Below are 337,324 nucleotides of genomic sequence, written 5' to 3'. Positions count from 1 at the left end.
ACCTAGATGTTGCACCACCCGCACGTCATCCTCGAATGCTTTAATCGGGGATCCAGGTGTTGCTTAGATTTTAGAACCCAGAATCCCAGTACCCCAGAACCTAGATGTTGCACCACCCGCACGTCATCCTCGAATGCTTTAATCGGGGATCCAGGTGTTGCTTAGATTTTAGAACACAGAACCTAGCACCTAGTACCTAGATTTTCGCTTGGCACAGTAAATGCATTCAGCTAATCAAATGTTATTATTTTGACGGAGCGACCATGTATTTAACACGAGCGTTAACACATACCGATCATTCAGATTATGAGTTATCTGCGTCAGCTTCGTCTATCACTACAACTGATATAGAGGCGAAATCGCCAGCTGTTGCGGCGAATTCAGTTCAGCAGCGTAATGTGAACTCAGCTACTAGCTCAACTACTAACTCAGCCATTAACGTAACCACTGCGGTTATCAGTTCTTATTCTAGTAAGGCCGCCAATATGTCTAATCAAATGGCGCATATTCTTCAAGCTATGCCATCTGGCGTAGTTATCCTAGATGGTGACGGCGTAGTGACACTCGCCAACCCGGTTGCCACCGAATTACTTGGTCGACCGCTGCAAGGTTCGCGTTGGTTTGATATTATCCATCGTGCATTTGCGCCACAAGATGATGATGGCCATGAAGTGTCACTTAAAAATGGTCGACGAGTAAAGTTGGCTATTACACCATTAGCACCAGAACCTGGACAGTTGATTGTGTTAACCGATCTTACCGAAACCCGTTTATTGCAAAAAAACCAGTCTCATTTACAGCGTTTATCGGCGTTAGGCAAAATGGTGGCGACATTGGCCCATCAAGTGCGTACTCCGTTATCTGCGGCTTTGTTATATGCCTCGAATCTTGCGAGCCCCAAATTATCTGACTCAGCGCGGTCTAAGTTCCAATCTAAATTGGTTGACAGGCTTAATGAGCTTGAGCGTCAAGTTAATGACATGTTGCTAATGGCAAGAGGACGTCAAGACGGGATGGCTGAATCGGTTTCTATGGATGAGATTATTAGCCAAGTAATGGCCAGTTGCGAACCGATTGCAGATAAAAAACACTGCCAGTTGGTTGTTGAAGACACTTCACATTCGTTGATGCTTGCTAACGCCAATGCTCTCAGTTCTGCGGTAAATAATTTGGTAATGAATAGCCTTGAAGCGGGCGCCACAAAAATAAAAGTCAGTGCCAGTGAAACCCCTGATGGATTGATGCTTGATGTTATCGACAATGGCAAAGGGTTGGAGCCGTCGATGCAACAACAAATACTTGAACCGTTTTTTACCACTAAAAGCCAGGGTACCGGTTTGGGCTTAGCGGTGGTGCAGTCGGTAGTGCGTAACCATGGCGGACAAATTCAATTGTCGTGTAAGCCTGGAATGGGTTGCCATATTAGGTTGAGCTTTCCACACATGAACAAAGCAAGTGATCAGGAGGTGAAGCGTGGCTGAAGCAAATATTCTATTAGTTGAAGATGATGCCGATTTACGTGAGGCATTGCTTGATACCCTAATGCTTGCCCATTACGACTGTGTTGATGTGGGTAGTGCTGAAGAAGCCATTTTAGCCTTGAAAGCCAACCAATTTGATATGGTGATTAGCGATGTGCAGATGGACGGCATTGGTGGTATGGGCTTGCTAAGCTATTTACAACAACACCAACCTAAATTGCCGATATTGCTAATGACCGCTTATGCCACTATTAACAGTGCGGTGAGTGCGATGAAGTTAGGCGCGGTGGATTACCTTGCTAAGCCTTTTGCACCAGAAGTGTTATTAAATCAAGTGTCACGTTATTTACCCTTAAAGCTAAACCACGATAAACCTGTGGTTGCCGATGAAAAAAGTTTAGCCTTGTTGGCGCTGGCGCAGCGCGTTGCGGTGTCTGAAGCCTCAGTAATGATTATGGGCCCAAGTGGCTCAGGTAAAGAGGTATTGGCGCGCTATATTCACCAACATAGCCAACGCCATGACCAGCCGTTTATTGCAATTAACTGCGCGGCGATACCAGAAAACATGCTAGAAGCGACCTTATTTGGTTACGAAAAAGGCGCATTTACTGGCGCTTATCAAGCCTGCCCTGGTAAATTTGAACAAGCCCAAGGCGGCACAATATTACTGGATGAAATATCTGAGATGGAACTTGGTTTACAAGCTAAGTTATTGCGGGTATTACAAGAGCGTGAAGTTGAGCGTTTAGGTGGGCGTAAAACCATTAAACTGGATGTACGCGTACTAGCTACCTCAAATCGCGATTTAAAAGCCATGGCAACGGCGGGGGAGTTTAGAGAAGATTTATATTATCGTATTAACGTATTTCCGTTAACGTGGCCAGCGCTGAACCAACGCCCAGCAGATATTTTACCGTTAGCGCGCCATTTATTAGTTAAGCATGCCAAAGCATTGAATATGACGTGGGTACCTAAATTGGATGATGCCGCCACTCGACGATTATTGACTTATCGCTGGCCGGGTAATGTGCGGGAACTTGATAACGTGATTCAGCGTGCATTGATTTTACGGGTAAACGACGATATTGGCGTTAATGATATTATTATCGATTCTGCTGATGTGAACTTATTGCCAACAGATCACTTTGAGGTTGATAAACCGGCCGAAGTCGAAGGCTTGGGTGACGAATTAAAAGCCCAGGAGCATGTGATTATTTTAGAAACCCTTAATCAATGTCAGGGTAGTCGCAAATTGGTTGCTGAAAAATTGGGGATCAGTGCCCGGACATTACGTTATAAAATGGCTAAAATGCGAGATATGGGCATTCAACTTCCGGCTTAGCATAACTAATTACCACAAGGTAATTAGTTAACCTTAGATTTTATACTCTAATTAAGCCTGTTTTTTATTGCCAACCCCCGTAAATAGGTAAAAAGTAACCTGCTCACTTACTGAAAAGGTTACTTTTCACCTGGATTATTCTGGCCTTTCACTTACTCATCACTTACTCATCACTTACTCATCACTTACTCATTACTTACTCATTACTTACTAATATCCGGCCAATGGTAATACTGGCACCTAAATTGCTTTAACTCCTTATCAGTTATTGTTGTCGTCAAAAAGTCGACGAAAGGGAGTTACACCATGCAGATTAGCGCAAATCCATTAATGCAAGAAATGCAATCGCTTCGCGGCGAGATAGCCCCTTCTATTGGTTCATCTATTCGACCTAACCTTACCCAGCAAGTGAATAACACCACTGGTGCTGATTTCAGTCAGCTATTGTCTCAGGCTGTAGGTAGCGTCAATGAACTGCAACAATCATCATCAAGCTTAGCCACTCGTTTAGACATGGGCGACACCACGGTGACCCTGTCTGATACCGTTATTGCGCGTGAGAAAGCCGGCGTTGCCTTTGAAGCAACAGTGCAGGTGCGTAATAAATTGGTCGACGCTTATAAAGAAATTATGAGTATGCCTGTTTAGTTGCCAAAAGCATTAAGCACTAAATAACATAACCACATCAGATATAGCAGGTACGCATTGTGAGCACAGACATTATGGTAGGTTCGGATTCAACAGCCGATGGCGGTGTCCAACAAGAGAACAAATCTGGACTTCTTGGTGGCGTTGGTGGTGCAGATATGATGCGTCAAGTGATCATGATTCTGGCATTAGCAATATGCCTTGCTATGGCTGTTTTTGTGATGATGTGGGCGCAAGAGCCTGATTATCGTCCACTAGGAAAGATGGAAACCGCAGAGATGATCCAGGTACTCGATGTGCTGGATAAAAATCAGATTGATTATCAAATCAACGTTGATGTGGTCAAAGTACCTGAAGATAAATATCAAGAAGTAAAGTTACTGCTTAGCCGTGCGGGTATTCAAAGTAGCACTCAGGCCAATGATTATTTAAACCAAGACAGTGGTTTTGGTGTTAGCCAACGTATGGAGCAAGCGCGCTTAAAACAAAGCCAAGAACAAAATCTCGCTCGAGCTATCGAAGAGTTGAAAAGTATTAGTCGTGCAAAAGTCATTTTAGCATTACCAAAAGAAAATGTTTTTGCCCGTAATGCCTCTAAGCCAAGTGCGACCGTTGTGGTGAGTGTGCGTCGTGGCGGGCTAGGCCAAGAAGAGATTGATGCCATTGTTGATATCGTTGGTTCAGCGGTGCAGGGATTGGTGCCTTCTCGCGTGACAGTAACCGATTCAAATGGGCGTTTACTTAATTCTGGTAGCCAAGATGGCACCTCGGCTCGAGCCCGTCGTGAGCAAGAGATCGTACAGCAACAAGAAGCTGAATATCGTAAGAAAATCGAATCAATCTTGATGCCAATTTTAGGGCCTGAAAATTTTACCTCGCAAGTTGATGTGAATATGAACTTTACTGCAGTGGAGCAAACGGCAAAGCGTTTCTCTCCTGATTTACCGGCTATTCGCAGTGAGATGATTATAGAACGTAACTCATCTGGTCAAAGTTCTGGCGGTATTCCTGGTGCGTTAAGCAATCAACCGCCGATGGAGTCTGACATTCCGCAAGTGGCGGGGGAAGCAACTGCCTCAGCCGCATCTGGTGATTCTTCAAAAGAAGCTACGCGTAATTATGAATTAGACACTACGATAAGCCATACTCGTCAGCAAATTGGCGTAGTACGTCGTGTGAGTGTGTCAGTAGCGATTAACTTTAAACCAGGGCAAGTAGACGAAAATGGCCAGGTAACTCGCGTGGCACGAACTGAGCAAGAGTTAACTAATATTCGTCGTTTATTAGAAGGCGCAGTAGGTTTTAGCACTCAACGTGGTGATGCGCTTGAAGTGGTTACGGTTCCTTTTATGGATCAGCTTATTGAAGCGTTACCAGAGCCCGATATGTGGGAGCAACCATGGTTTTGGCGTGCAATTAAACTGGCTTTAGGTGCAATTGTTATTTTAGTGCTTATATTAGCGGTTGTTAGACCGATGCTTAAAAAGCTAACTAACCCTAACGGGGTTAACATGCCAGATGATGTTCGCCCTGGACATGAGTTAGCCGAAATTGAAGATCAGTATGCTGCAGATACCTTAGGTATGCTAAATACCAAAGAAGCGGAATACAGTTATGCTGATGATGGATCAATTCATATACCTAATTTACATAAAGATGATGATATGATTAAAGCCATTAGAGCGTTAGTGGCTAACGAGCCTGAACTTTCCACTCAAGTAGTTAAAAACTGGTTACAAGACAATGGCTAATGAAAAAAAAGATAAAGTAGAAAAATCAACAGCATTTGACCCAGATCTAGTAACTGGTGTTGAGAAAACGGCCATTTTACTGCTTAGCTTGAGTGAAGCCGATGCTGCGTCAATTTTAAAACACTTAGAACCTAAGCAGGTGCAAAAAGTGGGTATGGCAATGGCGGCGATGGATGACTTTGGTCAAGAAAAAGTCATTGGTGTTCATAAATTATTTTTAGACGATATTCAAAAGTTTTCATCTATTGGTTTTAACAGTGAAGAGTTCGTCCGTAAAGCGTTAACCGCGGCATTGGGTGAAGACAAAGCTGGTAACCTGATTGAACAGATTATTATGGGCAGCGGTGCTAAAGGCCTTGATTCATTAAAATGGATGGACGCACGCCAAGTTGCTACCATTATTCAAAATGAACATCCGCAAATTCAAACCATTGTATTGTCGTATTTAGAACCAGATCAAGCGGCTGAAATTTTTAGTCAGTTCCCTGAAAATACTCGCCTAGATTTAATGATGCGTATTGCTAATCTTGAAGAGGTTCAGCCGGCGGCATTGCAAGAATTAAACGACATTATGGAAAAACAATTTGCGGGTCAAGGTGGTGCGCAGGCAGCTAAAATGGGCGGCCTAAAAGCGGCAGCCAATATTATGAACTATCTCGATACAGGTATTGAGAGTCAGATAATGGAAACCATGCGTGAGTCTGACGAAGAAATGGCGCAACAAATACAAGATATGATGTTTGTGTTTGAGAACTTAATTGACGTGGATGATCGTGGTATTCAGGCCTTGTTGCGCGAAGTTCAGCAAGATGTGCTGATGAAAGCGCTCAAAGGTGCTGATGAAGGATTGAAAGAGAAAATTTTAGGCAATATGTCTAAACGTGCAGCAGAATTACTGCGCGACGACTTAGAGGCCATGGGGCCAATTCGTATTAGTGAAGTAGAAGTGGCACAAAAAGAAATTCTGTCTATTGCCCGTCGACTCAGTGATAGTGGCGAAATTATGCTAGGCGGCGGTGGTGGCGACGAGTTCTTATAACATCATCACTTTTATTAAGGCGTTGTGGTTGGCCGTTTATGTATAGAGACTCTTTGTACTGGCGATGTTAACGAGTTATCTCTATTGGGCATTTTTATAGGGATAACGCTCGCCTAATGATATTGACGGTTATTACTAATATGGTTGATGCCAGTACGGTTATTGTTAGTACGGTTAATACCAGTACGATTATTACTAATATGGTTGACGCCAGTACGGTTATTGTTAATACGGTTATTGTTAATACGGTTAATACCAGTACGATTAATCCCATGTTCGACGATTATCATTTTGCTTTGCGCCAATGTTTTCTACTATACAAGTGATCAATTATGCCAGAATCAAAATCACCTAAAGATGGACTCAATGCCGATAATGAGCATGAATTTAGTCATTGGCAATTACCTGATATTACAAAAGATAACAGTTTAGAACCTTCAAATTTATTTGGTAAATTTTCTGAAGCTCATATTCCTGATCCCGTTACTGGGGCCGAAAAATCTATGGCGCCACCAACTATGGCGCAAATAGAAGATATCCGTGCAGCGGCAGAGCAAGAAGGTTTTGAGCAAGGTCAACAAGAAGGCCATCAACAAGGATTAGAGCAAGGGCGCTTAGAAGGGCTAGAGCAAGGCCATCAGCAAGGTTTTTCGCAAGGTGAACAACAAGGTTTAGAAGCGGGCCAAATTAAGGCCAATGAGCTTATTGAACAACTTAATCAAATTATTTCCCAATTTGAACTGCCATTATCAATATTAGATAACGAAATTGAAGCTGAACTGTTAGCCATGACAATAAGCTTAGCAAAGTCGGTAATTGGTCATGAATTAAAGACTCACCCTGAGCATATATTATCAGCGTTACGCCAGGGTGTTGACGCGTTACCACTCAAAGAACAACGGGTTAAATTACGTTTTAGTCCAGACGATGCAGAACTTGTTAATCAATTTTACAGTACTGAACAGTTGCAAAAAAATCAGTGGAAAATTGATATTGATCCAACGTTATCAAATGGTGACTGTATGATTGAAAGTGTGCGTTCCTCTGTTGATTTACGTGTCGAACAACGTATTAACCAGGTATTTAGTGAACTGGACGCTCAGTCAAATCAGTTAGCCAAAACGGTACAACAGCAAAAAACCACAGATTCACAATATCAAACCACATCAGTCGATAATTTAAATGATTTTCAAAACGTTAATCAAGCGACTGACGGTATCGACACTATCGACAATAAAGACGCGATCGATAATAAAGACAATATCGACAATATCGACACTATCGATAATAAAGACAATAGCAACAGTACAGATACCATTGATAGTACGAGCAATAGTACTAGCAATAGCGAGTCTCTCTCAGCAGATGTTGCCCCTCAGGTCGCAGATATTAGCGCGAACCCAGATGTTGCCAATGCGGCTGATACTGATGCATCTGTTAATACAAGCTCACAAGTTAATACCGCGGTAGCTGATACTGCTGATGATATTAAACAACAGACGAAAGACTTATCTCAAGGAAGCAGTGATGAGCACTCGTCAACATAAGCTCCTCAATAAATTTGCGGTGCATCATAAACACGTGCTGCCGCTGCGACCTGTTGCCAGCGGCCAGTTAGTTAGGGTTGTTGGTTTAACGCTTGAGGCAACAGGCTGTCGTGCTCCTGTTGGCAGTTTATGCTCTATTGAAACCATGGTTGGTGAGTTGGTTGCCGAGGTTGTGGGGTTTGATGATTCATTACTGTATTTAATGCCTATTGAAGAGCTTAGAGGCGTATTACCCGGCGCACGTGTTAAACCGTTAGGTGAACAATCGGGTTTAAATGTCGGCTTGTCATTATTAGGCCGTGTATTAGACGGTAGTGGCGTGCCATTAGATGGTTTAGGTCCACTTAATACCGATCAACATGCTGCTCGGCATGGTCCTTACATTAATCCATTATCACGACGAGCGATTACTGAACCGCTGGATGTTGGCGTGCGCGCAATAAACTCTATGTTAACAGTAGGCAAAGGTCAGCGAATGGGCTTGTTTGCCGGTTCTGGTGTGGGTAAAAGTGTGCTGCTTGGCATGATGACACGAGGCTCTAAAGCCGACATTATTGTGGTGGGTTTAGTGGGTGAACGTGGTCGTGAAGTTAAAGAGTTTATTGAAGAAATTTTGGGTAAAGAAGGTCGCGCGCGTTCAGTTGTGGTGGCTGCGCCGGCAGATACGTCGCCGTTAATGCGTTTACGAGCCTGTGAAACGTCCACTCGTATCGCTGAGTATTTTCGTGATTTAGGTTACGATGTTTTATTGTTAATGGACAGTTTGACACGTTATGCCCAAGCACAACGAGAAGTGGCTCTTGCCGTTGGAGAGCCTCCGGCGACTAAAGGCTATCCGCCATCGGTATTTGCTAAGTTACCACGTTTGGTCGAACGAGCCGGTAATGGCGGTGCTGGCCAGGGGTCTATTACTGCTTTTTATACCGTACTAACAGAAGGCGATGATCAACAAGACCCGATTGCCGATGCGTCGCGAGCCATTTTAGATGGCCACATTGTATTATCTCGTCAGCTTGCCGATTCTGGCCATTATCCTGCTATTGATGTGGAAGCATCTATTAGCCGTGTCGCACCTATGGTGATCAGTGTTGAACATCTAGAAGCGATGCGTAAAGTTAAACAAATGTATTCTTTGTATCAACAAAACCGAGACCTTATTTCTATTGGTGCATATGCCCAAGGCAGCGATCCTCGAATTGATAATGCAATACGTTTACAACCGGCAATGAATGCTTTTTTACGCCAGGGATTTAAAGAGCCTGTGAGTTTTGAAGAAAGTCGAGTGATGTTGACTCAAATAGCCGCACAATGTCAGGGATAACCTAAATGAATCGAACTGACCCCTTATTAACGGTATTGAAGTTAGCCACGGCGGCTGAAGATCAAGCGGCATTACAGCTTAAATCTGCGCAATTTGAAAGACAAAAGCGTCAAGGTCAACTCGATGCTCTAAACAACTATCGCTTAGATTATATGAAACAGATGGAAGGGCATACTGGGACGACATTACGCGCTAACCAATATCATCAATTTCATCAGTTTATCCGCCAAGTGGATAGCGCTATTATTCAGCAAGTTGGTGCGGTTAAAGATGCCGAAAAACAAGTGGGTTATCGTCAAGTTCATTGGCAAGAAAAACAGCAAAAACGCAAAGCTGTTGAAATGTTGTTAGCCCAAAAAGCCACCAAAGCAAGGGTAATAGAAGCCAAACGTGAGCAAAAAATGTCAGATGAGTTTGCGATGCAACAATATATTCGTCGGAAACTCAAATAGTCCTTCAAGTGGTAATGTCCTTTAACACTAATATCGTATCACACACACTTATTGGCTAATCCCTTTGATTGTTGTCATCTAAAGAGGATCCAACCAATACGTGTTGGCATTTAAATTGCTTAATATTATTCATTGAAATATAAATCGTCAGCTAAGCGACAGTGAAACCTTCATTATGAGCTTTTTAAGATGATGTTATGTATGTAGTGAAATAGACCTACATATAACCCATAGCGTTAGATTGCAGAGTTGTTTTTTAGACGATAAATTACCTAACCTTGTTTGATTGAGTGGAGCAGATTATGCAGCAGATGAGCAATATCTTACTTGGCAATAGCGGTAAACCTGCTGATGTAGGTGTAAAAGGGAACATGCAAGATGTTGACAATACATCGTTCTTATCTGCTTTTAATCAAGCTAGTGAAGCCGAACTGGCTACAACGAACCGCGCGAGTAATGTGCCTGTATTGTTAGATGCGGAAGCAGAAAACATAGAGGCAAGCAATGCTCTTGAGCTATCTAGCGACGAAAATGCTGATGCTGAAATGATTTTTGCTCAGCTGAATATGGCAGATGCTATCAATAAACGTCATTCCTCTGGCGGAAATGAATTGCCGCATATCGATCAATCTGAGGTTTATGTTGACGAAACTTTTTCAACAGACCCCACAAACCGCAGCATTGTTGATAATGATGTTATTGAGTTGCCTGCAGACTTTGTGACGGTCAAAGAGGCTTTATCCCAGCTGAGTTCTGAAGAACTCGACAATTTAATGGCTTTTGCTGATTTATCAGTAAAAGATTTACAAGCACTAGATAAGCAAGCGTTAAGTGAGTTACTCAGTGACTTTACTCTACAAACCGCTGCTGTCGCTAACAGTGATGAATCTGCAGAAGGCAAACTTAACAGTACAGAACAACGCCAAATTGATGGTTCAGTTGTTACCAGTGCGGCCATTCAAAGCCAAGCCAATACTGCAAATCTTAATACAGCCAATCTTAATGCAGTTAATATTAGTACAGCCAATCTTAATACCGTCAATATTAATGCTGCAGCTGCTAATTCTGATGTAGATCGCTCTTTTAGCTCTGCGGCTTCAGTGGGTTCTGCCCAAGGGATGACTGTCGATCCCAAGACTATTTTAGGTAATAGCACGGGTATTGATGGCAATATCCAATCAGAGACCGATACTACCAAAGTATTGGCAAAAGCTGATTTTTCTGTGGTACTCGATACCTTAGCGACAAAACGCGCCTCTGGAGATGCTTCAGCTAATGTCAATCCGGCTAATTTTGGATTAGATACTGTGACCGATATGAGCGACACTGACACCAAGGTGTTACAAAATCAGAGTAGCTTTACTCCTATACACAAAAGTGACGTGCCGCAATTCCAGTTATCGCTAAGACCACAAGGAGAGCCAGGCGCTCAAATGCAAGAGATGATCCAGCGTTTTTCTCCGGTAATGAAACAACAGTTAATAACCATGGTAAGTAATGGTATCCAACAAGCTGAAATTCGTCTTGATCCGCCAGAGCTCGGTCATTTAACGGTTAAGATTCAAATCCAAGGCGATCAAACTCAGGTGCAGTTTCATGTTGCTCATTCGCAGACCCGCGATATTGTAGAACAGGCCATGCCACGATTACGCGATATGCTTGCTCAAGAAGGGTTACAACTGACCGATAGTCATGTGTCTCAAGGTGGTGGCGGTAGTGAACAACAGCAAGAACAATCAGGACATCAAGCTGCAGGAGATGGCCAGCTGGACGAAATTTCAGCACAAGAGGTTAGCTTGATGACAAATCCATCAAGGAGTTTACATTCAGCTATAGATTATTATGCTTAAGCAGGTAACCTATAGCAATAATGTGACTTTTGAAGAATAGCGAGTTATATCGCTACGTTTTAATGTTAATCACAATGTTGATTAGGAACCATAATGGCTGAACAAGAATTAGAGTTAAATGAAACCCCTGAAGGCGGCAAGAAAAGCAACAAGCTGATTATATTTGGCGCTATTGGTTTGGTGCTGGCACTACTCATTGGCGGTGGATTGTGGTTTTTTATGGGGTCAGACGAGCCTGCACCTACTGCAACAAACAGCGATGCCACTGCTGAAGCTGCTGCGCCAATAGTTAGTGCTGAGGCTGAATATGTTGGCATGCCAAGACCTTTTCTATTTAACTTACCCGGTGTTGATCGCGCTAGGCTGGTTGAAATAAAAGTTCAGTTAATGGTACGCGGCACTGATGATAGTGTGCTTATACAAAAGCATATTCCGTTGATTGAGGATGCATTATTAACAACTTTTAGTGCAGCTGATGTGCAAAAGTTGAGTACTCAAGTCGGAAAAGATGAGCTACGTCAGCTAGCGTTACTCAATGTTCAAAATACGCTGCAACCAATAACAGGCAAGAAAGTCGTTGAAAAAGTCCTGTTTACTGGCTTTGTAATGCAATAACCAAAAGCATTTACTGCTAAGGCAACGATGTGAGTGATTTATTAAGCCAAGATGAAATTGATGCGCTGTTGCATGGTGTTGATGATGTCGATGATGATGAGATTGAAGAGGACAGTGCCGATGCGCGTTCTTACGATTTCTCGTCTCAAGACCGAATTGTACGTGGACGTATGCCTACGCTTGAAATCGTTAATGAACGATTTGCTCGGCATTTACGCATCAGTATGTTTAACATGATGCGTCGTGCTGCTGAAGTGTCGATTAATGGCGTGCAAATGCTTAAGTTTGGCGAGTATGTGCATACTTTATTTGTGCCAACCAGTTTAAATATGGTGCGTTTTAGTCCTCTTAAGGGTACGGCGTTAATTACCATGGAAGCCCGTTTAGTCTTTATTCTGGTGGATAATTTCTTTGGTGGTGATGGCCGTTTTCATGCCAAAATTGAAGGCCGTGAATTTACCCCAACAGAACGCCGCATTGTACAGTTATTGCTTAAAATTATTTTTGAAGATTACAAAGAAGCATGGTCACCAGTAATGGATGTGGAGTTTGAGTATCTCGACTCTGAAGTGAATCCGGCAATGGCGAATATTGTTAGTCCAACAGAAGTTGTGGTCATTAATTCGTTCCATATTGAAGTTGATGGTGGTGGCGGTGATTTCCATATCACTATGCCGTATTCAATGATAGAACCCATCCGTGAGTTACTCGATGCCGGTGTTCAAAGTGATAAACAAGATACCGATATGCGCTGGTCGCAAGCATTACGTGATGAAATTATGGATGTGCAGGTCGGTTTTGATGTCAATGTTGTTGAGCATGAAGTGACATTACGTGATGTAATGGGCTTTAAAGCGGGCGATATTATTCCTATTGATTTACCTGAACATATTATGATGCGTATTGAAGGCTTACCGACTTATCGTTGTAAAATGGGTAAATCACGTGATAATTTAGCGTTAAAAATTAGTGAAAAAATCCCGCGGCCAGAAACAGTTAAAACAGAGCTGCAATTAGTGACTCGCAAAGGCAAGTCGCGTGATATTTCAGAGTTATAAGGTGAAGTAAATGAGCACAGAAGATACAGGTGATGACTGGGCTGCAGCCATGGCTGAGCAGGCTTTAGATGAAGCGGAACATGTTGAACTTGATGAGTTAGTCGATGACTCTAGGCCGATTACTAAAGAAGAAGCGGCTAAGTTAGATGGTATTTTAGATATTCCGGTCACTATTTCTATGGAAGTGGGACGCAGTTTTATCAGTATCCGTAATCTACTTCAGTTGAATCAAGGCTCGGTAGTCGAGCTTGATCGTGTTGCGGGTGAACCTTTGGATGTTATGGTTAATGGCACCTTGATTGCTCATGGTGAAGTTGTGGTAGTCAATGACAAATTTGGTATTCGTTTGACAGATGTCATTAGTCAAACAGAGCGAATTAAAAAGCTTAAATAATTTAAATTGTATTATAAACAATAATATAGCAAATATTAGCACGTGCTGAAGTTTGCTTGATTGGTTGCACAAACAAGGAATAGCAGTGGCGAATATAATACTAATGCTGAGCATTATGAGTGAGGCGTTAAGCGTCCCTGAAGTGTCTAGCACTCTAGCTAAAAATACCTCTGCTCACCCTGTTGAAGTGTCTAATGTGGCAACTTTGGCCAACATGGTTGGTGGATTAATTGTCGTATTAGCGCTTATTTTTTTGTTAGCTTATATTGTAAAACGCCTTAAGTTAGTGCCATCAAGTGGCGGTGTGATTAAAACGATTGCAGTGACTTCCATCGGCCAACGTGAAAAAGTGGTACTGGTGGAGGTTAATGGTCAGCAATATCTTCTAGGTGTTACTTCGCAACAAATAAATCTCATTGATAAATTAGCCACTCCCGTTGATGTTCCCGTATCTTCGTTTGCTAGTCGCCTAAAACTCGCTAAGGAACAGCAATAATGAATAAGTGCACTACTGTATTGATATTGGCAATGGTGGCGATAATTGCCATGGTAATATCCCCTTTAGCACTGGCTCAAGATGGGGTGTTACCCGCCTTAACGGTTACAACTGCTGCAGACGGAACCACTGAATATTCGGTAACTATGCAAATCTTATTGCTGATGACAGCAATGAGCTTTATCCCTGCTATGGTTATTATGCTTACTTCGTTTACTCGCATCATTGTGGTGTTATCGATATTAAGACAAGCGTTAGGCTTGCAACAAACACCTTCTAATCAGGTACTGATTGGCATCAGTTTGTTTATGACATTTTTTATTATGGCGCCTGTTTTTGACAAAATTTATGCTGAAGCTGTCGAGCCTTATATCAATGAAACCATGACGTTAACGCAAGCTTATGATGTTGGCAAAGAGCCCATTAAAACATTTATGTTGTCGCAAGTTAGAACCACCGACTTACAAACATTCATTGAAATTTCCGGCTATAAAGATATTCAATCGCCAGAACAAACGCCTATGAGTGTGGTAATACCTGCATTTATTACCAGTGAATTGAAAACCGCTTTCCAAATTGGCTTTATGTTATTTGTACCTTTTTTAGTACTGGATTTAGTGGTCGCCAGTATTTTAATGGCTATGGGTATGATGATGTTGTCACCGATGATTGTGTCACTGCCCTTTAAAATCATGTTGTTTGTACTGGTTGATGGTTGGGGCTTAGTCATGGGCACGTTAGCGAATAGTTTCGGAATATAAGGCCACGTATTTATGTCTCCAGAATCGCTCATTGATATTTTTCGAGAAGCATTGTCAGTTATCGTACTGATTGTGTCAGCGATTATTTTACCCGGCTTGTTCATTGGTTTAATTGTCGCGGTATTTCAGGCTGCTACCTCAATTAATGAGCAAACCTTAAGTTTTTTACCACGTTTACTTGTGACGTTATTTGCGTTGATGTTTTTAGGCCATTGGCTAGTACAAACCATGATGGATTTCTTCTACGAGATGGTTAATCTCATTCCACAGGTTATAGGTTAAGTCATGGATATTTTGTTTGATGAAATCAGTCAAACAATTGCTGCTTATCTTTTGCCATTCTTTCGTATCTCTTCCATGCTTATGGTGATGGTGGTATTTGGCGCTAATACTACTCCCGCTCGAGTTCGGCTGATGTTATCCGTGGCGATAACAATGGCAGTTGCGCCTATTTTACCTCCGATTGAAAATGTCGAGTTAATGGCATTAAGCTCAGTTTTTGTGATTGCTCAGCAAATCTTAATTGGCGTCACTATGGGGTTTGTGACCCTAATGGTGATGCAAACCTTTGTGCTAACTGGGCAAATTATTGGTATGCAAACCAGTTTAGGTTTTGCCTCTATGGTCGACCCTGGCTCTGGTGAGCAAACACCAGTAGTGAGTAACTTTTTTCTATTATTAGCCACGTTAATCTTTTTGGCTGTAGATGGTCATTTACTCATGTTGCGGATGCTGGTGGCCAGTTTTGAAACCATTCCTATTTCAAATCAAGGCATTTCAATTGCCAATTACCGGGCCCTTGCTGATTGGGGCAGCTTCATGTTTGGTTCTGCATTAACGATGTCAATTTCGGCTATTGTTGCGTTGTTATTAATCAATTTGTCCTTTGGTGTGATGACTCGCGCCTCGCCTCAACTGAATATTTTCTCTATTGGTTTTCCGGTCACAATGGTCAGTGGTTTGTTGATTTTGTGGTTAACATTAGCACCTATCATGGCCCATTTTGATGAAGTGTGGATGGCTGCGCAGTTACTTATGTGTGATGTTCTGCAACTTCAATGTCAGCTTGATGGCTCAGTAGTATTCTAAGGGGCATGTATGGCAGAAAGTGACAGCGGTCAAGAACGCACAGAAGACCCCACATCCAAACGACTTGAGCAATCTCGAGAAAAAGGTCAAGTCGCTCGCTCTAAAGAGCTAGGCACGGCAGCGGTACTGCTTGCTGCGTCGGTTGGGTTTTCGATGACAGGACCGGCAATTGCCAAAAGCCTCTATAATATTATGAAGCAAATTTTCTCGATGGAGCGAGATCAAATTTTTGATACTAATTCCATGTTTCGGGTATGGGGAGTGGTGGGGGATGAGCTTGCCTGGCCGTTAATTAGCTTTATTGCTTTGCTAGCATTTGTGTCTTTTCTGGGTAACATTGTGTTGGGTGGCATATCTTTTTCTGTCAAAGCGTTTATGCCTAAAGGCAGTAAAATGAACCCGATGAACGGCTTTAAACGCATGTTTGGCACACAGGCATTAGTTGAGTTAACAAAAGGCATCGCCAAGTTTTCAGTGGTAGCATTGTCGGCGTATTTTCTGCTCAGTTTTTACTTCTATGATATTTTGACCCTCTCTAGCGATCATCTTCCTGGTAATGTTTACCATGCTTTAGATTTGCTCGTTTGGATGTTTATTTTACTCTGCAGCTCGATGTTATTGATTGTGATTATTGATGTGCCATTTCAAATTTGGAATCACAATAAACAACTTAAAATGACTAAGCAGGAAGTCAAAGACGAATATAAAGACACTGAAGGTAAACCTGAAGTTAAAGGCCGGATAAGACAAATGCAGCAGGAGATGGCACAACGGCGCATGATGACTGAAGTGCCTAATGCTGATGTGATTGTGGTTAACCCAGAGCATTATGCTGTGGCAGTTAAATACGATGTTAGTCGCTCATCTGCTCCTTATTTAATTGCTAAAGGTGTCGATGATGTTGCCTTTAGAATACGTGAAATTGCTCGGGAACATAACGTTGCTATTGTGTCGGCCCCGCCATTGGCTCGTGCTATTTACCATACCACTAAGATTGATCAACAAGTGCCAGAAGGTCTATTTACTGCTGTTGCGCAGGTATTGGCTTACGTATTCCAACTTAGGCAATATCAAAAAGGTAAAGGTCGTAGGCCAAAACCTATCCCGCTGAAACAACCCATACCAGATGATTTAAAGCATTAAAAAAATAGTCTATCTTAGATAAATAATATTTATGGCTTAATTTTTGCTTTGTATGTTTGTTCGCGTCAAATAACAGTCCATTGACGCCGTGATCTGACATAAAGGGTTCATCTTAATATGGATGCAAAAGCAGCTTTTGGCCAAATGAAACAAATAAAAGTATCTACTTTTAAAGGGATCGGAACGCCTTTATTAGTACTTGCTGCGTTAGGTATGGTGGTTTTACCCATTCCTGCTTTTTTGCTAGATATTCTGTTTTCATTCAATATTGCGTTGGCTTTAGTGGTGCTTTTAGTTGCTATTTATGCTGACAGACCACTCGATTTTGCCGCTTTTCCTACCGTATTATTAATCGCAACGCTGCTCAGACTCGCGCTAAACGTCGCCTCTACCCGTATTGTACTGCTTGAAGGTCATAATGGTGGTGCCGCTGCGGGTAAAGTGATTGAGGCCTTTGGTTCTGTGGTCATTGGCGGCAATTATGCTGTTGGTTTAGTCGTGTTCATTATTTTGATTATTATTAACTTTGCTGTGGTAACTAAAGGTGCAGGGCGTATTGCTGAGGTGAGTGCTCGTTTTACTTTGGATGCTATGCCGGGTAAGCAAATGGCCATTGATGCTGATTTAAATGCTGGCACATTAACCCAAGATCAGGCGCGGATCCGCCGTGCTGAAGTGACTCGTGAGGCCGATTTCTACGGTGCGATGGATGGTGCTTCAAAGTTTGTTAAAGGTGATGCCATTGCAGGGATAATGATCTTAGTCATCAATATGATTGGTGGATTTGTGATTGGGATGATCCAGCATGGATTAGACTTTTCTAGTGCAGTTGAAATTTATACCTTACTGACCATCGGTGATGGTTTGGTAGCGCAAATTCCCGGTTTGTTGTTGTCTATTGCTGCGGCCTTAATGGTCACTCGTCAAAATGAGTCTGGCGATATGGGTCAAATGATGTTTAGTCAGATGTTTGACAGTCATAAATCATTAGCCATTGCAGCTGGGTTACTCTTTATCATGGGTATTGTGCCTGGAATGCCTCATGTGGCATTTTTGACCTTTGCCTTTATTACTGCTGGTGCCGCGTATTTTATCTACAAGCGTAATGTTGATAAAAAACAAACTGCACTGACATTGGCAACTAAAGGGCCAGTAGAAACTAAAGATAAAGAACCTAAAGATTTAAGCTGGGACGATGTGCGTCATGTTGATACGATTGGTCTTGAAGTGGGTTATCGCTTAATTCCATTGGTTGATAAGTCTCAAGGTGGTGAGTTATTAGGCCGAATCAAGGGTGTGCGTAAAAAGTTATCCCAAGAGTTAGGTTTTTTAGTGCCAGCGGTGCATATTCGTGACAATCTAGACTTATCACCTAATGCGTATCGTATTTCCTTGATGGGAGTAGTGGTAGGCGAGGCTGAAGTTAGACATGACTGTGAGTTAGCGATTAACCCTGGCCAAGTTTACGGTAAACTTGATGGTATTGAAACTCGTGATCCCGCTTTTGGTTTAGAAGCGGTTTGGATAGCGCCAGAGCAACGTGAACATGCACAAACATTAGGCTATACCGTCGTCGATACCGCAACGGTTGTAGCCACTCACATAAGCCAGTTACTTACTAATAATGCGGCAAAACTATTAGGTTATGAAGAAGTGCAGCAGTTAATTGATATGCTTGCCAAGAACTCGCCTAAATTAGTTGATGGTTTTGTACCTGATGTGATGCAGCTAGGAACGGTCGTTAAAGTGATGCAAAACTTACTCAACGAAGGTGTTTCAGTTCGTGATCTACGCACCATAGTGCAGACATTGTTAGAATATGGTACCAAGAGTAATGACACTGAAGTATTAACTGCAGCAGTGCGTATAGCGCTAAAACGCATGATAGTACAAGAAATCTCGGGTCCAGAACTTGAAATCCCTGTCATTACATTGGCGCCAGAGTTGGAACAGATGTTGCATAAGTCTATGCAGGCTACCGGCGGCGAAGGACCTAATATTGAACCGGGCCTTGCAGAACGTATGCAGCAGTCTTTATTGGACGCTGCACAGAAGCAAGAAATGGTAGGGCAACCAGCCATTTTATTGACATCTGGTATGCTAAGGTCAACGCTGTCACGATTTGTTAAATACACTATTCCAAATTTACGAGTGATTTCTTATCAAGAAATACCAGACGAGAAACAGATTAGAATTGTTTCTGCTGTGGGCCAATAGTGATAACGTCAGTTTATAGAGGTGCGTAAGTGAAAATTAAACGATTTTTTGCCAAAGATATGCGCGCGGCATTGGCTCAGGTAAAAGAAACCTTAGGTTCTGACGCTGTCATTATGTCAAATAAAAAAGTCACCGGCGGAATCGAAATTGTCGCTGCTGTAGATTATGATGAACCTAAAGCCGCCATCGCATCACAAGCGCCGACTACCGGTTTTATGGATGTTAGTGACGATAGGGTGTCTTTAGGCGCTAAGCCTGTGATGAAAGCTCAATCAAAGGTGAATCCACCTCCGGCGGCTGATTCTTTACAGGCATTGCTTGAAAAGCAACATAACCGCATGAAGCAACAAATGTCTGTGCGTCAAGACGAACCTGAGTTACCAGAATGGGCCCGCCAATTACAAGGTGCTAAATCGGCCAAACCAGCATCAACTTCTCAATCGCAAATGGCTCCTGAACAAGCTAAAAAAACTAATAAAAACCAATCTGCCGATATGGATGCATTGCGTGAAGAGATGGCTTCACTACGAAGCTTATTGACTCATCAAGTATCATCTTTGATGAAGGACCAGAAAAAACGTACCGATCCTGTTGGTGCAATGCTTGAAAGTAAATTGATTGCGGCAGAGTTTTCTCCGGTAGTAGCTGCTAAACTGGCTGGATTAAGCCAGCACTATACGCCTGCAGATTTGGTGCGTGCATTACCGCAAAGTTTAGCTAACTTACTTGACAATCAAGGTGATGATATTGTTAAACGTGGTGGTGTTGTGGCATTTGTGGGACCTACTGGTGTAGGTAAAACAACGTCTTTAGCCAAAATTGCCGCCCGATTTGCTGCCCATCACGGCCCAGAGCAGGTCGCGTTGATTACCACAGATCATTACCGTATTGGTGCCTATGAGCAATTAGCCACTTACGGTAAAATAATGGGTTGTCCGGTCAAGCAAGCACATGATTTAACCGAATTAGAACAAATTCTCTATCAATTTAGAAATCGTAAGTTAGTATTAATTGATACCGCGGGTATGGGACAACGTGATATGCGTCTATATCAGCAACTTGATAATTTAACAGCAAATAGTAGGATCCCTATTCGGAGTTACTTAGTCTTATCTGCGACCGGCCAACGTCGCGTATTACAAGATGCTGTAGAACACTTTAAACGCATTCCATTATCAGGTGCAATTTTAACAAAGTTAGATGAATCAATATCAATTGCAGGTGCATTGAGCGTATTGATTCAAAATGAGTTACCATTAAGTTATGTTACTGACGGCCAACGTGTTCCTGAGGACATGAAAGTGGCTGATACGCTAGAGTTGGCTAAGCAGGCACTCTCGGCGTTAAATGAAACAGAACAACAATCGTCACAAGACACAGTGTGGTCTAATGACACAGCCTATGCATTTGAGTAAAGATATGACTCGGGATCAAGCAAGTGGTTTACGTATGATGAATCAACCAAATAACGATAAAGTTAAAGTCATTGCCGTATCCGGTGGTAAAGGCGGAGTGGGTAAAACGAGTGTGTCAATTAATACTGCCGTTGCATTAGCTGAAAAAGGCAAACGTGTATTAGTACTTGATGCTGATTTAGGTTTAGCCAACGTCGATGTCATGCTCGGGATCCGTGCTGAGAAAAATTTATCTCATGTTTTGTCCGGAGATGCCGAATTAGATGACATCATAGTACGCGGACCTAAAGGTATTGGCATTGTTCCAGCGACATCAGGTTCGCAAGCGATGGTTGAGTTGTCGCCAGCACAGCATGCAGGGTTAATACGTGCATTCAGTGAAATGCGTACTCAGTTCGATATTTTAATTGTCGATACTGCAGCCGGTATATCTGACATGGTGCTGAGTTTTTCTCGTGCATCACAAGATGTATTAATTGTTGTATGCGATGAACCGACATCGATTACCGATGCTTATGCATTGATTAAAATCCTAAGTCGTGAGCATGGCGTGTTCCACTTCAAAATTGTGGCAAATATGGTGCGTAGTTTACGAGAAGGTATGGAATTATTTGCTAAACTCAGTAAAGTGACGGATAGATTTCTAGATGTTGCTTTAGAACTAGTGGCAACAATACCGTTTGATGAGAATTTACGTAAAGCTGTTCGTAAGCAAAAGCTAGTTGTTGAGGCGTTTCCTAAATCACCTTCTGCTATTGCTTTCCATGGATTAGCCAATAAAATTATGACTTGGCCGGTTCCACAACAACCAGGCGGTCATTTAGAGTTCTTTGTTGAACGTCTTGTACAACGTAAGCCGATACAAGAAGGAAGAACGGGTGAATAAAGCCGCAGCGTATACTCAATTCGATAACAAAACGTCTATTGTTGAACAGTATGCACCGTTGGTAAAAAGAATTGCTCATCATATGCTGGCAAGATTACCTGCATCGGTGCAACTTGATGATTTATTACAAGCTGGAATGATGGGGCTACTTGAGGCTTCATCTAAATTTGATAACAGCAAAGGGGCTAAGTTTGAAACCTTTGCTGGTATTAGGATCCGTGGTGCTATGATCGACGAAATTCGACGTGGTGATTGGGTTCCTCGTTCTGTTCATCGCAATAATCGTCGTGTCGCACAAGTGATTGATGAATTAGGGCAGCAATTTGGGCGTGATGCTAATGATACAGAAATTGCTGAAAAGCTTGATATGTCACTCGATGAGTACCATCATATATTAAATGATGTTTCTGTGGGTAAAATCATAGGCATAGAAGATCTTGGTGTTTCGCAAGATGTGTTAATCACAAATAATGAAACACCAGATGAGGCCTTTGACTCACTTGCTGAAATTCAATTCCAATCTGCATTGGTTGAAGCAATTAAGACATTGCCAGAAAGAGATGCGCTAGTGTTGTCGTTATATTACGATGAGGCGCTAAATTTAAAAGAAATCGGTGCCATCCTTGAAGTTAGTGAATCGCGAGTTAGCCAGATATTAAGTCAGGCAATGCTCAGATTAAAAGCGAAACTCAAGCATTGGACACAAGAATAATAACTTATCTAGAGCAAACGAGTGTCAGCTCACCGGAGGAAACCTTGGACAAGAATATGAAGATTCTTATTGTTGACGATTTTTCAACAATGAGGCGTATCATTAAGAACTTGTTGCGAGATTTGGGATTTAATAATACCCAAGAAGCAGATGATGGCTCAACAGCCCTACCTATGTTGCAAAAAGGCGATTTTGATTTTGTGGTAACAGACTGGAATATGCCTGGAATGCAAGGTATTGATTTACTTAGAGCAATCCGTGCAGATGATTCGTTAAAGCATTTACCTGTGCTAATGGTAACTGCAGAAGCTAAGCGTGAACAGATTATTGCTGCAGCGCAAGCCGGTGTAAATGGTTATGTCGTAAAACCTTTTACCGCAGCTACGTTAAAAGAAAAGTTAGACAAAATCTTTGAACGACTCGCATAAGCAAGGATAAGTCATGCAGGCATCAATATCGGGGTTAATCACTCTCGAACAGGCCCAAGAACTTGTTGAATTGCTTACCTTGGGTCAACAAGATAAAGCCGATGAAATGATCAGAGAGCTTGCAACGCCATTGCAGCGTGAGCTTTTTGAAGAAGTCGGTAAGCTAACTCGACAACTCCATAGTGCACTAAAAGATTTTCAAGTTGATAACCGTTTATCTGAATTAGCCAATACCGAAATACCAGATGCTAAAGAAAGATTGAACTATGTTATCGACATGACAGAACAAGCTGCAAATAAAACCATGGATGCAGTTGAAGAATGTCTACCTTTGGCCGATACCATCATTAGCAATATACAATCAGTGACGCCAATGTGGGATAAATTGATGCGTCGTGACATAGAAATGGGTGAGTTTAAGTCACTTTGTCATGATGTTCAGCAGTTTATGTTACATAGTGAAAATGATTCTAATCGTCTTCGCGAGTTATTAAATGAAATTTTGATGGCGCAAGACTTCCAAGATTTGACGGGGCAAATGATCCGTCGAGTGATTGATTTAGTTCGTGAAGTAGAAAGTAATCTGGTCTCAATGCTAACGGTATTCGGAGATCATACTACCGAATCATTGCCAACTATAAACGAAAATAAAATAGAAGCAGAAGGTCCCATCATGCATGCTGAACTGCGTGAAGATGTGGTGACAGGTCAAGATGAAGTAGACGATCTGCTATCAAGTCTGGGTTTCTAATTAGGAGTCAATTTAATGTCTTTTGATGTTGATGAAGAGATACTCCAGGACTTTTTAATTGAAGCTGGCGAGATTTTAGAGCTTCTACAGGAGCAGCTAGTTGCTCTTGAAAATAATCCTGATGACAGTGATTTACTCAATGCTATTTTCCGTGGATTCCATACTGTTAAAGGTGGGGCTGGTTTTTTAAGTCTAAAACCGATGGTTGACGTGTGTCATGAAGCTGAAAACACGTTCGATTTATTACGCACCGGTAAACGTGGCGTAAATGCAGAATTAATGGATATTATTTTGCAAGCGGTCGACGCGATTAATTCCATGTTTGCTCAAACTCAACAGGGAGAATCACAAGACCCTGCTGATTCTGCATTACTTGCAAAACTCAAATTACTAAGTTCAGGTGCGCCATTACCTTCAGAAATGTCGGCAGATGAGCCAGAACCAATTGAAAATATTGTTGAATTCAGTGATCCTGAATATGTCGAAGATATTAGCATTCCCTCAGCGGAAGTATCTGACACTGGTAGTATTGATGACATTGATGAGTCAGAATTTGAGGCGTTGCTTGATGCCTTACATGGTCCGGGTAAAAGTCCTGTTGCAGCTAAACCTTCTGAAGTAAAAAAAGACAATATTGATTCAAAGCCTGCCGCAAGTAGTAGCGATGAAATCACTGATGATGAGTTTGAAGCATTATTAGATGAATTACATGGCTCAGGTTCATTTGAAGCTAAAACCAAACCTGCAGCTCCAACTAAGCCTGCTGCAACGCCTATTGTTGAACCCCTTGTTGATTCTGATGAAATAACTGACGATGAATTTGAGCGTCTTTTAGATGAATTACACGGAAAAGGTACTGCGCCAGTTGCTAAATCGCAAACGCCTCCTCCAGCTCAACCTACTAAAGCCGTTGCCCCTCCGCAAGCAGCAAAAGTTAGCCCAGCTCCTGTTGTTAAACCAGTAGCGACATCAGTCCCTGTAGTTGCTCCAAAGGTTGAACCTGTAAAAGACAAAACACCTGCTAAAGCGGCGTCTGTCCCACAAGGTGAAACAACGGTTCGTGTTGATACTGCTCGTTTAGATCAAATCATGAATATGGTTGGTGAGTTAGTGTTAGTGCGTAACCGATTGGTTAGTTTAGGCATTAATCGTGAAGACGAGGAGATGTCCAAAGCGCTAGCAAACCTGGATTTGGTTACGGCTGATTTACAAGGTGCGGTGATGAAAACCCGCATGCAACCGATTAAGAAAGTTTTTGGTCGCTTCCCGCGTGTTGTTCGTGATTTAGCACGTACCTTAAATAAAGAAATTGATTTAATCATGATTGGTGAAGAAACCGATCTTGACAAAAACTTAGTCGAAGCGTTAGCCGATCCTTTAGTCCATTTGGTTCGAAACTCAGTCGATCACGGTATCGAAATGCCGATAACTCGTGAAGCTAGCGGTAAATCTCGAACCGGTACCATTACCTTATCGGCTAGCCAAGAAGGTGACCACATCCTGCTTAAAATTGAGGATGATGGCGCGGGAATGGACCCTGAGAAGCTAAAACAAATTGCGATAAGTCGTGGTGTGCTTGATGAAGATACCGCCTCGAGAATGACCGATAACGAAGCTTACAATTTGATTTTTGCCCCAGGGTTTTCAACCAAAGTTGAAATTTCAGATATTTCAGGCCGTGGAGTGGGCATGGATGTGGTGAAAACCCGCATCAACCAACTTAACGGTACTGTTTATATTGACTCAATGAAAGGTAAGGGTACTGTTCTCGAAATTAAAGTGCCATTAACTTTGGCTATTATGCCAACATTGATGGTTGATGTGTCTAATCAAGTTTTTGCACTACCATTATCAAGTGTGAATGAAATCTTTAATTTAGATTTAACAAAAACCAATATAGTCGATGGTCAATTGACGGTGATTTTCCGTAATAAGGCCGTGCCATTATTTTACCTAGAACATTGGCTGCACAGTAAAAAATCAACATTTAAACATGGTGATAAGAAGCATGGTCATGTGGTTATTGTTCAGCTTGGCACTATGCAAATTGGTTTTGTTGTAGATGCATTGATTGGACAAGAAGAAGTGGTCATTAAACCGCTTGGCAGTATGTTACAAGGTACTCCAGGTATGGCGGGTGCGACAATTACATCCGATGGTGGTATTGCACTGATTTTAGATGTGCCAGGACTGCTAAAACATTACGCTAAAAGCAAAAAAATAAAATAAAAATAAAAGTTCCATTATTTAAGGAATTAAATGGCCATAAAAGTACTAGTTGTAGATGATTCTAGCTTTTTTCGACGTCGAGTCAGTGAGATTGTCAATCAAGATCCTGATCTCGAAGTCGTTGCCGTTGCTGTTAATGGCAAAGAAGCTGTTGATATGGCTGCAAAGTTAAAGCCTCAAGTCATTACGATGGATATTGAAATGCCTGTGATGGACGGTATAACTGCTGTCCGTGAAATTATGGCTAATAATCCTACTCCCATTTTAATGTTTTCATCGTTAACTCATGATGGTGCTAAAGCGACACTTGATGCGTTAGAAGCAGGTGCATTAGATTTTTTGCCAAAACGTTTTGAAGATATAGCAACCAATAAAGACGATGCGATTCTTTTGTTACAGCAACGAATTAAAGCATTAGGTCGACGTAGGATATATCGGCCAAGTTCGTTAACACCTACTTCATTACCAGAATCTCGTCGTTCAACGATTGCGGCTCCAGATATCAACACGCCTCGTCGTCCGCTAAGCAGTCGTTTAGCTTCCACAACAACGCCTGTAGCGACTCGTTCCAGTTTATCCACAACCTTAGCAGATCGTCAGAGCGCTAATCCGACAACGTCTACAATATCGTCTATTCGGGCCAGTGGTAAGCAATATAAATTGTTACTCATCGGGACTTCAACCGGTGGGCCAGTAGCATTACAGAAAGTATTAACTGCATTTCCTGCAAATTATCCTCATCCCATAGTGTTGATACAGCATATGCCTGCGGCGTTTACTCCAGCCTTTGCAGCTCGTTTAAATACCTTGTGTAAAATTGAGGTAAAAGAAGCCGAAAATGGTGATGCCATGCGCCCTGGTTGTGCTTATTTAGCGCCTGGAGGCATGCAGCTCATGATTGAGCGAAGCGGTATTTCTGGAAGACTTAAAGTCATTTCCGGAACCCAAGAAATGAACTATAAACCGTGTGTTGATATTACTTTTGCATCAGCATCCAAAGCTTTTGGCGGTGATGTTTTAGCGGTTGTATTAACGGGAATGGGCGCAGACGGTAGAGAAGGTGCCAGAATGTTAAAGTCTGTCGGTGCCACTATTTGGGCGCAGGATGAAGCAAGCTGCGTGGTATATGGTATGCCTCAAGCTGTAGCATCAACCGGTATCGCAACTCACTCTATTTCATTAGATAATATGGCTGAAGCTATTTTAAAAGAGTCTAGTCGTGGCTAAGCCAGAATACTCATTGCAGACGAAGCAAAAACTGGGATTTTTTTTGTCCTTTATTGCCATAGTAGTATTAGCGGGTTTGTATATTGACGCTGATCAAAAAGTGACGTTATTAGAGCAGGATGTAGCACGATTAACGGCGTCTCAAGTGTTATTGATGGTACCCGATGATCAGGCCGCTAATATTGCTAATTGGTTAACTCAACATCCTGAACAAACTCAAGCAATCATAGCGTCAGCAGGAAAAAAACAAGCACAAAGTGTGCTGTTTGGTCCGGGTTCTTTAGATGATGCATCGCTTACTGATATTGATAAGGTAGAGCACGATACTGATGTTTCTGCTGAACAAAATGATCAAGAAGTCATAGTGTCAGAAGATGCTCAGGGGGTTAAAGTGATCCGTTTACCTAATGGTGGCATCCGTGTAACAACCCGCGATGATAAACAACACAAGTAGTAGTCAATTTACCATAACAATATCATTATAATGAGTTGAGAGGCTTCTTTGAAAGTATGGACGGTAGCTAACCAAAAAGGTGGGGTAGGTAAAACCACCACAGTAGCCAGTTTAGCCGGAGCATTGGTTAAACGTGGCCAACGAGTGTTGATAATCGATACCGATCCTCATGCTTCATTGGGCTATTACTTAGGTATTGATTCAGACGAAGTGCCTTGCTCGCTTTATGATGTTTTTTTGAATCATCAAACACTGACCCAAGATTTTATTTTACAAAATGTGCTTCCAACTCAAATTGAAGGGCTTGATATCATTCCGGCTAATATGGCGTTAGCGACACTTGATAGGTCACTAGGTCATCAAGAAGGAATGGGGTTGGTGTTACGTAACTTATTGTCATTGCTTGAAGATAAATATGATGTTGCTATTATCGATTGTCCGCCAGTATTAGGGGTGTTAATGGTTAATGCATTAGCAGCAAGTCATCACATTATTATTCCTGTTCAGACTGAGTTTTTGGCGATAAAAGGACTCGAACGTATGGTGAAAACCATGGAAATAATGGGGCGTTCTAAGAAAACCCGTTACAGCTATACCGTATTACCTACAATGTATGACAAGCGCACTAAAGCGTCCCCAATAGCGTTACAATTTTTGCAGGATAAATATGCTTCAACACTGTGGCCCAATGATGTAATACCTGTAGATACAAAATTTAGAGATGCAAGTTTGGCTCATTTACCCGCATCACATTATTCAGCCAGTAGCCGAGGTGTAAAAGCATATAATCGTTTGCTGGATTTTTTATTTTCTCAGGAGTTTACTCATGTCAAAATCGGTTGATGAAACTGTTTTTGATTATTTCAGTCTTTTATTACAGGAATCGCCTAAACCGATTACTGAGCAAAGCCTTGAGGTAAAACCAAGTCTTTCTGTTAATTCCGTTAATGACATCACCGATAAAGTGTCCATTATTAACGACGACAAACCGACTCGTATGTCGGCTGAAATGACGTTATCGGCACATTATTCACAACTAACATCATCTAAAGCCTCTCCTGTCATTGCTAGGCAATATGCAGAGCCAACTACCAGTGTCGATAAACAGGCACTTGAAAAATTATTATCTGCTGTGTCTAAACCCAGAGTAGAAACCGATTTAACGCAACAGATTAAAGCCAGTGCAGAACGAGTTCGTCAGGCTATCACTCATATTGAGCCTGAAGTTGGCATTAGTCGTGCAAAAATACAACAAACAGAATTAACGAATAAAGAAATCAAGCCGTTAGTCGATATAAACAATAACGAAAGTTCACATGCTGATATAAAAGACGCTATTATTAAGCATGAACAGTTGGTAGAGAATTCGCCGACGCAAGAGCACAATGCGCCACAGACTCAGGTTGGACACCAACCGCCCAGTATTACTCATGATTTGCAAGAGTTACTTGAAGATGAATTTCAGGTGTTATTCTTCAATGTAGCAGGGTTAACACTCGCTGTGCCATTGGTGAGTTTGGGTGGGATTATAAAAATAGAGAAGATAAGCCATCTTATCGGTAGGCCATCTTGGTTTAAAGGGGTGCAAACCCACCGAGATACTAAAATAAATGTGGTTGATACGTGCGCGTGGGTGATGCCTGAAAAATATACTCCAGAATTAGCACAGACAGTAAATTATCAATATCTTGTTATGCTTGAAGATAGTCAGTGGGGATTAACGTGCGAATCGTTAGTTAACGCCGTTAAAATAGATAAATCACACGTCAATTGGCGTGAGAAACCGGGTAAGCGTCCTTGGCTTGCTGGGGTAGTAAAACAACAAATGTGTGGCATTTTACATGTTCAAGCATTAATCAAAATGCTTGATGCAGGTTTAGGTTGTCAGGATTCGATTGACCGAGGTTAACTATGAGCAATTCTAGAAGTGTAGCAGCGGCTACTGCAGCTAAAGACGATTTAGTATTACAATGGGTTATATTTAAGCTAGATAATGAAACCTACGGTATTAACGTAATGCAAGTTCAAGAAATATTACGTTACACCGAAATTGCTCCTGTACCAGGTGCACCAGATTATGTGTTAGGTATTATTAACTTACGCGGAAACGTGGTAACGGTTATTGATACTCGTTCACGTTTTGGTTTGCCATCAGCCGAACTGGATGATTCTACTCGAGTGGTTATTATTGAAGCTGAAAAACAAGTGATCGGGATTTTAGTTGATAGTGTCGCTGAAGTGGTTTATTTACGTCGCTCAGAAATTGATAACGCGCCGAATGTGGGCACTGAAGAAAGCGCTAAATATATTCAAGGCGTGAGCAACCGCGATAACGAATTATTGATTCTTGTCGACTTGGATAAATTATTATCTGATGATGAGTGGGTAGAGTTAACACAAATTTAATCGTAATCTGATGAAAAAAGCCAACCGAATTACTGTTGGCTTTTTGTTTTGGCTTTAATTTTGTTTTTTTTGGTTGAAGCAACAAAGGTATGTTAATGGGTGATGAATTTCTAATTGCAGCTTTAGTGTACGTTATTGCATGTCTTGGTTTGGTACTTTACTTACAAAAACAGTCGAGTAAATTAAAAACTAAAGTTAATGCCCTAACAGTGCTAGTAAAAGAAAGCGACCGTCAGCGGGAAGCTGTTAAACGTGAACTACACGAATTGCGCAGTGGTACTATTGGTGTAGGAAGGCGCGTTGTCGAATTAGAGAAAAAACTCTCCAAGCAATTTGATATGCTGGAAGAAGCTAGCCAGCAAGACCCTCAAGCCAAATTATATTCTAGGGCAGTAAAAATGGTGGGTTTGGGGGCCGGTATTGAAGAGTTAATGCAAGAGTGTGAGTTACCTAAAGCAGAAGCTGAATTAATATTACGCCTACATCGAAAATAGCCCGTTAACCATTAGCTCGCAATAATAAAAGCCATCGACTTGATGGCTTTTTAGTGGGAAATTTTAAATCTCTTACGGCTAGGCGTACTATTTGCGGCGCATTTTTGCGACAAACATGCCATCACTATTGGCTTGCTGAGGCCAAATTGTCAGCATATTACACGGTTGCCCAGTAAAAGGATGGATGACCGGTTCAAGTTCAAACTCGGCTGTTTCTGATAAAAAGTCTTTTACAATTTGTTCATTTTCACTAGGTGATAAAGAGCACGTAGCATAAACCAATTTACCGCCTACTTTTACAGCCACTGCGCTACGTCGTAAAATGGCTAGTTGTAGCATCGGTTTATCTGTTACTGCACTGGCATCATCAAGCCATCGCATATCTGGATTTCTACGCCAAGTACCTGTGCAGCTACAGGGTGCATCGACTAACACTCCGTCAAAGGTATTCGCATCTACAGGCAATACGTCGCCTTTCCAAGGTGCAACACTAATATTATCAAAACCTGCACGTTTGGCACGCTTGCGTAGCTCTTCCAACGGTTTAGTTCGAATATCAGATGCAATAATACTGCCCGTTAAGGCAGAGCCTTGCTGCAACATTAATGAATATAATTGCAGTGTTTTGCCGCCAGCACCACTACAAGCATCCCACCATTTTTCATGGTTACTTGGTTGACAAATTTGACCAATTACTTGCGAGGCTAAATCTTGGATTTCAAGATAACCTTGTTTATAAACATTTATTTCATTTAGATTAATACTTTTATTACCTAAATTTATGGCATCAGAAAAGTAACTATTCGCTTTTGCTTCAACGCCCGCTTGTCGAAGAGATTCGATCACTTTTTCTGTTGATAATGTTTGTGCACGAGCCCAGATCGGAGGTCGACTGCTCATTGCATTCACAACAGCATATTGATTAACATCATCAATAGGGCAAACTTGCCAAAACCATTGTGGTAACAACTGGGTTAGTTGACAGGTATCAATGCCACTTACATTAATAAAGGCGGTTAATTTGTCATTCAATGAAGGGGTATTTATCAGTTCAACCTGGTCCGGGCGGGTTTGAGGCCAACTTGCGAAGTCATTCCAGGCAGTAGTAACGTCATTCCATTCATGTTGTTCCAACATCGCGCATGTGCTTAGCTGTTGAAACCATGTAGTGTGTTTTTGGCTTGAATTTAATTGCTTTAACCAGCCCCACCAGCGAAATAGACCAAACAAACTTTCGCGGATCACTCGCCTATCTTTTGACCCATGTTTTTTATGTTCACGAAAATATTGGCCAATGATTCGATCGGCAGGCATGTTGGTACTCATAACCTGATTAAACAGTGTCTCAATAGTGGTTGAATAACTTAGGGCTCGCTTTTGTGCTGGTGTCGTCGCAGCTATTTCTTGCGCATGTGTCTCGTCCGATGTGGTTGCGTTAGACATGGCGGGAATATTATGACTCATGAATTGACCTGATATTGCCGCACAGCACATAACCGATGCTGTACAGGGGACTATTTCTTGCTAGTTTAACACGGCTTATCTAAATGATGAGCTAAAACTATGTTGGCCAAAATGACATCATACCTTAGCGACAATCTTGTAATAATAAATAATTCTCAAAGGTTATCACCCGCGTTCTGTGTTAAATAACCTGAGCTCGGGATAATAAACGCCTTTCAAACAGCCCTTTGTCCTGCTAACTGTGTTGAATCGACTTACTATAGGCTAGCTATTGACGCGTCAATTCGCCTTGCTAGCATAACAAATGACAAGCTTGAAAGTGAGCTTGGTTAACATGCTGATTTTAAATAGCTAAGTTCATTCCTTATCCCGAGTTCAGGTTAAATACGCTTATTCACGTCGTCGAAACGACGCTTCTATGATGATGTTATGATTCACTCTCACTAAAAGTCTAAATCTAATGCAAAACATAGATAGGCCATTAGCGCGCGGGTATGTTGATATTCTCGTGCACAAAATTCAACAAAATCAGCCTGACATACTTGTTCTGAACTAATTGGTTTGATGGCAATAAAGTCTTTTCGCCTGAGCTCGGCAATCATTGGGTGATGTTTATCAAACCCTCGTGGAGGTCTAATTAAACTATCTCCCGTTAATTCAAATCCTGCTTGTGATAGTTGAGTTAATGCTTTTTGATAAGCATTAGGGTTTTCATCAATACAATGACGAATGGCATTGAGATCTTTTGATTCTGGGTGCCAAATACCCGCGGCAATGAAGCATTCATCATTAGCGATGTGAACATAAAACCCCGGAGCATGGACATCTTTGGCTTGAAAGTGTTTAAACTGAATGCCGACATTGGTTTTATAAGGCGTTTTATCTTTGCTAAAGCGACTGTCGCGTTGTGGGCGCATTAGACTGCCGCCAACTTTTTTAGCCACGGCGATGAATCGTGGCGACAAACCTAAAATAGGCCCTTGCATGGCTTCTATAAACTGTAAAGCTGGCGTTCTCACTTGATCTTCGTATTGCTGTTGGTTGGCTTTAAACCATTCTCTATCGTTGTTAACTGCTAGACTGTTTAAAAAATCGAAACTATGCTGACTGAACATGACGGTACCTTTTTTTTACAATAGCGATGCAGATATTAATGTTATAATTTGGCTATCATGTTAAACAATGTCTACTCTGAGTGAAATAGCTAGGGTTGATTTAAGCCATTAATATTGTGCACGTTATTTGAACATTTAAATGTTAACTCTGTATTTTTTGTATTAAAAAACAAGGTAAACGTTAGTTTTTGGCGCTTTAGGTATGGTCGTGTTGTTGTTGTAACTTACTGACATAGAAATTTTTTTTAAATATGTTGTTAATGTTAGTTTGATATAAATAAAGTGTTGGTGTTAAAATTGTTTTGAAGGCTATATTTTTGACAAAAACCTTGTCGGTTAACGTTTGGTTAACAAAGCGTATACGTTGAGCAGTGCAATCAAAAACTTAATTGTGGCGTCTGCTCAAATATTGAATTTATAGAAAGATAACACTTTGGAATGAATAATTCCTCTACAAGAAAGGATTGACCATGACTGAACATTCCCTCGGTATTGTGGGTTGGCGTGAATGGGGCACTTTTCCTGATATTGGCAACGAAAGAGTCAAAATCAAAGTGGATACTGGCGCAAAAACATCTTGTTTACATGCGTTCAAAATAAAACCGTTTCAAAAAGAAAACCAAAAATGGGTTCGAGTCTGGCTTCATCCTGACCAAGGTTCAGATCGTGAAGTCGTATGTGAATTTCATGTATTTGATCGCCGAGATGTTAGTGACTCAGGTGGTCATGTAACGAAACGCTACGTGATAAAAACGCCGATCTTAATCGGTGATCAACTTTTTGACATCGAACTGACGTTAACCAATAGAGATCACATGAAATTTAGAATGTTATTGGGACGCCGCGCATTAGAAGGGCGTTTTTTGGTTAATTCAGCAGAATCATTTCTAGCAGGAGAATAACAAATGCATATTGCAATAATGTCGAGAAATAAGAATTTATACTCGACAAGTCGGTTAAAAGAAGCTGCTGAAGCTCGTGGTCATATTGTCAATATTGTTGACCCATTAAAGTGTTATATGAACATCAACATGAATGCGCCTAGCATCCATGTTCGCGGTGAAGAACTGCCAAAATTTGATGCGGTTATTCCGCGTATTGGCGCATCTGTCACCTTTTATGGCACCGCGGTATTGCGCCAGTTTGAGATGATGGGAACACATCCATTAAATGAGTCGGTCGCGATTACTCGCTCACGTGACAAGTTACGTTCATTGCAACTATTATCACGTAAAAATATTGGTTTACCAGTAACAGGTTTTGCCAATAAACCGGCAGACATCCCCGATTTATTAGACATGGTCGGTGGCGCCCCTTGTGTGATTAAGCTACTTGAAGGAACCCAAGGTATTGGTGTTGTCTTAGCTGAAACTCGCAAAGCGGCTGAATCTGTTATTGAAGCCTTTATGGGCCTAAAAGCTAATATCATGGTGCAAGAATATATCGCAGAAGCCGGTGGTGCAGATATTCGTTGTTTTGTTATTGGTGACAAAGTGATTGCCGCGATGAAACGCCAAGCATTACCTGGCGAGTTCCGTTCTAATTTACACCGTGGTGGTTCTGCTAGCATTGTTAAATTAACGCCTGAAGAGCGCTCAACCGCGTTACGTGCCGCTAAAACAATGGGTTTAAATGTTGCTGGCGTAGATATTTTACGTTCTAAACACGGTCCATTAGTGATGGAAGTTAACTCATCTCCTGGTCTTGAAGGTATCGAAAAAGCTACCGGCATTGATGTTGCTGAAAAAATCATTCAGTTTATTGAGAAAAACGTTAAATCCACAAGTTCAAAAACGAAAGGTGTTGGTTAATGGTAAAAAAGCATGAACCGTTTGTTATCGGTGATGTTAGCGTAGCGGCAGGCACTCAACAAAGTGTCAAATTGCCCGCAGCAAAACTGTATAACGATACACCGATGGATTTGCACGTTGAAGTGTTTCACGGCACTAAAGCGGGACCTGTTTTATTGGTTTGCGCAGCAATCCATGGTGATGAGTTAAATGGCATTGAAATATGTCGACGTTTGCTCGGTCGTGTTAATGCTAAAACCTTAAGGGGAACCCTATTAATTGTTCCCATCGTTAACGTGTTTGGTTTTATTCAACAATCTCGTTATTTACCGGATCGTCGCGATTTAAATCGATGTTTTCCGGGCTCTGCTAAAGGTGCGCTAGCGAGTCGTTTAGCCCATTTATTCAGCAGTATTTTAGTGAAACGTGCAACCCATATTGTCGATTTGCATACCGGTGCTATCCATCGCGATAATTTACCGCAGATCCGTTGTGACACCGACGATGAAGTGATGCTCGACATGGCAAATGCCTTTGGTGCTCCGGTGATAATGTCATCAAAAGCACGTGAGGGTTCAATGCGTGGTTATGCCAACAGCCTGAATATTCCTTGTATTTTATATGAAGCAGGTGAAGCATTGCGCTTTAGTGATATGTCGATTAAATCTGGCGTTAATGGTGTTATCAATGTGATGCGCTGTTTAAGTATGACTAAAGGCAAAATTAAAACTAAAAGTACCAGCGTCAATGCCAGCCGCAGTTATTGGGTCCGCAGTGAGTCTGATGGATTAGTAAATATTAAGCTTAAATTGGGTGAGCGCGTCTCTAAAGGGCAGGTGTTAGCCAATATCGTTAACCCTTTGGGTGGTGAACCATTGCCATTGCTAGCGCCGACAGACGGAATTATTATTGGCAACAGTAATATTCCCGTGACCAATGAAGGCGAAGCCTTGTTTCATATTGCGCAATTTAGCGGTGACGAGATAGAAATCATCAACGATAACCTTGACGATTTTATGCAAGAATACGCTTAATACATTTGTACATTGATGTTTGTTTTGTGTAAATGGCCCTGTTGCTGCTCAAATTGAATATTGTTAGCTGATTGAGAGCACGACTTGGATCATTTGAGCGTCAAATTAATATGTGGGGCAATACATTGCCTCACATATTAAGCCTTCACCACTATATCCCCTTAAGAAATAACTCACTTTTGCAGTTAACCTGTTAAGCTCTGCCCTGGGTAGTCGCTTGGGTAAATCGATAAATACGCCTTAGCAGAATTTATCTATATCATCGTGTATATTGTAAGTATTAGGGTGAAATTAATTATTTAATTGACAATTTTCAAATACATATCAAACTATAATGACTTATAATAAATAGGGATATGGCACACTCACAATAGTGATGACATTTCTCCACCACCTTATTAAATGGAAGTTCTGTCTATGCACCTTTGGTGTAACAGATAGCATTAATGAGTTTTCTTATTCACTATACCGAGACAAGGATGTCAGTGCCTATGCGCAATAATCAACCCATTACCCTTAATCAGTACCACTTCGATGATGATGTTCGTTTAATTTCAGGAACCGATCTGCGCGGTCATATTATCTACTGCAATGATGCTTTTGTTGACGTCAGCGGCTTCGACAAAAATGAATTGATTGGTAAGCCACATAATCTTGTGCGTCATCCTGATATGCCAAGTGAAGTATTTAAGGATATGTGGGCATGTATCTCTAGTGGTAAAGTGTGGATGGGGCTGGTTAAGAATCGCCGTAAAAATGGTGATTATTATTGGGTTAGTGCATTTGTTACGCCAGTATTTGATAATAATAAAGTCGCCGGTTACGAGTCCGTTAGGGTGACTGCATTACCAAGCGAAATTGCCCGTGCTGAAGCGGCTTATGCCAGAATAAAAGCTAAAAAGTCACCAAGACCACTTCATGCAAAAATAAAACATCAAGTCATTAAATTATTACCGGCTTGGTTACCCATGTTTATTTTGTCCCTTGTATTAACTGAATTTTGGGGCGTTCTCCCTGGTGCAATAGGGTTATTCACGCTTGTAGTATCAACGGCATGGTTGGGCTATAAACAGCAACAAGATTGGTATGAAGTGGTCCAACTTAATCCTAATTCGTTTACAGATCTCATTGTTGCAGAAACCTATTTTGCTGACTTTGGCGCCAAAGCGCAGGCAAAATTAGCGTTGGGTTGCGAAGTTGCCCGTTGTCGTACTGCGATGACGCGGATTGAAGATGCTGCAAAATCATTAGATGGCATTGTCGAACACACCCAAATAGAGGCTGAGTCAACGGCTAAAGCGGTGAGCTTACAAAGTGGAGCAACACAACAAATTGCCTCGGCAATTACCCAGATGTCCACTGCTATCCAAGAAGTGTCCGCGAACGTTGAACGTAATGCTTATAGTGCAAAAGAAGCGTTAGACAATGTTAATGCAGGGGCTCAACTGGCTAATGAAGCTAAGCAATCTATTGATGAGTTAAATCTCTCTGTCGCGGATATCGCCAAAACAGTACGCGAGTTATCTGAATCTACAAGTGAGATAGGTCAAGCCGCCAGCCTGATTTCGAGTATTGCCGATCAAACTAATTTGTTGGCCTTAAATGCTGCTATTGAAGCTGCTAGGGCGGGGGAACAGGGTCGTGGCTTTAGCGTTGTTGCAGATGAAGTGCGCTCCCTAGCACTGAAAACCCGCGAATCCACCGACAGAATTCACAGCATTGTGAGCGTATTAACGAAGCGAGCCAGTAATGCCGTTCAAGTGTCGGTTAGTGGTGAACAAGCGGCCAGTAAAGGTGTTGAAATTGTTGATAAAACACGTAATGCATTAGCGTCGATTAACCAATCCGTTGAACAAATCACCCAACTTACTTTAGATATGTCCGCGGCGGTAGAGCAGCAGAGTGCAGTAGCTGAGCATATTAATCAGCAAATTATTGATATTGCTGATTCTGCAGAAATTACTAAAGCTTCATCAGAAAAATCGCTACATAACAGTAGTGAATTGGGCCAGTCAGTGTTAATGGTTCGATCTATTATCAGGCGCTTTGCTGTAGGGACCTTAGGTAAGAAATAGACGATATACCACAGCATCTTTTACAGCGTCAAAATAGGCCAGAAATCATTGCGATTACTGGCCTATTTTATTGTGTCTCTTATTAAAGATTTTATTACGCTACTGATTAGAGTTTAAAGCGTTCAACAGAGGTGGTAAGTGAGTGAGCTAATTGATTTAATTGCTGGCTTTGCTGTGTCATTGAAGCTGACTCATGGGCATTTTTTTCTGCTGAATCGGCTGTTTGAGTCATCGTTTGCTCTATTTGTTGGCTATGGCTTACTTGTTCATTGGCTGCATGAGTAATGCTTTGGCTCATGCCATTAATGGTGCTAAGCGCCGCCTCTATTTGCTCGATTGCATCATGCAACGACTGGCTTTGTTCTACACATTCACTGGCTCGTATTTGCCCTTGTGAGATGGCTGTCACGGCATAGGTTGTTTCTTGTTGTAAGGCACTAATCATGGTTTGAATTTCGGCGGTTGCTAATTGCGTTCTAGAGGCTAATGAACGCACCTCATCAGCAACAACGGCAAATCCACGCCCATGCTCACCGGCCCTAGCGGCTTCAATCGCGGCATTTAAGGCCAACAAATTAGTTTGATCGGCAATCGCACTGATGGTGGTTAAAATCCCACCAATATTATCACTGTGTTGACTGAGCTTTGCCATGGTCTCGACTGAGTCGCGCAAGCTGGTTGATAAGGCTTCAATACGGAAACGGTTATCATTAGCAATGGTTTTTATTTGTACTCCTTGCGAAGAGGCTAATTTAACATGTTGCTCTGATTCTGAAGCTTGCTCATTGACTTGATTTGAACTGTGATGTATTTGCTCTGCAAGCTGCTTAGCTTGATTAATATTGTTAATTTGTCCGGCGGCCGAATGGGATATTGTCTCGCTTTGCGCTTGCGAGCGAAGAGCGGATTCATCTAGCAAGTGTGCATCACGGCTAATGGCTTGCAATAAATTAGTTAGATCGTCAGACAGTTTATTGATGTTATCCATCAGCTCGCCAAATTCATCATTATTTCGTTTGGTTAATCTCCGAGATAAATCACCGCTGGCAATGCGCGATAATGCACTGTTAATGGCTTGTAGAGGGCCTAACATGGCTTTTGAGGTAAAGTAATAGATAAACATCGCCATTAACACAAACACCACTGCCATCGTAATAGCAAAAGTTTGTGCGGTACTTACTTCATCAATCGCAACCATTTGTAATTGATGGAACCTTTCGTTCGCAAGCTTTACTAATTGATCTAACTGATTGTTAGTGGCATCAAAAAAGGTGTTGGCTTGCAAGTTACTATTCTCAGCTAAGCGCTGCTGATTGACGACATTTTGTTGCGCGAGATACAAGCTACCGGGGTTATCGGTGAAGTTTTTAATTGTTTGCAAGTTAGTGTCAAAATCTACAAATAGCTCAGTAGCACCCAAAGGCTCTGCTTGTTGGGTTAAGTAGTTGCCATTAACCGTAATATTACCTAATAACATGGCCACATCTTGTTTATGAATATTAACGGCATCAACAGAGGTTAATCGGCCAAGTTCTGTCATGGTATTGCCCAGAGTAAACAGCATGTCGTCGATGCGTACTCCGCCGCCAATGACTTCGTTTAATAACTGCTGCTCGCCTGAAGGGGCGTCTATCAGTTCTAAATCAATCATATTATTACTGGCATTAATTCGAACATCATCAAATTGTTGTTTTAACGCGCTGAAGCTGTCGCGGTTTTGTCCTATTTCAAGTTTAGCGCCGAACATGATGTGCGATTGCTGTTCGTACTGCTGGTATGATTTTTGAGCTTGCGTTAATGACTGAAGCATTGTGGGTTGATCAGCAACTTTTGCAGATAATGTCTTTAATACCTCTCTGAACTCTAGTTGTAATTGCTTGAACTGCTTATAACTGAGGTCAATATTGTCATTATCGATTTGTGAATAAGCTAAACTGCCGGTTTTAGCCATTTTTAATAAGGTAATTTGTAAGGCATTTGACTGGTTTTGTACCGGTACTGCTAACGTTTCGATATTAATATTGGCTGTTTGAATTTTACTCAAGGAATGATAAAAAAAACTACTTCCAGCAAGCAGTAATAAGCCAATTGAGGCAAATCCTAATGCTATTTTTTGTTTGATTGTCAATTCGAATATTGTCATTTAGTCTCTCATATTGTTATTTTTCTGACGTCATTCTTACTGTATTAATAATTAATCAAGCATGATTTTTGTCCAATAGTGACAAACTCTAGAGTAGTTGGTTGTTAAAATAATGTAAATGGCATTGTGTAAAAATAGAAATATACCTTTGTTTTTATAGTTATATTTTACTTTTTCAATCCAAATAGATATTGAGCATGTGTGCCAATTGATTATGATTAATGAGCAATATCATTGAACCATTCACAATCTAATAGGCAAGCGATAATGCTTTGGGTATGATTTAAAAAGAGTCGTTGTTCTATTTTGAAATAATTCGCTTTATTGTTAGAAGGATTACTCTTATCACTATTTCAATTATTCGAGGTTAATGTGAGTTTACAATCCGTTTCGCTAACGCAATCAGATGGGCAAGTACGCCTCGTCTCGCCATCAAAAATCATTTGTATTGGGCGTAATTATGCTGAGCATATTGACGAACTCGGTAATGAAATTCCTGATGATATGGTGGTGTTCCTTAAACCAAACTCAGCCATTACCACTACTTTGTGTAGTCACTTAGGTGAGCCTTTACATTATGAAGCCGAACTATGCTTTATGGTGAATAATGGTCAGTTTAGTGCGGTTGGTGTTGGGCTTGATATGACTAAGCGTGAGCTGCAAACCAATTTAAAAACCAAAGGCTTACCGTGGGAGCGTTCTAAAGCTTTTGATGGTTCGGCGTTATTCAGCGAATTTATTGCTATAACCGCAGAGATAAAAGATTGGTGCTTTCAATTAACCATTGATAATGCCGTGACGCAATTAGGTCATCAGCAATTAATGATGTACCAGCCACACGCTATTTATAACGCTGTCAGTGAGTTTATGAGCTTAAATGATGGTGACATTGTGATGACAGGCACACCTAAAGGCGTAGGCGTGGTGACAGAAAATACTACCTTTGAGTTGAGCTTATGGGCAAATGTACCATTTACTGCATTTGAGGCTGCGCTGTCGGGGGATAAACCGGTTGAACAGCTTTGTGGTAACCCAGAAATCGTTAAGCAATGGCTGGCTAAATAACGCTAGGTTTTGAAATAAACAATGCTCGAAAAAAATGACCCTCTTATTAAAGAGGGTCTTTTTTTATGAAGACATTAAATGGGTATTAATGCTATTGCATTAACGCTACGGCTTCCATGTCTAGCTCGATATCAGTGCAACCTTTAGCGCAATAAATCCCTGGGGCTTTAGCGTTTTTTGGTGCCTTTTTTGTATTAGGCGGTAATTGCAGTGTCAGTGGTTTATTACAGTCGCTGCAAGTTGCGCTGTTGCCTTTGAGCATGCGTTTTATCAGATTTTTTTGTTGATTAAACGATGCCAATGTCGGGTCATTAATCGCTGAAAAATCGAGTTTCTGGGTATCGCTCATGTCGGTTCCTATCTTTCTAGCTGAGCTCGCAATAAAGCGAGATCAATCTATTCACTTGGTCGATCACTTTACTTGATCAACTGGGCGCCAGCGTTGTAATGCTACCGGAAGGCTAACACCTTGTGCTGTTAATAAATTAACTCGGGCCAAATAAGCTGCGCCATGCATTAAGTGTTTGGCTAAGTCTACTGCATGACGCTGGGTGTAGTCATCTAAATAACTGCCTTTAGCCCATGCGTTAAATGCGCCGAGTGCCGGACCAGCCCAGATTTGATAATCCATCTCGCGACCAAGCTCACCAGTGTTTGACCAACGGCTAGACAGACCTAAGTACCAACGGAAAATCAGCGCCATTTTACGTTTAGGATTATCTTTAGCACGCTCGATTTGCTTTGGATCGCGCTCATTAAAATGCGCTACCGTGCCAGCCCAAATATCATCCAGGCTTGAGCGGAATACTTGTTTTTCAAGTTTTTCACGCTCGTCGCTTGGAATGGCTTCAATAGAGTCATAGCGGGTATAAATTTCGTATAACTTGTTGGCGCGCATTGGAAATAAGGTGCCACGTTTTACGACTTGCAGCTTAACGCCCATTTCGAACATATCGGCAGCAGGTGCCATCGTCACATCGGCCATTTCGGTGGTGGCCAGTAATTTACGAGTATGCTCGCTGGCTCCCGCTTCTACACAAGCCTGGTTGATTGAACCGGTAACAATGTAGGCTGCGCCCATATGAAAAGTCGCCAGTGCTGCGTCAGGCGTGCCAACACCACCACCGGCACCAACCCGAATAGGGGTTTTATACTTGTACTGTGCTTGTACTTCATCTTTTAATGCCAAAATAGTCGGCAGTAAAGTGACTAATGGTCGATTGTCTGTATGACCGCCAGAGTCTGCTTCAGCAGTAATATCATCAGCCATAGGCACTAATTGAGCCAGTTCCATTTGTTCTGCGCTAATAAGACCTTCATCCACCAACTGTTGCAGTATTTTAACTGGCGCAGGTTGCATAAACTTAATCGCCACTTCAGTACGGCTAATTTTCGCAATTACTTTATTGTCTATTTGCACATCACCGTGTGCGTCACGGCTTAAGCCTGCTGCGCGGTAATAGACAATTTGTGGGGTTAAGCCTAAAAAGGCAGATGCCTCAACAGTACGCACTTTGTGTTTTAAAAATAGCTCGACACTGCCACGTTCAAGTGCGGGTTCACTTGGGCTGTGGATTAAATTAAACGCATAAGGCCCGTTTGGCAGCGCGGCTTGAATGCGGTGAATCGCTTGCTCAACTCGAGATGGAATTAACCCTGCTGCGCCAAATGAACATAAAATACCAGCCTGACCTAACGCAATAACCAGTTCTTCAGAAGAAATACCATTGGCCATTGCGCCAGCATGATAGGCGAATTTTACCCCATGCACGCGGCGGAAATGACTGTCACCTAAGCTTTGGGTGCCAAGGGCAGGGGCAAATGCACTGACTGGCAGTGCACTTGCTGCAGTAATAGCATCGGTTACGACTTGGGCTTGCTGAGCAACCCCTAAGCCTTGTTGTGTGTCGTTAACCACATAACACGCTTGTGATAAATCTTTAAGCTTCTTATCCATGCCTACAGGGTCAAAACTGACGTGTTGCTGGCTAACTTGCCATGGCCAAGGAGAAAGCTTTTCGTTATGCACTTGAGTTGTCATTATTATTCCTTTTTGGCCTAAGCTTCTTCAATACAGATGGCGATATCTTTGACTTCATAAATACGCAGACCATCTTTACTGAGGTTTGCGTCGCCTATTATGATGCGTTTACCGTCTTCATCTTTTACTGCACTGATATGTACATCAAGTGACATTTGTTTGTTAAGTGGGTTAATTTGACCGCGATATTTCCATTTAATATCCGACAAAATTTGGCCAAATTTTGGATTAGTAAAACCTTTACCTAGGTCTGTACTGATGGCGTAAGTTTGCATCAACTCGATCACGGCTTCAACACCTAATGAGCCGGGCATAACCGGATCTTGATGGAAGTGGAATTGGAAGAACCAATCACTTGGGTCAATAGTGCGTGACGCAGCAAGATAACCTTTACCGTATTTGCCGCCTGCTTCAACAATTTCGGCTTGGTCGATAAAGTTAAGCTGGCCGCCCGCTAAACAATAATGCGGTTGGCTAGTTGGCGGATTAAACACCCGTGACTGTTTATCCAATAAATTAACGCTGATGTCTGCCGCGACGTTATTATCAACATGCCATGGCTGAGTGATTTTGCCATTATCTATGCCGAGCTGGTTTTTGAGCGCATCACCTTTAAAGTAACCAAATACCGCACTACCCGTGTAAAACGGCTCGTTATCGACACTTAACTCAAAGGTGAAGCTTTGAATAATGTTACTGCCGGCAATGACGGTTGATAATAGCTTTGAGTCATTGACGATAGTTTTGCCGCGTAAATCCACATGGCGCAATAATTTGCCGCCACCGTCTAAGTTACGGAAAAACAGCTCTTGCCCAGGAAAACCTAGGGTGGTGCCCATGTAGCCAGAAATAAAGCCATTGGGTTGTAATGAAATTTCCATTAACACCGAATAAGGCATTACCGCTTGGTGGCTGTTTTTAGCAAAGTACCAAGCATCTGCCGGCACTTCGTATTCAGCGATACACGATGATGGCTTTTTCAATTCGCCGCGTTTACCATTAATTTCAACCACGCGGGTGGTTAACTGTAAATCGCCACAAGGTGTCCGCGGTGGGATAAGTCCGCGGTAAATACTAAAGTCAGGACCAAAGCATTTTTCGATATCGCCAGTAGCAAACTCAAACATATGGTATGGGGTAAATGGCACGGTATCAGGCACGCGATTAGCGTACTTTGAATCGGCACTGACTATGGGCGCTTCAACGTGTTTTAGTGGAATAACGCCCTTGTTACTCGGGGCGTTTAAATCTGGAACTTGCGCCATTAACGGCGCTTTGTTGGTAATCACTTTACCGCTAGCGTTTGAATCAACGGCAGGGCTAGTGTTGGCTGTGTTTAACGAGATAAGCGGATAACGAGCACATTCGGCATCTTCTTTAATCATCACACCCAAGTTTTGGAAATCGACCACGACTTTACCATTGAGTAAAATATCAATATTGGCTTTAGCGTAAGGGCGGGGATGAATACCGATTTCAGTCACTTCCATGCGATAAGTCAGCTCAGCCGTTTGTGGTAACACTTGGCCACGACAGCGAACTTTTTGCGAAGCATTTTCCAATGGTTGGAATCGACCATTTTCTACTAGAGTATGCATGCCGATGTGGATCATAAAGAACTGTAATAGCTGGCCACAACCTTCTGCCATTAGCGAGCCTGCCATCACTTGGTCGCCTTGAAAATGACAAGGGAAATACCAATGGTCTGGCGCAATGTGTTTATGACCTTCGAGTAAGCCTAAGCCCCACGTACCACCTTGTGTTTGTAATTGACTCACTCGCTCAATCATTAAGAACTTTTCAGAGGCAAAACAAAGCGATTTTTGCAGCCCAGTTTTTAGCTGATGCGCGACATGGTCGCCACCAAAACAGCTGCCAATATCACCGGTCAGTAAATGATGAATTTGACCATAATCAAATGCCGTTTGGTTACAATGTAGTAATGGTGTAAAGGTTGGTTTATTCGGATTGTTGAGCACTTGTTGACGATGTTTTATTTCATCTTCAGTTTGAATAACCCCTTTACCATCGGCCAGTTCTTGGTCGGTAAAGAAGCCTGCACAACCGCCATCCATTTTTAGGATCATCTTGTCGCCTACGAAACATTCGTAAGAGAAAAAGAATAATAACGTGTCGCCATTGCTGGCAAAGTTATTGATTTTAATGTCGTAACGCAGAGTGTCGCCGCCACGGGGTAAATCTTCTAAGAAGGTTAAAGTACAATCTAATAAGCGATAAACCCGCTCGCCTTTGTTTTCAAAATCGATACCTAAATAACTGATCAACATTAAATCGCACTGGCCCGATTCTACCGCGACAGCCCAAGGGATTTGACCATCCACTAAATACGGCGCATCGACGGGGATGTCGTATTCTGTAGTCATTGAACACGGTTTGTATTGATTCATGGTGGCATCGAGTTTAGTGACGCGTGACACCAATAAATAATCTGTTGTCGGTAAGCGAACTCGGCGCGAGTAACTGTCGATAATGGCGTAATCTGAGCCAAATACTTTAGCGATATCGCCTTCGGCATATTCAACTAAATCAGCGTAATTCCAAATACACGGTTTATTCGCTGGAATAGGTGCAGTGTAAGCGGGCACACAAGCATGATTAGGTTGGATTAACTTGGCAGGGCTAATGGTTTCACTCTTAACCGCGGTTTGTACTGCAGCATTAACGGCATAAGTATTAGCCGCCGGAGACGCGACTTGAGTCGCAGTTGTCTGATGGCTAAAACCAGCCAATTGAGATCGTAATAAACTGTCGGCTACTTTCAAGCCTGCATCTCGGCTGGCTAAATAAGCTAAATGCGCTTGTTGTGCTAACCACTGATTTTGTTGAAATGCCGTTAAATGTGCAGGTGGAATAGCATGATTTGTCATACTGGCAACCCTTGGTTGCTTTGGAATTGTTTTATCGGGGATATTTTCTGACATAAGAGGCTCGGCGATATTCTCGCTATTATTGACGCTAAGAGGGCTATTATCACGAATAGTTGGTTGCTTACTTTCAATGGTGTTGACCACCGTTGGGGCGATATCAGCACATTGATTGATAATACTGTCGAGCGCATCAAGTGGGCTGTCGATAATGTGTTGGTAAATATCGCGACCACCTAAACTGACTTGTTTAATTAAGCTTAACTTACTGCCCGTAGCCAGTTGTTGAGTTAAATTATTGCCCAGTCTAGCGTGCAATGCGTGTTGTTGCGCCGCAGAAACAGACAGATTAACTTGTGAGTATTGATTGTCGCTGCTGGTGAATACACTGGCATTGATAGACGGTTTATCGATGTGACGAGTTTGCACTAAACCGTGCAGCAAACTGGCCATGCCAGAAGCAGCAAATGTATGACCGAGAATATCATGAGCTTTACTCAATAACGGCGCTGAGCTGACCGCGATTGCAGCATCAGTTAATCCTTGGGCAAACTGTTGACCTTGAGTCGATAATATACATTCAGGTGATTGGTTTAACTCAACAACATCTGCTGATAATTCGGCTGGTAATTGTGACAATGGCGTAAAGTTGACGCTATCGATACTGGCATAGCTATCAAGCTGAGTGTGTGCTGCATTGGTTTGTTGCAGCACGAGTGCGCCAGCCCCTTCACCCACTAACCAATCTGTTGAACTTAATCCTTTGGCGTTAAGTTTTGCGGTATTGAACAACATATTTTCAATGCTGCCAGACAGGTCTACAGCGGCAATAATAATTGCATCTAATGGCTCTTGTAACGAGCCTAACGCAAATAAGTTTTGCGCCACATCGATACAGCGGTTAACTGATTGCTCGCCTGCAGAAATGGTAAATGACGGGCCGTTGAAATCCCATAATGAGGCTATCCGCGACGCCATAATATTACCAATAAAACTGGTGTATTGGTTAAGCTTAGCGGCGTCGAGCACACTGTCCATCGCAATGGTTTCAAGGCTGTCATATTCCGCTGTAGATAATTGAATACCTTGAGCGTTAAGGCTTTGCGCTATTTGGCTGTGTAAGTTAACTCGACCACGGAATTGATGCAGTTCAAGTTCGGTTTCCATGGCGACTAATACCGCAACTTTACTGCCTGGCGTTAGCTTGGCATCGGCGATAGCTTCATCGGCGACTTTAATCAACAGTAGTTGTTGTGAGATCAGGCGATCATCTTCATTGGGTGGCACTTTAAAACGCAAGAAATCAAAATCGAATTGATCGATATACGCGCCTTGCGGCACTTGGGTGATGCCATATTGGGCTAATAGCTCAGGGTGTTTGTCTAAGCCTTTCCAGCGCTGAGAGGGTAGCGGGCTAAAGATGGCTTGTTTGGTGATGATTTTTTTCGCCAGTGCATCAATACTGCTGCATTGACCAAAATGCGCCGCCATGCCGGTAATGTGCATTGGCGTTTCTGCATCAACTAACACTGTGCTGCGAGTTTGAGCGTTTTTGTTCTGAGTATTATTACTTAGAGAATTATTATTTTGAGAATGATTGTTCAGCGTCTTGTCAGCAACGGCTTTAGCTTGATATGACTCAAGTAATAAATGGGCGTTACACCCGCCAAAACCAAATACTGATACGCCAGCATGGCGGGCTTTATTGCCAACTTTATCGGGCCAAGGTAGCACTGCATTTGGCAAGGTCGCTTGGCCAAATAAGCCATTAGGTGAGGCGATAGGCGAGCTAATATTAATACTCGGTGGCAACACGCCTTGGCGCATCGCAAAAATCATTTTCATGATCCCTGGCATGCCTGCTGCGGTGAGTAAATGGCCTAAATTGGATTTTGCTGAACCTATTAATGGCGTGGCGCTACCTTGAAGTTTATCTTCAAAAAAACGCTCCATCGAGGTTAATTCAACTTTGTCGCCTAATGGTGTTCCCGTAGCATGACATTCAATCACTTCAATACTGGCAGGGGTGATACTTGGATCGATTGCTGCTGCATCGCGATAAGCGCGCTCGAATGCTTGCACCTGGCCTTTGCTGTTTGGGCTTAACACAAACTGGCCTTTACCATCGTTCGACAAGCCAATGCCACTGACTAAAGCGTAAATATGGTCGCCATCACGCTCGGCATCTTCAAGGCGTTTGAGCACTAATACCCCAGCACCTTCACCAGCGAACAAACCTTTACTGTTACTATCAAATGGGGCGGAAATACCGTGGTCGGGATAGGCATGAAATATCGAAAAGCCCATATTGATAAAGAACGGATCGGCTCCAGATACCGCGCCAGCCAGCATCATGTCTGCTTTGCCGGTATGCAAGTAGTCGCAGGCTAATTTTAATGCGTAAACCGAACTTGCACAGGCGGCATCTAAACTCAGTTGCGTACCACCCAAACCTAAAGCATCGGCAACGATTTTTGAGGCATTATGGGCAACAGCACCATTACGAAGGTTGACCGTTTTAGGTGCTACATTATTATTATTGTTATTGGCATTTTCTGCGGTATTGCTTTGCGATGCTTGATTAAACGATTGCAGATTAAAGTTTGGCTGTTGGAGTTTAGTCTGTAAGGCTTTTTCGACCGCGCTGTGATAAAGCGGCACAAATAGCTCGTTAGACTTGGCAGTAGGGAACGATAAGGTGCCCATGACAATACCAGTGCGTTGCAGCACGTTATGACTAAGGTCAATACCTGCGTCGGTTAACGCATTTCGCGCGGTGTCGGTTGCCCACAAGAAACTGTCATCCAAACCAGTAAATGCCTCGGGCTCAATACGATAACCTTGAGGGTTAAATTGAAAGTCTTGAATGTAGCCGCCTTTATCACAATAAAAACGGTCCGATTCGCCTTGTACACCCAAGTAATCACTCGGTGAAGCATTGAGTTTGCTAGCACTGATTTGGCTGCGCGAATCTTTTTTGTCTAATAAGTTTTGCCAAAATTTAGCGGGAGTATCCGCGTCGGGATACTGATTGGCTAAACCGACAATGGCTATTTTAGGGGTGGCTTGAGAACTCAATGAGGTTCTCCTTCTAATGATGTTTCACTGCAACGAGACAGTGGTGAGCCGTCGGCTATTGCCGTCTGCTGAGATAATGAGTTAATTGCATCGTCAAGGCTGCGAATAAAGGGGGTTAATGACATCGGCACGCGATGAGCCATTAATTGTCCCAAACACTTGAGTAAACTGCTGACATCGTCGCCGCCTTTGGCATTAACGGCAACGGCCATTGCTGGGGACGTGTTGTTACTTTGAGCATTGATTTTGTCAATTAAGGTGGTGGTTTGTCTATCGGCTCCGACTTCAACAAATAATCGGCAGCCTTGATCTCGAGCGTTGTGGATTAATTGAGTAAAATCCAACTGATGACAAAAAGTATCGGCAATCGATTGTGCAATAGCGTGTGAGTCTAACGTGACAGGCGCTGTTTGAGCCGCCGAGATAAACTGTAAATGTTCGGGTAAGTTTGCCAACAGCGGTTGCAGATAAAACTGACGTACATGGTCGGTAATATTTAGTGCGGCTGGTGTATGCATTGCCGTAATTCGATTGGCTGCAATACCGCGTTTACCTGCTTGTTTTAACAATGCTTTACAACTGGATTCACAACCTGCGATAACACATGTATCGCCTTGGATGATGGCAATATAAGCACGCGGGTAATCCGCTAAATGGGGCGTGAGTTCGTCAATGCTGGCTCGAGTCACAAAGCTGTTCCACACAATGGGTTCGTCATCGGCTAATTGCCATTGTTGACGAACGCAGCGAAGCTCGCCTGAAATATCTTGGGTAAAGATACTGCTGTTTTGGGTTGCCTCAATCATAGTGTGTGGTGCTTGCCAAACATCTAGACTCGCCCACATGGCCGCTTCGCCCATGGAGTAACCCAAGGCAAACTTAGGTTCAATGGCAAATTCTTGCTGCAACAGTTTGGTTAACACATAACTGGCGCCCACACCGGCAATGGCTAATTGGCTCAAACTCATTTGTGCGGCATGGTTTTCATCTGCCGCGTAAATAAACTCGGTTTGTAACATCGATTGCATGTCACCTTGGTTTTCGAGTTTTGCATACACATTGGGGAAAACCAAGCCCATTTGACTGAGCATGTTTGGATACACAGTACCGACGCCAGGATAGACAAAACTCAAACCATGATCACCCAGCGGCGCGGAATAAAAACAACTGCCAGCAGGGGTTTTATATTCTATCGATGGCTTATCGTTAACGTCTGGCTGAAGGTGAGTCGATATTATTGCCAACATCGCATTAATTTCTGTGATTAATCCGTTACGATCCTGCGCCATTAACACTAAAGCTAGGGGTGCATCCGTTTGATAATCGGCCAATGTACTTTTGATAAGTTTTAGTAAGCTGACATCGTCTGTCGCCGAATTGACCTGCGCAGAGAAAGCCATCAGTTTAGTGTGCAGTTGCACCAATGAAGTGGCACACAGTGGTAGCCATAAACGTTGGGGATTAACCAATTGCTTTGAGGCGACTAATGCACGACCTTGGGTCAAGATCATTGCCTGAACACCGTTGGCACTTGGGTAACATAAGGCTGCAACCCGACTTTGGTGAAGTGGGCTAAACCAATATTGGCTGTTGACCTTGTCCTGTGTTGGTATACAACGACTGGCGATAGACTCTACTAGGGCGGTCATTGCGGTTAATGCAGTTTGTGCATTATTGGCAGTATTGGATTTTACGCTGCCATCTAACGCGACAATCTGCGGTTGAGTATGTAGACGTTTTGCATGATTCAGCGCCAGTATGATTGCTTCAGCCTGATTGCTACCAAGTGCAACACCATTGAGATAAGCATGCGCATGAACGCCATGTTTCGCGGCAAGTAACCCCGGCATTATCCACAACCGATCGGCAATATTGATCATTTCATCTGTAGTGGATGATAGCCGCTCTATGCTGTGTAATAACGCCAGTTCAAAACCGTCGCTATGCTGAGTATCAATCGCAACCTTGTGCTCATTAACCGAGTCGATATTGGGTTTGCTCAGCAACAAAGCCAAGCGCATTGGCTTGGTTTGTTGCTGCAAAATACGCTCACTAATGGATTTTAGCGCCATGTTATCTGTGGCTGTCACACTGTGTCCTTGTGTGATAGTTCAGCAGAAGCTTGATGTGGAATAAATGCCCCATTCAAACTCTTACTAATGGTCACTTTAGCATTGAGCATTTGGCAACTCAGGCGGCCGTCTTGATGATATAAACTCACGTTAGCCACCAGCATTCTGCCACTGTGTTTAACCACATCAAGTTGAATATAACCTTTATCACCATTTGCAAATGGCCAAGCGGTAACACACTCACCGGTTGATGACGGTAAACTTGCGGCATCGTATTTCAATCTTGCCCATACCAGCATGGCTTGTAGTAGCAAATCTTCCGCGAAAATTTGGCTACCACCTAATACCGATGACGGGATAAAACCTTGGCAGTCTGCGGCATTAATCTGCGGCAATTGCACTCGGCACAGTAGCTGAGCATCATCAAATGCCAACACTTGCTTAATACCTTGCAAACGTGGGCCATGAAATAAGGTTCCGTTTTGGTACAGTTCAGCGCCTGAATATAATGGCGTCATGTTGGCCCATTGAGCCAAACTGTTGTCGCCAATAATCGGTTTAGCAATTTCAGCTGCCAATATCGTCTTATTGATCACCAATTGAGCTTGGTATTGCGGTTTCATGACTGCGCTTGGATCGTTTAACAAACGAGAGGAGATCTGCGCGCTGATCCCTGCGTCAGTTTGCGTTAGTTCCAGTTGCAACAAATGTGGCTCATTGGTGTCAAAAATAACCCCTTTAAGCAATTTGTATTCAGCAATACTGACAGGCACATGACATAACGTTTCTGCTGCATCACGCATCCATTGCATGGCGCATACCGTCGGTAATACCGGATTACCAGCAATGCAATGGTCGCTAACAAAAGGCATTTCAGCCGGGGTTAATACTCGAGTCAGCGTCTGACTGATAATATCAGTAGCTGATGACTTAGTCGTAACTGCCTTAGTCGTAACTGCGTTAGCCGTAAATGCTTTAGTCACAAGTGTATTAGTAGCAAATGTCAGCGAACCCTTGGCCATAAGCAAAGCGTCCGCATTAAGCTTTTTTACAGCGTTGTCCTGCTCTGATGAACCTTGCATATCAGAGCCAATAAGCAGTTGTGCCCCTTGTTGGCTTAATAAACTGTGAGCAAATAGCTCGGCACCCGCTTGTAGCGGAATAACGTAAACGCCACGTTCAACAAACATTTTCTTTAATGCTGAGCTGACCATACCACCATCCCAAGGACCCCAATTAAAACTCATCACTTTAGCTTGCGGTAAAGTGTGCGCCAGTTTCAGCGCAGTTTTATTGAGGATTTCATTCGACATTGCGTAATCACTTTGACCGGTATTACCGTAAAAACCGGCCGCCGATGAAAACAGTGCAATCAGCTTAATCTGCTGTGGGTCGAGTGCATTAATAATGCTAGCAAGCCCAGTCACTTTGGTGTTGTATACGCGGTTAAGTTCATCCAAGGTTTTATCTTGAATGTGCTTATCGGCTAACACGCCCGCACCGTGAATAACCCCATTAATGGTTAATGAGCCACCCTTGGCATTAGTCAGAATTTTAAGACTGGCAGCTACTGCTTTGGCGTCGCTGACATCCATCGAGACATACTGAGCACTGGCACCAACTTTACTGAAAGCGCTTAACGCAGCATCGATTTCTAGGCTACTGCTTATTGGCCACACTAGAGCATCAATCTGTTTTGGCGTTGGTTTATTGCCTTGAGATTGAATATAAGCGATGGCTGCGGCTTTTAATTCTGAAGCTTGTTTGCCTTGCGCCCAAACCGGTAAGTTGCTACCAAAATGTTGGCTACGACCTGCTAACACAAAATGTGATTGGCATTGTTTAGCTAAGGTGAGGGCGCATTCAAACGTTACGCCTTTTGCACCGCCGGTGACCAAAATAGTGTCATTTTTGTTTAGGCTTGCTGGTGCAAACTGTTCGCTAGCGTTGCCGGCAACTAAGGTTACTCGACCTTGGTTACTAATCCCCACTTCATTAATGCGATCCGCGCTAGCATTGGCACCATCGATATCAAATAACTCAGCAACGATGGCATCGGCAAAGCTTGTAGTATCAATATTGTTGGCAATGTCTAACGCGCGGCAAAACACCTGTGGCCATTCATGGCTTAGGGTTTTGCTCAGGCCAGATAAGGCTGCTTGGTTAAGCTCTGCTGTTGCGAGCTGAGTATTATCAAGATAACCAAACCCGCCGTCTAAACGGCTCACGGTAAAGTAGCATAAGCGCGAAGCTTGAGCTGGTTTAGCAAATTCAGCGTGAAGATGCTTAGCCCATAAAAACGCGTTGTCGACAGCGGCTTTTGCTGCAACAGTGCACGACATTAATTCGCTGCTGTTAGCGGTAGCTTGAGGCTGTAAATGAATAAAGCCTGCAATGGCATGTTCAGCGCCCAAATCGGCTTTAATATCGGCAATGACTTGTGCAATTTGGGCATCATCAATGCTGCTCAACGTATAGCTTTTAATATTGCTGCTTAAGGATGAATGTGCCACGCTAATGGTTTGTGGGTTACGAATAACGGCGACGGTTAATCCCTTTGCATTTAGCTTTTCAGCCAGTAAACCTGCATTGTGGCCATCGTCTGTGATGACAATACAAGAGTCTGTTGAAAAGCAATCTACGAGTTTATCCGCCGCTGGTAACTTTTTTAGCGCTACCTCGCTGTGTGGCGGTAATGCCGCGGTGTTAACGTCAGCCTTGTTTGCAGTTGATGCTGGTGCGACCGACGCAATAGCGGTTGCTGCAGGCAATTTGGTTTGCATGTAGCTGACGATTTCACCTAAGGTGCGACATTCGGCTAAATCTTCTGGGTTCAGCTCAGGTAAGCCTGGTAGTTCGTCTTGCACTGTACCTAGAATTTCAACGCGTTTGATTGAGTCGATACCTAAATCGGCTTCCATGTCCATGCTCAGTTCAAGCATTTCAGCAGGGTAACCGGTTTTGTTGGCTACCACTGACATCATGGTGCTTAATACGGTATCAGCACTTAAGCCAGTTGTTGCAGGTGCAGATACTGGAGCCTCAGTGTTAGTTGCAGGCAATTTTGTTTGCATATAACTGACGATTTCGCCCAAGGTACGACACTCGGCTAAATCTTCTGGGTTCAGTTCAGGCAAACCGGGTAGTTCGTCTTGCACTGTGCCTAGAATTTCAACCCGTTTGATTGAGTCGATACCAAGGTCTGCTTCCATGTCCATGCTCAGTTCAAGCATTTCTGCAGGGTAACCGGTTTTGTCGGCTACTACTGACATCATGGTGCTTAAAACGGTATCAGCACTCAAGCCCGTTGTTGGCGTTGCTGTTGCTGTTGCAGATGAAGATGAAGATACCGTTGCTACTGGAGCCAATGTGCTGACAGCAGGTAATTTAGTCTGCATGTAGCTGACGATTTCGCCTAAGGTGCGACACTCGGCTAAATCTTCTGGGTTGAGTTCAGGTAAACCTGGTAGCTCGTCTTGCACTGTGCCTAGAATTTCAACACGTTTGATTGAGTCGATACCAAGGTCTGCTTCCATGTCCATGCCCAGTTCAAGCATTTCCGTTGGGTAACCAGTTTTATCGGCAACTACAGCTAACATGGTGCGTTGGACGTTTTCAGCGGTTAAGCCCGTTGCTGCCGGTGCAGCAGCATTTGCCGATGTTGATCCCGTTGACGCTACAGCAACCGAGTTGGCCGCTGGTAATTTGGTTTGCATGTAGCTAACGATTTCGCCCAAGGTGCGACACTCAGCTAAATCTTCAGGGCTCAGTTCAGGTAAGCCTGGAAGCTCATCTTGTACTGTGCCTAAAATTTCTACACGTTTGATTGAGTCAATACCAAGGTCTGCTTCCATGTCCATGCCAAGTTCAAGCATTTCAGTTGGGTAACCGGTTTTGTCGGCAACCACAGCTAACATGGTGCGCTGAACGTTTTCAGCGGTTAAGCCCGTTGATGCTGGTGCTGCAGTAACTACCGATGTTGATCCTGTTGACGCTACAGTAGTTGTGTTTGCCGCAGGCAGTTTAGTTTGCATGTAGCTAACGATTTCGCCCAAGGTGCGACACTCGGCTAAATCTTCTGGGCTCAGTTCTGGTAAGCCTGGAAGCTCATCTTGTACTGTGCCGAGAATTTCTACCCGCTTGATTGAGTCAATACCAAGGTCTGCTTCCATGTCCATGCCAAGTTCAAGCATTTCTGTTGGGTAACCGGTTTTGTCTGCGACCACATTGAGCATAGTGTCTAACACTTGTTGCTGTGTTAGTCCGGCTGTTGGTGCAGAAACCGCTGCTGAGCTAACTTGCTGAGCCACAGGAGCTTGAACAGGTATACTGGCTGTCGGTTGAGGTTGAACCGCTTGAGCGGTTTGAACCTGAGCTGGAGCAACGGGTGCTACCACTGGCGAAGGTATTGCTGCTTGAGTTATGTGGTTTGACTGCACAAAAGCAGGCTGTACTGATGCAGCAGGTAGCGATACAGGTGCAGAAGCCGCCATTGGCATTGGTGTTTGCCCTTGCAACATGGCTAACGCAGCTTGGCTTGCTTGTGCTTGCAACGTTAAGAATTGAGTATGACTTTGCAATGTTTGTGCTTGATGCTGGTGGAACATCTCCATCGAACGTTGCAAGCTTTCTGGAATGGCTAATCCCGATGACGCCATTTGCGCTTGGGCTGTCATCAGGTGAGCAAAGGTGTCGCCATATTGCTGTGGTATGGCTAAAAACTGCTGATGTAATTCAGCGGTTTGTTGCTGCGCAGCAAAAAATGCACCGATACTATCGGTCGACGCTGACACACTTGAGCTAACTGGTTGAGCTTTAGCGATAGGAGCTGTTGCCGTTAAAGGTGCCGCTGTTGCAGATGCTGGCGCTTGAGCTGGTGCGGATGTTGCTGGCACTTCAATATATTCAGTTTTAATGACTTCTTTTTCCACAATTCTTTCCACAACTTTCTCGACAGGCACTTCCACTGTCTGGCTGGTAACGGTGCCGGTTTGCAATGACTTTTGCATTTTGGCTTGAGTGGCCGGACTAATATAATTACTCGCGGTTAACTTAACGTTCATCGGTGACACTTTTGCAAGCTCAGCGATTGGCGCTTGATACGGATCAACCTCGGTTAATGCCACCCCTAATACCGCAAGCTGACACGCTGCTTGGCGCAGTTGAGTGTCACTATTGCCTTTAGGATTTGGGTTCAAGCTCACTACACTGACTGATTCTGCTTTATTGCCTAGGGTAGCCTCCACCAATTTTTGGAGGATGTTTTTAGGGCCAAACTCAACAAATACTCGAGCACCCGCATCATACATGGCGTTTAGTTGCTCGCTAAAACGAACCGATTGCAACATATGTTCACTAAATGCTGCTTGGATTGCTTTTGGATCATTAGGATGTGCTTTACCTGTGCCATTGGCATAAAGGCTTAGTTTTGGCTTAGCAAATTTAATCTTATTGATTGCCGCAGCAAAAGGTTGTTGAGCATGGGCTACTAATGGAGTGTGGAACGCGCCAGAAACCGGCAGGGCGATTGCTTTAAAACCAAGTTCAGTAGTGATTGCTTGTGCCGCTAAGGTACATGACGCTGTTGGCCCTGCAATAACCAATTGGGTTGGTGCATTGTAATTAGCCACCTTGACGCCTTCAAATGCACTAATGCACTGTTCAAGCTTTTCAACACCGTTGTCAACAGATTGAGCGGGGACAATAATGGCGTACATTACCCCAGCGTCTTGATCTTTAGGTGTAGCCGCCATTGCTTGGCCACGAGCAAAGGCCAATTGATAATAATCAGCTTGGCTAATAACGCCTGCAGCACATAATGCTGACAGTTCACCAAAACTATGGCCGGCAACCATATCAGCTTTAAAACCTGCTTGAGTCAATAATGCATATTGGCCCATGCTCACCGCACCAATAGCACTTTGGGCATTGGCGGTATTGGTTAATGCAGCCTGTTGCGCGGCAATATCTTCGGCTTCAAAAGCAGGATTTGGGTACATAATTTGCGATAGTGGTGTTTGTTTATGTTGGGCAAACACCTTATCTGCTTGCATCAGTTGCTGACGCATTTCTGGATACAAACAGGCTAAATCGGCGCCCATGTTCAGATATTGTGCCCCTTGTCCGGCAAATAGTGCTGCCACTTTATGGCTTGCCGCTTCAGGATGAATCAATGCTGCTGCGCGATAACTGGTACCAGAAGGCAATTGCCAGCAGTCGGCAGTATTTGAGCTTAACTGCGCCAGCGCCTGAGTCAGTTGAATGGTTAAGTCTGCTAATGAAGCAACCACTAAGCCTATGCGTGCCGCGTTAGGGGCAATAGTATTTAATGCAAAACGTTTACCAAAATCGGCTAACACAATTTCTTGGCGATTTTGCTGTGTGGTATCAACAGCCTTAATTTCAGTTTGCAGTGCGGTTAATTGAGCCTGTAATGCGGCTTTGTTTTCAGCATGGATCAACAGGCTTTGTGGCACTGAACGTTGACGATATTTATCGCCTCGAACATGTTCTTGACGATATTCTTCCAACACAATGTGGAAGTTGGTGCCACCAAAACCAAAGGCACTAATACCCGCGCGGCGCGGGGTATTGTCTGCCCGAGGCAGCCATGGACGGGTTTCGGTGTTTAAATAAAATGGCGAGTCCTGAATGTTTAATTTAGGATTCGGCTTACTGACGTTAATGGTCGGTGGCAACACTTTATGATGCAAAGCCAGCGCTGCTTTAATCACACCAGCGGTTCCTGCTGTTGATTTAGTGTGGCCAACTTGTGATTTAACTGACCCAAGAGCAATGTGCTGTTGAGTGTCATTACCGTCGGCAAACACTGATTTTAAACCATTGAACTCTGCGACATCACCAGCTGCAGTACCAGTACCATGGGCTTCAATTAAGCCAACAGTGTGCGGCGCAAAACCTGCGTCGTCATAAGCGCGTCTTAATGCTTTTGCCTGGCCTTCTGGGCGCGGTGCGTAGATACTTTTAAACTTACCGTCTGATGATGAGCCAATACCTTTGATAACAGCATAAATTCGGTCACCATCACGCTCAGCATCATCAAGACGTTTAAGCGCCATCATGCCAATACCTTCACCAATCATCATACCTTTAGAATCGATATCGAAAGGTTGAATGGTGTCATTAGTGGTAAATGCCGGTGTTTTTGAAAAGCTCATGTACATGGAAGGCGAGTTATCGGTACACACACCACCAGTGAGCATCATGTCACTGCGGCCTTCAACTAACTCTGTAATCGCCATGCGCATTGCCGCTAAAGAACCTGCACAAGCTGCGTCAACCACGCAATTCATGCCGCCTAGATCAAAGCGGTTAGCTATACGCCCAGCAATCACATTGCCGAGAGAACCTGGAAATGAGTTCTCTTCCCAGTGAATATATTGATCCTGAAACTTTTTGATCAACATCTCAGTGTCTTCATCACTTAGCCCACTATTTTTAAATACTTTTTTGAGTATTGGGTACTGTAAGCGACCACTGAGACTGTGATTAATTTTTTGACCACCGCCGACGCCTAGTGTAATACCGATGCGATCGGTATCGTACTGTGCATCAATACCTGCATCAGCTAGCACTTCTTTGGCGACCACTAACGATAAAAGTTGTGAGGTGTCTGTTAGTTCGAGGATATTAGGGGGCAAGCCAAATTCCATTGGATTGAAATCGACTTCAGGTAAAAAACCACCACGTTTACAGTAACTTTTGTCGGCCATTGATTTATCGGCATTGTAGTAATCTTCAGCATTCCAATGGCTTTCTGGAACGTCGATAATCGCATCAATTTTTTCGCTGATTAAATCCCAAAACTTGTTTAGGTAACGTGAGTTAGCAAAAATACTCGCCATGCCGACAATCGCGACAGGCATGTCTTTTAAGCGTTTGTTTAAACGCTTATCTTTATTACTGGATTGGCTCATATGAGTCTCCGTTTGATAACTGAGGTTCAGTTATCTGGTGTTGGGATCCAGCTGCATCAATGGTGCTAGTGGATACTGCGGCTGGTTGACTTGCTCCAGGAAAACGAGCAAGAAAAGTGTGATAATTGCGAACCAATAACTTACGTAAATGAAATGGTCCGTGCTTTAAGACATGCGTTATATAGCGATTACTCGCTTGGGTATGGCTGTCTTGATAAATATCGAGGTAAACCCAGTCAGACTTAAAATCGACTCCAAGCAAAACAGAATAGGCTTGCTGCTTCGTTAATTGAGGCGGAATACTTAACGACACTACTTGCACTACGTTGTCTGGATCTGGACTCGGCAGGGCTAAAGTGTCGGCTAATGTCTGCGGGTTAACGGTATAGGTTTGAATATCGGCGCCTTGAGTAATAGGCAGCTGATTGAAGAATTTTTCTGGCACAAAAGGGCTGTCAAATTCGTCTAGTTTAGAGACCCCAAAACGCTTTAAGCAGCGGGCAAGACCGGAGCGAGAGACATTGGGGTTGATAAATTCTTGGGTGACTTTTAATAGCCTATCTAAAGGCATTTTTAATTGATAACGCAAACCCAGCATCACGTACTCTTCCATCGGAGATAGTGTCGTGTTGAGTTTGTGCGGGGTATTTGGGGTGTTATCGATTGAGTCACGTTTACGCCACTTACGTACTGTAGCTTCGCTGATATTGAGGATTTTGGATAATTGACTGACGCTGTAATCGGATTGCTGAATAAATTGACGCATTTCAGGTGTTGTCGTCGCATTACGGTGTTGGACCGTTTTTGGGCGAGGCTTACCCTTAAATAGACCAGATTCTAAATGTGTGGTTATCTTTTTTGTCATCTAGACAGGAATTCCAAATAATCTATTGGGACTTTAGCGCATTTAAACTTACCGATACTTACTTAAGTCATACTTAAAGAAGATAAAAAATTAGTCTAAATATCCATTTATGCTTTTTTTAACACAAAGCAGATTACCTGAGGTTTCACTCCGATACAATCACCCGAGACTAAAAAACGTGAGCAGTGTAATTAAAGAGGGTTATAACGCGATGTTGCTATGTGTGATGATGTGACGTTTTTTTATGTTAGTTACGTTAATGTGAATAATTTAAATAGAGAATAAAGCATAACAAGGAATGTTAAAAAAGTAATTTAATTCAATGGTATGTTGAGGTTTCGTTAAAAATGCTTGTTTTCTACACTGTTATTGCACAGTTGTTTAGTAGAGTTATAACCAGTATTTATAAACATAAAAAATTGGGGTGTAGCACAATGCAAATAAAGTCAATTATCGGCTTAATGGTCTCTTGTTCATTGTTTTTAGCAGGTTGTGATGACAGCACAGACAGTATAGCTGACGCGGTTATTGATACGGTAGAAACTGAAGTTGAAGATGTTATAGATAATATTGTTGCTGTCGACCCTTCTCTGTTTGCTCTAAATTCTCTTGAATCTATTGAAATGGTTGAGTGTACTTTGTCTAATGGTGATGCAAGTACTTGTTACTCGGTTACCGTAAATGGTTTTCCAGCAGATCGAAATGAACTAGGTCCTTTTTGTCCAGAAAGCACTGAAACAACCGCAGAAGATGCTGGTAAATGGTTTGATGGTGGCGTGTTATATGATTTAACGGGCTCGTTCGTGTCAAATCTGAGTGTATTTTATGGTGACAGCAAATGGCAGTTATACGACAAAGATACCGGTTTGGTTAATATTACTGACACCCAACTTGCTTGTGAGGCAGCAGCAAGACCTGATGTAGCTGCTGAATACAATAACTTTTGTGTGCAATGTGATATCAGCTATTACAACGAGGCTGCAGGTGAGGGCGTTTCTAGCACTTACTTAATTCCGGTAACGCCGGTGCTTCGAGATACCCCTGAAGATATTGAACATACCGATGTTGGGGTAGCATTTAACGGTGTCAATCTTGCCGCAGCAGCGCCAACACAAGCTATTTTAAGTGCATACACTATCGCTGCATTTGACGACTGCATTGGCCATGTTAATCCAGTTGCTGGTTATCATTATCATGGTGCCAATCATGGTGATGGTACTTGCCCTGCGATTGATTATGAAAACGATGGTCATGGCGGTGCTTTTGCTTATGCAATGGACGGTTTTGCAATTCATAGCATGCTTAACCAAAGTGGCGAAGAAGAAACTGATTTAGATGAATGCCGTGGGCATAGTGATGATAATCGTGGTTATCACTACCATGCAGCAGGTGCAGGCGAAAATACCTTTATTGGCTGCTTTGCCGGTGAGGTTGCAAGATGATAAAAGCTCACTTGAAATTACTCAATACGATGGCCATTTTAGTAACATTGTGCTTAACTTGCTTGCCTGCATTGGCACATGAAGAACATGTTTTCAAAGCGCCTTGGAATGCCTGCGCTGATGCGGTTAAAACGCAACAATGTTCATACACCAATGTTAATGGTGATTTGTTGAAAGGTACTTGCAGAGTGTTTAACGAGGCATTGATGTGTGTGAGAAATCAACCCATCATTGCCGCTGAAAATGTAACACTTAAAGATGTTACAGAAATAACGGTATCAGCAAGTCTCGATAAGCATGGCGGTCATTAGTTAGTTTATACAGTTATGTCCGCAGGATAGATAAAAAGCAGGTAATGAGTTTTCTCATTACCTGCTTTTTTGATCTTTCTTCATTTAACTTGCAAAGTAAATCAACTCGGGAAGAAGTCTATGGCCCAGATGGTGGTCATTAGCGCGACTTTTTCTGCTGGGAAGCTGATTGAACGTAATACCAAGGTTAATTGACGCTCTAACTTGGGGTTATTGAGTTCGCTTGATTTAATCGTTACCTTGCTGATATTGCCATTGGGTTGTATGACAATTTCAAACATCACTTTGCCTTTTAAAAACGGATCTTTTCGAAGTGCACGATTGTACAACGAATAAAGCCGCGATTTATTGGCCTCTAATGTTCGTCTTAATGCTGCTTCAGAACGTTGCCCACCTTGGCTAGCTTGACTGGCTTTTTCTGCAGAGGCACCTTGGCTTGCTAATACTTCCTCTTTTGCTAAGCGAATTTGTTGGGTTTGGTTGCCTGTTAACGACCCAGCAGCAACAGTTTTACTGATAGTTGATTTTGCCAAGCTGTCAGTTTGTTTATTGGCCGCACCAGCTAATAAATCACGTTTTACTTTGACTTCTTGAGACGTGGTTTGGTCAAGTTTGCGTTGCGCTGTAGGTTTAATATCAAATGCTTCGCGCATCGAAAAAAGCTCATCTTTCATCGCCGCTAAGCCTGATGTGCTGGCTTTCTCTTTTGCAGCGTCACGTGTTACTGGTTGAACAACTTGAGGTTTTACAGCTTGTTCAACAGACTTTTCTGGTACTTTTTCATCTGGTGGTGCAGGCTCAGGCTTTGGCAGCGGTTCTGGCTCAGGCGGTTTCACCTCTGGCCTCTCTTCTGCTTTGGCCGGTGGCGGTAATTGCTTTTCTTGCAAGATGATTTTTGCTAATTGCGGTGGTACTTGCTCTTTTACTTCACGTGGAAGTTCAATTTGTTCAAGCATGGGTACTACGACCGCAAAGACAACATAAATTAACAGCAACAACCACAAAATCTGTTTAAACAGTTTGTCTTGTTTACTGGGTTTAAATAAGTCGCCTAAATCATTAAAGCTCTGATTGGTTTGGTGATGGTGTAAGGTTGCTGTTGTCATATTAGCCCTCACCATTAGCTTGTTTTGCTTGTTGTTCAACCGCCAACGAAATATCTCGGTAACCGGTTGCAGCACAAGCAGCCATAATTTGCTTAAGAACAACATAAGGCGTGGATGCATCGCCAATAATGGTTACTGCCCGGCCATTTTGTTGCTCGGTTTCGCTAAGCTCGCTGCGTTTACTGGCTTGATAGGTCAATTCGTTGGTTAAGGCATTAATAAACTCAGGATTTTGTTGTTCGGTTAAGCCTATTTCATCAGTACCTTTTTGCCATATAGGGCGCTCTTGCACTAATACGGTGTCGGTAAACACTGTAATCACCAGGTTTTCAACTGGCAGTACATCTGCAACAGACACGGGCAAACTGATTTTTTCGATATTTTGCAGTACTCGCACTTCAGATTGATTCACAATTAAGAAAAACACCAAAATGGTAAAAATATCCATTAATGCAACAAGGTTGAGCTTACTGCCAGCTTTTAAGCGTTTGTGGTGTTTAGCTAATCTGCGGCTTCTTGCCGATTGCTTCATCATGGCTTAGCTCCTACTGGTTTTCCAATAGTGGCTTGTATCGGCTGAGCAGCATCGGCGTCATTAGTGGCCGGAGCATCACCTAATGAGATCATCGGAAACAGTTCCGCATCTACCAAATTGGCTGCCACTACCGCTTTAAATGATCGTACCGTGTCCATGGCGGACACGATGGTTTGATAGTCAACCGCAGGATCAAGTAACAATACGATGTCATTTTTTTCTATGCCTTGTTGCTGAAACGTCAGTTTCAAGTCTTGTAGATACACAGACAATGCGGCGAAATCATAACCTTTATCAGTCAGTTCAAACTGTTTAAGTGACATGCCTGCTGGGTAGTTTAGTGCTAAGCGCGCAGGGGTAATCACTAGTTCGAGTATTTTGGGCTCTTGATCATCTTGTGCTTGTTCTGCTTCAGACAATACTGGCAATTGCAGATTTAAAATACGCACTTGTGAGAACACCAAACTCAACAGGAGTACTGGCACTAACACAATCATCAAATTCATGAATGAGGTGATATCCAGTTCTGCGTCTTGGGTATTAGGGCGACGACGGCGTCTCATACTCATTAGCCTCGGTTGTTATCCGTTTGCTTGTTAAATGACAATGAATTGAGCAGTTTGATGCCTGCCATTTCAATTGAGTCAACGATGGTTGCCGTTTTAGTCTGTAGGCTTGAGTGAAATAAAATCAGCGGAATGGCGGTAATCAAACCAAATGCGGTGGTGTTCATCGCAACCGAAATACTAGAAGACAATAAGTTGGCTTTTTCAGCTGGATCGGCGCTAGCCACTGCCGAGAATGCTGCGATTAAGCCCATAATGGTACCTAATAGACCCAATAAGGTGGCGATGTTAGCGAGCGTTGCTATAAATGGCGTACGCTTTTCAAGGCGTAACATGTATTCCATCACGGTTTCTTCCATGGCGTATTCTACGTCTTCACGGCGACTTGCACTTGATATACGGGCAATACCAGACTGCAACACGTCAAACACAGGCGCTTTATGGTTTTGTGCATGCTGACTAATGGTATTGATGTCACCTGTTTTTAAGGCATTTTTAATCAGCGCAAAAGCTTGCTGGTTACTACGATGTGCAGAGCTTAAATATAACCAGCGCTCAATGGTAATGGCCAAACCGACCACTAACACTAAGGCGATAGGGTAGATAAATGGGCCGCCATTTTGTAAAAACGCAATGATATGGTCGGTAAAACTCATGTGATGTTCCTTCTCTTATTGTCGTATTGAACACTGGCGTTAATGGCTACAGGTGTTCAATTGTTTTTGTTAGGTATTACTCAGTTTTTGGCTAGCATGTTGTTTATTTAATGGCTTATTTAATGGCTTATTTAAAAGCTTATTACAGGGTGTTTATTGATTATTTTCTGGTGTGCCGTTGGCAAAATCCCTGACTTGTTGTCGAAATACTTTTGGATTGATAGGCCTAAACTCAGGCAGCGTCAGTCGCATGCCTTCGTTGTTAATGTCTATCGGATTATTGATCCCTTGCCATGGCATAATATAAAGCACTTTGGGTTGCTCTTGTGAGCCCGTCACTTGGCTTTGAATGACGACAGGTTTGTTGCTCGCAGGTTTCGCCGCTTGTTGCTTTTCAGTGTCATCATTGGCCGTAGCCTGAGCTGAGACACTCAGTAAACAAGTGGCTAAAAACAGCGGCAATATGCCAAGACAACGCGTTGTTTGAAACACTTTTAGCATGGTCATCTTAGCCTGCTCCATTAGCATTGTCGGGTGGTAATGTTAATCCTGCGCGTTGAATTTTTATTTCTACGCCAGCGAGCCAACGTTTGGCTTGTTCATCATTTGGCTGGTTAGCCAAATACGCCAGGTAATATTGGTGGGCTTGCAACAACTTACCGCGATATAACTCTAATAATATCGCCAAATTTAATTGCGCTTGTGGGTATTGAGGCCACAGAGTTAGCGCCGTTAAATAACCTTGCTCAGCCTGAGCATACTGGCCTTGTACCCTTGCTATATTAGCTTTAATTTGGTGCGCATAAGGATTGCTGTTATTAACCGCAATCGCTTTTGCGAGCAGTGCATCGGCTTGATCTAATTGCTGCTGATTTATCGCTATGATGGCTTTATTGACATAGGCGCCCGACAATTGAGGCTCTGCAACAATCACTTTATCAAACAAACTATTCGCCGCTTGCCATTGCTGGTTTTTCATTTGGCTAATGGCTTGCTGATATTGACTCAATACCGATGTGGGCACATCGGCTAACCGCTGTGAGGCTTGTTCAAGATACACATTACGGTTATCTGTTGAGCCAGCACTGATACTGGTGCTGTTATTGACACTTTTTGTATTGAGGCTAACTAAGTCGACAATGTCTTTGTCCATGCCCTTTAGGCTTGGGTCCGTAGTGGTTTGCTTGTTGGCGTAAGTGCCGCTAGGTGACGTACTACAACCGGGTAACAGCATAAGGCTTACTAGCGCGAATAGTGCCAGTTTCGGTGTCGATGAGGTAAATAATGACTTAATGGATAGCATCGATAACCTCATGCGTTAACTCTTGTTTTTGATAAAGGGCAGGGGACATTTGTGCCAAGCGTTCAAAGCTTTTTTCAATCCATTGATCAACAATATCATCCCATGCTCTTTGGGTATTGCTGATGTGAATTTCGATGGCTTTCTCTTCAAACGGGTAAGCCAGCTCTTCGAGTAAAATCTCGTACTCTTCCAAGGCTAATTCATCTAAGTCGCCAGGGCGTTGTGAGCTCATCATGTCGGCTGCAAGTTGGCGATACATTTCAGCGAGGTTATATGTTGCATGAGGAACGTATTTGGCTAATTGAAAGTCGAGCACTTGTTGATAATAACCAATGGCTTTTTTCATCGTATCTTGTTTGCGCTTCAAGCTTTTTTGCAACGGTGCGTTGAGTTTAATTGCCGCAAAACTGCGTTGTTCAGCTTCACCCAAGGAAAATGCTGCGATAGAGGCAAGTTCAATTTGACGAGCTTGAATGGCATTCGCATCTTGCTGCAATTGTTTGCGATCAAAGCTTAGGATTTGTCTAAACCAGTAATATTGCTTATTAGCTTCACCGCTTTGGCGGTAAAACTCACTCATTTTAAAGCGAACCTCTTGTGCTACATCAAACGGTTGTGGGTAGGTTTTAGCATAAGTTCTAAAGGTGCTGAGTGCGCTACTGTTATCGCCTGCTTTTAAATAATACTCCGCCGCAGTGTATTGAGCTTCACGCTTTAATGCGCCGGGCTTTTCATTGGCGACAATGATCAAAAGCTGCTCGGCGGCTAAATCCCATTGGGCTAGTGCTTCATAGGATTGAGCTAATTTAGCTGGAATGACCGCGCTAAACTCATGGTGTGGATAACGTTGCTGAAACGGTTTTAATACGTCGACCGCTTCTTGCCAGCGTTGTTGTTCAAGCAATAAGTTTGCTGCATCGAGTTCGGCATTAACCGCATATTTTGATTCGGGCACTGCCTGAGCAACGCGTAATAACTGGCTTACGGCTAATTCTGGTTGTGTTTGTTTAACCGCTTGAGCCTGGAAGTAAATGCTAGAAGCTAACAGGTTACGCATTTCTGACCACGAGTCAGTGCTCTTGTCTGTGTATTGCAGCGCTAAAATGTAACCCTCTTCAGCTTGCGCGTATTGCTCTTGCTGATACAAGCTATTGGCATAAAGCTGGCTGACAAACTGCACTTGCTTACGGGCGGCGTCTGACAACGGCGTGGCATTTTGCACTGAGCTTACCGCATTATTGATCGTGTTAATGCCGTGGGCTTGTAATACAAAATCAGTAAAGTATTTAAGGTCGGTGTAGTTTTTAGCATCAAACGAATATTGGGCGGCGTTACTGGCGAGCTGTAAGGCACGTTCGTCAGATGGATACTGATTGATAAAGTCTTTATCTAGCTGATTACGTTGTGAAATGAGTGTAGTGTATTCATCAGTATTACTTTGACCACTTTGTTTTTGTTGGTTCTGACCTTGTTGGCTTTGATCATGTTGCGAAATGATTTCGCGTATGGTGACGGTTGTTGCGTAAGCCGATTGCTGTTGTATCTTACGTAAGGCTGCCGACGTTGCTGTGGTGTCATAGGCAATGGCGTAATAACTGGCAAGTGCTTGCTGATATTGTTTGGCTTCAAAATTGGCGTCAGCAAACAAGTACTCGTCATTAAGAATATCTTTAGTGAGTAACGTGCTGGCTTGAGGTAATTTGGCCAATTGTAAATAGGTGTTTAATGCGCTGGCAGCCTGTGCGAAAGCGCTAATTCGTTGTGCACCTTGCTGAGTTTGTGCATCGGCATACAAACGGCGGCTATGCTCGTCACTAAAGCTAAGCAGTTGTGGTAATAACTCTGCTTGCTGCGCTGTGCTGGCATTTACCCAAAAAGTGCTGCTAAGACCATATTGATTAACATAGTCATTTTTCAGCTGATGCATTGCTGCAAACTTGCCCTGACGCTGATAAAGGTCGAGCAAATTTAGCGAATAGCGAGCTGCCCAGATATTATCTGGCGCCAAATCGATGTATGCCTGATAAGTTAGTTCTGCATCGTAGTCGAGTTTTTTGTCGAGTAAAAATTGGGCCAAATTGGCAAATAATACATGCTGATATAAGTTGATATTCGGCAAGGATTGATTCGCGTTAACTAAGGAAACTAACGACTGAGATTGCAGTTGTTGGCTTAAAGAAATGCTCAATACTCTTTGGGTATCAATCGCCAAATTTTGCGCGCGACTGCCGAGCTTTTCAAAAGCAAAGTTGTCGGAGGTTAAGTTTGCAATATCACGATTACTTTGCTGGCCGGCCACTAAGGCTTCAAACACTTGCAAGAATGCTTTGTCGGCATTGGCAAGTCGATTGAGTTTAAATTCAGACCAGCCGAGCATATATAAACTGTTCAGTTGGTATTTTTGATTATCATTAGCGGTTAATACTTGCTGATATGCTGTAATGGCTGCAGAGTAATTCTGTAAGTTGTAATAGATTTCACCGCGTCTAAAGTTAAGCTCGGCAAGATACATTGTCTGCGGATAGTATCGCAGTAATGATTCAACTTCAGCCAAACTCGCATCCAATTTACCCTGTAAATCGAGCGCTTTAGCTAATTGATATTGTATGTGTTCGTTTTCAGGTCGTTGCGGATAACGCTGCAATAATTGTTGATATTCGTTAACTAATTTTTGCAGTGCCGCATCGTTTTGAGTCAACTGAGCTAGCACTTGACTGTCTGGTTGCGACTCATCATCGAGGTCTGCATAAGACTGGGCTTCAAATGATTCGGTATTGATTTGCGCTAAGCGATATTCAACGTGCGTCCGGATTTCAGGATCGGGCTCAAGTGTCAGCAATTGTTGATAAATATTAGCCAACTTGGCACTGCGTTGAGTTTGGCTCATTTCAACACTCGCCACCGTTTCGCTGCTGCGTTTGTTGGCCAAATCGCCTAAGCTAGTGCGTTTAGCTTGTTGAGCATAATCAGCCTGCCCACTGCTAAAGCACCCCGATAATGCAATACCACTGATTAAGATTAATACGCCTGATAAATAAGCCGATACTGACATTAGCGCGCTCCTTGTGCAGCTGACTCAACTACAGTGGAATCACTTTCAGTCGATTTGTTTACCGCCGATTCGTTTGCTGAGAAGGGATTGATTGGCGCAGTGTCTGCTTGTGACATTTGTTCTAATACATTGGCCATTTGGTGGCGAGTGGTGAGCAGTAGTTGCTTTAACGTATATTGTTGTTGCTGGGTAAAAATGCTCATTTTGCCACGAATATCTCGGTCGGTTTTGTCACGCAGTCCGGTAATATTAACGTTCGTGCTGTTAATGTCGGTTTGGGTTTGTTGTTGACGTAACTCAAAGTCAGATAACAAGCGGGTGTTACTCGACAATGCACTAAATCGATTGGCTTGTCGTTCAAGCTGTTCAAGTTGTGTTGTTAATTGCTTCAGGCTTTTTTTATGCTGCCAAAGTCGTTGTGGCAATGTTTGCTGTAATTGCCACTGCAACACCCCTTTAATCCTATCAAGTCTTTGTTGTTCGTCGTCGATATTACGTTGAGTCGCCAATGTCGTTAACCTGGCTTGGCTGGCATCAATACGGTCTATCCATTGTTGCTTACTTGGGTCGGCAAACACTTGGGCATTTTGTTCAACTTCTGCTTGATCAATAATCTTGGCAATACGTTGTTTTTGCTCTGTGAGAGCGTTAATCATCTCTGTGTAGGCGAGCTGTTTTTGTTGTTCAATGACGCGGGCTTGGCGCTGGGTGTTGAGGGCTAAGGTGTCCTTTAACCATTGACTGTTAATCTGTTGTTTTTGCACATTGTCGCTAAGTAAATCAAGGCTTAATAAGGTGTGATAATCGGTCGCTAATTGCGGGTCATTTAAGGCTTTTTTTAGCCAAGGCGAATCAGTGCTAAAACGCTCGGTAAGGACAAGCTCTAACGCGTCAGACTTGGTTGCCAAGGAAGGTGTTTGTTGATCTACTGTCTTACTGGCAAAGTCGGTGACATTGCTAATGGTGCTAACTGTTTCTGCAAACCCTTTTATCTCGACAATTTTTTGTAAATACAGCTGTTCAGCTTGCTGATACAAGGTTAATCCTTGTGCTAAAGATTGCTGCTCACTGACTTGTTTTGCCGTTAACAACGCGGCTTGCCAGGCTAAATTTGAGTAGGGGTATTGCTGCTGCAATAGCGATAGCAACTTAAACGACATGTCATAGTGCTGTTGTTGCTGGGCCGAGTAGGCAAATAAAAACAAAGCGGATTCAGCATAAGGACTTTGCTCAGGAAAATCGCTCAGTTCGTTATAGGCTAAATCGTATTGTTTATTGGCGACATACAACTGTGCCAACAGTAACTTTGCATAATCATTGATGGCCTGTTGTTGCAACAAGGCGTCTTTAACTTCTGGCAATAACTCATCGTTATCGTCAAAAATGTCGGGCTCTACAAAAGGGTTAAACACTTGCTGCCAAAAATTAATTTTGGGTGGCTGCCATTGTTGGCTTTTAAGCTCGATCAATATAGGTTGTGCTGCACTGTATTGCTGCTGCTTCATGTGCAACAACGCCTGGTTTAAGGCGATGTAAGCGACAGATGAACTCGCTGGTGGCTGCTCATCTTCTGATGTTGATTGTTGCTGTATTTGCGCGGTTAGCGGCGGCGCATCTGGCCAATAAGCTAATTGATTTAACACATGATATTGCTCGACATAATCGGGCAGTAATGTGGTGATTCTGCCTAGTGTGAGTTTGGCCGCATCAATGTCGCCTTGTTCAATTTGTTGTTCGCTGAGCTGCAACAAAGCGATTAATAATAATTCAGTTGGCGATGTGGCTGACTTCGTTTTGCTGCTATTGGTATTAGTACTGTTATTCGCTGTGGTTTGGGTCGAAGTATTTGCTTGTTGTTGTTCAAATTGTGCCAAGGTTTGGGTGGCTTGCTCGTGCAAGCCAATCGACACTTGTAGTCCGGCTTCGAACAATTGGCTGCGATCAGAATAGATCTCTTTGCGTTGACGGTTGAGGCTAATTTGCCTTAATGCTGCGCCATAATCGCCAGCAAAATAAAAGTACAATGCTTGGCGGTAAAATTTATCTTCTAGATCGGTTTTAGGCGCAGTTGCACTTACAGAGTTTTTTATTGATTTTTCTGCCGCTTGAAGCTCGGTAGTGTGCAAGAGGGTTAAGCAACTGCATAGCATGGCTGCACAGCCCAAAACTCGTGTGAGTGGGTTACCGATGTGAGCTAGCATAAGGCTAAATGATTGAGTGTTAACGGCCATTGTTGTTTACAATACCCACTGTTCGACTTTGATATCAGCCCGATAGCTTGATTCACTGTCTTCGACTTTGAGTTCTATCATTACTGTTTCATCGGTTTTATCAAAATTATGGCTAATGGCCCGTTGCACTGTACGACCTTCGGCATCATTGCCAGTAAATATTGCGGTTAGCAGGTGAGGGCCCATTTTAAGATTACCCAGGTAAATACGCTGAATTCCACCTTGCTCTAATGCTTTGCGTTGACGTTCGGTATATAAAAAGCCGCTAACATTATTGTCGTCAATTTTTAACTCAACACTGTCGAGTTTGAGAAATCGGCCCACATCAACCGACACAAAAACCGCGATTTGGGTGCTGGCAGGAAACAATAAATCTTCTTCTAAAATAAATAGATCGCGATTGAGTTTTAGTACTTGGCTTTTAATGTCTTCAAGCTCGCTGGCTAATGCACCATTGCCTTGTTTGGTATCTTCAGCTTGGGCTGGTAATGCAAATAAACCAGCAATCAGTAACGTTGCTGCGAATAACCGCGTTAAAAAAGCACCCCATTTACGGTCGGTAGTCATAGTTATGGCCTTGGCAATTACGTTGTTAAAAGTATCAATATTTAGGGCGAGCAATTAAAAATACACGCTGACAAAAGCACGGATTACATTGGCAGAGAACCCATAAAACGGTTCGTTGCCCACTCCGCCATCTGCAGTAGGGTCTCTAAAGTTATTGTATTGAAAGTCAATATAATCCCATTGCAGCGATGCTTCTGAACGAGTGTCGCCAAACGATACCGAGGCGGGTAATTGATAGGTAATGCCTATCCCGTAAGTGATGTCGCTAAAGTCACTGAGTTCTTTGTCGCGTGCAAGGTAGTTTTGCGCGTCGCGATAAGGAAACAAGTCACTGTAAAATTCAGCTTGAGTTTGCTGGTAATAACGCACTTTAAATTCTAATTCGATACTGTCGCCTAGTGGATGTCGATATCCAAGCTCTACATCACTGGCGCTGATTTCCCAGCTGTCGTTAAAGTGGCGGTAATGAAAAAACAAGGCTGCGCGATAAGGTAAAAAGTAACTGGCCGAGAACTTTGCTGCAAACGAGTTGCGGGTTTCTGGGTACACTTCTGCCTGATAAGCCACACCAGATGGAACGCTGTTGTCTATGTATCTCACTGTGCGGTATGGGTTATTTAAATAGCCGCTGTCTGCTATAGCTTCAACGTTAAAGCTTGCGGTAAGGTTGCGGGTTAATACTTGATTGATGCCAGCGCGAATCCGATATTGCTCGCTTTGCTCTTCAAACTGGTCGTCACCATTGCGGCGAATCTCATTGTCGCCATAAGACAAACCCAGATTTAAATTGGTTAAATCGCCAAAGGTGTCTTGTGACACATTGATGCTAAATGATTGGGCTAAATAATCGTCTTCATCACTTTGACGCAGGTTAAACGACATCAAGGTTTTGTCATGCAGGTATTCAACCCCAAATTGTCCTTCGTTACGCTTTTCTGTGTACGCACTGGCAGTGCTGATAACGTCCACAGATGCGGATGAAATACTGTCTAAATAATAATATGCGGTAAATGCGACCGATTCAGAGGTCTTTTTTCTGAGTAACACTGACGGGCCATCAATGGTCATGCCGCCGCCTTCGTAGCTGTGATACAACACGTCAGCGCGATCAGGATCGAGCACTGCAGCTTGGGCAGACAAGCACGTCATACTGACAAGTAATGCCGTGAATAGCTTAATGCTTTTATTGAGCAAATTAGTTACAGCCACAACCACCACCTCCGGTTCCTTCAGCGCCACGGGCCGATTCACGACCTTCAAGTACGTGAGCCATATGCATGCTGGCACTTGGATGGCGATTTAAGCGCATGATGGGGTCGGCTAAATTTTGACGCTCGTAAGGTTTAACCCAAGGCTCAATGCCCATACTCGTGCAGCCACTCAAAGTAATTAAGCTTAATAGCGCAATGCAATTAAGCGATAAAGCAGTGATACGAGGAGATAAGGTTTTTTTCATCAATTTACTCCCTAATCAGCTGTTTAATAGCGGCAGCATACTTTTTATCAAAGCCGTCTTTATAGCCTTGAAATACAAAGCGCACATTACCATCGCGATCAATAATCACTGTGGTTGGCATGGCTTCAACTTGATAGGTCTTAGACAAAGAATTGGTTTGGTCGAAAAATATTGGGAAACGTAAATCAAGATCGGCTAGAAAGTCTTTGCCTGCTTGGTTTTCTTGTTCAACATTAATGCCCCAGACTTGAACGCCGAGGTCTTGATACTTGTCTTGTAATTTTTGCAAAATCGGCATTTCTTTACGGCATGGTCCACACCAAGATGCCCAAAAGTTGATCAAGATAATCTCGCCACGTTGCTCGGCTAAATTGAGGTTAGTCCCTTGCTGGTTTTTTAAGGTGAAGTCGGGTGCAGCTTGGCCAAGCGTGAGCGCCTGTACCTGCATCGACAACAATATTGCACCTAATGCAATAAGACATTTACCACTAAATCGACTGAACAACATTGTATTTCCTTATTGGTTTTTCACTTTTGCTACTCGAATATTCTATGGTCTCTTTTAACGACCACTATCGAGGTGGATTAAAAATAGAACGACACACCCGTAGCAAAATTCAGATTATGGGTTGTTTTAGACGCGCCAGTAACCTCGGTATTAAACAGGTAATCACTCATGCTTAAATCCCATGCTATCCAGTCGGTTAAAAATACCCGGTAGTTTGCTGTGAGGTTGACGGTAAATTGCTCGTCACCGGCAAACTCGGTACTGCCGCCACCTAATTCAATCGAAAACACACTGTTAAACACTGTGTCTTTGCTGAAAAAGATCTCACCAGGCAGTAGGTTATAACCAATGTTTAAGCCGTAGTAAGTTAACTCGCGCTCAGCATCAGTTAACAATGGCGCCGCATTAGACAATTTTTCAAAACTGGTTTCACCCGCTTTGGCTTGGGCATAACGCGCTTTGACATAAAAATGTTCGCTGATGTGATAACCCACATGCGCACTTATCCAAGGGTTTGATTCAAAATCTTCAATCGACAAAATACCGCCTTGAATACCCACTTCAACGTTTTCAGTATCGATAACATCATCAAGCACAGTGCGACGTTCTACATCGGCTTTGACGGTATTAGGGGTATCGTCTGCGGCAAATGCTGCTGAGCTTGGCATTAATGCGGTCAACGCTAAAGTACTAGCAGTGAACAAAGGCACTAAAAAAATACGCTGAATCCTATTTTCCATGTTTGGATCTCTTCATTTTCATCTCGGTCGGTTAAGGCTAACGAGAGTTTATATTCGGCCCGTAATAAAAAGTTACGTGCAAGGTGATATTTAATGCCAGCTGCCGCACTCATTATGGTGCTGCGGCGCGCTTCGGTGTCGGCTAACACACTATGGGGTTCGGTATTAATGATCCCCGCGCCAACGCCAATGTATGGCACGACAATTAACTCGGGTAAAAGTTGGCTAAACAGCATGACTTCAAATACATCACTGTCTGAAATACTCCCCAGTGCTTTACCTGCTGATATTTCAGCGCTAAATACTGGGGTAAATGCATAGCCCGCATAAATATTGTAGAAGTTGGCCCCTTCTAAATCGCCGTACATTACACCGGCTTCAATTTGGCGATTGATGACGTCTTGTTCTGTTATCAAGTTAGCATTTATAGCTTGGCCATCTTGGGATAAACCCTTTAGGTTATCTTCATGAAACCAGCCTTCAACGCCACGTTTGTTTAGTACTTTTAACCAAGACGTTCGCTTAAGCAACACCGTTACCATTTCGTTTTGCTCGATAACTGAAACCACCGGATAGCCATCACTTGGCCCTGAATGCAGCTCAATAAAGGGCACATCAATCCGCAAGCTTGGGTTGTCGTCGGCCTGTAATACGGGGCTTAAACACAGTATTGTCAGTAGCAAAAAGGTGTTTCGTAAATATGTTTGCATAATTCCCTATCGCAAAGTCATGAAGCAAACCTATGGTTTTGCTTGTGGCATGCTTTGTTAGTCCTGTGAGTAAAATGGCGTGTTGTAATATTGCGCGCCAATGTCTAACCATTCGTTAAGTAATTTGAGCTCATCGGCCGACAGCATATTTTGATGGGTGGTGTTATTCATCACCTCAAAAAATGTGTTACTTGAACGCGCGCCATTAGTCGATAAAATTGCCGGCACATTGACTGTGGTTAACACCGGGATAGGGTTACCGTCAGCGTCAAGAATAAGCTCACCATTACTGTCTACTTGATAAACTACGTTGCCATCGGCATCAAGCACTTCAACTAATTTGTCGATTAAAATACCATCGACTTCTTCTTGCTCAACATCGTTAAAAAACAGTTCACGGTATGAGGTTAAGTGTGCAGCTTGATCGCTCGAAGGTGAATTGATTAACGACAACTGTCCCGCAGGCACTTGCGCCGCGCCATCGGCATCGACGATATTATGGCAATTGGTACAAGTGTTATCGGCAACGATTATTTGAGTTGTTGCGTCTATAACGGGTCGAGCTAAGTCCCACAGCGGTTGAATATGTTCAACATAATTGATTTGAATGCGGCAATAGGGCGTCCAATTGTCAAAGCATTCGCTGCCATTAGGCGCCGGTGTGGCCAAATTACTGTAACTGTATTCAACATTTGGATTAACGGCAGACAATACTGGGTTAGTCCAAATATCTTGATATTTAATACTGTCGCTAAGCTCGGCAAGGCCATTGACCATTTCATTGGCTTCGGCCATGGTTTGTCCTTGCGCAGGAATGATATTGCTTGTGGCATTAGGGTAGGCAGAACCACCCGCGGCTCCGGTATTAATGCTAGGGGCTTGGGCGTCGAGTCGGCCATGAGGCAGTTGACTGTTAGCAGTATGACAGCCGGTGCATTCTAGGGTTTCACCCGGCGTTAACGTGATCCATTGATTGTGGCGTCCGCCAATACGCTGACCATTGATATCTAACACACTGATGGCCAATGGGACATTAGCAGGCACTTTTATTTTGACTGAACCATCGGGTTGAATTGGGCTATAACCGACAATTTCGCGCATGAGTTGGTTATTACTGCGGCCAAAATCGGTATTGGCAATGTCTCTAACATCGTCGGGTGGCATGGGAACACCACGCACAATCCGTAAAAAGCGAGCCGGTAAGTTGGCTGCGGGTGTTTGCGATGGGTCACTTAAACGGCTAATACCACCTACGTTGGCAGTGGTGTCGATACCATCAAAGTCATATACGCTGCGAATGTGGATAGAACCAGCCAATTCTTGACTTAGCTGTGAATCAAGTTCGTTGCCGACGACCTTGTCCGCGATAAAGGTTTTTGGTTGTGCGCTAGGTTGCATCACCACCGATTCGGTTAGCACCGTCCCTTGAGCTGTTGTGGCCACCAATTGTTGGGTGTTGTTGGCATTGTTGAGTAGCCATAGCTCGTATAAGGGATCGGCTTGAATCAGATTATCGTCAGCGAGTTGCTCCGCGGTGAGTTGACCGCAGGCGCGGACGATGTCATTTACAACAACACGACACAAATCCCAACTCATTAAAAAGCGCTGGCTGTTATCGGGTAGTGGGTATAAATGATTGATTCTACCTGTTTCTGATAATGCGGCAGAAAATGAGAAGTTAAATTCTGATAACGTGGCGTCTGTAATCGCTTCGCCTTGCGCGCCAGAATTGGCAGTGGCTTGCTGGGCATCAATGTAGTCGTCAATATTAATCAGCACCGGACGTTTTTGAATCCTGGTGTCGTCCTGTGATGAAAGCAACATCAATATTTCGCCGCTAGCTAATTGTTGTGGCTTGATAAAATCAATCGCTTCGGTTTGGCCGTCAAGGGTCAATTGATGCGAATGCCAGCCAAATACTAATTCGTTTTCTGTTCCGTCTGGATTCATACGGTACAGGTTAATTCCGTGGTCGCCGCCCATTCGATCCCAGCGGCTGTATAAAATCTTTCCGCTTTGCAGAACCAATGGGTAAAAGTCATGGCTTAAGTTAAAGGTTAACTGCTTAATGGCGCTGCCGTCTGGGTCCATTACATGGATGTTAAAGGTTTCATTAGCACGGCTTTCATCTAATGCTGTGTATTGTGGTTTACCTTCATCAAGCAAAATTGCCCGAGATAAACGCTGCCTGCTTGAGGCAAATATAATTCTGCCATCGGGCAAAAACGCCGGCATTAAATCATCGCCTTGCTCTGCCGTTATGTCACTGCTGATGATTCGTTCTAAGATTTGGCTTGCTACCGTATAACGCCAGATGTTCCATTTAGGTTGTTCATCGTCGTCAACACCGTCGATTTCAGGTGCGCGAATGGCCATAAGCAGTTGTTGACCATCATCTGACACCGACAAATCGCGAATATCAATAAGCTGATCAGTGCCAAACAATGTTGTCGTTAAATTGGTTGCTGGAGAGTCTGCAAATGCATTTCTTTTAATTAGCAGTTGCGCGCCAGGATTAAAATGGCCTGGATTAAGATCTTCAAATTGTGCAGGATTTTGATCGACCGCAGTTAAATTACGCTCAATATAAGCCACAGGATATTCAACAAGAACGGGATCAGGCTGTTGATCTTTAATTGCTGTTTCGGTGTTACATCCCAATAACAATGTAATTACCGTAAACATCATAATGTTATAGCCCAAAGTCGGCCTCATTTGTTTTCCTTAACGATTTATTATTTTTGTGAGTATCATAGCAAAACCCTATTGCGGCTGACATTATTGCTTTCTAGGCCCAGTGTTTCAACATTTTTTATTAAATATTTGAATACTTTATTTTGACACGGCAAGACGCTTTTTTGGCGCCAAGTTATTGGCTGCAAGTGTCAAAAAAATTAACAAAATAAAAACTTTTAATGTGAGCCGTTGAATGATTTAATCAGCACCATTCGATTTTTATCATGTCCAAATATCAATTTCAGTTCAATACCAGGCAGTCAAGTGCTAACAAGGAGACAGTATGAAGCAACGACTTCGTACGGTAAAAAGCTTCAGCTTATTATCTTATTATGGAAAAACGATGCATTTTAAGCCGTTTATGAGTGTATTAGCACTTGGTGTATTGAGCCTTTTGTCGGCCAATGTGGTTGCTGCCAGCTTAGAGCAAGCAAAACAATTGCATGACCGCATAGCTGGGGTTCCAGCTTCCGAAACCACATTGCAAAATATGGCAGCATTACTTGATGACGGCAAACCCATCGAAGCGGCATACCTCGCAATGGAAACACCGGCATTTTATTCTACGACGTTGAAATTATTCGCCACACCGTGGACCAATATTGATCAAGACATTTTTGCGCCGTTAAATGACTATTCAGCCACTGTGATTGGTGCGGTTAGAGACGATGTTGATTTTAGAGATATTCTGCAAGCCGACATGGTATATGTGGGTAAGAATAGTTTAAATTTACCCGGCTACAATCGCAACAATAATGACCATTATCAGGCATTAGAAGACCAATTTATTGATTTAAAAGATGGTTTAGAGCGCACCACTCAATCGAGTGTGAATGGATTACCTGCTGATGCAACGGCAGGGGTATTAACTAGCCGCGCCGCTGCGAAAGAGTTTTTCTATTTAGGCACTAACCGCGCGATGTTTCGTTTTACCTTAATGAATCATTTGTGTACCGATTTAGAGCCATTAAAAGACAACACCCGCCCAACCGATCGTATTCGACAAGATGTGAGCCGCAGCCCTGGTGGAGACAGCCGTTTATTTATCAATAACTGCTCAAGTTGTCACAGTGGTATGGATCCACTGGCGCAAGCGTTTGCTTTTTATGAATATGAGTTTAACCGTGACCAAGACCCAACGGGTGAAGCTGGAGCAATAGCTTACAACACCAGCGGTCAAACCGACCCCGCCACCGGCACACGAGTGCAAGGTAAGTATCATATCAATTCAACCAGTTTTCCTTTTGGCTATGCCACACCAAACGATAGATGGAACAATTACTGGCGCGAAGGCCCTAATCAAAAATTGGGTTGGGATAACAGTTTGTCTGGTCAAGGTAGTGGGGCTAAATCCTTAGGCCAAGAGCTGGCAAACAGTAATGCCTTCGCCCAATGCCAAGTTAAAAAGGTGTTTAAAACTGTGTGTTTACGAGACGCAGAAAGCCAAGCTGATATTGCACAAATTAGTGCTACTACGGCTTCTTTTAAACAGAACTCTTACCAACTTAAGCGCGTTTTTGCTGAAGTTGGCAACTACTGTATGGGAGAATAACCGTGAAATATTTAATGGCTAAAGGCCTTGTTATTGCCTCATTAATCATCGGGCTTTCTGCTTGTGGTGGCGGGGATGTTGAAAAGAATCCGCCTGCGCAACAAACGCCACAATCTGACGTGTATACCGGCCCTGCAGCAGCAACGGCTGATATCCAAAAATACAAAGCATCGTTGTGGGATAACATCTCTACCCAAGACAAATGCGGTGCGTGCCATACAGAAGGTAATCAAGCGCCTTATTTTGCCAGTCGAAATAACGTTAACGATGCTTATGCTGCCACGAATCCATTGGTTGACTTAATCGACCCTAAAGCTTCACGTTTGGTCAGTAAAGTCGCTGGTGGACACAATTGTTGGCTCGCCAGTGATTCAGCTTGTGGTGAAACCATGACCCAATGGATCAAGTTATGGGCCGATGAGCGTGTTAGTACGGTCAATACTATTGAGCTGACTGCACCGGTTATTCGTGATCCAGGCTCAAGTAAAAACTTCCCTGATGACAGCAGTTTATTCAGTCAGCACGTTTATCCCATCGTGAATCAATATTGTGTGTCTTGCCATAATGAAGCAGCACAATCTCCCCAGTCGCCATTTTTTGCCAGCACCGATGTGAGCCAAGCTTATGAAGCCGCCAAAGGAGTGATTAACTTAGACGACCCAGCGCAATCAAGGCTTGTGGTGCGTTTAGGTTCGGAGTTTCATAACTGCTGGAGCAATTGTGTAGACGATAGCATTGAAATGCGCGATGCGATTATGGCGCTCAGTGATGGCATTGAACTTGATGAGATTTCACCAGACATGGTGGTGTCAAAGTCATTACGTTTAACCGATGGCATTACCGCCTCAAGTGGTGGCCGTTTTGAAACTGACGTAATTGCTTTATATCAATTTAAAACAGGTGAGGGCAGCATTGCTTATGACACCTCAGGCATATCTCCAGCCGCTAATTTGACCTTAACCGGTGATGTAGATTGGTTGGGCAGTTGGGGCTTGTCGTTTACTAACGGTAAAGCGCAGGCGAGTACCGCTAACAGCAAAAAACTGCATGATTTAATTACCGCAACAGGTGAGTTTTCTGTTGAGGCTTGGGTGACACCTAATAATGTCACTCAAGAAGGTCCAGCCAGAATAGTGACCTATTCTGCGGGAGACAGCGCACGTAATTTTACCTTAGGCCAAACTCAATATAACTATGACTTTATGCTGCGCACTCAAGCATCTAGTACCAATGGCGAGCCAGCATTAAGTACACCAGACGCGGATGAGGTATTACAAGCCACATTGCAGCATGTAGTGATGACTTACAATGCCACCACTGGCCGCAGTATTTACGTTAATGGTCAATTGATTGATGTGGTCGATGAAGACATTGCGCCACTTGCCAATTGGGACGACAGCTTCGCGCTTATTTTGGGTAGAGAAGCGTCAAACCAGCATGCATGGCAAGGCGATATTCGCTTATTAGCCATTTATAATCGGGTACTCGCACCTGAGCAAGTACAGCAAAATTATAATGTTGGAGTGGGTGAAAAGTTCTTTTTACTTTTCTCGATTAGTCATTTAATTGATCTTCCCAATACCTACGTCATGTTTGAAGTCAGTCAGTTTGATAACTACAGCTATTTGTTTAGTAATGCTGCTATTGTCAACATTGACGGTACGCCAGTAGCAGACAGCTTTGCGTTAAAAGGCTTACGTATCGGTATTAACGGTAAAGAAAGTGCTCAAGGCCAGTCATACGCGAATCTCGATTTATCAGTATCGGCAGGGCAAGCGATTGCAGAGCCGTTTTCTATCTCAGCATTGGGTACTATTATCGCCCTTGAAAAAGGCGCTAATCTGGATGAGTTTTTCTTAACTTTTGAACAATTAGGCGAACACACCAATGTAGTGTTACCTGGGGTATTTGTTACCCCTGCCGAGGTGCCAGCAACCACTCAATCGGCTCAAGTCGGTGTGCGTAACTTTGCTGAAATCAATCACAGTATGAGTATGCTCACGGGCGTTGACCAACAATCGACTAAAGTATTTAACACCTATCAGTTAGTTAAACGTCAATTACCGAGTCTTGAAAATATCGAAACCTTTATCTCTGCGCAGCAAATGGGCATCACCCAGCTTGCCATTGCCTATTGTGATACTGCGATTGAAGACAACACGATTCGCAGTAATTGGTTCCCAGATGTGGACTTTACTGCCGTACCTAGTGTGGCGTTAAATACCACTGAGCGCGCCAATTTATTGAATCCGTTAATTAACCAACTTATGCCGTTATCGTTAGCCAGTCAGCCAAGTCAAAGTTCGGTTTACAATGAACTTGATAGCTTAGTGAGCGGTCTGTCGGTTTGTAGTGGCACCTGTACTGCAGAGCGCACCCGTACTATCGCTAAGTCTAGTTGTGCTGCCGTATTGGCCAGTGCCGTGATGCTAGTGCAATAGGGGCGACAGTATGAAACGATATTTACAGCGATTGATAGCATCAACCGTACAGCAGTCAAGGCAAACGGTTGCTGGATTGACGTTTTCACGATTAACCCATGCAACTGATATAGCCGTAATACGGGCACAAAAGGGATTCAACAATGACTAGACCTAAGCACCTTCATCCAGACAGTCCATTGTTGTTTGCTGACCATAGTAAGCCGATGACTCGACGAGATTTTATTTCGACAGGCTTGTACAAAGGCGGCGCTGCAGTTGCCGGTTTATCGTTATTTAGCCTGTTTGCTAACCCTAACAATGCTCATGCGGCGCTATCACCCGATCTTGAAGCACTAAGAGACTCTTGCGGCATAAGCGTACAAGGGGCGGGCAAAATTCCGTTTATTAGTTTCGATTTAGCCGGTGGTGCCAATATAGCGGGTTCTAATGTGTTGGTTGGCGGCGCAGGTGGCCAGCAAGATTTCTTATCCACGGCCGGTTATAACAAGCTGGGTTTACCTGGTGATATGGCTCCGTCAATTGCGAACCCCAATGCGGGAATGTCTGATTTTATTAATACTGATTTAGGGCTGGCGTTTCACTCTGACTCGGCTTTTTTACGCGGGATTTTAGAGAAAGTATCGTCAGATACCGCATCACGCATCAACGGTGCTGTGATCCCAAATCGCTCAGATAATGACACGGGTAATAATCCACACAATCCTATGTATGCCATTGCGGCAGCAGGGGCGAACGGTTCGTTAATGCCGTTAGTGGGCTCACGTAACTCAGATTCCGGCGGCAATTCAATGGCGCCCACCAACTTTATCGATTTAAGCAAACGGCCCACTAAAATTGATCGCCCTTTAGACGTAACGGGTTTAGTGGATGTAGGTGATTTATTCAGTTTATTGTCGCAACGTGATGCTGTGGCCGTAATGGAAAGTATTCAACGTATTAGCGCGCAAAAAATGGCGGCAGTGAACACGCAAGTTACCCGCGGTGATGTGATTAAAGATTTGGTTAATTGTGGTTATGTTAAAAGTGCCGATCTTGCCGACCGTTTTGGCGATCCATCAACATTAAACCCATTGTTAGACCCTGATATTGTCGGTCCTGGTGGCATTTTTGGGATTAATGAATTTGATTCAGAGTCTGAGTTCCAAAAAACCGCGTCAATCATGAAGTTAGTGGTTAATGGCTTTTCTGGTGCGGGCACGGTCACCATGGGGGGGTTTGACTATCACACTGGCGAGCGCGCCACAGGTGAGTTAAGAGATTTACGAGCTGGTCGCTGCATGGGCGCGTGTTTAGAATATGCTTCACGTCGCAATATGCCGTTAATGTTATACGTGTTTAGCGATGGCTCAGTTGCTAGCAATGGCCGCATCGATGACTCAATGGAAGGGCGCGGTAAAGGCGAATGGACTGGCGATAATTCATCAACAGGTGCGTCTTTCTTTTTGGTTTACAATCCGTCTGGCAAACCACAATTAATGGGTGGCAGCGCCGACCAAATGGCCAGAAAACAACAAATTGGTTTTATGCGCAGCGATGCATCCGTTGATACCGCGTCAGCCCCGTCGGCCAATAACGTTAACTTGTTGGTAGAAACCGTATTGCTAAATTATATGGCTCTACATGGCGAACAAAGCCAATTTACCTCAGTTGCCCCAGGACAAGGATTAGGCAATGCAACCATGCTTGATTCGTTAACTGCGTTTCAACCAATAGTGTAGATCTTGTTGTTGCTAGCGTTGATAATTAGGTTTTCTTGTTGCTTACGAGAAAACCTAATTGCTTTAAAGGGGGGAATCTATTTGCAAACAACTGCCTAGACTAATAAATGATTACTCAGGGTAGTGCGAGTAATGTTTTATAGCAGACTCTGCAGTTGACCAACATGCTTTTTCAGATACAAAAATATTGGCTTCAAGCGCCATCGTTATGCTTGTATCTAATGAGCCTGCGGGCACAATCAATGACGTTTTGCTTTTATTAATAAATGGCACTGCTGCGCCGCAAGATTTGCAAAATGCTTTAGAGAATGATCTTTGAGGATGTTCGTAAGTCGAAATAAAATCGAGCCCTGTAATCCATTTTATATTTACAGTATCGGTAATTAAGTTTGACGCAAAAGTAGTCCCTGTTAGTTTTTGACATTGATGGCAATGGCATTGATAAAAGGCTTTAAAACTATCAACAACTTCGAATGTAACTTCACCACAAAAACAGCTGCCTATTAGTTTATCTTTCATCCGTTAACATCCTATTTTTGTATCAAAAAATTCATGATTCATAACAGTATATATTTTATAAATGCTGAAGCGTAAAGACTTTTTAAGCTCTCTAAGTCTCGCAGCTAATAATCCAATAACCAATAACCAATAACCAAGAACCAATAACCAATAACCAATAACCAAGAACCAATAAATTTAGTCTTGCTGTAATCCCGTCGATACATGTAACGTTTGTTGATTGTCTATTATGATCGCTTCGTACTCTGGTAACTCATTGATTAACGACATGCCTTTTTGTAACCCCATGACAAAGATGGCGGTGGATAGGGCATCCACATAAGTTGGATTTTTACCGATAATTGACACGCTGACAACATTGCGTGCTGAGTCGCCGGTTTTGGGATTAATAATGTGATGATAGCGCACGCCGTCTTCGATAAAGTAACGCTCGTAATCGCCAGAGGTTGAAATCGACTCGTCACTTAATGGTAATTGCACCGCGGTTTTGTCGTCTGCCCTAGGGTGTTTTATACCAACAAACCAAGGGCGTCCGATGCGATCGCCGAGTAATGTGGTGTCGCCGCCAGCGCTGATAAGAGCATGTTCTATGCCTGCGTCTTTTAATATCGAAATACAATTTTTAACCGCATGCCCTTTGGCTATGCCGCCTAAATCAATTTTGACATCAGCATTAGCAAAACGAACTGAAGAGGTGGACTTATCGAGTATTACTGCTTGGTAGTTTATTGCTTTTAATGCGGTGTTAATGGCTGCTTGGTCGGGCTTTTGATGCTTACGATAATCGTATTGGTAACCTACTGAGGCGTAGGTGATATCAAACATGCCATTGGTTAATTTGGCAATGTCTTGCGCGTCGGTGAGTAAATCAAACAGCTCAGCGTTTATGGTCACAGCTTTTGTGGCGGCATCACGATTAATGATACTGAGTTCGCTGGTGGCGATATAAGGACTCATGGTTTGATCAATGCGCTGCATTTCTTGCTCTACCGCGGCAATTAAGCCATCTGCCGTTGATGCTTCGGCATTGTCAGGTAGCCAAAACTCAACATGTGCCAGCGTTCCCATGACATCAAAACTCTTTTGGTGCCATTGAGCAAACGCAGCATTTGAACTGAGTACCGATAACAATAATATGATGACTAGGCTGACTGTGCGCATGAATGTATAAGCTTTCTATGTTGTGGTGATAGCGGTGATTGTTGATGAATTAGTGCCAATCATCAACAGTAAAAGCGAAAATAACTTTTTTGATGCAGAAAATGCTTATTTGCACTACTCGCTATATGAGTGATATTTGACAAAATTCTCGCGGCATCGGGTTTATTGAGGTAGTTTAGCCGTATTATCGTTTAACAGAGTGTTATGTGTTTTTTATGTCGGTCATGTCTTCAATAACTCAACTCACTAATCATTCAGCCACTCGACCAGCCACTCGATCAACTGGGCTTTCTCAGCCTTATGTTTATTTTGTGCCACTTAATGGGGCGTTATCACCTGCTGATTATGAAGTGGGTTTAGCCTTAGGTTGGTTAAGTGATGATGAACTGGCCAAGGTTGGTCGTTATAAAAGCGTGTCGGCGCGTCATAATGCGTTGCAAGTTCGTATTGCGCTTCGGGCTGTATTATCGCTGCACAGTGCATTAACGCCTCAACAATGGCGTTTTAGTTACGGCGCTAAAGGTAAGCCTGCACTGACACAAGATTTGTTGGCGCAAACTGGGCTGCATTTCAATTTAAGCCACAGTGGTCAATGGCTAATGATTGGAGTATTGATTGCACCCAATGCTGAAGAAAAAACTGAGCCAACGATTGATGGAGCGAGTAACGAGTGGGTATACAATCCTGAGCAAGATATTTGCTTTGGTGTCGATATTGAACGACAGCGTAGCAGTACCGACATAGTGCCCATTTTGAATCACTATTTTACTCAAACAGAAACCAACACCTTATTGCAATTGCCCGAGGCATTACAACGACAACGATTTTTTGATTTATGGGCTGTAAAAGAATCCTACATAAAAGCACGCGGACTGGGATTAGCGTTATCACTTAAGTCATTTAGTGTTGATTTTAGCCTGGCAGAGCAGTGCAATATCCCGTTGCAACGGGCTGATAATCACAGTCAGTCAATTGAGTTACTTAAACCGGTAAAACTGAATTTTACCGATAGCAAACAGCCTGTCGCAACCGATTTTAGTTGGCAAACGGTGATGGGAAGACTCGATAATGAATACCGTTTTTCGGTGACTTTGGGGTTGGCTAACTCAGCTGTTTCTAACGTGGTAATTGAGCCTTACTCCATTTACAACACCTTATCGTGTGCCCAATTAAGCTTTGATTATTTGTTGGGTTGATGGAACCGTTGATGACTTAGCCGAAGCAATGCTTCGGCTAAGACTAAAGCCAAGATCAAGACCAAGAAGATGGTACGATCTGGTAATTATTTTAACGGTACAATTTCAAATTTGTCATTGAATTGTACTAAGGTCGAGGCAATTTTCCCAAAGGCTTGTTTGTCGCCAGTCATACTGGCATCACCTTGTTCAATTAATTGCGTTAACGTGGTTTGACCTAATAAAATACTGACAACATCCGCTTTGGCAATGGTTAACGTTGCATCAGCTTTTTGAAGTTTATTAACAACAATATTGTTCAAATTACCATGACTAAGCTCTACAAATATGGTGCTTTCAACTTCCGTCTTATCGGCTTTAGTCACCACATTTAAACTAATATCGCCCAGTTTATCTGCGGCAATGCTATCTATTTTTACGGCTAAAAAGTCAAATAAAGTCGGCATATCCATTTCGCTCAATACATCTGCAGAGGCTGATTTAGGTGTGCCTGGCTGAATTCCTATTCTTAACTCTTGAGTACCGGTTAAATAGATGTTTCTCCAACCAGCCCCTTCAGCTTGATAACCTAGTTGCTCGTAGGTGTCGGCTAGTAGATCTCGAGCACTTTGGTTACTTGGATCTGCCATAACCACTTTGTTAAGCGCTGTAGCTACAAAACGGTATTCACCTTGGCTAAAGTCTGCTTTGGCCTTTGCGACAACGTTGTTGGCGCCGCCCATGTACTCGACAAATTTTGTCGCTTCTTGTTGCGTTGGCAATGGGTTTAAGTTAGCGGGGTTCATGTCAAAGTAGCCTAAATACATGTTATAAACAGCTTTAGCATTATGACTGTAAGTGCCATGATAACCATTGGTGTACCATTGATCTTTTACCTGCTGTGGAATGGTGTCCATGATGGCGTCACCAATATCTTGTAATACTACGCCTTGATTAGCTAATCGCAGTGATTGGTTATGAACTAAACCATAATTGTCGCGTTGCATTTTAAGGTATTGATTTACTTCATTGTTACCCCATACTGGTGCTGAATGCGATGCGAATAGCACTTCAACATCTTGACCAAATGAATTGATCATCTGGTTAATGTCTTTTGACCATTTTAATGCATCGCGTACTTTTGCGCCGCGTAAAGTATAGATATTGTGCATACCATCGTAGGTTAATTCCCCGCTCCATAAGGCTTTCATTGAAGGAATATAAGTGACCATTTCGCTGGCTGCTTCTGTTCCTGAGGCATCCATAAACACCATTTCAAGTCCATCGACAGTTAAGGTTTCCCATTTATCTTTTTGATTAAGTTCGTAGTCGGGTTTTACGTAGGTAATTTCACCTTTGGATAAACCTTTAGCAAGCGCAGCGTCAACAATACCATGATCATGTTTGCCCAAAGTTGCTCCATATTGGTAGCTGGCTCGACGGCTCATAGCGTTGCCTGCGAGTACGTTTTCGGCAACCACTTCGGTTGTAATATTGTTTGACCCGTACACTTTTACATCAGGATATAGCTCTTGAATCCCCCGGGCTCCGCCAAAGTGGTCAGCATGGCTATGTGAATAAATCATTGCAACAATCGGTAATGTATTCCCTTCAGGAAGGTGTTCAAAAGCAAATTTGATAGATTGCTGCGCCGCTTCTTTGGTTAATAACACATCATAAACAATCCAACCGGTTTTACCGCGAATTAAGGTCATATTTGACAAGTCAGTACCACGAATTTGATATATGCCATCGGTGACTTTATATAATCCGTTCGAGACCATATTAAGCTGTGCTTGGCGGTATAGCGACGGGTTAACTGAGTCAGGATATTTATCACTGATAAAGCTAAATTCTGCACGCAGAATATCTGCGGTGGCTTGATCAAACTCGGCAATTCTATTTTGGTTGAAACGGGTGAACGCATTTTTGTCATTAAAGTTAAGCGTTTTGGCTACCTCGGTATTGTGGGCTGCCGTTGCTGGAGTCGCTTCTTTTCCCTGGTAATCGACACTTAAGTGGTCATGTTCATGCTGAGCGGCTAAAGCATTGAGTGACAGGGTCGAAATCATTGATAGTGCGATGATAGATTTTTTCATGGTAAGTCCTCATATAGTTAAAGATAAATGTTTTAACGTTGATGAAACTATCTTAGTGGTTAAATACCAAAAAATAACTATAGTGAAATGGTGATAAAACATTTTTTATATGAATGTATTTGGCCTAAAAAGGAATGAGTATGAGCGATGCGTTTGCCAATAAATTGCCAGCATTGGATTTAAATTTACTGCGAGTTTTTTGTACTGTATGCCAGCAATCATCAATCACCCGCGCAGCAGAACAGTTAGGGTTGACGCAGTCGTCTGTGAGCAATGCGATTAGCCGTCTTAAAAACACACTGGGTTGTGAATTATTTATTCGTGTTGGTCGTGGTATTGAACCTACAGCAACAGGGTTACATATATTTAATACTGTTCAGCCAATGCTAGATACCATTGAACAAACTTTGATGGGAGTTAAAGCGTTCGATCCCAGTACCTCTAGAAGAGTTTTTACCATTTATGCCAATGAAGCTGTTATCGATTTATTACAACCGCAATTAGATAGAGCATTAGCTAATTTGTCTGTCAGGGTGGTGCTACGTAATTCACCAGTATTAGAGGCGGAACAGTTTCAAGACTTACAAATGCAAAAAGTAGATTTGGTAGTGGATATTATGCCGCCAAAACTAAAAATGTTTAGTTTTAAAAAGGTCGCCCAAGAGCGGATTATTTGTGTGGTACGTCAACATCATCCAGTGATAAAAAACCATGTCAGCAGCGATGATTTTTTTGCCGCCGAGCACGTTATGTATCGTCTACATCGCGATAATATGCGTGTTGCAGATATCATTTCTAATGATCCATTACCGCAGCGCACTTTATACAGTGAGCAGTCGTCTATTTTGAGTATGTTGTCGTTAATCAGTAAGTCGAATGCCATAGGCATAGCGCCATATACTTTTACCCAAAGCTATGCGCAATTGTTTAAACTAACCTTGCTTGAATTACCTTTTAAGACTCGGCCAATAAATTTATACAGCATTTGGCCGACAAAACATGCATTAGATAAGTCATGTATTTGGTTAAGGGAAATAATTGAAAAACTGATGCATGATGCATATGGCTCTTCATAATGCAGACAGCATTAATCAAAAAGCCAATCTTAGAGAGATTGGCTTTTTGTTAATATCGCTATATGTGATGGCGATTATTGTCTCGCGAGTCGATTTGATTCAGGTGGGTTTTCAAAGTCGCTGCGGTACGGGTTGATGTCTAAGCCACCACGACGCGTATAACGTGCGTAAACGGTTAACTTAGTGCACTGGCAGTATTTTTTTAAGTCGACAAAAATACGCTCAACGCACTGTTCGTGAAACTCGTTATGCTGGCGGAATGAGATTAAATAGCGCAGCAGTTTTTCACGATCAATTTTAGGGCCTTGATAACGGATCATCACGCTGCCCCAGTCAGGTTGCGAGGTGATTAAACAATTAGACTTCAATAAATTTGAATTCAGTGTTTCAGCCACGTTTTTGTCAGGATCTGTACCACCGATTAAATGATCGGGATTAAATGCGTATTCGTCGACTTCAATATCCAAGTCATCAATACAAGTACCCGGTAAATCAATAATACGTTCAAGATTAAAATGCTTTGGTTCGATGACTTTGACGGTCAGGTCACCTTGGGCACAAGCGATTAAATCGAGGCTTAACGTTTCTTGTAAGGCTTCGACACTGTCAAACTTAGTTTGGTTAAAACTATTTAAGTACAGTTTAAAAGATTTAGATTCAATCAAATTGACACTGTTGATATCTAACTGAACTTCCAAAATGGCAACAACAGGCTTGCCTTTAGCATTAAGCCAAGACAATTCATATCCGGTCCAAATATCGGTACCGTGAAAAGGGAGTTGACCACTTAATTCAATAGCATCTCGGTTAAGTTTACGTGGAACCCCTTGCAGCAGTGACGCGTCATACTCAGCTTGATAAGCAGTTGCTTGGCCTAATGTTAGGCCTTTTAATGCTGCTGCATCACTATAAGGGTCGTGATTGTGTGTCATCTAATCGGTTTCCGTGTCAAAATATGGTTTTATTATAAACTACGAGTGGCTTAAGTGTCTTGTTCATCTGCATTAGATTGCTTTATAAAAAACTATCTTAAATCTTATCAAGATACGCTATCTGAATTTCCGCGCTATTATCCTTTGGGCGAAGACTCAATATGTATTCAAGGCACCTTTAATGCGGACACTGATGATACTGTGTTCTGGCAGCCCATTAAACGTGACAATGTCGCTGACTTTAGTAACGTGGAGCATGCATTAAATATTCAATTACACCAAGATATTCATGCATTTTATGGCCAGTATTTTTCCGCGCCATTACCGTTTACTGCATCATTTGGCGACGGTGAATTACTCCAAGCATGGAATCAAGATGACTTCGAAAATTTGCAACAAAATGTAATTGGTCATTTGATCATGAAGAAAAAGCTCAAACAACCAGCAACTTGGTTTATCGGTGTGCTAGGTGATGACGACGAAATGCTAACGGTAAACAATGATGATGGCAGCGTGTGGATTGAAATTCCAGGTGAAAAACAGCGCACTAAATTAGCCGAATCATTAACGGCGTTTTTAGAGCAAATATCGCCGATGATCAAACCGCCATCAAAACCCGTCGAGGAATTACCTCATACGGTAGATCATCCAGGTATTTGGCAACGCATTAAAACCATGTGGGATTATTTGTTACGCAAAAAGTAACCGCATCAAGCATTGAAGTGCCATTTTATGGTGCTTTAATGCGTTCATTGCATGCAAACACGAGCATGCAAACACGAGCATTCAAACACGAGCATTCAAACACGAGCATTCAAACACGAGCATTCAAACACTCATCTTCCTTTATGCTTCGCTTAGGTTATTTTCTCCACACTTTAGTGTCTGAGTTATTTTGTCTATGCACGCTTGTTTATCAACAATCCACAATCCGTAGCTTATGGGCAATACTTCAACGCCAGCCCGTTTAAATAATTTGTAGGTTGTTAGCTCAAAAAAGTTAGCCCAAGGCCCAGGAAAACCAATAAGATCAACAGCAAGGTATTTGTCTGCATAACGACACAATAGGTCTATTTCGGTACCGGCAATGGTATACCCAGGCCAAGTATCAATATTGTACTGTGTTAACGCCTCAATAAGCTCTTGCTGAAATGTGTCTATCTCTGAGGTCACGCAGTGTTTGGCATTAAAGGTTGTTATAGAAGTAACATATTGGCGTAACAGGTTGTGTTCTGGTAATAACGAGTCGTCCATAGACAAATATATCAACTGCTTTTGACGTGCCCTGGTAATGGTGACGTTAAACACATCCGCTTTATTTAAATAAGCAGCCGCACGTTTACTGTCGTTATCAATCGCAAACGAAATCAGCATGATATCCCGCTCTTCGCCTTGAAACCCAAACGGCGTGGCTGCACGTATGCTGTGTTTAATGACATCTGTTTGAGGGATCTTCTGCTCAATCAATGTGGCGATATATTCAGCCTGTGCGCTAAAAGGCGAGATAATCCCAATACTATGAGTGATGCCTGTTTGGACATCTTGTGTTATTTGATGTTGGATCTCTGCTAATAGACTTAGGGCTTCTTGCTGGTTAATGCCCGATGTATCACGAGTACCGGCGACACGATGAAGGTGCAAATGGCCTGCACTGGTGCAGGGTCGGTGTTGCATGATTTTTAATTTAGATTGATAAAAAGACTGGTTACTAAAATGAATCAGCTCAGGCTTACTTCTAAAGTGTTCATCTAAAAAGGCCAATTCTTGCCCGCTAGCTAATGTTTTTAACGCTAAATCTAAGATGGAGTTATCTCGATAACTGATGGCTCCTGGGCTGTTTTCGGGCACATTATTTTTGGCAAGCAATTGAGTTTGTTTGCTTCTGGCTAAAAAGGAATAATGTTTTAATTGCTTTGTGTCGCCAACAATCAATACACGTTTTGCACGGTATAGCGCAGGTAAGCAACTGCTAATGTTACATTGTGTTGCCTCGTCAATAATCACTAAATCAAACATTTCACGATTAAGTGGCAATACCCTGTGTAGGCTGTTTAAGCTTGCTAGCCAGATGGGAAATGCGGCAAATAATGTGGCGTATTCTATTTTTTCAAATAGCGCGAGTTGTTTACTGGACGTTCTACTGCGAATCGCTTGGTTAAAAGCCTGTAGCGATTTACGGTGCTGATTAACTAATGTGTTTAAGTTATTCTTTTTTAGTGCATTAAGATATTCAGCTGCCAGTGTTTCCCGCGTAACAGTGTGTTTATTAATGGTGTTTAACGCATCCCATTGATGATGCCATTGGTTTATTGACCCTTGGGTAAAAAACAAATAAACCCGTTTTAGCCATGTTGATTGTTGTGCTTGAAGTTTATGTAGGTGCAAACCACGGCGAATAGACCTGCGACTGAACGCCAGGAAACGTTTTTCAAGTTTTATCAGTAATCGTTGCAGCTTATTCAGTTCGTCTTCACATGCTTGCGGGTTTTGGCTTAAGTCATCGCTAAAGTATCCTGCGAGTAAGTCCGCGGTATAGTCTTTTAATTGTTTTAAAAATGCTTTTTGTCCTGCGCGAATAGACACGTCGCCTAAGTTAAAATTACTCGCCAATTTAGCTGCAATCACATCAAGGGCTACGTCATTATTGGCCACAATAAGCACCGACTCACCGCGCGCCATATGTTCGGCAGCAACAGCAGATATGGTGTAGCTCTTTCCCGTTCCTGGCGGACCAGATACGCAGCCTAAATCGGCATTGGCAGCGATATGAATAACTTTCTTTTGTGGCGTAGATAATAACCCCGGTAAAAAGTCATATTTAAGTGTTGGGGCTCTGAGTCTTACAGCACGTTTTTCAAACGTTTGGTTAAACAGTTTACAAATAGGAGCTGATTGCTCGTTAGCGCTAATGATACTTTCTAATTCGTGAAGTACACCGCGACTGCTCGATGACCTCTCGACAAAAAGTAGCATCGAAATAGGTAATAAGCGGGGAGTGTCTTGGGTTAATGCTTTTTTAATGTCTTGGTGCCCAGCAAGCCTGGGATATTGCAATAACTCTAGTGAGTTTATGTCAATTTGATTACTGCTAAAATATGAGGTCCAAAAAGATGGTGAATGTATATCTTCATTGATGAGATCTTCTGAAAGCTCATTATCTTCTGGTAGCAATTGTTGCAGCAGGGCTTCATTGATTTCAGTGTCTTCTGTTTGGGCTGAAAAATAGAAATTATTGTTTTGTTGTTCAATGGTGGCTTCATTAAACAGCAGCGGTGAGACAACCGTTTTGAGCTCACCTTTTATAGTGACTTTACCGACAAATAGAAATCGTGCGTACAGCAGTATTCTTTCTCTTTGGTACATTGCCACTCGCTTAAGCATTGGCTCAGCAAATTCTTGCGGGATAGGCAAACGAGGTAAAAAACCTGTCCCTAGCTCATCTTGCCCTTCAAGAATGAGACGATCTTCTTGTTTAAACTTGTTCACATTCCAAAGATTGATGGAGGCGCTATCTTCCTTATAACAATCTTTGTAGTAGGAAATAATCTGCTGATAACTCAATGGCACAATTCCATTTATTGATGATCCCAAGACAAATTAGACACAATACGGCAAGGCTCGCAGCGAAAATGAAACATGTCTAAAAGTGGCTCATCTAGCTTCCAATCTTTAGATCCACAGCGTGGGCAGGGGCGAGCTAGCTCTGCTTGCAATGATTCGCCGCCCACACGGTATAAGTAATAATAGGTGGGGATATTAGTTAAATATTCTATCCGGCCACGTAAATCCCAACCGCGTCTAAATAAGTCACTATCCGCTCGAGTGATCTCATCCAAAGCTGCAAACTCTGCTTTAGTGGCTGCGGCCATTTGCAGTTCATCGCATGCTTGCCACTCTGTTTGCCATTTTATGATGCGTTTGTGATCGCCATTAAAAGTAGCAGGCAGCTGATAAAGAGGTATTGGTAACAGGTTATCGCCATTACGCAGTGGCGAACACATGTGCACATAACTGGTATACAGCAGTTGCCATGAAGGCGTATCGGTATTGCTGGCTTCGGAGTTAATGTCTTGGCCGATGAATTTCTCTCTAGGGGCCAATAGCTTAGCTGCAGTTAGGCCTGCTAAGGCCACTTTTACCCATGGGCTACTGTGGCGGTTAGCTAAGCTGGTTTTTTCAGGTAACAGCAAACGAACTCTAAATTCACCGTCATTAAAGGCGACCGCAAATTCACGTCCTAAAATTTGTCCATTAGCTCGTAAGGCTTCAAGAAAAGCGTTAATGGCTTTCTCTACCGTATCAATTGTCGTATCGGCAAAACATTCAAAGCGTAGTTCGGTGACAAACATCTACTGCTCAGCCTTATTATTGATTATGTAGCTTTGAGTCATATTATTTTGTAATTGGTTTTCTAACTCAGTAACTCGTTGGGTTAGCTGACTAATGTGTTGTTGTAGGGTCATAACCTGTTGGATCACTTGAGTAAGATCGGGTTGATCATGTGATGAGACATCGGCTATTGATGGAATGTCTGCTAATTCCGGTAAATGTTGCCACTCAGATTTAGGCAGCGCCTTAAATTGTTGTAAACCTTGGATAAGGGTAGGCATCGGAATGCTATTGCCTAAACGACTTTTTATCAGGGCCAAGCTGGGCGTATGCCCATTGTTAGCAATTGATTTTGCTGCGGCAAGTACTTGTTCAATTGGACTCATTGTTGGTTTAATTCCATATAGTGAGATTAACTAATTCTTGTTGAGTTAAAACATAAAGCTATATAAATCAGTATATTATTTTATGGCACGATTTTGGCTTAAAGGATCTGTAAATACAATGCGGATTTTATTTTAACAAAAAGGATGCAACATGAAATTAAAACTTATCGCAGCGGCATTAATTGGCGCTACATCACTAGCATTAAGTGGTTGTGTTATTAGTGTCGGAGACCATGAATCGGGTAAAAGTGCTGATTATTGGCAAGTGCAACAAGATAAAAATCGTGATCTGTTGAGCAAATTGTCTATGGGAATGAGCAGTGATCAAGTCACAACCTTAATGGGAACGGCTGATTTTAGTGAAGCTTATACCAAGTCGGCTCAAAATAATGCAGAGCAATCCATCAAAGTGTTGTTTTATCGTACCCAATGGGCAGAAGGCGATGGTAAAACAACCAAAGATGAATGCACGCCAATTGTGTTCAAAGATGACGTTTTAGTGGGCTGGGGTGATACCGCCTACAGACAGCACTAATTGCCGAGTGAGGTTATCCGACATTAAGTGTTAATTACAATTTAGCTCGCATCATCACGTCCAATTGGTCAATCACTTCTGACCATTGGGCGTCTTGTAATAATGCCTCTTTTAAAAATGCTTTTTGACCTGAATTCCAGCAATCGGCATCAGTAATTAATGTGTGTTTATCCAGTTTGTTTTGGATAACAAAGTCGTCGATTCCCTCTTGATCGTGAGGCAAACCTAATTGCTTAAATAAGTGACTTAAATCATTTGATGTAGTGTCCATTTGGCGCATTCCTTATGATGGTTAGATAAACAATTTTAGTATCCGTCTTGATGAGATAAATTGCAAACAACTGACACTCACAATCGCTAACAGGTAAAATGGGTAAACAAAACTTGTACAATGTTTCAAACTTGTTAAGTTAAGTTTAGCGAGTTAACCAACAAGGAATAATAATGGACAATAACACCTTGGAAACTTTACGTGCAGTATATTTGACGGCAGAAGACTTACGAGTCGCAGCTTCTATTCTTTATAACGCTTATCATGATGATCCCTATTTTATCGAGGTACTTGGGCAAGATGACAATCAACAATACGAACAGAAACTTCGCGCGGCGATTCGTGAAGAGTTAAATGAACTGTGGCAACAAGAACAACCTTTAATTGGCTTATTTGACGGTGACCGTTTAATTGGAGTTGCCTGTGTGATTACGCAACAAGTACCTTTGGGTGAGGGGCGTTATTGGCATTGGCGTTTTAAAATGATGTTGGGTACAGGATGGAAATCAACTCAAGGGTTAATGCAAAAAGAGACCTGCATTTTAGAACATCTTCCTTCGCAAAAATGCGGGGTTTTGCAATTTATTGCCTTATCCCCCAATGAGCAGCAAAAAGGTTATGGTGCCAAGTTAATTCAAGCGGTATTGAGTTGGTGTGATGAGCAACCTGGGCTTGATGGCATTGGGGTATTTGTGAGTAACTCTTCGCACCATCAAGCATTCGTGAAACAAGAATTTGTCAGCATTGCCACTGTGAGTATTGGCAATATTGAAGGTGAAATATTGTTTTACAGTAAGGCATAGTGTCTAAAATGAAATAATCTAATACTAACAGAGCATACCATTAGCGAGTTGTTAATAAGGAGTGAGTAATGGAACCTAAGCGTTATTCTTCATTTGCAGAGTTTTACCCATTTTATCTGTCGCAACATCAAGATCCCGTTTGTCGAAGACTGCATTACATTGGCAGTAGCATTATTGTTGTGATTATTATTAACACTCTGATTAACCAACATTGGTGGCAGCTATTGTGGTTGCCGGTAGTCGGTTATGGTTTTGCATGGTTAGGGCATTTTATATTTGAAAAAAATCGCCCCGCAACATTCACTTATCCGCTATACAGTTTATGGGCAGATTGGGTCATGTTTGCTCAAATGATAAAGCGTTTATGGCGCAAATAACCCTGGAAGTATTAACTTGCTCACGCTTTTGTAAGCAATATCCTACAAGTGTGTAAGGGATCTTATCTAAAGTTGTCAGTGTTTAACGTTATAAATTATTATTAATCTTTTAAAATCAGGCAATTACATTTTTATAACGATTTACTGACATGTGAGATGTGTATTTAAATGGAGTAGAGTGACTTTTCTCGGCGTTTATTTTGGCTAGAATGTAGTTATCGAAAGCGGGTCATCAGTTGGTTTTCTTAGGATGAGAAATAAGACTAATGATGCTTAAGAATATTAGGGATGATACCAGGACACGCTCACGGATTTGAGCATAAGCTCGGCAAATGGATAGCCGAATCAAGGATGGGTGAAGACAGTAAATAGTCGACACAAGGAAAAAAAGGATAGGGCTGCAGGATGCAGCTGGGATAATTCAACGGATTGAATAGATTTACCGCTCAGCCAACGGATAGGCTGTTCAACGGAATGAAACTCATGCGTTTGTTTGTGTTACACAAATAGACAAGGAAATGAGAACAGGGAAAAGGACTGCAGGAAGCATGTTTACATGGATGGTGCAGGGAGCAAATTTCAGCCGGATTGCTGACAAAAGTGTTAACGGGCACAACCTTATAACTTAAGGTTGTGCCTTTTTGCTTTCTGGCGGAAATTATCCAGCCTTAGAATAATGTATTGGTTACGATGATGTATGCTTCGTTACCCTTAAAGCACAGTGCTTAAAGTTATGCAGATGCCAATTTATGATCATTTTTCTGTTTAGTTAGCATTAATGGCGAATATATATAGACCGTTTAAATCTTTGCAAACCTAGCCTTTATTATCTACATTTCATAATCAATCCAAAAGTATACAAAAATAAATCCCCCTATATTATTGTTTGTAAAGTAATAATTGTTAAATCTAATGATGTTTTTTCGGATATTCTTTTAGATGTTCTTATATTGCTAAGGATGTAACTACTCTATGAACAGTGAAATTGATATTAATCGGTTAATTGTTCGGTAAATAGTGAGTAAATTGTGTGACAATAGCCTCATTTTTGTCAGTCTTAACACTGCTCTGATGTATGCTTTGTATTTCGTTCTGCATGTTGTTGCTTAATGGTTTATTCATCTGTGCGAGTCGCTTGAAGAGGGATTTATTTGATGTGGTTACAACGAGAGATGACACTTAACTCTAAAAGACGAGGATTTCATTTAATTACTGATGAAGTGATAGCACGGCTGCCAGAGCTAGGAGGTATCAATGTTGGCTTATTGCATGTGTTTATTCAGCATACTTCAGCATCGCTGGCGATAAACGAAAATGCTGATCCTACTGTTCGTGGCGATTTGGAACGGCATTTTAATGTACTCGCACCAGAAGGTGCGCCATACTTCCAGCATACTTATGAAGGTGTCGATGATATGCCTGCGCATATCAAGTCGACCCTGATTGGTTCTAGTCAGTCTATTCCGATTACCCATGGGCGTTTGAACTTGGGTATTTGGCAAGGTTTATATTTATGTGAACATCGCGACCATGCTTCGGCGCGTACTATTATTATCACCTTGCAGGGTGAATGATTTAAAAAGGTTAAATTGCAATGCTAAGGTAACAAAATTGCCTATTTTACATTCATTTCTCACGTTAATAATTGACTTTGCTTGTGTCAGTAAATGTAAAGATGCTAAATTCAAGCAGATAAATGAGATATGTAAAATATGCAATGTTACCGGTGTTTTTTTACGATAAGATTTTACATATAAATGTTTTATATATAAAAACGGCCCTAAAATTCAAAAATGAATTACGCATAATAATAGGTGGGTTTACGTGATATCTGTATATTTGGTTGACGACCATGAACTCGTGAGAACGGGTATTCGTCGCATTTTGGAAGATGAACGCGGTATTAAAGTCATCGGTGAAGCACCTGATGGAGAAACAGCCGTACAGTGGTCTCGACAAAATGAAGCGGATGTCATTTTAATGGACATGAATATGCCTGGTATGGGGGGATTAGAAGCCACCCGTAAGATTTTACGCTATCAGCCAGACGCTAAAATTATTGTGTTAACCGTACAAACAGAAGACCCTTTTCCGACCAAAGTGATGCAGGCTGGTGCTTCTGGTTACTTAACCAAAGGTTCCACATCGCCAGAAGTATTGCGTGCCATTACTCAAGTGGCTCGTGGTCAACGTTATTTGTCGCCAGAAATTGCGCAACAGATGGCGCTAAGCCAATTCAACCACTCTGACGAGAATCCATTTAGCAGTTTGTCTGAGCGAGAATTGCAAATTATGATGATGATAACCAATGGTGAAAAGGTTAATGATATTTCTGAAAAATTAAATTTAAGCCCTAAAACTGTCAATAGCTATCGTTATCGACTATTTGCCAAACTGGGGATCGGCGGTGACGTTGAGTTGACCCGTTTAGCTATCCGTTACAAAATGCTCGATACAGGTTCATTCTAGTCAGGAATAATGTATTCCTCGCAACGCATTAAGTAGCTTTAATCATGCCAAGTGGTTTTAACGCCAAATCTTTTTTAAAACATGTCACCTCAGCGCCTGGTGTTTATCGAATGTACGATAAACACCAACAGGTTATTTATGTTGGTAAAGCCAAAGATCTCAAAAAACGCTTAAGCTCGTATTTTAGAGTCAATATCGCCAATGTTAAAACTCAGGCGCTGGTTTCGCATATCGATCATATTGATGTGACCGTTACGCACAGCGAAACTGATGCGTTATTGCTCGAAAACGATTACATCAAACAGTACATGCCCAAATACAACGTGCTGTTGCGTGATGATAAATCTTATCCGTATATTCTTTTGAGCGGCCATAAGCACCCTCGACTTGCTTATCATCGTGGTCCAAAACGTGAAAAAGGTCATTATTTTGGCCCATACCCTAATGGTGGTGCAGTCCGTGAGAGTTTGCATTTAATGCAAAAGCTGTTTCCAATCCGTCAATGCGATGACTTATATTATAAATCCAGATCTCGGCCTTGTTTACAGTATCAATTAGATCGTTGTAGTGCGCCTTGTGTGGGGATTGTCAGTGATGAGGAATACAGCGAACAGGTCAAATTAGCCGGTTTATTTTTACGCGGAAAAGACAAACAAGTCATATCGCAGCTGGTGGCCAAAATGGAGACTGCTGCAATTGATATGGAATATGAGCGTGCGGCACAGTATCGTGACCAAATTACCGCATTAAGGCGCGTGGCAGAACAGCAGGAAGTGTCAAATCATAAAGGCGATATGGATGTCATCGGCGTCGATTACGCCTCAGGTATTGCCTGTTTTCATCTATTGTTTATTCGCGATGGTAAAATTTTTGGTAGTCGCAGCTATTATCCTTCAGTACCCGCAGAAACTGAAATTGAAGAAGTGTTGTCATCATTCTTGGGCCAGTTTTACCTTAATGCCGATATTCAGCGCACTATTCCAAAAGAAGTCATTCTCAGCCATCACTTTGACGGTATAAAAGAATTAGAAGCGTCGATAGAACACGCATTAGATAAAAAGTTTGAGTTAAAAACGCAAGTAAGAGGCGACAGAGCTAATTTTCTACGTCTTGCCATGACTAACGCCAGTAATGCCGTCGCGACCAGACTGTCACATAAGAATACTGTTGAACAACGTTTTCAATTACTTGAAGAAGCACTTGAACTTAATGAACCGATTAAGCGGATGGAATGTTTTGATATCAGTCACACTATGGGCGAAAGCACTGTGGCATCGTGTGTGGTGTTTAATCGAGAAGGGCCGCATAAAGCCGATTATCGCCGTTACAATATTACCGGTATTACCGGTGGTGATGATTATGCCGCGATGGAACAGGCAATAAGCCGTCGATTTGATAAAATCGACAACAATGGCAAAGTGCCTGATTTAGTCTTCATTGATGGTGGTATTGGCCAGTTAAGAGTGGCGCAAACGATTGTCGATGAAAAGTGTGTCAATATTGATAATCCACCATTACTCATTTGCGTGACTAAAGGTGAGGGTCGCAAAGCAGGCCTTGAAACCTTTATTGTTGGTGGCAGTGAACAAGCTTTCGATATTGCCAGTGATTCGCCTGCATTTCACTTAATGTTGCACATTCGCGATGAGTCACATCGCTTTGCGATTACCGGACACCGTAATAAACGTCAGAAAACTCGCAATACTTCTACCTTAGAATCCATCGCAGGTGTGGGCCCTAAAAGACGTAAAGCTTTGTTGCAACATTTAGGCGGAATTCAAGAAGTGAAGGGCGCTAGCGTGGCTGAATTGACAAAAGTACCCGGAATTAGCTTAGAAATGGCACAAACAATTCATGATGCATTGCGAGGGGGCTAAAATTAAGGCAAGATTGGCGCTGCTTCTGACAAATTGGTCTTTTTATGCCGTTTAACTTACCTATTGCACTGACATTATTCCGTATTGCTTTGTTACCCGTATTTATAGCGGTATTTTATTTACCATATCCATGGGCACCATTTGTTTCGGCATTTATTTTTTGGTTGGCCGCTTTGACCGATTGGTTAGACGGTTATGCTGCGCGTAAACTTGGTCAACTAACCCGATTTGGCGCTTTTTTGGATCCAGTTGCAGATAAAGTCATGGTGTCGACCGCATTAGTGCTGTTGGTTCAACAAAATGACAATGTGTACTTAACCTTAGCAGCGTTATTTATGATTGGTCGCGAAATTGTTATTTCAGCCTTGCGTGAATGGATGGCCGAAATAGGCAAACGTGGCGTAGTTGCCGTGTCTTGGATTGGTAAATATAAAACTGCCACGCAAATGATCGCAATTATTGGATTGATTTGGAAACCCACACCTTGGCTAACTGATGTCGCTTACGGCTTGTTTTATATTGCCGCAGCACTGACGTTCTGGTCGATGATGAGTTACATTTCAGCAGCTTGGAAAGATTTAACGGCAGAATAGCGTAATAATAGTTCAATAAGATTATTTAGTGCGCAAACAGTCATAATTGCGTAAATCAATAATTGACACACGAGGTTAATTCGGTAGAATGCCTCCCCGTAGACAAGTGATGAGTCAACAACAAGCCTTAGGGTTTTATGTTAACTAACACGATTAATGCGACATTAGTTTAGTTTGATAGGCTGAAATATGAAATCTTTCTTACTAATATAATATAGCATTAAAATGATTGAATACGCGACATTAGCTCAGTTGGATAGGTTGAAAGACGATACCTTTCTTGCAGATATAATAAAGCATTGAAACGATTGAATAAGCGACATTAGCTCAGTTGGATAGGTTGAAAGACGATACCTTTCTCGCAGATTTAATAAAGCGTTGAAACGATTGAATAAGCGACATTAGCTCAGTTGGTAGAGCGATACCTTGCCAAGGTATAGGTCATCGGTTCGAACCCGATATGTCGCTCCAATTTCTTATCTTATCCGATGGATTCGAATTTGGTTAAAGATGGCGCGATGGCAGAATGGCTATGCTACGGATTGCAAATCCGTCTATCTCGGTTCGACTCCGGGTCGCGCCTCCACAAAATTGCGTTTAATGGTTACTTTAAGTAACGGTTAAAACAACACTTTGCCCGAGTGGTGGAATCGGTAGACACAAGGGATTTAAAATCCCTCGCTGAATAAGCGTGCCGGTTCAAGTCCGGCCTCGGGTACCATCATTTACATACGTAAGTATGGTGTAAAAAAGCCTCAACATTAGTTGGGGCTTTTTTATATCTGAAATTTAATGATAAAGAATAAAGATGAAATCCCTGACGCTGTTGTTGAACATCAGACGTGGCATTTTTGTGGATATGGCCTACGGCCATGAGTACAAAAGTACAAAGAAAACACCTAGATCCCGGCTTAAAAACACTGCCGGGATGACGAGAAGGTAGCTAACAAGCTATAAACATCGAAGTTATTGATGAGTCTGTGCTCTACAACGCCAACAGCTGCGGTAAATATTCGCTGTCTAACGCTGCAATTTCGACTTGTTCGGTGAGCACATCATGCAATATTTGATGACTGGTCAACGGATTGGCCAGTACCACACGAAATACTGTCGTTGGTTGGCGTAAGTATTTTGCCGGTTTAATACGTGTGCGTGACACAAACGATTTACCTTGTTCGCGTTGATGCTTTTGAATAAATTGTGTCAGTCCATCGAGTAGTTCATTGATTGATTCAACTAAAACGCTATCTTGGTTGGCTAGAGCTGTAGTGAGTATGGCTTGCACCGATTTTGGTACATAGCGATAGGTCAGTAAACATAACTCCGGTGCGGTGACTAACTCAAAGTCAGCATGTTGGTCGATGATTGATCCAAAGTAACGGGCTTTTTCTAGGCTGTTATTAATGAGGATTTCATAGCCATCACGGCCAATAATTTGAAGACAAGCATGCACGAGCATTGCCATCCCTGGGCGCGAACCTTCCAGCGTTTGACTGCCTAAGTCTTTTGAACCTACCCGTAGAATATATTCAGCATGGTGAACTATGGCTTTAGCCAGTTCAGGATCTTTAAATAGCACCATACCGGCGCCCATTGGAACATACATTTGCTTATGAGCATCGATAGTGACGGAGTCAGCTAATTCGATGCCTTTCAATAAGTGGCTATATTTTTTAGATAATAAACTCGCGCCGCCCCAGGCAGCGTCGACATGAAAATGGCAATTTAGCTCGCTGGCTAACGCTGCTAATTCAGTTAAGGGATCCACATTGCCTGTTTCAGTTGTGCCAGCGATACCGACAATGGCCATCACTTTAATATTTTGTTGTGCCAGCTTTTCTGCTGCATCTCGCATGGCGGCAACATCGACTTTATGATGTTCATCTGTTGGGATGCTAATGATGTTATCTCGGCCAATACCCAGCAAGTCGGCAGTTTTACCCAAAGAGTAATGACCGCGATCGGACACTAAAATAGCAAGGTCATCATAGCCATAAAAGCGCAATGCTCTCGTCATTCCTTCACGAGTGACGCCTTTAAAATCGCCGTGAGGTCGTAACAGTCGGTTTCGGGCAATCCACAGCGCGGTGATATTAGCAACGGTGCCGCCTGAGCAAAATGCCCCAAGTGAATGATTAGCGCTGTGCATCCATTGATGATAGAAATCATCAGATTGCTGATACACCAAATTATGCATCATGCCTAACACTTGGCGTTCTAATGGAGTAAAGGCTTTGGATGTTTCAATTTTGACTAAATTTTGGTTTAGCCCGACCATCATTTTTGACAGTGGTAACACAAAATAAGGCAAGGCCGAGGTCATGTGTCCAATAAAACTGGGTGCTGAAGTATGGACTGAATGAGCGACTAGGTTTTGCATGATTTCGTCGGCATAATCAGAAACGAACTTGGGATCGGTCGGTATCTGATAGGCGCTAAAGTCAGTTTCTATTTCTGACAGCGGTTTTTCCAGTGCGGCGATGCTGTTGCCTAAAAAACCTGCGAGGTCTTGAGACAGCTTTTGCTCAATAATGCTCAACGTCGAGGTTGAATCTTCAGGGGCGGTAAAAATTCGCAGTAAGCTGTCTTCTGAAGCGTTTGCTTGACGGGTGATTTTCGAGGTCATTTTGCTTGCCGTAATGATGAAAACTTCATCCTGATAGCATTGACGGGTGCTTTACGATTAACGCTACACCTTCAGGATGAAATGAGGGTGCTAACTTTACTGTATGGCTGGTTTCGCTTCAAGTATTTATCGTGTTATTACTGCGGATTAGCTGCGTTAATTCAGAATATGAATGATGTTGATATGAATAATCCAGCACAAATGCGGTAAGGTATTTGTGCTGGATTAGATTATTTGTCTGCAAATGAAAGTGACATCATTGCCGCAATGTTGCGTGCGGTATTGGTTAGATTAACCTGAGCTTCAGACAATACTTGCTCTAAGGGCTGCAACGCAGGAATGATAGGGAAAATAGCATGCATGCCTTCGGCTAAAATAGCATCTGCATTTTCACCAAGGCATCCTGAAATACCGATAACTGGAATATTAAGTTGTTTGGCGACATTCAATACTCCCATAGGGGTTTTACCAAACACGGTTTGACCGTCTATTCGACCTTCACCGGTAATAACCAGATTAGCATTGAGACAATGTTGTGCCAACTTAACGCTTTTAGTGACAATATCGACCCCAGGTTTTAAGGTTGCATTTAACATTGTCATTACGCCAAATCCCATACCACCAGCAGCCCCAGCACCAGGGTGTAATTGACAGTGTCCATCAATTGACTGGTTAAGGTGTTGGTTAATGATATGAGCAAAATGCCCCAAAGCGAGATCAAGTTGCTCAACCATCTCAGTAGTAGCCCCTTTTTGTGGACCAAAAATAGCACTGGCGCCTCGTGGCCCGCATAATGGATTATCGACATCGCACGCAACTTCAATTACGCACTCCTTAATGGCTGGATGGCATGATTGCATGTCGATGTAATGTAATTCGGCGAGGGCAGCTCCACCAAAAGGTAATGGAGTATTGCTTATATCACTGAGTTGGACTCCTAAGGCCTGCATCATGCCTGCGCCTGCATCATTAGTAGCACTGCCACCTAGGCCTAAAATGATGTGTCTTATGCCTCTGTCTAATGCATCGGCAATCAACTCACCAGTACCAAAACTGGTGGTTAATAATGGATTACGTTGAGTGGATGGCACCAGATGTAAACCTGATGCGGCAGCCATTTCGATTATTGCAGTTTGGTTTCCATCCTCATCTAGTTGTCCTAGCACGCCATAAAATGCGTTAACAGGTAAACCTAAAGGCCCTGTGACAGTGAGATTAATAATCTGTCCTTGGGTGGCATCGACCATAGCTTGTACTGTACCTTCACCGCCGTCGGCCATTGGCACTTTACAATATTGTGCATTCGGGAATACCTGTTTAAATCCATTCTCAATGGCATTAGCCACTTCTAGGGCGCTTAGGCTTTCTTTAAATGAATCTGGTGCAATAACAATTTTCATATAAGACTCTGATTAATAATTTACAGTAAAAATAAGCTTAGTAGATAAACGGTAATCATCGCCGTGACTCCCTGGATTAAGGTGGCCATTGTTTGGGCCCGATACGCTTGTTTGACACTCATGCGGCTAAATTGAGTCACCACCCAGAAGAAGCTATCGTTTGCATGTGAGACGGTCATCGCACCCGCACCAATTGCCATTACGGTTAACACTCGGCCCATTTCTGAGGCTAAACCAATATCGCCTAGTAATGGTGCCACTAATGCTGAGGTAGCGACTAATGCCACCGTAGATGAACCTTGTGCTGATTTGAGTGCGGCGGCCACGATAAACGGCATAAAAATACCCACACCTAAAGCGGACAAGCTACTACCCAGAAATGCACCAATCTCAGTGGCTTTTAATACCGCGCCAAATGCACCGCCAGCACCGGTGATCAATAAAATTGGCGCTGATACCACTAAACCTTGGCTGATACGATCGCTAAACTCTTTGATTTTTTGGTTGCTTTTTAACAGCGATAACGACAGAAATAGGCCGATCATTAAGGCGTTAACAGGTTGGCCCAAGAACACTAATAAATCGAATAAGCCTTGTTCACCTAATGGTTTTGAAGGGAAGTTAGCCACCGAGCCTAAGCAGATTAAAATGATAGGTACAAAAATAGGCGCAAATGCTTTGGTAGGGCTAGGTAATTCGCCATAGGTTTTCTTTAGATCATCAAAGTCTTCTTGCTGCAGATTCAGTTCTTCGGCGCCTTCTCCGTCTGGCTGCTCATTGGCAAAACGATTGGCCCACAACATACCGGCAAAAGCGGCAATGGCAGCAACAAACACACCGACAGCTATCACGAGTCCAAGCTGTGATTCAAGGCCAAGATTACCCGCCGCAGCTATAGGGCCTGGGGTTGGCGGCACAAAGGTATGAGTAGCGTATAACCCAGTTGCCAGCGCAACACTCATAGCAACTTGAGACACTTTCATCCGGTTCGCCATTGACTGTTTCAATGAATTTAAAATGACAAAACCTGAATCACAAAAAACAGGGATCGACACTAAGTAGCCAATCATTGACATAGTTAACGTTGGGAATCGTTGGCCAAACAGTTTAATCACTACATCTGCCATAGTTATGGCTGCACCACTTTTTTCGAGAATGGTGCCGATAATCGTACCGAGCACAATGACTAAGCCGATGTAACCTAAAATACCACCGAAACCGCCAGTGATGGTTTTGGCAATTTCATTGCTGGGTAAACCATAGGCAAATGCGGTGAGAAATGAGGCTAAAATGAGGGTTAAAAAAGGGTGTAGTTTAAATTTAGAGGTGGCGATGACGATAAAGGCTATCACGCCGATTAAGATCAATATTAGTCCCATAGAGTACTCGTTATTTATTATTGTAGGGGGTGGTTTAGTATTCATCATAGTAAACCATTACCTATAAATTACTTTGTGCGCTTGCACTAATAAATCTACGAGTTAATGCTATTTTTGTGCTGACGCACAATTAAGTGCTAGGTTGGTGAATTAACTGACCTAAATATAAACTCAGTAATCCATTAAAACTGTGTAAATCAATATTGGTGATAGTTTGAATTTTATCTAATCGGTAACGCAGTGTGTTTCGATGGATAAACAAACTGTTAGCACAGGCTTGGATGTCCCCCATGTGTTCTAGATAAGCGGCAAGTGTTTTTTGCAATTGTTGGTTATTGTCAACTGCAATCAGTTTCATGTAAGGCCCAGCAAGGGCATTACCTCGCCAGTGGTGCCGTAACCCTGATAACAGTACTTGTAAGCTGTAGTCTTGGTATAAATATTTGGTTTTTGTTGGATGTAATCTTTTTCCAATATCTAACGTTTCTTTGGCGGTGCGATAGGAGTAACTAATGCCTAATTCACCACTGAAATAATGCCCCAATGAAATATGCAGGCTAAGTTGCATATTGGCGGGTAAGCGTTTGAGTAATTTGTTGATGCGTTGGTTTTCAAGCTCAGGGTCAAATTGCTTACCATCTAAAAAAGCCGGCTTTAAAATAACTAATTGAGTTAGTGAGGTCATCGCAATTAAGTTATCGCGTACAGGATTTTGTAATAAATACAGTACTTGTTTTAATGCTTGATTGTCTTGTTGATATAATGGGTTTTTGTTATCGAGTTCGATAATGGCGGCCACTCGCGGTACGCTTAAATCGACACCTAATTGCAATGCCCATTGTTGTAAAGAAGGCAAGTCTTGCTCATTGGCATGAATGAGTTGCGAAATAAACTCCTCTTTTTGACGATTTTGCCACTGTAATTGCTCTTGCAAATTTGCTTGCTCGACAATCATCTCTGCTGTCATCTTAAGCAGTTCACCATAGTGGCTTAATGTGTCTGGCTCGCCAGTGATACCGATAACGCCAACCACTTGACCTTGGTAATGCAATGGCAAATTTAGCCCAGGTTTGACGCCATGTAAGTTTGAAGCGATGGCTTGGCTTATTTCAACATTGCGATTTTGGCTGATAGCTAATAGTGCCCCCTCATGTACAGTGCCAATCCGATCGATATCGCCTGAACCTAATATCACTGCTTGAGCATTCATAACATTGATATTATGACCAATAATTTTCATGGTTCGGTCGACAATTTTAGTGGCAATTAGTGTATCAATTTGAAACATGAATTTCTCTGGGCAATCAATATCGGTACTGAATGATACCTGATGTTCGCTAAGTATTGGGAGGAGGTTGGTGCTTAAATGCATTGGAAATTTAAAAAACAAGCAATGGTCTTTAACAAGCAATAGGGGAGGAAAGATGAGCAACATAAAATGGGGGGCACATCCATTTGCCCAAACTTCAATCACAAGCTATTCACCTTGTTAATATAATGTTAAATCTGGTGTAATTGCAAGTTTTTTATACAATAGGATGCTAGCGACCGTTTTTGTGTCTAAAGGTCATTAAATCAAATGATATAAAAACGCCAACCTAGATAAGGTTGGCGTCATTTTTAATGTGATCGACTTGGTTATATTACCGTGATATCACTTACAGACTATAACTCACGTTGAGCATGATCATGTGTGCAGTGTAGTCATGCTGTAAATTACCTAAACTCATGACATTCCAAATGGTATCTGGCTCAATATCATTGGCGTCATCATTATCAAGGTATTTTTCCATTTTGTAGTCTATACGCAAGGCCATTTTTTCGGTGGCTTGATATTGTGCGTACACATTAATGTTATGTACTTTTGCAAAATAGTCACCGTAATCGCCACTAATTCCCTGTCTTACTTGGGTAGTACTGTCTGAGTCTGAGTAGGTATAATCTAAGCCTAAGCGTAAACGACTGTCCATTAAATTGTTGTAGCTTAAGCCTGCACCAACAACATCGACAGTGTCTTCAATATCGGCTTGCCAAGTCGCTATACTTAAATTGGCGCTGCCAGATTGAGCAGATTTGATGATTTGATGGTTATAAAATGTATTAACATTCATATCGTCATTAATCATGTAGCTCAAATTAATATCGTAGTTTGTGTCTTTTGATTCAGTTAAACCTATTTGTGTATTTGTATAGTCATCATATGCATAGCGAACCCCAAAATCGACGTTCAAGTTATCAATAGGGCTATGGTTAAAGCGCGCCTCTATTTGAGTGCGGTCACGGTCGGCCAAATAGTATCGACGTAGCAACGGATTTTGTTCTGCAGATGACGATTCCGATGCTTTATATTCTGAACCATCTCTCTTGCTCAAACTACCTTTAAGCCACATATCCCACATGTCAAAACTATTGACGCGTAAACGTGCCCAGACGTTATTATCGTCAGTGGTTTCTCTGCCTTGATTACTGCGTTCATCTCGTTTGAAATCATAACCCGCATCTAGTTTTAAACCATGGTTGATACGATAGTCAGTGGATAATTTAGCGCTATGGGTAGTGAGATCGTATGGCGTGTTATACCGCACTTTGCCGGTAACATCGTTAATGCTAATTTGAGTCCATTGTTCGATTTGGGTGTTGTTTTCTCTGTCGTTATAATCATAACTGCCAGTGAGACGCCATGCTCGGCTGAGCTTAGTCACCGCTTTAAGTGTCATGCCGGTGATATCAACTTTTGCATCAATAGAATCTGCCGGTAATGAATAGCCATAACCTATGCTAGTTAATTGCTGATCTTGGGTCATTTGGCCCATGAGTAAACGGCCACTTAAGCTGGTAATGGAATCGTTATATTGGCCCATTAACGAAATAGTATGGGCCTCGTTATCTGGGTCTAGCGCCATATAACCACGACTTTGTGCCCCAAACGTAGGGTTAAAGGCGCTGTCAAAACCAAGCTGCTGGTGGTTATTGCTAAACACTGAACCATTGTAGTTTATGCTGGTAAACCAGTGATCACCACGGAGTTTAATCCCAGCGTTTAAGATGTCGGTGGTGTAATCAACAGGCTCTGCCAACATCATTGATTGGTTGAAGAAACTGCCAGAAGCAACTTTGGTTCCGGTTTTCTCTTCACGTTGAAAATTAACGTAGGTTGTGAACAGTGATTCTGTTTGATATTCAAACCCAAGACCGGCACGTTCACGTTTAAGTGATAATTCAAATGGGGTTAAACTGCTATAAAGCATTGGCATATCTGAGCTTGAACCTGCCGTTACCCAATTATCCGCTAAAGTAAGATTATCGCTGCCGATATTCTGATAAGGGCTTAATGCATTGTTGCTTTGATACGTCGCAATGGAGCGATAGCCTAGATTAAGACGATACAATCCAAGTTTACCGACATCTATTTCCATACGGCCATTGTCCATGCCCATGTTATTTGCGACGACTTTTGCTTGGTAGCCATTGTCACCGCGATACTTTATATCGGCATCAATTTTGCCAGCAGTTTGATTACTGCTATTAAAGGCGTTAGCTGAGTTAATATCGTCTTCGCTGTTGTAACCAATACCAACACCGACATTTCCAGTGGTACCAGTTTCGACAGCACAAGCCTTACAATTCCAAGCATCATATTTAATGTTGTCGGTTTTAGCATTGGCTAGGCCATAACCATCAGCCATCAGGCTAAAGCTGGTACTAGTGAGTAACGCTAAGGTAATGAGGTTCAATTTAGTATTCATAATATAATCTCCTTAGCGCTGCAGTAACTTACCAGACGGATGGTTAGAACCATGCACCTGACTATGACAATTTAAGCAGCTACGACCACCAGTAAAGGCATTACCATTTACTGTTGAACCCATATCAGTGTTACCTAGATAAGCGTTGCTTGTGTGATTGTCACTCGCATGACATTGCTGACACAGTTGTGGCGCACGAGTTTTGAGCATTGCATCGTTCACAGAACCGTGTGGATTATGGCAATTGACGCAATTTTCGGTTACGGGTGCATGCTCCCACAGCTTTGGGCCGCGTTTCTCAGCGTGACATGAATAACACGTTTCATTGATTGTTGGCTGAACAAGATCTGAATCGCTCAAACTGCCATGTGGATTATGGCAGTCGCTACAGGTCATTTGATTCCATTTCATTGGATGACTGGTGCGCTTGTTCATGTCTGCTTTTTGTCTAGTGTGACAAGTGGTACATACTTCGACTTCTGTTTGCTTTGACAGTACTGGGTCATGTTCAGCATGTATGCTATGACAAGATGCACATGCCACATCGGCATTGGCGTGATGACTACTGTCCCATGCCACGCGTTTGTCGTCGAGATGACAGCTCATGCACACACTGTTTTGCTTGTCTGCAGCGAGTGTTGAAGTTGGGCCAAAGGTAATCATTGGCTCTTTACCACCACGATTATGTGAACCTAGTGGGCCGTGACACGCTTCGCACTGTAATCCAGCCATTGGACTTTTTGATGAATCAATTGCGCCATGAGCACCTTTGAATAAGTCCATGACCTTTTCTGATTTTTTATGACACATTAAACAAGTGTCGGCACCCTTTGGTGAGTATTTCCCCTCGGCGAATTTTTTATCGAGTGTTGCTTCAACTTCTGCCGGTGTCATGCTGGCATCCCACTTTGCCGCCTGTACATGACTCGACATAAACAGCGTCGATGCAGTAAGGCAGAGCAGGGCTAAAAATAAGGTATTTATTGAATGTGTGGTCTTCATAAGTAGACTTCCTAATTTGTCCATTTTGATGATCAACAAGTTGATTACGTAAGCCATAGCATGAGAGAGAAGCAGGGCTTCTCTCTCAATGGACAAATTAAAGCTTCACTTGTGTGTGGTTTTCAATGGTAGGTGCATGGCAGAAGAAACAGGTTTCTAACTGCGCAGCATCATTGGCTTCTTGATAGCTACCATTAACAACCGCACCTTGACTTTGTGCATGCTGCGAAATCGTGTCAAATCCATGACAAGATGCGCACGTTGCAGTGATAGGTGTTGTATAAAGGCCTTGCGACGTAGCAAGTGCACCTTTAACTTTGAATGCATCAAGATTAAAGTCGCTGTGACACTGAGTACAGTCTTTGATAATGCCTTGCTCACCATGAACACTGTGCAATTTCATTTCAATGGCGCCTTGATTAGCACCAGAAGCATAAGTGCCATCTGGCGTATGACAAGCTACACAACCATCCAAACCTATGGTGACTTCGCCATTAAGCTCACGAGCTAATTGTTCTGACATCACAAAACCAGCATGGTGGCCTTTATGCAACTCAAAAGTATCTCCATGGCAATTATCACATGAACCAAAATTGACCGAGTCAGTGTGACGATAGCTAGGCGCATTACCAGAGAAAGTGCCTACTGTGAACTCGGCTTTCATGCTGGTAGTTGCTACGCCGTCGACACAATCAATGGCTTGAATACCATCGTTACACATTTCAAGACCAATAAAGCTAAAGGCGGTATCTGTGTCGCCTGCGCCAAATGGCAGTGATGCAATGTTATAGACTAAGTTACCTGATTCAATGACTACATCGGCTTGTAACAGACCCGCTTTGATAAAGTCTTTACTGATTTTGGCTAAACCGCTTCCTGGGCTAGGGTTATATCCCATAATTGGGAAGTTAGGTCCGACGTTAGTGATGGTTTCAATTCGTTGAATTTTGCTGACTAAGCTTGCAGCATCAATGGCCGTACCATTAGCATCTAAAATCGTTACCGATAGGGTAGCTGACTTGTCTTCAGTGCTTGATTTATTAGCCGTTAGTGTTGCTGTCATGCCGTATAAATCGATAAATGCTTTTTTCTGAGTATACGAAGTTGTGTGTAATTCTTCTGTCCAACTTGCATTATGACAAGCTATACAATTTGAATTATCCACTTGTTGCGGATGACCTTGACCCGTTTTAAAGTCAATATCGGTATGGCAACTTGAACAGGCTTCCATGGTTGGAATTCGAGACCAGTTGTTCGATTCGCTCAGTTGTTCTGAATTAACATGACAAGTGGTGCAATTATCTTGCACTATCGCATGCGCTGCTTCTGCACTCTTGTCCAAGTTGCGGCCATACATTTTGGCATTGTTATGAACATTATGAATTAAGTGACTGAACTCAACTTGAACCTTGTCTTTTTCAATGGCCATTTCGTTGGTATGGCAAGATGTACAGGTTTCTAAATCAGTGTAGCTATGATAAATACTTTCACCCTTTGCATGGCAGGTATTACAAGTAGCGCCACTGACGATGTTTTTAGTGTATTTAGCTTCAAATCCTTCACCGTCAAAATCTTTGGTAATTTCAGTACGCGGCACTCCGGTAACGCCGTCTTGCAAGGTTGATGCACTTGCAATCACATTGTAACGTTGGGTTAGCTCTGGGTTAAAGCCTTCAACATTGACTGTGAAACTGTAATTGCCGTTACCATGGTCGGTAAAAGCTTTTTCGGAGCCAATAAATTGCCATTGGGCTGAATTACCTGCACCACTTGCGCCAGCTGGAATGAGTTGGACGACTTTTTTAATTTCAAAGTCTTTAAGACCCGCTACAGGGAGATCTTTTTCATTGGTCGCAAATACTTCAATAGTCGGTTTGCTATCTTGATAAGTGACTTTAGTGATATCTAAGTTTAGCGTTTTAATTGCTTCAGCAGGCTCGCCACCAGGGTTTCCTGGATTACCAGCTTCACCATCATCGCCTCCGCCACAACCGACCAGTGTCATTGATGCTGACATAGCAAGTAACAATGCCATTTTTGTGTATTTTTTATTCATCATATTTTCCCTGCAAAGGTCATCCATCTAACTCACTGGCAGTATGTTCTGCAATTATCTTATTCAGTTAAGTTGATGTTGGAATTAATTTTCCCAACACTAAGATTACGTTACAAACAGCAACTCGTCTTTAAAACGAACGTAATTGTGTGATGATGATCAGCCTATTAATAAAGAGGTATGTAAAATGCGCAGTTTAACGGGGGAGGATTGTTCGGATAACAAAAAGACCTTAGTTATAAACTAAGGTCTTTGATGGATAAAACGCCAATGTTGTTTCTTTTTACTGTTTAAAAACCATGTGTTTTAGTGACGCGGTCTACGGTATGACAGGTAGAACATATTTCTGATGCACGATTACGAGCATCGTCCTCACTGATCCCATCAACAATACCGCCATTAGATTCAATATGCGACACGGTGGCATCAGTACGATACTTTTGATGACAGCTTAAACATGCTCCAGTATCTGATGACATCCATACATCGGCTCCAGTATCGATATCGCCATAACGCCATACTCTGTCAGTGGCTCTACCAAGTTGGATCCCATCAGCGGTATGACAGGTTTTACAATCGGTTTTCAACACGGTTCCAGATTCAACACCGGCATATTTGAGGTAATGACCTTCAGCGCTGTGTGCTTTAAAGGCAAAGCTGGTCGATTTTTTGCCACCAGGGTAAGTATCGTCATTTTTAAGCGTCTTATCAGCGGTATGACAGGTTTGGCAATTGACACCATTGTCATAGTGATACACTTCTTGGTTATGGCAACCTTGACAGCTTTCTGTGTTGATAATGTTTCTACGTGTAGCAGTGGTTTGGCTAGTGTCTATTGCACTTGCAGCCATAACAAAATGGTATGGGCTACTTTTAATTTCCACTTTCTGGACATCATCAGTACTACAAGTCGTTAGTTTAACTTCCGGTCTGCCGTAGCCACCATGATTAAAACAGGCTGTGACTGCTGACCATAGTTCAAATGTTTTACCCACATAATCTGTTGGTAAGGTGATCTTATCCCAAACTAAGGTCCAGCTATTATCTGTGTTGGCGGTACCTTCACTTAATTTAAGACGACGATTACTGTAACTGGCATCTTGATACGTTGGGTAGTTTTTGTCGCTGTCCCATGCCATAACGATACGGCTACCTTGGTCGATAAATTCTGCTGCAATAACATTAGCTGAAGCATCAGTAAATTTAATCGTAGTACTGAATTTCCCATCAGCAGTAACTATTACGTCGCTGAATACGGCGTTCATCGCTTGGGTTTCGTTATAGGCTTTCATCACATCGCCATGCGCTTCTTTTGCACTGCGACCATAGCCTTCTTCAACATGGCATGACGTACAATTTGTGCCGACACCAACATGTTGTTGAGACGCTAACTCTGTGTGACACGCAATACAAGCGGTATCACTTTTATTGGCATTAAACAGCGCGGCATCTTTGGGAGCGTTTGTGCCCTCGACGTGACATGCACTACAATCGGCAGCAGGTTTTTGCGGATACATCACGTTACCGTAATTATGTACTCCACCACCATAGCCAATCACTTTATAAGGTGCGGCTACATCGCCATCAACAGTGCTGGTTACGCGGTCTTGGCCTTTATGGATGGCATGGATCATGTAAGTGAAATCAACACTATTACCGGTTTCAGGATCGCCAGATGTTGCGGTATGACATGATGCACAGTTTTCAAGATCGATTCGACGACCGCCGTGCAATGCTAAGCTTTCTGGTTGATGGCAGGTATAACAAGCATTAATCGAGACAACGTCGCGTGATGCAATATCTTCGGTTAAGCCAGTAGAAGGTTGAAAATCGTAATGAGCATTAGCTGTAATTAACGGCTGTTTTAATTCCAATGTAATGCGCTGGGTGTCATCAGCTTGGTAAGTGATGCTTAACGGCTCTATGACTTGAGCAATATTGGTTTGAAATGTGTATGAGTATGAGCCATCTAGATTATCAACTAAGCAGTCGGCACATTTTGAAGCAGCCTCCACTTCAGCTTGAAATTGCGCAGAAGGAGCAATATTGGTTTCATCAGCAGGGATCCAACTTGCATTAGGTTGCTTGGTTGTATTGATATAAGACTGCCATTGATAACCACGGTCGACTTCGACTTTAGCGCCATCAGCACCGACCATTTCAGTAACCGGGGTTAATTGAGCGATACCAAAACGAAGGTCATGATCTTTTGTTAGTCCCAATACCGCAACACCATTGGCATTTTTAAGGATAAAGTCAACACTGACTTTTCCATCGACTACGGTTGCATCGGTAAAGGTCGCTTTTAGGGTAGATGTCGCATCAATGTTTACACCAATAATACCATCTGGCCCATCTTCGCCATTAGTACCATCACTGCCTCCACAACCCGATAGCGCTAGAGCAATAAGCCCTGCACTCAATACCGCTTTTGCAGCGGGACTAACTGTTATTGTCTTCATCATGTATTCCCTGCATTTTTTGTTATCTCGCATTCACTACTGGTTATAAGTGTGCGGATTTTATTCAAATCTAATGTTAGCTAACCTTGGCCACTTACTCATTGAATTATGTCTAGAGTTGTGACTGAGATCTGACTATTCCTTTATGGGTAACGTTGTTTGATGAAGATTTGCCGGTATTACTGAAATAAATAGGATATTTCCAAAGTGTTAATACCGTTATTAGCATATTCTTGAATACGCTAAGTGATGTGAACCTGCATCAGTGACTTGTGCTCGACGTCATAAACGATTATCTCACCACTGTTTTTCTATTTCATCTGGCTATGTATTTATGTTCAATAGATTAATGATTCACGTCTGAATTCGTATTATGGGCAACATAAATAGTGTGTTTGGCATACTTGGCTTGTGAATAGATCGATTTATGTCGGTTAACCCATCCCTTATCCCATCTAGTATTCCCAGTTAAGGTTAAGTATTGCGCAGTTAGGAAGAGGATTGAAAACTTATTAGGATAAAGGCTTGATCCAGCCAATGGGTTAGGGGATAATCGCCCTGTTCTGAGACATAAGCTTTGTATTATATGGTTCAGAAGTCAATGGTGACCCTAGGGTCCCCCCGCAACGATAACTTGTGAACTCGGCCAGGCCTGGAAGGGAGCAACCGCAGCAAGTGACTCGTGTGCCGGGGTGTGGCTCTAGGGGAACCTCCAATATTCCCCGTATGATTTTCACCGCATTAATTCCAACAAAGTATTGCAACCAAAAGATTCTAACCAAAAAATTCCAATCAAAAAACAGCCGTATTGTATGAATAAATTATTCATGGAATTACCATAACCAGTGCTTACTAGAATATATTCATTCAATATCCGGCAAAACATCAGTTAATGGCAAGCATCAGCTAATGCCGGTGAAATTACTGTTGTTGTTCTGCTGCGATTTCAGCTTCTTCTTTTAAGCGTTTTTGCAAATTTGCTTTGAGGAATTGTCTCGAACGTTCTAGTGCTTCGCTTATCTCTGTTTTCATCTGTTTTAATTCTTGATAATTTTCGAAGAAATACGTATCAACTAAATGGCGAATGTACCTGACGGGTAACTGATTCAGCGTGACGCAGCATAAATCCGCTAAGTATTCTTCTGGCAACTCTTCCATTAGACCTTCATCTCGCAGCATTTCCATTAATAGAACTTCATAATAGTTTCGGATCTCTAATTGCATTATTACGCTCCATTGAGACAGTTTGTTTTATCGACATATGCTTCAATGTCGAGATGTTTGTTTAATTTAGTGACGCAGTGTTATTGGTTTTGCATTGCCTGACACTGTGGTGACCAGATTTCATTGGCAGCAATTAACAATTGGCTATGTCGAATGGTTAATTCTGCTTCATTACGACTATAGCCTCCCCCTATTACTGCTGCAAGTGGGATGCTATGCATTTGTGCTATCGATATTACCTGTTTATCTCTAGCGAGAATACCTTGATTCGAAATGGCGAAATATCCAAGGTCATCATGTTGATGAATATCGACCCCAGCATCATAGATGATCAGATCTGGCTGATGGATGCGTATCAAGTAAGGTAATATTTGTTGTATGTGTTCAAGATATTGTTTATCGGTACACCCTTTATCCAGAGCGATATCGTGATCAGATTGTTGCTTTCTGGACGGGAAATTCTGTGCACAGTGGATCGAGCAACTAATAATATCTGGGCTGCCTTGAGTGAGTGTCGCGGTTCCATCACCTTGATGAACATCACAATCAAAAATGAGTACCTTATCCGCTTTACCTGAGTCAATGGCTGATCTCGCCGCGATAACTAAATCATTGAAAATGCAAAAACCACTGCCAAAATCATAGTGCGCATGATGATAACCACCGGTTAAGTGAACTGCAATTCCATGTTTAAGCGCTAATTCAGCACATAAACGGGTACCATTTACGGCGTGTAAGGTGCGGGTGACTAGCGCTGTGCTCCATGGGAAACCAATACGTCTTTGGGCTTTATGGTCTAAGGTGCCATTGATAAATTGCTCGACATACTGCGAGCAATGCACTGTATAGAGCGAATCTTTCGATATTGGCGTAGGCGTATGGCGATATTGCTCAAACAACAATTGTTGTTTGAGCGCGTGCTGGTATAAATTGTGATATTTAGTGGTTGGAAAACGATGGGTGCTAGGTAACGCCAGCAGTGAATAGCTGGCGTGGTAAACAAAAGGGATCGACACGGACATTAAAGTTGCTTGATTGCCCAACCCATAAATTCTTTACGCGTTTTGTCATCGGCTTGTAACCACCAATATTGCAGCATTTGTTCTGCTTGTGCTGGAGTCGGTTTTTGCGCCGTTGTTGCTGGCACCGTTACTGGTACCGTTACTGGTACAGTTGCAATAACTGGTGCACTCATCGTAGCAGATTCAATATCTGATTTGACTGCTAATGCTTGTATTGGTTGACTGCCGTTACCTGTAGCTGAAGCCGATAAGGTTTCAATATCATGTTGGTTTTTATTGTTAAACAGGCTAGTAATAAATGACTCTTCAGTAAAATTAGTTTGTTCTACACTGTAAGTTACCGCTGCATTATCTTGGCGTTTAATGTTGATTTGTGGTTTTTTAGCGAATGCTTTTGGATTCTTGATAACGTCACCGTCAGCGGGTTGTAATAGATATTGATGATCGCCATCAACCGTTAACGTCACAATTAAAGGTGTCGATTTTACAAAAGATTGACTGTCACTAAAGGAATCATCAACCACATCATGATAACGGACTGCAATTTTATGGGTGCCATTGGTTAACGCTAAATCCGATTGATGATTGAACATACTGGTTTCAACTTCTGCACCATCAAGCGCTAGGTACTCAAAAGACATTGGAATGGTTAAATTCGCTGCTAAGACGGATGATGATGTTAAAAATGCCAAAAGCGCACTTGTGGTAAATAAAGATTTCATTGTTGCTCCTTAACGTGGGTAACTTTGGCGAGGTCTTTCAAAAAGTTGAATACGCTCTTCAATATAACTGGTTGCTTGTTTGCACTTTCCTAAACGGCGATGCATAGACAGAATATCATTTTGCAGTTTTATTTTGTCATCACTATGACAGAATTCAAGAGTTGCTTCCATTTGTTGTATTTTTTGCTCTATTTTTTTTGCCCAATTTAAATGTTTATTGAGTTCAGCGTAGAGTTGATGGCTATTTTGCATCACATTGCTGGCTATCCAACCAAATCCGCTGTCTTGTATTGCTTGTTGTTGTTTTTTTGCATATCGGGCTCGATTACTGGCTTTGCGCTGTTGTTCGGATTTAAGGTTGATGTGAGTGGTTAGCAATGCTCTGCGTAATGCACTAAATCGGTCTTGAATACGATCACAACTGAGTTGGATAACATTACTGCCCAACTTAAGGTAAAGTTGTTTTTCGAGTTGTTTAATATCTTGACGTAACTGAGTGATACAAGGGCTTAGTTGGGCTCCTTGTTGGGCAAATAGCTGACTGTTAAATCGTTCAATTTCTTGTAAAGACTGTCGTTGCGAAGGCGCCAAATTCTGGTCGTGTATTAATGCGTCTTGCTCAAGTTTAGCGAGCTGTTGTTTTAACATTGATAGCAATTGTTGGGTGTTCATACCCATGCACTCCACGTAAGATGGACTGCAATCGACAATACCATAATAATGAATATTGGTTTAATAAAAGGTATCCCAAATCGAATCGCACTTCTGGCGCCGATAAATGAACCTGCCATCATGCATACCCCCATCCACAAGCCGAGCATCCATTGTACTTGACCCATGGATGCAAAGATAATGAGTGCTGTGATGTTACTCACAGCGGTCATGACTCTCGCTAATCCACAGCTGTGCAACAGAGGGAGTTTATACAGCGAGATAGACGATACCGTCCAAAAAGCACCAATACCTGGTCCTGCAAACCCATCGTATCCGCCCAAAATAAAACCTTGGCTAATCTGCTTGTATTTGGGTGAGCGATATTTTGGGGCCATTATATTTTTGTCACCCATCGCTTTGGGGCTAAATAAGGTATAAACAGCGATACTAATTATGAGTAGTGGTAATATTTTGTCTAACCATTGTGGGTCAATCAGAAATACTAAACCACAACCTGCAATCGACCCAACCAAGGTGGCAAAAAAACACGTTTTCCATAATGCAGGGTTAAATAAATGCTGTTTATAAAAGGTGTAACTCGAAGTAAGAGAACCAAAACAAGCTGCTAATTTATTGGTTCCTAATGCCAAATGTGGCGGAATACCAACGGTGAGTAATGCTGGAATAGACAGAAGCCCACCACCGCCAACTATGGCATCAATAAAACCCGCAAATATACCTATGACCGCTAATATAGCCCAATGGCTAGGGTCTAATAATAAATCCAACTCAATACCTATTCAATAACACGTCTAAAAGGAGGAAGGGCATCAATTAATGATTTGCCATAACGTTTAGTGACCAAACGACGGTCTAAAATGGTCACTCGGCCATAATCTTGCTCTTTTCGTAACAGTCGGCCACAACTTTGGACTAATTTACGTGAAGCATCAGGAATTGTCAGCTGTAAAAATGGATTACCGCCTTTTACTTTTAAGTATTCCGCGTGAGCTTGTTCTACTGGTGAGGTCGGGACAGCAAACGGAAGTTTGGTAATGATTAAGTTTGTTAAGTAATCGCCCGGTAAATCGAGGCCTTCAGAAAAGCTACCAGTACCGAAAATGACACTGGGTAGACCTTCATCACAGCGTTTTTTGTGCTGTTCTAATATTTGTTGACGTGGAATAGCACCTTGAACAAAAAGCTGGTCTTTGGGGATTTTACCTTCGACGAGCTCAACCACTTTATCCATTTGCCAATATGAGGCAAACAGCACTAATGTGGCCATTTCACCATCGATAAGTGTCACAATATGTTGTGCAAGTTCGGTGGTGTAATTTTCGTCCGTAGGTTCGCAAACCATTTGAGGTATAAATAAAGTCGCATTATTTTCGTAATCGAAAGGGGATAATAATGCTAAAAATCGGCTGCCATCATTCATTGACAGGCCTACTTGATGAGCAAAATGGTTGAAGCTGTTTAAGGCTCGAAGCGTTGCACTGCACAACACCACGCCAGCGGCTTTTTGCCACAACATAGATTCAAGCATAAAGCCAACTTCTATAGGCGATGAGCAAAATAAATAATCTTGTTGTTTACCGGTAATTAATTCAGCCCAACGCGCCATGGGTGCGCCTTTTTTACTGTCTTCTTTGGCCATCATCTTCCATAACTTATGTAAGTTATCTAGCCGCTGTAAAATAAAACCTGTTTCTGATAACAACCCTTCCGACTGATGTTTAGGCACTTCACCATCTTTGATTGCTTCATTTAACACTGATACCACTTTATTAAATTGCTTTACCGCGGAACCTGATGCAGTGGCCAGATTTTCTGCCTGTATTAATAACGATTGTGGTAATTGGCCATGTTCAAAACGAAGCCTGGATTCAGGGTTAGCGAATAACTGTGGTTGGGTATCACAAAAATGAGCAACCTGAGTCAGTAAATTGGTTAACTCTGTGGTGTGGTCAAGCATGGCCTGTACAGGGGCAATAATATGGGTGGTTTTGAGCTGATTTTGCAACTTAGAACAGGTCTTTGAGGCCTTTTCTAACCAATCACATGCTCCTCGCAATGTGGCTTGAGCACTGGAAAAGTCTCTTGCGACAATGGGGAGATGGTGAGCTTCGTCGATGACATAAAACATGTCTTCTGGTTCTGGTAAAATGACGCCGCCGCCAAGTTCTAAATCGGCAAATAACAGACTGTGGTTAACAATGAGTACATCCCAAGTGTCCACATCTTCACGAGCTTTATGAAACGGGCAATTATGGTGTGCCGATACTTGACGATGACAGCTGTGTTTATCACAGCAAATTTGTTGCCACAAGAAATCAGGAATAGGGTGTTTTAAAGTATCAATTTCACCATTCCAGCGTTTTTGATGAAAATCTTGATGCAATTTTTGTAATTCGTTAATTTGACTTTGGTCGGGTTTAGTTTGCCATATGGCTATTTGTGTGCTGTCTTGTGCCCCTATCATGGCTTCAAGTTTGGCTAAACATACGTAACGCTGACGACCTTTTACCAAACCAAATTTAAAATCAATACCAGACTGTTGTAAAAAATAAGGTAGATCTTTGTGGAGTAATTGTTCTTGAAGTGCCACGGTTGCAGTGGCAATACAGACTTTCTTTTTACTCGAGATGGCTAAAGGGATTGCCCCTAAGATATAAGACAAAGATTTACCAATGCCGGTACCCGCTTCAACCACAATGATACGACGGTCTTTGTCATACTCGCCTGCTAAGGTTTTTGATATTTCCGCTACCATATAGTTTTGTTCGCGACGAGAACGAAATTGCGGCATAGATGCGGCAATTTCTTTATAAATGGTGCGAATTTGACTTTTTATGTTATCCGGTAGCATAGGAAGTATGATTTCTACATAGACTGAATTATGCTGTACATAATAACAGTGAATTAGCATGCCACGAAGTAATAAATCAAATTGAGTAAACTTGTGCCGGAATTCAAACCCGTTGTGACGCCGACAGATAATCTAACGACCAATAATCATGTGAAGGGACGAGTATTAACTCGTCATGCTATTTATCGGCATGGACAATTAGTGCTTCAATATTATATTAAAACCGCTCAAGGACCTGTATTAGCAGAGCTGTATCACAGTGAAGTGATCTGTTTCTGCCGTCAGCAAGATGTTAATCAATTAAGTCAAAAAGTCGGCTTTGCCCTTAAGGCTGAGTCGATATCATTGATGAGCTTTGCACATGAACCTATCAGTGCCTTGTATCTTAAATCAAATACCCAATTGAAATTACTCAGTCGCATAGCTAATGATATCGGTATTACTTTATTTGAAGCCGATATTAGGTCTGAGCAACGCTACCTTATAGAACGATTTATTGCCTTAGATATTGAGTGTTCAGGGCATTATCAACAGCGTAATTCAACTTCAACGATTCCTTTGTTATCGATTAATCGGGCTAGAAAAATGCCCGCCAACGAACTTGTTGATATCTCTTTGAAGATGGTTTCACTGGATTTTGAGTGCAGTTTTACGGGTGAACTTTATTCGGTTGGTTTATATGGTGCCGATTATCAATGTGTGTATATGGTGGGCGAACCGCAAGCAGAATGTAATGACTTCATTGTTTGGGTAAAAAATGAGATTGAACTGATACATCATTTAATAGCGTGGTTTAGCGACTATGACCCCGATATTATTATTGGCTGGGCAGTAGTGACCTTTGATTTAGCCTTGTTGTTCAAACGCTGTGTTTTACATCAAATTCCATTATTAATTGGTAGAGGTAATAGCGAACTGAGCTGGAAAGTGGCTGACAAATATCGGCCGGAAACATTATCTTTACCTGGGCGTGTGGTTTTGGATGGTATTGATTGGCTTAAAGCGGCGTTTTATCAATTTGATAGTTTTTCGTTAGAATCGGTATCGAGGCAGTTATTAGCCGAAGGTAAAGCCATTGATCATGTTGAAAATCGTGGCCAAGAAATTACTCATTTATTTGCACAAGATAAAAATGCATTGGCTTTTTATAATATTACCGACTGCCGACTAGTGTGGGATATTTTTGAAAAAACACAGTTGTTAGATTTTGCTCTTGAACGCGCCAAGTTAACGGGCTTGGAGTTCGGCCGCGTGGGTGCATCGATTGCTGCATTTTATCATTTGTATTTACCTCACTTACATCGAAGTGGCTTTGTGGCCCCCGCACAACCCGCGAGCCAAGGTTTAGAAAGCCCTGGCGGATATGTTATGTCCTCTATACCGGGTTATTATAAAGATGTTTTAGTATTAGATTTTAAAAGTCTATATCCGTCGATTATTAGGACATTTCTTATCGATCCTAAAGGCTTAGTTGAAGGACTCTACGCGAGTGAAGTAAAAGATGATGCAACGACAGTGGCTGGATATTTAGGTGCTCAATTTAGTCGGCAATCGCCTATTTTACCTGCATTAGTTGCCAGCCTTGCAGAGCAAAGAGAACTGGCCAAACGAGATAAAAATGCGCCGTTATCGCAAGCGATAAAAATTATTATGAACTCATTGTATGGCGTATTAGGCTCTCGAGGTTGTGTATTTCATGATGCTAAGTTAGCCAGTTCGATTACCATGCGCGGTCATCAAATTATGAAACTCACTAAGCAATGGATAGAAGAGTGCGGTTATCAAGTGATTTATGGTGACACCGATTCTACCTTTGTCTGGTTAGGAGATAATCATGGGATTAAAGATATTCAAGCGGTTGGTAAACAACTATCAGTATCAATAACCGAACGTTGGCTTCAATGGTGTGCAGAAGAATATCAATTAGACAGTTATCTTGAGCTGGAGTTTGAAACCCACTTTGAACAATTTATTATGCCTACCTTGAGGGGATCGGATGAAGGCAGTAAAAAGCGTTATGTCGGCGCGGTGTCAAATGATCAGCAACAATTAACTCTAACCTTTAAAGGTATGGAGCAGGTGAGGAGTGACTGGAGCCCTATTGCAAGAAGGATGCAGTACCATTTATATGAATTGTTTTTCAAGGGCGAGGATGTTATTGATTTTTTGAGTAATGAGATCGCAGCAATTAAGTGCGGTGCTCGAGATAATGAACTTATTTTTAAAAAGCGATTAAGACGCAATGTTGAAGATTATACCGCAAAGTCGTCACCCCATGTTAAAGCCGCAAAACAGCTTGCCGAACTACTCGGTGACGTAAGTGTTACCCGAAAAGGACAACAGATTCGATATATAATGACACTCACTGGTGCACAAGCCATAGAAGCAAAACCACAAAATATTGATTATGAATACTATATTTGTAAACAAATTCAACCTATCGCGGAGCCCATTCTGCAACTGTGTGGCCATAGCTTTGACTCATTGGTGAATAATCAACTTCTATTGTTATAAGTTAACTTACCAACACCCCAATCTTAAGTTTTCAATGTTAATTAACATTGCTTGTTTTTCTTCGTGTCCTTACGTTCTTAATTCAGTAAAGGCAATCAAGCATTATTTGATGACGCACAAACCTCGCAAACCCAATCTACGAAGATTTATCCAGACGATTAATGTTAAGCAATTACTTACATAGCCTTATTTATTAACACTTAACATTTTTATGTTTACCAGAAGTAATAAAAAACTACCTTCTCCAGATTAATAGTTATTTAAAACAGTAGGTTAATTTTTTAACTTTAGACTTGGTATGTTATTTCGACAATAACTAAACAACTTTAACTTATTGTTTATAAAGTTAAAAAAAATTACCTGTTCATATTTCTTAACAGTTAAAGTTGTTACATTTGATTAACTTTTGCGCTTACGACACTTCAAATGTTGATTAGTTGTTTCAAATGTGATTTTATTGCACCTGTAGTTGAGAGGTTGTGATTGTTTTTTGTTGCATCCCCTCATTGAACTAACACCTAAAAAGGTTGTTAGCATTATAAGAAAGACATAAAAAAGTCCAGGGAGATAGACAATGCATAAGAACGTATTAGCTAAGTCGGTGCGTTTAGCACTGATCAGTGGTGCAGCAGCAGCTGCATTTGCTTCGCCAGCAGTTTTTGCTGCTGATGAAGATGGCGCAAAAGTAGAACGTATTGAGGTTACTGGTTCGCGCATTAAGCGTTCTGACCTTGAAGGCGCTTCGCCAATTACGACCATTACAACTGAAGATATGAAGATGGAAGGTAACTTTACAGTTGCTGATGCACTTCGTAACAGTAACTTGAACTCTTTCGGATCATTCTCTGAACGTTCAGGTAGTTCTGCACAATCTCAAGCAACTATCAACTTACGTGGTGCAGGCTCAAGCCGTACTTTAGTACTTATTGATGGTAAGCGTTTCCCAGGTTCACCAACGCTAGGTGGTGCATCTGCTAACTTGAACGCTATTCCTATGGCTGCAGTAGAACGTATCGACATTCTTACTGACGGCGCATCTTCTACTTATGGTTCTGATGCAATTGCTGGTGTTGTTAACATCATCATGAAAAAGAATTACCAAGGTATTGAATTCAACGTTGGCGGTGGCTCACGCGACCAGGACGGTGGTTTAACAAGTAAAGAATTCTCGGTTGTTGCTGGTTATCAAATGGATAAAGGTAACATTACTTTCTCATTCGACCATCAAGACCGTAAAGGCATTTCAGACGCAGATCGTCCATATACTGCGGCGAGCATGACAGACTTCAATGGCGATGGTGAAATCCAAGCTTACGAAGAAACTAAAGGTTGGAGTATCTATGGCGCAACAGTTGCCGCACCTGATTTCTCTACTGCTCAAGCATCACTATTATGTGATGACTTAGAATCAGAATACGGTTCAAATGTATTCCAAACTGTTAAAGCAGACAACGATTGGGGTGGAGCTGGCTCTACTTACTGTATGTATGCGTTTGCTAACGTTTCTTATAACAAAGCATCTACAGAGCGTAATACAGTATATGTTGATGCTAACTATGAAGTTGCAGAAGACGTAGAATGGTTTGGTCGTGTAATGGTAACTCAAGGTAACTCGTTTGGTCGTTACGCGCCTCCAGCTGCAGCTTGGAATAGCATGTCAGCAGATAACCCAAATAACCCATACGGTGAAGAAACAACAGGTTATTTCCGTTGGGTGGGTATTGGTACTCGTGACGGTAACGTAGACGATTACAACCAAGATTACCTAACAGGTTTACGCGGTACTATTAGTGCACTAAACGATGCTGAGTGGGAAGTTTACTACCATCACAATATCGCCGATAACAAGTCTATTGGTGAGTATTACTTAAGCTATTCTGGCCTTGCTTATAACCAAGCAAATGATATTGATTTAGGCTCTGAAGCCGGCGTCAATAACATGAAAGCCACAACGTTAACACAAGGCCGTGCTACTTTTGATCAGTACAGTGCTGGTATTGGTTTTGATGCATTCGAATTACCAGGTGGTGCAGTTGCACATTACGTAGGTATGGAATATTTCGACCAACAGTTTAGCGAAGTGTATGACGCACAGTCTGAAGCTGGCTTAGTCGGTGGTAGTGCGGGTAACTCTGCAGGTGGCGATCGTCAAGTATGGGCAATGTTCTATGAAGCGGTTCTACCGTTAACAGATGACATTGAATTAAACCTTGCAGCTCGTTACGATGACTACAGTGATTTTGGTGACAACGTAGCGCCAAAAGCATCTATTCGCTGGCAAGCGCTTGAGAACGTAGTAGTACGTGCATCTTACTCAGAAGCATTCCGCGCACCTTCTCTAAACCAATTATACGCTGCAACAACATTCAGTGCTGATACAGGTACCGATTACCCGTTCTGTGAATCTGCAGGTATCTCTGCTGCAGATTGTAGTTCAAAACAGTACGACACATATATTCGTGCTAACACTGGCTTAGGTCCTGAAACATCTGAGTACATAAACTTAGGTGTTGCTTGGGATATCGTTGATGACATCGGGATCAAGGTTGATTACTTTAACCTGAACATCGATGATGTTATTAACAGCCGCACAATTACTAACGTTATGCGTGGTGTTGCTGCTGGTACGCTAGTAGAAAATGAAACTTTCTACGTTAATCGTGCACCTAATGGCGCTGATGGTTCATTAGGTCGTGCTTTAGAAGTCGGTACTGGTTATGGTAACGGTGACAAGCTAGAAATTACTGGTATTGACGTAGCGTTAAACGCTAAGTTTGAAACTGCAATCGGTGATATCGGCTTCAACTGGAACAACAGTTTTGTGCTAGATTATATCGAAGAAGTTGAAGGTGGTTCTGCAGCGGTTGATATCGCTGGTTGGAATGGTTCACCTGACTATAAGTCTAACTTCACTACTAATTACAGCATGGGCGACCATAGACTGTCTTGGAACATGAGCTATACATCATCTACATATGAAGATGATGCTACTGGTCACTTAGATTCATGGTTAATCCATAACCTAAGTTATGTATATGACGCAGGTAATTATGGTTCTGTATTGTTAGGTATCAATAACCTAACAGATGAAGATCCAGTATTGAGCTCTGTAGGCTCATACGATAATCCTGACCTGTATAACAACTACGGTCGTGAATATCGTGCAAGTTATACACTTAAGTTCTAAATTCTGATTAGTTATTAATTAGATATAAGAAAGGCTCCCTCGGGAGCCTTTTTACTTGGTATATTATGTAGCAATATGTTGTGGTTAAGAGGGGGGAGTTTAAATGAATAGTCACTGGAGTGAATATTGGCAGCAAGGACACACAACTTCATTCGGTGAGGCATTATCAGGTAATTACGAAGGTGTATTAAAAAGTGTATGGGAGCCGGTATTTAGCGCTCTTACAGAAGGCTTTTTGGTAGTTGATGTTGGCACGGGTAATGGTTCGTTACCGCTGTTATTACGAGATGGGTTATCAAAAGGTGAGCTAACGGGTAAGGTTATTGGTGTTGATTTAGCAGAGGTTACTTTAGCCAACTCAGTAAGTAACAACAATCAAAATATAGACATAGCCTTAATGTCTAATACTCGCTGCGAACAACTTCCTTTTGAACCCAACTCCGTTGACCTTTATATATCTCAATTTGGTTTTGAGTATTCAAATGTCGAGCTGTCACTTGAAGAAGCGGCTAGAGTATTAAAGGACGATGGCCAATTTGTTATTGTTTGTCATCATAATCGTTCAATGATCCTTAACCGTAATAGAAGGATTTTGACGTTAATTGATAAAGCAGAAGTCAATTTATTAATTAATTGTTTAGCTAAAATGGCAAATGCCATGGGCAATATCAGCAATCAAGAAGATGTTGAGCGAATTAAGAAAGACCTTCAATGTGAGCAAATTAGAGCAGAAATCAATCACTTGATTAAATTATTAGTCATGTTTGATGAGTCGGCCGCTCAGGATTGTGATTTAATGCGTTTCGTGGCTCAGTTTTTTAAAGCTGGATTATTTTGGCCTGTTGCAAAAAAGTTAGAATTTATTGAATTTATTACAATACAAATGGATACGTTAAGACTACGGTTAGCTGAGTTAGTGAACGCTTCATTTGATGAAACTAAATTGGCAACATTTATAGCTAAATTTCACCAAAATAATATGATATTAAATGAACTCAAAGTATTAAATAATGAACAAAATGAAGTCTTAGGCTGGTATTTACATGGTTCAAAATTTATTTAGTAATGAGGAAAAGGCTAAATACATTGTATTATTGAATTGACAGCGTTTTATAACTAATTGAATAAAAACAAGTAATATTTTTCTCTTAGCATTAAATTACGACACATTTATGTTGAAGACGTTTATTTATTAACCTTTCGACAACATTAACGCCTCTAACAGCTCTTTCCACAAGTTTTTAAACTTTGCAAATGTTGACATAGGTCAACATTTTGTGAAATGATGCCAACGGGTCTACGCTTTAATAGGTGTAGAAAAGGGAAGAAAAACTAACAATCACAAGAAAAAGACGTGCTTAGTTGAAGTAACATTGATTAACAATTTTAGATCATCGTTATTTTGCAAAGTTGAACTTTTTAATTCACTTCAAATTGGTTGGGAACTATGTCCAAGGTAAGCAATAGAACAAAAATCGCTACTGCACTTGTTGGCGCTCTGGCTTTAGCTGGTAGCAACTTCGTTGTTGCAGATCCTCTAGCTGACGTTCAAAAAGCAGATAGCAGCCTTAATGCTGCTTCAGCTGCGTCACAACAGAAAGTCGACAAATATTTTGACCAAGCACAAGACATGCTTTTTGAGTATGGCAGCGTAGCTGATGAGCGTGAGTCATTGAAAGCATATAATGATTACGTTGCAGGCTTGGTAGCTGATCAACAAAATTCACTTGATTTAATTCAAACTGATATCAACGGCGTGGATAAACTGCGTCAGGGTGTTGTGCCATTAATGTTTAAAATGGTTGACGCTTTAGAGCAGTTCGTAAATTTAGATTTACCATTTAACATTGAGACTCGTCAGAATCGTGTTAAGAATTTAAAAGATATCCTTGATACTGCTGAAGTTACATTGGCAGAAAAATACCGTCTAATCCTTGATGCTTATAGCATTGAGCGTGAGTATGGTAGCTTTGTAGCAGTTCATACCGGTAAGTTAAATCTAGACGGTAAAGAAGTGCTAGTTGATTTCTTCAATTTAGGCCGCGTTGCACTTTATGCACAGAGCTTGGATCAGAAAATAGCATGGATGTACGACGCAGATGCGAAGTCTTGGAATAAGTTAGACGATAGCTACCTACGTGATATTACTAAAGGTATCCGCATTGCTCGTAAGCAAGGCGCTCTAGACCTATTCGCATTACCAATTCCTGCTGCGGAGACTGCACAATAATGAAGAAGTTAATTACATCAGTGCTAGTAGCTGCAACTTTCTCTTTAACAGCTGGTATGGTTTCTGCTGCAGATGCACCAAAAACTATCGGTCAACTGTTACAGCAAGTTAAAGCCGACCGAGCTAACGAAGGTAAGACAAACGCTAAGCGTGAAAGAGAGTTTCAAGCGGAACGTGGCGATAAAGCTGAATTACTTAAGCGTGAAAAAAATGCCCTGTCTGCTGAAAAGCAACGTGGCAAAGATTTGAACCAAGCATTCTTGGACAACGAGCGTAAAATTGCTCAGTTAGAAGAAGACTTAAAAACTGCTCAAGGTGACTTGGGTGAAATGTTTGGTGTTGTTAAAGGTGAAGCCGGTGATTTCGCTGGTAAGTTAGCTGCGTCTAACATCAGTGCTCAGTTTCCTGGTCGTGACACCTTTATTGCTGAATTGGGTGCACGTAAATCACTGCCTAAAATTGAAGAGTTAGAACAATTTTGGGAAGCACAGTTATTTGAAATGGTTGAGTCAGGTAAAGTTGTTAAATTTGATGGTGATGTTACTGCTATCGATGGCAATGTAGTAAATACTGCAATTCACCGTGTAGGTCCTTTCAACTTAACTGCTGAAGGTAAATATGTTGTTTACAAACCTGAACTTGGTTTAATTCAACAATTATCACAGCAACCAGAAGGCTACCAGGTTAGTGCCGTTGATACGTGGGAAAATACTACTTCAGGTGTTGCTCCTTTCTATATCGATCCAGCTCGTGGCGTGTTACTAAACATCTTTACTAACAAAGCTAGTTTAGAAGATCGTTTAGAAGCCGGTGGAACGATTGGTTACATCATTCTTGCATTGTTAGCATTAGGTATGTTGATTGCGGTTGAGCGTTTAGTGACTCTGACTATCATTGGTACTAAAGTTAATAGCCAACGTAAAAACATCGAAAACCCTGGTAACAACGCTTTAGGTCGTATTCTTAAAGTATACCAGTCAAATAAAGATGTTGATGTTGAAACGCTTGAGCTAAAACTTGATGAAGCTATCTTAAAAGAAACACCAGCTTTAGAAGCTCGTATTTCAATCATCAAAGTTATTGCAGCTATCGCTCCTATGATGGGTCTATTGGGTACGGTTACCGGTATGATCGCAACCTTCCAATCTATTCAATTATTCGGTACTGGTGACCCTAAATTGATGGCTGGCGGTATTTCTATGGCGCTTATTACGACTGTTCAAGGTCTTATCGCTGCATTGCCTCTAATGTTATTACATGCAATCGTAGTTGCTCGTAGTAAGTCTATTGTTCAAGTTCTTGAAGAACAAAGTGCCGGTATCATTGCAGAACATGCTGAGAAGAGGGCTGACTAATGATGCTAATCCTGATGGACGTATGGGATTCCGTCAGGGGCTTCATGGCCTCCGGAGGCGATGTCCTCTGGCTGGTTGCAGCTGTGCTATTCCTAATGTGGGTGTTAATGCTTGAACGTTATTGGTATCTAAATTGGATATCTCCAAAACAACATCAAGCCGTTATCGCCTCATGGGAAGCAAGAGAAGAAACAACTTCTTGGCATGCTCACCGTATCCGTGAAGCTTGGGTATCCCAAGCGAAGCAAGATTTGAATGCACGTATGCTGTTAATCAAAACCCTAGTAGCCATTTGTCCAATGATTGGTCTATTAGGTACTGTAACCGGTATGATTTCAGTATTCGATGTGATGGCAGTTCAGGGGACGAGTAATGCTCGTTTAATGGCCGCTGGTATCTCTATGGCCACAATGCCGACAATGGCAGGAATGGTTGCAGCTCTATCGGGTGTTTTCTTTAGCACACGTTTAGACTCAAAAATGAGAATCAGTTTAGAAAAGCTAAAAGACAGCATGCCTCACCACTAGAGAGAGATTGAACATGGCACGTAAGAAGCATTCCACTATGGAAGAGGAAGCGCAAATTGATATGACCCCGATGCTAGACATCGTGTTTATCATGCTGATCTTCTTTATTGTAACAACATCGTTTGTTAAGCCATCAGGCTTAGACTACAACAAGCCTAAAGCGTCACAGGCTACGTCTAAACCTTCGGCGAACATCTTTATTGGTATCAGTAAAACTGGTGTCATTATGATGGAAAACCGTCAGGTTGATATCGAACGTGTAACTGCAAACGTAGAACGTATGTTGGCGGAAGCACCTGAAGCAGCCGTACTGATTCAAGCAGACAAAGACGCTTTACATGGTTTAGTCGTTAAAGTGCTTGATAACGTTAAAGCTGCAGGTATCGATAAAATTTCAGTATCAGCGGGGAATGAGTAATATGCTAAGAGCACTCGTATCAATAATCATTGGTGCTGCAGTGACTTTTGGGCTGTTTGCTTTCATGGCTTTCCTGGTCGGCGGCGGCGCACAACGCAACGGCGACTCAGTGGAATCCCCTGTTATTGAAATTACGATGGATAAACAGGATTCGAAGGCACAGAAAAAACCAAGGGTTACACCTAAGCCACCTCCACCACCGGAGCAGCCACCGAAGCCGGATACTACTCCGCCTGATTCATCATCTAATATTGACACTAATATGGCGTTCAATATGGGTGGAATCGAATCTGGTGGACCAAGTACTGGTTTCAAGCTTGGTAACATGATGACCCGTGATGGTGATGCTACCCCTATCGTTCGTATTGAGCCCCAGTATCCAATTGCTGCTGCTCGTGATGGTAAAGAGGGTTGGGTTCAACTTACCTTTACAATTAACGAACTAGGTGGTGTTGATGACGTTTCTGTTATCAAAGCTGAACCTAAGCGTTTATTCGATCGTGAAGCGATTCGCGCATTGAAAAAATGGAAATACAAACCAAAGATTGTCGATGGCAAGCCATTAAGACAAAGTGGTATGACAGTACAACTGGACTTCACACTAGAGAAGGGAGGTAGATAATGCGTAAAGTTACTAGTATCGCTACAGCGTTATTACTTTCAGTCTGCGGAAGTGCATTATTGTCTAGCTCTGTAGTTGCTGCGGAAAAGTGTGAGATTGACAAACGTCAATCTCGTGCTGTTGGCGAAAGCGCTGCAAAAAAAGTTCAAAAATCTTTTGAAGCATATACCGAAGGGAATTTAGACCAAGCGATTGCAATTTTGCTTGAGGCTAATGCTAAAAACGATTTCGACAAAGCGTATGTCGATCGTATGTTAGGTAACTTCTATGCTGAAAAAGGTCAGATGAAGACAGCAATCAAATATTTAAAGACTGCTGTTGATGCTGACATTCTTGGTGGTACAGATCATGCTGCAACAATGCGTTTGTATGCTGATTTGTTATTACAAGAGAAACAGTTTAAAGAAGCTATTCCATATTATTACAAGTGGATGGATTTTACCTGTAAGGCTGATGCGCAAATGTATCGTCGAATTGGTATTGCCTACACTGAGTTAAAAGATTGGAATAAAGTACTGCAAGTTGCTGACAAAGGTTTAACTTTAGCTGAATCGCCTGATAAAGGCTTGTATCAAATGAAGTTAACCGCTTTCTTCAACCAGAAAAAGTACAAAGAAGCCGTAAAAGTGTTAGAAACTATGGTGCCTTTGTTCCAAGACGATAAACGTCTCTGGGTTCAGTTAGCTCAGTTTTACTTGATGACTGAAGACTATGATAAATCACTAGCAACATATGATTTAGCATATAAAAATGGCTTTTTAGAGACGGACAGTAATATTACTCGTTTGGCTCAATTGTTAGCGCAAAAAGGTTCGCCTTATAAAGCTGCTACCATTTTTGAAAAGCACATGAAGTCTGGTTTAGTTGTTGAAAGCGAGAAGAGTTTAACTACACTCGCTGGTTTTTATCATAATGCTAAAGAGCTAAAAGAAGCTGCTTACTATTATGGCAAAGCTGCTGCAGTTAGTAATAAGGGTGAACTGTATTTAAAACAAGGTCGTATTCTTGCTTTAGAACAAAAATACAATGAAGCTATTCCGGTGCTTAAAAAAGCACTTGATGCTGGTATTGATAACCCGGGTGAAGCTCAATTTGAGCTAGCTTTAGCATACTTGAGCCTTAAAAAGTACAAGTCTGCTTATAACCGTGCAGTTCTTGCCGCTAATGATAAAAAGACTGAACGCAGTGCTAAGAGCTATATTTCTTATATCAAAGAAAAAGCTCGTATTCACAACGTAACGCTTTAATCTAAGCTTGATTTAAAAAGCCCCTTTTTAGGGGCTTTTTTATTTTCTCATGAAAATGATCTCATCATTCTTATTGTATTTAGGCTATTAATTTTGCTGTATTAATGGCTCGAATCTTGTTCAATTAACGTATTGACTGATATTTGAAATCAATAAATTGTTAGATAGTGTGTATTTGATGAAGTTTAGTTTCATGTACCGCCATGCAAAGATACAATAAGTGAAATGATGATGTCTGCTTAGTCATGTATGGCATATAGTAACGATATTACATATCAGAAATACGTTATCCAGAACGAGTAAGCCTGATTGTAAGTGTATTTTATACACTTAAGTAGGCAAGGTCGGGCATTGTTAGTGAGAGCTTATGTTGTGCTATCTAATAATATGCTCAGGTGTAGAGTAGTGGTGATTGGGCGTGAGATAAATTCACTTCTAATTAGGATACTCATACGTGGTAATGAAACCCCCATATCCTGTTTTTTTAAGCGTAATAACTAAATCATATTTTTATCGAGATTAAATAGTTAACCTCGACTCGGGTTAAGAGATTGGATAAGTAAGGCAAAATGACAACATTTGTCCTATGTCATATCAAACTGGTCATTTGTTTTGCTAACAAGGCGTATTGACGCGTCAATAGCTAGTCTATTGCAAGTCTATATAAAGCAGTTAGCCAGACAAGGAGCGTTTGATAACTGTTTTTATCCTGAGCTAAGGTGAGTTACATCGAGATAAATCGACACGCTAATAAGGCGTGAGTTAAATTGTGTTAAGGAATAATAAAAATGAATAAAACATTGCTGGCATTGACTGTGTCCTTATTATTGGTCGCTCAAGGTTGTTCTGAAGCGACTACTGTCTCATCTACGCCTGAAACCCCCGCCGAACCTAGTGCTGCCGTTATGCCTCAATCTGCCTCAGAGCAGTATTTGGCAATGGTTGATAATTTTTTTAATGATCAATTAAAGCTTGAGCCGATTTACGCCACCTTTGTGGGAGTTAATGACTATAACGACCAATTCGGTGGAGCATTAACTGAAGAGTATTTAAAGGCTCGTCATAATTTAAATAGCCGTTACTTTAGTCAAGCTAAAACGATTGATGTTGATAAGCTTCCTGCATCACTTAAGTTGAGTTACGACATGTTTATTTATGATCGTAATATGGAGCTTATTGGCGAAACTTATCCAGAGTACTTCTTACCTATTAATCAGTTTTATAGCACAGTGTTTACTATGGTCCAGTTGGGCAGTGGTGAAAGTGCTCAACCATTTAAGACTGTTGAAGATTATCAAAATTGGTTAGGCCGCTTACGTGGGTTTATTAACTGGACTAAACTTGCACAGCAACGTATGGATGAAGGTATAGCAAGTAAAGTTGTACTACCTCGAGTGCTTGTCGAGCGGATTATTCCTCAGTTAGACGCTCAACTTGTTACAGATGCACAGAGTAGTTTGTTTTATTCCCCAATTAATTTACTGCCAGAAAGCTTTACTGCTGAGCAAAAAACACAATTAACCACTGAATACTCGCAACTTATTGATTCTGAGCTATTACCTGCATTGACTCAGTTACGAGACTATGTAAAAGATGTCTATTTACCCAATTCTCGTGCTTCAGATGGTTGGTGGGGACTGCCAAACGGTAAAGATTGGTATCAACATTTAGCTAATAGCCATACAACAACAACTTTGTCAGTGGATGAAATTCATCAAATTGGTCTTTCTGAGGTTGCACGCATTCTATCTGAGATGGACAAGGTCAGAGAACAAGTTGGTTTTAAAGGTGATTTAACTGCATTTTTTGCTTCTTTATCTTCAGAGCCGCAGTACTTTTTTACTGACCGACAAGATTTAATTGATGGCTATATGACGATTAAAGAACATATAAATCAAGTATTGCCTCAGTATTTTAATGTGATGCCCAAAGCTGATTATATTGTTAAGCCTGTAGAGAGTTTTCGTGAGAAATCTGCCGCTGGCGCATCGTATGAATCACCAGCAGTTGACGGTTCACGCCCAGGTGTTTTTTATATCAATACTTACAACTTAAAAGCACAACCCAAATGGGGTATGACAACCTTGTCATTGCACGAAGCTGCTCCCGGTCATCATTTTCAGATTGCGATTAAGCAAGAGTTAACTGATGTTCCACAGTTTCAGCGCTTCCAGGGTTACACTGCATTTGAAGAAGGTTGGGCGTTGTATGCAGAGTACTTAGGGATTGAGATGGGCGTATTTAACGACCCATATCAGTATTTCGGCAAGTTATCTGATGAAATGTTAAGAGCAATGCGCTTAGTCGTAGATACAGGACTTCATGCGAAAGGCTGGAGTCGTGAACAAGCTATTCAATACATGAAAGACAATTCTCCAATGGCGGAGTCTGATATTGTTGCAGAAGTGGAGCGTTACATGGCCATACCAGGCCAAGCACTATCTTACAAAGTCGGTCAGTTAACTATTTTGCGCTTACGAGCGGATGCAGAAAAGGCCTTGGGTGAAAAATTTGATTTAAAAGGTTTTCATGATCAATTACTCACGTCAGGATCATTACCAATGGCGGTGATGGAAAACAAAATTGCTGATTGGATAAAAGCTGAACTAGCCAAATAAATGCCGTAAAAAGGACGGTGACTTATGTATGTCATCGTTCTGTCATTATGTTAGTGTTACATTTTTATTTTATATTATATTTTAGGAGCCAAATTATGGTACAAGCAACTGCTAGACACTTACTCGTAAGCACTCAGGAACAATGCGAATCACTCAAGCAACAGATCGAAGCTGGTGCTGATTTTGCTGACGTAGCCAAGGCAAATTCTTCTTGCCCATCTGGTGCGCAGGGTGGCGAGTTAGGTTCTTTTGGACCAGGCATGATGGTTAAAGAATTTGACGAAGTGGTATTTAGTGCACCATTAAATGTTGTTCAAGGCCCAGTAAAAACTCAATTTGGTTTTCATTTACTTGAAGTGACCAGTCGCGGCTAGTCATTATTGAGTCCGTGATAAATAATGGCAGCTTAGGCTGCCATTTTTATTGAAAAAAACTAGAGGGTATATGGACATAAATCTTTATAGTGATCGGCTGAAATTACGAAATTTGCACAGTAGAGATTGGGCATTTTTTTTACGTTTACATCTTGATAAAGGTGTTAATCAGCATATTAGAAACATTGAATCTGAATCAGATATTGTCGCTAAATTTGAGCAGCGTAAAGCGGTATGGCTTTTTGAGTCAGGAGATTGGTTAACGCTTGTTATTGAGCGAATTGATAATAGTCAGGCCGTGGGACTTATTGGTTTTAGATGTGATGATGCACAGCTAAGGCGGGCAGAAGTAGGCTATCTCATTGCGCCAGAACAGCAAGGATTAGGGTTCGCTAGTGAAAGCTTACGCGCGGTAACTGATTGGGGTGCTCTACAATTCAGTATGCATAAATACATTGGCCTTTGTGCTCAAGAAAACATTGCTTCACGTAATGTATTAGAGAAGGTGGGGTTTGTTTTGGAAGGGGTGCTAAAACAGAATAACTGTATAGATGGTAAATGGACCGATGATTGTTACATGGGGTTGTTGACCGCACAGAGAACGTGACCAATTTTTAGTCCGTTTAGCCTCAAAACAAAATAAAATCTTTGTCGCACTATATTCTAACGGGCATTTGTCACATAATACGTAATACAACTGAAAACTATTCTCGTTAACAAGTGAAACTTTGATCTAGATTTGAGTTTAACTTGTTTAGTTCCGATAAAATTTTTAACGTTATTAATGTTGTTGAAGGTAGTGTTACATGAAGCTGAGTGAACTTAAGCCTGGTGATCAGGCGATTATCTCTGAAATAGGTCAATTAACGTTACCGCAAACTGTTAAACGTAAATTGTTATCCATGGGCATTACACCCAATACTCGTTTTCATTTTATACGAAGAGCCCCTATGGGCTCGGGTGTTGAATTAGATTTACGTGGCAGTAAATTATGTATGCGTTGTGATTTAGCCGATATCATCGAGGTAGTGCTCAAAAATGACTAAACAATTTCATTGTGTCACCGTGGGTAATCCCAATGCTGGTAAATCGACTCTTTTTAATGCACTTACTGGTGCAAGCCAGCAGGTTGGCAATTGGTCGGGTGTTACCGTCGAAAAAAAAACGGGTAAGATAAATTATTCAGGGACGGATATTTTTCTTACCGATCTCCCAGGCATTTACGATTTACTTCCCGCAGGCAATAGCTGCGATTGTTCATTAGACGAACAAATTGCTCAAGCTTATCTTTCTAATCAACAAGTCGATGCAATCATCAACCTAGTTGATGCCACAAATGTTGAACGTCATCTGTATTTAACCACCCAATTACGTGAGTTAGGTATTCCGATTATTGTTGTTATTAATAAAATTGATGCAGCTAAAAAGCTGGGGATCAACATTAATGTTGACGACATGTCAGTACGTTTAGGTTGTCCTGTTGTTGCAATTTGCTCACGAAATCAAGCCGATGTAGAACAACTACAAGCTGAATTAATGTCACTGCTGGAAAAAGGTGACTCTGTACAATCATTAATGTTGCAGTACCACACTGATATTGAAGCAAGTGTAACTGCACTGCAGATGCAAAATGATAGCCAAGGTCTTACTGAGCTGAGCCGTGGGCAGGCACTTGCTATTTTAGCCAATAGCCATGGAGATGGCTGTGGAACAAGTGAAGTACAATTACACGACACAGTAAAGCAGTGCACTTTACGAGTAGAGCAAGCCGGCGAAGACATCGATATTATGATCGCCACAACCCGATACGATTTTGTGCAACAGGTGTTTGAGGCATCAGTAAATCAAGGTAAACACATAAGCGCCACAGATAGGCTTGATAAAGTAGTGTTACACCCGGTGTTGGGTATTCCTATTTTCTTATTTGTTATGTACCTAATGTTTTTATTCAGTATTAACGTGGGTAATTCTTTTATCGATTTCTTCGATATTACCGCTGGAGCTATTTTTGTTGACCATTTTGGCGCCTTGTTGTCATCAATTGGAGCGCCTGATTGGCTGGTGACTATTTTAGCTGGCGGTGTTGGCCAAGGCATCCAAACTGTCGCGACGTTTATTCCTGTTGTTGCTGCATTATTTCTGGCCCTTTCAGTATTAGAAGCATCTGGATACATGGCTCGTGCAGCATTTGTGGTTGATGGCTTGATGCGCCGTATTGGCTTACCTGGTAAAGCCTTTGTGCCAATGATTGTTGGTTTTGGTTGTTCGGTTCCTGCCATTATGGCAACCAGAACATTAGGCAGTGAGCGTGAACGTATCGTTACCGGTATGATGGCGCCTTTCATGTCTTGTAGTGCTCGATTGCCTGTTTATGCCTTATTTGCAGCGGCCTTTTTCCCTCAATCAGGCCAGAATTTGGTGTTTTTACTGTACATCATTGGTATTTTTGCCGCTATTGGCACCGGTTTGCTACTGCGCAAAACGGTATTGCCGGGCACAAGCAGTGCCGTTGTTATGGAATTGCCAAGCTACGAAATGCCTAAGTCTAAAGCTGTGTTGTCTCGTACGACTAAACGAACTAAAAGCTTTATTATGGGCGCCGGTAAAACCATCATTATTGTGGTGACACTGCTTAACTTTGTTAATGCTATTGGCACAGATGGATCTTTCGGTCATGAAGACAGTAAAGAGTCTTTGCTCAGTGTTGCTAGCCAACAAATCACACCGCTGTTTTCTCCTATGGGAATAGAACAAGACAATTGGGCTGCAACGGTTGGTATTATTACCGGCATTTTTGCTAAAGAAGCCGTAGTCGGTACATTAAACAGTTTATACAGCACCTCAGCAGGTGATGATGAAGAGTTATTGTCTATTTGGGACAGTGTTAAAGTCGGCTTAGCGACAATTCCAACAAACTTATTAGGTATTGAACCTGGTGACCCATTATCAATTGCGATAGCAGGTATCACAGATTTAGATGAAGCAGCAATGGAGTTATCTGTTGATACCTCTACCTTCAGTGCGCTTCAAACAGGCTTTAAAAGCCAGATCGCCGCATTCTCATACTTGTTGTTTATCTTGCTTTATACGCCTTGTGTGGCAGCAATGGGAGCTTTGGTACATGAGTTTGGTGCTAAGTGGGCCCGTTTTGCTGCTATTTGGACATTTTCATTAGCCTATGGTTCTGCAACTGTGGTTTATCAGGGGGCTACATTTACTCAGCATCCGGTGCAGTCTGCTGGTTGGATCTGTTTCTTTGCCGCGGCCTTGGTTGTGTTTTATTTCTGGTTGAATAAGAAAGGTCGCAAAGCACAACAAATTATTCCTGGAATACGTATTGTCACGGAATAGTTAACCGTATTGATGATTGATTTAAACAATAAACCCGGCTTTGCTGGGTTTATTTGCTTTAACAAGCTAACTTTTTCAGTGCTAGCAGTTGTAACTACTTAAGATCTGTAGGATCATCTATTTTTATTCATATTGCCATTGTGCGCCAAGAGGAATTCCATGAGTCATGTGGACACCGAAGTACGTCCAAGTAACTTCATTCGTAATATCATAGACGAAGACCTAAAAATCGGTAAGCACAGCCAAGTACATACACGTTTTCCACCAGAACCTAACGGGTATTTACATATTGGCCATGCTAAATCTATTTGCTTAAATTTTGGTATTGCAAAAGATTATCAAGGTCAATGTAACTTACGTTTTGATGATACAAACCCTGAAAAAGAAGACATCAATTATGTTAAGTCTATTCAGGAAGACGTGCGTTGGTTAGGCTTTGAATGGTCTGGCGATATCCGTTATTCATCAAACTATTTTGATCAACTACATCAATATGCAGTTGAGCTCATTACCAAAGGATTGGCGTACGTTTGTTTCTTAAATGGCGAACAAACCAGAGAGTACCGAGGTTCATTAAAAGAGCCTGGTAAAAACAGCCCATACCGTGACACCAGTGTTGAGGAAAACCTCGCGTTATTTGAGAAAATGCGTAAAGGTGAGTTCAAAGAAGGTGAGTGTGCACTGCGTGCCAAAATTGATATGGCATCACCTTTCATGTGTATGCGCGATCCTATTATTTATCGTATTCGATTTGCTCATCATCATCAAACAGGCGACAAGTGGTGCATTTACCCAATGTACGATTTTACTCATTGTATCTCTGATGCTATTGAGAATATCACTCATTCGATTTGTACTTTAGAGTTTCAAGATAACCGTCGTTTATATGACTGGGTATTAGATCATTTAAATGATTTCCAAGCACCAAATCGCACTCGTCAATATGAGTTTTCACGCTTAAATCTTGAATACACCTTGATGTCTAAGCGTAAACTAAACGATTTAGTCACACGCAAACTGGTTGATGGCTGGGACGATCCCCGTATGCCAACTATCGCTGGGTTACGTCGTCGTGGTTACACATCTGCTTCTATTCGCGAGTTCTGCTTACGTATTGGTGTTACCAAGCAAGAAAACTTAATTGAAGTCGGCATGTTAGATGCGTGTATTCGTGAAGAATTAAACGAACATGCACCTCGTGCGATGGCCGTGTTAAGACCTATAAAAGTTATCATTGAGAACTATTCAGATACTGAAACCGAAACCATTATTGCTGCAGCTCATCCAAACAATGAAGCCATGGGCACTCGTGAGCTGACATTTGGACGTGAGTTATTCATTGATGTTGAAGATTTTAAAGAAGAAGCTAATAAGCACTTTAAACGACTTGTTTTAGGTAAAGAAGTCCGTTTACGTAATGCCTATATCATCAAAGCTGAACGTTGTGACAAAGATGCAGATGGTAATATTACCACCGTCTATTGTACTTACGATGCTGATACATTAGGTAAAAACCCTGCAGATGGACGTAAAGTTAAAGGGGTGATTCATTGGGTTGAAGCCTCAACAGCGAAACCTGCTGAGTTTCGCTTGTACGATCGTTTATTTACCAGTGAAAATCCTGCAGCTTTTGAAACTGTTGATGAAGTGCTAAATCCCAATTCACTCACAGTAGTGAAGGGACTCGTTGAACCTGGCTTAGTCAATGCGCCGGCTGAGAAAGCGTTTCAATTTGAGCGAGAAGGCTATTTCTGTGCAGACAGTAAAGATTCAAGCGCTGAACATTTAGTGTTTAACTTAACGGTACCGTTAAGAGATACCTTTGCGTAATCAGCATTATGGAATCACAAAAAAGGCGCTGAATGCGCCTTTTTTGTTTTATTTTTTCAATAGTCAATAGTCAATAGTCAATAATCAATAATCAATAATCAATAAATTATTGCATCATTGGCCCAAAACCAATGCTCCATAAAATAACACTACTGGCCATCAGCGCAACTAATAAAACAAGTCCCGCAGTAACCACTGAGCTAGCGTAAATGAAACCCTTTTCTTCCGGGATATTCATAATAATAGGGACACCGGCATACAGCAGATAAACCGAATAAGACAAGCCAATCAAGCCGACGATCATAATGAACCATAACACGGGGTAGAGTGCTGCCAAACCAACCATAAATAATGGGGTTGCAGTATAAGACGCTAATTCGAGAGCTTGAGTATAAGTTGGATCCGCATCAAATGTTTTGCCCATCCAATATGCTAAATACGCGAGAGCCATAACACCAATAATTAAGCCGAAATACATCCCAACTGACATGAATAGTGCGCTTTTTGAGGTTAGGAATAGAAGTTCTCCAGCTCCGGGATGCCAACCAATGTGTGCGGTTGCAAAATAAGCACAAATTGCAGGGATCAGCGCGATAAGCAATACATGACTCAAGCTGCTCTTTAGCGCTTCGTGATTTTTTTCAATTGTGTGCCACTCTTTTTTTGGATGAGTGTAAAGTCCCATTAAGTGATTCAATACCATTATAGTTATCCTTGTTTAGCATTTTTGACCTAGCTCGCCAAACAACGACGAACTGACTACAGCTTTTTACCAATCGCCTTAATCAGTCCACATCTACTTATCAACAGGGGAATGGTGTTGGCATAACACTGAGATCGTTCTATTGCCAACATCTATGTTGTTAAGTTATGACTCTATCCCAATTTAGAATCATCATTTAAGGTGATCGATGGCATCTGTTATTAAATCGTTAAATTAGATGCTCAGCTTATTTATTGAACATAAATAGACTTTCGTCAAGTTGTATTACGTTTTTGGTTTCAGAAAAGATCGCTCTAAAGGTAAAATGAACATAGATTTTTGAGAGGATTATCCATTTTATGCAGCAATTACTTGTCCCTATTTACGACTTTTTAGGTTGTGAGACACCAAACCGTTGGGTCGAACAAGCTAAACAACCTGAACAACTCACCGCGTTGCTGATTGACCATTGCAACTGTGAGCTTAAAGCTGCGCAAACTGCAATGTTAATGATCCGCAAATATGCGATTGACAAGAGTAGTTCACATCTATTGAAGACCTGGGCTAAGCCTTATGAAGATTTTGTTTATCAACAAGACCGTAATGCCCTCGAGTTTTTAGCCCGCGACAGTAAAAAGAACGACATCACTAGTGAATTAATAGCCAATAAAAACCTCACTAACAGCACTGATTTAATGAGTAAAATGGTTCGTTTGATTAAAGAAGAGTTTCATCATTTCGAACAAGTTTTACAGATTATGACTGCGCGTGGTATTGATTACAGTAATATTCGTGCCGGTCGTTACGCCAAACAGTTAATTATTCATATGCGGACTCATGAGCCACTTACGTTAATTGATAAGTTAATAATTGGCGCGTTTATTGAAGCGCGGTCATGTGAACGATTTGCCAAACTTGCGCCGCATTTAGATGATGAACTCGCTAAGTTTTATACTTCATTACTCCGATCAGAAGCGCGACATTTTCAAGATTATTTGGCTCTTGCTGAGGATATTGCCGGTGAAGATATCAGTGAACGCATTGATTATTTTCGCGAAAAAGAAATGGAATTAATTTTGACAGAAGATAGCGAGTTTCGTTTTCACAGTGGTTTACCGCCACAATAGCCAACAATTGCGAGATATAAACCAAGACTCACTGATGATATCAACGTTGATACTGTTTAGTGAGCCTAGTTTGTTTCGGAAAAGGGTAATGTTACTAACTCGCAACCGTTCTCGCTGACGTTTAGTACGCTGCCTTGAGTATACCAATCACCGACCACAACACGTTGTTCTTGTGCAGTGAGTTGATGTATGGCAGGGCGATGAGTATGACCATGGATCATTCTTTGACAATCAGTACGAGCCAGTAGCGCGGTTACCGCACTTGACTCAACATCCATGATTTCATAATGTTTTTGCTGATTACCTTGAACACTTTTTTGACGAATTTTTGCGGCAATGTTTAAGCGTGTCTTTTTAGGTAGGTGAGAGTAGACCCAACGCACTATATCAAGACTTCTAAAGCGCCTGAATCGCTGGTAAGCAATATCAAGGGTACAAAGGCTATCACCGTGTAAAATCACAGTATTAACACCGTACAAGTTGATACAATAGACTTCAGGTAATATTTTCATGCCTGCTCGTAGGCAAAATTGTTTGCCAACCATAAAATCACGATTACCATGAATAAAATATACAGGTATTGAGTTCGATACTGTTTTGATTGCTTCAGCAATGGCAATGGTAAAGGGTTCTGCAATATCATCACCCATCCAAACTTCGAATAGGTCACCGATGATATAAAGCGCTTCAGTATTGTCTAAACCATGGTTTAGAAAATAGATGAAGGCTTGTGTAATATCTGGGCGATCTGCACTTAAGTGCAAATCGCCTACGAAGATTGTTTTCTTCAAAATTACGCTTTAACGCTAACGCTTTTGATCACAATGGCTTCTAATGGTACATCTTGATGCATACCATTATTACCAGTGGCAACATTTTTGATTGTTTCAATAATGTCTAAACCTTCAACCACTTCACCAAATACACAGTAACCCCAGCCCTGTGAAGTTTCTGATTTAAAATCAAGGAAAGTATTGTCTTTCACGTTAACAAAAAACTGTGCTGTCGCTGAATGCGGATCAGAAGTACGTGCCATGGCAACAGTGCCTTTTCGGTTAGATAAACCATTGTTGGCTTCATTTTTGATTGATGCTTTAACACTTTTTTGGCTCATATCTTCAGTGAAACCACCACCTTGGATCATAAAGCCGTCAATAACACGGTGAAAAATAGTACCTTCAAAAAAACCATCTTCAACATACTGCATAAAGTTAGCCGCGGTAATTGGCGCTTTTTCTTCATTTAGCTGTAAAGTAATATCGCCCATATTGGTATGTAAAGTAATCATGTTGTCTCACTTGAAAATAATAATTTGCGCGATTCTAACTTATCTTAACTGCCGCATAAAGTGCAGTGTTCAAAACAGGTGACATCATGCTAAACTCAGCATTAACATTTCCCGTTATAAATTAGTGTAAAAGAGAACAATCGATGTTAAAGATTTACAATAGTATTAGCCGTGATAAACAAGAATTTAAACCAATAAATCCAGGTAAAATCGGAATGTACGTCTGTGGCGTGACCATTTACGATTTATGTCATATTGGTCACGGGCGTACCTTTGTTTCGTTTGACATGATAGTGCGTTATTTACGTTATATCGGTTATGAGGTGAATTTTCAGCGTAACATTACCGATGTTGATGACAAAATTATCAAACGGGCCGCTGAAAACAACGAATCTTGTGAGTCGCTCACTGAGCGTTTGATCGCCGAAATGCACCAAGACTTTGATGCCTTGAACATGAAACGTCCAGATTTTGAGCCTCGAGCAACGTTACATATTGAAGAAATTATCGATATGGTTCAGCGTTTACTCGATCGCGACCATGCCTATGTAGCCAGCAATGGCGATGTATTATTCAGTGTTGCCTCATTCCCTGAGTATGGACAGTTGTCAGGTCAAAACCTAGACCAGCTTCAAGCCGGTGCTCGCGTTGAGATAGATAATGCTAAACGCAATCCTATGGACTTTGTGTTATGGAAAATGTCAAAACCGGGTGAACCAACCTGGGAATCACCTTGGGGTCCTGGTCGTCCAGGTTGGCACATTGAATGTTCTGCCATGAACAGTAAGCATTTAGGCTTACATTTTGATATTCATGGTGGCGGCTCTGATTTACAGTTTCCACATCATGAAAATGAAATTGCGCAGTCTTGCTGTGCTCACGATACTCCGTATGTGAATTACTGGATGCACACCGGAATGGTGATGGTTGACCGTGAAAAAATGTCTAAATCATTAGACAACTTTTTTACCATTCGAGATGTGCTTAAGCATTATGATGCTGAAACGGTACGTTACTTCTTATTATCCGGTCATTATCGTAGTCAGTTAAATTATTCTGAAGACAATTTAAAGCAAGCTCGTGCAGCACTAGAGCGTTTATATACAGCACTTAAAGGTTTAGACTTAACTGTTGATGCTGCGCCTGCTGAACCGTTTGTAGCCAAGTTTAAGTCGGCAATGGATGATGACTTTAATACTCCTGAAGCCTATTCCGTGTTATTTGAGATGGTACGTGAAATCAATCGTCTTAAAACAACCGATATGGCAGCGGCATCGGCATTAGGTGTCAGCTTGAAGCAATTAGCAGATGTGCTTGGCCTTATCAGCCAAACGCCAGAAGCTTTCTTTAAGGGGGAGGGCAGTGACGATGAAGTGGCAGAAATTGAAGCGCTTATCGTTGAGCGTAACCGTGCCCGTACTGAAAAAGATTGGCCTGCTGCGGATGTGGCCCGCGATCGCTTAAACGAGTTAGGCGTTGAGTTAGAAGATGGCGGCCCAAGCGGCACCACATGGCGTAAAAAGTAGTTTATTTAGCGCATAAAAACAAAAGCCTGCAATAGCAGGCTTTTGTTTTTAATCAGCATAATTTACTTATCTGAGATTTGCTTATCTGAGATTTAGTTAACTATGATATTGCTCGCATGCGTATAGGGTGTTCTCTAATAAACTTGCAATGGTCATCGGGCCTACTCCACCAGGGACCGGCGTAATAAATGCAGCCTTTTCAGCGGCAACATTAAATTCAACATCACCCACTAAACTGCCGTTCTCCAAACGATTGATACCAACATCAATAACAATCGCGCCCGGCTTTATCCAGTCACCAGGAATAAACCCAGGTTTGCCAACGGCAACGACTAATAAATCTGCTTGACGCACTTTTTGTTCTAAGTTTTTGGTAAAACGATGACAGGTTGTCGTTGTGCAACCTGCTAATAATAATTCTAGTGTCATTGGTCGGCCAACAATGTTTGATGCACCAACCACAGTTGCATCCAGGCCATAGGTATCTATACCGGTTGATTTTATTAACGTCATAATGCCCATCGGCGTGCAAGAACGAAGCACTGGGATACGTTGAGCTAAACGGCCGACATTATAGGGATGAAATCCATCAACATCTTTATCTGGGCGAATACGTTCAATTACTTTGGAGTCATCAATATGGGCGGGCAAAGGCAGCTGCACTAGAATCCCATCAATGCTTGGATTGGCATTACATTCATCGATTAACGCTAAAAGCTCTGCTTCAGTTGTATTGGTGTCAAGGTCAAAAGATTGAGATTCAAAACCGACTTCCTCACAAGCTTTGCGTTTACTGCCAACATAGACTTGAGATGCGGCATCACTGCCCACTAAAATAACTGCAAGTCCTGGCGCGCGAAATCCAGCTTGTCTACGTTGTGTTACTTTTTGTTTTAGTGTGGTGCGAATAGATTGTGCAATGGCTTTACCGTCAATAATTTGAGCAGTCATGGCTATAGAGTTTCCTTTGAGTGACACAAGTGTTGAAGTCAATGGTCGATCGGCCGTTATTCTAGCAGGCGTATTGAAGAGTGTCATTTGCTAGACGTGGAAAATACAGTGAATAAACTATTCGCGCTATGATGCTAATCACGATATTTGCTGCTAAATTCGTCATATAGCAATAAGGGTTAAAAAAATCGTTGACGATAGCTAGGTGACTCGTTAATATGCGCTCCGTTCTCGAGACAACATCGTTATTGTTTATAGATAATTTCTGCCTCGAAAACAAAGCAATATTTTCGGTGATTAGCGCAGCCCGGTAGCGCATCTCGTTTGGGACGAGAGGGTCAGAGGTTCGAATCCTCTATCACCGACCAAATTAATGTTATTTGCTCTTGCAGTGAGTAACGGAACAAGTAAACTTGTTCAGCCAGACAGGATGCAGTATCTAACTGTAACCATGCGCCCGTAGCTCAGTTGGATAGAGCACCCGCCTTCTAAGCGGGTGGTCGCAGGTTCGAATCCTGCCGGGTGTACCATTTCAATGGTGATTGTAGCTCAGTTGGTAGAGTCCCGGATTGTGATTCCGGTTGTCGTGGGTTCGAGCCCCATCAGTCACCCCATTTTCTGATTAAATCAAACTATCGTGTATAACCCTTTTAACGGGTACAGATAAGTTTGATTTGATCACGATAATTATTTTGCTCATAGTCCTTTCGAGCGTAAGTCAAAAACTCATTTCGCACATTAAACGTGCAAACACGTCAAAATTGAACATAAGTCGGCGTTTTTATCATGTAAATCGACCTTTTCAGGCTCGACTCTGTTAAAAACGGTAGCTATAATGTCGCGTCTTGATAAATATCAAAAATAAGCTACCTGTACCAACAGCGTCTTCAGCATCAATAATATCGCTGTGCTGGGTTTCAGAGCTAAATCCATGGTCAAGAAACGAATATCTAATGGTTGAGTTGTCGACCATTACAAAGAACGTCAGACATATTTCGAGGTAAAACAATGCAAGTTTCTGTTGAAACAACTCAAGGCCTAGAGCGTCGCCTAACTATTTCTGTACCTGCTGAGCAAATCGAGAAATTGGTTAAAGACAATGTATTGCGCGAAGCTAAGCGTGCGCGTCTTCCAGGTTTCCGCCCAGGCAAAGTGCCTATCGGCGAAATCAACAAGCGTTATGGCAAAGCCATTCGTCAAGACATCACTGGTGAAGTGATGCAACGCAACTTTATTGAAGCAATCGTAGCTGAAAAGTTAAATCCTGCAGGTGCACCAGTATTTACTCCTGGTTCAACTGAAGGTGATTCTTTTGAATTCGTTGCAACATTTGAAATCTACCCAGAAGTTGTTCTAACGGGTTTAGATAGCATTGCAGTTGAACAGCCTAAAGCTGAAGTTAATGATGCTGACGTTGATGTTATGATTGAAACATTACGTAAGCAACATGCCACTTTTGCCGCTGTTGAACGTGCAGCAGTTGCTGACGATAAAGTTAAAATGAACTTTATCGGTTCTATTGACGGCGAAGAATTCGAAGGCGGAAAAGCTGATGATTTCGAACTTCAATTAGGCAGCAACCGTATGATCCCTGGTTTTGAAACCGGTATCGTAGGCCATAAAACAGGTGATGAATTCGAAATCGAAGTGACTTTCCCTGAAGATTACCACGCTGAAAACTTGAAAGGTAAAGCGGCTAAGTTCGTTATTACTTTAACTGAAGTTCAAGCGGCTAATCTGCCAGAAGTGAATGATGAATTTGCTTCATTGTTTGGTATTGCTGAAGGTGGCTTAGATGCACTTAAAGCTGAAATCCGTAAAAACATGACTCGTGAACTAGAGCAAGCGTTAAAAGCGAATGTGAAAGAACAGGTTATTACTGGTTTACTTGCAGCAAACGACATCGCTATTCCTAAAGCGCTTATTGAGGGTGAAGTGAATGTACTTCGTCAACAAGCTATGCAGCGTTTTGGTGGTCAAACTGAAAATATGCCTGAACTTCCGGCTGAACTTTTCACTGAACAAGCTGAACGTCGTGTTAAAATCGGTTTGCTATTAGGCGAAGTCATCAAGACAAACGAACTAAAAGCAGAAGATGATCGTGTTAATACATTGATCGAATCTATGGCTTCAGCGTATGAAGATCCATCTGAAGTTGTTTCATACTACAACTCAAACAAAGAACTCATGCAAAACATGCGCAACGTAGCGCTTGAAGAGCAAGCGGTGGAAGCATTGTTAAAATCATCAAAAGTAACCGTTAAAGACGTCGCTTTTGAAGAATTTATGAACAAGGCTACCGGACGAGCGTAAGCTAAGCTTGACTTAACAAGCCGTTCGCCATTTATAATGGCTCGTATGAGGTTCCTCTCATGCGGGCCATTTTTATTTTAGGGAAATGAATAATGCATAAAGCACCAGAATCAGTACTCAATGCTCTTGTACCTATGGTTGTTGAACAAACAGCTAAAGGTGAACGTTCTTATGATATCTACTCTCGTCTATTAAAAGAGCGAGTCATCTTTCTAGTTGGTCAAGTTGAAGAACACATGGCTAACCTTATTGTTGCTCAATTATTATTCCTTGAGTCAGAAAGCCCAGATAAAGATATTTATTTGTACATTAACTCTCCTGGTGGCTCTGTCACAGCAGGTATGGCTATTTATGACACTATGCAGTTCATTAAGCCTAATGTGAGTACCGTATGTATGGGCCAAGCCGCGAGTATGGGCGCATTCTTGTTAGCCGGTGGCGCTAAAGGTAAACGTCATTGTTTACCGAACTCTCGAGTGATGATCCATCAGCCATTAGGCGGTTTCCAAGGTCAAGCATCCGACATCGCCATTCATGCTCAAGAAATTCTTGGTATTAAGAATAAATTAAACCAAATGTTAGCGGACCATACTGGTCAACCGTTAGAGGTTGTTGAACGTGATACCGACCGTGATAACTTCATGAGTGCTACTCAAGCTGTTGAATATGGTATTGTCGATTCATTACTCACGAGTCGCGGCTAAAACTGGTAGCTGATTTTCTAGATACTTTCAGGTATTCTGTATTGAAAGGCGTTCAGTCATCAATGTGGTTATGATAAGTATCTACAAGCAGAGCTTAGGTTCAACCTAAGTTGTAAACAGAGGTAGAATAATGGGCGATAACAAAAATAACGGTGACAGCGGCAAACTGCTGTACTGCTCTTTTTGCGGAAAAAGTCAGCATGAAGTCAGAAAACTCATTGCTGGTCCATCAGTTTATGTATGTGACGAATGTGTTGATTTATGTAATGACATTATCCGTGAAGAAATCAAAGAGATTTCACCCAAACGTGATGAAGACAAATTGCCGACACCGCATGAATTGCGCAAACATCTTGATGACTACGTAATCGGTCAGGATCAGGCTAAGAAAGTGTTAGCCGTAGCGGTATACAATCATTATAAGCGTTTACGTAATGGCGCTATTAAAGATGGCGTTGAACTAGGTAAAAGTAACATTTTACTACTAGGTCCAACCGGTAGCGGTAAAACTTTATTGGCTGAAACGTTAGCTCGCTCACTTAATGTCCCTTTTGCTATGGCAGATGCAACCACATTAACCGAAGCTGGTTATGTGGGTGAAGATGTTGAAAACATCATTCAGAAGCTACTGCAAAAATGTGATTACGACGTTGAGAAAGCGGAACGCGGTATCGTCTATATTGATGAAATTGACAAAATCAGTCGTAAATCTGACAATCCTTCAATTACTCGTGATGTATCGGGTGAAGGTGTTCAGCAAGCGTTGCTTAAGTTAATTGAAGGCACAGTTGCTTCTGTTCCTCCACAGGGCGGACGTAAGCATCCACAACAAGAATTCTTGCAAGTGGATACGTCTAAAATTCTGTTTATCTGTGGTGGTGCGTTTGCTGGACTTGAAAAAGTCATTGAGCAACGTGCACACACCGGAACCGGAATTGGCTTTGGTGCAGAAGTAAAAGGCGAAGCGGATAAAGCGACTATTTCACAAATCCTTAGCCAAGTAGAGCCTGGTGATTTAGTGAAGTTTGGTTTAATTCCTGAGTTTATTGGTCGTTTACCTGTTGTTGCTACGCTAACTGAGTTAGATGAAGCTGCATTAGTACAGATTCTGTCTGAGCCAAAGAATGCATTAACTAAACAATATAGTGCATTATTTGAGATGGAAAATGTCGAACTTGAATTCCGTGATGATGCATTACAAGCCATCGCTCAAAAAGCAATGTCACGTAAAACCGGTGCACGTGGATTACGTTCTATTGTTGAAAGCATCTTGCTCGATACAATGTATGATATTCCGTCGACACAAGGCGTGATTAAAGCCGTTGTTGATGAATCAGTAGTGAAAGGCGAGTCAGCCCCTATTTTGATTTACGAAAACACTGAGACACAGGCTGCTTCAGGCGAGCAATAATTGCACTGATAGTCAGGAAGTTGAAAAATAAGGAGTCCATTGGGCTCCTTTTTTCGTATTAGCCATTGAAACTGATAACATCACCCCAATATACTCAGTAATAAGTCAATTTCATTAAACGGAATCGAGCCATGACTAAAGAGCGTGAAGCGCATATCGAACTCCCCGTGTTACCACTTAGAGACGTGGTAGTTTACCCGCATATGGTAATTCCGCTATTCGTGGGACGGGAAAAATCTATTCGTTGCCTAGAATCGGCAATGGAACAAGACAAGCAAATTTTATTAGTCGCTCAGCGAGATGCAGATCTTGATGAGCCTACCAAAGACGATATTTTCGATATTGGTACAGTTGCCTCTATTTTACAGTTGCTTAAATTACCAGATGGCACGGTAAAAGTATTAGTTGAAGGTGGCCAGCGTGCCAAAATCAAGCAATACACCCAAGAAGAAGAATTCTTTGCCGCAACAGCTGAATACCTCGAGTCTGAAGAATTAAGTGATAAAGAAGAAGAGGTGTTAGTTCGCAGTGCTATCGGTCAATTTGAAGGCTACATCAAGTTAAATAAAAAAATCCCACCTGAAGTATTAACTTCATTGTCGGGGATTGATGAAGCCGCTCGTTTAGCAGATACCATGGCTGCACATATGCCATTGAAGCTTGAAGACAAACAATCTGTCCTTGAGATGATCAATGTCGGTGAGCGTCTGGAATATTTAATGGCGATGATGGAATCGGAAATTGACTTGCTTCATGTCGAAAAACGAATCCGTACTCGTGTTAAAAAACAGATGGAAAAAAGTCAACGCGAATACTATTTGAATGAGCAAATGAAAGCCATTCAAAAAGAGTTAGGCGATATTGACGAAAGCCACGACGAATTTGAAGTATTGGCGCGTAAGATTGAAGAAGCTGGCATGCCAGTTGAAGCCAAAGAAAAAGCCACTGCTGAGTTAAACAAACTCAAAATGATGTCACCTATGTCAGCTGAAGCCACAGTTGTGCGCAGCTATGTTGACTGGATGACTGCGGTACCTTGGAAGCAGCGCTCAAAAATAAAGCGTGACTTAGCCAAGGCGCAAGAAGTACTCGATACCGATCACCATGGGCTTGAAAAAGTCAAAGAACGTATTCTTGAGTATTTAGCGGTTCAAAGCCGAGTTAAGCAGCTTAAAGGGCCTATTTTGTGTTTAGTCGGACCTCCAGGTGTGGGTAAAACCTCATTGGGCCAGTCGATTGCCAAAGCAACCGGCCGTAAGTATGTTCGTGTTGCTTTAGGCGGCGTACGTGATGAAGCGGAAATTCGTGGTCATCGTCGTACCTACATTGGTTCTATGCCAGGTAAAGTCATTCAAAAGATGGCTAAAGTAGGGGTTAAAAACCCATTATTCTTGCTCGATGAAATCGATAAGATGAGTTCTGATATGCGTGGCGACCCATCGTCAGCGTTATTAGAAGTGCTCGATCCTGAACAGAATGCGACCTTTAACGATCACTATCTTGAAGTTGATTATGACTTATCAGATGTGATGTTCGTTGCTACGTCAAACTCAATGGATATTCCTGGCCCTTTACTTGACCGTATGGAAGTTATTCGTTTATCGGGTTACACCGAAGATGAAAAGCTCAATATTGCTAAGAAGCATTTACTGACTAAGCAAATTGAGCGTAACGGCCTTAAAGAAAAAGAAATCAAGGTTGATGACAGCGCTATTTTAGGCATTATTCGCTATTACACTCGTGAAGCGGGTGTGCGTTCATTAGAACGTGAATTGTCGAAGATTTGTCGCAAAGTGGTTAAGCATATCTTGCTTGATAAAACGGTCAAAATGGTTGAAGTTAACCAGGAAAATTTAAAGTCATTCCTTGGTGTGCAACGTTTTGATTTCGGTAAAGCTGAATCGAATAACCAAATCGGTCAAGTAACCGGTCTTGCATGGACTCAAGTTGGTGGCGATTTATTAACAATCGAAGCCACCTCAGTAGCAGGTAAAGGTAAATTAACCTATACCGGTTCGTTGGGTGATGTGATGAAAGAGTCTATTCAAGCGGCAATGACCGTAGTACGTGCTCGTGCTGAAAATCTTGGTATTAACAATGATTTTTATGAAAAACGAGATATTCATGTGCATGTACCAGAAGGTGCGACGCCAAAAGATGGTCCATCTGCGGGTGCGGCAATGTGTACAGCGTTAGTGTCTAGTTTAACCGGTAACCCTGTACGTAGTGATGTAGCCATGACAGGTGAAATTACTCTACGTGGCGAAGTATTGCCTATTGGTGGTTTAAAAGAAAAGCTATTAGCAGCCCATCGCGGTGGAATTAAGCATGTATTAATTCCTCAAGAAAATGAACGCGATCTGGAAGAAATTCCTGCAAATGTGATTGCTGATTTAATCATTCATCCAGTGCGTTGGATAGATGAAGTGTTGAAATTGGCGCTTGAGCGACCAGTTGAAGGCTTTGAAGTGGTTAAAAAATAGCTTGTTAGTTAAAAAATTGCTGTAGAGCATGAAAAAAATGAAAAAAGGGGCTTAACAAAACGCTGACCTGTGGTAGCCTAGGTTTGTGGATAGTCAGACGCACCAAGCCCTTGGGGCATCTGGCGTTGAGCAGTATCCAATTTCATTTTTTGGTTTTCGTACTAAGTTTGGTGTGTTATCAAGCTTATAAAATAAAGCCTCCGCAGACCGCTCTAAACATAGATTTGGTTGCGGCGCGACAATAACATTCAAGGGGATGACATGAACAAATCTGAACTAATCGAGAAAATCGCATCTGGTGCTGATATTTCTAAAGCTGCTGCTGGCCGCGCACTAGATTCTTTTATCGCTGCGGTAACGGAAGGTCTTAAAGATGGCGATAAGATTTCTCTAGTTGGTTTTGGTACATTTGAAGTACGTCAACGTGCTGAACGTACTGGCCGTAACCCACAAACGGGTAAAGAAATTAAAATTGCTGCTGCGAACATTCCAGCGTTCAAAGCTGGCAAAGCGCTAAAAGACGCTGTTAACTAAATAGTTAATAACGTGGCCTTTGTAAGGCATTCGTAATACAAGCACTGCTTAGGCGGTGCTTTTTACGAAAAGCAATATTGTTATGCAAAGCATAATACATATTGGGAGTATTGGGTCATACCCGTGGTAGCGTCTGATAACTCCATATAATTTACAATAAGGCGCATCCACAAGGTGATGCGCCTTTTTATTTTATTAATCGCAACAAGCGAGAATTCAGATGTTAGAAAAAATTCGTGAAGGATCACAGGGGATTGTTGCTAAAACAATTCTAGTACTTGTGATACTTTCTTTTGCTTTTGCCGGTGTGAGCAGTTATTTAGGCTCAAACACGGGTGTACCTGCTGCAGTTGTTAATGGTGACGAAATTGGCGCCAACGAACTTGAACAGGCTTTTCAAAATGAACGCTCGCGTATTGAGCAACAGCTAGGCGAAATGTTTACTGCATTAGCGGCTGACGACTCCTACATGAACGGAATTAAGCAAGGTGTATTGGATCGTTTAATTGCCGATAAGCTCATTGATCAAGCTGCCAACAAGTTGGGCTTACGTGTATCAGATGAGCAAATCAAGAAAGCGATTATCGAAGAGCCTGCATTTCAAACCGACGGTCAATTTGATAACGAACGCTACCTAGCAGTATTGCGTCAACTAGGTTATCAAACCACAAGCTTTAGAAACATGATGCGTGTAGATATGACCCGTCGTCAGTTATTAAATGCGCTTGTTGGTAGTGAGTTTGTGCTGGACGGTGAAGCTAAACAGCTTGCAGAGGTTCAAGGCCAAACCCGTGATATTCGCTACTTAGTCGTCGACTCAACACCGTTTTTATCAACTGTTTCTGTCGCTGATGAAGAAGCTCAAACTTATTACGATGCTAATGTTTCGCAATACATGAGCCCTGAAAAAGTCAGCCTTGAGTATGTTGAATTGAATGTTGCCGACATGGCTAAAAGCAGCGAAACCTCTGATGAAGAAGTGAAAACTTATTACGAAGAGAATCAAAAGCAATATCAAACGGCTGAAAAACGTCTTGCTGCGCATATTTTTGTCGCCGCAACTGACGATGACAGCGCAGATAAAGCCAAAGCTGATGCTATTGAAGCCAAGTTAACCGCGGGTGAAGATTTTGCTGAGTTAGCAAAAACTGATTCTGACGATCAGCTTAGTGCTCAACAGGGCGGTAAGTTAGATTGGTTTGAACAAGGCGTAATGGACCCTGCATTTGATGAAGCACTTTTTGGATTACAAAAAGATCAAGTCTCGTCAATTGTGAAAAGTGAATTTGGTTACCACATTATTAAGCTGCTTGATTTACAAGCTAGCCAAGCAACCGCTTTTGAAAACGTTAAAGCGAAAATTGTTGCTCAGCTACAAGAAAAGAAAGCCTTAGATGTGTTTTATAGCTTACAAACTAAGTTGGCTGATACCAGTTACGAAATCCCTGATACTTTAGCTGAAACTGCGCAAGCGGTTAATGCAAAAGTACAATCAACGCAGTTATTCTCGCGTGATGACGTACCGGCTAAATTTAACAATCCTGAATTTATCAAAGCCGCATTTTCTGACCAAGTGTTAGCAAGTGGTTTAAACAGCGATGTGATTGAACTTGCGCCAAACCATGTAGTGGTTATTCGCATGAAAAAACATCAGACAGCTGGCGTTATGGGATTTGCAGAAGTAAAAGCTGGTATTGTTGAACGTTTACAGCAAGATAAAGCGAATGACGGTGCTCGTGACAAAGCTGCGGAATATATGGCACAGTTAAAAGCGGGTAATAACACGCTAACAGGTGCTTCATTGACGACATTAGCTAAACTAGGTCGCTTTAATCAGGATATTGATCAAGCTATCACCAATAAAGCCTTCAAAATTGCCGCTCCTGCTGAACATAGTGTCACAATTGATACTGCAGCGTTAGCGACAGGTTATGCGGTTATTGTGGTTGATAAAGTCAATAAAGCTGAAGGCATTAATGACAACCTCATCAATACGCTTAAACAACGTATTGCGCCTCAATACAGCGAAGCTGATTATCGAGCAGTGGTTGCCTCACTTAAAGCTGATGCTGAAATTGAGTATCCAGTTGCCGACTAATTAAGTCGTCGCAACAGATGAAATACAAAAAGACCTAGGCTCACGTCTAGGTCTTTTTGTTTATAAGGTGCTTAAGGCATGAAAACCATCTCAAATATACAACCTAGTGAATTGTTTGGGTTATCAAATTACAGTGATGACTTATTCGAATCGATCAAGGGCGTGGCTTTACAGTTCAAACATATTACTTTTGAACGCTGTCATTTTACCCAATGTGATTTTAGTCAAACTGATTTCTATCATTGCCATTTTATTGAGTGTGTTTTTAGTCAATGTAATTTAAGCGTAATGTCAGTTGTTGCTACAGAGTTTGATGATGTGACTTTTAGCGACAGTAAAGCCATAGGTATTGATTGGACTAAAGCTGAGTGGCCACAGTTTATGGCTCAAACCACAATTAAGTTTGAAAGATGTTTGCTCGATGGCAGTAATTTTTATGCGCTGCATTTACCCGAGTTTTCACTTGTTGATTGCCGCGCTCATGATGTCGACTTTAGAGAAGCTAATTTAAACAAAGCAGATTTGCGTCTGACCGATTTTAATTTAAGCCAATTTAGTCATACAAATTTAACGAAGGCGAATTTTACCGATGCGTTGAATTACCAAATTGATATTACTGCTAATAACGTTAAGCAAGCCAAATTCAGTCGGTTCGAAGCCTTAAGTTTACTAGAAGGTTTAGATATTCAATTAGTCGACTAGTTGTACATTGCCACATTGTTAGCACAAAAGTGTGTTTTATTGCATGTGTACAAATCGTTAATTTACATTGGTTTAGTTATAATAAATAATCGACAGTAACAATTTAATCCAAAGGAGAGGGCATGAGCCACAGACTTGATGACGCATTTGAGCGTGCATTAGCCTATTTAGATCAACACTTAAATGAGCCTTTTGATCGACAAGTGTTGGCCGACATTGCCCACATCCCACTATGTCATTTCGACCCATTGTTTACTGCGCTGTACCATATGTCTATTGACGCTTATGTTGAATTGCTCAAAAGCCTAGAAGCTGCCCATTTATTAGGTTTTGGCAAGCAAGTTTCTCTGGCCACAATAGCGGCTAAATTAGCGTATCGTAACGAACAGCACTTTATCGAATCGTTTACTCGCAGTATAGGTCAAAGCCCTGAATCGTTTCAGCAAGCACCTGATTGGGGCAATTTTTTTGCGAAGCAACAACCGCTTAAATCATTTCGAGTAGATGCTAATCAGCAAGATAAGCAATCTTACTCTGTTGATATTGTATCGTTTGATACGCAGGCATTAGCGGTGATGGAACATCATGGTGATCCGGCTTTATTACCTCAAACCATTGCAACATTTATTGATTGGCGTCGACAGCATGGCTTATCTCCTACAAGTTGCAGAACCTTTAACCTACTTTACTCAACCCCTGAGTTATCTGTTAAAACGCAATATCGAATTGATATTGGTGTATCGTTAAATGCCGAGACACAAGCTATAGTGTCTGAGTCGAGCCAGATTAAGCTCAAATCAATCCCTCAGGGACGATGTGCGATGATTAAATACAGTGTTGATGACAATGGTCTAACAGCGGCAATAGATTACCTGTATCGCGATTGGGTTAATGCTAATGATATTACACTACGAAATTACCCGTTGTTTTTAGAACGACTCGACATTAATGATAATAAGTTAGCGCAACATGGGCCAAGACAAGCGTTATCTCCACAACAGGTACTCATTTATTTACCCGTTGTTTAACTTAAGTTATTAAGCCTTGATGAACTCATGGCTGAGTTACATTTATTTGTATGATAAAATGATGTCGCTGAATTCAATTCGAAATACTTCAGGCCCGATTTCAGATAATAAGACGGTTGTTTTAGTACGGCTTAGCAATAACGGTATGTTAATTAGCTAATCTCGCCGCATTTTGACAGACTTTACTGTTATAAATATGAATCTTCACAATGTATCGCTCATAAAAAAACCATAATGCAGTGCATTATGGTTTTACGTTAACACTTGTTGAAATTAGGCTTATAGCTCAATAACATCAAACGTTACACTAGGATTCACGTCTGCTTCGTAATCGATACCATCAATACCAAAACCGAACAGCTTTAAAAACTCTTGTTTGTATTCATCATAGTCAGTGAGTTCGCTTAAATTTTCTGTGGTCACTAACGGCCATAAATCACGACAATGCTGCTGGATTTCTTCGCGAAGTTCCCAGTCATCAAGGCGTAAGCGATTTTCGCCATCAACAGCCGGTACTTGGCCATCAACACGGTATAGGCGTTCGCTGAATAAACGGTATATTTGTTCAATACAGTCTTCATGTAAGCCTTCTTGGCGCATTTTCTTAAATACCATGGCGATGTAAAGTGGCATTACTGGAATTGCTGAGCTCGCTTGAGTCACGACACTTTTTAACACTGCAACGTTAGCTGAGCCACCCGTAGCGGACAATTTGTTGTCAAGGGCGTGAGCTGCACGATCTAAATCCATTTTGGCTTTGCCTAAAGCGCCATGCCAATAAATAGGCCAAGTCAATTCGGTACCAATGTAACTATAAGCAACCGTTTTGCAATTGTCAGCTAATACGCCAGCGTCGCTTAGCGCACTCATCCATAATTCCCAATCTTGGCCGCCCATTACCGTGACGGTATCAGCAATTTCTTGCTCAGTCGCAGGCTCTACCGAAGTGTCGATAATGGTGTTTTTATTGGTATCAACAGCCGTGGCAGTATACGTTTGGCCAATTGGCTTAAGTGATGAACGGATAACTTCACCGGTGTCAGGCATTTTACGTACTGGAGAAGCCAGTGAGTAAACCACCATGTCGATTTGACCTAAATCTTGCTTGATAAGCTCAATGACTTGTTGCTTTGCTTGATGGCTGAATGCATCGCAATTAATGCTTTTTGAATACAAGCCTTCTGCTTTAGCAAACTTATCAAATGCCGCGGTGTTGTACCAACCCGCTGTACCGGGTTTGGTTTCAGAGCTTGGTTTTTCGAAAAACACACCAATAGTGGCAGCGTCGCTACCAAATGCTGAGGTGATACGAGATGAAAGGCCATAGCCACTTGAAGAACCGACCACTAATACTTTTTTAGGCCCATTAGCAATTTTGCCTTTGGCCTTAATGAGTTCGATTTGTTCTTTAACGTTGGCTTCACAACCTACTGGATGAGTAGTGGTACAAATAAAGCCACGAATTTTAGGTTTAATAATCATATTTAAGCTTCTTCCTTTAACATTGGCTCTAGGATAAATAGTTCGACGGCCAAATGGCACTGATTTTTTCTAAAACGCCCTCAAAACCACAGTGGTTGGAGCAGTTTAGCGCTTTTGCATAAATTGACTTTGTTCTTGAATGAGTCGTTGGGTGTATTCATGTTGTGGTGAAGTAAATAAGGCCTCAGTAGTTGATTTCTCGACCATATGACCATTTTGCAACACCATAATTTTATCGCTTACATGACGAATAATATTCAGATTATGTGATACAAAAATATACGATAATCCCATCTCTTTTTGCAGCTTTAATAGCAAATTAATAATCTGAGACCGGACCGATAAATCTAAAGCCGTTAGTGCTTCATCTGCAATAATAATTTTAGGGTTAAGCATTAAGGCACGTGCAACCGCGACACGCTGTTTTTGGCCTTCGGAAATCATGTGTGGATAAAACTCTGCGTGTTCAGGTAATAAGCCGACTTTTCTTAAGGTTTCAATCACCAATGTTTTTCGTTCAGTTGAACTTAATTGGGTATTAAACCGTAACGGTTCTTTAAGTAAGTTACCAATCGATAAACGTGGATTAAGCGAGGTTGTCGGATCTTGGAAAATCATCCGGATCAACCGACACCGTTGTTTTAAATTACGTGTTTCTAAAGCTTCACCTTCAAAAAATATGTCGCCGCCACTGCGTTGTTCAGCACCCACTAGAATTCGGGCTAGGGTACTTTTACCCGAGCCGACCGACCCCACAATAGCCAAGGTTTCACCACGACCGAGTTCAAATGAAACCGGAGAGAGAGCCTGATAATATTGAGGTTTAAAATGCTTATAACCGGTTAAGTATTGTTTACTTAAGTCGGTTACTTTAAGCAATGGCATCGTCATCTTCTTGCTCACTTTTATAAGGGAAATGGCAGGCAAAATAGCGGTCTTTAATATGTTCAAGGTTAGGCTGTTTTACACATTGGCGTTGGGCTTCTGGGCAACGTGGACCAAGCCGACAACCGGCAGGTAAATGCTGCATCGACGGCGAAGAGCCTTGCAGTGTGGGTAAGTTAGCTTTATGACGCATTTTTTCAGTATGGTCAGGTAGATTTTTTAATAATGCCCGTGTGTAAGGATGATAAGGCATTGCTACCATTTCGCTAACAGGGCCTGATTCCATAACTTGACCACTGTACAAAATCGTTAAGTTATCACACCAGTGCACCATGGTTTCTAACTCATGGCTAACCAATAAAATAGACACGTTTTGCAGTTGATTGAGTTGCGACAATAGTCTGAAAATTTGCGCTTGGGTGTTGAGCTCCATTGAGTTGGTTGGCTCATCGGCAATCAGCAATTTAGGATGATTCGCCACAGCCATCGCAATCATCACTTTTTGACATTCGCCCTCAGACAATTCCCATGGATAGCACTTCATCAGTTGTTTTGGTTTTTTTATACCGACTTTGTGGAGCCATTTCTGTGCGTTTAAATAGGTCGCCTTTCCACGTCGCCAAAAAGGAATATTTTTGTTGGGCACCATAGCTTCAATCAATTGACTGCCAATGGTTTTTACCGGATCTAAACTGCCAGAAGGGTCTTGGAAAATCATCGCCATTTCACTGCCCATCAGGCAGCGTCGTTGCTTCGAACTCATTTCTAATAAGTTTTTTCCATCCCACATCATACGGTCAGCAATAATATGCCAATTAGGACCTAGTACGCCTAGAATCGCTTTGGCCAATAAACTGCGCCCAGAGCCAGATTCGCCAACAAGTCCATGGATTTCACCTGGATTAATAGTCAAACTGACTTTTTCGAGCACTTTCACAGTGCCCTCAGGTGTATCTAATTCAATGGTGAGATTACGAATATCGAGTAAAGGCATAGGTTAATTTCTTATCGGTGCAAGCGCAGAACGTAAACCATCGCCGACTAAGTTGACCGATAATACAGTAAACAAAATCGCGACACCTGGGATAGTAACGGTCCAAGGCGCAAGCAGTAAATTATCAAGCCCTTGTGCGACCATTGCACCCCATTCTGGACTCGGTGCTTGTGCACCAAGGTTTAAAAAACCGAGAGCGGCAATATCGAGTATTGCGGCAGATATTGCCATAGTGACCTGAATAATCACCACATCCCATACATTGGGCATGATGACATACCAAAAAACTTGTAACGAGTTGGCACCGTCTAATTTGGCTGCGGTAACATACTCTTTTTGAAGCTCTTCATGAACCGCTAGATGGATAGCACGCACAAATTGTGGAACCATCGCAATCCCAACGCCCCAAAACACATTATTAAGCCCAGGCCCCATAACTGCGACGACTAGAATAGCCATTAATAACGATGGGATAGACAGTAATGCATCGAGCAAGTGGCTTAACACACTCGACTTTATGCCGTGCATCATTCCTGAAAGAGAACCAATAATAAAACCAAATATCAGCGATGCAGTAACAATTAATAATGACATGCCAAAGGTTAATTGTACGCCGTGTAAGATTCGACTAAAAATATCTCGTCCTAGATCGTCGGTTCCAAGGAAATGTTCTACAGTACCAGCTGGATCCCATGATGGCGGTAAAAGTAATACTTGTTGGTCTTGCATCTCTGCTGAATAAGGCGCTATAAACGGGGCGAAAATAGTTAATATTAATAAAAAAATAACTGCCCATAGACCGATCACCGCAAATGGGTTAGCAGAAAATGTTTGCCACATTCGCCACATAGGCGAGGCTATATGGTCTTCTTGGTATATTTTAATTCGAGGCATACAATTCCTTTCTGCTCATTGGATTGATTGCGGTATGCAGTAAATCAATCAAAATGCTTAAGAAAATAATTAATAATGAAACAGATAAGATACCCGCTTGAATAACAGTATAGTCACGCTGGTAAATGCCCGACACTAACCAACTGCCAACCCCTGGCCACGAAAATATCACTTCAACCACAATGCCATAGCTGGCAAATGATCCCAGCATTAAACCAATACTTTTTATTACCGGAATTAAGGCATTGGGCAAAACATGACGGAGTAGAATTTTAGCCGTGTGTAAACCGCGGGCTTCAGCTGCGCGGATATAGGTTTGATTCATCACATTTAAAATGGCTTGCCGGGTGATCCTCACTACCAATGTAAAAGGAAGTACCGCTAAAGTGACCGCCGGTAAAATCAAGTGTAATAAAGCATCATGAAACGCCGGAATGCGATAACTAGAATCGGATAATAAAGTGTCGACCAGCATAAAACCTGTCACAGGTTCAATTTCATAAAGTAAATTGATTTGGCCTGAAATAGGCAGCCAGCCGAGATTCACCCCAAACCACATAGATAAGGTCAAGCCGAGCCAAAATACCGGAATAGAATAGCCTGTTAAGGTGATGGCTAAAATACTGCGTTGCAGTGCTTTGTTATTACCTAATGCGGCTAGCACGCCAATGGGCACGCCAAAAAACACGGCAATAAAACCAGAAAATAATGATAATTCAAAAGACGCAGGTAGTACTGCTTCAAGCTCCTCCAATACCTCTTGCTGTGAGTTACTGGAAATACCAAAGTTACCCGATAAGCGCTGGCGCAAGTAGGCGGTAAACTGCAGTAATTGGTTATCATTTAGTTGATAGTCTTGCTCTATTTGCTGTTGTTGTTCAAGCGTGGGATATTGAACCCCAGACAGAGAATATGCTTTACTGACAGGAAACTGTCCTGATGCCATAAAGAGTACGGCCACCATGACTAGCGACGTGGCCATAAACAGGGTTATGCGACTAAAAAGATAACGCCACATTTATTCAGTTCCCTCTATTGCTTGAGTTGTTTTGGCGAAGGAAATACCGCCATAAGGCCTAATTTGCATGGCGGTAATATTACTCTTTTTCAATACCACTTTTTTGGCATGCGCGATTGTTACTAGCGGAACTTGATCGCTAATAATAGCTTCTGCTGATTGATAAAATGCTTTACGTTCAGGTTGAGTCGATACGCTCTGAGCTTGGGTTAACAGATGTTCAAAGTCTTTGTTGCACCAACGAGAGCGATTATTATTAGAAGCTAATGCGGCGCAGCTTAATAGTGGAGTGAAAAAGTTATCAGGATCGCTATTATCCGCATTCCAACCAATAAGCACTGAATCATAATTGGAACTGGCTAACTTCTGGGTGAATACACTCCAATCATAGCTAATGATATTCAGTTTTACGCCAATACGGGCTAGATCGGCCTGAATGAGCTCCGCTGTTTTCAATGCACTCGGATTATAAATTCGCGCCACTGGCATGGCCCACACATTAATGGATAAGTTAGATACACCTGCTTGGTGCAGTAATACTTTGGCTTTTTCAGGGTTATATTCATTTGGAGATAAGTTTTTGCTGTAAGCCCAAGATGCCGGAGGTAAAACGCCTGTCGCTTCGACAGCGGTATCGTTATATACCACGTCTAGAATATTATTTTTATCGATAGCATGCGCAAGTGCGCGTCTTACACGAACATCATCTAATGGCGGTTTTTGAGTGTTAAATGCCCAAAATGCGACGTTCAATCCAGGTTTTGCATCGATAATAATATCTTTATGTTGGTCAAGCACTGCCAGTTCACCAGCTTTAGGTAATGCTGAAACGCTGCAGTCTCCGGTAATTAATTTAGCAATACGTGCGGTGCTTCTGGGGGTGATATCAAACACTAATTGATCAAGCTCGACCTTAGGGCCCCAATAAACTGGATTCTTTTTGTAGCGAATATATTCATTTTTCACATACTGGCTAAGCTGAAAAGGTCCTGTTCCTACCGCGTAATAATCGATATCTTCAGGTGTGCCTTGCGCTAACAGTTGATAACCATATTCTGCCGACAACACTACGGCAAAATCAGTGGCGAGATTAGATAAAAAAGAAGCGTCTTTCCGAGTTAAATGAAACATAACCTGGTAGTCGTTTACTTTTTCAATGTAGCCAATTAAATCAGCAAAACCAATGCTTTGAAAAAATGGATAACCGGTTCTACTGACTAAGTGATAGGGATGCAGTGGATCAATAATCCGATTAAACGAAAACAACACATCATCTGCATTAAAGTCTCTTGCAGGAGTAAAATGGCGGGTCTTATGAAAACTCACATGTTGACGTAAAGTAAATAGATAACTTAAACCATCATCGGACACCTGCCATGATGTTGCCAAACCAGGTGTGATTTCGGCTTTTTCTTGGCTGTAATTGACGAGTCTACTGTAAATTTGATGTGAAGTTGCATCAATAGTGGTGCCTGATGTAACAAGCTGAGGGTTAAAGCTTTCAGGGTTACCTTCACTGCAATACACAAGGCCAGAAGGCAATTGCACTTGTCCGCATGCAGCCAGCATGATGCTGGAGAGACATAAAGACATCTGCTGATACCAGCGTTTTACTATAACAGGCATAGTGTGATCATTTTTTATCGACTTTGAGTGGGTATTTTAACAGTGTTCATTGCATTGGGGCAATGAGCATATCCAAGCTTGATTCAGCTCTTGTCGAGTAAATTGTACTTTTTCAAAATACCTCGAAGCTGATGGTAGCTTAAGCCCAACAAATCGGCGGTTTTTTTCTGATTATATTGGCCTTCAGCTAATGCTCGTTGCAATAGTTCTATTTCGCTGTTTTCGGTGTATTCTTTAAAATCTATCGGGAATTCGATGCTATTAAGCACCACAGATGTTTCCGTTTTAATATTTAACTCAGCCGATTCCGTCACTGGTGTTGGTGCATGTTCTATTTGATTTAATTGACGTTCGCGGGTTTTGACGCGATTTACAGGACGATAGGGAGATGCAAAAGGATCTAAAATAATATGATCAATCTCTTGGCCATCAGCGCCTTCACGGTAAACACTTCGCTCGACGACATTCTTTAATTCTCGGATATTTCCTGGCCAGCTGTGCATCATTAATTGTTCTACCGCCAACGGACTAAAACCACTAAAATATTCCAGTGATAGTTGCCTTGCCATGCTAATCGCAAAATGTTCGGCCAATGGCATAATGTCTTCGGTTCTATGTCTTAATGGTGGCAAGGTGATCACATCAAAGGCTAAACGATCGAGTAAGTCCGCTCGGAATTCACCATTGTCAGCCAAGGTAGGTAAATCTTCATTGGCGGCACAAATCAGTCGCACATCAGATTGAACCGTTTTACTGCCACCGACTCGTTCAAATTCACCATATTCGATGACACGTAACAACTTTTCTTGGATTAATCCAGAAGTGTTGGCTAATTCATCTAAAAACAGTGTTCCGCCATCGGCGCGTTCAAAACGGCCTTCGTGTCGTCCTTTCGCACCCGTAAATGCACCAGATTCATGGCCAAAGAGTTCACTTTCGAGTAAGTTTTCACTTAATGAAGAACAATTGAGTTTAATAAAGCTTTGATCCCAACGAGGGGATAAGTAATGTAGTCGTTCGGCAATTAATTCTTTACCCGTACCGCGTTCACCAATAATGAGCACCGGCTTAGATAATGGCGCGACTTTAGACACATGTTCTAATACTTCAAGCAGTGCATTAGATTGGCCGATGAGATTGTCTTGCTGGAATTGTTTGCTCACAGTTAGCTTACTCGCAAAATTGTTAGTGAATTAGACTAATAATTGGTGAAAATCATAATAAATGGCTTGAGTGTTAAAAGAAAGCAAAAGTTAAATATTTGTTTAAGTATATGATGTTGTTGCATTTGTAAATGTTGGCACGTAATGTGTAATACCAACTGCGACATCCACGTTAATTTTGAGGAACACATTATGGGAATTTTCTCTCGCTTCGCAGATATCGTTAATTCAAATATCAGCGCAATACTTGATAAAGCCGAAGATCCAGAAAAAATGGTCCGTCTTATCATTCAAGAAATGGAAGACACACTTGTTGAAGTACGTTCAACCTCCGCTAAAGTATTGGCAGAGAAAAAAGAATTACTTCGCCGGATTGCTCGTGTTCAAGAGCAAGTTCAAGATTGGCAGAATAAAGCTGAGTTAGCGTTATCCAAAGATCGTGAAGACTTAGCCAAAGCCGCGTTGAGTGAAAAGCAAAAAACGGTTGGTTTATTGCAAGCGCTTGAGATGGAACTGCAAGTTGTTGAAGAGCATGTCGCTCGTTTAAAAGATGAAATCGCTCAACTTCAAGAAAAATTGAATGATGCTCGTGCTCGTCAAAAAACCATCATTATGCGTAAGCAAACTGCCACTTCACGTTTAGAAGTCAAAAAGCAGCTTGATTCAAGCAAAATCGATGATGCAATGATGAAGTTTGAACAATACGAGCGCCGAGTTGAAGGACTTGAGGCACAAGTAGAATCATATGATTTAGGTAAAAAGAACGTTCTAGCTGACGAGTTTGCAGCATTAGAAGCAGAAGATTCTGTGAATGATGAATTAGCAGCATTAAAAGCAAAAATGAGTGCGAAAGCACAACCTAAATCTAAAGCGTAAATTTATTCAGAGGTGAGTTATGGATATGGATCTTCTTATTGCACCAATTATCATCTTTATGGTTGTTGTGGCACCTATCTGGTTGGTTCTTCATTATCGCAGTAAGCGACAAGTGAGCCAGGGGCTCACCGAGGAAGAATTTAACCAGCTTAATGGTCTCATTGCGAAAGCTGAAAAAATGAGCGGTCGCATTGAAACATTAGAAGCGATTTTAGATACTGAATCACCAGAATGGAGAGCAAAACATGGTCCCATCTAATGGTCGTACTCTATACCGCAACCCAAAAAATGGTAAAGTGGCTGGGGTGTGTTCAGGTATTGCAGATTACTTTAACTTTGAAACATGGCTAGTGCGAGTCATTGCTGTGTCGATATTCTTACTCGGTGGAACAGGGATTGTGTTTGTTGTTTATATTGCCTTATGGATGATATTAGACATCAAACCACAAAACTTAGACAACAAAGAAAATCACAAAGATATTGAAATTAAAAAGAAAATTTGGCAAGCAGGTGAACCGGCAAAGCAAGCGTTGTTTGATGTTAATCGTCAATTTAACGGATTAGAACTCCGTTTAAGACGACTCGAAGAACATGTCACCTCAGACAACTTTGATCTTAAACGCCAAATCAATAGTCTTTAATCCTTCTAATGGGCGGTTATCCGCCCGTGTTTTTTGGGGAGCCATCAGCCATCATGAGATTTTTAGATCGTTCCTTGTTTAAAGTCAGCCAAACCGCTCAGTCTATTGTTAACCGCAGTACCGATCGTCATGTCAGATTAGCCGTCACTGGGTTATCCGGTGCAGGTAAAACCGCTTTTATTAGTGGCTTAGTAAATCAGTTATTGCATGCAGGAAAAGGCGCCAAGCACAATCCTTTACCATTATGGCAAGTGGCACGCGAAGGTCGGTTAATTGCTGTCAATCGCGCTATGCAACCTGATTTAGACATTGCCAGTTTTGATTATCAAGGTGCAATGAATGCATTATGTTCGTCGCCTCCTTATTGGCCTGCTTCAACCAAAAACATTACCGAATTACGTTTAGCCATTAAGTATCAGCCTCAACAAGGTTTGTTAGCTAAATTAACAGATACCGCAACCTTGTACGTAGATATTGTTGATTATCCTGGTGAGTGGTTACTTGATTTACCGATGCTTAAACAAGATTTTACTCAATGGTGTTTATCACAACAGGTTAATGTGACATGTTTACGTCACTCGCCCTTATTTAGCGCATTCAATCAAGCTTTAGAGACATTAGAGTTAAGCCAATTAGCTGATGAACAGCACCTTAAGTACATTGCTGACTTGTATCAAACTTTATTGGTCGACTTGGTTAGACAACAGGGATTTTATCACGCTCAACCAGGGCGTATGTTGTTACCGGGCGAATACGAAAATACCCCGTTATTGACATTTTTCCCATTGCTTACCTTAAGCCCAATTCAGCACTCAGAATTATCAGCAAGCCCAAGCGATTCAAATTATCATGTCCTTAAGCGCCGTTATGAGCAGTACGTATCACAAGTTGTTAAGCCATTTTACCGCGACTACTTTTCTCGATTTGATCGCCAACTAGTGTTGGTTGATTGTTTAAACGCACTTAATCATGGTCAGGCACAGTTTAATGACATGGGGCGCGCATTAAACAGCATTATGGAAAGTTTTCAGTTTGGCCAGTCGAGCTTAATTAAACGTTTATTTTCACCGCGGATAGACAAAGTGTTATTTGCTGCCAGCCAAGTAGACAGAGTGACCCGTGATCAGCAAGGCCATGTGCTTAGTTTGTTAACCGCAATGCTGCAACAAAGCCAGCATTATGCCAACTTTGAAGGCAGTGAAGTTGAAACCATGGCGATAAGTGCGATTAAGGCTACTCAACACGGGATGGTTAATATAGAGGGTGTTCAACAAGAAGTGGTAAAAGGCACTGGGCTTGATGGTAAGCAAGTCACCGTATACCCAGGAGATGTGCCCACATCATTACCCGATGCAGAGTTTTGGCAACAACAAGGGTTTAGCTTTAGTGCTTTTCTACCGCCCAATTTGAGCCATATCCACGATAACAATCCGCAATTCGAACACATTCGTCTCGACCATCTCTTGGAGTTTCTATTAGGCGATAAATTGTCTTAATGGTTTTATTTTGAGAATAAATGTGAGCATTAGTTATGAATGAACCTACACGTAATTCGCCGATAAAAAAATCGCAAATATTTACCGAGTCAGATCTTATTGTGACAGATGAGATTCAATCGGCTGAAGAAGCAATTAAGCCGACTAAATCATTTGAAGAAGTTGACTTTATTTGTGAGCAATCGCTAACAGAATTGCCAGCAGCAATGGAAGACAGCATTAAACCTGCAAAGGCTAAGCGTTGGTCGTTATTGGCTATATTATCGGTAATTGGTTTGGTGTTATTGGTTATCGTACAAACCGTGATGGGGTTACTTGACTCTTTTCAACAAAGTCCGTGGTTATTTGGTTTTTATGCTTCTGTGTTATCCATTGTTAGCTTATGGGCCACGGTCATTACGATTAAAGAATGGCGTAAGTTGGTTAATCTTAAACAAGTCAGTGATCATCAAAGCACAGCTGAACGATTATCCCAAAGCATGCAAATGGGCGAAGCCAAAACGTTTTTGGCACCAATATTAGCCAAATACCCAAATAATCAGGCTAAACAACAATATTTACAAGCCTGTAGCCATGAACATAATGATGCAGAAATCGTGTTGTTATTCGAAGATATCGTGTTATCCGAGCGCGATTTACTGGCCAAGAAACGCGTTAACCGCTTTGCTGCTGAGTCGGCATTATTATTAGCCGCAAGCCCTTTAGCTGCGCTGGATATGGCTATTATCTTGTGGCGAAATCAAAAAATGATTAATGAAGTCGCTGCCATTTATGCCGTGGAGCTGGGTTACTGGAGCCGCATAAAACTGATTCGTAGTATTGTGACGAATATTATTTATGCTGGCAGTACCGAGGTGATTACCGATTTAGGTACCCAATTATTATCAGTAGAAATGACCGGCAAGGTGTCTGCTCGGATTGCACAAGGACTTGGTGGTGGTTTACTTACCGCAAGGTTAGGTTATCAAGCCATGAGCTTGTGCCGGCCGATTGCATTTAACAAACACAACAAGCCTAAATTATCCCACGTTCATCAACATTTACTCGGTGAATTAAAACAGTTTACTTCGTCAATGATGTCTAAAAATAAACAGAAACAAACTCAGTCAGCTGATAATAGCGAATAAATTAGTGTTTTTTTTGTACAATTCAGTTTTGTTGACTACAGTTAGCCTCCGATTCGGAAAACGTATAGCGTTCTGAATCGTTCGAGCTTGGTAATGGAGAAGGACGCATACCAGCAAACTAAGGAAGGAAAGGAGAATCTAATGAAATCATTGTCATTAACTGCATTATTAATGGGTTTATGTTGTTTGTTAAGTAGTCATTCTTACGCCGCTGAAACGGTAAAGACAATGGCAGAGCCCACAAAACAAGTTACAAAATCGATGGAGAAAAAGTCAACGGCTATGCAAAAGGTCAATATCAATAAAGCCAGCGCTGAAGAATTACAAGCGCTGAAAGGTATTGGGCAAGCCAAAGCAAAAGCAATTGTTGACTATCGAACCAAAAACGGCAAATTTACCGATCTGAAACAGTTAACCATGGTGACAGGAATTGGTGAAAAGTTAGTTAGCCAGAATTCCGAGAATATGAGTTTCTAACTGAGACGCTTATTAATACAAAAACGGAAGCAATTGCTTCCGTTTTTTATTTCAGCGAGCCCAAATGCAGGTTAACTCATGCAGGTTAACTCATGCAGGTTAACTCATGCAGGTAAACTATTGTGCATTAAGTGCCTGGCCATTGGTGTCGATAGATTCATTACCCATTAAGAATAAATAAGTCGGCATAATTTGTTCAGCTGTTTTTAGTGTTTGTGGATCTTCAGCAGGATAAGCTTTTGCACGCATTTCTGTACGAGTCGCGCCTGGGTTAATACTATTAACCCTTACAGAGGTATTGTCACATTCATCAGCTAACACTTGCATCATGCCTTCGGTGGCAAATTTAGAAAATGCATAAGGTCCCCAATAAGCACGACCTTTACGTCCAACACCGCTAGAAGTAAACACAATTGAAGCATGCTCGGCTTTACGCATAATAGGCAATAATGACTTGGTCATGATGGCTTGAGCCGTGACATTGACCTTTAAAATGGTTTCAAGCGAGGTTAAATCGATATGCTCAAATGGACCTAATGCCCCCAACTGAGATGCGTTATGCAATAAACCATCTAAATGACCAAACTGCTCGGCAATAGTGTCTGCCATATCAATATAATTCTGTTCGGTCGCGCCTTTCATATCTAACGGTACAATGGCTGGCTTTGGATAACCGGCATTAACAATTTCATCGTATACGTTTTCGAGTTTTTTAACGGTCTTACCGAGCAAAATTACCGTTGCGCCGTGTTTGGCAAATTCGATTGATGCTGCACGACCAATACCGTCTCCAGCGCCCGTAACCAAGATTGTTTTGTTATTGAGTAAATCTTTTGCAGCTTGATATTCCAACATGATTGATTATTTCCTCTTAGCGCAATCGCCCGTCAAATCTAGTACCGGATAAAAAATAAACGACCGTTTGAAACAAATGATTAATAATTGTATGAGAATAGGTCATTTGCATGTAACAAACTTGTAGCTAACTCAATAATTTTACGTTAACTTGAGAATAGTTAAGGACTAACATAAGTCCTTATGGTCGCATGATAGGACTATTGTGACCAATTCTTGGGGAAAACAAAATTATTAAAACAAGATTTGGGGAAAAAAGATGAAAAGACTCATTTTGGGTGTTGCAATAACATCTGCTCTTGGCTTGACAGCATGTGGTGGTGACAGTTTTAACGAAGCAGTAGATAATGCTGAGCCGTTAGTGCCTGTTTCACATATGCAGTTTGATCCTGCTAATAGCAAAGTACCATTACCAAACGACTTACTCTTCAGTGGAACCACTGATGGCACATTATCTATCCCTGGCGAAGCCAGCGGTAACTATACTGATCCTCAAATTGCATTAGGTGCATTAGATGGATGGTCAACTAGTTCACCAATTTCAATTACTGTCGAACTTGCTAATGATTTACAGGGCAATGCATTAACGTTAGATGCAGCCTCTGTGTTTCAACCTGGTGCGGTGCGTATGTTTGAAGCGACGGTGGGCGGAGCATTATCAAGTGATGCTGAGTGTAAATCAGCACCTTCAGTTTCAGCTTGTAAAGTAGGTGAAGAGCTTCAATTTGGTGTTGATTTTGTATCAAAAGCATCAGGCAATAAAGTTGCCATAGTACCGATTAAACCATTAAAAGCGGGTCAGTCTTATATCTATGTGACTACCGATCTTATTCAAGACTCGCTAGGCCGTGCTATTGCTCCGTCAACAACTTATGGTCTGTTAAAGTTAGATTTTGAAACACAGCAGCTTGAAACAGAACAACAAAAAATGCTGCAGTATCTGGTCAACAGTTATGAAAAAGGTGTTGCTGAAACACACGGTGTTGATCCTGAATCGATTAGTTTTTCAGGTTTATTTACCACTCAGTCAGTCGCTGATGTGTATGAAACCACTAAATTATTGATGGCTTCTAATCCTGCTTACACACCTTCATTTGTGCAAACTCCTACGCCAACTGGATTGACAGTTGCTCAGGCTGCTGGGTTAACGCCAGCATCGGGTACAGCCTATGTAGTCGCCGATATGGCTGATCTTTATACTGCCAAAATTAAACTGCCAATCTACGGTGATTGTTCATCAGCTGGCTGTGTGATCCCAATCGTAGATGGTGCTCCAACAGCGCCTAATGGCCGTTGGTTTGCTCAAGGTGACAGCCCTGTGTCGGTATTGCTAGCTTTACAGGCGGGTACATTAAGCCAAGCTAACTTTTTCGCACAAGCATCTGTTAATGGTGTTGACCCTCAAGCTGCATTAAGTAACCCAGCATTGCTTGCAGGTAAACAGTGGAAACTTGATGACGGTACTGCTGCAGATAAAACGAAACATTTAACCAAGTTTAACCCTATTCCGGCTATCAAAGGTTATGAAACTGTTTCAGTTCAAATTACCTTACCGAATGCGGCTAAGCTTGCAGCATTTACCGCTGCTCAAGGTGGAACTTTTGTGCCTCCAACAAGTGGTTGGCCAACCACAATCGCAATGCATGGTTTAGGTGGTGGTAAAGAAATGGCACTAGCTTATGCGGGTACATACGCTGCAGCTGGTGTTGCCACTATTGCGATTGATATGCCATTGCACGGTGCTCGTTCATTTGATTTAGACAAAGACGGCACTTATGAGATATCTGCAACAGCCCCAGCTTTTGGTCCTGTAGTCGGTAAGCCTAATGCGTTCACCAATGGTAACCCATTAGTGTTTGTTAACATCGCCAGCACATTGACAGTGCGTGACAATTTCCGTCAAGCAACCTTAGACCAATTAGGGTTAAGATTATTATTGACTGGAATGGCGCAACAACTCGCTGCGGCAAATCAACCTCAAGTATTTGATGTGTCTAAAATCAGTGCACAAGGTTTGAGTTTAGGTGGCATTGTTGGCACTACATTCTCTACTTATGCTAGTACTGGATTAGTTAATCCTATGACGGGTGATGCTTTACCTAACGCTTATGCTATTAATGCAACATCGTTAGTGGCGCCTGCTGGTGGTTTAGCTGGTGCATTTGCGGGTTCTGCTGCATTTGGTCCACAGTTATTCGCCAATGTCACCGCGTCTAGTACGTTTGCCGCTCTCGTTACTGCTGCAAATACTGCAGGTTATGAGGAAGGTAGTGCCGAGTATGCTGCTTTAGTTCAAGCAGTGTATGCTGAGTTTATACCAACATTTGCTTTTGCAGTGCAAACAGCTGTCGATTCTGCTGACCCAATTAACCATGGCGAAAAATTAGCGGCTACTGGTTTACCAGTGCATTTAATTGAAGTGGTTGGCGATGGGGCAGGCAACTTAGGTGACCAAACATTACCTAACAGCGTTGAAGGTTTCCCATTATCGGGTACTGAACCGTTAATTACCTCGCTAGCGCTAGGATGTGTTGATACTACAACGCCAGGTTCTGGTGCTGTACGCTTCTCTAAAGGCCATCACAGTTCGATTGTTAGCCCAGGTGAAGTAGATGGTGTAACAGACGGAATGGCTCTTGCTGCGACTGTTGAAATGCAGTCTCAAGTTGCTGGTTTTGCAAAAACAGCAGGTTTAGGACAAGCTACGATTGTTGTGAGTAACAGCGATGTGATCCAAAGCTGTAACTAATGTTTACTATTTAGTACGCAATATCTTAAGAAACCCAGCAATTAGCTGGGTTTTTTATTGTCTACTTGTCGGTTATTACTGTTAAAATACCGCAAGATTGTCATCCCTGTATGGAGCGAGTTTTGGAATTTTTATATGAATACGGCCTGTTTTTAGCAAAAGCGGTAACCATTGTTGTCGCTATTTTAGCGGTAGTAATATTTGTGCTGGCAGCAAGCATGAAAAACAAATCTGATAAAGGTGAGCTAAGACTGACTGATATTTCAGATGAGCTTATGCAGTTAAAGCATCAGTTGAAAGAAGAGTTACTGCCTAAAAAGCAATTTAAAGCCTATGAAAAGCAAGTGAAAGCAGCCGAAAAAGCGGCTGAGAAACAAAACTTAACCAAAGGCAAAGTATTCGTTATTGATTTTAAAGGCAGTATAGATGCCAATGAAGTCGCGTCATTACGCGAAGAAGTGACTGCTATTATAACCATCGCAGATAAAGATGACCAAGTATTGGTCAATGTTGAAAGTGGTGGCGGTATGGTTCATGGGTATGGCCTAGCGTCAAGTCAGTTAGATCGTTTGCGTCAAGCTAATATCCCATTATCGATTTGCGTGGATAAAGTGGCTGCAAGTGGTGGCTATATGATGGCGTGTGTGGCTAATAAGGTTTACGCCGCACCGTTTGCGATAGTGGGCTCAATTGGGGTGATTGCGCAAATACCAAACTTTAATCGTTTGTTAAAAAATCATGATATTGATTATGAACAGCACACCGCAGGTAACTTTAAACGTACTTTAACCGTTTTTGGTGAAAACACTGATGAAGGCAGAGCTAAGTTCCAACAGGAATTAGAAGAAACTCACGTGCTTTTTAAAGAGTTTGTCGGCCGTTATCGTCCTAATATGGACATTGCTAAAGTTGCCACTGGCGAACATTGGTATGGCCAGCAAGCAATTGACTTAGGGCTTATCGATGCGGTTTCTACCAGCGATGATGTAATTTTAGACTTGGTTAACACCCATCAAGTGATTAAAATTCAATATCAAATGAAGAAAAAGCTAGCAGATAAAATTGCTCATGGCGTTTCACTATCAGTGACCACTATGATGAATCGTTTTGCGGAGCGTAATCAATCGGTGTAGTACAGCAACATCACCACAACGCAATTGATTAAAAACAAAAACGACAGCCTAGGCTGTCGTTTTTTATACTGTAAAGCTTATGATTGACTAAGCTTTGTAACTGATGTGTTGATGGAAACGTAAAATGACATCGGCGTGTTCTTTATCAATGTCGAACTCATTGGTAAATACACGTATAGCTTCTTCAACTTGATTCATAAAACGACCATAGCCTTCGTCTGTTTCATCGCTTTTACCTGCGACAATCACAAATCGGAAAACGTCTACAAGCTTGTTCGCATCCCAGTGGCAAATCGGCTCTGGTGATTCTGCATGAGGATCAAACCCAACCATCTGAAATTCGTTAGTACTGGTTAATTGCTCATACTTACTGTTACGTACAAGTGGTATTTTGCCGTTGGCAACCACCGCAACACGATTAAGCTGTTTGCTTTTAGTCGCTTCGATAAACTTGTCACATACCTTTTGATAAACACTGGTAAAGTCGGTGGTATCATTTGCGAGTAACTGCTTTTTGATGCGGCGGTCAACTGGAATGTTTATGGTGACATAATTGAGCGTGCTGACATTTTCTGGTAGCTCGCAATGACGTCGGTGATAGCGACTATCAACAGCGCGTAATTTATAACCGTAGGTTTCTTTTAGTCCTTTTGCTTTAGCAAAGAAATCATAAGAAATATGCTGGTGGTCACGGACTTTAATTGGCACATTTTTAACGGGTAATAATGGTTTTAGTTCAGCTATAAATTTTTGTACATGAGAGTGAAACTCAGCCGAATTACTGCGAAGGTCATTGCCAGTGGCTAAAAATACAATTCTAAGTTTTCTAGCTCTAAAGCCTGCAACGCTGTGTAAACGGTTAGCCTCATGGTGGGCTGGGTTATAGAAAAAACGTAATTGCTCATCTGTGGTTAAGCAATAAGCTTCACTGTGGAAGCGTACCATAGGCAATTTATCGGTAGTGACAACGTGCACGTTGTACAATTCTTGCTTTTCGGCTAGTTGATAGACGAGTTTGCTAAATTCATCGTAACAAGTTTCTAAATCACTGTATGCATTAAGATATTCATCAGTTAACGGAAAACCAATGGTAATGTATTGATTTTTACGTGTTGCTGTTGGCAAGTATACTTTTTTTTGACGACTGACGGACATATTATTTCCTTATTGCCTTAGTTGTTGTCTAAAGTTTATCGTTATATGTTTATGCTTATTTAATGCGCTTGCTGAGTGTCCATTTTAAACATTGATGCTTAAATTAAAATGACTTTCGATCACTTTATTAAAATGTTTTTAACATGTCGAACAAAAATTGTTCAAATTTAAGTGTTTACTCGGATAAAACTTGTGTGATCCAAGGTAACATTAACTGCGTAATAGTGTCTTGAGCTTGTTCATTCGGATGAATGCCATCGCGCTGCATAAGCGTTTTGTCGGTGGCAATATCTTGCATGAAAAAAGGGATTAACTTAATAGTATATTGTTCGGCTAACTGATGATAAATCTGAGTAAAAGATTTGGCATACCTCGGGCCGTAATTCGGTGGTACCATAATCTCAGTTAATAACACCTTGGCGCCTTGTTGCTGCGATAGGGTAATGATTTTTGTAAGATTTGATTTCAGTTTATTTGGTGGAAAACCTCTCAACCCATCATTACCACCTAGCTCAATGACAATCAGGTCTGGCTGGCTTGAAGCCAGTAAACTCGGGAGTCTACGTAATCCTCCCGCCGTTGTTTCACCACTAACAGAACCATTAATTATCTGATGCTGAGGCAACTGGTTACGTAATAATTGTACCCATCCCTGATCTTCTGGCATGCCATAGCCTGCACTTAAGCTATCACCTAATATCAAAATCGTGGCAGCATAGGTCGGTACACTCATAACTATCAGTATAAACACGCTGGTAAGCACGCGTTTCAGTGACGAATATAAGAAGGATTGTATGTCTAATAATATCGATCGAAATACCAGTGCCATTACTGTAACTAACCTCAATAAAACTGTCGTGACCCAAGAGGGAGAGTTGACTATCCTCAACGGCATTAATATAGAAGTCAAGCAAGGAGACAGTATCGCCATTTTGGGACCATCAGGTTCAGGTAAGTCGACACTATTGGGTTTACTTGCAGCATTAGATACACCTACCTCTGGTGAGATAGTGTTGGATGGGGTGGCATTATCCGGATTAAATGAAGAGCAAAAAGCAGCGCTTCGTAAGCAAAAAGTCAGTTTTATCTTTCAGTCATTTATGCTGGTTGATACCTTAACAGCGCTTGAAAACGTTATGCTACCCGCAGAGCTTGCAGGGGTGAAAGATGCCAAGCAGAAAGCCCAAACCATGCTCAATCGCGTTGGTTTATCTCATCGATTAAATCATTTGCCTAAACAATTATCGGGTGGTGAACAGCAACGTGTGGCTATTGCCAGAGCTTTTATTTGTGAACCCAAAGTGCTGTTTGCAGATGAACCAACAGGCAACTTAGACAGTGTGAATGGTGATAAAATTGCTGATATGTTGTTTGAGTTAAACCAAGAAAGTGACACCACGTTGGTGTTAGTGACGCATGATTTACATTTAGCAAAACGTTGCGCACGCCAATTAGTGATGGAAAATGGCCATTTATCAGAACCATACGCAGATAATCTTAAGGCTGCCCATGTGAGCGCGGAACCTGTTGCGGAGGTTAATTAATGGAGTGGCAAATTGCGTGGAGATTGTTTAAACGTGAACTCGCTCAAGGACAATTAATTCTTATCGTGTTGGCTATTACGTTAGCGGTGTTATCCGTGACCGGGCTAGCGCGGGTTAGTGAGCGTTTACAAGTGGCCATTAATGGCGAAGCCTCTAACTTTATTGCCGCCGACCGTATTATCGACTCACCGGTTGAACTTGATGCACAAGTCCTTACTGTTGCCAATGAGTTAGGCCTTGCCCACGTCACTAACATGCAATTTAACTCGATGGTGTATTCGGGCGATAAATTTCAATTAGTGACCGTTAAAGCGGTAGGTGATGGCTATCCGTTAAAAGGCGATATAGAACTGAGTAACGGTGTCACTCGAGCATTACCAAGCAAGGGGCAAGCATGGTTTGAAAATCGTTTAGGTGGTTTGCTTGGCTACCCAAAAAGCATTGAGTTGGGCAATAGTGAGTTATCGCTAACCGAAGAGATTAGTCGTTTACCGGATGCAGGGTTTAATCCGTTTGCGTCCTCACCAGTATTACTCATACGTTTAGATGATGTGGCGGCGACAGGTATTATTCAACCTGGTAGTCGGGTGACGTATTTATACCAATTTACTGGTGATGCAGAGCAGCTAACGGCCTTTGAACTGCAAGCTAAACCTTTGCTCAATAACAGCCAGCGTTGGGTAGATGTGCAATCGGGAGATTCCCCGATAGCTTCAGCTGTGCAACGTGCGGAGCGCTTTTTGCTGCTAGCCAGTTTACTCGGTATTGCATTAGCGTGCGCCGCGATTGGTATTGCAGCGCAGCGTTACTGTCAACGCCACTATGATGTTGTGGCCATGCTGAAAACCTTTGGCGCTTCAGGCAAGCAAATTCGGGTGTTATTCGGACTGCATTTGTCGTTAGTGACCTTATTGGGTATTGCACTGGGTTTATTGGGCGGGTTATTGCTCGACATTGGCATTACGGCATTTTTACCACCAGAGATAGCCGCTTATTCTCCACCGTATTTACGCCCTATTTTATTAGGTGTAAGCACGGGGCTAATCAGTGCATTTATGTTTTCTGCTTATCCGTTAATGCGGCTGTTAGCCATTCCGCCGTTAAGAGTATTGCAGCGCCAATTAGAAGGCCTGCAGCTGGGCATGTGGCTCCATTTACTATTAAGCTTGGCCGCGATGGCCTTGTTGGGGTATTTGTATTCAAGAAGTTTAGCATTGACGATGACAGTGGTACTTGCGGTGCTGTTGTTAGGTTTTTTACTCAGTGTGCTGGGCTTTGTGATGATCCGTTTCGGTCATGGCATTGGCATGAAAACCACCAATCCTTTCCAACTAGCATTAGCTGGGCTTCGCCGTCGTGCTCGTCAAAATGCTGTGCAATTGGTTGGATTTAGCAGTGCATTGGTATTATTGCTCACCATCTTGGCCTTGCGTCAAGATTTACTTAATGAATGGCAAAAGCAGTTACCTGAAAATGCACCTAACTACTTTCTAGTGAATATAGCCCCTGAGGATGCTAAGCCATTAAATGACTTTTTAAGCCTAAATCATATTAACGCTACCGATATTTATCCTGTGGTGCGTGGTCGACTCACTCATATTAACGACGAGGAGTTGATTTCGGGCAAACAAGCTGAAAGCGGAGCTGAAGGGCGAGTGGGGATTTCTCGCGAACTAAACTTAACCTATCGAGATACTTTACCGCCAAATAATAAGCTGCTTGAGGGCAAGTTTAATCAAGCTGCGGATGATGTTTCGGTTGAGTCCGGTGTCGCAGATAGACTAGGCGTTATACTTGGCGACAAGCTCACTTATAGCATCGATAATCAATCCTTTTCGGTGAAAGTTGCCAGTATTAGACAGGTTCAGTGGGAAACCCTACAACCTAACTTTTTCATGATTTTTACCCCTGAAGCGTTGGCGCCATTTGCCTATACCTCGATGGCTAGTTTTCACCTTAATGATGCGCAATTAGCGGCTGATGGTAGCTTGCTGAGCGCCAATCAAGTGGTATTGCAACTGATCCAACAATTTCCAACGATATCGATTATTGATGTTGGGGCGATGGTTGAGCAGCTACGGCAAATAATCGATCAAGTGTCATTATCACTATCACTAGTGTTGGCATTAGTGTTGTTGGCCAGTGCCTTGGTGTTGATTGCGCAAACTGAGGCTGGCATGGCGACTCGACAACGAGAACTCGCGGTGTTGCGAACTTTTGGCGCATCCGGTTGGTTACTTCGTGCTTCTACTGGAATTGAGTTTGCTTTGCTTGGTGCAATTGCTGGTTTATTAGCGGTGATAGTGGCTGAGTTTGCTTTATACATGCTAAAAACTCAAGTGTTTGAGTTAGTGGTATACATGCATTGGCCATGGTGGGGCATAACTCCAATCGCAGGCGCGCTAATTGTGGCAATCTTAGGGATTTGGCGTTGTCGTCAGTTACTCAATAAGTCGTGCAGTGACATGTTAAAAGAGGGCTAAAGTACTTACAAATATTAAGGGAGATGCATTGTCATCTCCCTTTTTTATGTTGCCTTTTTACCTTAGTTGATCACTGATGTGATTACTTTTGACGCATTTTATATTGGGTTGGACAATACGCTCTATCAATACCTTCAGGTCGCAATTTAAGGTGCTTGGTTTTACGGCCACTAACACGGGCTCGCCAAGACTTAAAGCTATTGGGTTTGAGTGATGAGCGCATGAGTTTAATCACATTTGATTCGTTTAAGCCATAAAGATGTTCAATAGCTTCAAATGGCGTGCGGTCTTCCCATGCCATTTCAATGATCCTTGAGGTATCGTGCGGTGATAGCATTGAGTTTGATAATGTTTATTGGGTTTGCGCTCTAATACGTTAGTTATCAGCGTTTAGATTAGTGTATTAAGGATTTGTGTTTAAGGCAGATGAATACGTTAAAATATAGAGACAAGCTTTATTGGCCTATATTTTTTTTCATTAGTGGATGCTGAACAATTATCAGATCATCCTATTGGCGGACGGTTAAATGCCGGCACCACAGGGTGAGTGCTCATTACCAATGATGAGTGCGGTACATTTAATATTATTTCCCCCTGCCAAGTCGTGCTATAAAATTTATCAAGCCACCTTAGCTGTCGATTACGAGATTGGACAAGCATTTGTCTAATCACTAAATCGTTTTAAGTTGGCTTGCTGTATAATTAAGCTATATTAAAAAGTGCTCGGTGCCGACCACGATAAATGTAGTGGTTAATATAGTAGTTAATGTTGTGATGAAAAGTGTTAGTTCTGAATAATTTATGATTTAGTCCACCAGGATACATAGTTGTAGAGGCAAATATTGTCGATGGAGCATAAAACACCACTCTCATATCATTTTAAAGACAAACATATATGGTTTGACATGACCATGCTTGCAGCATTGTTTGTTGTTGCAGCCTACGTTCCTCTATTAAAAATTGTGCCTTTAGTTGCCTGTCTAGAGTTATTCAGCTTTTTTAGTTTTCACTTACTAGCAAAACGGAGTCGATTCCAGTTACAGGGCTTTCTGGGAGGATTTATTTCCAGTACGGCAGTTTTTTTACAAATATTAAATGATAAAAAATTTGCATCAACAAGTGAACGTGACTTGCTACTGACATTGTTGTTTGCTTTATGTTCTATGTTACTGGAATGTCTATTTATTATCTTTTTTTTGGCAGACCAATTAGCCTTTATTTTTTATATCCCCTTTGTCACGCAATTATTTTTTTTTATTACGGCGATAATATATGTGCAGATGCAATCCAATTTACTTTTTTTAAGTAACCAGTCAGGGCAACCAACAGTTGATATTGAGCTATTAATTGATCACCCGATAAATTGGAAAAATGTTGCTAAGCTATCTATTTTTATCCTCGGACTTGTATATGCCATGCATTTTATCGGCAGTGAACTTGGTTTATCGCGAGGGATCAGTACTTTGCTGGTATCATTTTTTGAAGCTCATGCCATTCTTGTATCGGTGATGAGCGAATGGTCTATGAATCCACAGGATATTGATTTAATAAATTTATTGTTGTTAATTTTACTCGGTAACACCATCAGTAAATCGTACTTGATGTTTAAAGGAAGCAATTTTTCTCACAAATGGATTTTTATTGCAATGATGTTTTTGGGGTTTGCATTAAGTGTCGGTGCTACGTTTTTTTGCTCTTTTTTGCTTGAGTAATGTGTTTGCTATTCTCTCTAATAATACAAACTGCACTTTACGTCTGTGGCATAATACCCCCCACCATTGACTGCATATCTGACGAGACAAAGCATAATATCCGCTTAAGTAGCCAATAATAAATGATTATCCCAAGTTAAGGTTATTTATGCGTCTTGATCGATTTGTTTGTAAAAGTACTGAATTATTAAAGTATGAGGTTATTCAACATATCCATAACGGGGCTGTGCTCGTTAATGGTGTAGTTGTCAGGGATGAAGCTGTTCAAGTTCATGAAAATAATGACATCAGCTTAAACGGTCAAAAGCTTGCTGCTCGAGCGTTTCGTTATATGTTAATCAATAAACCTGCCAATACCCTTTGTTCGAATGTCGATGGTGTCTATCCGTCGCTATTCTCGTTAATTGACGCCGAACGACCATCTGAGTTGCATATTGCCGGACGATTAGATGCCGACACAACCGGATTAGTGCTTATTACCGATGATGGTCGTTGGACATTTGCTATCACGTCTCCGTCTGGGCAATGCCATAAAGTTTACCGGGTTAAATTAGCTAAGCCGATAGCAGCAGATGCCGGAGAGTCTTTTTTACAAGGCATTGCTTTGCAAGGGGAGCAAGAGCTGACATTACCGGCACAGTTGCACATTATCACACCACAAGAAGTATTACTGACCTTAACTGAAGGCAAGTTCCATCAAGTTAAACGCATGTTTGCTGCCGTAGGTAATAAAGTGGTGTCGCTGCATCGAGAAAGTATTGGTGCGGTTAAACTGGATGTAGCAATAGGTGAATGGCGTTATTTAACCGATGTAGAAATTGGTTCATTTAGTCATATACTTTTAAATAAGCTTTAAATTCAGCGCCCCTTAGTATTTGTGTAAAAAGCGCTTTATTGATTATTTTATCATGACCTCACGCATGCGATATTCACCCGTTAATGTCCTTACTTCAGGGTATTTGGCTGAAATTTCATTAGACATTTTTTTATCAGCCTCGCTCCACTTTTTCATGAACGCTTCATACTTCTTTTTGTTAGGCTCTATGTCTGCGCCATTAGCCATAGTAACGACTAATAACATGTTAAAATCACCACTCACTGGTAAATCACTTGCATAGATTTTCCAGTCTTTGATATAACCAAGTTCCTTTTCAATTTTAACCGCTTTAACCCAGCTATTACTCAAACCTGCCAAATATATATCCGCCATATTAGGATCTACTTTAACGGTAGTCATTACCATTATTTCAGTACCGAGATCGTAATCTTGGTAAATCTCCAATCTATCTTTGGCAAATAATGCGGAGCTAAATACAACGCAAGCTAATGTAATTAATAATTTTTTCATTTTATTATCCTTTTTAATAATTAATTATTTTGTTCGTTTTTTGTACAATTTAATCATAGTAAGGAATCAGGTAGAGTCAAGTCACTCTACAATGCGGCATGTTAACCTGGCCGTTTTACGGGAGTGTGTGAGGATGGCAAAAAGTAAATCGTATTAACCACGGGTTTGAGCTGGAATGACACCTTTCTGGTTATATTGTCCTTTTAGCTAACGTTAGTGGGTAAGGTTATTAAAAATACATAAAACAATAACTTTTTGTTATCATTGTGCCATTATCGGCGGTGACGTTAGTGTCCGCATAATCGATGTCGTATAAGAGATGTTCATTGTCGATGCAATGAAGTGTTCAGTGCATAATAGAGGCGCAGCATGTTAAATCAACAATGGTTAACCACATTTATTAAACTTGTCGAAGTAGGGCATTTTACTCACACGGCAGAGCAGCTTTTTATGACGCAACCTGGCGTGAGCCAACACATTAAAAAGCTTGAGCTGCAAGTGGGCGTTGATTTACTGATTCGAATAGGAAAAAGCTTTGAGCTAACTGAAGCTGGAATTGTGTTATATCAACAAGCATTAGTTTGGCAGCAGCAACAGCAACAAGTTTTGTCGCAATTAGCGGTTGATGATGAGCATGTAGGCGTTTGTCGTTTAGCGTGTTCGGGATCGATGGCGTTGCTTTTATATCCTCACCTTATTGACTATCAGTTGCCACATAGTCAATTACAAATCCATCTGGAAGCGGCGCCCAATAAACGCATTATTGATAGTGTTATGGCCAATACCGTTGATGTGGGCATCATTACGCAGCCGATTAACATGGATGAGCTGGTGGTGACCCCATTAGCTGCACAGTCTCTATGTCTAGTGTTACCGCAGTCGTACCCACATCAATCGGTTACATTTGAACAACTCATGGAACTTGGAATGGTGAGCCATCCAGATGCGATGCATTATTGGTCGCAAATAGTCGGCCAGTATTTTATTGAAAAACAGGTGTTAGCGTTGCAGGTGCCTATTCGCAGTTACGTTAACCAATTGAACCAAATTCTTGTTCCCGTGGCTAAAGGGCTGGCATTTGCTGTGCTACCACAATTTGCAGTTGATAATTTTGCCCAACAACAGCATATCCGCATAGCATCTTTTGCCACCGAGCAAGCCAACAATGTGGTGGTCAGTGAGCCCTTGTTTATCATTTACAAAAAACATCGGCCACTTGCACGTCGTTATGGACCGATAATCAATAAAATTAAACAGTTGGTGAAGTGATGCCCGTTAGCCCGGTGAATTTTCTCGGTGGTTTAGTGCTCTGAGTTAGCTCGCTGAGTTAGCTCTTAGAATTAATAATGTGTTGTAATGCACTGTTGATATCAGTGTATTGAAACTCAAAGCCAGCCGCTAAAGTCCTTGTGGGTAGTACAAATTGGCCGGTAGTGAGCAACTCTGACATTTCACCCATTGCCAGTCTTAGCGCTAATGGTGGCGTGGTTATTTTGGCCGGACGATTTAACGCACTGCCTAATGCTTTAGCAAATGTTGCATTGCTAACAGGCTGAGGTGCAGTAGCATTGTAAATACCTTGTAAGTTGGTGTTGTTCAGCAAATAGTTAATCAGTCCAATTAAATCATCAACATGAATCCAACTCATACCTTGCTCGCCACTGCCTATTGGGCCGCCTAAACCAAGTTTGAATGGAGGTAGCATTTTTGCTAATGCGCCGCCATTCTTCCCGAGCACAATACCTATTCGAGTAATACACACTCGGGTCTGTTGTGACTGGGCTTGAAGTGCGAGGTCTTCCCATTTCTGGCATATATCATGGCTAAATTCAGTATGAAATCCACTTGTCTCATCGACTGGACTCTGGTCTTGTCGACCATAGTAACCCACCGCTGAGGCGCTAATAAACGTATGTGGCGGCGTAGTACTTTTACTAATAAGCTGAGTTAATTCCGTGGTGATGTCCCAACGGCTGTCGCATATTAGTTTTTTTTGTTTGTTGCTCCAACGTTTACTGACTATCGGTTCGCCTGCAAGGTTAATTACGGCATCTATGTCGTTAAGGTGTGGTTTATCAGTAAGGGCTTGCCAGTATTGATGGTGACTGCCAAGATTATTTTTTGCGTTATTAATATTTCGCGTCAATATGATCAGTTGGTGTTCGCTAAGCGATTTAACTAAGCGTTTGCCAACAAACCCCGTTGCACCAGTGATTAATATTCTCATCTAAACTCCCTTCTACTCAGTAGAACAATATACGATGGTAACCTTAAGAAATGATCACAAATTCTGCACGCAACATACTTGTTATTACGGCTTTTGATAGCATAATTCCATCGACACAGAGTCTGCAAAGCGAAGTGCATGGGGTTTATCAATTTCGACACTGGCAAATTCAACCCAATCATGTTCGCTGGCAATGGCGAGAGTTTGATTGGTTAGGTTTTCGAGTAATGAAAAACGATTATTTTCAATCAAAGCAATGATATTTTTAGTAATGGTGCGATAATTCAACGCATCAGTGACATTGTTGCTGTTTCGCGCTTTGTCGGCACAATAATGGATCACTACATTGACGATGACATCTTGTTGGTTATTGATTTCATCTTCTTTAATGCCGATATAGGTGCGTAAACGTAAGTTTTTAATGCGTATAATAGCGGTTTCTGGTTTCATATTGAGTGAGTGGATCCCTAAAAGTTGTTGTAAGCCAATATTGTCATCAACTTATATGTGAATCGACAAAAATATTTAACTTAGTTTGCAATATGTTACTGAGTTTAGCTTAGCATACAGAATCATTTTAATAAGCAATAATAAGGATTTTTAGTTCTATGAAAGGATTACAACAATCGCCTATGGCTGTCCGTAGTTTTGTGGTGATGGCCTGTGTGGTGATCATTCTAGCGGGAATCAAAACGGCCAGCCCAATTGTGGTGCCTTTTGTATTATCTGCATTTTTAGCGGTAATTTGTAATCCAGCCATTGTATTTATGACGCGCTATCGCATTCCTAAATGGTTATCGATCATCTTATTGATGGGATTTATTGTGTTAATGGGCTTATGGCTGGCCAGTTTAGTGGGCAGTTCGGTAACTGAGTTTTCCAAAGAAATGCCCAAGTATCGGGAGCAATTGATTGAACAATTTGCGTGGACCCTTGAAAAACTGCAAGACTTTAATATTCAGATTTCTAAACAAAAGGTGCTCGATTATTTTGACCCCGGCATGGCGTTATCCATGACCACTAATATGTTGTCTGGTGTTGGTAATGTGATGGCTAATTTATTCTTGATTATTTTGACTATCGTATTCATGTTATTTGAAGCGCAATCAATGCCAAGAAAGTTTCATTTAGCCCTTGATGCTCCAGATAAGCGTTTACAGCAAATCGACAAATTTTTGCAGTCGGTTAATCAATATATGGTGATTAAAACCCTGGTCAGTTTAGCGACTGCAGTGGTTGTTGGTATCGGTTTGACTATCATTGGCGTTGATTATGCTTTGTTATGGGCAGTCATCGCTTTTCTGTTTAATTATATTCCTAATATTGGTTCTATTATTGCCGCTATTCCTGCTGTGTTATTGGCTTTTATCCAAATGGGCCCAGGGGCTGCAGGTATTACTGGTTTATTGTATGTGGGTACCAATATGGTGATGGGTAATATGGTTGAACCGCGTTTTATGGGCCGAGGTTTAGGCTTGTCTACCTTAGTCGTTTTTTTATCATTGATTTTTTGGGGTTGGCTGCTTGGCTCTGTCGGCATGTTGCTGTCGGTACCCTTAACCATGATTGTTAAAATTGGTCTTGAATCGAGCGACTCGGGCAATTGGCTGGCAATTTTATTGTCGGATGATAATGATGACTCACCCAATGAATCTGCCAATAATGTTAAAGCAGAAGCCGAAATTGCAGCTGAAGATTGCCACAGAGACGACGATGACGAACAGGTTAATAATGACGTTAATAGTGGAGTCAGTAGCGACGTAGATAATGATCATAGCGTGGGCAGTGACACTAAAGCTAAGTCATCAACCACAAATGCATAACCCTATTGATTGTATTTAGTTTATTGAGTTAAGAGAGTGTATGAAAGGTTTTTTACAAATAGTTCCAAATTTGACGTTCGGTGATGATGTTTGCCGTTTATTTCATGGCCGCGGCGGCTTATTCGCTGGCGATGAACACCTGTGTTTAGATTGGTATAAACCAGTATTATTGCTCACCAGTTTTAAGATGCTCGAAACCGAGCAACTCAATGAATTAGTGATTGCAGTAAAGGTACTTTGGCAGCAACAACGACCAACTGAAACACTTAATTTGGTTTACCAATATCGTCAAGGTGGCCAAACATTCAGTGAGTTATTGCATGGCGAAGTACCAGAACAGCATATAGTAACTGAAAATGGCGCACGTTTTTTAGTTCATTTATTACGCGGACAAAACCACGGTTTATTCTTAGATATGGCCAACGGCCGAGCATGGGTGAAACAACACGCAAAACATAAAAAGGTACTTAATTTATTTGCTTATACTTGCGGCTTTTCGGTAGTGGCTTTGCAAGGCGGCGCAGATGAAGTGGTCAATATGGACATGAGTAAAGGTGCGTTAAGCATTGGTAAGCAAAACCATGTATTAAATGACTTACCCGCAGGAGCGCGTTATTTAGGCCACGATATTTTTAAATCATGGGGTAAATTAACCAAGCTTGGACCGTATGATTTGATTGTGGCCGATCCACCGAGTAATCAACGTGGCAGTTTTGTGGCCACTAAAGATTATGAGCGCTTATTGAAACGTCTGCCTGACTTACTTGCACCACAAGGTGAAGTGTTGCTGTGCTTAAATGCCCCAGAGCTTGGTTGTGATTTTTTGATGCAACAAGTGGCTAATACTGCGCCACAATTAACTTATGTTGAGCGAATTGCTAATCCGTCCGTTTTTGCCGATATAGATGAACAGAAATCATTAAAAGTATTACGTTACTGCATGAGCTAATTTATTAATGCGTTACAAATAAACCGACAGTCATGTGGCTGTCGGTTTTTTTATGCCTGTAAAAAATGCCAAGACATACCTCACGATTAACCCCTTAATGACATCTTAGCCGCGCAAGTTGTTTTTAGTGGCTTATACTTAATGCTCACCAAGGAAATACCTGTTCAAAAAATCGTTAAATAATCCTTCTTTTAATCGGTATTTATGACCGATAACCCTGATCTAGCTAATGATTTATTAAAATTGATGATCTAGATCATATTAACCTTGTTTTACCAATTTGTGAGTATATAGATTGTTACTGCATTAACGATAAAATTCACCGAGTCGTAATAAAGAAGCAATAAAGCGATGATGATTTATTGTTTTTATCCCCACTCTTGGAGGGTCCATGAGTAATGAAACCGAAAGCAAAAAGGGTTTAGAGCTAAAGATTTTTATTTTTTTGACCGTCTTTCTAGCCCCAATTTTATCTGTATTACTGGTTAGCGCACTAGGTTTTACTATCTGGTTTAGCCAAATTTTAACTGGGCCTCCAGGCGCGGGCTAATCCTAAAAATAATAAACAATGTGAGAACGATGTATGAGCAATGAACTTCACGTAACCAGCCTAATTGTCCAAGTACACCCTGAGCAAATGGCTGAAGTAAGACAAAAAATTATGGCCATCAAAAATGCTGAGTTGTCAGCTAATAATGACGTTAAGTTAGTTGTTGTCGTTGAAGGTCCGAGCCAACGATCGTTGATGGATGATATATCAACTATTAATGCCATTCCGGGTGTGTTGACTGCCACCATGGTGTATCACCAAAGTGAAGAGCTTGAAGAGGGTGAAGTATGAAAATGAATAGACGCGATTTTATGAAGGCCAATGCCGCTATCGCAGCGGCAAGTGTTGCAGGATTAGCACTACCTACAAGTGCAAGCAACCTGATCACTAGCTCAGAACAAACCAAATTAGAATGGAACAAAGCACCTTGTCGTTTTTGCGGAACAGGTTGTTCAGTGATGGTAGCCACCCGTGACGGTAAAGTTGTTGCGACTCATGGTGATGCCAACAGTGAAGTTAACCGTGGCTTAAACTGCATTAAAGGCTATTTCCTTTCTAAAATTATGTACGGTCGTGATCGTCTGCAAACGCCAATGTTGCGTATGACTGATGGTAAATATGACAAGCATGGCGAATTCACTCCTATTACATGGGAAAAAGCGTTCGACACTATGGCGGAGCGTTGGAAAGCGACCATTAAAGCCAAAGGTCCAACAGCCGTCGGTATGTTTGGTTCTGGTCAGTGGACCGTATGGGAAGGTTATGCAGCGGTTAAGTTAATGAAAGCTGGCTTTGGTTCAAATAACATCGATCCAAACGCTCGTCATTGTATGGCATCTGCGGTAGGTGGCTTTATGCGTACCTTCGGCATTGATGAGCCAATGGGTTGTTATGACGATATGGAAGCGGCTGACGCGTTTGTGCTTTGGGGCTCAAACATGGCAGAAATGCACCCTATTTTGTGGACTCGTGTAACCGATCGCCGTTTAAGCGCGCCACACGTTAAAGTCGCCGTGTTGTCTACCTTTGAACATCGTTCATTCGACCTTGCTGATTTGCCCATTGTATTCACGCCACAAACCGATTTAGCGATGCTTAACTTTATTGCCAATTACATTATCCAAAATGGCAAAGTGAATAAAGATTTCATCAAAAAGCATGTTAATTTCCTCAAGGGAACCACAGATATTGGTTATGGTTTACGTCCAACGCATCCATTAGAAATGAAAGCCAAAAACGTCGCCACTGCAGGTGACTCTACCCCGATTGATTTTGACGAATTTGCAAAATTTGTGGCTGACTATGATGTTGAATCTGTCAGTAAGTTGTCTGGTGTACCAGAACATAAGCTTATTGAGTTGGCAGAGCTTTATGCAGATCCAGATCGTAAAGTGACTTCATTCTGGACCATGGGCTTTAACCAACATACTCGTGGTGTGTGGTGTAATAACCTGATATATAACATTCACTTGTTAGTCGGTAAAATCTCTACTCCAGGTAACAGCCCATTCTCATTAACTGGTCAACCGTCTGCTTGTGGCACAGCACGTGAAGTGGGTACATTCTCACATCGTTTACCTGCGGACATGGTAGTGACTAATCCTGAACACAGAAAGCGCGCCGAAGAGATTTGGCATATTCCGAGTGGTATTATTCCACCAAAACCTGGTTACCATGCAGTAGAGCAAAACCGTCGCTTAAAAGATGGCGATTTAAACTGTTACTGGGTACAAGTGAACAACAATATCCAAGCAGGCGCCAATATTAACGAAGAAGGTTTACCGGGCTACCGTAATCCTGAAAACTTCATCGTAGTGTCTGATGCATATCCAACTGTTACCACCCAAGCCGCCGATTTAATTTTACCAACAGCAATGTGGGTCGAAAAAGAAGGTGCCTACGGTAATGCTGAACGTCGTACTCAATTTTGGCATCAAATGGTCAAAGCACCAGGCGAGTCACAGTCTGATTTATGGCAGTTAATGGAATTCTCTAAGCGTTTCACTACTGACGAAGTTTGGCCTGCAGAAGTGTTAGCTGCTAACCCTTCGTTTAAAGGTAAAACCTTATATGAAGTGCTTTATCTCAATGGCAATGTTGATAAATTTCCATTGGCAGATGCTGATCAAAAATACTTAAATGATGAAGCTAAGCATTTTGGTTTTTACGTTCAAAAAGGTTTATTTGAAGAATATGCCACCTTTGGACGTGGTCATGGTCATGATTTAGCTGACTTTGATGTATACCACAAAGAGCACGGTTTACGTTGGCCGGTGGTTAATGGCAAAGAAACCAAATGGCGTTTCCGTGAAGGGTCAGACCCCTACGTTAAAGCGGGTACAGAATTTGAGTTTTACGGTAAGCCAGATGGCCGTGCAGTTATTTTCGCATTGCCTTACGAGCCTGCTGCAGAGTCACCAGATGAAGAGTTCGATATTTGGCTATCAACGGGTCGTGTGCTTGAACATTGGCATTCTGGTTCAATGACACAACGTGTACCTGAACTTTATAAAGCCTTCCCTGATGCAGTGTGTTTTATGCATCCTGAAGATGCTAAAAAGCGCGGTTTACGTCGTGGTGATGAAATTAGAATTGTTTCTCGTCGTGGTGAAATTAAAACCCGTGTTGAAACACGAGGACGTAATAAGCCGCCTGTTGGCTTAGTGTTTGTGCCTTGGTTTGATGCCAGCCAGCTCATTAATAAAGTGACGTTAGATGCGACAGATCCTTTGTCAAAACAAACTGACTATAAAAAATGTGCTGTAAAGATTGTTAAGGCTTAAGGAGACAGACCATGAAAACAGGTAAATTATTATCGATTATCGCGTTATTAGGTTTCTCTGTAAGTGTAATGGCTACCAGCATACCTGAAGACAAAATCGACACATTACGTTTAGCGCCAATTAATGTAGAACCGACACCGCCTGCGATGCAAGCGGTGATCAATACCGATGTTAAGCAGGTACGTAATTACCCAATGCAGCCACCGGTGATCCCGCACAAGATTGATGGTTATCAAATCGATCTTAAAGTGAACAAGTGTATTCAGTGTCATGCCCGTACTAGTACTGGTCATTCACAGGCTCCAATGGTGAGCGTGACTCACTATATGGACCGTGATAATAATTTTTTGGCTGATTTATCACCACGTCGTTATTTTTGTACTCAGTGCCATGCACCGCAGTTAGATGCCAAGTTATTAGTTGAAAATGACTTTGTCGATATTGATCACTTAATGAAGGCGAAAGCCCCAGTTAAGCGCTAGGAGTCACTATGATTGCAAAATTGTTTGAGCAACTAAAAATAGTGTGGAAAGTGCTGTGTCGTCCGAGTGTCCATTACAGTCTTGGCTTCTTAACCATTGGTGGATTTATCGCTGGGGTGATTTTCTGGGGCGGATTTAACACCGCCTTGGAACTGACTAACCGCGAGCAATTCTGTATTGGTTGCCATGAAATGGAAAACAATGTTTATCAGGAACTGCAAACGACTATTCACTTCACTAACCGAAGTGGTGTGCGTGCAACCTGTCCTGATTGTCATGTGCCACATAACTGGACCGATAAAATTGCTCGTAAAATGCAAGCTTCTAAAGAAGTGTGGGGCAAAATATTCGGTACTATTAGCACGCGAGAAAAGTTTGAAGGTAAACGTCGCGAGCTGGCGGAACATGAATGGGAACGCCTCAAAGCTAACGATTCGTTAGAGTGCCGTAACTGTCATAACTTCGACTATATGGATTTCACTCGTCAGTCTAAGCGTGCATCACAAATGCATTCAACATCACTGGCTAGCGGCGAAAAAACCTGTATCGATTGTCATAAAGGTATTGCACACCAATTACCTGATATGGCGGGTGTAGAAGGGTTCTAAACCGGTTAATATTGTAAGTGTATAGAAAAGGCCAGCAAATTTGCTGGCCTTTTGTTTTATGCATTTCGAACTAAAGTTGTTTATGTTAAATCAACCTGTTGCCCAATCACATCAATTAAATATTTAGTGAAATCATGGCCATGGTTTTGCAACATTTTCGGAAACATTGAAATAGGCGTTAACCCTGGGAAGGTATTGATTTCATTCAAGAGGATTTGATTATCATCAGTTAAAAAGAAATCAATGCGCGACAAGTGACGTAATTTCATCCCTTTAAAGGCTTTTATTGCGTAATCCCGGATCAGCTGACTGATCTCAGGGCTGAGGTTATCAGCAACAACGTCGGTACGGGCCTTACTATTTTTAGCGTACTTTTCATCAAATGAATAAAAGGTATTGCTGTCGCAAATAATCTCGCCCGGTAAGGTAGCTACCACTTCACCTTGGTATTGGTATACGGCGACTTCTAATTCACGCGCATGGATGGTTTGCTCAACAACCACATATGGGGCATAACTAAACGCATCTTTAAGTACGTTAGCGATATTGGCTTTAACATCGACTTTATAGCATCCCACAGACGATCCTTGTGATGCCGCTTTTACAAAAACAGATCCCCAATGATCAAATGCCGTTTCAGTTTGCTTGATTGCATCATCATCTAGTTGGTGCAAAAAGATGTAAGGCGTGTTTGGTACGCCTAAAGCTGAAAACCACATTTTAGCGGTGATTTTATTAAAGCAATTGCTTGAGGCTTCAGATTCACAACCAAAGTAGGGCAGTTGGATTAAGTTAAAGTACGATTGAATATCACCGGTTTCACCCGGAAATCCATGAATACACGGGATCACATAATCAACTGACCATGCTGGCGTATTGTTATCTTCAAAACGAATTTCACGACGATTAGTCAGGTCGCATAATTTACCGTCTTCAGTGTGATAATGACCGTGTTTATCGAGTACTAACTTAAGTACCGAAAATTTATCTGACTTTGCCAGTGATGACTCAAAAAAACGTGCAGACATTAACGAAATATCGTGTTCTGCACCGCCACCGCCGCACAATAACAGCAGATTAATCTTTGGCATGGTTGCTCCTGAAAGACCCAAAAAATGGGCTAAATTTGAATTAGATTAGCCCTAAATAAGTAATGCTTATGATAAAGACCCACAGCCATACAGTGCAAGTAAGAGTTAATAATATTTCAGCTATTTATGTCTATTTCCGATGTTAATGCGATTAAATAACCTCAACGAGATAATAAACAGCTATCACATCTCCATTACCTCACGAAGCGATTGTATTAATTGACAATGTCATAAGCGTTAGTGGCATCCGTCTTGGTTAGTCACATCCGTTCTAAGTGGCCATAATATGCTGGGTGGCGTCATACACTGTCGTTTTGTTGTCGACAATCTCAGCGTTATCTTTTCTGCATCAGCCGTAAAAAAGAAAAACCTCTTTTTATTTTCATAAAAAAGAGGTTTTTAATCAATCAATATAATGTCTGCTATCGTGGTCAACTACATTGATTATATTGATGTACTAACAAACGTATGACAGTAGAATACTTAAGCTTATTGCTTCAATCTTAGTCTCTGCGGTGTAATATTTTAATCTTACCTAGAAGCGATAAGTTAAGTTCACCGAACCATTCACAGGCGCGCCGTAATAACCGATAGTGGCCAAGCTGTTAATGTATTTTTCATCGGTGAGGTTATTAATGTTAGCTCTCAGATTTAGGTCTTCAGAAATATTCCAACTTGCGAAAGCGTTAACGACTAAATAGGCATCCTGTTCTACATTAGAATCAACATTTTTGGTTTCAGATTGCCATCTGCCGCCCAATCCAACGCTTACTTCTGGCAATTGTGGGATGGTATAATCCATCGAAAAGTTAACAACGTTTCGGGCTGCCCATTCATTTGCCTCAGCGCCATCTTCATCTTCTACATCAAGCAGCGTATAAGCTAATACTGCATTGAGGTTGTCTGTTATGTGTCCAGTGACTTCAACTTCAAAGCCTTTCGACTCGACATTGGCACCTTTATAATAGTAATTTCCGTTGGCATTAAGGCCGGCGTAGCTAGCGAGGTTATTTTGCTCAGCACTAAATAGTGCAAAGGTAGCCATTAAATCATTATCAAGCCATAGGGTTTTAAGCCCAAGTTCGTAATTGACGCCTTTAGTGGGGTCTAAAAAATACCCATCGTAATCATACTGCTCTTGCGGTTGGTAAATGTCTGAATAACTAAAGTAAGTGTTGATATCCTCTGTGATGCTGTAAACCACACCAGCATAAGGGCTAAACTCGCTTTCGTCGTTGTCGATATCAACGCCGCTATTAATACCTTCGCGGGTATATTTAATCGCATTAAAGCCTGCAACTACGAATAGGCTGTCATTAATATTGAACTTAGTCGAACCATAGGCGCGAAGTAAGCTTACATCGATGTCAGAGTACTCCACTTTATCGCCCCATTCAGGCTCAGGGATCGCATCGAGATCGTAAGGAAAAGCAGGCGTGGGACCATATGCAGGAGTCGCTGCAAAATCAAATGGGTGTTGGTACATGTATTTTTTACTTTGAGAACTGCTTAACCCTAAGGTCAGTTCGTGATCTTGACCAAATAAGCCATAATGACCAATTGTGGTGATGTCCAAAATATCGGCTGAAAACTCAGTGTCGTAACGACCAGGCCAACCATTTAATCCTAAGCCTGTGTCCTTATCAATGGTTCCAGAAGCATAAAATAACTTACTTTCATCTTCTAATCCTTGATGATTATAGGCAACTTTAAGGTCCCAATCGTTAGGCATTATGTAAGTATACTCAACAAATGCGGTTGTATTGATGGTGTCCCACATAGTCCACTCTTGTGTGGTGCTAGCGCTGGTATCCCATTCTGCTTGGGTGCCGTCAGTATAGTTAAATACTAATCCGCCCCAGGTATTACCGTCTGTGTTGGCATCTTGGTATGAAAACCCTAATGTTAGCGTTGAGTTATCTGTTAATTGGCCATCAACGACAGCGTAAATATAACCACGATCGTTTTCTAGGCCATCTAAGTATGATCCTTTGTCTTCTACTACCGCAACAACTCTACCAGCCCAACTACCGCTTTCTGTTAACAGGGCAGAGTAATCAGCTTGTACGCGCTTAAAGTCATCTGAGCCATATGAGATGCCTACTTCACCTTCATTTTCGTTAGTCGGGCGTTTACGCACATAATTAATGGTACCAGCAGAATTACCTATTCCGGTTAGTAGCCCGTTAGCTCCACGAATAACTTCAATTTTTTCATAACCATAAGCTTCCATTGCACCAGTGACGATCCCCCAGTCATTGGGCAAACCGACGCCATCAATTTGGGTACTTTTAATTTCAAAGCCGCGAGAAGTATATTGTGTGCGGTTTGTTTCCCATTCTTCAACATTAATACCCGTCGCAAGACGAAGTACGTCGTTAAGATTATTGGCCCCAAAATTAGTTATCTGCTCGTTGGTAACCACACTGATTGACTGCGGTGTCTCATCAATCTCCATAGTTAACCCAGTCGCGCCTTGGCTAACGCGTTTATAACGAACACCCAAGATTTGAATTTTTTCTATGTTTTGATCATTGTTGTCAGCATTTTGTTGTTGTTCTGCTGCAAGGGCAATGGGCTGTACTAGAAAGCCCATTGCCAAAACTAATGATGAAAGTGCAAAGGTATGTTTAGGTTTCATGTTGTGCCTTATCTGTGTCTTTTTCTAATGATGAATATTATTAACGGCGAACCATAGCGCTTATCAGACGCTAATGTTATTGCTAATGATTATCATTAGCAACCGCGGTTGAGGCTGGATTGATTGAAATGTGAGCATTAACGCAAAATTTACAATTGATAATAATTATCACTCAATAGTTGTTGAGATTGGTTATCAATCGTATTAGCATGTGTGGAAAATTAATATCTATAAAGACAGCGGACAAATTTGGACATCAGATGGCAAAACGTAGTAATCGATTTTGGTTTAAGCTTCATGGCTGGTTTTCATTACCCGTATGGATAATTTTTTGTTTTGTGTGCCTAACGGGGACAATTTCAGTGATAAGCCATGAATTAACCTGGCTCACTAATCCTGACGCTCGTGCAAGTAACCCGCAAAATCTGGCAGAAAAACCGATGTCAGAACTCGTTGAAATTGTGCAACAAGCGCACCCAACAGCTAACATCACCACAGTGATGAGCTTTGAATCTTATCTGGTTAATGCGGTTATTTTTAACGATAGCGATGCGCCTTTTGCCATTGCTTATGTCAATCAATACACCGGCCAAATACAAGCAATTAATCTTGGCATGACCTTCAGTAATTTTATGCGCTCCTTACACGGTTGGTTACTGTTTCCATGGCATGTTAATTACAGTGTCGGCTATTACATTGTCTGTTTTATGGCCATCGTTATGTTGGGGGCGTTGATATCTGGACTGGTGATTTATAAAAAGTTTTGGCGTTCATTTATCCAGCCTAAATTACGTATCAATCAAGGTAAAAAAACGTTGCTTGCAGATCTACATCGATTGGCAGGTGTGTGGTCAATGTGGTTTTTAATGCTGATGAGCATTACCGGTTTATGGTATTTAACCCAAGCGATTTTGTGGCACAACCACATAGATTTGGAGCCACATGCACCTTTAATTGAGGCAAGCCAAGTGCCTACATCAGCAAATGATGCTCCTATTAGACCGTATACATTATCTAATGCGCTGCAAGTGGCCGAGCAAAAATTCCCAGGCTTTAAAAGTACCTACATTATGCTTCCTGAGCACCAACGAGATACTTACAAGGTGTATGGCCAGGGAGATCATATTTTCTATGACCAGTACGCTTATGGCGTGACAGTGAATCCATGGAGCGGCACCATTGAAAGTGAAAGATCGCCAGCGGCAATGACCACCTTACAAACGCTTTCGCATATTGCTGATCCACTGCATTACGGCACAATAGGCGGGCTGTGGACAAAAGTGATTTGGTTTATCTTCGGCATTTTTCTAACGGGGATGTCTATCACAGGATTTTTAATGTGGGGAAGTCGAACCGTAAAAGCCGCCAGAACCGACCTAGATGATCCGTTGGCAATGCATAACTCACAGCTAGTCGAGCAGGAAGGTAACTAATGGCCCGCATTAAAAACACCATATGGAATCGTTACAAGTATAAAATAAATGGCTTAATGCTAGTGCTAGTTTGTTATTTTCTATATCAGTCTCTATTCCCGCAATTCCCTGATGCATGGGAAACTCAAGCGGTTGGCGCTTTTGAAATAACACCTATGCCGTATAATCTTGATCCGCCATATCTTCACGATGGTACCTACACTAAAGATTTTTTATTATTGTTTAGTCAGGGGCAGGTAAACAAAATCCGTCAAGCATATTTAAACATTGGCACAGAGCCCTTACCATTAGAAACACTGCAAATGGGCGATGCAGGTATCTTGCATGGCAGTCAGCATGGACAAGAAGTTCATGCTATTGCGCCAGAAGTATTAACAGCAGAACACAAGGCTTGGTTAACCATTGAAAATTGGCAGGGGCAACAGCAAGTCATTAGCTGGAAGTTACCTGATGCATTTTATCAGTCATCAAACTAAACGATTGTAGTCTTTGGGGCAGCTTGGTTTTATCGAGCAGTTTGTCGATGTTAAATGTAATTGCATTGCATTTAACATCGTATTCTTAGGCGGTTAAATACCAAAGGCTTCGCGTTCAGAAACACATTCGTATTCAGCCATTTCAAATTCACGGCAAATCAGTGGCCGAACTTCGTAAATCGAACACATCATAGTGTCTCGGTCTAGTGCTGCACACCAACCATCATCAAGTCGGCGCATAACTTCTCCGCCCCAATTATCTTTGGCTATATACACTTTAGGCACACCGGTTTCGGTTATTAACATCACTTCTAAACGGCAACAACAGGCTTGGCAATTTGAACAGGTCACAGCCGGTTGCTCTACAGAGTTTATTGTTGCGGGAGTCGATGATTTATCGGACGACTCAGGGAACATGGTAATGATATTGGTGGGCATTTAAGGGCTGCAGTTGAACATTTGGGCTAAGGATACCGTAATTTAGCGGTGTTGACGTTATCAAAGCACAAATATTCATGAGATTGGACTTGCCAAGCTAACTCAATGAGCGCTTGGCTATTGAAAATTATAACGTAACCACTTTACCAGTTAGTGCAACGCCTGCAACAATATTGCCAGCACCGCACTGGAAAGTGTCATTGCTACTAGTAAGATTGTTTTTATAATTTGATTTGATTTCAACAACAGCATTACCGCCTTCTTTAATCGCTCGCTCTTTTAGCGCGATCATTGCCGATAGAAATACCCAATGGCAAGCTTCGATATCAGATTTATTAAAAGCATTAGTCTTTTTATTAGCACTGAATTCACCGATAATTTTTACTGGCTCAGAATAAGCTTGATCACCAAAATAAAAGGTTACATTGCTGCCAAGTTTATTTTTTGCGTGTTCTGTACTCAGCGCATCTGCTACCGAATAACTGCCGACATCGTCGCGGGCATAAGAAACAGAAGGGGCAATAGCGAGTGCCAGAGATAACGCGATGATTTTGTTTTTCGTACTATTGTTTTTCATACTAAGAAACATCCTTTTAATTGGTTTGGCTTTTACGGTGAAAATCCTTTGTGCGAAGCAAAATAACATTAACTCACTGATTTTACACCTATCAATGAGAAATATTCAATTTTTCGGCAGGTGATAAAGTTGGGTAGAAACCATAAGGTATTAGCAGATGCAATCAAGTGTGTTGATATATTTGGGGTAAAACAATGTCTATGCAGTGATAAACATTGCACAAACACAAACACAAACACAAACACAAACACAAACAGTGATGGGGTCATATTTGCTTGTTCATTAACATCGCAACTTCTAGAAAATGTGGTCAACATGTGAGTGAGTAAGCCTTAGCTCATCACTTTGCCATGGCTCACGCTTAATCAGCTTCATTAAGGGTAACGCTTCACTTCCCTGTGATGGCGAGACAAAATAACATGGCTATTGCTTTGTTTATCTTATATAGAAGCGGGGGAGATCGGAGATAAATGAAGCCCATAAGTTCATCAGTACGATGGCCAATGTTAATGCTGATGTGCTGACGATAATGAATTTCCTTCGCTGTCATAAAATCCTGAAGCGCTGTGTTCAATAAAACCTAAGTTGATCATTTTTCTAAAAAACGGGTCAGATTCATTATCGCCAATATCAGCAAAGTCAGTAGATTGGTACGCAGAGAATGTATCTAGCTGTTGTTGAATCATTTTGTTGTCGTAAGTCACCTCAGTTAATTGCCAATTTACGGCTTTATCTGCAGATTCACCTTTATCTGACAATGCAGTACTAATGCGTTGTACTAGTTTTTTTGCTGGAAACCACCATATATCAACCGTTTTTGTATTTGTTTGTTGTTGATAATGTTCTAGTTTATCGCAACCTTGTCCAGTAGTTTCAATGAGTGTTGACTGCTTTTGAAATAATGGGTGGAGTAATTGTGCATGATATTGCCATGCTTGATTAGATATCGTTTTGGTTGCTTCATATTCAATGGCGCGTTTGTCATCGATGAAGTATGAGGTTTTTTTCATGTGATTATGTGGCAGTGTGGTCCATTGTGTTGCGACTTGTTGATTGTTGATGTGAAATACAGAATTTTGGGCTCTTAATAATACCAGTTGGTTTTGTTTGTTTGATGCTGCATCGTGAGTCGTTTGTTCAATGTTATAGGTCGCCATGAAGGCAGTTGATTGGCAAGTGTCACTTGCTGATGCAAATAACGGGAAAGTGATAGCGGTTAGTAACAATAGAGTTTTCATGTGTTTTGTCTTATTGGCAGGTCAAGTATCAAGGCGCAAGCTAAAAGTTAAAGAATAGGGGCAAGCCCCTATTCTTTATTGATGACTTTTTACTTATTTATCTCACGTTCAGGTTATTTAGCTGACCTTACTGAGGGGTACCAGAAAGATTGCCAGCGTAATCCATCACATGGAATATTAAGCTTTGCTCGTTAGTTCCTGTAATTAAGTGAGCGCCAGGTCCTACAGCAAAAACACCAACGTCTTCACCCGCATGTGTTTCACTATCGAGTGGTACTAGCGACTCTTGGTGGAACCCTGCAGTTGATGTATCAATATCGGTTAAGTCAACGCGGCCTGTTACTGCAGCAGCTGCATAACTGGCATCAGCATCGGTTTGTGTGCCTAAATCTCTAAAGCCAAGGCCGTTGGTATAACCTACTGTGGTATAAGGCATGTCGTCTGAGGCTAAACTTGGCTCAGTCGCACCAATACCAACCACTTTACCTAAGATTGGGTTACCGCGTTTTGGGTAGCCTGCAATGGTAAATACATGGCTGTGATCAGCAGTAACAATAATTAAGGTGTCTTCTTGGCTTGTTGCATCAACCGCGACTTGCACAGCCTTAGCAAACTCAATAGCGTCATTTAGCGCGTTATAAGCATTGCCGGCATGGTGAGCATGGTCAATTCGACCAGATTCAACCGTTAAGAAGAAACCTTTGTCGTTATTATCAAGCACCTTAATGGCAGTGGCGGTCATTTCTGACAAGCTAGGTTCACCGGCAATATCATTTTTACGGTCAGCTTCGTATTGCATGTGCGATTCGTTAAATAAACCAAATACCCGCGGTGTTGTTTCAGTGTCAATAGCATTAAATGAAGCCTGGTCAAATACATAAGCACTTGTTGCATACTTCGCTTGCCATTCGGCGGTTAAGTCACGGCCATCAGTACGGTCACCTTCAATGGTACTGACTGCGTCATTGCTGTTATATGCTACATCTTTAGGTAAAAAATGACGGCGACCACCACCCATAACCACTTCAATACCATCAACATCTACACCGGCATATCGAGCTTCTAAGTTGGCTTCAAAATTGACTAACTGTAATGCAATATCTTCACAATTAGCGCGCTCAGGGTTGTTGGCAATATCCATATCTGAGATATCTTCCCAGTTACGATCTGCTGACTTTGCATAAGTTGCAGCAGGTGTCGCGTGGGTAATACGTGCGGTTGAGATAACACCCGTTGATTTACCTGCAATCTCAGCTAATTCTAAGGCAGTGATCATCTCAATGCCTTTAGTGCTAGCACAATTGCCACGAACCACATCTTCGTCAACACCTAATACGCCAGCATCTGTTTTAACGCCCGACATCATCGCTGTCATTGTTCCTGCAGAATCTGGTGTTTGTGCATCAACGTTGTAGGTCTTTGCTAAACCAGAAAATGGAAACTTATCAAAGCTTAATTGGTTTTCTTCACCCATCATGCCTTTATTCTGACCATCTAAAATACGCGCTGCGGTTACCGTTGAAACACCCATACCGTCACCAACAAATAAAATCACATTTTTAGCTGAGCCTTTAAGTGCGGTTATTTCTGCTGCGGTAGATGCAGTTGCAATCGATACGTTGGCATTGTTTGCTAATTGGCTATCAATTTTATTCCAAACATCGTCTGCCGTTTCTATTTCGGCAGCGCCTTGTTTAAACCATGAGTTATTTAAACTGGTTAGCAGTTCGGTATCGTTTACTGTGGTCGCAGCAGGCGAACATACATATTGAGTTGATGTTATTTCAGACGCATCTAAAACGGTATCAGCATTTGCATCGATACCCGAGTCGATTTGCACACCACCATTGAGACAATTAGCATTACCTACCGCTAAGGGGGTTTGGGTAATTAATGCGTTGGTTCCGTTAGTACCATTAGTGCCATTTGAGCCATCAGATCCATTGATGCCGTTAGTTCCATCGGTGCCATTGTCACCGTTATCGCCACAAGCTGATAATGCCAAAACCAAAGAAACTGTTAATGTTGATAATATAAATTTATTCATCATAAAAACCTTATAGGGTCTATTGACCAACTAAACCAAGAGCACGATTGATTAAATGGAATACAACGCTTTGTTCAACTGTACCTTGAACTAAGTGCGCACCTGGGCCTGATGTATGAATAGCCACATCTTCTCCCGCGTGAGTTTCGCTATCTAATGGCACCGTCACTTCTTGGTGATAACCAGAGGTTGTTGTATCGATTGCGGTGATGTCTTGACGGCCTGCGACAGCTGCAGCAGCATAAGATGCGTCGCCATCTGTTTCAGCCCCTAAGTCTCTGAAACCAAGTCCATTGCTATAACCTAAAGTGGTGTAAGGATTACCAGCAGAATCTTCGCTAGGCTCAGTCGCACCAATACCAACCACCTTACCCAAAATAGGATTACCACGTTTTGGGTAGCCAGCAATCGTAAACACATGGCTGTGATCGGCAGTGACAATGATTAGCGTTTCTTCATCATTTGTTGCATCTAATGCCGCTTGAACGGCATTGGAAAACTCAATAGCATCATTAAGCGCTGTGCTTGCACTGCCAGCATGATGACCATGGTCAATTCGGCCAGACTCAACCGTTAAGAAATAACCTTTTGGATTGTTATCAAGTATTTTAATGGCTTTTTCTGTCATTTGAGACAGGCTGGGTTCGCCTGCAATATCATTGGCTCGGTCGGCTTCGTATTGCATATGCGACTCATTGAATAAAGCAAAAACACGTTCAGTGGATTCTGTATCAATGGCATCAAATCCAGTTTGGTCAATAACGTATTGACCATTTGGATACATAGCACTCCATTCTGCGGTCAAATCGCGGCCATCGGTACGGTCACCTTCAATCGCGCTAACGGCATCGACACTATTAAATGCGGCATCTTTAGGTAAAAAATGACGACGACCACCGCCCATCACAACATCAATGCCGTCTACATCAACTCCGGTGTAACGTTGTTCTAGATTTTTTTCAAATTTAACCAGTTGTGATGCGATATCTTCGCAATCTGCACGTTCAGCATTATTGTCAATATCCATGTCTGAGATATCTTCCCAGTTACGGTCTGCTGACTTTGCATAAGTGGCGGCTGGCGTAGCATGAGTAATACGTGCGGTCGATAACACACCCGTCGATAAGCCTTTTATTTCGGCTAACTCCAAGGCCGTGACCACTTCATTGCCTTTGACTGAGGCACAAGTACCACGAACGACGTCTTCATCAACACCCAGAACACCAGCGTCTGATTTTAAGCCGCTCATCATGGCTGTCATGGTGCCTGCTGAATCTGGTGTTTGTGCATCTACATTGTAGGTTTTAACTAAAGCTGAATAAGGAAATGTTTCAAAGCTTAAATAACCTTCTTCACCAGAATTACCGGCTAATTGCCCTTTTAAAATCCGAGCTGCGGTAAGTGTAGAAATCCCCATACCATCGCCAACAAACAAGATGACATTTTTTGCTCTTGTTGATCTTGATTGTTGTAATTTTTCAGTGATGGTTGCTTGGCCGTCTTTATACCAAGCATTATTGAGTTGTGTGTCAGTCGTTGTCGCTGCGGTTGCAGAACCTGCGTATGTTGCCGATGACAATATACTAGCGATAACCACTGATAAGCCTTGTTTGAGCATATTCATATTACCCTATGTTGTAGTTAAGTTATTTGAGAACCTGGCCATAACATAGAGGTTTACAATGAACGTTAAGTAACACTTCGGTTACAATTTGGTTACAAGAGCGTTTAGGTTTTATGTGCATATAATCAAGCTGCTGATTTTATTGTTATTTAAAGGTGACTATAGTATTGGTGTTTTGCAGAACAATAAGTTTGCTTGGCCGCTATGCTTCTGAGTGTTTTTGTATGCAATTAACCCCCAACACCATGATTAAATTAGCTAATATATTAATAAGCGAGCATAAAACCTATCGTAACCTGAGTTGAAAGAGGTTAAGTTGATTAGCTATAAAAGAGGGGAGCATAGTTGAACTCCTACCTTGCTTATGTGTTTATTGACACAATCAATCGCAACTCTACCTTATGGCAGAATAGTTGAGTAAGATGTTATTAATTCCAACAATTAGATAAGGACTGTTTGTATGGGGGAAGTTATAAGTAATCAGATGAGGGAAGTTATGAGTGAAGTAAATAGTGAAGTAAAGAGTGAAGTAAAGAGTGACAAAATGAGTGACAAAATGAGTGAGTCTGCATTAAACGCATTGAAAATTGCGTTTACCTACATGCCTAAATCAATTGAAGTGACTAAGTATGAGTATGGTGACAGCTACCAAAAAATATTAGATCACATTGAAACCGTTAGGGAAATATTACTGATTAATGATGTTGATCCTGAAGAAGTTTATGGTGAAGTTAACCCTGAGAGTACGCCCAACTCAACCTATTGATTGAGTGCCATTAAATCATCATTATTATCAGTATTTTGTTCATTCAGCCTTAGAACACTAGGCCATAGGTTTAAACACCTAAAGTCGGCAGATAACGACAGCGCATTTATTATTTGACGATGTTTTTCGCTATAAAATGGTGTGCATGGTTGGTTTTTATCCAAAAATTGCTCGCTGGATTCTGCACAAGGTAAGATGCATTTTTTGTGGAATGATAAACTCGCGGATTTGAAATGAAGGCTTATTGACGGTTTTTAGGCGGTGTGGCGACAATAGTATGATGGTAGTTTTAGCTAATAGGTTTTGGTTCTTTACTGCTCCTAGCATTCAGACGTTACGATACAGGTATCTTGTTTGCTTAATCTCAATAAAAAGCTGTTCATTTCTTTGGTTAGTCATCAGAAGATAATGCATCTCCTGATGACTTAATACTGAACGGCTCACGTATCTTTGGTCAAATTGTTAAGGCGTTTTCCGTCGATGGGCTCAAAAAATATGGCCTATCTGAACAGGTTCCAGATAATGGTATTGTCTGCACCTAGACTCCACAGCAGCACAACGGCGGCCAGTAAAACCTCTAGAACTAATACACCAATGGCTAGCGTCGTGCTTGATATAATAAAACCCTGTCGATTGCTGATGCCTAAAAAGCTTGGTGTACCGCTATAGAGTAAATAGCCGGTATAACAGATGCCTATAATACAGGCGAGTGTGCACAACCAAATCATAGGGTATATAGCAAACAAGCCACTTAAAAACATCGGTGTAGCCATGTAACCAGCAAAGACAATACATTCATTTCTGCTTGGGCAGTTAGGGTATTTACGTGCCAACCAATGGATCAAACTACCGACTATTGTCACTGCCGTTAAAATTAACGCATAAAATAAAATCCCCAGGCCTAAACCACTCTCCATTGAGACCTTGATTGTGTCTTCACCACCAAAAGTCCAACCAAATTGTGTGGTACCAATAAAGGTACTGACCACTGGAATCGCCGCCAACCACAGTACATGATTTTTGTACAAATGACTGACTGTTTCATGTTCATTACTTATGTCGCGCCATTCTTTATCAGGATGATGTACAAGTCCCCAAACGTGATTAATCATGCTTCCTCCTCGCTTATTCAAGCGACAGTTTTTTATAAAACCTAAGGTTACTGGCACACGACTGTGTGTCTTAGATATCAGTATAGGAGGTAAGCGGATATTTGCTTTGTGCGGCGGTATTTTGTTATCCGGTAGTGAGTGGCAACTACAGTTAAGAGTGTACTGCTCAACTATCATAAAAATGGCTGGCTTGGTTTCTTTTCTCAACGCGGAGTAATATTTATTACCCGTTATATATTTAATCTAATAATTTAAAGACCAAACCAGTTATTGCGATGATCCCAATTACTGAGTCCTAAATAGTGATCGATTAGCGCTCGACTAACGTATTGACGCTGTTACTTTTTTATTAGAGATCTATTATGTGGTTTAGTTCAAAAATTAGTAGGAAAGCGCTGGCATTGCAGCTAGTTACCACGCATCAGTCAGCTGCTGTTGTGGTCGATGCTCAGCAGAATATTATTGCCGTTAATGATGCTTTTAACCAATTAAGCCAGCGCTTAAAACAAGCTGGTCATAATCAAACCTTTAATTTGTTACTTACTCGTTATGACAGTAGTAGCAAAACTATTCGCTGTGATGAAAACTTACACGTTAGTCAGCAAGTTATCTCACTCACTTATAAAAACTTAGAGTCTTGCTCACTTTATACGTTTGATGCTGTATTAACACCGTTATTAAATGAAAGTGTGTGGCAAGAGTTATTAGCTTTTAGTGGCAAGGCCTATGTTGTATTTGATAACAATGAAAAGTTAGTAACAGCTAATTTGGATCCCGTAAACACTGATTTTATTTATTTAAATCAAGCAGATATAAATTTTCAGAAAACGTTACAAAACGGGCTTAACAGTAAAGATCAACTACTTTGTTTATCTGAGCAAGATAAGGTCTATTTTCGTGTGGCGCGCCACAAAATTGATTCTGGTAATCAAAAACTCATAGTCTATGTATTATCCCATCAAGAGCAAAACCAGCATATAAAGCAATTCGAAATGTTATCAAAGGTGGTAAGTAATACTAGCACTAGTGTATTGATCACTGATAAATATGGTTTAGTCGAATATGTAAACCCGGGTTTTGAAAAACTGTCAGGCTTGACCCTTGCAGAGGTTAAGGGAAAAAAGCCCGGTATACTTTTGCAACGTGAACAAACCGACAAAGAGACGATTAAGCGCATATCTCAAAAGCTCAAAGCAAAACAAGCCTTCTATGAGGAGATATTGAATTTTGATAAACATGGGGTGCCATATTGGATTGTATTGGCAGTAAATCCGATTTTTAATGAAAAAGGTGAGCACACAGGCTTTGTTGGTGTGAGCTCTGATGTGCGTGAAATAAAACGTATTGTGTTAGAACAGATTAATCAAAGAGATGCAATAAGCAGTCATTCGGCTGTGTTAGAGTTTAACCAAAGTGGTCAGTTTATTTCAGCTAATGACTATACTAAAAAGCAGTTAAATTTACACGACGATGTAAAAATGCAAACTGTAGTGGGAAATTTAAAAGACCACTTAGACCATTCTCGTACGCAGATGATCCAACGAGGCGAACCGACAGCAGTCATGATGAAACTGATTCATCAAGGCACTGAAGTGATTTTAGATTGTGTTATTTCTTCAATTACGGATTTGAATGGAAATATTTCTAAGTATATTGTTTTTGGCAGTAATGTTTCTTCTCGTAATAAGTTAGTGACCGAAACGCACAATGCGATGTCTACTGTGTTGAGTAAAATTCAAAATACGGTAACGACTATTAATGCGGTCGCTGATCAAACAAACCTATTAGCCCTCAATGCAGCCATCGAAGCAGCAAGAGCGGGTGAAGCCGGACGTGGATTTGCCGTTGTTGCGGACGAAGTTCGTAATCTTGCGAAAACGTCAAATGACGCCGCGGTTCAAATTGGCCTACTCATCAATGAAACTCAATCTCATGTTGATGAGTTAGCTTCTTTTTTAAGTGAATAAGTTGAGCTCAACTCGCTCTAGTTGCCTATAATTTGTTCAAAAGACTTATAATAGAAGCCCACTTTAATGAGTGGGCTTGGAATGAGTTGGCTTATGCGTTTCTTGAATGAGCCGCTTGCCCCAATGGCCAACAAAGAAGATAAGTGTACTGGCAGAAGATACGGGTTGTATCATTCGAGAGGACAAACGCGGTGCGATAAGCTCAAGTAGCCAAGACATTCTCAATAGACTTAATATTTCCGCTTAAAACGGGCTAAAAATCACCACTGAGTTTGGCTCATTATTTAGAGTTGTTTTCGAGGCATTACCAGCTTCAACAGAATATTTCGAACATCTAGAGCGAAAGCGAGCACAAGGATCATCGAACTGCCAACGCGGGTTGTGTGCTTAAGACTTAACCTTTAAAACTAGAGCTCAGACTGAAACAATAACCTCATTTTGTGCTTGATATCAATCAAGCCGCGAATGCTTTAACTCTAACCGTATTGCTCATCAGTTTCCATATACCACTCAGTTTGTTGATGATTTTCGTTCAATTTTTACATTTGAATAGTCAGAAAGCTATCGCAATCAACGCTAAAAGCAGTTATGTTAATTGTCTTAAAAATGAGAGGCATAGTTTCTTGTTCAGCAAATATTGAAGAATCAATTATAAAATTCATCACAATTAAAGGATAAAATAGATGAGTGAAGTAGTAGAAAATGTTCCAACAACTAAGGAACAAGCCAAAATAGTTTACTTACTTTACATGGTAGGTTTACTGTTTGGTATTACAGGCATCATCGGTGTAGTAATGGCTTACATCAATAAAGGTGATGCCCCTGAGTGGTTAAAAACCCATTATCAGTTTCAAATTAGGACTTTTTGGATTGGTGCTATTTATATCTTCTTAGGCTCAATTTTATCCTTAGTTATCATTGGGTGGTTTGTACTCTTATTCTGGGCGGTTTGGCTAATAATCCGCTCACTCAAGGGCATGAAAGCGCTTGAACTGGAAAAACCAATTGAGAACCCTACTGGTTGGTTATTTTAAAAGCCTAACAACCTAACAAATAGGGATCGGCTGCGTTAAGCTGCGTCCTTATCCCAAGTGTTGAACCAGCCTTAATACTTGGGATATTACTCTTTATCCACTAAATAACAGATCAAGAATGGAAGCAAAAAAAGCCACCCGATTATTTGCAATAAAAATGGGTGGCTTGATTGATTTTTGTCAAAAAACTGTTGAACTAAGCCGTTGCGCGGAGCCTTCAATTGAGTGTATAACCCTCATTGAACCAGCCAAGCTTAAAGATGTATGAAAATACGATGAAAAGGAATTTCAATGAAAAACTTATCTACTACTCGATATCAATTGACTCGAAACTGCTCTGTAGCCCAGAGTTAGCATCAAAAAAAGCAAATTCCTATAGCATGAAGCATGCCCATTAACTTGGACTAGTCATCGGCCAAGTCCAACAAGCGATTTATGTCTTGCAAACAGCGCAACGCATAAATACTAAAACGTTATATTTTAAGGAGCGTTCAGTGAAAAAAAGTAGAGTTGGATTGGCGACGATATTGATATTGTTAATCAGTGCATGTTCATCTATCAGCGAGCCTGAAGTCAAAGAAGTGATGAAAGCTGAGCAAAGTAACCCTTTAAAGGTAAAAGATGCTTTAATTGCCACTTTTGTTAAAGCACCAAAACCTAAGGTTGGGACACAACAAGAAGATGTGAAAAGTTCTTTATTGTCTAATTCAGCTTTAGTTCTTCAACAAAATGAAAAACTTATTGTTGCACGGTTTTATACAAAAAATTCACAGCTGGAATCAATATATGAACATTGTGATTTAGAGTATCATTTTTCATCGTTAAAGTTTGTTCTTGGCCCATATGTTACTGGTGATTGTAGTTCAATCGTTATTAATGCAACTAAAGTAAATTAAAATATAACATATATGAGCCTCCCGCCATTCAATAGGCGAGCTTAGCTTATTTGGCTGCTTTTGCAGTCAAATTTAAATCAATCAACAAATCCATCTACTTCGTATGCTGGTTAGCAATCAATTCGTCGTGTATTTAGACATAAGAGTACTAAAGAATGGCCACTCATAATTGTTGGATCTAGCACTAAAACAATAATGTTTTTTCCCGCTTAATATCAATTAAGCACAGCTAGTGCTGCGTTGGGTTTACCTCATTGCTCACCATTTCCCACTATCTCTCAGTTTGTTGATGATTTGCGTTCAATTTGTACATTTGAATAGTCAGAAAGCTATCGCAATCAACGCTAAAAGCAGTTATGTTAATTGTCTTAAAAATGAATGGCATAGATTTGCCTTGTTGCAAAAGGAAGATTCGAAATGAATGATGTTGCATTAGAAGAAAAACAACATTTTGTTAAAAAACTATTTTCCGGGAGTTTTAGATTAGTTGATGTCTTTTGGGCTGGATTCGTTTTAATAAGTGTAATTATTAGTTTAATTGTTTCAAAATTAACAACGGTAGAGTCGCTAATTATCGGAGATTGTTTAAAGTCCGTTTATTTTATCTTGATTAGTATTGCTGTCTGGAAGTCTGCGAGTACATATCAAGGGAAAAAAATATGGTCTGTTTTAGCTAAAATTTGTTCAATACTAACTATTTTTGGCAGTATTTTTGCTCTTGGATCTTGGGCTATGTATGTTTCTTCAAACTAGCAACATAATTTGGTGTTGAACTAAGCTGTTGCGTGGAGCAAAATGATACTTCAATAGATTGAACTACAGTTATTGAATTAACTAGACTTAGAAAAGATGTGTTGGAACACCACAATGGCAAGGGGATTTCAATGAAATAAGTACAAATCAAGCCTTGTAATCAATTCAAAATTGCTCTTCAGCCCAGAGCCGATATCAAAAAAGAAAACTCCTTTAGTATAAAACTTATCAATTAACCTTGACTCGGCATAGGGCAAGTCTACCAAGCTGTTTGCGGCATGCAAAGTGCGCATCGCACAAATGCTAAAACGTTATGTGCCAAAGAGAGGCTCAAGTTTTGCGTAATTATTACATCGTCTTATTCTTTATCGCTTCTTTATTTGGATGTGGACAAAAAGCTGAATTAACTTCGGAACAGGTTGAGAGAAATATTGTTCAAAGCTTGAAAGTTGGAGATGATAGCTAAAGCTATTGATAATTATCTTAACGCCCAAAATATCCTTTTCACTTATGACAAATACACCAATAGATTTCAGGGCATAATTCGAGATGAAAGCTCAAGCTTACATGCTATTACTATTTCAATTGTATTGGATAATAAGCAGAGGTATATCAACGTTGAAGTTAATGATAGCTACACTAGCTTGTAAGGAGCATAACAAATTACCTAAGTTAGTCACAAAAAGCCAAATCGAAGATAATAAAATGATAGATGCCGATGAGTTAGCGAGTATCCAAAACATGGATGTTTTGGCTAAGCTCACATGGAAGCTGATTTTGAAAATCAACCGCCAGCGTCTCGCTTAATCATCGGCACTATGAGTTTCCCGTTTTCATCAATATTATGTCTTCATTATCTGTTTGTTATTGAGCACTTGCTTACCCTGAAATAGCGCTCACTACTATCTTTATAATCAGCTCTACAAACAGCTCTACAATAAGCCACACAATCAACCCCACAATCTCCACGCCAAGCCCGATGCTCGTGATGTGGCTTGTTTGCTGGCTTTTTCAAATATCATTGCAGTGCCTAAACAATAAAAATGGTTTTTAGCGCGGGTGATGGCGGTGTAAAGCAGTTCTTTACTGAGTAGTTGCCATTGGGCGGAGCTGGGTTTATGTGGCAATACAAAGCTGACTTTATCAAACTCGCTGCCTTGGCTTTTATGTACTGTCATGGCGTAGCACGTGTCGTGGCTGGGTAAGCGTGCGGGTAATACTTTGAGCAGGCTGCCATCGGCCATAACAAAGTGGGCCATTAAGCGACTTGGCTTAGTGCTGTCTTGCAAGATTAAACCAATGTCGCCATTAAATAAGCCCAAGTTATAATCGTTACTTTGAATAATGATCGGTCGGCCTAAATAGAACTCATTTTGAGGATTAATCAGTTTGGCGTGTTTAAGACTGTCGGTGATGGCGATGTTCATGCCCTCAACCCCAAACTCTCCAGCTCGCATGGCACACAAGACTCGATATTGGTTAAAGCTGTCGATGATGGTTTGTTCAGAATGCGGCAGTGTTATGGCACTGTCCTGTCGATCCGCTTGATCGATAATGGCCTGCTGATTTATCCTTTGCTGATTTTCTTGTACCAAACTTAGGTACTCACCATAAGCGTTTACCGATAATGCCAATAACGCTTGTTTACCTGTGTTATCTCCCTGGGCATTATGCTGATGTTCAAACCAATTCAATTCGGCATGATTATGTTGCCATACTTGACGAATCGCATGCACATTTGATTGATTTACCGCATTGGCTAATAACCCAATACCTGCATCGCCTTTAAAACGATGGCTGTGCATCAACATACACAAACTGTCACCAATTTTAGGCTGTTGATGAATAAACTGACTGACATCTTGTTGGGTTAATTGCTCAATGAGCTTTGCCTGTGCTGCGCTGTAACGCATTGACCATGGTGATGCCTGTTGCTGATTAGTTTGTTTTAAGCCAACACAAATATCCGCCAGCACTGCGCCAGCTTCTACTGATGCGAGTTGATCTTGGTCGCCTAACAATATCAAACGGCCATGAGACGGCAGGGCGCTGAGTAATTTGTACATCATGGGTAAGTCGACCATCGATGCTTCATCAACCACCAGTAAATCTAAGCGCAACGGATTATCCTGATGGTGCCTAAATTGATATGAGTTTGGGATAACCCCCAATAGTCGATGCAATGTTGAGGCATCTTCTGGTATTTGTTTTAGCGAATCGATTAATACTTTCGCCAATACTGGGTCGCTGACTTGAGTGAGCTGTTGCAGTAAACGATGTTTAGACGCCTTGATCGATTCACTCAGCCTTGCTGCAGCTTTACCTGTGGGCGCGACTAAACGGATTGTTAGTGGTGATTGGGTTAACAGTAACAATAATAGTTTAGTTACTGTGGTGGTTTTACCGGTTCCTGGGCCGCCAGTGATCACCGCTAATGCTTTTGCCAACGCTGTTGCAGTGGCTATTTTTTGCCAGTTAAACGGGCTGCTATTGCTGTCTTCTGCGGTAAATAAACATTCAATGAGTTGCGGCAGATTACTGTTAGCTAGGTCGATTTCAATTTGTTGATTGGCTAATTGGGTCAACTTAGCCGCCACTTGAGTTTCAAAGAAGTGGTACTTATTTAAATATAAGCGTCCATGTTCAAAAATCATCGGTTTGTTGTCACCGGGCTGGCCGACTGCATCAAATAGCGCGATTTGTTCAATCAATTGTTGATGGTTAAGCTCAATCCGACAATTGATTTCAGTGTTGCCGCGGTTGTCTTCTGCCATGGGATTGGCTAAATCAATTTGCTCGATGACTAAACAACTGTGCTGATTCGACAATTGCTGGCTAAGCATGGCGCAAACAAGCAAGAACAGTTGCGGCTGTTGTTCGCTTATTACGGGATCGTTATTGATGGTTTCAATACTGGCCAGTTCTAAAGCAAAATGACGATCGAGTGCGGTAATGAGCCGCTGTTCTTGCCAAAGGTGCAATAACTCAGTGATTGGATGGGTGAGTATTAGCATGATGACGTCTCCGGCGCACGATTGTCTGTATTACCTGTAAATAAGCGGTCGAGTTGTTCGATTAACGCTTGCGGTGGTTTGTCATAAAACACCCCAGCGCCAGGATGAACAGGATGCATGCCGCGTAAAAACAGGTAATAGCAGCCGCCAATATGCTCTTGATAATTGTAGTTTGGTAATCTAAGCGATAAGTAACGATGCAATGCCAAGATATACAAGATGTATTGCAAATTATAACGATGAGCATCAATGGCTTTAGCCATGGCTGAGCGAGTGTAGTCGCTATAGTTATCGCCCAAATGGTTGGACTTATAATCGGCAATATAAAATTGGCCTTGGTACTCAAAGGTTAAATCGATAAAGCCTTTTAACATGCCTTTTAAGGTATCAAAGTCGAGTCCGGCGACATAACCGTGCTGCTGCAAAATATGATTTAATTGCGATGCTTGTAAGGTTGAAATAGGCAAATAAAACTCCATTTCGACCATTTTTTGCTTCATGCCTAATTGGCTTAATGTCAGTGATGTGTCCTCTGACGATAGCTTGATAAACAGCGGCGCGGCCAATATTTGCTGATACCAGTCCATTAGCGGTTGTTGCCATAGGGCTTCGTCAAACCCATATTGTTTCATGGCTTTTGTTAGCGCAGGCGTCAGTTCAGTATCTGCCTGGGTAAAATCAAACAGTTCTAACACTAAATGCATAAAACTACCGGCATTGGCGCCACGTTCAAAGGTAAAGCGATCAAGTTCAGGTTCGCTGGTGAGTTCATCTTGTAACTGTAATTGGATTAACTCATCGGTGAAGTCTTCATCGTCGGCACCGGGCGCAACTCTCTCGTGAGGCAGATGTTTTACCAAGCCAGAATAACTGCCCACGCGCCATGCAAGGCTTTGGGCGCGAGTGACTTTTTTGGCCGCTAGCGGGTCATTATTGTCGTGGATATCGGCGAGCACTGAATCGTCAATATCGTTGTCTAAGCATTCCACACTCATTGCCGGTAAGGTGGCAATTGCATTCACTTTGGCTTGAATAAGAGCAAAGTCAGTTTTCTTGTCGGTAATGCCCAACAGATAACCAATACCTGTTTCATGTAATTGGCTGCTGATCCCTGCCTTTAATTGGCGGCTTTGGTTGGCAATATACAAATAACACACGTAAACCGGTCGCGTTAACGCCACATACAGTAGGCGTAAATCTTCAGCGAGGGTTTCTTGTTTGAGTTGTTCCCAGCCTTCATCGGTGGCGTCGATATCCCATATGAGCTGCTCATTTTTATGGTACATCATCGGCGCAGGGCGTTTTTTATTGCCGCGGGCTAAGCTGACAAACGGCACAAAACATACCGGATATTCTAAACCCTTACTTTTATGAATAGTGACAATTTGCACCAAGTTCTGTTCGCTTTCTAAGCGCAGTTGCTGCTCATCACCGCCATTGTTACCAATCAGTTGTTGTTCGTACCAATTGATAAGGGCGCTGCTACCATCTAGCTCAGTGGCCTTTTGCTGCAGTAATTCGGCTAAATGCCTAAAGTCGGTTAAGCGTCTTTCGCCAGAAGCTTTAAGATCTGCTGCGTTGTCTTCGTCAGCATCATTAAAGCTGTTGTCACTATTGCTGCTATAACTGTTGTCATTATTGCTGCTATCACTGTGAGCATTAGCGTTATGTTTATCAACACTATTGATGTCAGCCGTGACAGATTGCGACAGATAACGATGGATCAGTTTAGTTTCGCTGGCAAAGTTAAGCAGCGCAGGCATAACGCCGCGTTGTTGCCACAACTGATGCCAATGAGTGAATTGATCTAATACCTGTTGGCGTTGTTCTTCATCTTGGTTAAATTGATGGATCCGTTGGGCATTAAAACCAACAAGCTCAGTGGCCAGTGCGGCGCGGATAGCGCGTTCATCTTTAGGCGTGGCTAAGGCATACAATAAAATCGCCATTTCACGGGCTTCAATGGTGTTAAATACGCTGTCTCGGCTTAAAAATACCGCACCAATTTTACGTGCTGATAATTCCGCCTTCATTACAGCGGCTTCGTTACGGTCGCGCACCAATATGGCAATGTCTTTGGCAATGAGCGGTTTAGCTTCCTGCTCAAGGCTGGTATTAACTTTACATAATCCCTGCTGCGCTTCGGTGAGTAAGCGCTTTATTTCACTGGCAGCATCAGCAGCTAAGCGTTGTCTTGCAGTAGTTTTATTTAAACCATTAACATCGTCTTCGGCTAATAATCGGATCCGCAACACTGCTGGATTGGTTGTGGCTTCACTCAGGTGTTTATTGGCTGCCGATGATGGGGTTTTAACAATATCATAGGGGATAGCTGGGCTAATAAACGGGTCTTGGTGTTGGCTGAAAAGCTGATTAACGCCATTGACTAATTGAGTTGATGAGCGGTAATTGGTGTCAAGATTATAATGGGCCTGTGTTTGTTGGCGCGCGGCAATATAAGTATAAATATCGGCACCACGGAAAGCATAAATAGCCTGCTTAGGATCGCCAATCATTAATAAACTTAAGCGACCCTTGTTAGCGTCATCATCGTTGTTGTCATTAATAATGTCGTCATTACTTTTACTGTCATCATCATCTGGGCTGTTCACCCTTGTATCTGCGGTTAAGCCCAGTTGTGATGCTAACTGCTGTTGATACACCTGATTAAAAATGGTGAATTGCAATGGATCGGTGTCTTGGAACTCATCAATTAATGCGACCGGAAAACGCTTAGCAATAGCATGGGCTAGGGTGATTGGGTTTTGGCTGAGCGCCATGGCTAAGCTGAGCAATAGGTCATCGGGTGTCATTAAATTGCGTTGCTGTTTTTGGCCAGCAAAGCGTTGGCGAATACCCTCTCGGGCGCGCACTAAAAATGACGGAATAAGCTGATTAATCAACTCAAGTAAGCGTTCAATATGCTCCAGTAACGGCGCTTCATTCGCACTGGGAATAACGCCCCCTTTATTGAGTTTAAGCTCTGATAATGCCAATTGCTCCAGCGCTTTTATTGGCGGTAATCCTTGACCGAATTTCACCCAGTTACTAATGCTATCAAACAGTTGGCTAAGTTTAGGGTAGCCGTCGGCGCCTTTACCAAATCGTTGACCGTTTAATGGCAGCGATTGCAATAATTCAAGGGTGCTGTCGTGCAGGCTTTGCCACAATAAGGTAAAGCGGCTGATACTTTGGCTTAGCTGTTGTTGCAGGGTTTCAAAGGCCAGAGGCTGCTTTGACAACACCGCTTGGCTTGCACCTAATAACGGTCGCAGCTTTTGCGCTAACACATCAGGTTCGGCAAACACATCACTAATGGCTTGGGCTAAAAAGGGCGGTAATGGATAACAGACTTCACGCCAGAAATCGCGCACTGCATGGTGTAAAAACTCACTGTCGTCGAGGGTAAATTCGGACTCAAATAGCAATGACGACTCAAATGCCATGTCTGACAACACGCGTTGGCAAAAGGCGTGAATAGTAAAAATGGCCGCTTCATCTAACGACTTTAACGCTAAGTCTAAGCGTCTTAACGCAATAGGACGTTCATCTTCCGAGGTGTCTTGGTAAAGCTGTTCAATAAACTCATCATTGACGGCTAAACCTAAAAAGCGTTTAAACGCTAAGTTAATCCGTTTACGAATTCGGTCTCTGAGTTCTTCGGTGGCGGCGTTGGTGAAGGTTACCACCAAAATTTGCTCACAACTTAACGGTGCTTTACCACCATGGCCTAACAATAAACGTAAATACAAACCGGAAATAGTATAGGTTTTCCCTGTACCAGCACTGGCTTCAATTAAGCTGGAACCGCTAAAAGGTAAGGTGAGGGCATTAAGCGGTGTCACGGTAATAGCGTCCATTAATGCGCTCCTAGTTTAGCTGCGTTGGCGATGAGTTGCGCTTGAATATCGACCGCGGTGCCACTGACAAAAGTGTCTAATTCTGCCAATTTATCTTTGTGATACAGGCTTAACATGGGTAGCAGCAAATGGATGGCTAATGCCCCAAACCGAGCTTCGCTAAAGTCTTCTGGGAAATGGAATAAACGCTGGTTATGTGGATCGTGCCCTTCGCCGAATTGGTTTTGGCCGTCATCCCATTTTTGCTGGGCTTTAAGCAGCTTTTCTTCATGGTCGCCATCGGTTTCAACATAGGCGAAAGCCGTTTTAGGCATAAAGCACAAGGGTTGAGTTTGCCCCTGAATAAAACCACTGATAAAGCGCAGGAGTTGTGCCTGTGCTTGTTCAGCAGTGATAGGCGCAAAGGCATGAAAGTGACCAATGTCGAGTAAGTAACTGAATTGATTTTTACCCATGCCTGAGGTGGACGAATTGGCCATGGCGTTGATGCATAAATGACGTAAGTACACCCGAATAAAATCTCGTCCGTGAGCAGTGCCGGGGCGGTAATTGACTAAGCCTTTAGGCAGAATGTCGTCAATGCGGCCGACAAGATTGACTCGCACGGTGGACGATTGGGTTGTATCTGCTTGTGCTGGTAAACCCTGCACAGATAGAGCATTCGCTGGAAAATTCTGGGTCGGTAAATCAAAGTTAAGATCCACATTCAGCGTGTGCATGGCTTGTTGGTCTTGTAAAAACTGCACCCGATTAATCAACGGCGATATATCGCGTAAATATTGGTTAATTAGCAAGTCGTCGAACGGCGCCATGGGCAATTCACCGCTGGTTTTGAGCTTGCTGAGTAATTCGAAATCTGGACTGTCGAGTTGATGTTCAATAGCATTGTCGAGCATGCGTGATTGCAATAAATAACGCTCGAGTGCATTTAAGCTAAACGGTTCGTCATTGTCATCGGCTTGAATATCCAGTGATAAATCGACTTTTAAACTGCGGTTGAAAAAGAATTGCGCTGGATTACGATAAAAACGGATTAATGCCGACAATTCGAGTTCGACCACTTTAATGCCTTCGCTATTAATATGAGTATGGGCAAACACTTCATCCGCCTGTTCAGCCGACAAAGGTAATGCTTGCTCAAAAAAGTGATTGTTAATGGTCGCATTGGCGGGTGGCGGACACCATTGGGCATTAAAACTGTGTTGCAGCTTATTCACACTATGCGCAGATAGTGCTGTTTCTCGGAAAAGTTTAGCGTCAAAAGGCTGCAAAGGTTGTGCTTGAATAAGCTGTGTCAGTACGGCTTTATCGGCATCATCAAGGTTGATTTCGGCTTGTTGCTCAAGCTGTTGCTGTAAGGATTGCGGTAGGTAGCTGAGTTGGCAATATTCGACCAATTCAGACACTAGCATTGAGGCAATACGTTCGGCATTATCGCGCTCACTGTGGCCGATATAACTGATGTAAAGCTGCTCTCTGGCCGACAGTAATGCTTCTAAGAATAAGTAGCGGTCGTCTAACCGGCGCGAGCGATCGCCTTTTTTAGGGCCAAAATGTGCCATTAAATCAAACCCGACAGGATGTTGAACCCGCGGATAGACGCCGTCATTCATTCCCAGCAAGCACACCACTTTAAAGGGGATTGAGCGCATTGGCATTAAGGTACAAAAATTCACGCTACCAGTAAGGTAACGTTGGCCGACCCGAGATTCTGTTAAGCGTTGATTAAACCACTGCTTTAGAACTTCAATATCGACTTGGCCTTGATGCCCAGCGCTTTCAAGCTCAGTGTCTAGGGTGACTAATGCATCTCGAATGGCTTGGATTTGCTCACGCTCGTCATCTGTGGTGTCGTAGCAATCGGCGAGTAGCTGTTGTAATTGTTCAAGGCGCTCTGCGGTGCTGTAGTCATTGGCAAATAAGTTGAAATAAGTGTCGATGGTTTCTAAAAAGTTGAGCAACTTACCTAATGCCTGCGATGATTGACCTTCAATGCCTTGCACCATTAAAGTATCGCGATAAATATCGGCATCGTCGTTAAAGGCGTAGCCTAGGATTAAACGCTTAATGCCAAATGCCCATGAGTTTTGCGTAAAAGGCTGCACGCCTAGTTGGCTACGAGTTTGTTCACTGCGGCCCCAACGGACATTCGCATCGTCTAGCCAGCGGCGGATTAATGACAATTCATCATCATCGAGTTGGAAACGACGCAAAATAGCAGGCACTTCTAAAATACCGATAATATCAGTGAGTCCAAAGCGACTTTGATTGATATTTAGCAGGCTTAAAAAACTATTAATCAGCGGCGACTCTTGCGCTGCGCCCCTGTCGGCAATGGCGTAGGGAATGTAGTAATCGCCTTTTTGCGGATTTTTGTCGGCAAAATACTGACTGTTGGCGGTGCCAAATACCGCATCAATATACGGTGCATACGCCGCAACATCGGGCATCATGATCACGATGTCTTTAGGGCTTAAGTCGCTGTTGTTTGATAATAATTCTAAAAGGTGATCATGTAAGGTTTCAACTTCACGCAGGGCACTGTGGCAACTGCGTAAGGTAATTGAGTCATCACTTGGCAATAAGGTGCGGCGGGCATGAATGTCTTGATACAAACTGGCGTTTGGTCCTAATGGCTGGCCGAGTGTTTCCATTTGTAAGATATCGTATTGCACCCCGTGCAGCAGATTATTCGGCTCAGGTTCAACATAACAGTCGTAACCAAAATCGGTGTGTTCTGGCGGTAAGGACAGTAATAAATCCAGCAGTTCACGGCCCATTTGACCATTATTGGCCAATATGGGATTACCCACTTCGAGTTTGTCTTCCCAGTCTTGGTCGAGTTGTTTTTTATTGGCATATTGCAGTGCCATGCGAGCGCGGGTTTTCGGCTCAATAATATCGCCCCAATAATGCTGGCAAGGGCTGAGAGATAACATAATGACATCAATTCGACTGGCTAAATGGTACAGCACATCGAGGGTTTGTGGCGGCATGGATGAAATACCAAACACGTATAACCGCGCGGGCAACATCGATAAATCGGTATCTGGATTAGCCAGGGTTGCAATTAAATCGGCATGTAAATTGGCGCGATGATAATGGCTGGCGTGCAAATGATGTTGGTTATAATCGATTAATGCTCGCCACAGGATGGGTTGCCATAGCTGGTTTTCATCTAACGCCAAGCGGTTGTCTAGGCTCGATAATGGCTGGTTTTGCTCCCACGCTAAAATCCACTCGGGACGATAAACTAAGTATTGGTCAAAAATATCGGCAATGCGGCCACACAATTGAAATAGCTTAATTGCGTCATGTGACTGATTGAGCTGCAATATGGCGTGGGTGTTTGCTGTATTAGTATCGGTATCAGTTTCAGTATTTGCGTTTACATCTGTATCAAGAACATCGGTATCAGCGATATCATTTGTGGTATCAACTTGAGGCGATAAGTACTGTTTGAGTGGGCTAAAGTCAGGGTTATCTAACAGACTTGGTAATAAGTCCATTAATTTCCACGTCATCGCCGCTTTGGTAAAGGCGTTATCTTTGGGTACATCGGGCAGTAAATCATGGCATAACTGCCAGGTAAAACTCGAGGGTAACGGGAACGATAATGCGGCGGCGATACCATTGTGTTTAGCGATTTCTAAACGCAGCCAAGTCGACATCCCCGGGCTTTGAACTAACACATGCTCACTGGCTAATAAACTAACGTTATCTAAACGAATAGCCAACAGTTTGGCCAGTTGTTCAGATAACACTTCCATCTGATTAGATTGAATTAAAGTAAGCATGGGCGACCCGCTAATTTGAGATTAATTCATTCTATGGACTCTGCCTTAAATCATCAATCAAAACCGTTAATAATCAGGATGATTGCTGATGTTGTGCGCAAGATCAATTGCGTAACAGCCGTAAGCGTAATCGGCGATATAACTGCCTAAAGCGTTGCTGCTGTTGCTGGGTTTGTGATTCCGACAGTGGTTGATATTTAAGTGCTACATAGGCACTGCTTAGTGCAGTAAAGTCCGCTGCCACTTGAGGGGTAAGGGCGCTTAAATGTGCGTTAACCGCTGCGGCGTAATCAGACGCTGCTTGACCTTGTTGACGGGCGATGCCTTTTTTAGCTAAGCGTTGGCAAATGAGTTGATAGCGTTTATTAAGCGGATCTTGGTGGCGTTCAACATTGAACAAACCGGCGTAATAGGCAATAACCAGTGCGATAATGATAAAGCTAACAATCATCAGTAAGGCGATTTTGGTGCTGCTAACATCACCCAATAATTTCGCTAACACTTGCTGTTTACGTTGCTCGTCAAAACCTAATACCCACACACTCCAGTAGTAATCGATACTGGCAAATTGTTGGCGCAATTCATTTAGCCATGGGTATTGTTTCATGTGCAACGTGCTAAAAGGGCTGTCTTGTAAGTAGCTGCTTTGGCTGTCAAAGGTGGCGTCAAATCCATCTAATACCCGCTGCGGTGCAATCATTGCGGTAGGGTCAAAACGCTGCCAACCTTGGTCTTCAAACCACACTTCGGTCCATGCATGGGCCATGTATTGATAAACACTGTAATAACCCGCTTTGGCATTATAATCGCCGCCCTGATAACCGGTCACCATACGAGTCGGAATGCCGCTAGCGCGTGCCATAAACACTAGCGCAGAGGCGTAATGAGCACAAAATCCTGCACGGTTTTCAAACAGGAAATCATCAATTTGTTGCTCGCCAACACTAGGCGGGCTCAAGGTGTAGTAATAGGCTTGTTCAGCAAAGTAATTCATCATCGCATTAATACGCGCTTGTGGATCTGGATAATCTTTGGCGAACTGCAAACCGAGTTTTCGGGTTTTTGGATTGCTATTGGCTGGCAACGCAAGGTTTAGCTGTTGGGTATTTGAGCCGAGTTTGAGACCCATGACCGTCTCAGGATATGAGGTCACTCTATAGCTCATTCGCTGATCGACAGGCCTTAACGAATACAAACGATAATCTGCTAATTCAACCACTTGATCATTGCTGCTAAACGCTTCATCTAAACCATATAGCCATTTTTGATGACTGGGTTCGCTAATGACCACATAGTCGATTTTTTTACTGCTAGGATTAGCATTAGCACTAGCAGCGTTGTTAGGGGCTTGGCGCATGGGCTTGTTAAAGTATGCTTGTCGCTGAATTTGTTGAATACTGGGGTCTTGACGCCAGGTTTTGCCGTCATAATTTTCCATCACCAGAGTACGCCAATACAAATCCTGATTGGCAGGTCCTAGGGTGCTGCCATCTGGATTATCAAAACCCACTCTAAAGGCTAATTCTGCTGAGCGAGTGAGCTTACTAATGTCACCAAATGACATTTCATCAGACAAACCTGTCTTGGCCGTTTTCATATTAGGCACTAACCATAATGGACCGAGGCGTGGGAACACCACAAACAGTAATATGGCTAACGGCAGGCTTTGTAATATTATTTTAAGGCTAAAACTGAGGTTAGCGACTTTGTTCGATTTGTCTTGGTAAACACTGATTAATACGCCGGTATTGAGCACCGCTACCGCCAATAAGTGCAGGGTATTAAGCATGCTTTGTTGATCAAGCAAGGTCAGGCCGATAAGGAAATAGCCGACTAACACAATGGCTTTAACATCTCTCAGTTCGCGCATTTCAATATATTTTAATGCGTAACCTAAAATTAATAAATTCACCAACGCATTGAGCAAACCGATTTCACTCGACACTAAGGCGAGGGTGGTTGCGGCGCCAATGGCCAAAGTGGTTACCAATAGTTTAGGCGGAGCGGCTACTTTGCCGAGAAAAATCCCCACGCGCCAAACAAAACAAATGGCACAAATACCAATGCTCCACAGGGTCGCTTGTTGATGTAAAGGGCTCAGAATAGCGACATTGGTGATTAACAACCAAAACAAGGTATTGCGGCTAATGATGGTATCAAAGTTATCGGTCATGATGGTTCACCCACGGATGAGGTTGCCACATTACCTTGATTAAAATCGGGATTCATATGTGTGGGTGCATGATAAGTTGCAATGGCGGTATGACAAGCCACTCGATGGGCTTCGCCTGTTTGCTGATTGATAATATGCTCATCCAGAATTAAGCCAAATATTTGCTGCGATTGACTTAACTTATCGACTTGCCATGCGAGTTTGCTGAGCTTGTGTTCAATGTCATTGCCCGATGTGTTGGCCAAGGTTAACCAAACGGGTAATCCTTCTGGCTCAGCAAATTCTTTGGATAACATGCCTTTGCCCTGAGCCCATTTTTTCCACGCCACTTGTTTGAGTGATTCACCGGGAATATAGCTGCGTAAGCCTTTGTAGTCGTCAACACCTGGGCGCAATTTTCCGTGTTCATTGTGGTTATCATTATCGCTAATATGGCTTGCCAATTCGATATCACACATTTCTGGTTTAGCGAAAATAACATGGTGGATGTCTAAGTCGACATAGGACCATGCGCGGCATAATCCTAACGGAAAGTAGGATGAAACTTTGATTCGCCCAGGGTTTAATTTGCCACGTTTAGGCTGTTCAAACGGCACAATTGCAATAGTTTGCTCGTGCATTTGTTTAACCCGAACATGGCGCTGGTAACTAAATTGCAAACAAATTTGTTGGTGGGTGGTGTCGGGATTATTTTGGCGTGTATGGCCAGTTAACATGATAGGAAATGGCATGCTGTCTTCGGCATAACCTTGCGGTGGCGCGACGGCATTAAATGTTAACCCAGCGAGGTTTTTATAGCTGTATATAATGCAGGTATGGAATACACTGGCAAGTAATAAGCTTAAGCCTATCACTAAGTTATTTTGATAATTGGTGCCAAACAAATACAGTAAAACGATCAACCCAATCCACACTAATCCAAAACCACTGGGGAGAATAAAAATACCTTTGTGGCTGAGGGTAATCTGCTTTTGTGGTGGCAGGCGCTTACTTATCCACCTTGACCAGCGTTGGGTTAACGATGCTGGAATTAACCGACGTAACCGAGACGGCTTAATAGCGCCATTGGCATAGGTTGTTGAAGAGTGCTTGTTTGCTGTCGTCGATTTAGCCATGTGCTTGCGCCGTTAACGTATTGGGTTGACGCTGGCGAGAATAGTGTCAGACAACGCTTGGCCTTGAAATTGACTACTGCTGCGAATGCGGTGTTCGGCAACCGAGGCAAATACCGCTTGAATATCTTCGGGTACCACGTACTGGCGTTGATTGATAAAAGCCCATGCTTTGGCTGCTTGTAGCAAAGCAATACTGGCTCGTGGCGATAACCCGTTAGCGACATTGTGTTGCCGAGAAAAATCAACCAAGGCAATTAAATAATTCAGTACCGCATCAGATGCAGACACTTGCGCCACTTGTTGTTGCAGTAGCATTAGCTCTTGCGGCGTTAAGCATTGTGATAATGATACTGGTTTATTGGCTTGAGTGCGCGATTTTAACATGGCTAACTCGGCTTCTGCGCTGGGATAACCGATAGAAATACGCATCATAAATCGATCGAGTTGCGATTCTGGCAACGGGAAGGTACCAGCTTGATCAACCGGATTTTGGGTGGCAATAACAAAAAACGGTGAACTCAGCGGATGGGTGATGCCATCAATGGTTATTTGTTGTTCAGCCATAGCTTCAAGCAAAGCACTTTGGGTCTTGGGGCTGGCACGGTTAATTTCATCGGCCAACAACATTTGATTAAATATTGGGCCTTTATGAAAGATAAATTGTTGTTGTTCTTTGCTGTAAATGGACACCCCAAGAATGTCCGCCGGTAGCATGTCGCTGGTAAATTGGATCCGCTGGTAACTCATGCCTAAACTGCTGGCAATACCTTGAGACAAACTGGTTTTGCCCATGCCGGGTAGATCTTCAATCAGTAAATGACCTTTGGCGAGGATACAAGCGACGGCAAGTTTTATCTGCTCAGGTTTACCGAGCAATACTTGGCTTAGTTGGTTAAGTAATGTTTGAATAGTTGATTGCGACACGAAAACTCCAACTGTTAGTAATAAACCGTTGTGGGTTTATTGTAAATGACGGTTTGTAGTGATGGTTTGTCGTTTTATTCTAGAGCTTTTTCTCGCTATGGTTACTCGCTATGGTTACTCGCTATGATTTCTCGCTATGTTTTAGCGCTTCGGTTTCTAACTTTGATATATTGCCACGATTGCTCATTGCCTGATCCATATGGCCTATTGCATTTACCCACAAGTGGACTTCAATAATCAGCCAGTCTGTACCATATTTAAAGCATACGTTATCTTGCTGACGGGTGTGAAACAAAATACACCGCCACAGCGTGGCGGCTATTGCGAATAAAAACGAATAACAACAGCTAACAAAAACTAACTGCTAGCAACTAAAAAGGTAACTAACAATTAATCGTGCTTAATAAAGGTAGCTGAGCTCTTTTGAACTAAACATTCCTTCACTTAACGATTTTTGCTGTTGGAATATCATTCGATAACTCAACACCGCTTGAACATATTCGCGAGTTTCAGTGTAAGGAATCGTTTCAATAAAACTCATCACATCTAAGCTGCCATTAGACTGTCTTAACCAACGTCTCACGCTACCAGGACCAGCATTATACGCTGCTGTTGCCAACACGCGGTTTTGGTCAAACTGTTTAAGTAACTCACTGTAATAGGCGCTGCCTAACATAATGTTCACTTTAGGGTCGTACAGGTCTTTTACGTTATTAAAAGGTATTTTGTTCTTTTTGGCAGTTTGTTTGGCGGTAGCAGGCATTAATTGCATTAAGCCTCTAGCCCCCACACCAGAGGTGGCATACAGATAAAACGCACTTTCTCGACGAGAAATAGCGCGGATTTCGTCAATGTCTACCGAGAACTTTTTACTGGCTTTGAGGAACTCATCGTTAGCCGCCTCAGGAAAACGCAGTACAAGTGAATTCCATAATTTGCCCTGAATACTGGATTCAACACTAAACGCATGCCAGCCATTGCTTAATGCAAATAGACCATATTGGGCGGTCATTTCACTGTTGTGGCGGCGCATTAAATACAGCCATTCGTTGCGAGCATCGATTTGCTTATCTAAAGCCATTAATTCCACTACGCGCGCTAAACCAGGGTCTTGGTTTAATGTTGCTTGCAACGCTGGATTAGGGGCTAAATTGTCGTCGTTCATCGCCAGAGGTTTGCCTAACGCTTCAGCCGCATTAAAACCGTAAAAATTACGCTCACCACTTAAGGTTGACTGTAATTGGGTTGCGCGGTTTTTGTCATGGCGCGAGGTCATTTTAGCTTGCCAATATTGCCAGCGAGAATCGACCTTACCTTGATCGCTCAATAACGCTAAATACTTTTCTACTGTGCTGAAATCTTGCTCTCGAATAGCCCAACGTAAGCGCATTTCGTATAAATCGTCCGATTTCAGTAATGGCAGCATGGTATCAATATGCGCCACCAGTTTGGCGTCTTGCTTAATCAGCGCTCGGCGGACTAAATAGCGATTGAGCTGGCGCGCTTCAAGGTCGCTGAAGCGGTTGGCTTTTTGATATTTAACATACAATTTAATCGCTTGATGTAAATCCTTTTGCGCTAGCTTACGTAAGCCGGCATCAACAATATCGCCCACTATGGGTTTAGAGCTGGAAAACTTGTTCATGTGACGCAAAATATTAGGGTCGCGATAAACCGATAATAGTAGTTTGGCTTCATTATCGTGTTGGGTGACTTTTTGCGATAAATAACTCAGCAAACTGGATTGACTAGCATTAAAGCTGAGCAACATCCGCGCCCAAATGAGCTCCTGGGTGCGATAGCCCGCTTTAGTCCATTGGTTTATCACCGCATCGCATTCATTGGGACGTGAATAGCCATGAACCCATAAACGTTCTATGCCTTTGTAAGCCATGGTTTCGTTACCAGCATCAAGTTGAGCCTGGTAGTAATAACACTGTAAGCGCACATCGTTAGGAGTGTCTGGCGCTATCACTAGAAAGTCTTGCCAACGCTGTTTTTTACCGGCATTGAGCAGGTAGCGATAACGCGCATTGTTATAAAGTGGCGTGGTATCAAATTGGTTGATGGCATTGAGCGCTTTGTCGCCAGGAGATTGCACTATGCTGTCGATTTTTGCGTGGTAATCAAGGTAAACCGTTAATGGATAGTCGCCAAGTTGGTTGCGTAGGGCTTGATACTTGTCGAGCTGTTTTTTATCCAGAGCTTGGCGAGCATCAAGATAGCGTTGCTGTTGTGAAGTCAGCGCATTAGCTTGGCTAATAAAGGCCAATGATGTACTAAGTAATAATGCGCCTGTAATTAAAGTGTTCGCCCAAGTTTTACGCATTTAAATGACAATCTCCGCCTCTGTATTTCGTTTGCTATCAGTATGTGTTTGATAAATGATTGCTAATAAGTGTTGCTGTAAATAAATATGTTACGGCTTGAGTGACTATTAACCTTGTTGCTTAAATAAAGATTAATCATCACTCATTTTATCGATTAACTATTACTGGCGTGCTTTTCGACTGACTCATCAAGTGCACGGTTGAGCAATTGTTTATCTAACTGCTTACTGGTGTCTACGCCTAATTGCTGCATGTAATGCGCTTGTCTAATGACGTTACCTTTGCCCGAAGACAATTTTGCCATGGCACTTTGATAGCTTTTATCTGCCGTATCTAGGGCGCGCCCGAGTTTTTCCATGTCTTCAAGATAGCCGCATAATTTGTCGTAAATACGACTTGCTTGTTTGGCGATATTTTGGGCATTTTGATTTTGGTACTCATAACGCCATATATTATTGATAGTACGCAAAGCCACTAATAAATTAGTCGGACTCACCAGCATAATATTTTGCTCTAAAGCGAAATTAACCAAGCTCGGGTCGTATTCAATGGCCAGTAAAAATGCCGGCTCAATAGGAATAAACATTAGCACATAGTCCAGGCTCTTAAGGCCATGCAACTTATGATAATCTTTTTGACTAAGGCCTTTAATATGCTGCCTAATCGATAATGCATGTTCTTTTATGGCTTGGTCGCGAATAACTTTGTCTTCGCTATTAAAATAACGTTCGTAGCTGACGAGCGACATTTTTGCATCGATTACTACGTCTTTTTGCTCGGGTAAATGCACAATTACATCGGGCTTAAAACGTTTGCCGTTATCGTCTTTTAAATCTTGTTGGGTTTGGTACTCATGGCCTTCGCGTAAACCACTTTCTTGTAGTACGCGCTCTAAAATAACTTCGCCCCAATTACCTTGCTGCTTGTTGTCACCTTTAAGCGCTTTGGTCAGGTTAATGGCGTCTTGGCTCATTTTTAAGTTGAGATCGCGCAAATTATCTAATTGATGTTTCAATGCGCTACGTTCAGATTGCTCATGAGTATACGACTCTTGAATTTGACGTCTGAAACCTTCTAATTGTTGTTTCAGTGGCCCGAGAACACCGTCAATTTGCGAGACATTTTGTTGTTTAAAGCTTTCACTGCGTTCTTCAAAAATCCGATTAGCCAGGTTTTCAAATTGCAGTTTAAGGCGTTCTTCAGCAGACTCGAGAAGCACGATTTTATCTTGTAATGACTTTTGCTCAGTTTCTGCTTTGACCAAAATCGTTTGTTGCACCGCGTTTGACTTGGCTAAGTTGAGCTGCGATTCCATTAAACGATGTTGCGTGTCGACCATTTGTTGCTCGACGAGGTTAACCCTGTCTGCTTTGGTTTCTGCGCTGGAAAGTTGGCCAATCAAATCTTCTATCTTGCTTTGCAGATGATTGCTGTGATCGATTTTATCATCGAGATTATCTTGTAATCTCGACATTTCTATTTGAACTTCGTTGAGCTGTTGAAGTGTTTGTTGTTCATGTTGAAGTTTAAGCTGCTCCCATCGTTTACGAGTTAATCGTTGATTGATTAGGGCGCCAATTAAAAAGGCAACAAACGCGACAGCAATCACAGCTGCAATTTGAGGAGGAGTTAACGACACTGCAAAAGGCATAACAAAAACCGATAGAAAATAATGGTTAAGGGTCGCACGGCTAATAAGCAGCTGCAAGGGGTAAACTAAGGATTTAATGAAATATTGTTGTTAATGATTAAATTTAAATCTACTCGCAATATTGGTGCGTACAGACAACTATGATGACATGCTCAGTGTGCTATTTTGCGAATAGATAAAGGTTAGCGGTTTTTTAGTTGTTTTTAACCATCAGCTGAAATAAAAATAGCTTTTTACCTGTCTATTGAGAGACGTAAGGCAGATTATAGTGACACTTGGCTGTCGACAAATATTTTAACGAGGTGATTTATGACCGGTAAAAAACGTTTTACTCAAGGCATACAAAAACGTGCTTCTTGGCATATTCCTGATAACCAAGTTACGCCTGAGTCGGTATTTAATGATCGTCGTAACATTATTAAAGCCTTAGGGTTAGGTGCATTAGGAGCGAGTTTACCTGGTCAGGTTCAAGCCGGTATTTTTGATTTGTTTGGCGAGCAAAAAGCACAAAATCCTTTTGTCACTCAAGGATTGCAATACGCCACACCTGCCAAATTTGTGTTACCTAATCCTAAAACCCCTGAAGACAAGGTGACTCGTCACAATAATTTCTATGAGTTTGGTACCAACAAATCGGACCCAGTTGATAATGCCCAAGGGTTTAAGGTTGATCCATGGACGCTAACCATCGATGGTTTAGTCGATAAACCGATTACCCTAGATTTACATGAGCTGACAACCCGTTTTGCCCTTGAAGAACGCACTTATCGCTTACGCTGTGTTGAAGCTTGGTCGATGGTGGTTCCGTGGGTCGGTTTTTCGTTAGCTAGCTTACTTAAACAAGCAGGCGTGCAAAGTAATGCGACTCACATTGCTTTTGAAACCCTGTTTGACCCGGACCAAATGCCTGGGCAAAAGAGTCGCTTAATGGGTGGTGGGATCCATTATCCGTATGTTGAGGGTTTAACGGTTGCCGAGGCAATGAATGATTTATCGTTTTTAGCCGTAGGCTTATACGGTAAAACCTTGCCGCCACAAAATGGTGCCCCAATCCGCTTAGTCGTGCCTTGGAAATATGGCTTTAAAAGTATTAAGTCTATTGTGCGTATTCGGGTGATGGATAAACAGCCTCCGACAAGCTGGAACCAATTGGCCTCGAGTGAGTATGGTTTTTACGCCAATGTAAACCCAGAAGTTGACCATCCTCGTTGGTCGCAAGCATCTGAGCGAAGTATTGGTGAAGGCGGCTTATTTTCTGCTAAACGTATTCCTACGCAAATGTTCAATGGTTATGGCGATTCAGTGGCCGATTTATACAAAAATATCGATTTGAGGAAGTTTTACTAATGCGGATAAGCCCTCGAGGTCTGTTTTGGTTAAAGGTGTTGTTGCATATTAGCTTTTTATTGCCAGCCTTTTATCTCGTGGCGCTAGTGTTAACTGACAATGCGGGCGGCGATCCGGTGCAGTATATTATTCACTATACCGGCATGGGCGCGATCAATAGCCTGTTAGTGACGTTGCTTATTTCGCCCATCGCCAAGCGTTTTAAAATAGCAGCGCTGATACAAACTCGTCGATTAGTGGGCTTGTATGTGTGCGCCTATGCGTTGCTGCACATCAGTGCATTTATTAGCTTAGATTTGTTGTTTGCGTGGGGATTATTGTTTGAAGAGGTCATAAAGCGGCCTTATATTTTAGTTGGCGCGGCGACCTTGATTATCATTTTATTACTGGCGATAACCTCTCCGAACCGGATTAAACGCAGTATGGGTAAACGCTGGCAATCATTGCACAATTGGATTTATCTGGCTGCAATATTGGCACCTATCCACTTTTATTGGTCGGTAAAGTCTGAAATTATTGAACCTAGCATTTATATTGCGCTATTTGCGGTGCTATTGTTTTACCGCAAAGACAGTATTTATAAATGGTTGAAGCCGAAAAAATAACCCAAACTATGGCTAACGCCTCAATCTTTGATTGAGGCCGTTGGTTGAAAATGCCGCAAACACGGTAAATATCATCACTGATATCATGATAATGGCCAATCTTAACCAAGGCTGTTCGAGTGCAATGCGCATATCGATGAAATTGAACGTGGTTACCGCCCACACAAATACCACGCTGATCAGTAACCCCAGTTTGAGTAATGTACGCACAAATGAATGTCTAATGAACATCAACAATGGTAAACAAATGGCGATAATAGCCATTATATGCTGATCGAATCGTAAGAAATGTGCGCCCAATAATAGGTAAGCCAAGCTAATAATGGTTACTCGCCACCACATACCCATTCTCCTCAATAACGTGCGATAACAAATGTCATCAGTAACGTAGTCAATAACATCATTGCCAGTATTACTAGCGTATTAATTGACCTTGACTGACGCAGCATAACGTTAAATGGGGGCCGAATCTTGATTGTGGTTCACATATTACTTAATTACATCTGCTTAGAATATTAACGACTATCAAACCGATCTTTGTTCCGCTAACGGCGTTGCGCCTTGTTAGCAAAACAAATGACCTTTATTTTGCAGCTTCTAAAGCGGCAATTTTAGCCCAAACCTGTTCTGATTCAGCCGTGAGTAATGAATAGGTTTTAATATCGCCTTTACGCTGGGCTTGCATGGCTTGTTCGAGTATTAAATCATAGCTTTTACGTAATTTTTTGACTGGGTCTGGCTTTAAAAATGAAAACATTGTGTAACCCTTAGTAATGATTATTTGCATATGGTACGAGTGCTGTGGGATTTCAGCCCAATATCATTCACGCTCTTTTCCACTATGTCCCTCGTTATGCACATCGTATTACTGAGGATACAGCGAGTTATTGCTCAAAGGATATTGTGGTTGGCCTTATGGATATTGATTCATTTTCACTATAAAAACAAATCATTACCGTGCTGGTAATGAACGGCATCGAAAGATTAGTGCTGCTAAATTATCGTTAGAGTTACTAACTCTGAGGTTAAAATAGAAATCGTTTCAGTGATAAATTGTTATTAATTATCAATGTGATAGATTCTCTATCACTCACACTTTCAAAAACCTATTGCCGATAGGTTTTTAGTTTGACATACTATTGCGTACTTTGTTAAGAGAACTTTGTAATGCAATTAGGCGATCTAGAAAAGTTAGTACTTCAATTCCTTTGGTCTGAAAAAGAAGCCGATGCGAAGCGTGTTCATATTGCAGTTGGGATGAGTCGTGGTAACTCGTTAAACACGATTCAAACTACATTAGATCGATTATTTAAGAAGAGTCTGTTAAGCCGAACTAAGCAGGGGCATGCACATTTGTATACCGCTATAGTCGATCGTGAATCGCTCATCGCCACGTTAATTACAGATGTTACAGCCGATTTTATCGAAGATGGCGAGCATAGTCTTATTGCTGCTTTTGCTTCCTCGTCAGCCAATCTCGATGATGCTCAATTTGAAGCGTTGGAAAAACTTATCGAACAGCAACGCCAGTTACGTAGCAGGAAAATATAAGATGCTAGAGGGTAACGAGGCTATTTTGTTGAATTTAATGAGTGTTGCAATAACGGCTTTCGTTATCGTGACGATATTAATATCTGCCATTATCCCGTTGATTAAAAATAACCTCAATTCATTTGGTTTTATTGCTCGAAATCGAACGTTATGGCTATTAGCAACCGCGCCTTGGTGGATAGCTTTATGTTGCGTTGTCATATTTTTTCCACGTCAAGATACTAATAATGTAATCGCTTTGATGGAAAAAATTGCTCATTGGCACCATATTGATGTGTTCAAGTTTACAAGCTGGCATGGCTTAACGTTGGTTGTTGCAGCCCTCATATTGGCTGTGATGGTTAACCTTGCGTTTGTTCAAATTCGTCGACACTCAATCGCGATGCACAACCTTTTTAAATTTTCAGATGTGCAACCTATAAGTTGTGATAATAATCAGACTATTTTTTCTATTGCATCAAGCATTCCAGCAGCTTTTACAATTGGCTTGATCAAGCCTAGGGTTTATCTTACCACTGGATTACTTCAACAACTTGAACCATTGGCTCTGGATATCATTATCCAACATGAATTAGCACATGTACGTGCAAGAGATCCTCTATTTAAAAGTATTTACTCTTTTTTCTGTCTGCTTTATCCAAAGCCAATTCGGCGCATTTTACAACAGCATTTTACTTTGCTCACAGAACAACAAGCAGACTCCGCCGTAACGGGTTATCACGATAACCTTGATGTGGCACAAACATTAATTTCAGTCGCCAAGAAACAACGTCAGTTTCCTCATCGTTGTGAGGGGAGTGTGGTTAGTCATTTTAGTCATGATCAAATTACTTTGCGGGTACAAAAGCTTCTATCACCACAGAGCCAAATATCCGAACTTACTCTGGTATTTACGGGACTGTGTTTTCTAACTGCAATGCTGTTTACGGTATTAATGGTAGATGGTTTTCACCATCTAATTGAAACTTATTTCATCCATTAAATCAGACTATGAATCAATCAATTCGTTAGAACCGTAAAAGTAAAAAACCGATGACCAACTGATTTATTTGTTTTGCTTACCACACTCCACTATATCGAATGTTACATACCCATAAGGAAGTTATTTTGACTGAAACAGACACTTTGGAGCCATCCAATGCTAAGTAAATTATCAAGCTATTGCTTGTTCGCAATCCTCATTGGTTGTGCTTTTATCAGTATCGACGTATTTGCCCATGGGGTTGATGACAACACTCGAGCTTTTTTAGAACAAAATAGTGGCGTGCAGTTTGTACCTTTTCTCTACATTGGTGCTAAGCACATGATTACCGGCTATGACCACTTATTATTTCTGGTTGGTGTTATCTTTTTCTTATATAGAAGCCGGGATGTTTTCTTATATGTCACGATGTTCACTATTGGCCATAGCACTACCTTACTACTTGGTGTTTTAGGTGATATTCAAGTTAATGCCTACCTCGTTGATGCGATTATTGGTTTATCTGTCGTGTACAAAGGATTTGATAACTTAGGCGGCTTTAAGCGTTGCTTTAATTGGCAGCCTAATACCCAATGGGCAGTATTAATTTTCGGATTGTTTCATGGTTTAGGTTTAGCGACTAAGTTGCAGGAGTTCAATTTACCAAAAGAAGGCCTTTTTACCAATTTAGTGGCCTTTAATATTGGGGTAGAACTGGGTCAATTTGCTGCGCTAGTGGTTATTTTGATTGTCATTAATGTATGGCGAAAATGGCCTTCATTTCAGCGTTTTTCTACGCTTACAAACACACTACTAATGAGCGCGGGTGTCATGTTGATTGTGTATCAACTGACTGGCTACGTAATTAACAAATAAAAAGAGATAAATATGCAACATACAGTCAGCAGCAGTACGTTAATTAAAGCCGCTCTATCGGCGATTGTCGTAGCAGGCATTGTTTTAGTTACGCTAATTTTACCCGCCGAATACAACATCGATCCGACTGGGATTGGACAAAAAATAGGTGTCACAGTATTAGCGCAAGCGGCAGAACCAGAAGTGCAACAAAGCGCTCCTGCCGAAGGCTCTAATGAGTTTCAAACGATAGAAGTGATGGTACCTGCAGGGCGTGGAATAGAATATAAATTCGACATGCAACAATTTGAAAAAATGACCTATGAATGGATAACAGATGGGACGGCTTTATTTGTTGACCTCCATGGTGAGCCAAAGGGAGATACCTCAGGATATTACGAAAGTTATGTCATCGCGACGTCGGCTGATATGAAAGGTAGTTTTACGGCACCTTTTGCTGGTTCCCACGGATGGTATTGGAAAAATAAGTCTAATCAACCGGTAGCAGTACAGTTATTGGTAAAAGGACAATACAAAGTCATCGGTTTAAAATAATCGGTTGAAAATGATCGGTTTAAAATGATCGATTTAAAATAATAAGGGGAAATTTATGAGAATATTACTTTTTACCATGGTGCTTTTGAGCAGCTTTATCAGCAGTTATTCGCTGGCACATTCAAGCCATGGCCATATGAATGATAATGCTGTCATCAGTGTTGTCATCAAGTCTGCAAAACAAATGACATTTAAGGACTTCGGCTATGCGGTTGGTCAGCTTCCGGTATCATGGAAAAATATTACCGTTGCAGATGTAACGGTCTTTAGCGTTACAGGAGGCGTTTATATTGTGAGTGCCACTAATACAGAAGATAAAAAGACGTTATATTTTCAAATTGCTGACGATGGTGAAGTCATGGCTGTATCTGAAAGTAACACTTTTAAATAATTGATAAATAGTTTTGGACACAAACTTAATGTGTCCAAAACTAACGTTGATTCAAAAACAAAACAAGCACTAGCTAAATTATTTCTCACGCCCAATATACTGATATAAAAACGATTTACTTGTTCTCTTATTCGCACTTCATTTGACGTTGTAACATCATATTCTACAATCTGAAGATTAGAATTCTCGGTTCATTTTTTCAAAACTCTTGGTCAGAACATCTATCGAATTTTGATCTAAATGACGAGTAATATCTTCTGTCAGTTGTATATGCATGCGATTGTGGTGCTTATGGAGCGCAATGCCTTCGCTTGTTAATCCAACTAATATTGAACGTCTATCGTCTTCATGTGGAGAGCGAGTAATGAGTCCAAAATTTACCAGCCTCTCTACCTGAACCGTTAAGGTGCCAGTGGTAATTGCAAGCCTATCTGCTAGCTCTTTCATTCTCATGGAACCGTGAGAGCCTAACACCTCAATGGTGTGCACTTGTGCCAGTGAATAACCGGTATCTTTAACGACAGACTGCTCCCAAGAAGACAGTTTGTCGTAAAACTCTATGATTAAATTATTCAAAGAATGCATAAAGGGCCTTAGCAGTAATTCACTTCGATAGTTAAGTGGCTTAGCTTATCAAACTTATTCAATAAGTGTTTAAATGATTCAACGTTGGTATCTGTGGATGTGCAGATTGCGATAGAGGCAGAATAATGATCTGCACTAATTCTCCAAATATGAATATCGGTGACCTTGGTTTGTTCATCATCAATAGTATTAACAATGTCTAATTGATAATCTTCGTCGATATTTTCATCTAATAGAATAGGACTCGTTTGCTTCATTAAACCTAGAGCCCATTTAGTAATCACCACCGCACCAACGATCCCCATGATAGGATCTAACCAATACCATCCAAGGAATTTTCCTACCAAAAGTGCACAAATTGCTAACACCGATGTTAATGCGTCAGCGAGTACGTGGAAGTAAGCTGCCTTCAGATTGTGGTCGTTACCACTATGGTGCTCGTGGTCATCATGTTCATGGCTATGAAGTTTGTGGTCATCATGCTCGTGGCTATGACGCTCGTGGTCATCATGTTCATGGCTATGAAGTTTGTGGTCATCATGCTCGTGGCTATGAAGTTTGTGGTCATCATGCTCGTGGCTATGAAGTTTGTGGTCATCATGTTCGTGGCTATGATGCTCGATACTATGACGCTCGTGGTCATCATGTTCATGGCTATGAAGTTTGTGGTCATCATGCTTATGACTATGATGTTTATGGTCACCGTGGTCATGGCCGTGATGTTCATGACCCAATATAAACATACTGGCTATGTTGACGACTAGACCTACGATAGCCACAAGAATTGATTGGTTAAATTGGATCTCAATAGGTGACCATAAACGGTGTAGAGATTCAACCAGCATAATAATAGCGACAATGGCTAATGCGATAGCACTTGTATATCCACCGAGAACGCCGACTTTGCCTACGCCAAAAGAGAATCGGTCACTATTAGCATGCTTTTTTGCATAGCTATAGGTGAATAGCGTAATACAAAAAGCGGCTGCGTGAGTCCCCATATGCCAACCATCAGCGAGCAGAGCCATAGAGCCATATATCGTCCCCGCTATCACTTCGATGGCCATAGTGATGACTGTGATAACAAGCACATACCAAGTACGTTTGACATTTTGCTCGTTAACGGAGGTGAAATTGTGTTGGTGGATATATTTTTCGGCAATTTTATTCATAAGAAAATAGTTTGATTATCAAGTAATTCTCGATGTTATATTGTTTGATAGTCAAAGTATATAGGTTGGTTATCAATTTTAAGCATTCAAAAAGCTGATTTGAGAGTCTTGTTTCGGATTATCTTTTTGATTAATAATAGCATTGCAGTTTTTTCAGGGGAGGGAGTAAGATTGCAAGAGATAAAGCTAGAAGTGTTTTACTGTGAAACGTTAGCATTACGAGGATTTGTTGAAAAGTTATGGTTATAAACACAAGAATACTTTCTTTGGCATTTACATTGTCTATGATTTGCTCTTGCTCTACGACTCCACCAATTGTTGTTCATAACGAATACGGTGAGATGTCAGCTGACAACGAACTGTTTCGAAAAGAAGCGAGTGATTGTGCGTTAGAAGCTAGGCAAGGTGTTAGTAGTGCAACATTAAATGAAAACTCAGAAGAGCTTGAAGTCGCTTTTGCTAGTATTCAACTTTTATCTTTTTTTAGCGCAAACGCTTCATGTATAAAATCAAAAGGTTGGCGTATTAAAGAGTAATATTAATACGAGACTATGGCGTCAATAGTTAATTTAAGATTTTGGCGCTTCCCATAAAACACCATCTCTTAGCATCGAATTTAAGCTAATAACCATCTTTTTGATGTAGGCAATAATAGCCACTTTGTTTGGTTTTTCTGCAACAACTAATCTTTGATAAGTCCCTTTGGAAACGAGGTTAGATTGTATCGCTGACATCATGTCATCGATTTGTTTATTTGTGTAACCCTGTTCGACCATCAGCTTGGCATATTCTAATTTTTGCAGAGGGCTGACAGTGACTTTCATTTTTCTAATCATGATAAATACCTTTAAGATTTTGCTTATTTTAAGCTATAAATCTCTACAGTTTCATTAGACCATTACATACATACATACAGACGGCTGTTAATCATAACTGCATCACACCTGCGACCGTGCAAACAAGTAGCCAACACCGCGCACAGTAATAACACGACGAGGCTGTTTAGGGTCGGTTTCAATCTCGGCGCGTAACCTAGATATATGCACGTCGATAGAACGGTCGAAGGCTTCCAAATCTGACCCTTGAAGTCCATTCATGAGTTGGTCGCGGGTTAATACTCGCCCTACGCCGTCTGCAAGTATCGAAAGAAGTTGGAACTGATAGGAGGTAAGGTCGCAGCGTTTGCCGTCTATCCGTGCCTCCATAGCATCCTTGTCGACTTCTAGTGCGCCAAAGCGAACGACATTGACGGTTTGCGAATGTGTACCTCGGCGCAATATGGCACGTAGCCGAGCGAGCAATTCTCGCGGTTCAAATGGTTTGGGCAAATAATCGTCAGCCCCCATTTCTAACCCCAACACACGATCAAGCGGGTCGCCCTTTGCAGTGAGCATTAAAATGGGAATGGCTTCGGTTGCCCTGAGTGTTCGGCATACTTCCAAACCATCAATATCAGGCAACATTAAATCAAGAATTGCCGCTCGAAAATTTCCTTGTTGCTGCAAAGCTAATCCAGAAGAACCATCTATTGCAGACGTGACAGAGTACCCCTCTTTCTCAAGATACTCTTTGATCATTGCTGCGAGACGTTCATCGTCGTCGATTAGCAAAATGTTGTCAGTCGTTTTGGTCATAGGCATGCCCATATTATGCCACATTTTTTAAAACTCTCTAGCTTTACATTACTTTACGTCGCAGAAAAATCAGAGCACTGCAGTCGTGTTGTTATGACGATAGACAAGTGGGGCAACTGCCAATACCGCGATGTGCGGCCACACAAACACTATTAAGTGAGAAAGTGCGAAGTGCTGTTGGGGATTCATTCCCAATAGGTATTAAGATTAATTCCACCGATCAATTAGAAGGTGGTTTAACGCAGGAAGATCCATTAGCCGCTATCCGAATATTTGATCAAACTTCATTAGACTTGATAGAAATAAGCGGTGGATCTTATTTCCCCGGAGCAAAATATAGCTCTGATTCATCTACAAAAGACCCTTATTTTGCAGAATTTGCAGCCACAGCAAAACGCGTAACAAATGTGCCTATAGCCGTTACTGGAGGGTTTAAAACCTATACTCAGGCATTAAAAGTAATAGAATGTGGCGCTGTTGATTTTGTTGGATTAGCGCGTGCGTTAGTTATAGCCCCTGAACTTGCGAAAGACTGGTTAATTGGGACGGCAACTGACCCTAGTTTTCCTCGATTAAAGGCGTCACCTCAAGGTGGAATAACGGCTTGGTTTACCATGCTGTTAACCGCGATAGCTAATGATAGCGAGGAAAGTTTTGAGCTTGAATTATTACCTGCACTGCATCTTTATGAAGAGCTTGATGACGCTCGTTGTGATAAATGGATGCAAAAATTTGAGATTAAATAATAGTTAATTAATTTACATTATTGATATTGATACATTTTCATCACGTAATATAAATGACGCTTTTAATGGTTTGATAAGTCGCCGAGATAGGTGTTTCTCAGACGCTCAAACTACTTACCCTAACGGTTACCGACAATGTTATCGACAATGTTACCGACAATGTTATCGGTATTGAGCCAGGCAATTTGTTCGATAATTCGTTAGGGAGTTAGATAATTAGTTAGATTATTTGTTATAAAAATTCGTTAAAGAATAAATTCTAAAGCCTGATTATGCAGAACATTGTTCCAGTTGAGCCTTTTTCTTATTCATTTGCAGATAACTTAACAGCCACATCATTAAGCCGCCGGCAAATAACACTGCCGCTACATAACCTGTCTCGTTAGGCATTGCGCCTTGTGCGATAAACATGCCGCCCACCCAAGGACCGATAGCATTGGCGGTGTTAAATGAACATTGTACTAATGCCCCTATCATCGCGTGACCATTTGGCGATACGTCCATCAGTAAGGTTTGAATCAGTGTCGCTAAACCCACACTGCAGCCAATAAAGAAAATTACCGCATACAATAGCCAAATATTATGGCTGGCACTGACGTAAGCAAGCGAAAATATAATCGTACACACTAAGGCAATACCAGTGGTTTTTAAGGCTGCGCGATCGGCTGCTTTGCCTAATACGTAATTGCCTAAGGTACAACCAATGCCAAACATTACCATCGCGATTGAAATGGTGTATGCCGGCGTTTCCGTCACCACTAAAATGGTATCGGCGATGTAAGTGTAAATACAAAATACACCACCAAAACCAATAATCACAATGCCAAGAATTGACCAGACCAACTTATTCTTTAATACGCTAAACTCATTGATTAAATTTGATGGTTGGTTGTTTTCAATTTTAGGGAACACCACATATACGCACACTAATGCAATTAAGGCGAGGACAGATGCACCCGCTAAACAATAGCGCCAGCTTAAGTTTTGGCCGACTAAAGTGACAATGGGAACCCCTACAATGGTGGCTATGGTTAGGCCCATAAACACTTTAGACATGTAACTTGCACGTTTATTTTGAGGAGCAATATCGGCAGCCAATAAAATAGCGGCACCAAAATAAGCGCCATGGGGTAGGCCACTTAAAAAGCGAAATACAATAAGCTGTTCAAGTGAGGTTGCCATGGCACTTAAGCCATTAGAGATAAACATTAATGTCAGAAATATTGCCAAGGCATGGCGTTTTTTCATGTTGGCTGTGGTCAGCATTAAAATAGGGGCGCCGACAACAACGCCTATCGCGTAAGCACTAATCGCATAACCACTTTGTGACGGTGTTGAGGAAAATGTCTCACTAATTAATGGCAGCATTGGCATCATTGAAAACTCTGATAATCCCAATATAAATGTGCCTAAGGCTAACACTAACAAAATGGCGGTAGTATTCAGTTGGCTTGGTAATGCTGCAGCCGGTGTCATAAAAAATCCTAGTGGTGATAATAAAATACGGTGAATTTAACAATTGATGTCGGGCTAAACCACTGAGCTAAGCCCGTTTGTGCATGACAAAAACTAACGTGCTAATTACGGCATATTAGTCTTGCCAGCGCTGCTTAATGTATAAAATACTGGGTAAAGATTGCTGAAATAATGTCACTAATTGCGGGTCAAAATGTATGCCGCTTTGGTCATGTAAAAATGCCATGGCTTTGTCGACAGTCCATGCTTCTTTGTAAGGGCGTTTACTGGTGAGAGCATCAAATACGTCGGCAATTGCCACAATACGTCCTTCAATAGGAATATTTTCACCTTTAAGTCCATGAGGGTAGCCGCTGCCATCCCACTTTTCGTGGTGAGTCATGGCGACGACTTTGGCTAAGGCGATCAAATCTGAATCTGATTCACCTAGAATTTCGGCGCCGATTTCAGGGTGCTTTTTCATGATGGCAAATTCTTCATCGGTGAGCTTACCCGGTTTAAGCATAATGCTGTCGGGAATACCAATTTTACCAATATCGTGCATTGGTGCTGCATGGAGTAAATTGTCGGCGGCCGATTTTGATAAACCATAGGCGAGGGCAATGATTTTAGAAAAATGGCTCATGCGCATCACATGCATACCGGTTTCGTTGTCTTTGTATTCTGATGCTCGGCCCAAGCGTTGAATGACTTGTAAACGAGTACGGCGCAAATCGTCTGCCTGCACTAAAGACAAATGAGTACGAACACGTGCTTTAACCACCGCTGGGGACACGGGTTTAGTGATGTAGTCTACCGCGCCAACATCAAAGCCTTTGGCTTCATCTACTTCGTCACTTAACGCCGTAACAAAAATGACCGGTACTGCTTTGGTGCGTTGCTCTGTTTTTAGTTGCTGACAGACTTCAAAACCAGTCATACCTGGCATCATCACGTCGAGTAAAATCAAATCAGGCAGGTCGCGTTCAATTAAACGCAGAGCTTCTTCGCCACTTTTAGCAAATATCAGCCTGTACTGATCCTCAAGCATTTTCTTTAATACTCTGAGGTTAGCGGGCTCGTCGTCGACAACTAAAATTGTCGGCATACGGTCTTGGTTGTTATATATCATTCAATTCAGTCTTTTTACTGTGCAGTAACATCGGACTCAAGAGTATTGAGTTGTGTTATTGCTTGTTCGAATTCAAAGTCGTCTAGAGCATGTTGTATGTTGATACATTGCTGTCGGTATGCCGCCGGAGTGGCTGCAATTAGTGTATCGACATCGTGTTCATTGTATTGATTTTCTTTTGCAGCTAAGCGAATAAGGTTAATGATTTGGATGAACTCATCGACGCTCATAGGAGCTTTTTCTGCGGCTTTATCTGGGTGTTGACTGATATCTTGAGTGCTAAGATAGGCTGCGATGCGCGCAAAAGCCTGTTCAATCTTTGGCAACAAGGTCAGTAATTCTGTGCTGGATTTTGTCATGGCTGAGCGTTCAGCATCGCTAAATAACCGTGTCAGTTGCATTAGAGCTAAATTGCCAGACAGCCCTTTGAGTCCATGCAGTTGTTGACTAATAGCTGGCCAGTCGGCAGTTTGTATTAATTGTTTAAGCTGTTGGTTGCTATCGTGTTGTTTAGTCATAAATAGGCTGATTTCTTTCACGAGAGTCATTTGATCTCCCCACATCGAAGCGCCTTTTTTCTCATTAACCACTTGCCTGTTGTCGATATCAACAGCGGGGTTATCGACGGCCACATTGCTTTGTTCAAGTTTCAATACATGGGCAATTTCATGATTAAGCAGCATCATATCGATAGGTTTGTTGGCAAAACCATCCATGCCGGCATCCAAGGCTGCTTTTTTGTCTTCAGGCAATACGCTGGCCGTTAATGCAATAATTGGCATATGCGGTAACTGTTCATTTTGCTCTTGTTCACGACGAGTACGCGAGGCGGTTAATCCGTCCATGATAGGCATTTGCACGTCCATCAATACAATATCAATTTTGTCGCTGCGCATCCGCAGTAGGGCTTGTTTACCGTCGCGGGCAGTAATGATGCTATGACCTTGGCGCTTCATCATAATGGTGAGCAAATCAATATTTTGCTGAATGTCATCAACAATCAAAATGGCCAATGGTTTAATGTGACTATTTGTTAACGGGGTCAACGTGCTGTTGATGTGTTTGGGCGCGGTTAATGGCAAGGCAAAACCAAAACAACTGCCTTGGCCAAATGTGCTTTTGGCGGTAATTTTGCCACCCATTAATTCAACCAATTGTTTGCTGATGGTCGTACCAAGACCTGTGCCACCAAAACGACGATTCATGCTGGCATCTGCTTGAGCGAAGGCATCAAACACTAAGGTTAATTGTTCTGGCGTCATGCCAATACCGGTATCGTTAATGGCAAATTCAATGCAACCGCTTGGTTTAACGCTCACATCGATACTGACACCCCCTTCGGCGGTAAATTTAATCGCATTGCCAATTAAATTAGTCAATACCTGACGAATTCGGTCTGGAGCACCATGATAGGACATTGCCACATCTGCTGATACATTCACATTTAAGAACAGACCTTTAGAGCTAGCTTGTAACCATAAAGTCGATACCACCGAATCAATTTCTTCAATAACAGAGAAATCGCGTAATTCGAGATCGAACTTGCCTTTATCTAACTTAGCACTATCGAGAACATCGTTTAATAGGTGCAATAAAGACTTAGCAGACTGATTAATGGTACGTAAATGCTTTTGCTGTTCAGCGGGTAGCGAATCGTCGAGTAAAATGTCGCTAAAGCCAATAATGGCGTTCATTGGGGTGCGAATTTCGTGGCTCATGTTCGCTAGGAATGCCGAACGAGCTGATGCTGCTTGTTCCGCTTTGTCTTTGGCAATTAATAAAGATTGCTCCATTTCTTTGCGATCGGTGATGTCCATAATAAAGCCGTCGAGCCATTTATCTTGTACATCTATCCCGTCAACATGAGCACCATAACCGAGCAACCAGCGAATATCGCCGTTGGCATTATAGATACGGTATTCCAGCTTAAACACTTGCTCTGTGACGACTTGATTACCTATTTGCTCAAGGTCATCTGGGTGTACGTGTTGGTAAAAATGACGTTTTGGTGTTGCGCCTATATAGTCGCTTGCTGGATAACCGGTGATCTTTTCAACCGCGTCGCTAATAAATACCATTGGCCAGTTTTCAGTATTTAAACAGCGATAGGCGATACCGGGAATATTGGCGATAAGTGAGCGAAACTGGGCTTCGCTTTTAATTAGTGCACGTTGCATTTCAATACGGTGACGTAAGTCGCTTATGTACATCACAAACAGGCTTTTACCTTCAATACATGCATGACCAATAGATACCCTAACCGGAATGACCGTACCGTTAACATGTAGCGCTTCTACATCGCGGCCAGTACTTTTTTGCTGCGCTATGTTGTGGTTAAAAAAACTGTCTAAACGGGCGTTAAATTCTTCGATAAATGGGCCTGGTATAAAGTCACGAATATTTTGGTGACACACATCTTCAAGTCGCCAGCCCAGGAGTAATTCTACCGCTTGGTTGCCGCTTTCAATACGCCCTTTAGCGTTAAAGGTAATGATACCGTCAACGGCGGTACTAATGGTCGCGCGGTAGCGTGCTTCAGATAATTTGGCTTGGTGTAACGAGGTTTGGTATTTAATCAGCATGTTGACGCCTAACACCAATAAAATAATCACCACCGTAATCGTGGCAACGGCAATGCCTAAATACAGTGACATTTTTGTGGTTTGTTCAGAAAATTCAAATCCTGGTGGGCGGACAAAACGAGCCGCAGCCATACCGATGTAATGCATGCCGGAAATAGCGCAACCCATCACCATCGCCGCAATCGCATTTTTATGTAATTCACTTAAGGTAAAGCGACCTAGATGGTTCAAGCTAAAACGTATCCACAGTGCGACAATGGCCAAAATAATGGCAATAACTATTGATAAGCCAAAATAGAATAAGTCGTAACGTAGTAGGGGAGCCATTTCCATAGCCGCCATGCCGACGTAATGCATGGTGCCAATACCTGCACCGGTCAATATACCGCCCACCACAAACTGGCTTAGTTTTGGTTTGGCTGTTGATATGACATTTAAGGCTACCCAAGATGCGGCAATACTCGGAATAAACGATAACGCGGTTAAGCCGATGTCATAGCTCACCGGAGTGCATAAACTGAACGCTAACATGCCAATAAAATGCATCGACCACACACCGCCACCAAGTGCAATACTGCCGCAGCTGGTGAGTAAGTATCGTTTATATTTATTGAGCGTTAATACCGCTTGCGACGCGACTTGTAATGCCATAAACGAGGCGAAAACCGCGATAGCGATAGAGATGAAAACGACTATAGGTTGAAAGTCACCAACGACTAAAAGGCTTTCATCTGTAACGGAAAATAGTGTGCGAATTGTCTCAAGCATAATAATTAGATGAATGTCACTTTTAGATAAGTATAAGGAAGCTATCGGCTTGGAATTAAAAAACATCAGTATTTGTTCGATTTTTAACTAAAGCTTGCGCTAGATCAACGTTTAAATGATTTAGTGCGGGTTGTGGTTAATAGTTTTGTGTTTTTCAATTCCATTCTGTAGTTAACTTACACGATATTGTTGTAATAATGTTAATAGTTGGTGTTTAGGTGTTTAGGTGTTTAGGTGTTTAGGTATTTAGTTTGGGCTATGGTTAATTTTTCGATTTCGTCTATCGTTTCAATTATTGCTCCGGTTATCACTCCAGTTCGTCGTTCACTTTTGTTTATTGTTTTTAGGGGGCGTTAAAAAGTCGTTTTAATAAGGTTGTTTAGACATCATCATCCAACCGTTATTGACAAAAATGAATGCGTTACTGTCAATATTAGCCTTTGCTGTAAACATTACTCACCATGCCTCTTTAGTCTAATGTAGTGCTTTTTTACTTGTGAGTCAGGCCGTTAATTGGTTAGCTGGAGCATGACGAAGCACATGCAAGGAGGCTTTAATGGTCAATCAACATCAAGCACAACTACCGCTTACTCAAAGTGAATATCATGGTGTCACTTCAACGACGCTTACCGATAAAACCATTGGTCAATATTTTGATGATATTGCCAGTGCTTACCCAGACAATCTTGCGGTAGTCGTTCATCATCAACAAATCCGCTGGAATTACCGTGAGTTTCAAGCAAAGGTTGATGCGCTTGCCACCGGCTTATTAACGCTAGGTATTCAGCCCGGTGATAGAGTCGGCATTTGGTCTCCTAACAACATTGAGTGGTGTTTAACCCAATTTGCTACGGCTAAAATTGGTGCCATTATGGTGTGTATTAATCCGGCTTATCGGCCTGAAGAGCTGGAATACTCTTTGAGTAATGTGGGCTGCCGAGCGGTGATTTGTGCCGATAAATTTAAGTCCAGTGATTACTTACAGATGTTAAATGAGTTGCTGCCAGAGTTAAGCACCAGCACAGCAGGTAAGCTCAATACACTCGCACTGCCTGAACTCGAGTATGTTATTCGAATGGGCACCGACCGCACTCCCGGCATGCTCAACTTTAATGATTTGCTGCTGGAGGTTAACGACGAAGCTCAACATGTGTTGGCCACCATTGCTGACTCTCTCGATACTCATGATGCGATTAATATTCAATTTACCTCAGGTACTACAGGTAGCCCTAAAGGCGCGACGTTATCGCATCACAACATTTTAAATAACGCTTATTTAGTGGCTGACGCCATGGGCTTTACCTCAACTGACAAGTTATGCATGCCGGTTCCTTTATATCATTGCTTCGGCATGGTGTTAGGCAGTTTAGCCTGTGTTATTCATGCTTCAGCAGCTGTGTATCCCGGTGAATCTTTTGATCCTCTTACCACGTTACAAGTAATCGCAAATGAGCGCTGCACAGCTCTACATGGCGTACCAACCATGTTTATTGCCGAATTAGAACATCCACAATTTAACCAGTTTGATCTTAGCTCATTGCGCACAGGCATTATGGCGGGCGCCACATGCCCCGAAGAAGTCATGCGCCGAGTACAAGAGTTAATGTATATGAAAGAAGTGCTAATTGGTTACGGACAAACCGAATGCAGCCCGTTAAATCACATTACTGAAATTGACTCCCCAATCGAAAAACAAGTGCTCACCGTTGGCCGAGCATTGCCGCATACCGAAGTGAAAATCATCAATGAATTTGGCGACGTGGTTGCTATTGGTCAACCCGGTGAAGTGTGCAGTCGAGGTTACTGCATCATGCAAGGGTATTGGAATGATGCAGTCAAAACGGCTGCAACCATCGACAGCGCAGGCTGGTTACATTCGGGCGATATCGGCCAAATGGATGAATTAGGCTATGTGCAAATTGTTGGCCGTATAAAAGACATGATTATCCGCGGCGGTGAGAATATATATCCGCGTGAAATTGAAGAAAAACTTTATAGCCATAAGGACGTGCAGGATGCTGCCGTGTTTGGCGTGCAGAGTGACAAATACGGCGAGGAGGTATGCGCGTGGATTAAGGTCCGTGCCAATGCCGACATCACCGAAGACGATATTCGTCACTTTTTAACCGAAAAGTTTGCCTATTTTAAAGTACCGCGCTACATCAAGTTTGTTGACCAATACCCAATGACAGTGACGGGGAAAATTCAAAAATTTAAGATGCGTGAGTTGATGTATCAAGAGTTACATGAAGCCATAAATTGATATTTTGCGTGTAGTCATTAAAGCCCAGTGTTGAGTTATCGCACTGGGCTTTAATATTGATGGGCAATCTATTTGCAAGTGAAGTTGATATTACACGCACAGACAAGTAACGCATTAAATAGCAGCGTCATAAGCATTGGCATAATTGAAACAGCCTTACTTTCGATAAACAGTTTGAGTTTAGGTTTGAGTTTAGGTTTGAGTTTAGATTTGAGTTAAACACAGTTGTAAACAAATGATGTTTTCTCGATAGCATATGGTGAGTGATACCATTGCCAGCTTATATTTTTATCGGCTGAACACCTCAGCGTTAGCGCTTTTTCAGCTGGATATAATCGACCCATTGTTGGAGTTATTTTGAATAATACTAAAGGTAGTCTTTTTATGGTTGCTGCTATGGCGGCATTTTCTATTGAAGACATGCTGATTAAATCGGCAGCCGAAACCACGTCTATTGGTCTGATTTTAGCGTTATTTGGATTGGGCGGAATGTTGATTTTTATGCTGCTGACTTGGCGTAAAGGGCAAACAATTTTACACCCAGCGATATTGTCTACGCCAATACTCATCCGTGCGGTGTGCGAAGTTATTGGTCGTTTCTGTTTTGCATTGGCTATCACGCTAACGCCTTTATCAAGTGCATCGGCTATTTTGCAGGCCACTCCGTTAATCGCAATGATAGGTGCCGCTTTATTGTTTGGTGAACAGGTTGGTTTTAAACGCTGGATTGCCGTATTGATTGGTTTTTGTGGCGTGTTGATGATTATTCGCCCTGGTCTTGATGGCTTTGAAGCAACGTCTTTATTTGCAGTTGTCGCGACCTTAGGTTTTGCGGGCCGTGATTTAGCCACTCGCGCAGCTTCACCAGTGTTGTCTAATATGCAACTTGGGGTGTATGGTTTTTTTGTGCTAATTCCAGCAGGCATTGCCATACAATTATACCAAAACGAGCCATTACAACTTGGTTCCACTGCAGCAGTGCAAATTATCGGTGCAATTGTGTTCGGGGTGATGGCGTATAATGCCCTCACAATCGCTATGCGCGCGGGCGATGTATCGGTTATTTCTCCTTTTCGTTATACCCGTTTATTATTTGCTTTAGGTTTGGGGATATTTATATTTGGAGAATCGCCAGATTTAGCAACCTTACTTGGAAGCCTGCTGGTGGTATTAAGTGGCGGATATACCCTAATTCAAACCCGTAAAACAGTCTCAGCAAGTTTGATAAAAAATAGCGCATGAGCAGAGTGAATTGATTCACTCTGCGGTAAGGCATAGCAAAGTTAAACACTATAAGATTAGAGATGACCAGGTTAGAGATGACTAGGTTAGAGACTAACGATAGATAAAATGTTTCGCATAAGCTTGATGACGGATAAAAAGCGACTAACGTTAAATTAACGGTGCAAGGTTCATTTTTGTAAATCGGAGGTTTTTGATCTAAAGCTCATACTCTGTAGCGTGAAATGTCATATTTTGTTGCGTGACAACGGTAGCAAATAAAAGTGGCTACTCACTAAATACTTTCATTTATTAAACGATAAAAATCAATAACAAAGACCTAAGCTTATTTTCCGTTATACTGCCTTACCCGCTACAGCCCCATATTAAAGAGGTATCAAAAATACCATGGATATCAAAGGAACCTGCATTTCATCTACAGCAGATGAGCACGGCCCCATTTATGTTTATCAAACAAGAAACAGCCGCATTCTCAGTTTTGATGGAAAAATCTATCAAAGTTGCATGAAAATCAATGATATTAATGGATTACATCTAGGCTATACCCAAGCCATGATGGCAGGTTTATTTTTTATTCCCGCAGTAACAACAGCCACAATCATGGGGCTGGGTGCAGGTTCAATGGCTAAAATATTGCTCAGTAGCTTCGCCGATTTGAAGGTACATGCAGTTGAATACCGTGAAGCCGTCGCGAAGGCTGCGAAAGAGTTTTTTTACTTACCTGAAACTGATCGTCTTGCTATTCATATTGACGATGCGGTGAATTACATTAAAAATACCGACATAAAAAGCGATATTATCTTTTCAGATCTATACAACTCACAAGGTATGGAGCCGAAACAAGTACAATCATCCTACTTACACGATTGTAAAAATGCACTCAATCAACAAGGGGTTTTTGTGCTCAATATCTGGCATACGTCAGCTGAATTACGCCAAGAATTAGATGAATTGCTCGCGCTCGAATTTGAAAATCGATTACTCAGTTTTGACGTTGAAAGCGGCAATACCATTGTGCTCGCATTCAAAAGCGACATTCCTGCGATAAAAAGACACGATCTACTGGCGAAAGGCAAAGCGTTACAAGAGCAAATGAGTATTCCAATGGAACGTTACGCCAACTTACTCTGCGATGCACAAGGTTGATAGGCTATCGATTGTTATCTTAGATGACGTTTATCTTAGGTGATTGTTATATTAGATGACGTTTAACTTAGATGATTGTTATCTTAGATGATTTTTATTTTAGACGACTTTTAACTTAGATGGTTTTTATTTTAGACGGTTGTTAGTTCATATTCTGAGGCGAAATATTTTAATGTTGTCGCCGCGAGTTTTGATGACTGGCTTATCAAGCCAGCCTTATACATTGGCCCCAAAAACAATTTCTTGTTTTGAGTCTAACCACATTGGGTTTTGTACCATCACCTTGCTGAACATTCGACTCTGTAAATAGTGATTAAGCCATTGTCGTAATTTGGGGTAGGGTGATTGTAAATACCATTGTCGCTCAACTCTGGCAAACTGACGAATAAACGGCATTAATGCTAAATCTGTCAAACTTGGTTGGTCAGACATTAAATATGAGTGCTGGCAAAGCCTTGATTCGAGATCAGCAAGATAACGCTCACATTGTTGTCTATCTTCTATAAGCGACGGTTCATGGTAACGTTTAGAGCAGCGGTATTTCTCTAAATGTCCTTTGAATTCATTATCAAATATCGCAATAACCGCCAACATTTCAGTTAACGCGTTTGGCGTTGCTTTTTTAACATAATCGTCAGGGTCTGTTTGTGAAAAAGCCCATAGCATGATGGATAAACTTTCATCGATGACCTGATTATCTGTGGTGACTAAAACTGGCACTGTACCTTTTGGCGACACCGTAAGCATTTCTGCAGGTTTGTTGCTTAACACTAGGTCGCGCAGGTTTACTTGCTGTTTGGATGCATAAATAGCCAGTCTGGCGCGCATTGCGTAAGGACAATTTCTCAACGAATAGAGTACAGGTAATACCATGATGTTGTTTATTATCTCTCAGTCAGGTAATGCAGTTAGCAAAATAATCCTGTTCATTTTATCACTAATACCTAACCCTTTAAATATTGATTACGGGAGTCTTTTTTGAAGATTCAGATGTATTGTTTGAAGCTCATTTTTCTAGGTTAAGTGTTAAATGATTAGCTTCAGAACAAGAGTATTAAACGATTAAAAATCAGCTTTTATAGAGTATTCATTACCTTGATATAGGTAACGAATAACGCTATGAGATATAAGAAACTGCGCCTTGTTATCCAACACTTATGGCGCTATTTTTCGTTTAACGTTAGGTCTTGAACCACAAACCTCTGGCGTAAAAGACAGTTGTATTACATACTTTAACGACTGTTCAATTATGCGGTAGTGCATTCATGCAGGGTTCCTCTACTGAGAAAACACTTGAATACAAAGGTCATGTTGTTTTTAAAAAACTTACTATTCCAGCTTTTAAGCGTTTTGCTCGAGAATTTACGTCTAACGAAGCATGTTTTGCTTTTTTTACCGAAGGTGAGTACCAGGTGCGTACTGCAACAGGAGTATTGACGGTAAACCGTGATATTGGCTTGCTTGCCAAATGCGTCAATTATTTCTATGAAACCGTAAGTGGCCAGTTAGAGCAAGGCCGTGGTGAGGTGATTGGTGTTTTTTTGTTTCCCGATATTTTTCAACGTTTATTCCATTTCGATTTCACCCAATCGGACTATCAAGTCGATTACGACTTAAAGCAAGTAGAAGTGGACCAATTGTTGACACATTTTCGGGACAGTATTTCTATATTGCTCGACACACCTGATTTGGCAACGCCCTTGATGATAGAAACCAAGTTACGTGAATTTGTGTTGTTGATGACCCAAAAGGTGTCAGCCCCATCAGAATTAGATTTTTTAGCATCGATGTTTAAGCCTAATTTTGTCAAATTCGAACAAGTTATCCAACATCACTTATTCAGTGATGTAAGCATCGATGAATTGGCCGCGTTGTGCCATATGAGTGTGTCGAGCTTCAAACGAAAATTCAACGAGGTTTATGGACAGTCCCCTAAAAAACATATCAGCCAATTAAAAATTGATAAAGCCATTAGTTTGCTAGACGAACCAAGCTCTCGGGTTTCCGACATTGTTTTTCAAACAGGCTTTGAATCTATATCAACCTTTAATCGTGTGTTTAAAAAACATATCGGTTGCTCGCCGTCTGAGTATCGCCAACGGCAATCCCCTTAATATGTAGCAATGGAGATCGCGTTAATTCGTTTTGGACTAAATTGACCATCAACTGAGCTTTTCTGATAAGTACCTATACAAGTTATTGCGTAGACTAGCCTCATTAAATGTAACTAACACTTTGCAAACGAAGCAATGAGCATGGGCAACAATTTTAAAAAACGATATGGTGACTGGGCATTGTGTAGATAAGGTTTTCGCCAAAGTGTTAACCTGTCGCCACTATGTTTGAATACTGTAGAACTTAACGATTAATAAAAGAGAGAATGTCATGATTAAAGTCAGTGTATTGTACCCAAATAGTGAAAGTGCTACTTTCGATATGGATTACTACTGTAAAACCCATTTACCACTTGTTGCAGATTTAGTAGGTGAAGCACTTATTTCAGCCAGTGCAGACCTTGGCCTTGCTAGTGTTGTACCCGGTGAGCCTCCTATGTACATCGCAATGGGTCATCTTACATTTGAATCTGTAGAAACATTTAAACAATCATTTGGCCCACATCAAGCTGTGATAGCGGCAGATATAGTTAATTTCACAAATACCCATCCCGTGATACAAATTAGTAACATTGCTCAATAATATTATGCCTGTCTAATGTACGTTGCCCTAGTATTGCCATTTTAGCGTCTTAAATGCGTAAAATCATTTAGGACGCATTGGTATTAACCTTACCGTCTAATTCGCGATGCGACTGTTGACTATAAATGCGTCCCACCGCAGCTTTATTCCCAGTCCATCTATTGGTGAAGTTACTATCGATGCTTACATCGGAGTGACAGTTCCAAAACGGTGGTTTTTATTCAATCTGCAACTTGTACTCCCCTTATAATTTTTGTTATCTAAAGTGTGTATTTGACCATTAACAATGCGCACCAAACTTAAAATGATTTAGTATCACTTTGTAGGTATTTATTGTTATAAGTTATAAAAACAAATAATTATTTAGTATGATCTATTCGTTAAAATCACCCTGTTTTCGCTTCAATATAACCTTTTGGTAGTATCTAAAACGTGGTTTTTGTCTCCATAATATCATCGCCTGATTCATTTCGATGTTACTAGCCAATACAGCCTATTTTGTCCGATCTCGCTATTTTTATTTAGGTGTCATTCAAAAGAATTACGAAGCTAACCTATTGAGTAGTAACGATGAAAATATGACTTTTTATTGATCTGACCCCGTATTATTTTAATAGATTGATGTTGAAGGATTTCCCCCGCCAAAAACGCGTTTAGCGTTACTTTTATGATTTTTTGCCTCTTGAATTTAACCATGATTTTTCTATGGTTAATAGCAGGCGCATAAGTAAATATCTCGAGTGCTGTAAAAGTGAGACATAGCATTGTGTAGCCGTAAAAATAACCTACTACTTATTACTTACTTGTCATTCATTTCATCATCGAATGACGACCTGTTTGTTAATTTGCAGTGCGTGTAGGTGTTGACACTGAGCTGACGTGTTTTGGTTAAAAATAAATCCAGGAGGTCGTTATGTCTAACTAGTTTAACCCCAACAATAATTACAGGAGGTTGTTATGTTATTTGTTAAATACTTTAATAAAAGGCCGATTGCCCTTGCTATCTCTTTAGCATTGCTGGCCTCAATAGGAAGTGCGGTGGCTTATGAATCGCCAGTGCATGTGTTTTCTGTTAATGACGTACTGGGAGGGTTGAATGGAGTGACCTTCGCAGACGACCAAACGATCATTTGTGGCCTTGGCCCAGTGAGTTGTCCTGATGATAATCCAGCGCTTCTCGACAAGTCGGGGGTGATGTTATATCCAGTGGATAGCGAGTTTGGCTTTTATGTGGTTGATTTTCTGGGCGCGCAGCCCAAAGCGCGCAATGGTGATTACCTCGAAGGATTCGTTGGTAATATTGACGAAGGCGGAGGGGTGATTGGTATTCAAGTTGCCAATGCCGCCACCGAAAAATACAAGGTAAAACCACCATTAGGAACATGGTGTCAAGGGCTCGGTGGCACCTCGGTAAAATGTGAAACAGAGCATTATACTGTTATGGAACATGCGCTTAGTTGTTATGAGACCATTCCATACTTTTTTGCCAGCCCGGACGGTACCCAAGCCATTATATCAACCCCAGACGGCACTCTGTCGTATGACTGCGCTGGCGCGCCACTAGATGATAATGTTCAAGTGTTAGTGGGTGGACAACAAGCCTATCGCTTAACCAATGCGATACCCTGTGAAACAGATGGCCAACCTGAAGGGTGCCAGATGTTTCCTAACGACAAGACCAACATGCTCGATAACATCGCCTTAAGCAGTGATTATTCCGTGCAGCTTAAAGATGATGGTAAGCCACTTTATGGTTGGGGCGGAATACATAAACGGCCGAACGATATCCGCATGTATGCCCAGTTGGCGCTTCCTGAAGAATGGAAAACATCCACAGAAAACTTTGTCGTTACTCGAGCAGAGCTTGTGGTTAATCACTGGATCACCAATAACCCTAATGACCAACTTCGTCCAGAAGACTTGGAAAACGAAGCTGCAACAGGGCGTAAACCTTCTTATAGAATTGAAGGTGATGGTGACGCAGCCGTATGGAAAAGTACTGTTCCTTGTTATGAAGGCGACAGCGATATAATCGATACTGAAAGTGGCGCTTTCGATCCATCCTTTATCGGTGTCGGTACAATATTAAAGAATACCCCTAAAGCACTGGACCCTTTGGCTACACCAGGTGAAAGCGCTGCAGAGCACCCTTATGCATTCTCATCAGATCTCGCTGGTGGCTATTCTAATGCTTACTATACCACCATCAATCGTGACCCATTTGAATGGTCTTATGATGTCAATCCTGACCCAAAAGTTCAGGATTTCATCGGTAGTGCATTGCCAAATGCGTCACTTGGTGAGCTTGTCTCAGGCCCCCGTTGGAGACTTAAACCTAATAAGTTTGGTCAAGACTTGCCTGGGCTGGAGATCCCGTTGATTGAATGTAGCGCGCCGCCTTTTGCCAAAGAAAATATTAAGTATGAGGTCGGTACGCCAACGACCACAGTGATCAATTTACTGGATTGGGAAGAGGGAGAGATATCTCCGCTGGCAACCAGTAGAGGTTGGGTTGATGTGACGGCAAATGAGTATGTCACTATTGTCACTGAGGACGGCGAACCGGCGGTTACCAGCAATGGTTTACCAATGACGTCAGATTTTGACCTTGCGGTTTACATTAAGGGCGATAGTAAATCAACAGCCTTATATAACGCACAGCTCATTATCGAATATGAAGGCGAAGTTCCTGTGGTGAATACTGATGTCGATGTTGCACTGACTGCTTTTGCAGCATCAGCTACAGTGTCCTTTAATCAAACGGTGGCAATGGTTGTCGATGTGAGCAATCTTAAACCTAGTAGTGTCAGTGGTGAGGTAGCCATTACTGGAGTCACTAACCAAGGCGTGGTTATTGAACTGCCGCCGATGGCTTTCAGCGATTTGGCTGAAGGAGATACGATTTCATTAAATGCAAGTTGGACAGCCAACATCATCAGAACGTCCGCTGTTAGCTGGACGGCGACGGTGACAGCAGAAGGCGATCTTAATAGTGATAACGATACTGCCACCGCAACAACAAAAATCCGTAGATGATAATTAAGGATTAGCAGGTGAATCAAAGGGGAGAACTTTTGTTTCTCTCCTTTTAACTTAACCTAATTGATATTGTTATTAACGGTCTTTACGGACTTAGAAGATAGGAATAGCAAATGCGCATCATACGAATAATCTTTGTCTCGGCCATTATTTTATCTTCGGCGATAAGCTCGTTATTCGCTGAAGAAAACAGCGATCCAACTCAACCAGCAACTACCATTCCACCGGCTACTGCAACCACGCCGGAGCTAGTTACGCCAGCTGTCACGCCTGCCATCACAACTCCTGCAGTAACGTCGGCAGTGCCAGTCACGCCAGTAATAGCAAATCCAGCAATATCCCAGCCAGCGCCTAAGCAAAGTGCTAAAAAACCGGCAATAGGTCACGATTACCAAAAAAATATGCCCAAGCTTGGCAAAGGTGATCCCAATTATCGTGGTGGGAAGGAGGTTGTATCTGATACTCAACCCATAATCAACAATCCAGAGAGTCAATCAAAAGAGCCATCAATCATAGATAATCAGCGCAAAAGTGGTGCAGATGTAGGTTTTCCTGGCTACCGCGGCGAGGGAGACTCGGCTTACCCACAACATCAACAATATCAACATCCGCCACGCTTTCCGGCTGAATCAATAGAGACGACTCCAGCTGATACGTCTCCAGTACAGACTAAACCAACCGAACAAAATAGCGATGCACAGAGTAATACACCATCGGTTGATGCATCAGTAAAAAGCGTCAAAACACGCGCTATGATTAACCAGCAGCGCAAAGGAATACTTCATGCAGCCGCATTTGGCGACGAGCCAGCAGTAAAAGCATTACTCAAGCAAGGAGCAAGCCCAAATGCCAGAGCAAAAGACAGAATAGGGCGAACAGCATTAATGCTAGCGGCATTGAGTGGTCATGAAAACGTGGTTAATACACTGCTTAAACAAGGTGCTAGTGTGGATTTAAAAGATAGAACAGGCCATACCGCACTTAACTGGGCAGCAAATCGATCGCACCTAAATATAGTCACGTTATTACTCAACTATGGCGCTGATATAAATATCAAAGATAATGGCGGCACCTCTCCTTTGTTATATGCGGTTGCCACTAGCAATGTGGCAATGGTCAGTTTATTGCTTTCACATGGCGCTGAAACTGAGTTACAAAGCGCTGAAAGTAAGATGACGCCACTGCTACTGGCCATTGAACATAACGATATTGAATCGATTAGCCTTTTATTAGATAACGGAGCAGATGTTAATGGCACAAACAGTGATGATTTTTCGCCATTAATGGCCGCGGCAGAAAAAGCTCAGCTCAATATAGTGCAAACACTCCTCTCCCATGCTGCTGAGGTTAATCGATATGATAATAAGCATTTTACGCCATTGTTCTACGCTGCCGACAAGCAACACATCGGCATCATGCAGTTGTTATTAGCCCAAGGTGCAGATGTCAATTTACGCGATAATAAAGGCCGAACCGTTTTAATGCGCGCCAAGCAGCAAGGGCATGCGAACGTTGTAGCGTTATTATGCACAAAGGGAGCTAAATATAACGCCGATGGATGTTGAGATTGAAAAGCATATTGAGTTTGGAGTTTGACCGGATTAATCAAATTAACATTATTTTTTAAAAACAAAAAAGCCTGTAAGCATTTTATGCATGCAGGCTTTTTTATTTTAGATTTGGTCGGTATCCTCCTGTGTTAGGAGAGGATTCCAATCTCTGCCCCCATGGCAGTGCAATGAAAGCTAGCTTTGAAGAACGTAATCACAGAGTTGTCATAGTCTAACCCCCTAAAAAGTGACCATAAAAGTGACCAAGATTTTGAGCTTGGAATTAATCAGCGTTGGGAGCGGGGTGATGTGGGAGTGCCATTTGATGATGTTTCGGCAATATGCGCCCAGGTGTTTAAGTTAGGGATTGATGAAATAATGGCGGTTATTTGTGGTCAAGAATAATGATGAAGATTAATGTGCAGCAGCGGCAGCTGCAGCAAGTGACGCTGAACATGAAGGCGTTGCGTCATGGGTTAACACGCTGGGGTAACTATTGGGTCCATCAAGAATATGGTCAAGGGTTCGCATGCCGAAGCCAGTGCTACAAGTTAGGCGAGGTGATTGTTTACGGTAGTTCGGCAGTAGTCGAGATAACGCCCCCACTAGAAGTAAGGCAGTTCGAACAGATGATTACTCGGTTAACACCGCAATGTATACGGGCCATTAGAGCGCAGTACGTCTGCAAAGGGCAGTGGGCCTTGTGGGGGTCGATAGTAAGAAGTCCAATGTGTACTGGTTGAGAAGGGCTGAGATAGAAATCGTAGGACAATTATGAATAATTTACTATATGGACCTTAGTACCTACAGATTAATATAAGTTGATTTTTTATCACTCATCTGTGATTGTTGCTAGACATAACAAGGAGTTGAGTTACATGGGTAAAGTTGAATATTGGGTTGTTCTTTGTGTCTTTTTGGCTGGGTGGATAATAGGTGCATATGGAGCCAACATGTTGACTTACCTGAACGCATTAGATCATGGTTTTATGGCAAGCATATTCACGATTGTGGGAAGTTCTATAACTGTTTTGGCTATTATTTTCACATATAGGCAATGGCGTATAACAAGGATTGACGACATAGAGAGTCGATTGGCACAGATTTCCTTTGATAGACAAAAGAACGTATTTGCTAGCCAATGTTACGTAGAACAAGGTAATCATCCGATTGATGTTATTTGCAACAAAAGATACATTGCGGAGGATATGATGCTTGGACATTTAGGGACTATATTTGTCATAAAGCTTGCTAAGTTTAAAAATACTCCATCGTCAGCAGCTATAAGCCAAAAATGGATTTGTTCACAACGTTTAAATGACCATAATTCAACTAAGTTGGATGCAAAAGTAGGTGATATTATGACAGAGGTTATTGATTTGCTGAGAGAATTAGGAAAGGGTCCTTCTGGCTGACTTCACTGCGGGGGTAGGAAAGCGCAGTGCTTCACTACATATGAAAAATTTAGGTGGTTGTGTTGTTGTTTTCTCAACCCTATCAAAACCAATCAATATCAACACAGTCAAATCATGCGTAAGCCATTGAATCTGTTGAGTAGTATTTAGTAAGATGTGTCTTTGAATATCGTATGGCTTTTGCTCCCCCTCAAATACCAACTGTTGATCACCCTCGATCTTTTTATTTTTCCAGATGAAAATGTTACTGCTGCATGCATTCTGTGAGCATCATCGTGACACTAAAATTCTCGCTTCATTCGAACTAAAACGTGATTGATTTTAGCTTATTAAGCTGATAAGTTACTAAAATTATTAATAATTAAAGTGGTATAGATGCTGGGTTTTGGTTGACTTCTCAAGATGTTTATCGAAATTCTAGCTAATACGCTGTTAAGCATCAGTAGAGTTTAGGCAATGTTTTATCAATCAAATTATAATAAAAACCTATTAATTGCCCCTATATGGAAATGGCTAATTATTGTCTTCTGGGTTTTATTGGTTGCAGTAATATTTTTTCCGGCCACTGAGCAAGGAAGTATCATCTGGTATCTCGGGCTTTCAGCATCCATTTTTTTAGTGGCTGCTTGTATATTGTTGGTTGCTTTTGCACTTGTTGTCATTTTCATTAAACGGAAGAAACTGGGTGTTGTGAGTTCCATGCTAGCTTCGTTATTTGTGATCATATTTAATGTACCTGGAAGCATGGTTTTATATACATACTTAAAGAATCAGAGAGTTATTGGGTAATGCAAAGCAAGTCAATCTGACAGCTTACTCTCCACTTGTGTATGTGCGGTAAAATATTCGCGCATGCACATGTTATGTTACAGCTGCAGTTGCTTGCAGCGTTGAACTAAGCCGCAGCGCTAATGCAGACTCAATCGAGTATATTATCCTCATTGGATCAGCTAGACATAAAAGAGATGTGATGGAACACCACAATGACAAGGGAATTGCAATGAAACACATACAAATCAAGCCTCATAATCAATTCAAAACAGCTCTACAGCCTAGAGCCAGTATCAAAAAAAACAAATTCCTATAGCATAAAACGTACCCATTAACCTGGACTCGGCAACGGCCAAGTCCAACAAGTGATTTGTGCCATGCAAACAGCGCAACGCACAAATACTAAAACGTTATACAGATTTCAGGCTGAAGGAGAATTATCAAATGGAAGTACTTAATAAATTAGTTAATCCACCAAGTTCTAATTCCAAAGATATGCGTGCATACATGCAAGCAATCTTGGAGGTTACAGGATTAATGTCTGGTCAAAAATACCCTCTAGAGAAGTTCATGAGTAATTATGGTACTCACCTCAAGCCAAAAGAAAAATTCCCTTATCCTACTTTAAATAAAAACTCTGAAGGTATGTATAAACTTACTCAGGAAGGAGTAAGGTTTTTCTCAAGTCGATTAACTGATGAGCCTATTATTAAAGGTCAATCGGTAACAAGAGATGAAGTAATAAATATGATTAAGTGTCTAGTTGCTGACAGCCCAAGAGAAGGTTGGGTAAAAATATCTATATAACTAGTCATTAAAGCAGGACAAAAAACAGCCTGTTTTATGGGGTCCAAATGCATTACCTAATGCTTTAAAAACGCTTAGAGTTAATTACAGGAGCTCATTATTTAATTGAATTTGGCTGTTGGAGTTATTCTACAGCTTCGTTATGCGTATTCGCAGGTATCAGGCTCAAATTAATGAAGCGAACACAATTTGATGTTCTCAGGCAGTGCTACGATGAACTAGCCTCTGAACTTAAAACAGTTGAACACGATCTTATACGGGATTTGATGAGAGCTTGGGATGTGTCTTTTAAACAGATGGATAATTATTTGCTATCGAAACAGGTCACAAAATCTCAAGTTAGTTCTGGGCTGCGGCAGGGCTTAAAAGATTTACCAGAAATATTTGATGATTTACCAGAATCTATTCGAGAGACGGCTCTGGCGAAGTATAAGTTGGTGATGTCGAAATATGAGTAAAGTCAAAATATGCATAACAAGCAAAGCCAGCCGACGCGTACAGCGCAACTGCTTTGAGCGTTACGTGAATAAACTATGAATCCAGATCTGTTAAAGCTAGTAAGCTTATTTCTCTCCAAGGTACACAAAGCTGAAGAAATAATGAAAGAACACTTCAAAATTGAAGAGCCTATGTACTTTCGACAGTCTGGAATCGAGCGCTCTGGAAAGTTCTACTCTTATTCATATGCATTTCATGGAATTGGTTGCCGTTTCAAATTTGAAAGTTTTACTGTCGATTTTGATTATGCTGAGAATGGGCGGATTGACGGGTTTGATCTATGGAGACTTTCTCGTTTTGGAGAGCAGTTTGATGAATTTAGAGTTTATATCGAATCTGGTCAGATTGACTTAGATTTTAAAACAGCTGAAGAATCTGGTGAGATTATTAAATTCTCTCAAGGCAGTTTGTATTATGCTGAAAACACGTAACAAAAAGTTGGTGGTTCAGCCCATTGGGTCTTGGACGCTTTCAGCGCCCCACAACAAAAGCGTTAGCTGTACATGAATAAATTAAAACGTTTTGCGTACATTATCGAATTTATGATTGGATTTGCACCATCACTATTGTTATTAACTTTAGGTGTTGTGTTTAGTCCAGTAATTTTTGTTGGTTTATTTTCTGGTGAGCTAATCGTTCTCTTGTATGCTGCATTGGTGTTTTTTGGCTTGTGTGGGTTCTGGGGAGCAATAAGTTTATTAGTTTTAACTTTGCACCCTGAGCAAGAGAACACTAAACCTAAAAGGCTCAAAGTGTATGTTGCATTAGGTGTAATATCTTCAGCCGTTGCAAGTTACTCAGTTGGCGGCACAAATGTATACTTATTGCCTTTTATAATTGCACCACTATTTGTCACGTTGCATTTAGTTTACGTTCAAAGGCGTTACTTGGCTGGTAGTACAGCTAACTAATAAGGATAGGCCGCGCGAAGCCGCGTCCTTATCCTAAGCGTTGAACTAAGCCGATACGCGGAGCCAAATGCTGACTCAATCGAGTGTATTAACCTCATTGAATCAGTTAGACTTAAAAAAGATGTGATGGAACACCACAATGACAAGGGAATTGCAATTGAACACATACAAATCAAGCCTCATAATCAATTCAAAACGGCTCTACAGCCCAAAGCCAGCATCAAAAAACAAATTCCTTTAGCATAACGTGTACCCGTTAACCTAGACTCGGCATCAGCCAAATCCAACAAGCGGTTTGTGCCATGCAAACAGCGCAACGCATAAATACTTAAGCGTTATACACAAGGAGTTTGTAAATGCCTTTTTCTGCCAAAATGACTTTAATGTTGCTTTACTTGAGTTCAGGAGTCAGCATTACTCTTGCTGCATGGATGATGTTCGTCGTAGATGCTAGGCCATCAACTGCAGTTTCACAGTTAATTTCTGGTGCAGTCTTCTTTTGGGTTGCTTCTGCTTTGAAAAAACGAGATGAAAAATCTTTGATTATTGGTTTAATAGGGACTGGTGGATTACCTCTTTTTTGGCTTTGGAAGGCTTATGATCAGTATTTTTACGATCTTTCTCTGTTTGAGGCATTTAGAATTTATCCGATATTGGGAATATATATCATCCCCTTATTTTCAATGATTTTTTTGCTATTACCAGCCTCAAAAAACTACTTTAGACCTAAAGCTGAAAGTTGCGTATAACAAGCCTCTAAGTTCAGATTCACCAATGCTGTCATGCCATTTACTGAGCAAATCGCCCGCCAGCACTTGGTTCACTTATTAGAGGGGCGTTAGGCAATCAATAAGGAAAGCATTATGAAGTTAATCTCCACTATTATTTTAATAGCAGCTGCAATCAGCCCGCATGCATTAGCAAGCACAGTCTCTGCAACGCAGCAGTTAGGTGTCTGTTTAACAGATTCAATGAATGGAAAAGAAAGGAAGAATTTAGCTAAATGGATCTACTTTGGTATGTCCCAGCATAGCACTATAAAACCTTATTCAAATGTCTCAGATGCTAACTTAGATCAAATGAATAAATATGTTGGAGAGCTTATTACTAGATTAATAACTAAAGATTGCAAAGAAATATCCAAGAAGGCTATTGAAGAAAATTCAGCAGCATTTGAGTCTGCATTCGGTATTGTAGGGCAAGTGGCAATGCAAGAGTTAATGGCAGAATCATCAGTCTCTCAAAGTTTGGGTGCATTTGAGAAGTACTTAGATACCGAAAAAATCGAAGCTGCTTTTAAATAGCGGCCTAACATAAAGTGGGTGTTCTCACCTGCGGTGCTGGGACGGTTAAACTTCGTTCGTTACAATCGATTTAATACCAAAACATTGCCACCCATGATTATTACGCTATCAAAAACTGGCGTTGATGAGTGTGCGTCTATGCGTTTTGTGTGCAGAGGATTGTTCGTATCAAGAGCATATAAAGTTTGTGGTCGATCATTCGATCAGTTAGTAGATAAAAAATCTAAAGGAATAGTTATGATGAAATATATGTTAATAATAATTTTTGGATTATTAATATCATTTCTAACAGATGCAAAGAATTGCAAGAAAAGCCAGCCGTGCGGCAATTCATGTATTTCTTGGAATAAGGTGTGTCGAATAGGGACTTCAAGCGTCTATGTCCCCACCGTTGAAAAATCAACGTTGCCACCACAAGTTAAAAGTAACACTTTAAGTAACCATACTCCCACTGTTGATGAATCAATGCTGCCGACAGACGTTAAACGTAGTAATGGTATAAAAATGAAAAGTAACGAAATGCAGCAAGAAACTAAAGACATTACTTTTGGGTGTGAGACGAGTTGGCGTTCAATCGTCAATAGATTCATATTTGATGATAGTGAAAAAAATGCTACTGATAAAGCGGTTGAAACCATTAGGGCTATGTTTTTATCTCGTGGTGAAATTTTTAACGATGTATTAGAAAAAGAAATTAGAGTTACTTATAGTAATTTATTGGGAAGTTCATTGTTCAATGAGCCAACAATTGAAGAAATAAAAACCAATTCTCATAGAATGAAAAATGAATATATTCCATCTTGTGTGGAACAGGCTCTTGAGCTGTTAAGTAAAAGAAACAACTCACTTAACCGATAACTTTTAAATCTAGTTTTGAAAAATATCGGTTTTACATATCTCGAAACCCAAATACCTCAACGCCATATATGGCGTGTTTGCGGCCCTTAAAAACGGGTATATTTATATAAGCTTGAAACGACTAAGTAACTGGCTTTGCGTCCTCTTACGTTCCTTCTTTACTTATTTCCTCGCCGTTGGGCTGCATTATATAGGAGCCCATTTTATTGCTTGCGATTTTTATAAACAAAAAGCCTGTAAGCATTTGATGCATACAGGCTTTTTTATTTTTAATTTGGTCGGTATGAGAGGATTCGAACCTCCGACCCCTGACACCCCATGACAGTGCGCTACCGGGCTGCGCTACATACCGAAATTACTTAGTTTGACTTCAGATATAATGAAAATATCATCATACATGTCAACCACTTAGTACAGTTGTGAGCCTTGGGGTTACTAAGTGGACAATTACTGTATCAATTGCGATTTGTTTACGCAAGTAGTTAGTTATCAGTCGGTTATCGATTGATTATAAACTATCCATTTAATAAAATCGTCGTCCTTATCTATGCATAAGCAAGCATAAGCAAGCATAAGCAAGCAGATGAATAGTTCGCTCGTTTACAATCTTTTAAGCTAAATATGTTATTAGTAATAAAATATCTTATTGATTATACAGTCTACGGCCTTCACGCATGACTTGGATTAATTCTGGTGCGCTCATTTTCTTATCTAAACGTTTTTTATAGTCTAAATCGTAAATGCGGTATTTACCGAAACGATCCAATACTGTTATTTCAGCTTTTTGGTAAATGGCAAAGCGGCGGCTGTCGCCTATGTAAACCCAGGTTTCATTATTAGGTTCTAACAAACTGCGGCCTGAACTGTAATCTGTACTTGGATTGGTGCAACCTAACACATGGCTTAGCAAGGTTGGCGCTATGCCGTAATGGCTAGTGCGGTAATTCACTTTATTACCATGGCTGTCGGGCCAATGGATTATCAGCGGCACTTTAACATTACCTGGCGATAAATCGCTGCGGGCGTCACTGGTATTACTGGTAAAGACCTGGCCGTAAGTGCCAGTGATGAGCACAATGGTATCATCACTCACGTTATTGAGTAGGCTAGCCAGTTGTTGGTCGATAAAGTTAAGTGATTGACGATATTGATTAAACAGCACCTTTTGCGCAGGCTTTAATGGCATGTGCGGTTTGATGGTTTGTACGCCTAAAAATCCGACTGGGGTGTCGTAATCTTTTGGTGCGGTAAGATTCACTAAGGCAAACCACGGTTGTGTTTGCTTTGGCTGCCAAGTATTTACCGCATTAATGGTGTTGATATCGGCATCTGCGCTGCCATTATCGCCTTCGCTAATATGAATGTTTATACCGCTGAACATGGCGCTATTAGCGGCGTATTGATCATTTTCAGGCGCAAACATGGCTAATTGATAGCCTTGTTGTGACAGAGTGTTGGTCAATATTGGGCTGGTGCTATCAAACTCTTTGCGATCGCTATAATTGCCTTGTAAGCCATACATGAGGGTAAACATGCTGGTTTCAAAGTCGGTGCCACCGCTATAGTGATTCATAAAACGCTGATTTTGAATACGATACTGGCTTAAAAACGGCATGGTGACACTGTCGACCATGTCTGCTCGTAGGCTGTCTATGCTGATAACCATAACATTGGGTTGGCTGTCTGCAGTACATTGCATCGGGCTGATGGGATAGCTCAGCTTACGTGATTTAGTGTTGCGAGACTCTGTTGACTGCATGCTGCTGTCAATGCCGTGATTTTCCATGAACGATCGTGCTGTCGCAGGGTATGACACTGGATAGGCGTCGTCAAAACGGGTGACTTCAGTCATATTGGTCGCGTCGGCCCAAATATGAAATAAATGGCTGCTGACAAAACAGATACCGACAAACAACACCACTTTGTTGCCCCATTGTTTTTTCTGAATTTTGTCGATGCGTTTCCACAGATAATTGGCCGCAGTAAGCTCAACAATCACAATGACGATAGGTGTCACTATGTATGAAGTGCTGTGTAATAGCGCGTTGAGATCTTGCCAGGCTAAGTCGAACGCAAAAGGACTTAAATGGATACCGTAGTCGTCATAAATAATGGTGTCATACAGTAGGGCATATAAACCAAGTGAGGCGATAAATGCAGCAAAACCACGTAAAATTTTGGAGTAAGGTAATAATAAGGTAATCGGGAAAATAAAAATTAAGTAACCGATAAAGGCTAAAAAGGTAAAATGACCTATGGTGCTGATTGACAGGTAAGCCCAACCAATAATGGTTTCTGGGTAGCCGACACTGCCAATATATCGAGCGCCAATTAACATCGCTAATATGCCATTAAAGAAGGCAAACCAGTGACCCCAATTAACTAAGCGTGACACTTTATCACGCGTCATTTGCTGCTTTTTGCGCTCGATCATGTTAACTCGTATTCCTACGTTATTATCACAGACTGTTTTCAGTGTAACTGATTGTAAAAATTAGTGATAAATTTTATTTAGTCGATTACTTAACCGACTGTGTTAAGGCTTTGGCAAATTGCTCAGCTACTTTTTGGCGTGATTCACCAGGGACTTTTTTGTCGAGTAAATGGGTCACGCAATTGCCCAATACCATAAGGCTTAAATCGGTTGGTGCTTGATGCTTAGCTAGTACTGCAAGCAGCTCGCTGATAAGTGCTTCAACTTGAGTGTTTGTGTATTTAGATTGAATTGCCATAGTCAGAAAACTTCAATAAATAATGAATTAGCTGCACATAATAACGGATTTAGCCGTCGCTCGCCTCAAGTTTTATTCGCTGTATGTGAGGAATATTGTAAACCCTTGTTCGATTTATACGGTTGGTCTGATATCATTCTTTTTTAAATTATCATCTGCGACAGACTAGGATTAACAAGGTTTATGAGCATTAGTATTGAGCAAGCAATTATTCACGAAATTTCTCAAGACAGTCAGGGGCAAATGCGTTGTCGTTTACGCCCGCAACCGTTGTTGAATACTCACGCCGTTGAAACCATGTTAGAAGAGTTACATCAAACCTATTCGGGTAAAGCGGGTAAGGGGTTTGGCTTTTTTGGAACCCATGGCGATGATGGCGAAGCCAACAGTGAATTTTCTGATGCACTAACCGGTTATCGCAAAGGCGATTTAGGTTTTGTTGAGTTTAGTGGTCAAGCGAGCCAACTGTTGCAACAAGAACTGGCCAAGTACGATTTTAGCCAAGGTGGTTTTTTGTTGATGTCTTGCTATACCAGCATGACGAGCGACTATTTATTTGTGGCGTTATTAAGCGCTAAGTCGTCGATGACAGTATTAGATGACATGGAATTGTCGCAAAACAACCATTTAGATTTAAACAATATTCAATTAGCTGCGCGCATTGATTTAACTGAATGGCAGGCCGATAAAAGCTCGCGTAAGTATATTTCGTTTATTCGTGGTCGTGCTGGCCGTAAAGTTGCCGATTTCTTTTTAGACTTTATGGGCTGTGTTGAAGGCGTTAACATTAAAGCGCAAAACAAAACCCTGATCCATGCAGTTGAAGATTTTGTCGCAGGTAGTGAGCTTACCAAAGATGAACGCCAAGATTGTCGTAACAAGGTATTTGATTATTGTTCTGAACGCGCAGGTTCCGGTGATGTGATTGAAGTTAAAGATTTAGCCGATGAGTTAGCTGATTCTGGTATGGATTCATTTTATGATTTTGCTTGTGGCGGCAGTTATGAGTTAGACGATGAGTTTCCGGCCGATAAAGCCAGTCTACGCAGCTTGAAGAAGTTTTCAGGCACAGGTGGCGGAGTTACCTTGAGCTTTGATGGCGGCCATTTAGGTGAACGGGTTATTTATGATCCGATATCTGACACTATTTTGATTAAAGGCGTGCCAGCCAATTTGAAAGACCAATTAGACCGTCGCTTAAAAGGCGAATAACTTAAGCTTAATTGGTGTTGTTACAACAGCGTCCTATTTGGGCGCTTTTTTATGAGCGAAGATAATAGCGAGTCTAGGTTTAACGCGTGCTATGCTTTGGTGAGTTAGCGAGTAAAGCGAGCTAACATGTTGTTGGATCTAGTGTTGCGTGTGAACTTTGGGTTCAATAGCGTGCAGAGTGACATTAATTTACGCAGATTTTTATATCAATTTACTGATGCTTAAATCGTGTCAATGGCGGTGAACTTTGCAACGTTTTATTTGGATTTATATAACGGCTTAGCTCATGGCTTATTTAGCAAATTACCGATCAAATTATCTAACTGGTACGATTTTTGGCGCAGTTGAATATTTTACTTTTCATTCATTTGTAGTTGAGTAAACTAGCGCCACTTTTTGAGTGTTTTTGTTTGTTATGCTTGTAATAGCCTAACGGACTTTGGGGGAGCGATGATCACTGCATACGCCTATCAAAATAGAGAATTAATCACCACCGAATTGAGTGTGGGCGATAAAGTGCCTGAGTCGACATTGTGGTTAGATTTATTAAAACCCGACGACGAAGAGCGTCAATGGTTGAGGCTATTCTCTGCTGAAGAAGTACCTGACGAAGAAGATATTAAAGAAATTGAGGCTTCGGCGCGTTTTTACCAAAACCAAGACGGTTTACACATTAACTCGTTGTTTCCACAGCGGGTGAGTTCAGATGTACGCGCAGTGAACGTGTCGTTTAACTTGCGAGAACGTTTTTTGCTAACAATACGTGAAGAAGATGTCGGCCTTATTCGTTTACTGCGTAATTACCTACGTTTAGGGCGCTTGGATATTACCACTCCACAAGGCTTGTTGTTAGAGCTCTTTACTTTGAAAGTTGATTATCTATCTGACTTAATTGAAGATATTTATAGTATTTTAGAAAATGTTGGCGAGCAAGTATTTAATGACGAAGAGCTTGACGGTGTTTTTAAACTGATTACCTTGCAAGAAGATTCGAACGGTAAAATTCGATTGAGTTTGTTGGATACTCAGCGTTCATTACGTTATATGCAACGTTATTATCGTGACCGATTGTCAGATGAAAACTTGAAAGACATTCGTGAGATGCTATCTGACATTGAATCATTGATGCCACACAGCCAGTTTATTTTCGACAAGTTACAATTCTTACTGGATGCAGCGATGGGATTCAGTGGCTTGCAACAAAACAAAATCATTAAGATATTTTCGGTGTCGGCGGTAGTATTTTTACCCCCTACGTTAATTGCCAGCAGTTATGGGATGAACTTTCATATTATGCCAGAACTCGACTGGCGGTTTGGCTACCCAATGGCAGTGGCATTAATGCTAGCCAGTGCAGCAGGAACCTACTTTTTCTTTAAACGGAAAGGTTGGTTATAACGCAATTTATTTTAGACAAAATAATGCCATCAATTGTTGCCGATTGATGGTTTTTTTTATGTCTCAAATACTTGAGTTGGCTAGGGTAAATAAACTGAAATGGTGTTATGTAAGTCACTCATTAAAGAGATGAAATAGTCTATGTTATCTGCAGCACACTAGTTTTGGCCAATACCTAAGCTGATTTGTTCTCTAGGATTGAGGTATTTATGGATTTTTTCTGGCAACGCTGCGGCAGGTAGACTGCGAACAATAGTTAAGCCTTCATCTTGTAAACTGATGATGGGGGCTAAATCTTTGGGTACCAGTTGGTCGTAAACCACAATGTTAGGGCACAATAGCTTTTGCAAGTTTACCGACATAACCATGGCAAATTGGCCACTGGATAATTCAATAATGCTGCCAGGCGGATAAATACCTAACATTTTGATTAACATGCTAATATATTCGGTATTGAGTTTGTTTTTATAGTTTTTATACAGCAACCCCAAGGCGATACTTGGCGGTTTTCCTTTGGTTTGGTTGGTGCCATTACTCAAATTGTCGTATTCGTTAACCACGGCGATTAACTGCGACAGCTTGTCTAATTTGTCGGCTTTGAGCCCTTGTGGGTAGCCACTGCCATCTAAAAATTCGTGATGATTAGCAATTAACGGTTTGGCTTCGTCTGGAAAGCTGTCAGCGAGTTTAAGAAAATTAATGCTCATTAATGGGTGTTGTTTAATGAAGTTTTCTTCTGGTGTGGTAAGAGGCACTCGCTTATTGATAATGTTACTCGGAACTTTGAGTTTACCTATATCGTGAAATAACCCACCAATACCAATCGTTTCAACTTCTTCGCGGCTCCAACCTAGCTCTTTTGCCATTAACATACACAACATGGCGACGTTGAGTGAATGGTGATAAATATGCTCATCATTTTTGGCATCGCCCATTAAATGTAAGGCTAAATTATCGCTATTGAGTAGCATGGTGGTCATGTTGCTGATGAGGTCTTTCGCTTCACTGACCGCATTGAGTGGTCGGCTACTGATTTTAGAGACCATTGAACGCATCATCGACACTGAGCGATTAAATTGTTGTTCGGTTTTCTTTAAATCTCGTTTGAGCTTTTGTTGCTCATCTATTTTGGCCGACTTCTGGTTAATCATTTGCTCTTTTAGTGCGTTGAGGGCCTGCTCGTCGGGTTTAGAGGTGTTGGCATTCTCGGACGTTACAGGCTCAATATCGCTTTTTTCGGGATCAAAAAAAACATCTTTTAGCCCTAAGCCTTTGATAAGTTCAATTTGTGCAGCGTCTTTAATTTTAAAACTGCTAAACAGGAAAGGGTGGTCTTTCCAGGAAATTGGCAAGCGGATAAAGGTACCCACTTCTAATTGTTCTACAGCGATTTTTTGGTTTTTTTTCATATTCAATCGATAGTTACTTTGAAGAACAATGAGCTATGTTATGTATTGCCCTTTACAGGCACTTTAATTGCGTGGCAGCATACTACTATAAATAAATTAACAATAGTCACTCCCTATGGATTTTATTGAAGTATATCCCAACGCGATAAGTAATGATTTATGTGATCGCTTAATTGCGGCATTTGAAACGCATCCGAGTGTAGGGCCAGGCCATACAGGTTTTGGCGTAGATACCGAGAAAAAGCGCAGTCGTGATTTAATGTTAGATGCTTTTGATGATTTAGCTGAATTAAAAAATGAACTTTTAGCGGCGACATTTACCCATATTAGCGATTATTTTACCCAATACTCGTTAACCTTAATGGGAGCGGTTTCTGTACAAGTAGCAGATGAAAATGGTCAACCGCAAACGTTAACGCCTGATAATTTTGAGGTGTTGGGTAGGCCAAGGGCTGCGGCATTAACTAAATATTTGTATCGCAGTGGTACGATTAATGTGCAGCATTATCAGCAAGGTGTGGGTGGATATCCGCATTGGCATTCAGAGCAGTATCCACAGAATGGCCATAATGAGGCGCTTCATCGGGTGGTGTTATACATGTTTTACCTGAATGATGTTGAAGAGGGCGGCGAAACAGAATTTTATTATCAACAACGTAAAATAAGCCCTAAAAAAGGCACTATGGTGATTGCTCCAGCCGGTTTTACACATAGCCATCGTGGCAATGTACCTATTAGTAACGATAAGTATATTGCGACTTCTTGGGCGATGTTTAATCGTGCCGAGCAACTTTATGCGCCATTAAGTTAGTGATTACTGTTGAGTAAAACCAGTTGTGGCTTTATATGCTTATTTGATTGATGACTTTGTTGCTGCGGGCTTATGCCGTTGCGGGGAGCTGAATGACAAAAGCTGCTCCGCCAAGCTCGCTATTACCAATGGTCATTGTGCCGCCATAACTGCTAACGAGCTCATGGCATACTGCTAGACCAATTCCTTGTCCCGATGATTGAGTGTCGGCTCTCATACCGCGTTGGATTATTTTTTGTTTAATGGCGTGGTCTACGCCGGGGCCGTCATCTTCAACACTGAGTTGGATGAGATTGTTATCGAGGCTCGCGGCGCTGATCATGACGTTATTGCCACATAAGCGAAATGCATTTTCCAGTAAATTACCCAATAGCTCCATTACATCGCCTTTGCTGAGTGGTAGTTGCAATGATGCTGATATGTTTAGGGTGAATATGACATGTTTGTCTCGATATATTTTATCGAGCATTTGCGCAAGTTGTTGCGCAATCGGTGCGATAGCGGTTTGTTGTTGACGTAAGCCTTGTTGGCCTAACATGGCACGCTTGAGTTGATACTGTACTAAATGATCCATGTCATTTATTTGTTCAAGGATTTTTTGGTGCTGTTGCTGACGATCTAATGAGTCATCGTCAATGATGGCAATACTGGCGGCGAGACGCGTTTTTAAGCTGTGAGCAAGGTCGTTCATGGCATTTTGATAGCGAGTTTGACGTTGGTCTGTTTGGTCCATAAGTTGATTTAACGCCGTGGTGATGCCCTGTAATTCAACCGGGTAATCTTGTGAGAGGCTTTTTTTATGTCCTTGTTGCAGCTGTATCAACTCTTGTTTCAGCTTCGTTAACGGCCGCATTCCCCAGTAGGCTGCACTCACTAGCAGTAACAGTGCAATAGCCATTACCATTGCCAATCTAATATAAGTGAGTCGATTAAATTGACTGAGTTCAGTTTTCAGTGCGGTGGCGTCTTTTAAAATCAATAGATGATACATTTCGGTTTCAACGTCAATGCTGAGCAAGTAAGCAAAGTAACTTTGTTGGTCATTAAAATTGAGGTAGAACGGAGGGAAATCATCTTTTATATCAAGATATTGTTCACAAATGTTATTCAAGTTTAAGCTGATAGCGAAGTCAGAACGCCATAAGGTGTTATAGCTGCTATTGCAGGTAGCCATAATGTATTGAATGTCGACGTCGTCACCTTCACGGGCCTGGGTGATAGGGATTAGATTGTTTTCGCGAAACTCAGCGGCAATGATGGGTAGTTGAGCTATTAAGGCGCTGGTGGTTTGGTTATAGCGATTTTGGGCATGTAGCAAGGTAATTAACCAGGCCAGACCAAATCCTACTAACGCGATAATACCCAAGGAGGTTAAGAACATCCTGGTAAGCAGACGTTTTTTAGGTCGTAAAATTAGTCGCATGGGTGGTTAAATTTATATCCTTGGCCGCGAAGGGTAATGATGGACTGTTCTATTCCACCTTGAGCAAGTTTCTTTCTTAATCGGCTGACCATCACTTCAATGGTGTTGGGATCGCCTTCTTTGTCGGCATAGACCACATCCAGTAAACGCTGTTTAGCGACAACCTCATGGCAATGGCGCATCAAGTATTCCAGAATAAGGTATTCAAAGGCAGTGATGTCTAATGGTGTTTGGTTTAGCGTTACATGTTTCGCCGCGACATCTATTTGCAAGGCACCGCTGGTGATGGTTGAGCGAACAAAACCACTGCTGCGGCGCACTATGGCATCAAGTCTGGCGATGAGTTCTTCTTTTTGAAATGGTTTAACTAAGTAGTCGTCTGCACCAGCATTGAGCCCTTCGACTTTATCTTGCCACGTTAGTCGAGCGGTTAAAATTAGAATCGGCGCTTTAACATCTGCATTGCGCAGCATTTTGATTAGGCTTATTCCATCTTGATCGGGTAAACCTAAATCAATAATAGCAGCATCAATAGGATAATTAGTGGCTTGATAAAATCCTTCTTTTGCGGTTAATGCCACTTGCACTTGATTACCTTGATCTGATAACTGCACCTGTAAATGGTGTGACAACAGAGGGTCGTCTTCAATAACCAATATGCGCATAATCCATCCTTGTTAAGCGGTCATTATATGTGAAATGTGCTTGGCCAATATTACCCTACAAGTTGGTAAGGTTAAATATTAACCAAACTTTTTATGATGGTTATATTAAAACTTATTACCATTATGGTCATCGTAGTAATTATTCTTGCTAACATTTCACACGGAATGAGCTTTGTCGGTGTAATCAGTTATCAGGTAAGTTAGAATAGGGTTATTGACAGACTAACTTTTAAGATTGAGATGAAATTAACACATTTATTATCGGCTAGCTTTTTAAGTTTATTTTCGACAGTTGCATTAAGTGCAACGTTTACCTTTACGGCTATCCCTGATGAAGATGAAAGTCAGCTTCGGACTCGCTTTGATAAAGTGGCTGATTATTTAACCGAGCAGTTGGGCGTGGAAGTGAAATATATTCCGGTAAAGTCATATTCTGCAGCGGTAACAGCATTTCGTAATAACCAAGTACAACTTGCTTGGTTTGGTGGTTTATCTGGTGTGCAAGCGCGTCGTTTAGTGCCAGGTTCTGAGGCTATTGCCCAAGGTTTTGAAGATCAGTTTTTCAAGAGTTATTTGATTGCTCATAAATCTACTGAAATGGCTGCTTCAACTAATTTTCCTTCATTGAATGATTATACCTTTACCTTTGGTTCTAAAGACTCAACTTCAGGCCGTTTGATGCCACAGTATTTTATTGAAAAAAATACCGGTAAGCCAATTGAACAAATTTTTAAACGCATTGGTTTTTCTGGCGACCATAGCCGCACGATCAGCCAAGTTGAAGCAGGTGTTTATCAAGTCGGCGCGGTTAATTACAAAGTGTGGGACACAGCAGTTGAAAACGGTGACGTTGATACCAGCAAAGTGAAAGTCATTTGGGAAAGCCCTACTTACCCAGATTATCAATGGACGGTGCATTCGGGTGTTGATGAAACGTTTGGTGCGGGCTTTAAAGAAAAGCTGACTAAAACGTTAATTGGTATGACGGATAAAGATTTGTTAGCCAGCTTCCCACGTGAGTCATTTGTACCGGCTAAAAATAGTGATTATGAACCGATTGAGCGCGTGGCAAAAACAATTGGAATGCTCGATTAATGTTGTCGTTGGTTGATGTTGATTTAGGTTATAACCAGCAAATTATATTACCTAAAGTGAATTTGTCATTTAAGGCAAATGAGGATGTGGCTATTTTAGGCCCTTCAGGCGTGGGTAAAACCACGCTGTTGCATCACCTTTATCAACAATTGGCCGAGCAGACCTGTTTGTGCTCTCAAGCACAGGGGTTAGTTGATAACCTGTCGATATATCACAATGTGTTTATTGGTGGGTTAGCGCGTTATTCCCGTTGGTATAATTTGGCTAATTTGTTGTTGCCGTTTAATAAGCCGCAACAACAAATCGCAGCTATTTGCCAGCAACTAGAACTGACCGTGCCTTTGCAACAGAAAGTCAATGAGTTGTCTGGTGGTCAGCGCCAACGTGTGGCCTTAGCCAGAGCGTTATTTCAACAACAATCAGTGTTTATGGGCGACGAGCCCTTTTCTGCATTAGATCCGCTAATGGGCTTACGATTACTAAACTTGATTAAGCAAACGCATCAGAGTGTTATTTGTGTGCTACATGATGCCGAACTAGCGTTAGCAAACTTTGAGCGTATTATTGTCATTAGCGATGGCAAAGTAGTACTAGATGACAAAGCGAGCCAATTATCTCTGGCTCATTTATCACAGCATTATGCATTAGCCGATTTACCAAACCATTCAGTGGCATAAATATGAACATGTTGATGCTGCTAAGCGATTTATCTTCATTCTATCCCCGTTTTTATAATGCCTAAAATGATTACTCACAGTCGCTACTCTTTTGTAGGGCATTGGCAGAAAATCACTCTGTTGCTTTTACTCATGGTCTCCGTGTGTTGGTTTTTTGCTGATACCGAGGTGATTGCACTCGATCCTTGGTCTGAGCTTGGTCGCATGTGGCAAGGCTTTGTGCACCCTGACTTTTTCGCGACAGAGTATTTACTTGATGCGCTGTGGCAAACCATTAGTTTTGCGCTGCTTGGGATTACGATTGGGTTGCTATTGGGATTTCCATTAGCATTGTGGTATCAACATCCTGTAGTGGCGGCAATGTGTGCATTTATCCGTGCTATCCATGAGATATTTTGGGCATTGATATTCTTACAGATATTTGGTCTTTCAGCCATTACCGGTATTTTAGCCATAGCGCTTCCTTATGCTGCTACTTTTGCCCGTGTGTTTGCTGATATTTTACAGCAAGCGCCAATGCATACCTTATTTTCACTGCCTAAGGGCACCGATAAACTGTCGGCATTTATATATGGTCGATGGATGCACATGTATCCGCAGATTGTCGATTATATTCGTTACCGTTTTGAATGCGCGCTTCGTAGTAGTGCTGTGTTGGGCTTTATTGGTATGCCGACATTAGGGTTTTATTTAGAATCCGCTTTTCGTCAGGGGCATTATCAACAAGGCGGTGCACTATTAATCTTATTTGTGTTGTTAATTGGTAGCATACGTTTTTGGGCTAAACCGATAATGCTTTGGCTGTATTTACCGCTTGCTGTGTACTTCTTACCTCCCATTCCTGTTATCGACTCGCAACTTATTTGGCGTTTTATTAGTGTTGATGTTTTACCACCGATGCTTCAAGGACAACCCTTCTTGAGCTGGTTTGACACAGATAACCTGTCGAAGCTCGTTAACTGGAGTTATACATTAATCAGCCAGCAAGTGTTTCCCGGGATGGTTGCTACCTTGGTACTGGCTTTTTGTGCTTTGGGGTTAACTCATGTGTTGACGTTGGTATTATTGCCTTTTAATACCCACTTGATGATGCCAAAAGTGGTTATTTTAATCATGAGGGCTGTGAATTTAATATTACGTTCATTGCCTGAATATTTATTGGCTTTTGTGTTTATGATGCTACTAGGGCCCTCGATGTTGCCAGCGATTATCGCGTTAGCGCTGCACAATAGCGGCTTGATGGTCTTTTTAATGTCACGTCAAGCTGACAGCATTAGTGTGCCGTTGACATACAAGCCTAGGATTGATCAGTACAGTTATCTAGTGTTACCTGCCATATACCCACATTTTATGGGACTGCTGTTTTATCGATTTGAAGTGATTATCCGTGAAACGGCTATCTTGGGCATGCTTGGGGTGATGACGTTGGGTTTTTATGTCGACAGTAATTTTTCTGAAATTCGCTTTAGTGGGGCATTGTTGCTGTTGTTTTTCACTGCGGGTTTGAATGTGGTGGTGGATTATTTAGCACGTCGATTATTGCATTATCCTCGCAGCCGTTTACAGGCTTGCTAAAGTCTCTTGGTTTCAGGCTTGCTAAATAAAGTCTCTTGGTTTAAAGCCATAAACGGGTAAGCGTCGTGGCTCAAACAGGTAACTGCTTGATAAAAATAGTCAGCTTATTCATCTATTTACTTAATCGAATTTAATCATGTTTAAAACTGACCGATAATTTGATGAATTATATTATTGGCAATCGTGACTGCAACGGCAATAAAAATAATCCCAACGAGTAGATCTATAATGGTATTGGCCGCGAGCAATTTTTGTTGTACCCGAGGTTTAGACAAGATCAGTGCGAGTAAGCTAAACCACACCAATGACAACACAAATAATAATACCGTGGCGGCAATTTTAGTTGAGTAATTGACTTGCGGCGTAATTAATACGGAAAATAAAGTAATAAAAAAGATCAGCGCTTTAGGATTCAGTAGGTTGGTATATAGTCCAACTTTAAATCCCTTTAATGACGATATCAGCGCCGCTTTTGCCACATTAGGTTGCGTTGATGAAATATCTGAATTACGACGTTTGCTAATCATACTGGTGATAGCTGACTTGAGCGCCCCATATCCCATCCATGCTAAATAGCTACTGCCAATTAGTTGTACGGTCATAAAGGCAACATGAGACTGTTGTATCATCACACTGATGCCCATCAACGACAAAAAGGTGTGAATTAAGATAGCGACAGCAATGCCGAAGGCACAATAAAGTGCGGTTAAGCGTGTTTGCTGCGTAGCCATTTTAACGATAATGGCAAAGTCAGGTCCTGGGCTCATTAATGCCACAATGTGAATAACCGCTAAACCCGCCAATAAAGTCATGTCCATATTTATTCCGTTTTTTATAAGTTAAAGCTGGCTAGATTTTGTTGATATCCATTTGTTGATATCTATGAGAGCTTATTTCAATGTAAGTTGATGATAATGGCACATTTATGTAGGAAAAAGATAATAAAAAAGCGCTAAATTAGCGCTTTTTTATATAAGGTGAACTTAAGTGTTATTTTTTGGCGTTAAGCACTTGTTCTTCAAAACTTTTGGCTGCTTTACCTGCTTGCGAATCGTTGAAGACTTCTTCATTAAATTCGCCTTCTGATTTGGCAATGATCACCGTAGCCACTGCATCACCAGTGACGTTTACCGCAGTGCGGATCATGTCTAGCATTCTGTCTACACCAATAATTAAGGCAATACCTTCAACCGGTAAGCCTACTTGGTTTAACACCATTGCCAGCATAATAAGGCCGACACCAGGCACACCCGCAGTACCGATAGATGCCAATGTTGCCGTTACCACTACAGTCGCGTAATCCATGATGCTCAGTTCAATACCAAATACTTGGGCAATAAATACCGTTGCAACACCCTGCATAATGGCGGTGCCATCCATGTTGAGAGTGGCACCAAGTGGTAAGGTGAATGACGCGATTTTGTTGTCGACGCCCATTCTGTGCTCTGCGGTTTCAATGGTTACCGGCAATGTTGCATTAGAGCTTGCAGTACTAAAAGCAAACAGCTGTACGTCGCGGATTTTACGTAAAAACATCAACGGGCTGAGTCCCGAGAACAATTTTAATAGAGTAGGGTAAACCACTAAGCCTTGGATAAATAAAACGGCAACCACGAGGAGGAAGTATTTGACAACACTACCGAAGGTTTCTAAGCCCAACGTTAAGCTGAGGGTCGCCATCAGTGCAAACACACCATAAGGTGCTAGCTGCATAATTAAGGTAACCACACGCATAATCACATCATTTAAATCGTTAAAAAATGACGCTATACGCGTACCTCTTTCACCAATATGTGAGATGGCAAAGCCAAAAACAACTGCAAATAGGATAATCTGCAACATATTGCCTTCACTCATGGCTTGCATAGGGTTTGTCGGTACAATATTAATAATGACTTCAGACAGGCTAGGCGCGTCTTTTGCCGAGTATTCTAATACGTTACCGGCCAAACTTGCATTACCTGGATGGATTAACACGGCTGCTAGAATCGCAATAGTGAGCGCAATAGCGGTAGTGAATAAATAGAAGGATATGGTCTTGCCACCAAGACGTCCCAGTTTAGATGGATCGCTAAGGGAGCAAGTACCGCATACTAATGAGATAAATACCAAAGGTACGACAAGCATTTTTAAGCTTGAGATGAAGATAGTACCAATGACATGTAAGAATCCATCGGTAATGTACTCTTGAATAAATTGACTACCAGGAAAAAAGTTTCTCAATGCTAGGCCAAATATAATGCCTAATGCCATGCCAATTAAAATTTTGCTCGTGAGTCCGAGCTTGTATTGATTACTCACAGAGTGTTCCTTCTCATCATATTATTTTATGTCTTTATTAATGCGCTAAAGATTAGCAGGTATCGGCAACTTAGGAAATGGCATAAAAGTGAAAGTTTTCGCCAATAAATAGCGAATAAAATAGTAGAGTTATGCTAAAGTTATAAGATGTTTGCGTATTGTTAATGTATAAGTAACTATAATAATTCTTAAGTTTATTTTAATGTAACAGGGAGCCTGACAATGAGGTCAGCATATAAAGTTTATTTTGCGCTTTTATGTTCTTTTTTTCTCGTCGCATGTGGCGGCGGTGGCAGTATAACCGATGATGGAACCGGAGGTGGGACTACACCAGACCCAACCATATCTATTTCGTTAAGTATCGACAACACTCAAGTTTCTGTTGCAGAACCTGCAGTTATTACTGCAACCGTAAAAGACTCAACGGGTGCCGCTGTCAGTACGCTTGTTTCATTTACGCTTAATAATGATGATTACGGTACATTTGCGCCAAGTACCGGTGAAGTTGTCACCAATTCAAGCGGTGTCGCCACTATCCAACTCAACACGGCTGAGATTAATACCGGAGCAACAGTAACCGCGACTACCACGTCTGGTGAAAGTGCATCATTATTTGTCACTATGACGGGTGATGGCGGTGTTGCAGGTGGTGGGGCTCAAGTGTCATTGGTGTTAACTGATGCCGCTGGTAACGCTGTTCAATCGATTAGCACTTTATCACCAGGTAAATTAACTGCGACAGTCACTGGTATTACAAAGTCTTCAATTGTTACATTTGATAGCCCAATTGGTGATTTACCCGTTAAAACTGCAGTAACTAATGCACAAGGTAAAGCTACCGTTGATATTTATGCTGGCAGTTCGTTAGGTGCTGGTGAAGCAACTGCGACATTATCAACCAATGAAACCGGTTCAACTATTGTTGTTGTTGGAGCAACCAACGTCGTGATGGGCAGTGGTACACCATTTGTTGAAGGTGTCGCAGCTATTAGTGCTACTGATTTATCTGCGGGTGGAACGGCAACGGTAACCGTGTCTATTCAAGATGATTTAGGTAATGCCTTTACACAACCTGTGGATGTAAACTTTTCATCTACTTGTGCGACCAAAAGCCCTGCGCAAGCAGTGATTAGCTCGCCTGTGTCGTCAAGTAATGGCGTCGCAACCTCAACGTATCGTGCCGAGGGCTGTGTTGGTGAAGATCAAATTAATGTCACAGCCAATGCCGGTGGCATCAGTTTATCTGCAGTTGGTACCATCAATATACTGCAGGCTGATGTTGGCAGTATTGTGTTTGTATCAGCGATTCCTGAAAACATAAGTATTCTAGGTACTGGTGGTACTGAATCATCAGTGGTTAAATTTAAAGTTTTGGATAAAAATGGCAATGTGGTTGCTAACCAAAATGTTAAATTTGCACTAAATACTACTGTAGGTGGGGTTAAAATTGATCCCCTGCAAGCTACTACAGATAATAGTGGTATTGTGCAAACGGTAGTAACCACAGGTACAGTCGCGACTTCTTTACGAGTGACTGCAACGGTAGACAATGGTGCAGTTCCAGCAGTATCGAGTCAGTCTAGCCAGTTAATTGTGTCTACGGGTATTCCTGATCAAGACAGTTTTTCTTTATCCGCTGAACTGTTTAATGCAGAAGGTTGGGATGTAGATGGTACTGTTGTTAAGGTTACCGCTCGTATGGCCGATGCGTTTAACAACCCTGTACCCGATGGCACAACGGTATCTTTTACCACTGAAGGTGGTTCTATTGAAGATGCATGTCAAACCGTAGATGGTGCATGTTCGGTATCTTGGATAAGCCAGTTACCAAGACCTGAAGGTGTTGTTCTTTTTGATGGGTTAGGCGTACAAGTGAAAAACCCTCAAGCTAGCTTAAAATGTTACAACCTAAGCGATGGTTCCGAAGATATCACTTGTCTTAATGCCAATATTGTTTATGGCAATTTTTATGACCAAAAATATGGTGGCCGTGCAACGGTTACCGCAACTGCTATTGGTGAAGAGTCTTTCCCGGATTTAAATGGTAATGGTCGCTTTGATGCATCAGAAGCAAATACGTTTCTTACTGGGACAGATGTCACTGGTCAACCATTTGATTTAAATGATGCTTATAACGACTACAATGAAGACGGTTTATTTAATCCGCAGCAAACCGGTGGCCAAGCTGGTGGCACATTGGAAGAGTTAATCGATTTTAACTCCAACGGTACATTTGATGTCAAAGACGGTAAATATAATGGTGTGCTTTGTTCAGACCCTGTACACAGTGCATGTGCTGATGGCGTAAGTGATTCAAAGTCATTGTTTGTCCGCAGAAGCTTAACCTTAGTGATGTCTGGTAGTGCAGCGTATGCTACTAATCCTGCCAATATAGTGGTTGTTGATAGCACAGGAACACACTCTGGTGCTAGTGACATGATCATCGTGGGCAAAGGTGCTGCTTCTGCAACATTTACTATCTCTGACTTACATAACCAACAAATGCCAGCCGGTTCGATCGTAAGATTTACCACATCAGCGGGCTCGGTGGTGAGTTCAAGCGAATATACATGGCCAAGTACTAATTACAATGGTGGTCGTCAGTTTACTACAACCATTAAAGGCGAAGATGAACCAAACTCTGGTGTATTCCTCGTTGAAGTTGAGTCGCCAAATGGTCTGGTTACTCCAGTGGTATCCATTGGTGTAACAATCCTATAATCGACTGGGTAACAGTTTCAATCGTTAAAAAGGCGCACTTAGCGCCTTTTTTATTGATTCGGTTTAGCAATGTAAAACAAAAAGCCAACAGCGGATGCTGTTGGCTTTTAAAGTATGTTATTCAATTATTTATTCGACCCGTTAACGTTATCTTTGGAACTGATACACGCTGCCTAACTTTAATATTTGTGTGAGTTCATCTAACGCGGTGCGTGATTCAATAATTAATTGTGGATCTGCTAGATCGCTTACCGTGAGTTGGTCACGATAATGTCTATCAACCCAGGCATTTAAGCGCGTAAATAAACCGTCATTCATTAATGTGTTTTGATTAACTGCAGCGACTTCTTGTTCGTTCATCGCGACTCGTAAACGTAAACAAGCTGGACCACCACCGTTTTGCATACTTTGCTTAACATCATAATAGCGCACTTGTTTGATCGGCGTGCCTAAGGTAACAAGTTCATTTAAGTAAGCAAATACCGCAGGGTTTTCCTGGCAATTTGTTGGCGCAATAATGGCCATTTCACCTGAAGGTAGGGTGATGATTTGGGTATTAAATAAGTAACTACGAACGGCATTATCAATGGATACTTGCTCTGTGGTGACTTTGACAAAATGCATGTCAGAGTTCATTTTACGGCGAATTTCATCGAACTTTGCTTCGGTATTTAAAAACGCTTGTTCGTGGTAGAACAACACATTTTTGTTACCCACTGAAATAACGTCATTGTGGAATACACCTTGATCAATCACATCTGGATTTTGCTGCATAAACACGCAGCTTTCATCTTCAAGTTGGTGCAACCGCGCTACTGCTTGAGATGCTTCCAATGTTTGGCGAGCTGGATATTTTGTTGGTTTAGGGGCGTTAGGGTTAGTTGCTGTTTGACCATAGACAAATAATTCAACGCCAGCATGACCGTATTCAGAACATAGGCGAGTATGATTAGCTGCTCCTTCATCACCAAAGCTTGCGTGTTCTGGCAAATGTTGATGATGCTTAAAATAGCGGTCGTTATTAAATGTCGCCTGCAAAATATTGCCCGTGGTGACAGGTTCAATACTGCGGTGTAATTTATCAACTAAATTAGCTGGGGTGAAGTGAACTTTACCGTCACAGGTGTCTGCACTGGGTGACACTGTAGCCGCGTTAGCTGTCCACATACTTGATGCACTGCAACAAGCATTAAGTAGCGCAGGAGCCTGCTGAGCAGCTTTTTGTAAAACCTCAGCGTCAGACCCAGAAAAACCAATTCGACGCAATGTGTATAGGTCTGGGCGCTCCTGTGGGGCCAATACCCCTTGCACCATCCCCAAATCTGCTAATGACTTGGCTTTTTGCAAACCTTGTTTAGCTGCCGCTTTAGGATTTGATGTCTGGGCCGCATTACTAAATGAGGCCACATTACCAAATGATAATCCGGCATAGTTATGGGTTGGTCCAACCAAGCCATCAAAGTTCGCTTCAAAATGCTTCATTCGTGATCCTTGAGAATTTTAGTGAATAATTATTATTGTAGTTACACTCATTTGTGTTACTTATAAAAAAGGAACGTGATTGTTCATGTCAGTTAACGCTAATTTAACCCCAGTATACTGAAGCTATAAGGGTTAACAAGGTGTGGTTAATTTGTACAAATGTGTATAAATGACTAAAAATGCACTGAAGGTGCTCGCAAGTATCATTAAGTGAAAAATTACGTTTAAAAAACGCATATTATTTTTTACATTTTTTATTTTTGATTCAATTCTGATTAAAAAATGACTTACTAGCCATGTAAAAGAGGGATTAACTTGAAACTATTGTCTCAACCCTCTATATATGGAATCAATTTTCTTTTTTTCGAGACTTTTTGGCGCAAATAAAACTATGGGTAAATCGCTAGTTATTGTCGAATCGCCGGCCAAAGCCAAGACAATTAATAAATATCTTGGTAAAGACTTCATTGTGAAGTCGAGTGTAGGTCATATTCGTGACTTACCAACTTCGTCTACTTCTGACGGTACAACTGTGACTAAAACCGCAGCAGAAGTTAAGAAATTATCTCCTGAAGAAAAAGCTAAATACAAGCTGATCAGAGACAAACAAGCGCTTGTGGCGCGAATGGGTGTTAACCCAGATAAAGACTGGGCGGCTAAGTATCAAATTCTGCCTGGTAAAGAAAAAGTTGTTAAAGAATTAAAAGCGTTAGCAGAAACTGCTGACCAAATATATCTCGCAACGGATTTGGACCGTGAAGGGGAAGCCATTGCCTGGCATTTACAGGAAATTATTGGTGGTGATCCTTCACGGTATCAGCGAGTTGTGTTCAACGAAATTACTAAAACAGCGATTCAAGATGCGTTTAGTAAACCGTCGGTACTTGATACCAATATGGTTAATGCCCAGCAAGCTCGTCGCTTTTTAGACCGTGTTGTTGGCTTTATGGTATCACCATTATTATGGAAAAAAGTCGCTCGTGGTTTATCTGCTGGGCGTGTTCAGTCGGTAGCAGTGCGCTTAGTTGTAGAGCGTGAAAGTGAAATTAAAGCGTTTGTTCCAGAAGAGTTTTGGGATATCCATGCTGAGTTAAATACACCTACCGCCGCTAGCTTGAAAATGCAGGTGATGAAGTATCAATCTGCTGCATTTGAACCGATTAATGAAGCGCAAGCTAAAGTCGCTGTCGATGCGTTGCGTGATGCAAAGTATGTTGTCACTGCGCGTGAAGATAAAGCAACCTCAAGCAAACCTTCGGCACCTTATATTACGTCGACATTGCAGCAAGCTGCCAGTACTCGTCTTAGTTTTGGTGTTAAGAAAACCATGATGATGGCGCAGCGTTTGTACGAAGCTGGCCACATTACGTATATGCGTACCGATTCAACCAATTTGAGTAAAGAAGCGGTTGAAAACTTACGTGAAATGATTGGTACCGAGTTCGGTGACAAGTATTTACCGGCAGAACCTATTCGTTATGGTAGCAAAGAGGGCGCTCAAGAGGCGCATGAAGCTATTAGACCGTCGAACGTGGCTGTGCAGTCCGCTTCGTTAACCGATATGGAAAGAGACGCTCAGCGCTTGTATGAGCTTATCTGGCGTCAATTTGTGTCATGTCAAATGACACCTGCTCAATATGATGCAACACGTTTAACGGTAACCGCGGGTGATTACGAATTAAAAGCCAGTGGCCGTACCTTACGTTTTGATGGTTGGACTCGTGTTCAGCCACAAGTGAGTAAGAAAAACGAAGAAGATAAGACGCTACCAGTCGTTGCAAAAGGTGACAAGTTAGTGCTTGAAACCTTATCTCCTAAGCAACACTTTACCAAGCCTGCACCGCGTTACAGTGAAGCGTCTTTGGTTAAAGAGCTTGAGAAGCGTGGTATTGGTCGTCCTTCAACGTATGCGACGATTATTTCAACCATTCAGGATCGTGGTTACGTTAAAGTTGATAACCGCCGTTTCTTTGCTGAAAAAATGGGTGAGATTGTCAGCGAACGCTTAGTCGGCAGTTTTAAAGAATTAATGAGCTACGACTTTACCGCCAGCATGGAGCAAACATTAGATGATGTTGCTCAAGGTAAGCTGGACTGGAAAAAAGTATTAGACGGTTTTTATGGCGACTTTACCAAGCAGTTATTGTTGGCCGAGTTAGATCCCGATGAAGGCGGTATGCGCCCTAATGAGATGGTATTAACAGACGACATTAAGTGTCCAACCTGTGGCCGTCCAATGGGTATTCGTACTGGTTCAACAGGGGTGTTCTTAGGTTGTTCTGGTTATGCGTTACCCCCTAAAGAACGTTGTAAGACCACGCTTAACTTAACCCCAGGTGAAGAAGCGGTAAGCGACAATGAAGATGGCGAAACGGAAGCGTTACGTGCTAAACATCGTTGTGGTAAGTGTGGTACCGCGATGGACAGTTATCTCATTGACGAAACACGTAAATTACATGTTTGTGGTAATAACCCGTCATGTGATGGTTACGAAGTTGAAGCCGGACAATTTAAGATTAAAGGCTATGAAGGTCCCATTATTGAGTGCGATCGTTGCGGCAATAATATGGAACTTAAAAATGGTCGATTTGGTAAGTATTTTGGTTGCACCAATAGCGAGTGTAAAAACACCCGTAAGTTGCTGAGAAGCGGTGAAGCGGCGCCACCAAAAGAAGATCCTATCTTCCTACCTGAATTAAAATGTACTAAATCGGATGCTCACTTTGTGCTTCGCGATGGTGCTGCTGGTATATTTTTAGCCGCCAGTACTTTCCCTAAATCGCGTGAAACACGTGCGCCGTTAGTGGAAGAGTTAGTGCAGTATCGCGATTTGTTATGGCCTAAATATGCGTATCTTGCCGATGCGCCAGTCGAAGATGATGAAGGCAATAAAGCCTCGGTTAAATTTAGTCGTAAAACAAAAGAGCAGTATGTTGCTACTGAAGTTGACGGCAAAGCTACCGGTTGGTCTTCTAAGTTTATCGGCGGTAAATGGGTTAGTGAATCAACTAAGAAAAAAGCTAAGAAATAATTTTTAGTATTGATTGATACATAACGCTCTTTATAAACGCTACCCAATTGGGTAGCGTTTTTGTTTGTGCCATAAATGACTTAATTATTTTTTGTATCATGAACCGCATAGGGACATGCTTTTGCAAACAGGCAAACAGGCAAACAGGCAAACAGGCAAACAGGCAAACAGACAAACAGGCAAACAGGCAATCAAACAAAAAATCTAAGACATCAGACACAAAAAAAGCACCGATAAATATCAGTGCTTTTTTAATGGTCATTTATTGTAAATTCACAACGATATTACACTGAAGTGCCTGACGTTATTTTTTCTCACTATTCTGTGCTGCTTGAATCGCCGTTAACGCAATGGTGTAGACAATATCATCGACTAATGCGCCGCGTGATAAATCGTTAACCGGTTTACGCATACCTTGAAGCATTGGCCCGATGCTGATTAAATCAGCACTACGCTGTACCGCCTTGTATGTGGTGTTACCCGTGTTTAAATCTGGGAACACAAATACGGTTGCTTTACCTGCGACAGGGCTGTCAGGTGCTTTAGAGAGCGCTACGTTAGGCATGACTGCTGCATCGTATTGCAATGGACCATCGATAATCAAGTCCGGACGTTTTTCTTTAGCGATTCGTGTGGCTTCACGTACTTTATCCACATCTGAACCGGTGCCAGAAGTCCCCGTTGAGTAACTGATCATCGCAACGCGAGGCTCAATACCAAAGGCTTTAGCTGATTCAGCTGACTGAATCGCAATATCGGCTAGCTGTTCAGGACTTGGATCTGGGTTAATCGCGCAATCACCATACACTAATACTTGATCTGGCATCAGCATGAAGAAAATCGATGACACTAAGCTAGAACCCGGTGCCGTTTTGATCAACTGCAATGGTGGGCGAATAGTGTGTGCCGTAGTATGAATAGCACCAGACACAATTCCATCAACTTCATCTTGTGCCAGCATCATGGTACCAAGCACCATGTTATCTTCCAGTTGTTCACGGGCAACAACTTCTGTTAATCCTTTGCTGCGACGTAATTCGAGCATAGGCTCAACGTATTTTTCACGCACAGTTTCTGGCTCAATGATTTCGATGCCTTCACCTAAAATAACATCTTGTTGCGATGCAACGCGTAAGATCTCTTCGCGGTTACCGATTAACACGCAACGAGCAATACCACGTTCTGCACAGATAGATGCAGCTTTAACGGTTCTAGGCTCTTCACCTTCAGGAAGCACGATAGTTTTACGGGCTGCACGGGCTAGTTCGGTTAACTTGTAACGGAATGCCGGAGGAGATAGACGGTGTTCACGTGGAGAATCCTGGGTAACACTTTCAATCCAGGTTTGGTCGATATGGCTGGCCACGTATTCTTGCACTTTTTCAACGCGCACCGCATCATCCACAGGCACTTCATGATCAAAACGTTGAATATTGAGCGAGGTCTGCCATGTATTTGAATCAATTAAAAATACTGGCAAGCCTGTTTCAAAAGCTTGTTCACATAACTTCATGATTTCTGGTTCTGGCGGGTAGCCCCCAGTAAGCAACAACGCGCCAATTTTAACGCCGTTCATGGCTGCTAAACATGCAGACACGATCACGTCGGAGCGATCGCCAGAAGTCACTAACAATGAATTTGTTTTGATGTGAGTAACCATGTTAGGCAGGCTACGGGCACAAAATGTTACACGGCGCATACGACGAGTATGCATTTCACCAGCATTAATGATTTTGGCATTTAAGTGCTTAGCTAAATCAGATGCACGCGGGGCAATTAGCTCTAAATTGTATGGCACACTGCCTAATATACGCAGCGGACTTTTACCCGGAAGTTGGAACATTCCCGAGCTATCAACCGCGTTCATATTTTTATCATCAAATACTTCAGATAAATCAGGACGAGTGCGACCTTCGTTGTCAACGGGAGCACCAATTTTATTGATGATAGCGCCAATTAAACGTTTGTTTTTCTGTCCACCCCAAGAGTTAAAGGCGATTTCTAATCGATTCATTAATCCATTAGGCGTATCGTTTCCAGGGGTTGCGATGAAAATAACATCGGCGTCTAATGCTTTGGCAATTTCATAGTTAATGTCATCAGCAAATGGATGGCTACGTGTTGGTACTAAGCCTTCAACCACTAGGATTTCAGTATTACTGGCGCATTCTGCTGCGCGGGCAATAATCTGTTCTAGTAGGACATCAGTTTGTTCTGAACGGATTAACGCTTCAGCATGGACCATTGAATAAGGTTCCAACGGATTAACAGTTGGAGACGTGCTTAAAATAGTGGTTGAACGTTCTGGACCAGTATCACCGGATCGAATTTGCGCAATAGGTTTAAAAAATTGCACTTTAACGCCTTTGCGTTCAAGTGCACGAACCATACCTAAGCTTAGTGATGTTAATCCCACTCCAATACCGATTGGAATAAGCATAATATTACGAGACATGACGACCTCTTGTGTGCGTATTGTTCATGTTAATTAACCGAATATAAGACCGAATAAGCTGCTTATTTAGCTGTGATCAGCTTAATAGCATCTTCGGCAATAACCCACTCTTCATTTGTTGGTATGACCATAGCAATAGGGCTACCTACTTGGGTAATGATGCCTTGCTGGCCAAAACGAGCCGCTTTATTCAAATTATCATCGACTTTGAAGTTAAATATTGCCAATAAATTAAGGACTTTCTCGCGAATAAGGTCTGAGTTTTCGCCAATACCGCCAGTAAATATAATGGCGTCTAAACGCCCTAATGGCACAGTGTAAGAGGCGATATATTTGGCTAAACGATAGCAGAAGATATCTAAGGCTAGTGTGGCACCTTTGTGACCGTCTTGATAACCTTCTTCAATCCCACGACAATCGTTGGTAAGTTCTGAAATACCCAATAAACCACTTTGCTTATTCAGTAGGTTATTGACTTCATCAAGGGTATAGCCAAGTTGTTTAACTAAATGGAAAATAATTGATGGGTCTAAATCGCCGCAACGTGTACCCATAACTAAACCTTCAAGCGGAGTTAAGCCCATTGACGTGTCGACACTTTTGCCACCTTTAATGGCCGTTACCGATGCACCATTACCTAAATGTGCACAAATAATATTGGTGTCTTTAGTCTCTTTGCCTAATACTTTGGCTGCTTCACGACAAATATAGATGTTGCTAGTACCATGCATGCCATAACGGCGAATACTATGTTCACGATACAATTTGTAGGGTAGGGCATAAATATATGCCTTTTCGGGCATGGTTTGATGAAATGCGGTGTCAAATACTGCAACTTGTGGCAAATCTGGGAATGAAGCGAGCGCGGCACGAATACCAATTAAATGCGCAGGATTATGTAGAGGCGCTAATGACGCACAATCTTCAATACCCTGAATGACATCCGGTGTAACAATAACCGAGCGAGTAAACTTTTCACCACCATGGACGATACGATGACCAACGGCTTTAATTTGTGCCGCAAGTTCTGGATGGTCTGCTAAAATGTTATTAACGATGAATTCTACCGCTTCGCGATGCGCAGTAAAGGCACCTAATTTGGCTTCATTCTTGCTGCCATCAGATTTCCACTTAATGCGTGAATCTTCTAAACCAAAACATTCAGCTAATCCAGAAACTTTATCATCGCCTGATTGAGCATCAATGATGGCAAATTTTAATGATGAGCTACCGCAGTTGAGCACGAGTACTAATTTGTCTGACATGTTAACGCCTTTTAAGTCAATGAAACTAAATAAAATAGTAAAATTCCATTTTGATTAAGGTTTATGATTATTCATTCATAAACGCCACACTTCGGTGTTCTTACCGTGATTTACGACTGAAATTTAAATCAGTATAGGCATAAATTCTCCAGTGCATTTTGGGCATGACACTGTATTATGTTATCGTTATACTCATGTCCTAAGCTGTAAAGGTAGCCGTATATTGAACATGAATTTGGTTAAATTACTTGGCGATGGTCAACGTTATATGAAGACCTGGCCAATGGTTAGGCAACTTGGGTTTTATTTCCCTGAGTACCGTGTCGTCAAAGCGACTCAATTAGCGATTATTGCAATGCCTGTGTTGGCATTAATCGTTGCGGCTAGCCAGCTGTATATATTTGGCTGGGATTATTTACCGCAAGCATTAACGATGTTGCTCTTTTTTATCAGCTTGCCACTACAAGGCTTATTATGGTTAGGTTGGCGAGCGAGCCATCCGTTACCGTTATCATTATTTGATTGGGGCAACCAACTCAGCTCAGCATTGACTGAGATGGGTATCTATTGCCAACCTTTAGGCGCAAAAGCCTGTTATTCTGATATGGCCACCATTTTGAAACTGGCTTTTGAACGTTTAGATCAAAGTTACTGGGACGAATTATAATTCATCTTATGTATAAGCCGGTGCTAATTTACATCTGTTTATTGTTATTGTGACTAAAATGTAGCGTTAATACCTCGGTCAACAAACACCTGCTGAATTCTCTGCATGATTTCTGTACTTGGCGGTGAAATATCTGCCAAAGTATACGTTTCGCCAAAAGCTTGCCATTTATGTTCCCCTAGCGGGTGATAAGGCAATAATTCAACTTTTTCAACATTGCTCATCGGTTTAATGAACTCAGCTAATGCGATGGCTGATTCGACATCTTCAGTAAATCCAGCGACAACCACATAACGGATCCAGGTTTTAATATTTCGTTTGGTAAGATATTGCGCAAACTGTAGTGTTCGATGGTTACTGACTTTAGTCAGTTCGATGTGTTTGGCATCGTCCATTTGTTTTATATCCAGTAACACTAAGTCGGTATTGTCGAGCAACTCATCTATTACGGGTTCGTATTTACGCACAAAGCCGTTGGTGTCTAAGCAAGTGTGTATACCCTGACTTTTGCAGGCTTTAAACAGTTCGCTGACAAATTGAGCTTGTAAAATTGCTTCACCACCACTGGCTGTAATGCCACCACCGCTGGCGTCTAAAAAGGGTTGATATGAAATGACTTGGCTCATTATTTCATCAACAGAAACTTCCTTGCCGCCATCTAGATCCCATGTATCACGATTATGACAATATTGGCAGCGCATAAGGCAACCTTGCATAAAAGCGATGTAGCGAATTCCTGGACCGTCAACGGTTCCGAATGATTCCACTGAATGTATGCGACCTAACGTCATTGTTGTTCCTTAAAATGGGTATAAAAAAGGCTGTATCGATAAGATGTTACACATCGATACAGCCAATTTTAGCAGAGACTACATACTTTTAGTAAATGTACGAGTAATCACGTCTTGCTGCTGCTCAGGGGTGAGCGCATTAAAGCGAACGGCATAACCCGATACACGAATAGTTAATTGTGGATATTTATCCGGATTAACAATCGCATCTTCTAACATTTCACGGTTCATCACGTTAACGTTTAAGTGTTGACCACCTTCACGGTTAGGCTTGCTTAGGAAGTAGCCATCCATCAATGACGCTAAGTTAGTACGACGACCCGTATCATCTTTACCTAATGCATTTGGCACGATAGAGAAAGTATAAGAAACACCATCTTGTGCGTGGGCAAAAGGCAGTTTAGCCACTGATGTTAATGAAGCAATTGCACCATTTTCATCACGACCATGCATTGGGTTAGCACCAGGCGCAAACGGAGCGCCTGAACGACGACCGTCAGGAGTGTTACCGGTTTTCTTACCATAAACCACGTTTGAAGTGATGGTTAAGATTGATTGTGTTGGAATGGCATTACGATACATTTTTTTAGTGCGAATTTTCGCCATAAAACGTTCAACTAAATCGCAAGCAATGTCATCGACACGAGCATCATTGTTACCAAATTTTGGATAGTCACCTTGAATGTCAAAATCAACCGCAATACCATTTTCATCGCGAATAGGCTTAACTTGAGCAAACTTAATCGCTGACAATGAATCGGCAGCAATTGACAAACCTGCAATACCACACGCCATTGTACGGCGCACATCGCGGTCATGTAATGCCATTAACGCAGACTCGTAAGAGTATTTGTCATGCATAAAGTGAATCGCGTTAAGCGCAGACACATACTGCGTTGCAAGCCAGTCCATTAAGCCATCAAGACGTGACATAACATCATCAAACTCAAGTACATCAGCAGTGATTGGGTCCGCTTTTGGTGCAATTTGGGTTTTAAGCTTTTCGTCAACACCACCGTTAATGGCATATAACATGGTTTTGGCTAAGTTAGCGCGAGCACCGAAGAACTGCATATGCTTACCCAAAATCATTGGGCTAACACAACAAGCAATGGCGTAATCGTCTGACTCAAAGTCTGGGCGCATTAAGTCATCGTTTTCGTATTGAATTGAGCTAGTGTCAATTGATACTTTGGCACAGTAACTTTTAAAACCTTGTGGCAATCTTGTAGACCATAACACGGTAATGTTTGGCTCTGGGCTTGGGCCCATGTTGTACAAGGTATGCAAGAAACGGAAGCTTGATTTAGTCACCAATGTGCGACCATCAAGACCCATACCTGCGATAGATTCAGTTGCCCAGATTGGATCGCCTGAGAATAGTTCATCGTATTCAGGTGTACGCAGGAAACGAACCATACGTAGTTTCATCACGAAATGGTCAACCATTTCTTGTGCTTGCTGTTCAGTAAGAACACCATTTTTAATGTCACGTTCAATATAAGCATCAATGAACGTTGAGGTACGACCCAGTGACATTGCTGCGCCATTTTGGCTTTTTACTGCAGCAAGGTAACCAAAGTAAGTCCATTGAATGGCTTCTTTAGCATTTTTGGCGGGTACAGAAATATCACAACCGTATTTAGCTGCCATCACTTTCATTTGGCCTAAAGCACGATGTTGCTCAGAAATCTCTTCACGTAATTGGATCACACTTGATAAGTCTTCACCAGCTTCAAACTGCGCTTGCAGTGAGCTGAATTGGGCAAACTTATCTTTCATTAGGTAATCGATACCGTACAAAGCAATACGGCGGTAGTCACCAATAATACGACCACGACCATAGGCATCAGGTAAACCTGTTAATATACCTGATTTACGGCAAGCCATAATTTCTGGGGTATAAACATCAAACACGCCTTGGTTATGGGTTTTGCGTAACTCAGAGTAAACGTAATTCACATCGCTGTTAAGTTCACGGCCATAAGCTTTACATGAACCTTCAACCATACGAATACCACCGTTGGGCAGCATGGCACGTTTTAATGGCGCTTCAGTTTGTAAACCAACGATAGTTTCAAGGTCTTTATTGATATAGCCAGCATCATGAGAGGTAATGGTTGAAACCATTTCAGTGTCGAAATCGACTGGAGCATGAGTTTGGTTCTCTTGCTTGATGCCTTCCATTACTTTGTCCCACAAAGTTAATGTTGCATCTGTTGCACCTGCTAAGAATGATTCATCACCCTCATATGGTGTGTAATTTTGTTGGATAAACTCACGTACGTTAACTTCAGTTTTCCAATCGCCAGCTACGAAACCTTCCCACGCGTTGGCAAATAGTTCGGTTTTATCTGTCATTTACTTAACCCTCTGGTTGATTTTCTACGGATGTCATCACAATTAACACAAAGTGTTGGTATCCGTTGAGTGTTTACATTCTGTCGTCTAGGTAGATTCGCTAGACTGAGCCGTTTACATCTTCTGCGACATTGATGGCAGAAATGTTCCGCCTGGCTTGTGTAATGACGCTAATCGATATTGTTTCTGTTAATGAACTAATTGGTAAGACCAATTATCCATGGGTTAATAATAGCACAGCATAATGACGATATCGGCAGCTTTCGCTAACGGATTATCAAAAGTGTTAACTGGCTAACATATCTGTTTATAACTTGGAGTAGCCCGCGGCAATTTTTGGCAAATAAAAAGCGAAACCATTGCCGATCTCGCTTTTATATTGATGGTATTACCGAACATGACTAGATTATAGCAACGCTGGAATCCCTTCGATCATGCCTACTGCTAACATCGCCGCCAAACAAATCACAAAGGCTAGGCTTGGGATAACGATACGGTCTGCAAATGACAAGGTTTTAGGACGCTCTTTATCACCAATTAAGCCATTATTATCAAGTAACATGGTTAACGCCCAAGCTAATACTGGGTTGGCAACAAATGCAGCGAAAATACAGATACCTGCGGCTTGGCTACTCGTCGTGTCTTTAACCATCTGTAAACCTGCCTCTAATAACGGCAGGAATACGCCAACTAAAAGCGCAATCGACATAACAGGGCGCCACACCGTGATATCCATAGGATAACCAATGATAGCCACAATAATACACAAGCTACCGAGTAGGATAGCGCCAGCTGGAATAGGGCGTTTGGCAATAGCCGCTGGGATCATGTAAGTTCCCCACGATGAGGTAATATTACCGCCACCGACTGCAGTACCAACGATCTGTCTTACTGAGCAAGTTGTCATCGTGTCATCAACATCCATCAGTACTTTTTCAGCGCCTTTTGGATAATTTAATTCTTGGAAAATACGATGACCAAGAAAGTCTGGTGACCACATGGCAACAGCCAGAATTGCGAATGGTAATGATGCAATAAAATGAGCTGCATTTGGTAAGCCTAACTGCCAACCATGTTCAGTTGAACCCCACCAATAAACTGGATTGAGATTTGGGATGCCTGGAGCGGTAGTAAATTGTAAATCTAAGCCTGCGCCTAGGCCAAATGCCAGAGCAACTGCTGCAATAGAACACAATGGAATCGCTAACCAGCGTTTACCGTATTTGGCTAATGCTGCATAAATAATGACATTGATTAACAAGATGGTAAATGCAACATAACCGAGTGAATAGTCAAGACTGTGCTTGGCTTGCAGTCCTCCTGCCCAGTCAAATAACGAACCTATCTGACTTTTAGCTCCCATAAATCCTAAGAACACCAATAAACCGCCGGCCACACCGCTACTGGTGAGGTTAACCAGTTTCGATCCGCCTTTGAAATAACTTAAAATCAAGCCAAATATACCAATGAGGATTGCTAACGCTAATGGATGAGCACCAGCGAGCGCGATGGTACCAATTAACGGGATCATTGGTCCATGGTTGCCGCCAAGGTTTGCTCTTGGATTAATAAAACCAGAGCTAATAATACAGAAGAGTAAAGCTGGGATGAGCATTTCTACACGGACAATCTGGATAGCAAATTCTGCCCCAAGATTGACGTGATCCCATTTTTCACTTAAACCTGCAGCCCAAGCTGCCATTACTGCAGAATACATCACAGTAATACCAATGGTTCCTGCGATGGCTGGGACTAAGTCTTCCCATTCAAAACGAAAATCACGTCCAGGAAGGTTGAGTCCCCAACGTTTGGGCTTCATTATCTTGAGTTCATTTTCTAGATAGGCATCGCGAGTGTCAAACTCGCTAGCAGGACGGTGAAGCTCGCTGTAGCTTGCTTCTTGAGCTTGTGTATCTGAATTGCTGACTGTGTCTGACATAATTTCTCATTCTCCGAAAAGAACAGGTTAATCCATCAAATGATGAAGTTTGAGTGTGTTCCTTTGAAGTGATGGCTATGTCCGTAAGAGCAGCTTGCCGGTGAGCCGCAATGGCTCTTATCACTTTGCTCAGCTGCGATGCCTTTATTAGGGAAGCATTACAGTGATGTCCTTATTACGATCTTTTTTGGTAAGACCAATTTACCTTGTGGATTTTAGCATAGCGTTGAGATTGCATCACTTGGTATCAAGAAAGTTGATGTTTTGTTTACTAGAAGTGAGAGCTGGATAACAAGTTAACAGCAAAATTAGATCAGTAAATTTGCCTAATAACTCACCTCGTAAGCAATACTCATTTCAGAATATTGTGTCACATCAATATAATTGATACTGGGTATAATTATTATTCAATTATATTTAAGACTTGTCGACGGGATTATTAAGAATTATAGAGAAATGACCGCTGCAGTAGCTACCATGGTGGTTACAAAATAAATTGGTCGAGTGCTGGCTGAAGTTTTAGTCATTATGGCAGTCGTTAATGTATAAATGCTTATTATGGGTGAAGGAAAGTAAGATTGGCTTTGGTGGTTGATAATGTCAGTATTTGAGAAGCATGAAATTGATAAACATGAATGGATAAAAAAACGGCATCCGAAGATGCCGTTTTATCAATAAACCTATCGCTTATAACGAATAGTTTAGAACTTATAAGAGGCTGTAGTATGGAAGAAGCGACCTACGTTGTCATAAGCTGAGCTTGTAGTATCAGTACCTGTATAACCGTATGGTAGTTCACGGTTAAACACGTTATCGATACCAAACTTCAAACGAATACCTGAATCGAAGTTGTATGCAACTGCCATGTCGTTGATAAAGTAATCGTCAAATTCCATGTTGCTATTAGGATTCGCGTTTAGGGCTAATTCCTTATCAGTATAAAGGCTTACACCCTCAACATAGCGCGTTCTCCAGCTAACATCCCAGCTATCGATTGAGTAACTTAGGCTCCAGTTTGCTTGCCATTCAGCATAGCCTGCCGTGCCTGCAAGTTCTTCAAACGTATCTGGTTCATCCTGGAATGAAAAGTCTTTACGTTTTAATAGACGAGTCGCAATAAGGTTAGTGCGTACATCACCACTAAAGGCTTCAAAGTTATAACCAATATCAAAGTCGATACCAGCAGCTTCAAGAGATGCAATGTTTAACGAGAACTGTCTAATTTGAGTAATTTCGTGGCTAGTTGAATCACGAGTAATCAAACTACAGTATTCGTTATTCACACCAGATGGAGAATCAACACAACGGTCGATAATATCTTGAGCACCAACAGCACTGATTGCATTCTCGATCTCGATATTCCAATAATCGGTAGTGATCGATAATCCATCAATAAAATCAGGTTGATAAACAATTCCTAACGTGAAACTTTTCGATTCTTCTGCTTTTAGCTCGCGATTACCACCACTTAATCCTTCAAGGGTTTTATCGTCGTAGTCAGCGTCAAAACCAGCAGGGATCCCTAGCGCCGCACAGTTAGCCTGGCGTTGAGTTGGATCAGCTAGATCATTTAAGTTTTTAGCACGACAAGAGTCATCTACAGAGAAGAATGTTTGGCTTGCAGCACCATAAAGCTCACTGATGTTAGGTGCACGAATAGCTTCTGAGTATGTAGTACGAACGCGGATCTGATCATCAACTTCCCAGCTTAAGCCCGTTTTCCATGTTGTTGCATTACCAATGGTGCTGTAATCAGCAAAACGTATTGCAAGATCTAAGTCTAGCTGACGTACCATTGGTAAATCGGCTAGCAAAGGAAGCGTGATTTCAGCAAAAATTTCGCTTACATCAAAATCGCCTTTATCTTCGCCCAATGCATTGAAGAAAGTACCTGCTGCATTTGAAGGTTCAAATATCTCACTTTCTTCTTTACGGTATTCAACACCAGTAGAGAAGCCTGCATAACCGGCAGGTAATTCAAATAAACTAGAGTTAGTTAGTGAGCCACCTAATACGGTTTGCTTAATAATCGATGTACCAGTTGAAGCGGTATTAATATAGTTAATAGCATCTTGACTTGGCGCGCCAAAACCAAAAATGTTGACTGGCACACAGCCTGCATCTCTAGCTGACTGATCACGACATACTGCAATCCCGTTTTCTAATACAGAATCAAGGGCGTTGGTGTAATTGTCATAGATTAAGTTATTTTTATTAACGCGCTCTAAATCAGTTTGACCATAAATAGCATAGGCATCGTAATCCCAATCTTGGAATACTATACCTTCAAGACCGATAACATAACGTTGAGTTTCGCGAGTATCATCTTCAATGCGCGCACCCAAGTCCGTCATAAAACGACGAATATTAAGTGTATCTAATGGCGCTGAATTACCGTCGCTATCCTTGTTTGCTTTCATTAAAGCAACCAGTTCAGGATTGATAAAAGCGTTATCAATTTTGATATCGTTGACCGGGTTACCAAAGAAAAATGCCGGTTGGCCTTCATCTGTTGATTGGCTGTTAACGTATTTAGCTTCAAAATAAACGTTATGATTATCGTTAAGCTGGTAGTTTGCTTTAAAGTTAATATTGTAACGTTCGAATTCTGGTTGTAATTCGACAAACTGGTTTAAGTTAGTGACATCACAATTTGCACAACGAATACCATCAACATTTTGACCGCTATAAACATCGCTTAATGAGCCATCAGGATTAAAGCTTTTCCAACCATCTAAATTGAAGGTACCGGCATTACTAATCGTGTAGTGACCGGCGTTAGGAGTCCATATTTTGTCTGGATCTGATGGGTCATTGTTATCTTCAGTGCGGTTTTTATTTGCTAGGCTCGAAAAAGCAGTTGAAGTCTGATCGCGATCAAATGCTCTTAATTGCTCTTGAGCGCTGTATTCAACCGCAAAGGCAACATTACCATCACCTTGGGCAAAATCAGAACCATAAGATAATGAGAAACGGTCTTTATTGTGGCCACTATCGTCAGCCCAACCTTTGGTTGCTGATACATCTAAGCCATTAATATCTTTCTTTAAAATGAAGTTTACAACACCGGTTACCGCATCAGCACCGTAAATTGCAGATGCACCGCCGGTAATCACTTCTACTCTATCGATCCATACACTTGGAATGGTATTGACGTCGACTGAAGAAGTACCTGCAGAACTTGATACATGGCGTTTACCGTCCACTAACACGAGTGTTCTGGCGGTACCCATGCTTCTTAAATCGAGCAAGTTAAGACCCGAAGTACCAATAAAGCGGCCTGAGTTGGCAAGTGAGTAGGTGTTACCTAGTGCAGGTAATTGGTTTAGCGCTTCACCAATATTTGTTACACCAGTTGATAATAACTCGTCGCCAGTAATTACTGTAACCGGCGTTGGTGCAACAGCACCTTCACGAATAATACGTGAGCCTGTTACCGATATTCTTTCAACAGTTGATGCTGGATTAGCTTGATCTTCTGCTGCAAAGGTATTGAATGTGGTTGCTGCAGAAACAGCGACACCACTGATTAGCGCAAAGCGAATAGCTTTGGCTAAATGCGAATTAACTTGCATATTTTAACTCCCTAAAATGTTTTTTTATTATGGTGTAATCATTCAGATCATTTTTAATATAAAAATGAAACAAAGTTACACAGCTATCGATATAAGCACACCTAAATAAAAAAACAATATCAGGCCATCAGGTTGGTAATTAGCTGGGTATATACAATTAAACTCATTTTGATTAACGATTCGATATCATAAGCGCCAATAAGTTGTAATAATGTAAGTATCAAGATTACAGTGTTGTTTTAAGTGACTTATGTTGTTAACAAATGGTTTTTAATTTATTGCTTTGTTGTATTGCTTGTGGCTGTCGAAATTTAATTTGTTAAAAAAATGTTCATAAATTATTTTTAATTTTTATATGAAAAATTATAACCTAGCGTTTTTTTTAGGTAAATTACCGATTTAACATATTATAATTTTTTTTCATGAGTTTAATTAATGTGGTTTTTACGTAAAAAAATCTAGGTTTTGACCTTCGTTGATAATAGATTATTATTCATTATTTGAATATTAATGATTTTTAAGTGATTTTTTATGCGCTTCGTTATTATGTTTAGCATGATGTTGATTGTCATAGTTGATTGTCATAGTTGATTGTCATAGATGATTGTCATAGATGAGTTTTTTATAAACAAAAAAGACTAGTAAGAAACATTGCAGATACTTTATCAATAAGCGCTATTCATAAGTACTATCCATAAGCACCATTAATATTGAACACTATCCATCATTTGTAATGGCTAATAAAATCCTGATTCACTACCGTAGGTTTTTATAATCACAAAATAAATCAGCAAATAACATCGATGATAAAGCCTCATGTAGATAGAACGCTGCAACATAAATTATGGCTACTGCCGTTTTTTATTGGCAAATGTAGGCATATGATTATCTATCGTAATAGCGGAAACAGAGTAAATACCCATTATGATATCTTTCTCTTCATTAACGGTGAGCAGTATAGATAGACTTTGCACGGGTTACCGTTTTAGCTCAGTCAATAATAGTTAGGTCTATGATTACAACGATGAACCTGCGACATTACTTTGGGGTAACTGCGGATTAAGTGTATAAAAGCTGACACGATACTGATTTAACAGACTCAACAGCCGCAAACATAATGGTTTACATTGCATCGCGAGATAACTACGAATAACCGTTACTGCACATCAGTGCTGACATCTACATTCACATCAATATCAGTATCAGTACCAATAAAAATACCAATACCAGTATCAGTGATCAATCCATCAACTCTTCCATCAACTCTTCCATCAACTTTACCATCGGTATCATTCTATTTTTTCAGATGTTGGTATTACGAATTGTGAATCAATATTATTGATGGTTGCCATCATTATTATCAGATTTTATTCTGATTATTTCAAAGGTAGTCTTATGTTTCGACAAGAAGGCCGCCATGAATAGTAGAGTGATAATACATGTCTCACTGTTCCTACAATATTTATGCTGCAGCCAAAGAATAACCATTAGTTTATTTGGAATGTAGTTTATGACTGCTTTAACAACAAAAACTTCAACAGTGCCGATACAGAGTGCTTACACACAAGACGCTGCGAATAGTGCAGTTATCAACATGTGCCAGCAAGCTGAACAATACGGGCAATCTAAAGTCATTAAGTCGCACCTTGAGTCATTCGGTTTAGCTATTTTTGCCGGTGCTTTTATTGCGTTGGCTTTTGTTTTTTATATTACGGTAACGACTGGAACAATTGGTCCTTGGGGGCAAGTGCGCTTTATTGGTGGTTTAGCGTTTAGCTTAGGGTTAATTCTAGTGGTTATTTGTGGGGGAGAACTTTTTACCAGCACAGTCTTAAGCAGTGTTGCATGGGCTCAAAAACGGGTTACTACTAGAGATTTATTGATGTGTTGGACTCGGGTCTATGTTGGCAATTTCATTGGCGCTATGTTGATGTTGTTGTTGATTTTAGGGGCTAAAATGCACCTGCTCAATGATGGTCAATGGGGCTTGAATGCATTAAATATTGCGCAACACAAAATACATCATGATTGGAGCCAAGCATTTATTTTGGGCATATTATGTAATGTTTTGGTGTGCCTAGGTGTCTGGATGACGTTTTCCAGTAAAGACGTACTAACCAAAGCCTTCTTACTGATGCTACCCGTTGCCATGTTTGTCAGCAGTGGTTTTGAACACAGTATCGCTAACTTGTTTATGGTGCCGCTGGGGATCATGTTGCAGCAATTTGCATCGGTGGATTTCTTTAACGCTATTGGTGTACCCGCAAGCCAGTTTGCTGATATCACAATAATGCATTTTCTGTTTAATAATCTTATTCCTGTCACGTTAGGCAACATCGTCGGCGGTGCGTTATTTGTCGGTCTTGCTTATTTAATGATCGAACGATTAAAGCACTCTAATGCTAATCATACAGCGCCTATGGCATTAGCCACGTTGGCATTAGCTGAATGTATTCCGGCGATTGACGCGCATATGTCAAACCAGGCTATGTCAAATATGTCTGCTTCTAACCAGCCTAATTCAGATAAGCCAATACCTAACGTACCAATATCAAGTCGACCAATGGTCAGTCAATCGACCACAGATTTTTCCAAATCACATTCAGTATTAACCCAAATCCACCATGAATCTAACCTTACACCTTCGCTAAAAACGAATGGGAGAACTGCTATGCCTAAATCAATTATTAATCTTACTGTCAGTGAATTAATGCAAGCGACACCTTTTACATTATCACCAGAACTCTCTATTCATGAAGGACTGATGCAACTCACTGCTGCGCAAGAACGAGGAGCACCAGTTGTCGACAAACAAAATCGCTTATTAGGATTTGTATCTCAACAAGATTTATTAAGATGCTTATGGTCAGAAGAATATAACAAACACATTAACAGTCATGTTGCTGATTTAATGCAGACGCAAGTGATGACCGTATCTGGCAACGATAAAATTGCCGATCTTGTTGAGTTAATGGTTGTCGACAGAGAGAAGTTGTTTCCTGTTACCGCTAGCGGAATGTATACCGGTAGCCGCTTTATGAGTTATGAAGAACGTTTAAGACATGCTTCTGCGAATAAACCGAGTAGTTTTCCTGTTGTAAATGAGGGAATATTGCTTGGAGTTATTACTCGAGAACAGATAGCTACTAAAATTTGTTCGGTGATGGGATAGTCAACTCAATCGATAACGCCTTTCACAAGCCATCTAGTGGTTAAGTAAAGGCGTTATCAAATACCATTAAAGCGTTTTACTCATGCGTCTTGCTTCATTTAGGACGCAATCACGAAGCGGATTATCACCCGCATCATTGCGCCATACAAAAGACAATTGACGCTGTAGGTTAAGCTGTGGTGTATCAATAATAACCAGCTTACCTTCAGCAACATCTTGCTCTACGGTAATATGGGGCAGGCAGCTTAAGTAAGACCCATTTCTGACCAATGCCTTTAACAGCAGTACATGTTCGTATTCTTTCCACACATTGAGTTTTTCAAGCACACCGTGGATAGCTCCTTCAAAAATGCGTCTAGTACCAGCACCTTGCTCTCTAAGCACCCATTTTGCTTGTTCCAATTGCGCTAAACTAATTTTTTCAGCATTGGCATAAGGGTGGTGCGGCGCGGCAACTACCACAAGATGATCATCAATCCACTTTTCTTGATGTAAGCGGCTATCGTCGTTACGCCCCTCAATAATACCAAGGTCATAGTCGTAGTTAATTAATCCTTCAACAACGTGTTCGGTGTTTTCAACCTCAAGATCAATCCTTAATTCTGGAAAATCATTATCAATTTTGCTGATTAAGTTTGGCAATAAATATTCTGCTGCAGTTTGGCTCGAACATAACTTAAATTGACCACTAATTATGTGTTGTTCGTGTAAGCCAAATTGAATTTGTTGTGCATCTTGAAGTAATTGGCGTGCTTTGGGCCTTAACCAATTGCCCCAATGGCTTAGGGTTAGTCGGTTGCCTTGTCTAATAAACAGCGGACGGTCTAGTAAATTCTCTAGCTGAGAAAGTGACATACTCACCGCTGATTGGGTCATCGATAGCTTTCTGGCAGCTGCGCTAACACTTTCAAGACTGGCCACAGCATCAAAAACGGTAATTTGTTTAAGCGAGTATTTCATATCAGCGTAATAGCTCCGTTTTATGAATCATTTAAGTATCAATAAAATTGATGTTTACTAGTGTTTACTTCAATAAGTAAAACGGAAGGCTGTTGCATAGGCAAGCGACTTATATCAACTTTGCAACTGAGGTTTAGTTTTTAGTACAAATAAATAAATATTTATCGAAATTAGACAAGGAGTTAGCAATATATGCGATGAGCATGATGCTTTTTAGTTGAGCAACGTTTAGGCTTTATTATGGAGATGAAACAAAAAACCAGCCGAAGCTGGTTTTTATAATAGACAAATGTAGAGTCTATTCAAGCAATCTATTACTGTACGTTTTCGCTATCGCTAAACTCACCTGCAAATAACGCCGTTGATAAATAACGTTCAGCAGCTGAAGGCAATATAACCACAATAGTTTTATCAGCAAACTCTGGTAATGCAGCAATACGATTTGCAGCCACAACCGCGGCACCAGAAGAAATACCGACTAAGATACCTTCTTCTTTCATTAAACGACGAGCCATTTCAATAGACTCTTCGTTGGTTACCGCTTCAACGCGGTCAATAATAGATAAATCTAGGTTGCCTGGGATGAAACCTGCGCCAATACCTTGGATTTTGTGTGGACCTGGCTGAATTGGCTGGCCTGCTAATGCTTGCGCAATAACCGGAGAATCAACTGGCTCAACAGCAACAGAGGTAATGGTTTTGCCTTGTGCTTTTAAATAACGGCTTACACCTGTTAAGGTTCCGCCAGTACCAACACCGGCCACAAATACATCAACTTCACCATCGGTATCATTCCAGATTTCTGGACCAGTGGTTTTTTCGTGTATTTCAGGGTTAGCAGGATTATCAAATTGGCCAAGCACTAGGTATTTTTCAGGCGCAGATTGGCGAATTTCTTCAGCCTTATCAATGGCACCTTTCATACCTTTAGCGCCTTCTGTGAGCACTAAGTTTGCACCTAATGCTTTCAGTAGCTTACGACGCTCTAAGCTCATGGTATTTGGCATAGTTAAGGTTAATTTATAACCACGTGCTGCAGCAACATAAGCAAGTGCAATACCGGTGTTACCTGATGTAGGTTCAATTAACTCGATATCTTTGGTGAGTATACCTTTCTTTTCAGCATCCCAAATCATGTTGGCGCCAATACGACACTTAACACTAAAGCTTGGGTTACGTGCTTCTATTTTTGCTAACACCTTACCGTTGCTAACGCGGTTTAAACGAACTAACGGTGTGTTGCCTAAAGTATATGAATTATCTTCGAAAATTTTGCTCATGGATTATTTGCTCCTATGGTTGCATCGTCTAATCATAATCTGCTCAGCAGGATTTAGAAGTGAAAGTTTGTTCTTCTTTATGCTTTTTAGTTATTAAGGGGTTTATTTTTATTCTAAAAACCCTATAGATGCTGCTATATTAGGCTTTTGGAGTCAATTGTCATCACTCAATGGTCTGACCATCAAACAAATTTAATTTAGTATGACGAGATTAAATCATAAAATACTAGAATAGCGTTAATCAGCAAAATGTTTCTCTGTCGTGCCACGCAATTGATCAGTAAGGTCGTCGATAAGCGATGTTAAAACCTTCAGTGATCCATATCGATGTATTTGGCGCTCAATGAACTTTCGCTAACTCATTCACTAAAAATGGTAGAGTAAAATGAATAAAGTTGTGATTTCAGGCAGTGGTTTATATACACCACCTTACAGTGTCTCTAACGACGAATTAGTTAATAGCTACAATAGTTATGTTGACCAGTTTAATCAACAGCATTCGGCCGAAATTGAGGCTGGGACCACGCTAGCGTTGGCATATTCGTCAAGTGAGTTTATCGAAAAAGCCTCTGGGATTAAAAGCCGTTATGTCATGGTAAAAGACGGTATTCTTGATACCAATATTATGATGCCATTAATTGCAGATAGACCTTCTGAGTCTTTGTCTATGCAAGCCGAGATGGGTATTGAAGCTGCGAACCAAGCATTACAACAAGCAAACTTAACGGCTGAAGATATCGATTTGGTTATTGTGGCGTGTGCTTATACCCAACGAGCTTACCCAGCTATTGCCATTGAAATCCAACAAGCTATGGGCACCAAGGGCTTTGCCTATGACATGTTAGTGGCATGTTCATCGGCTACGTTTGCAATTGTGAATGCCGTTAACGCTATTCGTGGCGGCACAGCTAATAGAGTGTTGGTCATTAATCCTGAGTTAACCTCGCCGCAAATCAACTTTCGCGATCGCGATAGCCATTTTATTTTTGGTGATGTTGCTACTGCAGTCGTGGTTGAACGCGAAGAGTTATCTACATCAAAACTTGCCTTTAACGTGTTGTCTACGCGCTGTGTAACCGAATATTCTAGTAATATTCGCAGTAACTTTGGCTTTGTTAATCGCTGCGACCCTGAAAATGCAACCACGGCGGATAAGCTGTTTCATCAGCAAGGTCGTAAAGTGTTTAAAGAACTACTGCCGATGATTTACCAGCATTTGGACGCACAATTTACCGATGAACAAATAAAGCCTGAAGAATTTAAGCGCTTATGGCTTCATCAAGCCAATATAAACATGAATTTGTTTGTAGTGAAGAAGCTTCTTGGTGATAATGTTGAACCAACTCAAGCGCCTATTGTATTAGATGAGTATGCCAATACCGCTTCTGCGGGATCGGTTATTGCTTTTCATAAATTTAACCAAGATTTTAAAACAGGTGATTTAGGCTTGTTGTGCTCATTTGGTGCAGGCTACTCTATCGGTAGTATCGTACTTGAAAAGTGTTAGATAGCTCGAGTACGAGACAATAATAAAGGTGACCATATTGCGAGTGTTGATTGTAGAAGATAGCACCACGGTATCGAAAATATTAAAACACATGATTGTTCAGGATCTTGGATACCATGTGGATATCGCACCTGATATGTCGAGTGCATTGGTTTTTTTAGAAAAAAATCAATATTTTGTAGTGGTTGCAGATTTAAATTTACCCGATGCTTCTGACGGCGATATTGTCAAGTTAGTGGCATCGTATTCGACTCCTTGTATCGTGCTGACTAGTAATCTAGATGCTGCTCAACGTCGAGAAATCTTGAAACTCAGCATCGTTGATTATATCCCAAAAGATAAACGTCACAGCTATCAGTATGTGGTCAAGTTAATTGACAGGCTTTATCGCAATCAAGACGTTAAAGTATTGGTTGCAGATGATTCGCTGGTGAGTCGTAAGTTTGTAAAAATGCTGCTTGAACAGCATTTGTTCAAAGTTATTGAAGCCAATGATGGTGAAGAAGCATTAGCCGTATTAGAGGCGCAGCCTGATATTCAGTTGCTTATTACTGATTACAACATGCCAAAGGTTGATGGTGTTGAACTTGTTTTGCGGGTACGTGAGCAGTTTAACCGTGAAGATATCGCTATCATTGGTTTGTCTAATGACAATGATGAAAGTTTGTCGGCAAAGTTTATTAAAAACGGCGCTAATGATTTTTTACAAAAACCGTTTGTGCATGAAGAGTTTCATTGTCGAGTGCTTAACACCCTTGATTCACTCGATATGATGCGTAATTTGTGGCGTAAAGCCAATCGTGATTATTTAACTAAAGCCTACACTCGGCGTTATTTTTTTGGTCAATACCAACAAAATGATTCGGAACAGAAACTGCTGTCAGTGGCACTATTAGACATTGATTTTTTTAAAAAAATCAATGATACCTATGGCCATGATGTCGGCGATGAAGTGTTAATTGAATTTGTGCAACGCTTAGAAAACGCCTTTGGAGCTAACTTTACTGTAGCGCGTTTTGGTGGAGAAGAGTTTGTTGTTGCTTTTAAAGGTTTAGATGCCATTAAAGCTAGCCTACTAGTGAATAAATTTCGGGAACAATGTGAAAGCAACCCGATAATGACCTCGGCAGGGGATTTGTCTGTTTCATTTAGTTGCGGCGTGTCTACCTTGAGTAATGAAACATTAGACCATGCACTGCAACGTGCCGATGAGTTGCTGTATAAAGCTAAAAATGCAGGTCGCAATAAGGTTGTTTCTCAGTAAGTTACTTCATCTGATGAGTTAGCTAATATAAGGCCGTTGATACTTGAGTATCAACGGCTTTTTTGCCTCTATGGCTGTCCCGACAAGGTTAATTGTAAACCTATTGGTTATGCCTAAAGCAGCCAAGCGTAACTGAGTTTCATGAAATAGGTTTTTTCGTCTTGGGTTAACGAGTCGATGTCATCATTAGCAATAAATGCGTCTGAATAACCGAGATAAAACACGCTTTGGGGATTAAGTTTATAGCCATAGAGCAATTCATTACCCATATCTTGATACAGTGTATTTGGACGTTGGTAACGATATAAGTCAGGGTCGCGCTCTATGCGAGTATACACACTGCTTAAGCGGATAAAACTGTTTAGCGTCAGCTGCCAATTGAGGCGCATATCACTGAGATTAGCGGTAAATAAACGACCATCATCGACGTCTAATGTCTGGTAGCGGTGTGATATATCAAGCACTAATGATTCGGTTAATTTCCATTCGATGCCCGGATTCAACATAGTGATAGTTGCAGGCCTGTCATTAGCGAAATCAATGTCATCACCATAGTTAACATCTAGTTCTAATTTCAGCGATCCAATAGGAGTGAAGTTGGTGTAAAACCAACCTAAGGTTTCACTAAATTCACTAGTGTTATTCTCTATATCAATAATGCTCGGGTTGTGGCGTCTGCCCACTCGTTGTCGTTGCACTATCCCTGTGGCGATAAAACTTTGAAGCCCGCCGTCAAACTCGATATACATTTCTGTTTCTTGCTCGAGTCGTTCGTTGTTTTGATTATGAGTAATGTCCCAATCGCCTCCGAGGTTAATTTTGCTGAAAAAATGATTGTCTGGATACCAGATGTAGCCACCGCCAGCAACAAATTTTGCGACATCAATTTTGTCGATAAAGCCAAGATCGGCACGGAAATCATCACCTGTAGATTCGTAGTGAGTACTGGCATACCAATTACGGCGTTCGTGTTGATAACTAACCGCGTACATGTTGTCGTTAAAATTATCGTCTTTATTGGTACGTAAAACGCGTTCGTTAATATTACAATCACCAAATTCGCATTGTTCAGATTGCTGTAAACAATCATCCGTATTGCAAAATTTAGTGAATAAATCGTCCGGATAAGCTGTTTGTGAATGCGCATATTGCGCAGTGAAAGTATCTTGTTTCGTTGGTTGGTACTTTATATCAATACTGGCAACATAGTTATGATAATCATCTGCTTGCTTTAACGTCACTAAGCCACCAATTGAAAACTCTCTGCTAGGGTCAAATCGATAGCGAGCCGCCATATTATGACTTTGCTGATCCAATATCGCCACATCAGAACTTAAATTACCAGGGACTAAAAACTGGGTTTGAGTGTCATTGGCCGCCAATATTGCAACGGTATGGTTATCGGTTTTGCTGGTCAGCTTTACCCCATAATCGGGCGAACTAATATTGCGGGTGTGCAGTAAATCTAATTGGGTATCAAAGTAATCTTTGTTGTCCAAGAAAAAAGCGCGCTTTTCCGGAAAGAAGAGTGCAAATGTGTTGTTAACATCTAGCTGACCCGCATCGGCTTCCACTTGTGAGAAGTCTGGGTTAATGGTGGCGTTAAGTAAGGTAGTCGGTGTGATCCCCCAACGTAAATCTAATCCAATATCGACATTACTGTCATCGCTCCAAGGTTGGGCTTGTGTCACGTCTCGTTGCTGGCTTTGATTTGCCACAATAGAGGGCGTGAGTTGTAAGTCTTTACCTTGAGTTGCGCCGGCTAAACCCGATGCGATACCTAATTGGCATAACTGACATGACACGTTACGGTCGATTTTATGAGTGGATAAGCGATGGGTTTCATTGCGAGGATAAAAGCGAATAAGCTCAATGCCCCAAGTTTGAATTGGATTACTGTCATCAAAATTAAACAGTCTTAAAGGGAGTTGTACCTCAACTTGGAAACCGTTTTTGGTCAGTTTACCTTTGCTATACCAAATCCCGTCCCACGCATCACTTTCTTGGCCTGTGAGTTCATTTTCTATGGAGTCACTTTGGACGCCATAAGGGTTAATAAAAAATTGGTAGGCTAAACGAGCATTATTGAAGGTATCCAGTTTAATACCCACCATGTCATCGCCCCAGGATTTGTCTCGATCACGTAGATTTGCCCTAATATTGTCCGGATTAGGATCGTGGGCAGTAAACGCGAAATATAGGCTGGTGTTCGACGCATAGACTTTAGCTGTGGTTGTCACTGGTGCAGCGGTATTCTCTCCAGGAGAGGTTTCATAACGCAGTATTACCTCGGTAGCATGTTGCCATGCAGGCTCGTTAAAGTCGCCATCAAGCTCAATATCTTCATTGATGGTCGGGATGTCGAGATGAAATTGCTGGCTCGACCCCGCAAACGCAGCAAAAGATAATAAACTGCTTAATATTACCAATGCTAACGTGAATATAACGTCACAGGTGCGGGTTAATCGGTTGATTGGGGGTAAGCTGCTAGTTGGCATTAAGTCGTTGATCACTTTTACTCTATTTTTATTTTTCGTTATTTGTCTTATTGTCGCAAAAAAGTCCTTAAAACGTAGGTCCGACTTGTACTAAAATCATCACTAAATTGTTACTGAATGTTAAATTAGCTTGCGTGAATGTAATAAAAAAGCCCGATAGTCGCTATCGGGCTTGTCTTGAGGCGCTGTAATCTAAGCTGGTCTACTGTTGGAGCATCCATGTATCTAAGCATTAATTCTCTACAGATTAATCTGGGGCAATACTGCTATTTTTGTAAGCGTCACGATATTTATCGACCCACATAGCGGTTGCACCACAAATGGCTACCGGCATAACGATGAAGTTTACAATCGGTATCATTGAAAACACTGTCACGGTAGCACCGAAGCTAAAACTCGAACCCTTAGTATTTTTGAGAGCGAACTTCATATCGTCAAAAGGCACTTTATGATTATCAAATGGATAGTCGCAATACTGAATTGCCATCATCCACGCGGTGAATAAAAACCATAAAATGGGCGCAGCAGTTTGGCCGATAATCGGCAACCAAAATAACACTAAAAACAGTAATGCTCGTGGTAAATAGTATTTTAGCTTAATCCATTCTCGACCAAAAATCCGCGGCAAATCTTTGATCATATCGACTGAACCGCCGGTGTTTAAGCTTTTTCCGGTGAGATGCTGCTCGACTTTTTCGGCCAACAAACCATTAAACGGCGCTGCAATCCAGTTCATTACGGAACTGAATAAAAATGACATTACCACTAGCATTGTTAGTACGGCTAATGGCCATAATAAAAAATTCAACCAGCTTAGATATTCTGGGAGTTGTCCATCCATCCAGGTAAATAATGCTGTTAATTGTCCTAGTGCAAAATACATCGCTGAGGCGAATAAGACTAAATTGATCATCAGCGGTATAAAGACAAATGAGCGCAAACCCGGTTGTTTAATTAATTGAAACCCTTGGATAAAATAATTCACACCACTTTTCTTGGCGATTATTGAATTGGTAACCATTGAGACTGCCTATTTTGTGACTTATATTGTTGATTTTGACGAGCCAAGCACAATAAAACAAGTGATAAACGGTGTCAAAAGGATAAAAATCGTTACAAAAAGCTGCTCAATTGCTAAAGTGAGCTGCTTTTTCCTTTTAATGCGTACCTGAACTGGCAACATGAGATTAAAACAAATAAAACTTGCTGGATTTAAGTCGTTTGTAGACCCAACTAAAATCCCATTTGATAACGCCTTATCAGCGATTATTGGCCCTAACGGCTGCGGTAAATCCAATGTGATCGATGCCGTGCGCTGGGTGCTGGGCGAAAGTTCAGCAAAGCATTTGCGCGGTGATTCGATGACCGACGTTATTTTTAACGGCTCATCGGCACGCAAACCCATTTCTGTTGCGGGTGTCGAACTGGTATTCGAGAACATTCAGGGAAGGCTCACTGGACAATATGCCAGTTATCAAGAAATCTCGGTAAAGCGACAAGTTAACCGCGACAGTGAATCAAGTTATTTCCTTAATGGTCAAAAATGTCGTCGAAAAGACATAACCGACTTATTCATGGGTACGGGTCTTGGGCCGCGTAGTTATGCCATTATCGAGCAAGGTACTATTTCACGCTTAATCGAATCTAAACCTCAAGAATTAAGAGTGTTTATTGAAGAAGCTGCAGGCATTTCGCGTTATAAAGAACGTCGCCGTGAAACCGAAAACCGTATTCGTCATACCCGTGAAAACCTCGAACGTTTAAACGATATTCGAGTTGAACTCGGTGCTCAATTAGACAAATTATCGCAACAAGCAAAAGCTGCTCTGCAGTACCGCGAATTAAAAAATAGCGAACGAGAGTTGCATAGCCAACTATTAGTGATTCGCTATCAGCAATTGTTGCAGCAAACAGACAGACTTGATGCCGAAACGGCCGAAGGTGAGCTTAAATCTGAAGCGTTAGCCAAAACCGCACAGCAGGGCGACACCAGTGTTATTCAGCTGAAACAGCAATTGGCTGAGCTCAGTGATGCTGAACATAAGCTAGTAGAGCAATATTACCAAGCCGGTAATACCATGACCAAGCTTGAACAACAGCTTGCTCATCAGCAACAGCAAGACTCTCAGTTACAGCAACAAATTCAAGTATTACAACAGCAAATCAAACAAGCTGACGATAATATTGTCAGCATGACCGATACTCATCAGCAATTGGTTGCGCAATTGGATACTCACCAACCCGCTTATGAACAGGCGAGTATTGTGCTTGAGCAAATCGATGAGCAAGTTTTTGCTATCGAAGAAGCGTGTGATGATCAGCAGCAACAAGTAACCCAATATGCTGAAATCTTAGCGACTCATAAAATGCAGTTGGCACTGAGCCAATCGACGCTCAGCCATCAACAGCAAAGTTTGGTTCAAAACGAACAGTACTTAGCTCAATTACAAACAGAGTTAGCTGTTTTAGCTCAGCAAGACAACCAACAGCAGTTGCAAAACAGCACGGCAGAATTAGCTAATGTTGAACAACAACTAAATGATAAACAGCTGCAGTACAGTCAACTTGAGCTTTCCTTACTTGAGCAGCAACAAGCCGTCACTGAAGCGAGTGATGCTTATCAAACCCTAAAGCAAACTGTCACTCGTTATCATTCTCGATTGCAATTTATTGATGAGTTGCTGGCCGATCATACTCAAGACGATGGCCAACAATTATGGCAAGTTATTGCGGTTGTGCCTGGCTGGGAGAAAGCGGTCGATAAAGTGTTACAAGGCTTAAGTCAATTACCTGTTCTAGGGTTGGGGCAAACATCTTCATTGAGCGTTTCTCCGCCTACAGTGGGTTTTGAGGCACAGCATCAAGTGACCTATCCGGCTTTAACAACCCCAGTTAATTTAACGCCATGGTTACAACATGTTGTGTGGGCGTCCAGTCTCAGTGAAGCAAAAGAGTTATTACCAACATTGCTTCCTGAGCAATATATTGCCACTCAAGAAGGTTACTTGATAGGCAATGGTTTTGTGCTCAATCATACTCAGGCAGGGCAATCCGCTATTGTACTGAGCCAAGAGCGAGCAAGCTTAAGCCAGCAATTAATAGAACTTGAGCAACAACAGCTATTGTCTCAACAATCTCTGACATCGTTAACTCAACGGGCCGCGACCACTCAGGTAGAGCTGAATCAATGCCAACAGGCTTGTCATCAGTTGCAAATAGAGCAGACAAAACTGCACTCTTTGGTGACGACTTTAACTCAACAAGCCGTTGAGAAACGCGATAAGCAACAGCAATGCAGCCAATCAATCGCCAAGCTTGAACAGCAAATTGGTGATAAACAAATGCATGTCGATGCCCTTGAAGAACAAGTGCTAACGCAAGAAGATGTATTGTTGCAAGCAATGAACCAACACGATGTTGCTCAACAAGCTTGGCAAACAAGCCAAGCTAAATTGCGTGAAACCAAAGTTACTCGCACCGATGCTGCAAATAGCGTTAAACAGCTGCAAGCACAAGTGCAACAACATGCTACCCAGCAAGCATTGAGTGAACAAAAATTAAAGCAACAACATGAAAAACAGACAGAATTAGTGAGTCAATTGACTCAGTTACAACAAATGTTGCTCGACAATCAGCAACAACAAGGTCAACATGATTTAAGTCAATTATCAATACAACTGGCGCAAGCACTCGAGCAGCAAAAAGCATTACAGCAGCAATTACAGCAAAATCGGTCTCAACAAGCAGAGCTTCAAACCAGTTTAGACCGTTTAGTATTGATGCAAAAACAACAGCTTGTAGTGTTACAAGACTTGACTCAAAAGATAAGCACGTTAAAGTTACGTCGTGAGGGCTTAAAAGGGCAGGCTAATGGGCAGCTGCAATTGCTGCAAGAACAGCAAATTCAGCTACAACAGGTCATTGCCGACATACCTGAACATGCATCTGTTGATGTTTGGTCGCAACAGCTTGAAAAAGTAAAACAGAACATTATACGTTTAGGTGCTATCAACCTTGCAGCCATTGAAGAATTTGAATCGCAACGAGAACGAAAAGCTTATTTAGACAGTCAAGATGACGACCTAAATAAAGGATTAGCGATTTTAGAAGACGCTATCCGTAAGATAGATAAAGAAACCCGAAGCCGTTTTAAATCCACATTCGAAACGGTAAACCATGATTTAGGGCTGCTATTTCCTAAAGTTTTTGGTGGGGGAAGGGCTTATTTGGCATTAACCGGTGATGACCTGCTTGAAACGGGTGTTACTATTATGGCGCAACCGCCAGGTAAGAAGAATAGCACCATACATTTACTTAGTGGTGGAGAAAAAGCGTTAACCGCTTTATCATTAGTCTTTGCCATTTTTAGACTGAATCCAGCACCTTTTTGTATGCTAGATGAAGTAGATGCACCTTTGGATGACGCCAACGTCGAACGTTTTTGTCGGTTACTGAAAGAAATGTCACAAAGTGTGCAATTTATTTATATCAGTCATAATAAAATAACAATGGAAATGGCTGATCAACTTATTGGCGTTACTATGCATGAACCTGGCGTTTCAAGAATAGTCGCAGTGGACATTGAAGCCGCCGTCGCCATGGCAGACGCGGTATAAATTTGCAAGACAGGGAATCTAATGAAAGATCTACAACTGGTGTTGTTCGTATTAGGCGCGATCGCAATTATTGCGGTGTTAGTGCACGGTTTTTGGTCGATTCGCAAACAACAACCTAAATCTATGAAACAAAGTCCGATGGCAGGATTTTATAAAGACCAAGCTAAACGTCGAGACTCTGAAGGTTTTGACGCCGATGGTATTGGCAAAGTGCGTGTACGTAAACCCGGTGAGGTTGAAGATGTAGTCATTAAGCCTGTATTAAAGACCAATTTAAGTCAAAAACCACACTCAGGTGCAACTAAGCTCACCGATACGCCTTTACAAGACTCACTGCGTCAGCCTGGTCCGCACCAAACTGAGCCAGAACATATTCAACCTAAAGTAGTACAGCCTGCGCAACAAAGCTTATTTGTTGAAGACGATGTTAAACCTGCTCCTACGGCAAGTACGTCAATGAATACCCCTAAAAAGATATTCAATACTTCAACCAGTACCGCCAAGTTAGAAAGCTACACAGGTAAACCTGTCGCCGCCAGACCAGAACCCACTAAGCCAACGGTACAAGCCGCGGTGCCAAAAGTGGATGTTAGCCCTGAAGTAGCGGTTAAAGCTGAAGTAGAGGTTAAATCTGAGGTTGCAGATGCTCCAGTAAATGAACCTGTAGAGCCGACCGATGTATTAGTACTGCACATTGTTGCTAAAGCAGGCGAGCAAATCCAAGGCGCAGAATTATTGCCAAGTTTGTTGTCGCTCAATTTCAAATTTGGTGATATGGATATTTTTCATCGCCACATCGACAATGCTGGTACTGGCAAAGTGCTATTTTCACTCGCTAACATGTTAAAGCCTGGGATATTTGACCCGGATAATATGGAACAATTTGTCACCCAAGGTGTGGTGTTGTTTATGACCTTACCTGGCTATGGCGATCCATTGATGAACTTCACCATTATGCTGAACTCGGCTTATCAAATTGCCGAGGATCTTGGTGCTGAATTATTGGATGGACAACGCCAACCTTGGTCAGATGCAACCAAAAAAGATTATTTACGACGACTCAATGCGGCGTAGGTTGATGTTTTTATTAAGGCCGCAGCAGCGGCCTTAATTGTTTTATACCTTTACACTTTATCAAGCAAATCACGGTTACAACCTGTATGACGGATGCCACAATGCACGCTATTCAAACTGAAATGGATCAACTTACTCACACCATTAACCAACATAATATTCGTTATTACGTTGATGATGCTCCGTCAATACCCGATGCTGAATACGACAGATTAATTAAGCGCTTAACTGAGTTAGAACGTGACTATCCGCAATTTAAATCGGTAGATTCACCGACACAACGCGTCGGTGGTATAGCATTACAAAAATTTGCTCAAATTACCCACCTTAAACCGATGTTAAGTCTCGACAATGCGTTTGAACAAGCCGATTTTGCAGCATTTAATAAGCGTATAACTGATAAAGTCGATAGCGTCGATTATGTTTGCGAACCAAAACTAGACGGATTGGCCGTGAGTATTACTTATCGTTTTGGCGTTCTTGAACGCGCCGCAACGCGAGGTGATGGCAGTGTCGGCGAAGATATTACCGCTAATGTGCGTACTATTCGTTCAATTCCTCTTAAGTTACGCGGTGAAGGATTTCCAGATTTAGTTGAAGTACGTGGCGAAGTGTTTATGCCTAAAGCGGCATTTGAGGCATTAAACCAGCGTCAAATCAGCAAAGGTGACAAAGTCTTTGTTAATCCTCGCAACGCAGCTGCCGGCAGTTTGCGCCAATTAGACAGTAAAATTACCGCTTCAAGGGCTCTTGGGTTTTATGCTTATGCATTAGGTGTAGTCGAAGGCGAGTCACAACCGATGCAAACAAGCCACTATGGCCAACTAACACAGCTGCAACAATGGGGTATTCCCGTTAGTAGTGAAGTGAAAGTGACTGATTTATTAGAAAAAGTCTATGCATATTACGCCGATATTATGGCCAGACGAAGTGCGCTTGAATATGAAATTGACGGCGTCGTCATAAAGGTTAATGACATTGCCAAGCAACAAACACTTGGTTTTGTGGCTAAAGCTCCTCGATGGGCCATAGCCTATAAATTTCCAGCCCAGGAAGAAATGACCTTGTTAGAGTCTGTTGACTTTCAGGTTGGCCGAACGGGTGCTGTTACCCCTGTCGCTCGCCTCAAACCGATATTTGTCGGTGGCGTGACTGTGTCGAATGCGACCTTGCACAATGCTGATGAAATTGCCCGTCTTGGGGTGAAAATAGGCGATACAGTGATTATTCGCCGCGCAGGTGACGTTATCCCGCAAATTGTTGCTATCGTGCCAGAAAAGCGCCCTGATGATGCACAAGATATTATCTTTCCACTGCATTGTCCTGTGTGCCAAAGCATTGTTGAGCGTTTAGAAGGTGAAGCTGTAGCGCGTTGTAGTGGTGGACTTTTTTGTGAAGCGCAACGTAAAGAGGCGATTAAACATTTTGCATCCCGTAAAGCATTAAATATTGATGGCATGGGCGATAAAATCGTTGAGCAATTAATTGATAAAGAACTAGTCAAAACGCCAGCAGACTTGTTTTCCCTTACCGCTTCTAGCATCACGATGTTAGATCGCATGGCGATGAAGTCAGCCACAAATATTGTCGCGGCGATTAAACACGCTAAAGCCACTACATTAGCGCGTTTTTTATATAGTCTTGGGATCCGCGAAGTCGGCGAAGCTACCGCCGCTAATTTAGCCCAACACTTTGCCGAATTTGAGCGTATTCGAACTGCTAGCGTTGAACAACTGCTCGAAGTCGCTGATGTTGGTGACATTGTAGCAAAACACATTCGACAATTTTTTGCACAGCCACATAACATTGAAGTAATAGAGCAATTGCTTGAAGCCGGCATTACTTGGCCTGTTATTGAACAAGCTGACGAATCGCAGCTTAGTCTTAAAGGGCAAACGTGGGTGTTAACTGGTACGCTAACTCAACTTAATCGTAACGATGCCAAAGCCCAATTACAGGCTTTGGGCGCCAAAGTGGCTGGCAGTGTTTCGAAAAATACTGATTGCCTTGTTGCTGGTGAAGCAGCGGGTTCTAAATTAGCAAAAGCTGAAGAATTGGGCGTTAAGGTGATAGATGAACAAGCTCTGATGGATTTATTAAATGCGGCTAACTAACATGAAAACTAGTATTGCTTTATTTATGCTGGTGCATGCCGATAAGAGTTTATTGTGAATTTTAGTAATATTACTTGGTTAGATGATCGTGGTCATATAAAACCGCCATTATTTTTGTATTTGATTTTGGTCTTTTTAGCCCGTGGCTGGTGTATTTTTATTGCATCCTTAACCCAGTTTAATGACCGTGCTGGTTTAGTAAGGTTATTTTATCCTGAAAAAAGCGATTTTGTATCGGCGCTAATTGCTGGTGTCGGGGCGATACTGATTTATGGACTTATTATTGCCGAGCGTAAACGCAGCTGGCCGATATTAATACCTTTGTTTAGACGTAGTGCTTGGTTTTTGTGGGGATTACTCATTATTGATGGACTATTTTTGTTCCAACGTATGATGCACGATGACTATTTGTTTAAAATTGGCTATTCGATTGATGCGCTTTTTCTGTTTTGGTCAGTTATTTATGTCTTCAAATCAAAGCGGCTATATTACTATTTTACCGACTGGACCCCTGATGATAGTACTGTGCAAGTCGAAACCATATCTGATGATGAGATTAAGCCTGATACGAAATAATGTACGACTTGGTATAAATGCACTATTATTTATTGGTTTCCAAAAACATTAAAATGTATGACTTTGATACACATAGCTCTATTTCAAAAATGTTAGCGTAGAAATGAAATTATCATCTCGGCCATAACTTGGCTAATGTGAAAAAGGATCAGTACTTTGGCTAAAACAGAATTAACACAAATACCTGTTTCGCAAATGGTTATCGGGTTAACCGTTAAGCTGCCTTTGTCATGGACAAGCCATCCTTTTTTTCGCAGTAAAGTAAAGCTTGAACAACAAGTGCAAATCGAGATGATCAAAGGTCTCGATGTGTCATTTGTTTACGTGATTGATGGCCATGATTTGCTGCCTAAAGTTGATGAGCCCGTTGAAATTGAGCCACCAGAAGAGGTTGTTGCACAAGAAATTGATTATCGACCTTTGGCTAAAAAAAGTATGCGAGTTAGCCAACAGCGCTTTGTAAAATCGGTTAACGATAGTCGAACCGTTTTTGGTAAAATAGTCAGTGATCCTGAAGGTGCTTATCGTGAAGCGGCCACCTTAGTTGAAGATTTAGTCGATCATTTGTATGAAAGTGAAACCCCTCATTTAACGCTCGTGGGCAGTGGCGAAACAGATGTTAGTGTTACTCAACATGGTATTTCAGTTGCGGTGATCTCTATGATGATTGCTCACACATTATCACTGTCTAAAAAAGATGTTCGTGACATTGCATTAGGCAGCTTGTTTCATGACATTGGTAAGTTAAAAGTCCCAGAGGCAATCCGGCGTAAAAAACGTGGTGAGTTAACTGACCATGAAATTAACTTTTTAAAAATGCACCCTAACTTTGGCCACGAGATGCTTAACCGCACCGGATTATTTCCTGAAGCCATGTTAGACATAGTGTTGCATCATCATGAGTTTATTGATGGTAGCGGTTTTCCTAATAATCTGACCGAAGCTAAAATTTTACCCACCACCCAAATAGTGTCATTAGCTAATGACTATGAAACCCTGTTACATCAATACCAGACGCCACAAGTTGCACTGGGTATTTTATTTAAAACTCACAGCAGTAAACACAGTGATAATTTAATTTCGGTTTTAGTTAAAATATTAGGTATTTATCCTCCAGGCACTATAGTGCGCTTAACCGACGAAAGCATCGCTAAGGTGATGATGACAACTGCCGATGTAAAACAGCCACATGTGTGGTCATGTAACCTCAGTGGGGGGGAACCTAGTTTTCGTTTTTTAATTAACGAAGATGTTCAAGTTCAAGAAGTGATGAAATTAGACGAATTATCTGAGGGTGCCATTAAAACATTGCAAGCCAATAGTCCAATTAGTTTTTACTTCAATAACTTCAATCATTAAAATTTAACGTCGTAATATCGAGAATACATGAATACAGTTACTATTATCGGATGTGGTTGGTTCGGTTTGCCGCTCGCGACACAATTAGTTAAGCAAGGTTTTAAGGTAAAGGCTTCAAAACGTCACCCTGAGGATTTAGTCCAATTACAGCAAGCCGGTATTGATGCTTATCAGTTAGATTTGGCAAATGTGGCTAACCAAGCAAAAAACTCGTCTTTATTCGATGCAGACGCTATCGTGATTAACATACCACCGGGACTTAGACGAGGCGAAACTGATTATCTTGGCTATTTAACTCAGTTAATAAACTTGATGGGTGAACGCCAATATCAAAAAATTATTTTCATCAGTACGACTGGGGTTTATCCTTCGCTAGATCAAACTGTAACCGAACAAGATGCTGCTGCTTTTAATGATACCAGTGGTACATTATTACAAGCAGAAGCGATGTTTTCAGCTATGAAAAATAGCTGTATTGTACGATTTTCAGGCTTGGTTGGACCTAAGCGACATCCCGGACGTTTTTTTGCCGGAAAAACGGATGTCAGTGGCGCCAATGTTGCGGTTAATCTGGTGCATTTAGATGACTGTGTTGCTGCTGTTAGCTTAATTCTTTCTCGCAACGATACTTTAGCTATTTATAATCTTGCTGCAAACGCTCATCCTACTCGTGGTGAGTTTTATGTTGCTGCCGCTGAACATCTTGGGTTAAGTGCGCCAGAATTTAATCAACAACAACAACCCAATAAAACTATCGATGGGCAGTTAATCTGTCATCAGTTAGGGTTTACATATGCGTTTAATAATCCATTCAAAATGCTTGATGCTTGCTAAACTGGCATAGGCTATAATAGCCAGAATATTTTGATTAAAAGGCGATTATTGTGACGACTCAAACTCAAGCGTTTGCATTACTTCAAGGTGATGAATTCGTAGAACTGTACAAAGTACTCAAAGTACTCGGTCTAGTGAACGGTGGTGGCGAAGCAAAGCATGTCATTACCGAAGGTCAAGTTACCGTCAACGGTGAAGTTGATACTCGTAAACGTAAAAAGTGTGTTGTTGGCGATGTCGTTTCGTTCAATGGCGCGACAATTGAAATTGTTCCTGCACAGTAAGGATTGATAAATGCAATTCCCAGAAGATGATAATGGCCAAATGTTGGCTGCAATGGCAGATGCCGGTATTGACCTTACTCAATCAATAGAAGTCGATTTCTTCTTGGTGTTTGACGATCAACGTGATGCCGAGTCAGCCTTAGAAGCATTAAGCCAAAAAGACCTCCAAGGTGAGCTTGAGCTTAACTTTGATGAAGAAAGCACCAAGTGGGAAGTGATTGTTTGCCTACAAATGGTACCTGAATACGCAACGCTTGTGGCTAAAGAAACTGAGTTAAATAACTTTGCCAAAGAGTTTGACGGTATTTCTGATGGTTGGGGCGTGATGCAAAACCAAGCCAGCGATAATGAATTTGCAGATGATGACCATGTTCACACTGAGCATTGTAAGCACTAACATTGCTAGCAACTAACATAGTCTTCACTATAGATTGAATTATTCAATTGAACAAAAGCCGTTAATGCCCAGCATTAACGGCTTTTTGATTATACAAAGCGACGTGGTTTAGTCTTCTTTTATCTCATTAATGACTTCTTTGGTTTCATGTCCAATAGCTTTAACGGTATCGCGTGTCCCGTGACCGATAGCTGTGGTCACTTTTTTTGTGGTGTGACCGATTTCTTTGCCAGTCTGTTTTAATTCAGCACAGGCGGACAAAGATAGAATAAAGCTAAACGATATCAGTATTACGATGATTTTTTTACACATTGTAGTAGCCTTATCAATAATCTAATATGAGATGTATCATCAGCTTAGCGTCGTTGCTATTTCAGCATAACGGGTTTGATGGTTAAAGGGTGTAATCATGGCGTTAAATGGCACATTGATTGGCCAAATTATTTTCGTTTTAACCTTAGTTGTGGTGTTCTTCACCTTAAGATTTGCCAAGGGGAAAACCACAAATTTACCCTTGGTGGGTTTTTACGCTCTTGTGTTAAATCTCATTTTTGCCCCTGCTGGGTGGATATATTGCTGGTACTGGTCAACCAAACCGTTTTTATCCAAATAAATTCAAACTCAAGGAAAAAACGAACTCAAGAAAATCACAAACAACTAGGATGAGATAATAAACTGTTCGTTCTATTTTAGGTTAACTAATTTATGGAATATTAACCTCGGTTAATGGTGATATCAGAGACATATCCATGTTCTGTCGCTATTAAGGCTTGCTTGAGCATGGTGGCGGCTTCTGTTGCCGTCATAAAGCTTGATGTATTAATGTCTTTGCCACTGGTTTGCCAAAAGTCCGTTGCCATTCCTCCTGGATATACCGCAATCAATTTCATCGGGCTGCCTTTCAATTCTAATCGTAACGATTCTACCAATCCCTTTATGGCCCATTTTACGGCACAGTAAGTCGACTCATTTGCTTTGCCTGCTTGCGCTGCGGTCGACATCACGACTACTACAGTAACGTTGTGATCACGATAGCGACTAATAAGTTCACGCAGCACTAGAATGCTTGAAGTGAGATTGTTGTGGATTAACTGATTAATCGCTTCAGGTGCTTGTTGTTCGATAGGGCCAAAATAACCACTGCCTGCACAATGAATAACCTTGCTTGGCGGCGCTGATAAACGCGAAAATAATGCACTGACATCTTCGGCCACACACAAGTCTGCTGTGTGAGTTTGTACGTTAGCTTGCTCTGGTTGAGTTAGGCCAGCCATTACACCTGCTAATTTTTGCTCACTGCGACCTGTCACCAATAACGGTTGATTTTCTGCAGCATACAGTTGTGTTAGTGCAGCACCTAAGCCGCTACTTGCGCCGGTAATAACAATCATAATAAAACCTTCAGCTCAATATTTACTTGGCCGACTACTATAACAATGCCTAAGTGAACAGCAAAGCGGTTGTAGTTCATTTCTCATATCGATTTTCAAATCTGATGTTTAAGTCAATATAAGCTTATTAATGGGTAATACGTTATTTGGTCAGTGTTTATTAGCCCAAGCTGAAATTAGTTGGGTAAAGCTGAATAAATTACACAGAACGCTTTGTATTTTGACGATAAAGATTGTCTAATAACGCCTTATATTATGTCTGCCGACTTCACGCTATTCCTAATAACGAGACTCTCCATGCTTGAACTCACGCTCCAACTCGCGGTTATTTTATTTTTTGTTGCTCTGGTTGCGGGGTTTATCGACTCGATTGCTGGCGGCGGAGGCTTACTGACCATTCCCGCATTAATGTGGGCAGGGTTACCTCCAGCAGCAGCATTGGGTACTAATAAACTGCAAGCGTGCGGTGGCAGCTTTTTTGCGAGCTTATATTTTGTACGTAAAGGGATGGTTGATTTACGCAGTATCAAACTGTCGTTGATATGCGCTTTTATTGGTGCATCAATTGGCACAATATTAGTACAAATGATCGACGCTAAATTATTGGAGGTCGTGCTGCCATTTTTAATTCTAGCCATTGGTTGTTATTTTTTATTCTCTAAAAAAATAAGTGAACAAGATCGCCAACAAGTCCTCACCCCAAGTGTATTTGCCTTTACTGCCGCATTGGGCGTTGGTTTATATGATGGTTTCTTTGGCCCCGGTACTGGAAGTTTCTTTGCTTTAGCATTTGTGTCATTGGCTGGTTTTGGTTTGGCCAAGGCAACCGCGCATGCAAAGCTACTCAATTTTGCCACTAACATTGCGTCGTTAATTTTCTTTTTAATCGGTGGTCAAGTCGCAGTGGTATTGGGATTAATTATGCTGGTAGGCCAAGCAATTGGTGCTACGTTAGGTTCACGTTTAGTGGTGACCAAAGGCGTTAAAATCATTAAACCTTTGGTGGTAGTGATGTCATTGGGCATGAGCGGCAAATTATTGTGGTCGCAATATATGTGATAGCAGTACATGTGATCGCGGTACATGTGATCATAGTAGCGATAATTTGGGTTTATTAACGCCAGCATTATGTGGTGTACGTGTTTGTTTTTATTGAAGGGATGTTATGCGCATTATTCACACATCAGATTGGCATCTTGGCCAATATTTTTATGGTAAAAGTCGCGCAGCTGAGCACCAGGCCTTTATGCAGTGGTTACTTGAGCAAATCAACATCCACCAAGTTGATGCGCTTATTGTCGCGGGCGATATTTTCGATACTGGCACACCGCCAAGTTATGCCCGTACGCTATACAATCAATTTATTGTTCAAATTCAACAAACAGGTTGCCAGCTAATTTTATTGGGCGGTAATCACGACTCTGTGTCGACGTTGAATGAATCTAAAAATCTCCTTGCTTGCCTAAATACTGTGGTTATTCCAGGTGCATTCGAGCATGTTGAAGAGCATGTATTTACCCTCAAAAATCGCCAAGGTGAAGTGGGTGCTATTTTATGTGGTTTACCCTTTTTACGCCCGCGTGATGTGGTGCTAAGTGAATCAGGTGAGTCATCAATTGATAAACAACGTAAATTGGGTGATGCCATTAGCGAGTTGTATCAGCGCTGTTTTGAGCAAGCTGAACAACTCAATAATACATTTACTACGCCAGTACCCATTATTGCGACAGGTCATTTAACCACAGTGGGTGCAAGTACTTCAGAATCCGTGCGTGATATCTATATTGGCAGTTTAGATGCCTTTAATGCAGCGCTGTTTCCTGCCGCAGACTACATTGCATTAGGTCATATTCATCGCCCCCAAGTGGTGGCGAAATCTGAACATATTCGTTACAGCGGTTCACCGATAGCGTTAAGTTTTGATGAACTCGCGGCAGATAATGCCACTAATAAATCGGTGTTTTTGGTCGAATTTAGTGATGCCAAATTATCTCAAATCACAGCATTAATGGTGCCAGTTTTCCAGCCGATGCAGGTGTTAAAAGGCGACTTAGATAGCATTGAGAAGCAGATAAGCGCATTTGCTTTGCAAGCAGAATCCGCAAAAACGACTTGGTTGAGCATTGAGGTGTCACAACAAGATTATTTGTCTGATTTGCAATCGCGCATTGCCGACATGACTCAAGACAAAGCGGTTGAAGTATTGCAGTTAAAGCGTGCCCGTAGTCAACGACAGCAACACATTAAGCAGCTCGATAATGAAACCTTATCTGAGCTCAGCGTCGACGAGGTATTTGGGCGACGTTTGTCGCAAGAAGAGTTTGAGAGTGAATCGCAACAGGCACAGTTAGGACGAATAAAGCAACGCTTTAACCAAGTGTATGTCGAAGTGGAGTCTGAGCGAAACAGTCAAGAAACGGCTGCGAGCCATGTGTTACAAGAAACGTCGACAGAAGCCGTTGCTACAAAAAGTGCAACCGAGGGTGAGCAATAATGAAAATTCTAAGCCTTCGCTTTAAAAATATTAACTCACTTAAAAATGAGTGGAAAATCGACTTCACCCAATCGCCATTTGCTGAAAACGGTTTATTTGCTATTACAGGTCCTACAGGCTCAGGTAAAACCACCATTCTCGATGCGATTTGTTTGGCGCTTTACCATCGTACACCGCGGTTAAGTAATATTTCTAAAACCACCAACGAGTTAATGACTCGTGGCACTGCAGAATGTTTAGCTGAAGTTGAATTTGAAGTTAAAGGTGTCGCTTACCGAGCGTTTTGGAGTCAGCGTCGTTCGCGCGACAAAGCCGATGGCAATTTACAAGATGCGCAAGTCGAATTGGCTAAACTCAGTGACGGTAAAATCCTTGCCAGTCAGATAAAACGTAAAACCGAATTAATTGAAGAAATCACCGGACTCGACTTTGCTCGTTTCACTAAGTCGATGATGTTGTCACAAGGCCAGTTTGCCGCTTTTTTAAATGCCGAAGCCAATGAGCGCGCAGAACTATTGGAAGAGCTAACGGGTACTGAAATTTACAGCTTAATTTCAGCGCGAGTGCATCAGCATTTTTCTGATGCCAAAACTAACCTAAAAGTGCTTGAAGCTAAGCTTGGCAGTGTTGAGTTATTTGATCAACAACAAGTTGTGGCGCAGCAACTACAGATTGAACAACTCAATCAGGCGCTTGTGATCGATCAACAGCAATTAGCTCAATTAAGCCAATTTATTACCTGGGCGGACAATACTGAGCAATCGCAGCAGACATTAGTTAACGTTCAGGCTCAACAGCAACTAGCACTGTCTCGCGTACAGCAACATAGCGATGAACTAACTCGACTTGAACATAGTGAGCCAGCACAGCAAATCCAGCCTCTATTTGAACAGCAACAAAAAGCCCAGTTAAGCACCCGAGTATTATCGGAACAGATTGAACAGTTAACGGAACAGGTTGGTGTAGCTGAACAAACACTGCAACAGCACACCCACAAGCAAACGCAAGCTGAGCAAGGCGTTGATAAAACCAATCAAGCACACAAAGATTTGCTTACGCTTATCGACAAACAGGTGTTGCCGTTAGACCAACACATTAGCCAATTGAACTATCAGTTGTCTCAGGTCAGATTAAGCCATCAGCAAACGGCTGAGCAACAACACAAAACGATTGAGCAACAGCAACAGTTGATGGCGTTGCAACAGCAACTCACGTCGGCAAAGCAAGACATACAGCAACAACTTGATAGTTTGCCACAAGGCCAAGAAGTGGCCAAAAAGTTTGCGGCTTGGCAGACACAATACAGCCAAGTGTTGCAATTAAACCAGCAGTTGAGCCAACTTGACACTCAACGAGTTCAGCAACAACATAATATCGAGCAAACTCAAACAACGTTATCTGAGCTTTCGCCACAAATAGAACTGGCCAAAACGACGGTCACCCAAGCGTTGGCTCAACAAGCCGACAGCCAGCAAGCAATAACGGCATTATTGGCTGGCCAAGACGAAAGTCAGATTAATCATGTCTACCAACAACTGGTCGAGCAGCAAGCTGGGCGTTATCAGTTAACCCAGCTATTTAGTCACTATGTGCGTCAGCAGCAACAATGCCAGCAATTAAGCAGTCAATCGGTGCAATTTAACACTGATTTACAGGCTTTAGCGCATTCACTTTCGCAGGTAAGAACCCAGTGGAGTGAAAAAAATCAGCAAGTAAAAGATCTGCAAACCATATTGCAGCAAGAACAGCAAATAGCCAATTTAACCTTAGAGCGTGCCAAGCTTAAAGCTGGTGAGCCTTGTGCATTGTGTGGTTCGACAGAGCACCCGTTAGTTGAGCGTTATGAAGCATTGAATGTGTCTGTTACCGAGCAAAGAATGCAGCAACTACAAATTGAACTTGATGCGATTAAACAGCAAGGTGAGCAGCTTAAAAATCAACAAACGGCGTTGCAAGTTAACTATGACAATTCGCTCAAGCAATTGAGCCTAGCGCAAACTGAATTACAATTAACTGAGCAACAGTGGCAACAACACACTCAGGCGCTTGCGGTAACGCTTGAATTACATGAGCAGCAACAACATAAGCTAACTGATTATATTGCCCAGTCAGAAGCCAAACAGCAGCAACTTGCCCAAACGATAAGTCAGCTTAACCAATGCCAAAAAACCTTACATCAACATCAGCACAATGCTACCCAAGCAGAACAAGCGTTGGCAGTGTTGGTTAATCAGCATGGATTATTGCAACAACAGCTTGATAATTTATCCCAAGGTTTAGTGAGTCAGCAGCAGCAAATTGAATCTGTTAACAAGCAACTACAGCAACTTAGCAGCGCACTGGATGCACACATTATTGCCACAGGGTTAACGCCGCCGACACTAGATAATGCCGACGCTTGGCTTCATCACTTACAACAACAACTTGAACGTTGGATTGAAGCGCAGCAGCAGGCTATCGATAACCAACAGCAGCTCAGTGTCACCGCAGAAAAACTCACCGCAAACAATCTAGACACCTCTGAAATAGCAACCAAGCTAGCGGAAGTAACTGAGCAAGTGGTTACGCTTAACGAGCAACTCGATTCGGTACTCGCAAAGCGTAAAGTCGTGTTTGCAGAGAAAGTGGTTGAAGATGAAAAGCTGCTTAGCCAACACGCAGTAGATCAAGCTCAGCAGGTATTTGTCTCAATTCAACAACAATTGCAAACGGCGGATAAACATTTTGCTGGCTTACAAGCGCAGCTGCAATCGACAACGCAGCAAGTCACCAAGGCGAATCAAGAGTCACAACAGTTGCAGGAAAAATGGCAAGTGGCATTACAATCAAGTCCATTTGCAGATCAACAATCATTTGAACAAGCCTTATTGACGCCACAAGAGCGTCACACCTTACAGCAATTAAAACTGCAACTTGATAACGACATTGTCAAAGCCAATACGTTAGTTGAGCAAGCCTTAACAAAACAAACGGATTTAGCGCAGCTGGCAGAGCAACACGGATACGATATTGCTCAACACAGCGATATAATGCTGCAACATCAAACGATGGAAGCTAAGCACCAACAAGACAAGCAAACACTGTGGCGCTTAAGCCATGAGTTGGAGCAAGATACCAATAAGCGGGCAGGGCAACAGCAACTGCTCGCGGAACAAGCTCAAATGCAACAAGATTACGACGATCTTGCGTATCTGCATTCGTTAATTGGCTCACAAAAGGGCGATAAGTTCCGTAAGTTTGCTCAAGGGCTTACTTTAGACCATTTAGTGGCATTGGCGAACAGACAGCTGGAACGTTTGCAAGGTCGTTACTTACTTGAACGCAAAGAGTCCGATGCGTTAGAGCTACAAGTACTCGATACCTGGCAAGGTGATGCAGTACGAGACACCAGAACCTTGTCGGGCGGTGAAAGCTTTTTAGTGAGCCTAGCCCTTGCACTCGCATTATCTGACCTTGTTAGTCATAAAACGAGCATTGACTCACTGTTTTTAGATGAAGGCTTTGGTACGTTGGATAGTCAAACGTTAGATACCGCTTTAGACGCATTAGATAATTTAAATGCTTCGGGCAAAATGATTGGTGTCATTAGCCATATTGAAGCCATGAAAGAGCGGATCGACGTACAGATAAAAGTGACTAAAATGAACGGTCTTGGTATCAGTAAATTGCAGGGTGAGTTTGCTGTAAGTGGGTCTTGATCTGCCTCAAACTCCCATGATTACTGTAATCGAGTTCAAATTAATTATTAATTAAATATCATTTTATATTTGTAAAATGATTATTTTTTGATATAAAAGAGCGTTGATATGCAATTTGAGTGCAAAAGTCCGTATTTTTAGCTGTTTATACCGGATGCCGTAGTATCAAATATTGGGTCATATTCACCATAAAAAACGACATGAAGGCATAGAGTTAACTGAATTTATGCCCAATATCGCAATAACAATTTGCAGTAAAAGAAAAATAAAAAATATAAAGCGTCATCTTTTAGGGTGGATTAGACATTGCTAATGAGTAAAATTATGGGCTTCCAAAGGCCAGCGGTAAGTCAATTGAACTTGCCAAACTTGCACAAGAAAGTCTTGCTAGCGAGTGTATTTGTTGTCGGGGCGGCTTTATTATGGCCAACACAACAAGAGTTTTCATCACAACGTATTCCAGTGGCAATCGATATCGATTCGTTATTGCCACACATAGCTCAACAAGATAGCGCTTTGAAGCTGGTAAAGCCTATTTCACCGATTTTAAATCGCGTGATTGAAAGTGGTGATACCTTAAGTCATTTATTTGAATTAGCCGGTATCGACCAACGAACCATGTATAAAGTACTTGAGGCTGATTTAGAAGTCTTAGCACTAGATACACTTCTGCCGGGTAACCGAATCCAATTTTGGGACAACGCTAATGGCGAGCTTGATAAGCTAGAACTGTACTTTAGCCCTGCTCACCAAGTGGTATTCTCCCGTTTTAAAGACGGAACTTACGGTGTTAATGACATTAACATCGATGGCATTTGGCAAAATCGCATCGTTGGCGGAGAAATTAACGGCTCTTTTTATGTATCGGCTAAAAACGCTGGTTTAAGTGCCGCTGAAATTCAAAAAGTTGAAACTCTGTTAAAAACGAAGTTAAACTTTTCTCGTGAGTTGCGCGCAGGTGATACTTTTTCGGTTTTGGTTAACGACCAATTTGTTGAAGGTGAACCAACAGGCACAACATCGATTGAAGGCATTCGTATTAATACCGGCCGTCGCGACATTACCGCGTTTCAAAATGTCGATGGCAATTATTACGACATTGAAGGTCAAAGTTTAACGCCTGCTTTTCAACGTATTCCGCTTAACCGAAAAGTTCGTTTAAGTTCGCGCTTTAACCCTAATCGTAAACACCCAATTACTGGTCGTATTCGTCCACATAACGGCACTGATTTTGCTACCCCAATAGGTACACAAGTCGTAGCTCCGGGAGATGGCATAGTCACTATGGTGACTAAACATCCTTATGCAGGCAACTATATTGTGATTCAACACGACAATAAGGTCAGCACACGCTACCTGCATTTATCGAAGTTCTTAGTTAAAAGAGGCCAACGTGTCACTCGTGGTCAACCGATTGGATTGTCGGGTAATACTGGTGCTTCAACAGGTCCTCACTTACATTATGAGTTTATTGTAAATGGTCGTCCTATCGACGCAATGAAAGCCAATATTGCAGAAGCTACTGTATTACCTAAAAAGCAACTACAAGCGTTTCAAGCTTTGGTGCATAGCCGTAGCATGATGATGGATTTAGGCTAATCACAACGCGTGTAAGCGAACTCTGAACGATAAAAATGCAGCCTATATTGGCTGCATTTTTTGTTGTTAAATCACAGTACTTAAAGAGTGCTCAATACTAGCGGTAACGGTTGTCCCTTGTTATTACTTATCGTTGCAGTGCTTCCGCTTGTGGATCTATCTCAGTTCTGGGGTCCATTTCATATGCTGTTGGGCTTGCCATATCGGTGACGGCACGAAAACTTTCTTTTGTTGCAAGTGTTGAGGGGGCAATATGGCTGCGGCGTCTTAATAATACTATCACGAAGAAAATCGCCAAACATGAACTGGTAAAGGCATATAAACCCTTGGCGCCAAATAATCCCATCGCAAGTGAAGCCATAGGCGCACCAATAGCCGACGATAACCCAAGAGTGATAAGCATGGCACTGCTTATTTCAACAAAATCTTCAGAGGTGGCGTTGTCATTAGCATGGGCTAAGCATATTGCGTATAGCGTCATACATGTCCCTCCCCAAAAAAAGGCTGATATTGCTGCTGGCCAACCGCCAAAAGTAGTGACTACGTAAGGAAGAGTGACGAAGAGTAATGACACCAAGGAGCCACCTAAGGCAGTAAACATCAAAACACTGCGCCTATCAAACCTATCGGATAACTTACCTAGTGGTACTTGAAAACAAGCTCCGCCAAGGACGGTAGCAGATAAAAATGCACCGAGTTGAATACTGTCAAAACCATTATCTTTAGCGTAAATAGGGGCTAATGCCCAAAATGCACCTGTGACAAAACCGGCAACCACGGCTCCAATCAGTGCAACGTGAGAGTGCCGCCATACCTTTGCCATATTCAACTTAACGTGTTTTACCACCGCAGGTGCTGATGAACGTGTCAGTGACACCGGAATGATTGCGATAGAGATAAATATAGCGGCTAGACCGAATAGCATCGATTCGTGCTCGCTGCCTAAATTGAACAGTTGTTGGCCACACATCACCATGATTAAATTTAGTGTGGTATAAATAGACAGTATTGTTCCTCTATTATTCGCTGTTGACGTGCCGTTTAGCCAGCTTTCAATGATCATGTATAAACCAGAAATCATCACCCCGATTAAAAACCTTAACAACATCCAACTATAAAACTCGGATAATAAAGGAAATAGTAAGATGACCACCGAGTAACATGTTGCCAATACAGCAAAGCTACGAATATGCCCAACTCGTTTTAACATATAGGGTGTGGCTAAACAGCCGGAAACAAATCCTAAAAAGTACCCCGATCCGGTTAAAGCGACTTGAGTATCGCTAAAACCAGATTCACTCGCCGCAATGGGGAGCAGAGTCAGTAATAAACCATGGCCAAGAATTAAGAATGCATTAGATATGAGTAATGCTGAAAGTGGGATTAACGCGTTTAACATGTCACTCCAATAGGTTTTGTGTGTGATACGTCACCAATTCACACAGCTAATCACCAAGATTGATTGTAATGAACTCCGAATTTGCCCAGGTATTAAAGCGTGTTTTAGTTTATTAATACCGCGTGTGACGCTGCTTATCGTACTATTTGGGACAGAACTGGGCGATGTTGTTGCAAGAAACGACGTTGGTTAACGCTGATGTAACCTGCGTTTTGCACATTTCACTGACACACAATATGAAAGGAAGATTTATGCCAAGTGTGGTTATTATTTTTTTATTTTATAAATCAGCATGTTGAGAGTATGGCTTTTGGTTTTGCAGTTTAGATTAGTTTTACAGCGGTACAATGCCGAGCAGCATTGCACTGAAATCGAACAATATTTACTCTAAATATTGTGATAAATGCTTTCAATAAAGATGATATAAATTGAAACGTTTACCAGTCATAACCTTTGTAACAAACTGCTTATTTGAAAAGAGTCATTATGATGAAACTCTCTTAGAGTAAATCGAATAAGTAATTGATTTTACAGAGCAAGATGCTCATCATTTTATTGACGTTTTAGATATGGCAACCACGAATATCAGGCTCACTCATTTATTAGGTAACATATCTGTTATTAGAAGAACAAGAGATGGTTTTGAAATTTATTATGGCAGTACATCAGGAAAACTGGGTTGTAAATAGGTGTATTCTATTGAGCGTAAGGTTATCAATTGGAAGCTAGTATGGGCAATAAATTATGATTCTGTTCGAAGTATTTGTGTTTAACCCTATGGGCGTTTAATCATAACCCATTGCATTGTTCATTTAATGACCATCATGTCGCCCAGTTAATCCGTATTATCTTAATATGGATAAACCATTTGAAGAGATATTAATTTTGAAAGAATATACAAACATCGACATCATTCATCATGAAGATAACGAGATAGTGGCGATGCTGACTGCTGGCTTACGTCAATTTAATGTTGAAAACTTAGGTTATGAAACTTCGTAAGCCCTTACAATTGTTGCACGAAATAATGATGGAGATATCATTGGTGGCGTGGCTGGCCGATCAGTTTATAAGGACTTTCTAATTAATGTCGTATGGATTGATAATCTTTATCGGGGTAAAAGTCAGGGCTACCGCATGAGTGCTTAATTTTAATCTATGCATTAAAACAAGCCTTTAATACCGCCTCAAGCATCTATGGATTCATCATGCATCGTTTTTGTTTTCCAACAATGCTTATCTTCGTCGACTCTGCTCGTAACATATTCAAACTAATATGGCGCAGGCATGACAGATTTTTGACCCCGTGAGCGTTGTATATTTGACATGCATACTCCCCCATACTGACATCAAGCACCCAGTGCATTGATTCTATGCCTCAATGTTCTCGAACGGCTATCGCAGCTTGTTCGACACTTAGCTCCTTAGCGCTGATGTAATAACGGTACTCAAGCTCGATTGGTTTTCCTTTTTCAAGGCGACAACTTTCAACCATAACGATATTTTTAGCCCTTTCCACTTTGAAAAGTCACCAGCTAAGTTTGTACTGTCAATAACATAACACTGACGACACTCTGTTTGCCCATGATCGTGTTTGATTGCGGATTTATCTGTATTGTTGGCTCGCAGGAAAGAGAAGGTTTTTACTATCGCTTCGCGCAGTTTTCCCTGATTACTTTTAACGGCTAGCAGATAGTCACCGCCTTGTTCCACAATGGTTTTGGCTATTTTTGTTTGACAAGCCATAGCATCGATAGTCACTAAAGCCCCTTTGATATCTAACATCTTTATCAACTCAGGAATGGCAGTTATCTCATTGCTTTTTTGTTCTGTTTTAAGTTGGCCAAGTACTAATTTGTTTGATGAAGCATAAGCACTAATCATGTGTATGGTACTGGCTCTGTCTTGACGATTGTATGAGCCCCGAAGCGTTTTTCCATCGATAGCAATACTTGCCCGGTAATCCCCCCTAAAAATAGTAGATTTCAAAAGTAGAATTTTCTCGTAATATATACGCAGGGAGATTCTGCATGAA

Annotated in this window: 264 protein-coding genes, 7 tRNA genes, 1 other RNA gene and 3 pseudogenes; 160 read left to right on the top strand and 115 right to left on the bottom strand. The window is 41.7% G+C overall.

The window, feature by feature from the left end; all coding sequences use genetic code 11:
* The first annotated feature begins 263 nt into the window (after positions 1 to 263).
* From AAEY97_RS02855 to fliG, 5 genes are all read left to right on the top strand, one after another.
* Complete coding sequence (locus AAEY97_RS02855) at positions 264 to 1,481, top strand: sensor histidine kinase (RefSeq protein WP_350996399.1); 1,218 nt, start codon at positions 264 to 266, stop codon at positions 1,479 to 1,481.
* Positions 1,474 to 2,823, top strand: coding sequence for a sigma-54-dependent transcriptional regulator (locus tag AAEY97_RS02850; protein WP_350996396.1), 1,350 nt, complete (start codon positions 1,474 to 1,476; stop codon positions 2,821 to 2,823). Before AAEY97_RS02855 ends, AAEY97_RS02850 begins: the two co-directional genes overlap by 8 nt.
* A gap of 306 nt (positions 2,824 to 3,129) precedes the next feature.
* Positions 3,130 to 3,471, top strand: coding sequence for a flagellar hook-basal body complex protein FliE (gene fliE / locus AAEY97_RS02845; protein ID WP_124730240.1), 342 nt, complete (start codon positions 3,130 to 3,132; stop codon positions 3,469 to 3,471).
* Positions 3,472 to 3,542: 71 nt separating this feature from the next.
* Positions 3,543 to 5,222, top strand: a complete 1,680-nt coding sequence (gene fliF, locus AAEY97_RS02840) for a flagellar basal-body MS-ring/collar protein FliF (protein ID WP_164839200.1) — start codon at positions 3,543 to 3,545, stop codon at positions 5,220 to 5,222.
* Positions 5,215 to 6,261, top strand: a complete 1,047-nt coding sequence (gene fliG, locus AAEY97_RS02835; RefSeq protein WP_124730242.1) for a flagellar motor switch protein FliG — start codon at positions 5,215 to 5,217, stop codon at positions 6,259 to 6,261. Before fliF ends, fliG begins: the two co-directional genes overlap by 8 nt.
* A gap of 113 nt (positions 6,262 to 6,374) precedes the next feature.
* Here the strand turns inward: fliG and AAEY97_RS02830 are convergent, their stop codons facing one another.
* Complete coding sequence (locus AAEY97_RS02830) at positions 6,375 to 6,551, bottom strand: hypothetical protein (RefSeq protein ID WP_350996392.1); 177 nt, start codon at positions 6,549 to 6,551, stop codon at positions 6,375 to 6,377.
* A gap of 42 nt (positions 6,552 to 6,593) precedes the next feature.
* On the opposite strand from AAEY97_RS02830, the gene fliH reads away from it, so the two are divergent.
* From fliH to AAEY97_RS02705, 25 genes are all read left to right on the top strand, one after another.
* The gene (gene fliH, locus AAEY97_RS02825; RefSeq protein WP_350996389.1) at positions 6,594 to 7,808 is read left to right on the top strand and encodes a flagellar assembly protein FliH; all 1,215 of its coding nucleotides are present in this window, start codon (positions 6,594 to 6,596) and stop codon (positions 7,806 to 7,808) included.
* Positions 7,789 to 9,129, top strand: coding sequence for a flagellar protein export ATPase FliI (gene fliI, locus AAEY97_RS02820; protein WP_124730244.1), 1,341 nt, complete (start codon positions 7,789 to 7,791; stop codon positions 9,127 to 9,129). The genes fliH and fliI overlap by 20 nt, the downstream gene beginning before the upstream one ends.
* Before the next feature lie 5 nt (positions 9,130 to 9,134).
* Positions 9,135 to 9,581, top strand: a complete 447-nt coding sequence (fliJ, locus tag AAEY97_RS02815; RefSeq protein ID WP_124730245.1) for a flagellar export protein FliJ — start codon at positions 9,135 to 9,137, stop codon at positions 9,579 to 9,581.
* A 302-nt stretch (positions 9,582 to 9,883) separates the two neighbouring features.
* Complete coding sequence (locus AAEY97_RS02810; RefSeq protein WP_350996387.1) at positions 9,884 to 11,431, top strand: flagellar hook-length control protein FliK; 1,548 nt, start codon at positions 9,884 to 9,886, stop codon at positions 11,429 to 11,431.
* A 93-nt stretch (positions 11,432 to 11,524) separates the two neighbouring features.
* Positions 11,525 to 12,046 carry a flagellar basal body-associated protein FliL gene (fliL, locus tag AAEY97_RS02805; RefSeq protein ID WP_124730246.1) on the top strand — a complete coding sequence of 174 codons (522 nt, stop codon included), beginning with the start codon at positions 11,525 to 11,527 and terminating at the stop codon, positions 12,044 to 12,046.
* Between the two features lie 29 nt (positions 12,047 to 12,075).
* A complete protein-coding gene (fliM, locus tag AAEY97_RS02800; RefSeq protein WP_124730247.1) occupies positions 12,076 to 13,104 on the top strand; it encodes a flagellar motor switch protein FliM in 1,029 nt (342 codons plus the stop codon).
* Positions 13,105 to 13,114: 10 nt separating this feature from the next.
* The gene (fliN, locus tag AAEY97_RS02795; protein WP_124730248.1) at positions 13,115 to 13,498 is read left to right on the top strand and encodes a flagellar motor switch protein FliN; all 384 of its coding nucleotides are present in this window, start codon (positions 13,115 to 13,117) and stop codon (positions 13,496 to 13,498) included.
* 115 nt (positions 13,499 to 13,613) lie between these two features.
* Complete coding sequence (gene fliO / locus AAEY97_RS02790) at positions 13,614 to 13,994, top strand: flagellar biosynthetic protein FliO (protein ID WP_415837563.1); 381 nt, start codon at positions 13,614 to 13,616, stop codon at positions 13,992 to 13,994.
* Between the two features lie 32 nt (positions 13,995 to 14,026).
* Positions 14,027 to 14,755, top strand: a complete 729-nt coding sequence (gene fliP / locus AAEY97_RS02785; protein ID WP_164839202.1) for a flagellar type III secretion system pore protein FliP — start codon at positions 14,027 to 14,029, stop codon at positions 14,753 to 14,755.
* A 12-nt stretch (positions 14,756 to 14,767) separates the two neighbouring features.
* A complete protein-coding gene (fliQ, locus tag AAEY97_RS02780; RefSeq protein WP_124016935.1) occupies positions 14,768 to 15,037 on the top strand; it encodes a flagellar biosynthesis protein FliQ in 270 nt (89 codons plus the stop codon).
* A gap of 3 nt (positions 15,038 to 15,040) precedes the next feature.
* Positions 15,041 to 15,844, top strand: coding sequence for a flagellar biosynthetic protein FliR (gene fliR, locus AAEY97_RS02775; protein WP_124730251.1), 804 nt, complete (start codon positions 15,041 to 15,043; stop codon positions 15,842 to 15,844).
* Between the two features lie 9 nt (positions 15,845 to 15,853).
* Positions 15,854 to 16,987 (top strand): flagellar biosynthesis protein FlhB, encoded by a 1,134-nt coding sequence (gene flhB / locus AAEY97_RS02770; protein ID WP_124730252.1) that lies wholly within the window; start codon positions 15,854 to 15,856, stop codon positions 16,985 to 16,987.
* A 117-nt stretch (positions 16,988 to 17,104) separates the two neighbouring features.
* Complete coding sequence (gene flhA / locus AAEY97_RS02765; RefSeq protein WP_124730253.1) at positions 17,105 to 19,204, top strand: flagellar biosynthesis protein FlhA; 2,100 nt, start codon at positions 17,105 to 17,107, stop codon at positions 19,202 to 19,204.
* Positions 19,205 to 19,233: 29 nt separating this feature from the next.
* Positions 19,234 to 20,619, top strand: a complete 1,386-nt coding sequence (flhF, locus tag AAEY97_RS02760) for a flagellar biosynthesis GTPase FlhF (RefSeq protein WP_350996382.1) — start codon at positions 19,234 to 19,236, stop codon at positions 20,617 to 20,619.
* 4 nt (positions 20,620 to 20,623) lie between these two features.
* Positions 20,624 to 21,505, top strand: coding sequence for a MinD/ParA family protein (locus AAEY97_RS02755; protein WP_124732590.1), 882 nt, complete (start codon positions 20,624 to 20,626; stop codon positions 21,503 to 21,505).
* Entirely contained in the window at positions 21,498 to 22,217 is a 720-nt protein-coding gene (locus AAEY97_RS02750) for an RNA polymerase sigma factor FliA (RefSeq protein ID WP_350996379.1), read from the top strand. Before AAEY97_RS02755 ends, AAEY97_RS02750 begins: the two co-directional genes overlap by 8 nt.
* 44 nt (positions 22,218 to 22,261) lie before the next feature.
* Positions 22,262 to 22,645 carry a chemotaxis response regulator CheY gene (gene cheY, locus AAEY97_RS02745; protein ID WP_011919599.1) on the top strand — a complete coding sequence of 128 codons (384 nt, stop codon included), beginning with the start codon at positions 22,262 to 22,264 and terminating at the stop codon, positions 22,643 to 22,645.
* A 13-nt stretch (positions 22,646 to 22,658) separates the two neighbouring features.
* On the top strand, positions 22,659 to 23,396 hold the full coding sequence (locus AAEY97_RS02740; RefSeq protein WP_101085377.1) for a protein phosphatase CheZ: 738 nt from the start codon (positions 22,659 to 22,661) through the stop codon (positions 23,394 to 23,396).
* Between the two features lie 15 nt (positions 23,397 to 23,411).
* The gene (locus tag AAEY97_RS02735; RefSeq protein ID WP_162022668.1) at positions 23,412 to 25,625 is read left to right on the top strand and encodes a chemotaxis protein CheA; all 2,214 of its coding nucleotides are present in this window, start codon (positions 23,412 to 23,414) and stop codon (positions 25,623 to 25,625) included.
* Between the two features lie 30 nt (positions 25,626 to 25,655).
* A complete protein-coding gene (locus AAEY97_RS02730) occupies positions 25,656 to 26,852 on the top strand; it encodes a protein-glutamate methylesterase/protein-glutamine glutaminase (protein ID WP_101085375.1) in 1,197 nt (398 codons plus the stop codon).
* 52 nt (positions 26,853 to 26,904) lie between these two features.
* On the top strand, positions 26,905 to 27,306 hold the full coding sequence (locus AAEY97_RS02725) for a membrane anchored protein in chemotaxis locus (protein ID WP_502959428.1): 402 nt from the start codon (positions 26,905 to 26,907) through the stop codon (positions 27,304 to 27,306).
* Positions 27,307 to 27,354: 48 nt separating this feature from the next.
* The gene (locus tag AAEY97_RS02720; protein ID WP_162022671.1) at positions 27,355 to 28,149 is read left to right on the top strand and encodes a ParA family protein; all 795 of its coding nucleotides are present in this window, start codon (positions 27,355 to 27,357) and stop codon (positions 28,147 to 28,149) included.
* Positions 28,133 to 29,215 carry a chemotaxis protein CheW gene (locus AAEY97_RS02715; protein ID WP_101085372.1) on the top strand — a complete coding sequence of 361 codons (1,083 nt, stop codon included), beginning with the start codon at positions 28,133 to 28,135 and terminating at the stop codon, positions 29,213 to 29,215. Before AAEY97_RS02720 ends, AAEY97_RS02715 begins: the two co-directional genes overlap by 17 nt.
* Before the next feature lie 2 nt (positions 29,216 to 29,217).
* Positions 29,218 to 29,712 carry a chemotaxis protein CheW gene (locus AAEY97_RS02710; protein WP_011636681.1) on the top strand — a complete coding sequence of 165 codons (495 nt, stop codon included), beginning with the start codon at positions 29,218 to 29,220 and terminating at the stop codon, positions 29,710 to 29,712.
* A gap of 95 nt (positions 29,713 to 29,807) precedes the next feature.
* Complete coding sequence (locus tag AAEY97_RS02705) at positions 29,808 to 30,206, top strand: DUF2802 domain-containing protein (protein ID WP_059747932.1); 399 nt, start codon at positions 29,808 to 29,810, stop codon at positions 30,204 to 30,206.
* 87 nt (positions 30,207 to 30,293) lie between these two features.
* Here the strand turns inward: AAEY97_RS02705 and AAEY97_RS02700 are convergent, their stop codons facing one another.
* A complete protein-coding gene (locus tag AAEY97_RS02700; protein ID WP_350996371.1) occupies positions 30,294 to 31,670 on the bottom strand; it encodes an RsmB/NOP family class I SAM-dependent RNA methyltransferase in 1,377 nt (458 codons plus the stop codon).
* A gap of 443 nt (positions 31,671 to 32,113) precedes the next feature.
* Positions 32,114 to 32,785, bottom strand: a complete 672-nt coding sequence (locus AAEY97_RS02695) for a DUF2461 domain-containing protein (RefSeq protein WP_350996368.1) — start codon at positions 32,783 to 32,785, stop codon at positions 32,114 to 32,116.
* Between the two features lie 470 nt (positions 32,786 to 33,255).
* Here AAEY97_RS02695 and AAEY97_RS02690 point away from each other — a divergent pair, with 470 nt between their 5' ends.
* The 4 genes from AAEY97_RS02690 to AAEY97_RS02675 all read left to right on the top strand — a co-directional run bounded on the left by AAEY97_RS02690 (position 33,256) and on the right by AAEY97_RS02675 (position 37,684).
* A complete protein-coding gene (locus AAEY97_RS02690) occupies positions 33,256 to 33,687 on the top strand; it encodes an ATP-dependent zinc protease family protein (protein WP_011636685.1) in 432 nt (143 codons plus the stop codon).
* A gap of 3 nt (positions 33,688 to 33,690) precedes the next feature.
* Entirely contained in the window at positions 33,691 to 34,596 is a 906-nt protein-coding gene (gene rimK, locus AAEY97_RS02685; RefSeq protein ID WP_101087737.1) for a 30S ribosomal protein S6--L-glutamate ligase, read from the top strand.
* On the top strand, positions 34,596 to 35,609 hold the full coding sequence (locus tag AAEY97_RS02680; protein ID WP_350996366.1) for a succinylglutamate desuccinylase/aspartoacylase family protein: 1,014 nt from the start codon (positions 34,596 to 34,598) through the stop codon (positions 35,607 to 35,609). The genes rimK and AAEY97_RS02680 overlap by 1 nt, the downstream gene beginning before the upstream one ends.
* 491 nt (positions 35,610 to 36,100) lie before the next feature.
* Entirely contained in the window at positions 36,101 to 37,684 is a 1,584-nt protein-coding gene (locus AAEY97_RS02675) for a methyl-accepting chemotaxis protein (RefSeq protein ID WP_350996363.1), read from the top strand.
* Positions 37,685 to 37,790: 106 nt separating this feature from the next.
* Here the strand turns inward: AAEY97_RS02675 and AAEY97_RS02670 are convergent, their stop codons facing one another.
* Positions 37,791 to 39,827: a methyl-accepting chemotaxis protein gene (locus AAEY97_RS02670; protein WP_350996360.1), complete on the bottom strand. Its 2,037-nt coding sequence runs from the start codon at positions 39,825 to 39,827 to the stop codon at positions 37,791 to 37,793.
* A gap of 372 nt (positions 39,828 to 40,199) precedes the next feature.
* Here AAEY97_RS02670 and AAEY97_RS02665 point away from each other — a divergent pair, with 372 nt between their 5' ends.
* Entirely contained in the window at positions 40,200 to 40,892 is a 693-nt protein-coding gene (locus AAEY97_RS02665) for a fumarylacetoacetate hydrolase family protein (RefSeq protein WP_350996357.1), read from the top strand.
* A 91-nt stretch (positions 40,893 to 40,983) separates the two neighbouring features.
* Here the strand turns inward: AAEY97_RS02665 and AAEY97_RS02660 are convergent, their stop codons facing one another.
* The 6 genes from AAEY97_RS02660 to AAEY97_RS02635 all read right to left on the bottom strand — a co-directional run bounded on the left by AAEY97_RS02660 (position 40,984) and on the right by AAEY97_RS02635 (position 59,770).
* A complete protein-coding gene (locus AAEY97_RS02660; protein WP_182743860.1) occupies positions 40,984 to 41,241 on the bottom strand; it encodes a hypothetical protein in 258 nt (85 codons plus the stop codon).
* A 63-nt stretch (positions 41,242 to 41,304) separates the two neighbouring features.
* Entirely contained in the window at positions 41,305 to 42,933 is a 1,629-nt protein-coding gene (gene pfaD / locus AAEY97_RS02655) for an eicosapentaenoate synthase subunit PfaD (RefSeq protein ID WP_350996353.1), read from the bottom strand.
* A 17-nt stretch (positions 42,934 to 42,950) separates the two neighbouring features.
* Entirely contained in the window at positions 42,951 to 48,896 is a 5,946-nt protein-coding gene (locus AAEY97_RS02650) for a hotdog fold thioesterase (protein WP_350996350.1), read from the bottom strand.
* The gene (locus AAEY97_RS02645; protein ID WP_350996348.1) at positions 48,893 to 50,986 is read right to left on the bottom strand and encodes a PfaB family protein; all 2,094 of its coding nucleotides are present in this window, start codon (positions 50,984 to 50,986) and stop codon (positions 48,893 to 48,895) included. The genes AAEY97_RS02650 and AAEY97_RS02645 overlap by 4 nt, the downstream gene beginning before the upstream one ends.
* A complete protein-coding gene (locus tag AAEY97_RS02640; RefSeq protein ID WP_350996345.1) occupies positions 50,983 to 58,905 on the bottom strand; it encodes an SDR family NAD(P)-dependent oxidoreductase in 7,923 nt (2,640 codons plus the stop codon). The genes AAEY97_RS02645 and AAEY97_RS02640 overlap by 4 nt, the downstream gene beginning before the upstream one ends.
* Positions 58,889 to 59,770, bottom strand: a complete 882-nt coding sequence (locus tag AAEY97_RS02635) for a COG3415 family protein (protein WP_350996342.1) — start codon at positions 59,768 to 59,770, stop codon at positions 58,889 to 58,891. The genes AAEY97_RS02640 and AAEY97_RS02635 overlap by 17 nt, the downstream gene beginning before the upstream one ends.
* 434 nt (positions 59,771 to 60,204) lie before the next feature.
* On the opposite strand from AAEY97_RS02635, the gene AAEY97_RS02630 reads away from it, so the two are divergent.
* Both AAEY97_RS02630 and AAEY97_RS02625 read left to right on the top strand, forming a co-directional pair.
* The gene (locus AAEY97_RS02630) at positions 60,205 to 61,212 is read left to right on the top strand and encodes a YHYH protein (RefSeq protein ID WP_350996339.1); all 1,008 of its coding nucleotides are present in this window, start codon (positions 60,205 to 60,207) and stop codon (positions 61,210 to 61,212) included.
* Positions 61,209 to 61,523 (top strand): hypothetical protein, encoded by a 315-nt coding sequence (locus tag AAEY97_RS02625; RefSeq protein ID WP_350996337.1) that lies wholly within the window; start codon positions 61,209 to 61,211, stop codon positions 61,521 to 61,523. Before AAEY97_RS02630 ends, AAEY97_RS02625 begins: the two co-directional genes overlap by 4 nt.
* Positions 61,524 to 61,624: 101 nt before the next feature.
* Here the strand turns inward: AAEY97_RS02625 and AAEY97_RS02620 are convergent, their stop codons facing one another.
* The 15 genes from AAEY97_RS02620 to AAEY97_RS02550 all read right to left on the bottom strand — a co-directional run bounded on the left by AAEY97_RS02620 (position 61,625) and on the right by AAEY97_RS02550 (position 77,668).
* Positions 61,625 to 62,629 (bottom strand): AgmX/PglI C-terminal domain-containing protein, encoded by a 1,005-nt coding sequence (locus AAEY97_RS02620; protein ID WP_350996334.1) that lies wholly within the window; start codon positions 62,627 to 62,629, stop codon positions 61,625 to 61,627.
* A gap of 1 nt (position 62,630) precedes the next feature.
* Entirely contained in the window at positions 62,631 to 63,164 is a 534-nt protein-coding gene (locus AAEY97_RS02615; RefSeq protein ID WP_101087747.1) for an ExbD/TolR family protein, read from the bottom strand.
* Entirely contained in the window at positions 63,161 to 63,727 is a 567-nt protein-coding gene (locus AAEY97_RS02610; protein ID WP_101088193.1) for a biopolymer transporter ExbD, read from the bottom strand. Before AAEY97_RS02610 ends, AAEY97_RS02615 begins: the two co-directional genes overlap by 4 nt.
* Positions 63,728 to 63,732: 5 nt before the next feature.
* Positions 63,733 to 64,386 carry a MotA/TolQ/ExbB proton channel family protein gene (locus tag AAEY97_RS02605; RefSeq protein WP_162022681.1) on the bottom strand — a complete coding sequence of 218 codons (654 nt, stop codon included), beginning with the start codon at positions 64,384 to 64,386 and terminating at the stop codon, positions 63,733 to 63,735.
* A 153-nt stretch (positions 64,387 to 64,539) separates the two neighbouring features.
* A complete protein-coding gene (locus AAEY97_RS02600; protein WP_350996331.1) occupies positions 64,540 to 64,893 on the bottom strand; it encodes a hypothetical protein in 354 nt (117 codons plus the stop codon).
* Between the two features lies 1 nt (position 64,894).
* Positions 64,895 to 65,689 carry a tetratricopeptide repeat protein gene (locus AAEY97_RS02595; RefSeq protein ID WP_350996329.1) on the bottom strand — a complete coding sequence of 265 codons (795 nt, stop codon included), beginning with the start codon at positions 65,687 to 65,689 and terminating at the stop codon, positions 64,895 to 64,897.
* Positions 65,676 to 68,741 (bottom strand): tetratricopeptide repeat protein, encoded by a 3,066-nt coding sequence (locus tag AAEY97_RS02590; protein ID WP_350996326.1) that lies wholly within the window; start codon positions 68,739 to 68,741, stop codon positions 65,676 to 65,678. The genes AAEY97_RS02595 and AAEY97_RS02590 overlap by 14 nt, the downstream gene beginning before the upstream one ends.
* On the bottom strand, positions 68,741 to 70,972 hold the full coding sequence (locus AAEY97_RS02585) for a tetratricopeptide repeat protein (protein ID WP_350996323.1): 2,232 nt from the start codon (positions 70,970 to 70,972) through the stop codon (positions 68,741 to 68,743). Before AAEY97_RS02585 ends, AAEY97_RS02590 begins: the two co-directional genes overlap by 1 nt.
* A gap of 6 nt (positions 70,973 to 70,978) precedes the next feature.
* A complete protein-coding gene (locus AAEY97_RS02580; RefSeq protein WP_101087753.1) occupies positions 70,979 to 71,539 on the bottom strand; it encodes an AraC family transcriptional regulator in 561 nt (186 codons plus the stop codon).
* A gap of 54 nt (positions 71,540 to 71,593) precedes the next feature.
* The gene (locus AAEY97_RS02575) at positions 71,594 to 72,748 is read right to left on the bottom strand and encodes a DUF3570 domain-containing protein (RefSeq protein WP_350996320.1); all 1,155 of its coding nucleotides are present in this window, start codon (positions 72,746 to 72,748) and stop codon (positions 71,594 to 71,596) included.
* The gene (locus AAEY97_RS02570) at positions 72,735 to 72,995 is read right to left on the bottom strand and encodes a DUF4266 domain-containing protein (protein ID WP_137226525.1); all 261 of its coding nucleotides are present in this window, start codon (positions 72,993 to 72,995) and stop codon (positions 72,735 to 72,737) included. Before AAEY97_RS02570 ends, AAEY97_RS02575 begins: the two co-directional genes overlap by 14 nt.
* Positions 72,996 to 72,999: 4 nt before the next feature.
* On the bottom strand, positions 73,000 to 73,503 hold the full coding sequence (locus AAEY97_RS02565; protein ID WP_101087756.1) for a TlpA family protein disulfide reductase: 504 nt from the start codon (positions 73,501 to 73,503) through the stop codon (positions 73,000 to 73,002).
* Between the two features lie 77 nt (positions 73,504 to 73,580).
* Positions 73,581 to 74,243, bottom strand: coding sequence for an outer membrane beta-barrel domain-containing protein (locus AAEY97_RS02560; protein WP_194956126.1), 663 nt, complete (start codon positions 74,241 to 74,243; stop codon positions 73,581 to 73,583).
* On the bottom strand, positions 74,213 to 74,953 hold the full coding sequence (locus AAEY97_RS02555; protein WP_162022689.1) for an outer membrane beta-barrel protein: 741 nt from the start codon (positions 74,951 to 74,953) through the stop codon (positions 74,213 to 74,215). Before AAEY97_RS02555 ends, AAEY97_RS02560 begins: the two co-directional genes overlap by 31 nt.
* Before the next feature lie 57 nt (positions 74,954 to 75,010).
* Entirely contained in the window at positions 75,011 to 77,668 is a 2,658-nt protein-coding gene (locus tag AAEY97_RS02550) for an HzsA-related protein (protein WP_350996315.1), read from the bottom strand.
* 304 nt (positions 77,669 to 77,972) lie between these two features.
* On the opposite strand from AAEY97_RS02550, the gene AAEY97_RS02545 reads away from it, so the two are divergent.
* The 3 genes from AAEY97_RS02545 (at position 77,973) to AAEY97_RS02535 (ending at position 83,403) form a co-directional block, all read left to right on the top strand.
* Complete coding sequence (locus AAEY97_RS02545; RefSeq protein WP_350996312.1) at positions 77,973 to 79,241, top strand: hypothetical protein; 1,269 nt, start codon at positions 77,973 to 77,975, stop codon at positions 79,239 to 79,241.
* Positions 79,242 to 79,243: 2 nt separating this feature from the next.
* Positions 79,244 to 81,682: a LamG domain-containing protein gene (locus tag AAEY97_RS02540; RefSeq protein ID WP_350996309.1), complete on the top strand. Its 2,439-nt coding sequence runs from the start codon at positions 79,244 to 79,246 to the stop codon at positions 81,680 to 81,682.
* Between the two features lie 143 nt (positions 81,683 to 81,825).
* A complete protein-coding gene (locus AAEY97_RS02535) occupies positions 81,826 to 83,403 on the top strand; it encodes a hypothetical protein (RefSeq protein WP_350996306.1) in 1,578 nt (525 codons plus the stop codon).
* 111 nt (positions 83,404 to 83,514) lie between these two features.
* Here AAEY97_RS02535 and AAEY97_RS02530 read toward each other — a convergent pair whose 3' ends face one another.
* Entirely contained in the window at positions 83,515 to 83,922 is a 408-nt protein-coding gene (locus AAEY97_RS02530; protein ID WP_350996303.1) for a GFA family protein, read from the bottom strand.
* 177 nt (positions 83,923 to 84,099) lie between these two features.
* Positions 84,100 to 85,083 carry an FAD:protein FMN transferase gene (locus AAEY97_RS02525; protein ID WP_350996300.1) on the bottom strand — a complete coding sequence of 328 codons (984 nt, stop codon included), beginning with the start codon at positions 85,081 to 85,083 and terminating at the stop codon, positions 84,100 to 84,102.
* Positions 85,084 to 85,307: 224 nt separating this feature from the next.
* Here AAEY97_RS02525 and AAEY97_RS02520 point away from each other — a divergent pair, with 224 nt between their 5' ends.
* Entirely contained in the window at positions 85,308 to 86,279 is a 972-nt protein-coding gene (locus AAEY97_RS02520; RefSeq protein ID WP_350996297.1) for a 4'-phosphopantetheinyl transferase family protein, read from the top strand.
* 86 nt (positions 86,280 to 86,365) lie between these two features.
* Here AAEY97_RS02520 and AAEY97_RS02515 read toward each other — a convergent pair whose 3' ends face one another.
* Complete coding sequence (locus AAEY97_RS02515) at positions 86,366 to 88,357, bottom strand: alkyl/aryl-sulfatase (protein ID WP_101087764.1); 1,992 nt, start codon at positions 88,355 to 88,357, stop codon at positions 86,366 to 86,368.
* 140 nt (positions 88,358 to 88,497) lie between these two features.
* On the opposite strand from AAEY97_RS02515, the gene AAEY97_RS02510 reads away from it, so the two are divergent.
* Complete coding sequence (locus AAEY97_RS02510; RefSeq protein WP_182743716.1) at positions 88,498 to 89,433, top strand: LysR family transcriptional regulator; 936 nt, start codon at positions 88,498 to 88,500, stop codon at positions 89,431 to 89,433.
* 74 nt (positions 89,434 to 89,507) lie between these two features.
* Here AAEY97_RS02510 and queF read toward each other — a convergent pair whose 3' ends face one another.
* The gene (gene queF / locus AAEY97_RS02505) at positions 89,508 to 90,365 is read right to left on the bottom strand and encodes an NADPH-dependent 7-cyano-7-deazaguanine reductase QueF (RefSeq protein WP_350996293.1); all 858 of its coding nucleotides are present in this window, start codon (positions 90,363 to 90,365) and stop codon (positions 89,508 to 89,510) included.
* A gap of 54 nt (positions 90,366 to 90,419) precedes the next feature.
* Here queF and syd point away from each other — a divergent pair, with 54 nt between their 5' ends.
* Entirely contained in the window at positions 90,420 to 91,070 is a 651-nt protein-coding gene (syd, locus tag AAEY97_RS02500) for a SecY-interacting protein (protein WP_101087767.1), read from the top strand.
* 141 nt (positions 91,071 to 91,211) lie between these two features.
* Here syd and AAEY97_RS02495 read toward each other — a convergent pair whose 3' ends face one another.
* The 3 genes from AAEY97_RS02495 to AAEY97_RS02485 are packed head-to-tail and all read right to left on the bottom strand — an operon-like array spanning position 91,212 to position 95,080.
* Entirely contained in the window at positions 91,212 to 93,932 is a 2,721-nt protein-coding gene (locus AAEY97_RS02495; protein ID WP_350996290.1) for a DEAD/DEAH box helicase, read from the bottom strand.
* A gap of 8 nt (positions 93,933 to 93,940) precedes the next feature.
* A complete protein-coding gene (locus AAEY97_RS02490; RefSeq protein ID WP_101087769.1) occupies positions 93,941 to 94,714 on the bottom strand; it encodes a Zn-ribbon-containing protein in 774 nt (257 codons plus the stop codon).
* Positions 94,715 to 95,080 carry a hypothetical protein gene (locus AAEY97_RS02485; protein ID WP_350976482.1) on the bottom strand — a complete coding sequence of 122 codons (366 nt, stop codon included), beginning with the start codon at positions 95,078 to 95,080 and terminating at the stop codon, positions 94,715 to 94,717.
* Between the two features lie 151 nt (positions 95,081 to 95,231).
* Between AAEY97_RS02485 and AAEY97_RS02480 the strand changes: the two genes are divergently transcribed.
* Positions 95,232 to 95,615: a DUF3192 domain-containing protein gene (locus tag AAEY97_RS02480; RefSeq protein WP_101087771.1), complete on the top strand. Its 384-nt coding sequence runs from the start codon at positions 95,232 to 95,234 to the stop codon at positions 95,613 to 95,615.
* 34 nt (positions 95,616 to 95,649) lie between these two features.
* Here the strand turns inward: AAEY97_RS02480 and AAEY97_RS02475 are convergent, their stop codons facing one another.
* Complete coding sequence (locus AAEY97_RS02475; RefSeq protein ID WP_101087772.1) at positions 95,650 to 95,886, bottom strand: DUF2789 domain-containing protein; 237 nt, start codon at positions 95,884 to 95,886, stop codon at positions 95,650 to 95,652.
* Between the two features lie 173 nt (positions 95,887 to 96,059).
* Between AAEY97_RS02475 and AAEY97_RS02470 the strand changes: the two genes are divergently transcribed.
* The 9 genes from AAEY97_RS02470 (at position 96,060) to AAEY97_RS02430 (ending at position 102,726) form a co-directional block, all read left to right on the top strand.
* Complete coding sequence (locus AAEY97_RS02470) at positions 96,060 to 96,689, top strand: GNAT family N-acetyltransferase (protein ID WP_101087773.1); 630 nt, start codon at positions 96,060 to 96,062, stop codon at positions 96,687 to 96,689.
* A 68-nt stretch (positions 96,690 to 96,757) separates the two neighbouring features.
* The gene (locus AAEY97_RS02465) at positions 96,758 to 97,066 is read left to right on the top strand and encodes an Mpo1-like protein (protein ID WP_350996287.1); all 309 of its coding nucleotides are present in this window, start codon (positions 96,758 to 96,760) and stop codon (positions 97,064 to 97,066) included.
* A 1,154-nt stretch (positions 97,067 to 98,220) separates the two neighbouring features.
* Positions 98,221 to 98,640: a secondary thiamine-phosphate synthase enzyme YjbQ gene (locus tag AAEY97_RS02460; protein WP_350996284.1), complete on the top strand. Its 420-nt coding sequence runs from the start codon at positions 98,221 to 98,223 to the stop codon at positions 98,638 to 98,640.
* Positions 98,641 to 98,890: 250 nt separating this feature from the next.
* A complete protein-coding gene (gene uvrY / locus AAEY97_RS02455) occupies positions 98,891 to 99,535 on the top strand; it encodes a UvrY/SirA/GacA family response regulator transcription factor (RefSeq protein ID WP_011638098.1) in 645 nt (214 codons plus the stop codon).
* Positions 99,536 to 99,579: 44 nt separating this feature from the next.
* Complete coding sequence (gene uvrC, locus AAEY97_RS02450; RefSeq protein ID WP_350996281.1) at positions 99,580 to 101,412, top strand: excinuclease ABC subunit UvrC; 1,833 nt, start codon at positions 99,580 to 99,582, stop codon at positions 101,410 to 101,412.
* A gap of 44 nt (positions 101,413 to 101,456) precedes the next feature.
* Positions 101,457 to 102,005, top strand: coding sequence for a CDP-diacylglycerol--glycerol-3-phosphate 3-phosphatidyltransferase (gene pgsA / locus AAEY97_RS02445; protein ID WP_011638096.1), 549 nt, complete (start codon positions 101,457 to 101,459; stop codon positions 102,003 to 102,005).
* Between the two features lie 395 nt (positions 102,006 to 102,400).
* Positions 102,401 to 102,476, top strand: a tRNA-Gly gene (locus tag AAEY97_RS02440).
* Between the two features lie 41 nt (positions 102,477 to 102,517).
* Positions 102,518 to 102,591: transfer RNA gene (locus tag AAEY97_RS02435), tRNA-Cys, on the top strand.
* A 49-nt stretch (positions 102,592 to 102,640) separates the two neighbouring features.
* Positions 102,641 to 102,726 (top strand) — tRNA-Leu (locus tag AAEY97_RS02430).
* A 264-nt stretch (positions 102,727 to 102,990) separates the two neighbouring features.
* Here AAEY97_RS02430 and panP read toward each other — a convergent pair.
* From panP to AAEY97_RS02390, 8 genes are all read right to left on the bottom strand, one after another.
* Complete coding sequence (gene panP, locus AAEY97_RS02425) at positions 102,991 to 104,631, bottom strand: pyridoxal-dependent aspartate 1-decarboxylase PanP (protein ID WP_350996278.1); 1,641 nt, start codon at positions 104,629 to 104,631, stop codon at positions 102,991 to 102,993.
* A 230-nt stretch (positions 104,632 to 104,861) separates the two neighbouring features.
* Positions 104,862 to 106,031: a glycerate kinase gene (locus AAEY97_RS02420; RefSeq protein WP_350996276.1), complete on the bottom strand. Its 1,170-nt coding sequence runs from the start codon at positions 106,029 to 106,031 to the stop codon at positions 104,862 to 104,864.
* A gap of 20 nt (positions 106,032 to 106,051) precedes the next feature.
* Entirely contained in the window at positions 106,052 to 107,410 is a 1,359-nt protein-coding gene (locus AAEY97_RS02415; protein ID WP_162022704.1) for a GntP family permease, read from the bottom strand.
* A 130-nt stretch (positions 107,411 to 107,540) separates the two neighbouring features.
* Positions 107,541 to 108,698: a sugar diacid recognition domain-containing protein gene (locus AAEY97_RS02410; protein WP_101087786.1), complete on the bottom strand. Its 1,158-nt coding sequence runs from the start codon at positions 108,696 to 108,698 to the stop codon at positions 107,541 to 107,543.
* Positions 108,699 to 109,068: 370 nt separating this feature from the next.
* Positions 109,069 to 111,156: an MtrB/PioB family decaheme-associated outer membrane protein gene (locus AAEY97_RS02405; RefSeq protein ID WP_350996273.1), complete on the bottom strand. Its 2,088-nt coding sequence runs from the start codon at positions 111,154 to 111,156 to the stop codon at positions 109,069 to 109,071.
* 12 nt (positions 111,157 to 111,168) lie between these two features.
* Entirely contained in the window at positions 111,169 to 112,158 is a 990-nt protein-coding gene (locus tag AAEY97_RS02400; protein WP_502959425.1) for a DmsE family decaheme c-type cytochrome, read from the bottom strand.
* Between the two features lie 97 nt (positions 112,159 to 112,255).
* The gene (locus AAEY97_RS02395; protein WP_350996270.1) at positions 112,256 to 114,217 is read right to left on the bottom strand and encodes an OmcA/MtrC family decaheme c-type cytochrome; all 1,962 of its coding nucleotides are present in this window, start codon (positions 114,215 to 114,217) and stop codon (positions 112,256 to 112,258) included.
* Positions 114,218 to 114,504: 287 nt separating this feature from the next.
* A complete protein-coding gene (locus AAEY97_RS02390; RefSeq protein ID WP_350996267.1) occupies positions 114,505 to 116,679 on the bottom strand; it encodes an OmcA/MtrC family decaheme c-type cytochrome in 2,175 nt (724 codons plus the stop codon).
* A 607-nt stretch (positions 116,680 to 117,286) separates the two neighbouring features.
* Here AAEY97_RS02390 and ffs point away from each other — a divergent pair.
* Positions 117,287 to 117,383: signal recognition particle sRNA small type (ffs, locus tag AAEY97_RS02385), an RNA gene on the top strand.
* A 214-nt stretch (positions 117,384 to 117,597) separates the two neighbouring features.
* Here the strand turns inward: ffs and AAEY97_RS02380 are convergent.
* The 6 genes from AAEY97_RS02380 to dinG form a co-directional block, all read right to left on the bottom strand.
* The gene (locus AAEY97_RS02380) at positions 117,598 to 117,900 is read right to left on the bottom strand and encodes a late competence development ComFB family protein (RefSeq protein WP_101087795.1); all 303 of its coding nucleotides are present in this window, start codon (positions 117,898 to 117,900) and stop codon (positions 117,598 to 117,600) included.
* A gap of 80 nt (positions 117,901 to 117,980) precedes the next feature.
* Entirely contained in the window at positions 117,981 to 118,922 is a 942-nt protein-coding gene (locus tag AAEY97_RS02375) for a histone deacetylase family protein (protein WP_350996264.1), read from the bottom strand.
* Positions 118,922 to 119,644, bottom strand: a complete 723-nt coding sequence (locus tag AAEY97_RS02370; RefSeq protein WP_350996261.1) for a DUF2057 domain-containing protein — start codon at positions 119,642 to 119,644, stop codon at positions 118,922 to 118,924. The genes AAEY97_RS02375 and AAEY97_RS02370 overlap by 1 nt, the downstream gene beginning before the upstream one ends.
* Positions 119,645 to 119,653: 9 nt before the next feature.
* A complete protein-coding gene (locus AAEY97_RS02365) occupies positions 119,654 to 120,316 on the bottom strand; it encodes a primosomal replication protein (protein ID WP_101087800.1) in 663 nt (220 codons plus the stop codon).
* Positions 120,313 to 121,086, bottom strand: a complete 774-nt coding sequence (locus AAEY97_RS02360; protein WP_350996258.1) for a TSUP family transporter — start codon at positions 121,084 to 121,086, stop codon at positions 120,313 to 120,315. Before AAEY97_RS02360 ends, AAEY97_RS02365 begins: the two co-directional genes overlap by 4 nt.
* Positions 121,087 to 121,094: 8 nt before the next feature.
* Positions 121,095 to 123,170 carry an ATP-dependent DNA helicase DinG gene (gene dinG, locus AAEY97_RS02355; RefSeq protein WP_350996255.1) on the bottom strand — a complete coding sequence of 692 codons (2,076 nt, stop codon included), beginning with the start codon at positions 123,168 to 123,170 and terminating at the stop codon, positions 121,095 to 121,097.
* A gap of 114 nt (positions 123,171 to 123,284) precedes the next feature.
* Between dinG and AAEY97_RS02350 the strand changes: the two genes are divergently transcribed.
* The 15 genes from AAEY97_RS02350 to glnS all read left to right on the top strand — a co-directional run bounded on the left by AAEY97_RS02350 (position 123,285) and on the right by glnS (position 143,443).
* Positions 123,285 to 125,684 carry a DNA polymerase II gene (locus tag AAEY97_RS02350; protein ID WP_502959427.1) on the top strand — a complete coding sequence of 800 codons (2,400 nt, stop codon included), beginning with the start codon at positions 123,285 to 123,287 and terminating at the stop codon, positions 125,682 to 125,684.
* Positions 125,685 to 126,258: 574 nt separating this feature from the next.
* Complete coding sequence (locus tag AAEY97_RS02345; protein WP_350996249.1) at positions 126,259 to 128,871, top strand: TonB-dependent receptor; 2,613 nt, start codon at positions 126,259 to 126,261, stop codon at positions 128,869 to 128,871.
* Between the two features lie 103 nt (positions 128,872 to 128,974).
* Positions 128,975 to 129,934, top strand: coding sequence for a class I SAM-dependent methyltransferase (locus tag AAEY97_RS02340; protein WP_350996246.1), 960 nt, complete (start codon positions 128,975 to 128,977; stop codon positions 129,932 to 129,934).
* Between the two features lie 384 nt (positions 129,935 to 130,318).
* Positions 130,319 to 131,101, top strand: coding sequence for a DUF3450 domain-containing protein (locus AAEY97_RS02335; RefSeq protein WP_162022714.1), 783 nt, complete (start codon positions 130,319 to 130,321; stop codon positions 131,099 to 131,101).
* Positions 131,101 to 132,456, top strand: coding sequence for a MotA/TolQ/ExbB proton channel family protein (locus tag AAEY97_RS02330; protein WP_101087812.1), 1,356 nt, complete (start codon positions 131,101 to 131,103; stop codon positions 132,454 to 132,456). Before AAEY97_RS02335 ends, AAEY97_RS02330 begins: the two co-directional genes overlap by 1 nt.
* The gene (locus AAEY97_RS02325) at positions 132,456 to 132,983 is read left to right on the top strand and encodes a MotA/TolQ/ExbB proton channel family protein (RefSeq protein ID WP_011638074.1); all 528 of its coding nucleotides are present in this window, start codon (positions 132,456 to 132,458) and stop codon (positions 132,981 to 132,983) included. Before AAEY97_RS02330 ends, AAEY97_RS02325 begins: the two co-directional genes overlap by 1 nt.
* Positions 132,984 to 132,996: 13 nt before the next feature.
* Positions 132,997 to 133,401, top strand: coding sequence for an ExbD/TolR family protein (locus tag AAEY97_RS02320; protein WP_011638073.1), 405 nt, complete (start codon positions 132,997 to 132,999; stop codon positions 133,399 to 133,401).
* A 1-nt stretch (position 133,402) separates the two neighbouring features.
* Positions 133,403 to 134,023, top strand: a complete 621-nt coding sequence (locus AAEY97_RS02315; RefSeq protein ID WP_101087814.1) for an energy transducer TonB — start codon at positions 133,403 to 133,405, stop codon at positions 134,021 to 134,023.
* Positions 134,023 to 135,270, top strand: coding sequence for a tetratricopeptide repeat protein (locus tag AAEY97_RS02310; protein ID WP_162022715.1), 1,248 nt, complete (start codon positions 134,023 to 134,025; stop codon positions 135,268 to 135,270). The genes AAEY97_RS02315 and AAEY97_RS02310 overlap by 1 nt, the downstream gene beginning before the upstream one ends.
* A 788-nt stretch (positions 135,271 to 136,058) precedes the next feature.
* Positions 136,059 to 137,888 (top strand): DUF885 domain-containing protein, encoded by a 1,830-nt coding sequence (locus AAEY97_RS02305; RefSeq protein ID WP_350996243.1) that lies wholly within the window; start codon positions 136,059 to 136,061, stop codon positions 137,886 to 137,888.
* A 95-nt stretch (positions 137,889 to 137,983) separates the two neighbouring features.
* Positions 137,984 to 138,262 carry a peptidylprolyl isomerase gene (locus AAEY97_RS02300; RefSeq protein WP_101087820.1) on the top strand — a complete coding sequence of 93 codons (279 nt, stop codon included), beginning with the start codon at positions 137,984 to 137,986 and terminating at the stop codon, positions 138,260 to 138,262.
* A 70-nt stretch (positions 138,263 to 138,332) separates the two neighbouring features.
* A complete protein-coding gene (locus AAEY97_RS02295) occupies positions 138,333 to 138,869 on the top strand; it encodes a GNAT family N-acetyltransferase (RefSeq protein WP_162022717.1) in 537 nt (178 codons plus the stop codon).
* A gap of 199 nt (positions 138,870 to 139,068) precedes the next feature.
* Complete coding sequence (locus AAEY97_RS02290; RefSeq protein WP_011638067.1) at positions 139,069 to 139,308, top strand: FeoA family protein; 240 nt, start codon at positions 139,069 to 139,071, stop codon at positions 139,306 to 139,308.
* The gene (gene feoB, locus AAEY97_RS02285; protein WP_101087824.1) at positions 139,301 to 141,613 is read left to right on the top strand and encodes a Fe(2+) transporter permease subunit FeoB; all 2,313 of its coding nucleotides are present in this window, start codon (positions 139,301 to 139,303) and stop codon (positions 141,611 to 141,613) included. The genes AAEY97_RS02290 and feoB overlap by 8 nt, the downstream gene beginning before the upstream one ends.
* Before the next feature lie 159 nt (positions 141,614 to 141,772).
* Positions 141,773 to 143,443, top strand: coding sequence for a glutamine--tRNA ligase (gene glnS, locus AAEY97_RS02280; protein WP_350996240.1), 1,671 nt, complete (start codon positions 141,773 to 141,775; stop codon positions 143,441 to 143,443).
* A gap of 106 nt (positions 143,444 to 143,549) precedes the next feature.
* Here the strand turns inward: glnS and AAEY97_RS02275 are convergent, their stop codons facing one another.
* Entirely contained in the window at positions 143,550 to 144,146 is a 597-nt protein-coding gene (locus AAEY97_RS02275; protein ID WP_011638064.1) for a Yip1 family protein, read from the bottom strand.
* A 359-nt stretch (positions 144,147 to 144,505) separates the two neighbouring features.
* On the opposite strand from AAEY97_RS02275, the gene miaE reads away from it, so the two are divergent.
* Positions 144,506 to 145,273: a tRNA isopentenyl-2-thiomethyl-A-37 hydroxylase MiaE gene (gene miaE / locus AAEY97_RS02270; protein WP_182743729.1), complete on the top strand. Its 768-nt coding sequence runs from the start codon at positions 144,506 to 144,508 to the stop codon at positions 145,271 to 145,273.
* 65 nt (positions 145,274 to 145,338) lie between these two features.
* On the opposite strand, the gene AAEY97_RS02265 is transcribed toward miaE, so the two are convergent.
* Positions 145,339 to 146,064: a UDP-2,3-diacylglucosamine diphosphatase gene (locus AAEY97_RS02265; protein ID WP_335690422.1), complete on the bottom strand. Its 726-nt coding sequence runs from the start codon at positions 146,062 to 146,064 to the stop codon at positions 145,339 to 145,341.
* Between the two features lie 2 nt (positions 146,065 to 146,066).
* Positions 146,067 to 146,561 carry a peptidylprolyl isomerase gene (locus AAEY97_RS02260; protein ID WP_011638050.1) on the bottom strand — a complete coding sequence of 165 codons (495 nt, stop codon included), beginning with the start codon at positions 146,559 to 146,561 and terminating at the stop codon, positions 146,067 to 146,069.
* Positions 146,562 to 146,704: 143 nt separating this feature from the next.
* On the opposite strand from AAEY97_RS02260, the gene cysS reads away from it, so the two are divergent.
* Positions 146,705 to 148,087 (top strand): cysteine--tRNA ligase, encoded by a 1,383-nt coding sequence (cysS, locus tag AAEY97_RS02255; protein WP_101087832.1) that lies wholly within the window; start codon positions 146,705 to 146,707, stop codon positions 148,085 to 148,087.
* 96 nt (positions 148,088 to 148,183) lie between these two features.
* On the opposite strand, the gene folD is transcribed toward cysS, so the two are convergent.
* On the bottom strand, positions 148,184 to 149,038 hold the full coding sequence (gene folD, locus AAEY97_RS02250; protein ID WP_162022723.1) for a bifunctional methylenetetrahydrofolate dehydrogenase/methenyltetrahydrofolate cyclohydrolase FolD: 855 nt from the start codon (positions 149,036 to 149,038) through the stop codon (positions 148,184 to 148,186).
* A gap of 291 nt (positions 149,039 to 149,329) precedes the next feature.
* On the opposite strand from folD, the gene AAEY97_RS02245 reads away from it, so the two are divergent.
* The 11 genes from AAEY97_RS02245 (at position 149,330) to AAEY97_RS02195 (ending at position 160,311) form a co-directional block, all read left to right on the top strand.
* Positions 149,330 to 149,406, top strand: a tRNA-Pro gene (locus AAEY97_RS02245).
* 85 nt (positions 149,407 to 149,491) lie between these two features.
* Positions 149,492 to 149,568, top strand: a tRNA-Arg gene (locus tag AAEY97_RS02240).
* 8 nt (positions 149,569 to 149,576) lie between these two features.
* A tRNA-His gene (locus AAEY97_RS02235) sits at positions 149,577 to 149,652 on the top strand.
* Between the two features lie 394 nt (positions 149,653 to 150,046).
* On the top strand, positions 150,047 to 151,351 hold the full coding sequence (gene tig, locus AAEY97_RS02230) for a trigger factor (RefSeq protein WP_101087836.1): 1,305 nt from the start codon (positions 150,047 to 150,049) through the stop codon (positions 151,349 to 151,351).
* 92 nt (positions 151,352 to 151,443) lie between these two features.
* A complete protein-coding gene (clpP, locus tag AAEY97_RS02225) occupies positions 151,444 to 152,055 on the top strand; it encodes an ATP-dependent Clp endopeptidase proteolytic subunit ClpP (RefSeq protein WP_101087838.1) in 612 nt (203 codons plus the stop codon).
* A 130-nt stretch (positions 152,056 to 152,185) separates the two neighbouring features.
* Positions 152,186 to 153,466 (top strand): ATP-dependent protease ATP-binding subunit ClpX, encoded by a 1,281-nt coding sequence (gene clpX / locus AAEY97_RS02220; protein WP_101087840.1) that lies wholly within the window; start codon positions 152,186 to 152,188, stop codon positions 153,464 to 153,466.
* 131 nt (positions 153,467 to 153,597) lie between these two features.
* Entirely contained in the window at positions 153,598 to 155,949 is a 2,352-nt protein-coding gene (gene lon / locus AAEY97_RS02215; protein ID WP_101087842.1) for an endopeptidase La, read from the top strand.
* Positions 155,950 to 156,210: 261 nt separating this feature from the next.
* Positions 156,211 to 156,483 carry a nucleoid-associated protein HU-beta gene (gene hupB, locus AAEY97_RS02210; protein ID WP_059745462.1) on the top strand — a complete coding sequence of 91 codons (273 nt, stop codon included), beginning with the start codon at positions 156,211 to 156,213 and terminating at the stop codon, positions 156,481 to 156,483.
* Between the two features lie 220 nt (positions 156,484 to 156,703).
* Positions 156,704 to 158,581, top strand: coding sequence for a SurA N-terminal domain-containing protein (locus tag AAEY97_RS02205; RefSeq protein WP_350996235.1), 1,878 nt, complete (start codon positions 156,704 to 156,706; stop codon positions 158,579 to 158,581).
* A gap of 78 nt (positions 158,582 to 158,659) precedes the next feature.
* A complete protein-coding gene (locus AAEY97_RS02200; protein WP_350996232.1) occupies positions 158,660 to 159,283 on the top strand; it encodes a pentapeptide repeat-containing protein in 624 nt (207 codons plus the stop codon).
* A gap of 122 nt (positions 159,284 to 159,405) precedes the next feature.
* Positions 159,406 to 160,311: an AraC family transcriptional regulator gene (locus tag AAEY97_RS02195; protein ID WP_350996229.1), complete on the top strand. Its 906-nt coding sequence runs from the start codon at positions 159,406 to 159,408 to the stop codon at positions 160,309 to 160,311.
* Between the two features lie 279 nt (positions 160,312 to 160,590).
* On the opposite strand, the gene fabV is transcribed toward AAEY97_RS02195, so the two are convergent.
* From fabV to pspF, 7 genes are all read right to left on the bottom strand, one after another.
* Positions 160,591 to 161,793, bottom strand: coding sequence for an enoyl-ACP reductase FabV (fabV, locus tag AAEY97_RS02190; protein WP_350996226.1), 1,203 nt, complete (start codon positions 161,791 to 161,793; stop codon positions 160,591 to 160,593).
* Between the two features lie 105 nt (positions 161,794 to 161,898).
* On the bottom strand, positions 161,899 to 162,684 hold the full coding sequence (locus tag AAEY97_RS02185; protein WP_011638034.1) for a peptide ABC transporter ATP-binding protein: 786 nt from the start codon (positions 162,682 to 162,684) through the stop codon (positions 161,899 to 161,901).
* Positions 162,665 to 163,672, bottom strand: a complete 1,008-nt coding sequence (locus tag AAEY97_RS02180) for an oligopeptide/dipeptide ABC transporter ATP-binding protein (RefSeq protein WP_101087861.1) — start codon at positions 163,670 to 163,672, stop codon at positions 162,665 to 162,667. The genes AAEY97_RS02185 and AAEY97_RS02180 overlap by 20 nt, the downstream gene beginning before the upstream one ends.
* Positions 163,673 to 163,675: 3 nt before the next feature.
* A complete protein-coding gene (locus AAEY97_RS02175; RefSeq protein ID WP_101087863.1) occupies positions 163,676 to 164,566 on the bottom strand; it encodes an ABC transporter permease subunit in 891 nt (296 codons plus the stop codon).
* A complete protein-coding gene (locus AAEY97_RS02170; protein WP_101087865.1) occupies positions 164,553 to 165,584 on the bottom strand; it encodes an ABC transporter permease subunit in 1,032 nt (343 codons plus the stop codon). Before AAEY97_RS02170 ends, AAEY97_RS02175 begins: the two co-directional genes overlap by 14 nt.
* Complete coding sequence (locus AAEY97_RS02165; RefSeq protein ID WP_192115995.1) at positions 165,585 to 167,210, bottom strand: ABC transporter substrate-binding protein; 1,626 nt, start codon at positions 167,208 to 167,210, stop codon at positions 165,585 to 165,587.
* 83 nt (positions 167,211 to 167,293) lie between these two features.
* On the bottom strand, positions 167,294 to 168,373 hold the full coding sequence (gene pspF, locus AAEY97_RS02160; RefSeq protein WP_101087869.1) for a phage shock protein operon transcriptional activator: 1,080 nt from the start codon (positions 168,371 to 168,373) through the stop codon (positions 167,294 to 167,296).
* A gap of 192 nt (positions 168,374 to 168,565) precedes the next feature.
* Here pspF and pspA point away from each other — a divergent pair, with 192 nt between their 5' ends.
* The 6 genes from pspA (at position 168,566) to AAEY97_RS02130 (ending at position 172,990) form a co-directional block, all read left to right on the top strand.
* On the top strand, positions 168,566 to 169,249 hold the full coding sequence (pspA, locus tag AAEY97_RS02155; protein ID WP_162022729.1) for a phage shock protein PspA: 684 nt from the start codon (positions 168,566 to 168,568) through the stop codon (positions 169,247 to 169,249).
* Positions 169,250 to 169,268: 19 nt separating this feature from the next.
* Positions 169,269 to 169,508: an envelope stress response membrane protein PspB gene (gene pspB / locus AAEY97_RS02150; protein ID WP_086019761.1), complete on the top strand. Its 240-nt coding sequence runs from the start codon at positions 169,269 to 169,271 to the stop codon at positions 169,506 to 169,508.
* Positions 169,495 to 169,890, top strand: a complete 396-nt coding sequence (gene pspC / locus AAEY97_RS02145; protein ID WP_101087871.1) for an envelope stress response membrane protein PspC — start codon at positions 169,495 to 169,497, stop codon at positions 169,888 to 169,890. The genes pspB and pspC overlap by 14 nt, the downstream gene beginning before the upstream one ends.
* 53 nt (positions 169,891 to 169,943) lie before the next feature.
* Positions 169,944 to 171,386 carry a YcjX family GTP-binding protein gene (locus AAEY97_RS02140; RefSeq protein ID WP_350996222.1) on the top strand — a complete coding sequence of 481 codons (1,443 nt, stop codon included), beginning with the start codon at positions 169,944 to 169,946 and terminating at the stop codon, positions 171,384 to 171,386.
* Positions 171,387 to 171,421: 35 nt separating this feature from the next.
* Complete coding sequence (locus AAEY97_RS02135; RefSeq protein WP_101087873.1) at positions 171,422 to 172,513, top strand: TIGR01620 family protein; 1,092 nt, start codon at positions 171,422 to 171,424, stop codon at positions 172,511 to 172,513.
* Positions 172,514 to 172,654: 141 nt separating this feature from the next.
* The gene (locus AAEY97_RS02130) at positions 172,655 to 172,990 is read left to right on the top strand and encodes a ComEA family DNA-binding protein (RefSeq protein WP_350996219.1); all 336 of its coding nucleotides are present in this window, start codon (positions 172,655 to 172,657) and stop codon (positions 172,988 to 172,990) included.
* Between the two features lie 117 nt (positions 172,991 to 173,107).
* On the opposite strand, the gene AAEY97_RS02125 is transcribed toward AAEY97_RS02130, so the two are convergent.
* A complete protein-coding gene (locus AAEY97_RS02125) occupies positions 173,108 to 173,845 on the bottom strand; it encodes a YciK family oxidoreductase (RefSeq protein WP_011638022.1) in 738 nt (245 codons plus the stop codon).
* 259 nt (positions 173,846 to 174,104) lie between these two features.
* On the opposite strand from AAEY97_RS02125, the gene AAEY97_RS02120 reads away from it, so the two are divergent.
* Positions 174,105 to 176,594 (top strand): VolA/Pla-1 family phospholipase, encoded by a 2,490-nt coding sequence (locus AAEY97_RS02120; protein ID WP_350996216.1) that lies wholly within the window; start codon positions 174,105 to 174,107, stop codon positions 176,592 to 176,594.
* Between the two features lie 122 nt (positions 176,595 to 176,716).
* On the top strand, positions 176,717 to 177,727 hold the full coding sequence (gene sohB, locus AAEY97_RS02115; protein WP_162022732.1) for a protease SohB: 1,011 nt from the start codon (positions 176,717 to 176,719) through the stop codon (positions 177,725 to 177,727).
* 87 nt (positions 177,728 to 177,814) lie between these two features.
* Here sohB and AAEY97_RS02110 read toward each other — a convergent pair whose 3' ends face one another.
* Together AAEY97_RS02110 and AAEY97_RS02105 are read right to left on the bottom strand one after the other, a co-directional pair.
* The gene (locus tag AAEY97_RS02110; RefSeq protein WP_101087882.1) at positions 177,815 to 178,882 is read right to left on the bottom strand and encodes a DUF3083 family protein; all 1,068 of its coding nucleotides are present in this window, start codon (positions 178,880 to 178,882) and stop codon (positions 177,815 to 177,817) included.
* Between the two features lie 175 nt (positions 178,883 to 179,057).
* Positions 179,058 to 179,615, bottom strand: coding sequence for an arylesterase (locus AAEY97_RS02105; protein ID WP_162022733.1), 558 nt, complete (start codon positions 179,613 to 179,615; stop codon positions 179,058 to 179,060).
* A 61-nt stretch (positions 179,616 to 179,676) separates the two neighbouring features.
* Between AAEY97_RS02105 and AAEY97_RS02100 the strand changes: the two genes are divergently transcribed.
* Both AAEY97_RS02100 and AAEY97_RS02095 read left to right on the top strand, forming a co-directional pair.
* The gene (locus AAEY97_RS02100; RefSeq protein WP_162022734.1) at positions 179,677 to 180,426 is read left to right on the top strand and encodes an ABC transporter ATP-binding protein; all 750 of its coding nucleotides are present in this window, start codon (positions 179,677 to 179,679) and stop codon (positions 180,424 to 180,426) included.
* Positions 180,426 to 182,909, top strand: coding sequence for an ABC transporter permease (locus AAEY97_RS02095; protein ID WP_350996212.1), 2,484 nt, complete (start codon positions 180,426 to 180,428; stop codon positions 182,907 to 182,909). The genes AAEY97_RS02100 and AAEY97_RS02095 overlap by 1 nt, the downstream gene beginning before the upstream one ends.
* A gap of 82 nt (positions 182,910 to 182,991) precedes the next feature.
* Here AAEY97_RS02095 and AAEY97_RS02090 read toward each other — a convergent pair whose 3' ends face one another.
* On the bottom strand, positions 182,992 to 183,246 hold the full coding sequence (locus tag AAEY97_RS02090; protein WP_101087889.1) for a TIGR03643 family protein: 255 nt from the start codon (positions 183,244 to 183,246) through the stop codon (positions 182,992 to 182,994).
* Positions 183,247 to 183,757: 511 nt separating this feature from the next.
* Here AAEY97_RS02090 and AAEY97_RS02085 point away from each other — a divergent pair.
* Together AAEY97_RS02085 and AAEY97_RS02080 are read left to right on the top strand one after the other, a co-directional pair.
* Positions 183,758 to 184,621, top strand: coding sequence for a DUF4010 domain-containing protein (locus tag AAEY97_RS02085; RefSeq protein ID WP_350996210.1), 864 nt, complete (start codon positions 183,758 to 183,760; stop codon positions 184,619 to 184,621).
* A gap of 148 nt (positions 184,622 to 184,769) precedes the next feature.
* Entirely contained in the window at positions 184,770 to 185,477 is a 708-nt protein-coding gene (locus AAEY97_RS02080) for a pseudouridine synthase (RefSeq protein WP_350996208.1), read from the top strand.
* Positions 185,478 to 185,519: 42 nt separating this feature from the next.
* Here the strand turns inward: AAEY97_RS02080 and AAEY97_RS02075 are convergent, their stop codons facing one another.
* Complete coding sequence (locus AAEY97_RS02075; RefSeq protein WP_350996205.1) at positions 185,520 to 185,969, bottom strand: hypothetical protein; 450 nt, start codon at positions 185,967 to 185,969, stop codon at positions 185,520 to 185,522.
* A gap of 369 nt (positions 185,970 to 186,338) precedes the next feature.
* Here AAEY97_RS02075 and AAEY97_RS02070 point away from each other — a divergent pair, with 369 nt between their 5' ends.
* On the top strand, positions 186,339 to 187,238 hold the full coding sequence (locus tag AAEY97_RS02070; protein ID WP_350996202.1) for a LysR family transcriptional regulator: 900 nt from the start codon (positions 186,339 to 186,341) through the stop codon (positions 187,236 to 187,238).
* Between the two features lie 58 nt (positions 187,239 to 187,296).
* On the opposite strand, the gene AAEY97_RS02065 is transcribed toward AAEY97_RS02070, so the two are convergent.
* Together AAEY97_RS02065 and folX are read right to left on the bottom strand one after the other, a co-directional pair.
* The gene (locus AAEY97_RS02065) at positions 187,297 to 188,196 is read right to left on the bottom strand and encodes a TIGR01777 family oxidoreductase (protein ID WP_350996199.1); all 900 of its coding nucleotides are present in this window, start codon (positions 188,194 to 188,196) and stop codon (positions 187,297 to 187,299) included.
* 84 nt (positions 188,197 to 188,280) lie between these two features.
* Positions 188,281 to 188,646 carry a dihydroneopterin triphosphate 2'-epimerase gene (folX, locus tag AAEY97_RS02060; protein ID WP_101087907.1) on the bottom strand — a complete coding sequence of 122 codons (366 nt, stop codon included), beginning with the start codon at positions 188,644 to 188,646 and terminating at the stop codon, positions 188,281 to 188,283.
* A 158-nt stretch (positions 188,647 to 188,804) separates the two neighbouring features.
* Between folX and AAEY97_RS02055 the strand changes: the two genes are divergently transcribed.
* From AAEY97_RS02055 to AAEY97_RS02025, 7 genes are all read left to right on the top strand, one after another.
* On the top strand, positions 188,805 to 190,019 hold the full coding sequence (locus AAEY97_RS02055) for an AI-2E family transporter (RefSeq protein WP_350996196.1): 1,215 nt from the start codon (positions 188,805 to 188,807) through the stop codon (positions 190,017 to 190,019).
* 40 nt (positions 190,020 to 190,059) lie between these two features.
* A complete protein-coding gene (locus tag AAEY97_RS02050; RefSeq protein ID WP_350996193.1) occupies positions 190,060 to 190,968 on the top strand; it encodes a class I SAM-dependent methyltransferase in 909 nt (302 codons plus the stop codon).
* 391 nt (positions 190,969 to 191,359) lie between these two features.
* Entirely contained in the window at positions 191,360 to 191,518 is a 159-nt protein-coding gene (locus AAEY97_RS02045) for a periplasmic nitrate reductase, NapE protein (RefSeq protein ID WP_011638006.1), read from the top strand.
* A gap of 33 nt (positions 191,519 to 191,551) precedes the next feature.
* Positions 191,552 to 191,809, top strand: coding sequence for a chaperone NapD (locus tag AAEY97_RS02040; RefSeq protein ID WP_011638005.1), 258 nt, complete (start codon positions 191,552 to 191,554; stop codon positions 191,807 to 191,809).
* Positions 191,810 to 191,811: 2 nt separating this feature from the next.
* Positions 191,812 to 194,301 carry a nitrate reductase catalytic subunit NapA gene (napA, locus tag AAEY97_RS02035; RefSeq protein WP_350996408.1) on the top strand — a complete coding sequence of 830 codons (2,490 nt, stop codon included), beginning with the start codon at positions 191,812 to 191,814 and terminating at the stop codon, positions 194,299 to 194,301.
* 11 nt (positions 194,302 to 194,312) lie between these two features.
* Positions 194,313 to 194,783, top strand: coding sequence for a nitrate reductase cytochrome c-type subunit (locus tag AAEY97_RS02030; RefSeq protein WP_350996191.1), 471 nt, complete (start codon positions 194,313 to 194,315; stop codon positions 194,781 to 194,783).
* Positions 194,784 to 194,791: 8 nt separating this feature from the next.
* Complete coding sequence (locus tag AAEY97_RS02025) at positions 194,792 to 195,391, top strand: cytochrome c3 family protein (RefSeq protein WP_101087918.1); 600 nt, start codon at positions 194,792 to 194,794, stop codon at positions 195,389 to 195,391.
* Between the two features lie 80 nt (positions 195,392 to 195,471).
* Here AAEY97_RS02025 and AAEY97_RS02020 read toward each other — a convergent pair whose 3' ends face one another.
* Together AAEY97_RS02020 and AAEY97_RS02015 are read right to left on the bottom strand one after the other, a co-directional pair.
* Positions 195,472 to 196,482, bottom strand: coding sequence for a D-alanine--D-alanine ligase (locus AAEY97_RS02020; RefSeq protein WP_162022742.1), 1,011 nt, complete (start codon positions 196,480 to 196,482; stop codon positions 195,472 to 195,474).
* Positions 196,483 to 197,017: 535 nt separating this feature from the next.
* Entirely contained in the window at positions 197,018 to 199,123 is a 2,106-nt protein-coding gene (locus AAEY97_RS02015) for a TonB-dependent siderophore receptor (RefSeq protein ID WP_350996189.1), read from the bottom strand.
* Positions 199,124 to 199,383: 260 nt separating this feature from the next.
* Here AAEY97_RS02015 and AAEY97_RS02010 point away from each other — a divergent pair, with 260 nt between their 5' ends.
* Together AAEY97_RS02010 and AAEY97_RS02005 are read left to right on the top strand one after the other, a co-directional pair.
* Positions 199,384 to 200,556: a PepSY-associated TM helix domain-containing protein gene (locus tag AAEY97_RS02010; RefSeq protein ID WP_350996186.1), complete on the top strand. Its 1,173-nt coding sequence runs from the start codon at positions 199,384 to 199,386 to the stop codon at positions 200,554 to 200,556.
* Complete coding sequence (locus tag AAEY97_RS02005; RefSeq protein ID WP_101087930.1) at positions 200,556 to 201,032, top strand: PA2404 family protein; 477 nt, start codon at positions 200,556 to 200,558, stop codon at positions 201,030 to 201,032. The genes AAEY97_RS02010 and AAEY97_RS02005 overlap by 1 nt, the downstream gene beginning before the upstream one ends.
* Before the next feature lie 93 nt (positions 201,033 to 201,125).
* On the opposite strand, the gene AAEY97_RS02000 is transcribed toward AAEY97_RS02005, so the two are convergent.
* From AAEY97_RS02000 to AAEY97_RS01980, 5 genes are all read right to left on the bottom strand, one after another.
* Entirely contained in the window at positions 201,126 to 201,449 is a 324-nt protein-coding gene (locus tag AAEY97_RS02000; protein WP_101088210.1) for a YkgJ family cysteine cluster protein, read from the bottom strand.
* Positions 201,450 to 201,597: 148 nt separating this feature from the next.
* Positions 201,598 to 202,047: an excinuclease gene (locus AAEY97_RS01995; RefSeq protein ID WP_350996183.1), complete on the bottom strand. Its 450-nt coding sequence runs from the start codon at positions 202,045 to 202,047 to the stop codon at positions 201,598 to 201,600.
* 506 nt (positions 202,048 to 202,553) lie between these two features.
* Positions 202,554 to 203,285, bottom strand: coding sequence for a hypothetical protein (locus AAEY97_RS01990; RefSeq protein ID WP_335690480.1), 732 nt, complete (start codon positions 203,283 to 203,285; stop codon positions 202,554 to 202,556).
* Positions 203,286 to 203,412: 127 nt separating this feature from the next.
* Positions 203,413 to 205,332 (bottom strand): alkaline phosphatase family protein, encoded by a 1,920-nt coding sequence (locus AAEY97_RS01985; RefSeq protein WP_502959426.1) that lies wholly within the window; start codon positions 205,330 to 205,332, stop codon positions 203,413 to 203,415.
* Positions 205,333 to 205,351: 19 nt separating this feature from the next.
* Positions 205,352 to 206,956 carry an alkaline phosphatase gene (locus tag AAEY97_RS01980; RefSeq protein ID WP_350996177.1) on the bottom strand — a complete coding sequence of 535 codons (1,605 nt, stop codon included), beginning with the start codon at positions 206,954 to 206,956 and terminating at the stop codon, positions 205,352 to 205,354.
* Positions 206,957 to 207,500: 544 nt separating this feature from the next.
* Here AAEY97_RS01980 and AAEY97_RS01975 point away from each other — a divergent pair.
* On the top strand, positions 207,501 to 207,722 hold the full coding sequence (locus AAEY97_RS01975; protein WP_350996405.1) for a penicillin-binding protein: 222 nt from the start codon (positions 207,501 to 207,503) through the stop codon (positions 207,720 to 207,722).
* 500 nt (positions 207,723 to 208,222) lie between these two features.
* Here AAEY97_RS01975 and AAEY97_RS01970 read toward each other — a convergent pair whose 3' ends face one another.
* The gene (locus tag AAEY97_RS01970; RefSeq protein ID WP_350996174.1) at positions 208,223 to 208,834 is read right to left on the bottom strand and encodes a Yip1 family protein; all 612 of its coding nucleotides are present in this window, start codon (positions 208,832 to 208,834) and stop codon (positions 208,223 to 208,225) included.
* A 362-nt stretch (positions 208,835 to 209,196) separates the two neighbouring features.
* On the opposite strand from AAEY97_RS01970, the gene AAEY97_RS01965 reads away from it, so the two are divergent.
* The 5 genes from AAEY97_RS01965 to AAEY97_RS01945 all read left to right on the top strand — a co-directional run bounded on the left by AAEY97_RS01965 (position 209,197) and on the right by AAEY97_RS01945 (position 214,291).
* Positions 209,197 to 210,801, top strand: coding sequence for a methyl-accepting chemotaxis protein (locus AAEY97_RS01965; protein WP_350996171.1), 1,605 nt, complete (start codon positions 209,197 to 209,199; stop codon positions 210,799 to 210,801).
* 683 nt (positions 210,802 to 211,484) lie between these two features.
* Entirely contained in the window at positions 211,485 to 211,835 is a 351-nt protein-coding gene (locus AAEY97_RS01960; RefSeq protein WP_162022753.1) for a DUF4870 family protein, read from the top strand.
* Positions 211,836 to 212,329: 494 nt separating this feature from the next.
* Positions 212,330 to 212,731, top strand: coding sequence for a hypothetical protein (locus AAEY97_RS01955; protein ID WP_350996168.1), 402 nt, complete (start codon positions 212,330 to 212,332; stop codon positions 212,729 to 212,731).
* Between the two features lie 417 nt (positions 212,732 to 213,148).
* A complete protein-coding gene (locus AAEY97_RS01950; RefSeq protein ID WP_192115981.1) occupies positions 213,149 to 213,484 on the top strand; it encodes a hypothetical protein in 336 nt (111 codons plus the stop codon).
* A 549-nt stretch (positions 213,485 to 214,033) separates the two neighbouring features.
* The gene (locus AAEY97_RS01945) at positions 214,034 to 214,291 is read left to right on the top strand and encodes a hypothetical protein (protein ID WP_192115980.1); all 258 of its coding nucleotides are present in this window, start codon (positions 214,034 to 214,036) and stop codon (positions 214,289 to 214,291) included.
* Positions 214,292 to 214,434: 143 nt separating this feature from the next.
* Here the strand turns inward: AAEY97_RS01945 and recD are convergent, their stop codons facing one another.
* The 8 genes from recD to rmuC form a co-directional block, all read right to left on the bottom strand.
* Complete coding sequence (gene recD, locus AAEY97_RS01940) at positions 214,435 to 216,498, bottom strand: exodeoxyribonuclease V subunit alpha (RefSeq protein ID WP_350996165.1); 2,064 nt, start codon at positions 216,496 to 216,498, stop codon at positions 214,435 to 214,437.
* Complete coding sequence (locus AAEY97_RS01935; RefSeq protein WP_350996162.1) at positions 216,492 to 220,358, bottom strand: UvrD-helicase domain-containing protein; 3,867 nt, start codon at positions 220,356 to 220,358, stop codon at positions 216,492 to 216,494. Before AAEY97_RS01935 ends, recD begins: the two co-directional genes overlap by 7 nt.
* The gene (gene recC / locus AAEY97_RS01930; protein WP_350996159.1) at positions 220,358 to 224,155 is read right to left on the bottom strand and encodes an exodeoxyribonuclease V subunit gamma; all 3,798 of its coding nucleotides are present in this window, start codon (positions 224,153 to 224,155) and stop codon (positions 220,358 to 220,360) included. Before recC ends, AAEY97_RS01935 begins: the two co-directional genes overlap by 1 nt.
* 103 nt (positions 224,156 to 224,258) lie before the next feature.
* On the bottom strand, positions 224,259 to 226,328 hold the full coding sequence (locus AAEY97_RS01925; protein WP_350996156.1) for a transglutaminase TgpA family protein: 2,070 nt from the start codon (positions 226,326 to 226,328) through the stop codon (positions 224,259 to 224,261).
* Positions 226,325 to 227,443 (bottom strand): DUF58 domain-containing protein, encoded by a 1,119-nt coding sequence (locus AAEY97_RS01920; RefSeq protein ID WP_350996154.1) that lies wholly within the window; start codon positions 227,441 to 227,443, stop codon positions 226,325 to 226,327. The genes AAEY97_RS01925 and AAEY97_RS01920 overlap by 4 nt, the downstream gene beginning before the upstream one ends.
* A gap of 12 nt (positions 227,444 to 227,455) precedes the next feature.
* Complete coding sequence (locus tag AAEY97_RS01915) at positions 227,456 to 228,367, bottom strand: AAA family ATPase (protein ID WP_192115974.1); 912 nt, start codon at positions 228,365 to 228,367, stop codon at positions 227,456 to 227,458.
* Positions 228,368 to 228,767: 400 nt separating this feature from the next.
* The gene (locus AAEY97_RS01910) at positions 228,768 to 230,696 is read right to left on the bottom strand and encodes a transglycosylase SLT domain-containing protein (protein WP_101087968.1); all 1,929 of its coding nucleotides are present in this window, start codon (positions 230,694 to 230,696) and stop codon (positions 228,768 to 228,770) included.
* A 155-nt stretch (positions 230,697 to 230,851) separates the two neighbouring features.
* Positions 230,852 to 232,348 carry a DNA recombination protein RmuC gene (rmuC, locus tag AAEY97_RS01905; protein WP_101087970.1) on the bottom strand — a complete coding sequence of 499 codons (1,497 nt, stop codon included), beginning with the start codon at positions 232,346 to 232,348 and terminating at the stop codon, positions 230,852 to 230,854.
* A 309-nt stretch (positions 232,349 to 232,657) separates the two neighbouring features.
* On the opposite strand from rmuC, the gene msrP reads away from it, so the two are divergent.
* Positions 232,658 to 233,695 carry a protein-methionine-sulfoxide reductase catalytic subunit MsrP gene (gene msrP / locus AAEY97_RS01900; RefSeq protein WP_101087972.1) on the top strand — a complete coding sequence of 346 codons (1,038 nt, stop codon included), beginning with the start codon at positions 232,658 to 232,660 and terminating at the stop codon, positions 233,693 to 233,695.
* A complete protein-coding gene (gene msrQ, locus AAEY97_RS01895; protein ID WP_101087974.1) occupies positions 233,695 to 234,300 on the top strand; it encodes a protein-methionine-sulfoxide reductase heme-binding subunit MsrQ in 606 nt (201 codons plus the stop codon). The genes msrP and msrQ overlap by 1 nt, the downstream gene beginning before the upstream one ends.
* Before the next feature lie 12 nt (positions 234,301 to 234,312).
* On the opposite strand, the gene AAEY97_RS01890 is transcribed toward msrQ, so the two are convergent.
* On the bottom strand, positions 234,313 to 234,642 hold the full coding sequence (locus tag AAEY97_RS01890) for a hypothetical protein (RefSeq protein ID WP_102037716.1): 330 nt from the start codon (positions 234,640 to 234,642) through the stop codon (positions 234,313 to 234,315).
* 241 nt (positions 234,643 to 234,883) lie between these two features.
* Positions 234,884 to 235,057, bottom strand: a complete 174-nt coding sequence (locus AAEY97_RS01885; protein WP_157822828.1) for a DUF6435 family protein — start codon at positions 235,055 to 235,057, stop codon at positions 234,884 to 234,886.
* Between the two features lie 410 nt (positions 235,058 to 235,467).
* On the opposite strand from AAEY97_RS01885, the gene AAEY97_RS01880 reads away from it, so the two are divergent.
* From AAEY97_RS01880 to AAEY97_RS01860, 5 genes are all read left to right on the top strand, one after another.
* Positions 235,468 to 235,851: a BlaI/MecI/CopY family transcriptional regulator gene (locus AAEY97_RS01880; RefSeq protein WP_101087978.1), complete on the top strand. Its 384-nt coding sequence runs from the start codon at positions 235,468 to 235,470 to the stop codon at positions 235,849 to 235,851.
* 1 nt (position 235,852) lies between these two features.
* Positions 235,853 to 236,833, top strand: coding sequence for a M56 family metallopeptidase (locus AAEY97_RS01875; RefSeq protein ID WP_335692302.1), 981 nt, complete (start codon positions 235,853 to 235,855; stop codon positions 236,831 to 236,833).
* A 156-nt stretch (positions 236,834 to 236,989) separates the two neighbouring features.
* Positions 236,990 to 237,688 carry a HupE/UreJ family protein gene (locus AAEY97_RS01870; RefSeq protein WP_101087982.1) on the top strand — a complete coding sequence of 233 codons (699 nt, stop codon included), beginning with the start codon at positions 236,990 to 236,992 and terminating at the stop codon, positions 237,686 to 237,688.
* Positions 237,689 to 237,700: 12 nt separating this feature from the next.
* Positions 237,701 to 238,222 (top strand): hypothetical protein, encoded by a 522-nt coding sequence (locus AAEY97_RS01865; protein ID WP_011637972.1) that lies wholly within the window; start codon positions 237,701 to 237,703, stop codon positions 238,220 to 238,222.
* Positions 238,223 to 238,277: 55 nt separating this feature from the next.
* Positions 238,278 to 238,613: a DUF6488 family protein gene (locus tag AAEY97_RS01860; protein ID WP_350996147.1), complete on the top strand. Its 336-nt coding sequence runs from the start codon at positions 238,278 to 238,280 to the stop codon at positions 238,611 to 238,613.
* Positions 238,614 to 238,790: 177 nt separating this feature from the next.
* Here AAEY97_RS01860 and AAEY97_RS01855 read toward each other — a convergent pair whose 3' ends face one another.
* Both AAEY97_RS01855 and AAEY97_RS01850 read right to left on the bottom strand, forming a co-directional pair.
* On the bottom strand, positions 238,791 to 239,198 hold the full coding sequence (locus AAEY97_RS01855; RefSeq protein ID WP_350996144.1) for a MarR family winged helix-turn-helix transcriptional regulator: 408 nt from the start codon (positions 239,196 to 239,198) through the stop codon (positions 238,791 to 238,793).
* A gap of 8 nt (positions 239,199 to 239,206) precedes the next feature.
* On the bottom strand, positions 239,207 to 240,370 hold the full coding sequence (locus AAEY97_RS01850) for a cation diffusion facilitator family transporter (RefSeq protein ID WP_350996141.1): 1,164 nt from the start codon (positions 240,368 to 240,370) through the stop codon (positions 239,207 to 239,209).
* A gap of 239 nt (positions 240,371 to 240,609) precedes the next feature.
* On the opposite strand from AAEY97_RS01850, the gene AAEY97_RS01845 reads away from it, so the two are divergent.
* Entirely contained in the window at positions 240,610 to 240,906 is a 297-nt protein-coding gene (locus tag AAEY97_RS01845; RefSeq protein WP_162022766.1) for a hypothetical protein, read from the top strand.
* Between the two features lie 33 nt (positions 240,907 to 240,939).
* On the opposite strand, the pseudogene AAEY97_RS01840 reads toward AAEY97_RS01845, so the two are convergent.
* Together AAEY97_RS01840 and AAEY97_RS01830 are read right to left on the bottom strand one after the other, a co-directional pair.
* A pseudogene (locus AAEY97_RS01840) lies at positions 240,940 to 241,107 on the bottom strand (IS110 family transposase); the annotation flags it as partial.
* A 201-nt stretch (positions 241,108 to 241,308) separates the two neighbouring features.
* Positions 241,309 to 242,004: a response regulator gene (locus AAEY97_RS01830; protein WP_350996137.1), complete on the bottom strand. Its 696-nt coding sequence runs from the start codon at positions 242,002 to 242,004 to the stop codon at positions 241,309 to 241,311.
* 107 nt (positions 242,005 to 242,111) lie between these two features.
* Here AAEY97_RS01830 and AAEY97_RS01825 point away from each other — a divergent pair, with 107 nt between their 5' ends.
* Positions 242,112 to 242,750, top strand: coding sequence for a beta/alpha barrel domain-containing protein (locus tag AAEY97_RS01825; protein WP_350979669.1), 639 nt, complete (start codon positions 242,112 to 242,114; stop codon positions 242,748 to 242,750).
* 270 nt (positions 242,751 to 243,020) lie between these two features.
* Here AAEY97_RS01825 and AAEY97_RS01820 read toward each other — a convergent pair whose 3' ends face one another.
* The 3 genes from AAEY97_RS01820 to AAEY97_RS01810 all read right to left on the bottom strand — a co-directional run bounded on the left by AAEY97_RS01820 (position 243,021) and on the right by AAEY97_RS01810 (position 248,687).
* A complete protein-coding gene (locus tag AAEY97_RS01820; protein ID WP_350996134.1) occupies positions 243,021 to 244,226 on the bottom strand; it encodes an MFS transporter in 1,206 nt (401 codons plus the stop codon).
* Positions 244,227 to 244,341: 115 nt separating this feature from the next.
* The gene (locus AAEY97_RS01815; RefSeq protein ID WP_174839634.1) at positions 244,342 to 245,337 is read right to left on the bottom strand and encodes a response regulator; all 996 of its coding nucleotides are present in this window, start codon (positions 245,335 to 245,337) and stop codon (positions 244,342 to 244,344) included.
* A 14-nt stretch (positions 245,338 to 245,351) separates the two neighbouring features.
* Positions 245,352 to 248,687 (bottom strand): MHYT domain-containing protein, encoded by a 3,336-nt coding sequence (locus AAEY97_RS01810; protein ID WP_350996131.1) that lies wholly within the window; start codon positions 248,685 to 248,687, stop codon positions 245,352 to 245,354.
* A gap of 556 nt (positions 248,688 to 249,243) precedes the next feature.
* On the opposite strand from AAEY97_RS01810, the gene AAEY97_RS01805 reads away from it, so the two are divergent.
* From AAEY97_RS01805 to AAEY97_RS01795, 3 genes are all read left to right on the top strand, one after another.
* The gene (locus AAEY97_RS01805) at positions 249,244 to 250,950 is read left to right on the top strand and encodes an AMP-binding protein (protein WP_350996128.1); all 1,707 of its coding nucleotides are present in this window, start codon (positions 249,244 to 249,246) and stop codon (positions 250,948 to 250,950) included.
* A gap of 357 nt (positions 250,951 to 251,307) precedes the next feature.
* On the top strand, positions 251,308 to 252,192 hold the full coding sequence (locus AAEY97_RS01800) for a DMT family transporter (RefSeq protein WP_350996125.1): 885 nt from the start codon (positions 251,308 to 251,310) through the stop codon (positions 252,190 to 252,192).
* 387 nt (positions 252,193 to 252,579) lie between these two features.
* Positions 252,580 to 253,338: a spermine/spermidine synthase domain-containing protein gene (locus tag AAEY97_RS01795; RefSeq protein WP_350996122.1), complete on the top strand. Its 759-nt coding sequence runs from the start codon at positions 252,580 to 252,582 to the stop codon at positions 253,336 to 253,338.
* Positions 253,339 to 253,554: 216 nt separating this feature from the next.
* Here the strand turns inward: AAEY97_RS01795 and AAEY97_RS01790 are convergent, their stop codons facing one another.
* Complete coding sequence (locus tag AAEY97_RS01790; RefSeq protein ID WP_350996120.1) at positions 253,555 to 254,211, bottom strand: glutathione S-transferase; 657 nt, start codon at positions 254,209 to 254,211, stop codon at positions 253,555 to 253,557.
* 392 nt (positions 254,212 to 254,603) lie between these two features.
* On the opposite strand from AAEY97_RS01790, the gene AAEY97_RS01785 reads away from it, so the two are divergent.
* The 6 genes and pseudogenes from AAEY97_RS01785 to AAEY97_RS01760 all read left to right on the top strand — a co-directional run bounded on the left by AAEY97_RS01785 (position 254,604) and on the right by AAEY97_RS01760 (position 262,039).
* Positions 254,604 to 255,452 (top strand): helix-turn-helix domain-containing protein, encoded by an 849-nt coding sequence (locus tag AAEY97_RS01785; RefSeq protein ID WP_350996117.1) that lies wholly within the window; start codon positions 254,604 to 254,606, stop codon positions 255,450 to 255,452.
* Between the two features lie 271 nt (positions 255,453 to 255,723).
* On the top strand, positions 255,724 to 256,035 hold the full coding sequence (locus AAEY97_RS01780; protein WP_182745289.1) for an EthD family reductase: 312 nt from the start codon (positions 255,724 to 255,726) through the stop codon (positions 256,033 to 256,035).
* Positions 256,036 to 256,992: 957 nt separating this feature from the next.
* Positions 256,993 to 259,071 (top strand): hypothetical protein, encoded by a 2,079-nt coding sequence (locus AAEY97_RS01775; protein ID WP_350996113.1) that lies wholly within the window; start codon positions 256,993 to 256,995, stop codon positions 259,069 to 259,071.
* A 116-nt stretch (positions 259,072 to 259,187) separates the two neighbouring features.
* On the top strand, positions 259,188 to 260,639 hold the full coding sequence (locus AAEY97_RS01770; RefSeq protein ID WP_350996110.1) for an ankyrin repeat domain-containing protein: 1,452 nt from the start codon (positions 259,188 to 259,190) through the stop codon (positions 260,637 to 260,639).
* Positions 260,640 to 261,028: 389 nt separating this feature from the next.
* A pseudogene (locus AAEY97_RS01765) lies at positions 261,029 to 261,402 on the top strand (hypothetical protein).
* A gap of 100 nt (positions 261,403 to 261,502) precedes the next feature.
* Entirely contained in the window at positions 261,503 to 262,039 is a 537-nt protein-coding gene (locus AAEY97_RS01760; protein ID WP_350996107.1) for a hypothetical protein, read from the top strand.
* 473 nt (positions 262,040 to 262,512) lie between these two features.
* On the opposite strand, the gene AAEY97_RS01755 is transcribed toward AAEY97_RS01760, so the two are convergent.
* A complete protein-coding gene (locus AAEY97_RS01755; RefSeq protein WP_350996104.1) occupies positions 262,513 to 262,740 on the bottom strand; it encodes a hypothetical protein in 228 nt (75 codons plus the stop codon).
* A gap of 514 nt (positions 262,741 to 263,254) precedes the next feature.
* Between AAEY97_RS01755 and AAEY97_RS01750 the strand changes: the two genes are divergently transcribed.
* The 7 genes from AAEY97_RS01750 to AAEY97_RS01720 all read left to right on the top strand — a co-directional run bounded on the left by AAEY97_RS01750 (position 263,255) and on the right by AAEY97_RS01720 (position 267,188).
* Complete coding sequence (locus AAEY97_RS01750; RefSeq protein ID WP_350996101.1) at positions 263,255 to 263,617, top strand: hypothetical protein; 363 nt, start codon at positions 263,255 to 263,257, stop codon at positions 263,615 to 263,617.
* Positions 263,618 to 263,790: 173 nt separating this feature from the next.
* On the top strand, positions 263,791 to 264,075 hold the full coding sequence (locus AAEY97_RS01745; RefSeq protein WP_350996098.1) for a hypothetical protein: 285 nt from the start codon (positions 263,791 to 263,793) through the stop codon (positions 264,073 to 264,075).
* Positions 264,076 to 264,150: 75 nt separating this feature from the next.
* Complete coding sequence (locus AAEY97_RS01740) at positions 264,151 to 264,546, top strand: DUF6896 domain-containing protein (protein WP_350996095.1); 396 nt, start codon at positions 264,151 to 264,153, stop codon at positions 264,544 to 264,546.
* A 72-nt stretch (positions 264,547 to 264,618) separates the two neighbouring features.
* Complete coding sequence (locus AAEY97_RS01735) at positions 264,619 to 265,026, top strand: hypothetical protein (protein ID WP_350996092.1); 408 nt, start codon at positions 264,619 to 264,621, stop codon at positions 265,024 to 265,026.
* A 356-nt stretch (positions 265,027 to 265,382) separates the two neighbouring features.
* Positions 265,383 to 265,775 (top strand): hypothetical protein, encoded by a 393-nt coding sequence (locus tag AAEY97_RS01730; RefSeq protein WP_350996089.1) that lies wholly within the window; start codon positions 265,383 to 265,385, stop codon positions 265,773 to 265,775.
* Positions 265,776 to 265,889: 114 nt separating this feature from the next.
* Positions 265,890 to 266,330, top strand: coding sequence for a hypothetical protein (locus AAEY97_RS01725; protein ID WP_350996086.1), 441 nt, complete (start codon positions 265,890 to 265,892; stop codon positions 266,328 to 266,330).
* A 237-nt stretch (positions 266,331 to 266,567) separates the two neighbouring features.
* Entirely contained in the window at positions 266,568 to 267,188 is a 621-nt protein-coding gene (locus AAEY97_RS01720; protein WP_350996083.1) for a hypothetical protein, read from the top strand.
* Between the two features lie 275 nt (positions 267,189 to 267,463).
* Here the strand turns inward: AAEY97_RS01720 and AAEY97_RS01715 are convergent.
* From AAEY97_RS01715 to AAEY97_RS01705, 3 genes are all read right to left on the bottom strand, one after another.
* Positions 267,464 to 267,540 (bottom strand) — tRNA-Pro (locus AAEY97_RS01715).
* 291 nt (positions 267,541 to 267,831) lie between these two features.
* Positions 267,832 to 269,622: a DUF3413 domain-containing protein gene (locus tag AAEY97_RS01710; RefSeq protein WP_350996080.1), complete on the bottom strand. Its 1,791-nt coding sequence runs from the start codon at positions 269,620 to 269,622 to the stop codon at positions 267,832 to 267,834.
* A gap of 85 nt (positions 269,623 to 269,707) precedes the next feature.
* Entirely contained in the window at positions 269,708 to 269,920 is a 213-nt protein-coding gene (locus AAEY97_RS01705) for a YejL family protein (RefSeq protein WP_011637946.1), read from the bottom strand.
* A 183-nt stretch (positions 269,921 to 270,103) separates the two neighbouring features.
* On the opposite strand from AAEY97_RS01705, the gene yejK reads away from it, so the two are divergent.
* Both yejK and corA read left to right on the top strand, forming a co-directional pair.
* Positions 270,104 to 271,132 carry a nucleoid-associated protein YejK gene (gene yejK / locus AAEY97_RS01700; protein ID WP_101088015.1) on the top strand — a complete coding sequence of 343 codons (1,029 nt, stop codon included), beginning with the start codon at positions 270,104 to 270,106 and terminating at the stop codon, positions 271,130 to 271,132.
* 450 nt (positions 271,133 to 271,582) lie between these two features.
* Entirely contained in the window at positions 271,583 to 272,530 is a 948-nt protein-coding gene (corA, locus tag AAEY97_RS01695) for a magnesium/cobalt transporter CorA (protein WP_101088017.1), read from the top strand.
* 158 nt (positions 272,531 to 272,688) lie between these two features.
* Here corA and AAEY97_RS01690 read toward each other — a convergent pair whose 3' ends face one another.
* Entirely contained in the window at positions 272,689 to 273,939 is a 1,251-nt protein-coding gene (locus tag AAEY97_RS01690; protein WP_101088019.1) for a cyclic di-GMP phosphodiesterase, read from the bottom strand.
* Positions 273,940 to 274,054: 115 nt separating this feature from the next.
* On the opposite strand from AAEY97_RS01690, the gene AAEY97_RS01685 reads away from it, so the two are divergent.
* Positions 274,055 to 274,750, top strand: coding sequence for a 2OG-Fe(II) oxygenase (locus AAEY97_RS01685; RefSeq protein ID WP_101088021.1), 696 nt, complete (start codon positions 274,055 to 274,057; stop codon positions 274,748 to 274,750).
* A gap of 70 nt (positions 274,751 to 274,820) precedes the next feature.
* Here the strand turns inward: AAEY97_RS01685 and AAEY97_RS01680 are convergent, their stop codons facing one another.
* Together AAEY97_RS01680 and AAEY97_RS01675 are read right to left on the bottom strand one after the other, a co-directional pair.
* Complete coding sequence (locus tag AAEY97_RS01680) at positions 274,821 to 276,173, bottom strand: ATP-binding protein (RefSeq protein WP_350996074.1); 1,353 nt, start codon at positions 276,171 to 276,173, stop codon at positions 274,821 to 274,823.
* Positions 276,164 to 276,838 (bottom strand): response regulator, encoded by a 675-nt coding sequence (locus AAEY97_RS01675; RefSeq protein WP_101088025.1) that lies wholly within the window; start codon positions 276,836 to 276,838, stop codon positions 276,164 to 276,166. The genes AAEY97_RS01680 and AAEY97_RS01675 overlap by 10 nt, the downstream gene beginning before the upstream one ends.
* 240 nt (positions 276,839 to 277,078) lie before the next feature.
* On the opposite strand from AAEY97_RS01675, the gene AAEY97_RS01670 reads away from it, so the two are divergent.
* The 3 genes from AAEY97_RS01670 to AAEY97_RS01660 are packed head-to-tail and all read left to right on the top strand — an operon-like array spanning position 277,079 to position 280,185.
* On the top strand, positions 277,079 to 277,933 hold the full coding sequence (locus AAEY97_RS01670) for a putative selenate ABC transporter substrate-binding protein (RefSeq protein WP_350996071.1): 855 nt from the start codon (positions 277,079 to 277,081) through the stop codon (positions 277,931 to 277,933).
* A complete protein-coding gene (locus tag AAEY97_RS01665) occupies positions 277,933 to 278,610 on the top strand; it encodes an ATP-binding cassette domain-containing protein (RefSeq protein ID WP_350996068.1) in 678 nt (225 codons plus the stop codon). Before AAEY97_RS01670 ends, AAEY97_RS01665 begins: the two co-directional genes overlap by 1 nt.
* A 57-nt stretch (positions 278,611 to 278,667) precedes the next feature.
* A complete protein-coding gene (locus AAEY97_RS01660; RefSeq protein ID WP_350996065.1) occupies positions 278,668 to 280,185 on the top strand; it encodes a PhnE/PtxC family ABC transporter permease in 1,518 nt (505 codons plus the stop codon).
* A 140-nt stretch (positions 280,186 to 280,325) separates the two neighbouring features.
* On the opposite strand, the gene AAEY97_RS01655 is transcribed toward AAEY97_RS01660, so the two are convergent.
* Entirely contained in the window at positions 280,326 to 281,003 is a 678-nt protein-coding gene (locus AAEY97_RS01655; protein ID WP_350979643.1) for a LysE family translocator, read from the bottom strand.
* Positions 281,004 to 281,175: 172 nt separating this feature from the next.
* Entirely contained in the window at positions 281,176 to 282,486 is a 1,311-nt protein-coding gene (locus tag AAEY97_RS01650) for a dicarboxylate/amino acid:cation symporter (RefSeq protein ID WP_277949095.1), read from the bottom strand.
* 222 nt (positions 282,487 to 282,708) lie between these two features.
* On the opposite strand from AAEY97_RS01650, the gene AAEY97_RS01645 reads away from it, so the two are divergent.
* Entirely contained in the window at positions 282,709 to 285,207 is a 2,499-nt protein-coding gene (locus AAEY97_RS01645) for a hypothetical protein (RefSeq protein WP_350996062.1), read from the top strand.
* Positions 285,208 to 285,354: 147 nt separating this feature from the next.
* Here the strand turns inward: AAEY97_RS01645 and astB are convergent, their stop codons facing one another.
* The gene (gene astB / locus AAEY97_RS01640; RefSeq protein ID WP_162022778.1) at positions 285,355 to 286,689 is read right to left on the bottom strand and encodes an N-succinylarginine dihydrolase; all 1,335 of its coding nucleotides are present in this window, start codon (positions 286,687 to 286,689) and stop codon (positions 285,355 to 285,357) included.
* Positions 286,690 to 287,080: 391 nt separating this feature from the next.
* Here astB and topA point away from each other — a divergent pair, with 391 nt between their 5' ends.
* Positions 287,081 to 289,720: a type I DNA topoisomerase gene (gene topA, locus AAEY97_RS01635; RefSeq protein ID WP_350996058.1), complete on the top strand. Its 2,640-nt coding sequence runs from the start codon at positions 287,081 to 287,083 to the stop codon at positions 289,718 to 289,720.
* A gap of 304 nt (positions 289,721 to 290,024) precedes the next feature.
* Here the strand turns inward: topA and pta are convergent, their stop codons facing one another.
* Both pta and ackA read right to left on the bottom strand, forming a co-directional pair.
* Positions 290,025 to 292,175, bottom strand: a complete 2,151-nt coding sequence (gene pta, locus AAEY97_RS01630; RefSeq protein ID WP_101088038.1) for a phosphate acetyltransferase — start codon at positions 292,173 to 292,175, stop codon at positions 290,025 to 290,027.
* Between the two features lie 62 nt (positions 292,176 to 292,237).
* The gene (gene ackA / locus AAEY97_RS01625) at positions 292,238 to 293,440 is read right to left on the bottom strand and encodes an acetate kinase (RefSeq protein ID WP_101088040.1); all 1,203 of its coding nucleotides are present in this window, start codon (positions 293,438 to 293,440) and stop codon (positions 292,238 to 292,240) included.
* Positions 293,441 to 293,669: 229 nt separating this feature from the next.
* On the opposite strand from ackA, the gene yfbV reads away from it, so the two are divergent.
* On the top strand, positions 293,670 to 294,107 hold the full coding sequence (gene yfbV / locus AAEY97_RS01620; RefSeq protein ID WP_502959424.1) for a terminus macrodomain insulation protein YfbV: 438 nt from the start codon (positions 293,670 to 293,672) through the stop codon (positions 294,105 to 294,107).
* Between the two features lie 53 nt (positions 294,108 to 294,160).
* Here the strand turns inward: yfbV and pflA are convergent, their stop codons facing one another.
* The 4 genes from pflA to AAEY97_RS01600 all read right to left on the bottom strand — a co-directional run bounded on the left by pflA (position 294,161) and on the right by AAEY97_RS01600 (position 302,773).
* Positions 294,161 to 294,898, bottom strand: coding sequence for a pyruvate formate lyase 1-activating protein (pflA, locus tag AAEY97_RS01615; RefSeq protein WP_101088044.1), 738 nt, complete (start codon positions 294,896 to 294,898; stop codon positions 294,161 to 294,163).
* A 78-nt stretch (positions 294,899 to 294,976) separates the two neighbouring features.
* The gene (gene pflB, locus AAEY97_RS01610; RefSeq protein WP_350996051.1) at positions 294,977 to 297,259 is read right to left on the bottom strand and encodes a formate C-acetyltransferase; all 2,283 of its coding nucleotides are present in this window, start codon (positions 297,257 to 297,259) and stop codon (positions 294,977 to 294,979) included.
* Positions 297,260 to 297,665: 406 nt separating this feature from the next.
* The gene (locus AAEY97_RS01605; RefSeq protein WP_101088047.1) at positions 297,666 to 299,198 is read right to left on the bottom strand and encodes a DUF3360 family protein; all 1,533 of its coding nucleotides are present in this window, start codon (positions 299,196 to 299,198) and stop codon (positions 297,666 to 297,668) included.
* Between the two features lie 701 nt (positions 299,199 to 299,899).
* Positions 299,900 to 302,773, bottom strand: coding sequence for a TonB-dependent receptor domain-containing protein (locus tag AAEY97_RS01600; protein ID WP_101088049.1), 2,874 nt, complete (start codon positions 302,771 to 302,773; stop codon positions 299,900 to 299,902).
* Positions 302,774 to 304,283: 1,510 nt separating this feature from the next.
* On the opposite strand from AAEY97_RS01600, the gene focA reads away from it, so the two are divergent.
* Positions 304,284 to 305,945 (top strand): formate transporter FocA, encoded by a 1,662-nt coding sequence (gene focA, locus AAEY97_RS01595; protein WP_350996047.1) that lies wholly within the window; start codon positions 304,284 to 304,286, stop codon positions 305,943 to 305,945.
* 66 nt (positions 305,946 to 306,011) lie between these two features.
* Here the strand turns inward: focA and AAEY97_RS01590 are convergent, their stop codons facing one another.
* Together AAEY97_RS01590 and cysK are read right to left on the bottom strand one after the other, a co-directional pair.
* Positions 306,012 to 306,905, bottom strand: coding sequence for a LysR substrate-binding domain-containing protein (locus AAEY97_RS01590; protein ID WP_162022785.1), 894 nt, complete (start codon positions 306,903 to 306,905; stop codon positions 306,012 to 306,014).
* Between the two features lie 314 nt (positions 306,906 to 307,219).
* Positions 307,220 to 308,185 carry a cysteine synthase A gene (gene cysK, locus AAEY97_RS01585; protein WP_101088056.1) on the bottom strand — a complete coding sequence of 322 codons (966 nt, stop codon included), beginning with the start codon at positions 308,183 to 308,185 and terminating at the stop codon, positions 307,220 to 307,222.
* A 385-nt stretch (positions 308,186 to 308,570) separates the two neighbouring features.
* Between cysK and AAEY97_RS01580 the strand changes: the two genes are divergently transcribed.
* Together AAEY97_RS01580 and AAEY97_RS01575 are read left to right on the top strand one after the other, a co-directional pair.
* Positions 308,571 to 309,692, top strand: coding sequence for a beta-ketoacyl-ACP synthase III (locus tag AAEY97_RS01580; protein WP_335692280.1), 1,122 nt, complete (start codon positions 308,571 to 308,573; stop codon positions 309,690 to 309,692).
* Between the two features lie 37 nt (positions 309,693 to 309,729).
* Positions 309,730 to 310,956, top strand: a complete 1,227-nt coding sequence (locus AAEY97_RS01575) for a response regulator (protein ID WP_174839635.1) — start codon at positions 309,730 to 309,732, stop codon at positions 310,954 to 310,956.
* 113 nt (positions 310,957 to 311,069) lie between these two features.
* Here the strand turns inward: AAEY97_RS01575 and AAEY97_RS01570 are convergent, their stop codons facing one another.
* Together AAEY97_RS01570 and cysZ are read right to left on the bottom strand one after the other, a co-directional pair.
* Positions 311,070 to 313,454, bottom strand: a complete 2,385-nt coding sequence (locus tag AAEY97_RS01570; RefSeq protein ID WP_350996402.1) for a carbohydrate binding family 9 domain-containing protein — start codon at positions 313,452 to 313,454, stop codon at positions 311,070 to 311,072.
* A 247-nt stretch (positions 313,455 to 313,701) separates the two neighbouring features.
* Complete coding sequence (gene cysZ / locus AAEY97_RS01565; protein ID WP_101088060.1) at positions 313,702 to 314,475, bottom strand: sulfate transporter CysZ; 774 nt, start codon at positions 314,473 to 314,475, stop codon at positions 313,702 to 313,704.
* A 160-nt stretch (positions 314,476 to 314,635) separates the two neighbouring features.
* Between cysZ and AAEY97_RS01560 the strand changes: the two genes are divergently transcribed.
* The 8 genes from AAEY97_RS01560 (at position 314,636) to AAEY97_RS01525 (ending at position 324,708) form a co-directional block, all read left to right on the top strand.
* Complete coding sequence (locus tag AAEY97_RS01560) at positions 314,636 to 318,070, top strand: chromosome segregation protein SMC (RefSeq protein ID WP_350996042.1); 3,435 nt, start codon at positions 314,636 to 314,638, stop codon at positions 318,068 to 318,070.
* A 21-nt stretch (positions 318,071 to 318,091) separates the two neighbouring features.
* A complete protein-coding gene (zipA, locus tag AAEY97_RS01555) occupies positions 318,092 to 319,144 on the top strand; it encodes a cell division protein ZipA (RefSeq protein ID WP_350996039.1) in 1,053 nt (350 codons plus the stop codon).
* Positions 319,145 to 319,245: 101 nt separating this feature from the next.
* Entirely contained in the window at positions 319,246 to 321,258 is a 2,013-nt protein-coding gene (gene ligA / locus AAEY97_RS01550; RefSeq protein ID WP_350996037.1) for an NAD-dependent DNA ligase LigA, read from the top strand.
* A gap of 54 nt (positions 321,259 to 321,312) precedes the next feature.
* A complete protein-coding gene (locus AAEY97_RS01545; protein WP_101088068.1) occupies positions 321,313 to 321,834 on the top strand; it encodes a DUF2919 domain-containing protein in 522 nt (173 codons plus the stop codon).
* Between the two features lie 156 nt (positions 321,835 to 321,990).
* Positions 321,991 to 323,193 (top strand): cyclic di-GMP phosphodiesterase, encoded by a 1,203-nt coding sequence (locus AAEY97_RS01540; RefSeq protein WP_350996035.1) that lies wholly within the window; start codon positions 321,991 to 321,993, stop codon positions 323,191 to 323,193.
* 27 nt (positions 323,194 to 323,220) lie between these two features.
* A complete protein-coding gene (locus tag AAEY97_RS01535; protein WP_350996032.1) occupies positions 323,221 to 324,027 on the top strand; it encodes an SDR family oxidoreductase in 807 nt (268 codons plus the stop codon).
* A gap of 50 nt (positions 324,028 to 324,077) precedes the next feature.
* Positions 324,078 to 324,311 carry an RNA-binding S4 domain-containing protein gene (locus AAEY97_RS01530; protein ID WP_101088074.1) on the top strand — a complete coding sequence of 78 codons (234 nt, stop codon included), beginning with the start codon at positions 324,078 to 324,080 and terminating at the stop codon, positions 324,309 to 324,311.
* A gap of 10 nt (positions 324,312 to 324,321) precedes the next feature.
* A complete protein-coding gene (locus AAEY97_RS01525; protein ID WP_162022792.1) occupies positions 324,322 to 324,708 on the top strand; it encodes a ribonuclease E inhibitor RraB in 387 nt (128 codons plus the stop codon).
* Between the two features lie 108 nt (positions 324,709 to 324,816).
* Here AAEY97_RS01525 and AAEY97_RS01520 read toward each other — a convergent pair whose 3' ends face one another.
* Complete coding sequence (locus tag AAEY97_RS01520; protein WP_101088078.1) at positions 324,817 to 325,020, bottom strand: hypothetical protein; 204 nt, start codon at positions 325,018 to 325,020, stop codon at positions 324,817 to 324,819.
* A gap of 401 nt (positions 325,021 to 325,421) precedes the next feature.
* Entirely contained in the window at positions 325,422 to 326,099 is a 678-nt protein-coding gene (locus AAEY97_RS01515; protein ID WP_101088082.1) for an SDR family NAD(P)-dependent oxidoreductase, read from the bottom strand.
* 297 nt (positions 326,100 to 326,396) lie between these two features.
* Here AAEY97_RS01515 and AAEY97_RS01510 point away from each other — a divergent pair, with 297 nt between their 5' ends.
* The 4 genes from AAEY97_RS01510 (at position 326,397) to AAEY97_RS01495 (ending at position 333,890) form a co-directional block, all read left to right on the top strand.
* Complete coding sequence (locus tag AAEY97_RS01510; RefSeq protein WP_041413055.1) at positions 326,397 to 327,158, top strand: TSUP family transporter; 762 nt, start codon at positions 326,397 to 326,399, stop codon at positions 327,156 to 327,158.
* 106 nt (positions 327,159 to 327,264) lie between these two features.
* A complete protein-coding gene (sbcD, locus tag AAEY97_RS01505; protein ID WP_350996028.1) occupies positions 327,265 to 328,593 on the top strand; it encodes an exonuclease subunit SbcD in 1,329 nt (442 codons plus the stop codon).
* Positions 328,593 to 332,291 (top strand): AAA family ATPase, encoded by a 3,699-nt coding sequence (locus tag AAEY97_RS01500; RefSeq protein WP_350996025.1) that lies wholly within the window; start codon positions 328,593 to 328,595, stop codon positions 332,289 to 332,291. The genes sbcD and AAEY97_RS01500 overlap by 1 nt, the downstream gene beginning before the upstream one ends.
* A gap of 312 nt (positions 332,292 to 332,603) precedes the next feature.
* Positions 332,604 to 333,890, top strand: coding sequence for a peptidoglycan DD-metalloendopeptidase family protein (locus AAEY97_RS01495; protein WP_101088090.1), 1,287 nt, complete (start codon positions 332,604 to 332,606; stop codon positions 333,888 to 333,890).
* A 127-nt stretch (positions 333,891 to 334,017) separates the two neighbouring features.
* On the opposite strand, the gene AAEY97_RS01490 is transcribed toward AAEY97_RS01495, so the two are convergent.
* Entirely contained in the window at positions 334,018 to 335,289 is a 1,272-nt protein-coding gene (locus AAEY97_RS01490; RefSeq protein ID WP_350996022.1) for an MFS transporter, read from the bottom strand.
* Between the two features lie 855 nt (positions 335,290 to 336,144).
* Here AAEY97_RS01490 and AAEY97_RS01485 point away from each other — a divergent pair.
* On the top strand, positions 336,145 to 336,291 hold the full coding sequence (locus AAEY97_RS01485) for a hypothetical protein (protein WP_350996019.1): 147 nt from the start codon (positions 336,145 to 336,147) through the stop codon (positions 336,289 to 336,291).
* A gap of 193 nt (positions 336,292 to 336,484) precedes the next feature.
* Here AAEY97_RS01485 and AAEY97_RS01480 read toward each other — a convergent pair.
* A pseudogene (locus tag AAEY97_RS01480) lies at positions 336,485 to 337,239 on the bottom strand (ISAs1 family transposase); the annotation flags it as partial.
* Between the last annotated feature and the right edge of the window lie 85 nt (positions 337,240 to 337,324).

It is taken from the genome of Shewanella sp. TB7-MNA-CIBAN-0143 (genome assembly GCF_040310065.1).
Taxonomy (GTDB): domain Bacteria; phylum Pseudomonadota; class Gammaproteobacteria; order Enterobacterales; family Shewanellaceae; genus Shewanella.
The sequence above is the reverse complement of the archived record's forward strand: the minus strand, read 5'-3'. Positions and strand labels throughout refer to the sequence as shown.

What these genes read in the sequence shown, in the direction of transcription:
- AAEY97_RS02040 (WP_011638005.1), top strand. Translation starts at nt 191,552, where the DNA reads ATGAGCAATGAACTTCACGTAACCAGCCTAATTGTCCAAGTACACCCT.
- fliI (WP_124730244.1), top strand. Translation starts at nt 7,789, where the DNA reads ATGAGCACTCGTCAACATAAGCTCCTCAATAAATTTGCGGTGCATCAT.
- AAEY97_RS01960 (WP_162022753.1), top strand. Translation starts at nt 211,485, where the DNA reads ATGAGTGAAGTAGTAGAAAATGTTCCAACAACTAAGGAACAAGCCAAA.
- AAEY97_RS02000 (WP_101088210.1), bottom strand. Translation starts at nt 201,449, where the DNA reads ATGTTCCCTGAGTCGTCCGATAAATCATCGACTCCCGCAACAATAAAC.
- AAEY97_RS02405 (WP_350996273.1), bottom strand. Translation starts at nt 111,156, where the DNA reads ATGAATACTAAATTGAACCTCATTACCTTAGCGTTACTCACTAGTACC.
- AAEY97_RS02480 (WP_101087771.1), top strand. Translation starts at nt 95,232, where the DNA reads ATGAAATTAAAACTTATCGCAGCGGCATTAATTGGCGCTACATCACTA.
- AAEY97_RS01740 (WP_350996095.1), top strand. Translation starts at nt 264,151, where the DNA reads ATGAATCCAGATCTGTTAAAGCTAGTAAGCTTATTTCTCTCCAAGGTA.
- AAEY97_RS01965 (WP_350996171.1), top strand. Translation starts at nt 209,197, where the DNA reads ATGTGGTTTAGTTCAAAAATTAGTAGGAAAGCGCTGGCATTGCAGCTA.
- AAEY97_RS01485 (WP_350996019.1), top strand. Translation starts at nt 336,145, where the DNA reads ATGGATAAACCATTTGAAGAGATATTAATTTTGAAAGAATATACAAAC.
- AAEY97_RS02755 (WP_124732590.1), top strand. Translation starts at nt 20,624, where the DNA reads ATGACTCGGGATCAAGCAAGTGGTTTACGTATGATGAATCAACCAAAT.
- AAEY97_RS02400 (WP_502959425.1), bottom strand. Translation starts at nt 112,158, where the DNA reads ATGAAGACCACACATTCAATAAATACCTTATTTTTAGCCCTGCTCTGC.
- AAEY97_RS01665 (WP_350996068.1), top strand. Translation starts at nt 277,933, where the DNA reads ATGTTGTCGTTGGTTGATGTTGATTTAGGTTATAACCAGCAAATTATA.
- ackA (WP_101088040.1), bottom strand. Translation starts at nt 293,440, where the DNA reads ATGTCAGACAAATTAGTACTCGTGCTCAACTGCGGTAGCTCATCATTA.
- AAEY97_RS01780 (WP_182745289.1), top strand. Translation starts at nt 255,724, where the DNA reads ATGATTAAAGTCAGTGTATTGTACCCAAATAGTGAAAGTGCTACTTTC.
- AAEY97_RS01785 (WP_350996117.1), top strand. Translation starts at nt 254,604, where the DNA reads ATGCAGGGTTCCTCTACTGAGAAAACACTTGAATACAAAGGTCATGTT.
- AAEY97_RS01750 (WP_350996101.1), top strand. Translation starts at nt 263,255, where the DNA reads ATGGAAGTACTTAATAAATTAGTTAATCCACCAAGTTCTAATTCCAAA.
- AAEY97_RS02065 (WP_350996199.1), bottom strand. Translation starts at nt 188,196, where the DNA reads ATGAGAATATTAATCACTGGTGCAACGGGGTTTGTTGGCAAACGCTTA.
- AAEY97_RS02570 (WP_137226525.1), bottom strand. Translation starts at nt 72,995, where the DNA reads ATGAAAAAAACCTTATCTCCTCGTATCACTGCTTTATCGCTTAATTGC.
- AAEY97_RS02020 (WP_162022742.1), bottom strand. Translation starts at nt 196,482, where the DNA reads ATGCCAAAGATTAATCTGCTGTTATTGTGCGGCGGTGGCGGTGCAGAA.
- AAEY97_RS02390 (WP_350996267.1), bottom strand. Translation starts at nt 116,679, where the DNA reads ATGATGAAGACAATAACAGTTAGTCCCGCTGCAAAAGCGGTATTGAGT.
- hupB (WP_059745462.1), top strand. Translation starts at nt 156,211, where the DNA reads ATGAACAAATCTGAACTAATCGAGAAAATCGCATCTGGTGCTGATATT.
- AAEY97_RS02560 (WP_194956126.1), bottom strand. Translation starts at nt 74,243, where the DNA reads ATGGAAAATAGGATTCAGCGTATTTTTTTAGTGCCTTTGTTCACTGCT.
- AAEY97_RS02600 (WP_350996331.1), bottom strand. Translation starts at nt 64,893, where the DNA reads ATGACCATGCTAAAAGTGTTTCAAACAACGCGTTGTCTTGGCATATTG.
- AAEY97_RS01970 (WP_350996174.1), bottom strand. Translation starts at nt 208,834, where the DNA reads ATGATTAATCACGTTTGGGGACTTGTACATCATCCTGATAAAGAATGG.
- fliE (WP_124730240.1), top strand. Translation starts at nt 3,130, where the DNA reads ATGCAGATTAGCGCAAATCCATTAATGCAAGAAATGCAATCGCTTCGC.
- AAEY97_RS02105 (WP_162022733.1), bottom strand. Translation starts at nt 179,615, where the DNA reads ATGAGTGTACCGACCTATGCTGCCACGATTTTGATATTAGGTGATAGC.
- AAEY97_RS02165 (WP_192115995.1), bottom strand. Translation starts at nt 167,210, where the DNA reads ATGCCTGTTATAGTAAAACGCTGGTATCAGCAGATGTCTTTATGTCTC.
- AAEY97_RS02120 (WP_350996216.1), top strand. Translation starts at nt 174,105, where the DNA reads ATGAAAAGACTCATTTTGGGTGTTGCAATAACATCTGCTCTTGGCTTG.
- AAEY97_RS01830 (WP_350996137.1), bottom strand. Translation starts at nt 242,004, where the DNA reads ATGACCAAAACGACTGACAACATTTTGCTAATCGACGACGATGAACGT.
- AAEY97_RS01925 (WP_350996156.1), bottom strand. Translation starts at nt 226,328, where the DNA reads ATGACCGATAACTTTGATACCATCATTAGCCGCAATACCTTGTTTTGG.
- AAEY97_RS01705 (WP_011637946.1), bottom strand. Translation starts at nt 269,920, where the DNA reads ATGGCAATTCAATCTAAATACACAAACACTCAAGTTGAAGCACTTATC.
- AAEY97_RS02490 (WP_101087769.1), bottom strand. Translation starts at nt 94,714, where the DNA reads ATGTTTGTCACCGAACTACGCTTTGAATGTTTTGCCGATACGACAATT.
- AAEY97_RS02085 (WP_350996210.1), top strand. Translation starts at nt 183,758, where the DNA reads ATGGAGCATAAAACACCACTCTCATATCATTTTAAAGACAAACATATA.
- fliJ (WP_124730245.1), top strand. Translation starts at nt 9,135, where the DNA reads ATGAATCGAACTGACCCCTTATTAACGGTATTGAAGTTAGCCACGGCG.
- AAEY97_RS01500 (WP_350996025.1), top strand. Translation starts at nt 328,593, where the DNA reads ATGAAAATTCTAAGCCTTCGCTTTAAAAATATTAACTCACTTAAAAAT.
- AAEY97_RS02340 (WP_350996246.1), top strand. Translation starts at nt 128,975, where the DNA reads ATGAATAGTCACTGGAGTGAATATTGGCAGCAAGGACACACAACTTCA.
- AAEY97_RS01755 (WP_350996104.1), bottom strand. Translation starts at nt 262,740, where the DNA reads ATGGAACTCACAACACCCAGTTTCTTCCGTTTAATGAAAATGACAACA.
- AAEY97_RS01510 (WP_041413055.1), top strand. Translation starts at nt 326,397, where the DNA reads ATGCTTGAACTCACGCTCCAACTCGCGGTTATTTTATTTTTTGTTGCT.
- AAEY97_RS02630 (WP_350996339.1), top strand. Translation starts at nt 60,205, where the DNA reads ATGCAAATAAAGTCAATTATCGGCTTAATGGTCTCTTGTTCATTGTTT.
- AAEY97_RS01710 (WP_350996080.1), bottom strand. Translation starts at nt 269,622, where the DNA reads ATGATCGAGCGCAAAAAGCAGCAAATGACGCGTGATAAAGTGTCACGC.
- AAEY97_RS02615 (WP_101087747.1), bottom strand. Translation starts at nt 63,164, where the DNA reads ATGATGAAGCAATCGGCAAGAAGCCGCAGATTAGCTAAACACCACAAA.
- flhA (WP_124730253.1), top strand. Translation starts at nt 17,105, where the DNA reads ATGGATGCAAAAGCAGCTTTTGGCCAAATGAAACAAATAAAAGTATCT.
- AAEY97_RS01890 (WP_102037716.1), bottom strand. Translation starts at nt 234,642, where the DNA reads ATGTGGTGGCGAGTAACCATTATTAGCTTGGCTTACCTATTATTGGGC.
- AAEY97_RS02475 (WP_101087772.1), bottom strand. Translation starts at nt 95,886, where the DNA reads ATGGACACTACATCAAATGATTTAAGTCACTTATTTAAGCAATTAGGT.
- AAEY97_RS01770 (WP_350996110.1), top strand. Translation starts at nt 259,188, where the DNA reads ATGCGCATCATACGAATAATCTTTGTCTCGGCCATTATTTTATCTTCG.
- AAEY97_RS01775 (WP_350996113.1), top strand. Translation starts at nt 256,993, where the DNA reads ATGTTATTTGTTAAATACTTTAATAAAAGGCCGATTGCCCTTGCTATC.
- AAEY97_RS02530 (WP_350996303.1), bottom strand. Translation starts at nt 83,922, where the DNA reads ATGAAAGATAAACTAATAGGCAGCTGTTTTTGTGGTGAAGTTACATTC.
- AAEY97_RS01820 (WP_350996134.1), bottom strand. Translation starts at nt 244,226, where the DNA reads ATGACACCGGCTGCAGCATTACCAAGCCAACTGAATACTACCGCCATT.
- AAEY97_RS02705 (WP_059747932.1), top strand. Translation starts at nt 29,808, where the DNA reads ATGGGTGATGAATTTCTAATTGCAGCTTTAGTGTACGTTATTGCATGT.
- AAEY97_RS02090 (WP_101087889.1), bottom strand. Translation starts at nt 183,246, where the DNA reads ATGCTATCACCGCACGATACCTCAAGGATCATTGAAATGGCATGGGAA.
- clpX (WP_101087840.1), top strand. Translation starts at nt 152,186, where the DNA reads ATGGGCGATAACAAAAATAACGGTGACAGCGGCAAACTGCTGTACTGC.
- zipA (WP_350996039.1), top strand. Translation starts at nt 318,092, where the DNA reads ATGAAAGATCTACAACTGGTGTTGTTCGTATTAGGCGCGATCGCAATT.
- AAEY97_RS02640 (WP_350996345.1), bottom strand. Translation starts at nt 58,905, where the DNA reads ATGAGCCAATCCAGTAATAAAGATAAGCGTTTAAACAAACGCTTAAAA.
- AAEY97_RS02095 (WP_350996212.1), top strand. Translation starts at nt 180,426, where the DNA reads ATGGAGTGGCAAATTGCGTGGAGATTGTTTAAACGTGAACTCGCTCAA.
- AAEY97_RS02195 (WP_350996229.1), top strand. Translation starts at nt 159,406, where the DNA reads ATGAGCCACAGACTTGATGACGCATTTGAGCGTGCATTAGCCTATTTA.
- cysK (WP_101088056.1), bottom strand. Translation starts at nt 308,185, where the DNA reads ATGAGCAAAATTTTCGAAGATAATTCATATACTTTAGGCAACACACCG.
- fliL (WP_124730246.1), top strand. Translation starts at nt 11,525, where the DNA reads ATGGCTGAACAAGAATTAGAGTTAAATGAAACCCCTGAAGGCGGCAAG.
- pspC (WP_101087871.1), top strand. Translation starts at nt 169,495, where the DNA reads ATGGTCCCATCTAATGGTCGTACTCTATACCGCAACCCAAAAAATGGT.
- AAEY97_RS02050 (WP_350996193.1), top strand. Translation starts at nt 190,060, where the DNA reads ATGAAAGGTTTTTTACAAATAGTTCCAAATTTGACGTTCGGTGATGAT.
- flhB (WP_124730252.1), top strand. Translation starts at nt 15,854, where the DNA reads ATGGCAGAAAGTGACAGCGGTCAAGAACGCACAGAAGACCCCACATCC.
- AAEY97_RS02605 (WP_162022681.1), bottom strand. Translation starts at nt 64,386, where the DNA reads ATGAGTTTTACCGACCATATCATTGCGTTTTTACAAAATGGCGGCCCA.
- AAEY97_RS01875 (WP_335692302.1), top strand. Translation starts at nt 235,853, where the DNA reads ATGCTAGAGGGTAACGAGGCTATTTTGTTGAATTTAATGAGTGTTGCA.
- yfbV (WP_502959424.1), top strand. Translation starts at nt 293,670, where the DNA reads ATGAATTTGGTTAAATTACTTGGCGATGGTCAACGTTATATGAAGACC.
- AAEY97_RS02170 (WP_101087865.1), bottom strand. Translation starts at nt 165,584, where the DNA reads ATGTGGCGTTATCTTTTTAGTCGCATAACCCTGTTTATGGCCACGTCG.
- AAEY97_RS01885 (WP_157822828.1), bottom strand. Translation starts at nt 235,057, where the DNA reads ATGTTTTCATTTTTAAAGCCAGACCCAGTCAAAAAATTACGTAAAAGC.
- AAEY97_RS02080 (WP_350996208.1), top strand. Translation starts at nt 184,770, where the DNA reads ATGCGTCTTGATCGATTTGTTTGTAAAAGTACTGAATTATTAAAGTAT.
- AAEY97_RS02695 (WP_350996368.1), bottom strand. Translation starts at nt 32,785, where the DNA reads ATGTTCAGTCAGCATAGTTTCGATTTTTTAAACAGTCTAGCAGTTAAC.
- AAEY97_RS01935 (WP_350996162.1), bottom strand. Translation starts at nt 220,358, where the DNA reads ATGGACGCTATTACCGTGACACCGCTTAATGCCCTCACCTTACCTTTT.
- AAEY97_RS02075 (WP_350996205.1), bottom strand. Translation starts at nt 185,969, where the DNA reads ATGAAAAAATTATTAATTACATTAGCTTGCGTTGTATTTAGCTCCGCA.
- AAEY97_RS01600 (WP_101088049.1), bottom strand. Translation starts at nt 302,773, where the DNA reads ATGCAAGTTAATTCGCATTTAGCCAAAGCTATTCGCTTTGCGCTAATC.
- fliG (WP_124730242.1), top strand. Translation starts at nt 5,215, where the DNA reads ATGGCTAATGAAAAAAAAGATAAAGTAGAAAAATCAACAGCATTTGAC.
- msrQ (WP_101087974.1), top strand. Translation starts at nt 233,695, where the DNA reads ATGCGGATAAGCCCTCGAGGTCTGTTTTGGTTAAAGGTGTTGTTGCAT.
- panP (WP_350996278.1), bottom strand. Translation starts at nt 104,631, where the DNA reads ATGACCTCGAAAATCACCCGTCAAGCAAACGCTTCAGAAGACAGCTTA.
- AAEY97_RS02100 (WP_162022734.1), top strand. Translation starts at nt 179,677, where the DNA reads ATGTCTAATAATATCGATCGAAATACCAGTGCCATTACTGTAACTAAC.
- AAEY97_RS01810 (WP_350996131.1), bottom strand. Translation starts at nt 248,687, where the DNA reads ATGCTTGAGACAATTCGCACACTATTTTCCGTTACAGATGAAAGCCTT.
- AAEY97_RS02125 (WP_011638022.1), bottom strand. Translation starts at nt 173,845, where the DNA reads ATGTTGGAATATCAAGCTGCAAAAGATTTACTCAATAACAAAACAATC.
- AAEY97_RS02140 (WP_350996222.1), top strand. Translation starts at nt 169,944, where the DNA reads ATGAGATTTTTAGATCGTTCCTTGTTTAAAGTCAGCCAAACCGCTCAG.
- AAEY97_RS02590 (WP_350996326.1), bottom strand. Translation starts at nt 68,741, where the DNA reads ATGTCAGTATCGGCTTATTTATCAGGCGTATTAATCTTAATCAGTGGT.
- AAEY97_RS02535 (WP_350996306.1), top strand. Translation starts at nt 81,826, where the DNA reads ATGACTAGACCTAAGCACCTTCATCCAGACAGTCCATTGTTGTTTGCT.
- AAEY97_RS02580 (WP_101087753.1), bottom strand. Translation starts at nt 71,539, where the DNA reads ATGACTACCGACCGTAAATGGGGTGCTTTTTTAACGCGGTTATTCGCA.
- pgsA (WP_011638096.1), top strand. Translation starts at nt 101,457, where the DNA reads ATGCCGTTTAACTTACCTATTGCACTGACATTATTCCGTATTGCTTTG.
- AAEY97_RS01985 (WP_502959426.1), bottom strand. Translation starts at nt 205,332, where the DNA reads ATGAATAAATTTATATTATCAACATTAACAGTTTCTTTGGTTTTGGCA.
- AAEY97_RS02470 (WP_101087773.1), top strand. Translation starts at nt 96,060, where the DNA reads ATGGACAATAACACCTTGGAAACTTTACGTGCAGTATATTTGACGGCA.
- AAEY97_RS02205 (WP_350996235.1), top strand. Translation starts at nt 156,704, where the DNA reads ATGTTAGAAAAAATTCGTGAAGGATCACAGGGGATTGTTGCTAAAACA.
- AAEY97_RS02045 (WP_011638006.1), top strand. Translation starts at nt 191,360, where the DNA reads ATGAGTAATGAAACCGAAAGCAAAAAGGGTTTAGAGCTAAAGATTTTT.
- AAEY97_RS01815 (WP_174839634.1), bottom strand. Translation starts at nt 245,337, where the DNA reads ATGATATATAACAACCAAGACCGTATGCCGACAATTTTAGTTGTCGAC.
- AAEY97_RS02325 (WP_011638074.1), top strand. Translation starts at nt 132,456, where the DNA reads ATGATGCTAATCCTGATGGACGTATGGGATTCCGTCAGGGGCTTCATG.
- AAEY97_RS01730 (WP_350996089.1), top strand. Translation starts at nt 265,383, where the DNA reads ATGCCTTTTTCTGCCAAAATGACTTTAATGTTGCTTTACTTGAGTTCA.
- AAEY97_RS01570 (WP_350996402.1), bottom strand. Translation starts at nt 313,454, where the DNA reads ATGCCAACTAGCAGCTTACCCCCAATCAACCGATTAACCCGCACCTGT.
- AAEY97_RS01795 (WP_350996122.1), top strand. Translation starts at nt 252,580, where the DNA reads ATGGATATCAAAGGAACCTGCATTTCATCTACAGCAGATGAGCACGGC.
- AAEY97_RS02130 (WP_350996219.1), top strand. Translation starts at nt 172,655, where the DNA reads ATGAAATCATTGTCATTAACTGCATTATTAATGGGTTTATGTTGTTTG.
- AAEY97_RS01490 (WP_350996022.1), bottom strand. Translation starts at nt 335,289, where the DNA reads ATGTTAAACGCGTTAATCCCACTTTCAGCATTACTCATATCTAATGCA.
- AAEY97_RS02715 (WP_101085372.1), top strand. Translation starts at nt 28,133, where the DNA reads ATGTCAAAATCGGTTGATGAAACTGTTTTTGATTATTTCAGTCTTTTA.
- fliO (WP_415837563.1), top strand. Translation starts at nt 13,614, where the DNA reads ATGAGTGAGGCGTTAAGCGTCCCTGAAGTGTCTAGCACTCTAGCTAAA.
- AAEY97_RS01920 (WP_350996154.1), bottom strand. Translation starts at nt 227,443, where the DNA reads ATGGCTAAATCGACGACAGCAAACAAGCACTCTTCAACAACCTATGCC.
- AAEY97_RS02460 (WP_350996284.1), top strand. Translation starts at nt 98,221, where the DNA reads ATGTGGTTACAACGAGAGATGACACTTAACTCTAAAAGACGAGGATTT.
- AAEY97_RS02015 (WP_350996189.1), bottom strand. Translation starts at nt 199,123, where the DNA reads ATGAAACCTAAACATACCTTTGCACTTTCATCATTAGTTTTGGCAATG.
- cysZ (WP_101088060.1), bottom strand. Translation starts at nt 314,475, where the DNA reads ATGGTTACCAATTCAATAATCGCCAAGAAAAGTGGTGTGAATTATTTT.
- AAEY97_RS01675 (WP_101088025.1), bottom strand. Translation starts at nt 276,838, where the DNA reads ATGCGCATATTGGTTATTGAAGACGACCCTCTGTTGTCACACCATTTA.
- AAEY97_RS01680 (WP_350996074.1), bottom strand. Translation starts at nt 276,173, where the DNA reads ATGCGACTAATTTTACGACCTAAAAAACGTCTGCTTACCAGGATGTTC.
- pflB (WP_350996051.1), bottom strand. Translation starts at nt 297,259, where the DNA reads ATGACAGATAAAACCGAACTATTTGCCAACGCGTGGGAAGGTTTCGTA.
- topA (WP_350996058.1), top strand. Translation starts at nt 287,081, where the DNA reads ATGGGTAAATCGCTAGTTATTGTCGAATCGCCGGCCAAAGCCAAGACA.
- AAEY97_RS01535 (WP_350996032.1), top strand. Translation starts at nt 323,221, where the DNA reads ATGAATACAGTTACTATTATCGGATGTGGTTGGTTCGGTTTGCCGCTC.
- AAEY97_RS02585 (WP_350996323.1), bottom strand. Translation starts at nt 70,972, where the DNA reads ATGGCCGTTAACACTCAATCATTTAGCCTTATGCTAGCTCACATCGGT.
- pta (WP_101088038.1), bottom strand. Translation starts at nt 292,175, where the DNA reads ATGTCTCGTAATATTATGCTTATTCCAATCGGTATTGGAGTGGGATTA.
- AAEY97_RS02185 (WP_011638034.1), bottom strand. Translation starts at nt 162,684, where the DNA reads ATGACGATGCCATTGCTTAAAGTAACCGACTTAAGTAAACAATACTTA.
- AAEY97_RS02710 (WP_011636681.1), top strand. Translation starts at nt 29,218, where the DNA reads ATGAGCAATTCTAGAAGTGTAGCAGCGGCTACTGCAGCTAAAGACGAT.
- AAEY97_RS01990 (WP_335690480.1), bottom strand. Translation starts at nt 203,285, where the DNA reads ATGAAAACTCTATTGTTACTAACCGCTATCACTTTCCCGTTATTTGCA.
- AAEY97_RS01945 (WP_192115980.1), top strand. Translation starts at nt 214,034, where the DNA reads ATGAAAGCTCAAGCTTACATGCTATTACTATTTCAATTGTATTGGATA.
- napA (WP_350996408.1), top strand. Translation starts at nt 191,812, where the DNA reads ATGAATAGACGCGATTTTATGAAGGCCAATGCCGCTATCGCAGCGGCA.
- folX (WP_101087907.1), bottom strand. Translation starts at nt 188,646, where the DNA reads ATGAAACCAGAAACCGCTATTATACGCATTAAAAACTTACGTTTACGC.
- AAEY97_RS01745 (WP_350996098.1), top strand. Translation starts at nt 263,791, where the DNA reads ATGAAGCGAACACAATTTGATGTTCTCAGGCAGTGCTACGATGAACTA.
- AAEY97_RS01495 (WP_101088090.1), top strand. Translation starts at nt 332,604, where the DNA reads ATGAGTAAAATTATGGGCTTCCAAAGGCCAGCGGTAAGTCAATTGAAC.
- AAEY97_RS02260 (WP_011638050.1), bottom strand. Translation starts at nt 146,561, where the DNA reads ATGATTACTTTACATACCAATATGGGCGATATTACTTTACAGCTAAAT.
- pfaD (WP_350996353.1), bottom strand. Translation starts at nt 42,933, where the DNA reads ATGACAACTCAAGTGCATAACGAAAAGCTTTCTCCTTGGCCATGGCAA.
- AAEY97_RS02680 (WP_350996366.1), top strand. Translation starts at nt 34,596, where the DNA reads ATGGTAAAAAAGCATGAACCGTTTGTTATCGGTGATGTTAGCGTAGCG.
- AAEY97_RS02485 (WP_350976482.1), bottom strand. Translation starts at nt 95,080, where the DNA reads ATGAGTCCAATTGAACAAGTACTTGCCGCAGCAAAATCAATTGCTAAC.
- AAEY97_RS02420 (WP_350996276.1), bottom strand. Translation starts at nt 106,031, where the DNA reads ATGAAAATTGTTATTGCACCAGATTCATTTAAAGAAAGCCTAAGCGCC.
- AAEY97_RS02305 (WP_350996243.1), top strand. Translation starts at nt 136,059, where the DNA reads ATGAATAAAACATTGCTGGCATTGACTGTGTCCTTATTATTGGTCGCT.
- AAEY97_RS02005 (WP_101087930.1), top strand. Translation starts at nt 200,556, where the DNA reads ATGGCCCGCATTAAAAACACCATATGGAATCGTTACAAGTATAAAATA.
- AAEY97_RS02520 (WP_350996297.1), top strand. Translation starts at nt 85,308, where the DNA reads ATGTCTTCAATAACTCAACTCACTAATCATTCAGCCACTCGACCAGCC.
- AAEY97_RS02330 (WP_101087812.1), top strand. Translation starts at nt 131,101, where the DNA reads ATGAAGAAGTTAATTACATCAGTGCTAGTAGCTGCAACTTTCTCTTTA.
- AAEY97_RS01910 (WP_101087968.1), bottom strand. Translation starts at nt 230,696, where the DNA reads ATGCGTAAAACTTGGGCGAACACTTTAATTACAGGCGCATTATTACTT.
- fliQ (WP_124016935.1), top strand. Translation starts at nt 14,768, where the DNA reads ATGTCTCCAGAATCGCTCATTGATATTTTTCGAGAAGCATTGTCAGTT.
- feoB (WP_101087824.1), top strand. Translation starts at nt 139,301, where the DNA reads ATGACTAAACAATTTCATTGTGTCACCGTGGGTAATCCCAATGCTGGT.
- AAEY97_RS01660 (WP_350996065.1), top strand. Translation starts at nt 278,668, where the DNA reads ATGCCTAAAATGATTACTCACAGTCGCTACTCTTTTGTAGGGCATTGG.
- AAEY97_RS02295 (WP_162022717.1), top strand. Translation starts at nt 138,333, where the DNA reads ATGGACATAAATCTTTATAGTGATCGGCTGAAATTACGAAATTTGCAC.
- pflA (WP_101088044.1), bottom strand. Translation starts at nt 294,898, where the DNA reads ATGACGTTAGGTCGCATACATTCAGTGGAATCATTCGGAACCGTTGAC.
- AAEY97_RS01980 (WP_350996177.1), bottom strand. Translation starts at nt 206,956, where the DNA reads ATGAATATGCTCAAACAAGGCTTATCAGTGGTTATCGCTAGTATATTG.
- rimK (WP_101087737.1), top strand. Translation starts at nt 33,691, where the DNA reads ATGCATATTGCAATAATGTCGAGAAATAAGAATTTATACTCGACAAGT.
- AAEY97_RS01850 (WP_350996141.1), bottom strand. Translation starts at nt 240,370, where the DNA reads ATGAATAAAATTGCCGAAAAATATATCCACCAACACAATTTCACCTCC.
- AAEY97_RS02740 (WP_101085377.1), top strand. Translation starts at nt 22,659, where the DNA reads ATGCAGGCATCAATATCGGGGTTAATCACTCTCGAACAGGCCCAAGAA.
- AAEY97_RS02310 (WP_162022715.1), top strand. Translation starts at nt 134,023, where the DNA reads ATGCGTAAAGTTACTAGTATCGCTACAGCGTTATTACTTTCAGTCTGC.
- AAEY97_RS02320 (WP_011638073.1), top strand. Translation starts at nt 132,997, where the DNA reads ATGGCACGTAAGAAGCATTCCACTATGGAAGAGGAAGCGCAAATTGAT.
- AAEY97_RS02735 (WP_162022668.1), top strand. Translation starts at nt 23,412, where the DNA reads ATGTCTTTTGATGTTGATGAAGAGATACTCCAGGACTTTTTAATTGAA.
- AAEY97_RS01805 (WP_350996128.1), top strand. Translation starts at nt 249,244, where the DNA reads ATGGTCAATCAACATCAAGCACAACTACCGCTTACTCAAAGTGAATAT.
- AAEY97_RS02275 (WP_011638064.1), bottom strand. Translation starts at nt 144,146, where the DNA reads ATGGTATTGAATCACTTAATGGGACTTTACACTCATCCAAAAAAAGAG.
- AAEY97_RS02410 (WP_101087786.1), bottom strand. Translation starts at nt 108,698, where the DNA reads ATGTTTCAAATTGATACACTAATTGCCACTAAAATTGTCGACCGAACC.
- uvrC (WP_350996281.1), top strand. Translation starts at nt 99,580, where the DNA reads ATGCCAAGTGGTTTTAACGCCAAATCTTTTTTAAAACATGTCACCTCA.
- AAEY97_RS02010 (WP_350996186.1), top strand. Translation starts at nt 199,384, where the DNA reads ATGGCAAAACGTAGTAATCGATTTTGGTTTAAGCTTCATGGCTGGTTT.
- fliP (WP_164839202.1), top strand. Translation starts at nt 14,027, where the DNA reads ATGGTGGCGATAATTGCCATGGTAATATCCCCTTTAGCACTGGCTCAA.
- AAEY97_RS02315 (WP_101087814.1), top strand. Translation starts at nt 133,403, where the DNA reads ATGCTAAGAGCACTCGTATCAATAATCATTGGTGCTGCAGTGACTTTT.
- pspA (WP_162022729.1), top strand. Translation starts at nt 168,566, where the DNA reads ATGGGAATTTTCTCTCGCTTCGCAGATATCGTTAATTCAAATATCAGC.
- AAEY97_RS02070 (WP_350996202.1), top strand. Translation starts at nt 186,339, where the DNA reads ATGTTAAATCAACAATGGTTAACCACATTTATTAAACTTGTCGAAGTA.
- lon (WP_101087842.1), top strand. Translation starts at nt 153,598, where the DNA reads ATGACTAAAGAGCGTGAAGCGCATATCGAACTCCCCGTGTTACCACTT.
- clpP (WP_101087838.1), top strand. Translation starts at nt 151,444, where the DNA reads ATGCATAAAGCACCAGAATCAGTACTCAATGCTCTTGTACCTATGGTT.
- AAEY97_RS02660 (WP_182743860.1), bottom strand. Translation starts at nt 41,241, where the DNA reads ATGAGCGATACCCAGAAACTCGATTTTTCAGCGATTAATGACCCGACA.
- fliR (WP_124730251.1), top strand. Translation starts at nt 15,041, where the DNA reads ATGGATATTTTGTTTGATGAAATCAGTCAAACAATTGCTGCTTATCTT.
- AAEY97_RS02700 (WP_350996371.1), bottom strand. Translation starts at nt 31,670, where the DNA reads ATGAGTCATAATATTCCCGCCATGTCTAACGCAACCACATCGGACGAG.
- AAEY97_RS02515 (WP_101087764.1), bottom strand. Translation starts at nt 88,357, where the DNA reads ATGAAAAAATCTATCATCGCACTATCAATGATTTCGACCCTGTCACTC.
- AAEY97_RS01790 (WP_350996120.1), bottom strand. Translation starts at nt 254,211, where the DNA reads ATGGTATTACCTGTACTCTATTCGTTGAGAAATTGTCCTTACGCAATG.
- cysS (WP_101087832.1), top strand. Translation starts at nt 146,705, where the DNA reads ATGTTAAAGATTTACAATAGTATTAGCCGTGATAAACAAGAATTTAAA.
- AAEY97_RS01975 (WP_350996405.1), top strand. Translation starts at nt 207,501, where the DNA reads ATGAGTGACAAAATGAGTGAGTCTGCATTAAACGCATTGAAAATTGCG.
- dinG (WP_350996255.1), bottom strand. Translation starts at nt 123,170, where the DNA reads ATGCTACCGGATAACATAAAAAGTCAAATTCGCACCATTTATAAAGAA.
- AAEY97_RS02620 (WP_350996334.1), bottom strand. Translation starts at nt 62,629, where the DNA reads ATGACAACAGCAACCTTACACCATCACCAAACCAATCAGAGCTTTAAT.
- rmuC (WP_101087970.1), bottom strand. Translation starts at nt 232,348, where the DNA reads ATGCCTTTTGCAGTGTCGTTAACTCCTCCTCAAATTGCAGCTGTGATT.
- AAEY97_RS01735 (WP_350996092.1), top strand. Translation starts at nt 264,619, where the DNA reads ATGAATAAATTAAAACGTTTTGCGTACATTATCGAATTTATGATTGGA.
- AAEY97_RS02595 (WP_350996329.1), bottom strand. Translation starts at nt 65,689, where the DNA reads ATGCTATCCATTAAGTCATTATTTACCTCATCGACACCGAAACTGGCA.
- AAEY97_RS02380 (WP_101087795.1), bottom strand. Translation starts at nt 117,900, where the DNA reads ATGCAATTAGAGATCCGAAACTATTATGAAGTTCTATTAATGGAAATG.
- astB (WP_162022778.1), bottom strand. Translation starts at nt 286,689, where the DNA reads ATGAAGCATTTTGAAGCGAACTTTGATGGCTTGGTTGGACCAACCCAT.
- AAEY97_RS02810 (WP_350996387.1), top strand. Translation starts at nt 9,884, where the DNA reads ATGCAGCAGATGAGCAATATCTTACTTGGCAATAGCGGTAAACCTGCT.
- sbcD (WP_350996028.1), top strand. Translation starts at nt 327,265, where the DNA reads ATGCGCATTATTCACACATCAGATTGGCATCTTGGCCAATATTTTTAT.
- AAEY97_RS01560 (WP_350996042.1), top strand. Translation starts at nt 314,636, where the DNA reads ATGAGATTAAAACAAATAAAACTTGCTGGATTTAAGTCGTTTGTAGAC.
- AAEY97_RS02335 (WP_162022714.1), top strand. Translation starts at nt 130,319, where the DNA reads ATGTCCAAGGTAAGCAATAGAACAAAAATCGCTACTGCACTTGTTGGC.
- miaE (WP_182743729.1), top strand. Translation starts at nt 144,506, where the DNA reads ATGCAGCAATTACTTGTCCCTATTTACGACTTTTTAGGTTGTGAGACA.
- AAEY97_RS02110 (WP_101087882.1), bottom strand. Translation starts at nt 178,882, where the DNA reads ATGTCCGTCAGTCGTCAAAAAAAAGTATACTTGCCAACAGCAACACGT.
- AAEY97_RS02415 (WP_162022704.1), bottom strand. Translation starts at nt 107,410, where the DNA reads ATGGGACTAATATTGATCTTAATCGGCGTGATAGCCTTTATCGTCATC.
- AAEY97_RS02135 (WP_101087873.1), top strand. Translation starts at nt 171,422, where the DNA reads ATGAATGAACCTACACGTAATTCGCCGATAAAAAAATCGCAAATATTT.
- focA (WP_350996047.1), top strand. Translation starts at nt 304,284, where the DNA reads ATGACTGCTTTAACAACAAAAACTTCAACAGTGCCGATACAGAGTGCT.
- AAEY97_RS02690 (WP_011636685.1), top strand. Translation starts at nt 33,256, where the DNA reads ATGACTGAACATTCCCTCGGTATTGTGGGTTGGCGTGAATGGGGCACT.
- AAEY97_RS02375 (WP_350996264.1), bottom strand. Translation starts at nt 118,922, where the DNA reads ATGTCCGTGTCGATCCCTTTTGTTTACCACGCCAGCTATTCACTGCTG.
- AAEY97_RS02565 (WP_101087756.1), bottom strand. Translation starts at nt 73,503, where the DNA reads ATGTTGTTCAGTCGATTTAGTGGTAAATGTCTTATTGCATTAGGTGCA.
- AAEY97_RS02550 (WP_350996315.1), bottom strand. Translation starts at nt 77,668, where the DNA reads ATGAGGCCGACTTTGGGCTATAACATTATGATGTTTACGGTAATTACA.
- AAEY97_RS02610 (WP_101088193.1), bottom strand. Translation starts at nt 63,727, where the DNA reads ATGAGACGCCGTCGTCGCCCTAATACCCAAGACGCAGAACTGGATATC.
- AAEY97_RS02830 (WP_350996392.1), bottom strand. Translation starts at nt 6,551, where the DNA reads ATGATAATCGTCGAACATGGGATTAATCGTACTGGTATTAACCGTATT.
- AAEY97_RS02055 (WP_350996196.1), top strand. Translation starts at nt 188,805, where the DNA reads ATGAAAGGATTACAACAATCGCCTATGGCTGTCCGTAGTTTTGTGGTG.
- AAEY97_RS01515 (WP_101088082.1), bottom strand. Translation starts at nt 326,099, where the DNA reads ATGATTGTTATTACCGGCGCAAGTAGCGGCTTAGGTGCTGCACTAACA.
- AAEY97_RS01685 (WP_101088021.1), top strand. Translation starts at nt 274,055, where the DNA reads ATGGATTTTATTGAAGTATATCCCAACGCGATAAGTAATGATTTATGT.
- AAEY97_RS01720 (WP_350996083.1), top strand. Translation starts at nt 266,568, where the DNA reads ATGATGAAATATATGTTAATAATAATTTTTGGATTATTAATATCATTT.
- ligA (WP_350996037.1), top strand. Translation starts at nt 319,246, where the DNA reads ATGCACGCTATTCAAACTGAAATGGATCAACTTACTCACACCATTAAC.
- AAEY97_RS02555 (WP_162022689.1), bottom strand. Translation starts at nt 74,953, where the DNA reads ATGCAAACATATTTACGAAACACCTTTTTGCTACTGACAATACTGTGT.
- AAEY97_RS02625 (WP_350996337.1), top strand. Translation starts at nt 61,209, where the DNA reads ATGATAAAAGCTCACTTGAAATTACTCAATACGATGGCCATTTTAGTA.
- recD (WP_350996165.1), bottom strand. Translation starts at nt 216,498, where the DNA reads ATGCTAATACTCACCCATCCAATCACTGAGTTATTGCACCTTTGGCAA.
- AAEY97_RS02025 (WP_101087918.1), top strand. Translation starts at nt 194,792, where the DNA reads ATGATTGCAAAATTGTTTGAGCAACTAAAAATAGTGTGGAAAGTGCTG.
- AAEY97_RS01995 (WP_350996183.1), bottom strand. Translation starts at nt 202,047, where the DNA reads ATGAAAAACAATAGTACGAAAAACAAAATCATCGCGTTATCTCTGGCA.
- AAEY97_RS01645 (WP_350996062.1), top strand. Translation starts at nt 282,709, where the DNA reads ATGAGGTCAGCATATAAAGTTTATTTTGCGCTTTTATGTTCTTTTTTT.
- corA (WP_101088017.1), top strand. Translation starts at nt 271,583, where the DNA reads ATGATCACTGCATACGCCTATCAAAATAGAGAATTAATCACCACCGAA.
- AAEY97_RS02345 (WP_350996249.1), top strand. Translation starts at nt 126,259, where the DNA reads ATGCATAAGAACGTATTAGCTAAGTCGGTGCGTTTAGCACTGATCAGT.
- AAEY97_RS01845 (WP_162022766.1), top strand. Translation starts at nt 240,610, where the DNA reads ATGGTTATAAACACAAGAATACTTTCTTTGGCATTTACATTGTCTATG.
- AAEY97_RS02525 (WP_350996300.1), bottom strand. Translation starts at nt 85,083, where the DNA reads ATGCGCACAGTCAGCCTAGTCATCATATTATTGTTATCGGTACTCAGT.
- AAEY97_RS02300 (WP_101087820.1), top strand. Translation starts at nt 137,984, where the DNA reads ATGGTACAAGCAACTGCTAGACACTTACTCGTAAGCACTCAGGAACAA.
- AAEY97_RS02670 (WP_350996360.1), bottom strand. Translation starts at nt 39,827, where the DNA reads ATGACAATATTCGAATTGACAATCAAACAAAAAATAGCATTAGGATTT.
- AAEY97_RS02290 (WP_011638067.1), top strand. Translation starts at nt 139,069, where the DNA reads ATGAAGCTGAGTGAACTTAAGCCTGGTGATCAGGCGATTATCTCTGAA.
- msrP (WP_101087972.1), top strand. Translation starts at nt 232,658, where the DNA reads ATGACCGGTAAAAAACGTTTTACTCAAGGCATACAAAAACGTGCTTCT.
- AAEY97_RS01670 (WP_350996071.1), top strand. Translation starts at nt 277,079, where the DNA reads ATGAAATTAACACATTTATTATCGGCTAGCTTTTTAAGTTTATTTTCG.
- AAEY97_RS02635 (WP_350996342.1), bottom strand. Translation starts at nt 59,770, where the DNA reads ATGACAAAAAAGATAACCACACATTTAGAATCTGGTCTATTTAAGGGT.
- folD (WP_162022723.1), bottom strand. Translation starts at nt 149,038, where the DNA reads ATGACTGCTCAAATTATTGACGGTAAAGCCATTGCACAATCTATTCGC.
- AAEY97_RS01725 (WP_350996086.1), top strand. Translation starts at nt 265,890, where the DNA reads ATGAAGTTAATCTCCACTATTATTTTAATAGCAGCTGCAATCAGCCCG.
- AAEY97_RS02200 (WP_350996232.1), top strand. Translation starts at nt 158,660, where the DNA reads ATGAAAACCATCTCAAATATACAACCTAGTGAATTGTTTGGGTTATCA.
- AAEY97_RS02465 (WP_350996287.1), top strand. Translation starts at nt 96,758, where the DNA reads ATGGAACCTAAGCGTTATTCTTCATTTGCAGAGTTTTACCCATTTTAT.
- AAEY97_RS01590 (WP_162022785.1), bottom strand. Translation starts at nt 306,905, where the DNA reads ATGAAATACTCGCTTAAACAAATTACCGTTTTTGATGCTGTGGCCAGT.
- AAEY97_RS01690 (WP_101088019.1), bottom strand. Translation starts at nt 273,939, where the DNA reads ATGAAAAAAAACCAAAAAATCGCTGTAGAACAATTAGAAGTGGGTACC.
- AAEY97_RS01655 (WP_350979643.1), bottom strand. Translation starts at nt 281,003, where the DNA reads ATGGACATGACTTTATTGGCGGGTTTAGCGGTTATTCACATTGTGGCA.
- queF (WP_350996293.1), bottom strand. Translation starts at nt 90,365, where the DNA reads ATGACACACAATCACGACCCTTATAGTGATGCAGCAGCATTAAAAGGC.
- AAEY97_RS02730 (WP_101085375.1), top strand. Translation starts at nt 25,656, where the DNA reads ATGGCCATAAAAGTACTAGTTGTAGATGATTCTAGCTTTTTTCGACGT.
- AAEY97_RS01860 (WP_350996147.1), top strand. Translation starts at nt 238,278, where the DNA reads ATGAGAATATTACTTTTTACCATGGTGCTTTTGAGCAGCTTTATCAGC.
- AAEY97_RS02510 (WP_182743716.1), top strand. Translation starts at nt 88,498, where the DNA reads ATGAGCGATGCGTTTGCCAATAAATTGCCAGCATTGGATTTAAATTTA.
- AAEY97_RS01950 (WP_192115981.1), top strand. Translation starts at nt 213,149, where the DNA reads ATGAATGATGTTGCATTAGAAGAAAAACAACATTTTGTTAAAAAACTA.
- AAEY97_RS01520 (WP_101088078.1), bottom strand. Translation starts at nt 325,020, where the DNA reads ATGTGTAAAAAAATCATCGTAATACTGATATCGTTTAGCTTTATTCTA.
- yejK (WP_101088015.1), top strand. Translation starts at nt 270,104, where the DNA reads ATGAGCATTAGTATTGAGCAAGCAATTATTCACGAAATTTCTCAAGAC.
- AAEY97_RS01865 (WP_011637972.1), top strand. Translation starts at nt 237,701, where the DNA reads ATGCAACATACAGTCAGCAGCAGTACGTTAATTAAAGCCGCTCTATCG.
- fliN (WP_124730248.1), top strand. Translation starts at nt 13,115, where the DNA reads ATGAGCACAGAAGATACAGGTGATGACTGGGCTGCAGCCATGGCTGAG.
- pspB (WP_086019761.1), top strand. Translation starts at nt 169,269, where the DNA reads ATGGATATGGATCTTCTTATTGCACCAATTATCATCTTTATGGTTGTT.
- glnS (WP_350996240.1), top strand. Translation starts at nt 141,773, where the DNA reads ATGAGTCATGTGGACACCGAAGTACGTCCAAGTAACTTCATTCGTAAT.
- AAEY97_RS02180 (WP_101087861.1), bottom strand. Translation starts at nt 163,672, where the DNA reads ATGCCTTTACTCGATATTCGTAATCTCACCATTGAATTAGATACACCT.
- AAEY97_RS01760 (WP_350996107.1), top strand. Translation starts at nt 261,503, where the DNA reads ATGGGTAAAGTTGAATATTGGGTTGTTCTTTGTGTCTTTTTGGCTGGG.
- AAEY97_RS01870 (WP_101087982.1), top strand. Translation starts at nt 236,990, where the DNA reads ATGCTAAGTAAATTATCAAGCTATTGCTTGTTCGCAATCCTCATTGGT.
- AAEY97_RS02395 (WP_350996270.1), bottom strand. Translation starts at nt 114,217, where the DNA reads ATGATGAATAAAAAATACACAAAAATGGCATTGTTACTTGCTATGTCA.
- tig (WP_101087836.1), top strand. Translation starts at nt 150,047, where the DNA reads ATGCAAGTTTCTGTTGAAACAACTCAAGGCCTAGAGCGTCGCCTAACT.
- AAEY97_RS02370 (WP_350996261.1), bottom strand. Translation starts at nt 119,644, where the DNA reads ATGAAATCTTTATTTACCACAAGTGCGCTTTTGGCATTTTTAACATCA.
- AAEY97_RS01525 (WP_162022792.1), top strand. Translation starts at nt 324,322, where the DNA reads ATGCAATTCCCAGAAGATGATAATGGCCAAATGTTGGCTGCAATGGCA.
- AAEY97_RS01855 (WP_350996144.1), bottom strand. Translation starts at nt 239,198, where the DNA reads ATGCATTCTTTGAATAATTTAATCATAGAGTTTTACGACAAACTGTCT.
- AAEY97_RS02175 (WP_101087863.1), bottom strand. Translation starts at nt 164,566, where the DNA reads ATGCCTCGAATTAAAATATACCAAGAAGACCATATAGCCTCGCCTATG.
- AAEY97_RS02855 (WP_350996399.1), top strand. Translation starts at nt 264, where the DNA reads ATGTATTTAACACGAGCGTTAACACATACCGATCATTCAGATTATGAG.
- recC (WP_350996159.1), bottom strand. Translation starts at nt 224,155, where the DNA reads ATGCTTACTTTAATTCAATCTAATCAGATGGAAGTGTTATCTGAACAA.
- AAEY97_RS02030 (WP_350996191.1), top strand. Translation starts at nt 194,313, where the DNA reads ATGAAAACAGGTAAATTATTATCGATTATCGCGTTATTAGGTTTCTCT.
- AAEY97_RS02545 (WP_350996312.1), top strand. Translation starts at nt 77,973, where the DNA reads ATGAAGCAACGACTTCGTACGGTAAAAAGCTTCAGCTTATTATCTTAT.
- AAEY97_RS01580 (WP_335692280.1), top strand. Translation starts at nt 308,571, where the DNA reads ATGAATAAAGTTGTGATTTCAGGCAGTGGTTTATATACACCACCTTAC.
- AAEY97_RS02675 (WP_350996363.1), top strand. Translation starts at nt 36,101, where the DNA reads ATGCGCAATAATCAACCCATTACCCTTAATCAGTACCACTTCGATGAT.
- fliH (WP_350996389.1), top strand. Translation starts at nt 6,594, where the DNA reads ATGCCAGAATCAAAATCACCTAAAGATGGACTCAATGCCGATAATGAG.
- AAEY97_RS02365 (WP_101087800.1), bottom strand. Translation starts at nt 120,316, where the DNA reads ATGAACACCCAACAATTGCTATCAATGTTAAAACAACAGCTCGCTAAA.
- fabV (WP_350996226.1), bottom strand. Translation starts at nt 161,793, where the DNA reads ATGATTATTAAACCTAAAATTCGTGGCTTTATTTGTACCACTACTCAT.
- AAEY97_RS01880 (WP_101087978.1), top strand. Translation starts at nt 235,468, where the DNA reads ATGCAATTAGGCGATCTAGAAAAGTTAGTACTTCAATTCCTTTGGTCT.
- AAEY97_RS01605 (WP_101088047.1), bottom strand. Translation starts at nt 299,198, where the DNA reads ATGTCAGACACAGTCAGCAATTCAGATACACAAGCTCAAGAAGCAAGC.